Genomic DNA, 461,373 nt, shown 5'->3' with positions numbered 1-461,373 from the left:
GGGGGGCCGGAGAGGTCGAAGGTCGAAGCGACCAACACCTCGAGAGTCCGGTCCATGGGCACGACGCGCTTGTGCGGGTTCTTTTGCTGTGGATAGAGGAGGCCACAGCGAAGCCCGAGCAGCCGGATGAAGCCCTCGAGGCTTCGCCCGTTACCGCCATCCAAGAGGCTAACGAGACGTACCGGCAACTCTTCCCCAACGTCTGCGTCGTTACCCTCGATTTCTTCCAGTGCATCTACGACTTCCTTAAGGTTCGTCGGCACCTTGCCCCCGGTCCGGCTCTTCAGCATCTCGCCGACTGCGCGCTCCGGATCGGCCGTCCACCGCTTCCTGCCGCGACGACTCCCTTCGGTTGCCGCAAGCATTTCACGGAGCGTGTGCGCCATATAGGCGCGGGCGTCAGCGAAGAGAGTGGTCACCGTGGCCTCGCTGACGTCGGCGATGGTCGAACTCTTCGCGTTCGATGCGTCCAAGAGGAGGACGCGACGTGGCAGACGAGCGATCTCGTGCGCTCGAGTCGCTGCGTGAAAGAAGACTGAAATCGAAGCGAGTAATACGATCCTTTGGAGGGTCGCCATCGGATTTGGGAGGACCTTCTCTTCATATGCTGCAAGGTCGCGGGCGGCGTCCCGCAGGCGCTTCTCAACGTCCGTGAGAGGCACCATTGCAGGCTCAGGCGCTCCGCGGTCTTGGCGCAACGGTGTGGTGCCATCGGTTAGAGGAATCAAAACCGCAGTCAGGTCGTCGGTGTTGGTTAGCAAATCATCGACGCTCGTCAGAGTCCGGAGAAGGTCGAGCACCCTCAGCCGGGGGGCACGAGACCAAAGTCGGTGGACGAACGTCCCCGCCTGCTCGTCGGACGGGTCCCGGGTGATCGTGAGCGCGGTCGGCGACGAGAAAGAGGAAAACTCGGGTGATTTGCCGAAGGCGGCCCCGTCTGTCGCGAGGATCGTGCGGAGCAGCGGTAGGACCCGCGTCATCAAGGCCGACCGCCGCAGGTTCGTGTCCTCGCCCAGGCGGCCCCACCGCTCCCGGTTGCGCTCCAGCATCCTCTTAGCGGCCTCGAGGCGGTCGTCCGCCGTCTCTCTCGACGCCGTAGCGGCCATAAGGTGCTTGAGGTCGGACATCTTCCCAACGCATTGGTGCTCTTCCCGTAGTAGGGCGTTGGCGATGTGAACGGGCTTTATCTTACCCTCCATCACGCCATAGCCATGACGACGCTGAAGTTCACCGCCAAGCACCTGGCGAAGTTCTGCCTCCATAGGATCGCCTCTACTGAGCGCTGTCGTAGCGCTTCTGGCTGAGGTCTACGCGGACCTTGACGTTCAAGCCCGACTCCGGATCGAGCAGTTCAATGGTGCGAACGTGCGAGTTCACCTCCGCGTGCCTCGCGAGTGCGTCGTTAAAGGCGACGAGCCGTCGCTCCATTTCCTCTGCCTGCTCGGTCACGCCCGATGAGATCAGGGACGCGAGGAGCCGGCGGTCGACGAGCAGGCTGGCGAACCGGACGTTATCGGGGGGCGCGAGGAGGATGTGATCGGCGGGCTGCCGCCCGAAAGCTGCGTGGAGCGCGGGCGCCAGTTTCGGTCGGAACAGACTCAGGCGCAGGCTGGAGACATCTCGACCCGAAACCATCGCTTTGCCGTGCGCCCGAGGTGAGTAGGATAGCCGTGTCCACAGTCGGAGCCGATCGGGTTGAGCCCGATCGGGTTCATTCCACCACGCGTTGATAAGCGAGATCAGCCGTCCGATCCTGGCCTGGGTGGCCGATTTCGGGTCCTGAAGTTCATAGAAGAGCCGGTCGGCCTGCGTCGCGTGGCCGAGGCGACCATCTTGGTGCTCGAAGTACCACCGCCGCTTGAGCGCCGCGAAGGCATCAGCTGCACGCTGCCCCTCAACTTCTTGGACCTCATCGAGGTTCCTGATGCTCGGGGGCAGCAACGCGCTTCCGGAAAACTCTCCAAGCTCGACCTTCCCTCGCCACAGGCGTTCGTCGGTGCGGGCGTCTGTTTGTCGAACGGGGTCGAGGCCTAGCTCGAGTTGCTCAAAAATGGTGCCCTGCCCCTCAAAGGCGTTCCAATAGTAGCGCGCCTGCTCAGAGGCGCCGTCCTGCGCGAGTTCTGCGCACGTTCGTCCTCCGAAAATGAGGAAGGAGCCGAACGACAGCACTTCGCGGAACGTCGCCCTGACCCCCCGCTCGCCGACGCGGTTTAACAACTGGACCAGGCGCTCGCGCACGCTCGGGTTCCTAAGCATCGTCCGGTTGTATTTGACGGGGCATGTCCCCGCAGCGGGGCAACTCGCGCACCCGCCATACCACGCGTCGTCCGTAAGCTTTAGGATAATGGCGTGTATCAGTTCCGGCGCGAGCGTCCGTCGCAGGCTGAGGTCGATGACCACGGTCGCCCCCTTTTCAGGCTTGTACCGTCCCTCATCCTCATCTTCAGCCTCGACGGGCACGTAGCGATATAGCGATAGCAGTTGATCACGGACTGCGTCGAGCCAGGGGTGCTGCGCTCGGTAGGTACGGATCAAGGTGACCAACAGTCCCTCGTTGATGGCTATACAGAACGGCTGGTCCTTTGCACGCGCCTCCGCCCACTCGCTCACCACATGCTCGTGCGGGTGCTCGCTGGCGTCAGCGATGACCTTCGCGCCAGCCTTCTGGAGATCTGCCTCAAGCAAGCGGATCGTATGGGTCTTGCCGTCACCAGCGTTGCCGGTGATGACGACGGATCCGCCGGCCTGCACGATGCGGCGCACCACGTTGTCAAGGCCCGTCTTGACGTTTAGTTCGCGTAGACGCGAGAGCTTTACGTGGTCGGAGTACGCGCTTTCGTCGCGGTAGAGTTGACGGATGAACGTGATCTTTTCGTCCTCGACGATGGTCGACATTCGACGCTCCTCCGGTTCCTTTCGCGGCGCGAACAGCGGCATCTGAACTTCGGGTGATTCCTCGGGGATCAGGCGGGACACGCGCTCGGTCAGGGGCGTGGATGCGCCGACGGCCGCGAGCGCGGGCGGATGGTCAAGGCGGCTTGCCAGCCACCTTCCAAGCCAGAAGGCCGCGACCTCGTCGGTCGCGGTCGCTGTCTCCGGCACAGAGAATTCGGCTTCGCGGTCAATCCCGAGCAGGTAGCGGGTCGTATTCCGGGCGAGGGGGATGCCGTAGACGATCCGCTGCGACCCATGGTTAAGTACGTCCGTGCGCTCCAGACCGAGCGCGGCGAAGCCCTCACGCAACTGTCGCAGTTTGGGGCTCTGACCCTCACCGAACACGAAGTTGACGTTGCGGTAATTCGTGACCGCGTGCCGGAGTTGCTCAAGTGCCTCCTCAGTCTCCTGGCTGAGATTGGGTGAGCCGTAGCCCCTCGACTCGCCGAGATACTGGTACGGCACGTCGTCGGTCTGCCCTGCAACGGCGCCGACGGGCAGCCTGACCCGGTTGTACTGCGAGGATCTCTCGGTATACAGGCTCGTCGTCCCCAGGAAGACAAGGCATGGCTCCTTGACGATGAGCCGCCCAGCCATCTGGCTCGCGATAATGCTGTACCCGTCGTCGTATCGATCAGCGTAGCCGCGACGTACCTGAGGGCTCGTCATCATCAGGCAGGCGAGCTTTCCACCGAGGAGATGGTTGTACGGCGCAATGGCGCCGCACACGGTAATCTCCATCATCGCCGTCGCGGAGAAGCGCTTTTTGAGCTGCCTGATCGCGGCGCTAAGTGCCCAGCTACCTTCGTCGGAAGCGGTGACCGCGGCGAGCGAAGATGCGGCACGTAGCGCGCGTAGCGCGCGGAGGAGTTCGCGTGCCGCGCGCGCTCGCTTCGCGCGGAACAGGTCTGTTCGAGCCAGCGCTACCAAATCGGCGGTCGTGATGTCGGTCACGCGCTGCACAGCAGCGTCGTCATCGTCCGCCTCTTTCAGGCGGTGCACTCGGGCGCCCGCGGCTTGTTCTTCAATACGCAAGAGGCGATCGAGGACTTCATCGGAGATCCTATCGCCGAGCGGGCGCGGGACCGGGAGATCCTCGATATAGATGTCACTGAGATCTTCCAGCAGCCGAGCGCGGAGCGCCTCAAGTACTTCTTGGTCCGTCGCTTCTCCCCGCCGGATCAACGCCTCCAGGCCACTTCGCGTCCATCCCAGCGCGTCGTCGCGACAGGTGAGTTGCATCACGGCGTTACCGAGCGCGGTAATCGCCATGACCGGGTGGTTAGGCTGGCCCGCATCGCGCACGAGGTAGAAGAGGTTGCGGCCAGGCGAGGAGCGGTAGCGGGTCGCCCATGTGTGCCGGAAATACCGCCAGATGTCCATCAGGCGGATGCCGGAGTGCTCGTCTCGCCCATCGGCATCTACCAGTTGGAGATAGGGGCGGCAGATGCCCGCGAGGTGGGCGACGCGCTCAGCCCTTGTCAGCGCGGCGATAGGCTCGAGTTGCCGTGCTAGGCGCCGCCCGTCCGCGATGAGGTGGGTGACGGGCCGTGAGCTTGAGAATCGCGTCGGGCGCTCGAGCGCGACGATGAATCGCCTGGTTGCATGCTCGCGGAGTTGGTCGGCGCGCCCGAACTCAAGCTGCTTTCGGATGGCCTCCTTGGGGTGAGCCTGCTCCGCCATCCCCGGGCGTACGTACACCCACGTGGCATCTGCTCGGAGTTGCCAGCCCATGGCCGCCAGATCACGCAGGACCAGAGCAGCGACCCTAGTCCGCTGGACTAGGATGCCCTCGCCCGGCATCGCCCGCGCAAGGTGGCTCAGTGCGCGCACAGCGTCGTCGCCATCCTTGGCAATGGCGGCGCGTAGGCGTGCGTACATTGCGCCACCGGCGTCCAGTTCCGGCGCGAAGACTCGCCAATCAGACGAGTCCGCGCTCTGCTTACCGTGAGGGGTAGTCCTGTTGCTTGTCGTGGGCGCCTCGTCGTGGCGAACGGCCCGGCTTGTTGATGCGCGTCCCATCCCGTCGCTCAGGTCTCTCGCGTGTTCTCGTGCGTACTTGGAAGCGCGATCCGGTGTCTCCGTGCGGAGGTCGTGGACGATGGCATGGGGGGGGCTGATTCGGGGAACCGGTTCACGGGCGCGGCGAGCATACCCCAATCCGACGCGGTCAGGTGTCCCAACTGAAAGTACCGCCACCTGAACGGACGTGCGCTCCGGTGAGCCTCGCCCGGAGCCCGCCTCTCCAGTATCGCCTAGTCTCCCTGTCGGCAGTGCTGCGGACGCGCACCGCGCCATACACGGCTCGGCGTTGAGCGTGGCGCGCTGCGGCGCTGCGAGGCTACCCGTCAGACTGCAGTGCATCCCGAACAGTTGTGCTCCGAGTGGGACGTCATGGCCCCGACCGGAGCGCTCTTGCACCCGACCCCTGCCCGGTTGGCCGGACGGAGTGCTGTCGGCCACGGCGCCGCGATCCGCGGCCGCCCTGGATGTTGTGGGCCAGCGCCACGAAGGCTTCTCGCTCCGACATCACATCGTCGCTCCCCCCAACACCAGGCGTAGCTTAAGCTGGCCAGAAGAAAGTACTTTTTATCTCGCGCGGGCGTGCCTCGTCACCCCGCGTCGCGCTGCTCCGGCGGCAACGGGCAAAGATCAATAGCGACCTTCCGCAGCCAGAGGCGGAGCTTCGCTCGGTCCTCCTCCCCTACCCTATCCAACCGGCGCGCGAGGGCTCGGACCAGCGCCTCTTGATCTGGCTGGCCCAGCGCATAGCGATACAGCGCCAGATCGGCCTCCAGCGCAGCAAGCCTCCCCGCCTGCTCCGAGAAAGTCGGCATGACCGCCGAGCGCAAGATCTCCGCGCCTTCAACCTGCCACCACGGCACCAGCCCGCCGGCCGACTCCTCGGCGCGAAGCCGCGCCGCCAGGCTGCGCCACGGACTGCGGTCGTGCGGCAGATCCACGATGCGTCCGGCCAGCGCCCGTCGTACGGCCAGACCCCCGTGACGATCCACCCGCCCCTCGCGCTGCTCCAGGTCCACCGGGTTGCTGGGCAAGTCCCAGTGAACCACGTGCCGACAGTAGCGGTGGAAGTCGAGGCCCTCCTGGCCGATGGACGTGGTGACGAGAGCCATCGGTCGGAACGGCGAGTTGAAGGCGTCGCGCACCCGGTCGCCGCGCACGGCCTGCTGCTCCTCGATCGCTCCAGCGCCGAGACCGAACGGCAGCACGGCATGGCAGCGGAGCCGCATCGCCCTGCCGCGCAGCAGCGTGTGTACCTGCAGCCGCGCGCCGTGGTGGACGCCCAGCACCTCGCCGAGTTTCTTCAGCGCGTCGGCCTCGCCCTCGTGGTGCACCTCGGCCGCATCGACGCCCTGGAGCGTGATCAGATACTCGTCCAGGACCGCCTCGAGGTTGCCGCCCCAGACCGCCGCGCGCACGGCGTCGCCATGCGATCGCCCCGCACCACCCTGCCTCAGCACGAGGTGCCACTCGGGTCCGTCGAGGTACGTGCGCAGGGGCCCCAGGCTGATGGAACCCACCGCCTCGATGCGCTCCGCCTCGTTCTTTGCGCCCCCAAACACCCGCCGCACGGCGCGGGACAGCGCCACGCCCGGCCCCGTGAGCGCCAGATCGGCAAGGTCATCCAGATCGCCCGGGGCGGGCGAGCCGGCAGGCGCCGCCGCGTCGAGCGCCTGCCGCAAAGACCTGGATGCGCGCCCGTGCTCCTTGCCCTCCCTCTCGACCCAGGCGGCTGCTCCCTTTCGCAGCGCGCTCCACCCTGCGGGGTTACGCCGCTCCAGCGCGAGCGCCCACCCGAGCGGATCCCGCCGGGTGCGCGAGCCGTCCTCCCCGAGTAGCTCGACGAGCCGGGCGCGCACCTGCGCTCGCGCGGCGGCGCGGTCGAGCGTGCCGCTCGCGATGCCGGCCATGGCCAGCGGATCGCCGATCGCGGCGAGCGCCGGGAGCGGCAGAAACATCAGGAGCAGCCTGCGGTTGTGCCCGGAAGAAGTGCCAAACGTGAAGGCCTCGGCGGGAAGCGGGCGCAGGTGACGCTTCCCGCGGGAGCGCCGGCCGGCCCTGACCGAGCGGGTCCGGAAGTAACCGAAGCGCTTCCGCCCCACCGCCCCGCCGAACGCGCGCCGCTCGGCCTCGTAGCTGAGCAGGGTCGCGAGTGCGCGAGGGATGGCGCGGAAGCGCGAGAATACCAGGGCCTTGGTCGCGCTCGGGAAGTCGGCGAACGGCCCGGCGAGCGGCCACCACGGTCGGGACGGCGGCAGCCAGGGGAGCTTGAGCATGTCCGCGGGCAGCCGCTGGAGCAGGCCGCGGAGCCTGGGATGGGCCCAGGCCTCGTGGGTGTAATCGCCGAGGCGGGCAGGAACGAGGCGGGCCGCCTTCGCGAGACCGCCGGCGCGGCTCGGGTCGGCGTGCTTGCTGGCGACGTAGTCGTTTCCCATCATCTGGAGCGGGTACGGGATCGACGACCAGAACGCCTCGACGGCGTGGCGATCGTCATCGCGAACGCTCTCCAGGAAGTGCCTGAAGACGACGAGGTCCTGCGCCGTGACCGGCGCCTCGGCCGTGCTGCGCGTCCTGCTGCGTCGGTCCTGCGAGGGCGGTGCGAGAAGATCGCGCTCGGTGCGCGCCATCACGCGGCGTAGCCGCTGCTCGATGCGTTGCTTGGCCTCGAGGGCCCGCGCCGAGCCGGGGGCATCGCGGATCAAGGCATCTCGGTAGACGCCGAAATCGCGTTTCAGCTCGGCGAGGTGCTGGCCAGCAGTGTCAGCGAAGAGGAAGCGGAGGAGCTGAAAGAGCTCGTCGTGGTGCTGCCCGCCCTCGCGGAAGCGCGCGAACAGGCGGTAGGGGGTCGCCGAGAGCAGGAGGACCGCCGGGCGCCGGTCCGGCGTGTGGCCGCCAGCTGCCTCCGGCGCGAGCATGGCACGCAGGACGTGGTGCGCTTCCTCCTCGTGGTCTCGCTCGTTCTCGTCCTCGCCGTCGTCCTCGCCCTCCTCGTCGTCCTCGACGAGCACCTCAAAGAAGCGCTGGAACTCGTCGAAGATCACCAGATCTGGCGCCACGACGTCAATGACCGCCAGGGTCATGGCCCGCCGCAACCGCCCCAGCGTGCCGGTGAGAGACGCCTCGTCCCCGTCGCGGAGCCGCTCCCTGATCGCGTCCGCCAGGGTCGAGGTCCATGCGTGCTCCTTCAGCCCGAGCTCGCGGCGCAAACGTCGCTTGAACGGCTCCAGGTACGCCTCGGCGTCGTCAGGCCAGGGATTGCCGTACCACAGGTTTTCCCAGCGCTGCCCGCCAACCGCTCCCTGCAGAGCGGCACGGAGCCACTCGGAGTCGCGCAGCCCGCAGATCTTCTGGAGCGCTCGGCCGATCAGCACACGTTCTTCCGCGCGACCGCGGCCCGTGGTCTTGATCGAGGTGTCCGGCGTGAGCGAGTAAAGGTGGAAGGGGGCCGGCCCCGGGCGCGGCTGGCTCGGGACGAGGCCGAGGCGATCCACCTGAACCTTGGCTGATTCCCGCTCCTGCTCGTGCAGCACCTCGAGCAAACGTGCGGTGTTCTGGTGTGCGATGCCCAGGCTGGAGCAGACATAGAAAATGCGCGGAGGCCGCTCAGGTCGGCGCATGAACTCCTCGATGACCCCGCGCGCGACCAGCGTCTTGCCGAGGCCAACCTCATCGGCCACGAGGAAGCGTCGCGATCCCGCTGGATCCCTGAGCGCCTGAAAAGCCGCGGCGACCGTCGCCTTCTGGAACCGCTTGCACGCGGCGCCATGCTTCACGTGTAGGCCTCCTCGATCGCGCGCCAAAGCGCCTGCAGCTCAGCGAGCCGGGGCTCCACAGCGTCGGCCGCGGAGAGGTACGCCGAGAGCGCGCGGCCGATCTCCGCGACCTTGATCCGAGGATCGGGTGCCCTGGCCAGCGCCCTCAGCAGGACCTCGACGCCTACGCCCGCCGCCCGATCGCCGCCGGCATGCTCCTGGCGCGCCGATCGCGCCGATGCGCCACGCTCGTCATCGCCCAGGTCGTCAGGCAGGTCGTCATCGAGGAGCCCGCGCAGGTATTCGAGGAACTGCTCGGGCGGCAGGGCGCTCCGGAGAAGGGCACGATCGCGAGCGTCCGGATCCAGGGCTGGCTCGATCCGCACATGCTGCAGCCATGCACGCTCCTGTACATCGTCGGCGCTGCCAGTACGGAGCACAAAATGGAGCAGGGCGCTTCGCTGCGCGAGGTCACAGCCAGCGAGCGTCATCGACGTCGCGCCCGGAGTCCAGGCCCAGAGGTCCGCCAGGCGCGCCAGGCGGCCCACACGGAGTTCGACGTTGCGCGCGTCCTCCGGAAGAGGCGGGGTATCCGCGGAGAGTTCGGCACCGTCCGCAGGGGCGCCCTCGCGCAGCACGAAGGAGCGCGCAGCGATCCGGTGGTGCCACCGATCGAGCGCGTCATCGTCCTGCTCCGAGCCGTGACCACGCTCTGGCAGGTGATACTCGGCTGCGACCTGCTCCGACCAGGCCCAGAGCGCGTCGGCGAGGTCCGCGCGGCCCTCGAGCAGCAACCAGGCCTCGACGTTGGCGCCGAGCCAGCCGCGGCGCGTGAGATTGGCGCTGCCGATCAGGACCGAGGCTGCACGGGGCTTCCAAACCGCAATCGCCTTGGCGTGCAGCCCGCGCGCGTCCTCGATCAACTCGGGGTCCTCCGTCGAGGTGCCGTCCGCATCGAGCGCGTCCGGCGCCGCGCGCCGCGACGGCTCCTCGGATGCCGACGGCAGCGAACGCAGCTCCAAGCGCTCCAGGTACGTCGAGCTCGAGGTCTGCGCGACGCAGTTGAGATCCGCGGTGCCGGCCACGAGCCGTCGGTCCTCGGCGTTCTCGGAGAGCTTCGCCGCTGCTTCCACCCCCTTGGCGTCCAGGAACGGCGAGATCCAGAGCACGCCCCGCGCGCGCTCCAACAGCTCGGGCAGGATGGTCCCGTCCCAGGCACTGACGCCCTCCTCGCCATGGAATCCGAATCGCATGGCGCGCACCTTGTCCGGGTACTCCCATTCGACCTGATCCACGTCCGCGAAACGATCGGCGATGTGCGAGAGATCCGCGAGGCGGCACGCGAACCGGACGAAGTCGCCGACGCCGTGCAGGTTGGCTTCGCGCCGCCCCCGCACAGATCCCTGCAGCGCGGCGCCAAGATCCCACGATAGATCGCGGGTGAGGTTGCGTGAGCCCACGACGAGCACATAGCGGATCTCGTCCTCCTGCTGCGCCGCGCCAGGGCGTCGCGCGCGGAGCTGTCGGACCAGCCAGACCTTCGGGTGAAAGGCGCCCTCGTCGAGCGGACGACGCACCATGCGCACGAAGCGGTCCAGCATGGGCAAGAGGGCTTCCTTCGTTCGCTCCGGCGCGTGGACGCATCCCTGCTGGGCCACGACGAAGACCCGCCCCGCGAGGCGGTGCATGGCGCGCAGGGCTGCGGTGAGCCCGAAATCCGCGCTGTCCCGCGCGGTCCCGTCGAGGCTGACCAGCGCCGCGGCGCAGGTGACGAGGTCGAGCGAGTAGGTGGTGCCGAGCGCGGCATCGGTGACGAAGCCGGGGGGTGGACGGAGCCAGTCGAGGAGCGCGAGGCCCCCCATGGAGCGGACGCGCTGCTGCTCCTGATCAGACATCGGGCAAGCCCTCCTGGATATCGCGGAGCATCCTGGAGACCATGGGCCAGCGGTAATTGATGTCCGCCACCCGCACCGTGCCCTTCCCGAAGCCCTCGCGACGCCCACGGCCGTCACGCCGGGGGAGTCTCGCTCGCGTGCGCTTACGGGCCCACTCCAGGCTGGTGAACAGCTCCAAGGTGGTGCTGTCGAGGAGCCGCGCCTGGACCTCCGAAGCGCGCCGGATGGAGCTCACGCGCGCCTGCACGTGGGCCAGGAGCTCCGGCAGCCGCCCCGGCAGCTGGATATCGGCCTTGAGCCCCTGGAGGGGCAGATCACGCGCGCGGCGTACCGTCTCACCGTCGTCCTCCTCCCAGTAGCTCCGCAGGTATTCCCGGTAGTGGGCATGGTCCTCGGGCAGAGGCAGGCGGCCGGCGGCCCGGAGATCCTGCTCCCGCAGCAACTCGACGAGCGCCGCATAGATCGCCCGCACAAGCTCGGCCAGTGCCGAGGCGCCGTCCGCCCGCTGGAGCGCCGCTGCAGCCGACGCGGGACGCAGGTCGGGGCCGCTGTGATCCCGATCAAACACATCAGCTGCTCGACGCATGAAGGGGTCTCCCCAGAGGGTCCTGGCAGTCGGCCGGGCTCGCTTGCCAAGCAGGGCTGCAGCCACGCCGAGGAGGCAGGGAGGGCGGCGCTGGGCAAGGCGATCCCGGAGGAACTCCGCCTCGTCGGCCTCGAGCTGGAAGGAAACGTTGGCGTCCTCCTGCATCCACCATGCAGGCAAGGAAGGCACGTCGAACAGGCCGAGCGGCTGCTGGTCGACGCGGTCCTCGCGCGTGCGCACGTCCTCCCGCGGCATGATCCGCGCCCGATCCCAGCGAGCGAGGAGCTGTGCTCGCGGGACCCCCTCGTAGAGGCGATACTCGCGTAGCGCCGACCAATAGGCGAAATCAGGCGGCTGGGCGGGAGGCTCGGGGTAGACCCTTCCCCCGATGATGCCGTCGTCGTTCTCCTGGGCATGAGCGCGCAGACATCCGGTCAACCACAACTCCGCCTTCTCCTTGAGCTCGCGCACACGCTCGGCCCGAGCCCGCGGGTGGGCTGCGAGCCCGAGGTAGATCCACGGGACGAAGAGCAGGTAGCGCGCCCGGGTGTGCAGCACGGAGGTGCCCGGGAAGAAGAGATCGGCGTAACCCGTATGGATCGCGCCGACGCCCATCTCGTCAAGCACGCTCTTGTCGTGTAGCTCCAGCTCGGCGCGCAGCTTGCGCAGCGCCGCAGGGGAGATGTCGATCCAGCCAGCGATGCTCTGCGGTGATGCCATGCCGCCCTGACAGCGGAGTAGAGCGCACAGACGCGAGCAGCGTCAAGAGACACGACTCACCCTTCTGTACTTCGCCTGCGAAGTTATCGCTTGGCGCGCAGGTGGGTTACCGCAACAGGCACTTACTTCATCCCGAATAACATTGCCAATGGCGGCCCGGAACGACCTGCTTGTGGTTCAGACGCCCGCGGCAGTTCGAGCTCCGAGCAATGCCGAGACGGGAGCCGGCGGGTGGGTCACTTTGCAACGCGCACCGCAGGCAAGCACTTTGTCCGCAGAAGCGGACAAGGTTCCCTTCACGCCACCGCCGCCGCGAACGACGCGAACAGGTCCCCCGGCAGCGCATGCTGTAGCCGCCACGTGATCGCCATCGGCAACTCCGCCTCGTGCCGCACATAACTCGCCGGTCCCAGGAACCAGAACGCCCGCTCGTCGCTGCGCAGCCGCGCGAACAGCATCACCGCCGTGCCGAGCTCCTCGTGCTGCTGATAGCGCTTCCCCGTCTCGCTCTCGGCGCGGGTGGTCGACTGGCTCTCCCAATGGATCAGCTGCCGGCTGATGGCATGGTCGCGGTAGCGCGTCGTCGGTGAGAACTGCCCGTTCGTCTTGTCGAGCGTGAACGCGAGCAGGTCGGCCCTGGCCTCCTTCGCCCAGTACACACCTGTTTGCCAGGGTGCCACCTTCGCGCTGCCCCCAACTCCGAACGCCGCCAGGATCTCGATGCGCGAGTAGCGCGCGTGCACCTCGAGCGGCACATCCGGGTGGGTCGCGAGCTCCCGGTGAACGTGGTCCACGCGGGCAGCGAGCAGGTCCATCACCTCGACGAGCTCCGCGCGCACCTGTGGGTACGCCCAGACGAGAGCGCACGCCTGCGCAAGGGTGGTCGCCTTGTCGATGGCGCGATCGGCCACGGTGGCGACGAGCATGCGCAGGAGGCGGCGCTCCCGGAGGCTCATCGCCCCCGGATCGGGACACGCGTCAGACGCGAGTAGGCGGCGATACACCTCGATCCGCACGAAGTCGTCGACGTGGAGCAGCCGCCCGCACGCGCGCCGCAGCACCTGTTCGTGCGGTCCCACGCCCAGCGACGGAAGCCCGGCGTCACCACGGAGGTCTGACCACGACCGCTGCCCGGCATAGACGTCCTCGAGCTCAAGCCCGGTCTCTTCGAGGAACTGCGCAAGGCTCACGTCGCCGCTGCGGGCGAGCCGCCGCAGCTCCTCGACCTTGGCCGTCCACCCCGACGGCACCGCTTGCCGGATGTTCTCGAGCACGAGCTCCGATGCCTTCTGGTCGAGCTCCATGTGGCAGCCCGCGGGCAGAAACGGGAACCCGCCTTCGATCTGCTGAACGAGCTCCTTTCGGCTCCCGCCGAGCAGCGCTCCGAAGCGGCGATCGAAGCGGAACTCGCGTCGATGGTGCCCCACGAAGTCGAGCACCATGCAAACGGTCTTGCCGGCGCTGCGCCGCAGGCCGCGCCCGAGCTGCTGCAAGAAGAGCGTGGGGCTGTCGGTCGGGCGCAGGAGGATCAGCGTGTCGACCGCAGGGACGTCGATACCTTCGTTGAACAGATCCACGGAGAAGACAACGTTGACCCGCCGCGCGCCGAGGTCCGCGAGGGCCGCGCGCCGCTCGTCATCGGGGCTGTCCCCCCACACCGCGGTCGCCGCGACACCGGCCTCGCGAAAGACGCGCGCCATGAACCGCGCGTGATCGACGCTGACGCAGAATCCGAGCGCCCGCATCGTTCGCGTGTCATCGACATGCGCGACGAGCTGGGCCACCACCTGCCGGGCCCAGGCGTCGTTGGCTGTGAGCAGCTTGGAGAGGCCGTCGACGTCGTAGCCGCGCCCGCGACGCCAGGGCACATCGCGCAGGTCCAGCCCGTCGTGGATGCCGTAGTAGACGAACGGAACGAGCCGGTGCTGATCGATCGCGTCCCAGAGCCGCAGCTCTGCAGCGATCCGGTCGTCGAACCAGCCGAGGAGCGGGAGCCCATCGCTCCTCTCGGGCGTGGCCGTGAGGCCGAGGAGCTCGACGGGACGCACGCGCTCCAGCAGCGCGCGGTACGAGGGCGCGGCGGCGTGGTGAAACTCATCGATGATCACCACGTCGAAATGGCACGGATCCAGGTCATCGAGCCCTGCTGCCGAGAGGCTCTGGATCGACGCAAAGACATGCTCGAAGCGCCGCGGGTGACGGCCGCCGACCCACAGCTCGCCAAAGGCATGATCGCGCAGGCTGTGACGAAACGTCGCGAGGCTCTGCTCCAGGATCTCCCCGCGGTGCGCGACGAAGAGCAGGCGAGCGCGGGGGAGCGCCTCCCGGAGCCGGGCGTAGTCGATGGCGGCCATGACGGTCTTGCCGGTGCCGGTCGCCGATACCAGCAGATTGCGGTGATGCCCGCGCTCGCGGGAGAGCGCGATCTGCTCGAGCAGGCGCTCCTGGAACGGCTCGGCGCGGAGCTCGATCGGGCTGAGCATCACCGATGGCGCCGCGTTCGTTGCCTGCTCGACGCGCTCAAGGAACTCCACGCGATCGTACGGCACGAAGTCGCCGCTGTTCCAGTAGCTCTCGAAGACGGCGGCGACCTTGGCGATGACATCCGGGTTGCGGGCGCCGGACACGCGAACATTCCACTCGAGGCCGCTCGTTTGCGCGGTGTGCGTCAGGTTGGAGGAGCCGATATAGGCGGTCGAGAAGCCCGACGCTCGATGAAACAGCCAGGCCTTCGCGTGCAGGCGAGTCGTCCCCGTATCGTACGACACGCACACGTCGGCGCCGATCTTGCGGAGCGCCTCGAGCGCCGTCGCTTCGGTCGATCCCGTGTACGTGGTCGTCAGCACACGCAGCGCGCGGCCCGCCTGGCAGTGCACGCGGAGCGCCTCGAGCAGCGGGGCGATGCCGCTCCGGCGGACGAACGCCATGACGACGTCGATGCGGTCCGCCGAGCGAACCTCGGTCAGGAGCTGGTGGCCCACCCTCGGCTCGCCAGGCGCGTTGGTGAGCAGCGCCGTGTCGAGGAGCGGGATGAGCGGCTCGGGGATCGTCTCCGGCCTGCCGTCCGGCTGGCGCCCGACGATGGCGTGGAGCACCGTCGCCGGCTCGACGGGCGCCTCCGGCTGGAGCTCTGCGCCGGCGATCACTTGATCGATCTGCTCGACGAGCCTCCGCGCCAGACCCACGCCGACGGCCACACGCTCCGCATCGGGCACGCCGGAGATGGCGCGCTGCACGAGGCGACCCAGGTGCAGTGCGATACGGTCGGCGGCCTCAGCGGCCCGGAGCGCCGCAGTGCGGACCTCCAGGCTGGAGTCGAGCTCGCGCAGGCCGGAAGCCAACGCCTCGGTGATCAGATCCTGGTAGAGACCGCGCCGGCTCGCCGTCATGGCCAGCGAGTCTACGGCAGGCGAGCGTACGTCCAAGAGGCATCACAAGGCAGGGGGCGCGTCCACAGCGGAGACGGCTGCAGCCCATCGCGGAGACGGGTGCCACCCATCTTTTCTTGGAGCCACGTCCACCGGGAGACGAGTGCCACTCGTCTTTTCTTGGAGCCACGTCCACCGGGAGACGAGTGCCACTCGTCTTTTCTTGGAGCCACGTCCACCGGGAGACGAGTGCCACTCGTCTCCCGGTGGACGAGCCAGCTCACCCGGATGGGTTCACGGCGTCCCGCTCGCCCCGAGCGGTGGCGCCGGGACGGCTTCGGGCTTTGTCGCGGATGCTCTTCGACGGGGCTTCGCGAGGTCGTCGACCATCTCGACGTAGGGCGCCAGCAGGAACGCGGCCAGCGCCTCGCTCCCCGGGATCTCCGGGTCGGCGTGGTTCTCGATCTTCTGGATCAGGCTCCGCAGCGCATCCCGGGCGGCGCTCCACTGCGGCCGGCCGTCGGTCTGCCCGCGCCCGCCCTCCTTGGCGAGGACCACGGTCGTGAAGCCGTAGGCCTCGCCGAAGCGCGCGTGGGCGGCGACGATCTGCCGGTAGTGCCGGGTCCCGCCGAACCCCTCGATCACCGCCTGCGCGCGCTCCTCCTCCAGCGTCTTCATCCGCTGCACCATCGCGGCCCACTGGACCCGGGGCCGGCGCGTGATGAAGCGAAGCCCCTCGGGCGCCGGAAAGAGCTGCCCGTACAGCCAGCGCGCATCGGACGGCGACGGCGTCTGCCCATCCTCGGAGAGCCCGGCGGCGCCCGCGTTCCACTGCTCGAGCGCACGCCATCGGTCGTCGCTGTCGGTGTTCGCCGCGCTCCGCTCGGCCTCGCTCGTCCCAGAATGGCGCTGGTCGGCCTGCGCGCTCGCCCGCACGCCGCGGAAATCCTGAAGCGCTGTCGCGGCCGCGTCGAAGCGCTTCCACGGCCTGTCGATGTGCGGCGGCAGCGCCGCGATGGGCTCGATCCCCTTGGGCAGCTGCACGTCGCCCTCCTTGCGCTTACCGCCCTTTGGCCGAAGCACCGCCGCGATGCGCGCGCTCATCTGATCTCGGAGACCGATCACGTCGTCTGCGACGAGCTCCTGGGGGAGGACCATGGTCGAAAACACCGGGGATTCACTCACGGGGGAAACCTCCTGTGATGTCTGATGCGTTCTGGCCTGCCGCCGTGGCGACACGCCGTGGTTTCGTTGCGGCGCGGCTGCACGGCAACCCACGTGCCGGCGCGAGATGCGTGCATATCTCGGCGAAACGTCTCAGACAGCGAGGAGCTGAGCGCAGTGCCCTGTCATGTTCCGCAACGAATTGCGCTGTTGCGCAACGCTCCCGCCGGCGCGTCACGACCGCTTGTGTGTCGCGGTGCCTGGGATCTGCGTGGACCACCGGGATCACGGAGCGCCGGAAGAGCTCCAGGCGTCGCGCCGGCCGTCTCTCCGCGGACGCTCAGGGCATCCACCGCGCGACGTCGACGATCTCCCGGGCCACCGCGACGACGCCCTGCGGCCCAGCGACGCGGGCGAACAACGGCGCCAGGTGCCCGAGGTCGTCCTTCGTCCAGTCGTCGAGGAGATCGGGCCGCGGCTTCCAGCCGAGCTCGTTCAGGAGTCTCTGGCAGACGCGGCGCGCGTCCGGCTCGGTCATCGAGGCGGCCAGCGGGATCAGCGCGAAGAGCGCCTCGTCCTCGTCGCTCGGCTGCTCCAGAGCGCGCTCGACCAGATCGCGCGTGATCGCCGGCGCGTGGTCCGGCGAGGCCCCGGCGATCGCGACCAGGGCTGGCCAGTTGGCGCCGATCTCGCGGGACAGGTCGAGGACCGCATCGGCCCCGAGAGCCCGAGTCCACGCAGCGGCGTTCCGCGCGAGGAGCAATCTCGCGCCGTCGCTCGCCCGCAGATCGCCCGACAGCTGGGCCCAGGCGGCCTCGCGGACCGCGGCGGGCAGGTGCGCGAGCAGCGCGGATCGCGCCTCGATCCGGTCCGACGGCTGGGGCAGCGTGTCCACCAGCGCGAGCGCATCCTCCACGCGCCCCAGATCGCAGAGGCGCGCGGCGACGGCCGTCACCACCGGGCACCGGAAGCTTGCCGCAGCCGCGCACGCCTGGACCAGCGCGGACGCGGCGCCGGCAGGTGCGTACGGCGCGAGCGCACAGACGCTCCAGCACGCGTCCGGCGGAAGCCAGTCGCCCGAGAGCAGCGACAGCGCGAGCCCCAGCGCCTCCGACGCGCCCGCTTCCCGCTCCTCCGCGGGCAGGCCCGAAGCGAGGCGAGCGAGGACCATGTGCCGCTCCGAGGGGGGCAGCGCCTCGGACCATGCCCAGAGCCCGCGCACCGCCGCGGGAGACCATCGCGCGGCGGCCTTCGAGAGCAGCGGCAGCTCGTTGCTCCTCGCGTCGGCCGGGACCTCGGCGAACGCCTCGCGACCGAGGTCGCGCGCCTCGTCCTCCGGCAGCAGCGACGCCAGGGACACGCGCGCGAGCCGGCTCTCCCTGGTCCGCTCGCGACCGAGCCGCGCCGCTGCCTCGCGCGCGGCGGTCACGCGCGCCTGCCCGTCGAGCGCGCGCGCCACGGCGGCGAGCGCGACCCCGTCGGCGTGCTCCTCGCTGGCGGCCTCGAGCGCCCAGCCGAGCACGACGGCGCGCTCGGCGTCGGGCAGCTCGCGCGCCAGCCGGATCAGGGCACCGGCGCGCTCCACGGCGTCGGCGATCGGCCGCGCGGCGTCGAGGACGTCCTCGCCCACGCGCGGCATCTCGATGTGGGATCCGGCGGAGCCCTCGCCTCCCTCGGCCCCTTCCTCTTCCTCCTCGTCGTCCTGCGCGGCCTGCGCAGCCAGCACACGCCGCGTTTCCTCGAAGCCAAGGATCGTCCGCACCGAGCTCGTCACGAGCAGGCAGCGGACCCGCGCTGCCAGCACCCCCACGACATCGCCCCCGGCCGCGGCATCGACCAGGAGGCGCGCCGCGCACGCCGCCGTCGCGTCCACGTCGGCGATGAACCCGGACGAGCCATCCGGGCGTGTCCTCCACACGTCGAGCCACGCCCTCGAGGCCAGCTCGATCCGCTCTGCGAGGCTCGCGCCGACCCGCTCCAGGTGAGCGCGCCAGTTCCGGCATACGTAGTCGGAGACCGTGCCCGACGCGAACGCGCGCGTCCCGTGGTCGGCGAACCGGCGATCGACCGCCGCGCGCTGCTGCGGCGCAAGCCGCTCTTCAACAGCCTCCGCCCAGGCCGGGTGACGGAGCGCGAGGCCCGACTCTCCGGCGGCGATCAGCGGTCCGCTCAGCTCGTTCCGTGCGCCGCCGTTCACCGTCGAGATCGCGAGGAGCTCCTCCACCTCGATCGGCGCGAGCGCGCCTGCAAGCCATGGCAATACGGAGCCAATCGTGCCGCCGGCGCAGAGATCCAGGACGCCCGGAGCTCCGGCGGGAACGCTCGCAAGCGCCGACGCCACAGCCGCAGGCTCCTGCGCAAACGCCTCGACGAACGCCTCCACGAGGAGCGGCTCCCCGCCGCTCACCCGTGCGACCTCGTCCTTCACGCTGGCCGGCAGCTCGCCGAGCCTCAGCCCCATCGCCTCCGCGACCTCGTCGACCGCGATCGGCGGCAGCGCGACCACCTCCGTCCCCTCCCCGAGCCCTCCCAGCGCCTCGATCGAGCGCGCCGACAGCACGGCGCGCACGCCGGGGCCGAGGTCTCGCAGGAATCGCTGCGCTGCATCGGGGGTCCAGGTGACGGCCTCGTCGAACCCGTCGAGGATCACGACGAGCGGCCTGCTTCCGGGCGGGCGGCCCTCCTCGAGCATGATCGCGAGGTCGCGCCGCATCTCCTCGACCCCGTGCGCCCGTTCGCCGGTGCGCCGCGGTGTCCTGAGGAACAGAGCCACGCGCGCATAGAGGAGGTTCAGCGCCGTGGACTCCAGCGCCGTACCGAACCGACGGCTCACGGGGACGAACGCGATCTCGTGCCGGCCCGCGCGGGCCAGCTCCAGCGCCCACGCGCCCAGCAGCATCGACTTGCCGCGCCCGCTCGGCCCGAGCAGCGCCACGCGCGCACCGCCGTGCTCCAGCCACGCTTCGAGGCCCGCCACGGCGCCAGCGTGCGCCCTCCCGCCGATGGGGGCGCTGCGGCAGCGCTCGACCTCGCGCCAGAAAGCGAGGACGCCGCGCTCCGCCGCCGCCGGGCCCACGGCCGGCGCATCCGGTGCTCGCGAAGGACGGGTCATGGATTGCTTTCCCTTCGCTTCTATACCGGAAACTCCGCGTCCCGGACGACCACCGCTTCCGCCTCTCACCGCACACCGTTTCGATGTCGCGGCCCCTCGCCGCGAGCACGCTTCGTGATGGCGAGGAGTTCTTCGACGCCGCCGCGTGGCCGCCAGTTGCTCCCCGCGGCCACTCCCCCTCATTCGCATTCGTCTCGGCCTTCACCTCGGCCTCATCGACCGCGACCCACGCCGCCTCGGGGCATTCGTTCAGGCCCTGCGTGTTGTATACGTCGATCGTCACCGATCCCACGCCGAGATCCGCGTCACCGAGCAGGATCTCGCAGTAGCGGCTCCCCCGCAGGGCCTCCTGCGCGAGCGGGCGTCTCGGTTTCGACGGGCTCCTCCTTGCCGCAGCCGACCGCGGCACGGCCTCGGTCGATTTTCCCCCCGCTCCCTCCCGTTGAGTTGGTCTGAATCTCCAGGGAGCGAGGAGAACATCACCTCTCCGCGGCCCGGCGACGCCCCCTCCCGCCGCCCCCCTCGCTCCGACAGCTCCGATGGGCGCCTGTCATCACGCCGCAACAGCGGCTGTCCGCGCGGCGGTCACCTGTAACGCCGCCGTACCACCTCGCCGGGCGACGCGCGGGCGATCCGCCGCCCCCACGCCGCTCCCACGCATGGCACGGCGCATGCTCCTTGTCCCCGGCACACAGCGCGGCGATCATGGCCGCTTGTGTCCACGCTCGGCAAGCTCGCCCTTGCCGTCAACGAAGGCTCGAAACTCTCTGGACGAGGAGATCGCGATGAAGCGCTCAGTCGGTGCGCACGGAATGGTGATGGGCGTCGGGCTCCTCATGGCGGCTTGCGGGCCGGCGTCGGAGTCGGAGTCGCCGCTCGACGTCGATCTCGACGAACCAGGGCTCGAGACGACGGTGCTGAAGCCCGGGTCGCAGGACCCCAACGGCACCCCGAAGCTCGCGTGGCACACCTGGAAGTTGGAGGTCGCCCGCTGGCTGAAGCACCCGCTGCTCCAGAACGGATCCATCAACCCGGCGATCACCGTCACCGGCGTCTTCGCCGACGCGGGCGGCGAGGAGGTCTTCAATCACACGTTCCGCTGTGCCGTCGCGAACGGCACCGTCGTGACCCACCTCAACAAGCCCTACAAGGGGCGGGGGATGGTGAGCGGCGCGTCGGTCTGGCGGGAGAAGGGGCTCTCCGATGACGTGATCGACAACGTGCTGGAGTGCGTGATCGCGTTCGTCAACGACAAGAAGGACGGCGTCCACATCCTGCTCACCGGACCCAACGTGAACGACGACGGCGGCGACCATGAAGGGTTCATCCACGGCGAGGCCGTCTGGTGCGCGGGCGTGACCGCGGGCAACGTCGTCGTGGAGGTCTACCCGACGCGCTCGTTCCTGAGCGGGTGCGGGATCGACGCCAAAGCGGCGCTGGCGCAGCGGTACTGCTACCAGAAGAACACCTGCGGCCTCGTCTACAAGGATGTCCTCGAGTTCAACGCCGAGTGCCAGGCCGTGGGCGAGCCGGGGAGCGGCCAGTACGAATGCAACGGCAAGGCGTGCACGATGACGTGGTTGGAGGACCCCGCGCCCGACTGGTGCGATCCCCTCCCCCCCGGCTACCCCCAGTAAGCCGCGACGCTCCGCCGGCGCTACTCACTGCTCAGCGCGCGGCGGGGTCAGGCCCCTCGCCCGCGAGCCGCCGCACCTCGACGAGGCGCGCGCCCACGGTCCGGGCGCGCAGCGGGTTCGCCTGGATCGCCGCCTCCAGGGCCTCGGCTTCCCGCAGCGTGGCCTCTCTCCTGGCGGCCTCACCAGGCGCCGTCGCAGCGCGCAGGCGAAAGAGCCCGCCTTGGGCGACGAGCGCCCGATCGAACCGCGGGTTCAAAGCGAGCGCCGCGCCCGCGCGCCCGAGCCCCTCGTCGATCTCGGCCGCGGCGTCCTGCCCGCGTCCCGCGCGCAGCCCAGCGCGGGCCTCATGGATCTCGGCCAGCAGCCCGTAAATCCGCGGATCGGCGCGCGGCTCGCCGAGCAGCATAGGCCGGAGCGGGACGAGCGCCGCGTCGAGCAGCGCCGCGTCCGGACGGCCCCGCTGCGCGCTCCACCGGAAGGCGAGGAGCTCCGCCTCGGCGCGCTGCGCCCGGTCCGACACGTCCCAGGGCGCCTCAACGAGCCTGCGATCCAGCGTCTCGCGCGCGATCCGGAGCTCCGCCGCCGGGTCCTCGCCCCGCGTTACCCGCACGCGCGCCTCGAGCATCGCCAGCATCGCCCGCAGCGACTCCGGATACGCGGCCGCGCCCGGCGCCATCGCCCGCGCGCTCTCCTGGACGCGCGCGAGCGCCGGGCCCGGGTCGGCCCCCGCGTCCAGCGCGTGCAGCGCCAGCGCGTGATCCAGCCAGAGCCGCCAGTAGGGAGCCCCGGTCCAGGAAGGATCGCTCCGGCGCGTCGCATCGATCGCCGCGTGCACCCGCTGGACCGCCTCCTCCGGAGAGCGGCCTACTCGGACGAGGTGCTCGACCTCGTAGAAGCCGGTGGTCAGGCGCGACGTTCGCGCGCTGCCGAACCCTGGATCGAGCGCCAGGACCTGCTCGCAGCGATCCTCGGCGCGCGCGAAGGCCCCCGTCGGATCGAGGCCGCGCAGGGACTCGTAGCGGCCGCGCTCGGCGTGGACGACGCAGAGCTCGTTGAGGGCCCAGGCGAAGTCCGGCTCGCGCTGGAGCGCGGCCTCGTAGCCCTGGACGGCGCGCTCTAGCGCCTCGCCCTGGTCGCGGCCGATCAGGTCCGCGTGGTAGGCCCGCGCCCGGAAGACCGAGGCGGCCACGTACCGCGCCATGGCGTCGTCCGGGCTCCTGGCGAGCGCCTCCTCGGCGCGCGCGGTCGCCTCGGCGAGGGCTGCCTCCGCGTCCTCGCCCTCCTGCATCCCGCTCGCGACCCACCAGGCGAAGCAGCTGTGGACCCAGGCCAGCTTCACGTACGCCTCCGCGCTCCGCGGGCTCGCCGCGAGCGCCCGCCCGCAGGCCTCCCGCGCCCGCTCGAAGCTCGGGCGCATCGACGCGCCGTGCTTGCCGGCGGCGTTCATGGTCTGGGTCCAGAGCTCGCACGCGCCGGCGTGGACCGAGGGATCGGATCGGCCGTGGTCGGCGGCGATCCCGTACGCCTCGGCGGCGCCATCGAAGTGGCCCTTCATCCGCTCGAAATCGAAGGCGGCGTCGTGGCGGTAGCGGCTCCCCATCGCGAAGAGCACGTCGCCCTCCAGCTTCTTCGCCTCGTAGAGCCACGGCGCCCCCGCGAACGCGGCCCGGGCCTTCGCCAGCGCGTCCTCGTGCCTGCCCTCGGCGAGCGCGAGCAGCCCCTCGGCGTACGCGGGCGCGTCGACGGCGCCGCCGAGCGCCGCGCGGAGGTGCAGCGCCGCCGGCGCTTTGAGCTCTGCCTCCAGCGCCGCGATCCGGGCCTCGCGCTGCGCCGGATTGCGGATGCGCCGGGCCTGCTCCAGCCCGCGGCGGTAGAGCTCGGAGAGCGCCGCGCCGGCGGCGTAGTCGAGCCCCGGCGATCGGTACCCCGCCTGCTCGGCCGCCCGGAGGTGCTCGATGGCGGCGGCCGGCTCCTGGAGCGCCAGCAGGCCGCGGCCGAGCGCGTACTCCCCGGGGCCGCGGCCGCTCTCGCCCGCCTGCGCCATCCGGGCCTCCACGGTCCTGAGCCGGGCGCGGACCACGTCGCGCTCGCGCTCGACGTCGTGGAGCGGCATCGCGTGGGCGCCGACGAGGAAGAGCTCCATCTCCTTCACGGTCTCGCCGAGCTCGCGCGCGAGCTCCGCCTGCTCAGCGGCGGCGCGCCGGCTCCGGACGAAGAAGCCGGCGACGACCAGGGCCGCGAGGACCAGCGCGGTCACGCCCGCGACCGCCGCCCGGTGCCGCCGCGCAGCCCGGGCCAGGCGGCGGCCGAGGGAGGCGCGGCGCGCGAGCACGGGATCGCCGTCCAGGAAGCGCTGCAGGTCCTCGCCGAGCGCGCGCGCCGACTCGTAGCGGGCGCCGGGCTGCTTCTCGAGGCAGCGCATCACCACCGCCTCGAGATCCTGGGGGATGTCGCGGTCCAGGGTCCGGAGCGGCGGCGCGTCCGCCTCCAGCACCTGGCGGAGCACGTCCATCACGGTGCTCCCCACGAACGGCGGGCGGCCGGCGAGCAGCGCGTAGAGCGTCGCGCCCAGGCCGTAGACGTCGGTCCGCCGATCGAGGGCGTGCACCCGCCCCGCGGCCTGCTCGGGCGCCATGTACGCGGGGGTTCCGAGCAGGGCGCCGGTGAGGGTGGGCCCGCTCTCCCCCGCCTCGCGCGCGATGCCGAAGTCCATGAGGTAGGGGCGGTAGGCGCCGTCCCTGCCCCGCTCCAGCATGACGTTGCTCGGCTTCACGTCGCGGTGCACGAGGCCGAGCCGGTGGGCCTCGTGGAGCGCGGCGGCGATGGCCCGGGCCACGCGCACCTTCTCCTCGACGGTCAGATCGCCGCGGGCGTCCTGGAGAGAGGGGCCGTCGATGCAGCGCATCACGAGGAAGGGCACGTGATCGGCGACGCCGGCCTCGTGGACCTCGCAGACGTTCTCGTGGCGGAGCCGCGCCTGCGACCGCGCCTCGCGCAGGAAGCTCCCGTCGATCTGCGCGCCCGCCGAGAGGAGCTTGATGGCCACGCGCCGGCCGAGCCGGAGATCCCGGGCCCGGTAGACGACGCCCATGCCGCCTCGGCCGAGGAGGTGGAAGTCCTCGAAGCGGGCGTGGAGCGAGGGCGGGATCGGCGACGGTGGGATCGACGAGGGCACCTCGAGCGCGGCGGCGGAGCGCCGGCTCTCCTCACCGAGGCCAAGATCGGGAGTGGGATCGGGCGCGGCGCGCGTGGCCTCGGACGCAGCGGGCGAAGCCTCGGGCGCTGCAAGCGACGCCCCGGGCGCGGCCGGGCCGGTGAGGGTCGCGTCGTCGCGCCCGCGCCGCGGCCACGGCGAAGCGTCGACGCGGGGCTCGTCGGCGTCCACGGGCGGGATCATCGGGCGCGGAGGCCGTGGCGCTGGATCAGCCGGTGGACGAGCTGGCGGGAGACGCCCATCGCGTCGGCCGCGTGCGAGATGTTGCCCCCGTGCTGGCGGAGCTTCTCGGTGACGTAGGCGCGCTCCAGCTCCTCCAGCACGACCTCCCGCGCTTCGGGCAGCGGCAGCTCGAGGAGCGTGCGGAGGCGGGCGTCTCCGGGTCCTGCTGGCGCCGCGCCTGAGGGCGCCGCGCCCGAGGGATCAAGGCGCGTCGCTTCCGCGCTAAAGCTCCCCTGCGGCGCCGGCGGCCCGGCGCCGATGATCTCGTGGAGCAGCTCGGGGAAGAGGACGAGCCGCGCGACGGTATTCCGGAGCTCGCGCACGTTCCCCGGCCAGTCGTACGCCTCCAGCAGCGGGAGCGCGCCCGCCGGCAGGTCCGCGAGCGCGCGCGGCGGATCCCGCGCAACGAGGAAGCGCTCGACGAGGAGCGGGATGTCGTCCTTGCGCTCCCGGAGCGCGGGGACGTGGACCTCCACCACCGAGAGCCGGAAGTAGAGATCGGCCCGGAACGAGCCGTCCTGGGCCTTCGCGCGCAGGTTCCGGTGTGTGGCCGCCACGATCCGCGCATCGAAGGGGCTCCATTCGTTCGATCCGAGCCGCCGGATCTGCCGCCCCTCGATGGCGCGCAAGAGCTTCGGCTGGAGCTCGAGCGGGAGCTCGCCGATCTCGTCGATGAAGAGCGTGCCCCGGCTCGCCTGCTCGAGCAGGCCTGGCCGCGCCGCCGCGGCGCCGGTGAACGCGCCCCGGGCGTGGCCGAAGAGCTCGCTCTCCACCAGGTTCGGGGCGATGGCGCCGCAGTCCACGACGACGAAGGGGCCGTCCTTGCGGCGGCTCTGCGCGTGGATCGCCCGCGCCAGCACTTCCTTGCCGGTGCCGGACTCGCCCAGCAGGAGCAAAGTCTCATCGGTCGGCGCCGCGCGCTCCAGCCGGGCGAACAGCGCGCGCATGGGGAGGCTCCGCCCCGCCGCCTCGCCGAACGCGTCCGCGGCGGAGAGCGGCAGGACCGCCGCGGGGCCCGCAGGGCCGACGACGATCTCGGAACCGCCGACCGTGGCGGGGACGCCCGGCGGGAGGAAGGCCTCGCGGATCCGGACGTCGCGGATCAGGGTGCCGTTCTTGCTGCCCAGGTCGCGCAGGAGCACACCCTGCTCGGTCAACCGGATCTCGCAGTGCCTGCGCGAGGCGCGTGGATCCGCGAGGACCAGATCGCAGTCGGCGCCCGCGCCCACGAGGAGGGGCCGCAGATCGAGCGGCGCTGTGAGCGTGCGCCGGTCCGGGAGGGCGACGGTCACCGAGACGGCCGGGAGCCGGAGAGAGCGCCCCTGATCGAAGCTCGTGAGCGTGCAGGCCTCCCCGGAATCGTCGCCCATGATCGCCATGGTGCCCCTGGAGGGGGCCGCGTCAACCCGGAACCAGCGCGCCCGCGGGCCGCAACGGCGCCTGCAGCGCACGCGCACCGGTGGAGCGCCTGCAGGACCGCTGTAACGCCGCCGCGACAGCGCCCGTCGCGCGCGCGTGACAGCTGTCCCGGCGGCGTGTCGGCGCGGGGCGATGCGCTCGCCGCAGACGCGCAGATCAGCCTGGAAACGCGGCGATTCGCGCTGCAGCCCGAAGCCGGCACATGGGTTGCGATGCGCCCCTCGAACGCGGCGAAACGCGGATTGAGGAGGATGCGGACATGACGTCTCGAAACAGCAGCGCAGGCAACGTGGATCACCACGGGATCATCGGCGCGCGGCGCGCGGCGCGGCTCGGGCTCATCGCGCTTGCCGCGCTGGCGACCGCCGTCTCGGTGAGCCGCCCTGCGGCCGCAGTGAGCGCCGAGCCCGGGTTGCGCGAGATCCAGCTCGACCCGAACGGCGCGACCTTCCGCGCCGAGGTGATCGGCGACGAGCACTTCGATTACCTCCGGATGGCGGACGGCACCGCCGTCGTGCTCAACGACCTCTCGGGCGACTACGAGGTCGCCGAGCTCGGATCGGACGCGCGCGGCGCCCTCAGGCTGGTCCCCTCCGGCGTGCTGGTCCGCGATCTCCGCGGTCACGGCGGCCCCGTGGATCCGGCGTTGCTCCAGCGCATCGACGACGAGGCGCTCGATACCCTCTGGGAGGCGGCGATCGCACATTCCCGGGGCCCGCTCTCGTTCGCGGCCGGTCCGACGGTGATCACCGGGATCCGGCGCCCCCTGCTGACCATTCTGCTGGAGTTCACCCAGGGGGGCGGGCTCGCCACGCCAGGCGCGTTCACTGGCAACTTCAGCACCGACATCGCCTACTGGAAGCAGACGATGTACGGGAGCCTCCCGGGCTCGGTGAACCATTACTATACCGACATGTCGCGCGGGAAGTTCTCCTTCACCCGCGCGAAGGAGACCCAGGGCACCGTCAACGACGGCATCGTCCGGATCAAGCTCCCGTTCGCGCACCCCAACAGCAAGAAGGATTTCTCCCTCCTTCAGCTGTACCTGAAGGAGGCGCTGGTGCTGGCGGATCCCTACGTCAACTTCGCCTCCTACGACACCAATGCAGACGGCAAGGTCCGCGGCGACGAGCTCAACACGGTCTTCATCATTGCCGGCTACGAGACCGCGAACACGAGCAAGACGCCATCCATCTGGGCCCATGCAACGGGCTTCAAGGACCCGATCACCCTCGACGGAAAGGTCCTTACCGGCTACGCCGCGCTCGGCGAGCGCCAGGTCCACTCCGTCGGCGGCGTGCCCACCACGATGCCGGCCACGGTGGGGGTCATCGTCCACGAGCTCGGGCACTCTGCGGTCGGCCTCCCGGATCTCTACAAGGGCCCGACCCCGCTCGGATCATGGTGCGTGATGGCGAGCGGGAGCTGGGGGAGCACGAGCGGCTCGCCCGCGGGCTCGACGCCCGTGGCGATGGGCGCCTGGAGCCGGATCAAGGCCGGATTCCTGGCGCCGACGGTGATCGAGCCCGGGGCCCCGCCGCAGGACATTGCCATTGTCCGGACGGCCGGCGCGGAGTTCCTCGGGCAGGGCGTCGAGCCGACGATTTACAAGATCGAGACCTCGGATCCGGACCAGTACTTCCTGATCGACAACCGCCAGAACGAGGGCTACGACCGCGGCCTGCAGCGCTGGCTCGACTTCGATGACGTCTCCGGCGGCGTGGCGATCTACCGCGTCGACGAGGCCAGGAAGGCGGGCGAAGGGAAGATCGCGTTCATGGCGAGCAACCCGAGCTCGCCGAGCTCCCTGGCCAACCTCTACAACGACGAGGGAGGCCGGACCTTCACGCCGTTCACCGACCCCAGCAGCGACGACGCAGACGGGCAGTTCACCGGGCTCTCGGTCACGGACTTCAACGTTTCCGGGCCGATCATGCTCGCGCACGTGAGCTACGTCCCCTTCGCCTGCAACGCGATCACCGCATCCGTCGCGGAGCACGAGATCCACGGCCGCGCCCACAAGCAGATCGTGGACCTCGGGGACGACCAGATCTTCCTTGGATACCGCACAACGGGCGTGCAGCAGGCGCTCGGCTTCGACAAGGACGAGATCGTCACGCTCCACGTGGAGGCGCCCGGGATGTGGAGCGTCGGGGAGTGCGACTGACCGGCTTGGCCTCCTGCCCGCGAAAGGTCGTGACCGTCTCGATCAGCGCGCGAAGCTTCGGCTGCTCCTGCGTGCGCGCGGGAAAGTAGAGGCAGAAGCCAGGCCCCTTCGTGATGAACGCCTCGAGCACGCGCTCCAGCCGCCCCTCCGAGAGCTCGCGCTCGATGGCCTGGTCCGGCACGTACGCGAGGCCCGCCCCCGCACACGCGAGCGCGACCATGAGCCCGATATCGTCGGTGACGATGCCGCCGGGAACATCGACCGTGATCGTCTTGCCCCGGCGTTCGAGCTCCCAGCGATAGACGACGCCGCTCGCGAGGAGGCGCTGGCGGATCGCGCGATGGTGTACGAGGTCCTCCGGCGAGCGTGGTCGCCCCGCCTTCGCGAGGTAGGTCGGTGAGCCGACGATCGACCACGACGAGTGGTTCGAGATCGGAACCCGCACCATGTCCTTCTCCACCGAGTCGCCGAGCCGGATGCCCGCGTCGAAGCCGGAGGCCACGAGATCGACGAAGGCATCGTCGAGCGAGACCTCGATCGACAGCTCCGGGTACGCCTCCCGCATCTGCGCCACGAGCGGAGCGACGAGCCACGCGCCGCTCACGCGCGGCGCGGTGATGCGCAGGTTCCCGGAGGGGCGCCCGCGGTAGTCGCCGAGCGCGGCGAGCGCCTCCTCGACGTCGGAGATCGCGGGCCGCAAGCGCTGGAATAGGCTCTCTCCCGGCTCCGTGAGCGCGACGCGCCTCGTGGTCCGCTGAAACAGCACAACGCCGCACCGCCGCTCGAGGAGCTTGATCTTCTGGCTCACGGCGGTGGGGGTGACACCGAGCGCGGCGGCCGCGGCGGTGAAGCTCTTGTGGCGGGCCACGGCGAGGAACGTCGTGAGCCCGTCGAGCGCGTCCGTCATGCTCGATTATGAACCGCAAGTTCATAAAGCATCAACGTTTTAGCGCATTTTCTTCATGCTCGGGATGTTGCATCTTCCGTCGTGTGAGGGGCGCAGCGCCCCGGCCACGAAGAGGAGATCCCCATGGAAACGAGCAAGCACGAGCGGGTGTGGTTCATCACGGGCGCGTCGCGCGGCATCGGCGCGGAGATCGCGAAGGCGGCGCTCGCCGCCGGAGATCGGGTGGTCGCCACCGCGCGCGATCCGAAGAGCATCACGGACCGCTTCGGACGGCCCGAGGCGCTCCTCCCCGTTGCGCTCGACGTGACGGACGAGGCGTCGGTCGCCGCCGCGGTCGAGGCGGCCATCGCTCGGTTCGGCCGGATTGACGTCCTCGTGAACAACGCCGGCTTCGGCGTCGTCGGCGCGATCGAGGAGACCTCGGGCGACGAGGTCCGGCGCGTCTTCGAGACGAACGTGTTCGGCCTCCTCGCGGTGACGCGCGCCGTGCTCCCGCAGCTCCGGAAGCAGCGCGCCGGCCAGATCTTGAACATCTCGTCGCTCGGCGGCTACCGGTCGGGCGCCGGGTTCGGCGTCTACTGCTCGACGAAGTTCGCCGTCGAGGGGATCTCGGAGGCGCTCCACGCCGAGCTCGCGCCGCTCGGCATCGCGGTGACGGTCATCGAGCCGGGCTACTTTCGGACGGAGTTCCTGGAGGCGAAGTCCGTCGTCGAGACGGGCAAGGTCATCGCCGATTATGCGGAGACCGCGGGCAAGGTCCGGAGCTACGCAAAGACGGTCAGCCTCCAGCAGCCTGGCGACCCGGAGCGGCTCGCGCGCGTGGTCGTCGAGCTCTCCCGCGCGAAGAACCCCCCGCTCCGCCTCCCGCTCGGCAGCGACACCGTCGCTGCGATCGAGGCGAAGAACGCCCTCGTGGCGCAGGAGCTCGCCGTGTGGCGCGCCGTCGCAGAGTCGACGGACTTTCCGAAATGAAGCGAGGTTGACATCCCGGAGGCGCGAGCACCCAGGCAGAGACGGGGGTCACGCGCCTGCCGCCTCCGGGTCGTTCACCACCAAGGATCTCGCATAGGCGAAGGCGTCGCGCATTCCAGCGACGGAATGCGCGAAGAACCTGTCCTCCACGCGCGCGCCGTCCCTGAAGACGACGAGCTTGACCGGGCCGGTCTCCGCGCCCCATTCGAGATCGATCGTGTACCGGCTCGTCCCCTTCTTGACGATACGACGGGTGATGCGCCGCTCCCGGGCCTTGAAGTCGGGACACCAGCCGTCGTGGGTGATCCCGATCCCGTCGTGGTCCTCGGGAGAGAAGGCCGGGTCGCGCATCGCCTCGACGGCGGTGCGGTAGAGCGGATCGTTCGCGCGGAAGTCCGCGAGCCACGCCTCGTACCGCTGCTCCTCTTCCTCCTCCGCCCTGCGCCTCGCCTGCTCCTGCTCGGAGATCCACTTGCTCTGGAGGACGAGCTTCAGGCCGTCGCGCCGGAACGTCAGCATGGCTGCGATCGGCGCCTCGGGCGCGTCGCCTCTGGCCTCGCCGTCTGGTCCCGACTGGTAACAGACGATCGTCCCGTCGGCGTTGAAGGCCGGCGGGCGACGATCGGCGTCGACCGGCCCGGGCGCCTCGATCTCGGGCCATCCCGACATCGGGTCCGAGAAGTCGAAGAAGCGGAACTCGTACGGGCACGCCCAGATGCACCCGTCGACGACGAGCATCGCGGCCGACGCCTCGAAGCGCGTCTCCGCCCAGCAGAAGGCGATCCCGTCTTTCGCCTCGTCCGGCAGGTGATCTCGTCGCTTTCCGGTGTCGAGCTCCACCACGGTCTGGCCCTGGTAGTCCTCGCCGCACACCAGGTAATCGTGGCCGTTCGCATGCCCCTCGACGAACAGGAAAGGGAACGACCCGTAGTTCCGCTGCACGACGGCGATGGGGTCGGTGGAGCCGGTCCTGTAGACCTCGCCCTGGGCGTAATCCCAGCTGCCACTTCCGGTCGAGAAGCTCGACACCACGAGCCTGTACTTCCCCGCGGGGCTCGAGATCTCGCGGCGCGAGCCCTCCCGCTCATTCTCCGGTCGGAAGAACGCCGCCTTCTTGGCCTCGCACGCCGCTGATTCGTCCGTCATGTCTCCTCCACGCCCCCGGCCTCATCCGGCTGCGCTGCGCCGAGTGTACCCCGGGGCGCCGGGCCCTTCGCTGTACCGGTCGCGCGACTGACACAGTGCTTTCGTGCGGCGCGGCCCCTGTGCCTTCACCGGCGAACGTCGCCTCCTTACGCTCCGGGCCATCCCCGACCGGAGCGATCTGCGATGACCGAGCTGCTGCCCCTCCTGACCTATTGCTTCGTGATGTCGAGCACCCCTGGGCCGAACAACATGATGCTCACCGCCTCGGGCGCCAACTTCGGCTACCGCCGATCACTGCCGCATCTCCTGGGCATCGGCGTGGGCGGCGCGGTCCAGACCGTCGTCGCCTGCCTGGGCCTGGGCGCGCTGTTCGCCGCCTACCCGGCGCTGCACGGCGTGCTGCGTGTGACCGGCGCGCTGTACCTGCTGGTGCTGGCGTGGAAGCTGACCGGCGGCGCCGCGGTCAACGGCGCCGAGGTGCCGCGGCCGCTGTCGTTCGCGCAGGGGGCGCTGTTCCAGGCCGTCAACCCGAAGAGCTGGGTCAAGGCGATCACGGTGGCCTCGGTGTTCATGCCGTCCGGCATGGGCGTGGCGAGCGGCGCCCTGCTCGTGTCCGTCGTGAGCCTCGCCATCACCTTTCCATGCACCTCGGCGTGGGCGCTGTTCGGCGTGGCGATCCGGCGATTTCTGACCGATCCGCGACGGCACCGGCTGTTCAATGGCATCATGGCCGGCGCGCTGGCGGTGCTGGCGCTCCTGTTCCTGCGTTGACCCATGTTCTCGCTCGACCGCGACTCCGCCGTTCCCCTGGCCGACCAGATCGAGGCGCGGCTGCGCGCGCTGATCGAGGGCGCCCAGCTGCCGCCCGGCGCGCGGCTGACGTCGATCCGCCAGCTGGCCGGTCAGCTCGGCGTGAGCCCCAACACCGTGGTGACGGCCTACGATCGGCTGGTGGCGGCCGGGCTGCTAGAGTCGCGCGGCACGGCCGGGTTCTTCGTGTGCGAGGCGGCCTCGGCCATGCCCAACGACGCGTGGCTCGAGGCCGGCGAGGAGCAGGAGCCGGTGTGGCTGGCGCAGCAGTCCAACGACCAGCGCGCCGGCGTGCTGCTGGCCAGCAGCGGCGCGCTGCCGGCGAGCTGGCTGAGCGACGCCATCCCTGCGACGGTGCTCCAGCGCGCGCTCGCCCGCAACGACGCCGGCATGGCGGCGCGCTGTCCGCCGCAGGGGCTACCCGAGCTACGGGAGCGCATCGCGATGCTGCTGCGCTCCCAGGGCCTCGCGGCCGACGCGGGCCGCGTGCTCACGACCTGGGGCGGCACGCATGCGATCGACCTGATCTGCCGGGGTTACCTCCAGCCAGGCGACGCGGTGCTGGTGGAAAACCCGGGCTATTTCCTGTTGTTCGGCCGCCTGCGGCAAGCGGGCTACCGCCTCATCCCGGTGGCGCGAAGGCCGGACGGCGTGGATCTGGGGGCGCTGGAAGCTGCGTGCCGCGAGCACCGGCCCAAGCTGATGTTTCTCCAGAGCGTGCTGCACAACCCGACCGGCTGGGGCTCGAGCGCCGCCAACCTGCACCGCGTGCTGACGATCGCGCACCAGCACGGTGTCCTCATCGCCGAGGACGACGTGCACGGTCACTTCCACCCCGGGCATCCCACGCGGCTGGCGCAGCTCTCGGGGCTGGACGGGGTCATCTATTACTCCAGCTTCTGCAAGGCGCTGAGCCCGGCGCTGCGCCTCGGCTACATCGCGGCCGAGCCAGGGCGGCTGAAGCCGCTGCTGCGCGAGAAGATCTATTCGGTGCTGACGAGCGGCGCGCTGAACGAGCTCGTGCTCCTGGAGGTGCTGTCGGCCGGCAGGTGGCGCAAGCACATCGATCGGCTGCAGCAGAAGCTCGGCGCGGCGCGGAACGCAGCGGCGCGCCGGCTGCGCGACGCCGGCGTGCTGCTGGACCACCCGGGTGAAGGCGGGCTGTTCCTCTGGGGCGCGGCGCCGCGCGGGGTGGACGTCGACGAGCTGGTGCAGGACGCGTACCTCAACAAGATCCTGCTGGCCCGGGGGGCGACGTTCATGGCGGATGGGGCGGGAGATCCGCATATCCGGTTCAATGTGGTGTTCAGCCAGCATGTGAGGGTGGCGGAGTATCTGGGACAGCGGTTTGCGGCCGTGGCGAGCGCGCGCGGGGCGATGGCGAGGGCGGTGATAGGGGCCTAGCGGGCATAGGCGTTGACCGAGCTCGTTCGGTCACCGAAGCCCGCCCCCCTCACCCCACCGGTCACCAACGTCCACGTTTACGTGGACGTGAACGTGGACGTGGACGTGGACGTGGACGTGGACGTTTACGTGGTCGTGGACGTTTACGTGGTCGTGGTCGTGGTCGTTCACGGCCGATCGTTGACGACCACGACCACGACCACGACCACGACCACGACCACGTTCACGTAAACGTCCACGTCCACGTTCACGTCCACGTAAACGTTCGGATGTAGGAGAACGCGGCGCGATGCTTGGTTAACACCTATGGGTGATACAGAGCGCAGGGCGCCTTGTGGGGACTGCGCCGTCGCTCGCGAGCTTCCGGCACGCCTGCGGGGGATATCACGTATCGCCAGTGCAGTTTGCATCCCACGCTCGGCATCGCGGAGCATACGAAACGTCAACGCGCTCGCCCGGTCGAGCGCGCCGCGGGACGCGCCCCGTTCCAGCTGAGACGACCATCTGATATGGTCTTCTGTTGCGCTCCATGGCGCGTCCCCGGCAGGGGACGGCTGCCTCTACCCCAGATCATGACGAGGTCCTACATGTCTACCATCGGTCGTCGCCATCATCGTTGTCTGGTCCCCTTCCTCTCCCTCGCCGCGCTCGCGGTCGCCGGCTGCGGTGCCGGGGCAGAGCCTGAACCCCTCGCCGCGGAGTTGCTCGATGAGGCGGAGATCGAGGTGAGCTCGGCGCCCTTGGCCCACCACCACGCGAACCACCACCACGCGAAGAAGAACAAGAAGTGCCGCCGCCACGTCGGCGTCCACGCGGAGTGGTCGACCGTGGCGCCGCTGCCGGTGGCGCGAGAGCGGCACGTCGCCCTGCTCATGCCGGACGGCCAGGTGATGGTCGCCGGCGGCAGCGGCGATTTCCCCTACCCCACGACGGTCGATTTCTACAATCCCGCTGCTGACACGTGGACGACCGGTGACACGCTGCCCTACCCCATGGCCCCCGTGGGCGCGGAGCTCCTTCAGGACGGCAGGGTGCTCTTCAGCCCGGGCGGGCTGGTCTACGATCCAAGCACGGGCACGACGGCGAGCGTCCCGTTCACGCCCGCCGAGGCGGCCCGTGGTTGGGAGTTCGCCTATACGGCGCTCACCCTCCTCCCGGACGGGCGGGTATTACGCACGGGCGGCAGCGACGACGCCAGAAGCCTCAAGGAGGCCGTGCTCTACGATGCTGCCACGAACACGTGGTCCAGCGCGGGGTCGATGTCGGTGACCCGCTACCTTCATACGTCGACGCTGCTCCAGGACGGGCGCGTGCTCGTCGTCGGCGGCTATACATTGAACGGCAACGAGATGCCCGAAGGCCGCACCAGCGTGGAGATCTACGATCCGGCCACGGGCGCCTGGACGGCGGCGGCGCCGACGAACCTGCCCCGCATGCAGCACACGGCCACGCTCCTGCCGAGCGGGCGCGTGCTGGTGGTGGGCGGGGGCGGCAGGATCTACGGCGGCACCGAGGAGGAGATCGAGATCCTCGTCGATGCCGGGGAGACCGCCGAGATCTACGATCCCGCGAACGACACGTGGACGTTGACCGCGCCGCCGAACTTCCTCCACACGTGGGCGTCCGCCGTCACGCCCATGTCCCACGGCCGCGTGATGGCCGTCGGCAGCGACGGCGCCGAGATCTACAAGGAGGCGAATGGCAGCTGGACCCCGATCGACGAGCCGATCCAGAGGGGCTTCCACACCGCGACGACCCTGCAAGACGGCTCGGTCCTCATCACGGGCGGGTATGACGCGACGTATTTCAGCAATCCGCCAACCCTCGCGAGCGTGGAACGCTACGGCGGCTGCAAGAAGAGGCATTGATGCGCACACGCCGCTGCGCGCTGCTCGCCTCGCGCAAGGAACGAAGCGGCCTATCTCACGCCTCGCCCTCGCGCCCGCCGCGGCCGTGCCAGCAGGAGACCTCCAGCCTGTCCCCTAGCGGGATCTCCACCGACCCGTAACCGCTGCCCGCGCCGCGCACGTACTCCAGGTACGGCCGCAGGTCATCCGGCGCGATGTCGAGATCGTCGGCGACGATGAGCGCGCCCCTCCGCAGCCGGGGCTCGAGCATCCGGAGCACCGGCAAATAAAGGTTCTTCCATCCGTCCAGCAGGACCAGATCGATCGGCTCCTCCACGTCCCGCAGCGTCACCAGCGCGTCTCCCTCGCGGATCTCGACGAGATCGCCGAGCCCGCTCTCCTCGAGGTTCTGCCGCGCCCGCCGCGCCTTCTCCGGGTGCAGCTCGCTGCCGATCACCCGCCCGCCGCCGCCATCGCGGATGGCCGCGGCCAGGAACACCGTCGAGATCCCGAACGACGTGCCGAACTCCACCACCGTGCGCGCCCGCGCCGCGAAGGCGAGCAGATGGAGCAGCCGCCCGACCTCGCGGGAGACCGGCAGATACGCGTCGGCGAGCATGTGGGCGAGCGTCTCGGGGTCGGGATTCGGCCCGCGCCGCTCCCAGTCGGCGCGGACGCGGGCGATGATGCGCGGATCGCCGCTGTCGGCGTCCTGGAAGAGGCGGTCGAGGGTCCTTTGAACGCGCGGCGAATCGAGCGTGGTGCTCATGATGGCGAGTCTCCTCCGGGCACGCACAGGCGACGGCTCCCCTGCCCTCGCGGCTGCCCTGTTCGACACCGAACCTGCGCCCGAACAGACATGACTTCCAGTGCATGTACGGTAAGTTATTGCTGCGTCCCATGCACTCCATGGATCTGAACCTGCTCGTCGCGCTCGACGTGCTCCTCGAGGAGGAGAGCGTCCTCCTGGCCGCGAAGCGGATGCACCTCAGCCCGTCGGCCATGAGCCGCACGCTCGCGCGCGTCCGCGAGGCCGTGGGCGACCCGATCCTCGTGCGGGCCGGCCGGCGGCTCGTGCCCACGCCGCGCGCCGCGGAGCTGCGCCCGCGCGTGCGCGCGGTGGTCGCCTCGGCCAGCGCGGTCCTCCGCGAGCGGGGCGCGCTCGACGTCGCCGCGCTCACCCGCAGCTTCGCCGTCCGGACCAGCGACGGCATGCTCGGGCTCGTCGGCGCCCCGCTCCTCGACGCGCTGAGGGCCGAGGCCCCGGGCGTCACGGTCCGCTTCCTGCCCGAGGGCGACGAGGACGTCGCCGCGCTCCGGGAGGGCCGGATCGATCTCGACGTCGGCATCATCGGCGACATGGGCCCGGAGATCCGCGTGCAGGCGCTCACCAGGGACCGCTTCGTCGGCGTGGTGCGCCGCGGCAGCCCGCTCGCGTCCGGCAAGGTGACGCTGGAGCGGTTCGTCGAGCACGCCCACCTCGGGGTCTCCAGGCTGGGCAAGACCTGGGGGCCCATCGACGAGGCCCTCAAGAAGAAAGGGCTCGCCAGGACCACCGCGGCCGTGGCGTCAGGCCACTACGCGGCGCTGTGCCTCCTCGCCAGCTCCGACCTCGTCGGCGCGTTCCCATCGAAGTGGCTCGCGCACGCCGCCCCGCGCTTCGATCTCGTCACGTTCCCGCTGCCCGTGACCACGCCGGCCATCACCATCTCGCAGGCGTGGCACCCCCGCTTCGACGCCGACCCGGCGCACCGGTGGCTGCGCGACCGGCTCCGCCGCGTCTGCCGGTCGCTCGCGGAGTTCAGGGCGTAGCCGCGCCCGGTCCAGCGGCGCCGCTTCGGGGCGGTCGGACGTCAACCACGTCGACCACGTCAACCACGCCGACCCGTGAGCGAGCAGCGCTGTGGCGTGAAGGCGGTCCCCTTCGACGCATGAAAAGATGCCGGAATCACGCAATTTTTCCAGGAGAACCGGATCCCAGTTGTAACGCTCTCCTCTCACCCCGAGGCAGGCCCGGCAGTTGGGGCTTGACGCCTCCGAGCGGTTGGATTTCCTTCTCCCCCAGCAGCGTCATCTGGATCGCGGCGTTCCGCGTCGTTCAAGGTCGGGTCGTCAGCCCGAACAAGATGGCTGATCGACCCACGAGCACGTCAGTTTTGCACGAATCAAGAATGCCACGGTTCAGGTGACCCTCACGATCAGCAGCGCCCGGCCGGCGTATCCGATCTCTCCGAAGTTGCTCGAGGTTGGCGACTCGGCGCATCACCCCTGCTTGCGAGCATAAACCACGTGGACATCGCCCAACGATGTTCACGCCGAGCGCGTTCTCACAGGATGCGAGCTCGAACACGAGGACAGCGATGAACTTGCGAATGCTAACGTCTCCCGTCGCATCGGCATGGTTTGCGGTCACGGTGATCGCCTGCGCGCCCAGCAACCAAGGCACCCAGGTCGGCGCGCCCGATCCGGCAAGCTCCACCAACCCGGCCGGCAGCGCCGCTCCGGCCAGCACCGCGACCCCGAGCGGCACGGCCCAGACGCCCGCCCCGGCGGAGCCCGCGCCCCTCGGTCCGCCGCTCAAGCCCGCCGCCAAGGGAGCCTTCGCCACCGGTGAGTACCGCAACCTGTTCGCCGAGCTGGGCCACAAGCCCGCCGAGATCGACGCCAAGATCGCGAAGGCCTACGAGCAGCTGTTCCACGGCGATCCCAAGGAGCAGGCCGTCCTGTTCCCGGCGGGAAAGAACGCGAACGGCCCCAAGGCGTACATCATGGACATCGGCAACAACGACGTCCGCTCCGAGGGGATGTCGTACGGCATGATCATCGCCGTGCAGGTCGATCGCAAAGACGACTTCGACGCGCTGTGGAACTGGGCCAAGTCCCACATGTACCACGCCGATCCGAAGCACCCCGGCTTCGGCTACTTCTCGTGGCAGATGCGCCCGGACGGCACGGCGATGGATGAGAATCCGGCCCCGGACGCGGAGGAGTACTTCGCCACGGCGCTGCTGTTCGCGTCCAACCGCTGGGGGAACGGCAAGGGGATCTACGACTACAAGAAGGAAGCCTTCAGCATCCTCGACGCGATGAAGAACCGGAAGCCGATCACCGGGCCGGTCAACAAGGACAAGCGCAAGACGACGCTGCACTCGCTCTTCAACACCGAGCACAAGATGGTGCGGTTCACGCCCGACGCGGACAACTTCGCGAAGAACGGCGATCACACCGATCCCTCGTATCACCTGCCCGCGTTCTACGACCTCTGGGCGGCCTGGGGCCCCGAGGCCGATCGCGCGTTCTGGGCCGAGACGGCCAAGGTGAGCCGCGATTACTTCGTCAAGGTGACCCATCCGAAGACCGGGCTCGCTCCGGATTACGCCAACTTCGATGGCACCCCCAAGGGTGCCTCGTGGGACGCGGGGACCGCCAACTTCCGTCAGGACGCGTTCCGCACCGCGATCAACTGGTCGGTGGACGCGGCGTGGTGGGCGAAGGATCCGCGGCAGACCGAGCTGAGCGATCGCCTCCTCGCGTTCTTCGAGGCGCAGGGCCCCAAGTACAAGGGCAACTTCACACTCGAGGGCAAGCCCACCGTCGACTACGACTCGCTCGGGCTCGTGGCGGCGAACGGCGTCGCCGCGCTGGCCGCTACCCATCCGCGGGCCTGGCGCTTCGTCGAGGAGCTGTATCAGCGCGAGGCGCCCACCGGCAAGTGGCGGTATTACGACGGCATGCTGTACACGATGTCCCTGCTGCACCTGAGCGGGAAATTCCGCATCATCACGCCGCAGGCGCAGGCCGCGGCGCCCGCTGCTGCAGGGAAGGCGCCGGCCGCGGCGCCCGCTGCTGCAGGGAAGGCGCCGGCCGCGGCGCCTGCTCCCGCTGCTGCAGCGAAGCCGCAGGCCGCGGCGCCTGCTCCCGCTCCTGCCGCAGGGAAGAAGTAGCTCGGCAGGTGGAGTGGGCGCTCGGATCACTTCGGTGATCGCGGGCGCCCAACACCGACTCTCCTCGCAAGGCCTGTCGCCGCCGGGAGGTAGCGTTCCCGGATCTACAGCGGTTTCCGCCCACCTCGGCTACGTGCAGAGCAGAGCGACGGTCACCCGCACAGGAGACGGGCCCAGATCGGCGTTTTCGGCGCGCAAGCGCACTCCAGTGCGCTGAGCACCGAAAACGTCGAGGTGGGCCCGTATCCGAAGCGGGTGACCGTCGCTCTCACCGGGCGACGCCGCGGAGCGCCAGCTCGCCTCCCGGCGAGCGCGCCGCGAGCACCGTGATCGTCGCAGAGGGCGACGGCCCGAACAGCTCGAACGCCGAGAGCCCGGGGACCTCGGCCGCGGGCGCCGAGAGATCGGCCGGCCTCCGCCACAAGGACGCATCGCCCTCTGCGGGCCGCTGCACCCACTCGACGAGCTCGCCGCGGACCGCGGGAAGCACGTACGGCAGGCCCGCCTGCTCGATGCTCACCACCATCGCGTCGCCGTCCGCAGGAGCGGCGATGTCGCCTATCCGCAGATCGAACTGCCCGAACTTGGGCTCCGGATGAAGCGGCGCCCATTCGAGATAAGCCACCACCCTCTCTCCGGCGCCGAGCATCGGGAACGACTGCTTGCCCTCCCGGGAGCGCGGGGTGGCGCGCCTCGTGCGCCGGTCATAGACCACGATGTCCGCGAGATCGCGCGCGTCCTCGTCGAAGCGGCCGTCGGGATCCTCGGAGAAATCAGCGAAGGCGACGTGCGTCGCCGAGATGTCCGGGAAACGCTGCTGCCCCGGGCCGGACGCGATCTGGACCGCCTCCGCCTGGCCGATCTCGTACAGGAAGACATCTGTGTCGCCCTTCTCGTCCGCGGTCAGCCAGCCCGTCAGCACCACGGCGTCTCCGTTCACGCGCGGCTCGCCCGCGTGATCGAACGGGCCGCGGATCGTCTCCGTCTGGCCGCCCCGGCGCGCGCGCACCACGCGTGTTCCATTGTCCGTCGCCTCCCAGACCACGACGTCGCCGGCGAGCGCAGGCCGGCGGGGCACCTCGGCGGCGGGCGCGAGGAGGAGCTCTTCGCCCGTACGGAGATCACGCAGCTTCAGAGCGCCGCTCACGTCGCCAGCCTCGCGCGCCGCGACGTAGACAAGCCAGCAGCCGTCGATCGCGTAGGGGGGAGCTCCGGGCGCCTCCGGGGCGCCCATGTCGACGTTCAACGCCAAGACCGCGACGCCGTCGACCGCGGAAGCGCCGCATGCAGCGGGCGGGGGCGGCTCGGTGGGGGCGCCACCTCCACCGTCCGGCAGGTGAGTCGGCGACTCGTCGACGACCGCAGGCGGTTCGCCGACCACCGCCGTCGATTCGTCGACGACCGCAGGCGAGCAGCCCGCGACGAGCAGCGCGAGAGCGAACAGCCCGCTCCATCCACGGCGAGAGCTCGGTCCTTCATGGCAGCGGCGCGGGAAGATGGGAACGACCGTTGTTCCCGCAGCGCGGCCTTGTTGGTGCTCCTCCTTGAGCCTCGATGTGTTCAGTGCTCCGGAACCGCTGCCCTTCATAAAGAGTCCTCCGATACTGCGTTTGCGTGCCTCTCCGCCAGCGCCTTCACGAGGGGATTCACTCCGCTTTCCTCTGCGACCCGGAGGGGGCGCGCATGCCGAGGCGCGCCATGCGCTTCTTCAGGCCGTGACGCGTGATGCCGAGGCGCTCGGCCGCGCGGCTGATGTTCCCGCCGGTCTCCGCGAGCGCGCGCCGGATCGGCTCGCGCTCGTCGTCCTCGGCCAGCGCCTGGCGCGCCTCGCCCGAGGTTTCCCGCCTCGCGGCCGCGGGCGGGACGGGATCTGCCGGCGGTCGCGCCACGCCCGCGGGGCGCTCCGCCGCGGCGGGCGTCCGGCGCGCGCTGGCTCGCATCCCCCGCGGGAGGTGCTCGATCTCGACGCGGCGCACGCCGAGCGCGGCCAGGCGCTGGACCAGGTGCGCGAGCTCCCGCACGTTGCCGGGCCACGCGTACGCAGTGAGCGCCGCCAGCGCGCCCGGCGCGATCTCGATCGGGGCGCCCGTCCGACCCAGATACCCGCCGAGCAGCAGCGGCACGTCGCCCTCCCGGTCGCGGAGCGGCGGCACGTGGATCTCGATCGCGTTCACCCGGAAGAGCAGGTCTTGCCGGAACGCCCGCTCGGCGGCCGCCTGCGCGAGATCCCGGTTCGTGGCCGCGACGATCCGCACGTCGAACGGCCGCTCGTCGTCGCTGCCCACGGGGCGATAGCGCCGTGACTCCAGCGCCCGCAGCAGCACCGCCTGCCGCGCGAGCGGCAGCTCCCCCAGCTCGTCGAGGAAGAGCGTGCCGCCCTCGGCCCGGGCGAGCAGGCCGGGGCGCGCGCGCTCGGCCCCCGTGAACGAGGCCCGCGCGTGGCCGAAGAGCTCCGCCTCGAAGAGCGCGTCGGGTACGGCGCCGCAGTTGACGGCGACGAGCTCGCGCGAACGGCGCGGGCCGAGATCGTGGAGCGCGCGGGCGAAGAGCTCCTTGCCCGTGCCGGTCTCGCCCGTGAGGAGCACGGGCAGATCGCTGTCGATGGCCGCGTCGAGGCGCGCGAGCGCCCGGCGCAGCGCGGCGCTCTGGCCCAGGATGCCGGGGAAGCTCCTCCGCAGGGGGGCCGCGGGCACGACGGTCGTGTCGGCGCGCGGGAGGAGGTCGGGCGCGGGCCCTGCCAGCGAGGTGATGCAGGCAGGCGCCGGCTCTTCGCGGCGGGGCGCTTCCGGCGCTCCGGGGCGGGCGAAGAGCCGCAGGAAGAGCCCGGCGAGCGACGACCAGCGAGCGGCCTGCGACTCCGTCACGGCGTCGAAGCACGCCGGTCGGAACCGGTGCTCGACAACGATGAGCGCGCGCGGCGGCCCGGGGAGCGCCGGACCTGGCGAGGCCGCGCTCGCCGGCAGGGCGCGCGCGCCCATCGAGGCGTGGTCCGCGCCGGCGCGCACGACGAGCCGCGAGCCGCGGCCGCCCGGCGTCTTCACGTCGCGCTGGTAGTGCACGGGCGCGGCCTGGCTCAGCGCGAGCTGCGCCAGATCCGGCGCGATGCGCCGCGCCGCCTCGGCGATCTCCAGCCCGTCGAGGTCGGCGCCCCAGGCCGCGACCACCCGCCCCTGCTCGTCGATCACGGCGAGCAGCGCGCGCTCGGCCCCCGACTGCTGCACCAGGGCGCGAGCGAGCCCGACTGCGGCCTCCGCGGCGCCGTCCGGGGCCGCCTTCGCGCCGTCGCCCGCGGACGCCACCGACGCGAGCCACGCCCAGAGCGCGTCGTCCTCCCCGCTCGCCGCCGCCGTCATGCCTCGGCCAGCATACGCGCCGCCCGCCGCGGACGGCGCCCGCGGTGCGCCCTGCCGCGCCGAGCGCAGCACGTCGAGCGCCTGCGCCTCCACCTCCGCGAGCATCGCCGCGCGCGCACGCCGCGCGGCCCGGATCGCCCCCCGCGCCGCCCGCCGCGGCTCCGCCGGCAGCTTCGTGAGGTACGCCTGCGCCTCCGCCACCTGGGCCCGCGCATCCACCAGCGGGTCGTTCGCCCGCACGCCCGGGTCCAGCGCCGCGAGCGCCGCGAGCGCCGCGAGCGCCCTCGGGCCGTCGCCGTCGAGCAACGCCACGTTCGCCCGCGCGATCACCAGATCGGCCTGGATCGCCGCAGGGAGCGACGCCGCGAGCGCCCACGCCTCCTCGATGCACCGCTCCGCCGCGCGCGCGTCGCCGCGGCGCACCTCGATGTCCGCGCGCGCCGACAGGCACCAGCCGCGCCCCGCCACCTGACCCAGCGACCGCGCGAGCCGCATCGCCTCGTCGAGCGCGCGGACGGCGTCCTCGTAGCGCGACGCCTTCCCGAGCGCGATCCCCAGGTTCATCAGGCACGAGCGCATGCCGGCGCGGTCCCCGAGGCTCCGCTTGACCGCGAGCGACGCCTCGAACGTCCGCACCGCGTCGTCCACCTGGCCGCGGTACAGGGCGACGACGCCCGCGTTGTGGTGGAGCCGCGCCACCTCTTCCACATCATCCACGGCGTCGGGGTGCTCGCCTGCCGAGGGCAGCTTCGCCTGCGCCCCCGCGAGCCACGCCTCCGCCTCGCCCCAGTCGGCGCGCATGAGCGCCGCGAGCCCCAGCGTCGACAGCGCGAACGCCTCGGCCGCACCGCCGCCGAGCCTCCGCGCCGCCGCGAGCGCCGCGAGCGCCTGCTCCTTCGCCGCCGTCGCGTCCCCGTCTCGCGCGCTCTTCTCCGCGCGCCGCCGCAGCGCGAGCACGAGCACCCGCTCGTCGCGCTGCGCCGCCTCGTCGAGCCACGCCACGACCTGCGGGTGCGCCGCGCCCACGCCCGCGTCGCGCGTCAGCCGCTCGAGCCTGCACAGGAGCGCCGGGGTCCGCCGGTCCGCGTCCTCGCCGAGCGCGAGCAGCGCCTCGATCTCCTCCGACCGCAGCCCGGCCTCGCGCGCTTGCGCCGCGGCCCGCTCGTGGAGCTGCGCGCGGCGGGCTCTCGCGCACGGCGCCGCCGCCGCCGAGAGGAGCGCCGACGCGGGCGCGCCGGGATCCGCGAGCAGCGCCGAGGCGACCTGCTCGGCGACCTCCGGCGTGGCGAGCGCCGCGGCGAGATCCCTCGCCAGGGCGGGAGCGGACAGCGTGTAGAGCGCGCCGGCCGCCGCCTCCCGCCTCGCGATCAGCGCGCCCGCGAGCAGCTCGCCGAGCGCCCGCTCGCCGGAGGCGCCCGGCTGCCCGCCGCCCCGCGCGTCCGCCCGGCCGCCGCGCCCGAACCCGGGACCGCAGAGCGCCTCGGGCAGGGCGCCGCCCGCGATCGCGATCGCCGCGAGCGTCGCGCAGGCGTCGTCCGACAGCCCGCGCACGCGCTCGATCGCCGTGTCCTTCGTGAGAGGCACGCGCCCGAGCGACGCGAAGAGCCACCCGGGGTTCTTCCCCGACGCCACGGCGGCCGCTCGCACGCTCGCCTCGTCGTCCACGCCGAGCGCGCGGCACAGCGCGCCGAAGCTCGTGTCGCTGAGCGGCCCGAGCGCCACACACGCCGCGCCCTCGGGCGCGCTCCGGACCGTCGCGACCACCTCGATCGCCGCGCCACCTGGCGCCGCCGGCCGGCACCGGTACGCGTCGAGCGCAGCGCGGAGCTCGGCCGGGGCCTGGTCCAGGTCATCCAGCAAGAGCAGGAGCGGAGGCCCGTCGCCGGGCGGCGTCACGAACGGCGGCGCCCGCTCGGCGCCCCGGAAGAACGCGATGAGCCGCAGCAGGAGCGGGTCGGCTTCGCGCGGGAACGCCACGTACCGGGCGCTCCGCCCGCCGAGCAGCGCCCGCGTCACGAGCTCGCGCCCGAGGTGGCTCTTGCCGGCGCCGCTCGGCCCCGTGACATAGCGCACGCGCCCTGACGGTGACGGCGCCTGCTGCAGCGCCTCGAGCTCGCGCTCCCGCCCGATGGGCGCGGGCGGCGCCCCCACGGCGATGCCCGCCTCCGCGGCCGCGACGCCGAGCTGCCGCAGCACCTCGCGGGCCTCGGGAGGGCGGTCTCGCGGGTGCAGCGCGAGCAGCGCCTCGATCACCTCGGCCACGCTCGGCTGGACCCACGGCGCGGCGTCGCGCAGCGGGCGCCGCGCGCGCCAGGGCCCTGGCGCGCGGCCTGCGGCCGAGCACCACGCGAGCGCCCCCAGGCTGTAGAGGTCGGACGCCGGCGAGGGCGCGCCCCCGGCGAGCAGCTCGGGTGCGGCGAACGCCGAGGTGAACGCGACGGCGCCGCCCGGCGCGCGCGCCCTCGCCACCGCCGCCCCGAGATCGAGGAGCACGGCCTCGGCGCCGCCCCCGCCGAGGGGCCGCATCCGGACATGCGCCGGCTTGAGATCGCTGTGCACGAACCCCGCGTCGTGCAGGGCGGCGAGGGTCCTCGCGACGCCGCCGACGACGCCCGCGAGCCGCGCCGGCCGTTCGGCGGCCGGAGCCCCCTGCACCCACGCCGCGGCGTCGTCGCCGGCCACGTACTCCTCGACGAGGAAGGGCGCTCCCGTCCGCTCGTCCCGCCCGAGATCATGCGCCCGCACCACGCCGGGGACGCGCAGGCGCGCGAGCAGCGCGAACTCGCCGAGCAGGGTGTCCTCGCGGAAGGCGCCCTGACGGAACACCTTCGCGACGAGCTCGCGCCCCCGCGCCTCGCGGTCGATCACGCGCCCCACGACGCCCTGCCCCCCCTGCCCGAGGATCTCGCCCGGCTCGTACCGAGCATGGGCCACGAAGGGCTCGCGCCGCGGGGCGTGCATGGCGGAGAGGTTACTCGCTCGCGGTGAACGCCGCCGCTCCGGCTGCGACGCGGGCGAGCAAGGGCTCGCCGTACGCGGGATTGCCGAGGAGCGCGAGCGCGCGGCGGAGGCGCGGCTCGGCGAAGCGCCCGAGATCGTCGAAGTGGCGCGCGGCGTCGCCGGCGAGGGACGGGTCTGCGAGCCGCCGCGCCGCCCCGACATCGGCCGCCTCGATCTCGGGGGAGAGCACCTCGACGCGGAGCATCATCACGCGCACGACATCGTCGGGCGCGGGCTGGACGGTCAGCGGGATCGAGGCGTCGGTCCACGCCTGCGGGGCGAGGTAGAGCACCCGGACGCCGGGCGTCCGGAACCACTGGCGCTTCCAGGTGTTCACCATGGCGACGGCCTCGTCGTGGTACAGGCCTGTCGCGTCGAGGGCGTCGATCACGCTCACGCCGAGCGACTCGACGAACTCGTCGAGGGGTGGGGCTCCGTCGAGCGAGGGGGCGCGCTCGACGAGCGTTTTGCCCGCGGCAATGCCCTCGGGGTGCGCGACGAACGCCCCCGCCGAGGCGCCGACGTTGAGGACGAAGGCGGTGCCGATCGCCTCGCCGAGGGTGTTCTCGGCGGAGATCGCCCCGCCGGCGCCGGCCGTCACGCGGACGGGCAGGTTGAAGTTGCCGAGCCCTCGATAGAACAGGAATCGCTCGTGCTGGGGCGCCTCCGTCGCGCCGGGCACGCCTGCGACCCGGAGCGGGTTGGCGGCGACCTGGCGCGCGTGCGCCCACGTGAACCGATCGAGCCGCGCCTCAGGCAGGGGGATGTCGCTGTCGCGCCCGAGGACCTCGATATTGCTCCACTCGAGGAGGCCGTTCGCGTTCGGGCCGTACATCTCTGAGCACATCGGCGAGCCAAAGGGGAACTCGGGGTCGAACGCCGGGTCCGCGTACGTCGTCACGCCAACAACGGTGTTGGGCGCGATGATGGGCGGGTAAAACTCGCGGACGGCGGGGTACCACTGCGTGAAGAGCCCCCCGCGGAACGCTATCTGGACGTGCGCGGTGAGCGGCTCCTCGGCGTAGAAGTAAGTTACCGGCGTCTCCATCTTCACGTTGACGCTCGTCGAGATCGAGCCATCGAGCGAGCCGGCTTCGAGCCGGTCATAGACGAAGGCGGGGAGGTCCTCCTCTTCGTGGTGCAGCCCCGGCTGAAGCGAGCCGTCGGATCCGACGACCACGGTGTCGGTGCCCCATTCGTGGACGATGAAGCCCTTGCCGGAGTACGCGAGATCGGGCGCCGGAGGCACAGCGGGCGCGGCCTGCTGGTCGGCGGGGACCTCATCATGAGGCGCTGGAGCGGGCCGATCGGGCGGACTGGGCGCCACGCCGCCGGTCGAGCTGCCGCCGTCGGACGTCGTCCCGGAGCATGCGGCGATCAGGGTGGCGAGGAGGATGGGAAGCGTGAGGCGATGGGATGTCGGTGCGGTTACCATGGTAAGGTCTCCTGCCAGCCCCTGAAGCAGCTCTCGGGCCATCGCGCCCAATCATTGAATTTCAATGGATTGCACGCGTCGCACCGGGGCGGTTACCAGGGGACGTGGTAACCGGGACGGCGGGGTGACCAGGAGCTGGTAACCGTGGACGATCGGCCGAGCGAGGAGCGCTCCAACGGGGTCCCCGAGCTCTCCCCGCTCGAAGCGTGCATGCAACTGTCGCTCTTCGGCGGCACCTCTGTGCGCCTCGACGAGGACGGCGTCCCCCTCGCAGAGGCGGACGACGAGGAACGCTCCCGCCCCCGGTGGTGGCATAATTTGCCCCGGAGTCAGGCGGGCGGTAGAAGTGAAACGCATGGCCACTTTGCCGATCGCCGACCGCTGGTTCGAGATCACGCGCGTCAGCGATGACATCACGCTGCTGTTCGAGCCGCACGTGGTGCCGCTGATGCGCTGCAACATCTGGCATGTGCGCGGTCGCGATCGCGACCTGATGATCGACACGGGTATGGGCATCGTCAGCCTGCGGGAGGCCATAAAGCACCTGATCGACAAGCCGGTGACGGCGGTCGCGACCCACACCCACACCGATCATGTGGGCAGCCACCATGACTTCGAGCACACCTTGGTGCACGTTCTCGAGGCGGAGAACCTGCGCTCACCGACCGACCGCGGCACCTTGCTGGCCTCGGTGATGGGCGCCGCGGAAATCCGCAAGCTGGGCGACGCTGGCTATCCGATCGAGGGCGATGTGATCACCGCCCTGCCCTACGCGGAGTACGACATGGCAAGCTACGCCCTGCATGACGCGCCGGTCACGGAGGTCGTCGCCGAAGGCGACGTCGTGGATCTCGGCGACCGTCACTTCGAGGTGCTGCACCTGCCCGGTCACTCGCCGGGCAGCATCGGTCTGTGGGAGGCGGCGACCGGAACCTTGTTCTCGGGCGATGCGATCTATGACGGGCCGCTGCTGGATGAGATCGAGGGCGCAGACATTCCCGCCTACGTCCGCACCATGAAGCGGTTGCGGGAGTTCCCAGTGCAGATCGTGCATGCAGGCCACGACCCCAGCTTCGGCCGGGCACGGCTGATCGAGCTGGTCGATGCCTACCTGGCGAAGCGCGCCTAGCGTGCGCCGGCAATGCAGGCGATCGTCGGTTGGCTGCCCCGTCGCTTGACAAAATAGAACGGTCGTTCTATCCAGTCAAGGTGACGAAAGGTGAAGATACCCGGCAGGCCATCCTGGCCGAGGCGCTGGCGCTGGCGAGCGAGGTCGGGCTCTCGGGCGTGACCGTCGGCGCCCTGGCCGAGCGCGTGAAGATGTCGAAGAGCGGCCTCTTCGCGCACTTCAGCTCCAAGGAGAACCTGGACGTCGCCATCCTCGAAGAGGCCAAGCGCCGCTTCGTCGACCTCGTGGTCGCGCCCGCGCTGCGCGAGCCGCGCGGTGAGCCGCGCGTGCGCGCGCTCATCGATCGGTGGTTCGTCTGGACAGAGCAGGACTTCATGCCAGGCGGCTGCGTCTTCCATGCAGCCGCGGCCGAGCTGGACGACAAGCCCGGTCCGGCGCGCGACGCGCTCGTCGCGTCGCAGAAAGACTGGCTGGCCACGCTCGCCACCGCCGCGCGCATCGCCGTCGAAGAGGGCCACTTCCGCTCGGACCTCGACCTGGCGCAGTTCGCCTTCGAGGTCTATGCCATCGCGTCCGGCTCCCACGCGCTCAGCCGCTTGATGCGCGACAAGGCGTCGGAGCGCCGGGCCCGCGCCGCCTTCGAGAGGCTCGTGACCGACGCCCGGCGTTCGCCCCGCCGCTCTGCCTGATCCGTCTCGCAATCCCCCGAGGAGGTCCCCCATGCAGGAAGCCCATCAGGTCCATTCGTCGCCCAATAATAGAACGATCGTTCGTACTGATCCGCGGCAGGTCCTCCTGCGCGGTGGGATCCGGTTCGGGTTCAAGCTCCTCAACAAGGCCGCGCCGGATCTGGCCTCCCTGGCGGCCGAACGGCTGTTCCGCTCTCCGCGCCGGCACGCGCGCCCGGCCTGGGAGGAGGAGATCCTCGCCTGCGCGGCGCGCTTCTCGCTGCCGTGGGGCGCGGAGGCGCTGCCCGCGTGGTCGTGGGGGCACGGGCCGACCGTGCTGCTCGTGCACGGCTGGGAGGGGCGGGGGAGCCAGCTCGGCGCGTTCGTGAGGCCGCTCGTGGAGCTGGGCTTTCGCGTGGTGACGTTCGACGCGCCGGGGCACGGCGATGGGCCGAGCCGGTCGGCCACGCTCGTGGAGCTGGCCCGCGCTGTCACCGTCGCGATGGACGAGGTCGGGCCCGTCCACGCCATCGTCGCGCACTCGCTCGGGAGCGCCGCGACGACGTATGCCCTGTCCCGCGCGGCGTCCGTCCGGCGCGCGGGCGCTCCGGCGCCGAGGCTCGTGTTCATCGCGCCGCCGATCAGCGCGGTCCGCTACACCCAGCATTTCGCGAAGCTCCTCGGCATCGACGAGGCCGTCCGGCGCCGCATGGTCGCCCGCCTCGAGGCGCGCTACGGCGTGCCGCTCGAGGACCTCGACGCGCTCTCTGCGGCCCCGCGGATGAACGCGCCGCTGTTCGTCGTGCACGACCGCGACGATCGCGAGGTGTCGTTCGAGGCAGGCGCGGCGCTCGCCGATCGCTGGCCGGGCGCGCGGCTCATGTCGACCCGCGGCCTCGGCCACAGGCGCGTCCTGCGCGCGCCGGAGGTGATCGCCGAGGTGGTCGAGGTCGTGACCGGCACCCCGTGGCCGGTCCGGACAGGGCTCGAGACGTTCGAGCTGGAGCGCGAGCTGTTCGAGCGCGACCGCCGGCGCGCGGTGTGACGCGGTCGCTGACCACGAGCGGGTGGGAATGATCCGGCCGGCTCGTCCTAGCCTCCCGAGCCCTCGATAGAACAGGAAGTGCTCGTGCTGGGGCGCCTCGGTCAGGGGATGTGGTAACCGGAACGGGCGGGGTGACTCGGGGCTGGTAACCAGGCGAGAGCCTGGACCGGGCGGGGCGCCTCCGGAAGGCGAACACGACGGACGGCGTGGAGAACGCTGTTCATCGGCGCCTCGATCCGGCGTCGGACGCCAGGCACGCCTCCAGCGTATCGCAGATCCTCGATAGCTCCTCGCTCGTGTGCGCCGCGAAGCCGAAGCGGAATGCGGGCACGGCCCCGGCCGCGACATGAACGGACCCCGGGGTGAGGGCCAGACCGCGTGCGTGCGCGCGCTGGACGAGCTCTTCCGAGGTCAGGTTGCGCAAGCGCATCCAGAGCGCCAATCCCCCGCCGGGCGGGTCGCACTCGATCGCGGAACGCAAGGGCGGCCTCGACGCGAGCTGCTCCAGCAGGTGGTCACGACGCTGCCGGTAGAGCTGCCGGGCGCGCCGCGCGTGGCGCTGGATCTCGCCGTCCTCGATGAGCTCGGCCACGGCGCGCTCGAGGGCGACATCTCCCTGACGATCGAGCAGCTCACGGACCGCCCTCAAGCGCGCGACAACGGACCTGTCGGCGATGATGTACCCGAGCCGCAGGGCCGGAGCGATGAGCTTCGAGAGCGAGGCCACGTAGATGCAGCGCGACGAGAGGTCCTTGGTCGCGGCGAGGGGGAGCAGCGGCGCGCCCTCGAAGTGGTACTCGTAGTCATAATCGTCCTCCACGATGTAGAGGCGAAACGACTCGCAGATTCGTCGCAGGTGCATCCGGCGCTCGGCCGACATGGCGACCGTCGTGGGGTACTGATGGTGAGGCGTCACATACACGGCCTTGAGGCGCCCCTTGAGCCTCCTGGCGTGCGCCTCCAGCTCCTCCGTTCGAAGGCCATGAGCATCGACCGGCACATGAACGACGTCGGCGCGCGCGAGCTGGAACGCGCGCCAGGCTGGCGTGTATCCAGGATGTTCGACGGCGATGACATCCCCAGGCTCCAGCATCGCCAGCGCGAACAGGCTCAGCGCGCCCTGGCTGCCGCGCGTCAGCACGACCTCCTCCGAGGAGCACGACAACCCGCGAGCGTGATTGACGAAGCCCGCAAGAACCTCCCTGAGCACGGGATCGCCTGCAGCATCTCCGTATCCGAGGCCCGTCCGCGCCAGCGCTCGGAGAGCGCGCCGCTGGGCACGCGCGAGCTCGTCCACGGGCGCGATCCGGGCGTCCGGGATCCCGTCGTTCACCGCGATCATGGTGGCGCGGCGCTGGGCGAGGACCGTATCGACGGAGCGGCGGCCCTCGGCATCCGCGACGGCGAGCGTCGGAAGGTTGAGCGCGACGCGGGTGCCGCGCGCGGGCAGCGCCTCGAGCCATCCCTGGGCCACCAGCTCGTCGACGGCAGCGACGACGACCTTCCGGTTCACGTTGAGCTGGGCCGCGAGCGTCCGGCTGCCCGGCAGCGTTGAACCCGGCAACAGCCGGCCGCGCTGGATCTCTTGAACGATCGCCCTGCTCAGCTGGGTCTGCCGCGGCACGGACGCGCCGTCGTCGAGCACCAGGTCGAAGCGCCAGGGTCGACCAGCTGGACCCGTCGCGATGTTCGTTCTGGAGCCTGTCACGGGTCCAGCTTCGCGCTATCCCCTCTCCTGCGCAAGGAGCCTTTTGCGCTGACAGGGAGCAGACATGAGCGAACGATTCCATTCAGCAGACTTCGACAAGACGCCGCCGCGGCCTCGCGTGGTGATGCCAGAGAAGCTCGCGCACCCTGCGGTCGAGTCCGCCGGGCTTCACGGCAAGTACTCGAGAGCGAGGAAGCATCCGGTCTTCTTCGTGGACCTCCCGTCACACGCGATCAGCATGACCCTGGGATGGCTCGATCCGGGGCAATCCTCGAACCGGCACCGGCACACGTACGAGACCATCCTGTATGTCCTGGAGGGAGAGGGCTACTCGTACGTGGGCGGGAGGCGTGTCGACTGGAAGCAGGGGGACGCGATCTACGTCCCGGTGTGGGCCTGGCACAACCACGTCAACACCGGAAAGGGTCGGGCCCGCTACCTCGCCTGCGAGAACGCGCCGATGCTGCAGAACATGGGAGGGGTCGCGCTGCGCGAAGAGGTGCCCGACCGGGGAGATCAGCTCTTCGACTGGGACCACGAGGCGGAAGGAGGCGTGCGATGACATCCTCTCTCCGTGGAATCATCGCCTACCCCATCACGCCGTTCACGGAAGCCGGACGCGTCGATGAACAGCTCCTCGGGCGCATCGTCGACGACATGCTCGCCGCGGGGGTTCATGCGATCGCGCCGCTGGGCAGCACCGGGGTGTTGCCGTACCTCTCGGACGAGGAGCGCGAGGCCGTCACCGACATCGTTGTAAGGCGCGTTGCGGGCCGGGTCCCGACCCTGGTCGGCGTCTCGAGCCTCACCACGGAGCGGACTGTGCACCACGCGAGGTACGCGGAGAGGGCCGGTGCAGCAGCGGTGATGATCCTCCCGATGAGCTACTGGAAGCTCTCGGACAAGGAGATCGTGGCGCACTTCGAGGCCGTCGCGAAGGCCATCTCCATCCCCATCGCCGTGTACAACAACCCGGCGACGGGCGGCCTCGATCTGAGCCCTGATTTGATCGCCCGGTTGCTGCAGATCCCGAACGTCACGATGGTGAAGGAGAGCACCGGCGACGTGAACCGGATGCACCGGCTCGTGCAGCTCTGCGGCGACCAGGTTGCCTTCTACAACGGAAGCAATCCGCTCGCGCTCGCCGCGTTCGTGGCCGGGGCTCGCGGCTGGTGCACGGCTGCCCCGCATATCATCCCTCGCCTCACCGTCGAGCTCTACGACGCGGTGACCCGTGGTGATCTCGACGCCGCTCGGCGATCGTTCTATCGCCAGCTCCCGTTCCTTCAGTTCATCGTCGCGCATGGCCTGCCGCGGGCCATCTCGGCGGCCCTCGAGCTGATGGGCACACGGGTCGGGCCGCTTCGAGCCCCGCTGCAGCCCCTCGACAAGGCGCGGGTAGAGGAGCTCCGACGGATCCTGGTGGAGCTCGCCGTACTGCCATCCACATGAGCCGCCCGGAATCTTTGCTACCGCTCGTCACGCCATCGCTCGAGCCTTGATCGCGTCTCGCCCAGCAAGATCCCGGCGATGCGTCATCTGTTCCGGTGTGGTGCGTCATCGCGTACACTCGATCCCACGATGAAATCTCCTGGCTTGTTCCGGTTGATCGGGTTGCTCTTGGGCGCCGCGGCCGCTTGCGGCACGTCCTCGAATCAGCAAGTGGCGTCCGGGACCGGCGGGGCGGGCGGCAGCGAGCCCCACGGGTCCGGTGGAGCGAGCAACACGGGCGGTGCGGCCGGGCAACCCAACGCCGGCGGCGCGGGCGGCGCGGGCGGCGCGGGCGGCCAGGCCGAGGCCAGCTGGCCTACCGGTTGCGCAGAGGAGCCGGCGTCCATCAGGACCGAGGGCACCCTCGTCGAGCTCGCGTTCGAGCTCGTCCTCGGCGGCCAGCCGTTCCTGTTCGGCGAGCCGAACGTCGCGCCGGACGGCGGCACGGTCACGCCGCTCAACGTTCGCTTCTACGTCTCGCACGCGGCGCTGATCGGGGCGGACGGCGATCTCGTGCCCGTCGATATCGTCGGCCCGGACGGCGACTCCACCCCTTACGGGGTCCACTTCTACAACGCCGAGGACCCGGGCTCGGCCACGCTCCGGCTGCGCGCTCCGGCTGGCAGTTATGAAGGCGTCAGCTTTGTCTGGGGCTTGTACCAGGCCTGCAACAGCTCCCGGCCCGAAACGAGCGTCGCGCCTCTGGCGGAAGCCTCCCAGATGACGTGGCCGCACACCGGCCACCTCTTCCTGCGCTACGAGGGCACGGTGGCTCCGCCGGCCGAGGGGGAGCCCGTCGATCCGGACGGAGAGACGGCCACGGTTCCGCCGGCGGTCCACATGGGAGGCAACCTGGTCACGGATCTCGCCCCCAGGGTCGAGGTACGAGGCGCCCTGTCCGTGCCCGCGAGCGGCTCGACTGGCAAGGTCGTCCGGGTTGTCATGGACGAGATCTTCGGGGGCGCCACGGCGGACGTCGACTTGACCGGGTTCGTCCCGCCGCCCGGGCCCGTGGGAGACGAGCTCCTCGCGGGTGAACGCCTGCGGCGCGGCCTCCCCGACCTGACGGTGTTCGCCTTCGGTCCGTGACGCCGAGCTTCAACCGTGGCGGGGCCATCGGCCTGGCGGCGCTGCTCCTTGCGGGTGGATGCGGCGACGACGGGCCGGCGGCCCCTGGACCTTTGCTGCCGCTCGTCACGGACGCCATCCCCGCCGGGTTTCCGGCGCGCACCGCCGCGGCCCGAGCGCCGGCCGCCAACGCGCTCACCGAGGCGAGGGCGCAGCTCGGCAAGAGGCTCTTCTTCGACAGGCGCCTCTCTCGCACCGGCGAGGTAGCGTGCGCGAGTTGCCATCACCCCGAGTACGCCTTCGCCGATCCTGCCCCCGTCTCCCGGGGGGTCGACGGCCGCCTGGGACAGCGGAACGCGCCCGCGCTGGTGAACCTGGCCTGGCGCGAGAGCTTCTTCTGGGATGGCCGCGCGGCCACCCTGGAAGAGCAGGCGGGAAAGCCCATCGAGCACCCCGACGAGATGGATCTACCGCTCGCCGAGGCCGTCGCGCGTGTCGCCGGCGATGGCGCCTACGTGAAGGCGTTCAAGGATGCCTATGGCAGGCCTCCCGGCGAGGAGTCCTTGCGCCAGGCCATCGCCAGCTTCCTCCGTTCGATCGTCAGCGCCGACAGCCCTTACGACCGGCACAAGCGCGGGGACGACACGAGCTTCGGTGACGCCGAGCGCCGCGGCGAGGCGCTGTTCCTGACCGAGCGGGCTGGCTGCTTCCATTGCCATCCATCCGGAATGCTCACCAACGAAGGCTTCTTCAACAACGGCACCTACCGCGATGGCGGCGACGTCGGGCGGCAAAGGATCACCGGACGCACGGGAGACCTTGGCAAATTCAAGGTGCCCGGTCTGCGGAACATTGCGGCGAGCGCCCCCTATATGCACGACGGATCGCTGGCGACGCTGGAGGAGGTGGTCGACCATTACGATCGCGGCGGGCTGGGCCATGTCTCCACCGATCCGCAGATCGAGGAGCTGGGGCTCTCACCGGACGAGAAGGCCGATCTGGTGGCGTTCCTGCGGTCGCTGACCGATCCCGCCTTCCTCGACGATCCGCGGTACCGCCCCTGAGCGGCAATCCAGGGGCATGGCGCCATGGCCCCGGATGCCCTGGCTGGGGCAAGCCAAGACGAGCTCGCTCGCCGTTGCTGTCGCTTGACATCCCTCACCTTGGCTCCCCGGATCCGCGTGCACAGCGAAACCCAACGCGGCTGCCGTGCCATGACGGTTCATGATGCTCGCGGTCGGCGGCGCGCACCCACACAGGGCTCATGCTGAACCACGACCCCCCGCGCAGGACACGAAATTCTCCTTGCACCGGGCCAGTCGGATTGACCTCGGGATCCGTCATTTTCCGGTACGGACCGTAGCGATCCCAGCACCACTCCAGGACGTTGCCTGCCATGTCCAGGAGACCGAATGGCGAAGCGCCGCTCGGATACATCCCGACAGGGCTCGGGCCGGCGCGCTTGCCGCGCCCTAGCTCGTTGTCATCCCCATCCCAGCAGAGCTGGTCGGAAGGAGGCGCGTTGCCCCAGGGGTAGATCCGGCCATCGTGCCCCCGGGCCGCATACTCCCACTCCGCCTCCGTGGGCAGGCGGTAGCCCTCAGCGCTGCGGTCCCAGTGGACCTCGCCGCCATCAACCCGGTATGCCGGCGTCAGGCCATCCCGCTCGGACAGGGCGTTGCAGAAGCGGATTGCGTCCTCCCAGCTCACGTTGATCACGGGCAGCTCATCGCCCGCGATCGAGCTCGGGTTCTTTCCCATCACCTCCCGGTACTGCCGCTGAGTCACCGGCACTCGCCCCATCTGGAACGCCGCGATCACCACCTCACGGCGCGGGTGCTGGTCATCGAACGCGCCGGGCTCCCCCGCGTCGCTGCCCATCCAGAACCGCCCCGGCGGGATGGGCACCATGTCCAGCCGCGGACGGTGGGCCGGCGACTCGGACGGGGGCACCGGCGTCTTGCGCGATGCCTCTCCGAGCGTGTCCTGAATGCCTTGCAGAAGGTCGTGCGCAACCCCGCGGCGAGCCAGGCCATCCTGCTTGAGCCGCGTCCCGGGCGCGCCGCTCATCTGATGCTCCAGGGCTGCGCGAAGCGCCTCCAGCGAGCGACGATCGAGCTTCTTCAGCAAGCGCCCAGCAGCGATGATCGCCCAGTATTGCTCGAAAGCGGAGCACGATGGATCGATGCCCCGCCGCACAAAATCGAAGCACGCAGGATCCGGTGTCTCGAGCACACCGGCGATCGCGACGATCCGATCTCCATCGCCGCCGGCATCAAACCTCGCCGAGAGCTCCTCGGGCGTGAGCCGCGCGCCCTGGAGCGTCTTGCGTATCTCGCCGACCAGCTCGTCCAGCAGCGCCGTCCGCGAAGTGCCTCCTGGCGTGATGCGCCGGATCTCCTCGTATCGCCTCGCGCTCGCGTCGAGGCGTTCGAGCAGCGTCCGTGCCGCCTTGAACCGGCCCGCCAGCAGCTCTCGGACGCGCTGACGATACCTGCCGTCCGGATCGGCGCGCTCCTGCACGTCGAGCTGCTGCGCCGTCCGCGCGAGCCCCGACGCCGCACGTCGCGATGGGGTGCCCTCGTCGAGCCCGGGCAGCGTCTCGTAACAGGCGAGGAGCTGCCGGAGCGCGCTCGCAGCGCCGCGTTGCTCCACCTCCCGTCGCTCCAGCTGCAGGCACACGTCCAGCGCCTCGGCCGAGACAGGGAGAGCGAACGTGCGGCAGACGAGGTATCCTGCAACACGCGTTGCTGGGTGCTCGGAATCCAGCAACGGGAGCACGAGTTCGAGCCGCGGCGCGAGCTCGGCGGCCTGCAGCGCGCGCACGATGCCGTGGACGATACGGTCACCCTCGGTCGGCAACCGCTCCGTCAGGTAAGCCTCCGCCCAGCGGACGGCGATGTCCTGGACCCAGCGCTGATGCTCGTCGGGCCCGAGGACGTGCCGGGTCGCCACGATCCAGGCGAGATGCGAGGGGGCGAGTTCGGGCGCGGGAGACATGGAGTCTGCGCCGTGGTCGAAGGCGCGGCCGATCACCGCACGAGCGAGCGGCTGCGCGTGCCGCGCGAGCAGCGGTGTGAGCAGGGCGAGCGCCCTTTCCCGCCCGGGCCATCCCTTCGCTCCCTCAAGCCTCACCCAGTCAGCGACGAGCCAGGGGGCCATGGCCGGCAGGGCCGCCTCGATCTCCGGGATCGCTGGCTCCGGCTCCTCCAAGGTGTCGAGCACCTCGACGTCGGCCGCCGCGAGCAGCTCGGCCATGTACGACCGGATCGGGGACGGGTCGGCGACGTCCAGGTCCAGGCTTCCTACGAGTCGCGCCAGGCCGCGCGCGAGGCCGCGGTACGCCCACTCCGCGGCAGGGTCCTGCAGCGCCAGCACGGCCATCGCTCGATCGACGAAGAAGCGCGTGTCCGATCGAAACCGAGGCCCCCCCTCCAGCATCCGGAGTGCGCGCGCCTGGGTGGTCAGGGGCACGCCCGCGCCCCCGGAGTGCGCCCGCATTCCTTCGGCGAGCTGGTGCGGCAAGACGCCCGTCCATGGCAGCGGAATCACCGGCCTGCCCCGCTCCTGCGCGGCGGCCGCGAGCTCCGCCACGAGCTCGGCGCCCCCGACGATGACCAGCGCGTCGCACCGGCGAAGCACCTCTCGCGTCCAGGCGTCGCCCGGGGAATCCGCCACCTCGATGGTGCGGCCCCCCCGGAAGACGGGCTGCGAATTGCGACGGACCACGTGCAGGAGGCGCTCCTCGACCGGCCGCCCGTGCCGCTCGACCTGTACGGCAAACGCGCGCGCGGTGATCTCGTCCACTCCGGGAAATCCGCCCGTCAGGAGCGCATGGTCGGCGTCGGCGAGCGCCTGGCCGAGCGCCTCGGCGGCCGAGATCGTCACGTCATCGAGCGGCCGGCTCGAGAAGTTCCCCGTGCCCGCAACCAGCACCCACAGCCCACGCCACGGCTCCGCCGGCCGATCGTCCTGGCGGAGCGCCTTGAGCGCAGCGGCCGCCTCGACCGCCTCGACCGGCAACGGCACGGCCATACGCACCCCGGCCACCTCCGTCGCAGGGCCATGCTCCTCCACGAACTCCGCGAGCGGGTGCGGCTCCCCCCGGCCCCACGCCGCCATCGCCCGCACGAACTGCAACAGCACCGGGAAGGTCGCGAGCGGCTCGGCCAGGCCCTCGATCAGCGAGGCCAGGCGGATCCACGACGAGAGATCGTCCGCGCCGAGCTCCGCCAGCATGCTCACGAGCAGCGCCGCGGTCTGCGCAGGCGCGCTGTAGGCCAGCGCCGTCAGGCGCTGCGTCTGGGCGAGGGTCCGGTCGTAGGCGTCGTCGGCGTGCAGTGCCGCCGCCGCGGCGTCGAACAGGAACCCGGAGAGCTCCTGCACGCGCTGCAGTCCCAGGCGCGGCTCCTCGGCGAGCCGGCGGCGCAGGGCGGCGCGGACGTCGGGGGCCATCTCGTAGAGCTCCTCGCCGATCTCCGCGCAGAGCGAGGACAGGAGGAGGTCGGCCACCGCGATCCAGGGGACCCCGAGGGGCTGGCCCCGGACGTCGGCCCGGAAGGCTGCCCAGAGCTGATAAGCGAGCTCCGGCGTCAGCGCCGCGGGGAAGGCGGCATGGCAGGCGAACAGCTCGTGCGCGGGGCCGAAGCGCGCGCGGAACGCGTCGAGGAGCCGCGACACGCGGTCCGGGCGCGCTCGTCGGCCGGGCGCGGGCTGCACCTCAGCGGCCTCCGTGCGGGTGGGGGCGCCTGCCGCGCAGCACCCGGAGCGCCGCGTCGAGGCCGGCGCGATCGGCCTCGAACATGGGCACCAAGGCGCGGATGGCCTGCGCGCTGGTGCCCGGCCATCGATCGCGCGGGACGGGGTTGATCCAGGCCACGCGCCGGAGCTGGCCGCGCAGCTCGCCGAGGAAGCGGCGGGTGGCCTCGATGCGCTCGGTGGCGTAGTTGCGGCGCGCGGCGCCGGCGTCGCTGACGATGAGCGCGCCGGTGACGGCGCGGGTGCCGGCAGAGAGGACGTTCCGCAGGAGGACGAGCTCGCTCCCCGGTCCTTCGGCGTGGACGGCGAGCCCTGCGTCAAGCTCGAAGGGCGTGTTGTTGAAGTACCAGACGCCCACGTGCGCGAGGCGGCCCCCCCGGCGAGCGGTCTCCGCAAGCCGGCGGGTCACGACCTGGAACGGCGTCATGGAGCCGTGGCGATCCACGAGCAGCAGGAGGCGCTCCACGTTGGTCCGGCGCGCCACGAGCGCTGGGCCCAGAAAGACGCCATCGCGGGCGATCTGCGCGAGGGTGGCGTCGAGATCGGGCTCGGTGCGAGGGCCCCGGCGCTCCATACGGCGCAGGCGGCGCCACGCCTGCCGCATCTGCCGGGGGCTAACGGGCAAGTACTCGTCCGGCAGCGCGCGGCGCAGGGCGGTCGGCTCGACCTCGCCTGGGGCGCCACGGAGCATCGCCATGGCCAGCTCCAGCGCGCGGCCGCGCGCCGGCGGTGGGCGCACCTCGGGCGCCTCGGGCGCGGTGGCGGGAGCCGGCGCCGCGGCCGGCGGCGGGGCACCGGCGTGCTGTGCCGGCTCTGGCGCCGGCGGCGTGGGCTGGGACTGGGATTCGGTGGCGGAGAGCTCCGGCGCCGGCCGGACCCGGCGCGCGGCCGCGTCGACGGCCCGCTCGAAGAGGCGTTCCAGCAATCGGGCCTCCTCGCGCGTCCCTGTCCAGAGGAGCTGGCACAGGCGCAGGAGCGCCCTCGTGTCGTCGAGCCCCTCGCCCATCCGCAGGGCCCGCAGGAGCTCCAGGTAGTCACGGGTGCCGAGCGGGAGCCCCGCCTCGCGCAGGTCCTCGAAGAGCTCGACGAGGGGCAGATCGTCCACGGCGAGCGGCGGCGCGGACGAGGGCGTTGCCCCGCCGCTCACCGCGCGCCCTCGTCGGCCGCGCGCTTCGCGAAGCGCGCGTGATCTTCCCAGCTCTTGAGGAGGACGCCGGGGAACGGCAGCGTCCCCGCGAGCAGGCGCAGCGCCTCGTCCTCCGGGCGATCCGCGAGCACACGCACCCAGTCGAGCAGCTCGCTCGTACCGACGCGCTTGCCGCCCTCGCCCTTCTCTGCGGCCATCCTCGCGCGGAGCTCGCGAAACCGCCGGATCGCAGCATCGAGGAGGTCGTGCTGCAGCCTGGGATAATGGGCCCGGACGATCGTGGCGAGCTGCTGCTCCCCCGGGAACTCGAGGTAGTGGAAGACGCAGCGGCGCAGGAACGCGTCGGGTAGATCGCGCTCGTCGTTGCTGGTGATCACCACGAGCGGGGCGTGCTTCGCGATCTTCGCCTCGTCGATCTCGTCGATCCGGAACCGCCGTTCATCCAGCTCGACGAGCAGGTCGTTCGGGAAATCGATGTCGGCCTTGTCGATCTCATCGATGAGCACCACGGCCGGCTGCTCGGAGAGGAATGCCTGGCCCAGCGGGCCGAGGCGGACGTAGCTGCGGTCATCGCGCGGCTCGGCGAGGCGGGCGGCGACGAGCTGTGCGTCGCGGAGGCGGCCCACGGCATCGTAGGTGTAGAGGCCGTCGCGCGCGCGGCTCGTGGACTTCACGTGCCACTCGAAACAGGGCAGCCCGAGCTCGGCCGCGACGGCGCCGGCGAGGCGCGTCTTGCCGCAGCCGGGCTCGCCCTTGAGCAGGAGCGGGCGCTCGAGCAGCTGCGCGATGCGCACCGCCTCCACGAGCTCCGGGCTGGGGATGTAGGGACGGACGCCGAGGCTCCCGCCCGGCGCTGGCTCACGCCCCTGATAGGATCGTCTGGGCTGGCTCATGGCTGGAACCACTCTTTCTGGAGATCGCTCTGGCTATACCAATCGTAGGGCCACCGCCGGCAGAGCTCGTCCACGACGTCGCACGGCACGCCGGCGCAGTCCTCGACGATGTCGACAAGCAACGCGGGATCGTTCAGGTCGGGCGGGACGCCCCCCGTGATGTGCGCGTTGATCCACTCCTCGAGGACCCGTCCATCAAACCGCGGGAGATCCATGCGAAGCGGTCTGCGGGGGCAGGCTTCCTGTCGGGCCAGCGCGGAGAGACCGCCCGGCGGGTTTGCATGGTGGAGGAGGAAGGCGGCGATGCAGGTCCTCCCCGGCGGCCGCGCGCGGGCCTCCACGGCGTCGACCAGCGGCGACCAGAGGCCATCCAGCAGGGCAGTGAGGCCCACGGGGCCGAGCTGGTCGACGTTGTCGAGGACGAGGACGACGCTCTGTTGCGGCCAGAGCCTGCAGATCTCGTCGACCACGCAGCGCGTGAGATCAGCCTCCTGGCCCCTCGGCCGGAGCTGGCGCTTGAGCCCCATGAGCAGGCCGTTCAGCGTCTGATCCACGGCGGCGGCGCGGAACGAGTGCCGCAGGATCATCGGCTTCCCGGGGCGCACGAGGTCGCGTAGCCGGTGGGACAGCCAGTACAGGCCGTGCTCGGAGTCGCCCTGGATGAGGACCGACGCGAGCCGGTGCGTGTCCAGGCGCCGCTTGAACTCGGATCTTTGCCGCGCGAAGTCGAGCGCCCGGATGACGCGCGCGAACTGCTCCCGCGCGACGCCGTCGCGCTCGGACCTGAGCGCCACGATCTGTCCCTCGTACTGGAGCCGCGCGGCCTCGTCGGCGCTCTCGGCGTGCGCCGCGCGGAGGCGCACTTCCCTCGTGAGCAGGTCGCGGAGGTGCTCGTCGCGGTCCAGGCAGCAGGCGAGCAGCGCGTCGAGCCCGGCGAGCAGCTCCTCGAGCTCCCGGACGGTGTCTTCGAGCTCCCGGATCCGGCGCTCGAGGGCGAGCTGCTGGTCCGGGCGCACCAGCACGTGCTCGGCGCGCAGCCGCTTCAGGATCTCGAAGATCCTGTCGATGGTGGACTGGAGCAGGCCCTCGATCACCCCGGTCCTCGCGCCGCTAGGCCTCGCCGAGCTCGGCGTGGAGGCGATCGAGCCGCCGCGTATCGGACTCCTCCGTGCGCTCGGCGTCGTCGATCTGACGCTCGATCCGCAGCTGCTCCGTGGGGTCGGTGGAGAGCGCGCGGGCGGTCCTGAGCCGGCCGATCAGGGTGCGCCGGAGCTCGAACGCCGGCATGAGGCTGTCGATCTCCAGCTGGATGCGCTTGCGCCTCCACGCGGGCGCCGGCGATGGCGCCGCCGCGCCCTTCACCGACGGCACCCGGCACAGCGTGAAGCTCTCGGTCCTGTCGGCCCAGCTGAGCACAGGATGCTGCGGGGCGGGCGCGCGTCCCGGGACCTCGCGAAGGAGGTAGCTCACGACGTCGAGCGCCCACACGAACCCGAAGTACGACGGCGCTCTGCCCTCGAGCGCCTCGAGGAGGCACGCCGTGAACACGCTGTTGGCGTCGCCGTGCCGGATGTACGACTTCTCGTCTCCGCGGCAGGAGGTCAGGATCATCTGCCCCGCGCCGCTGCGGAGCCCATCGAGCTCCGGCAGGCCCTCCTTCGCGAAGCTCGCGCTGTCCTTGGGCCTCGGCAGGCCGGCGGCGTGGCAGCAGTCGAGCAGCACGAGCAAGCGCTTCGCGGGCACAGCGCGGAGGCGCGCGGTGAGCTCCTCGCCCGAAACACCTGTCTCGTCGCGGCGCGCCTCATCCCAGCCATGAGGCAAGAGGTAATACCTCGCCAGGGCGGCAGAAGGCCCGAAGCGACCGCCGTGCCCTGAATAATAGATGATCGCCGTTGCATCCGGATCGCCCAGAGTACGCTGAGCCAGCCGGTCCAGCGCCGCCAGGATGCCTTCCCGCGTGGCCTGCGGGCCCGTGAGCACATCGACCTGGTCTTCGGAGTAGCCGGCGCGCGCGGGGTCTCGCAGCAGCGCGGCCAGGTCCTCGGCGTCCCTGGCCGTGACGGGGAGGTCGCCGCCTGTCCCCACGAGCAACGCGTACCCGCTCGAGAACGCCGCGCTCATTGCGCCTGATACCGAGAGACGCTGAACGCGATGTAGTTGTGGGCGATGGGGACCGTCGGGTTGTCGCGCTCCACGAGGTGCTGGGCCTGCGCGTTGTAGGCCCACTGCTCCCAGCACGACGCGGTGAGCTCTTCTGGCGCCTGCACCGCGAAATAGGTGCCCTCGCGAAGCCGTGCGCCGGTCGCCGAGGCGCCGAAATCGAGCCCCAGGTAGAAATCCTGAACCGAGACGTTGCGGTGGCGGCCCGCCAGCGCGCGGGTGATCCCCACAGCCATCGTCGAGAGCGGACCCAGCGCGGGCTGCACGGTGGCGAGGAGCTGAAGTCCCTGCCGCATGGAGTCCGACTCGAGGACGCCGAGGAGCGCCTCATCCTGCTCGTTCTTGACGTTGACCGTATGGCAGCGGAAGCCCACCCCGCCGTCGCCGACGCCCAGTCCGAGAAAGATGGGGTAGCCCACCACCGCTGCGCTCTGCCCCTGCTGCGCCCGGAGGACCATGTTGAAGTGCAGATCGTCTTCTCCGCCTGCCCGCTGGTTCCGGGCATAGAAATCGAAGAGGATCCGGTGCACCCCGCGGCCGGGGTACGCGGCGACGCGCAGGCGATCGAGCCGTACGGCGATGCGCGCGTTCTTCAGCGCAGGATCGGCCTCGATCTGGCTTGCAGGCTTCACCTCGACGAGGCCTGGCGCAGAGACCCCCGGCGGGAGGAAGCCGAAGGCGTGCGACGTATGCTCCCACGGGTCTGGCACGGACGAGAAGAACCCCTTCGCCTGGGCCCGCACCTCGGCGTCCCGCGGCGGGTCGAGTTCACGGAGCACCGCCGCCCGTTCTGCGGCGGGGAGGCGGCCGATCACGGGGAGGTCATCGAACCAGCGTTGCTCTTCGGCCATGGCGCCACCCCTTCGTCCCGCGGCGCGCCCGACGCGCACGTTTCCCGGGGATTCCCATTGTTTGGACCACATGCGCCGCAGTCGAGTCAAGTGCACCGGACCCCGGTCCACCTGCGACCATCGCCGCCGCAGGCGCTGGATCCGCGGTGGCCAGTCTCGGGCGAGGCACACGAAATCGAGTCCGCCGGACCCAGTGTTCTTCGAGCGCGCGCGTCGCGAGGGATCGAGACGTTGGCTCGCGACCGAGACGGCAAGACGGGCTCGCTGGACGATCTCGCGATTGCGCGGCTCGAACCGACCGCCGACCAGCTGCCGCACTGCTGCAGCGCCATCGCCTTCGCGATGTGCGGCTCACGCGGCTCGCTGACGCCCCCGCGCTGTGCGTCCTGGGCAGGATGCGCTCCCCGCGTCGCGGTCCAGAGGGCGTCCCCCCCGCCATGCCGTGCCGCTCGACGCGCCGCCTGTCGGGGCAGTCCGTGGCGAAAACCTGGAACAGGCGGGGATGCTGGTCGGAAAGGTCAGCAGTTCCGCGTAGTTACTTGGTGGGTCGACAGGGACTCGAACCCTGGACCTACGGATTAAAAGTCCGCAGCTCTACCGACTGAGCTATCGACCCGATTCAGCGGCCGCGGAACCTAGCAGAAGCCCCCGCCAGGTTCCACCATTCCGTTCCCGCCGCCTCCCTGCTCTCCGCCCTCCCCGTCCTCTCCCCAGCCCCCCGGCTCCCCCTCCTTCCGCTCCCGCTCCCTCCCTCTCCCGCCCCATCCTCCAGCCTCTCCCCTCGCTTCCCGCTCACCGCCGCCTTCCTCGCGCCCTCGCCTCGCGCTATGAGGTCGCGCCATGTCGTCGTCACGCCCTTCCGCCGCCTCCAAGGAATCGTTCGCTTCGCTCTTCGAGCAGTCCGAAGGAGCTGGCAAGCAGCGTCGCCGCCAGTACCACACGGGTGAGACCGTCGAGGTGACCGTGGTCGCGATCGCTCGCGAGGCGGTCTTCGCGGATCTTGGCGGCAAGCAGGAGGGCATGTTCGAGCGCGTCGCGCTCGCCGACGGCGACGGCAAGCTCCGCGTCGAGGTCGGCTCGCGCGTCTCGGCCGTGGTCGCCGGCGTCGACTCGGGCACCGGCCAGGTGCGCCTCACGCCGGTCGTCGTGCGCGCCAGCGGCGACGGCGACGGCGGGTCGTCGCTCGCGGTCGCCGCGCCTGCCGCGGGCGGCGCGCCCCTGCTCGTCGAGGGAGCGCGGGTCAAGGGCAAGGTGACGGGCATCGAGCGTTACGGCGTCTTCGTCCAGATCGCGGGCACCTCGGGCCGCTCGGGCCGCGGTCTCGTCCCGACGGCCGAGACGGCGACGCCTCGCTCCGCCGACCTGAAGAAGCACTTCACGGTGGGGCAGGACGTCGAGGCGAAGATCCTCAACGTGGACGAGTCCGGCAAGATCCGCCTCTCGATCTCCGCGCTCCGCGTGGACGAGGAGCGCGGCCAGTTCGAGTCGTACGCCAAGGGCGAGCGCTCCGGCGGCGGCAACGACAAGGGCGCCAAGCCTGCGCCTCGCAACTTCGGCACGCTGGGTGACCTGCTCGCGAAGAAGGTCAAGCGCTAGCGCCTCTTCCCCCTCGTCCCGTCTCCCTCACCACTCCCTCTCCCGTCTCCCTCCTCTCCTTCCCCCTCCTCGACGCTGCCGGCAGGAGATTGCATCTCCCCCTCGGTTCAGCATACACCTCGCCCGCTCAGCCCTTCGCGGCCCCAGCTTCGGCTTCTCGTCGCCCGCTGGCTCGCTGGCCCCGCGCGCCTTCGCACCTCGGGCCTGGGTCTCCCTGCCTCTGCCTTCGCGTCGATGCCTTCCCTCGCTCGAGCCCCTGCCCCCGCGTCGCTGCCCGCACCGCAGCGCTCCCCGCGCACTCACTCTCGCGCCCGCGTCGGCTCTCGCGCCACGGCGCCCTCCCGCTCTCTCTCTGGCGCCCTGCTCCGCGCTGAGTCTCTCGCCGTCGCCTTCACCGGCGCCTCCGCGCTCATGCTGGCAGCCGCGGCCTGCTCACCGTCCCAGGATCCGCCCGGCAGGGCCACCAACGATCACCGCTCCGGCGCCGCTCACGCGACCGCCCCGCTCGCCGCCGGCGCCGCCCTCGCGGCCCCGGGCCTCCCCTCGTCCGAACCGCTGGCCCCCTCTCCCGGGTCTGCCGCGCCGGACGCCGTGTCTCCTGCGTCGCTCGCGTCGTCGGCCGCCGCATCGCCCTCCTCGAAAGAGGCCACGCTCCCGGGCCAGGGCGCGAAGATCGCCAGCATCGCGATGCGCACCTGGATCTACGTCGCTCCCGACGAGCGCTCGACGAAGCTCGGCTACCTGCGTGCCGGCGCGGTCGTCGAGCGGGCCGAGCTCCCTGCGGGCACCGACGGATGTGCTGGCGGTTGGTACCGGATCGCGCCGCGCGGTTACGTCTGCGTGGGCAAGGGCGCCTCGCTCGCGCTCGAGCACCAGGTGGTCGCCGCCGCCGTGCGCGGCCCGCGCCGTGGTGCGCCGGTGCCTTACTTCTACGTCATGTCGGGCTCGCCCCCGCCGCACCTCTACTTCCGCCTCCCGACCGTCGAGGATCAGCGCCGCGTCGAGGGGTCCACGCTCGGCGTCCACCTCGCCCGCGCCGCTGTCGCGCCGTCTTCATTGCCGCTCGATCCTGTGCCGGAGTTCCTCCTCGCCGGCCGGGATCTCCCCAAGCCGTACGGCGCCGAGGAGAAGCTCCACTACTCCGTGCACACGGGCCGCACCAAGGAGAGCTCCGCCTTCGGCCTGATCACGACCTTCGAGTGGACCAACCGCCGCTTCGGCCTCACGACCGAGCTCGACCTCATCCCGCTCGATCGCACCCGCCCCGCGCGCCTCAGCGCGATGCGCGGCGTGATCATCAAGGATCTCGACGCCGAGGGCGCCGAGGTCCCCGCGAGCGCCTCCGACGCGGCATCCCCGGCCGCCGCGGCGTCGTCGGCATCCCCCACGTCCTCGGCCGCCCCGACGCCCGCCGCCGCTCCACCGGCCGACACCGCGAGCTTCTCCATCGCCGAGCTGCCTGCCGACGAGCTCCCTCCCCCGCCGCCCGGCACCGATGCCCGGTCCGATCCCGCCTTGAAGGGCGCCCCTGCTTTCGTCCGCGTCCATGGCGCGACCCGGCAGCGCCCCTCGGCGTCGGGCCGCGCGCTCGTCGACGCGGGCCTCGCGCCGCACCGCTCGGGCTGGGTGCTCACCGGCCGCACGCGTGGCGGGGCCAAGGGCCTGCTCGAGACCACCGAGGGCTCATGGCTCGCCGCCGACCACCTCGTCATCGCCGAGCTGCGCAAGGATCCTCAGGGCTTCGCGCGCGACGGCAAGAAGTGGATCGACATCTCGATCCGCCGCCAGATGCTCGTCGCTTACGAGGGCACGCGCCCCGTGTTCGCGGCGCTCATCTCCAGCGGTCGCAGCGGCATGGCCGATCCCGAGGAGACCGACGCCACCGTCCGCGGCTCGTTCTACATCCACGCAAAGCACGTCTCGACGACGATGGACGGCGACGATGAGGCGTCCGAGGCGTTCGATCTGCGTGACGTGCCGTACACCCAGTACTTCCACGGGGGTTACGCGCTGCATGGCGCGTACTGGCACGACGAGTTCGGCAAGGCGCGCAGCCACGGCTGCATCAACCTGGCCCCCGCCGACGCGGCCTGGCTCTTCGAGTGGACCGAGCCCGCCGTCCCGCCCGAGTGGCACGGAGCGCTGAACATCGAGGGCGGCGGCACGCTCGTCTACGTGCACGGCTGACGGCTCCGCGCACGGCTGACGGCTCCGTGCACGGCCAATGGCTCCGCGCACGGCTCATGGCTCCGGCTGCCCCGACACCCTCAGGACAGCCGGACAACCAGCCCAGCTCGCCAGATGCATCCGGCACGCTGAGCGGGGGGGCCGCTCACCCGACCGCTGCTCGCCCTCCCGACCGTCCCGTTACTGGCAGGACGCCGGCATCTGCGCGCCGAGCAGGAGGCCGCGCAGGGTCGAGAGCGCTTGCCGCCCCTGCGGCGAGTTCGCCAGGCCGTCGCACGCCGAGGCGGCCGCGAGGTAGCCGCCCTGCTGCTCGGGCGGGGCCGACTTCGCGTTCTGGCGCAGCGCCGCGCAGCACTTGCGGATCCCGCTGGGATCGCCCGTGCCGACCACCTTCTTTCCAGCGTCCGCGTCCGCCGTGTCGGCGTCTGCCGCGTCCGCCCCGGCGTCCTCTTCGGGCACGATCTGCGTCGTGGGGGTCGGCGTCGGGGCCGGCGTCGGGACGACGGGCGGAGCGGAGGGCACCGGCGGCACGTCGTCCTCTTCCTTCTTGGGGCACCCGCTGGTGACCAGAGCCACTGCAAGGGGGAACATCAGCGCCCCCAGAACCGTGAAGAGCCGTGTGGGTTTCATCTCACCTCAAGTATCCGATTCGCGTTTGCGTGGGAACTTCTGTTCGACGAGGAACGCCCCGATCGCAACCAACTTCCCCGAGCGCACGCGGTCATGAGGCCCGCCGGTTGCACGCCCTCGGCGATCCGAGCGGTCGAAGTATGGGCGTCACGAGCCCGCTCGCAAGATCGCGAACGCCGCCGACGGGCGCGCTTCAGGTGCTCCCCGACCTCGGTAGCAGGCGCGTGCGTCGCGGCGAACACGGCGAGCGCGGCGAACGCGATGCGCACGGCGAACGCGACGAACGACGGCGCGCGCGCGGGGCGGAATCGCTCGCAACGCCCCGCGATCGCCGCCGATCAGCGTGGGCCTGGGCGCGCGCGGGCCCAAGCACACGCGCGTGTGCATGTCCAAATCTCGAAAGGACACGCCGACCGGCCGGCGCAGGCGCGCGACTCCAGCGCTCGACCGATACGGCTGAAGCGGGAGCAACCATGAAGTACACGCAGCACGAGGAGTGGAGGAACGAACCGCGAGCCGCCGTCACCAGCCCGGGAGAAGACACATCGGTCTCGTTCTCGGTGGACGCGCCCTCGCCGGACGCGCCCTCGCTGGATACGCCGGCGATCACGGAGGATGCCGCCGTCACGGCCCCGCCCGCGGCGCGCGCCGCGAGCGAGGAGAGCGACGCGTCCTCGGGGCAGATCGACCTCACCGCGCTGAAGGGCGGCGAGGACGGCGCCCGCCCCCAGGTCCTCGACCTCTTGCCGATCTTCCCGTTCGGCGAGCCGCCCGCGCCCGCGCCCGTGCCTGAGGCGCCGGCGCTCGACGCGCCCGCGCGCACGTGGCGCGCCCGCTCGGTCGCCGTCCTGCTCGCAGGCGCCACCGCGATCGCGGCCCTCACGGCGGGCATCTCTGCCCCGGATGCCGCCGCCACCTGCCCTCGCGCGACGGCCGGCCTCGCCGCCGCCGCGCGCGCGGTCGAGGCGCGGCTCCCGCGCATCGAGGCGCCCGCCGAGCGCACGCTGATCGCGCCGCCTGTCGAGCGCAACAGCGCTGAGAACGCGCCCGACGGCGTAGTCGCCTCGCGGCGCGCGCCCGAGAACCGCGTGCGGGCCACGGGCGCAGCCGCGCCGACGCGCAGCAAGCCTGGCCCCTCGACGCCGGACACGACCGACCGTCGCGCTCCCTCCGACCCGTGCCGCGGCGACCTCCTCTGCGCGATGCGCCGCGCCACGGGCGGCTGATCCGCCTCCACCTCGGCCGGGCTCGCGCCCGGCCTTGGCGTGCTCAGGCGGAGGCCGGGCTCGGGCCGGGCGGGCACCCCGCGTGCGCCGCGATCGAATCGAGCAGGCGGTTCAGATCGAACGGCTTTGCGACCGACGCGCACGCGCCCACCTCGCGGGCCCAGGTGCCGGCGTCCACCGCGGCCGTCATCACGAGGATGGGCGCGCGCGGACCAGGGCACGACGCGTACGCGCGGGCGAACCCCCAACCGTCCATCACCGGCATGCGCATGTCGAGGAGGATCAGATTCGGCCGGTTGCGCTCCAGCAGCGCGAGCGCGGCCTCGCCGTCGCTCGCCGAGAGGACGTCATAGCCCTCCTCCTCCAGCGTGATCTCGAGCATTTCCCGGATCTCCTGGTCGTCGTCCACGATCAGGATCTGCTTGCGCCGTGTCACGCGGCTCCTTTCGGTTTGCAGCTTGGCCCGAGGCTCGGCGCTCGCCGTCCCCTCCACTCCGGTTCCACAGTACCCGTCTGCCACGATATCCCCCCACACGGGCGCTTCCCATGCGCGAACACCACTCAGGCAAACGATGTCACGCCCGCGTCCCATGTCGCACGCGACGAGCGCAATATCGACTGCGGAGCCCGTTCGGGTCAGAAGCTCACGGCCGCGAGCGCGCCCCGGACGGCGAGGGCGGCGCGACATCGCCCGCGATCTCCATCCTGGGCACAAGCGAGGCGTCGATCTCGGTTCTCTCTCCGCTCACGAGCTGCTCGATCACGGCCGCTGCACGGGTGATGTCGTCGACGAGCAGCTGGATCGCCAGCCCGCCCATACCGTCAGGCGTGCCCGCGAGCCGAGCGCGCGCCTTGTCGAGCAGGCGCAACGCGCCCGGTGGGCTCTGCATCCTCGTGAGCTTGTGCAGGGCCGCCGCGACGAGGATGAGCCCCTGGAGAAACGTCTTCCTCACGGGGTCCGTCTCGTCGCGCCACCCGGACTCCCACAGCTCGTGCGCCTCGAAGAACCGCCCCGCGCGGTAGGCTTCCAGCCCGCGTTGGACGATCGCTTCGAGCGCGGCGTCGGTGGAGGAGCTCATGGCGCGGAGCGACAGCGGACAGCGGAGCGTACCACGCGCCCCGGACGCCCGCGCTCCGGCGCTCCGGTGCTACGCTCGGCGCGTGCAGCGGTGGCTCCTCGTCGCGGTGATTGCTGGGCTCCACCTCCTGGCGTTCGCGATCGGCATCGTCCTGCGCCGCCGCAGACGACGGCGGCAGCGCCTGCAGGCTGACGAGGCGCGCGCCATCGCCGCGCACGCTGACGCCGCGCGCGCCCGCGCCGCCCGCCCGCGCTGACGCCGCTCGCCCGCGCCGACGCCACGCGCGCCAGCGCCGCCCCCTCAGCGCGCGAGCAGGCTGCGCAGCCGATCGAGCGCCGCCGCGTGCGCCCGCACCGAGAGCCGGCCGCCGACGTCGTCGTACTCCTCCGAGAGCACGCGCGCGTTCTCGTAGATCTCCCCGATGAGGCCCTGCTTCGCGTACGGCAAGAGCAGCTCGGCCTCCACCATCGACTGCTCGAAGAACGCGATGATCGCCTCCCGCAGCGCCGCCACGTCGGCCGGGATCTTCGCCGACAGCAGCGTCGCCTCGGGGAACTCGAGGCGCAGCGCGTCCCGCTCCTCCTCGGAGAGCCGGTCCACCTTGTTCAGCAGGAGCCGGCTCGGCACCTCGCTCGCGCCGATCTCGGAGAGCACGCCGCGCGTCACCGCGAGCTGATCGCGGAACGTCGGATCCGACGCGTCGGCCACGTAGAGCAGGAGCGACGCCTCGAGCGCCTCGTCCAGCGTCGAGCGGAAGCTCGCCACGAGATCATGCGGCAGCTTCTTGATGAAGCCGACCGTGTCCGAGACGAGGATCCGCGGGCGCACCTCCGGGTGGAGCGCGCGCACCGTCGTGTCGAGCGTCGCGAAGAGCTTGTCGGCGACGAGCACCTCGCTGCCCGTCAGCGCCCGCATCAGCGACGACTTCCCCGCGTTCGTGTAGCCGACCAGCGCGACGCGGCGCTGCCCTTGCCGGAGCGCGCGGCGCGTCGTCTGCTCGCGCTGGACCGCGGCGAGCTCCTCCTTCAGCTCCGCGATGCGGTCGCGGATCTTGCGCCGATCGAGCTCGAGCGCGCTCTCGCCGGCGCCCTTGCCGCCGATCCCGCCGCGCTGCCGGTCCCCGCCGCCGCCCGTCTCCCGGAGCCGCGGCGCGACGTAGTTGAGCCGCGCGATCTCGACCTCGAGCTTCGCCTCCCGGCTCCGCGCGTGGCGGTGGAAGATCTCGATGATCACGCCCGCCCGGTCGAGCACCTGCGCGCCCGTCGCCCGCTCCAGGTTGCGCGCCTGGCTCGGCGAGATGTCGTGGTCGACCGCCACGACCGTCGCCCGGCGCGCCGCCTGCCCGGCGCCGCCCGCGCGCGGCCCCGCGCCGCCGTCGTCGCCCGCGTCGTCGCCGTCGTCGCCGTCGAGTTCGACGTCGTCCTCGTCCCCCTCACCGCTCTCGGCGGCCCGGCGCGCGCGCGCCTTGTTCTTTCGCTCCGGCGCGCCCGAGGGCACGACGCCGCTGCCGCCCGTGAGCTCCGCGAGCTCCCTGAGCTTGCCCTCCCCGAGCACCGCGGCCGCCGCGAGCGCGCTGCGCCGCTGCGACACGGTCGCGATCACGTCGAAGCCGAGCGTGTGCACGAGGCGGCCGAGCTCGGCCAGATCGGCGGCGTGCTCGACATCGTCGACGCCGGGGAGCTGCACCCCGACGAGCACAGCGAGGGGACGTTCTTGGTTGGTGGTGGTCATACAGTGGTGTGCGAGGGCGGGAGCTTCGCCTCATCCACCCCCGCGACGCAAGCCGCCGCGCGCTCGCCCGCGCCTCGCCGCGTCGCCTGGGACGAACCCGCCGGGCTCGCTCCGGCGAACTGCCGAGCTCACCCCGACGCGAACCACCAAGGCGGGCAGGGACAGCCCGACGCCGCCAGCGGGCGCCGCCTTCCGAGCACGCCCGAGGCACGCGCGCCGCGTACGAGCGGCGTCACCGCCCTCGCGCCGCCTCGCCGTGCAGCCGCGCGCTCTCGATGGCCAGCGACGCGAAACGCCCGAGCTCCGCGGCCACGCCCGTGTCGTCTTGCCGGAGCTCGCGCTCCACGGTCCAGAGGCTCAGCAGGCCGAGCTTGCGGCCGCGCGCCGCGAGCGGCACGAGGATCGCCGAGCGGGCGCCGAGCTCTCGCAGCGCCGAGAGGTGCTCCGGCCCGCGGGCGATCCGCTGCAGCCACGGATCGGTGACCAGCGGGATCAGCGTCGCCTCCCTGCGGGCCGCCGCCTCGGCCAGCGACGCGGCGTCGCCGAGCAGCAGCGGCGGGTGCTTGAGCAGCCTCGGCAGGAGCGCCCGCGCCTCGGGCAGGCGCGCGGACGCGACGAGCCGCGGGGTACCCCCGCCGTCGTCGAGATCGAGCGCGCAGAGGTCCGCGAAGCGCTCGCCGCCGAGGCGCACCACCTGCTCGACCGTCCCGTCGTGGTCGAGCGACTCCGCTATCAGCGCGCTCGCCTCGATCAGGAGCTGCCGCGCGCGCTCCGCCTTCCTGAGCTCGGTCACGTCCTCGAGCGTCATCACCGCCGCGGTGATGCGCCCGTCGGCGTCGCGCACGGGGGCCACACTGAAGCTCCCGAGGCGGCGCTCTCCGTCCGCGCGGACGAACTCCATCTCGTCGCGAGAGACCGTCTCGCCGCCGTGCAGCGCCCGGTGGAGCAGCCAGCGCGCGCGCTGGTCGTCGTCGGTCTCGCTGAGCAGCGTCCGCACCGGCGCGTTGCTCGGGGTCTCCTCGGGGCCGCGGACGATCTCCGCGAACCGCCGGTTGTTGAGCGCGATGGCGCCCGACGTCCCCTCCGCGACGACCACGCCGACCGGGAGCCGCTGGATCGCGGCCTCGAACCGGCCGCGCTCTGCGGCGAGCTGCTCGCGCAGCTGGGCCTGGGTCGCGAGCGCGGCCGCGCGCTCGGCCGCCTTCTTGAAGAGCAGCCGGTCGCCCTCGGAGAACTCCGCCACGCGGCGGGAGCTCACGACCGTGACGCCGACGAGGCGGCCCTCCGAGAGCATCGGCACGCCGTAGAGCGCGTGGAGCGCGTCGCTCGGGCGCTCGCTCTGCGCCCCCGACTCGGGCCCCGCCGCGCCGCCCCCGGCGTCGGTGGCCAGCGGATCCGGCGCCGCCGAGCGCAGCGCCACCGGGCGCCGCTCGCGGACCACGCGCCCGACGAAGCCCTCCGCCAGCCTGTAGGCGCGCAGGCCCCACAGCGCCTCGTCGACGCCGATGCCGGCGCGGATCCGCAGCACCTCACCCTCGAGCAGCAGCATCACCGCCCAGTCGACCGACCGCGTCGACTCGACGAGCACCTCGACCAGCCGCCGCAGCAGCCGATCGATGTGGACGTTGCCCATGCCCTCGGCCGAGACGCGATCGAGCGCGCCGAGCGCGCGCTCGCGGAGCGCGGCGCTCCGCGTCGCCGGATCGATGATCACCTGATCGAGCACCTCGTGCAGGATCGTCATCTCGACCCACGACGGCTGCGTGCCTGTCCGCTCGAGCATCCGGAGCACGCAGCGGCGCAGCACCGAGTACTGCGCGGCGACGTCCTCCAGCTCGAACCCGTCGCGGAGCTTGTCGAGCACGCGGAAGCCGAGCAGCGGCTCGGGGAACTCGACCGACACGGACTCGACGCCGCTCCACGCGTCCTGGTCCGCGTCGCCCGGCGGCGCCGCCGCCGCGGACACGGCGGCCTCGAGGCGCTCGGCGAGGCGCGCGAAGATGGAGGGCAGCTCCTCGCGCAGCGCGATATAGCCGGGGGACTGCTCGCCCGGCGCTCGGCGACGCTCGGCGCGCTCCCAAGCCTCCAGGATCTCCGCGCTGTGGGCGCGCAGGAAGACGGCGAGCGGCGATCTGGGAAGGTCTCTAGGGGCCATTCACGCGCTGGCCGGAGCCGCGGCACGCTCAGTCTACGACAGCCCACGAGGACGTAGATCCAGAAACGAACCAGGCCGCGGCTTGCCCGTCCGGCTCTCCTGCGGACGGCGCCGAGTCGGTCCGGCCTCTCCGTCCGTACCCTTCTCCCTGCGCCATGCGAGCGCCCTTCCATAAGCGGTTATGTCGCGCTCGCCTGCACGCAGGCGCCATCGCTCTCGCCCGCGTCATCGCGCTCACCTGCGCGCCTGCGCCGTCGCGCTCGCTCGTGTGCCGCGGCGCTCGCGCTCCCGGCTGCCAGCGCGCTCGCTCGCGCGTGTCGCCGCGCTAGCGAGCGCGCCTGCGACGCCGCGCGCCCGCGACGCCCGCCGCGAGCGCGAACCCGATCGCGCTGCTGGCGGGCGGCGCGGCGTCCTCGCCCCGCGCCGCGCCCGCGCCGATCTTGCACCCGCACCCGTCCGACGCCTCCGCTGGCGGCGGCTCGGATCCCCCGCCGCCGCTGCCGGTCGCTGCGGCGCCGTCGCACTGCTGGGAGCCGATGGTGAGCTCCGTCGCACCCCACAGCGGATCGCAGGTCGAGGCCGCGCCGCTCTCCGGCGCGCACTCGATCGGCCCGCAGAGCCCGTCGAGGTGCAGCAGCGCGGAGAAGCTCTCGCCGTCGTCGCTCGATCGTCCCACCGTGAAGCCGTCGGCGAACTCGTCGCCGCAGGCGAAGAGCGCCTCGGCGGTCCAGGTCAAGCACCGGGCGCCGACGTCCGAGATCTTCTCGAACTCGAGCGACGCGGCCGGCGCGCGCCAGATCCCGTCCTGGGGCCCGCCCACGATCACGGTCGCGCCGTCCGGCGAGAGCGCGAACCCGAGGAGGTCGCCGGCGCTCTCGAAGGCGGTGGTGAAGCTGCGCCCTCCGTCCTTCGAGACGAGCAGCGCGTCGGTCGGATCGCCGTCGAGCCGCACGTAGACGATGTCGGGGTCGACGGGATCGATCGCGCCCAGAAACGGCAGGCGCATGTCGTCGCTCCCCGGGATGTCGAGCCGCTCCCAGGTCGCGCCGCGATCGTCGGTGCGCTGGAGGGCCCCGGTGTAGTCGGGCGCGCCGTAGCGGCCGCTCACGTAGACGCGAGCGCGCTCCGAGGGGGCAGCGTCGACCGTGTGGGCAAGGAAATCCCCGGGCAGATCGACGCCGGCCTGCGTCCAGCTGTCCGCGTTGTCGCTCGTCTCCCAGAGCTGGGTCAGGAACTGACCCGCCCCGAGCCCTGCGCTGACGACGAGCACGGCACGGGAGGGGTCCTCGCGATCGGCCGAGAGGTCGATGACGTAGCGGTTCATCAGATCGCCCTGGGCGAACGACCAGTCGCAGCCGCCGTTCTTCGACGCGCTGAGGCCGTCGAAGACCCCGGCGATGATCGTCCCGTCGGCGAGGAAGGCGAGCATCGGATCCTCGTTCCCGCCGAAGCCGACGATCGGCTCGCAGATCCAGCGCCAGCGCTCGCCGCCGTCGTGCGTGGCGAGCAGGCCGTAGGTCGCGCGGACCATGAGGCGCGACGGGTCGCTCGGGTGCGACGCGATCAGGCCTGCGGCAGGGAAGCGGCCGTTGGCCGAGGCCGGCGCGGAGAACGCCGCGACCGAGACCAGCGCCGCGACCGAGAGCAGCGGCGCCGCGCAGGACGAGAGGGGGCCACGCCGCCGCGCGCCTGGCCCGCTGCGGGGGTGACACGTCGGCGCTGGGAGGGCTCGCACGGAGCGTTCTGTAGGGGCTCGCACGAGGCGTGAGCCTAGTGGACGTCGAACTCGAATGCCGCCTCGTCGATGAGGGACGAGGTCAGGACCCGGCATTGCACGTCCCAGAGGCCCCCCATCCCGAAGGGCACGTCGGCGACCTCGTACACGCCGGGCTCGATCTCCGCGCCCTCGTGCGCGGACCCGTGCCCCATGCTCGTCATGCTGGCGTAGACGCGGAGCTTGATCCGCTGCACCGGGTCCCGCGAGTCGGTCCAGGTGAGCCGCACGTGGAAGGTGTTGAAGCCTCGCTTGATCGGCTCGGTCGACTCCACCGCAAACTCGATGCGCCCGTTCATGCCGACGTCCAGCCGGTGGCCGTCATCCGGCTCCACGTCCCGGGATCCGCAGCCCGCCGGCGAGAGGAGGGCGAGCGCCGCGATCAGCGCGGCGCGGGCGCCCGCCCCGCGGCGCCTGGGAGGTGACTTCAGCGAAGGCTGTTCACGAGGTTCAATCACGTCTTCCCCACACGTAGCGGAGGCCTGCGGACAGGGCGGCGAACGCGCCCTCGTTGCGGCCGATCCCGGAGACCGGCACATCCACCTGGAGGTTGCCGACGGCGGTCCAGCGCGCGCCGATGTCGTGGGCCAGCACGGCGAGCAGCGCTGTCCGCACGCGCTCCTTTCCCATGGACTTGCGGGGGCCCGGGCCCGGCTCGGTCTCGCGCGGCGCGCCCTCGCGCTCGTGGAGCGCGCCCACGGTGAGCGAGGCGCCGGAGGTCCACGAGGGCCCCGCCGCGGCGAGGATCTGCACGCGGGGCGCGGACCGCGCCGTGTCGCCGTCCGGGAGACGGTAGCTGGTGCGGACGCTGGTCGAGGCAGAGAGCAGCGCGTGGAACGAGTCCCACGACTTCTCGAAGATCATCCCCGGCCGGATCTCGGCCACCCCGAGGCCGGTCGTGTCGGCGCCCGTGATGTCGACGCCCATCGCGCGGGCGCCGGTCGCGCCGCTCACCCCAGCGTCGAGCGGCGCCGTCCCGGTGCTCGGGCCGCGCCCGATCGGGAGCGTCACGCCGAGCGTGAACGCAGCGGACGGGATCCACGGCGACGCCGCGCCCTCGATGAGAGCGATCCTGGCTGCCGCGCCCAGGTCACCCGGCCCGCCGCCGGACGACGTGGCGCCGAGCCCCACCCCGCTCCAGGTGATCATCATCGGAACGGAGACGGCGAGCTGGAGGTGATCGCCGGCCCGCACCAGCCACCCGGCCTCGGCCCTCAGCTCGCGGTGGTAGACGCCCTCGCCGGACGTGTCGAAGCCTCCGTCCACCGCCCACGCCCCGAGCTGCTCCGTGAGCCGGGCGGAGAAGCTCGCAGCGGCGCGCTCCGAGGGAGCGAGCCACTGGGCCATGCCGTGGCCCGCCCCGCAGCAGGCCGACGCGCGCGCGGCCCTCGGGTGCACCGCGAGCGACAGCAGGAGCACCACACCGGCGACGGCTCTGGCCAGCACGGCCGCTCCTATAGGCGCGGCTCCTGCCCCGCGCCAATGCGACACGTTGTCGCGCGGAGGGCACCTGATCTCGGTCGGGCCGCACCTTCACACGGCGTCCCGAGCCGTTTCCGTTCCGCGCGCAGAGCCCGGCGCCGCGCGCGGATCCCAGCGACCGCGCGCGGTGTTCGGCGACAGCGCAGAGCTCAGCTGGCGAGGGCTTGGCGGTAGACCTGGACGTAGCGGCGCGCGGGGCGGTCCCAGCCGAGGTCGAGGCGCATGATGCGGCGCTGGACCGCGGGCCAGCGGGGCGACGTGAGGGCCGCGAGGGCGCGCTGCACGCCGCCGAGCAGCGAGGTGGCCGTCGGCTTGTCGAACAGGAACCCCGTGCCGGTCTCCAGGGCGGCGTCGACGTCGACGATCGTGTCGACGAGGCCTCCCGTCCTGCACGCCACCGGGGCGGCGCCGTAGCGTTGCGCGTACAGCTGCACGAGGCCGCACGGCTCGAAGCGCGACGGCACGACCACGAGGTCGGCCGCGGCCATGAGCCGGTGCACGACGGCCTCGCTCACCCCGCCGAGGAACTTCGCCCGCTCGGGCGCCTTGGCCGCGGCGGCGGTGAGCTTCTCCATGAGCTCGGGGTCGCCCTCGCCGGCCACGACGACGCTGACGTCGCCCTTCAGGATCTTCGGTATGGCGTTCGCGAGCAGGTCGCTGCCCTTCTGTGCGACCACCCTGCCGATGGACACGAGGAGCGGGCGATCCGGCCGGATCTCGAGCCCGAGCTCCTGGAGGAGCGCGCTCTTGCAGCGGCCCTTGTTGCTCACGTCCTCCGCGTCGTAGCGGGCGATGATGGCCGGATCGGTCATCGGGTTCCAGACGGCGTAGTCGATGCCGTTGACGATGCCGGACAGCTGGTTCGTCCGGGTGCGGAGCACGCCGTCGAGGCGCTCGCCTTGCTTGGGCGTGAGGATCTCGTTCGCGTAGGTGGTCGAGACGGTGGTGAGCGCGTCCGCCGCCAGGATGCCGCCCTTGAGGAAATTGAGCTGGCCGTAGAACTCGAGCCGCTCGGGCCGGAAGTGCTCGTCATCGAGGCCGAGGTACGGGAGCGCGTCCTTCGGGAAGAGGCCCTGGTGCGCGGCGTTGTGGAGGGTCAGCACGGTCCGGCCGGGCGCGGACGGCTGGTGGCGGAGCAGGTACGGCACCATGGCGGTGGGCCAGTCGTGGGCGTGGACGATGTCGAACGGCGAGCCTGACCGGGCGCGCTGGCGGACGAGCTCCACGACGGCGCGGGAGAACAGGGAGAACCGGCGCGCGTTGTCCTCGTAGTCGCGCCCCTCCTCGCCGTAGATGCCGGGCCGATCATGGAAGCCTGGTACGTCGAGGACGACGAGCTCCACGCCCGTGCTGAGCCGCCCGTCGAAGAGCGTCACCTGGATCGGCCCGCCCGGCGACACCTTCGCATCGACCTCGAGCGGCATCGGGGTGAGGCGGCGCGCCATCATCAGCCCGCTCGAGTCGAGCGCCTGGTAGCGCGGCAGCGCGATCGTCACCTTGTGCCCGAGCAGCCGGAGCGCCTTCGAGAGCGACGACACGACGTCGGCCAGGCCGCCGACCTTGACGATGGGCGCGATCTCGGACGCAGCGAAGAGGATGTCCATGCGGGCGCCGTGTGTAGCACGAACCGGGGCGCGTACAGCGCGGCTTCCGAACCCACAGCAGCGCTGAACGCTGGCCGGCGCCCAGGGTCGCCGCAGAGGCAGCGCCACGCGCGCCGTTTCGAGCAACTTTCCATCCGCGCCACATCCACTTCCTGGGCCCTACATGGCGGAGACGGGCCGTCCTGCCCTGTGTATCGTTAATCTCCATGAGCAGTACCCTTAACTTTCCCAGGCTTTCCGTGCTCCTCGCCCTCCTCGCCACCGGCGTCGCGTTGAGCTGTGGCGGCAAGAACGACGGCGACAGTTCGTCCCAGGGCTCCGGCGGCATCGGTGGCAGCGGTGGTAGTGGCGGCAGCGGTGGTGCGGGCGACGGCGGCGCCGCCCCCGGCTCCGGTTCGGGCTCAACCGTCGGAGAAGGCGGCTCGGGTCTCGATTTCGCCGGCTCGCACAGCTCGAGCGGCATGGGCGGCGGCGGCGGCGCCTGCCAGCAGCTCGACATCACGTTCGAGCCGCAGACGCCGACCGTGATGATCGTCGTCGATCGCTCGGGCAGCATGTACGGCAGCGGCTTCTGGAACCCGCTCAAGACCGCGGTGCTCAACGTCGTCGACAGGCTGCAGGACAGGGTGCGCTTCGGCTTCGTGACGTTCACCGGGATCGAGAACAGGCAGTGCCCGCTGCTCGCGAGGGCCGACGGCATCGCCATCAACCACCACACTGCCATTTCCGCCGCCTACGACGAGGCCTCCACGGTGCCGCCCGGCAAGCTCGAGACGCCCACCGCCATGACGTTCAACGAGACGATCGTCCCGGAGCTCCTCGCGTTCCCGGAGCCCGGCCCCAAGTACATCCTGTTCGTCACCGACGGCGAGCCCGATCGCTGCGATGACGTGCTGGCCGTGTGCGCGCGCGACGATGTCGTCGGCGCGGTGCAGGACGCCTACGAGCAGGGCATCGGCACGTTCGTGTTCGGCCTCGGATCGGGCGCGCTCGCGCAGCACCTGCAGGACGTGGCGAACGCCGGCGCGGGCCAGCCCGTCCAGCGGCCCCGCAGCGGCACGAACGAGGATTGCTTCGCCGGCGCAGGCACCTATGAAAGCGTCGGCGGCACCGCCACGTACTACACGCCGAACCCCACCGACGCGTCCTCCCTGGAAGACGAGCTCAACGCGGCCATCGCCGGCGTCAAGAGCTGCACGTTCGACCTCCAGGGCTCGATCGAGGTCGACCTCCGCAACGCGTCGCTCGGCCAGGTGCTCCTCGACGGCACGCCCGTGCCCTACGACGCACAGAACGGCTGGACGATGGAAAGCGCCACCCGGCTCGTCCTTGTCGGCGACGCCTGCGAGCAGCTCAAGGACGCGCAGGAGATCTCGTTCGACTTCCCCTGCGAGATCCTCGTCCCTCAGTAAACATGCGCCGGCGCGCGCCGGCGCGCACCGCCCCTTTTCCGCGCCACAGGCCGGCGCTTTTGCTAAAGGCGAAGGCCAGCTCGACCCATGACCCGGATCAGCGCGCGAGAGCTCGCCGGCACGAGCGGCCCCTTCGGCCGCGGCACGCCGGTGGTGCGCCCCGCGGAGGTGCCGGAGGGGTCGGTCGTCACCGTGCTGCGCGTGCCGCCGGAGTCGGCCGGCATGCGGCTCGACCGGTTCGTCCAGACCCAGCTCAAGCGGACGAGCCGCACGCGCGCCGCCGAGATCGTCGCGCGCGGCGCCTACTCGCCCGAGGCGCGGCGCCTGCGCGGCAGCGATCGCGTCCGGCCGGAGCAGTGCATCCTCCTCTGGCGCGAGCCGTGGGACGAGCAGGCGCCCGACACCCCGATCCCGGTCCTCCACGAGGACGACGCGCTGCTCGCCATCGACAAGCCGGCGGGCCTGCCGGTGCACCCCACGGCGCGGTACCACAAGAGCACCGTGATCAAGATGATGGAGGCCGCGCGCCCCGGCGAGCGGTTGTTCCTGGCGCACCGGCTCGACCGGGAGACGAGCGGCGTGCTGCTGCTCTGCCGCACGCCCGAGGCCGACCGGACCGTGAAGGCGCAGTTCGAGGAGCGCACCGGCGTCGTCAAGCGCTACACCGCGATTGCCTGGGGTTGGCCCGAGCACGATACGTTCCGGGTCGAGCTGCCGCTCGAGCTCGACGACGCGAGCCGCTACAAGGTCAAGATGCGGGTCGCGTCGCCGGGCCGCGGCCTCGCGTCGGCCACCGCGTGCGAGGTGCTGGGCCGCCGCGCCGATCCCCTCACCGGCCGGCGCTACGCGCTCGTCCGCTGCACGCTCGAGACCGGCCGGCAGCACCAGATCCGGGTCCACCTCGCGTCGAGCGGCCTTTCGCTCGTCGGCGACAAGCTCTACGGCCCGGACGAGGGCATGTTCGCGCGCGGCGCCGACGGCGTGCTCACCGACGACGACCGCCGCGCGCTCGAGCTCGACCGTCACGCCCTCCACGCCGCGCTCCTGGAGCTCACGCACCCGATGACAGGCGAACGCGTGCGCATCGAGGCGCCGCTCTCGGACGATCTGCGCACCTTCTGGGACGCGCTCGACGCGTGATCCACGCGGAAGGCCGAGGATCCATCGCGGGCCAACCGTCCGCTCGTGTGTGTGCGGGGTGACGCTTGCGGGACGCGATGACACCGGTGGGCGAGGCTGCGCCTGCTGGCGCGCCATGGAAGCTGCGAGCCGGAGCCCCGCGCGAGCGCGCTCGAGCGCCTGCGGATCTTGTGCCGAAGTACCGACTTACGTACGATGGCCGAGATGACGCGTGCGCGAGACGACCTCGAGGCGCTGCGGGATCCAGCGCTCCGGTCCACACCGCTCGAGGCCGAGAGCACCGCCCAGAGCACGACATCCGGGCCGGTGCCTGGTCCGGGAGAGACGAGGCAGGACGCGGCGGCGCCCTCTCCACCAGGAGAGGCTGCCGGCGCCGGAGAACCGCGGCAGGCAGGCCCGGAGCGGACCGCGCCGGCCTCATCGGCCGGCGTGGCGCCGCTGCAGGCCGAACCGCGGGCCCGGGGCGACGAGAGCCTGGATCGGGAGCGCTACGAGCGGTACGCGATGCCGGCGAGCGACCTGCCCGCGGCCAACGTGCAGGCCTTCCGCGGCGACGCGAGCGGGGTGCTCGCGATCGTCCGGCGCGCCGTGCAGTCCGTCACGCGCGATCCGGCGCGCCACCGGCGGCGGCTGCCGAAGTCCCGCTTCGACGCGATCCGCAGCTTGCCGGAGCTCGCGATGGCGCTCGACTACGCGGTGACGCGCATGCAGCCCGAGAGCGCGCCGCCGCCCGAGGTCGTCGAGAAGCTCGATCTGCTCTACGGCGCGCTGCGCCCGACGATCGCCACGGCCGAGGTGTACTTCCCGCGCAGCATCGTCCCCGAGACCTTCGGCATCGTCCGGCGCGCGCTCGTCGCCGGCGATCCCGCGAGCGCGACGGCCACCATCACCAACCTCATCCTGGACCGGTGGAGCCACGTGCAGAGCCGGATCCCTGTCACCAGGGACGAGCTCACTCAGCTGAACAGCACCGCGAAGTGGCTGCTCAGCAACACCCGCCCTCCGGAGCGGCTCGACTCGAGGGACATCCGCGATCGGCTGTGGTCGCTCCTGCGCGAGCGCTACGAGCAGCTGCGGGCGATCGCTCAGGAGGTCTCGGGCGACGACTCGCGGGAGTACGCGCCCGAGCGGCTCGCGGCCGATTGATCCGGCGCGCGGAGCCGCCGCGGGGCGGCGTGGAGGCCCGGCCAGGTCCGGACGGATTTCCGGGGGGCGGGGCGGGTATACCGCCCCGCAGGCTCGATCTACGCTGCCGCCATGCAGGAGCTCCGCAAGACCACCTGTAACCGCGACTGCCCCGACGCCTGCAGCATCGTGGCCACCGTGGAGGACGGCCGCGTCGTGCGGCTCGGCGGCGACCCGGACCACCCGATCACGCGGGGCTTCCTCTGCTACCGCACGTCGCGCTTCCTGGAGACCCAGTACTCGCCCGAGCGGCTGACGACGCCGCTGCTCCGCAAGGGCGGCGAGCTCACGCCCGTCTCCTGGGAGGAAGCGCTCGACACCGCGGCCGAGCGGCTCCTCACGATCCGGCGCGAGTCCGGGCCGGCCGCGATCTTCCATTACCGGAGCGGCGGCTCGCTCGGGATGCTCACGGGCATCGCCGACGCCTTCTTCGCGCGGTTCGGGCCGGTCACGGTCAAGCGCGGCGACATCTGCTCCGGCGCGGGCGACGCCGCGCAGCTCACCGATTTCGGCGAGGAGGACAGCCATGACCTCGCCGATCTCCGGAGCGCCCGGCACATCCTCCTCTGGGGCAAGAACGTCTTCACCTCGAGCCCTCACACGCTCCCGGTGCTGCGCGAGGCGAAGGCGCGCGGCGCGGAGCTCGTGCTCATCGATCCGGTGCACCACAGGACGGCGTCGCTCTGCGGGGCGTTCTACCAGCCGCGCCCCGGTGGCGACTTCGCGCTCGCGATGGCCGTCGCCCGCGTGCTCTTCGACGAGGGGTGGGCCGACCCGCGCGCAGCGGACTACTGCGATCACCTCGACGCCTTCCGCGCGCTCGCGCGGCGGAGCTCGGTCGCCGCGTGGTGCCGCGAGGCCGACGTGCCCGAGCGCGCGGCCGTGGACCTCGCGCGCCGCCTCGCCGAGAGGCCCACGGCGATCCTCGTGGGCTGGGGCATGGGCCGGCGCACCTCGGGCGGGGCGATCGTGCGCGCCCTCGACGCGCTGGGAGCCGTGAGCGGAAACCTCGGCATCCCGGGCGGCGGCGTCTCGTTCTATTTCAAGCGGCGCCGCGCGTTCGACCTCTCGCCGTTCGAGGGCGAGCGCCCGGCGCCCCGCACCGTCTGCGAGCCCCTGCTCGGACGCGAGGTGCTCGGGATGAGCGACCCGCCGATCCGCGCCGTCTGGGTGACCGCCGGCAACCCGGTCGCGATGCTGCCCGAGTCCGACACGGTCGCGGAGGCGCTCCGGACGCGCGAGTTCGTCGTCGTGGTCGACTCGTTCCTCACGGACACGGCGCGGGTCGCCCACCTCGTGCTGCCCACGACGACGCTCCTCGAGGCGGACGACGTGATCGGCGCCTACGGCCACCATTACCTCGGCGTCGCCACGCCTGTGGTCCCGCCCCCGGCTGGAGTGAAGGGCGATCTCGAGATCATGCAGGCGCTCGCGCGGCGCGTGGGCCTCGGCGGTGCGCTCGACGGCAGCGCCCGCGACTGGAAGCGGCGGGTCACAGAGCCCAAGCTCGCCCCGCTCGGCATCACCCTCGAGACGCTGGAGCGCGGGCCGGTGCGCAACCCGCTGGCGCCGAAGGTGCTGTTCGAGGACCGCAAGTTCCCGACGCCGAGCGGCCGGGTCAACCTCATCACCGAGGCGCCGGAGGAGCGCGTGGATCCCGGCGCGAGCGAGTTCCCGCTGCTGCTCATGGCGCTCTCCACCGAGAAGTCCCAGTCGTCGCAGTGGGCGCGACCGCAGCACGGTCCGGCCGTCGTCACGGTCCACCCGGACGCGGCCGGCGGCGTGCCCGACGGCGGCGCCTGCCGGATCACGTCGCGCGTCGGCGCCATGACAGCGCTGATCCGCCACGATCCTGCCCAGCGCCGCGACGTCGCGCTCCTCCCGAAGGGAGGCCACCTCCGGGATGGCCGCTGCGCCAACGCGCTGATCACCGCGCGCACCACCGACATCGGCGAGGGCGGCGCGCTCTACGAGGAGCGGGTGCGCATCGAGCCGATCGACCTGCCAGCGCCCCTGCCCTAACCCGCGGCGCGCCGCCGCCCGCGCGGCGGACGCGGCTCACGGCGCGACGGGGCGCGGGCTCCGGTCGGGCCACGCTGCACCCGCGAGATCCCCTGGCCCGCGCGGCCGGCGGTCTCTTACGCTCGCGGGATGGCGAGAGAGCTGCTTGCAAGGTTCGGGATCACACCGCACGCGGCGCGCCGCCTGGCGAACCGGCAGATCGCCTTCGGCGGGGCGATGGCGCTGATCGGCGCGGGAGTGAGCATGACGGGGCTCGGCAGCGTCGCGGCCGGGGTGCCGTTCGGGATGGCCGGCGCGCTCATGATCGCGATCGGGCTCCGCACCCGCTCGATGGGCGTCGCCGTGCAGGTCGTCAACAAGGCGTACAACCTCGCAGCATCCGGCCAGCGCGAGGACGCCGCCGAGCTGCTCGACTACGCGGAAGAGACGTGTCGCTCCCGCTACGTCCTGCGCGTCATCGACGTCCAGCGCGCGCTCGCCGCCATGCAGCGCGGCGATCTCGCGGGCGCGCTCGTCCGCGCCGACGCCGCGGTGACCCGCCGAACCGACCCGCTCTCCTTTCACCTGGAGCACGCGACGATCGTCGCAGCGCGCTCGCTGAGGGCCCTGCTCCGCGCCTCGACGAGCGATCGCGACGGCGCCGCGGCGGACATCGAGTTCGTGAGGACGAGCGCCTTGGCGTCGCCCGAGGTGCTCGCCCGCGCGGAGCTCGCGGCCGCGGTCCTGCTGGAGCGCTCGGGCGACAGGGAGGCGCTGAGGGCGCACCTGCTCCGCGAGCGGAGCCTGCTCGTCGAGCACACGCGCCCGCGCGAGCGCGCCCTCGTCCGCGCGTACCAGCGCATGCTGAAGGCGAAGCCGAGCTCGGTCTACCGCACCGGCGCGAAGCGGGAGCCCGAGGCCGGAGGCGAGCTCTCGGCGGCGGACTGGGCAGCGCGCATCTCGCCCGACGCCGCGCCGTTCATGCGCGCCCCCGCGCTGGCCGCGGGCGGTGTGGAGGAGCTGTCGCGCGCGGAAGTGGACCGCGCCGACGCCTCCGCGCGCGCCGACGCGGAGGGGCGCGCCGGGAGCAACCGCCAGCCGGTGACGAAGGCGGCACGCCGCATTTTGCTCCTGTGGTTGGCCCTGGTGGTGGCGTTCCTGGGGGTGTGGCAGCTCTTGAACTCCGGTCAGGCGCCGCCGGTGGCGCCCGAGGTCGAGCGTTTGCCGGCGGAGCCGATCTTCGGACCGCTCACGATCGTCCTGGCGATGCCGATCTTCTTCATCGTGATGCTCGTCGGGGCCGTGCTCGTGAACATGACGCGCGCGCGCAAGCTCTCGCAGCGCTACGTGGCCGCCCAGGTCGCGATCGCGAAGGGCGAGGCGCAGCGCGGGAAGGCTGAGCTCGAGGCCCTCACGCGAAGCAACGTGCCCGCGGCCGCGGCGCAGGCGCACCTCGCGCTCGCCGAGCTGTCGGACCGGCAAGGGGAGCTGCTCGCGGCGCTCGCGGCGTGCGAGGCGGGGCTCGCGCGGCTGGGCACCCAGACGGCGCGCGCGATGGCGGCGGACATCCTGCTCCCTGCGCTCCTGGCCGAGCGCGCGTTCCTGTTCGCGGCGATGGGCCGGAGCGCTGACGCGCGCGCCGAGATGGCGCTTCTCGCGGAGCGGTATGCGTCGTACCCGTTCCTGGAGAGGGCCAAGCTGCGTGTGGCGCTCGCGTTGCGGACGCGAGAGGGCGACATCGCCGGGGCGGCGCGCCTCACCGAGCGGGACGCGGACCTGCCGCTCAACGCGCGCGACGAGCTGCTCGCCGACGTGTGCCGCGCGGCGGCGAGCCCGGGCACCGCGGGCGCAGGCGAGGTGGAGCGGCTCCGCGAGGAGCTGCGGCTCGACGCCGCGAGCCGGCGCTGGCTCTCGGCGATCGCGCCGGCGGCGCTCGCGGCGTTCGAGCGCCTGAGGGAGCAGGACGACGCGGAGGCGCTCGCCGGGGTCGATGCCCTCGCGGACACGGAGGCGCTCGCGGAGGCCGAGGCCCTCGCGGAGCGCGCCGGGGTGCGCCCGCGGGACGCCGGGGTGGCGTGAGCGCCGCGGCGCCGCGGCGTGCGAGCGGCCTCCGGCGCGGCTGCGGGCGCTCAGCATCGCGCCGGACGAGCGCGGCGCCGGATCGATCCACGGCGCGCGTCGCCGCTCAGTCTTCTCGAGCAGGCGCCCGCATCGGCTCCCTCGGCGTGGTCCGCTCGGGGGGCGCGGCGGCCGAGCCCTCCACGGCGTCGCCGATCTCGCGCGCCACGTCCTCCACGGTGCGCAGGCTGATCCTCCCGGCGAGCACCAGGGTCGCGCCGATCTCGCGGCAGTCGATGGGATCCAGCCGCACCGGCGACGCGAACGCGTTGACCGCCGCCATCTGCCCCGTGGCGTAATCGAGGCGCGCTCCGAACACGAGATCCCCGTACCGGGTATAGGAGACCAACCCGAGCGACGCGTGGGCGCCGCTCATCCGCTCGAGGAAGAGCCTCGACTCGGCGGACATGGGGCCTCGCAGGCTCGACAACGCGTTGAAATCGGAGGCGACGCCGCCCACGAGGCTGAGGTCGCGCGTGAGGAACACCTCGGCGCCGAGCGCGACGTTGACGATGGGCGCCGCCGCCTCGACGATACCGAGGCGGCCCCGCGTCCGGCTCGTCACCGCGCCGCCCGCGATCGCGATCTCCTCGCGATCGGCGGCGATCCGCGCGAACTCGCGCTGGCCCAGGTAGAAGAAGCCGTCGAGCTCCAGCCGCAGCCTGCTCCACTCCGCGCTCGCGCCGACCGCGACGCGGACCGGAGAGGGGGCCACGAACTCCCCTTCACCGGCCCAGTAGCGCGCCGCCGCCGTCCCGTCGGCGCGCGTGTCGACGTAGCTCGCGTCCAGGGAGTCGACGGCATGAACGCTGGGCGTCCGCAGGCTGATCCCGGCCGAGAACACCCGGCTCAGCCGGTATGTGACGCCGAGGTGCGCGAGCAGGTCCCATGAATCGCCCGAGAGCGCGGCCTGGTAGGTCGCGCTGCTCGCCGAGCCCGCGCCGGTGTCCTCGACGAGGCTGGCGACGCCGAGCGAGCTCGTGTAGCGGGTGCGCACGAGCGAGAGCGAGGCGCCCACGGCGAGGCGCGAGGTGGCGCTGTAGCTCCACGAAGGACCGGCGCTGAAGCGACCCCACGCGTAGCGGAGCGTCTGCGCCTGGCTCACGCGCCGCGAGGCGGACTCCCCCGAGAATCGCAGCGCGTCGAACCCGAACTCGTTCTCCTCGGTCTTGCCGAGGCACGCGGCGAAGACCTGGCGGCCGACCGGCACCCGCGTCGAATCCGCGCCTCGTTCGCCGCGCGTCCAGTTGAAGAAATAGCATGTCGCGTCAGGGAGGCTGTCCAGCCCATGATCGCTCACCGTCGTGCGATCGAGCCGGAGATCGCCGTACAGGGCGGGGTCGACCGGACCTGGCTGGTGCCACCGTTGCAGTGTGCGGTGCGCGTAGCGGAAGAACGCCGATGAGAACGCGATGTTCCGGTCCTCGATGCGGACGATCGTGGCCGGGTTCAGGAAGGGCGCGGCGCCGTCGACGCCCAGCACGACCCCCGTGCCCCCCAGGAGCGCCGATCGCCCGCCGAGGAGCGCGGATTCGTACCTTCCCTGCGCGCGCGCCTCGGCTCCGCCGAGCGTCCCGAGCAGCGCGCTGGCGAGGCCGAGCAGCGCTCGGCGCGCTCCGGAGCGGCGAACCAGGGCGCGCGGGCTCGGCATGGCAGGCGCCAGCATGGATCGCAGCGCCGCAGCCGCAATACCGGCAGCGCCCGCCTGCACGGCCGCCCCCCGGAGGCGGCGTGCTCCTTGCCCGATCCTCGGCCGCCGCGCGCCGCGTGTCCGTGCGACGCCGCCCCGCGGTCTCTCCGGAGTCGCCGTTGAACGGGCCGAGAAGTAGACTACGAGGGATGACTCACCCGCTTCGCAGAGATGGGTCCGCCCTACCTGTGCCGCCCCTCGCCCCGCTGGAGGCCGTTGATCTCGAGGACGAGCGGCTAAGGCGATTGAACGCGCTCGGGCACTTTCTGGACAACTCCATCCGCATCCCAGGACTCGGTTATCGGGTCGGCTACGACGCGGTGATCGGGTTGATCCCGGGTGTCGGCGATCTCATCGGTTTTGCGCTCTCGATTTACATCGTGCTCGCGGCGACGCGTTACCGTCTCCCCGCCTCGACGGTGCTGCGCATGGTGCTCAACGTCGGTCTCGAGACGCTGCTCGGCACGGTCCCTGTCGTAGGCGATCTGTTCGACGCGACCTACAAGTCGAACGCGCGCAACCTCGACCTGCTGCGCGCCCATCTCGCAGCGCGGACGCAGGGCGGCGCGCCGCCCTCCAATCTTCGTTTCTACGCCGGCCTGTTCCTGGCGCTTGCAAGCATCCTCGCGCTGACAGCTCTCACGCTCTTCTCACTGACAAGAGCGCTCCAAGCCCTCTTCGCTCCCTGATACCCCCGTCTCCCCGCCCCCCGAGCCGCGCCCAGCTCAGCCCCCCTCTCCTCTCTTCTCAGCGACGGACGCCGCCCAGTCTTCTCTGCGACGGGCGCCACCCGAGCGGGGCGCACCCGCACAGGAGACGGGCCCAGATCGGCGTTTTCGGCGCGCAGGCGTACTCCAAGTACGCCGAGCACCGAAAACGTCGAGGTGGGCCCGTATCCGCCGCGGGTGCGTCCCGCTCAGTTGCGGGAGCTTATGAAGAGGCGGAGCACATGCCAGAACAGCAGGGCGACCGACGCGAAGAGCTCGAGCGCGGCGCCGACGTACCGGTCCTCCGGGAAGTGGTGCAGGACGTTCGACGTGTCGTACAGGATCGCGGCGCCAGCGAACGCGACCATACCGACGCTGAAGAAGGTGCCGAGCTGGAAGCCGAACAGCGCCCCTGCCGCCACGAGGACGAGCGCGCAGATGGCGCCCCAGCGCAGGAGAGCCCCAAGGAATGAGAAATCCTTGCGGGTCACGAACGCGATCGCGGTGAGCCCGGCGAAGCCGGCCATCGTGGCGAGCCCAGCGCTCTGGATCGCGCCAGGAGCGACCATGTCCGCGATGTAGAGCAGCGGCACGAAGACGATCGCCTGGGCGAGCACGTAGCCACCGAGCGCGGCGTACTGCGCCGGCTTCGATACCGACGTGTGCGCCGCGCGGCTGGCCAGCCAGCTCACGAGCATGAACGCCCCGAGAACCAGCAGCCAGCTCGTGCCCATCATCGCCCTGGCGATGACCGAGGCGACGCCGGTCTTGAACAGCGCGACCTCGATCGCAGCGAAGAGGACGATCGCACCGAACAGGTGGTTGTACGTTCGCACGAGGAAGCGCTCGCGCGATTCGGCGCCGGCACGGAGCGCCGACGAGCGGGTCCCGTATCCTACGTAGTTCTGGTCCATGTTCCCTCTCTGGTAGGCCTCGACTCTAGCACGCGAAGCACGCCGCATGCCCGCGGCGCGGCGGCCGAGGGACGAGGCGCCCGCCGTACGAGGATGGAAATGCGGACGCCGCGCCCTGCGTCCTGTCGAAGTCTCCCTGGAAGAAGGGCTTAAATTCCCTTCGGGATCTTGTCGAGGTCGACCTGGGAGAGCGCGTGCCGGATCAGCGCGCTCCTGTTGGCCTTCGTCATCCCGCGCGCCTTGAGCGAGCTGACCATCTCGTCCAGCCGCTCGAGATCCTCGGTGTACATCGAGATACAGATGACCTTGTAGTGCTGCGGTCTCTCGGGCGCCGGCGCAGCACCCGGCTCGGATGCGGCGCCGCTCGTCCGGGCCTTCGCGCGCACGCGAGGCGCTTCCGTGGACGTATAAAACGCCCCGGACAAAACACCTTCCACTTCGTCGCGATCGAGCAGCGCCCGCGCGGCGCCCCCGAGATCGCCTTCGCTTTTCATTGCTTCCTCCAGCTCCCCTGCCCGGTCGAGGCTCCGCGACTGCGGGCCCTTCATTCAGCGGGACTCCGCGTCCGCGGGTCCCTTCATCCAGCGGGACTCCGCGTCCGCGGGTCCCTTCATCCAGCGGGACTCCGCGTCCGCGGGTCCCTTCACACCCTCGCCGCCGCAGCGCCCGGTCGCTCTGTGGCCGCGTCCACCCGGTCGACGCTCCACGCTGTCCCATCGCGCGGCGCCCCTGCCTCGGAGCCCACCGTACCGCGCTCGCGGCTCTCGATGATGCGATCGACCACCGCGAGGTAGTCGTCCGCGGCAGGGGTTCCCGACGCATACTCGAAGATCGTCTGCCCTTGCGCGGGCGCCTCCTTGACCTTGATCGCCTGCCGGATCGGCGCGAGGCAGCGCTCCCCGAAGTGCTGCTTCATCGTGCTCACCGCCTCGCGCGCGATCTTCGCGCGGCCGTCGTAGAAGGTCGGCAACACGCCCCAGATCTGCACCGGGTGATGCAGCAGCGCGTTCACGTTCTTCACCGTCTTGATCACCTGCCGGACGCCGACGAGCGATAGATAGTCGCACGCGACCGGGACGAGCACGCTGTCGGCGAACACCAGCGCGTTCTGGTTCATCAGCGACAGGCTCGGCGAGCAGTCGAGCACGACGTAGTCGTACTCGGCCGCGGCAGCGGAGAGGCGATCCGAGAGCACGCGGTCGCGGTTCTGGCGGCCTGCCAGGTAGAGCTCCGCCGCGGCGAGCGTCTCGTTGGACGGCAGCAGATCGAGGTTCGGTCGCACCGTCTTGATCGCGTCCGCGACCCGGAGCCCCATCACGAGCACGTGATAGAGCGACCGCTCCGCGCCCGCGCCGAGCGAGACAGAGACGTTCCCCTGCGCGTCGGTGTCGACGAGGAGCACCCGCTTGTCGCGCGCCGCGAGCCCGGCCGCCACGCTCACGGCCGTCGTCGTCTTGCCCGTACCGCCCTTGTGGTTGAACACGGCCAGACAGCGGGGCACCCCGGCCGGGCGCTGCGGCGGCTGCGCCGGCCGCTTCGCGCCCCCCGCCGGCGACAGGGGCACCGCGACCGCGCCCTGCCCCTTGAGCTCCACCGGGCGAGCGGCAGACGCGACCGGCGCAACGGCCGGCGCAGCGGGCCCCGCCGCCTCGCCCTGGGCGCTCGCCCGAGCCGCCGGCGGCGCTGGCTCACCTGCCTCCGCGGCGCGCGACCCGCCTCCTGCCAGCGGCGCCTCGTCACCGGTCGGCGTTGCTCCCTCGGCCGGCGCCGCAGCCGCCGCCGCGATGTCGCCGAGCCGCACCCCCTTCGCCTCACGGACCAGCTGCGTCCGGCACCCCAGCGAGCACGCGTAGTGCCGGCGCCCGGCGACGTAGAGCACCTGGGACACGAGATCCGGCGGAAACCGCTTCGCGCACGCGTCGCACGTGGCGAGCGCGGCGCCGTCCTGCCCGCCGAGGTGGCTCTTTTCCAGGCACTTCTGCGAGCAGAAGAAGGAGAAGCCGCCGTCCTTCTCCTCCATCTGGTACCGGAACTGGACCTCGAATCCGGTCCCGCACACGCTGCACGTCTCGCTGATTCCGCCCACAGCTCGCTCCTTCGCGCCGCGCACAGCGCTTTGCCCAGGCGCAGCGTTGACCATCATCACAGTCAAGGCGCAAAGGTCAACTTTTCTGCGAGCGTGACCCACCCTTCCTGCGCAAGGGAGAGGAGAGCGCGCGTCCCGAGATGGAGGCGCCAGGCCGATTCCACGGCGGGACCCCGGCGCCAGGCCGGCTCAGTGCCGGAAATGCCGGGCCCCGGTGAACACCATCGCGATCCCCGCCGCGTCGGCCGCGGCGATGACCTCCGCGTCCTTCACGCTGCCTCCAGGCTGCGCGATCGCCGTGATCCCGTGCTCCGCGGCGAGCACCACGTTGTCCGGGAACGGGAAGAACGCGTCCGACGCGAGGACGCTCCCGCGAGCCCGCTCGCCCGCCTTGCTGCAGGCAATGCGCACGCTCTCGACCCGCGACATCTGTCCGGCGCCAATTCCGACCGTCCTCCCTGGAATCGCAAGCACGATCGCGTTGGATTTCACATGCTTGCAGACGCGCCAACCGAGATCGAGCGCCTCGATCTCCTGCTCCGTGGGCGCGCGCTTCGTCACGATCCGGCCGCCGTGCACCTGGCCGGCCGCCGAGGCATCCCGCTCCTGGACCACCAGGCCCCCACCGACGCGCTTGAACGTCAGCTCCCGGTGATCCGCGGGCAGAAGCGCGCCGGTCGCGAGCAACCGGAGGTTCTTCTTGGTCCGGAGCACCTCCAGCGCCTCGGGCGTATAGGCGGGCGCGACCACGCACTCCAGGAACGTCTCGACGAGCACCTCGGCGGCCGCGCGGTCGACCTCGCGGTTCAGCGCGACGATCCCACCGAAGGCGCTCACGGCGTCCGCGTCGCGTGCCGTCCGGTAGGCGGCCGCGAGGCTGTCGCCGGTCGCGACGCCGCACGGGTTCGTGTGCTTCACGACGACCGCGGCAGGCTGAGTGAACTCGCGCACCGCCTCGAACGCGGCGTCCACGTCGACGAGGTTGTTGAACGAGAGCTCCTTGCCGCCCGCTCCCAGCGACTCCGCCAGCGCGAGCGACCCCGCGGCCGCGCCCCGCTCCCGGTAGAAGGCGCCGGACTGGTGCGGGTTCTCGCCGTACCGGAGCGGATAGGCCCGCTCGAGAGCGAGCGTGAGGAAGCGCGGATAGGCCTCGCGCTCCGCGGCGTTCGGCTCCCCCTCCTCGGGCAGCGAGGACAGGTAACCGGACACCATCCCGTCATAGGCCGCCGTGTGCGCGAATGCCTTGGTGGCGAGCCGGCGGCGGGTGGCGCTCGACACCTCACCTTGCCTGTCGATCTCGGCGAGCACAGCATCGTAGTCGACCGGATCGACCACCACCGCGACGCGCGCGTGGTTCTTGGCCGCGCTCCGCACCATCGACGGCCCACCGATATCGATGTTCTCGATGATCTCGGGGTGCGTGACCCCCGGTTTCCGGACGGTCGCCTCGAAGGGATAGAGATTGCACACCACGAGATCGATCGGCGCCCCGCCGAGCCGCGCGAGGTCCTCGTCGTCGATCGCGCCGCGCATCAGGATGCCGCCATGCACCCGGGGATGGAGCGTCTTCACCCGGCCATCCATCACCTCGGGCGAGCCGGTATAGGCCTCCACCCCGATGACCGGCACGCCGGCGTCCGCGAGCGCCCGCTGCGTCCCCCCAGTCGAGAGGATCTCCACGCCCTTCTCCGCGAGCCGCCTGGCCAGCGGGAGCAATCCCGTCTTGTCGGATACCGAAATCAGTGCGCGTCGAATCATGGCGACGCACAGCTAGTGCGTCTCTGCGGCGACCGCCAGCCTATCCGACGGCGCCGCGCTCACGCGCCGGGCGGCGCGGCCGGCGTCGGCTCGCCCGCCGCGGCCGGCGGCGCCTTGACCGGCGCCGCCTCGGTGACGAGCTCGCCGTCCCGGTACTCCAGGACGCCCTTGGGCGGCCCGAAGATCGCATAGGAGTCGGGCAGGATGAGCGCCTCACGCAGCACGTCATCGACGTGCTCGACGAGCACAAGCCGCAGCGCCTTCAGCACCCGCCGCGGCACGTCCCGGAGATCCTTCCGGTTCTCCTTCGGCAGGATGACCGTCGCGATGCCGCCGCGATGGGCCGCGAGCAGCTTCTCCTTGAGCCCGCCGATCGGCATCACGCGGCCGCGCAGGGTGATCTCGCCCGTCATCGCGAGATCCCTCCGGACAGGCACCTTCATGAGCGAGCTGACGAGCGCGGTCACCATCGTGACGCCGGCGCTGGGCCCGTCCTTGCGGACGAAATCGGGGAAGTGAATGTGGACGTCGACCTTCTGATAGACGTCCGCCTCGAGCCCGAGGCGGTCGAGGCGCGAGCGGACATAGCTCATCGCCGCGTGCCCGCTCTCCTCCATCCCCTTCTCCAGCAGCCCGGTGATCACGAGCTTGCCCTTGCCCGGCACCACCGTCGCCTCGGCCGGGAGCAGATCGCCCCCGACGTTGGTCACGGCGAGACCGTTCACGAGGCCCACCTCATCGCGCTCCTCACGTCGGCCGAGCCGGTACTTGGGGACGCCGAGGAACTTCGGGATGCTCTTCGCGACGACCTCGATCGGCTTCTCCTTGCCGTCGGACACCACCCGTCTGGCCACCTTGCGGCAGACGCTCGCGATCTCGCGCTCCAGCGAGCGCACGCCGCTCTCCTTCGTGTAGTGGTGGATGATCGTCCGGAGCGCGCCCTCCGTGAAGTCGAGCGACACGTCCTCGAGGCCGCACTCCTTCCGCTGCCGGGGCACGAGGTACTTCACCGCGATGTTCAGCTTCTCGAACTCCGTGTAGCCCGAGAGCTGGATGACCTCCATGCGGTCCTGGAGCGGCACCGGGATGCCAGAGAGCGTGTTCGCCGTCGTGATGAACATCACGTCGGAGAGGTCGTAATCGAGATCCAGGTAGTGGTCGTTGAACGTGTGGTTCTGCTCCGGATCGAGCACCTCGAGCAGCGCAGCCGCCGGATCCCCGCGGAAGTCGGTCGACATCTTGTCGACCTCATCGAGCAGGAACACGGGGTTGTTCGTCCCGACCTTCTTGAGCGACTGGATCAGCTTGCCGGGTAGCGCGCCGATGTACGTCCGCCGGTGGCCGCGGATCTCCGCCTCATCGCGCACGCCGCCGAGCGAGAGCCTCACGAACTTGCGCCCCGTCGCGCGCGCGATCGACTTCGCCAGGCTCGTCTTGCCGACGCCGGGCGGCCCCACGAAGCAGAGCACCGGGCCCTTGAGCTTCTTCGTGAGCGCCTGGACCGCCAGGTACTCGAGGATCCGCTCTTTGATCTTCTTGAGGCCGTAGTGGTCCTCATCGAGGATCCGCTCGGCCTCGACGAGGTCATAACGCTCCTCGCTCTTGTCGTACCAGGGCAGCTCCAGGATCCAATCGATGTAGTTGCGCACCACGGTCGCCTCGGCGCTCGTGGGGTGCATCATCTTCAGCTTCTTGAGCTCCTTCTTGACCTTCGCGGCGGCCTCCTTGCTCATCCGCTTGGTCTTGAGGGCCTCTTCGATCTCCTGGATCTCGTTCTTGAACTCGTCGCGCTCGCCGCCGCCCAGCTCCTTCTGGATGGCCTGCATCTGCTCGTTGAGATAGTACTCCTTCTGCGTCTTCTCCATCTGCTTCTTGACGCGACTCCGGATCTTCTTCTCCACCTGGAGAATCTCGATCTCGGCCTGCATCAATTCGATGAGACGCTCGAGCCGCTTCTGCGGCTCCTCCATCTCGAGCAGCGCCTGCCGGTCGGTCAGCTTGATGGTCGGCAGGTTGGCGATGATGGTGTCGGCCAGCCGCGAGGCCTCGTCGATGGCCTGCACCGCCATCAGGACCTCGGGCTGGATCTTCTTGTTGAGCTTGACGTACATCTCGAACGTCGACTGGACCGAGCGCATCAGCGCCTCGACCTCGACGCTCGCGACCGAGCTCTCGACGATCTCGTCGTATTCGATCAGGAAGTACGCATCGCTCTGGACGTAGCGGCGGATGCGCGCCCGGCGCTTGCCCTCGATGAGGACCTTGACGGTGCCGTCCGGCAGGCGGAGCAGCTGCATGATGGCGCCGACCGAGCCGACGCCGAAGATGTCGTCCGGCGTCGGATCGTTCGTCTTCGCGTTGCGCTGCGCGGCGAGGAAGATCTCCTTGCCGCGGTTCATCGCCTCGTCGAGCGCGGCGATGCTGCGCTCGCGCCCGACGAACAGCTGCGAGACCATGTGTGGAAAGACGATGATGTCGCGAAGCGGGAGCAACGGGACGATCCCGCGCTCGGGTGCGTTCTTGCCGCGATCACTGTCGTTCTTGAAGAACATCCGCCGTCTTTCCGGGAGTATCGGGAGGTCGGGGCACCCCCGCCTCGGTTGTCACAAATGCCTTGGTCTGATGCTGAACTTCCGCCGGCTCGTCCCGCTGCCCTCCAGGGACACGCGGCGCCGGCACGCTCGGAGGAGCCTCCGGGGGGCGAGGGCGCAGCGCGGGCCGCGCCTTGCGCCCCGGCCCGCGGCCCCCCGGGGGGCGAGCGCTACGCGAGCTCCGCCTCCTTCGTGTACACGATGAGCGGAGGCTCGTGCTTCACGATCACGTCCTCGCTCACGACGACCTCCTTGATCCCCGTACGGGACGGGACGTCGTACATGATGTCGAGCATCGCCGACTCTAGGATGGCGCGGAGGCCGCGGGCGCCGCTGTTCCTCTCGAGGGCCTGGCGAGCCACCGCCACGAGCGCGCCCCGGGTGAACTTGACCTTCACCCCGTCCATCTCGAAGAGCTTCTGGTACTGCTTGACCAGGCTGTTCTTCGGCTTCGTGAGGATGTCGATGAGCGCCTCCTCGTTCAGCTCGTGGAGCGTCGCCACGACCGGCAAGCGCCCGATGAACTCCGGGATGAGCCCGAACTTGAGGAGGTCCTCCGGCTGGACGACGCTGAGCAGGTCGCCCAGCTTGAAGTCCTTCTTCGCCTTGATGTCGGCGCCGAAGCCGAGGGTGTTCTGGCCGATGCGCCGCTGGATGATCTGGTCGAGCCCGACGAACGCGCCGCCGCAGATGAACAGGATGTTCGTCGTGTCGACCTGCAGGAAATCCTGCTGCGGGTGCTTGCGCCCGCCCTTCGGGGGGACATTGGCGATCGTCCCCTCGATGATCTTGAGCAACGCCTGCTGGACGCCCTCTCCGGAGACGTCGCGGGTGATGCTCGGGTTGTCGCTCTTCCGGCTGATCTTGTCGATCTCGTCGATGTAGACGATGCCGCGCTGCGCGCGCTCGACGTCGTGATCCGCGTTCTGCAGGAGCTGGACGATGATGTTCTCGACGTCCTCGCCGACGTACCCGGCCTCGGTCAGCGTCGTCGCGTCCGCGATGGCGAAGGGGACGTTGATGATCTTGGCGAGCGTCTGCGCGAGGAGCGTCTTGCCGGAGCCCGTCGGCCCGAGCAGAAGGATGTTCGACTTGGACAGCTCCACGTCGTCCGAGGAGACCCGGCTATCGATGCGCTTGTAGTGGTTGTGCACCGCTACAGCGAGGATCTTCTTGGCGCGGTTCTGGCCGACGACGTACTCGTCCAAGGTCGCTTTGATGTCGGCGGGCTTGGGCACCGGGGTCGACCCCGCGTACGGCTCGTCCTTTTCGACCTCCTCCGCGATGATGTCATTGCACAGCCCGATGCACTCATCGCAGATGTACACCGTGGGGCCCGCGATGAGCTTCTTCACCTCTTTCTGCGACTTGCCGCAGAAAGAGCAGCTTAAATTGCCATTCGAGTGATCGTCCCGCCTTCGCTCCACTTCGACCCTCAGTGCGGTCTGCCGACGCTACCGCTTCAATGAGAGGTGGGGTCCCGCCGCGGCGGCGGCCCCTCCAACTTGCGGCGGGAACGGCTTCCACCGTCCCCTGGATTTTCAGCGATGCGCAGCCAAACGCCGCGCTCGGATTCTAGTGCGGTGCCCGTACCGTCGCAAGCTAACGGGGGTGGTCTCCAGCCTGTGGCCGAAGTCAGGGAATCACCCGATGGCGCCCCGCAGTCGGCCACCGACACGGCCGCGCATCGCACGAAAAGCGCGAAAAGCAGCGGATCGAGCGAGCACAGCGCGGCGCGCGAGGCGCCACCGCCGCGCGCTCCGCTCCTGCGCGCCCGCGCGCAATGCCCGGCGCGCAGGAGCGGAGCGCGCGGCGGGGCGTGGCGTCGTGACGCCGCGCGACAGCGTGCCCCGGCCCGGCGCGACGCAGCGCCGGCCTTCAGCCCGAGCACGCCCGCCGGACGCGGCGGCGCGGCCACCTACTTGTTCCGCTTCGGGAAGACCTCGTCGATCAGGCCATACTCCTTGGCCTGCGTCGCGCTCAGGTAGAAGTCGCGCTCGATGTCCTTCGCCAGCTCGTCCCGGTTCTTGCCGGTCGCGTCGACGAGGATGTCGATCAGCGTCTCCTTGATCTTCTTGATCTCGCGCGCCTGGATCTCGATGTCCGTCGCCTGGCCGCGCGCGCCGCCGAGCGGCTGGTGGATCATCATCCGCGCGTGCGGCAGCGCGAAGCGCCGACCCTTGCGACCGGCGCCGAGCAGCACGGCGCCCATCGACGCGGCCTGGCCGATGCACATCGTCGACACCGGGCAACGCACGTATTGCATCGTGTCGTACATCGCGAGCCCCGACGTCACCACGCCGCCCGGGCTGTTGATGTAGACCTGGATCTCCTTCTCGGGATCCTCGCTCTCCAGGAAGAGGAACTGCGCGATCACGGCGTTCGCGACGAAGTCGTCGATCTCCGTGCCGATGAAGACGATGCGATCCTTGAGGAGACGGCTGAAGATGTTCCACTCCCGCTCGCCGCGGTGGGTCACCTCGGTGACCGTCGGGAGGATGTAGGCCTTCTCGCGTTCGAGAAACTCGATGGCTTGGGTGCGGGTTTCGACTCGTCGGGTCATCCGGTGCTCCGGGGGGTTCGCTGCCGCGCGGCAGGGGCTCTACTCCTGGGCCAGACTGCGTCCGATCGCAAGACCGAACGCGCCCAAGGTTACCGGAATTATCGGCCGCTCGCCGCGCAGCGCACGGAACACGCGGCGCGCAGCGGCTCGCTCGATCCAGCCGCGCGCGCCCGATGTCGATCGAGAGCGCGAAAGGCGCGACCTGGACAAACGGCGCGCGCCGGCGCAGCAGAGCTGAAGCGCCGGCGCGCGGTGGTGAAGTCCGGCCATTCCGTGTCGGACTTCTGCTGGGCGAAACTAGCTCGCGTCCGCGACCTTCGCCGCAGCCTCGATGATGTCGAGGATCTTGTCCTCGAGGATCATCCCGGCGAAGAGCTCGCGCTTCTGGGGCTCGCGGTACTCCGCCTTGATCTTCGCCACGTTCTTGCCGGTCTGCTCGGCGAGCTCCTCGTAGCCCTTCTCGAGGTCGGCCTCGGTGATCCTGACCGCCTTCGCCTTCGCGATCTCAGCCATGACCAGGCCCGCGCGGACCTTCATCTCGGCGTCGAGCCGCACGCGGGCGCGGAACTCCGGCGTCGGATCGACGCGCTGCCCCTGCCTCCGCGCCGTCGCGAGCAGCTCGCGCTCGGCGAGCTGCGCCTGCTGGTCGACGAGCGACGGCGGGACCGGGATCGGGTTCGCCTTGCAGAGCTCCACCACGAGCTGCTCAGCGACCGCGTCGCTCGCCCGCTGCGTCAGCTCCTTCTCGAGCTTCTTGCGGAGCGACTCGCGGAGCGCGGGCAGGCTCTCGTCGCCGCAGTCCTTCGCGAACTCATCGTCGACCTCCGGGAAGCTGCGCTCCCGCAGATCCTTGAGCGTGATGTGGAAGGTCGCCTGCTTGCCCCGCAGATCCGCGTTGGAGTGCTGCTCGGAGAAGGTGACCGGGACGTCCTTCGACTGGCCGGGCGTCATCCCGGCGAGGGCGTCCTCGATCTCCTTGAAGACCTGGCCGCTGCCGAGCTCGGTCTCGATCTCCTGCTCCTTCGTGTCGCGCAGCGCGCCGCCGACCTCGAGGGTGAACGAGATCGTCGCGACATCCCCCTTCGCGGCGGGGCGCTCCGGCTCGGGCGCCTGCAGCGTCGAGTGCTCGCGCCGGAGGGCGGTGATCTCGGCGTCGATCATCTCGTCGCTCGGCGTGGTGGAGGGGCGCTTCACCTCGAAGCCCTCCCACTTGACCTCGGCGATGTCGGGGCGGACCTCGAAGCGGGCCTTGTAGGAGAACGCGTCGTCAGGGCGGAGCTCGGTGGGCGCGATCGCCGGCTGGGACAGGGGCTGCACCTGCTTGTCGGCGAGCGCCTGGTTCAGCGTGGCGTCGACGAGCCGCTGGGCGACATCGGCGTGGATGCGGCCGCCGTAGAGGTGCGCGAGCACCTGGCGGGGCGCCTTGCCAGGCCGGTAGCCCCGGACCCGGGCCGTCCGCTGGAGCGCCGTATAGGCCTTGTCGACCTCGCTCCGGACCCGGTCCGCGGGGACCTCCACCTGAAACTCCATCAGCACGGGAGAAAGCTTTTCGACGTTGACTTGCATGGCGGTTTTTTCGAAGGGCGGCACTCGTGCCACGCGTCGCTGGGGGGGTCAAGACGAGCGACAGGACGCTGCTTTAAAAAAAAGGAGCCCCGGCGGAGAGGCGGCCGCCGGGGCTCAGATCCCGGGAGGGATCGTGCAAGCTGATGTGCCGCGCAGCGCCGGCGCTGGCGACGCGACGTCACGGAGCAGCAGCGCCGAGCGCGACCGCGAGGACGTGCGAGGACGTTGAAGCCATCCCGCGCGCCGCGCCGCCGCGCTCAGTCGTCGTCCGAGACGTCGAAGGGGTCCTTGTCGAAGTCGAGCTCGGCTTCGAAGGACCCCTCATCTTCGACGATGTCCTCGAGCGAGAAGCCCACACGGCTCGGGCGGAGAATCTCCCGCTCGAACTCTGAAAAGCTCTGATACGACCTGGGAAGCGGCATCTGTCCTCCTCACATGTGCCGAGGCGACGTCGGTGCGTCGGTCTGCTCGGCGAAGCTGGGCACCACGTCCGTGATCAAGGGGCGGTCAGCGTCGGCCCGCGACTCGAGGTCGAGGGCGGACGACGGCACGAGCCGATCGCCGACCTGCGTTGAAGCGAAGGCGAAAGCACGAGGACCTGCGCAGGAGCGAGCGGCGCAGGGCCGCGCCCGTCGCCCCAGAAGGCGCGAGCGAGGACCCGATCGACGGGCCCTGGGTCGCAGCAGGCGAGCAGCGCCCCGCCGAGGCCGAAGCAGCGGCCTCGCCTCGAGGCTCGCCCGCGTGCCCATGCCTTCGCCGTTCGGCCACCTTTGCCTACATCAAGCGACATGTGGGCACTGTAGATACCCCTGCCGTTCAGGCCAACAATCCGGCAAGCGAACGGTGGGATGGCAGCTAGCTGCTGACGAGGCCCCGCGCGGGTCGCGCCCCCGAGGGTGCCGTTGCTCAGCGTCCAGGGCGTCCCAGGACGCCCGCGGCGGCAACGCGCTGGACCGGCCGCGCAGGACAGACCCGCACGCTCGGTCGAACGTTTGTGTCGAAGCGCCCGCTTCTCTCGACGTGCCGATGGGGGTCGTGTAAGCAGCCTGGTCGGACGCGACACAGCACGATGCCATCGCCCAACGAGGGGGGCGCGCCCGGCAAGCCCGGCTCCGCCCCCAAGCCTTCGCCTGTCATCTTCGCCGTCGCCAACCAGAAGGGGGGCGTCGGCAAGACCACGACCTCGGTCAACCTGGCCGCGAGCTTCGCTGCGGCAGAGTGCCGGACGCTGCTCGTCGACTGCGATCCGCAAGGGAACGCCTCGAGCGGCGTCGGCGTGCGGCGCGGGAGCTTCGAGCTGTCCCTCTACGACGTCCTGATCGGGCGGGCGGCGCTGAAGGACGCGATCGTGCCGACCGAGGTGCCGCTCCTCGGCGTGGTGCCCGCGACCCAGGACCTCGTCGCGGCGGAGCTCGAGCTGGTCGACGCGGACGACCGCGCGGTGCGGCTGCGCAACGCGCTGCGCCCGCACCTCGCGGGCTATGACTACGTCGTGCTCGATTGCCCGCCGTCGCTCGGGCTCCTCACGCTGAACGCGCTCACCGCGGCCCACCGGGTGCTCGTGCCGCTCCAGTGCGAGTACTACGCGCTCGAGGGGCTGACGCACCTGATGGCGACGATCGACCGGGTGCGGAGCGCCTTCAACCCGGAGCTCACGGTCGAGGGCGTCGTCCTCACGATGTACGACGGGCGCAACTCGCTCACCCACCAGGTGGCCGACGAGGTGAAGGCGCACTTCCGCGTCTTCGACGCGATCATCCCGCGCAACGTGAAGCTCAGCGAGGCGCCGTCGCACGGCAAGCCGGCGCTGCTCTACGACGCGCAGTCGAAGGGGGCGCAGGGCTACCTGAGCCTCGCGCGCGAGATCCTGGACGGCCCGCCCGCCGCCGCGGCAGACACGAAGCAGCGGCCGCGCGGGGACGCCGCCGAGGCGAAGCCCCCGGCCGAGCCTTCGCCCCCGCAGAACCCCGGAGAGCGCGCGACGGACGCACGACCCAGATCATGAATGCCGATCAGAAAGGGGCGCGGCGCGCGCTCGGACGTGGGCTCGACGCCCTGCTCCCGGCGGCGCCGCCGGCGACAGCGACTGCGGCCGAGGGGCGCAGCGTGTTCGTGTGCGCGATCGAGAAGATCGTCCCGCAGAAGGGGCAGCCGCGGCAGCACTTCGACGAGACCGAGCTGGAGGAGCTCACCGGCAGCATCCGGGAGCACGGGCTCATCGAGCCGCTCATCGTGCGCAGGACGCAGGCGGGGAACGACGCCTTCGAGCTCATCGCGGGCGAGCGGCGGTGGCGCGCCGCGCAGCGCGCGGGGCTCAGGGAGGTGCTCGTCGTCGTCAAGGACGTCTCCCCCAAGGAGGCGTTCGAGCTCGCGCTCGTCGAGAACGTGCAGCGAGCCGACCTCAACCCGATCGAGATCGCCGAGGCGTTCGACCGGCTGCTGCGCGAGCACAGCTACACGCACCAGACCCTCGCCGAGCGCGTCGGCAAGGACCGCACGACGATCGTCAACTCGCTCCGGCTGCTCCGGCTGCCGCCGCGGATCCGCACCATGGTCATCTCGCGCGAGCTCAGCGAGGGCCACGCGCGCGCGCTGCTCGGCGCGCCCAGCGACAAGGTGATGGCCGACGTCGCGGAGCGGACCGTCCACGGCAAGCTCCCCGTCCGCAAGGTCGAGGCGCTGATCAAGGCGGCGAAGGAGAAGGAGCTCCGGGCCGCCGAGGGCGAGGAGCCCGGCGAGAAGAAGCGCGGCGGGAAGTCGCCGGCGATCAAGGATCTGGAGGCGCGGCTCGCGCGGCGGCTCGGGACCCGCGTCGAGGTGCGCGACCAGGGCGGCCACGGCGAGCTCGGCATCACCTACGGCTCGCTCGACGAGCTCGACAGGATCATCGCGCTGCTCGGCGCGTGAGCCTGCGCGGCCGGCCCCTCGCCCGCGGGCGGTGGGGTGCTGCGGCTCAAGGCGGGGTCTTTTGAACCGCCAAGCGCGCCAAGGACGCCAAGAAGCATAAAAATCTTGGCGTCTTATGGAGCCTTGGCGGTTCCATCGCTCCACCAGAGTGACGGCATTCCGCCACCGTCCGGGCGCGAGGCCGGGCGCTACTTCAGCCTGGCGCTGAGCTCCTTCACCTTGGCGCGGGCGCGCTTGCCGATCTCGGTGTCGCCGCCGTGCTTCCCGGCCTCCGTGAGCGCGGCGATCGCGCTCTGCGGCTTGCGCTCGGCCAGGAACGACAGGCCGAGGTAGTAGTGCGCGGCCGCGAACCGCGGGTCCACCTTGATCGCCGCCTGGTAGTCGGCGCGCGCCCCCGGCTCGTCGCCGAGCTCGTGGCGGCACGTCCCGCGGCGCACGTGGAACTCGGCCTCCGGCTTCAGCTTGATGGCGCGGTCGAACGCCGCCACGCAGTCGGCGAAGGCCTTCGCCGGCCCGAGCATCCGCCCGATTGTCGCGATCGTCGCCACGTCGTCGCCCGTCGCCGCGAGCGCCTTCTTGAGCTCGGCCGCGGCCCGATCGAGCACCTTCGCCTCGAAGAGCATCGCGCCGTAGGCGAAGCGCGTGGCGGCCGTGTCCTCGGCCTTGAGCGCCGCCTCGTAGTGCTTGCTCGCGTTCGCGACGTCGCCCTTCAGCCCGTACGCGTAGCCCAGGTTCTGGTGGAGCGCGGCCCGGTCCGGCGTCTGCTCGATCGCCTTTGAGAGCACCGCGATCGCCTCGTCCGGCCGAGGCGGCTCGTCCAGGTAGAGCGCGGCCAGGTTCAGCGCGGCGGCCTCGAGCTTGGGATCGCTCGCGAGCGCCTTCTTGTACGACGCCTCGGCGCCGGCGCGATCGTTCGTCTTCTCGTTCGCGAGGCCGAGGTAGTAGTGCGCCTCGGCGCTGCCCGGCTCGTGCTCGATCGCCTGGAGGAGGTGCTGCTTCGCCTCCTCGTATTTCTCGTTCTTGATGTACGCGATGCCCCGGTCCAGCGCCGTGGACGACGCGCCCTTCGAGGCCGCCGCGTCGCTGCCCTCGGGCGGATCGGCCAGGAGCGGGTCGCGCTGGGGCTCCTGCGCCCCCCCGCACGCCGCGACGCACGCGGCGAGCGCCGCTGCCGCCAGGACCCGCTGCGCGGCGGGCCTCGCCGTCGTCGTCCACACCGCGCGCGCAAACCACCTCTCGTTCATCCGACACTCCCTTCGCCGTCCAAGCCCTGGAGGACGGCGTGCAGCCGCTCCTCGACCTCTTGCGTCCGCTTGCCGTTCGCGATCTTCGTCCCGTCCGCGTCGCTCACGTAGAACACGTCGGCCACGCGCGTGCCCTCCGTGTTGATCTTGGCGACCGAGATCGAGAGGCCGAGCTGGTAGAGCGCGTCCGAGATCGCGAACAGGAGGCCGGGGCGGTCGCGCGTGAGGACCTCGATCACCGTGTGGTGCGAGGCGCGATCGTCGATGGATATCTGCGTCCGGACCTTCGGCGTCGGGCGCTCGCGCAGCGCGCCGCCCCGGCGCTTCTTGGCGAGCTCGGCGCCGGAGAGCTGCCCCGAGAGCACCGCCTGGATGTCGGTCACGAGCTTCGGGATGGCGCGGGCCACCCCCCCTACCCCTTCGGCGCGATCGCGCACCCAGAACAGGTCGACGGCCTGCAGGCGCACGCCGGCCGGCGGTGACGAGCCCGCCCTCGCGCGGATCACGCCGCTGTCATCCATCCCGTCGTCGTCGCACGCGCGCGAGTGGATCTGCGCCGCGTGGACCTCGAGGCGCGAGGCCGCGAGCGCGGCCGTGATCGCCGCGAGCAAGCCGGGGCGATCCGGCGACACCACGCAGACCTCCGCGGCCTCCGGGTGGCGCGACGGGACGAGCGCGACCGCGACGCTGTTGCCGCTGGACTGCTGCTGCCGGGCGAGCTCCGAGTGCGCAGCGATCGCGGCCGGGCTGTTCGCGAGCAGGTAGCGCTCGGGCATCGAACCGAGGTAGCGGGCCAGGAAGTCCCGCTGCGCGCGCCGATCGGCCTCGCTCGCAGCCGGGAGGTCCTCGAGGGCGCCGACCGTGCCGCTGATCGCGCGGGCCATGCGCTGGTCGTCGATGCCGAACGGCCCCGCGTCCTCGCGCGCGCCGCGCAGGGCCCTGTCCGCGGAGAGGTACAGCTCGTCGAGCATGCGCGCCTTCCATGACGTCATCGAGGTGGGGCTCGTGGTCGAGAGGTCGGCGACCGTGAGCAGGTAGAGATCGCGCAGCCCCTCGCGGCCGTGCACCTCCTGGCAGAACTCCGAGATCGTCGCGGGATCATCGAGATCGCGCCGGGTCGCGATGAGGTACATCACGAGGTGCTTCAGCACGAGGTGGCACGCCTCGTCGATGTCCTCCTGAGGGAAGCCGAGCCGCGCCAGGATCTTCCGGGCCATCTCGGCGCCGCGCCCGCTGTGATCGGTGCCCCCGATCGCCTTGCCCACGTCGTGCAGGAGCGTGGCGAAGAACAGCATCGTCGGCCGCGTCGCCTCGGCGGCGAGCCGGCACGCGAGCCCGAACTCGCCCGCGAGCTCGCCCCGCACGAGCGACGCAAGCCGATCGACGGCGGCGACCGAGTGAACGTCGACCGTGTACACGTGGTAGACGTCGTGGTGGACGCGCCCGACGACCGGCAAAAACTCCGGGATCATCGCGAGCAGGAGGCCGAGGTCGTGCAGCTCGCGGACGACCGACCCGCTCTGCAGCTCCGTCTCCTTGCACGTGGCGACGAGGGTCCGGAACCGCTCGGCGGCCTCGGGGCTCTCACGGAGCGCCGCGCAGAACGCCGGATCGCCGGCGGCGCGGACGATCGCGCCGCGCGCGTAGGGCAAGAGCGGCACGCCGCGCTCGACGGCCTCGGAGACGAGCCGCAGCGCGATCGCCGGATCGGTCCTCAGCAGATCCGGATCGCTCATCGTGATGCAGCCGTCGAAGAGGCGGACCCCGGCGCCGAGGTCCTCGTCGCGGCGGCGGCGCCGCGTGAGCGTCGGCGTGGCGCGCGAGACGATCATGTCGAGGGAGCGCGAGATGGCCCGGGCGCTCCGGTAGTAATCGCTCATCATCCGCTCGATCGCCTCGGGCGACACGGCGGCCTCGTCGGGGGGCGGCGCGCCCTTCCGGCCCGCGTCGGCTGGACCGGCGCCCTTGCTGTAGCCGAGCGCGCCCGCGCACAGCTCCTGCTCGTCGAACGTCAGGCGATCGGTCCTCCGCCCGGAGTGGGCGTGGAGCAGGTTGCGGATGCGCCAGAGCATCTCCGCGGCGCTCCGGATCTCCTCCGCCTCGCGGGCGACGAGCGCGCCGAAGCGGACGAGCGCGTCGAACTCGCCGACGCCATAGCGCGCCTTCGCGGCCCAGCGGGCGACGTCGAGATCGCGCAGCCCGCCCGCGCCGTTCTTCACGTCCGGCTCCAGGAGGTAGACCGAGCCGCCGAAGCGCTCGTGCCGCTGCGAGATCTCCTTCCCGAGGCGCTCGATGAAGCGGGGCAGCTCCGAGTGCGCGAAGATGCCCGACGAGGCGCGCTGCCAGAGCGACTCTGACAGCGAGGCGTCGCCGACGACGTGCCGCCAGTCGAGCAGGCTCGTCGCGGTGGGCAGGTCCTCGCGCGCGCCGTCGATGAGGTCGTCGATGGTGACGACCTGGTGCCCCACGGCGACCCCCATGTCCCAGAGCGGGTAGAGCAGCGCGTCCGCGATGGCGCTGGCGCGCTGGGCGTCGCGGGCGAGGATGCGCAGATCGAGGTCGCTCCGCAGCGCGGCCGCGCCGCGGCCGTAGCCTCCGACCCCGGCGATCGCGACCGAGTCCCACTCCTTGCGGCCGGGCCCGCCGGACTCACGCAGCAGGTGGAAGAGGCGCGCCAGGAGATCGTCGAGCAGGCGCGCGTGGCGCCGCCCCAGGGCGACCCCGACGGCGGCCGGATCCGCGGCCGGCGTGGGGCCGCTCGGAACCGTGCGATCGAGCTCGGCGCGCTCGCGCGCATACGCGGCGCGGAGCTCGGCGAGCCCGCTGGGCCTGGACGTGGGGGAGAGGTCGACGCTCATGCGGTGTCGTTCTGCTTTCTCAGGCGCCCGGGGCGCGGAAGGCGGTGACGTGCGCGTTCACCTTGACCGGCGTGAGGCCGGCGCCGCAGAGGCGCGGCGCCTCGCTCGCGGCAGAGAACAGGAGCCCGCCAGGGCCGAGCTCGGCCGCGAGGCGGCGCGCCACCGCGTCGCCGGCGGGCTCTGCGAGATACAGGAGCACGTTCTTGAAGAAGATGATCTGGAACCCGCCGCTCGGCACGGCGTGCACCAGGTCGCAGACCTCGAAGGACACGACGTCGCGGAGCTGCTGGCCGACGTGCAGCGCGCCGCCCTTCTCTTCACAGTAACGCTGAACGAAGGGCGGAGGGAGCTGGTCGACGGCCTCGGCGGAGTAGACGGCCTCGCGCGCCGCCTCGATCGCCGGAGCGGCGCGGTCGACCCCGAGCACGCTGAAGCGGCGGCCCGCGCTCGCGAGCACCATCGCCAGGGTATAGGCCTCCTCGCCGGTGCTGCACCCGGCCGAGAGGCCGGCGATGGGCAGGTCGGGCGGGAGCCTGGGCAGCACCGAGGTGGCGATGGCTTCCCAGATGATCGGGTCGCGGTAGAAGCGCGTCTCGCCGACGCGGAGCGCGCTGACGATCTCCTCGATGGCCTCCCTGTCGTCCCGCAGCCGCTCGGCGGCCGCGAGCGGCGACACGCCGTGGCGCGCGGCCACGGCGCTGAGCACGGCGAGGACCCGCTCGCGCACCCAGCCTGGGGCGGCGAGGCTGCGGCCCAGGCCGAACCGGCGCTGCAGCTCGGCGAGCGCGAGGTCGACGGCCCGCTGGGCGGACCGCGCCGCAGGACCTCCTCCCGCTCTCGACGATCGGGCCATGGAAGGTCGTCGCGATCAGCCGAGGAAGCCGGCTTTCCTGGCCTGCGCTCCCTTGCCGCCGCCGTCGAGGGCGATGGCGAACACGTCCTTCAGCGCGAGCACAAACGTCTCGCCCTTGGTGCTGCGCGCCTTGAGGAGCCCGCCCGCGCTCGACACGGCCTCGATCTTGGTCACCGGGAGCGACACGCCGTCGTGCGCGGCGTAGAGCGTGAGCACGCGCCCTTCAGGGAGCTCGGCCCAGCCATCCTTGTCGGTCTTCGCCTCTGCTGTCTCGAGGGCTGCCTTGAGTAGGTCGTCGGTCATGAGCAACGTTTCCGTCCCGCGCCCTGCCGCGTCAAGCACGTGCTCGCCCTTACCGTGATGCAAGGCGATCGGCGTCCTGCGGGGCCTCCTCCGTGGTACCGTACTGTGCGGATGTCGAGAAGGCCGCCCAGCCAGGTCTCTCCCCCCCCGCGCGCGACCCCCTCGGAGGCGCAGGAGGTGGGCAACATGCCGCCGGGGTGGCAGCCGGGGGACCACCTCTTCGTCGACGACATCAAGAAATCGTTCGGGGCGACGAAGGTGCTGCACGGCATCACCATGCACCTCCGGCGGACCGAGACGGCGGTGATCATCGGCGGGTCGGGCGCTGGCAAGACCACGCTGCTCCGGCTGCTCATCGGGCTCGAGCGGCCGACCACCGGTCACATCTGGGTCGACGGCGTGGACATGGGCGCGCTCGACGATTTCGAGATGAACCGGATGCGCCAGCGGTTCGGCATGGTGTTCCAGTACGCGGCGTTGCTCGACTCGCTCACGATCTTCGACAACGTGGCGTTCCCGCTGCGCGAGCACCGGAAGCACATGTCGAAGCGGGACATCCGCGACAAGGTCGTGGGCATGCTGAACTCGCTCGGCCTCGAGAACAAGGAGGACCGGATGCCGTCGGAGCTGTCCGGCGGGCAGCGCAAGCGCGTGGGCCTGGCGCGCGCGCTGATGCTGGAGCCCGAGATCCTCATCTACGACGAGCCGACCAGCGGGCTCGATCCGCTGACGAGCCGGATGGTCGACGACCTGATCGAGGAGACGCGGGCGCGCTTCAAGGTGACGAGCGTGGTGATCTCGCACGACATGGCGAGCACGTTCCGCATCGCGCACCAGGCGTTCCTCGTGATCCAGGGGCGCGTCGTGGCGTCGGGGACCCCGGACGAGCTGGCGCACGGCGACAACGAGCAGGCGCGCCAGTTCATCGCGGCGTCGGGGGTGGCGACGGATGAAGTGTCGCGGGTGAACGGGCCCGCGCGCGCCGAGGGCAAGGGCGGCCAGGTGATCGAGTTCAGGAAGGCTGCGGAGTAGGTCGCGCAGGCGCGCGGCGCTTCACCCGCGCGCGCGTCGGGCCTGCCGTGGGGCGGACGGAAGGGCACCGCCGCCGGGCACGGTGATCGCGACTCGAGCGACGAGGTGAAACGAATGGATCGGTGGTTCTGGATCGGCCTCGGCGGCGCAGCGGGAACGCTCGCCCGCTACGGGCTATCGACGTGGTGCCAGCAGCGCTTCGGCGCCGAGTTTCCGTATGGAACGCTCGCGGTCAACGTGATCGGGTCGTTCTTGCTCGGCGCCATCGGAGAGATCGCCGCAACGACGGAGCTCCTGTCGCCGACGCTCCGCCTCAGCCTGAGCACCGGCGTCATGGGCGGCTTCACCACGTACTCGAGCTTCAACAACGAGACGATCCGGCTCATCGAGTACAAGTCGTGGGCAGCGGGGCTCGCCAACATTGCGATCACGCTGGTCGGTTGCCTGCTCGCCGGCGTCCTCGGGATGGTCGTCACAAGGCGGCTCATCGCGGGCTAAGGGCGCCGGAGGCAGGGCCGTTTCGCTGGGCCGGGGTTATCCCTGGGTCCGAAGTGTCGGGCCAGCCCTCGGTCAGTCCACGAGCCCGGGCGCACCGGTCGCTTCGTCCAGCCGCACGAAGCTCGCTCCCCCGCGTGAGACCTCCACCACGAACGCCACCAGCGCCTCGAGCCGCCTGCCGAGCGGCACCCGAAGCTCCGGCTGGTACGGCGCTAGCGCCTCGAGGCCGTCGCTCCGGTCGAGGAAGTCCATGCCGTGGAGCTCCAGGTTCACGAGCGCCTCCCCGGCGCACGCGCGCGCCAGGAGCCGCGCTCCTGCCGCACCCGTGAGCGCCACGCTCGTCCCGATGACCGGCAGGCGGAGCCCCGGCGTCACCTGGATCGGCAGCTCGATGAAGCGCCGGCCGCCGCGCTGGTACCATGGTCGTCCCGGCCGGTAAGGCCGGCGCGGCGCCGCGAGCACACGCGGGGTGTCCAGGATCGCCGAGGATCCCCTGCCCTTCACCCGCTGCACGCCCATCGCGAGCGCCTTCGCGGCGTAGTACGGCGGACATGGGAACACCGAGGAGTCGAACGCGACCCCCACGGCGTCGAGCGCGTCGAACAGCGCGTCGCTCACCGTGTACCCCGGCGCGCGAAAGCCCGTCGGACGCCGGCCGACCGCCTCCGCGATGGCCTCGGCGCCCAGCAGGACTTCCCGCGCGATCGCGGCGCGCGGGAGCCGCGAGAGGTCGTAGCGGTGCCCGTACGAGTGGTTCTCGACCGCGTGGCCAGCGTCGCTCAGCGCGCGCAGGGCCGCGGCGCTCTCGGGGCGCGCGAGGTCGCGGCCGATCGCGAACAGCGTGACGGGGATGCCGTGGGAGGCAGCGAAATCAGCGATGCGCGGCAGCGCCGTGTCGTAGACGGCGTTCAGCGCGACCGCCGCCCCGGAGCGTTCCGGGACGGCGAGCCCGTGGATGGCGAAGTAGTTCGGGACCTCGTCGAGGTCGATCGAGACGGCGGCGAGGCGCCCCCGCATTGGACCGCGTCAGCTCGCGGCCATCTTCGCCACCTCGGCGGCGAAGTCGTCCTCTTTCTTGGCGATGCCCTCGCCGCGCTCGTACCGCACGAAGCGCGTGAGCTTGAGCTCGCCGCCGGCCGCCTTCGACGCCGCCTGGAGGAGCTTCTCGATCGTCTGGCCGCTCTCGCCACGCGACGCGGCCTCCACCGACTCCTGCTCGAGCAGCGCGACCTCCGAGTACCACTTGTTGAACTTGCCCTCGATGATCTTCGGCCACGCCGCCTCGGGCTTCGGCTTCGGATCCTCGCGCAGCTGACCCTCGAAGATCTCCTGCTGCTTGGCCTTCTGCTCCGCCGTGACCTCTTCGCGACGGAGGACGAGCGGGCTCATCGCGGCGGCCTGCATCGCCGTCTCTTCGACGAACTTCTGCACCGCAGGGTGCTCCGCCACCGCCTGGCTCGACGCCTCGACCGCCACGAGCACGCCGATCTTGCCGCCGAGGTGCACGTATTCGTGCGCGACGCCGTGCTTGCCCGCCGGGATCGACACGCGATCCCACCGGCGCACCGCGACCTTCTCGCCGATGCGCGCGGTCAGCTCGGTGGCCGTGTCGGCGATCGACTTCCCGCCGATCGAGAGCTGAGCCGCGTCCGCGCCCTCGGGCGCCTTCTCGACCGCCGCGAGCACGTCGCCGACGAACTGCCGGAACGCGTCGTTGCGGGCGGCGAAGTCGGTCTGGATGTTGACCTCGACCATCGTCGCGCTCCGCCGGTCGGCCGCGATCACCGCGCGGACCTCACCCTCGGTGGCGGACGCGCCGGCCCGCTTGGCGCTCTTCGCGAGACCCTTCTTCAGGATGATCTCGACCGCCTTCTCCATGTCGCCCTCGGCCTCCGTGAGGGCGCTCTTGCAGTCGCTCATCCCCGCCTGGGTACGCTCACGAAGCTCCTTGATCGCCTGCGCATTGATGCCGGCCATGGCTCTTTCTCCTTCAACCTGGAACCTAGATAGGAAGAGGCCGCGCCGAGCGGCCCCCGTTCACCACACGTCCGACTGCTGTTGCACGAACGGCCCGAGCGAGGGCGGGTCGAACCGCAGAGGCACAGAAGGCGCAGAGGCTTGAAATTTTCATTTCTGTCCCTGCGCCCTCTCTGCTCTCTCGCGGCTACCACACCGCCCAGGCGAGCGGCGACGTCGTCGTCACCACGCCGCCGAGGCGCTGGGCCGCTCCGTTGCGGCTCGCGCCGCGCTACGACGCCTGCTGCTGGCGCGGACCGCCGCCGCGGCCACCACGGCCGCCCTGGTAGACGTTGATCTCGTCGCGCTGGCCGCGACCGCCGCCCGCCCCCTGCTGCGCGCCCTCACCGTGATCCTTGCGGCGCTGCGCGCCCTCGACGCACGCGTCCGCGACGCGGGCCGTGATGAGCCGGATCGAGCGGATGGCGTCGTCGTTGCCCGGGATCACGAAGTCGACGAGATCCGGGTCGCAGTTCGTGTCCGTGATGGCAACGACCGGGACGTTCAGCTTGCGCGCCTCGCTGATCGCGATCGACTCCTGGTGCGGATCGATCACGAAGATCGCCGCCGGGAGGCCGCCCATCCCCTTGAGGCCGCCCAGGTACTTCTCGAGCCGCTCGCGCTCCTTCTCGAGGCGGACGACCTCCTTCTTGAGCAGCTGCTCGTAGGTGCCGTCCTCCTTCATGCGCTCGAGGGTGCGCAGGCGATCGAGGCCCTGCTTGATCGTGCGGAAGTTCGTCAGGGTGCCGCCGAGCCAGCGGTTCGTGACGAAGTACATGCCCGCCCGGCGGGCCTCCTCCTGCACGATGTCCTGCGCCTGGCGCTTCGTGCCGACGAACAGCACGTGGCCGCCGCGGCCGACGGCGTCGGTCAGGAAGTCGTACGCGCGCTTGAAGAGCCGCGTCGTCTGGTCGAGATCGATGATGTGGATGCCGTTGCGCGCGCCGTAGATAAACGGCCGCATCTTCGGGTTCCAGCGCTTCGTCTGGTGGCCGAAGTGCACGCCCGCGTCGAGCAGCGAGCGGAGCGGAAGCGGGAAATCCCCCGGCTGGGGGGCGGCGGCCTGCATGGTGTCGGCCGCGGGGACGGATGCGGAGAAGCTGGTATCGGTCACGGCAGTGTCCTTTCGGTTGGTCCGCCGCTCCCCCTCCCGCGACCAACCCCAGGCGCGGACAGGAGCGTCCGTGCTGCTGGGGCACCGGGCCGCGGAATGCCGTGGGTGCCAGGAGAGCGTGTGGATTCGGTTCAGCGGCAGCGAAGGCGAGGATTCAGCCTCCGCTGTCCCCCTCGTCACGAGACCGCAAGAAGGGGGCGGTTTGCTACCCCGAGGTGCCTCGCTTGTCAAGCGATGAAGCCGCCGCCTCGCCGTGCACAATTTCCGTGTGTTTGCGTGTGTCTTCGCGCGGTTGTCCGCGCAGCCATCCACGCTCCACACGGATATCCGCTCAGTTGTCCGCGCAGTTCTCCGCTCAGTTCTCCGCTCAGTTGCCTTCGTTGCGTCAGTTGCGCCGATGGGACCACGCGGCGCGAAGCACGGGAACGCCGGGCCACGCCCCTTGGCGCGCCGTGGCCCGGCATCCGCGATGGCGTACACTCGCCTCGTGCGAACCGCATCACGAGGCTTTCTTACCGCACGCTTCGCTTCGGTCTGCGCAGGGCTCGCGATCGTCTCTGCCTGCATCGCCTCGGCGCCGGAGGGCATCCGCCGGCAGACCGACGGCGATGGCGGCGATTTCGGCGTGGACCCGCAGACCACGTCGACGTCGTCGTCCGCCGGCGCAGGGCTGCCCGGCGGCGATCCGCACGCGCTGCTCGGCGCAGACCCGACCCACGGGCCGTTCAACGGGGGCCAGCGCGTCCTGCTCCACGGCAACGGCTTCAGCTCCCAGGTCCGTGTCTGGTTCGGCGACGTCGAGGTCGATCCGTCCGCGATCGTGCCCATCGATCCCAGCCGGGTCCAGGTCGCGGCGCCGCCGGGCGCGGCGGGCCCGGTGGAGCTCGCCGTGCAGAACGGCGATGACACGTCGACCCGGCGAGCGCTGCCGAGCGGCTACGTGTACGACGCGCTCTATGCGTCCCCGTCGAGCGGGCCGATCTCCGGCGGGACGACCATCGAGCTGATCGGGCAGGGCACGCGCTGGGACGCGACGACGGTCGCGAAGATCGATCAGAAGCCGTGCACGTCGCTCGCCGTCCCGGAGCCGACGCGGCTCGTATGCACGGTGCCCCAGGGCACGCCGGGCGCGAAGACGATCTCGGTGACGACCGGCGGCGAGACGATCCTCGTGCTGGACGGCTACACCTACGAGGACAGCGAGAACGGCTACAAGGGCGGGCTCAGCGGCGCGCCGCTCGCCGGACGGCTCAAGGTGCTCGTCTACAACAACTTCACGGGCGATCCGATCCCGGGAGCGAGCGTCGTCGTCGGCACCGACACGACCTCCCCGATCGAGGTCGACGCGTCCGGCGTCGCGGTGATCGAGGACCCGTCGCTCGATTCGCCGCGCACCGTCACCGTGGCCGCGACGTGCCATAGCCCGATCTCGTTCGTTGACGTGCCTGTCGACACGGTGACCGTCTACCTGGATCCAGTGCTCACCCCCGCGTGCGGCGCGTCCGGCGATCCGCCCCCGCCGGTCGGCGGCAAGGTCGGAAGCGCGGGGGCGATCGAGGGCGAGCTCGTCTGGGACACGTCGCTGGACCCGGGGAGCGTCGCGTGGGGCAACATCCCGAGCCCGCGCCGCGACACCGAGCGAAAGGCGGCGTACCTGTTCACGACAGGCACCGATCCTCTCGCGACCTTCAAGCTGCCGTCCGAGTACCAGGCGCTCACGCCGGAGACGTCGGGCGAGCTCGGGCACGGGTTCACGATGTACGTCGCGCCCGGCAACCGCACGATCTACGCGCTGGCGGGCCTCGAAGATCGCTCGACGACCCCGCCGCGGTTCACCGCGTACGCCATGGGCGTGGTCCGCGGGATCCCCGTGCTCCCCAACAAGTGGACGAAGGAGGTGTTCGTGCGGATCAATCAACCGCTCGACCACGCCCTCTCGATGGACGTCAAGGCGCCGGCGAAGGGGCCGAAGGGGCCGGACCGGATCCAGGCGAACGTGTCGGTGATGATCGGCAACGACGGGTTCGCGACGCTCCCGATCGGCGCACAGAGCCCGCTGATCCCGTTCGACGGGGGGCTGACGTTCGTGGGCGTACCGCCGCTCGCCCGCGACCTGCTCGGCGCGAGCTACCACTCGTCCGCGCGCGCCGTGACCGGCCAGGCCGGGCTCGCGCCGCTGTCCGTCGTCGGGCGGGTCCTCTCGACCAGCACGAGCGAGCCCGTGCGCATCGGCGACTTCGTGGGGGTGCCGACGCTCGAGGCGCCCGCGCAGAACAGCGCCTGGGATGGGTCCCACCTCGTGACCTCGTTCGGCGCGGGCGCGCCCGTCGACCTCAGCGTCTACGACATCGCGAGCGGGAACGGCCTCATCCGGTGGACCGTGGCCGTGCCGGCAGGGTCGCACGCCGTCGAGGTGCCGGACCTCCGGCAGCTCGATCTCGAGTACGGCGCGCTGCCGCCGGGTCCGCTGACGATCGGGGTGTACGGGGCGCGGATCGACGGCTTCGATTACGGCAAGCTCGTCTACCGGCAGCTCAAGCCGGCAGGGATGGCGGCCTACTCCCTCGACAGCTTCAGCGCACACCTGTGATGAGCGCCCCGCCCCACCCGACGCGAGCGCGCAGGCCGACGCGCGCACGGAAGCCAGGACGCCGCGCCCGATCGCGGCACGCTGCAGCCGCCGCCCTCCTCGCCGCCGCCGCGGGGCTCGGGCTCGCGCCGAGCTGCTTCGACAGCGGCGTGCGGTGGGGTGAGCGGCCGGAGGAGCCGCCGCCCTGCACGGCCGGCGACGTGCGCTGCGGGGCGGAGCTCGCGCGCTGCGAGGAGACCGGCGCAGGGCTGGCCTGGGTGACGCTCGACGACTGCGCCGCTCAAGGGCTCGTGTGCGCGTCGCTCGAGCTCGGCTGCCGGCCATGCGTGCCCGCTGCGCACTCGTGCCGCGAGCAGGACGTCGTCGTCTGCGAGGCGGACGGCAGCTTCGGCCGGGTGATCGACACGTGCGACACGGAGGCCGGCGAGGCGTGCCGGAGCGGGAGCTGCCAGCAGCTCTGCGCCGTCGCGGAGCTCGAGCGGAGCAACGTGGGGTGCGAGTACTGGGCGGTCGATCTGGACAACGCGCGGATCGACGCGACCGGAAACGCAGCGGCGCAGCAGTTCGCGGTGGTGGTCTCGAACCCGCAGCCGGACGTGCCGAACGAGATCCACATCTTCCAGGACGACGGCGCGCCGGGCGACGCGCCCGCCCCGGTGGAGATCGCGAGCGCGCTCATCGCGCCGCTCTATCTCCAGGTGTTCAAGCTCGGGCCGCGCGAGGTCGATGGCAGCCCGGAGGGCGAGTACAACACGGGCACGCACACGGCGCTCACGCGGCACGCGTACAAGATCACGTCGAAGTTCCCCATCGTCGCCTACCAGTTCAACCCGCTGGAGAACGCCAACGTGTTCTCCAACGACGCCTCGCTGCTGAAGCCGCGCGAGGCGCTGACCTACAGCCCGGGCGCGATGGCGACGGCGTACGTCGTGACCGGGTGGCCGCAGACCATCGCGGTCACGGACGATCCGGACACGAACTTCGATCCGCAGAACCCAATCGACCTTCGGGCGTTCCTGACCATCGTCGGGACGCGCGAGGACACGACCGTGCAGGTGACGACGACGGCGAAGGTCGTCGGGGGCGGGCCCGTCCCGGAGACGCCAGAGGGCGGGTTGATCGAGGTCAAGCTCGGCGCGTTCGACGTGCTCAACCTGGAGAGCGGCGGGTTCAACGCGGACTTCACCGGATCGATCGTGAAGGCCGACCAGCCGATCGCGGTCTTCACCGGAAACGAGGCCTCGGACGCGCCCCACTTCGACGACCTCGCGGATCGCCGCTGCTGCGCCGACCACCTGGAGGATCAGCTCGATCCGACCCGGACCGCCGGCAAGCGGTTCGCGGTGCCGCACACGCCGAGCCGATCGCTGACGGTGAAGGAGGCTGGCGCGCGGATCGAGGCCGTGCCCGAGCCGGAGTACGTCAGGATCGTGGCGGCCAGCAGCAAGGGCGCCGTGATCGAGACGACCCTGCCGCCGCCGGACGATCGGATCACGCTGTCGGCGCTGGGCGAGTTCCGCGAGGTGACGGCGTGGGGCGACTTCCTGATCGAGAGCTCCGAGCCGGTCATCGTGTCGCAGATCATGGCCAGCCAGAACGCGACGGGGGTGAAGCAGGGGCTGCCAGGCGGAGATCCGAGCCTGATCATCCTGCCGCCCATCGAGCAGTTCCGGCCGGACTACGTGTTCCTGACGCCGGACAAGTACGCGTTCGACTTCATCTCGGTGGTCGCGCCGCGGTCGGCCGCCGTGCGGCTCGACGACGTGACGCTCGGACCGGACGAGTGCGAGATCGCGCCCGCGGACGGGCTCACGGAGGAGCAGCGCGGGGGCGGCGCGCCGTCGTTCGTCGTCTACCGCTGCCAGCTGAGCTTCGCGTCGATCGATCCGGCGCGGCAGGCGCCGGACAACGTGCTGCCCGGGATGCAGCGCGACGGCGTGCACTGGCTCACGGCCTCCGCGCCCGTGGGGCTGCTCGTGACGGGGTTCGACTCGTTCGTGAGCTACGGGTACGCGGGCGGCACCGAGCTCCGCGAGATCGCGCCGCCGGACTGACCCGGCGCGGCCGACGCGGTCAGCCGCCGCCGCCGAGCAGCCCCTTCAGCTTGGCCACGAGCCGCAGCGCGTCGAGCGGCGCGAGCCGATCGACGTCCACCGCGCGCAAGGTCTCGATGACGGCCGACTGCTCCGGCGGCACCGCGGCCTGCGCGGGGACGAACAGGTCGAGCTGCGCGGCGCCGCCGCGCGTGCGGCCGCGGAGCGAGGCGTGTTTGCCGCCCGGCAGCGCGGCGCCCGACTCCAGCGTCGCGAGGATCGCGCGGGCGCGCGCGAGCACGCTCTCGGGGACGCCCGCGAGCCGCGCGACCGCCACGCCGTAGCTGCGGCTCGCGGGGCCCGCCTCGAGCTTGTGAAGGAAGATGACGTCGTCGCCGTGCTCGCGCGCGGCGACCGAGTGGTTCGCGATGCCCGGCGCGCGCGCCGAGAGCTCCGTCAGCTCGTGGTAGTGCGTCGCGAACAGGGCGCGGCAGCCGATCGCGTCGAACAGGTGCTCCGCCACGGCCCACGCGATCGCGAGGCCGTCGTACGTGCTCGTGCCGCGGCCGATCTCGTCGAGGATCACCAGCGATCTCCGCGTCGCGTCGCGGAGGATCTCGGCGGTCTCCCGCATCTCCACCATGAACGTGCTCTCGCCGCGCGCGACGTTGTCGCTCGCGCCCACCCGCGAGAGGATCCGGTCGACGAGGCCGATCTCCGCCTCGCGCGCGGGGACGTAGCTGCCCATCTGCGCGAGGACCACGATCAGCGCGACCTGGCGCATGAGCGTCGACTTGCCCGCCATGTTGGGGCCCGTGATCAGCCAGAGCCGCTCGCCCGAGAGATCGAGGCGGGTGTCGTTCGGCACGAAGTGCCCCGCGGCCGCGTAACGCTCGACCACCGGGTGGCGACCGTCGCGGATCGCGAGCGCCTCGCCCGCCGTGACGTGCGGCCTCACGTAGTCGTTGCGGTGGGCGACGTCGGCGAGGGCAGCGGCGACGTCCCACGCCGCGAGCTTGCGCGCCAGCGCGCGGAGGCGGCCCTCGCTCTTCGCGACGAGGGCCCGCAGCCGGTCGAAGAGCGCTGTCTCCCGCTCCAGCGCGCGCGCCCCGGCGTGCTCGATCTTGTCGGCGAGCTCGTCGAGCTCGTCGCTCGTGTAGCGCTCGCCGGTCGCGACGGTCTGCTTGCGGCGGAAGGTCGCCGGGACCTTGGCGATGTGCGCGCGCGTCACCTCGATGTACCAGCCGAAGACGCGCGTGTACTTGACCCGGAGCGAGGGCGCGCCCGTCTGCGTGCGCAGCTTCGCCTCGAGCGCGAGGATGAGCTCCGTCGCGTTCTTCTCCACGCCGCGCGCGTCGTCGAGCTCCTTGTCGTACCCCTCGCGGAAGATGCCGCCCTCGCGCGTGTTCGGGGGCGGCCGCTCGATCAGCGCGGCGGTGAGCTCGGCGCACACGTCGGCGACGACATCCAGCGACGCCGCCTCGGCGAGGAGCGGCTCGGAGCCCGACCCGGCCGCTGCGGCGTCCTTGCCCCGCGCGGCGGCGCCGTCCTTGCCTCGCGCCGCTGCGGCGTCCTTGCCCCGCGCAGCGGCGCCGTCCTTGTCCCGTGCCGCGGCGCCGTCGTCGCTCCGCGCCGCCGCCTTGCCGAGGTCGGGGATCGACCGGACCGCGGCGATCGCCGCCGGGGCCGCCGTGAGGCCGTCGCGGAGGAGGCCGAGGTCGCGCGGCGTGGCCTCGCCGAGGAGCGCGCGGACGCTGAGGCGCTCGAGGTCGCCGACGCCGCCGAGCGCTTCCCGCAGCTCGCCGCGGGCGCGCGGGTGCGAGACGAAGAGCTCCACCTCGTCGAGGCGCCGGCGGATACCAGCCAGGTCCGCGAGCGGCGAGAGCAGGCGGCGGCGCAGGAGACGGGCGCCGCCCGGGGTGACCGTGCAGTCGATGACGTCGAGCAGGGTGCCGCGGCGGCCGCCGTCCGCGGCGCGCACGAGCTCCAGGTGCGCCTGGGCCGTCTCGTCGATGCGCAGCGTGCCCGAGGTGTCGTGCGGGGCGATGCGGCGCACCGGGATGCGCGCGCCGGGGCTGCAGCGGCGCGCGAAGCGCAGCGCCCGCGCCGCTGCGCGCACCGCCGGGAGCGGGTGCTCGGCCAGCGCCGCCGCCGAGATCGGCTCGATCGCGGCGTCGTCCAGGATCGACGCGACCTGCGCGCTGTCGAGCTCCTCGTCGTCGCGCAGCGCCGCGCGACAGGCGAGCGAGGCCGCGGCCGCGCGGACGTCCGGGAGGTCCCGGGCGATCAGCGCCTCGCGCGGATCCGCCCGGGCGAGCTCCGCGAGCAGCGTCGCGGCGTCCGGGACCGAGGTGGCCGAGAGCTCGCCGGTGGAGAGATCCAGCAGCGAGAGGCCGTACGGGCCCCCCGCTCCAAGGGCGTCGCCGCGGGGCACGCCGCCGCCGTCGACCGCCGCCAGGTAGTGGTTGGCGCGCGCGTCGAGCTGATCGGTCTCGGTGACGAGCCCCGGCGTGACGACGCGCACGACCTGCCGCGGCACGAGCCCCTTGATCTTCGACGGATCCCCGCACTGCTCGCAGATCGCCACCTTGTGGCCAAGCGCGAGGAGCCGCGCGATGTAGCCGTGCGCCGCGTGGTGCGGGACGCCGGCCATCGGGGATTCGTCGGGCTCGCCCTTGTTGCGGCTCGTGAGCGTCAGGTTCAGCGCGCGCGACACGAGGACCGCGTCGTCGTTGAACATCTCGTAGAAGTCGCCCATCCGGAAGAAGAGGATGGCGTCGGGGTGGAGCGCCTTCGCATCCTCGTACTGGCGCATCACCGGGGTCAGCTTCTTCCTGGCCGCAGGCTGCTCGGACGGCTGCATCGCCGGCGTCTTAGTCTCGACCGCCGGTGAGGTCTACGCGTGATTCGCGCGTTTGTTCCGCTGTTTTCGTGGAAATATCGGCGCCGAAACCGCAATGCCGCGGGGGCGGCAGGCGGCTCAGCGGTACCGGCGCGCTACGGCGACGTCGCGTGAGCTCAGCAGGAACAGGCCCTGGACCGAGCCGTCGGTGACGGCGAGCTCGCCCGTGGCCGGAACGAGCTGGATGGCCTGCGGCTGGAGGTCCGCTGTGTCGCTGATCTCCGCGAGGTCCAATGCGAGCGGCGTGAACGCCCCCTGGGTGGTGAAGCGGAACTGCATGTCCTGCTCGGGCGCGCCGCCCGTGACCGCGAACCGGAACATCGGGTTGATGAACGCCCCCACCTCGCCGTCGGTGACGCGCCCGTCGCGCGGTGTATGGGCGACGCGCCCGTTGAATCGCGAGAGGCGCGTGTCACACGAGTTGCGGCAGGTGCCCGTCGCAGGATCGGCGATCACGTGGTGCAGGAAGCCGGCGCCGTTGCTCCGGACGACCCACTGGCCCCCGGCGCGGATGCCGAGCTGCACCGAGCCTGCGAAGCAGCACGCCGCGAACCCGACCTCGTCCCCCGGCTCGAGCTCGAGGTGGTCCTCGTAGGCCTCGACGATGCGGAGCGCCGGGCGCGACGTGATGACGCTGCCGTACTTCGCGTTGCAGGTGTCGAACGAGCAGACGGCCGAGTCGACGTTCTTCCAGTAGGTGGCGTCCTCGTCCGGGAGCTCGGACGTGATCTGCGCGAAGTCGGCGAGCTGCCCGGCGCGGGTCCCGGCCTCGTCCTCCGGGACGCCCGCGGCCGTCAGCTGCGCCTTCACGCTGGTCAGGCTCTGCACGCCGCGGCGGCAAAAGCGGGCGTCGGTGCCCCTCAGCTGGAGGTTCTCGTCGAAGGCGACGGAGGCCCGGGTGATCGACGTGAGCACCCCCTCGTAGGTCACGGTCCACGTCTCGTCGGCGATGTGCACCCGCGGGTCCTCGAGGTTCATCGTCAGCGCGTGCTGCGGCCCGCCGGACCTCAGCACCAGCCCCTGCTCGTCGAGCTCGCTTTCAGCGCTGTCGCTCGACGCGATCGCCTCGCGCTGCACCCCCACCGCGAGCGCGAGGTCAGGCGCGGCCCCCTCGGACGGGAACGTGGCGCGCATCTTCGGGCTCTCCCCGGAGAGCGGCACGACCGCGCCGTTTCGATCGTAGAGGATGGGCAAGCCCTGCACGCCGGGCTCGATCTGGCCGGAGCCGTCGCTCGCCACGATGTAGGTATCCGAGCGGACAGCGTGCGGGAGGACGACGTTGCAGGACGCCTCGCCGCTCGTCTCGAGCAGCGGGCTGCTCGGCGAAGCGTCCGCATCGCAGCCCGCGCGGACGCTCTGGCGCTCGGGTCCGCGGCAGTCCGCGTCGAGGTCGTCGATGTCGACGATCGCGACCTGGCCGTTCGTGAGCGCCATGTACGCGAACGTGCCCCGGAGCTTCCGCGGGCTGGCGCCGGAGTCGCGATCGGCCGACGTGCGGTACAGCGTCTCGAGGTCGCACGACGTGATGCTGCTGTCGCATGGCGTGAGCTTCGGATCGGAGCTGCACCGGATCCCCCTCGGCACCACGCCCGTCGCCGTGAGGCTCCTCGGGACCTCGCGCTGCACGATCGCGAGATCGCGGACAGGCGCCGGCAGGCGGATGCGGTCGGGCGGCTGGAACGGGTTCCAGTCCGGATTCTCGCGAGAGAGCGGCGACCGGCTGGGCGCGCCGTCGCTGCCCTCGTCGCTGACGTCGAAGACCATCACGCTGCCGTCGCCGGCGTCGACCGCGTAAAGGTAGCGTTTGAAGTCGGGGGGCGACGCCTGGGCCACCGCGAGGCGCCTCGTCGTGACGACGCGCCTTGGGTCGAGCGTCGACGCGGGCAGCAGCGAGGGCTGCTCGCGCGGCTCGCAGGGCGTCGGGAGGTCGACGACGTGGATCACCGGCGCGTCGAGATCGGCGACGTACAGGCGATTGCCGGAGAGCGCGAGCCCCGCGGGCCGGGGCTTCTCGGAGGCCGGCTCCGAGCTGGCCGTGACCGCCGGATCGGCGCACTCCGCGCCGTGCGGCGCTTCGTCGGGCTCCGTGGCCGGCGGGCGCGAGACCTGGAGAGGGATCCACAGATCCACCTCGCACGCTGCGAACCCGCCAGCCTCGCCCTCGAGGAGGTTCTGCGCGTCGATCACGGCGATGCCGCCGAGATCGGGCAAGGTCACGAGGAGCTTCTGCCGGCCGCCGCCCTCCATGTCCAGGCTCCCGTTCGACGTGGAGCAGGCGTCGCCCACGAACTCACCGGGGTCGCCAGGCTTTCTCGGCTCGACGGTGTACGGCCCCTCGGGTGACGGTTCGTCGGGTGGTGTGCACGAGCTCCGCAGCTTGCCGTTCGCCCCCGGCGGGTCGGCGACGAGCAGCATCTCGCCCGGCGCCGAGGGGAGCGAGCAGGCCGGCCAGGAGCTGAGCGACGGGGCCGGGCAGCCGCCGCGCGGCAGCACCTTCGCCGACGGGAGCGCGTAGATCCCCGCGCGCCCCGGCTCCGCGACGGCGACGAACGATGCGGTCCCGCCCGGCGTCGCGACGATGTCGACCGGCTGCGCGCCGACCGGGAGGAAGCTCGGGGCGGGCGTGCCCGGGTCCCGATCGACGATCTGCGAGGACTCGGTCGTCAGGTCGACGACCGCGACCTCGCCGTGCGCGGTCTGCGTTACGAGGCCGTAGAGGTGCGGGAGCGTGGCCCTGCCCCCGTCCTTGGCGTCGACCTCGTAGTCGGTGGACGAATCGACGGTGCGGTACGAGCAGTCCGTGATCGGCAGCGAGCGCATCACGCCCGGCTTGTTCGGATCCGGCCGGTCGATGGCGAGGCAGACGAAGGCGCTGCGGCCGGACTGCGCCAGGGCCTCGACGGGGACCGGCGTGGCCTCCGCGGCGCACCCGGCGAGCGCCAGGGCGGAGGTGGAGGCGAGGAGCGCGAGGCGCGGTTTCATTGGGACTCCCGGGGCGGGACGGGCGTGCCCACCGTGAGGATCATCGATCCGAACGTGTTCGCCTTGCGCATGTCGAGGTCGACAACGCCGAGGTACGAGTCGGTGAAATGCGCGATGTACATGAGGGAATAGGGTTCGCAGCCGGCGCTGCCCTGCTCGCAGTCGCAGCGCTTCTCGTCGCCGCACGTGGAACCCGTGTCGAACGCGAGCGCCTGCGGCCCGCGCCCGGTCTTGATGACGGCGTCGACGCGGCGCGCTTGCGGGTCGTAGGAGAACGCGAGCCCCGCGTCGAACGCGAGCGCGAAGACCCTGCGGTGAGGCGCGTTGTCCGCGCCGATCACCGCACCGATCTCGATCCGAGACGGGTAGGCTGCGAGCGGGACGGCGTCGCGGAACGCGATCGTGTCGTACACCGAGGCCCGCTTCTCCGTGGGGACGACCGAGTCCTTCTTGATCAGCGTCGTCGTCAGCTGGCCGATGAGCAGCGAGTTCGGGACGCGATGCGCCACGTACACCGGGATCGGGATCTCCACGCACCGCTCGAGGCACCCGACCACGTCCGCGTCATCCGCGCAGCCGTCCTCGCACGCCTGCCGCTCGCTCGCGTCGAACGCGATCCCGCGGGAGTCGGTGCCGCTCGCGAGCGCGGTGATCGGCGTCGGGGTCGACTCGTACAGGCGCGGCGCCCCGCCTGAAGCGGCGTCCTGATAGCGGAGCAGGCCGAGCTCCGACGCCGCGAGGTACGTGACCGCGAACGCGGGCTGGTCGTCGATCCCCCACCCGCTCTTCTGCAGCTCCCCGAGCACGCTCGGGCGCGGCACGGCCGCGAGCTCCGTCGGCCCGAAGGAGAGATCCGTGAGGACGTGCGCGAGCCGCGGCCGCTCGCTCGCTTCCCAGCGGTTCACGATGACGCTCGCGGCGTTCTCCGTCTGGTGCGAGACGACGATGCTCGTCCCGCCCGGGCCGGCGGCGATCCCGAACGGCTCCAGCGGCAGCTTGCGCCGGATGAGCTCCTGGCCCGGGTCTTCCCCGATGCGGTGATCTCTGCTGCAGCGCCCGCCCGCCGCGCTCGCGCCGCAGTCCAGCTGAAAGCAGGCGTCGCCCTCGCAGCGCTGCGCGCCGGCGCCGTCGAACCGATCGTCGGCGACGTCGAAGAAGGTCACCGAGGGGTCGCCGCGCACGGGCACGAACAGGCGCGCCTGCCGCTCCGCGCCGGGGTCGGCGCCCTCGCCGCTGAGCGGCCTGTGCACGAGGAGGAGGTTGGACGCGAACGCGCCGATCACGGCCGAGCTCCGGACGACCTCGTCATCGCCCTTGAGGGCGGAGAGGTTGAGCGGCTCGCACGGCCCCGGGTAGAGCGACGGCGCAGCGTTTGTCGCCAGCCCCACCGCATCGCACGCATCGCCCACGCTGCCGCCAGCGTCCGCGCCCCCCTCGCCAGGAGCGCCTCCCCCGCCAGGAGCGAGGTTCGACTGGAGCGTGAGCGCCCGCTTGCGCAGCCGCTGGAGATCCAGCGCCTGGACCGTGCCGCCGTTGAACTGGAGATCGAAGTCCGAGTTCGCGACGTAGAGGACCCGTCCGCCAGGAGACACCGCCAGGCCCGTCGGGTAGTAGAGCCCCTTGACCGGCGGCGGGAGGCCCTCGCCCTCGACGAAGCAACCCACGACCCCGAGCCCGCCCACGATCGAGGCCGCGAGGCCCACGCCAACGATGCGAGGTGTCTGGAGAAGTGTGCGGGCGAGCTTCATGCGGGCGCGGAGACTAGTCAGCACCAGGAGCACTGGCAACCCGCTCCGCTCGGTGGGTTCGTTTGCGGCGGACGCGCGCCGAGCGCGCGGCGCTCGCAGCGGTCCTCCTGGCGAACGAGCGGCAGGCGCCGCTGCAAAGGCCCTTGTAGCTCGCGCGCACCTGCCGCAGCGCAGCACGTCCGCACGGCCTGCCCCGGGTGAGCGCGCCCAGCTGGCCAGGCGCGGCCTCCTTCTGACGAGGCGCTCTGCTCTGGGCGAGGCGCTCTGCAGCGGTCGCCCGTCACGGGGTGGCGAGCCCTGCAGCGGGGTGAGATGGCGCTCCCCTGCGCCGGGCGGTGCCCAAGGTGCGCCCCTGCGGTGCGGGCTCCGCAGGTCAAGGTCGACCAGGATCGATCGTCGTCGTCCGTCCCCCTGCACGTTGATCTCGGAGACGCGGCGCGCCTTTGCTACGTTGGTCGCCGGGACATGGCCGATCTCGCAGCCGCCCTTGTCATGGGAATCGCCCTTCTTGGGCTGATCTATTGGTATTTTCGCTCGAACAACGGCGACCGGGCCCGGCCTCGCGCGGCGACGTCGCTGACGCAGGGGGGCCCAGGAGCCCAAGCCCTCGACGAGGGGGAGGGAGATTTCGAAGATTCAACGACGACGCCAGGCGCAGTCGGGCAGCGGGGCGGCACGCCCGCGAGCGAGAGCGCTCACGGTAAGACCGCCGGAGGTCACGGCCGCACCGAGCGGGTCTCGAGCGCCGACTGGAAGCGGTCGAACGGTCCATCGCGCCGCGACGACGACGACGACGCGTTCGACGACGATGACGACGACCTCACGCTGATCACGCTGGCGCCGCCGGAGGTGCTGAGCACGATCAAGCGCGCGAGCGCCCCGTCCTACGGCGGCGACGATGACGATGACGACGATGATGACGACGGGCACGAGCGCGAGGAGCCGTCCGCCGTCCCCATCATCTACGACGACGAGGCCGCCGTCGACGAGCCGACCAGCTCGTCGCCGCTCCTGCTCATCAGCGCCGTCGGGCAGACGGACCCCGGCCAGAAGCGCAAGAAGAACGAGGACTGCTACCTCTGCCTGGACGAGCACTACCTGTTCGCCGTGGCGGACGGCATGGGCGGCCACGCGGGCGGCGACGTCGCCAGCCGCCTCGCGGTCGACACGATCGCGCGCGCGTTCAAGGATCAGTCGTTCGTGGACAGCGACGCGGAGAGCCCCTACCCCGACGTCCCGCGTCGCGGCAGCGAGCTCGCGGTCGCGATCCAGCAAGCGAACCAGGCGATCTACGACCGGGCCCACGCCGAGCGGAGCCTCACCGGCATGGGCACGACCCTCGTCAGCGCGCGGTTCTCGCCCAACAAGCAGCGCCTCTACATCGGCCACGTGGGCGACAGCCGCTGTTATCGCCTGCGCGACAACGAGCTGACGCAGCTCACCACCGATCACACGATGGGCGCCGCGGGGATCACCGGGCCGATGGCGAACCACCTGAGCCGGGCGATCGGAATCTCCCCTGCAGTCAAGGTCGATCTGATCATCGCCCGGCCCCACCCCGGCGACGTCTACCTCCTCTGCTCCGACGGCCTCTCGAAGATGGCGACCCATGAGGCGATCCGCGACGTCCTGCTCGCCGAGCCCGATCCCGAGAAGGCGTCGCAGGCGCTGATCGAGAAGGCGAACGCGGGCGGCGGGCGGGACAACATCACCGTCATCCTCGTCCGCGTCAGCGACCCCAAGGACCTCGCGCGGCTCGCCTCGCGCGCTGGCGCCAGCGCCGGCGCCAGCGCCGGCTGACCGCTCGCCGGCCCCTTCCCCCTCGCCCCCTCCCTCCCCCTCCAACGAGCTCGACCGCGCACGGCGCTGACCGAGAGGTCCGCGCGGCGGGCGGAGCATGCCCGCCGCGCGCAGGCCATTGCAGACAGCGTGTCTGCATTGCCGCGAATCCCGACGGATTCTCATGCTCCGCGCGGGTCAGCCACCCACGTGCATACGGACGAGTGGTCACGCTCGTCACGGATCCGGATCCCGCTCGCACGCAATCGCGATTTCGCGACCATTGCCATTCACGGGCTTCGATTATCACGTCAATTGACGTCTGCCGGGCTCACGAAGAGAAGCGACGTGAGCTCTTGACGTGCTTTGGCTCGAGAGCGCTTCATGGCGGCCACGAATGGCTCGCCCAGCGGAGCCGCTGACCGGGGATATGGCACGCTCCTTTCTCTGCATGATCGTCTTCGTCTCTCTGCTGCTCAGCGCGCCCTCGCTCGCGGCAGAGCCAGCACGCCGCGCGCTGCGGCTGCGCTACAGCGAGGACGCGCAAGCGGCCTCGTGTCCTGGAGAGCGCGCGCTGCGCGAGCGGATCCGGCTGCGCGTCGGGTACGACCCTTTCCGCGAGGACGCGACCGAGGAGGTCGACGTCGCGATCAGGCCTCACGGCGCCCACGTCGTCGCGACGACCACGTACCGGAACGCCGACGGGCGGGTCTCCGGCCGAGGCTTTGACGTCTCGCACGGAGACGGCGCGTGCGAGCAGCTCACCAATACCGTCGCGCTCGCGATCTCTTTCACCCTGACGCCGTTCGCGAGCGACGAACGAGCGGCCGCCGCGCCGCCTCGCCCAGAGATCGCGCCGGCGCGCCCGGAGCCTGCGAGCGGGCCCGGCGAGCCATGGAGTTCGGCTCGGATCGGCACGGGCGCGATAGCGGGGCTCGGGGTGCCCGAGGGGCTGTTCGGCGGCGCCTCGTTCCTCGTCAGGGTTCGCTGGTCACAGAGCCTCTCCTTCTCGCTGGAGAGCCGGGGCACGTTCCTCGTCTCGGAGCCAAGCGCGCTCGGACACGGCGAGGTGTCGAGTCCGTACGCCCCGAGCCCCGACGGGAGCGCGAACGCGCGATCGCCGTACCTGCGCACGCACGCGAGCGGCGCGTTCGCTCCGTGCCTTCACACGGTCGACCTGCTCGTCACATGCGCGCTCGTCGAGATGGGCGTGGCGCACGTCGGCGATCGGTACGCCCCCGCCACCGACGTGTCCCTGCTGTTCATGGCGCTCGGCCTCCGCGGCGGGATCGAGCTCGCGCTCAACGACGCGCTCTCGTTCTATACCCACGCCGAGGTCCTCGCCGCCTTCGGGCTCCTCGACCACCCGCTCGCCGGCGCGCTGAGATTTCCGCGTCCCAGCGCCTCCATCGGCGCCGGGCTGCTCGCGGGGTTCTGAGCGCTCGGAGGGGCCCGCGCGGGCAGGATGGTGCGGACAGCGCGCCGGCGCGGATGCTGGCTGGAATTTTCGAGCGCCGTGCCGTGTTTTGCGCCGCTCATGGAGGCGCTACGCTGCGGAGCAGCACGACGATGGCGGGCGATTCGGGCTTCGGCCCAGGTCGCCCGCCGGCGCGCCGCGCCGCGCAGAACGCCTTCTCGCTGGCATGAAGACGCGAGATTCGCGTAGCCTATCCGGACGGTGCTCCCGGAGTCCACCGACCCGACCGACCGCTTCATGATCGAAGCCCGCAGCCGAAGCGGCGGCATGGGCGATATTTTCAAGGGCACGGATCAGACCACCGGCGCCCCGGTGGCGCTGAAGGTCCTGCGCGCCGCCGCGTCGCCCCAGGAGCGCGCCCGCTTCGCGCGCGAGATCTCGATCCTCGCCGATCTGCGGCACCCCAACATCGTTCAGTACATCGCTCACGGCACCTGCCTCGACGGGCGCCTCTTCTTCGCGATGGAGTGGCTGGACGGGGAGGATCTCGGGCAGCGCCAGCGGCGCGCGCCGCTCGGCATGCGCGACTCGGTGGAGGTCGTCCGGCGCAGCGCCGCCGCGATGGCCGCCATCCACGCCCGCGGCGTCGTCCACCGCGACCTCAAGCTCTCCAACATCTTCCTCGTCCGCGGCAAGGGCACCGCGATCAAGCTGATCGACTTCGGCGTCGTGAAGCTCGCGGTCCCGGACGACTGCCCCACCGAGCGCGGCACGATCATCGGCACCCCGCACTTCATGGCGCCCGAGCAGGCGCGCGGCGAGGCGGTCGACGCGCGGGCCGACGTGTACTCGCTGGGCGCCGTCCTGTTCCGCCTGGTCACGGGGAGGAACGTGTTCGAGACCGAGAACGCGATCGCCCTGCTCAGCCGCCTCGCGGTCGAGGATCCCCCGCGCGCGCAGCAGATCCGCTTCGACGTGCCCGAGGCCCTCGACGAGGTGCTCGCGCGCGCCATCTCCCGCGATCGCGAGCACCGGTACGAGAACGGCGGCGAGCTGGCGCGCGCGCTCGCGCGGGTCGGGGAGCTGAACAACGATCCCCCCGCGACCGACAGGTCCGCCTCGATCGTCCGGCGCGCTGCCGCGCAGGAGATCATGCCGGGGCCCGCCGGGCCGGGCGACGAGCGGCCGCAGGTCCGGCTCGCCAACAGCGAGCGGCGCGTGGTCGCCTGCGCGCTCTTCGAGCTGGGCGCCGGCCCGCTCCGCCCCGAGGTGGACGCCGCGCTCCGCGAGGCCCTCGGCGACGACCCGCGGTTCGAGCCGCTCCCCAACGGGAGGCTCGTCGCGGCGCTCGGGGTGGAGCGCTCGCGCGGCGACGAGGCGGCGCGCGCCGCGCGGGCGGCGCTGACCGTGGCCCGATCGACGCCGGGCGCGCGGGCCTCGGTCGCGGTCGGGCACGCCGTCCGCGGCAGGGCGAGCCTCGCCGGCGAGGCGCTCGAGCGCGCTGCGCACCAGCTGGAGTACGCGGCGCCCGGCGCGGTCCGGATCGACGCCCACGCGACCGCGGCGCTGGAGGGGCGGTTCGTGATCCAGGAGGACGCGCGCGGCGGCGTGCTCGTCCACGAGGACGCCGCCGGCTTCGACGCGCGCAAGCTCGCCGGGCTCCCCACGGCGACCGTCGGGCGCGAGCACGAGCTCGCGAGGCTCCAGGGCATCTTCAGCGAGATCGCCGAGGACGGCGCGCCGCGCGCGGCGCTCGTGACCGGCCCCGCTGGCGTCGGCAAGAGCCGCGTACGCGCCGAGCTGATCCAGCACCTCGAGACGGCGCCGCACGCGCCGATCATCCTGCTCTGCCGCGGCGACGCGATGAGCCAGAGCGCGGGCCTCACGACGCTGGGCCGCGCCCTGCGCGCGCTCATGGGCATCCGCGACGGCGAGCGCCTCGAGGACCAGGTGCAGAAGGTGAACGCCCACGTGGCGATGCGCCTGGCCCGCCCGCTCCGCTTCCTCGCCGGCTTCATCGGGGAGCTCGCCGGCGTACCCTTCCCCGACGAGGACAACGAGCCGCTGCGCGCAGCCCGCGAGAGCCCGCAGCTCATGGAATCGCGCACGCGGATGGCGGTGGAGGCGTTCTTCCGCTCGAAGGCCGAGACCACGCCGCAGATCCTGGTCATCGAGGACATGCACTGGGCCGACGGCACCACCGTCGAGCTCGTCGACTGGCTGCTCGGCTGCGCCGATCTCCGCTTCGGGGTCTTCGCCTTCGCGCGGCCCGAGCTCTCCGCCCGGTTCCCGTCGCTGTGGGAGCACCGCGACGTGACCCGCGTGACGCTCCCCCCGCTGTCCCCAGAGGCCGCGGATCGGCTCGTGGCGAGCGCCCTCCCGCAGGCCGACCCGGCCACGCGCGGCGCCATCGTCCAGCGCGCCGGCGGCTACGGGCTCTTCCTGGAGGAGCTCATCCGGTCCGCCGCGGAGGGGCGCGACGGCGTGCCGCTCAGCGTGCAGGCCCTGGTGCAGGCGCGCGTCGACCGCATGTCGAGCGGGGTGCGCGCGGCGCTGCGCGCCGCGTCCGTCTTCGGCCAGGTCTTCTGGACAGCGGGCGTCGCGGCGCTGCTCGAGCGCGCGGTGGGCGCGGAGCTCGCCGAGCTGGAGGCGGGCGAGATGATCGCGCGCCAGCTGGAGCCGCGGGTCCCGGAGCAGGTGCAGTGGACGTTCCGGCAGGCGGTCGTGCGCGACGCGGCGTATGCGTCGATCCTCGAGGAAGACCGCGCCGCGCTCCACCTCGCCGCGGCCGCCTGGCTCGAGTCCGCGGGCGTCGATCCGGGGCTGATCGCGCGCCACGCCGAGGCGGGCGGCGACAAGGCGCGCGCCGCGCTGCTCTACGCGCGCGCGACGCGGGACACGGCGGCGAGCGGCGCGGAGCTCGACGAGGCGCTCGAGCTCGCGACGCGCGGGCTCGCCTGCGGGGCCGAGGGGACCACGCGCGCGGCGCTCCTGGTCCGCCGCGGGGAGATCCTCGAGCTCCTTGGCCGCCTCGACGAGGCGATCGAGGCGGCGGAGCAGGCGTCGCGCCTCGCGCTGCCCGGCTCGGATCTGTGGGGCGAGGCGCAGGTCGTCGCGGTGACCTGCATGATCGAGGCGGGCCAGAGCGCCGAGGGCGACGCGCGCGCCGCGTCCGCCCTCTCTCCGCAGTTCGCGGCGGCGCTCTCCCCGTCGATCCGCGCGAAGCTCCTCGCGTCGCGCGTCCGCGCGCTCGCGGCGCTCGGTCGGCCCGCCGAGGCGCTCCGCGCCGCGCACGCGGCGATGGAGGCCGCGCGCGGGAGCGGCTCGACCGACGCGCTCCTCCACGCCCGGGAGGCCCAGCTGGCCGCGCTGATGCACGTCGGCGACCTCTCCGCCGCGGCCTCTCTCGGCGCGTCGCTCGTCGCGGACGCCGACGGGGCCGGCGACGCCGTCATCGCGGCAAAGGCCCGCCTGAACACCGGCTCGGCGCTGAACCAGCTCGGCCTGTTCGAGGAGGCGCAGGCGCTGCTCGAGCGCGCGCTGCTCGACGCGCGGAGCCGGAACCTCCGGGCGATCGAGGGGTTCGCGCTCCACAACCTCGGGATGTCCTACGCGCGGCTCGGCAACATCGAGGAGGGCGTCGCGCTCCAACGCCAGGCGAGCGAGATCGCCGACGCGTGCCAGATCTCCCGCCTCAGGTTCGCCGGCCGGCTGTACGAGGCGCTCTTCCTCGTCTGGCGCGGCGCCCCCGGCGACCACGCGACCGCCCACGCCGTCGCGCGCTGGCTCTGCGAGGAGGCGGCGCGCCACGCGGCCGCGCTGCAGGCGATGGCGAGCTTCGCGATGGCGCGCGTCCAGCTGGCGCGCCGCGAGCTCAGGGCCGCGGTCGACGCGGCGCGCGAGGCCTCCCGCCACCTCGCGGGGGGGCCCATCGAGGAGTGGAGCGACGCGATCCGCGTCACGCTCGTGGAGTCCCTCCTCGCGATCGGGGACGAGCGGGAGGCGAACGCCGCGCTCGACGCCGCGTTCTCCACCCTGGCCGCGCGCGTCGAGGCCCTGCGGGATCCCCGCCAGCGCGACGCGTTCCTTCGGGGGAACGACGACGTCGGGCGGCTGATCGCCCTCGCCCGAGAGCGCCTCGGCCGGTCGCTGCCCTCGACGCCGCGGCCGCCGCACGCGGCGGACCCGTCCGCCCAGCGGGCCGGGGCGCCGTCGCGGAGCAAGGTCGCGAAGACCGCCGGCGCCTTGGGGCGGAAGGAGCGCACCGAGGCGCCGAGCAACGACCCGGCAGCGCACCGGAGCGCGAACCCTGCGCAGAGCAAGGACGCGCACGCCGAAGGCGCGGCTGCGGCAGCGCACGAGAAGGGCGCGCCACGTTCTTGACGTTGGGTGGCCGGGTAGCTAAGGCCATCCGCGATGCGAAACAACGCTCCTGAGCGGCTCGTCGCGCGCTGTTCCACGTTCTCCACCCCTGCGCGCCCGGCCGGCGCGAGCCAGGGTGCTGCGCTGGCAGCCCGCCCGACCTCGGGCCGGCGGCTCACGGCGCGCGTCCTGCCGCTGCTCGCAGCCGCGGCGCTCGGCAGCGCGGCGCTGCTGTCGCCTGCGCCCGCGTCAGCGCAGTCGAAGATCGCCGTCGTCGACGTGCGCCGCGCCATGCTGGAGACCGAGGAAGGGCTCCGCGTCCAGGCGACGCTCAAGAAGCTGTTCGACAGCCGCCAGGTGGAGCTCGACACGAAGCGCCGCGCGCTCGACGACGAGCGGGACAAGCTCGACAAGGAGGCGCAGGCGGGCAAGACGCCGAAGGACGTGCTCCAGCGCAGATTCGAGACCTGGCAGCGCCAGGCCGCCGAGTTCCAGGCGACGACGCTCGACGCCCAGCGCGAGATGCAGCGCAAGGAGAGCGAGCTCACGACGCCGATGCTGCAGAAGGTGCTCGGCCTTCTCCGGCGCCTCGCGGCGCAGGAGGGTTACGACCTCATCCTCGACAAGTCGGCCGTGCCCTACTACCGCGCCGATCTCGAGCTCACCGATCGCGCGATCCAGCTGTACAACAGCGGGCAGGCCGGCGAGGCGCCGCCCGCGAAGGGCGCGCCGCCGGCCAAGGTCGCGCCGCCCGCTGCCCCGGCGAAGCCGGCCGCGCCGGCCAAGAAGTAGCCGCGTAGCGTACGTCGCTCACGTCGCTCGAGGAGCGCTCGTGGCTCGCGCCGCGCGGCGCGATATCCTCTGGGCGGGGGCACGGAGCGCGAGCGGGCGCTGCGAGGCCACCTGGCACGGAGGTGGTTCGGTGGGCTCTTTTCTCGTCGGCCGGGGAGCGCGCCTCACGGCCTGCATCGGGCTCGGCGCCGCAGGCGCCCTGGCCGCTCCCGCCGCCTGTCTGTACCCCGAGTACACCTTCGATGAGCCCGAGCCTTCCGGGAGCGCCAGCCGCAGCTCCAGCGGGGACGGGGCGGAGGACTGCGCGAACGGCGCCGACGACGATGGCGATGGCCATATCGACTGCGCCGATCCCGCGTGCGGCGACTTCGTGTGCACGGCGGCCGTGCCGGAGGGCTGGATCGGCTACTTCGCGCTGTTCGACGGGGAGCCCGCGATGGACCCGGGCTGCCCACCCGAGTTCGCCGCGGGGCCGCCGTTCGTTGGAAACCGCGGCCTGTCCGCGCCGCCGGCGAGCTGCACGTGCTCGTGCGGTCCCGCGGAGGGGCAAGACTGCGACCCGGTGGACGGGATGATGATCACCGTCGCGGACGCGCCTTGCGGATCGGAGCCGCACTGCCTCTTCCCGCTCGCGACGCCCGGCTGGGAGGCCCAGGTGTGCAGGGGCCCCGATGGAGTCTTCAGCGACAGGCTGACCTGCGGGCCGAGCAGCAACGCGGACTGCTCAGCGACCACCGGCGCACCGTGCGCGGTGTCGGTCAGCGTGAGCCCGCTCGCGGCCTCTGGCGGCGAGTGCGCGCCGAGCGCCGTGCACGTGCAGAGGCCGGACCCCAGGTGGACACGCCTCGGCCGCGCGTGCGCCGCGGCCGAGCCGCTCGGCCGCGGCTGCAACCTCGGTCAGGTCTGCGCGCCGAAGCCGACGGCGCCGTTCGAGGGCGGCCTCTGCATCGCCAGGGACGGCGACGCCATCTGCCCGCCGGGCCCCTACACGGAGCGGCATGTCTTCTTCACCGACATCGAGGACAGCCGCGGCTGCGACGACGACTGCGCGTGCGGCGCGCCGTCGGGCGGGACGTGCCCGGCGACCGTCGCCCTCTACTCCGACGTGCAGCTGCACACGTGCTCTACGCAGGTGACGGAGCTGCCTGCGGGCAGCTGCATGGACCTCGAGGACAACCCTTCCGTCGTGGGCCGCAAGGTGACGTCGCTCGGCGCGCCCACCGGCGGCGCGTGCCGGCCGAGCGGCGGCACGCCCAGCGGAGAGGCCCGCGGCGCGAGCCCACGGACGTTCTGCTGCCGCACCTGACACGCCCGCTGGCCCGCAGGGCGCCCGGCCTCAGAAGCTGCCGGCGACGCTCAGGCCCGCGAGGTCGGCGCCAGGCGCTTGCGGCAGGACCTCCGCGCGGCGGACGCACGCGCGGGCGCGCCCTCCGGCCGCAGCAGCGGGTGCGCTGGCGCTCGCGTCCGGTTCGGCCGCGGCTGCGCTGCCGCTCATCACGAGCAGGGTGATCCCCGCGGCGACGCCGACGACACCGAGCCCGATCGCCGCCTCGGCGACGCCCGTGTAGAGGCGGCCTCGATCGGCGACCGGCCTGGCGGAAGGAGGGCAGCTCCTGTCGCCGCCGCACAGCGCGTCGAGATCGCTCAGCGTGCCGGCGCGGAGGCCGAGGAAGACCCCACCCACGGCGCCGCTCGCGATCCCGGCGCCGAGCACAGCGAGGCCAGGCACCTTCGACGGACGCGTCGCTAGCAGGCGCGCCGACGCGGCCCTCGGCGGCACCTCCACGGGCGCGCCTCCCGGCGACGCGCTCGCCGGCCGCGGCGGCGCCGGCGGATCGGCGACCGCGATCTCCACGGTCTTCGCGTCCCGCTCCTCGAGCGTGACGGTCTCCCGCACCGCCTCGCGATCGCCGACCCAGGCCGTGACCACGTGGGGCCCTGGATCGACCGGGATGTCGGCGCTGATCTCCGAGGCGCCGAGCGCGGCGCCGTCGAGCAGGATCGTGGCGGTGAGCGCCCCCGCGCCGCGGCGGATCGCGAGCTTCGGGATGCGCGCCTCGAGGTCCTCGATCCGCGCGCCGACGTTCGCGCTGACGTCATTCGCCCGCGGATCCCCGTCGGCTGCAGCCGCGGCGATGCGGTAGTTGCCGAGCGCCGAGACGAGCTTGCCGAGCCGCGCCTCGCACTCCGCGATGTTGAACAGCACCTGCGGCGTCCGCCGCACGCTCGCGACCGCATGGAATTTCGCGAGCGCCGCGGCGCAGTGGTTCGCCGCGCTGAGCGCGACCCCCTCCTGGAAGAGCGCCCGCGCCTCCGCGAGCTCTTCCTTGGACTGGGCCCTCGCCGCGTCCGGCGCGATCAGCGCGGCGCCGAGCGCCGAGGCCGAGATGACCTGCCGCCAGCTGCTCCTCCGAAGTCCGCGTCGCTCCATGCATCCCCCCTGGCGAGCACCGCGCCCCTCTTCGCGCTCGGCTCGGCTCGCCGACGTCCGCGCGCGCCGACATCCGCGCGCCGTTTACCCTACGCGCCGGCGGGGCCGCGTCCAGCGGCCCGGGGCGCCGGAGGCGCGCGCCGCGATCGGCCGCCAGGCCTGGATCGCCTCCTCCTGCGCCACCACGAAGTCGTGCGGATCGAAGCGCACGAAGTGCCCCGTGCGGATGATCAGCTCGCGCTGGAGCAGCCGGCGCTCGCCCGGGGTGACCCGCCCCGTGTCCAGCTCGTCGAGCACGACGTCGGGTGTGTAGGGGCGCCCGCGGCGGTAGCGCGCGCTCATGTCCCAGCCCTGGCAGCGCTCGCGCCAGAAGGCCCGCCAGCGCGCGGCGTCCACCGTGGGCTGCTCCGCCATCTCCGGCGCCGGCGCCTCGGGCAGGTCGTTGGGATCGCTGACCAGCTGCGCGAGCTTGAGCTCGCGGGGCTCGCCCACGTCGGGCTCGGGCGGATCGGCGACGAAGATCTCCTCGTCCTTCACCGCGACCTCCTCCCACATCTCCGCGCCGGTGATCCGCTCCAGCGCGTAGGCCGCGGCGAGCTTCACGTCGCCGTCGACGTCGCGCTCGAGCAGGTCGATGAGGAGCGGCACCGCGGCGGCCGCGCCGGACCAGCCCACGGCGAAGATCAGGCCGCGGCGCGGCGCCTCGGCGACACGCGAGGCGAGGAGCCGCGCGTCGGCCTCGTCCCCCGCGAGCGCGAGCAGGAGCGCCGCGGCGTCCGAGCCGTCGGCCTCGTCCAGCGCGCCGCGCAGCGCGAGCGGGGCGTGCGGGTGATCCGCGAGCGCCATGGCCGTCCAGGCGGCCTCGCGGAGCGCCGGGTCCGGCGCCGCGGTCGACGCGAGCGCCCGCTGGATCAGCTCGGGCAAGCGAGGGCCCGGCGTGCAGCCGAGGTGGTGGAGCGCGCACGCCGCCACGGGGGCCTCGTCGTCCGACGCCGCCGCGACGAGCTCGTCGTCGGTCGCGAAGCCGCGGTAGGCGAGGACGTCGATCGCCATCGCGCGGACCAGCGGCTCGGGCTCGCGGAGCAGGCTGCGCAGCGCGAGCGGCAAGAGCTCGTGCGGGACCAGCTTCAAGGCAGCGCCCAGCGCGTCGATGAACGCCCTGTCCTTGCCGCTCCGGAGCAGCGCGAGCTCGGCCGCGGCGAGCGCGTCGCGGCCGGCGAAGCACCCGAGCACCATCGCGCTCGCGAACGCGACGCTCGCGTCCTTCACGGGCGCGTCGGCCACGAGCCGCGGCACGTGCTCGAGCGCCGGCGCCCCGATCGCCGCGATCACGTCGATGGCCGCGAGCATGCGCCGCTCGAGGATCAGCGCCCCGCGGAAGGGATCGCCGAGCAGCGGCGCCCGCTGCATGCCGACCATCGCGACCTCCTCGAAGCACTCGCGGGTGCGGGCGCGGAGGAAGGCGAGATCGTCGATCGCGTCGCCGATCTCCGGCGCGAAGCCCGGCGGCACAGGGCGCGCAGCTCCCTCATCGGGGCGCGCCGCGGGCGGCCGCACCTCCGCCGCCGCGGGGAGCGCGCCGGGCGCGGGCGCCTGCTGCTTCAGCGCCTCGACGGCGGCCTTGAGCTCCTCGAAGGTGCGCGGCGGCGGGATGGGCGGCGGCGGCTTCGCGACGAGCTCGGCCGGGGGCGGCTCCGGGACCTTGATCTGCGGCGCGAGCGACGCCCGCTGGACCGCGTGCAACCGCGGCCGGTCGCGGCTCGCCAGGATCGGCGGCAGGTCGAGCGGCGGCGTCGGCGGCACGAGGGCGAGCCGCGCCGCGGCTTGCTCGAGCCAGCCGCGCGCGCTCCGGAGCAGCTCGTCCACCGCGGCGAAGCCCGCGTCGAGCCCGATCGCCTGCTCGATCTGAGCGGCGATGTTGTCGGTTTCCGCCAGGGCGGCACGCACGGCGCCGAGGGATTCAGCGCGGCCGTCGAAGGCGTCGTAGATCGCGCTGAGGGCCCGCTCCAGGGCGCGCGCGGGCCCGGTCAGGTCGGTCACGGGTTCGACGTCGTGCTCGAGCGACAGCGCTGCGCGGCGGAGCGCGGCGTGCGCGTTCTCGAGCTTGTCGTGGGCGAGCAGGTCCGTGCCGGCGGGCGCGGAGGGCTGCCCCTCCTGACCGCCGGGCGCGACGAAGGGCAGGTATGAGAAGGACACGCGCCATGAATACACCTGCGCGAAGGAGGCCCCAAGACGCGCGCTGAGGTAGCCTGGCCGGACGATGAAGGATCCTCCGCAGAGCGCGCAGAACGTCGACGACGTCGAGGTGTACGCGACGCTGGCCGCCCGGCTCGCGGACCCGAGCGCCGACCGCGCGGCGCTCCTCGCGGCGCACGGGCTCGACGAGGACGGCTGGGAGGCGCTGGATGACGCCTGGCAGGCGCGGCTCTCCGAGGCGGACGACGAGGACGGCGAGGAGGTCGGCGTGCCGCCGCTCGTCGCCGCCTTCGCCGAGACGTTCGCCAGGGTCCAGCGCGCCCGAGCGAAGAGCGAGCTGTCGTTCGAGCGTTTCCTCGAGGCCGCGCGCGGGTTGAAGCGGGGCACTGACATGGCGACGGTGCTGAGCCGCCTGGACCTGACGCTCGAGGACTACCTGAGCGCGCAGCAGCGATGGACCGCGGCGATGCTCGAGGACGAGGCGCTCATGGCGCGGTTTCAGCGGGCGATGAGGTAACCGGGACGGCCGCGAGGCGACGTCGGCCGCGCCGCCGCAGCGCGCCGCCCGACGGCGATGAGGGGGTATGTTCGTGGACATGGTGGAGCGCGACGAGGAGGTCCGATCGATGCGGCTCGAGGAGATCGCCGCCGTGGCCGGGGCCCTCGAGGCGGGCCTGCCGCGCGACGAGGTGCTCGCCGAGGCGGGGCTCTCGGCCGAGGCGTGGGAGGCGGAGCGGGAGCGGTGGATGTCCAGGCTCGCCGCGCAGGCCGCGCGCGGGCAGCTGCGATCGAGCCGCCGGTACCTGGAGCTCGTCGCCGCGCAGAAGCGCCGCGCCGAGGTGAAGGCGCGGGGCGCGCGCAGGAAGCAGGAAGGGCCGATGCCGGTGGCGCCTGCAGCGCGCATCGCACCGCTGCAGGGGGCGCCTCGGGAGGGGGCGACGCCGCCGCCCGCCGCGAGCGTGAGCGACGAGGGGGCTGCGCGATCTCCCTGGGCCAGGCCGAATGCCGCCGCGCCGCCGCCTGGGGTCGTGCAGCCTTCGCCGTTGCCGCCGGCCGTGCCGTCGCCGTTGCCACCGGCCTTGCCGTCGCCGTTGCCGCCAGCCGTGCCGTTGCCGCCAGCCGTGCCGTCGCCGTCGCTGCTGCCGACGGTGCCATCGTCCCTGTCCATGCCAAACCTGGAGCGGCCGTCGACGGCCCCGCGAGCCCGCATGACGCTCCTCGGCACGACGTCTCTCCCGAACCGGGATGCGCTGCCGTTCCGTCAAGACGTGTCGAGCGCGCCCGCGGTCGAGGGTGCAGCGACGTCACCGGCAGACAGCCCGGACATGGAGATGACGACCATCGGCACGGTCGGCGCGCTGGTGGGCGACAGAGCCTTGCCCTTCTCCGGCACGGCCCCGTTGCCTCCGGCCGACAGCGCTTTGCCCTTCTCACGAACGGCCCCCGTGCCTCCGGCCGACAACGCCTTGCCCTTCTCTCGCCCGGCCCCTGTGCCTCCGGCCGACAGCGCCTTGCCCTTCTCTCGCCCGGCCCCTGCGCCCCCGGCCGACAACGCCTTGCCCTTCTCTCGCCCGGCGTCGTCGCCGCCGGCCGCCAATCCCCTGCCCTTCTCGCAACCGGCCCCCTCACCGCCGGCCGCCAATCCCCTGCCCTTCTCGCAACCGGCCTCCGCGCCGCCAGCCGGCAACGCCCTGCCTTTCTCTCGCCCGGCCTCCTCGCCGCCAGCAGGCAACGCCCTGCCGTTCTCGCGACCGACCCCCTCGCCGCCCGCCGACAACGCCCTGCCCTTCGCTCGTCCGGGCCAATCACCCGCACCATCGCGGCCCGTCAAGGCGGAGATCGCTCCGCAGCCGCCCCAGATCCCGACGGGGAGCTGGGCCCTGCCCTTCCTTCAACCAAGCGCCGTCGAGCCGTCCGCGAGCCCCTCGGCCGCGGAGCCCGCCGCGCAAGCGCACGCCGGCGTGGATGACGACGAGACGATGCGCCGCGTGGAGCGGATCTCCCTCGCGCGGTACGCACGCCTGTGCGCCGACCTGCGCGACCATCCGAATCACATCCCGCAGATCCAGGGCCACTATGGGTTGACCCCACAGAGCTGGATCGCGCTCCACAAGATATGGCATGAGCGCCTCGAGTCCGATCCGGCGCTCAAGGCGCAGTGGCAGGCGCTCGTCGACCAGAGCGCGCAGAGCTGAGGACACCTGCGCTCGAGTCGGGCGCCGTTCAGCGCTCGCGTCGAGAGGCATCGAGGCCCGCCGCGCGCCGGTCCATTTTGATTGACATCGACCATGTGAACGTTCACAGTTCGCTCCAAGGGCATCCTTTTGCTTCGCCCTGGACAGCCTGCGCTCGTGACCTCGCCTGCAGCAATTCGGGGGCGAAGCGCCGTCCGAGCGGCCGTGATCAACGGCTCTGAATCAACAGGTAAGGTGAACATGCGTCGCTCACGAAAACTGGCGAATATGGCTTGTTGCGGGTTCGCGCTCGCCTCGGTCGGGCTCGTCGCGAGCCCCTCCGCGCTGGCCGATTACCCCATCGCCTCGCACCGCTACCTCGCCGACCCGGCCTCGCTGGTGCATGACGGGCGTGTCTACCTCTACGCCTCGAACGACGACGACAACGTCAAAGAGGACGGCTCGGACGACGGCTACAAGATGGCCTCGTTCGTGGCGGTCTCGAGCAGCGACCTGAAGAACTGGACCGATCACGGCGAGGTGCTGCGCGTGCCCAGCGCCGCCTCCTGGGCCACCTTCGCGTGGGCCCCGGCGGTCGTGGAGCGCAACGGCACCATCTACGTGTACTTCGGCAACAACGCGAACGGCATCGGCGTCGCCTCGAGCAACAGCCCGATCGGACCGTTCAAGGACGCGAAGGGCAGCGCCCTGGTGACCTCGAGCACGCCCGGCGCCTCCGGCAACAACATGTGGCTCTTCGATCCGGGAGTCTTCGTCGACGACGACGGCCAAGCGTACCTCTACTTCGGCGGCAACGGAGAGCAGAACGCGCGCATCATCAAGCTGAACGACGACATGGTGAGCGTCTCGGGCTCGGCGATCGCGCTCACGGTCCCGTACTTCTTCGAGGCCTCCTGGATGCACAAGCGCAACGGGGTCTATTATCTGTCCTACTCGACGAACCCCGCCAACGGCATGCGGATCGACTACCTCACGAGCTCGAGCCCCACGTCCGGCTTCACCCACCGTGGCACGGCGGGGCCCCAGCCGCCGAAGAACAACAACAACAACCACGCGGCGATCTTCGAGTTTGGCGGCTCCTGGTACCACGCCTACCACAACCGCGCTGTCGCCACCGATGCCGGAGAGCCCACGGGCTATCGCCGGAGCATCGCGCTCGAGCCGCTCACCTACAAGGACGACGGCTCGATCGTGCCGGTGACCTACACGACGGATGGGGTCAAACAGGTGGGGCACCTCGACCCCTACGCGCGTGTCGAGGCCGAGACCTTCAACGCGCAGAGCGGCATCGAGACCGAGCGCTGCGAGGAGGGCGGGATGAACCTCTCGTTCATCAACGGCGGCGACTGGGTGCGCCTCCGTGGGGTCGACTTCGGCGAAGGGGCGGAGAGCTTCCGCGCGCGCGTCGCGAGCGCCGCGGAGGGGGGCAGCATCGAGCTCCGCCTGGATGCGCGCGACGGCACGCTCGTGGGCACCTGCGCGGTCGAGGCGACGGGGGGCTGGCAGACGTGGGGCGATGCGTCGTGTGAGGTCGACGGCGCCGCGGGTGTGCACGATCTCTATCTGGTGTTCACCGGCGGCACGTCGAACCTCTTCAACATGAACTTCTGGCAGTTTTCGCCCGTCGGTGGCGCGGGCGCCGGCGGGGGCGGCGCGGGGGGAAGCACGAGCGGCGGTGGCGACGGCAGCGCCAGTGGCGTCGGCGGCGGCGTCGTCTCCGGCTCCGGCTCTGGCTCCGGAGGAGCGACCTCGACGGGTGCGGCCACGGGTGGAGGGTCCCCCAACCCGACGCCAGCCGCCCAGGCGTCGTCGGGGGGCACCTCCGGCGGGGAGTCGGGCGATCCAGCCGGTTGTAGCTGTCGCTCCGCGAGCCGCGCTCCGTCCGGCGGTGCCCTCGCGCTGACAGCGCTGCTCGCGGCATCCCTGGGGCTCCGGCAGCGCGGCCGGAGGGGGCGTCGTCCGGGAGTGACGAGCTGAATCGGTAGCCCAGCCGGCGATGGCCACATCGCCGCGGACGCGTGGGGTCAGCCCTCTTCGGGTCCGGGCCCGATCTCCGAGAACCAGTCGTCGAGCTCGGCGAGCGTCCTGGCCCAGGCCACGAGGGCGGCTTCACCTCCCAGACGCAGGAGGAGCGTATCCAGGCACGCGCCGTTGTCATAGCGTCGATCGTACGTGAAGAGAGGCGTGATCTCGGCGATCGTGGGGCGCCACGCCTCGGGTGAGGCGCGCTCCCGCCACACGTCGCACAGGCTCTCTTCCGACATCCAGGGAAACATGCTGCAGAGCGTGTCGTCCGACTCCTCGGGGGGCTCGCGGAGCACCTCCTTCACCGTGTCGGCGACGGCGGCGGACAACCTCTCCCTCGCTTCCGGGGAGAGCGACGGGAACACGGCCGCCCACGCGGACAGCCTGTTCGAGGCGCGGGCAGCGCCGCGCACGAGCGCCGCGAAGCGAGCCGCGCCCTCCTCGCTCTTCAGCGCCTTCCCTACCATCTCGAGCATTCCAGACGCTTCCTCGTCTTCCAGGTCCGGACGCACGAGGCGCTCCACGTCGGAAAACGAGCCCAGAGCGAGCGCGATCTCCAACTCGGCCTGACGTCGGTCGTCGTCCCCTTCCATCGCGGCGCAAAAGCTGGTCGCAAGGTCTCTGTCGCCGAGCTTCACTGCACGGCGGGAGAGCGCCGCGAGCGCGTCGTCAATCTGAGAGCCCATGCATGGCAACACCTTCTGGTGAATGTAGCGGAGCTCCTCCAGCGTCGCCGATTCCGCCCAGTTCTCGATGGCGCGGTCCTGGCCGCGAAAGGCCTCTGGCGGCTCCGAGAAGAACATGCGCGCCAGCTCCGCTCGGACGTCCGCCGTGACGAAGGAGACGAGCTCGGAGGCGACGTAGTTACGGTCAGAGACGTCCGTCCGCTCTCTCACCTCCGCGAGGGGAGCATCCTGCACCTCGGCCGCGAGCCACGGAGGCAGCCGCGCGCAGCGGAGCGGTCCGAGCGCATCCGCGGATCCTCGCGATTCGCCTTGCCAGCGACGGACGAGCGCTCGGGCCTCCTCGGGAACGAGCCGGTTCCATTCACTCTCGGGAACATGAAAGAGAAGGCGCTGTGCCGTGAGCGGAAATCGTTCAGAGGACAGCAGCCATCCCATGGCTCGTTGAACGATCGCGCTCGCTCCCGCCGAGGTCCCCAGGAGCCGCTCCGTCAAGACTTCAAGGCGATCTCCGAGCTTCGGCAAGGTGGAGATCTGCGCGTCCACGTCTTCGAGTCGCTCGGCGCGGCGCTCCTCGGGGTAGAGCGGCGCCAGCAGGGCAGCCCAGAGCGCACGTCTCTCTGGATGGAGCCCGGCGAGGCGCCTGGCCGCCAGCAGCAGAACCTCCTCCCGCGCGGGGGAGCGCAGCCGCTCGGCGATACGCCGGAGCGCACCGATCACGAGCGCTTTCGCGACACGGCGTGATTTCAGCTCGCGCAACACGACGTCTCTGCGGTCTCGCTCGTGCGCCGAACGCGTTGCGCTCGCGCCGGACGCCTCGATCCCTGCAACGGCGCGGTCGGCCTCGCGCAGCAACGGCGTCGGCCACAGGGCGTCCGCCTCGGACACGGCGGGCCGGACCGCCCGCCACAGCCGTAGCCTGTCGTTCTCGCTCAGCGGCTTGGCGAGCTCGATGCCCGCGTCCGGCTGAAAGATCCCCTCGCGGATGGCGCCGGCGACCATCTCCGGGAGCGCGTGCACGAGCGACGTAGTAAGCTGCTCGAAGATCGTACGCAGCCGCAGCGCCTGCACCATGCACCGACCGCGCGCGGCCTCCGACGTCGCCTCGCCGAACGCCGCGTGGCTTCGCCGCCATGCGGCGACGACGAGCGCACGAAAGCCGAAGGCGCCGCCATCCAGGGGTTCCCAGGCGGCTCGCATCGGTTCTGCGATCACGCGATCGAGCTCCTCCGCCGTGGCATCGTGTCGCAAGAAGTGCATCGATCCGTACCGAATGGCGTAATCCGCTCGTGAAATGGGAGCGCCGCGCCCTTCGGAGCGGCCATCCAGGGTCGCCCGGACATGTGAGGTCAAGAGTGCCCGCCCACGAGCATCGCCCGGAGGGCCCAAGCGCAGCGCAAGGTCTTTCCCGAGAGCTCGATGATGGAACGCGGTGCCATACGCCGTGCGACAGAGCCATGGATCGAGCTCACGCAAGGTGGCACCCACGCGGGCCTCGGCCCGATCGCCGCCCACGATCTGGACCAGCTCCGCTTCCGCGATCGGCCCGCTGGCGGCGCTCAAGACGCACACGGTTTCCGCGTCGACGTCATCGGGCAACGCCGCAACGGAGCGCTCCGACGGCATCTCAAGGACGACCTCCGACCAGCCATTCAACCAATCAAGAGCCTCTCCCCAGCGCGCGGCCGTCACACCGGCATCATCGTCCACCGACACCCACACGCTGACGTGCTCGGGCAGCCCCGCCGTCCATCCGATACGCGACCATACGGCCGGATCATCGTTCTCGTGGGCACCATCGAGGACGAGGAGCAGCGGTATCTCGGGGTTCTCGTCACCGTCGAGGATCGGTCGGATGTCATCTGCCACGCGCGGGGCGAGCGCGCGCTCGGATGCCTTCCTGGAGGTCAACGCTCCGAGCCGCGCATGCAGCGCGGCGACCCATATCGAGGGATCCGCCATGCCGCCGTGGACCGAGATCGGGATGAACGCCACGCGGGCCAGCCCTCGTTGCGTGAGATGCAGACAGAACGCCCCGAGCAGAGCGTTCGCGCCAGAGCGCGCAGAAGTCCTGATCAAGGCCCGTCTGCCTGGGCGGGAGCTCGCCCAGAGCGCTTCCAAGGCTGACCACGGGCCCTGCTCGGACGAGGCTGGAGCACCCGGCTCGCCGTGAAGCCAGCCCGCCACGGCCGGCGAGGCGAGAAGGGCCCGCGTGACCTGCCAGACCCCGTCCGGCGCGCGCTCCAGCCCGCCGAGCAAGCCCGAAATCGCAGCTTCTTCGCCGATGTCTGCCATCGCTACTTCCGGGTCGGGTCGGTGTTGTCGTCCTCCGGCGGCACGAACTTCGGATCCGGCGGCGGCGGTTGCTTGTCCGGTCGCTTGTAATTGCCTTGCTCGTCCTGGAATGCGCTCGGATCGCGCGAGTTCTTCTGCTGCGAGCCGTCCGGGTTCAGCTTGGGGACGACGTTGGTCGCGGATGGATTCTCCCGCGCCACGTTCTTCCCCGGATCGTTCCTGTCCGGATCGTAGACGCCGTCCGTCTTGTGATCCCACTTCTTCCCATTGTACATGACGCCACCCTTGGCGTCACCCGTGGTGAGCCCAGCTCCCTTCTTGGCCTCGTCGGACACACCCTTGTTCGGATCAGCATTGATATTGTCCGGATGGATGCCTAGCTCGCGGAAGACCTGCGCGCAGAACGGACAAGGCTTCTCCGAGGAATCCTTGGGTTTCCCTTTCTTCGAGTGCGCCTCGATCTTCGCGCCACGGCGGTATTCCTCGCGCAGCTCGTTCCGGACTCGGGCGTTCCTCTCGGCCTCGGACATCTTCGCCCACTTCTCGCAATCCTTGCCGTTCGCATCCTTGCTAAGGCGCTGCCGGATGTCCTTGGCCTGCTGGTTCAACCCGTCGATCTCGGCGCATCTGCCTGCCTTGCTGGACGCGTTCGGCTTGACCTTGCCGTCGGCGTCCAGGTTTCGAGGATCGCTGTCGGGCTTGCTGGGGTCCTTGAATTTCTCGCGGGAGTTCGATACCGCGTCCTTCAGCGCCGGGTCGAGGTCGTCGTCGCTCTGGACGGTCGAGCTCTTCCCCTGGATGTCCGGCCGCGGATTTCCGTTCGCGTCCTTCCGCCCCGTGGTGGTCGAGAACATCAACCCGGTGGGGTCCACCATCTTCGTGGGCCGATTCCCCGCATAGGAGAACCCGTTCTGCCCGCCGAGCAGGCCGACCGGGTCGACGCTGATGTACCGTCCTACCGCGGGGTCGTAGTAGCGATAACGGTTGTACGCGAGGCCCGTCTCGTCGTCGTAGTACTGCCCGAGGAACCTCAGCGGCGTCTCCGTGCGCGCGCCTTCCCGCGGGCGCGCGGCGCCCCACACCGTGCGGTCGAGATCACAGGCGACATTCCCGGCGGCGTCGAGCAGGCGCTCCGGTCGGCCGACAGGGTCGTTCAGGTAATAGTACCACTCCGCCGACACAGCGTCGTCTTCGCCGCTCCTGGCGTCCTTCTGCGCCCACGGCGCCGACGTCTCCTCGTCGGTGCAGTACGTCCTCTCCTGGGTGACCCGCTCGCCCTGCGGGCCCCACTCGCGTTTGATCTCATGAACGAGCGTGTCCCCGTCCCAGATGAACCGCGTCGTGGACAGCGTGTCCAGGCGCCCGCCTTCGTCTCTCCTGAGCACGCGCTTCTCGAGGCGCCGGGCAAAGGGGTCGTAGGCATGCTCGATCCGGATGCCGTCGGGGCGCACCACAGCGCTCAGGAGACCCGCGCCGTTCCATTCGTAGCTCGTCGTGGCTTCCTGGCCGCTCGGCATGACCACGCGGCGCTTGATCAGCCTCCCGTCGCCGTCCCACACGTACGACACGGGACCGCGCCGGAGCAGCACGTTGCCGGGCCCGTACTCGCGCTCCGGCGCGCCGGTGCCGAGCTCGCGCACGTTCCCCTCCGCGTCGTACCGGAAGTGCTCGCCCTGCCCGTGGACATCGGTGCGCGCCAGCACCTGCCCGCGCGGATCGTGCTCCCATCGCTCCGCGCCCGAGCGATCGTCGTCGATCGCGGCCACATCGCCCTGCGGCGTGTAGTGGACCGATTGCCGGAGGGTGAGGTCATGGGGGAGCGCCCCGATCCAATCGGGCTGCCCTGCGGCCACCACAGGGCCTGTGACCCCGCGAGACACGGTGCGCTGGACCATGCGGTCGAGCCCGTCATAGACGACATCCACACGCCCGCCGCCGGGCAAATAGCGAGCGGTCTCTCGCCCGAGCGCGTCGCGGACGACGCCGAGCTCCTCGTTGCCGTCGAGCGTCACCCGCAGCGCGCGGCCGGCGACGTCGCGCACCCAGGTCTGGCGATGTCCGCGGGAGGTCTTCCGCTCGACGACATTGCCCATCAGATCATGCTTCGTCTCGACCGAGAACGTCTCGCCGCCGCTCACCTGCCGCTCGCACGTCACCCAGCCCAGGAGGTTGCGCTCGAAAAAGATGTCGCCCGAAGGGCCGTGCGCGGCAATGATGTAATCCAGCTCGTCGTACTCGAACGTCTCGACGCCGCCGTCGGGGTACTGGTGCTCCACGACGCGACCGACGAGGTCGTACACATATCCGGTCTTCTCGCCGAGGCCGTTCTCGAACTCCAAGACACGCCCCATGGCGTCGTAACGATAGCGAAGGGTGCGGCCGTCGAAGGTGACCTCCTCCGAGACGAGCCTGGCGGCGTTCAGCCGGATGCGGTGCACCTCTCCGTGGCTGTTGTGCACCTCGACGAGGCGCCCCTCGCGGTTGTAACGATATTTGCTGATCCGCCCGTCGGGCTCTCGCGTCTCGACGATGCGGTTGTACCCCGCGTAGCGGTGCGCGGTGGTGTGGCCGTTCGGGTGCCAGATCGACGTGCAGTTTCCCGACGGATCGTACTCGTAGCGCGTCACGCCACCGTCCGGCGTTCGCTCGGATCGGAGGCGGCCGGCGTCGTCGTGGGCGTACGTGACCATCGCCCCCGACGCGTCGAGCATGCTCTGGCGGCGGCCCCAGTAGTCGTACGTGTACTGCGTCACCGCGCCCGTGGGGTCGGTCCGCTCGATGAGGTTTCCGTGATCGTCGTACCTGTACAGCGTCTGCCCGCCGTTCGGCGCGACGGTGCGCGTGGTGAGCCCGCGGCGATCGAAGTGCACCTCGAAGGTGGCGCCGATGGCGTCGCGCCACACGAGCCCGCCCGTGAGGCGCCCGGTCTCGATGACGCCCCCGGCAGGATCGACCGCCCTCCGGATGTGCCCGTCGGCGTCCCGCTCGAACGTTGTCACGCGGCCGAGAGCATCCGTGATCCGGAGCTCCCGCCCGCGGGCGTCCCGCTCCCAGCGGGTCGTCGCCCCCGTCGCGTCGGTGAACGACAGCAGGTTTCCCCACGCGTCGTACGTGCGGCCGAAGACGCCGGCGGCCGTGACCGCCTTGTCGACGCTCCCGAAGTCGTTTCCGAAGAAGCGCTCGACCGAGATCGAGTCGGCCGCCTCCACGTAGTTGTCAGGCCCGTACTCGAGCTTCGTGTGAAAGATGCCCTTGGCGGCCGTGGTCCCGTCCGCGAGCACCGCCGGGACATCGGCGGCGAGGCTCTCGTCCTCGCGCCCCGGGTACGCGCCCCAGGTCTCGACGCACCGCGCCTCCCCGTCATAGACGAAGTAGAAGCAAAGGCCCGTCGGGTGCTCCTGGCACGTCAGGAGATGGTCCGTATACGTATATCGGGTCGCCGCGCCCATCGCGTCCTCGGCGAGCACCAGGTCCCCCGCGTCGTCGTAACGATACCGCGCGAACGGGACCAGCTGGCCCCGATGCGGCGCGTTCTTCACCTCGAACGACGCGATGCGCCCTTCCCTCGTGGCGCGGACCTCGACCCTGCGACCGACCGAGTCGACGATCTGCGCCAGGACACCGTCCTTGTAGAAGAACGAGATCCGGTTGTCGTGGGAGTCGGTCTCCGCCGACAGGAGGTACCGGTCTTGCCAGGCGTGCTCGAAGACGAGCCACCGGCCGTCACCCCGATCGAGCACGAAGCCGGTCTGGCCGCGGACGAGCAGCCACCCGGAGGGGCCCACCGCCGACTCGCCGACGCGCATGGGCGTGAAGTCGACGTACATGCCGTTCCCGGTCCAGAGCCTCGTCCGGCCGCGGTGTACCTCCACCTCCCACGCGTACGAGTGGTACCAGCCGCGCCCGAGCCCGACGTCGCGGTCGCGCGCGGCGCTCGTGTAGCTGCGCGTCAGCGTCAGCGGCAGCGGGCCCGGCAAGTGCACGTCGGTGACGGGGATCGTGAAGACACGGCCTGTCACGATGTCGACAGGGTCTCCCTTGGAGCCTTTGCCGCTCCCCTTCTTCCCGTGATGGTTGGGGCACGACCCGCCGTTCTGGCCGGAGCCGCAGGCGCCTTTGCCGCCCCCCGACGCGTTGTCGCCCCCGTTCTTGCCGTTCGCGCCTTTCTTGTCCTTGCCCGCGCCGCCTCCGCGGCCGCCGGCCCCGCCGCCGTCGCCGCCGCCGCCGAGAACGAAGACTCCGGGGTTCATCCCCGGGATGGCCGGGATGTTGGGGACAGGTGCCGTTCGCATTGCTGTTTCTACGCTCCCTGAGTGAAAGCTATGACAGCCGAGCCTTCCAGCGGACACGCGGTGCGTGCCGTCAATTCAACCGCAAGAGCCTCCCGACGATCCGGAACAGCCCGCGCGACGCGGCGCTGATGCGGCTGCCCACGACCTCGATGTCGCCGTCCTGGCGAATGCGGACCGCGCCTCGGCCGGAGCGGAGCAGCAGCTCCTGCTCCGCCTCGATGGCGACGGTGTTCGCCTTGAGGTGGAGGGTGTGCGGCCGCTGCGTCGTGAGGGCCGCGACGATCAGCGGGGGCTCGCCCTCGCAGAGCTCGACGAGCACGGCGTCCCCGCGAGCGCGGGCGTCGGCGATCACCTCGGGATCGACGTCGGGCGCGATCTGGGCGTCGACGGGCCCCTCCGCGCCACGGACGTGGATCGACGCCTTCCGCCCCGCGATCGAGGCGACGCGCGCGGTCCGCATGGCGGCGCCGAGCGGCTGCGCCTTCCGCGCCGGGAGCGGCGCCGCGGCCGGCTCGGCGAGCACGTCGTCCAGGGTCACGCGCGGCGACTCGGACGCCTCCTCCGCCGTGGCCCCGGCGTCCGGCTCCTCCAGCGAGAGCGGCGCGGAAGCCCCCCGCGAGCCACCGTCGAAATGAGTCGCCATCAGACCTCCGAGACCTTCTTCGGCAGCTGGATCTTCGGCGCCAGGATGGTCACGAGCGGGGACGTGATGGTGACGCCGGCGCCGTTGATCACCACCTCGCTGGCGCCGCACTTGAACACGATGGCGCCCTTCGCCTCCACCTTGTGGAAGGCCCCGATGAACGTCGCAGGCCCCACGGCCTGCACAACGTGCGACCCCTTGAGCTTGTCGACGACCGCGCCGCCCACCATCGAGGTGCGCGAGCCGGTGACCGTCTCGCTCTCGCCCCCATTGCTGAGGACGACCAGGCCCGTCGCCTTCTCGGTCTTCGAGCCCGTGACGCTCTCGGCGTAGCTGCCGAACGCCACCTGCACCGTCGCGGCGCCGACGTCGATCGTCTTCTTGCCGGTCACGTTGTTGTCGATGTCCTGGATCGCGCCCAGGACCTTCATCGAGCCCACGTCCTCCTTGTGGGTGCCCGTGACCTTGGCGGTCGTGTGCCCGGGCCCCTTCTCGCGGTCGGTCGCGTCGACGCCATCGACGGCGCCGTCCGGCCCGCCGACGTTGGCCGTCGACCCGCCGCCGCCGCCGCCCCCGTCCATGCCGAGGGCCGAGGCGAGCGCCTCCGGCTTCACGAAGACCTTCCCGGCGAGGCTGCTCTGCGCCACGTTCGACGCGATCGAGGCGAGCATGTTGGGCGCTGCGGCGCCCGGCGCGCCGCCGGCAGCGCCGCCGCCGCCGCCGCCTCCGCCGCCCATCGAGGCCGCGAGCTGGCTCGCGCCGGGGATGCCCGACGCGCCCGCGATCATCCCGGGCATGCGGCTCATGTCCCCGCCGGCGACGGCCTGCATCGCGCCCGCGACCCCCGCCGCCTTCTGGGTCAGCCCGTTGATCGGCGCCATCACCTGGTTGATGGCGCCGTCGACCTGCCCCTGGACCGCCGCGATCGCGTTGTTGGCCATCACGCTCGCGAACTGCACCGCCGCCTGCGCCGCGAGCGCGAGCATCGCCTCGAGGGGGTTGCCGTCCATCTCGAACTGGTTGCCGCCCACGGTGGTCGTCGCGTTGCCCTTCGCCGTCAGCGCCGACACCGCGTTCACCTCGACGTTGCGGTTGCCGCCGACGCTGATCGTCTGGTTCGCACCCACCGTGTTCTGCGAGCCCTTCGTGATCTTCGTCGTCTGGTTGCCGCCGACCTCGAGCGACGCGTTGTTCCCGACGACCGACGTCTCGTTGTTGCCGATGTTCCGCTTGGCGTTGTTCGCCGCGACCGTCTTCATGTCGCGCTGGGCGTGCACCATGATCTCCTCGGAGCCCGCCTTGTCCTCGAAGCGGATCTCGTTGGCTCCGCCGCCGCCAGGCGTGCTCGAGGTCTGGATCGCCGTGCGGGTCTTGCCCTCCGGCAGCGCGTACGGCGGCATGTAGACGCCGTTGTAGAGGCGCCCGGTCACGATCGGCCGATCGGGGTTCCCCTCGAGGAACTCGACGATCACCTCCCAGCCGATGCGCGGGAGCATCATCGAGCCGGAGGTCTGGAGCTGCGCGACCCGCATCCAGCACGACGCCTTGTCGTCAATCACGTCGCTGCGATCCCAGTGGAACTTCACCTTGCAGCGGCCGAACTCATCGGTATGGATCGCCTCGGTCTGGGAGCCGGCGGGCGCCACAACCGTCGCTGTCTGCGGCCCCTCGATGAGCGGGATCGGCGTGATGCGCCGCGGCCTGTACTTCACGTCAGCCGGCACGAGGCGCGCCCGCGCCCTGGAGCGCGGCGTCGCGCGCTCGCCGCCGCTCGCGTCGTCGTCCTCGTGGACGTAGGTGTGCTTCACCGCGAAGAGGAAGTACTCGCCGTCGAGCTCGCCGGAGTCCGTGATCGTGAGCTTCTGGCCGACCGCGAGGCGCGAGCAGACGGTGTCGATCTCGATCGTGTGCCGCTCGACCTGCTCCTCCTCCAGGCGGATCTGCGCGAGCCGCTGCCCCTCGCTCGGCTCGAAGTAGCCGCCCGGGTAGTCGTAGCGCTCCAGCGCGTCGTTCTCGCCCGACGTCACGGTCGCCGTGAGGTCGAGCTTCGGCCGCTTGAAGTCGAAATCGCGGAGGACGAACTTGCCGGAGCGCACCCGCTCGAGCTCGCGGATCGAGTAGATCGCGTCGCGCTCGTCGGCCGCGAGGAGCCCGGTGCGCCGGCGGAACGGCAGCGCGGGGTCGCCCGCGATCGGCCCGGCGACGGTGCTGTCGTCGTCGAAGACGAGGAGCTCGCCGTCGGCGTCCACCTCGACGAAGCTGTAGATGCCCTCGTGCTCCATGAGCCGCGAGATGAACGCGAGCGCGCTCTCCTGGTACTGCACGCAGTACTCGCGCTTCGGACAGTCGCCGCTCAGCCGCCACGCGACCCGGGTCACCCCGTGATCCTCGAGGACCTTCGCCACGATCTCCTTGGCGCTCATGTCCTGGAAGATCCGCGAGTCGACGCTGCGCGCGAGGAGCGCGAGCGAGGAGACGACGCGGACGGCGTAGCGGACGCCCAGGAGCCCCTCGATGCCGAGCTCGGTGGAGCCGATCGAGGTCGCGGCCTCCACGATGCCCGCGATGACGCGCGGCACCTCCCCGGGCGCGCCGAAGGAGAGCGCCGCGGGCTTACCGATCATCGCCTCGAGCTCCTGGTACGTGTGGAGGTACACCTCGACGTCGAGGACGAGCGGCCTGCCGGCCTCGTGGATCGACTCGAAGCGGAGCACCCGGGCCGCGGGGACCTCCTCGATCGTGAAGTGCGCAATCGTCTCGCGTGCCACGTTCGCCTCCTCCTCAGTTGTCGAGCACCAGCGCGGCGGTGTCGGAGACGTCGCCGTCGAGCTTCGCAGAGACGCCGATGATCGCGACGCTCGCGGGCGTCAGCGAGAGGATCGACGCGCCCATGACCAGCGTGAGCGCGCCGGTCGCCTCGAAGACCGCGTTGTTCGCCTTGACGAGCTGCGCGCCCCCCGCGAGCTCGGTGTAGTTGGCGAGCGAGCTCTCCACGCGGTTCCCGTTCGCCACGTTGACGATCGCGCCGCCGACCTTCACGTTCATCGATCCGCCGACCTGGACGCCGCGGCCCGACTTGACCGCGATCACCTTCGCGCCGGTGGCCGTCTCGCTCCGGTCGCCCTGGACCGTCACGGAGCGGTGCCCCAGCGCGAGCTCGATGAGCGCCGCCCCGACCTCGTGGTTGAAGCCGGCCAGGGTCTGATCCGTGACCGAGCCGACCACGAGATCGATCTGGTTGCCGGACACCGTGAGCGAGCTGTTGCCGGTGACGTCGCGCTTGTGATCCCCGCCGATCTTCATGTCGCGGTTCCCGCCGATCGAGAGCGAGTGATTGCCGCCCATGTCGTCCACGTGGAAGGTCTCGATCTTCATCGACTGGTTGCCGGAGACCGAGAGCGTCTGGTTCGACCCGATGCTGGTCGTCATGCTGTCCGTGACGTTCGTCGTCTGGTCCGCGCCGATCTTCTTCTTGTGGTTGTTGCCGATCGACTCGGTCGCGTTGTTCTTCACCTCGGTGGACATGTCCTTCGAGGCGTTGATGAACATCTCCTCGCCGCCCTTCGCGTCCGACATCCGGAGCTCGTTGGTGCTGCCCCCGCCCGGCGTCGTCGCGGTCTGGAGGGAGCTCTTCCCTGCCTCCTTCGGGAGCGCGTAGGGCGGCGGCGTGAGCGCGTTGTACATGCGGCCCATCACGAACGGCCGGTCCGCGTCGCCCTCGACGTGGCGCACGGTGACCTCCCACCCGACGCGCGGCAGCAGCATCGATCCGCCCGTCGGCACCTGGCTCGTGCGGATCCAGCGGCTCGAGGTGTCGTCCTTCTTTCCGGAGCGATCCCAGTGGAAGGAGACCTTCACCTGTCCGCTCGCGTCGGTGTGGATCTCCTGCCCCGAGGGCCCGGTGGTCATCGCGGTCTGCGTGCCCGGGATCACCTGCTCGCGGGCCCGCCGCGGGGGCCGGTAGCGCGTGCTCCCGGTCGGCACGCCCCAGAACTCGCAGCTCGACTGGAGGTCGCGCGCGGTGTCCTCCGCGCCGGCGCGGCCGGAGAGCTCGAAGTTCCGCGGCCGGCTGCCGGCGATGCGCGCGCGGACCACGAGGTACTCCTGGTTGAGCGGGTCGTAGGGGTGGCCGTCGACCGAGAAGCGCCGGCCCGGGAGCAGCGCGAGCGAGCCGGTCTCGCCGTGCACGACGTCGCGCTCCGCCTGCACCGAGTCGAGCAGCACCTTGGCGAGCCGCTCCGCGACGCTCGCGTCGGCGGTGCGCGCCGGGTGCTCGTAGATCTCGAGCACGTGCTCCCCGGGATCGCTCCCCTCGGCCGACGCCTCCGGCTTCGTCGAGGGCTTCTCCGGGTCGTAGTCGCGGACGAACACCTTGTCGCTCCGCACGGAGACCTCCCGCGAGAGGCGGACGACGCGATCCGCGAAGCCCTCGACGCCGAAGTCCTGGAAGAACGGCAGCGACGTCGCGCCCTCGATGTCCTCGAGGCCGGTCGGCGAGTCGCCGAAGACGAGGACGTCCTCCTCGTCCTTCATGTGGATCGCGAAGTAGATCCCCTCCTCGGCGAGGAGGCGGTGCACGAAATCGAGGTCCCGCTCGCGGTACTGGACCGTGTAGACGCGCGCCGGGTGGGGCTCGGACACGCGCCAGTCCTGCTGGCCCGCGGGCACGCCAGCGCCCTCGAGGACCTCCTTCACGATGTCGACAGCGCTCTTGTCCTGGAAGATCCGGCAGTCGGAGCGCTGCCCGAGGTTCCAGAGCGCCGGCGCGACCTCGATCCGCAGCGTGGGCACGTCGTCGGGATCGGGCACGAGCTCGGCGAGGACGATGGTCCCGGCGAAGGTGCGCGTCTGCGTGTCGTCGCTGCGCGACAGCGTGAACACCGCGCGCTTGCCGAGGACCTCCTTCGGCCTCGGCAGCGCCGCCTCGTCGTCGAGCAGCTCGCACTCGAGGCGGGTGAGCTCCGAGAGCTGCTCCGTGAGCTCGAAGCGCAGCACCCGGTAGATCTTGCCCTCCACGTTGAGGGAGGGGATCGCGAGGACATGATGATCAGCCACTCTTCACCTCACCAGGGCCCGTAGGCCTCACGATCCGAGCTTCATCGACGCGCCCATCTTGACGACGAGCGCGCCCTTGACCGCGATCTTCGACCCCTTGATCACGACGGGTCCGCCGCCGAGCTTCAGCTCGCTGCCGCCGCCCTTGAAGACGCCGACGGCGCCGAGGAGGGTGATGAGCGGCGCCTGCACCACGAGATCGCCGTCCAGCTTCTGGTAATGGAGGCCGCCGACCATGTTGGTGACGCCGAGCGCCACCTGGGAGAGCGAGCCCTTCGTGAGGTGGAGCTCCGCCGCCAGCGAGGTCTGGTCCTTGTTGGCCGTGATCTGCTCTCCGTGGCTGCCGTTGATGATCTGCGCCTTCACGGCGCCCACCGTCTCCGCCATCCCGCCGAGGACGTTGTCGTTGATCGAGCCCAGGCTGCCGGCGAGCTGCAGCGCGCCGACCTTGCGGCTCATGTCCCCGGTGATGGAGTGCCTGACGCCGTTCGAGATCGTGATCTGGTTCCCGCTCACCGTGTACGAGCGGTTGCCGGTGACCTTCTCGACGTAGTTGCTGATCGCGTTGGTCGTGTCGTTGCCGCCGATCGAGATGCTCTGGTTGCCGGTGATCTTGTGCGAGAGCACCGCGCCGACGTCGAGCGACTGGTTGCCGGCCACGGAGGTCGAGTCGTCGACCTTCACCGAGCGGGAGCCGTTCACGCTGATGTGCTGCTCCTCGTTGACCGTGACCTCCTCGACCTTGTCGTTCTTGATGGTGACGTTGAGGTCCTTCTGGGCGTGGATGCCGAACCCCTGGCTCCCCGCGGTGTCGGACATGCCGATCTGGTTGTGGCCGCCCGCGCCGGGCGACGACATGCTCTTCAACGTGCCGGACGCCTTGGCGGCGGGGAGCGCGTCGGGCGGCGTCTTCTCCGCGTTGTACGTGCGTCCGAGCACGAGCGGCCGGTCCGGGTCGCCGTCGAGGAACGCGACCGAGACCTCCCAGCCGACGCGGGGGAGGATCATCGAGCCGCCCATCGCGACCTGCGAGACGCGCAGCCAGCAGCTCGAGGTGTGGTCCTGCTGGCCCTGCCGGTCCCAGAAGAAGCGGACCTTGATGCGGCCGTACTTGTCGACGTGGAGCGCCTGCTCCTGCGTGCTCGACCCCGTGACGATCGCCGTCTGGATGCCGCGGATGCGCGGCCGCCGCGCGCGGCGCTCGGCCGCGAAGGGCGCGCCCTTGGGGACGCCGCGGAAGTGGTTCTCGACGTCGTAGTTCGTCGCGCCGCCGGTGAGCGTCTGGTTGCCGCGCGAGACGAGGTGGGTGACCACGAACTCGCCGTTCAGGCACGGCTCCGCGGCGCCCTCCACGGCGAACGGCTCGCCCACCTTGAGCCCGGCCGCGCGGCTCTCGCCCTCGCACACGTCGGCGTCGGCGGAGAGCTCGCGCATGCGGGCCTCGGCGCGGCGACCGCCCACGCTCCCCTTCGTGAAGCCGGCGGGGTACTCGAAGTAGGGCAGCGCGATGGCCTCCTTGCGAGGCAGCGCGGACTCCGGCTTCACGTCGGGCTTCTCGAAATCGTGGTCCCGGAGGTGGACGAGGCTCGTGCGCAGCGCGCGCGTCCTCGTGAGCTTGGCGAGCGGCAGGCTCCCGGGCAGGCCGCCCTGCGCCATGCGGAAGTTCACCGGCAGCCCCTCCTCCACCTCGAAGGCGGCGGGGTCGTCGGTGATGATCATCGTGTGCCCGGCGGCCTCGTGCCGGAAGTAGTAGAAGAGGCCGTTGTCCTCGAGGAGCCGCGAGACGAAGTTGAGGTGCGACTCGCGGTACTGGACGATGAACTCGCGCGGCTCGTACTCCTTCGCGATCCGCCACTCGACCTTGTCGCCGAAGCCGGCGTCCTCGAAGACCGACTGCGCGACCTGGACGATGGTCTTCTCCTGGAAGATGCGGCACCCCTCGCGGTGCGCGAGCGCGGCGAGCGCGGGCCGCAGGCGGACGTCGAACTGGCGGCTCTCGCCCACGATGTGCGCAAAGCCGGCGCGGTCCACGATGCCGTCGTACAGGCGCTCCTGGCCCGACGTGTCGACGACGCGCAGGCACAGGCGGCTGCGCAGGCAGTCCTCGACCCGGAACGACGTGTCCAGCGTCGCGAAGCGCACCTCGACCGTGTAGGGGGTGGAGATCGCCTCGACGGCCTCGAAGCGGGTCACGGCGACGTCCCCGGGGAGCTTGTCGCCCTCCAGGGAGAAGGTGGCGAAGGTAGCGGCCATTGGGGGCATGGTAGGCGATCGGCGGACGGCGCCAAGCCCTGGCGCTGGAACCCGACGCGGCGCGAGCGGCGTGGGGGGGCCGGATCGCGCGGGGCTCCGAGCGGTGGGTGGGGTACTGATCCCGCGCTGGCAGAATGATGGAGCCGCCAGGACGCCATAAGACGCCAGGATATTTGTGTTTATTGGCGTCCTTGGCGGCTTGGCGGTTCAAAAGACCGCACCTCCGACCAAAGCACCTCATCACCTCGGCGCGGACGGAGAGTGAACCGGTATCCAGGAGCGCCGATCACTCGATCACGATCGGCCGCGCCGGGACCACCGCGCGCGGCAGCTCCTCCTGCGCCACCCGGGCCTGCGCCTCGGGCGCCGTCACCTTGCCGGCGAGCGCGAAGCGCACCGGGATCTCCACCAGCGTCGAGAGCCGGCTCGCCTCCAGGGAAGCCCGGAGCGCGAGGACGCCGTTCACCTGCCGCACGCCGGCGAGCGGCTCGGCCAGCGACACCCCTGGAGGGAGCGGGATGCGCACGTCGACCTCGACCGGGCGGCCCAGCGTGTGGCGCAGCGAGACCGCGAGCTTCCCCGTCGTTCCCGCGCGCGGGCGCTTCGGCCAGGAGATCTCCGCCTGCACGGGGCTCGCAGCCGCGGCCGGCGGTCGGCTCCAGCGCCGGAGCGCCGGGCGCTCCAGGCGCGCCACGACCGCGGGCCCCGCGACCTCGACCGCCGCCTCCGCCGCGCCCGCGTCGAGCGGCACCACGACCCGCCCCGACGGTCCGACCTCCACGTCGCGGCGCACGCCGCCCGACGTCACCGAGACCCGCGCCGCCCCTCGGCCCTCGCTCCCGTGGGCCAGGAGCGCGCGCACCACCGCGCGCGTGCTGGCCGGCGCGCCGTAGCCGCCGCGCACGTCCCGCTGCACGCCCACCCAGCCGAGGAGCTTCGCGGGCGGCGCCGCGCTCCGACCGAGCCCGGCGGCGCGGAGGAGCGCCGCGTAGACCACCGCGCGCGCGCTCCGATCCTCGGCCTGACCCGGCGGCAACGTGATGCCGCCGGTCGGGAGCAGCGCCACCCAGGCGCGCAGCCGGTCCGCCACGTTCACAGCCAGCGCGGCCCGGTGCGGCCGCTCCGCGAGCGCGAGCAGGACCCTGGCGAGCGCCACGCGATCGCCGCTCCGGATCACCTCGTCCAGCACCCTCGTCACGAACGCGTCCCAGCACGCGTTCACCGCGCCCCCCGCCGGCGAGGGCTCGATCTCGAGCGCGTCGAGCGCCGCCGCGGGCTGCACGGGCTCGGGCGGGCAGCGCGCGTCGATCTTCGGCAGCTCCTCCGCCACGGACGCGGGCGCGAAAATGCGCGCCCGGAGCGCCGGAGGCCAGAAGACCAGGTCCTTCTTGCTGTTCTTGTATGCGAGCAGCCGGCCCACGGCGCGGCGGCCGATGTCCTCCGCCCGCGCGGCGAGCGGCGCGCCCTCGCCCCCGCGCGCCGCGGCCCAGCGGCGCACGAGCGCCGCGACCTCCACCGCGTCCGCCATGGCCCCTGCGGACGAGAGCCGATCGGGATCCATCGCCTCGAGCGCCGCGGTGAGCGCGCCCGCGAGGCCGCGCTCGATGACGAGCCGGGGGCGGCCGGTGGGCTGGTAGCGCGCATCCGCCGCGACGCGCAGCGTGGCCGTGGCGCCGCCCTCGACGATCTGGGCGATGTTCAGATCGGTGGGCTCACCCGCCGGGCGCACGTCCCACGCGTGCACGAGCGTGTCGCCCGGGGTCCCCTGCGCCTTCAGGGCGACCGCCAGCTCCGCCCGCCCCGCGCGCAGCGCCCGCACCCGCGCGCGCACCGGCGCCGCGCCCCCCGCGGGCACGTCGACCGCCACCGCTCGGCGGCGCGGGTCCGCGAGGGCGGCCACGCCGCGCGCCGTGAGCTCCACGTTCGCGCGAAGCGGCCTCGGTGAGCGGTTCCGGACCGAGATCTCCACGTCGACCTCGTCGCCCTCGACCCACGCAGCGCCCGCCTCCACGCGCGCCGAGAGCGGCTGCGCGGTGGGCACGTCGAGCGTCGCCGTGGCCGGCGTGGCGCCGTCCGGCACGCCCACGAAGACTAGCCGGAACGTCGTCTCGACGTCGCCGAGCGGGACGCGCATCCGCAGCCGGCCATCCTTGTCCGTGCGCTGGGGTGGCGACCAGAAGAACACGCCCCGCGGCGCGCCGAACGAGGTGCGGTGGGCTCCGCCCAGCTTGCCGTGGCCTGAACCGAACCCGACGCCGGAGCCCGCGCCCCCGCCGGTGGAGCCGATGCCGCTCAGGCCGATCCCCTCGCCCAGCGACGTGCCCGTGAACTCCTCCAGGAGGCTCTCCCACGCCGACACCGTGGCGTCGCCGACCTCCATGTCGAACTTCGCGTCGACAAGGCGATCCTCGCCGACCGCCCTGGCGTACGGCGTGCCCGAGCGCAGCACCCGCTCGAACGGATCGCGCACGTCGTCGCCCGTGCCGATCCGGCCGTCGGGCCCGGGCGCTTGCAGGGCGAAGCCGCGCCGCACCGTGAGGAACGGCGCGGGCGGCGCGGTCGTCGGGGTGAACTGGATCGTGCCGCCCCAGGGATCGAGCAGGAGCGACTCCTGGAGCTGCTCGTCGCGCACCAGGCGGCGGAGCAGCGCGTTCGGATCGCGGAGCGCCGGCTCGTCCGGGTCGAGCAGCCGCTCGCGCCGGAACGCGCGCGCCGCGGCGAGGATGCGGAAGAGCTTGAGGCGGGTGACGCGGCGAGCGACGTGATCGAACGTGACCTGCGGGTCCACCGCCAGGAGGTCCGCGAGCGAGAGCGGTTCGCCGCCGGGCGTCTCGGGGGGCGCATCCATCGCGGCCGTGACCAGGGTCATCAGCTCGGGGTTCCATGCATAGGCGCCGCCCGGCCCGCGGCGGCGCACGTCGCGCAGCCGCTCCGGGTCGCTTGTGGCTTCGAAGACCGCCCCCTCGAGCGAGCGAAGCACCTGGCCAAACGCCTCGTCGAGCGCTGCCCGCGCAGAGCCGGCCGGATCGTTCGCCGGCGCGATCGCCTCGCGCGCCCGGGCGCTGAGCTCCGCGCGCCGGAGCGGTTCGAGCGCGGGATCGCCCGCCAGGAAAGCGCCGCAGCGCTCGGGCTCGACCATGCCCTGGCAGAGCCGCGCGCGCGTGTCGAGCGCGGCGAGGCCGCCGACGTTGCCCCCGCCGTACAGGTCCACGACGACGGCCGCGACGGTCCCGGGCAGCCCGCGGCTGCCCCCGTCGGTGAGCGCGAGGTCCACGTCGATGGCGCCGCGCGGGGCCGCGCGGCCGCCGGTCATGCGGGCCTCGAGCCGAGGGAGGACGCGCGGCGTGACGAGCACTGCGCCGCCCACCTGCCGCGCGGCGGCGCCCTGCCGGGGAGCGGCGGCGCTGAGCGTCCAGACGCCGGCCGCCCCCTCGGGCAGGCCGAGCGCGCCCCCTTCCGGGCCCCCGGCGATCCAGGCGCTCGCCGCGCGGGCCGCGTTGTCCGCCTGGACGATCACGCTCCAGCCGGCGCCGTCCGCTGCCCTGCCGCCCTCTGGCCGCCGGTCAGCGCGGGCGCCCGCGCCGCCGGCGTCGATCACGCGGAGCGCGAGCGCGTCGCCGGCGCGGGCGAGCAGCCGCTCGGGCCGGAGCAGCGCCGTGGCGTCGCGATCGACGGAGACGCACAGCGCGAACGGCTCGCGCCGCGACGCGAGCGCCGGGAGCTCGCCGGATGGCCGCACGCGCACCGCCGCAGCCACGCCGCCGGCGCACGGCCCGACGTTGCGGAGGGCTCCGAGCTCGAGGGGCGCGTCCCAGGTCACCTCGGCCTCGCCGTACGCGTCGGTGGTCACGACGGCCTGGAGCCCGTCGCCCTCGACGGTGAAGGTGCCCTGCACCGGCTTCCGCCGCGCATCGCGGACGCGCAGCAGCATGCGCTGAGCGACGCCCGGAACGATCGCGCCCGCCTCCGGAAGCAGCGCCGCCTCCGAGGTGGGGCTCTCCACGGAGACCGTGGCCTCGCGCTCGAGCTCGTGCCCCTCGAACGTCGCGCGCGCGACGACGCGCAGCGAGGTCCCTGCGCCCTGCACCACGGTGGTGGGCGCCACGGCCGCGCCGCGGACCTCGCCGGCCGCGTCGGTGCGCGCGGGCGTGGTGAGCTTCTCCCACGCGGCCTTGTCCTCGGGCGGGCTCGTGCCCTTCGGCCCGATCCATGTCCGCACCGGCAGCCCGGCCACGGGCTGGCCGGCGCCGTCGCGGATCCGGATCACGTAGGTGGCGCGATCCCCGGCGCGCAGATCCTGATCGGACCACTCGGCCAGCATCTGCGGGGCGCCGGGCGTCTCTTCACGCGGCGAGAGAGAGATCTCCGCGGCGTTCGACGAGGCCCCCGCCGCGCTCCGCGCGCGGGCGCGGAGGATCCAGCGCCAGCCGGGCTCGTCGATCCAGGGGACGGGCACGCGTGTCATCGCGACGCCGGCCGCGTCGGTCGTGACCACCGCCGTGTGCCGCGCGACGCCGCCCTCGAGCAGGCTGACCTCCACAGGGATCCGCGGCGCCGGCTGCCCTGAGGCCTGGCTCTGCACCGTGATCCACGCCGACATCGCGCTGCCCGGCACCACGCGCGTGTCAGGGACGTGCAGGTCGACCTGGAGCGGCGCTTGTCGCTGCACGGTGAGCGTCCGGGTCCGCTGCCGGTCGCCGGCGCGCACGCCGAGCAGCAGCCGGAGCTCGCGCGCGGGCCCCTCCGGGATCGGGACGTCGAGGTGAGCGCGCCCCTTCGCGTCGGTGGTGACCCGCACGGGCGGCGGGACGGCGCTGACCTTGCCGAGGTGCTCGGGATCCCAGGTCGCCTCCACGGTGACCGCCTCGAGCGGCCGGAGCGTGACCGCGGTGGGGAAGCCGAGCGCGAGGACCTGCACCGGCAGGGTGGCGCCGGGCGCGCCGCTGCCGGGCGCGTGGACGAAGAGGTCGAGGCCGCGGGCAACCGCGTCGCGGCCGTCCGTGGCCGCGTCGGAGGTCGCGGCGGCGCCTAGGGCGGCGATGAGGACGAGGCCGGCGAGCGGAAGGGAAGGCCTGGGCATGGCGCCTTTCGACACCGCCAAGGGGAGCAGGTTCCTGCGCTGCACGGCCGCCCGGGGTGGCCGGCGCGCCGGCCGGCGACGGGCTCCGGCGCAAGGGGGTCGACGACCTCCGGGCTGAGTTTCATCTCTCCGGGGAGGCTGTCGACGGGTAGTGATCGCGTTTGCCTGAACCGCGACCACCCCGCGCCAACTGCGACCACCTCGCCGGAGGCGCTAACCGCGCCGATCTGGCCAAGCTGGCCGTATACGTGCGCTCGGCCCGCTCCTCCAGCATGGCCTGCTCGCGGTCGCTCTCTTCTCGCGACTTTCAAGCCATCGCGATCGATGGTGCCACGGCCGTACCGACCAGCGCTAGATGCTAGTGAGCGTAGAACACGTTGGCGGGCACGTCGGAGAGACGTGTATTCCTCAGGATCACCGAGGCGAGCGTGGTTGCCCGGATCGCGGCGACCTCGGCTGGGGTGAAGGCCGGATCGTTCTCGTACCAGAACCGGTCGCCATCCCTCAGCCGGACGAACTGTTCCCGGAGGATCGCCGCGAACAGCGGGCCCACGCTCGCGTTCGGTAAAGGATCTTCCGACAGCGCGCCCACCAAGGCGTCGATTCGTGATACGTCCCCGTAGGCGTCTTCGAGCGCTGCGCGCCGATCCAGATCCGCCGTGATCTCCCGGAACGAGCGTATCTTTTGTAGGCCGAGATCCGCGCGCACCCGCGAATAGTCGGCGATGCCGAATTCGCGCCCGCTCTGGATGTCATACGCCACGAGATCGATCTTTTCACCGAAGCGGACGGTCTGGTTCCGGATGTCGTCCACGACTTCCGGATCGATTCGTTGCATCACCTGCGACCAGAGGCCGCGGAAGATCGGTTCCACCCCACGAGCCGAGACGATTGCCGGGTTGAAGAAGGTCTCTCGTTGCGGCACGCGCGTGACCCCTCCGGCGTCGTCCACGAGCAGGTAGTCCGGCGACAGCAGGCTGTGACCGAAGCGGAAGCCAACCACCGAAAAAATTTCGCTGATCGTGGCGTTCGTGCGTGGGTCATAGCGACCGCTGGCGCTCGGAGCGCGGGGGCCAAGGAGCGCGGGCAGGAACTCCTGGTAGGTAATGCTCTGGATCTCTGCGCTCACGATCTTGCGAGCTCTCCGATAGATCTGCTCGTCGGTCAGCGGCGGGGTCGCGGCCGCGAGCCCGGCGGCGATCCGGTTGTGCTCGCGCACGAACAGCGTTTGCAGTGCGATGAGGGCGAAGTTCGTGTTCGCTCGCTCGTCGCCTGCCAGGAAGAAATTCGGCCCTGGTACCCGGTTGGGAAGCCCAGCGGTGTTGAACGGCAGCAGGTTCCCGTCGCTGACCCTCATTTGACCCTGCGAGAACGTGCGCAAGGCCGCGGCGCGCGTCGGATCGATGCCGTAGATCACCGAGGCGTCCAGGTAGGACGTCGAGTTGTTGATCTGGAGTCGCGGATTGCTGCGCTCGCGGCCCGTCGAGATATCCCAGATCCAGCGCGCGAGCGGGATCGTCGCACCTGGGACCATCACGTCGTCATCGGCGGGGACGAGGATCCCGAACTGCTCCGTGGGCTCCGCGGCGCGGAAGCTCTGCAGATCGTGGCTCAGCAAGAGTGCCCAGGCGCCGAGCATGTCGCTCAGCCCGCGCGGGTCGCTCGGCAACGTTTCCGCGCGGCAGACGCGGTTGCTCACGGCGCGGGCGTTCGGGCGCTCCGGCCCCGAAGGCGCGGCGACGCCATCGGCATAGGCGGAGCGCGTGATGCGCTTGAATCGCTCTCCCACCGCTCCCCAGCGTGGGTCGCGCGCATTGTTGGACGTCCCGTCGAGCGATCGATCGGGCGGCAGGGGGAACGTCACCTCTTCTCCATGCGTGGCGCTGGTTTCGAGCGCCGCCGTCACCGACTCGACGGGCAGCTCGGCCGCCCCCGCGAGCTCTGGATCGCTGCTCGGTGCCTCGCAAGAGACGGCGAACGACGCAACGATGGCGGCGCACGCGATTCCCGCTGAGATGAATCTCATCGACTTCTCCTTGGCTAGCAGCCGCTCTCAGGCGGCTTGCGCCCAGGGTGCTTCGCGCGCTCCGGGTCGGCAATAGAGAATTTTTGGTGATGTCCCAATTCGCTTTGCAAGTACCCGGAATCGTTGGAACGAACAGGGCAAACGGAGGGGCACCACCGGTTCATCCCGGCGCGCGCGGGTGCAGCTGCGAGGCTGGACCGCAGCCGCTGCCAGGCATCGCGGCGCCACGTCGGTGCGCTCGAGGGAGAGCTGATACACGTCGCGGCTCGATTCCTTCTTCATCGCCTCGAGCGCGAAGTCGTCGACGATGAGCAGGTCGACGGTCGTGAGCGCGACCATCTCGGCGTCGCGTGAGTTGTCGAGTCTGCTCTGGCGCAGCCTGCGCAGCATCGCGTCCGCGTGCAAAAAGCGCGCGCTGAGGGCGCCGTGCGCGCTGTCACCGATCACGCGCCACGGCGCGAACGACGCGTCGAACAGGCCGTAACAGCACGTCTTCGCTATGACAACCCGTGTCCTATCTGCTCAGAAACGCCGGGGAACATAGGCTATTTGAGCGACGCGGGTCAAAATTGAGCATTACCGCTTCATCTCTCCGGGGAAGCTGTCGACAGATGGAGAGGGAATTCCCCGACCCTGCCCAAATGATCGAGCCGCCAAGGCGCCGTAAGACGCCAAACTTTGTGGTTTTCTTGGCGTCCGTGGCGCGCTTGGCGATTCCAAAGACCCCTCCTTCGGCCGAAGCACGCATGTTCCTCGGGCGCCGGCTCGGCGGTCGTCCCGTTCGGCGGCTGCCCCTGGCCCTGGTTCGCCCTCTCGCGCCGTCACCCCGGCGCGACGACCACCATCGCCGCGCGCTCCCCGCCGTCGCTCCCGGCGAGGGAGACGGCGCACGGGTGCGGCGCAAAGCCGCGCGCGAACGCCTCCGACGCGATGACGAGGTGCAGCGGCATGGCCGCGGCGCCGAGCGCCCCGATCCGCTGGGCGGGGCACTCCAGCTGCTGCGGATCGCAGAAGAGCTGCTGCGTGCGCACCGACGCGGCCTGGAGCTCGAAATGGCGGAATGTCTCGAAGGTGATATCGGTGAGCATCCAGCCCGCGCGCATCCCGCGCTCGGCCAGCGGCGCCAGCGCGGCGCGGAGCGCGGCGGTGAGGCCCGTGGCCTGGAACGCGGACTCGTCGTTGTCCGGGCGGGCCCGCTCGTGCGCTGTGGAGAGGCCGACGATCTGCCCGAGCTCGCGGAGCATCGCGCGCCGCGCGACGTCGGGGCGCGTGAGGACCACGAAGGCCGCGCACTCGCCGGGGACGAGGGCGTCGAGGTTGTCCGGCCGGAAGAGCCGGCCCGCGGCGTCGAGCGCGGCGATGCGCGCGGGGTCGTAGTCGGTGTGCACGCCGCCGAGCAGCGCCGCGTCGATCGCGCCTCGCGCGAGCGCGTCGCACAGCTCCGGCAGCAAGAACCCCGGCGCGGCGGGGCCGCGCGTCGAGACCTTGACCGCGATCTCCGGCGCGCACCCGTACGCTTGCGCCCGCGCGGCGAGCTCGGCGGCGACCCGCTGCGCCGGAGCTTCGCCGCCCAGCGGCCGCTGCCCGAGGTGCTCGTCGAGGCACAGGCCCATCTGCATGCGCAGCCCCCGCGCCGCGGGGCCGAGCTTCTCGAGCGCCTCGCCGAGCGCGCGCTCCGCGAGCAGGACGGCGCGCGCGGCGCCCGTGACCCGCGGATCGAGCGTGGGCAGGAAGCACATCGTGACGCACTCGCCCTGCCCGTCCACGAGCGGCGACTCGCGCATCGCCGCGGCCGAGGCGCGGTGCGAGAACGCGGTGTCGATCGAGCGCAGCCCGATGGGCGTGACCGCGCCCGCGGCCACCATGACGGCGAGGGGCCTCACGCTCGCCCCCGCTCGCGCACGATCACGCGCGCGTCCTTCATCCGCCGGGGCGCCTTGACGTGCGCGCGCCAGACCATCTCGACGGCCACCGGCTTCTGCGGGCCGGTGGCGTAGAGGTCGACGAGCACGGTGTCGAGGTGGGGCGCGAAGGCGACCGGCGCGCGGTCCTTCACGTGGAACTCGATCTCGACCTGCACCTTCGGGAGCTCGAAGCTGAGCGCCCCCTCGGGCGTGAGGTTGAGCGCCCGCACCGGCTCGCCGCCCGCGAGCGGCGGATCCGCGATGAGGCCCGGCGAGGCGCAGAGGTTGAAGCGGTGGTCGAAGTCCTCGGGCAGGAGCGGCGCGCGGTTCTCTCGCCACGCGGCGTCGTACGTCCCGGCGTACCCGCGGCGCGGCTCCCAGTGCCGGCCGACGGCCCCGATCCCCGCGGGCGGCGGCGCGGTCTTCGCGGTCCGGATCGGGTACGAGGGATCCTCGATGGTCGGCGCCGGCTGGTGGGTGAGCGAGGCCGGCGCGCGCGTGACGCCCGTGCCGATCGGGTTGCGCGGCTCCTCGAGGGGCGCCGCGGGATCGTCGTCGTCCCGCCCGCCCCAGGCGTGGTCGTAGCGCATGTCGATCTGCTCGATGGGCGCCGGCGCGGTGAGGGCGGCGCCCTTGTCCACCCAGAGCCGCTTGCCGAACACGACAAGCGATTTCCTGAGCGGGCCGACCTCGACGCGCACGTCGAAGGATGGCACCGCCTTGCCGCTCGGCGCGTACGCCGTGGCCACGAAGATCACGTCGGTCGCCGGCTTGAACAGGCAGATGTCGGCCGGGTACGCGACGCTCTCGGGCTTCTTCTCCTCCCAGGGCAGGTCGGCGAGGCGGACCCCGCGCGTGCGCTCGGGGGGCGCGAGCTCGAGGCTGCCGTCGCCCTGGAGCTCGAAGCTCGCCTTGACGATCGTGACCAGCTGCTCGCCGTCCCTGTCGACGAGGAGCTGTGGGTGCGCGGCGAAGTCCGTCTTGTTGTCGAGCGGGGGCTGGCTCATCGCGGGCGCATTATCGACAGGATCGGCGGCGATGTCTCTTCGAGTTCGCCGGAGACGCGCGGATCACCCGGCCGTGGCCGCCTCGGCGGCGTACGCGTCGAGGCCGTGGCCGCGCAGCGCCGCCTCCACGAGCGCGATCGGCTCGGCGCAGGCCGGGTCGCCCGCGTCCTCCCCCTCGACGACCGCCGGCAGCGCCCGGGCCACGACGAGCCGCACGGCGCGATCGCGGAGCGCGAGCGAGAGCGGCAGCGCCCCGAGCAGGCGGTGGCCGTGCAAGGCCGCGCGGAGGTAGAAGCGCTCGCGGTCGCCAACGCGCGCGCGCACGGGCGAGAGGAGCAGCGCGGCGAGCAGGTCGGGCTCGGCAAGCGCCAGGGTCGCTTCCGCGATCCACCGCGTGGCCCTCCGGGCGAGGTCCCGCTCGCTGCGCCAGGCGGCGTCCTCGCGCGCCCGCCGCGCCGCGCGGCCGTGGAGCGCGGCGAGCCAGGGCGCGAGCGCCGCCGGATCCAGCGGGTCGGGTTGTTCGAAGCGCGCGATCGCCCCCTCGGCGAGGCCCTCGGCCTCGAGCGCGGCGGCGAGCGAGAAGAGGCCCGCGGCGACGTCGGGCGGGGGCGCTGCCGCGGCGAGGCGCCTCGACCAGGCGACGACCTCGGCGCGGGAGGCGGTCGCGCCGGGCGTCACCTGCGCGCGGTCCGGCAGCCGGGTGATATCGATGCGCTCGTCCAGATCTCCCCGCGTGACGAGCCGCGGATCGAGCAGCGGCGCGCCGCCGGGGCGGCCCACGCTGGCGAGCACGCAGGCGCACTCCACGGCGACCGAGACGCGCACCGACTCGCCGTCGTCGATGAAGCTGGTCGGGAAGGTGCGGCATCCGAGCGGCTTGGCCTCGGACCCGCTCTTCGCGTGGAGCGAGCAGCGCCCCTCGCCCTCGAGGTAGGCGCACCGGCCGTCCCGCATCGCCACGACGGAGGCCGCGCACGGCCACGTCCCTCGTTCCGGCGTGAAGGCCCGCTCGTGGCGCGCGCCCCCGCTCAGCACATCGGGCCGCAGCGCCCGCGCCCGCGCGGCCTCCTCGGGATCGAAGAGGATCGAGGCGTAGATCCGGCAGCAGCTCCCGCGGCCGTCGCAGTGCAGGCTGAAGTCGGGCAGCACCTCCAGCGGGCGCTCGCGGGGATCGCGCTCCCCCGGATCGAGCGCGGGCGCCGCGGGCGTCGCGGCCCTCCAGGATCCCACGTCCTCGCCGGCGTCGTCCGCTCCGAGCAGCCCCGCGGCGTGGAGCTCTGCGAAGAACGCCTGCGCGGCGGGCACACGCGCGTGCGCGCCCTCGCGGGCCGCCGCGATGACGATGCCTTCGACGTCGCGCGTCCCGTCGGCCGCGGAGAGAAGCACCCACTCCCGCGGGCCGAGCTGGAGCAGCTGCCCTGTGCGGGCATCGTGGAGGATGACGCGCTCCTCCTCGCCGACCAGGTGGCGCCGCGCGAGCACGTGGGCGGCGAGGCGAGGGCGCGCCGGCGGCATGCTCGGGCTCACCCGAGCCACGCTATCCGACGCCGGCGGCCGCGCGCCACCGAAACGAGGCGCGGCGGCCGCGACTACGCCCTCAGCGCACGCACTTCACCCACGCGGCCGTGAAATAGTTCCACTTGCCGCTCTCTCCGGCGTTGAACCCGGTGAAGCCGTCGTCGAAATTGAGCGCCCAGGCAGCCGCGGCGTTGCCCACGGCCGCATGGGAGCTCCAGTACCAGTCGTTGCTGCGGGCGCCGTACTGCGTGTCGGGGAACATCGTGCGGTTGATCGACGGCGCCACCTGCGCTTCGTCGACAAGGGTCGCGAGCTCCCGGATGCTGGGCAAGCGCCACGTGTGGCCGTTGAGATCGAGCGTCGCGCAGTAGCTCTCCGCGTCCGCCCAGGCCAGCGTGGCCGGCGAATACCCCTGCTGCCAGACGAGGCCTGTGTACTTGTCCATCACCTCGCCGGGCGACACGACGGCGTACTGGTCGGGCGGGGCCACGGCCGGGCTGCTGGGCGCCTCGCCCTCGCCGTTGCCTCGCACGCAGCGCAGGCTCGCCGCGGTCGCCTTGGAGTAGGCGTTGCTGACGATCCCGTCGCTCAGGTTGAAAGCCCAGGCATAGTCGCGCCCCGCGCCGGCGCCGGCCTGCCGGATGGTGAGGATCCAGTCGGACGACGTCTTGTGGAAGCCCCCGCGCGCCCCCGGGAACGCGCCCCTGTCGATGGCCGGGCTCCGGGTGAAGTCGACGATCGACGTCATCTCGATGCGCGTGGGAAGGCGCCAGTCGGAGAAGCCGCCGAGCGTCAGGTCGTCGCAATAGCTGATCGCCTGCTCCCACGTGTACGCATCGGAGGGAGGGCTCTGCTGCCACTCGAGGCACGTGACGTTGTCGCGCACCACTCCGCCCCCCCCATCGGTGTAGCTCGCAGCGTTGGGCAGCCCGCTGCCCGCCGGATTGGGCATGGGCCAGCACGCCCACTTGTGCGTCCCGCAGGCGGCGGCTCTGCTGCAGGTGTCGGTCGCTCCGCCCGCGCCTCCGCTGCCCAGGCCACCGCCCTCCCCGGCCGCTCCGCCGTCCCCCGGCGCGCCGCCGCTCGCGGTGCTCTCCGCGCCGCCGCCCTCCCCAGCCGCTCCGCCGTCCCCCGGCGCGCCGCCGCTCGTGGTGCTCTCCGCGCCGCCGACCCCGGCGCCCGTCTCCGAGGCTCCGCCTGTCGCGAGCGCGCCGCCCGTCCCCCACCCGCCGCTCGCCGCGATCGCGTCGCGGTCGCCGCCCTCCTGGCCGCACGCCGCGGCCGCGAGCGCCACGCCGAGCGCGACCCCCGTCCGGGCACGCGCCGCGACGACGGCCATCACCCAGGTCGCGTCAACGACCCACCGCTTGCTTCGATTCACAGGCACCTCCGCGCGCTCAAGCCAATGCCACAAGACAAATATGTTCGAACCGCACCAACCTATCACACGCTGCGCGAGGGGCGTCAACGCACGCACGGGAAGAAAAGGCTCATTTCCTGCCAACCGACAGGAAACGCTCAACGCCGTCGTCTCAGCTCATGCTCGACGTGCCGAGTCGCAGGCCCTCCGCGCCTCCCGCGGGTGCAACACCTCTGATCGTACCGGGTGACCGCGCGTTCCCGTACGCTTCCAATTCTTCGATCAGCCTTAACCCGTGACGTCCCGCGCGCACAGCACCCGCCGATGGCAGTTGACACCGATTATGTGAACGCTCACAATTCTCTCCAGCGGGCATCCTTCGTCATCCAGATCCATCCGGGCACCGATCCTCGTTCGCTCGGTCGTCGCGAGCCGAACACGCATCGGCTTGCGGCAGATCACGGGGATAAAGGAGAGGTTCCATGCGGATTGCGAGTTTTCTCCGAGTGCGAGTTATCGGCCGGGTAAGGGCGACGCCACGCGTGATGTCAACACGTTCTTGAAAGTGAATCAGCAAGGAGACCAGCCGTGAAAGAGACGAAGTCCTGGGGCAAGGGTTGGGCGGTCGTGGCGCCCTTCCTGTTGGCGCTGCTCGCGATGACGGGGTGCAGCGAGAAGAGCGAGGGGACGGGCGCCGCGCCAGCCGAGGGCGGCGGCTCGAAGCCGAAGATCGTCAAGCTCGCCTTCGTCACCAACAACGCGTCCGAGTTCTGGAAGATCGCTCAGGCGGGCGTCCGGAAATACGAGCAAGAAAGCAAGGTTCAGGTCGACGTCAAGATGCCATCGAACGGCACCACGGAGGAGCAGAACCAGATCCTCGAAAACCTCTCGAGTCAGGGCTACGACGCCATCGCCGTGAGCGCCATCGCGCCGGCCGATCAGGTCCCGGTGCTCAACAAGGTGGCCGAGAAGAGCAAGCTCATCACGTTCGACTCGGACGCCCCGGTGTCGAGCCGACTGCTCTACATCGGCACCAACAACCACGAGGCCGGCAAGGCGCTCGGCGCCCATATCGTGAAGCTCCTCCCGAACGGCGGTAAGATGGCCGTGTTCGTCGGCACGCTCTCCGCGGACAACGCGAAGCAGCGCCTGCAAGGCATTCAGGACGCGATCGCAGGCAAGAACATCGAGATCGTCGACAAGCGTGAGGACAACACCGACCGCGCGAAGGCGCGCTCCAACGTGGAGGACATCATCAACGCGCACCCGGACCTGAAGCTCGTCGCAGGCCTGTGGTCTTACAACGGCCCCGCCATCGCGGCGGCCATCGAGGCGCTCGGGAAGAAGGGGAAGGTCCTCGCAGCGGTGTTCGACGAGGAAGAGGAGACGCTCACGGCCATCGAGAACGGCACGATCTCGGCCACGGTCGTCCAGAAGCCGTTTCAGTTCGGTTACCTGGCGAGCAAGTGGGCGCATGAGCTCGCGGTCAAGCCCAGCGCAGCGATGGCGCAGATCCCGGCCAACAAGAGCATCGACACCGGCATCGACGTGATCGAAAAGACCAACGTGGCGACCTTTAAACAGCAGCTCGCCGAAATGAAGAAGTGAGCGTGACTGCGTCCGCTCCGGATCTGCTCGCGATGCGCGCGATCACCAAGCGGTTTCCCGGCGTGGTCGCGCTCCAGGGCGTCTCTCTCTCGCTGAAGCCGGGCGAGGTGCTCGCCCTCATGGGCGAGAACGGCGCCGGTAAGAGCACGCTCATGAAGATCCTCGGGGGCGCCCTGCAACCCGACGAAGGCGAGATCCGCATCGAAGGGAAGAGCGTCGCCATCGAGAGCGTGCGCGTCGCCAAGCGCCTCGGCATCGCGCTCATCCATCAGGAGCTGATGCTGGCGCCCAATCTGGACATCGCGGCCAACATCTTCCTCGGTAACGAAGGCGGCGCGACAGGGCCGCTCCTCCGTCCGCTGCCGAAGGGCGACATGCACGCCCGCGCCAGGGAGCTGCTTCTGCGCGTGGGCTTGCGGCTCCCGCCCTCGACCCCGGTGTCCGCGTTGACCGCCGGTCAGATGCAGATGGTCGAGATCGCCAAGGCGCTCGCCCTGAGCGCGCGCATCCTCATCATGGACGAGCCGACTTCGTCGCTCACGAGCGGTGAGTCCGAGCATCTCTTCGGGATCATCCGCAAGCTCCGGGCGGACGGCATCGGCATCGTCTACATCTCGCACCGCATGGAAGAGGTCATGGCGCTGGCGGACCGGGTGACGGTCCTGCGCGACGGCCGCCACGTCGGGGACCTCACGCGCGCAGGAGCGACGCGCCAACAGATCGTCTCGATGATGGTGGGCCGCGAGCTCAGCGCGCACTACTTCCCGGAGAAACGGCCGCGTCAGCCGACCGAGCCCGTCCTTTTGGTCGAGGGCCTCGTCGTGCCCGGCGCGCCCGCGCCGATCTCCTTTTCGGCCGGACGCGGGGAGATCCTCGGCTTCGCCGGCCTGGTCGGCTCGGGCCGCACGGAGCTCATGCAGACGCTCTTCGGGGTTACCCCGGCGCTCGGGGGACGCATGACGCTCGAAGGAAAGGAGTTTGCTCCTCGAAAACCCAGGGATGCCATCGACCGCGGCGTCTACCTGGCGCCGGAGGATCGCAAGCGGCACGGCCTCGTGCTGCCGCTCAGCATCGCAGAGAACACCTCCCTGCCGAACATCGCCAGCTACAGCCGCTGGGGCTTCCTGGACAGGGAGACGGAGCGCCGTGTCGCCGAGTCGGAGGTGGAGCGCTTGAGGACGAAGACGCCCGGCGTTCGTCAGCCCGTCGTGAACCTCTCCGGCGGAAACCAGCAGAAGGTGGTGCTCGGGAAATGGCTGGCCATGAACCCGCGCGTGCTCATCCTGGACGAGCCGACGCGCGGCATCGACGTCGGCGCCAAGGCCGAGATCTACCGCCACATGACCGCCCTCGCGGATGAAGGCATCACGATCTTGATGGTCAGCTCGGACATGGAAGAGATCATCGGAATGAGCGATCGCGTCGCCGTCATGCACGAGCGACGCATCAAGGGTGTGTTGCCGCGGGAACGGCTCAGCCAGGAGCGGATCGCGACCTTGATGACGGGCCACGCCGACAAGGAGGCTTTGTCATGAGGCGCGAGCTCGGGATGACCATCGCGCTCGTCGCGATGTGTCTGGCCCTCTACATCTCGAACCCGGATTTTCTCGGGCAGTCGAACTCGATCAACACCCTGCGGCAGATCTCGATGCTCGGGATCTTCGCGATTGGCATCGGGTTCGTCATCATCGCCGGCGGCATCGATCTGTCGATCGGGTCCGTGATCGGCCTGACGGGCGTTCTCATCGCCAAGCTCTCGTCGAGCCAGGTCGGCGGCATGGGTTACCCGTTGTGGATCGGCATTCCGGTGGCGCTGGGCGTGGCGCTGCTGATCGGTCTCGGCCAGGGCCTGTTGATCACGCGGCTCAAGCTGCAGCCGTTCATCGTCACGCTCGGCGGCATGTTGTTCTTGCGCGGCCTCTCGCAGACCATCGCCGAGGGGGGCACCCTGAGCCTCGGTGGCTCGCCGCTGCTCGCCCTCGCGAACGGCGGGCTGTTCAAGGTCGGGAGCGACGCGCTCGTCCCGTATCCGCTTCTGATGTTCCTCGCCGTGTGCGGCGCGGCGACCTACGCGCTGCACTTCACGGTGTTCGGCCGTTACGTCTATGCGATCGGCGGCAATCGCGACGCGGCGGAGTACTCCGGCATCAACGTGAGGCGGGTGGAGACGTCCACCTATGTGATCTCGGCGGGCCTCGGCGGCGTGGCTGGCGTCTGTTACGCGTCATACATCGGGCAGATGTCGCAACAGGTCGGCATCGCGTACGAGATGTACGCGATCGCCGCGGCCGTGCTCGGCGGCTGCTCGCTTCGCGGGGGTGAGGGCACGGTGCTCGGCATCGTCATCGGCTCCGCGGTGATGCGCGTCATCGACAACGGCATCAACATGTTTCAGCTGCCGTACGAGGACGCTGACCGCATTCAACGCATCTGGCGCCTGGACCCGAACTGGACCTTCCTCATCATCGGCGCCGTGATCCTCGTCGCGGTGATCCTCGACCAGATCGTGCACATGGTGCAGACAAAACGGCGCATCCGGCATGCCTCCGCGGGCGCCGCCGAGGCAGCGTCGAGCCTCCAGGCGGCCGCGACGGTCAGCGCAGTGGAGCCGCCGGCCGTACGAGCGCCCGATGTCGAAGACGTCTGAGCTTTCCGGCGATGGGGAACGGACCGGCAAGTCGCCAAGAGCACCCGCCCTCTATATATCAGGGGAGTTGTCGCCTCCTCAGCCCGGCAGTCCGGCCTGAGCAGCGCCGGAGATCGTGACCCCTGTCGTCCGCCGCGCCTCGGCGCCATGGACGGGCACATGTCATCACCGACCAAGAAGACGTCTATCGGTTGCTCCGGCAACAGCAGGCCGAAGAACAAGAACAAGCGACATCACTGGAAGCGCTACCGCGGCCAGGGCAAGGCACATCACGGATGATCGCCGTCACGGTGACGTGAGCCGGCGAGCGCAGCCCGCCGCCCGACCCACGAGCGCTGCGGCCGCGACCACGCCGCGCGCCCGCAGCGTCTCTCTGAGCGAATGCGCCTCCGGCGGCGCCACAAACGCCTCCAGCCAGGCCTCGGCCGGCGGCCGCGCCAGCACCCCGCCGAGGTCGAACAGCGAGAGATCCGAGACCCCGGCCGCCTCCGCGGCGGCCACGTCCTCGCGGAGCTCGGCGACCGAGCGGTAGACCGGCTCGTCGCCGAGCGCGCCTTTGCCCACGGCGCCCAGCGAGGCGCCCGCCCTCGGACCGAACCGCCGGGCGGCGGCGCGGCACCCCCAGGCGAGCAGCGCGACCGCGTCCTCCCGGCCGAGCGCGCCGCGCGAATACCCCTCCAACAGCGACGTGTACAGCATCGCGCCGACGCGCCCCCACGGCGGCACCGACACGGGCGTCCCGAGCAACCGCTCCCAGCCGCGCGACGGCCCGTCGGGCCCGTCGGCCAAGACGAGCGGCACGATCGCGGCCGAGGTCGCCACCCCGCGCGCATGCACCGCGCCCGCCAGCTCCACGTACGCGCGCTGCGCCTCACTCCACCGCGGGCTCCCCCGGGCTCCCCGGGCCGCGCCGCCGAGCAGATCGAGCGCGCCGCGCCCCCCCGCCAGTGCCCGCCGCACCGCTTCGATCGGCGGCTCGAGATCGAACACGACCTCCGCCGCGGCCAGGCGCCGCGCGTCGAGCGCGTCCAGCAGCCGCGCGACGAACGCGCCGAACGCCGCCGCGTTGCCGGCGCTCGCCCAGCGCCCGTCCTCGTCCGCGATCATCGGCCACACCGCGACCGCCACCCCCGCGTCCGCGCAGGCCGCCACGAGATCCGGCAGCCCTGCCGCGGTCTCCGGCCGCACAGCGATCGAGAGCTCCAGCGCATACCGCCGCAGCAGCGCGAGCGTCCCGGGCATCCGCACCACCTCGAGCGGCAGCAGCTCGCTCCAGATCCGGCGGCGGGGCGTCACGCCCGCCGCCCGCGCCGCGGCGCCGCCTGCGCTCGGTCGCCGCCCGCGCCGCCCGCGCCGCGGCGGCGCCGTTTCCTTCCGAACGCCACAAAGCCCCCGCTACACTCGCGCGTCATGAAGATCCTCTATGGCGTCGTCGGCGAAGGGATGGGGCACGCCATGCGCTCGCGCGTGGTGATCGAACACCTGCTGGCGCAGGGACACGAGCTCGAGATCATGGCGTCGGGCAGGGCGACCGACTTCCTGTCCAAGCGCTTCGCGGGGGTGAACCGCATCCACGGGCTCCACATGATCTACGAGGAGAACCGGGTGCGTCGCGGCAAGACGCTCTGGTCCAACGTGCTCTCCGGCGCGACGGGCACGCCGAAGAACATCGCCGCGTACTTCGAGCTCATCAAGGACTTTCGCCCCGAGCTCACCGTCAGCGACTTCGAGTCGTGGACGTACCTCTACGCCAAGCTCCACCGGCTGCCGATCCTCTCGGTCGACAACATGCAGATCATCAACCGGTGCACCCACGACGCGGAGATCCTCGCCGGGCACGAGGCGGGTTTCCAGCTCACGCGCGCGTTCGTGAAGAGCAAGCTGCCGTTCTGCAACCATTACGTCATCGCCACGTTCTTTCGCCCGCCGGTCCGCAAGCAGGAGACGACGCTGGTCCCGCCGATCCTCCGCCCCGAGATCATCGCCGCGAACCGCCGCCCCGGGGAGCACCTGCTCGTCTACCAGACCGCCGAGGGGAACGACGCGCTCTCGGCGACGCTCGCGAAGACCGGGCTCGAGTGCCGCATCTACGGGATGCGCCGGAACATCACGGAGGAGCAGGTCGAGGGCAACCTCCGCTACCGCCCCTTCAGCGAGGAGGGCTTCATCGACGACCTCGCCTCGTGCCGCGCCGTCATCGCTGGCGGCGGGTTCACGCTCATGGGGGAGGCGGTCTACCTGCGCAAGCCGATGCTCGCCGTCCCCCTCGGCCGCCAGTTCGAGCAGGTGCTCAACGCCCGCTACCTCGAGCGCGAGGGGTTCGGCCGCGGCGCCGATTCGCTGGACGACCCGGCCGTCATCGCCGATTTCGTGAAGGCCATCCCGGCCTGTGAAGAGAAGCTCGCGGGCTACTCCCAGGACGGCAACCGGCAGCTGTTCGAGGTGATGGACGGCCTGCTCGATCGCGCACACGCCGGCGTCCTCTGAGCGCGGCGGCCGGCGTTCTCTGAGCGCGGCAGCCGGCGCGCCGCGCTCGCGGCGGGGACACCGCGCCCTCCCCTACTTCGGCCTGCAGCCCTTGAGGTCCGAGCCGGAGACGCCGTTGCACTCCTGGTCCGCGGGGCAGTCCGTCTGCTCGACGCACGTCTTCAGGCACTCGAGCTCCGCGCTGTCGTCGGGCTTGCCGCAGACCGACCCGCCCTCACACTCGCCCTCCGCGCCCTCTTTCTCGCACGCCTCGCCGAGCGCCGCCTCGCCGCCACAGCCCCACGCGAGCAGCGCGCCGACGAAGAGCCCCATCCCGATCCACCTGGTTCGCATGCATGACCTCCCTTGTCTTCAGCCCACGTGCACGAGGAAGGGACGCAGCGGTGCAGCCCACGCGATGGCGCGGCGCGCTCGCGGCCCCCTCCGCACGCCTCCGGATCCTACCGCGCGCTGCGGCTCTTGACGCCCTGGCGCTGGCTCCACGACGCCGATGCCGTCTCCTCGATCCGGATGAGCACGGCGGTGATGTTGTCACGGCCACCGTTCTCGTTGGCGCAGTCGATGAGCTTGCCGCACGCGTCGGCGAGCACGGCGTTGTCCTCGACGATGCGCGCGATCTCGCGATCGTCGACGAGCCCGTGGAGGCCGTCGGAGCAGAGGAGGAACACGTCGCCGGCCTCGACGCGCTCCGCGCGCAGGTCGATGTCGACGCTGGGGGCAATGCCGAGCGCCCGCGTGATCACGTTGCGGGGCAGGTAGGCGAGGTCGCGCTCCGTGAGGTCGGGCCGCTCGAGGAGCGCGTCCGCGATGAGCGAGTGGTCGCGGGTCAGCTGCGAGATATCGCCGTTGCGGAGGAGGTAGCAGCGGCTGTCGCCGGCGTGGGCGACGTAGAACTTCCGCTCCCGCGGCGAGAACGCCGCGGCGACGACCGTGGTCCCCATCCCGCGGTAGAACCGCGAGTCATCGGCGTGCGCGAAGATGCGCGCGTTCGCGTACGTCACGGCGGCGCGCAGCCTGTCGCCGGTCGACGCCTTGCGACGCTTGCTGTTCGCGTCGCGGAAGTAGCCGGCGATGGCGCTCGCGGCGATCCGGCTCGCGACCTCGCCGGCCTCGTGCCCGCCCATGCCATCCGCGACGACGTAGACGTTGAACTCGGGGAGGAGGATGTATCGGTCCTCGTTGTGGACCCGCTCCCTGCCGACGTCGGATAGACCTGCCGCGGTGGCGCGCATTCGCCCCGAGTCTAGACGACGCTTGGCCCGCCAGGGAACTGGGTTAATCTCCCCGCCATGTCCGACCTTGTGATCGACAACCCCTATACCCTCGAGGAAGCCGTCCGCCGGCCTCTTGCAGACGAGGCCGCCGTCGACCGGCTCCTCGACACCGCGACCGCCGCCGCGCGGCGCTTCTCGCACACATCCATCGCCGAGCGCGCCGCCCTGTGCCAGCGCGCGGTCGAGCACATCGAGGCCAACGCCCCGTCGATCGCCGCCGACATCACCCGCATGATGGGCAAGCCCCTGCGCCAATCCCGCAATGAAGTCGCGGGGATGGCCAAGCGAGCCCGGCATATGATCTCGATCGCCGAGGGCGCGCTCGCCGATGTGATCCTGCCGGAGCTCCCCGGGCTCGAGCGGCGGATCGTGCGCGCTCCGCTCGGTGTGGTCTTCAATCTCCCCGCCTGGAATTATCCGCTCCTCACCGCCGTAAACGTGGTCATCCCCGCGGTGCTCTCGGGCAATGTGGTGCTGCTCAAGCACTCGCCGCGCTCGCCCCTCTGCGGAGAGCACTTCGCGACGGCGTTCGCCGAGGCCGGCGCGCCGCCCGGCCTCGTCCAGGCCTTCCATTGCGACCACGCCACGTCCGAGCGCATCGCATCGGACCCGCGGGTCAACTTCGTCGGCTTCACCGGTTCCGTCGAAGGCGGACGTCGGATCTATGCGGCCACATCGAAGAAGGTCGCCGTCGACGCGGGCCTGGAGCTCGGCGGGAAGGACGGCGCCTACGTCGCGGCCGACGCGGACCTCGAGAAGGCGGTGGACGGGATCGTCGACGGCGCCTGCTACAACGCCGGACAGAGCTGCTGTGCTGTCGAGCGCGCGTATGTTCACCGCGACCTGGTTCCGAAGTTCGTGGAGGCCGCGCTGGAGCTGATGAAGCGCTACGTCCTCGGCGATCCGACCGACGAGCGGACGAACCTGGGTCCGATGGCGCAGCCTCACGCGCCGGCGTTCCTGGAGGCGCAGGTGAAGCAGGCGCTCTCCCGGGGGGCGAAGGCGCTCTGCGGCGGCCGGGCGATCCAGGTCGACGGCCGCGGTCGCTTCTTCGAGCCGACGCTCCTCGTGGACACGGCGCCCGATCTCGACGTGATGCGCATCGAGTCGTTCGGGCCGGTGCTGCCCATCGTGCCGGTCTCATCCGATGAAGAGGCGCTCGCGCTGATGAACGACAGCGATCTCGGGCTCACCGCGTCGGTCTGGACGCGCGACCGCGAGCGCGCGGCGCGGCTCGCGCGCGAGCTCGACGTCGGCACGGTCTTCATGAACCAGTGTGACACCCTGGATCCGGCGCTCCCGTGGACGGGCGCGAAGAACAGCGGCAAGGGCGCGACGCTCTCGACGCTCGGGTTCCTGCACCTGACGCGCCCGAAATCGATCAACTTCAAGATCGGCTGAAGGCCCGGGCGCGCGGCGCGCGGTGCCAACACCGCGCCGCGCGTGGCCCGCGAGCAGCTGAGCTCGAATGAGTCCGCTTGCGCCAGGGGTGATGTGCGGTATCCCGAGGCGATGGAAACACGAGAAATTTATCGCGGGCGGCTCATCGATCATGTTCAGCTCGTCGTGGCTGACCTAGCGGCGAGCAAGAAGTTCTATCGGGCCGTCTTCGAAGTGATCGGGATCCCGATCGCAGGCGAGGCCGACGATTACTTCTGGGCCGACGAGCTCTTCATCTCGAGCGTGGACTCGCCGGCCGCGGCCGGCGTGACCACCGGCCGGGCGCACCTCGCCTTCCAGGCGAGCGACCGCGCGACGGTCGATCGGTTCCACGCCGCCGCGGTCGCCGCGGGCGGCAAGGACAACGGCGCTCCGGGCAAGCGCCCGTACCACCCCGGCTACTACGCAGCGTTCGTGCTCGACCCGGATGGGAACAACATCGAGGTCGTCCACCACGGCCAGGCGAACAGGTCATCGGACGCGATAAAGATCACGTTCTGATCGCGAAATGTCGCGAGATCGTTAAATAATCGACGCAGAATCGATTGAAATCCGCACGGGCGCCAGCGCACCACCGCTGCTCCTCCCGCGCTTCGTTCCCTGCTTCCCTCTCGACGCCTCCTCGCTTCTACAGCGGTGTCCGCCCACCTCTGCACCACGCAGAGCAGAGCGGCGGTCTCCCGCACAGGAGACGGGCCCAGATCGGCGTTTTCGGCGCGCAAGCGCACTCCGGTGCGCTGAGCACCGAAAACGTCGAGGTGGGCCCGTATCCGAAGCGGGTGACCGTCGCTCTAGACGGACTGCCCTGCTGGCGCACCGTCGATGCATATCCGCTTCCTGGCGACGGGCCTCGGCGCGACGTCGTTCAGGACCACCCCGAGGATACGGCGATCGCCGAGCTGCTCGGCGGCCCTCGTCAGCGACGACGCCCGGGTCAGCGAGGCGCGCGCGACCAGGACGATGCCGTCGGAGGCGTCCTCGATGACGTTGGCGTCTCCCGAGCCAAGGACCGGAGGGCCGTCGATGACGACGTAGTCGTGATAGCGCCGCAGCGTGCGCATCGCGGCCTCGAAGTGGACCGAGTGGAGCGCCGCGGGGTAGCTCGCCTCGAGCGATGGCTCCGCGAGCACCGACAGCGACTGGCTGACGGCGATGACGCCGAGCGGGCGGACCTCGCCCGCCATCCGCCGCCGAAGCTGCTCCGAGAAGCTCGCGTGCGCGGGCAGCCGCAGGCCGAGCGTCGCCGCGACGCGGGGGCATGTGAGGTGGCCGTCGACGAGCAGCACCCGGGCGCGCTCGGCCTCGGCGAGCGTCATCGCGAGGCGGACCGCGAGCGCGGTCTTGCCCTCGGCCCTGCCGGGGCTCACCACCGCGACCGCGAGCGGCTCGCCCGCCCGCCGCTGATCAAGCCGGTGCCGGAGGACCCGGAGCGCCGCGAGCGCGGGCGCGGGCGCGCCCCGGAGCAGCTCGTACACTCCGTGCCCCTCGGGATCGAGGTCCGCGCCGATGATCTCCACCTCGGGCCCGTCGAACGCGGGGCTGCCGGCGCGCGCAAAAGAACGCACGCCCACGCAGGCGAGCGGCGCCTCGGGCGCGCTCCAGGACGACCGGTCGACCACCTCGCAGTCGCCGAGATCGAGGCCATCCCGGAGCGTGTCCTCTGGGTCCGGAGCGGCGCCGGCCGGAGCGGCCTCTTCCGGGGCGCCGGGTGGCTCCGTGCCGTGCCCGGGCTCGCCGGGTGGCTCTGCGCCATGCCCCGGCCCGCCGGGCGGCTCGGTGCCGGGCCCAGCCGCGCCGGGCTCGGTGCCGTACCCCGGCCCGCGGGGCGGCTCTGCGTAGTACGCCGGCACGATCGTGCGCTCGCGGAGCGGCGGATGCGCCGGGAGCTCCGGCATCGCGGCCAGCAGGGCGGGGCCGCCGAGCGCGTGGATGTCGCCGCCGTCGTAGAGGGTGTCGTTGAGCAGCACCCGGGCCCCGGCGACGCCGAGCGCGAAGAAGAACGTCACCACGGCGCCCGCGAAGAAGACGCGGCCTCGGCCCCGGTCAGGGCGGCTCGGCAGGTAGGCCTGGTCGAGGACGTCGAGCTCTGTCTCGCTCTTGTTCTCGGCCGCGTCCGCGGACAGGTCCGCGACCCGCTCGTTGGCCTGAACGGTCTTCAGGTACTCGCGCGCCCGCTCGAGATCGAGGCGCAGCCGGTGCCACTCGGTCTCGAGCTCGATCACGCGCTCCTCGGCGCCCCCGTCGGCCGCCCATGGCTGCGCGCGCGGCGCGTCGGCCCTGGCCGCGCTCTCCGCCGGCGCGCGCGGCGCCTCGCCCCCTGTCGACGCCCTGCCGCCTCCGGCGCGCGCGCGCAGGCCCGCGATCTGCCGGAGGAGCGCGGTCCGCTCCGCCGCGAGCGCCGCGCGCCGCGACGGCGTGAGCGCGCGCGCCTCGCCGGCCGGCGCCTCGGTGACGCCCGCGCGCACGAGCCCGAGCGCGCTCTCGGCCGCGGTGAGCTGGCTCTTCGCCGCGTCGACGCGGCGCTTCGCGGCGACGGCGTCCGGGTGGATCGGGGTCACGGTCGTGAGCTTCTCGGCGAGCGCCGCCTCGGCTGCCGCGACCGCGGCGGCGGCGGCGGTACGGGCCCGCTGCGCCTCGACGACGCTCTGGGGCAGCGGCTGCCCGGGTGCTACCGCTGGCGACCGCGCGGCCCCGAGCAGCGCCTCGACCCGGGCGAGCTGGCGCTCGAGCGCTGCGAGCTGCGGGTCGACCGGGCGGGCAGGCTGCGCTGGCACGGAGCGCGCTCCAGCCACGGGCGTGGGGGCGCCGGGCGAGCCGAGCGGCTGGGGCGTCGGTGCATACGGAGAGTCGTTGAGCCCCCACTGGAACTGCGGGTTCCTGGCGAGGAACGTCGCCAGCGCGCGGCTCGCCGCGTCGACCTTGGAGCTGGCCTCGGCGAGCTCCTTCCGCAAGAAATCGCGGGTCATCGTCGCCGTGCCGAGGCTGTCGCGGCGGTAGTCGTCGAGCAGGATCTGCGTGAGGCGGGCGGCGACCTGCTGCGCCACGTGCGGATCGTCGTGGGTGAACGAGACGACGTACGTATCGCTGCTCTGCGCGCGGAAGCCGACGTGGGTCTTCATCTCCTCGACGGCCTCGACCATCGAGCGGGCGGTCTTCTCCGGGTAGAGCCCGAACGCTTCGACGACGCCGGCGAGCGTCCCGCGCGCCGTGAGCGCGTCCTTGAGCTTCGACCCGAGGCGCGCCGCGCGCGCGGTGCTGCTCTGGGGATCACGGCCAGTCTGGATGGTGTCGCGGTAGAGGATCGTGGCCTCGCTCCGCCACACCCGCTTCGTGGCGAGCGCCAGGGCGAAGGAGATCGCGAGTCCGACGGCCATCATCGCGGCCGCTCCGCGCCAGTACATCCGGACCCGGCCGAGGACGCTTATCGCGCGATCCAGGCGCTCCCGGGGTGTGCTCTCCGTGCTCAGGCTGGCCATGGTGTTCCTCGCCCCGCGGGCAGCGCGTCCGGCGCCGCGCGCCGCGGAGGGCGCGCGCGGCGGCGCTCCGCCCCCGCACGGCAAGGCGCGTGCTCACGGGCGCGTCACCCCGGGACGCACACGGCTCGACGCCACCACGCACGCTGACCGCGTGAGAGAGGGCCGATGACGACGGACGCCATGGACATTCCGAGTCCGGTGAGCGCGGCTCGCTGCGTGGACGCTCCCGGAGAGGCGGGCGCTCGTCGCCCCCGCCCCGCTTCGGGGAAGGCGGGCTCGCCAGCGCGGCGAGCCCTGCTCCTCGTCACAGCCGCTGCGAGTAGTACTCGATGATGAGCTGAACCGCGATGGGGAACGGGATGCTCGTCTCGTCCGGCAGCGCGGACACCCGCACCTGCCGGGTGTCCTTGTCGACAGCGAGCCACGTGGGGGCTTCCATGTCCGTCCTCGCGAGGCCCTCCACGACGGTCCGGTGGTCACGGCGCTTCTCGCTCACGCTCACCGTCTCTCCGGCGCTGACGCGGTAGGACGGGATATCGACGCGCTTTCCGTTGATGAGCACGTGCCCGTGCGCCACCAGCTGCCGCGCGGCCGGGATGGTGCGCGCGAAGCCCGCGCGGAAGATGACGTTGTCGAGCCGCCGCTCGAGCAGCTCGATGAGCTTCGTCCCGGCGGCCAGGTCGCTCCTGCGCGCCTCGAGCATGAGCGTCTTCAGCTGCGTGTCGGTGAGGCCATAGTTGAGCCTGACCTTCTGCTTCTCGCGGAGCCGCAGGGCGAACTCGCTGAGCTTCTTGCGGGCCTGTCCGTGCTGCCCGGGGGGGTAAGGCCTCCGCTCCGTCTTCTTGGCCGACAGCCCGGGGAGCTCGACCCCGAGCGCGCGCATGACCTTGACGCGAGGTCCGGTGTAGCGGCTCATGCCCGGGCCCTCCCCAGGGACGCGCGCGCGTCGCGATGGTGGAGCGCGGCGCCCAAGGGCGCCGGTGCGTCAACGTAGTCCTGGATGTTCATCGAGCTTCTCTGTCCTTGTTCATGGGTCTTGCGATTGCTTGTTATCGAGGGCTCACACGCGCCGGAGGTGGCGGAGGATCGGGAACTGCGCTTTACGGAAGAAGCGTGCGAGTCCATTCGTGGTCCGGATGCGGGCGCCGAGCGGCTCGGGATAGTCGCTATCGCCCAGGACGCGCAGCCATGGAAACGTCTCGACGACGCCTCCCTCTCGGTGGAGCTCGACGTGACGCGCGCCCCTCGCCGTGGTGGGACGGAGCTGGAGGCACGGGCTCGCGTCGAGCAGAAGCTCCACGTCCTTGGCGAGGCGCAGGGAGACCTGGGTCAAGAAGGCGCCGATCCGCTCGGGGCCGAGATGGGAGAAGAGGCCGAGGCCGAGGATCAACGTGGGCCAGTCCTGCGTATCGGCGAGCTGATCGATCCAGTGATCGCAGCCGGGGGACGCCGTGGCCAGCGCATACCGCGCCGTCTGCGGGGCGCGCCGGAACTTCCACGCGACCACGCGGGGAACGTCGATGTCGATCCAGTGGAGCTGCCCGTTGTCGACGCGCGAGAACCGGGTGCACGGCCCGGAGAAGAGCCCGATGGCCAGCCCGTCCGGGTGACGGCGGAAGAAGTCGTCCACGACGTCGTCGACCAGCCGCGTGCGGGTCGCGAGGGGGCGGAGCTCCTGTTCCGTGAAGCCGGCGCGCTCGACCTCGAGCACGCGGGCGAGCTGGCGCGCTTCCTCATCGTGGAGCCCGAGGTCAGGAAACGCGTCGGAGGCGTACGCGCACGCGGCGACACCCGCGAGCTCGCGTCGAGCAAACGAAGGGGCAGCGTCGATACTGAAAATCATTTTCACTTTCGTTACAGGGACGTGCGTCCTGTGTCAAGCAGCGAACGGCCGCGCCCTCACCCAGGTTGAGCTGCGGCGACCCACCCAGGTTGCGCGACCTCACCCAGGTTGAGCTGCGGCCCCACCCAGGTTGCGCGACCTCACCCAGGTTGCGCTGCGGCGACCCCACCCAGGTTGCCCTCGGCGCCTCCCCCGTCGCTGCGTTCTGCGGCCCTGCCCGGCGCACGAGCCTGCGGTCATCCGCCCCGCCTCTTGACGGCCATCGGTCGAGAGCTATCTTTTAGATATATCTTTTAGAATATCGACCTGGCCGCCACAGGGCCGCCGGGCCGCGGAGCCGGGGTGGTCTGCGCACGCGCGCGCGGCAGCTGAGTGCTCGCCGCCGTGGCGGTCCGCCGCCGAGCCAGAGAGGGATTTTGTCTATGTTTTGGGGAGTTGAGCATCATCACTGCGCAGGCCCGCGAGGGCCGAGGGGGGGTCCGTTCGGGAGGGGTCGGCACGGCATGGGTGGCGGCCCGCCGGGCTGGTGGGGCGACTGGTTTGGAGGGCCGCCGCTCCGCGCCGATCGCGGCGGCGTGCGCTACCTCGTCCTCGACGTGCTCGCCGAGCGAGCTCGCCATGGCTACGAGGTCATCCAGGCGATCGAGCAGCGCAGCGGCGACACCTACCGGCCGAGCCCCGGCGTCATCTATCCGACGCTGCAGATGCTCGAAGAGCTCGGCCACGCGCGCGTCATCGAGGCCGAGGGGCGCAAGATCTACGAGATCACCGACGCGGGGCGCGAGGACCTCAAGGCGAACCGCGAGTACGTCGACGAGTTCTACGAGCGCTTCGTCGAGACCTCATGGGAGCGCTTCGCCGAGGATTTCGGCGACGTCATGAAGCGCATCGGCTCGCTCATGAAGATGCTGCGCCACGCGATGCGCCGGGGGCGCATCACGCCGGCCGTGCTCGCGCGCACCGTGAAGGTGCTCGACAAGGCCGCGGCCGAGATCGAGGAGCTGCTCGGCGAAGATCCGGAGGGGCGCGCCGGCCGGCGCCCGTGATCCGCGCCGCCGTGGAATCAGGGCGCGGCGCGCTCAGGCACGCTCTCGAAGCAGAACACCCGCCAGGCGTTCGGCTGGCCAGGACGCACGAGCTCCGTCACAGCGCCGCTCGTGAACTCCGCGACGACGCCGCGCCAGAACGGCAGAGCGCCCCGGTTCCCCTCGGCGACGCGCACGGTCCACTTCCCGGGAAGACCGTTCCATAGGAGGCACGCCGCCTGGCGGCCCACGCCAGAGCGGCGGTAGCGGCGAAGGACGAAGAACTCGGCGACATCGAGGGTGTCCGGGTCCTCCACCGCCGGCGAACCGCGCATCGCCAGGACAAACCCAGCGACGCGCCCGCCACATCGAATGAGGAACGCGAACCGCCGCTCCCGCTCCGACCAGTAGAGAGGGAGCTTGGGGTAGCCGAAGCGCCCGTCCTGCCCCAGCTCGATGGAGGGGAACACATCGCTGAGATCGTGAATGTACAGCTCGAGAAGGTTGGACAGGATCACGGCATCCGCTGGCGTCGCCGCGTCCAGAGAGACAGTGTGCGCATCTGCCATATCCGATCCTCCCGTCCGCCAGCGCGCGCTCAGGCGCTCCTCGGCGACGCGCAGCGCCTCGTCGCGCGCGTCGGTTCACGACGACAGGCACCTTCGCTCGCGGCCGCGCGCCGCGGGCTGTGCCCCTCGGCTCAGCCGAGGAAGCCGCGCGCGCGCGCGATCGCCTCGATCGCCGGTCTCCGCCGCTCCAGCTCCTCGACGTCCTTGACGGGAAGGAACCGGGCCGCGAGGCCCTGGCGCGGGACGCGAACGAACCGGGCCGGCAGGCCGAACGTGACCTCGTTCAGGATGCGCTCGAACTGGATCGCCTTGCGGTCGTCCACCTTCTTCTCGACCTCCACATAGATCCAGTCCAACGCGAGCGCGTTGAGCGCCTCGGCGCTCGCCAGGAAGGTGTTGGTGTTGAAGACGGGCACGACCTTCGGGTCGAACCCGATCGGCAGCCGGAAGTCCTCTGCCATCACAGGTCGGCCGTTCCACCGCAGCGGCCCGCCCCCCTTGTCGCCGCCCTTGTCGACCACCTCGACGGAGAGGGGCCCGCCGTGGCCGAGGTGCCAGCCGAGGAGGACCGGATCGACGGTCGCGCCGAGGTTGTCGAGGTTGGCGATCCAGACGATCTTCCCGCCGCGGGCGATGAAGCGACCGAGGATGCCGCTCTCGCGGAGGGCATCCGGGAGATCGCCGTGGCCGGTGGCGTAGACGCTCGGCTCGCCCGCATCGTCCAGGAACAGCCCGCCTTCCGGGGTCAGGCGCAGGGAGACGTGCTGCTCGAACGTGGCGCAGAGATCGCCCGGCTCGTCGAGGCGCGGGCCGAGCGCCTCGCGGATCGGTCCGTTCGTCGCCTCGCTGGTCATCAGCCACAGCGGGACCGGGACCCCCGTCGTGCGCCGGAGGTGATCGCTCTCGGCGAGGCGCAGATCGAGGAAGGTCCGACCGGGCAGCACCTCGACGAGCGCCTTGACCACGCCGCCCATCCGGGTGGCCATCCCGCCGGCGAGGACGCAGAGGGCGACCTCGCCCCGGCGCAGCGCGGCCAGGCCCGCCTCGCGGCAGCGGGCGTGCTCGGGCGTGCCCTCGGCGGGCAGGTCGGCGATATCGCCGGGCGCGGGCGGCTCGACCGTGCCCTGGAGGCGGTTGCGGGCGTCCCGGTCCTTGCCGATGGATGCGGCCCATCGGGCGATGCGATCGGGGTCGAACCCGCGAGCCCGGAGGCGAGCGAGGAGAGGGCCAGGGAGCGCGGCGATCTGCTCGGCGAGGGAAGGCACGGTGTCCTCAAAACAACACGACGCGATGCGCGAGGCAACGGCGTCGTGCGACCGCTCTAACGGTCGGCCGACTCCCGGAACAGCTCCTCCGCCGCCGCCGCGGTCGCCGCGCGCTGGAGCCAGCATCCCAGGACGTCCACGTCCGTCTCGCCGAGGATCCGGCCCCGCGCCTCCTCGCTCGCCGGGACGCCGCGCGCGTTCAGCAGCATCAGGATCGCTGCAGACAGCTGCCCCACCGCCTGCTCCGCCCGCGCCTGCTCCTGCTCGATCCGGGCCTCGGCGGCCTCGATCATCCCCTCCAGCTTGCCCACCAGTTCGCTGGCGGTGACCAGCTCGGCGGTGTCCGCATAAAAGCGGAGACGCCCCGCCTCCACCGCCAGATCCAGATCGAGGACCTCCGATCGGTACCGCCCGGCGCGTGAGGGGATGCTCTCGTAGCGCCGCTCGCCGGTGGGCGGTAACCGGTGACCTTTGAGGTGCCCGCGCGGGATGTCGTAGATGAAGTACTCACGGATCCCGAGGGTCGCGTAGCGTGCGACGTTGTCGACGAAGTCCTTGCGCCAGTTGTCGGCGTAGTGCACCTCGATCGCGAGGTCGATCCCCTTGCCCTCGGCGCTGACCATCCAGCAGAGGCGCGGGCCGGGATCGACATCGGTCACCGCGATCACGTCGGGCGTGAAGCCCTTCTCGCCCGGATAGTGGGCCTTCATGTCGGCGCCCACGTAAATGCGCCGCCCTCGCCGGCCGAACCAGGCGCGGAGCGTGTCGCGGGCTTCCACCTTGGCGTCGAAGTGCGGGTCCCCTTCGGCCATCGCCAGGCGCTCGTCGATCTCCTCCTGGGACACGGAGTCGACGAGCGCCGCGATCGCCTGATGGCGCTGAGCGGGCGACATCGCGGCCCACTGGGCCTCCGTCGGGGCGCGCGGCGCCTCGGCCGGGATCGGCGCAGCGGCGGGGTCCACAGATTTGCCGATGAGAGCCGACATCCCGCCGAGCATACCACCGGGCGCTCCCGTCAGACGGTCTGCGAGGCCGCGCCGCCGTCGTCCCGGAGCACCCGGCGCTCGCGGTCGCGCTCACCGGAGGAACCGGAGCAGGAGGTTGAGCAGCACGAGCACCACGACCATGCCGCCGCACACGAGCGCGACCTCCCTCCCGGACACGCGCACCACGACGCGGCTGTCCTCGGCCCGCGCGGCCCCGTAGAGCGCGGCGGAGGCGCCGAGCACCATGTAGAGGATGTCCTTGTAGGCCCACGAGAGGAAGAAGATGCCGATCAGCGCGCCGCACAGGCTCACGAAGATCGCCGGCGCGAACCGCCTCGCCGTGGGGCCGACATCGACGTCTCCCAGCCAGATCGACAGCGGCACCTTGATCGACGCGTACAGGACGAGCGCGAACAGGCACATCCCGAGCAGGCCCGTCTCGGCCGCGGCGAGGAGATAGGAGTTGTGGGCGGTCAAGCCGAGCGACGACTCGTCGCCGAACTGCCCTGCGCCGACGCCGATCCCCTTGGTCCGGCGGATCAGCTCGAACGCTTCCCGGAGCAGCTCGACGCGCTCGTCCGAGCTCTCGCTCGCCTCATCGCCGCTCCGGCCGCCGAGCAGGAGCATGGGTGGCCCGATGAAGCAGGCGGCGATGACGCCGAGGGTCCCGCTCCGCCGGATGAAGCTGATGCCGAGGACCGCCAGGTACACGATGACGCCCGAGCGCGAGCGCGACAGGACGACCATCGCGCCGATCGCCGCGATGACAGCCGTCACGGGGAGCGCGCGGAGCGCCCCGGAAACGCGCAAGATCAGCCGATCCGTGAGCAGGACGGGCAGCGTCAACGCTCGGCGCGCCCCGGCGGACCGCGCGGGCCCTGGCGCAGCGCCGCCGGGCGGCGCGCCGGCCGACGGAGGCGGGCCCCCGCGGACGGACCTGCGCGGCCGGCGCGGGCTGGAGCGCCGCTCGGCGAGCGCGATCGCGAGCGGGATCGACATGCCAGCCATCAGCGAGAGCTCGTTGGGATCGGCGAGCGAGCCGCGATAGCGGACGCGGCCGTCGATGGTCGACGTGCCGAGCGGCCCGGGGCGCTCGCACCGGTAGTTGCCGTCGGGCACGGGCGCCTCGATGCGGCAGTCGAGGTTGGTCTCGCAGGGGCGTCCATCCGGCTCGAGCTCGCCCTTGCCTTCCCAGTCATCGGGCGCGGCGATCATGCAGCTGTGGGGCTGGAACGCCTGCACGACCGCGACCACGGTGGTGAGGACGGCGCAGCCGACGAGCGTGATCGCGAGCGCGCGCAGCCCTCGCGGCGAGGCGGCAGCGACGGCGATGGCGACGAAGATGCCCGCGACGGTCGCGAGTTGCATGCCGCGCTCCTCGAGCACGGCCGGGCGCTTCAGCGCGGTGGTCAGCGCCGCCCAGGCGAGGAACGCGAGCGCATAGACGACCTGAGGCGCGAGCGTCGGCTTGAGCCGCCGCCACACGACGTCGAGGGCGACGCAGAGCAGGGTGATCCCGAACGCCGCGTGCACGAGCGGAATCCCCGAGAGCGCGGGGATGAACTCCTGCGGCTTGATGATGACGAGCGCGCACAGCGCGCACACGACCCACGCTGCCATGGTATGGCGCGCCGTTCTCGTGGCGCGCCGCGCACAGGCGGCCCGCGCCGCGCCCTCGTGGCGGCTGCGCAGAGGCGCCCTGCGCGGGCGCGATGAGGCGCGGCGCGCATTCCCCCCTTCCGCGCGACGGATCTAGCACCGCGGGTCCGAGCGGCACGCGGGAAGAGCGCCAGTGCGCGCGCGAGGAGCAGGCGCGGAGCGCGGCCGCGGGATCGGCGCTTGCTGGAGCGCCATCGCATCAAGGAGGCTGGAAACCGCATGTGCTCCCGCTGTGTCCGGATTGCCCTGCTCTGCTCCGCGCTCACGGTCCTCACGGCGCTCCCGGGCTGCGGCGCGCGCCCCCCGCGGGTCGATTTCGATGCGGAGCGCCGCGCGACGAGCGCGTATGCGGTCGGCCCCGGGGACGTGCTGGAGGTGCGCGCCTGGAAGAACGAGGCGCTGAGCCAGCGCGTCACGGTGCGACCCGACGGGTTCATCACGATCCCGCTCGTCGGCGACGTCCTGGCGTCGGGGCGCACCGTCATGGGCATCGCCGAGGACATCGCGACGCAGGCTGCGAAATTCTATCATGAGAAGCCGGTCGTCAGCGTCGAGGTGGCAGAGCTCCACAGCTACCGGGTCTACGTGATGGGCGAGGTGTCGCGTCCTGGCGAGTTCACGCCGAGGGGGCAGATCACGGTGCTCCAGGCGCTCGCCCTCGCGGGCGGATTCACGCGCTTCGCCGATCCCGACGAGGTGGTGATCGTCCGGCGCGACGCGATCGGCGAGCGCAGGATTCCGTTCGTGTTCGATGAGGTCGTCGGGAAAGGCGATCTCCGCGGGGATCTGCCGCTGCAAACGAACGATACCGTGGTGGTGCCGTAGAAGACCCGCATCGGGGACACGTCGTTCCGGAAGCAGGCTTATCCGCATGCGACCGCGGCGCGCGCCGGTGGGTAGCGCTCACGTCGCAGAGGGCCCGTTGCGCTTCGCTGGGCGTCCTCCCCTGCCCCGACGGACATCGTTGGATGATCGCCGCACCAAGTTCTGGCATCCTGGGCAGGATGCGCCCCGAGGCCACGCCGCTCGTCGCCGTATTGACCCTCGCGTTGCCGGTGATCGTCGCGTCGTGTGCCCCCGCGAGCCCCGGCCCCCCTGGCCCCGCCGGCAAGGCCGCAGCGCCGCCAGGCACGCCGGTCCTCGCGGCAGCCAGCGCACCTTCTGGCCCGGGAACCCCTGGGCCTGCCGGCGCGGCGTCCTCGGGGGCAGCGCGGGCAGAGGGCGCGCAAGGCGTCGCGCCCTCCCACGCCCCAACCGAGCCGGCCCCCGCCATCTCGGCCGACGAAGCCGAGGTGATCCTGTTCCCGGACGACGCCGCCGCCCACCGGGACGCCATCGACGGCTGCCGGCGCGGGAACGCCGGGACGGCGGCCGCGCCCAGCCCGGGGCACGAGCGCATCCGCTGCCTGCTCGCGCTGCGCTACCAAGGCGACCCGCAGGCCGCAGCGAGCGCGACCGCGCTCTTCGACCAGAACGGCAGCGTCGCCGGGCTCGAGCGGGAGCACATGATGGATGGCGGTTACCGCGGCATGCTCCACCTCGTCCCGGAGCTGCCGGTGCGCGCCGAGCGCCGCCACCTCGAGTGGGCGGTGTCCGCGATCGCCGACTTCGACGCCTTCGTCGCGGATCTCGCGGCCGCGGCCAGCTCGCCCGTGCGCTATCGACACCGCGCCCTCGCGCTCAAGTACTTCCGGTCCGTGCGGGCGCGGACGCCTTCCGCCTACGCCTCAGGCTGGACGGTCGCGTACAACCTCTCCGGCTCGCTCCACCGCTCCGCGGACGACGTGCGGGAGACGCTCTTCCACGAGCTCTTCCACCTCAACGACAGCGCACACGGCGGGTGGTCCCAGGCGGCGCTCTCGCCGCTCTACGACGGGATCGTCGCGCGCTGCGGGACGAGGATCGCCTGCCTCACGCCGTACTCGCCGAACGAGACCATCGTGAAGGGCGGCACGTATTACTCGTTCCAGCCTGGAAATGGCGTGGTGGAGTACGCCGCCGAGCTGGCGATCCGCTACTACCGCGAGCAGCGCGCGGCGCTCCACGGCAAGCGGCTCGCAAAGGCGCCGTTCAAGTGCGGCCCGCCGGAGAACGCGCGCGCGTGGTCGCTGCTCGCGGGAGAGTTCTTCGGCGGCGCAGATCGGGTGGCGCCCTGCCGGGAAGGGCCTCCAGCAGCGCCCTGAGCCACGTCGCAGAACGCGCTCTCGTCGTCCCACGCGCCGCGCGTGCCGTGATGATGGGGCGCAATCACCATCGGAGGCTCGGTCGCACGCCGGGGCGCATCACCCCACCTGCGACCGGTGCACAATCGAGGGCCGCGGCAGCTCGAGCGGCGGCATGGGATCGAAGAGCGAGCGCTCCGCGTCGGCCATCTCCTCGGCCGAGAACGGCCGGAGGGTCTGGCAGAACTCGACCATGATGCCGTTGGGATCGATCGTGCAGATCGAGCGGCAGAACTCGCGATCTCTCTCGGTCACCTCCAGGCCGTGCGAGAGCCATCGCGCGAGCATCCGACCGTAGAACTCGCCCGTAGGGGCGCTGAAAGCCAGGTGGTTCATCCACACCGGCAGCCCGAGCCCTGTCGAGAGATCGGTCCTGAAGCGCCCCCGCACCGTCTCTTCGTGCAGATCCCAGAATGCCAGCAGCGGACCATCGGGCTCGCTGGTCCGATACAGGGCGTGCCTCGCCCAGCCCCCAGCGCGGCTGCCCTCGTAAGGCACCGCGATGACCTTCACGAGACGGAACCCCATGGCCCGGGTATAAAATCGGTGTGTGGCGACCAGATCGCTGGTCGCCAGCGCGATGTGATGCACCGCCATCGTCCCCCCTTTGCGTGCATGGCAAGGATGCCACGAGCCGAAGCGCTCGTTCAAGCTGGATTCCGTGCGATCGGTCGAGCGATCGCGAAACGAGGTGCGGGGGTGACCTCGGTTAGATCGGTTACGTCGGGTCTCCCGGCGTCCCCACCCCATCGCGCGTGACGGACTCCGGCGACAGGACGTCCGTGACCAAGATGCCGGCCCGACGCGCCTTGCCCTGGACGCTCGAGAGGCCCCGGACAGCGAGGCGGCGGGGGCCTCGGAGGGCTCGCCGCGATCGAGCTCGGCGGGATCGGCGCTGAGCCCCCGGGCGGCTGCGCTATCCTCGGCGCACGCCATGTCCGACGGCGATCTCGTGTTCGCATCCATGCCTGCCGGGCTCATCGCCTTCGCCTCGTCGTGCGGAGTCCCCCAGGAGGATCTCCTCCGAGCGGCCGGCGTCGCGCCCGAGGTCCTCGCCGCGCCCGACGAGCTCGTGCCGTATGCATCGCTCTTCTCGCTGTGGGAGCTCCTGCTCCAGCGCCTTCCAGGCGAGCCGCTCGGGCTGCGTTATGCAGGCTGCATCCCGGTTTCGGTCGTCGGCATCGTGGGGCACGTCCTTCGCCACAGCGAGACCGTGCGGCAGGGCGTCGCCGTCTATGGCCGCTTCTGCCGGCTGATGGACCCGTACCTCCGCATCACGCTCGAGGAGCACGGCGGGGTCGCCCGGCTCGCGCTCGAGCACGAGCCGCGCGTCGTCGCCATGGCCGAGCCGATCGAGATGATGATCGCGACGCTCGCGCGCTTCATCGCGCTCTACCTCGGCGGCTCGGCGCGGCCGATCGAGGCGCTGTTCCGCCATCCTCGCCGGCACCCGCCGTCGCTCTACGAGGAGGCGATCGGGGCCCCCGCCCGCTTCGATGCGGGCGCGACGGGCCTCGTCTACGATGCGCGTTTGCTCGACGCGCCCCTGGTCGGCGCGGATCCGTCGGTCCGCGATTACCTCGTTCGCCACGCCGAGCAGCTCCTCGCCGCGCGCGCGGCGCCCGCCAGCGCCGCGACGCTCGACGCGCGCGTGCGCGCCCGCATCGACGAGCGGCTCGACCACGGCGACGTGGACCAGGAGGGGATCGCGCGCTCTCTGGGCATGAGCACGCGGTCGCTCCAGCGCGCGCTCAAGGACATCGGCACGTCGTTCACGGCGCAGCTCGACGAGGCCCGGCGGGAGAAGGCGCTCGATCTCGTCCACCGGCCCGACCTCGCGCTCCAGGAGATCGCGTTCCTGCTCGGCTATGGCGAGCCGCGCCATTTCTACCGCAGCTTCCGTCGCTGGACGGGCACGACGCCGGGAGAGTACCGGCGCGCCCGCGTCCGGTAGCTGCGTGTGTCGGGCCCCTCGATGCGCTGCCGCCTGTTTCGGGATCGTGCCTGCGTGCCCACACTCTGCCAGCCCAACGTTGAATTCCCCGCGGAGCACGAGCGGCCCGTGTTTCGCTCGCAGCCACCGGGATGCTCACCCAAGCGGAGTCTCGGCCGCTGTCGGCGCGTCCAAGGACCTCGCGGCCAGCGCCGCACGCCTACGCGCCTCGCGAACCGCATCAGACCGTGTTGTATGGCCTTGTTCAGGAGCACCTCGCGACCTACGTCGCGCACGTACGCGGCCCCGCTCCCGAAGTACGTTGTCGCCGCCTTCGATGACTACCTCGACTGTGGCGATCTCGCGCGAGGTTTCGTCCGATGTCACTGCGATGGCTGCGGTCACGATGTGCTCGTCGCCTTCTCATGCAAGCTCCGCGGCCCCCGCCCCAGCTGCGCCTCGCGCCGGATGTCCAATGAGGCGGCGACGCTCGTCGATCGTATCTTGCCCAACGTGCCCGTCAGGCAGTGCGTCATGTCGCTTCCGTTTGAGCTGCGTGCGCTTGCGGCCAAAAGGTCCGACGTCCTCGCGGCGATGGAGCGCATCTTCGCGGAGGAGAGCGCCCGCGTGACCACGCGGCTCGCGAGCATCGCCGGCGCACGGACGGGCTCGGTCGGGTTCCCTCAGAGATTCGGCTCGAGCTTGAACGTTCACGTCCATTTTCACACGCTGGCAATCGACGGCGTTTTCGAGAAGACCGCCATGGGCGTGCGCTTCCACGATGCGCCGCCGCCTCCAAAGGACGATGTCAGCGAGGTGGCGCGACGGGTGCGCGAGCGTGCGCTTCTTTGGCTACGGCGCCGCGGCTACATCGACGAGCGCGCGGCCGAGGAGCGCAGCAACGAGACCATCGAGCCCTCCGCGCTCGATGCGTGTACCCAGCTCGCACTCGCAGGTGGAGCGTATCTTGCGCGGCCTTTCGAGCACGAGGATGCGCGTGCTTTCCACGATCACCCACTCAGCGGTGGTGCGCCGCATCCTCGATCATCTGAACTTGCCCTCGCAGCCCCGAACGGAAGCACCCGCGCGCGATCCACTCCGCCGGGGGCGCTCAGTGCGGGGCGACCTGAGATCCGTGGAGGACCTTGAGCCGGACCAACCAGCGGCGGTCCCCCAAGTGATGTGCGACCTGTGCGACGCGTCGGCCCGGAGCGCGGGATGATGAGCGTGCTCTTCCCGGTGCCGGCCGCTCCGACCCGGCGCAGCCCTGGCCCGGCACCGCCTGACGCGTCAGCCAATGTGCGTGTGGAGGAACTCGACCGTGCGCTGCCACGCGAGCGCGGCGCTCTTCGGCTCGAACTTGGACGAATCGGTCGAGCGCATGAACGCGTGGCCGGCGTCGTAGACGTAGAGATCCATCGCGCCTCCACCGGAGCGCGCCGCCTTCTGGATCTCTTCGGCTACGGAAGGGTTCGCCCAGTCGTCCACCTTGGCGTAGTGCCCGCAGATGGGCGTCTTCACCTCGGCGAACTCCTCCGGTGCGATCCGCGGAAGACCGTAGAACGGGACCGCCGCCTCCAGGGCCGGCCGCACGTAACGTGCCGCAGCGAGGGTGAGCGCGCCACCCAAGCAGAAGCCCGCGACCGCGACTCTCCCGTTGCACCGGGGATGCGAGCGCAGGTAGCCGACCGCGTGGCCGAGCTCACCTACGGCCTTCTGGAAGTCGAAGGCGCCGATCAGCTTCGCCGCCTCCTCGTCGTTCTCGGCGAGCTTGCCGTGATAGAGGTCGGGGGCGAGCGCGAGGAAGCCCGCCTGCGCGAACTGCTGGCAGTGCGCTCGCATCACCTCGTTGAGGCCGTGCCACTCGTGGACCACGACGAGCCCCCCGACCTTGCCCGAGCCAGGCGGCTCGGAGAGGGCGCCCTTCATCTGCCCCGCGTTCCCCAACGAAAACGTCACCATCGTCGTCATGTTGTCCTGCTCCTTTCGTCACTCACTTCTCTTCACCAGGGCACGGGGCCGCGCGCGTCGAAGAACCCGCCGGTCGGGCCGGCGTCGTCGAGGAGCGCGAGCCTCACGGACGCGCGGGCGCCTTCCTCGACGGTCTGCGTGCCGCGGTGGCCATTCAGGTCGGTCGCGGTGTAACCGGGGTCCGCGGCGTTGACCTTGATGCCTGTCGGGGCGAGCTCCTTCGCATACTGCACCGTCACCATGTTGAGCGCCGCCTTGGAGGCGGGGTACGCGATGGCGTTGAACGACGCGTACTCCCACGCTGGGTCGCCGTGGTTCGCGAGCCCGCCGAGCCCGCTCGACACCATGACGATGCGCGCCGCGGGCGACGCTCGTCGGAGCAGCGGGAGCATCGCATTCGTCACGGCGATGGCAGCGAAGACGTTGACCTCGAACACGTGGCGCACCTCGTCGAGTCGCGTCGCGCTCGGCGTGGAGCGGCCGAGGAGGATGCCCGCGTTGTTCACGAGGACATCCAGCCGCCCGAGGTCGCGCTCGATCGTGCGAGGCGCTTCGGCGACGCTCGCGGCGTCCGTCACGTCGAGCGCGATGAAGCGCGCGTCGATGCCTTCTCGGCGCAGCGCCGCAGCGGCTCGCGCGCCGCGCTCCTCGTCGCGTGCTCCGACGAGCACCGTCATGCTCGCGCGGCCGAGCTGGCGGGCGGTCTCGAGGCCGATCCCCTTGTTCGCGCCCGTGACGAGCGCTGTTCGCTGGACGTTCATGCCCTCCATCTACGACCGAGCGCCCAGAGGAGATTGGGCGATCTTGGCTCGACCCGCGTGCTTGGGGAGCAGGGAGCAGCCCGAGAACGCCCTGGCGCCGAGAAGGGCCGCGCGGTATCGTCCTCGGCGTGGATCTCTCGGCGGCGCAGCGCGGGCGGAGCCGGATCGCATTCTCACGCCCGGCTGCGCTCCCCGGCCTCACCGTCGGGCAGTTCCGGAGCGACGGGCCCCTGTTCACCTGCGTGACGGACCGCTACGCCACCGCGCTCCACTTCAGTGGCCGCTCCGAGTGGTCGCTTCGAGGCGCGCGCTGGTCGAGCGGCCCGGGCACGATCGACGTGAAGGTCCCCGGAGAGGTCTTCGCAGAGCACGCCCGCCAAGGCCAGCGGCGGTTTCAAGTCGTGATCTTCGACGCGCGCATGGTCGACGAGGCGCGCGCGACGCTGGACTCTCCCGCGTCGCCCCCGACGGAGAACGCGCTCTGCGCGCACGACCCGCGCGCTGCACCGTTGGCGGCGTTGCATCGCTCGCTGCTTCGCGGCGACGCGACGCCTCTCGAGCTCGCGGGTGTGTCGTCCGAGGCGCTCGCCGCCCTGTGCGAGCTCACCACCATGCGCCGAGATCCGCCCCGTCCGCGCAGCGCGTGGGCTCACGCGGTGACGCGCGCGCGCGAGCTCCTCGATGCGCGGTTCACCGAATCGATCGCGCTCGACGAGCTCGCCGCCCACGCGCGACTCGACAAGTTCCGCCTCTGTCGTGCCTTCCGCGAGGAGGTAGGGCTTCCCCCGCACGCGTACGTGACCTACCGGCGCGTCGGCCTCGCAGGGGCGCTGCTCGCCCGGGGAGTCCCTCAGGCGGAGGTCGCTGCGCGCGTGGGGCTCTACGACCAGAGCCAGCTCCACCGGCATTTCAAGCGCATCGCGGGGGTGACGCCGGGGGCGTACGCCCGAGCCGCCCGCTGACTCTTTCTCCTCGACGCGCCGCGCCTCGCCTACGCCTGCCGGATCAGCCTGTCGATCTCCGGCGGGATGCAGCCGTAGCCTTCGGCGGCGGCGAGCAAGGCGGCGTTGTGAGGCAGCCCGAGCAGGAAGCTCCGCGAATAAGGGGTGCCCTCGAGGCTCTTGAGGCGGCGGAGCAAGGGGGCGATCCCGCGGGCCATGGCGTCGCGGGCGCCGCGGAGGTCGCCGATGTCGACGTACGCGCCGTGGAGGGCGAGGTAGATGGGAGCCTCGTTGAGCAGGCTGGGGGGCGGGTAGTGAAAGCAAACGGGATCGACAAGGAGTGCAACGGAGGACGCCGATCGCGAACGTGCGTCGCATGAGCTTCGCCCATTCGATGCGCGGCGCTGTTGCGAGCAGCAGGCCACCGAGGAGCCTGTCGAGGTGGCGGACGGAGATGCCGAAGTCGGTGATCGCCACTTCCCCGGAAGCAACGGCGGCCGCGCGAGGCGCCGATGGCGTGATCGCGACGTGCGGGCCGGCAGCGACTGCCGGAGACGAACACGCCCCGTCCGCAGCCGCGGGCGGCGGCGCCGCGATCGCGATGGTCGATGGCGTACGAGGCGGGTCCGGAAGCGGTGTGTCGTGCTTCGCGTGCTCTAGGACCTGACCGACCTCGCGCGTTCGCAGGTGACCGAGTTCGTTCCACACGAGCTCGGTGCCGTCTTCGTGATAAGCCCCGTCGAGGAAGACCACGTGCAGATGCGGATTGAGCCGCATGTCGCCGGACGTGCGTTGCACGACGGTCACCGCGCCGCTCTTGACCGCGCCGCACGCGCCTCGGCGCGCGGCGCGCTCTTCGTAGAACCGCTCCACGCTCTCGACGAAGATGCGGGTCAGCACGCCGAACAACGCCCCGTCCTGCGCGAGCCTGCGCCGCCACGGAAACGGAAACGTCAACACCCACGGACGGTGCGCCACCTCGGGCAGGACGTCCTCGATCAGGTTCGCCGCCGTGGCACACATGCGTCGGCCCAGACACGACGGGCAGAAACCGCGTCCTTTACAGATGAAGGCCACCAGCCGACTCTCTTCGCAGCGCTCGCACCGGAGCCGCGCGAACCCGCGGCAGAGCAGCCCGCAGTCGAGGTAGGCTTCGAGCTCCTTCTTCGCGTACTTGGGTATCCGGACGGCGATGGCGCCGTCGTCGATGGCCCCGTACAGCGTCTCCACGTTGTCGCGCACGATCTCGTAGAGCGTCGTCTTCTCGGGACGACGGCGCTCGTAGACGACGCCCGTGGTGCGAGCCGCGCTGGCCACACGGCGCCGACACCGCACGCCGCACGCCACGCGGTGAGGGCGCGTTTTCGCCGCGAATTTCGACAACCAGCCGGGCTATCGCCCATGGCGGCGCCATGGCGGGGCGGCGGGCCGCGACGCTCGCTGCCGCGGCGGCGGAGGCGCTCGCCGAGCACCCGGCTCGCGCTCGATATGTCGGCGCGCGAGAACGCAGAGCGCGAGGCTCGTCGGCCATATGCTGAGGAGCGAGGACGCGCCGAATAGATGAGCGCGCGGTGGACATCTCGGGCGCTCCGCTCTGCGGGCGGAAGATGGTGTTGAGCGCGGCCGGGTAGCGTCGCGCGTCTTCCGCCACTAGCGGCGCCGCGACAAGAGCGCGCGGGCCGGCTCGGGGAACGTGGGGGCGAGCTCGTCGCAGAGCGCCCGCTCGCGCTCGGCCATCTTGACGAACAGCGCGTCGAGCTCGGCGCGACCGCGGCCCGCGTGCGCCGCCAGCGCCGCCCGCGACCCCAGCGGAGCCTGCTCGCGCAGCATCGCCGCCCGGTCGCGCGCCGCCGCCCAGCTCGGAACGTCGCAGACGGCGAGGTGCTCCTGGAGCCAGGCCCAGCCGAACGCCTTGCCCTGCTCGAACGTGGCCGCGTCGTTGCTGGTGCTGTTGGCGGCGAGGCCGAGGTTCGCGAAGCTACCGTCGACGCCGTCGAGCGAGAAGCGGCGCGACGCGAGCAGCGCATCGATGGCGAACGCGGGCCCGGCGCTCGCCACCCACCAGGTGACCAGCTCCTCCACGGGCACCACGTCCCGCGGGTCGCGCTTCTGCTGCAGGACGACGAGCGCGGCTCCCTCCACCTCGGGCGACTCGAGCTGCGGATAACCCATGAACCACCCGCGCGAAAAGTTGGCGTGCCACCAACGAGCCTACGCCGAGAAATACGGCGCCGCGGCTTCAAGCCGCGGGACGCTGAGCCCGAGTCGCCGAGCCTCGTCCAGCACGTCACGGCAAACGAGCCTCAGCTCCTCTGGGTTCGTGTGGCTCTCCAGAACGAGCCTGGCCGGAGCGCTGAGCTTCAGGATGAGCTTGAGAACCAGCGCAACCAGCAAGGGCGGTGCTCGGAAGAGAACGGCGCTGGCGTGAGCCTCGGCGTTGACCCCCCGCGCGATCAGCAGAGGCAAGAGCTCGTGGACGTTCAGCACGGCCTGCCGAAGCTGGCTTATCGAGCCCGTCACGCCGTGGAGCGACCCTACCCGCAAGGCATGGGCATGGAGCCCGGCGTTTTGGGCGAAGTGGATCCACAGCCACCCGCGAAAGTCCCGCTGCTCGTTGATCCCGAAGCCGGCTTTGCGGAACAGGTCGCGAGCCGTCAGCTCCCGCGCGGAGGGATCGGTGCCAAAGGTGCCGAATTGGACCCTGGGAAACAACGAGCCTCGCAGCACCCCTTTTTCGTCGAACCCACCGCCCGCCATGGGGAAACCCCAAGCCACCTGGCTAGCGGGCAGGCCAGCGGTCGCCGCCTGGGGATCGGTCCAGAGATTGGTGAAGACCAGCACGGTGGCCTTCCCGACCCGCGGCCCCAAGAAGGCGACGGCCTCGGCAAAGTGGTAGTGCTGAACGCTGAGCAGGATCAGATCGTAGTCGTGATCGACCGGAAGGTCCTCCCGAAGGCGCACCTGCCAGGTCTCTTCGACCAGGACCCCGGTGAGCTTGGTCCGAAGATCCAAGAACTTCAGGGGCACCGCAGGACCGTACTTCGCCGCCCGACCCGGCCTGACGTAAAAATCCACGGTGTGGCCCGCTTTTTCCAGAGCCCAGCCGTAAAACGTCGCGATCACACCGCGTCCGAACATCAAAATCTTCACGGATCGCTCTCCTCGCAGAGGTTCGTGTTATAAGAGGAACCAGATTCCGGATACTATTCGGAATCAAATTCCGTTTGTCAAGCCGCGCTCGGACCGATCGGACGTCGCGCGGCCCCGAAGGTGCGACTCATGGCGCAGTCAGGCGATTCCTCTTCGAGCAAGCCTCTCCGGGCAGATGCCCGCCGAAACCGGGAAGCGCTGCTCGCTACCGCGCGCGAGGCGTTCACGGCCGGCGAGCTGGACATCCGGATCGAGGAGATCGCCAGGCGGGCGGGGGTGGGCGTGGGGACGCTCTACCGGCACTTCGAGACCCGGGAAGTCCTCATCGAGGCGGTGTACCGACAGGAGATTGACGCGTTGTACGCGTCCACAGCCGACCTGATGGCCAGGCTCCCGGCCGACGAGGCGTTGTCCGCGTTCCTGCACCACCTGGTGAGGCTCCGGGCTGCGAACGTGGGACTCGGAAAGATCCTGATGGCCATCATGTCCGCTAGCTCGATCGGCTACGCTTATGGCGACCAGCGGCTGCAGGAGGCGCTCGAGCGCCTGATGGCGGCTGCTGCCAACACGGGTCGTATCCGGGCCGATGTGGCGCCCCAGACCGTGGTCATGGCGCTGCGCTCGCTCTGCATCATCAACGATGAACCGGAGTGGGAAGATCAGGCAGGTGCCATGATTGACTTGATCCTTGACGGACTGCGCTTCGGGGCGGCCGCGAAGCGCAAGTAACCGCCCCGGAGCCGCCGAGCCGACGGCATCTCGGCCGCGGCGAGGCGGTGGGCTGGTCTGCCTCGTGCTCACTCCGGTCCGGCTCCGCTGCGGCCATGTCGCGCAACGCAGGCGGGGAGCCGAACGAGAGGGGAGAGCAGGATGGAGTACCGAAAGCTGTGGAGGACCAGTCCGTCACCTGACCCTACCTGCCATAGGGGAAGGACGGCCAGCTCGCGAAAAGGCAGCGATCCGCAGAAGTAACACCAATGGTACTCGAGCACGAGCGAAGGACGGCAACGACGAGAGGAGCAGGTCCTTGGCTTACGGAGAAACGACAGGCGATGTTCTACCCATCAAGTGCCGACGCGCGCCACGATAGCATTGTGATCCCGGCAACTGACATGTGACTCTGTCCACTGATGGAGGCGATCGCCTCAAGTTCGTCATAGACGGAGCCAAGGAGAAGCCAGCCGGTGGCGAGTTGCTGACCCTTGCCAATTACGTCAACAACGAAGGAGTGCGGGTCATCGTGTTCATGGGGACAAGTCCAAGACGCGACGTGGCCGCCTTTTGTGTAGGGTTCAATGGATAGGTCGACCAATTGAAGTCCGAGTTGTTCGGAGATCCTTGAACAGACGCGCTCGGCCGCTTCCCGTGTGCGCGCATCGAGCCATGCCTTCCAAATGGACTTCCTTTGCATCGCGTAGCTCCGGGGTCTGCCCAACTATCAATCGATTGGTCAGCCGAAGCCGCCGGACCACTTCTCTAGCTCGTCGCCTTTTGTGAGCTACCCCCGCGGAAAGTCTCACGGATCGGCTCTGCGCCGCAAGGCCCAAATGCTGTCCAGCGCCATCGGGTAAACCCATCTAACACCGGCGGCAGTCGACGCCTTTCCAGGGGGCCGGGGGCGCCTGGAGGGGGCGCAGCGCACGCGCAGCCGGAGGCGTCGCGCCGGGGTGACACGACGCGGCCGCCCCATCGGGAGGTTGCCGGGCACATACCGCTCGACGATCGGCGCGAACTTGCTCATCTCCCCGGTGCTGGCGGCGGGCTGAGCAGCCGGCCGATCGCCTCGTGAATGGCCCGGGCCGCCACCTCATCTCCGAGGGCCACGGCGCGGCGCAGGGTGCTGGCGAGAGAGGCGAGCACCGCCGCCCGCGGCGACACGTCGGTCGGCGCGAGCTCTCCGGGCGCTGCTCGCTGCTTGGGCCCACGTTGAAACCACTGCTGCCGATGGAGAGCGGCCCGGCTACAGGCCCCCTCAACTCCCGGGGCAAGCGACGGATCGCGACGGTTCGCCCCCGCGGAATCGTCCCGCCAGAAACACCGGTCGATGACGAGCGGTCGCCGGAAGCAGTAGCGATTTTCGTAGTTTTCGCCTGTTTCGCCGCCGAGGGCGGCTCCGGTGTGGCCCAACGGGGCGTCCACCGCCGCCGCTTCGCCCGCGATACTGACGCGCGATCCCTGACGGCGGACTTGCTGACACCTTGAGTCGCGCCGTCGCCCTCGGATTGGCGCGATCGGACTGGTCGTGACGACTCGATCTCGGTAGGTTCTTCGCGATGAACGGTGACGTCGTCCGCCTCTCGTCAGCGGTGCGCGCTCGGCTCGCGCGCGTCGGCGCGAACGTGCCCCATGCCACCGCCGCCGCGCGGGCGCCGTCCAGCGGCGAGCTGAGCACCGCGCAGTTTTTCACCTTCTGGGAAGCGCTCGGCGCGTCGTCGCCGCACGACGTCGGGCTTCGTCTGGCGATGGAGACGCAGGTGCACGAGTACGACATCTCGTCGCTCGCGGCGCTGCACTCTCCCGACCTGGGCACCGCCTTAACCAAGCTCGCCCGCTACAAGCGGCTTTGCGGGCCGAAGGACATGGCCATCGACACGACGGGGAAAGAGGTGACGATCCACACAACCTACCTGCACACGCCAGGCCCCATGCCCCCGCGTCTGGTCGACGCATCGCTCGCCTCGCTCCTCGTGCTCTTGCAGCGAGGCAGCGGGCTCCCGCTCGCGCCGAAGCGCGTCGAGCTCTCTCGCGCGCGCAGCGACGAGCCGATGCTGCTGCGTTTCTTCGGCTGTCCGCTGCGGTTCCGCGCGAAGCGCGACGCGCTCGTCCTCGAGGAGCGCCTCCTGACAACGCCGTTCATCACGCACAACGCCGACCTGTTGCAGGTGCTCGTCCCCACCCTCGACCAGAAGCTCGCGCCTCTCGAGCATGGTTCGTTCGTCGAGCAGGTCCGCGCGGTGGTCGCTCGCCGCATGGCGGGCGAGCGGCCGAGCATCGCGAAGGTGGCGCGCGAGCTGTCGCTCAGCACGCGCACGCTACAGCGGCGCCTGGGCGAGCTGGGGGTCAGCTATCAGCGCGTGCTCGACGAGGTCCGGCACCACGCCGCGCTGCGCCTCCTGCGCACCGACGACGTCGACGTCAACGAGATCGCCTTCCTGCTCGGCTTCGATGAGGTCAACTCCTTCACGCGGGCGTTCCGAGCCTGGGAGGGGACGACCCCGAGCCGCTGGCGCGATTCGATTCATTTGTGGCGCGATCGGATTTGAACGCTGGCGCCTTGCGCACGATGCTTCGTGCATGACGGAGAACAACTCGCAAGTATGGTTCATCACCGGAAGCTCGCGGGGGCTCGGCCGCGCCCTCGCCCTCGCCGTGCTCGCCGCCGGGCACCGCGTCGTCGCCTCGGCGCGCAGGCCCGCCGATCTCGATGACCTCGTGAAACAGCATGGCAATCGCGTGAAGACAGTGGCGCTCGACGTCACGCAGCCCGCGCAGGCCGTGAGCGCGGTCAAGGAAGCGGTCGACGTCTTCGGTCGCATCGACGTGCTCGTCAACAATGCGGGCTACGCGAACGTCGACTCGGCTGAAGATATCCCGCTCGACGATTTCCGCGCGCAGATCGACACCAATTTCTACGGCGTCGTACATGTCACGCGCGCGGTGCTGCCCGTGATGCGCGAGCAGCGCAGCGGGCGCATCCTGCAGATCAGCTCCATCGGCGGACGGCGTGGCGGCACGCCGGGTCTGAGCGCGTACCAGGCGGCGAAGTTCGCCGTCGCGGGCTTCAGCGAGGTTGTCCTCAACGAGGTCGCGCCGCTCGGCATCCAGGTCACCATCGTCGAGCCGGGCGGCTTTGGCACCGACTGGGCTGGCAGTTCGATGACGATCTACCCATCGCAGCTCGACTACGAAGGCACCGTGGGCGCGACCAACAAGCGGCTCCGGGGCAACCCCGGCGCGGCGCGCGGCGTACCCGAGAAGGCCGCGAAGGCGCTGCTCGAGCTTGCGTCGATGGACAGGCAGCCGCGGCGCCTGCTGCTGGGGAGCGACGCGTACGTGCTCGCCAAGCTGACGCTGCAAGAGCTCGGTGCCAGCGATGATGCCCACCGGGCCCTCAGCGCGAGCACCGACGCCGACGGCATAGCCGACTTCGCCGACACCGACGTGGGGCGAGCGATGCTGAAGCTGCACCACAACTGACGAGAGCGCAAAGCGAGGACACCATGGAACTTCATCTGAAAGACAAGCGCGCGCTCGTCACCGGATCGAGCTCGGGCATCGTCGGGCGAGGCTATCCGGAGGCGCGCCGGGCGCCGCCGGGCGATCTCGAGCGCGGGCGCAGGCCGCTCTTCGCCGCCCGCTTCGGCTTCGGCGCGTCCGCCCGCGGGAGGAGATTCTCCCCTCCCCACGCCATCACCGCATCGATGAAGGCGCGGAGCTGCGGCGGCATGAACTCCCGCTCCGCGTAGACCACCGCGATGTGCGAGTCCGCCTGGATCGCGCCTGGCAGCACGTGCAGGAGGGCGCCGCTCTCGAGGTGAGGGCGCACGAGCTGCTGCGGCAAGAGCGCGATGCCGAGGCCCTGGAGCGCGGCGTCGCAGAGCAGGAGGAGGTCGTTCGTGAAGAGCGCACCCTCGACCTGGAACTTACCGCCGGAGGACGGCCAGTGCGTCTGCGGCAGCTCCCCCCGGGCGAAGCCCATCATGCAGCGGTGGCTCCGCAGATCACGGCGCGTGCGCGGCGTGCCGCGGGCCTCGAGGTACGCGGGCGAGGCGACCGCGAGGAGCGGCATGCGCGCCAGCGTCCGGGCGACGAGGCCGGGCTCGAGCGCGCTGCTCGCGCGGAGCGCGACGTCGTAGCCGCCGCGCTGGAGGTCGACGTACTGGGTCGTGCTGTGGACGTGGAGGCGGACCTCGGGGTAGCGCCGCGCAAAATCGCAGATCATCGCGTTGAAGCTCGTGTCCGTCATCGGCGGCACCGAGACGCGCAGCTCGCCGCGCATGGCGCCGTCGGCCTTGCGCACGCTCGCCTCGGCGTGGTGGACGGCGTCGAGCACGATGCGGGCGTGGCGGTAGAGCGCCTCGCCCGCGTCGGTGAGGGCGAGGCTGCGCGTCGTCCGGCGGAGCAAGCGCACGCCGAGCCGCTCCTCCAGCCGCGCGAGGCGGCGGCTGATGGTGGCGCGAGGGACGCCGAGCTCGGCGGCGGCGCGGGACAGGGATCGGGCCTCCACGGTCTTCGAGAAGGCGAGGAGCTCGGAGGTCTCGAGGGGTTCGTCCATTTGGATCAAATCCTGTCAGGTGCTTCCAACTGTTGATGCATTGTTACAGGCGTGTCCAGGCCTCAGAATGCCCGCTCATGAACGACAAGGCACGCACCATCGGCTACTGGATCGCGACGAGCCTCCTCGGCTTCGCCTTCGCCGCAGGCGGGCTCGCCGATCTCTCTGGCTCCCCCCAGGTCCTCGAGGGCATGGCGCACCTCGGCTACCCGGCCTATTTCGCCGCCATCCTCGGCGTATGGAAGGTGGCCCGCGTCGGCGAGCACGCGCTCGCGACCTGAGGCGGGATCTCACGGAACGACTCGCCCCACCTCACCCACGTACCACCGAGCAAGCATCATGAGCGACCAACTCCTCCAGCAAGTCCTCCTCGAAGCCCGCACCCACAACGGATGGCTCGCCGAGCCCATCGACGACGCGACCCTGCACCGCCTCTACGAGGCCCTGCGCCTCGGTCCGACCGCGGCCAACAGCGTGCCGGCGCGGGTCGTCTTCGTAAAGAGCCCTGAGGCCAAGGAGCGCCTGCGCCCCTGCCTCGCGGAGGGCAACGTCGAGAAGACCATGAGCGCGCCCGTCACCGCGATCATCGCCTACGACACGCGCTTTCACGAGAAGATGCCGAAGCTCTTCCCGGCGCGCCCGACGATGGGCGAGGCCCTGGCCGGGATGCCGCCGGAGCAGCGCGACTTCTTTCTCCTCCAGAACGCCTCGCTCCAGGCCGGCTACCTGATCCTCGCGGCCCGCGCGCTCGGGCTCGACTGCGGGCCGATGGGCGGCTTCGACCGCGAGAAAGTCGACGCCGCGTTCTTCGCCGGCGTGCCGTGGAAATCGATCCTCCTCATCAACCTGGGCCACGGCGATCCGGCGAAGCTCTACCCGCGCAACCCCCGCCTCGATTTCGAAGAGGCCTGCCGTATCGCGTAGTCGACCGGCCCCCACCGGAGGTCTACGCGATGCCGCTGTCGCGCGGCGTCTGTCTCGCCTCCATTTGCAGGATGTAGCTTCCGTGGCGATGAGAGCGGAGTGGGCCGACCGGGTGGCGCGATGGGAGGAGACACGGCACCAGCCAGGGTTGCGTGAGGGGCAACAGCGCCCCTCACTCAAGGCTTCTCGCCGCCCGCCGGCGCCCCGCCCGGCGTCGCGTCCGCCGCCCCCGGCCCGAGCAGCGTGCCGCACATCGAACGGAGGCGCCGCTGGAAGCCAACATGGCCCCGCAAGCCGGCGGCATCCGTGCCAACATGCAGGAGCCCCTTCGCCGCTCCTTATCCAGCGCTGTAGTGGGCTCGGAGTCGAAGAAGGTCCGGCACACCGTCAGAAACACCGGTCGATAACGAGCCGTCGTCGGAAGCAGTAGCGCGTCCACGCGGGGGCCCACGCGCTTCATCGCCGGCGCTCACTCGCCTGGGAAGAGCTCCTTGGCCGTCATGTACTTCGCCCCGAGCGCTTGCGCGAACTCCCGGTCGCTTTCCATATCGCCGACCATAACCAGGTGCTCGCGCGCGAGCTTATGGCGCTGGATCAGCGATATCCCGAGCCCCGGCAGCGGCTTGCGACAGAAGCAGCCGACCGGAAACGCCGGGTGCGGGCAGTACACGACCTCGGCCACGGGCAGGCCGAGGAGCTCGATCGTCCGCGAGAACGCGGCCAGGACAGCCTCTTCGGTCACCGATCCCTTCGAGATGCCGCTCTGGTTTGACACGAAGAAGAGCGTGTATCCGTCGTTGACCCAGCGCTCCAGGGCCGCGCGCCGACCGGGCAGGAGCTCGACGTCGTCGGGGTCGCGCGGGTAGATTTCGCCGCTCTTTGTCGTTCGCAGCGTACCGTCTACGTCCAGGAGCAGGCCCTTGCCCGTGAAGAGCGGATCAACGCGCCGGGCAAACGGGATCTCCTCGACCACCGAGAAGCCCTCATCCACGTGCGGCGCCTCAAAATTCGCAGCCCACCGCGAGAGCGCCTGCGGCGGCGGCAGGTTGGGATCCTCTTTGCCGAGCGCTTTCATGTCCTCCGGCCCGAGCAGCTTGCCGTAGCGCTCGAGGACGCGGAGGACGACGTTCGCGTAGGCCTCGTTGATGGGCGTGGCCAGGTACCGGCACCGGACCGGCACGCGGTGCGCGTGCGCCATCCGGAGCACCGCATAGCGCGACGCGCGCGTGCCGTACGTATTGTCGAGGACCACCCGCGTTTGCCCCGAGGAGAGCAGCTCTCCGAGCTTCTTGACCACGCCGTCGAGCGTGCCGCCGAGCTCATCGCGGTTCAGGCGCGCGTACCCTTTGGCCGTGTAGCGGGCGACCTCCGACGATTTGCCTGCCCCTTGAATTCCCATGACCACGACCACCTCGGGCGCATCGCCGGGGCCTTCTCCGGGCTCGAGCTTGCGCAGGCCGGCGGGGATCACGGGGGGCGCGACCGAGGCCAGCACATCGGCCGTGGGCGCAAAGCTGATCTTCGAGAGGTCGGCTCGATCGCGCGCGCCAAAGGGGACCCGGAGCGCGCGCAAGCAGGACTCGACGCTCTCCCGCTTGGTCGCCCCGAACAGAGGAAGGACTGGGGGGCCGAGATCGAGCAGGGCCGCGAGGGCCGCCTCCTGGGACGTGATGGTGTGCCGCGCGGCGATGGGCTTGATCGCGCGGTTCTTGAGGAGGCTATCGACCTTGGCGTGACCGCCGATCGGCCGGTGGGCGAGGAACGGAATGCCCATTTGCCTGGCGAGCTCGAGGAGGCCTCGGGCTGCGCTGCCGCGATCGAGAACGCTCAGCTCCTCCTGGATGGCCCGCACCGGAAAGTGCCGCAGGGCCTGGTGGACCTCTGCGATGGATGTGTTGCTGAGGCCGAGGTGCTCGATGAGGCCCTCTTTCTGGAGCTCGGCGAGAGCGGCGAGGCTGTCTTCGAGGGGGGTCTTGGGGTCGGTCACGTGGAGGAGGAGCATGAAGATCCGCGAGACGCCGAGCGCCTTCAGGCTGCCCTCGACCGTGCGGCGCAGGTGGTCCCGGCTGCCGTTCGGGACCCATCGCCCTTTGGGTCGGGTGAGGCCCGCCTTGGTGATGACGCGCACGTCGTCGCGCGGGCCGGACCACGCGTCGAGCGCCTTGCGGACGAGGCGCTCTCCATAGTGGGCCTCGCGGTCGGTGAGGCAGTAAGAATCGGCGGTGTCGAGGAGGCGTATGCCTTGATCGAGGGCAACGTGGATGACGGCGGTCGCGTCCTCTTCGGAGGGGCGCCCCTCCGTGGCCAGCCGGAGCAGGCCGAGGCCGAGGGGAACGTCGAGGGGGCCTAGGACACCGTAGGGCGAGGGGGCGGGAGTCACGGAGACGATGACGTAGCCAGGTCCGCGGCTCGATGCAAGCGCCAGCGCTGATGTTGTGATGTTGCAGAGCTCGGCGGCGTGCGCAGCGAGCGGCCCTCGACGGGCCCGCGCTGCGCGCCGCGATGGCCGATATCGTGGCGCTCGTGCTCGCCGGTAAGCTCGCGGCGCCTGCATGGCAGACGTCTCCGCTGGCGCGTGTGAGCGGCGCTTACGCGCGGACCGAGGCGCGCGGGGTGAAGGGTCGTGATCTCTGCGCCGATGATCTCGTGGAATCGCTCCTCCTCAGGGATGGCAGTGCGACGGTTCGCCCCCGCGGAATCGTCCCGCCAGGATTGCTGACGCGCGGAACCAGGGCGGCTGAATGCCAAGGCTCCCTGGTGCGCGCCGGGATGCTCGGGAAAAAATCTACAATCACCGGCGCGCGCGAGGGCCCATGGTGCGCGCATGACCCGACACGACCGCAACGCTTTTCATCTCGCCGACACCTACGTGCAGCTCCTCGACGGCGGCGCCGCGAAGCTGATCCCTGTGGACGCCGAGTTCTGGGCGAAAATCGGCGAGCGCGAGGAGCTGCACGCCGGCCGCATGGTGGGCCTCTTTCACATGAACGAGAGCCCCGATCACCGCGAGGTCCACCCCCGTGGCGACGAGATCCTGATCCTGATCTCCGGCTCGGTCGACGTCGTGCTGGAAGACGAGGGCGGCGAGCGCGTGATCCAGCTGCGCGATCAGGGCACGTGCATCGTGCCTCGCGGCGTCTGGCACCGGCAGATCGTGCGCGCGCCGAGCGTGATGATCTTCATCACGCCCGGCGAGGGTACCCAGCACCGCGCGTGCTGATCCCACGCGGCGCGCGCTTCACGGACCAACCCACAGAGCCATGTAAACGTCGTCGAGGTACTCGTTCGGACCGATCTTCAGCCGCCTCGTCTTACGCCCCTCTTCGACGAACCCGAGGGATCGATACAGCGCGATCGCGGGCTCGTTCGACGAGCGCACCTGAAGCTCGACCTTTTCAACGCGCGGGTTTGACCGCGCCCAGCGCAGGAGCGCGTTCATGAGGGCTCTGCCAACGCCTTGGCGTTGATGGCCTTCGTGAACGGCGATCATCAGCCTGACGACGTGCGACGTCGCGGCAAGCGAGAGCGGTTCCAAGAACGCATGCCCGACGACCGTGCCCGCGTGTTCGGCGACGAGATAGATGCCGCCGCGGCGAGCGTCGAGGTCGACGATCTTCTTTCGAAGCTCGTCGTCGACGATCTCGTCGGGCCTCGAGGCGAGCTTCCCCGGAACGCTCGCGATCGCGCGCTCGGCTGCCGCGAGCAGCGGCGCGTCCTCTGGCCGTGCTTCTCGGATCAAAGGCACATCGAACCCCATGACGTTCTCTTATCACTCGACGGGACCGGTCGCAGACGAGGTCACGCGGAGAGCTCGTCCTCGCGGCCCGGAGCGGTTGACCGGACGGCCCGGCGGACAGGGGGCGACGTGGATTTCAGGCCCTACAGGCGCCCAGCACAGGCCTCATCGCTGTCCCATCGGGGGAGCACCAGCCGCTCGGCGGTCGCAACCGTGCCTCGCGCGTCGGTCACCACCCCCCTGATCCGGAGCGGCTGGCCAATGGCACAAGCTGGCTCGCGGAGCACGGCCGGCCATCCGATGAACTCGCACCGGCCGTCCTCGAGCTCCGTGAGCACGATCCTCCCCCGGCTGGTCGTCGCCGAGGACGGATCGCTGATCACGGTCGTCGTGACCTCGAGCTCGACGCCCTCGGGCTCCAGGCCGAGCGTCCGAAGGCTGGTCCACACGTGCCAGCCGCCCTGCGCGCCGTGGGCGAGCTCGACCTCCTGGCCGTCGGCCAGCGGCTCGAACTGCCACTCGCCGGTGCCGAGCTCGGCGATGCCCTGCGCCCCCGGCTCGTCCCCGCCGGCGCAGCCAGGAGCGAGCGCGAGGAGCACGGCGAGACCGGCGGCGGCGGTCGAGCAGGTCACGGCGTGGACTCCTACGAGCGCCGGCGGCGGCGCGCGGCCACCAGCAGCCCGAGCAACGCGCCGCTGAGGCCGACGGCGCTGCCAGCCTGGCCGCCGGCGTTGCAGCCTCCAGAGGCGGCCGCGACGGAGGGCGGCGGCACATCGACAGGTCGGCCACCCGGCAGCGAATCGGGCAGCTGCGGGACGCGCCGGTCGTAGAAGGACGCGGGGACGGGCTCGTCGGGAAGCACGCAGGTCGTCGCGCGGCTGCCGTCGGCGGCGATCGTGCCCACCGCCACATAACCGGTCGAGCAACTGCAGGTCGGCGTCATGTTCATGGGCACGCACTTGCCGTTCGCGCCGCAATCGAACGTCGCACAGGGATCCGCGAGCGGCGGCGCGTCGGGGAGCGCCCGGTCACCCGGGTTGAGGAACGACATGCGGAGGTCCTGGCAGGTCACCGTCGGCCGACCCGACGGATCGAACGTGGTGCGCGCGGTCGTCCCGGGCACGCACGCGCAGGCGGCCACGGGCTGGGCGCCGTCTGCGCCCTCGACGACGCGGCACAGGCCGCCTGCGCCGCACGCAGCGAAGTCGCACGGCGACGCGGCGCCGGCAGCCTCGGCGCCCGGAACGCCCACGCACAGGTCACGGTCATCGACGTAGCGCGGGAGCAGGTGGGTGTTCGACACCACGGGACCGTCGGTGCGCCGGAAGATCGGATCGACGGTCATCTCCTCGGGCGACAGGCGGGTATAGAGCCGGGTGATGGTCGTGTTGCCCTCCAGGAGCGGCAGCAGCGCGTCGCGCGCGGCCACCTGCTCCGCGTCCGAGCTCATCGTGTTGCCGACCTGCTCGGCGATGCCGGCCGTCGGTCCGCTCATCTCCGTCACGAAGCCGCGACCGCCGGCCTCGTCGACGCCGCGCGCGACGAGCGCCGTCCAGTTCGTCTGCACCGGCCACTGGTTCGCGTTCCAGACGATCTGGTTGTCGTCGATCTCGACGTCCGGCCAGTTGGCCGGCCCATAGCGCCGGTCGCCGAGGATCATCACGGTGATGCCCATCTCCGGCTCGGCCGCGATCGCCGTCAGCCGGATCGGGATCGACGGCGACCCCGACGGAAGCGTGAAGCGGAACGGCTGGATGTCGGTGACCTCAGCGTCCGGCTTGAGCCGCAGCGCGAGGAACTTCATCCCCTCGCTCGTATAGATGCCGATGTACGGCGCCATCGCGTCGTTGACGCGGAAGTTGTTTGTGCGAAGCCAGTCGATGAGCGCCGCGGGATCGGTCGACTCGACCACGGCCACGTCGTACGGCCCGACCTCTTCCCGGATGTGCACCGTGACGTCGCCGTCGTCGGTGCCGTCCGCGGTGACCCCGCCCCCCGCGGACTCGGGGAAGGCGGGGTAGCAGTTCGGGTCGTTGGGCCACTGGAACTGCGGGCCCGTCGCTGTATCGAGGGCGGTGAGCGCAAGCTGCGGGAACACAGCGAGGCTCTCCACCGCTGGCACCTCGGCCAGCGGAACCACCCAGGCGAAGTCCGGCGCCGCGCCCGCATACTGGATCTGCGTCACCATCGTGACCGACCCATCCTGGTTCGTCGCGAACAAGATCCGCTCCGCGGTCTGGTCCACCGGCTGTCGTCCGCAAAAGAATCCGCCGCACGCCTCAGCGGGTCGTGGCGCAGTCATCAGCGCCGCAGCCGCCGCCATCACCGTAGCCACCCATAGCTTGCGCATGGTCTACATCCTCCTCGCCCGACCGATCGGGCGAACGCCCCCCAGGCAAACACAGTGCCATGCGCAAGAAAAGGCGATTCCTGGGTACGACGACGCCGGGGTCGACCGATCCAGGGGGACGACCGACCGAGGAAGGGTGGATCGCCGCGCTCACCTCAGGGGAAAGAAGGTCCCTTGTGGGCACCGCCTTCCTCCTGGGAAAGGAACGCTGTATTCAGCAGCTGATTCGAGAGGAACGGCCTTGCGTGGACGAGCCAAGCTTGCCCTCGCGGAGCCCGCTTTCGAGAGCGCATCCGCTCGCCGTTCGGGGCCGCCTTCGGAGATAGCGTCGATTCATGACAAGCGTACTCGCGATCATCAGCGCCGCCGCGCTCGCCGGTCTGGAGAAGCAACACGGGGCGTGCGAGCCGGGAAGCGTCCTTCCCCTCGACCGCTACCTGAGCCGACACCGCGCCCTCGAGCCCCTCACCGAGGGAGGCACGCTCTACCTGGCCACGGTGCGGCAGCCCGGAGAGCGCCTCTGGCTCGTGGCCGCGCTCCGCTTCCCCCAGGCAGAGGCGGAGATGTGGACGGCAGAGGTGAACGTCGCTCCCATCACCGACATCACCGATCTCGTCGGCAACCTGCGCTTCTCGAGCGGCAAGGGCCTGACGGCGGCGCCCGGGAAGCTCGCGATGTCGCTCCAGACGCCCCGCGCCCTCACCGACGACGACCAGGTCTTGCTCGAAGCGCGCGTCAGCCCGAGCGCGCGCGCTGCGTACGAGGCCGCCAAGCGAGACGCGCTGCCGCCCAGGAAGGCCGAGAAGTCCGCGATGAAGCCGACCAGGAAGGGCCAGCCAGACGCCATCGCCGCGCCGGCCCCCGTGGACGACCTCGATCTCGTCGCCGCGCTCGCGAACATCGGCGACTGGCGGCGCCTGTCGAAGAGCGGCAAGGAACGCGTGCTCGCCGAGCTCCTGAAGCGCCTCGCGGCGGAGGCTTCCGGACCGAGCTTCGAGCTCGCCGCGCCGCACGTGGGCAGCGACGGTCTCGGCGTCCTGCGCGACACCGAGACGGGGCACGAGTTTGTGGTCGTGCCCGGCGGCGTAGCGCGCATGGGCTTCGCGCCCGACGACATGCTCACCTGCTGGGCAGCGGCCGACCTCGGCGACGTCGACGACGCGGCGTTCCAGGACGGCTTCCGCTCGGCGCGGCCCCCGCGCTGGTTCCGCCTTCCGCCGTTCCTGGTCGCGCGCCGAGGCGCTCCGTGCACGGACGACGAGCGCGACGGCTACCTCGCCGAGGCCGCCCGGCGTGGCTACCGCGAGATCCGTGAGGTGGAGTGGGAATGGTGCGCCCAGGAGGGCGGCGCCGTCTCGTTCGTGGGGATGGCGCGGGGCGCGCCCGACTTCTCGCCGAACCAGGAGCCCGCGCCCCTCGATCCCACCGGCTTCGGGCTCCACGAGCTCATCGACGAGCCCTGCCGCATGGCCGACGCCTTCCACCCGACCTGGGACGCCGCGCTCGAGACAGGTGACTTCCCGCCAGGCCCGGGCGGCGCCCCGCGCGCCCTCCGGCTCGCGCACACCCAGTGGCAGTCCCGCGAGGAGCTGATCGCCTGGCACCGCGCGGCGCGGGCCTGCGAGTCGGAGCACACGCAGGGCACCCTCCGCCTCGTGCGCGACTTGCCCTGCAAGGACGAGGCGCTCGACCTGCTCGCCCGCGTCGCTCTGCCCACCGAGGCGCCCATCGCGCGCCTGCTCGAGGCGCTCGGCGGCAAAACGCCCGACAGGAAGCGCGCGCTCCGCGTCCTCGACGATCTCGCCACCGACCCCGCCGGCGCGCCCGAAGCTCCCGCGCTCCTCGCCCACCTCGTGAAGGGCGACCCGGCGTGGGATCCGAAGGTGCACCTCCACGCGCTCCGGCTCGGTATCCGCATGGCCGAGGACCGTGGAGCGCGCGAGGAGCGCCCCACAGCGCGCGCCGCCGCGCGCGCGGCCCTCGCCAGCCACGAGCCCACGCTCGCCGCGTGGCTCGGGGACGCGGCGCCAAACATCCGCGCCCACGCCCTCTACGCTCTCTCCCACATCGCGCCGTCGAACACGACGCGGGCGGCCGTGCTCGAGCTCGCGCGGAGCGAGAAGCAGGAGCCGACGCGCATGGCCGCCCTGCTCTGCCTCGGCGCGTGGTTGGCGCGCGAGCAGGACACCGAGGCGCACGAGCTGCTCGCGGGCGCCGTGAAGGGACGCTCGGCTCCCCTCGCCTCGGTCGCCGCGCTCGCGCTCGCGCTCGGCACCCCGCTCGAGCGACTGCCCGAGGGAGGGCTCTTGCGCCTCTGCCAGGCGCTCGGCCTGAAGTCCAAGGCCGCCGACGCCCTGCCCTTCTGGGATGGAAACCTCCGTGAGCGCGCCTTCGCGATCCTCCGGAACGCGAGCGAGGCCACGCGCGAGGAGGCCGCGCGCTCCCTGCTCGCGCCGCTCGAGGGCCCGGACGCCCCCTCCGCGAAGATCGTGGCGCTCGGGCTGGCGCTCCTGTTCCCGCCTCGGCCGAACGAGGGCGAGACGGTCCGCCCCGAGGCGCTCTCCCCCATGGCGCGGCGCCTGCTCGAGCTCACCGCCGAGCGCGAGGTCGACGCCCCTGTCGACTTCGAATCCTACGCCGTGCCCCGGCCCCTCGCCCTGCGCCGCGCGCTGATCGGCCTCGGCCCCCCGCTCCCGAGCGATCGGCTGGTGCGCCTCCGCTTCGGCGAGGAGGACGTGGAGCTGCCCCTCTGGCGGGCCAGCGAACGCATCGACGCCGAAGACGACGACCGAGCCAAGGAGGCACTGAAGAAGCTCGTCGCCGGCCTCTCGCCGCTCGAACGTCTCGCGCTCTGGCTCGATCCCCGCCGGCCCCGCGACCTCGACCTTCCCGACTCGCCCAAAGGCCAACGGAAGCTCATCGCCGACGCGGTGGCCCAGGACAGAGGTGCAACTCTGGCGCTCGCCCAGGCCGAGCTCGCGCGCCTCGACGACCTTCGCGCGCGCGGCGCCGAGGTCAAATACTCGACCGTGCTCCGGCTCTTCGCCTGCCTCGTCGAGCGTGGGAAAGAGCTTGATCCGAGCCTCCTCGGCCACCTCGATCTCACGCTGAAGGAATCCGAGTCGCTGCCCGAGGAGGTGTGGCGCGCGCTGCCACAGACCACGGCGCACGAGCTGCTCGAACGCACCGCCACGGCCTTCCTCGACGAAGAGCTCGCCGATTTGCAGACCCTGCGCACCAGGTCGCGCGGCGAGAAGGTCGTCGACGCGGCGCTCCTGCTCCAGAGCTTGCGCGGGCTCAAGCTCGGCCTCCTGCTCATGGCCCCCTTCGGCGCCCGCTGGAAGGCCGAGGAGATCGAGCCCACGCTCGACGCCTGGCCGGAGGCGAAATCGTTCGTGGGCACCTTCAGCGCCGACTACGCCAAGGTGAGCAGCGTCCGCGCCGCCGTCGACTTCATCCTCGCTCAGCGCCCGAAGCTGGGAGTTTGAGCGCCGGGCGGCGGTGCTCCTCACCGCATCAACGTGGCACGAGCCAGGCGTCGAACGGCGCGAAGTAGGCGCCCCCCTCGACCTCGTTGTCGGCGCGGTACAGATCGAAGTCGGCCGGCAGGTCCGGGAAGTCGGGGCTGGAGAAGCCGCGCACCTCCCAGGTCGAGTAGCGGTTGAACGTCTGCCCGAAATCGAACGGCAGCACGCCCGGCGGGAATACCGGATCGACGAAGCGCAGCCACACGCGCAGGCAGTCGGGATCGGCGGGGTCCTCCTCGTCGCCGCCGTCACACGCCTCGTGGAGCTGCGTTACCGCGACCGGACGATCACCCGTGAACGTCACGTGATCGAAGATCGCCGGCTTCTCCTGGATGAACACGTAAGCCAGGATCTTGATGTCATCGACGGTGCCCCCCTGCATGCGGGCCGTGTCGTCGAGCGGGATGGCCTTGACGCCGATCGACGCCAGCCCGTTGTCCACCGCCACGACGTCGGCGAACAGCAGCGGGTTCACGTAGGCACCCCAGAGGACGCCGTAGTGGCCGTTCGACCAGAACGCGTTGTCGCGGTACGAAGGCTGCGCGACCTCGATGTTGTGCCAGATCATCGCGCCGTGCCCGCGGACGTGATGGGCGACGTTGCCGTCGAAGACGAAGTCCGCCGGCCGCCCCGAGCCCCCCTCCTGCCAGCCGAAGCCGGAGACGTCCTCGCCTGTGCCGTCGTAGCCCACGCCGACGGCGACCGAGTCGCGCGCGCCCGAGCCCTCGCCGCCCGACACGGCGATGCCGGTCATGCGGTGGTCCACGCGGATGCAGCCGTCGACGCGCTCGGGGATGCCGACGCGCGCGGCCAGCACGTGGTCGAGCAGCACGCCGGACGGCGCCTTCTCGCGATCGTCACAGAACGTGCCGCACGCGCCGTTGTCGTAGAACAGGCCGAAGCCCACCCCCTCGGTGTCGTAGCCGGCGACGTCGCTGATCTCGATGTCGTTCGACTGCTCGACCATGATGAAGTGGAGCTCGCCGCCCCAGATCGCCGCGTGACGCACGAATGAGCCCGCCGAGGCGTCCTTCTGCTGATGGAACCAGAGCGGCGCGCGGCGGGCGGGGAGCGCGGTCCCCTCGGCGCCGCCGCTGCACGGGATCAGCGGGCCGAGCCAGCGGAGCTCCACGCTGTCGAGCTGCACGTGCCCCTGCTCGGCGACCAGGATGTGCGCGTGCGCGGTGTCGTCGGCCGAGCGGATGACCACGTTGCGCGACAGGTTCGCGGCCTCGGCGCGGCGCAGGCAGTCCGAGCAGCCGTCGTGGGTGAACGCCGGCGCCTGGGCCAGCGTCACCTCGTTCCCGTCGACGGCGGCGATGGTCCCCTCGTCGAACTGGTCGACCGCCTCGTCGCCGCCGGCGAGCGGGGCCGAGGGGGTGAGGACGACGCGATCGCCGGCCTTCCACCCCGACGCGTCATCGACGGTGAACACGGCGTCACCGTCCCCCGCGCCCTCGACGAGCTTCCCCCAAGCGCGCTTGGGCGCGCCGGCCGCGAGCAGGCGCCCGGCGCCCATGACCCACAGCCCGACGTCGCCGTCGACGACGGAGATGGGCGTATCGACCGACTGCGGGCCGTCCCCTCCCTCCACCGCGCTGGGCGTGCCGGCGTAGTCCTCGTCGTGCATGCCGGTGAAGATGATCTCGGCGGTCACGCCGTCGGGGACGCGGTCGTCGGGCGTGCCGTAGTCGACGGTCCCCTCCACGACCAGGTTGCCGTGCAGGGTCAGTGTGGCTGACGCCTCGCGCGACGCGCGCAGCGTGCCGCCGGCCTGGACCAGGATCGTGTGCGCCTCGGCGGGGCAGTCGACGACGACGACCTTCCCTGACGGGATCACCACGTCGGTGTCCGCGCCGGAGGGAGCGCCGCCCCAGGTCGCGGCGTCGCAGAAGGAGCAGGACTCGCCGTCGGGGCAGTCGGCGGTCGGACCATCGGGGCCGCCGGAGCCGCCGGGGTCGCCGGAGCCGCCGGGGCCGTTCCCCGAGCTGCCGCAGGCCGCGAATACGGCGGCGGCCACGAGTGAGAGCGCGAGACGTGTTCGAACCATCGTTCCTCCAGCAGTCGCCGCCTAGGGACACGCCGCCAGGTCGGCGGCGACCTCGGGCGGCGCGAGCGCGCGCAGCTCCGCGCGGTCGTCGTCGGCGAGCCCCTCGCACCCATCCCGCCAGGCGTTGCCAAGGACCACGTGATGATCGGACGTGAGCTCCCCGCCGCCGGCCAGGAACGCCGCCTCGCGCGCGAAGAAGCGGCGCAGCAGCGCGGCGCGGATCGGGCCGGGGACGCGCCGCAGCGGCACGGCGAGCAGGCGCACAGGCCCGCGATCGGTGCCGAAGTCGTCGGCGAGCGCGCCCTGCGACTCCTCCAGGCTGCCGACGAGGTGGAGGTAGGTGATCGTCCACGGGCCGGCGCCGGCGCCGTCGGCGGCGGTGAGGACGTCCTTCCAGTTCAGCGGTCGATCGCCCGACGTGCGGCCCCGGCCGGGGTTGACCGCGGCCTGAGCCACCCACCAGGAGAAGGTCTGCGCCATCGCGTCCGGCACGGCGTCGGCGAACGCCGCCTCGAAGAACGCGAAGCCGACCTCGTAGGGGAAGGCGGGCCCGCCGTCGGGGAAGCCGTGGTCCGCGCCGTCGAAGCCGCCGTGGCGCCGCTGCCAGTCCCACAGCTTGATCGCGGCGTAGCGCAGGAGCTCCACGCGCCCGGCGTGATCGCCGGTGGTGATGAGGATCTCCTTGCCGATCTGCACCGCGGCGGTCTCGAAGGCGCGCGCGGCCTCGAGCGTGCCGTCGCGATCGAGCGCGGCCTGCGCCTCGGCGAGCCGGCCGTCGTCGCGCGTGAACCAGGTCTCGTCGATCCTGCGCGGCAGCCAGCGCATCCACGACGGCGTCTCGACGGGGAGCGCGATGGTCGAGGTGTCGAACGACGCGGCCAGGTCCCAGGCCGGGTCCTCGGGGAAGCCGCCGGGGAACAGCGCGGCGCCGAGCGCCTCGTCGGAGTCGAGCACGGCCTGGTGCCCGGCGCCGGCCGCGCCCGCCTGCTGCGGGCCGGGCTGAAACGGCGCGTCGATCACACGTCCGACGGGGGGGACGGCCAGGGAGCGCACATAGCTCGCCAGATCGGCGGCCTCGGCGAGGGTGAACAGGTGGTGCTGGGCGCGCGCGATCAGGCTGTGGTTGGAGAACGCGAAGTAGGCCAGGTCGGCGCCGTCGTCGGCGTGGCAGCGCGCGCACACCGGCCCGCCGTCACGGCTCTCCTCGGCGAAGAAGCGCCGCCCGCGCTCGATGGCGTCGGCGCCGGCCGACGGCGCGGTCCAGGTGGCGGGGTCGTCGGCGCGGAGGTCGGCCGTCCCGCGCCGCCCCCCGGCCACCACGGCCACGTCGATGACGCGGAACCCGGATACGTCGCGGACCTGGCGATCGTAGCGGAACACCACGCGGTTGGCGCCCGCGCGCAGCGTGCCGTCGGGCAAGGGGAGCGTGGCCGTCGCGTGGCCACCCGACGGCCTGCGCAGCCCCGGCGAGGCGAGGTCGATCGGCGCCGCGTCGTTCACCACCACATAGGCCGCGTCGGCCTCGACGACGTTGTGCACCGTGAGCGCGAGCGCGGCGCCATGCGCGGAGGCGACGTCGCCGGGGACGTCGATCGTGACAGCGACGGCGGCGCCCGGCGCCCCGAGGACCTCAATCGGGAGCGAGGTCGCTGTCGAGATCGCATCCTCGTCTCCATCCGGCGCGCACCCCGTCAGGACCGCGGCGAGCGCAATTGGGGCGAGCCGTCGCACGGCCGCAGCATATCAGCGGCCGTCGAGGGTTTCGTCAGGTTCAACGCCGAGGCGCGACACACCCACATCCATCTCCTACGTCGCCTTCCTCATTCGCAGGTGCAAGCCAGGCATCGAGCTGAGCGCGTCTGGGCTTCTCTGGGCGAGAGACGTTTACTCCGCAATCAACGCTGCGAAGCCGTGGCCCCTTTGGCCCGGGCAAAGCCACCTGTGGCCTGAAGGCTCGCTTCGGTGACGGATGGGGGTTCCGGCGCGGCCGACATGGCAAGCACTGGCACGATCGGTGATCAGGCGCTCGGCACGAAGGCCGCCGGCTGACGGCCGGGCGCGGGCGCGGGCGCGGACAGCTCGCGGCCGCTCTTCTCGGTGAGCTGATTCTCCAGCTCCTCGTACATTCGCACCTTCTTCTCGATGCCGGCGAGGTGGGCCTGCTGCTCGGCGAGCTTCCTGGCCACCTCGTCGCGGTGCGCTTCGAGCAGGGCGCGACGCTCCGAGATGGTGGCGTCGCCCCGGCGCGCGAGCGTCGCGTAGGCGAGCATCCGCTGGATCGGCATGCCCGTCTCGTGTAGCCGGCGGAGGAAGACGACCCAGCGCACGTCGTCGGGACCGTAGCGGCGGTGACCGCTGCGCGCCCGCGCGATCGGCTGGATGAGGCCGATCCGCTCGTAGTAGCGCAGCGTGTGTGTGCTCGTGCTGGTGGCGGCAGCGACCTCGGCGATGGTCAGCCTGCCAGTCGCTCCCGAGGGCACCTCGGCGCGCTCCGCGGGAGGGGGGCGGACGTCGATGGCGGAGAGCGGAGGGCGATCAGCTGCTCGGCGGGGCTGCACTGGACCTCCTTGCCGCGCGGGGGACGGCCGGCGGCGTTTCGGCACCCGTCACGGTAAAAGCTCGAGCGCGCTCGAAGTCAAGGGCGCCCCCGGCCTCGTTTTGTTTCGCCAGCCGCCCCTTGACTTCGAGCGCGCTCGAAGACTTACCCCTCCGACACACACAAGGGAGAAGGCACGATGCGATACAAGCTCCTGGGGAAGACAGGCCTCTACGTGTCCGAGCTCTGCCTCGGCACCATGACGTTCGGCGGGAAGGGCTTCTGGCAGGTGATCGGCGCGCTCGGCACCAGCGAGGTCGAGGCGCTCGTGGGCACGTCGCTCGACAGCGGCGTCAACTTCATCGACACGGCGGACGTCTACGCCGAAGGCGAGTCGGAGCGGCTCGTCGGCGCGGCGCTCAAGGCGCTGGGCCGGCCGCGCGAGCAGGTCGTCGTGGCCACCAAGGTGCGCGGGCGCGTGGGCCCGGGCGTGAACCAGATCGGCCTCTCGCGGGCGCACATCCTCGCGAGCATCGACGCGAGCCTCCAGCGGCTCGGGCTCGATCATGTCGACCTCTACCAGATCCACGGCGTCGATCCCGTGACGCCCATCGAGGAGACGGTGCGCGCCCTCGACGACGTGGTGCGCTCGGGCAAGGCCCGCTACGTCGGCTTCAGCAACCTGCCCGCGTGGCTGGCCATGAAGGCGATCGGCTTCGCGCAGGCGAACGGCCTCGCGCGGTTCGAGAGCGCCCAGGTCTACTACTCGCTCGCGGGGCGCGACATCGAGCGCGAGATCGTGCCCCTGGCGCAGTCGGAGGGGATCGCGATCCTCCCCTGGAGCCCGCTCGCAGGCGGCATGCTGTCGGGCAAGTTCGATCCGGAGAGACCGGGCGGCCCTGACGGCGCGCGGCGCGCGAGCTTCGACTTCCCGCCCGTCGACCGCGCCCGCCTGCCGCGCGTGCTCGGCGCGCTGCGCGAGGTCGCGGGCGCCACGGGCCTCTCGGTCGCGCGCGTCGCGCTCGCGTGGCAGTTGACTCGCCCCTTCGTCACCAGCGTCATCATCGGCGCAAAGACGCGGGAGCAGCTCGCCGACAACCTCGCCGCCGCGGAGGTCACGCTCTCTCCCGAAAACGTCAAGCAGCTCGACGAGGCGAGCGCGCTCCCGCCCGAATACCCCGGCTGGATGCTGGAGTGGCAGAACCGCGACACGCGCGGCGTCCCCGGCGGGCAAACGGTCGCAGATCGCGCCCGCCAGCACCAGACGAACAAGTAGCGGGCCTCATCCCCCGAGGCCTCCGCGGGTCAGTTGCGGATCCAGATCACCACTCCGGGAGGGAGCGGTTCGCTCGGGTTGAGCAACTGGGTTGGCGCCGCGCGCCGCCGCGTTGGCATGGAGCGCGCTTAGCCCCCTTCGGACACCGCAGGAATAGCGCTCTTCTCGGCCTGGAGAGCAGCGCCCTCACGGGTACGCGTGTTGCCAACACCGCCCGTGATGTGGCAAATGAGGTCTCTCCATCTCACATGGTTGACGCTCGCCGCCGTGGCGTGCGGCACGGATCCGGTGGCTGTGGACCCCCGGACAACCTCGCAGCTGGTCCTCGACGGAGGGCTCAGCGAGGAGAGCCCGGTGGTCATCGTCCTCGTCGTCGATGACACGGACACGGCCGAAGCCGCGCAGCTCCGCGAGCGCGTCGCCCAGAGCATGCGCGCAAGCCTCCTCGCCGTGATCGGATCGCGGTGGGGAACATGCGGCAGCCCGGATCCGGCCCAGTGGCACCCCGGCGAACTCCGGGTGGTCGTCGCGCGGCCGAGCGCGCCCGACGCTGCGGCGCTCGTCACCTCGAGGGAAATTCCCGCGCTCGCGTGGACCACGCAGACCTCGCACGAGGAGGAGGTCGAGGCGGTGATGGCAGGCGTGACAGAGGCGCTGGGACTGCGGCTCGCAGAGCCCGGGGAGGAGTACCGCCCGCTACGGACGGCCAGGCGCGCGCTGGAGCTCGTCACGGGCGCGCGCGCACCCGTGGGCGAGGCGGAGGTAGCCCTCGTCAGGTCACTGCCCCAGGGCAGGATCGCGAGGCTGCTCGTCGCGAGCACGCGCGACGACGAGGGGCCCGGGCTCGTCGCCGACGAGGTACCCAGCCAGACAGCGCTGTCGATGACCCTGGACACGGAGGTGGTCGGGCCTTTCACCACGCGCGATTCGAGCTGTTACGCCATCGACGGAGGCAGCGCGCGACTCGGGGCGTGGAGCGAGCTCGTGGGCGCGCAGCCGATCACCTCGCGCTGCGACGATCAGCAGACGTGGGACATGCTCCTTCACCCGGGGTGGGCCGATTGCGGCTTCATCTGCCAGGCCCATCCGCTCGCCGTGGACGACGGAGGCGTGGTCGCTTGCAAGGTCATGATCGATCAGGCCGATCTCGAGCGCTGCGATGCCGCGCGAGGTCGGCGCGATCCAGGCGGGCAGCCCACGTTCGTCGAGCGCGGCGGCAAGGAGCTGCGCCGCTGCGAGGTCGTGCAGCTCGCCGGCGCCGAGCTGGAGAGCTGCCGGCATTCGCTCGATTGTCCAGGATGCCCGGACGGCTTCTGCGCGACCGAGGTGCCGGAGCTCTTGCCGCAATGGCGCTGCGAGCGCTCGGAGCACCCATGGCCGCTCCGGTTCATCGGCGGCGCGATCGAAGGCCGTCGAGGGTGGATCAACATCACCTGCAGCACCGAAGCAGGGGAATGAGAGACGGCATCGCACGGTGCGCCGTGCCCGGTCGACACCTCGTTTCGAACCTGACAAATCACCTCATTTTATCTTCATTTTAGCAAGATGCCATTGGGCGCTCGACGTCGCCTTTCGCGAGGATGAAAGTCGCATTCGAGGCGGGCAGGAGAACATCGGGCTGCTGCGCAAGATTGCGCTCGACCTTCTGAAGCAGGACCAGACTACCAGGCGTGGGATTGCAGCGAAACGCAAGAAAGCTGGATGGAACCACGACTACCTTCTGCGCGTCCTTTCCGGAACCATTCCTCCAGATTGGACGCGCCCGCTCTGGGGGGAGCAAGCCGCAAGGAACAGGAACAGAAAGCAAGCCGGAAGGATGTGGCGCATGGCCGGCCATGCAAACAAGACACGTGTCAGCCGAGCACGCCGCTCAATCCCCTCCCCCAGCGCCCCCTCGATCGCATCCAAGCTCCAGACCGGCGCCACCTCAATGCCCGCACCAGCGGGACAGCGTCGAGCGTGGCCCTATGGGCCGATCGACCCCAGCCGTCATAGCCGCGCAGGCGCGCGTGCAGAGCCGGAGTGCGTGGTTGACCGCGATGACGTGCTAGGTCACGTTGCCCGGCATGGCGGCTGGATTAAGGCATGCCACGCTCGCAGGCAGGACGCTCGCGTACGAGATCCGCGCCAACGAGCTCCTCAACCCCAATTTCATGGGGATCTGCATCGTCGATCCCGACCGCCTGCCCGGCGCGATGGCGTGATGGATATCCTGCGGTGCCCGCCGCTCGTGCTGATCAGCGGGGCGGTCTACGAAAATCACTTCTACACGCCGCCCTCCGAGTTCCTCGAGGAAATACGAGCCCGCAAGTGGCGCGACGAGGACCGACGCGCGGCCGCTCACGGCTGACCCATGTCCGAGTGGCACGCACCCCGATCGCTCCAGAGCACGCTCAGGGACTTGCTCGGGCTCCTCGCGCTGCCGCCTCTGTGGACCGGACGCGACGCCGCGGGGATCCTTGCGACGACGTGTGAAATCCTCGAAACGATGATCCCGATCGACGTCGCCTACGCGGTCACCCTCTGGACCGTGGATGAGGCGCCGGTCGAGGTGCTGCGGATCGGGCAGCAGGATGCGGCCGCGCGGCTCGAGGAGCTGCGGCCGGAGCTCACCGCCTTCTGCGGCAAGGTGATCGGCGCTGTCAGCACCGCGGTTTGTCCGCAGATCGGCGCGGTGCGGGTCGTCAGCATGCCGGTGGGCCTGTACGCCGAGCGCGGCAACCTGATCGTCGGCTCCCGCGCCCCCGGGTTCCCGGATGTGTCCGCGAACGTGCTCCTGCGGGTGGCGACGAGCATCATGGCCACGGGCCTGGACACCGCGCGCGCGATCCAGGAGCGCGAGCAAGCGAACCGGGCCAAGGACGAGTTCCTCGCGATGCTCAGCCACGAGCTGCGCAACCCGCTGGCGCCGATCGTGACCGCGCTCCGGCTCATGCGCGTGCGCAGCGAGGGCCCGGTGAGCCGGGAGCACGCCGTCATCGAGCGGCAGGTCGAGCACGTGTGCCGGCTCGTGGACGACCTCCTCGACGTCTCGCGCGTCACCCGGGGGAAAGTGGAGCTAGACCTCGAGGCAATCGAGATCCAGCACGTGATCGCCCAGGCCGTCGAGATGACGGCCCCGATGTTCGAGCAGCGGCGCCACGACCTTGCGGTGGATGCCCCGACGAGCGGCCTCGTTGTGCGCGGGGACCGCGCGCGGCTCGCCCAGGTGGTCAGCAACCTCCTCACCAACGCCGCTCGCTACACGCCGCCGGCCGGCCGCATTCTCATCCGGGCGGCGCGCATCGACGACGAGGTGGTGATCACGGTCATCGACAACGGGATCGGCATCTCGCCGGAGCTATTGCCTCGAATCTTCGACCCCTTCGTCCAGGGGCGCACGGAGATTCACCGCACCGAGAGCGGTCTCGGCATCGGGCTCGCCCTGGTCAAGAACCTGGTCACCCTCCATGGTGGTACCGTCGAGGTGGCGAGCGAAGGAACGGGAAAGGGGAGCTCGTTCACGGTAAGACTGCCGGCGGCCGCCGCCGTCGCGGAGGCGGCGGAGTCCGTGCCGCCGCCGCGCTTCTCCGAGGTGCGAGAGCGTGTCCTGGTCGTCGACGACAATATCGACGCCGGCGAGCTCCTGGCGGAGCTGCTCCGCGTCGAGGGGCACGAGGTCGCGCTCACGCACGACGGCGCCGGGACGCTCGAGATGCTCGATAGGTTCCGCCCGACCGTCGCGCTGCTCGACATCGGGCTGCCGGACATGGACGGCTACGAGCTGGCCGCGGTGATCGGGCGCCGGCAGGGCGCGGCCGGCCCTCGGCTGATCGCGCTGACCGGCCGCGGCCAGATGCAGGACCGCGCTCGCAGCGCGGCTGCCGGCTTCGCCGACCACCTCGTCAAGCCGATCAGCGTCGATCGGCTCCTCGATGCGATCGCCGGCCGCACACCAGGTCGGTAAAACGCGAGCTACGACGATGAGCACGACAGAGATCGAGATCCCACGGGAAATTACCAACAAGTGGCAGGAGATCGTCGATCTCCTCGCCGAGCTCCTGCAGATCCCCGCGGCGTTGATCGTGAAGCTCGAGCCGCCCGAGATGGTCGTCGTCGCCTCCAGCGAATCGAGGGGCAATCCTTACGCGCTCCAGGAGAGGGCGTGCACCGACGCCGGGTACTATTGCGAGATAGTGATGAGCACCCAGAAGCCGCTGCTGATCGTCGATGCGTTGGCCCACGATACATGGAGATCGAGTCCGGATGCCATCCTGGGTTTGATCTCCTATCTAGGCTTTCCGATCCTCTGGCCCAGCGGGGATGTCTTCGGGACCATCTGCGTTCTGGACTGCAAGAAGAACGCGTACAGCGACCTGTGGCAGAGGTTGCTCGCGCAGTTCCGCGAGGTCGTCGAAGCCGATCTGAGGTGCTTGGTGGCGCTCGACGCCCGCCTGAAGGAAGAGGCCCAGGCCAAGGAGCGCCTGGAGGCGCAGGTGGCCGAGCGCACGGTCGCGCTCACCAGAATCAATGCACAGCTCGCGGTCGACATCGCCGAGCGAAGGCGCGCGGAAGAGGCGTTGCGCGCGAGCCGGGAGCTTTTGCAGGCCATCATCGATAACTCGACCGCCGTGATCTACGTGAAGGATCGGGAGGGGCGGTATCTGCTCGTCAACCGCCACCACGAGGAGCTGTTCCGGATCAGCCGGGAGGCCATCATCGGCATGAGCGAATATGAACTGTTCCCTGCCGAATGCGCAGATGCCTTTCGCGCGATCGATGAGCGGGTGCTCGCCACCGGGATGCCGGTGGAAGCGGAGGAGGTGGTGCCGCAGGACGACGGACTCCACACGTACATCAGCCTCAAGTTCCCCCTCCGCGACAACATCGGCGCCCCGTACGCGGTCTGCGGCATCTCGACCGACATCACGGAGCGGAAGAGGACCGAACAGGAGCGTATCCGGCTCCTCGCGCAGGAGCAGGAGGCCCGCGCAGCCGCCGAGGAGGCTGAGCGGCGCGCGACATTCCTGGCCGACGCAGGGGAGATCCTCTCCGAATCTCTCGATTACAATGAGACGCTCGCGCGCGTCGCGCGGCTGTGCGTGCAATCGCTTTGCGACTGGTGCGTGATCGACGTCGTGGAAGGCGGAGAGATCCGGCGCATCTCTGGTGCACACAAAGACCCCATGAAGGAGCCGTTGCTCGCGGAGTTACAGCGCCGGTATCCTCCTCACTGGGATTCGCCCCACCCAGCGACCACCGTCCTGCGGACGGGTGAGCCGCTCCTGTTTCCCGAGCTCTCCGACGAACGCCTTCGAGAGCTCGCCGTGAACGAAGAGCACTTGAGGTTCGGCCGCGAGCTCGAGGCGCGCAGCTCCATCATCGTGCCGCTCGTGGCGCGCGGGCAAACGGTCGGGGTGCTGAGCGCCGTCTCGTCCGCGCCAGGGCGCCGCTATGGCCGTGCCGACCTCGAGCTCATGCAGGAAGTCGCGCGCCGCGCCGCGATCGCCATCGACAACGCGCGCCTCTACCGCGAGGCGCAAGAGGCTGCCTGCATCCGCGAGGACTTCGTCTCCATCGCATCACCCGAGCGCTACGCGCCGCTCACCCCGCTCAAGCTGCAGCTCCAGCTCGTCGACAGCGTGCTCGACGTGTCGCGGATCGCCCAGGGGCAGTTCGTGCTGGAGCTCGAGGAGATCGACCTGTCCGCGCTGACGCGCGACACCGTGGACCGGTTCCAGGGGCTCCTCGCCAAGGCGGGCTCGCGGATCGAGCTCCGGGCGGCTCCGGGCGTGACCGGTCGCTGGGACCGGCTCCGCATCGAGCAGGTCATCGTCAACCTGCTCAGCAATGCGATCAAGTTCGGCCTCGGCCGGCCGATCGATATCAGCGTCGTGGCCGACGGAGGTATGGCGATACTGTCCGTGCAGGATCACGGGCTCGGCATCAAGCCGGGGGACCGCGAGCGCGTCTTCGAGCGCTTCGAGCGGACCGGCTCCGGGGAGTCGCTCGGCGGGCTCGGGCTGGGCCTGTACGTCGCGCGGCAGATCCTCGCCGCGCACGGCGGCGCCATACGGCTGACCAGCGAGCGCAGCGCTGGGTCGTGCTTCACCGTCGAGCTGCCCCGGGAACCGTCTCTCTCCGCATTGCAGGCGACCAGGTGAGGCGGTGATGCTGACCCGGGCGCGCCCCGGTCCGGCGGCGGGGTCAGCGGCGACGTCTATTGGAGCCAACTCATTGTAATTCTATGGGTCTTGATGCGCCCGCCCTGCCCCTTCTCCCAGCCTCCCTGTGAGTTCTTCCGAGGAGGAAGCAGCAGGGTCGGGTTCAGTCGATGAGGGTCCAGGTGGCCTTGGCGGTGCAGCCGTAGGCGTCGAGCGCGCCGGGGTGCGTGAGGGGGACGAGCTTCGTCTGGCCCTTGGCGAGCGGCCCGGTCACCGAGCGGGTGACGGGCCCAGGATCGCCGTAGTAGTGCGTCACCGTGAAGGTGATCTTCGCATCCTCCGGAACGCCGAAGAGCGAGGTGTTCTTGATCGCGGCGTTCGGGTTGAAGATGCTGGGAAAGGTGATCGAGCAGGAGAGGTTCACGGTCTTCGTGACCGGGCCGCCGCCGTCGTCCCCCCCGGGGCCGATGATCGCCTCGGCGCCCTCGCCCACGACCTCGGCGGCGTCGCTCGCGCCCTCATCGGCGCTGTCGCCGTCGAGCGGCTCGGCGATGCAGCCGACGAGCGAGAAGGACGAGATGAGCGAGCAGAGGAGCAGATTCTTGAGCTTCATGGTGGTAGTTCCTTGGGTCGGGGTTCACGCTCACGAGATCGCGTCTCGCCTTCCTCTGGCGATACCGAGTCGCCCTGGGAGGCCCTCGTCGCTGTCTCGCGGCGTCGCATACCGATAGAGCAACAGGCAGGCCAGGTTGTCGGGGCGCTTCGGGCCGCCTCTCGGCGCGCCCAGGATCCGCGGGAATACCGGCCTTTTTTGGGGTTTTCGCGCTCCATCGCGCAGCGCCCGGGGGGCGCCCGCATGGCGCGGTGGAGGTCAGAGCCCCCACGCCGACGGCGCGAGCCTCCACCGCCTCGCGCCCGAGCACCCGCACCCGCACCCGCACTCGGAGCCCGTCGAGGACTGCTTTGCGGGGTGAGCGCAATGGCGAAGAGCGTGAGCCCGACGATCGCGAGGAGGGCGTCGCGAACACGCGCCCGCTCCCTCTCCAGCCGTCCTCGCTGAGATGCCCGGCGCTCTGGCCCGGCGCGCCGTCCTGCCCCTGTTCCCCGTCCTGGCAGCAAAGGACGAGCAACCCGACTACAGGACGTTAAGGGCGAATCGCAACGCTCACTTCGGGTGACAAGAAGGTCGCTGCGCGCTCCGCTTCCCTCCTGAAAAAGTGAATCTGTATCAACCATTTGTCCGTGCGCCGGAGAATCCGCGATCACGCCACGGCCTGCGAGGTCCGTGACTCGCGCGTCGGTTGTGCGTTCCTTCACAAGCGCTCGACTGGCCTGGACGCATAAGCTAGGCACGCTGAGACCAAACAACGCCAGTTCGCGCCTTGACGTCGACATCGCCCGCTTCAGACTACCCCACTTTCCTGGATGCTGACTGTCGGAGTCGATGCGATCGCTGTCACGACGCCGCGAGATCGGTCGTCGTGACATGTCACCATTGCAGCCGCTGCCGGGTCTGCTCCCGGGGGGACGGTCACACCACAAGGAGACGCACCCGATGTATCCCTTCCACGACACTCGCGCGCTGCACAGGGCTGGCCTGACGACGACCGCCATCCTCGTCGCGGGACTCACGGCCCGGTCGAGCCTCGCTGACGGCTCCGGGCACGACGGTTACCAATTTTCGGTGGTGGCGACGCTCGACGAGGCGCCGCCGGGCGACGGCAGGCACCTCAACTATTTCGAGCCGCAGGACATCAACGCCAGCGGCGTCTCAATCTTCGTATCCGGTGTCGGGAACGGGCTCGTCGGCGACGCGCTGTACCTGCGAAGAAAGGGCGTCAACCAGCTGATCGCACGCTCCGGGATGCCTGCCCCGGGAGCCGGCGTCGACTACGCCAACGTGCGTGGTGTGATGACCCCGTCGGGCCTGAACGATGCTGGCAATGTAGCGTTCGGGTTCGTGCTGGACATCTACCCCTCCGACCAGGAGATCGAACCCGGCCTCGGTGTCGGCATCTTTCGCTACACTCGCAAACACGGCGTCGTCACGCCGGTGATCCTGCCGGGCCAGCCCGTCCCGGGCAACGCGACGTTCCTCGGCGGCTGGGGTAACATCGACATCAACAACCGCAACGAGATCGTCGGGGTGGGCTTCATCAACACGTCGCTCGGGAACTGCACGGACCCCAATGCGCTGTGCTACGGGCTGGGCCGCGGCGTATTTTTGTTCGATGAGCACGACGTCCCCACGAGGATCGCCGCGCCTGGCGACCGGGCGCCGGGAGGCGACAGCGTCTTCGACGATGCATGGGACCCCAAGCTCAACGATCGCGGTGACGTGGTGTTCGGCGCCCATGTCAGCGGAGAAACCTGCGTTGGCGGCGACGCGAGCACCATCGGCTGCTTCGAGAGCCTCTATCTCTATCGTGCCTCCACGGGTACCCTGACGTCGCTGGTGCACCAGGGAGACGCGACGCCGGAGGGCGCCTTGTTCGACGCCGCGTGGAATGGCCAGATCAACAACGCAGGCGATGTGAGCTTCATCGGGTTCGCCGGGGACGATTCGGGCGTGTACCTGCACGACCACAACGGCCGAACCGTGACCGTGGCGATGTCAGGCGCCAGCCTGCCGGGTGGGACAATGACCTATGCCCCCGGCAATCGGGGCTGCCACGGCATCAACGGCGCCGGCCAGGTCGCCTTCTCAGCCGCGCTCGACGCCGATATCAACTTCGATTCGGTCCCGGACACCGGCGTCTACCTGTACGATGACGGCGAGATCCGCACCGTGGTGCGCACGGGGACGGTCATCCCAGGCGTGGGCACGGTAGCTCACGTGAACAATAACGACGATGTATCGCTCGGCTCCGCCTACCCCTGGCCCCTCGTCCACCTGAACGATCGGGGCCAGGTGCTGACGCAGGTGATCCTGACCACCGGTGTGACGCACGTGGTGGTGGCGACACCCGACTGAGCCTCGCGTCCGCGCGCTCTCCCAGCGGCGAGCTGCGGTCAGGGCGGCTCGCTGCCGCCCAGGCGTCCGACGGTCTGCTACTTCAGTCGATGAGGGTCCAGGTGGCCTTGGCGGTGCAGCCGTAGGCGTCGAGCGCGCCGGGGTGCGTGAGGGGGACGAGCTTCGTCTGGCCCTTGGCGAGCGGCCCGGTCACAGAGCGGGTGTAGGGCCCAGGATCGCCGTAGTAGTGCGTGACCGTGAAGGTGATCTTCGCATCCTCCGGAACGCCGAAGAGCGAGGTGTTCTTGATCGCCGCGTTCGGGTTGAAGATGCTGGGAAAGGTGATCGAGCAGGAGAGGTTCACCGTCTTCGTGACCGGGCCGCCGCCGTCGTCACCCCCCGGGCCGATGATCGCCTCGGCGCCCTCGCCCACGACCTCGGCGGCGTCACTCGCGCCCTCATCGACGCTGTCGCCGTCGAGCGGCTCGGCAATGCAGCCGACGAGCGAGAAGGACGAGATGAGCGAGCAGAGGAGGAGGTTCTTGATGTTCATGGTGGTGTATCCTTGGGTCGGGGGTTCACGCTCACGAGATCGCGTCTGGGTGGCCTCTGGCGATACCGAGTCGCCTGGGAGGTCCTCGTCGCTGTCTCGCGGCGTCGCATCCCGATAGAGCAATCGGCGGACCAGGTTGTCGGGGCGCTTCGGGCCGCCACCCGGCGCGCCCCAGGATCCGCTGGATACCAGCCATTTTCGTGGTTTTCGCGCTCCGCCGCGCAGCGCCGAGGGGGTGCCCGCACGGCGCGATGGAGGTCAGAGCCCCCACGCCGACGGCGCGAGCCTTCACCATGTGTCCTCTCAGGTGTTAGCTGGCCCGGGAGGCTGCGGCGGGGTCGCCTTCCTGCAGCGCTGGCTCGAGTGAGGTGAGTGTGGCCGGCGCCCTGCCCGCCGTTGCGCGCCCCATGCGGGTGCTAGGGTGGCGCTCATGTCGAACGCGCTCCGAGCGACGCTCCTGAGCCTCTTCGGCAGCCTGGCCCCCGGCTGTGCCTCACCGGGCCTGCCCGCCGCGACGTCGACGCCCTCGGCGCCCGCAGATCTCGTGATCACGGCCGGCGTCGTCCGGACCATGGACCCCGGGAACCCGCGCGCCGAGGCGGTCGCCGTGCGCGGCGACCGGATCGTCTTCGTGGGCAGCGCCGCCGGCGCGAAGGCCTTCGTCGGGCCGGGGACGCGCGTCGAGGAGCTGCCGGGGCGCGCGATCGTGCCCGGGCTCGTCGACGGGCATGCCCATCTCTACGGGCTCGGGGTCGCGCTGGAGACGCTGAGCGTGCGCGGCGCGAAGAGCGCCGAGGCTGCAGCTGCGGTCGTGGCCGAGGCGGCGAAGGCCCGCCCGAAGGCCGAGTGGATCACCGGCCGCGGCTGGGACCAGAACCTCTGGCCGGGCGCCGCGTTCCCCACGCACGCCCCGCTCGACGCGGCGGCGCCGGAGCACCCGGTGGCGTTGCGCCGCGTCGACGGGCACGCGCTCTGGGCGAACGCGGCGGCGATGCGCGCGGCCGGGGTCGGCCGAGGCACGCAGGATCCGCCGGGCGGGCGCATCCTGCGCGACGCCGCGGGCGAGCCGACGGGCGTCTTCGTCGACAACGCGATGGGCCTCATCGAGGCCAAGATCCCGGCTGACCCGCCCGCCGTGCGCGAGCGGCGCATCCTGCGCGCGGCCGAGGAGGCGCTCTCGTCTCACGGGCGTGCACGAGATGGGCATCGACGACGAGACGGTGGCCGTCTACCGCGCGCTCGCCGCCGCCGGGCGGCTGCCGATCCGCGTTACCGCGTACCTCGCGGGCGATGGGAACCTCGAGGGGCTGAAGGCGCGCGCGCCCGACGTGGACCCGACAGGCACGGCGATGTTCGTGCTGCGCGGGGTCAAGCTGTTCGCCGACGGCGCGCTCGGCTCGCGCGGCGCGGCGCTGCTCGCGCCGTACGCGGACGAGCCCTCGACGAGCGGGCTCTTGCTGATGGATCGCGAGGCGCTCACGCGCGCGGCGCGGCTCGTCGCGGACGCGGGCTTCCAGCTCGCGGTGCACGCGATCGGCGACCGCGCCAACCGCGCCGTGCTCGACGCGTTCGAGGCGCTCGGCCCGGGGCGGGCCGCCGCGCTGCGGTTCCGGGTGGAGCACGCGCAGATCCTCTCGCCCGACGATCTGCCGCGCTTCGCGGCGCTCGGGGTGATCGCCTCGATGCAGCCGACCCACGCGACGAGCGACATGCCGTGGGCGCCCGCGCGGCTCGGCGCCCATCGCCTGAAGGGCGCGTATGCCTGGCGGTCGCTGCTCTCGTCGGGCGCGCGCCTCGTGTTCGGCTCGGATTTCCCTGTAGAAGACGCCTCACCGCTGCTCGGCATCCATGCAGCCGTGACCCGGCAGGATCTCTCGGGCCAGCCCCCGGGCGGGTGGATGCCCGAGGAGCGGCTCGACCTCGATGAGGCGCTCCTCGCCTTCACCGCGGCGCCCGCGTATGCGGCGTGGGCCGAGGGCCAGAGGGGCCGGATCGCGCCTGGATACGTCGCCGATCTGACCGTCCTGGGCCGCGATCTCTCGCCCGATCGCTCGCTCGTCGACACGCCGATCGACATGGTGGTCGTGGGCGGCCGCGTGGCGCGCGCGCCGGCGCCGCGGTGAGCGGCGCGGTGAGCGGCGCGCGCAGCGCTTCGTCCGGACCGCCATGAGACCTCACGGCCGATGTTTGCAAACGACGAACGAAAGGAGGAATCAGCGCATGCTTGCACGCTACCAGCTCGTCCGCGGGCGCCGCCGGGAGGACGATCCGCTGCCGGAGGGCAAGCGGTACGACACGCGCAAACACACGCACCACGTCCTGAGGCCCACCCCGGAGATGGTCGAAGAGTTCCTGTCGGACCCCTCGCAAGCTGGCTTCAAGAGGTTTCGCGCCGCCTACCTCGCGGCGCTCGATGAGCGGTTTGCGGAGCAAGCGGGGCGCTTCGACGCGCTGGCGCAAGAGGCCCGGCTAGGTGACGTGTTCCTCGGCTGCAACTGCCCCACGGCCCGCCAGCCCGACGTCCGGCACTGCCACACGTGGCTGGCTCTGGAGTACCTGGCCCGCAAATACCCGGACCTGGACGTGAGGTTCGATGCGCGGTGAGCGATGTTCACTCCTGCCCACGGCGCGCGAGGCCGCGCGGGCGTCGCGCTTTCGCCGGGAGCGGCGCGGGACCGCGGTTCAGCGCCGCATTCGTGAGCAGCAGTCGTCCGCCTCGGGAGCGGCGGCGGCGGGCCGCGCGCCGGTCGAGTCGGACAGGTCTTCCTGCTCGTCGGGGTAGCGGATGCGCTCGTCGCCGGCCTTGGCGCCCAGCCCTGTGCTGCGCCCCTTGGGCTCTTCCCATTCCTCCTGGCGCCCGAGCGCCGTCAGATCGAGGAAATAGTACGAGCCGCCCGTCGACTCCGTGCCACGCCCGTAGGTCGAGTAGGTGTGGTACACGCGCTCGCCGTCGCGCAGGAAGCAGCTCAGCCCGTGCAGGTCGAAGGGCTGCTTGCCCCCCAGATAATAAGCGGATCCCGCCTGCTCGTGCTCGGCGGGCGTTCGGTAGTTGTACTCCACGGGCGTGACCGACTCATCCAGCGTGACGTGGTAGTCGTGGTTGAAGCGGCTGCCCTCCGACGAGTACCAGGGTACGGGCCAGCCCATACGCGCCTTGAACGGCGCGATCTTCTCCCAGGGAGCGCGCGAGATGAACGCGAACGTGGTGCCGACGTTGTGCCAGTGCCGCAGGTGGCCCTTCGAGATCTGATCGGCGTAGCCCGAGCAGCTCGGGCAGCCGCGATCCTTGGGTTGGCCGTTCTCCTCGAATAGCCACATGAAATGATAGACGATGAGCTGCTGCCGGCCCTCGAACAGATCGAGCAGGCGCAGCTTGCCGTGGGCGCCCGAGAACTCGTACGGCTCGGTCACCTCCACCATCGGCAGGCGCCGGCGATCCGCGTTGAGCCGATCGCGCGCTCTCGTCAGCTCCTTCTCGCGGGTGAGCAGCGCCTTGCGCGCCTCCAGCCACTCGGCGCGCGACACGACGCGGGGCAGTTCGATCCGGGTCATGGGGACATCTCCATTGTCATCGGGAATGGGCCTCGCCCGGGTGTGGGCGCTGCCGCGGAACGGGTTCGGGGGGTGGACTGCCGAGGCGCGCGAAACTCATCGGTGCATCCACCAAAAAATGTCGCCGGCCGCTGCATTCGTGGCATGAGTATTGCCTAACAACTCAGGCGAGCTCTTCGCCCGGCGGGTGCCCCCGCTCGATCGGGCTCGACCGGGAGCGATCCGGGGAACCCCTGACGACCGTCTCTTGCTCGATCGCGCAACGCCGTGCTCCCACGTGTTGCGCAATCCCGGCCGCAGAAGCGCTCGTCGAGCGAGGCCCGCGGGCCGTGTGAGGGCGCTGCTGGCCTGGGGTGATCCTCGCGGCCACGGCGATTCCGCGCGATGTTTCATGGCCCACACACCGCGTTCAGCGTCCATGAGCTCGGCAGCCGGAGCGCCGATCGCCCCTGCGCTCGCGAATGCCAGCATTTGTCGAGTTGCCCGGCTGTCTTCGCGGAATTGGCTTCCTGTCTTCGCGGCATCGACCTTGCTGTGTCGTCCACAGTGAACGGAACGGACCTCCGACAGGTCTCAACGTGAGGTGCCATGGGGACGCAGCATGTCGTCATCATCGAAGCAGCGCGGAGCGGGGCCGGGCTGAAGATCGTCGAATCGGCGGTACGCCTGGGCTGGGAGGTGACGTTCGTCACGGATGATGTGGAGCGGTACACGCCCTTTTATGGAAGGCACAGCATTCTTGGCCGGCTGCCGCGCGGGCGGGTGCTCGGCGTGGGCCAATCCACCTCGGCTCCCTGCCTGGCGCGTGCGCTGTCCGATCTACGGCGCGCGCACCCGTTCGATGGAATCGCCTGCCTGGTCGATCGCAACATCGAGGCCGCCGCCGCTGTCGCCGAGGAGATGCGATGTCCCCATATCCCGGCGCAGGCTGCCCGCGACGCGCGCAACAAGCACCGGCTGCGCCAGCTGAGCGCGCAGCACGGGATCCCGGGGCCGCGATTCGGCGTCGTCGAGCACGCCGGCGCGGCGCGGCGGCTGGCCCAGGAGTGGGGCTATCCGCTGGTCCTCAAGTCCTCGCGCGGGACGGGCAGCCAGGAGGTCCGGCTGTGCCAGGGCGCCGACGAGGTGGACGCCACCTTCCCGGTCATCCGGGAGATGGCGCTCGAGGCGGGCGGCCAGGTCCTTGCGGAGGAGTTCCTCCGCGGCCCTCTGGTGAGCGTCGAGACGCTCACGTTCCGTGGCGAGACGCGGATCCTCGGGGTGACGAGCCGGATCCTCGGGACGTTCCCCTCGTTCGTGGAGCTCGCCGCGGCCTTCCCGGTGCTGCTGCCGGAGCCCCTCCGGCGGCGCGTCGACGACCTGGTGGTGAGGACCTTGCGGGCGCTCGGCGTGACGCACGGCCCCGCGCACACCGAGCTCGTGCTGACCGCCGACGGGCCGGCCCTCATCGAGGTGAATCCGCGCCTCGCAGGGGGCCTGATCGGGCCGATGATCTCCGAGGCGTACCGGGCGGACGTCCACGAGCAGATCCTCCGCATGGCGGTCGGCGAGGCCCCAGCGCTGCCTGCGGCGCCGAGCGCCGGCGCCTGCGAGTACTACGTGTACGCCGCCACGCACGGCCGACTCCGCTCCATCCGCGGCGTGGAGCTCGCCCGCGGCTATCCGGGCGTCCTCGGGGTGACGGTCACGGCGTCTCCAGGCGCGCAGGTCTCGCCTCCCACCGACTGGCGCGGCGAGCTGGCCGTGATCTATGCGCGCGGGGAGAACGCCGCCATCGCCGAGAGCAACTGCCTCGCCGCGCTGAGCGCGATCCAGGTGGAGATCGGATGATCGCCCGGCTGCGCAACCTCTCGCTCCCGGTCTGGTTCATCGTCGCCGGGATGTTCCTCATCAACGCGGGCGCCTTCCTGGTGATCCCGATCATGGCGATCTACTTCAAGGACCGCCTGCACCTCTCCGTCGTCGAGCTCGGGCTCGTCCTGGCAGTGAAGATGTGGGTCCAGTGGGGGCTCGCCGTCGTCGGCGGCATGATGGCCGACCGGTTCGGCCACAGGGCGATCATGGCGACCGGCCTGCTCGTACGGGCTGCCTCCTACCCGCTCATGCTCCTGGCGACCGGCTTCTGGACGCTGCTTTCGGTCTCTTTTCTCCTCGGCCTCGGCTCGGCGCTCTACATCCCGGCGAGCAAAGGCGCCCTGGTCCACCTCGCGGACCCGTCGGATCGGATGGTGCTCTTCTCGCTGCGCGACACGGCGGTCAACCTGGGGGCTGCCGTCGGCCCCGCGGTTGGACTCCTCTTCTCCGGCCTCTCGTACGAGGTCCTCTTCCTCGTCTGCGCCGCGCTCTTCTTCGTCTACGGGGTCCTCTGCCTGGTCCTCGTCCCGGAGATCGCCGTGCAGGGCAGCGGCGAGCCGGACGCCCGACGGGGCACCTTCGCGGGGCTCGGCGCCCTGATCCGAGCCGACGTCGCCGCTCTGGTCCTGGTGATGATCGGATTCTTCTTCTTCTACTCGCAGATCGAGCTGACCCTCCCGCTGTTCGCCAAGGCGGCTTACGACGAGGCGGGCGCCTTCCTGCTCTTCTCGGTCAACGCCGCGACCGTCGTCGCCTTCCAGGTGCCCGTCGCCAGCCGGCTCTCGTCGCGGCGCGGGGAGGTCGTCCTCGCGCTGGGCATGGCCGCGGTGTCGCTCGGGCTGCTCCTGTGCGCTGCGGACCTCGGCCTGGGCGCGTTCCTGTGCGGCGTCTTTGTCTTCAGCTTCGGCGAGATCCTCATCGGCCCCAAGGTCGAAGCGATGCTGAGCGACCGCGTCCGGGGCGCCCTCGTCGGCACCGCCATGGGCCTGCTGAGCCTCGGCGCGGGCATCGGAGGCACGCTGGGCCACCTCGGCGGCGGCAGGCTCTACGCGGCCCTGGACGGCCGCCAGAGCGGGCGCGCCTACTGGCTCCTCGGCTCCGTGCTCGCCCTGTTGCTGGCGTTCGTCATTGTGCGCAGCTTGCCCCGGGCGCTGCGCCAGACATCGGAGGCATCGTGAGCATCCTCTATCTCCTCAATCAGACGGTCTTTACCCGAACTCCCTACGAGAAATGGGCCGACGTGGTGACGCGGCAGGACGTGCTCCTGACCGAGCGGCCTTCCGCCGGACAGGCAACCAGCGCGGCGGCAATGGAGCGGCTCTTCGGTCATGTGGAGCTGTTCGATAGCTTCGAGGAAAACGGCATGGTGGAGCTGCGCGCCGTCGAGCTGCACGAAAGCCACGGCTTCTGCCGCGTGGTCTCGATCTCGGAGTCGGAGCTGCTGCGCGCCGCCCGCGTCCGGGAGCGCTGCGGCATCCTCGGGCAGGGCGTGCGCAGCGCGCTCGCCTTTCGCGACAAGCACGTGATGAAGACGATCGCCGCACAGCGCGGGCTGCGCGTGCCCCGATGGCGTCGGTTCGAGGACGCCCTCGCCCTCGAGGAGTTCATCGCCCTCGTCGGCTACCCGGTCGTGGTGAAGCCGGTGAGCGGGGCCGGCTCCGAGGGGACCCACGTGCTGCGCGGCCGCGCCGACCTCGAGGCGCTGCTCACGCGCGGGCTGCCAGCGGCCCGCGCATTGCTCGCCGAGGAGTTCATCGCGGGCGACATGTACCACGTCGACGGCATGATCGCGGACGGCCGGTTCATCCTGATCCAGCCGTCCCGCTACGTGAATAGCTGCCTCAGCTTCAACGAGGGGCGCTTCCTGGGCAGCGTCATGCTGGGCCCCGCGAGCCCGCTCCATCCGCGCCTCGTGCGCTTCGTCGAGGAGCTCTTGCGCGCGTTGCCGACGCCGGAGCTCACGCTGTTCCACGCGGAGGTGTTCCACACGCCCGCGGACGAGCTCGTCCTGTGCGAGGTCGCGAGCCGCCTGGGCGGCGCGGGCGTCAACGACGCGCTGCTGGCGGCCTACGATCTGGACATGAAGATGGCCTATGTGCGCGCGCATCATGGCGACGTGCCCCCGCCGCAGCCGGCCCCGCGCCGCCTGTCGGGCTGGCTGCTCATGCCGCCTCGGGCCGGCGTGCTGGAGCGCGTCCCGGCCGAGTGCCCGTTCCCGTGGGTCCCCCAGCGCCGGCAGGCCGGCACGGCCGGCAAGCGCTACGCCGGGGCCTCGTCCAGCGTGGACTCCATCGCGACGTTCGCCCTGCAGGGCGACAGCGAGGAGCAGATCACCGAGCGCATCACGGAGCTCGCCGCCTGGTTCGAGGAGAGCACCGCCTGGCGAGAATGACTGTCTTACACGTCGCCTGATGAGCGCAACAACCGAGAATGACAGTCTTCCGCGCCGTCTGACGATGCAGCGATCGAAAGGAAACAAGAAAAGATGACCATGAACCTCTCCGCGGCGTCCCCGTTGCTGCAGGACCTCCTGCGCAGCGGCTCGCCGCTCGTCAAGGAATGCATCCAGCTGTATGCGAGCAGCCCGCTGTTCCGGAACGCCGAGCCCGACGAGCTACTGATTCACGACGATCCTTACCGGCGTCCGGTGCGCACCGATGACCTGCCCTACCTCGACTTCTCGGGGCCGCTGCGGCGCGAGGACCTGACGAGCTACCCGGCGCTCGTCGCTCACCGGATGCTGCTCAACATCTACGAGGCCGATCTGCTGTTCTTGCCGAGGAACAACGGGGGCCGCGACTGGGAGGCATTCCGCGCCTTCTACGACGACCGCTCCCGGATCCTCGGGGAGATCATCCGCGGCACGCTCGAGGACCACGTCTTCGGCTTCTTGCGCGAGGAGGTCGAGACCTCCGGGCGGTGGTCCGCAGCAGCGCTGAGGGAGTATTTCCTCACCCTCGACGAGGAGGCCCAGCGGGCAGAGCCTACCGTGACCGAGGCGATCCTCCGCGCCAGCGGTCGCCGCAAGGCGGCGACCTTCTTTCTTCTGCAGCTCGCCAGCGACTACTTGTCCGAGGCTTCGGCGATGGGCCGTAACCTGCTCGGCGCCTACGGCGCGCCCCAGTCCGAGCTGTTCAAGATCCTCATCGACGAGTACGGCTACGGGGTCCACGGCAGCAAGCACAGCACGCTCTTCGAGGAGACGATGGCGAGCGTCGGGCTCGTACCCCAGATCCACACGTACTGGCAGTTGTACCTGAGCACGTCGCTCTCGCTGACCAACTACTTCCACTACGTGTCGCGGCACCACGCGCACTTCTTCAAGTACCTCGGCGCGCTCTACTACACCGAGGTGACCCTGGCCCACGCGTGCGCGCACCATGCGCGCATGCTGCGCGCGGTCTTCGGCGAGCAGGCGTGCACGCGCTATTTCGATGAGCACGTGCACATCGACAAGCACCACGGCCGCATGGTGTTCGACAAGCTGCTCGTGCCGGTGCTGGAGCGCTACGGGGACACGGTGGTTGAGGACATCGTGCGCGGTCACGAGGAGTTCCGCGCGCTCCAGGAGATCGCCGATCGGGACCTCATCGCCCAGATCGCCTGGACGGATCGCGTGGACGAGTATTCCGCGACGGCCCGGCGGCTCATCGACGAGATCGATCAGGGCAAGCACCGGTGGCCCAGCGACACCTTCGTCGAGTACCTGGACGAGCGCTCGACCACCCACGTCCACGACGAGCACCGGCTGCTCGTCATCGAGTCCGGCCAGATGAAGTTCTGGCCCGCCGGCGGCGAGCCGCTGATCCTGGGTCCTGGCGACACCACGATCATCCCGCGCCGCCGCCTGCACGGCTCGGTGATCCTGTCCGAGCGCTGCGTTTATCACCAGCCCGTGGTGCCGCACGACGTCATGACGGGCATCGGCCTGGCCGTCTAGAAGAGAGGCATCGTCGTGCTGCTCCGCTTCGATCTGGAGGAGTTCAATTACATCACCGGTGACTCGGCCGATTATTTCCTGCTGCGCACCGGCTCGCAGACGCTGATGGCGCCCGACCGCTGCCCACACCGCGGCGGGCCCCTGCACCAGGCCCAGCGCGAGGGCCAGGCGCTCGTCTGCCCGTGGCACGAGGCCCGCGTGCCGCTGAACGCCCTGCGGCGCCGCTCGCTCGCCCTCATCCGGCGGGGGTCTCAGGTCGCCGTGATCCTGGACGAACCGTCCGCCGGCGCGCCGCGCCTGATGCGCCGGTCGCTCATCGCCGACGCGGACCTGCACGGACCGCGGCGGAGCTCCCCGTGTCCGCGCAGCCTGAACAGAGAGATCCCTCATGATGAAGCTCGTTCTCCACGAGGATGCCGCTAGGCTCGGTATCCGTCACCCCGTCGCGTGCCTGATCCACCACGTCGAGGTGGTCCCCGGGCCGGCGAACGCCCTGGCGGGCGACATCGCACAGCTGATGGATCGGCTCGCGCAGGAAGGGGATCACCTCGCCGAGCGCCGGGAAGTCCAGGGTTACCGGACGTTGTTCGAGCGACTCGGGTATCCGCGCCAGGTGCCCGCGGGCGAGCGCCTCGTGGAGAGCTTCCGCAAGCGGGGGTTCCGATCGATCAACAACGTGGTGGACGCCTGCAACATCGCCAGCGCCACCGCCTGCGCGGGCCTCGGTTTACACGACGGGCGTCGGGTGCTCTCCGACGTGCATGTCCGTTGCGCTGCGGGGACCGAGCGCATCCGGCCCCTGTTCAGGGCCGAGCAGGCCGCCATTCCCGCAGGCGACCTGATCTACGATTGTGACGGTGCGGTGCTGGCCTGGCTCGGAAAGCGCGACGTGGACTCGGATGATTTCAAGATCGGCGAGGCCACCCGCACGGCGATCCTCCTGGCGCTGGGCAACGAGCAGACCGACGAGGCCCATGGCCGCGACGTTTGCCTGCATGCCCTCGACCTCATCCGCAAGACATGCAGGCAGGCGCGCGGACAACTCGTGCAGATCGAGGCGCGCTGACCCTCGGGGGCCGACGAAGCAGCGGAGTCGGTTCGGACCGCTGGTTCTGGGCGTGCCCTCGACCTGGCGTCCTCCGTCGCAACCTCGGCGCTCGACGCCCCTGCCCGCGCCGCGTACCCTCGCCTGGCGCCATCCGTCGCAACATTGGCGCCCGACGCCGCTGCCGGAGCGGCGCGCCGAGCCCATCCTTGCATCGATCCCGACGAGGCGCCGCGCGCCTCCCCGGGCTCGAACCCCCGCCGAGGTACGCCATGAGCCAGTTGCCCCGAGGCCCGCGCGGCCGACTTCTGACAACCTACCAGTTCGTCACCCGTCCGTTCGAGTTCCTGTCGCGGTGCGCCTCCACGTACGGGGATGTCTTCAACGTCCCCGTGGTCAGCGGTGACGTCGTGATCGCCGGAGGCCCCAGATCGGCGGAGGAAGTGTTGACGGCGCCGCCCGAGACGTTCCTTCCCTTCGCCACCAAGGCGATCGCGCCCCTCGTGGGGGAGCACTCGCTCCTCATGCTCTCGGGCGAGCGCCACAGGCGCGAGCGGAAGCTGCTGACGCCGCCGTTCCACGGCGATCGCATGCGCGCCTACGCGGCCGCGATGGCGGACACCGCCGCCCGCCGGCTCACCGAGGCGGCGCGCGCGCCCCGCGCCATCGCCCAGGAGTTCACGCAGGCGATCTCGCTCGACGTCATCATCCGCGCCGTCTTCGGCGTGGAGGAGCCGTCTCGAACGAGCGCGTTCGCTCGGGCCGTCGTCGCCATGACCGACGCGCTGACCCCGGCGCTGACCTTCCTGCCGCCCTTGCAGCGGGAGCTCGGCGGCTTCGGCCCCTACGCGCGCTTCCGCCGGCGCGTCGGCGACCTGGAGGCCCTGATCCGCGGGCAGATCGAGCGGGCGCGCGCGGCGCCGGGCGACGACATCCTGAGCCTCATGGTCTCGGCCCGTTACGACGACGGATCGAGCATGAGTGATCAGGCCATCTTCGACGAGCTCCGGACGCTCCTGTTTGCAGGACACGAGACCACGGCGCTCGCCCTCGCGTGGGCCCTCGATCATGTGCACCGCAACCCTGGCGTCCTCGCGCGCCTCCGCGACGAGATCGACGCCCTCGGCCCGGAGCCCGACCCCGAGCGACTCGCTGCCCTGCCCTACCTGGACGCCGTGTGCAAGGAGGCGCTGCGCATCTATCCGATCGTCACCGAGTCTCCGCGCCTCCTGGCGCAGCCGCTCCGCCTCGGCGAGCACGAGCTCCAGCCGGGAACGGGGGTGGCGCCCTGCATCCTGCTCGTGCACCACCACCCCGAGCTCTACCCCGAGCCGTCCCGGTTCAGGCCAGAGCGCTTCCTGGAGCGCAAATTCTCCCCGTTCGAGTACCTGCCCTTCGGCGGCGGACACCGCCGCTGCATCGGCGCGGCCTTCGCGATGTTCGAGATGAAGATCGTGCTCGGCGTGGCGCTGTCAGCATGGGAGTTCGGCCTGCTCGACGAGCGTCCGCCCCGCCCCGTGCGCCGCAATCTGACGCTGAGCCCGTCGGGCGGCGTCCCGGTCGTCGTGCACGCCCGCAGCCGCAGCCGCCTCCATGCCGCCGCCTGATCCTGGCGCGAGGAGGCGCAGAGGAAGCCCCAGCACGGGAACGCGCCGCCGTGGATGCCACGACTCAGCGGACATGGAGGAGAGGGAGAAGATCACGACATAAAACCTCCCTGCTCTCAGCGCTTCGGCGATCGTCGGGGGTGGTTCTGGAATAGAGGGGCTCCCCCGCTTGCCGAATCGCCCCCATGCTGAGACGTCTCCTCCGCTCGACCGCCGCCTCCTCTCCCTGTGCATCTCCATCTGGATCGGTCGTGCCGATCGGCGCGGCGGTGGATGCCCATCGGCAGCGCCCCCTGGGCCCATCGCATCCTGCGCGGCCACTCACCCGGCTCGGATGGGCTGCCGCTCTGCTCCTGGCGGCGCCCTCGTGTGAATCGGTCACCCCCTCGGTATCGGCGCGCCCCTCCGCAGCGGCGCAAGCGCGGCTGGAGCTACACGCCGGCGATACCGACGTCTGGGCCTTCAGCGCGCGCATCCACGGCGCCCTCGCCGGGGCGGGCACGCTGGAGCGCTGCGCGATCCGGGTGGGCGGCGACGTGTTCCCCGCGGCGATCGAGCAGCAGCGGTTCTTCGCGGACATCCCGCTGATCGAGGGCGAGAACGAGATCGTCGCGCGCTGCCGGGAGGCGAGCGCGGGCGACCTGGACTCCCCGCCCGTCACCTACCGCGTCCGGCTGGAGGACACGCCGCGCGCCCGCGCCCGCGCTGAGCTGGCCGGCGGAAAGCTCGTCCTCCACGCGACGAGCAGCGAGCCCAGCGAGCGCTCGCGCGCCGAGATCGTCGCCTTCGACTGGTTCCGCCTGCGCGGCGGCGCGGCGCCGGAGCCGCTCGGGCAGGGCGCTCGCCTCGAGCTGCCGGCGCCCGAGGCCGGCGGTCAGGCGCTGTACGAGCTCAGGGTGCGCGACGAGCGCGGCCGAGGCGACGCCGCGCGTGTCGCGCCGCCGCTCGAAGCCGCCTCTGGCGCGACCGCACCGGCGTGGATCGACGACGCCGTCCTCTACGGCGTCGTGCCGCCGTTCTTCGGCGATCCGCCGCTCCAGAGCGTCCGCGCCGCCCTCCCCGCGATCGAGCAGCTCGGCGTCACGGCGATCTGGCTATCTCCCATCTTCGCCGCGCCCGAGGGCGACTTCGGGTATGCCGTCACCGACTACTTCCGCGTGCGCCCCGACTACGGGACCGAGCAAGATCTCCGCGAGCTCGTGGACGACGCGCACCGGCGCGGCCTGCGCGTGCTGCTCGACCTCGTGCCCAACCACACCTCGGCCGAGCACCCGTATTTCCGGGAAGCCGAACGGCGCATGAACCGCGCCCACACCTTCGGCTTTTATGATCGCGACGACGGCGGGGAGCCGACGCATTACTTCGACTGGGAGCACCTGCCGAACCTGAACTACGACAGCGCCGAGGTGGCGCGCTGGATGCTCGAGGCGTCGCTGCACTGGGTGCGCCGGTTCGACATCGATGGCTATCGCGTCGACGCCGCGTGGGGCATCAAGCAGCGGCGCGGCGAGCTCTGGTCCCCCTGGGCTGCCGAGCTCCGGCGCGTGAGCCCGCACCTCGCGCTGATCGCCGAGGCCTCGGCGCGCGATCCGTACTACCTGCAGCACGGGTTCGATGCGGCGTATGACTGGACCGAGGAGCTCGGACACTGGGCCTGGAAAGACGTGTTCAGCGCGCCGCGGGGCGTCGCGGCCCGGCTCGGCTCGGCGCTCGCCGCCACCGCGGCGCGCGCCGCGCGCCCCGAGCGCACGCTCAGGTTCATCAACAACAACGACACCGGCGCGCGCTTCGTCACCCGCCACGGTCCGGGGCTGACGCGCGTCGCTGCGGCGGCGCTGCTGACCCTGCCGGGGATCCCGTGCGTCTACACGTTCGACGAGCTCGGCGCCGAGTACGAGCCGTACGGCGGCCTCGCCCCGGTCTCACGGCCCCCGCGCGGCCAGCTGGCGCAGCATTACGAGCAGCTGATCCGGCTCAGGCGCGGTGTCGCGGCGCTCCGGTCGCCGGGGCACCACACGGTGCACGCCGGGGGGCCCGACGACGAGGTCTTCGCCTATGTCAGGCACAGCGACGACGCGTCTCGCTTCGCGCTCGTGGTCCTGAATTTCAGCGAGCGATCGGTCAAGAAGCGGCTCAGCCTCCCGGAGCCGTTCGCCGCCCACGCGCGAGGCGGCCTGCGCGACGCGCTGAGCGGCGCCGGCGCGCACCTCCGGGCCGGCTCCCTCGCGCTGGACCTCGCGCCCTGGGACGTCCGCGTCCTCGTGCCGCGGTAGGACGAGCCCTGCGCGGCGGCGAGGGCTGCACCCACCACAAACATCTGTTATAACGGACAAACATCCAATGTTTGCTCGGGCAGCGAGGCGCCCCTGCTGGGGCGCTCAGCATCGCCGATACATGCAGTAAAATTCAACACTTGGCGCTCAACTCACCCGTGCGAGGCGACGGTGGTCGCCCGACGTGAGGAGGATGATTTTCATGGCTCAGGAGCAATGGTCCGCCGTCGATCGCTACCTCACCGATCTGCTCGTGCCGTCCGACGCCGCGCTCGATGCGGCGCTCGCGGCCAGCGCCGCGGCCGGCCTGCCGCCGATCAACGTCTCGCCGAACCAGGGCAAGCTGCTGCATCTCCTGGCGCAGATCCGGGGAGCGCGAACCATCCTGGAGATCGGCACGCTCGGGGGTTACAGCACGATCTGGCTCGCGCGGGCGCTGCCCGCCCGCGGCCGCCTGATCACGCTGGAGTCGGAGCCGAAGCACGCCGAGGTCGCCCGCGCGAACCTCGATCGCGCCGGGCTGGCCGACATCGTCGAGCTGCGCCTGGGGCGAGCGCTGGACACGCTGCCCAAGCTCGCCGCGGAGGGCCGCGGCCCGTTCGACTTCATCTTCATCGACGCCGACAAGCCGAGCAATCCCGACTACTTCGCGTGGGCGCTCAAGCTCTCCCGCCGCGGCAGCGTCATCGTGATCGACAACGTCGTGCGCAAGGGGGCGGTCATCGACCCCGAGAGCGCCGATCCCAGCGTCCAGGGGGTGCGCCGCCTGAACAAGCTGCTCGCCGCCGAGCGACGCGTGAGCGCGACGGCGATCCAGACCGTGGGCAGCAAGGGATACGACGGCCTCGCCATCGTCCTTGTCACGGAGGATCCGTAGCCGCAGCGGCCGAGCGTCTGCCGGGCGCTCCTCGCGCCCTCCCGCGCCGGCCCACAAAAAACAGAGCGCCCATTCGACGGCGGGGGGGGGAAGCCGTCACGGGCGCTCTGCCATGGTTACTTAGCAGGACCCGGGCCAGGGCTTCTCCGTACTTGTTTCAAGGACTTACCCATCAGGAGGTCCCTGAAAGCTTTCGATCCTGAGATGATCGCTTGCAAACCTGACGGATGCGCTCGCGTCGCGGCCTCCAGGGCCGTGCGGCGGCGGTCCAGCGCGATCACAGCTCGTCGTCGTCGCTGGGATCGACGTCTTCTGTCGCCTCGGCTTCGGGCTCGCCCTCGGCGGCCAGCTTCTCGAAGGCCACGGCTGCCCGCTCCGGGCGAAGGCGCTCCGTGCGCGGAGCCACCCACAGCGCTGGATGCCTCATCGTGGATAGGACGGATGTCGCTGAGAATCTCGGATTTTAACGCAAAGGCGCAAAGGCGCGAAGACGCAAAAAAGCGGAAAGAGAATGGGGCATTCATCAAGTGGTCAATGGATAACAAGAATAGAACTAAATGCCCCTCTCGTGTCTTTTTGCGCCTTTGCGCCTTTGCGCCTTTGCGTTCAATTCTCCGGTCTCCAGCTGCGCGTCGACGCGTCCGCGCACAGCCTGTGCGACGACGATCCGGGAGCAGACGATGCGTCCGACGGATGCCCTCGAGGCATCGCTCAGAAATGCGATGCGGTAAGGCGCCCCGCGGATGCCCACAGGTCGTTCCGTGCTTGCTCGGCCCGCGCGCCCACAGATTCTGTGGGGGAGCCATAAAAAAAGAGCGCCCATTCGACGGCGGGGGGGGAAGCCGTCACGGGCGCTCTGTCCTGGTTACTTAGCAGGACATGGGCCAGGGTCTTTCCGCACCATTTTCAAGGACTTACCCGTAAGGAAGCCCCTGAAGCTTTCGATCCTGAGATCGCCGCTTGCAGACCTGACGGATGCACTCACGCCGCGGCCCCAGGGCCGTGCGGCGGCGGTCCAGCGCGATCACGGCTCGTCGTCGTCCGGATCGACGTCTTCCGCCGCCTCGGCTCCCGGCTCGCCCTCCTCTGCCGCCTCGGCATCGGGCTCCCCCTCGTCCGCCGCGCCCTCGTCTGCCGTGCCGGCCTCGCCTTCGGAGGGCGCGCTCGACCGTGGGCAGGTAGCGCTCGAGCTCACGCGCTTCAGCCGCCTTGGTCTCCTGTTCCTTCGAGAGGCTCGTCAATAGACGATGCCACGCGCGTCCCTCGCCTGGACGCTCCAAGTATCGTCGATAATCGTCACGAAGTTGCCGAGCCTGCGCACGTCCGCCTGGACCGCGTCCTCGAAGTCCTCGTCGCCGCGCGCCCCCTCGATGTCCTTGTGAGCGTAGAGCTTCTGACCATCGACCCAGAACTGGATCTAGCGGCTCATGCGGCTAATCCGGGAACGTCGTCAGTGCGCAGTAGAGGACCCATTCAAAATCGCTCCCGCTGCTTGCCTTCTTCGAGCATACGTCCTTCTGGTCGGGGTCGAGCCTCCATCGCGATCCGCAAAACGCCTCCTTCGCCTCTTGGCTTGATGTCGTCAAGGTGAGGCAGATCAATTGACGATCGACGCGCGGCACGTCATGAAAATCCAGCTCATCCGATGCGGTGGCTGTGGCCTCTGACGTGTTCATGTCATCCAAGATGACCGCGTCAGGCTCTTCGCCTACATCCTCCGTCGCCATGGCACATGAGGAACAAACGGGCGATAGCAAGAGGGCGGCGATCAGCCTGTGTGTCGTGGCTTCCATGAGTGAAGATTGCTGCGATTTGTAGACCACGATCGAGCGCGCATGGACGATGCACCGGCGTTCGCTGATCCATGCTGGGCATCATGGATGAGCTCCGACGTCCGACCGATGCGCCGATCCCGACGTCCAGAGGGTGCGCCGCCTGGCACCGAGCGGACGGCACCTGACTGGGACCTCATGGGATCACCTGCTCGACGTGAATCTGACAGGGAAGCTCCTCGCCGCGAGCTGGTCGAGCCTCACTCGGCGTAGACGGCCACCGTCGCGGTGCACGAGGTGTTGCCGACGCATCCGGCGCGGAAGGTGTAGTAGTCCGAGAGCGCCGCGACGTGCGTCGTCTTCGGCATCTCGGAGCAGCCGATCGTCTCGGCGGAGTCCACCGCGACCTGAACGCCATTGCGATCGAAGAGGCGAATGTACGACATCCCCGATCGGCTCGCCCCGTAGAGCACCGCCGAGCAGGTGCCGAAGGAGATCGTCTCTCCGGCGTTGAAGAAATACGCCTGGTCGACATAGTTGGTCGTGGCGTAGTTCGTGCTGCTCCTCGAGTACGAGAAGGTGCCTTTGCCACGCGCGATCGCCACCGTCCCGCTGCACGAGGAGAAGCCGTCACAGCCGGCCCGGATCTGGAAGGGCCAGCCCGTCGACGACGTCGTATAGCGGATCTGCGCCGAGATCGAGCCCGAGGGGCCGTCGTTCGCCGAGGCCACCTCCACGGGCACCCCGGAGCTCAGGTCGAACAGGCGGAGGAACGTGTCGCCCGAGGAGCTGGCGCCGACGATGCCAGTCGTGCCGATCATCACGCGCCGGTTCGGGTTGATGTTGAGGTTGAAGTTGGCAGTGTTCACGGTGGCGTTGTTGGTCGCGCTCCGGCTGAAGGAGAAGACCGATATCGCCTCCTCCGCCTCGCCCACGGCCTCGCTCTGCTCCTCATCGCTGGACGCCTCGACCGCGCAACCGGCCGAGAGCGTCATCGTGAAGGCCAAGAGGACTTGTCCAAACCGACGGGTGTTCATGGTCGTTCTTCGCTGCCTTTCTTTGAGGTCGCGCGGGCGCGTGAGCGGATCTCGCGGGCGCGCGCGTGCGGGGACTCGGTCCATTCCTGCGCGGGCGGAGCGCGCGGTCGCGTCAGGGGACGCGACATCGAGAGGTGTCGCGTGGCCTGCGCGGTCGCTCGATCGGATTCAGCGCACCGCCAAGCACAGCCGTAGCAAAGCCCTTGCCTGGCACAGGGAGAGCTCCTGCACCCCATTTTGGGGCGGTGCTCGAGCCTCCTGGGTGGACGCGAGGCTCGCGCTGGCGCTCGGACCCGCCAGCAGTGGAGGCTCTTCCCTCCACCTCGGCGCGGCGACGAAGCTGCACCTGACGTGCAGAAGTAGCAGAGATTCCGTCAACACACAGGAGAGGAGCTCGGACCGTACGCCAGGGCGAGGAAGGAAGCGCCGAAGCGCTGCCCGCCGCGCAAGCCGAACGCGCGGGTGGACAACGCGATCACCCGACCAGCAGACGAAGGTAGTCCTCGAGCTGCTCGAGCGTGCCCGGGGAAGCGCGCCATCCGATGTAGCCGTCCGGGCGGACCAGCACGAGCGCATCGCCATCAACGCCATAGCCAGCGCGCGCGTGCCCGTCCGTGTCGACGAGGGCGCGCCGGCCCCCTGGCTCCCCCGGCTGCACCACGGCGCGCGCGTGCACGGCGGAGCCGTACCGGGCGTTCGCCCGGGCGACCGTGTCGCCATGAGCCGCGCCTAAGGCGAGCAGCGTGAAGTGCGGGCCGCGGAACACATCGAACAGGCGGACGGGCGCGCCCTCGGCGTCATGGCAGGGCGCATCGGGCGCTCGGTCCCCCGCGAGGACGCGCGCCGGCGCGCCGTGCTCGTCGAGGGCCTCGTCACGGACCAGCGAGCTCCCGCGGTAGCTGATGTCGAGCTGCTGCGTCTCCGGGCCGCGCCGCTGCTCGCCTGGGCTTCCCTCCGCGGTCCGGCGATGCAGCCTCGAGGTGAGGCCGAGCATCGCCGCGGCGACCGGCAGCCGCTCCTCCTCGTAGGTGTCTAGCAGCGCCGCGGGCGCTCCCGCCAGCACCTGGCCGAGCTTCCAGCCGAGGTTGTAGGCGTCCTGGACGCCGGTGTTCAGGCCCTGCCCGCCGGCCGCGGGGTGCACGTGCGCGGCGTCGCCGGCCAGGAACACCCGGCCGACCCGGTACCGGTCCACCATCCGCACGCTGGGCCGGTAGAGCGACAGCCAGCTCGCGTCGTGCAGCCAGACATCCGAGCGGCCGGTCCGCTCGTGGAACAGCCTCTGGACGGCCTCCACCGTCAGCTCGGGCGCCTCGTCGCCATCGATCGGAATCAGGATCTGGAAGCGCTCTGTGCCGGGCAGCGGGCACAGCGCGACCGGTCCGCCGCGCGCTTTCGGCCAGGCGTGCCAGCGCTCGCGGTCCAGCCCGTCGGCGCGGACGTCGCCCACGAGCGCCCGGTCCGCCTCCAGCGCCTCCCCCTGAAAGCCGACGCCGAGCGCGCGCCGCACAAAGCTACGCCCCCCGTCCGCGCCAACGAGGTAAGCGGCGCGGACCTGCTCCGTCTCGCCCGCGCGAACCAGCGTGGCGGTCACGCCGTCGCCGTCCTGCTCGAAGCCAGCCAGCTCGGTCGCGAGCTCGACACGGACGCCGTGATCCGCGAGCCGGGCGCGCAGGATCTCCTCCGTCCGCCATTGCCCGAGGAGCAGGATGTTCGGATAGGGCACGTCCGGCGTCGGCGCGCGGCGCTCGAACATGGCCCAGTCGCCGAGCACCGCGCCGCCGTCGTAGGCGCGGATCAGCGGGTAAGGGGCTCCGGCGGCCATCGCCGCGTCGATCACCCCGAGATCGTCGAGGACCTCGAGGGTGCGCGGCTGCACGCCTTTCCCGCGAGAGCCGGCGAAATGGGCTGGCGACTTGTCGACGATCCGGCACGCCACGCCACGGCGGGCCAGGTCGCACGCGAGGGTCAGGCCGGTGGGCCCTGCCCCCGCGATGAGGACATGCGTGCTCAGCGACGGATTCATTGGCTGTCTCCTGTCAGGTGAAGTCACCCCATCTTGGAAGCTGTCGCTTGCCTCGTCAGCTTGTGTTCTGCCAGCATGGTTCCATGCGCAAGCGGGACGCCGTCACGCCGCGGAAACAGCCGACGCAGGACCGGTCGCGGGCGACGGTCGAGGCGATCCTGCAGGCGACCGCTTACATTCTGGTCCGGGACGGGTACGCGCGGCTGACGACGAACCGCGTGGCCCAGCGGGCCGGGGTGAACGTCGCGTCGCTCTACCAGTTCTTTCCGGGCAAGGAGGCGCTGGTGGCCGAGCTCCACCGCCGGCACATCGAGCAGGGCCGCGCAGCCGCGGCCGCGGTGCTCGCCGCGCATCAAGGGCAGTCGCCCGATCGGGTGATCCGGACGATCGTGGAGGCCGGCATCGCCGCCCACGCCGTGGAGCCCGAGTTGCACCGCGTGTTCCTGGAGCAGATGCCGCGCATCAGGGCGACCCGGTCCGCGGCGAGCGAGGGCTTCCTGCGCGAGGAGGCAAAGCAGCTCCTCTCGGCGTGGGGTTGCCCGGCGCCGGACGTGGAGCTCGCGTGGTGGATGATGCAGACCGCGGCGCACGCGGTCGTGCATCAGGCGATCGTCGAGCGGCCCGACGACGTGCGCTCCGGCGCGCTGGCCGAGGAGCTCGTGCGGCTGCTCGAGCGCTACCTGCGCGGGATGCAGACCCGAGGGCCCGGCGCCGGCGCGGGGCGGGAGGACACGTGATCTCGTCGAGAGCGCCGAGAGCCGCTGTCCCGCGCGACCTCCGCCCGTTCAGCCGGGCGTGGCGATCGCGTCGTAGCCGCGGTCGCTGAACTCAAGGAGGCAGATGCCGTGGCCAAAGGGATCGGCGAGGCGGAGCATGCGCCCCCACGCCACCACCTCGATATCGGCTTCGGGGACCGCGCCTGCCTCCAGCGCGCGACGCGCGGCGGCCTCGAGATCGTCGACAACGAAATCGAGGTGGACCGGCGTCCAGTGGCGCCGGTAGTCGCGCGGGGACGCGCCGGCGGCTGGCTCGCTGCCGGCCGGCTTCAGCAGGAGGTAGATGGGGGCCGCCGCGCCGAGGAGCTCGACCCCGGAAGCGCCAAAGCGCCGCCCGACACGCAAGCCGAACGCACGCGTGTAGAACGCGATGGCAGGATCGAGCGCCGGTACATCGATGTTGACGAGCAGGTCGGACATGCGATGAGGGTAGCAGCAGGGCACGTCGCGACCTACAGCGGGGAGCAGGTTCGTGCGCTACGGGCTCATCCGCGTCGTTCGGCTCGCTGCGGCGTACTTTCGTACGCCTCACTCGCCTGCCTAGCGGCTGAGCCCGTATCACACGAACCTGCTCCCCGCTGTAGCATCCGGTTCACGGCCGCCCCTCGGGTTGCTCGGCGTTCGGAGAGCGCGCCGGCGACCTCGTGCGGATGTTTCACTCGTCTTCGCTCAGGTTGGTGCCTCGTCCAGGGCCGCCTCCGCGACCTCGGCGGAATACAGCTCAGCGAGCGCGGCGAAACCAGGCTGACACGCCTCCATCAACGCGCGTCGCTCTGCGGGCGCGAGCTCGGTGAAGCGCGAGCGCGCCGGACGCACGATGCCCGCCATGCGTTCGATCCAGGCGTCATCGGCGTCGACGCCGATGAACTCCATCAGGCGAGCGATGGTCGGGCGCGGCGCTCGACCGAAGTCCTCGTAACGAAGCGTCAACAGCCGCCCGGGCGCGACGCCCGAGAGCTCGTCCAGCCCGGTCACGATCTCGCCGGACCAGTAATGACCGCACAGCGGCAGCGGCGTCTCGTAGCGCAGGAAGGCCTCGCGATCGAAGCGCTCGGGCAGGAATGGGAGCAGTTCCTCGGGCACGTCGTCCACGTAGGCGCGGTCCCTCGATTCCCACGGGTCGACGCCGAGGATCTCGGTCAACTGAACCGCGATCAAGGCCATGCGAAACCCGAGGTGACGGCTCATCGAGATCGCGCAGGTGCGGCCGTCGCGGACCAGATGTACGAAACGCGCCTCGGGAAAGGTCTTGATCAGCCGGCGAACCAGCCGCAGCGAGCCCCCGGAACGTTCGATCCACGTTCGCTTGCCGAAGCGGTGCGCGAGAAAGCCGAACACCTGCTGATAGTGCTGGCCGACCGCCGCCGCCGGCAGGGTGGCGACGAAGCGCTCGAGGTCGTCGAGCAGCGCCTCCGGTTCGTCGCACAGATGAGGAAGCGCGGTCTCCAGGATGGCCGGCACGCCCGGTACGCCGCCGAAACATGGGAGCGCCGCCGGCCGATACAGCACCTCGTCCATCATGACGTCGTGGCGCCGCATCGTCGCCAGCTTGGGCTGGATGCCCGCGACGATCCGCCAGAGCTCGTCCGCGCCGATCGGATGGTCCGGAAAACACATCGAGATCCGTCCACCGAGGTCGGTGGCCAGCGAGAAGAACTCGGAGATGCTCAGCAGGTCCGGATGCCGGCGCACGAGGTTCGACAGCATGGTCGACCCACAACGCCCCGTCCCCACGATGAAGAGCGGCCCCAGCGCGCCCATGTCAGCGTGCCACCGGGAGGTTCTTGCGGGTCTCTTCGAGGACCTGAAAGTACCACTGGCAGAGCGCCACGAGGGGCACCTCGGTATACGCAAAACGCTCGCACCCCCGGAGCGCCGCGTCCGTCCGGATTCGCTCGAAATGCTTGTGACCGATGATGTACGAGCCGTAGAAGTCCATCCGCTTGTCGAGCTGCTGATCGAGCCAGGAGAGGTCGTCACGCCGGTCGATGAAGATGGGCGCGTGCATACCGAGCATCTCGAACATCGCGCGCACCGACGCGCCGGTCTTCCATGGGAATGGATGCGTCAGATGAAACACACCCTCGCATGCGTCCTGGAGGGCGATCGCGACGGCCTCCTGGACGACGGCATCGACCGGAACGAGGTTCAGGTCGCCATCCGGGTCGACCCTCATCCGCACGGGGGATCGCGAGAGCAAGCCCTTCTGGGTGCGCTCGATCATCCCCCGGAATTGCACGAGCTGGCGAAAGAAACCATAACAGCCCGAAAACGAGGTCGCCCCCAGCGTGCGGCTGTGCCCCACGACGATGCTGGGGCGAAAGATACGAACGCGCCCGTTCGCCCAGGAGGTGACGAGCGTCTCGGCGTCGATCTTGCTTTGCTCGTAGTGGTTGTTGGTCGCGTTGCCGCGGCTCTGCACCTCGGGGATCGACCCCGTCGCTCGCCCTGCAACGTACGCCGTGCTGATGTAATTGAACGTCCCCGCCCCGAGCTGCCCCGCGAGGGCGAGGACGCGGCGGGTACCTTCGACGTTGGTCGCCCTGATGACGTCCACGTGACGATTCTCGTATTGCAGCGATGCGGCCACATGCCACACCTGCGCGACGCGAACACCGATCGGCTCGCGGATGCCGCAATCTTCCTCGACGACGTCACCGGCGACGACACGGCACCTGTCGAGCTTCGCGAGCACATCGGTCGCTTCGTAGAGCCTTGCAGCATGGTGGATGGACTGGCGGAACCTCTCGACCGCCCCGGTGTCGCCGGGTCGGACCAGCGCCACGATGTCGTCATCGGTCCGCCCCAGCAGCTCCAGGACGAGCGCGGCGCCGACAAACCCGGTCGCCCCGGTCACGAGATGCGCTTCCTTCATGGCGGAGAGGGAGCGTATCGCGTGGCCAAGGCGAGCGGAAGGGCCCCTCTCCTCAAGCCGTCATCGCGCTCTGGGCCGCTCCGTCCGGGCGCCCTGCCAGGAGCAACCTCGACGCCGGCCGCACGATCTCCTCGATCGCGCGCGCGGCGGCCTCGCCGCGCGCCGCGGCGCCGAACCGCCCGTGTGCCGCGAGCTGCGCACCTCCTGCGCTATCGCCTCCTTCGAGCTCCGCGCGCCCGAGCCCCGCGAACACCTCTTCCACCGCCACGCGCACGCGCTCGCCGCCCGCGCGGATCGCCCACGCCACCGTGCCCCACGCGAGCTCCGCGTGCCGCGCTTCGTCCGCGGCGATGATCGCGAGCGCGCTCCGCACCGCCGGGTCCTCCGCGGCGCCGAGCTCCTCGGCCGCGACCACCGCTGCGATGGTCTCGCCGATGCAGCCCTCCTTCGCGGCGCGCGCCGCGATCGACGCGAGGTCTGCCTCGACCTCCACCCGCCCGTCGAAGGGAAACGCGCCCGGCGCGATCGCTTCGCCCGCATAGGCGCTCGCGAGGGCGAAGCACAGGCGCGCGTGGCGGGCCTCGTCGAGCGCCGCGCGGTGCGCCTCCTCCACCAGATCGGCCGGCGCGCCCGCGGCGAGCAGCTCGAGCGCGAAGCGGCCGAACGAGGCCACGGACGCGTGCTCGAAGAGCGCGTCGCGCGTCCACGCCGCGGCCAGCGCCGCCCGCAGGTCCTCGGTGAGATGATCGATCCGCGGCGCCACGGCCTCCGCCGCGCCCCACCCGGCGCTGCCGCGGGCGCGGACGAACGGCGCTGTCCGCGCCGCCTCCTCGACGAGGTACGGGCGCCCCTCGCACATCGGGATGAAGTACACCTGATAGCAGCACTGGCCGTCCTGCAAGGCTCCATCGCTCTTCATGCTGTGAGATCCGAAGCCGGTCTGATTGAGGATCTCCTGCGCTTCCGGCCGCGAGGGGCACGCGACAGGCTCGCTCCCGCCGGCACCTCCGCCGCCCCCGGCTCCCCCCTCGCCGCCAGCATCTCCGAGGCTGCTCGCATCGTCCTGCGGCCACGCAAAGCAGGCCACCTTGGAGATGGGCTCGGGATCCTCGGGACAGCTGCTATAGGTGCTGGTGCAGCCGGCCGCGCCACCCACAGCGGGGAGCGCGAGCAGGGCGAACAGGCGATGGGCAAGCGTGCGGCGGAAGGCATGTGCGGTGTTCATCGGGGACCTCGTGAAGAAGGAGTCGGCCTGGGCGCACGCCCATGCAGGACGAATGCCTATCCCGTATTCATGCGGAATGCGGGTCCACGCACCGGCAGGGCATGATCGGGCAGTCATGGACGGGGTGGGCGGCCCGAAGGCCGGCGCTGCGCCCGGTTCGGGCTCCTTCTCTCCTGCTCACGCGGTGCTTCAACACCACGAGACGACCGCTTGAAAGCCGTACATCCCGAGCGAGCTGGGTGCTGCGCTGGGTTCAGCCAGATTCGCCCCGAGGTTGCGGGGGCATCGTCTGGCGAGGTACGCTTTATCCCTCAGCAACGCTGCGCACGCGGATGCGCCTCGACATCATGCCTTAACGGGAGGCGATGAGGCTCGAGCTCGCCCGCACGTCACGCCCTCTCGGCGCGGCCCCTCGCGCGGATGCAGTCGAGCAGCGCGTCCCGCAGCCCGTTGCGCGTGGGAACGCGCGAGAGGTCCACGCCGAGCGCGACGATCGTCCTCGCCACCTCCGGCCGGATGCCCGAAAGCACCCCCTGCGCGCCGAGCAGGCGCACGGCGTCGAGCATCTTCATCAGGTGGCTCGCGACCGCGCTGTCGATGATATCGACCCCGGTCAGGTCGACGATCACATGGGTGGAGCCGCTCCCGACCACGGCGTCGAGCAAGGCTTGCGTGATCTGATCGGCCCGCTCCCGGTCGACGAAGCCCACCATTGGCAGGATGAGCACCCCGTCCCACACCTGGATGATCGGCGTGGAGAGCGTGCGAATCACCTCCGCCTGCGCCTCGATGACACGCAGCTTCTCGGCGAGCGTCTCGTCCGCGAGCACTCGCTCTGTGACGTCGATGATGTAGCCACCGAGCGCGAGCACCTTGCCGTCCTCGTCGTGGACGCCGCAGCCCTGCTCGTACATCCACCGCTCGTCGCCGCGGGCAGTCCTGATCCGGTAACGCAGCGTGAACGGCTGGCGCACCGCGAGCGCGGCCTGCACCTCGTCCCATACCCGCCGTTGATCGTCGGGGTGGATCAGGTGCCCGAACATCACCCGGTGCTGGACATAGTCTTCTGACGAGTAGCCGGTGAGCTGCTCGCACCCGGCGGTGATGAAATCCAGCGGCCAGTCCGGCTCGTTACGGCACCGGTAGACCATCCCGTTCAGGCTGCCGAACACCGACGAAAGGAAGCGCTCGCGCTCGCGCGACACGCGCTCGGACTCATGGAGGTCGTTCACATCGTGCAGGATCACGTGAACGATCCCCTCGCCGGCGGGCGCCGCGGCGCTCCAGTCCATCCAGCGCGCCCCGGCGCTCGGCGGCTGAAGGCGCGCGCGCCACGTGCGCGCCTCCTCCCCCTGCCCTAGCTCCCCGAGGCACGCCTCGACCCGCCGGCGATCCTCGATGTGCACCAGCTCGGCGATGTGGACGTCCTGCACGCGCTCGCGGCCGACGCCCGCCACGCGCGCCAGCGCGGGGTTGGCCCTCGCGATCGAGCCATCAGGGCGCAGGAGCGCCTGCGGTGCGGGATGGATCGTGAAGCAACTTTCGGTAAACCCGGAGGAGAGCACCGATAGAACCTATACCAGGAAGCGCCGGCTGGGAGCCCCTTGCGCGCAGCGCCCCGCGCGTCGATCTGCCCTCTGGATCTGTCTGTCTCCCGCCCACACGTCGGCTTTACGCCCTCTCGCGGATAGGGCACGTCCCTTTCCATGGAGGAGCCTCAAACCCCGACCGACGCGCAGCCCCCCGCCCCCGAGCCCGAACCGCCGGAGTCGCTCGCGGCGCTCGTGCCGAAGCGCAGGCTCTGGCCGGTCTTCGCGGTGCTCGGCCTCGTGATCGCGGCGGCGGGCCTCCTCGCCTTCCGCTCGATGACGGCGACCGATCCGCTGCGCATCCTCGTGGCGATCGATCTCGACGGGACCTGGTGGGAAGGGTCGCAGCCCGCGGCGAGGCTCGCCGATGAGCTCGGCGAGCACCTCGCGGAGCTCGGGTTCGATCCCGTGAAGGGCGGCGACCCGAAGGTGATGAAGGCGCTGGAGAGCGCCAGGGACCCGAAGGAGGCCGCGAAGGCGCTCGGCGCCGGCTTCATCATCGAGGCGCACCTCGCGCCCGAGATCGTGGAGCACCCGATCAAGGAGGGTTACTTCGAGCTCCGGGTCGACGCGCCGGTGACGCTCACGTTCCTCGACAAGGGCACATCGACCGAGGGACGGATCCGCGGCTACTCCGGGGCGACGAAGAAGGACCGCGCGATGGCGCTGCTCGCGAACTCCATGGCGTCCCAGGCGCTCGACGCGGTGATCGCGCAGCTCATGGACCACCCCTCGGTGCGCGAGATCACGGAGGGCTCGGACATCAAGCTGCTGGAGCGGCTGGCGTCGGCGCGGAGGTTCGTGAAGGACCGCGCCGCGAACCTCGACCGGGCCGCCGGCGCGTACGCCGCCCGCGCGAAGGAGGTCGAGGCCGAGGAGCAGGGGCGCGTGACGTTCCTGTCGCCCCAGGCGGCGGAGGACCTGCTCGTCGGCACGGCCGAGGGCGGGTATTTCGTCAAGACGGCCGATGTCTCGGTGTTCCACTCGGTGAGGTCCAGGGACCTCGCCCGCAGCGAAGCGCTGGAGACGGTCGAGTGGCGGCCGCTCGATCGGCCGGCCGTCCCGACGGCGGATCCCGGCGCGGTCAAGCCGATGTGGAGGGGCTATCACGTGTACTCGTATCCGTCGTCGCAGCGCGACGGCGACCGGGTCGCGCTGGTAGAGGACTTCTTCGGCTGGGCGAAGACGATCACGGTCGTCGACCGATCCGGGCAGAGCAAGCGCGTGCGCGTCGATCCGGAGCACCGCTTCGTCGACCCGAAGCTCGCCCCCGGCGGCAGGTTCGTGGCGGTCTACGATCGCCCCGAGGCGGGCGCGCAGGCCGATCTGATGGTGCTCGACACCGACGGCGGCAAGGAGGTGTTCGGCTTCCACACCGAGAATCAGTCGCTCGGCGGGTTCGCGTGGCTCGACGAGACGAGGCTCGCCTTCGTCTATGTGCCCGACGCGTCGGAGGGCGACGCGCCGCACCTCGCGGTGGTCGACGTGGGCAAGCAACCGCTGTCGATCGAGCGCCCGTTCCGCGCGAAGCCCGGGGAGGATCTGCGCAACCCGGCGGCATCGAACGACGGGACGAAGATCGTGTGCGTCGTCGACGGCGACGAGCCGGGGATCGCGGTCATCGACACGGCGACGTGGCGCCGAAAGGTCTACGCGGCCCCGGGCGGCGCTTCGTGGCCCGCGTTTTCGCCCGACGCCGCGCGCATCGCGTTCGAGACGAGGGGCGCGGGCGGTACGGACATCGCGGTGCTGGCGCTCTCCACGGGCGAGATCAAGAAGCTGACGGTGGGCTCCGCGACGGAGCGGGTGCCGCGGTTCTCCGCCGATGGGAAGCGCGTGCTGTTCGAGGTGCGGTACCGCGACCCGGTGTTCCCGCAGAAGCGGTCGATCTCGCGCATCGCGAGCGCGGCGGTCGAGCCGTGAGCGCGCCCCTCCTCCCTCCGCAGCACGGCGCCGGCGCTCCGCAGAACGCCAGCGCCCCGCCGCAGGACGGCAGCGCTCCTCCCCGCGAGGAGAGCGCCGCGACTGCGATGTTTTACCGCATGTCGGCCGAGCGCCTCCGCGTGCGCTGCCTGTGGAGCGGCCTCGCGCTCGCGCTGTCGGCGCTGGTGCCGTACGAGGTCGCCTATGGCCACGGTGTCTTCGTGTGGAGCGTGCTCCCCGAGCTCGCGCCCGCCGCCCAGGTCGCCGCGCTCGCGCCCGCGATCGCCGGCCTGTGGCTGCTCTTCCTCGGCGCGCGCACCGAGCGGCGCGCGGGCCTGCTCATCGAGCGGCCGACGTCGCGCGCGATCGCCGTGCTCGCGGCGTTCGTGGCCGTGAACGTCGCCGTGTGGATCGGCCGCCGGAGCTCCGCGTGGGACATGCTGCCGCTGCCGGACAGCCTGCTGACGCGGCCGGCCCCGTTCCTCGCGGTCTTCGCGTTCACCGCGGCGGGCGTGGTGCTGCGCTTCCACGCGCGGGCGCGCAGGGGCGGCAGCGCCCTGCTCGTCGCCTCGGTCGCCGCGGCGCTCGTCTTCTATCTGTGGCCGTCCCGCGGCGAGATCCCCGCGCAGACGATCGCGCGCGCGGCCGTGCTCGTCGCGACGCTGCCCGACGCCCGCTTCCAGCTCGGCTACGGCATGGTCCTGCTCTTCGTGCTCGGCCCGCTCGCGATCGCCCTGCTGGGCCTCGCCTACGTGCGCCGCGTACCCCGGCGCGAGCACCCGGGCCTCGCGATCGCGGCCGTGTGGGCCATGCCCGGCCTCATGCTGCTCTTCGTGTACCGCGCGTTCCTCTCGGGCGGCTGGGGCGTCGAGGCGGGCGCCGTCGCTTTCTTCGCGCTCCTGCTCGCCGCGGTCGTGGCGGCGCTCGCCTCCGCGATCGAGGTGCTCGCGCTCGGCGTGATGGTGCCCGAAGCCGAGCTGGAACCGGGCATCGGGGCCAGCGCGGGCGGCGCCCGGCCGATCGTGGCGGCAGGCGCGGCCGCGGCCTCGGTCGCCGCGCTGCTGGGCGCGCTGCTCGTGCTAGGCCGCCCCGCGCCGAAGGGCGTCGACTGGAGGCTCGGCGCGTCCACGGCCGAATGGGACAAGGTGTACGGCGAGCTCGTGCCGAGCTGGGAGCGCGCGCGCATCGCCCGCGACGCGCACGCGCGCGACGCGCAGGGCACGGGCGCGGAGGCGCAGGTGCTGACCAAGGCGCGCAGCCGCGAGATGCTCGCGGTCGCCAGGGCGCAGCCCGACGGCAAGGACGTCGCCGCGGCGCTCGCGACGCTGGCCGGTCAGGTGGACGATCTCGAGCTCTCCGGCCGCGCGTTCGGCCGGCTCGTCGCCGAGGCCAACGACGCCGCGCGACGCGCCGGCCTCGGGTACTACCTTGACGCGTCCGTCCACCTCGGCGTCTCGGCCGACGGCGCCACGCGGCGTTTCTACACCACGCCTTACCGGGTGAAGGAGGTCCACGCCTACCGCGTCGGCGACGACCGCTTCGCGACGCTCCTCGTGGAGCCGATGACGGGCGAGCGCCGCGTCCACCTCGGCTTCTCGCGCGACCAGGATCCCTTCGCGCTCGTCCTCGGCTCCGAGGTCCGGTCCTATGCCGAGCGGTTCGATCAGGAGGGCGCGACGTGCCACGCGGCGGCGGGCGCCGCGGCCGGCGCCAACGCCGGCGCCCTCGCGCGCTGCGACGCGGCGCTCGCCAAGCTGCGCGAGCGCCTTGGCTCCACGCTGGAGCGAGCCGTGCTCGCCGGCACCGAGCGGCACGAGCTCCAGCACCAGATCGACGGCCCTCACCTGCCCCTCCCGCCCGCGGTGACCGAGCTGCTCGCCGGCTTCTCCGACGAGGCGCAGGACCGCGTGAGCCGCGAGCTCTCCGCGTACATCGCCGAGATGACGGCCGGCGACGCGCCGCCGCAGCTCACGCTCGTGCACCTGTTCCCCTTCGGCGTCGTGGCGCGCGGCGGCGCCGAGCACCGGGTGGCCACGCTCGTCCTCGAGACGCTCTCCGGGAAGAAGCTGCGCTTCGGCGCGCGGGAGGTCGATCCCGAGACGTACGCGCAGGCGTTCGAGGAGCAGGTCAGCCGCGGCGACGACGAGCTGCGCGAGGCCGCGCGGCGGGGCTACCGCGAGCACTTCGGGGTCGATCTGCAGAAGCCCGCGCGGGAGTGACCGCCCCCTTCGCCTGGAAGCGCCTCCGGGGCAGCCGGCCCCGATCGCCCGTGCTCCTCAGGGCAGGACGCGCGTCTCCCGCGCCGCCGTCAGCGCCGCGCCGCCGGCCCAGGGCTCCATCCGGTCTCCCAGCGAGGCGCGCACCTTCGCGACCTCGTCCCGCGTGACGGCCGGCGCGCTGTTCCCCCAGCTCGACCGGACGTAGGTGAGCACCAGCGCGATGTCCTCGTCCGACAGCGTGACGCCGAGGTTGGGCATCACGTCGTTGTAGAGCGCGCCGTTCACCTCCATCGGCCCGGCGGCGCCGAGCAGCGTGATCCGGATCGGCGTCTCCTTGTCCTCGAGCAGCCATGAAGAGCCGGTGAGGGGCGGATAGCGGCCCGGCTTCCCCTCCCCCCTGGCCTGGTGACAGTTGGCGCACGAGCGATAGTAGATCTTGCCGCCCTGGGCGAGGTCCTCGTCCGGGACGCCGGAGGCCACCACGCCGCCCGCCGGCGTCCGGGCGTCCAGCTTCCTGAGAACCATCCACGGCAGCGCGAGCACGCCGAAGGCCACGATCAGCATGATCACCACGACGTGCGCCGTGCTCTGCGCTCCGTCTCGAGCATCGTCGCGCTTGCTTGTTGGACCCACGGGGTACTCCTCCGCCGCAGGTGAAGCGCACGCGTCCGCGGCCGTCAAGGATCCCCTGACGCCCGCGGACGCGCCTCGGCTCGGCGCTACGATGCGCTCGCCGCGGCCACGGCGACGCCGGCGCTCTCGCTCTTCGCGGCGGCGACGCGCGGCGCCTTCTTGCGGGTGACGCTGCGCTTGCCGTCGATGCTGACAGGCGCGTCCCCGTCCACCGTCACGCGGCGCACCACGCGGACCTGATCGCCGTAGTCGTTGATCGCGTAGTGCTGCGTGGCGCGGTTGTCCCAGACCGCCACGTCGCCCGCGGCCCACCGCCAGCGGACGGTGTTCTCGAGGCGCGTGACGTGCTCCTGGAGCACCTGGAAGAGGTGCGTCGAGTCGTGGGACGAGACGCCGAGCAGCCGCTTGACGAAGTGGCCGAGCACGAGCGACCGCTCCCCGGTCTCCGGGTGAACGCGCACGACGGGGTGCTCGGTCTCGTACACGGTCGACGTGAACACCTCCTGATAGCGCCGCACGTCGTCAGTCGACGAGTTCGGCTTCCGCGCCTGGTAGTCGTACTCGTTGCTGTGGACCGCCCACAGCGTGTCCGCGAGCGCGCGCAGCGCGGGCGGCAGATCCTGGTACGCGGTGACCGTGTTGGCCCAGACGGTATCGCCGCCCTGCGGCGGGATCACGAGCGCCCGGAGGATCGAGGCCCTCGGGTAGGCGTCCACGAACGTGACGTCGGTGTGCCACGAGTTCGCGCGTCCGCCCTCGCGCGAGTCGAGCTCATGGATGTAATCGGTGCCGTTGACCACAGGCACCGTCGGGTGCGCGACGGGCTTGGCGCCGAACAGCGTGGTGAGCGCCTCCTGCGAGGCGTCGTCGAGGTGGTGCTGGCCCCTGAAGAAGATGACCTTGTAACGCAGCCAGGCTTTTCGGATCTCGTTCACGGTGGTGGCGTCGAGATCGGCGCTGAGGCGCACGCCGCGCACCTCCGCGCCGATCCGGCCAGCGACGGGGACGATCTCGAGGACATTGTTGCTCTGGTTCTGTGTGGCGCTCATGCGGAGTTCTCCTCGTGGCAGAGAAAGCGATAAAGATGCTGGAATGGCGTCGCGGTGCAGGGGTCGGCTATCGACCTGTCAGCTCAGTGCGACGCCGGTTTGTGTGCGATGGCGAAGAGCCGCTTCCCCTCGAGCCGGATGCCCTCGGGCGTGCGGAAGGCCTCGAGCTCGCGCTGGATGTCCTCGATGGCCTGGCTGCGCAGCGACTCGGGCAGGTGGCCGAGGAAGTTGCCAAACGAGCTCGCCTGCGAGAAGGCGATGGCGGAGCGCCCGTCCGGCTGATGGTGCACGTTCTCCTGGGCCTCGATCTTCTGCACGGCGAAGCCGGCGCCCCCGAGCAAGCCGGCGAGCTCAACAGCCGTGACCCAGTGGGGCGTCCCATCCCGGGACTCCGGATAACGCGCGTAGGGCTCCCGCGAGAGCACCTCCCGCTTGATGGCCTGCAGGCGGTTCGGATGATCCTTCGCGCCCGTGGTGAGCCCGATCCGACCCCCCGGCTTGAGCAGGCGGTGGATCTGCCGCAGCGGCTCCGTCTTCTCGGGGAGCCAGTGGAAGACGGCGTTCAGGTACACGACATCGAAGCTGCCGGAGGGGAGCCCGTCGAGCGCGTAGGCGTTGCCGACCTGGAAGGAGAGGTTCGCCTTGGCCTTCTGCTGGGCGATCTCCACGCGCAGCGGCAGCGGGTCGATCCCGAGCACCTTGCCGCTCGGCCCGACGAGGCCCGCCACGTGCTCTGCGAGCAGCCCCGTGCCGCTTCCGACGTCGAGCACGTGATCGCCGGGGCGGACCCCGAGCTCGGCGATCAGCCGCTTTCCATGGCGGAACTGCCGATCGGCGCTGCGCACCTCGTAGTCCTGCGCGAGCTGGGGCGTATCGAAGACGAGACTGAGACCACTCATGCGACGGCTCCGTGAAAAGGTTGTTCTCGGGCGCACTCGGCGGGCTGATGGCCCGGGCGGCGCGCCGCCGCGCCCTCCGCGCCGGGTCGCTGCTCCGACGCGCGTCGCGTATCGCACGCGCCGTGCCAGGCATTTCCACGCGCTTCGGCCGGATTTCGCGCGCCGGGTGCTGCGTCACGAGCACGCGGTCAGCAGCGCCTGCTGCCGAGGCCGCACCGCGGCGCGAGCATGGCGCCGGAGCGGCGCAAGAGCGCGGCGGACAGGGCATGCCGGGTGTTCGAGCCCCGAACCATCCGGCGCTGGACGCGCGGTGTACAGCAAGAGTGGACCATTCGATAGGTTCACCTTTTCAGAAGGCGCCCTGCCCTCATCGGGCTCTGTCGGACCCGCCGCTGCGCTGTCCGCTCGATCGTCGATTGATCGACGTTCACATCCCTCCGACAGCAGACGACCGGTGACCGGATGAAGCGCGCGGCGCGGGGCGATGCGCGATGCGGCATCGCGAAGGCGCGACTCCACGCTCCCAAGCGCTCCTCTCCTGTGGCAGACTGCGCGCATGCTTTTTCAGGTCGTGAGGAACGGTTCACTCGTCGGCGCGCTGCTGCTCGCGGCGGGATGTAGCTCGGGCGGTGGCGAGGAGCAGCCCGGGGGCGAAGGGGGGTCGGGCGCCACGGTGGGCAGCGGCGGATCGGGCGCCCAAACGAGCGGCACAGGCGGCTCAGGCGGCGGGGGAGGCGCGAGCTGCGCGGAGTTCGCGATGCCCACCGACGTGGACTGCGCTGCGCCGATCGACGGCGTGCTGCCGGTGAACCTGCGCTGTACGGGGCTCTACGGGAACTTCGACCAGCGCGAGCTCGCGTGCGGTGTGCTCGAGTACAAGCCTGCCGTGGAGCTCTGGAGCGACGGCGCCAAGAAGCGGCGCTTCGTGTCCATCCCGAAAGGGCAGCACGTGGACACGAGCAATCCGGACGCGTTCATCTACCCGGAGGGGACCCAGTTCTGGAAGGAGTTCAGCGTGACGGGCCCGGGCGGCGCGCTGCGCCTCGGGGAGACTCGCCTCCTGCGCAAGACGGCCGCCGGCTGGGTCTACACGAGCTATGTGTGGTCCGAGGACGAGAAGCAGGCCATCCAGATGCAGAACGACTCCGGCGTGGAAGATCTCTACGGCACCGGCCACACGGTGCCGAACCGCGATCAGTGCAAGGAGTGCCACGTCGGACGCGCCGATTACGTCCTCGGCTGGGACGCGCTGATGCTCGGCTCCGGCGCCCAGGGGATCTCGCCCGAGACGCTGGTCGAGCTCGGCGTGATCGCGGACGCGAGCAATCTCGCCCTCACGATTCCTGGCAATGAGGTGGAGCGCCAGGCGCTCGGCTACCTGCACGCCAACTGCGGTGTGAGCTGTCACAATGATCTGACCGAGTCGGCGGCCCAGAAGACGGGCCTGTACCTGCGGCTCGAGGCGAGCGAGCTCGGCGATGTGATGGCCACGGATGCCGCCCGGACGGCCATCAACAAGCGCCCCGCGGAAAACGCGAAGTACGAGGGTCTCACGAACCCCGACCCCGCCAACTGGTACGACATCCGGCCGGGAGACCCGTCGCGCAGCTTGCTTGTCGCCCGCCAGGTGCTCCGCGGCTTCGAGGGGCAGATGCCGCGCATCGGGACGCACAAGGTCGACGATACGGGCGTGGAGGTGGTCTCGCGCTGGATCCAGGAGATGAAGGAAACCTATCCGCCGCCGGGCCCCTAGTACGGCCTCGCCCAGGTCCGTCTCCGGTTGCGTGCAAGATAGTGCCGAGCCTGCCCGGCCCCCGTGGAGGGGGCCGTAAAGGCGTCAACCAAGCTCGTTCGGTCACGCTAAGGGCACGAAGCCCGCCCCCCTCCGCCACACCATCGGTCACCGACGTGAACGTGAACGTGGACGTTTACGTGGTCGTGGACGTGGACGTTTACGTGGTCGTGGTCGTGGTCGTGGTCGTGGTCGTCAACGATAGGTCGTGAACGACCACGACCACGACCACGTAAACGTCTACGACCACGTAAACGTCCACGTCCACGTAAACGTCCACGACCACGTAAACGTTCGGATGTAGGAGAACGCGGCGCGAAGCTTGGTTAACGCCTATGCCACGGGGGCCTGTCGTGGGCGTGGAACGGGATGTGCAGGCTGCGGAATGCCAGGGAGGCGAAGCGCCCCAGGCATGTTCTGACGCCTCGGGGTGCGGCGCGGGGCGAAGGGCGCTGATAGCGCCCCCCGAGCCCCGAATGTCGGGAGATCGGCAGCTCGGATTCCCGCCGACCTCAAGCGTTCGCCAGGATCAGGTCGGTCCCGGGGCGCCGTCCGCGATCCATTTGCGCAAGATCTCGAGCTGCGCCGGGGTGACGGTCGGCCCCCCCGTGCTGGGCGGCATCACGCCCGAGATGCACTGCGCCGTGGAGGACTGCTGGCAACCCGCGCCCTCCGCCTTGCCGGCGGCCTTGAGGTAGAGCCAGCTGTGGTCGGGGTCGCCCGGGACGACGAGCTTGAACTGGCCGCCGTCGCGGGAGGGCACGTTGACCAGACCGTCGACGATCTCCCTGGAGCTGAGGCGGCCACCGAGCGACAGCCCCGCATTGGGGCCCGACTCGGCGTGGCAGCCGCTGCACAGGTTCGTCGCGCTCTCGAAGATGGGCCGCACCTTCTCGTGGAAGTACCCGGACTCCACCGGCAAAGGCGCATTGGGATCCCTGACATCCTCGGGGTCCAGGTTCTCCTTGATGATCTTGATCTCGGTATCCATCTCGCGGCATTGCGCGACGAGATCGTCCTTCAGCTTCTGATCCGTCGGCAGCATCCCCTTGGCGCGCCGGTAATTCTCCCACACGTTGTCGATCCAGCCGTGGAGCTTCCAGAACATGTAGTTGTCGATGTTCGCGTTGGTGTTGTTCACACCGTGCGTCGTGTTGCCCGGCCGCGCCCACTTGGCGTGCAGCACGAAGTGGAGCCCCACCCACGGCATGTTGGTCGCCCCCGCCAGCTTCTGACCCACGTTGCACTGAAGCCAGTAGCCGAGCTCGCCTTCGTCCTTGAACCTCGCGAGGTTCTCGGGCTTGGCGATCTCATCGCCGAGCTTTCCGGCTGCGAGGGCATCCGCGTCCCAGTTCTTCCACGCGGAGCGCCACTGGGACGGCACATCTTCCGCCTTGGTCGGGAACTTGGTGAAGCCCGTGAACTGCTCTTTATGATTGGGCCAGAGCTGCTGCAACGCCTGGATCATGTGGCGGTGAAACACAAGGAACTGATAGCCGTCGCCGGCGCTCTGACAGTTCTGATCCTTCGGGACCAGCTGCTTGAAGTTGCAGATGCCCACCTTGCTCCCGGCGCCGCCGAAGTTGCAGGCGCGGATCGCGTGCCACTCGACGTGAGCGTCCTGCCACCTGTTTTCGTACATCCAGTCCAGGACCTGGGGCTGCACCGTCGTATCAACGATGTCCGGACTGTTGTTGCCGGGCGGAAAGAACTCCGCCGGGCCATCCTTCATGTTGGGATCCGAGTCGCTCGGGTGCGGCATGTACCCGCTCACGCAGTGGTCGTACGCAGGATGGTCGTCCGGACCGCCGCCGACACCAGCGCCTCCGGTGCCCGCGCCCGAGCCCGAGCTCGAGCCCGAATCCGTACCCGTGCTCGCCTGCGAGCCAGCACCCGTGCCCGCACCCGAGCCTGAGTTCACGCTCGATTGCGAGCCTGCGCCGCCTGTCCCGCCTGTCGCCCCGGGTCCTTCCGCGCCGCCGCCCTCGGACGCGCCGCTCACCGAGTTGCCATCGTCACCAGCGCACGCGCTGAGCGACAACGCGGCCAGCGCCGCGAGGGTGGCCAGACACCGTCGGGATGTACGGAGGTCGGTTGCAGATACCTGGTGCAGATCGATAAATCGCATGTCGCTCTCTCAGGCTCTCAGGCCGTTAGGCTCAGTCCGTCAGGCGCAACCCGCCTCACCGAGGGCAGGTAACACAACTCTACCAGCGGCACGCGAACTTCGTCAACGGTGTTAACGAATGTACTGTATCCGTGTATTTATATACCCTGTGAACGCTCACAGGCAGACTGTGCAGTGTGGGCGGCCCTTTCGACGCCTGTTGGCTCAGTAGCCGGGCCGTCGGCTTCAGATGTCGAGACGACGAGGCGACTTGCTAGCGCCGGTGTCTCAGCGGACGTGGATGTCCGGCTTCGGCGCCGCGGCCATCCCCTCCCCGATATGGAAGCTCGGGTGAGGCGGCTGGTTGTAGGCGCCGTTTTGCCACGAGATGGCCACGCGGTACTGTGGATCGTGCATCAGGGTGTAGATCCGGTTCGTCGCGACCTGGTTCGTCGTGAAGATGCGGATCGAGTCGCCGCGCGAGTCGCTGGTCGCGCTCGGGGTGATCGAGGACGGGAGCGCGCTCGCGCTGTCGATTCCCGGCGACGACGTGGAGCGCCAGGCGCTCGGCTACCTGCACGCGAACTGCGGCGTGAGCTGCCACAACGACCTGCTCGAGTCGGCGGCCCAGGAGACGGGCCTGTACCTGCGGCTCGAGGCGAGCGAACTTGGCAGCGTGGCCACGACGGACGCGGTCCGGACGGGCATGAACAAGCGCCCTGCGGAGAACGCGAAGTACGAGGGGCTCACGACCCCCGATCCCGCCAACTGGTACGACATCCGTCCAGGGGATCCGTCGCGCGGCCTGCTTGTCGCCCGCCAGGAGCTCCGCGGCTTCGAGGGGCAGATGCCGCGCATCGCGACCCGCAAGGTCGACGACGCCGGCGTGCAGCTGGTCACGCAATGGATCCAGGGCATGACCGAGGCGAAGAACTACCCGCCCCCCGGGCCCTAGCTCGCCGATCTGATCCGCAAACACCATCAATTCCAAGCACTTCCGCTCGAACGCGACACCGGCCTGCGCCCGGTGAGGCCCTCGTCCCTTCCCCGCCCTCCCCGCGGCGGTCTCGGTCAGAGCCCCAGGACGTCGCCCTGGAGGGAGGAGGCCATGCGATCCCAGAGCGGCGTCTGCTTGAGGGCCTCCACGAGCTCCGCCCCGGTGGTGATAGGGGTGAAGGTGTTGTGGAGCTGGTTCTCGAACACATTTCCCAGGCTCTTCGGCTTCTTGCCCGTGACGTCCACGGGTTTCAGCGACGTCGGCAGCCAGCCGTACAGCTTGACCGTGTCGGTGCCGTCATAGCCACCGGTCGCATCGACGTTCAGGCCGAACAGCTGGGCGATGCGGTCGTACGAGATCTCGTAGCTGGTGTGGCCGACGTCGATCTCCACGTCAATCGACTTGCCCTTGATCTTCACCTGATCGACGATGGCATTCTCGATCTGCTTCCAGGTGTTGCCGGTGCCCACGTTCAGGTTGCGCGACATCGGCACGAGGTTGCAATAGTCATCGGCGGAATCCGCGTCGGCGTCGTTCACGCTCCATAGCTCGTGCGGGATCAGGTGTCCGCCCTCGAAGACTTCGCTGGTGCCTCCAGCCCGCAGGTAGAACTCGTCGACGCCTATCTTGCCGATGACACCGCTCTTGTGTGTCTTCCGGGCGGGAGTCTTGTCCTTCTTACCGTTGGGGGCGATGGACGCCTCGACGCTCCCGGGCACCGTCGTGGTGCCCGACTTCGGATCGTGGAGCATCGACCGGACCTTGGCCTGCACCGTCTTCTGGCTCTGCGTGAAATAGTCGTAGTCGATGGTGTCGAGCAGGTCGGTTACCGGCGGATCATACCTGAGCTCCTTGTAATCGAACGACGTCACCTTGCGCTGGATGACGGGCGCCGCGGGCGCGGCGGCCGCAGCCGGGGCGCCGGCACGCCCGAGCAGATCGCTCGCCGACTGTCCGGCCGCCACCCGCCGGGCGACGGCCTCGGCCTGCTGCTCGTGACGGTCGCCCGGCGTGTCGATCCCCCGCGGGAGCCGGACGCCGGCGCGCTGCTGCACCACGTGGGCCGCCTCGTGGGCGGCGTCGTGGAGGCTCGGCCAGCCGTCGAACACCACGTGATCGCCGGTGGCATACGCCGCGGCGCCCATCGCCCGGGCGCTCGCCGACGCGTCGCTCCCGAGGTGGGCCCGGACAGCGCTGATGTCGTGATCGCCGAACGCCCGCTGGATCCTCGCGGCATGGGGGAGCGCCGTGGAGGGCGTCCGGAGACCTCGCGCGGCCGCGCCCCGGAGCGCCCTGCCGTCCGAGGTCGCCCCGACCCCGGCCCGCGCCGCCTTGCGCTGGATCGTTCCCGCGCCATCGAGCTGCCCGAACGCCGGCCCGGAGAGCACTTCCCCGAAGCGGGGCGAACCGATGCCGAGATCCGGCGTGATGGACCTCGTCGGCGACGGGTGCACCGCCGAGAGAGGGATCGCCGTCGCCGGGCCGGCCGGTCTGCGCGCCAGGACCTTCATGGCATCGTGGAGCGTCGCTTCATCCACACCGATGAAGCGAACATCGATTGACGAATAACCCGGCGGACGGCTCGACGTCAACGGGCCCGCTCGTGGCCTTGACGGCGAGCGGGCGCCCCGGCTAGCCTCGCCGAGTGGCGTTGAGGACGGCGGCGCCGGCGAGCAAGGGCACCATCGACCGCGGGTCCCCCTCGCGGCGACCGCACGGGCCTACACGCTCCGGGACGCTGGTCTCCCCCGCGGCCCCGTTCGCGGGCGCCCTGCCTGGTGAATGGGAGCCGGCCTCGCTCGGGGAGACCCGGCCGAGGCGCCGGCTCGGCGACGGCCCCTCGCCCCGGCGCGTCGCGTTGATGGGGGTCTCCGGGCCCTCCGAGCGCCTCCCGCACCTCGCGCGGATCCAGGGGCTGTTCGGCGCGCATGACCTCTCCGGCGTCCGGGCGTTCACCGGTGCTCGCGCCCGCCTGGCGTGCAATGCGCTCGGCGCCGAGGGGATGACGTTCGGCGAGCGGGTGGCGTTCTCGAGCCGCCCCTCGCTCCGCACCGCCGCGCACGAGGCGACCCACGTCGTCCAGCAGCGGCGCGGGCTCCGGCTCCCTGGAGGCCTCGGCCGCGCGGGCGACGCGTTCGAGCGGCAGGCCGACGCGGTGGCGGAGCTGGTCGTCCAGGGGCGATCGGCGGCTCCACTGCTCGATCGGGTGGCGGCGAGCAGCGGAGGGGAATCGGGCGCGGGCGGTGCGCCCCCGGTCCAGCTCACGCCGATCAAGGCGGGCAGCAAGGGAGAAACGGCGGCCAAGAGGGGGGCGAAGCTCTTCGACGACTTCACCAAGGAGACCGACGCCCTGAATCCGAAGGTCACGAACTACGCCAACGACCTCATCGCCAACAAGACCACGTACGCTGAGGAGAAGGCGCTGGGATTCGTCGAGTGGGCGAAGTCGACGACACAGGCCTCGCAGCGGTACTACGCCGAGTGGAAGGCCGCGGAGAACAGCTCCGGTGGCGTCCTCGAGAGCGCCTTCGGGAGGAGCGACATCACCGATCCGGACGTGACGGTCAACCTCACGGGGCCCTCGCGCAAGCGCGCGCTCGAGGTAAAACAGGTGGACTCGGCGGAGGTGACCGCCGTCGACGCGCACGTCGAGAAGGCCGTCGAGCAGCTCGCGAAGCGCGTGCAGACAGAGCAGCTCGGCAAGAAGAAGTACGACGAGCACGCGGCGGAGGTGTTCATCCAGCACGACGACAACACCTGGCCTTATACCGCGACCGATTGGAACAAGCTCGCCGTGGCGCCCAGCTCCGCGCAGGTCGAGGCGCAGTTCAAGAAGCGCTTCGCAAAGAAGCATACGACCAAGGTCACGGCGAACGCCGCGCCGACGGGCCAGCCGATCGCGTTCACCTTCCACAGCCCGCTATGGCCCACGACCACCTTCAACTTCTAGCCGCTCCCGGGCCGTCCCCCGCCCCCGGAGGCTCCAGGTGACGAGCCCCGCCGGGACGGTGCTGCGCGACGTCAGCATCAGCCTGGGGGCGCTGATCCGCGAGCGGGTCTACCTGGAGACGCCGGGCGACGTCGACGTCGAGTACTTCTCTCCGAGCATGGAGGACCCGACGAAGCAGGGCCGCCGGCCGCTCATCCTGGTCTATCTCTACAGCATCAGCGATAACCCCTATCTCCGCAACTCCCCCTCCACCATCGTCAGGACCCAGACCGGGTTCGCCCGCCGCGCCGCACCGGTGGTCGTCGATCTCCTGTACATGTTCGTGTCCTACGCGCAGAACGTGGAGATCGAGCTCATCCTTGTCGACGAGCTCAAGCGGCTCTTCGCTGACGTCCCGGTGCTCCAGGGCGACGCCCTGAAGGGCGCGCTCCGGGCGACCGGCAACGAATCGCTCGGGATTGTGCCCGACAACCTGAGCCTGGAGCAGATCCACCGCATCTGGGCGGGCTTCCCCAACAAACCCGTCCGGCTCTCGCTCTATTACACGATCACGCCGGTGCGCATCCCCCGCGCCACCGAGGCGCCCGTCGATCGGGTGCTCGAGGTCGCCACCTCGCTCACGGCCCGCGGCCCGGGGGAGCCCGCGAAGGACGGCGCGCCGTGAGCAGCGCAATGGGAGAGGTCAAGACCCTGCTCTCCCTCGCCGCCCTCGTCGTCGACGCGCGGTCGAAGGCGCCAATCCCGGACGCGACGCTTCGTTTTCTCGACGCGACGCGGCACAGGGCAGCCCATGTGACGTCCGATGGCTATCGGGTATTCGTCGGCATCCCCCCTGGCCCCGCGCGGGTCCAGGTGACCGCGCCGGGATATCGGACGCTGGACACCAGCGTCGAGATCCCCACAGCGCCGACGCTTGCCAACGCGGTGCTCGAGTTCTCGCTCGAACGTGATGCCGACTTCCGTCGTCGTTGACACCGAACGGGGCTCGACTGTAACGTCCGCACGCAGCGGTCTTTGGCCGCCCTTCGACCGGCTCGACAGACCAGGCCCACTCCCATGAGCAACGCATACCTGCATCCGGGCGTATACGTCGAGGAGCTTCCGGGACCGCAGCAGGTCACGGGGGTGGGGACGAGCACCACGGTCTTTATCGGGTGGACGGAGCAGGGGCCCGTCAACACGCCGACACTCATCGACAGCTGGAACGCGTTCACGCGAACATTCGGCAGCTTCGTCTTTGGACGGAACGTGGCCTTCGCGGTCTACAACTACTTCGCCGAGGGGGGTGCGATCGGCTATGTCGTGAACGCCACGACCAGCGTCCCCGGGTCGATGCTCCCCGCCAAGCTGACGGAGGGCGATCTCGTGATCTCGGCCGCCGCCCCCGGCTCGTGGGGCAATAGCCTCGCGATCCTCATCGAGAACTACCCGACCGAGAACCCGCCCTCGGGCACCCCGCTGCCGGTCTTCGTGCTCAGCGTCATCTACATGGCCCCCACCGGCACGCCGACGACGACCGACGACTTGGTGGCCCGCTACGCGCAGACCAACAACATCCCGCTCTCGGGGCAGGAGGGCGCCAGCTACTGGGTGGTCGAGCAGTTCCCCGGGCTCACCGCGGCCGACATGATGAAGCCGACGGTGACCGCGGTGAGCGGGATCGAGAGCAAGATCAACTCCCGATCGCTCTTCATCCGTGTCCAGGTCACGGATACCGCCGGCGCGCGCCCGAGCAACCTCATCACGCCGACGCCGCTCCAGGGCGGTGCAGGCGACCTGACCCAGACGCCGATCGACTACGCCACGGCGCTCGCCACGCTGGACCCGCTCACCGATATCAGCCTGGTCGTGGCGCCCGACACGGCGATGATCGACGACCTCGGGAAGCAGCGCGCGACGGTGCAGGAGATCATCTCGTACTGCGAGGCGCGCAACCCGCGCGATCTGTTCATGATCGCCGATGCCCCCTATGGCCTCGACGTGCAGGACGTGACGGCCTTCAAGACGGGCGCCGCCTCCCCGGACGGGACGGTGCCGGCCGGGGCCGCGCTCAACTCGTCGTATGGAGCGATCTATTATCCCTGGATCGATTTCTTCAACGGGCTGACGTCGATCAGCGTGCCCATGCCGCCCTCCGGGCCCATCGCCGGCACGTACGCCGAGACGGACACCCGCGTCGGCGTGTGGAAGGCCCCCGCCGGGATCAAGGACGGCAAGCTGGCGTCGGCGGTCAGCCTGCCGATCCTGGTCACCTCCGCAGATCAGGACACGCTGAACCCGAACGGGATCAACGCCATCCGCCTGCTGCCCCGCTACGGCATCGTCAGCTACGGGGCGCGCACGCTCTCGCTGGATCCCAGCCTGGTTTACGTCAACGTGCGCCGCCTGCTGACCTATATCGAGATGTCGCTGTACTGGGGCACGCAGTGGGTCGTCTTCGAACCGAACGAGCAGCAGCTCTGGGGCGCCGTGAACCGCGACGTCTCCCAGTTCCTGACCCAGCTCTGGCAGGCCGGGGGCCTCGCCGGAGACAAGGAGTCGGACGCCTTCATGGTGCAGGTGAACGCGGCGAACAACCCGCCCGAGTCGAGGAACCAGGGCATCCTCTACATCGACGTCAGCGTGGCGCCGGTGCGCCCCGCCGAGTTCGTGGTCATCCGCATCCAGCAATCGGCGCTACCGAACGGGTAGCAGCAGGCGCGAGGCACCCCTCGGGGAGGAGAACAGCGAGGTCCGGCCATGGCCGAGAGAGTGGATCCTTACAAGAATTTCCGGTTTCGCGTCGAGATTCAGGGCATCCAGGTGGCCGCGTTCGCCAACGCCACCATCCCGAGCGAGACGATGGATGCCATCGACTACCGCGAGGGCACCGATCCCTACATCCGCAAGCTCTCCGGGATGCCGAAGGTGAGCACGCTGACGCTCAAGCGCGGTATCTCGAGCTCGCTCGAGCTCTACGAGTGGTGGCGCACCGGGAGCCAGCTCGGCGCGGGCGGGCCCGGCGTCCGCAAGAACGTCTCCGTGGTGCTGATGGACGACGCTGGCAACGACGCCGCCCGCTGGGACATCTTCAACGCCTGGCTGACGAAGTACGAGCCGGGCGATCTCGACGCGAGGAGCAGCGACGTCCTGATCGAGTCGGTCGAGGTCGCGCTGGAGAGCGTCAAACGGTCGCAGTGACCGCCGGAGGGCCCCGATGAACGCGTTCAGCACCGAGTTCCCGTTCACCTTGAAGCTCGGCTACGCCGACGAGAACGGCGATCTCCACCGCGAGGGGACGATGCGCCTGGCGACGGCGGGCGACGAGATCCTGCCGCTGCGTGATCCGCGGGTGCAGCAGAACCCGAGCTACCTCTCGATCATCCTCCTCTCCCGGGTGGTGACGCGCCTCGGGTCGCTCGCGATGGTGACCCCAAAGGTCATCGAGGGCCTCTTCGCGGCCGATTTCGCGCTGCTCCAGGACATGTACAACCGGATCAACGAGCGCGGGCGCGACGCCTTCGAGTCCGCCTGCCCCAAGTGCGGCCACGTGCTCGAGGTGGAGGTGCCGGCGTCCCGGGACAGATGAAGGGCTATCCCCTCGACGCGCTGTACGAGGAGATAGCCTTTCTCGGTTACTACCTTCACTGGGATTATCTGACGCTGATGGGGCTCGATCACCGCGAGCGCCGGCGCTGGTGCGAGGAGATCAGCCGCATTAACCGCGAGGTCGGGGGGATCGGGACGAGGGAGAGGTCGCTCGTCGATCTTTGACGAGCAGGGACGCGAGGAGCGAGATGCCGGTCATCGGAGGGAGCGCCGCCGTAGCCTTGGCTTCGCGGATGGGGGTCCGCGACGATCCCTATTTCGGCTTCAATTTCCTTGTCGAGATCCAGGGCCTCATCGCGGGGGGCTTCACCAGCGTCAGCGGGCTCCGTATCTCGACCGAGGTCGTGCCGGTCCGGGAGGGGGGCCTCAACACCCACGAGTACAAGCTCCCCGGCGGCACGAGCTACAGCGATCTCGTCCTCCGCCGGGGCGTATCCGATCTCGATCTGCTCTGGGGCTGGTACCAGGACGTCATCGCGGGCAAGGTGAGCCGGCGCAACGGGACGATCTACCTCCTGAGCCACGCCAACATCCCCGTGAAATGGTGGGATTTCGTGCGGGCTTATCCCGTCGCCTGGGAGGGGCCCGAGTTCGACGCGAGCTCGAACCAGGTGCTCTTCCAGGCGCTCACCATCGCCCACGAGGGCCTCTTCAACGGCCCGGGCTTCTGATGCTGAGCCGGCGAGCCGCCCCGCGGGAGCCTGCCTGGCCGGCCGCGCTCCGCGCCGCGATGCGGTTGTCCGCGTCGATCCTCGGTCGCCACGGGCGCGATCCGCTGAAGATGCCGGCGCTCCGGCTGGTGCTCCTCTCGCTGGCGCGGAGGGCGGCGCCGGCGCCTCGCGGGACGTGGACGCTGAACCTCTCCCTGAGCCTGTCCTGGGCGGCGAGCGCGGCGGGCGCCCTGGCCCGCGCGCCGGAGCGGACCGCGGTCGTTCGACAGCCCGGCTCCGCTGCGGGGCCGGCCGGGACAAGGGCGCAGCCGGCCGGGACAAGGGCGCAGCCGGCCGGGACAAGGGCGCAGCCGGCCGGGACAAGGGCGCAGCCGGCCGGGACAAGGGCGCAGCCGGCCGGGACAAGGGCGCAGCCGGCCGGCACGTTGGTGCAGTCGGCCGGGACAAGGGCGCAGCCGGCCGGCACGTGGGCGCAGCCGGCCGGGACAAGGGCGCAGCCGGCCGGCACGTGGGCGCAGCCGGCCGGGATGTGGGTGGTGCCAGCCGGCACGTGGGCGCAGCCGGCCGGGACAAGGGCGCAGCCGGCCGGGACAAGGGCGCAGCCGGCCGGCACGTGGGCGCAGCCGGCCGGGATGTGGGTGGTGCCAGCCGGCACGTGGGCGCAGCCGGCCGGCACGTGGGCGCCCTGGCCCGCCATGCGTCCGGTGGACCGCGTGCTCGCCCGGGTCGCGCCAGCCGGGGATCCGGCATCGAGTGCGCCGACGCGCCCCGGAGCAGGAGCGCGGCGCGGCCGCCTCGATATCACCGCCCGCCCGGCGATAGCCGAGCGCCCCCTGCTCACGCCGCGCGCCGCGCCTCGATCGGCACCGGCCGTCGCGCACACACCGGCCGCCGCCTCTGCGCCGCGAGGGCTCGTGGCGCGATCGATGATGCGGATCGCGCCCGCGCTCGCCAGCGCGAGGCCGCTCGAGCGATCGCGCGCAGACCCCGCCGGTGCGCGCGCCGCGGCCTCGCCCGCCCGCCCCTCGAGCGATCCTGTCGATCGGGGCTCGCGCTCCCCAGCTCCGCGGGCCGTCGACCGCGCGCTCGCCCGGGTGGCTCCGCGGACTGTTGTGGCTCACGCCGCCGCCGAGCGGGTGGCGGTCCTCTCTCCAGCCGCCAGCGCGCCGCCCCGCGGGCAGCCCTCGTTCGCTCGATCCATGGATCGCTCGCTCGACGGCGCGGAGGCGCGAGCGATCCAGCCGCTGTCGTTCACCCATGCGACCAGGGTCTCCGAGGCGCGCTCCCGCGCGCTGGAGGCCGGCAGCGGCCGCCCGGCGCTCCGGATGGGCCCTCCGCCGGCGATCGAGCTCGCGCGCGATCCGCTCTCGGCGGCGCGCAACGGCGGCGCGCAGGCCGCCGCGCGGAGCGACCGGGAGCCGCCCGCGGCGGTCCGCGTGGAGGCCAGGGGCCCGCGACAATCGCCCTCGCCGCCGCCCGCGCCCTCGCCGCCGCAGCCGTCGTTCATGGTCGACCGCCTCTCCCGCGACGAGGTGCTCAAGCTGACCGATCGCGTGCTCACCGAGATGGACAAGCGAAGGAGCCTCCGGGCCGATCGAAAGGCGCTCAGATGACGCTGCGCAAGGCCATCATCAAGGACCTCTCCAGCAACGACGAGATCGAGGTGATGTACAATCCGGTCGAGTACACGAGCTCCTCCGATCTCGTGATCTCGAAGGTCGGGACGACCCTCCAGTTCGAGCGCCTCGAGTCGCCGACCTTCACGGTGAGCCTGTTCTTCGATACCTACGAGCTCGGCGCCGACGTCCGCACGGCCACCGGGCGGATCACCGCGCTGCAGGCGCCCGTCGGGCCGGGGGCCAAGCGCGAGCCTCCGACGTGCCTCTTCCTGTGGGGGGGGTTCAGCTACGAGGGGCTCGTCCGCAGGGTCGAGCAGCGCTTCACCATGTTCCTCCCCTCGGGCGTCCCGGTCCGGGCCGATCTCACGGTGACCTTCGAGCAGGTGATGTCCGCCGTCCAGGCGGTGCAGAACGCCGGGCTCGATAACTGCCCCAAGCTCCACACCGTCGCCCAGGGCGAGCGGCTCGATCTCATCGCCTACCGCGAGCTCGGCGACGCCTCGGCCTGGCTGCAGATCGCCGAGCTCAACGATCTCGACGATCCCCTGAATTTCCCGAAGCAGGAGCAGATAGGCATGGTCCTCGCCATCCCCGATCTGCACCGGCCCCCCGCCGCGAGCAGGGCCGGCTGGGCCGCGGGCCTGCCGCCGTCGAGGACCTGATGGGGCTCATCCAGGTCTCGGCCGCCGGCTCGCTGCTCCCCGACGAGATGATCGCGGCGATGGTCCGCGCCGAGGTCGAGCAAGAGCTGAACATGCCGTCGATGTGCCGCATCGAGATGGGCAGCGTCGACTACGCCGACGGGGCATGGCAGGGCGTCGATCTCACCTCCTTCCGGATCGGCGACCCGCTGGTCGTCGCCTTCGGCGAGCCCCAGTCCAGGGTGATCTTCGAGGGCGAGATCGGGGGGATCGAGGCGACCTTCGCCCGGGAGAGCACCGTCGAGATCCGGGGCTACGACGCGCTCTACGCGCTCCAGTTCGGGACGGCCCAGCGGATCTTCGAGGGCATGACCGACGAGCAGATCGCCGCGCACATCGCCGAGCAGCACGGGCTCACGATCGAGCCTGCGGCGGGCATGACCCAGGTGACGTATCCCTATGTGATCCAGCCCGATCAGAGCGACTATGCGTTCCTCTCGGCCCGCGCCGCCCGGATGAACTACGAGATCCAGGTGGACGGGAGGCAGCTCTACTTCGGGCCGACGCGGGCGGGACAAGGGGCGATGATGACGCTCAGGTTCAACGAGGGGGTGCCCCGGGTGACGGTGCGGGTCAAGGCGGTCAAGCAGGGATCGACCGTGCAGCGCGTGGGCTGGGACCCTCGCGCCAAGCAGGCGATCGTCGCCAGCGTGGCCTCCGGCCCCTCGTCGCTCCGGATGGGCGGGACCGAGACAGGCTACGAGATGTCCTCCGCGATCGCCCCCTCCCCGGTCGCGGCGATGGATCCGGAGATCGTCGACGCCGCCTCGGCCCGCGCGCTCGCCGAGGCCGCGTACGAGGCCGATCTCGACGATTTCATCGAGGGCACCCTCCTGATGCTCGGCAACCCGGCCGCCAAGCCCGGGATCAACGTCGGTGTCGAGGGGATCGGCCCCCGGCTGAGCGGCCTCTATTACGTCACGGCCGCCAAACACGTCTACACGATGCAGGACGGCTACACCACCGAGCTGACGCTGCGGAGGACCGGCGTATGAGTGACCCCCAGGGCAGCTACGAGCGCGTCATGCCCGGCGTCGTCGTGGGGATCGTCCGGCAGACCACGGGCGACCCCGAAAACCTCGGCCGGATCCGGGTCGAATACAAGATGTTCAGCGGGACGATCCTGTCCAGCTGGTGCCGTGTCGCCTCGTTCTTCGCGGGCAAGGACCGGGGGGCCTATTTCCTCCCCGAGCCCGAGACCGAGGTCCTCGTGGCGTTCGAGGCCGGGAACATGAACGTGCCCTACGTGATCGGGGCGCTCTGGAACGGGCAGGACACCCCGCCGGTGGCGGGCGAGGCGCAGCAGCAGAGCGTGAAGGTGATCAAGACCCGCGGCGGGAGCGTCATCAAGATCGACGACACCGAGGGCTCCGAGCAGATCCAGATCGTCGACAAGAGCGGATCCAACAGCATCCTCATCGACATCGCCGCGAAGCGGGTGGCGATCACGTCGGAGGGCAACATCGATCTGACCGCCTCGCAGGGCAAGATCACCCTGACGGCGGCCGATGTCCAGATCAGCGCGACGAACGGCCTCACGATGTCGGCGGGCGCGGAGGGGGCCAAGCTGACCGCCGGCGGCACGGTGGTCGTCCAGGGCACGCAGATCCGGCTGAACTGAGGAGGCACCATGGGACCGGCCGCAAAAGAGGGAGATCGCATCACGGCGATGGACAATCACACCGTGCTCCTGCCGCCCTATGAGGAGCCGGTGGACGAGACGCTGCCCTTCAACGGGATCCTCGACGGCGCGCTCTGCGCCACGGTGTTCATCGACGGCACGCCCGCCGCGGTCGTCGGATCGACGGCGACCAACACGCCGCCCCACATCCCGATCGGGGGCGAGTTCGCCGTCGAGCCATCGAACGTCGGCGAGATCGTCAGCGGCAGCGGAACGGTGCTGTTCGAGGGGCGCCCCGCGGCCCGCAGCGGCGATCAGGCCCAGACGTGCAACGACGTCTTCGTGGGCCCGACGGGGATCGTGGACGCGGTGAGCACCGTGGTCGTGGGGGATTGAGCGATGGCTGACACCAGGAGCTTCCTTGGCACCGGTTGGGCCTTCCCCGTGGGGCTCTCCGGCGGCAAGGTCGGGATGGTCGCCGAGGAGGCGGACGTGGAACAGTCGGTCCGCATCATCCTCGACACCGCGCTCGGAGAGCGGGTGATGGAGCCCGATTTCGGCTGCCGCATCCAGGAGCTCGTGTTCGCCCCTCTGAGCGCGACGACATACCACCTGGTGGCGCACCAGGTGAAGAAGGCGCTCGAGCGCTGGGAGCCTCGCATCCGCGTCGAGGACGTCACCGCCTCCGGCGACCCGGCCCGCCGCGGGGTGATACTGGTCTCGATCGCCTACGTGGTCCGCACGAAGAACCAGCGACGCAACCTGGTATACCCGTTCTACCTGACGCAGGGCTGATCGCCGACCGGAGGTGCAGGTGAAGAGCTACGTGGAGAGAAGGCTGAAGGAGCTCCGCGATGAGATGGAGCTCGGGCAGAAGCAGCTGGCGGCGCTGGAGGCGCGCGCGGCCGAGTTGCGGAACACGCTCTTCCGGATCGGCGGCGCGATCCATGTGCTGGAGGACGTCCTCGCCAACGCGCCGGCCGCGGCCGCGGGCGGCGACGCGCCGCCGGGCGCCGAGCGCCCCGCGAGCTAGCGGATGGGGATCCCGGCCGCCCGCCCGCCGTACGTGCTCGACGCGCGCTCCGCGGACGACGTGTACCGCGACGCGATCGCGCTGGTGCGGGCCTACCTCCCCGAGTGGGCGGGCTACTGGCCGGGCGACCCCCCCGACCCTGCCTATTTCACGACCGATGACCCCGGGCTCGTCACGCTCAAGCTGCTCTCCCAGCTCCACGCGTCGCTGACGATCCAGCTCAATCGCGCCCCCGACAAGCACTTCCTGGCCTTCCTCGATTTCTTCGGGATGGAGCTGCGGGCGCCCGCCGCCGCCGAGGCGCCGCTCGCGTTCACCCTCGCGAGCGGGAGCGGGCCGGTCGAGATCCCCTCCGGGACGCAGGTCGCGGCGACCTCGGACCCGAACCTCCTCTTCGAGACCACCGAGGCGCTCACCGCGCTCCCGGTCGTGCCCACGGCGGCGCTCTGCCTGCTGCCGGCGGCCGACGCCTACCGCGACGTCTCGGAGCTGATCGGCGCCGCCCCCGGGGCGGGGCCCACCCCGCTCGAGCATGCGCTCTACCTCGGCGGCGCCGGGCTCTTCCAGCAGCCCACGGCGCTGGCCGAGCTGTCCATCACCTTCGAGGGCGTCAACCTCTTCGCCGATTACTTCGCGCGGTGGACCGACGGCTCCGGCAACCCGCTCCATCCCGAGCTCGAGCTCGAGCTCTACGACACGCTGGTGGTCTCGTTCGCCGATTTCTCGCAGGCGACGCCCTCCACCGTCGGCGGCGTCGCGTCGTTCTGGCTGGCCGTCCGCCCGGACGCGAGCCTCCGGATCCGCGCCGCCGACCAGGAGATGCTGCCGCAGATCTACCGGGTCACGGTGACGGTGCGCTCCGAGCTCCAGCAGGCCGAGGCCGCCTTCACCAACAACACGCCGATCGATCTCGTCAAGGGCGCCTATCCGTTCGGCAGGGCGCCCTCGGTCGAGGACGCGTTCTACATCGCCTCGAACGACGTGTTCTCGCGGGTCGACGCCGACGTCACGATCGACGTGGAGGCGACCTCGATCAGCCCGCCGATGAGCGTCGCGCTCGCGTGGGAGTACTGGAGCGGGTCCGGCTGGGAGGCGCTCGAGGTGGTCGACGGGACGGAGGCGCTCACCCGCCCCGGCAAGATCACCTTCACCTGCCCGGTGATGCCGGTCGCGCAGATCAACGGCAGGAACAGCCGCTGGGTGCGGGCGCGCATCGCCTCGGGGGGTTACGGGTCGCCCGCGGGGGTCGTGGTCGTCAAATCGGTGGAGTACGTGGTGAACGATCTCATCGCCCCTTATGTGAGCGACAAGGGCGAGGTGCTCGCCATCCTCCGGCATAACGGGCTCGACTTCGGCTACGAGTACAAGCCGGCGACGTACACCCCTCCCTACGTCTCGGCCCTGAAGATCGGCTATGTGCTCACGGATCGGCCCGATTCGATGATCACGTGCAATGCCTTCTCGTACGCTCCGCTCGACGTGCAGCCCTACCTCCCGCTGGCGGAGCGGGAGGCGGCGTATTACTTCGGCTTCGCGCCCGACGGCTTCCAGCACGCGCGCGGGCGCGCGCTGTCGCTCCTCGTGGTGCTCGCGCCCGACCCCACGGCCAGCGCGCCGCGCAGGCCGGGCGAGCTGCCGATCTGGTCGGCGCACGACGGGCGGACGTGGCGCCCGCTCTCGATCGTCGACGGCACCAGCGGCTTCACGACGACCGGGATCGTGAGGATTTCGATCCCGGAGTCGATCGCCGCGACCTCGGTGCTCGGCCGCGACCTCGTGTGGATCCGGCTCTCGGCGCCGGTGTCGTCGCCGACGTCGCTCCCGGCGCTGATCGGGCTCGCGCCGAACGCGGTCGACGCGATCAACGGCGTCCTGTGGACCGACGAGATCCTCGGGTCGGCCTCCGGCGCGCCGGGTTTCTCCGTCAGCTTCCCGCGCAAGCCGGTCCTCGACGGGCAGGAGGTGCAGGTGCTCGAGCTGACGGCCACGCCGGTGAGCACCACGCCCGGAGGGCCGCCGCTCGCCGCCTCCGCGGCGTCCACGGAGACGATGGTCTGGGTCACCTGGACCGAGGTCGGCGATCTGACGTTCTCGACCTCGACCGATCGCCACTACATGATGGACCACTCCAGCGGAACGCTGACGTTCGGCGACGGCACGCGGGGGATGGTGCCCCCGAAGGGAACGAACAACCTCCGCGCGCTCCGTTATCGCAGCGGGGGCGGCGCGAAGGGCAACGTGCCGGCGGGCTCGCTGACGAAGCTCCAGAAGGCAAGGAGCCAGATCCGATCGGTGACCAGCCCCGTCAGGGCGGAGGGCGGCGCCGACGCCGATACGCTCGACGTGCTCCGCGCGCTCGGGCCGCGCCGGATGAAGGCCGGCAATCGAGCGGTCACCGCCGAGGATTTCGCCACGCTCGCGCTCCTGTCCTCGCAGCGGGTGGTCCGGGCGACGGCCTACGCGGACGCTTCGGGCCGCCTCATCGTCGCGGTGCTGCCGCGAGACACGGCGGCGCAGCCGACCGTGACCGCGGAGCTCGTCGGCGAGGTCAAGGCGTATGTGGGATCGCGGGCGCTGCTCCTGGTCGCCGGCGCGATCGATGTGATCGGGCCCGACTACGTGCCGCTCGACGTGGAGGTCCGGGCCGCGATCGGGCCCTCCGCGCGCGCCTCCGACGTGCGGTCGGCGCTCGAGGCGGCCCTCGCGGCGTTCCTGGCGCCGCTCGGCAGCCCGAGCAACCCGGGAGGGTGGGATTTCGGCGCCGTCGTGACCGCCGCCGCGGTGGCCGCGGCCCTCGCGGCGGCCCCGGGCGTGGTGACGATCGACGGCGTCTCGCTCGCCGGGGATCGCTCCACGATCACCATGGCGCGGAACCAGCTCCCTGCGGCCGGGACCGTGCGCCTGGAGGTGCTCGATGGCGGATGAGCTCAAGCTGCCGGATCTCGCCCCGCAGACCTTCGAGGAGATCTTCAGGTCGCTCCGCGACGGCATACCGGCCTACAGCTCGAACTGGACCGATTACAACCCGTCCGATCCGGGCATCACGCTGCTCCAGCTCTTCGCCTGGATCGCGAGCGGGACGTATTACCGGATCAACCGCGTCCCTGACGAATGCTATCGGAATTACCTGCTCATGGCGGCCGGCACGCCGGAGCAGGGCGTCCCCGCGGCGCTCAAGAGGGCCCAGAGCGACGTGATCTGGCAGGGCGGCAAGCGGCTCCAGCTCGGCGCGGCGACGGTCCCGCTCGATCCGGCCTACATCGCCCTGCTGCACTACCTGTCCTCGATCGCGGGGGAGCGCGTCCCGGCCGCGGAGCTCCACGAGGTCGGCCTGCGCTTCTGGAGCAGCCGCTATCGCGCGGTCACGGCCGACGATTTCGAGGCGCTGGCCGTCGAGTGCACCGCCTCGGTGGCCAGCTGGGCCGCCGCCGAGAAGGTCGCGCGCGCGTTCGCCGCGGACCGCGGTGGCCTCGTCGAGGTCACGATCGTCTCCGGCTATATCCCGCAGTATCAGGGGGCGTCGAGCCCGCCCACGCCGGCGGATCCCGGGGTCATCGCGATCGCGCGGACGGTCCTCGTGCGTCCCGGGGGCGCGGTGCTCAAGGGGTACGAGAAGCTCGTCTACGCGGTCGGCGCCTACCTCGCGCCCCGGCGGCTCATCGGCACGCCTCTCCGCGTGAGGGCCGTGAGGTACACGCCGCTCGTCGCGTCGGCCGATCTGGTCGTCGCCGAGGGGTTCGATCCGGCCGCGGTCCTCGCCGAGGCCTCGGCCCTCATCACTCGACTCGTCGATCCGATCACCGGGGGCCCGTCGGGGGACGGCTATCCCTACGGGCGGGCGCTCACCGGCGAAGATCTGGTGACGGCGCTGCGCGACCTCGACGGGGTCGACCGGAGCCAGCCGGTGAACGCCTCCGTGAAGATCCTCTCCGGCACGCGCGTCGGCTCGGCGAGGATCGGGCTCGACACGGTCGTCGCCGCGCCCGGGACCGCGTTCGAGCTGCCCGCGCTCCTGTCCGTGACGGTCCGCGCCATGCGCAGCACCTGGACGATCGAGGTGGGCGTCCACGCCGTGATCGGGCTCGATACCCGGCTTCCGCCGGCGGGAGGCGCATGAGCGAGGGGTCGTCAGGCTACCTGCGGTTCTTGCCCGCGATCTACGCGAAGCCGGGCCCCGGCGGCGCGCCGTCGTTCCTGCAGCGCTACCTGCAGATCGCGGAGGCGCTGCTCGGCCGGCGCGACGCGACGGCCAGCGGCGTGCAGGACGGGTTGGCCCAGCTCCTCGACGTCCTACCCTCGCTCCTCTCTCCGCGCCTCTCGTTCCTCTTCCCGGGCTCCACCGCGGCGCTGCCTCCCATCCTGGTCAAGAACAAGGACGGCTCGCCCAACGCCGCCGCCACGGCGGCCAACCTGCGCCGGCTCAACGACTACGTGGCGGCCGTCCCCATCGCGGGGACCAGCCAGGACGGCGGTCCATGGGAAGACGGCGTCGAGGAGTGGCTCGCCGGATTCCTCGGCTGGCTCGCCGGGTGGCTCGAATTCCAGCGCGATCCGGCGTGGGACGTCGACCAGCAGCGCGCGGCGCTCGCCGTCCTCATGCTCCTCTACCGGGCGCGCGGGACGAGGGCCGGGATGGAGGCGATGGTGAAGCTCTTCTTCACCGAGGATATCCGGATCATCGATCTCGCGGAGGCGACGCCCCTCGCGCTCGGGTTGAACTCGACGCTCGCCGGATCGTACGAGAGCGGCGACGGCGTGCTCGACGGCCGCCGGCCCTACAGCTTCGCGGTCGAGATCGTCCTGCCCACATCGGATCTCGGCTCGCCGGACGTCGTCGCCCTCCAGCGCGCGGTGACCGCGCTCGTCGACGCGGAGAAGCCGCTGCAGACTCGCTACGTCGTCCGCACCGGGACGACGTTCACCATCGGAAAATACTCGACCATCGGGCGCGACACGCGGATCCCGAAATCGGAGACCTCACCGTGACCACCACGCTCCCCGCCCTCCAGCGCACGTACTACTACGACGCGGAGCTGCTGCAGCTCGCCGATTTCGTGCGCGAGCAGCAGTACGTCCGCGATCTGGTGCGCTACCAGAATGTCTCGATCTTCGCGCCCGGCGTCGTCTACGGCCTCGCGCTCAGCGCCCAGGGCAAGGTCATCACCGTGGGCGCCGGCACGGGCTTCGACGGCAACGGCGTCCCGCTGTTCGCCCAGGAGACCACGCTCGACACGACCTCGTTCTCGCTCGCGGCCGGGACGTACTCGGTGCAGCTCGCGTACGGCGACAACAACGTCAAGGCCAACGCGACGACCCTCCAGCAGACGCACCTCATCGTCGAGCAGCCGGTGATCCTGCGGCCGACGGCGACGCCCGCGCCCCCGGGGATCGTCCTCGGCCAGATCACCGTCGGCTCCGACGGCGCGATCACCGGGACGAGCGCGACCGGCCGGCAGGCGAGCGCGATCTACCTCCAGGCGGCGACGCAGCCGTCGGCTCGCTCCGCGGCCGCGCCCGCCGCCGCGGCGGCGACCTCGGGGCCGCAGAGCTTCGCCGGGCCGCTCAGCGTGGGGGCGGGCGCGGCGCGGGGCTCCGCGATGCTCTCGGTGTCGCAGGACCTCGACGCTCAGCCCGAGGGGGCGAGCGTCGCGCGCTTCGACTTCGCCGATCGGGCCACGGGCGACGCCGGCGTCTCCATCGGCGTGAAGAAGGCCGGCGGGCGCGCGCTGATCTCGGCGCGCCACGGCGGCAACGAGGTCTGGGAGCTCGGCCAGGATGGCACCGCGCGCACGCTGAGCGACGCGTCGCTCAAGGTCGACGTCCTCCCCATCGCGGGCGCGCTCGATCGCACGCGCGCGCTCCGGCCGGTGTCCTTCGCCTGGAGCTCGGATCCGGAGCGCCGGCGGCGGCTGGGGCTCCTCGCCCAGGAGGTCGCGCCCGTGGTGCCGGAGGTCGTCGGCGCGAGCTCCGAGGGCCGGCCGACGCTCGCTTACCAGGAGCTCGTGCCGCTCCTGGTCCAGGCGATCCACGAGCTCGCCGATCGCGTCGTCGAGCTCGAGCGCGAGCGCGACGGCGGTCGAGGGCGCGCATGACCTCGAAGCGGCTGGAGCGCGCGGCCTACTTCGACGGCGAGCTCCTGGGCGCGGCCGATTTCCGGACGGATCAACGCTATTTCGAGTCGCTGAGCGAGGCGCGCAACCGCGCCGTCCACACGGCCGGGATCGTCGACGGGCTGCTGGTGAGCGCCGGCCCGAGGGCAGGAACGGTCGTGGTCTCGCCCGGGATCGCCGTCGACGCGCTCGGCCGCGCCCTGGTCCTCGTCGAGGCCCGCTCGGCCGAGGTGCCCGACGCGCCGGCGACGGCGTTCTACGTGATGCTCACCGCGTCGGCGCGCCCGAGCGAGGCCACGTCGCAGAGCGGGGCCCGGGGCTACAAGCGCGACGTGCTCGATCCGCGCCTCGAGATCAGCGCGGACGGGGCGGCCGAGGGGGCCTCGCAGGTGGTTCTCGGCCGGGTCCTCGTCGACGCCCGCGGCGCGATCCGCGCCATCGACCTGCGCGTCCGCGTCTACACGGGCACGGCCGTCGGCAGCGCGACGTTCGTCTCCGGCGACCCGTCGGGGCGGAGCCTGCCGTCGATCCACGCGAGCCGCGCCGAGCCCGCCGGGGTGGTGCTCCACGCGGACGCGGCGCGCACGACGTTCATCGGCTCGCTGCAGATCGCGGGCAGCCTCGGCGTCAACGTCGAGATCCCGCACGCTCAGATCGACGTCGGGAGCTCGCTGGGTCCCGCGGCTCCGGTGGTCGCGCTGCGCGTCGATCCGAGCGCGGAGACGTTCTTCGTGACCGCGGCCGGCGACGTCGGCATCGGCGTCGCGGCGCCCTCGGCGCGGCTCGAGGTCGCCGGCGACGTCCTGCTCGACAGGGGGGCGTCGATCCGCTTCGCCCAGGACGAGGCGAACCCGATCACCACGATCGGCGTGCGGGGGACGGCGCCGCAGCCCCGGATGACGTTCACCAGCGGCTCGATGAACCTCACCGCGCCGACGTCGATCCGCCTCCAGGCGGGGAGCGGGCCCGCGCAGGTGGTGCTCCATGACAACGGCCACGCGACGATCGGCGAGGTCGCGGATCGTCCCGACGCGACGCTCTCGGTGCGCGGCCGGATCCGGACGCTGCGCGGCGGCCTCCTCTTCCCGGACGGCGTGCTCCAGACGACGGCGGCGCTCTCGACCATCGTCCCGATCGGCGCGATCATCGACTGGTGGATGCCGGCCGACGTCGGCCTGCCGCTGCCCCCGGAGTTCCAGGTCTGCGACGGCTCGCTCTCGAAGGCCACCTCGGGCCCCATGGCGGGGAAGCATGTCCCCGATCTCCGGGGCCTCTTCGTTCGAGGCACCACCCAGTACGGCAACATCGGGCAGCCGAGCGGCGCCGCCCAGCACGATCACCCGATCACCACGCTCCCGACGCACACCCACGCCATCGCGCACACGCACCCGGACCTCGTCACGAGCTCGGGCCCTCAGACCACGAGCCCGGACTCGTGGGGCGACAAGAGCGAGCTCGCCCAGAGGGATCACCAGCACCCCATGACGATCGTCATCGGCCAGTCGACGACCGCCCAGTCAGGGGACAGCTCGCCCGTCACGGGGGCGTCGACCCTCGACGCCGACAACCTCCCTCCGTACTTTTCGCTGGTGAAGGTCATCCGGATCCGGTGATCGAAGAGGGGACCGAATGCCGACGCCCGTTGAACGGCCGCGCTACTTCGAGGGAGAGTACCTCTCGACGGACGATTACGTCGCCGAGCAGGTCTATCAGGACGGCCTGCGCCGCGCGCACGACGGGGCCCTGCACACCTGGGGCATCGCCTCGGGCCTCGAGGTCTCGCTCGCGTCGGGGCAGGTCACGGTGGCGCCGGGGGTCGCGGTGGGCTCGGACGGCGAGCTCGTGGTGCTCGCCGAGCCGGCGCGGCTCGAGCTCCCCACCGGCGGCGAGACGCTCCTCGTCCTCGAGCGCGAGGAGGTGAGGCTCGCGCCCGATCGCCCCGAGGGCCTGCCGAGGATCCGGGACACGGCGGCGCTCTCGTGGGCCGCGACCGCCGGCGCCGAGGCGCTCGTCCTCGCGGCGCTGTCGGCGGGGCCGGCGCTCGACGCGTCGCCGCGCCGCTACGTGGGGATGAACGTCGGCTCGGTGGCCTTCTCCGATCCGAGCATCACCGCGCGCGCTCCCTCGATCGTGGGCTGGGGAGCGGGTCCGGAGCACGGCCTGCGGATCAACGCCGGCGAGGTGCGCTTCCGCGCGCCCCAGGGCGCCGGCGCCGAGCTCCTGCTGCGCGACGGCCTGCTGGGGGTGGGCGCGATGCGCCCGGAGGCGGCGCTCGACGTCCAGGCGCCGAACGCGCCGAGCGAGGGCCTGGGGCTGATCTCCAGCATCGGCGCGACCGTCACCGGATCGGATCCGCTGATCGGCGCCGTCGTCGCGCCGGGCGACACGATCATCACCACGAACCGCAACGGGCAGCCGGTCGAGGGCAAGGTGCTCAGCGTCCTCGACGGCGGGCGCCTGGAGATGGACACCGCGCTCGACGCCCAGAGCGCCTCGTGGGAGCTGCGGCGCAGGCTCGTCGCCCGGTTCTCCTCCGCCTCGCGCGCGCTCCTCGTCGCCGACGGCGACGCCCTCGTCGGGATCGGCGTCTCGGCGCCGTCGGTGCGCCTGGAGATCGCCGGCGGCGACCTGCTCCTCGGCGCGGGGCCCCGCCGGATCACGTTCGCCGACGACGGGCAGATCCTCAGCAAGGACGGCGATCACGCGATCTCCTTCGACCGGACGAGCGCTCGGCTCACCCTCCGCGACCGAGGGGAGATCGCGCTCGTCGCCGGCAGCGCGACGAGCGGGCTGTCGCTGCTCCCGAGCGGCGACGTGGGCCTCGGGACGAAGACGCCGGGCAACCCCCTCGTGGTCGACGGCACGGTGTACGCGACGGAGGGCTACGTCTTCCCGGACGGCACCGTGCAGATCGACGCCGGTATCGCCGTGCCGATCGGCGGCATCATCGACTGGTGGCGGCCCGGATCGATCCCCCAGAACCTGGTCGAGTACCGGATCTGCGACGGCAGCGTCGTCGACGACAAGGCGAGCCCTTTCAACGGCAAGGCCGTCCCCAATCTCGGCGGCTATTTCATCCGCGGCTGCGCATCGCAGGCGGATGCCGGCCCCGGGCCCGGCGCGAGCGAGACCCACGTCCACGGCTACGTGGTCCCGGCGCATACCCACCCGTTCCCGCACGCCCACCCCGATTACTCGGGCCAGACAGGAGGCGGCGACTCCGGGGACAGCACCAAGGACGACCTCGCCGACCAGTTCTGCCTGGACGATCACACCCACGCGTTCACCGCGAACATCGGGGCGCAGACGGCGACCGATACCGGCCCCAACAGCGACGCCGGAACCACGGCGACGACGGAGGCGGGGTCGTCCCTGCCGCCGTACTGCGGGCTCTTGAAGCTCATCCGGATCCGGTGAGGTGCGCGATGGATTCCGCTCGAACGAGGCCGCTCTTCACGTCGGGCAAGCTCCTGCGGGCCGAGGATCTGGCGCTCGAGCAGGGCTATCAGCGCGCCGGATACCGGCTCGCCGATCGCTCCCTCCACACGTACGGGATCGCCTCCGGCCTCGATCTCGAGCGCTCGGGGCAGGGGCGCATCACCGTCACCGCGGGCTTCGCGTTCGACGCGGCGGGTGACCAGATCGACCTCGGAGCGCCGGTGGAGGTCGATCTCCGCGCCTCGCCCGACGCCGTCGTGTGGATCACCATCCGCTACGGCGAGGCGCCCGCCGAGGCCGCGGGGGGCGCCCGCGGGACGTTCTATCGGAGGGCCATCGTCGCGCCGGAGATCGCCGTCCGCTCCTCCGGCCGATCGCCCGACATCGCCGCCGGGATGGAGCTCTTGCTCGGCCGGATCGAGCTGTCCGTCTTCCGCGACGTCGTCTCGATCGATCCCCGCGAGCGGCGCAGCTCGGGCGTGGTGGTCGGCGCGCTGACGTTCCTCAACCCGACCCCGCTCGCGGCGACGATCGCCGCCGCGAGCGATCCGGGCGCGCTCGAGATCCGCGCCCCGCAGACGGACATCCTCGGCTCGGTCGTCGTCGCCGGCGCCGTCGGCGCCGGCGTGGCCTCGCCGGCCGCGGCGCTCGACGTCACGGGCGTGGCCGAGATCCCTGGGCATGGGACCGTGCGGTTCGGCCCTGCGAGCGCCGCGGAGGGGAGCGCCTTCGCGGCGGCGCCCTCGACCAGCTCGGGCGATCACATGGTCTACGGCGACGGGACCTATTTCTCGCAGGAGCTCTCTCCCGGCGACGCCATCCTCGCCGGGGGCGCGAGCGCGATCGTGCAGAAGGTCCTCGGGCCGAACCTCGTCGTCGCCACGCTGGCCCCGCGGTCGTCGCCGCCGCCCGCGACGCCCACCCCCTTCTCGATTCGTCGTGGCAGGCTCCTCGCTCGGTTCCGCCGCGGCGATGGCCAGGCGGTGCTCGCGGTGACGACCGACGGGCGCGTCGGCGTCGGCACCGAGGCCCCCCTCGCGACGCTCCACGTGGCCAAGGGCGACGTCGGGCTCGGCCCCGGGTGCAATATCGCCTTCGCCGACAGCGGGACGATCTCGAGCCACGACGACAGCCGGGCCATCGCGCTCGCCTCGGGCTCGCTGTCGATCGTCGAGCCCGGCGACATCGCGCTGGTGACGGGCGCCTCCGCGGCGGACAGCCCGCCGACCCTGGTGGTCGCCGGGGCGCGCGGCCACGTTGGCGTCGGGACGACCGAGCCGGCCGACGCCCTCACCGCCAACGGCGTCATCCAGGCCACCGGGGGCTTCATGTTCGAGGGCGGGACCGTGCAGAAGACGGGCGTCGTGCCGATCCCGATCGGGACGATCGTCGACTGGTGGCAGCCCGGCGACTCGGCCGCGCTCTGCCCCGAGGGGTTCCAGATCTGCGACGGCAGCACCGTCGACGATCCGTCGAGCCCGATCAAGGGCACGAAGCTGCCTGACCTGTCCGATCGCTTCGTGCGCGCGGTCGTCTCCTACGAGGAGATCGGGAGCACCGGGGGGGCGGAGCAGCACACGCACGCGATCGCGCTCTCGACGCACAGCCACCCCATGGACCACCAGCACTCGATCACGGTCGCCTTCTCGCCGACGCCGAACACGAACGGGACGACGCTCGGAGGGAGCAGCCTCTCGATGGCGAGCCACCTCCACAGCTTCCCGCCCGGCACCTACTGCGCGCCGCCGACGTCGCAGACCGCGCCGTACACGGGGCAGGCCTCGGCGCCGACGGGCCCGGGGAGCGCCGTCCCGCGATCGATGCTCCTCCTGAAGATCATGCGGATCCGATGAGCCTGGAGGGACCTTGTTGAACGTCTGCATCCTCTCGAGCGCTTCCGACCCGCTGGCGGCGGAGGTCGAGTCCCGCGTCACGGCCGAGGGCCACTCGCCCCGGCGGCTCGATCCGAGCGCGGCGGGGAGCGAGGCGTCCGCCCGCGCGCTCGCCGAGTGCCACGCGGTGATCTCCGTGCGCCCCCGATGCGCGGCGGACATGCTGGCGCTGGGCCTCTCGCTCGGCCAGGGAAAGAAGCTCGTCGTCCTCGACGCCGGAGCGGATCTCCAGCCCTTGCCCGGCGCGCTCGTCGCGGCGAGCCTCGACGAGATGGTGAAGGCGCTGCGCGACATCGCGCCTCCTGCGGTCTTCGTCGACGCCGGCTACTTCCGCTCGCGCAGCGGGTGCGACGAGGGCGTCGAGTGGTTCGCTCGCCGCTACCCGAAGGGAGGGTCGACCAGCGAGTGGACGCTGGAAGAGCAGCTCCAGGCCATCCGGGACGGCGGCGCCCGCTGGCTCCGCCGAGGCCAGGCGGCCCGCCTCGTGCGCGTTTGGCCGATGGACGGCGTCGATCTGCGCGGCGCCGATCTGCGCGGCGCCGAGTTTCGCGGCTACAGCTTCGTCGGGGCGCACCTCGAAGGGGCCGATCTCAGCGGCGGCGAGCTGCGCGCGGCCAACCTCCGCCACGCCAGGCTGACCGGGGCCAAGCTCGCCGCCGCCCGGCTCGCCCACGCCGATCTCCGAGGCGCCGACCTCGGCTCGGCGCTCCTCACCGGAGCGCTCCTGCGAGGCGCGCGCCTCTCGGGCGCGGATCTCTCCGGCGCGGATCTCTCCGGCGCGGATCTCTCCGGCGCGGATCTCTCCGGCGTCGATCTCCGCCGGACCGGGCTCTCCGGCGCGCACTTCTCGTCGGCGATCCTGCGCGGCGCCAACCTCGAAGGCTGCGACCTCGGGGGCCTCCTCCTGCACGGCGCCGACCTCCGCGAGGCCAGGCTCTCGGGCGCCGATCTGACCGGAGCCAACCTGAGCGGCGCGGATCTGCGCGGCGCGGCGCTCGAGCGCGCCGTCCTCACCTTCGCCGGGCTCACCGGGGCCCTCGGCGTCGTGCCGAAGGAGAATTTGAGGTAGGATCGCCGCCGCCAGCCGCAGAGGGCGAGCCGAGGACGAGATGGCGTATGTCTACCGCAGCGTCCGCGTGGTGCTGCAGAACAGCACGGACGACATGCTCACCGTCGAGGGGGCCGAGGTCCTCGTCGGCGCATGGACGTCGGGGCTCGGCGCCAAGAACGGCGATAACCTCGGCCGGCAGAGCGCCAGGGCGTTCGCGACCGAGTCGATCACGCTCCAGCGAGGCACCGAGGCGTTCGTGCGCTTCGGCGCCGTCGTCGGCTATCTCAACGTGCACTGGCACCTGCCCTGGGTGGGGGAGTTCCGCTGCCAGGCCCAGGTGGAGGGCCCTCGGCGCGTCGACGTGCGGGTGAACGATGAGGAGCCCGCGGCCATCGCGGTGCTCGTCACGGTGTCGCCGAAGGCCGCCGCCGAGCTCATCGTAATCGAAGGAGGAGCCCGTGCCAGGGATACTGAGAAGCGTCGATCTGGTGCTGCTGAATAGCACCAATGAGCTCCTGACCGTCGAGGGGCTCGCGGCGGTGCGCGGCGACTGGGGGCCGCCAGCGCCGCCCAGGCGGGGAGACGTCGTCGAGAAGCAGAGCTCGGCCAAATGGGTGAGCCAGTCCTCGGCGGAGGGCGTCGGCGTCCAGGGCTACCTGCGCCTCGGGTCGACCAAGGGCTACGTCGAGATCTCGTGGTACATGCCGTGGCACGACGTCTCGCGCATGGAGCACGCCGTCTCGGTGCCGGCGGCGCTCGATCACCGCGTCTCCTTCAACAGCGAAGATCTCGATCGGATCGTGATGATGGTGATGCTGCTGCCCCTCGGCTTCAGCAGGCGCGAGGCTCCACCGGGTTGAAGCTCAGCTCGAACTGGCTGTGGTTGTCCTCGCCGGTATTCAGCTGCTTGCAGTGGACGTCGATGCGATCGTTGCCGACCGGCGTCACCTTGCTCTCGCCGGACGCGAGATTTTCCATGCGGAGTTGCACAGGCTTGTGCCCGAGGCCCGTGAGGGTCACCGAGGCCGAGGCCGCACTGTCCTGGTCCGTCGTCATCACCCCCCAGGTCACGATCGAATACTGGGGCATGACCGAGCTCGTCGTGGGTCGTTCACCCGCTATCCACGTCGAGTTGGCCCCTGCCGTGCTCCCGCCCTGCACCACCAGGCTGGCGCGGGTGTTGTTGATCACGGTGACCTCGATGCTGCGATACCCTCTGTCCGCCATGAAGCCCTCCGATCCTCCGGAGCCGACGACCCCCTCTCCTGCGCCCTCGGTGACGGCGTCGAGGCGAGGGCTGGTCCGACCTACGGCTTCGCGCGGGCGGCGCGGAGCCTCGTCAGCATGTTCTGCACGGCCGGCACGATGGTCACGGAATACTGCGCGTGGTTCTGCTCGCCGGTGTCGCGCTGCTTGACGGTGGTTTCGAGCTCGGGGGGGCTGGTGACGGACACCCCCTGGCTGCTCGGCGGGATCTGGAACGTGATGGTCACCGGGATGCTCCCGAGCCCCTTCAGCACCACGATGCCGCCCGCCTGGCCGTCCTGATCGTTCGTCAGCACGCCCACGGGCATGCTCTGGTACTCGTTCAGCGTGCCGCCGACGGTGGGCTGCTCGCCCGTGATCCACGAGTCACCGGCCCCGTTCAGGCTGGCGACCTGGATGGAAAAGTTCGTCTGGGTATAATTCGTGATCTGAACTTCGATGCTGTAGTATCCGAGAGAAGCCATCGTATCACCTCCCGAGATCTGCAGATTGGCGCGGGGCTCGCGCGCAACGGGCTCCACACTTCGCGGAGCGTGCGCTAGTGAAACGGGTTAGCTGGACGACTGTCAACCGGAAAATCCCGCGAGCTCTCGCGGGCCGACGCGGAGGGAGCCGATGACCACTGCGAGAGTGTATCGCAGCGTGAGGGTCGTACTCCAGAACAGCACCGACGAGCCCTTCGCGGTCCAGGGCGTGGCGACGCTCCGGGGACAGTGGGCCGACAAGCTCACCCCGAAGCAGGCGGACGTGGTCCCCAAGCAATCGGCGGCGATCTGGATGAACGAGTCGACGCAGCTCGGGTCAGGCGCGAGCGCGTTCGTGAGGCTCGGCTCGTCGCACGGCCATGTCCGTCTGTCCTGGACTCTGCCGTGGGTGGGCGCGTTTCATTTCGAGGACGACGGACCGAACGGCGTCCGCCGCGAGGTCACGATCGACGACCGGCTGCCCGACACCGTGGTTGTGTCGGTCGTGCTGCGCGAGGCGCGCCGCGATCACGCCGACGAGGCGGGGAGGCGCCACGGCGCGACGCGCTAGCGGTCCTCGGCGCCGCGCGGCGGGGCGAACGGGCTGAAGACCGCGGCCGGGCCCGCGGGCGGCGCGACCTGGAGGCCAGCCGCGTCGAGGTACTCGGAGAAATCCGAGGGCAGGAACGGCTTACCGAGCTTCTCATACTCGCGCTTGGCGGCCAGGAGCATGTGGCCCATCCCGATGGGCTGGCCGCGCTCCGCCGCGGCGAAGGCCGCGCGCAGGGCGATGTTGCGCAGGTTGCCGCCAGCGAGCTGGAGGCGCTGGCCGAGATAGGCGATATCGACGTCGCCGGCGAGCGGCGCCGCGGGCGGGAAGAGCTTTTCGAGGATCCTCTGGCGAGCGGCGGCGTCCGGGAAGGGAAAGTCGATGATGAAGCCCATCCGCCGCAAGAACGCCTGATCGAGGTTCTCGCTGAGGTTCGTCGCCAGGATGGTTATCCCCGGGTGATCCTCGATCCGCTGGAGGAGGTAGCCTGTCTCCAGGTTGGCGTAGCGATCGTGCGAGTCCTGCACCTTCGTCCGCCTGGCGAAGAGCGCGTCCGCCTCGTCGAAGAACAGGATGACGGGCGCCGAGGCCGCCTCGCGGAAGATCCGGGCGAGGTTCTTCTCGGTCTCGCCGATGTACTTGTTGATGACGAGCGACAGATCGATCCGGTAAAGCTCGAGATCGAGCTCCGCGGCGAGGATCGAGGCGGCCATCGTCTTGCCGGTGCCGGGCGGGCCGCAGAACAGGGCGTGGATCCCGAGGCCGCGCTGCAGGCGCTCGCCGAACCCCCAGGCGTCGAGCACCGTGTGGCGCCTGGTGTGGTAGGCGCAGATCTCGCGGAGCTGCCCGAGCGACCCCTCGGAGATCACCAGATCGCCCCAGCGGTGGCGCGCGGTCACCGGCGTCGCGAGGTCCCCGAGCACGCGCCGCGTCTGCCTCCGGACGCCGGCGCGGAGGTCGTCCGGGCCGAGCGCCGCCTCGCGCGACGGGCGGGAGCGGGCGAGATCCTCCGCCGAGGCCGCGGCGCGGCGGATCTGGCTGACGGTGAGGTCGTGGCGCGCGGCGAGCTCGGCGCGCGCGGCCGCGTCGACCGCCGCGGCGCCGCCGATCGCTCCGAGCTCGCGCTCCCATGTGGCGAGGCGGCGCTCATACGTCGGCGCGGGCAGCGCGAGCTCGATCCAGCGAAAGCCTCGCCCCCGCAGCGACCGGCGCGCGACGGCCTCGATCGCGTCGTCGTCGGCGGCGAGGAAGACGAGCGGGGCGACGCCGGCGAGCGCGGCGAAGAGCGAGCGCCGGGGCTCCTCGGGCCCGGGGTGGCGATCGCCGAGCACATCGGCCTTCGTCAACAGGAGGGCCCCGCGGTAGATGCGGGCGTCGCGCATCACGAGCCGGAGCGTATCGGTGAGGGCCTCCGAGGGCTGCGCGGCCATCGCCAGGAGCTCCGGCGCCTGGAGCTCGAAGAGCTGCAGGCCCAGGCGGGCGGCGCTCGCCGCCGCCACGCTGATGGCGTCGTCGCCATCGGGGCCGCGGAGGTGGACGAACGCCGGCTGGCGGCGCGCGGGCTCGGCGAGGCGCTCGTCGAGGCGCGCGATCCTCGCCTCGACGGGCGCGTCGAACGGCGCGCGCTCGACCGGGCCGATCGGGTGCAAGAGGCGCGCGACCTGAGGGTGGAGGCCGAACTCCCCGGCGAGGAGCCGGACGACGTGCAGATCCGCCAGCAGCGGGCGGAGATGGATGCTGGTCGAATTCGGCTCGCCCCCTCCTTCCACGTGCACGAGCTTCCATTTGAAGAGCGCTCCGCTCGGGTGGAGGCGGGCGACGTTCTCCGCGCGGGAGGCTCGATCGAGGGAGAGGAGATCGAGGATCAATTCGCCCGTCAGGAAGCGCTTCTCGGGGTTGTCGTGGAGCTGGCCGTAGAGGTGTCCGAAGCGGGCGTCGAAGGTCGGGGCCAGGCTCGCGAGCAGCGCGTCGACCTCGAAGGGAGTCAGCCCGAAGGCCGCGCGCAGGCGCTCGAGCGGGACCTCCACCTGCTCCTCCGCGCACGCGAGCAACCGCCCTGCGATCGCCGACCGCTTGTCCGCGAGCTCCTTCTCGCGATCGGGCTCCGGTCCTCCCTGCTCGTCGCCGGGCTTGGGGCGGGCGCCAGCGAGACGGAGATCGAACAGCAGCCAGAGGCGGTCGAGCTCGTCGTGGAGGTGCTCGACGAACGTCTGGTAGGGCCGAAGCCCTGCCGCCACGCGGTCACGCGGGGGGATCTGCTTGCGACTCAACAGCTTCCGGCGGGGCGCCATGTCGTTCGAGCTCGAGGGGCGGCGTGACCAGCAGTCCAGGGGGACCGATCACGGGCTCGATGCTACAGGAGCTGACGGCCGGAGGATCCGCTTTTCTCACCTCCGCCGGCGCCAGGCGATCTCTCGAACGGAGGATACCGTATTTGAACCCGCTTGATCTCAGGTGGTCTACGGCTCTGGTCCCGTTGCCCTGGGTGCTCCGCGGGAGGCCTGCTCTGCCCGGGGTTGCTCGGGATGGCTCAGCGGACGTGGATGTCCGGCTTCGGCGCCGCGGCCATCCCCTCCCCGATATGGAAGCTCGGGTGAGGCGGCTGGTTGTAGGCGCCGTTTTGCCACGAGATGGCCACGCGGTACTGCGGATCGTGCATCAGGGTGTAGATCCGGTTCGTCGCGACCTGGTTCGTCGTGAAGATGCGTATGGAATCGCCGCAGCGGAAGATCACCTCTTCACGCCAGTCGCCCAGGAGGTCGGCGCTGAGCGTCGGCGTGCTCTTCGTGCCGTTGTTCGAGGTACACCCGGCGGCCGTGAAGTTCGCCCCCGCGCCGTCGACCTGGCGGATGCCGTTGCCGTCGAGGAGCTCGCGGCTCAGGTCCGCGTCCCACCAGATGAGGAAGTTGCTCGACGAGGGGCGGTTCCCGACGCCATCGCCGTCCGAGCCGCGCAGCAGCTCGCTGTTGTTGACCCACGCCTCGCTGCCGGGGCTGCGCGGATCGACGTCCGCGGCCACACCGCGGCCAGGGCCCTCCTCGCCGCCGTTGCCTGGCCCCTTCCATAGGACCTCGCACGTGCGGGCGTCGCGCATGGCGTAGGCGGGCGACTCGCTGCCCTCGTACGGCTGGAACACCTCGAGACCAGGGCGCGACGGGATGTGATCCGTGACGTGCAGCGCGTCGCCGTGAGCGTAGTAGTCCACCGCGCAGAGGCCCTTGCCGTCGTTGTCGAACGTGGCGCCCCCGTTGATGATCTCCTGCTGCGGGTCGTCGTCCACGTTCGCGACGCTGATGGAGTGGCAGCCCTTGCCGCCGAACGCCTCGTTGGCGCGGCTCGAGCTGGAGTCGAACGTCCAGAGGTTCGAGAGCGCGCCGTCGCGGTAGTTCCAGGCCGAGAGCGTGGTGCGCGCGTAATAGCCGCGCCCGAACACCACGCTCGGGCGCCCCGTGTCGTCGAGGAACGCGATGGTGCCGACGAAGCGGTCGACGCGGTTGCCGTAGCACTCGTTGTTGCCCCAGCTGCACGGGTCGCTGCGCCCGACCTTGAACTCGGTCGTGGCGAGCTCCGCGCCGGTGTCGCCGGCAAAGACCGTGAGATACTCCGGGCCGGTGAGGATATAGCCGTCGTTGTTGCGGTAATCCTTGGAATCGTCATCGCCGGCCGCCGGCCCCTTGCTCAGGTACTCGCCCCGCCCATCGCGCGTCCCCGGCGCCGTCTTGACGGCCACCTCCGCCTTCCCGTCGCCGTCGAGATCGTACACGAGGAACGGCGAGTAGTGCGCTCCGGCCCGGATGTTCACGCCGAGATCGATGCGCCAGAGCCGCTTGCCGTCGAGCGAGTAAGCGTCGAGGTAGGTCTTGCCGGTGCGGCCGGCCTTCGAGTTGTCCTGGAGGTTCGACGGATCCCATTTGAGGATGATCTCGTACTGCCCGTCCCCGTCCACGTCTCCCACGCTGCCATCGCCGCTCGAGTAGGTGTAGCCGTCGCCTGCGGGCGGCGGTGTCGTCGGGATGGACAGGTATCCATCCTTCCACACGGGCGCGGACTCCGACTCGCCTTGCTCGACGCCGCCGACGACGGGGCGAACGGTGTAGACCGAGCTCGGAGAGCCGTCGCGGTCCACGAGGTTCGTGGAGTCCGTGAGCGGCGCGCCGTTGACCTTGGTTCCGTCGCGGTAGACGTTGAACGCGATGTCGTCGGGGTCGTAGCCGAACAGGCGAAAGCCCACGTACGTGCCGCCGTCCGTGGGCACGGCCACGACGCCGCGGTCGAGGTCTTCCATCTGCGCGAACCCCGTGGGCCCGCCGGCGCCGGCGCCGCCGCCCGAGCCGCCGCTGCCGGTCGCGGCGCTGGTCCCAGCGCCGCCGCTGCCGGACGCAGCGCTGGTGCCCGCGCCGGTGCCGCCGCCGCTGCCGCTGCTGTTGCCGCTGCCGCTGGACGCCGTGCCGGTCGCGCCGCCGCCCGTCCCGGCGCCCTCCCCGCCGGCGCCGTCCGCGCCGGTTCCGGTATCACCGCTCGATCCGCATGCCAGGTGAGCGGCAGCGAGCGAAAAGCAAATCAAGAAAATAGGTCGTCTCATGCATACCTCGCGCGGCCCCTCATCGTCCGGTCGGCAGCTCGCCTCCCGGCCGTGAGCGGAATGGTGGCCTCGTTCCTCACCCAGGTTGTGAGAACAGGCCGAAGTCAGTCACAAGAATTGCGCGGGACGCATGATTATCGATGCATTGAAATTTTCCCGCCCCATACCTCCGCGAGGACAGCGGGCTCGACTGGCCCGAGCCCCTTCAGGGCAGCAGGTGCTCGCGTTCGAACCTGCTCGCCGCGAGGACAGTTGGGATGGGGATGCTGTCGTGGAGGGACGTGGAGGCGCTCGCGGCGCTCCTAGCCCTGCCGAGCGACCGTGAGGACGCGGAACGTCTCGTCGGCGGCGGCGCCCGGCTTGCGCCGGGTGCCCCACCCGACCGCGGCCCGGTAGCTCCCGAGCAGCCCGGACGCCTCGAGCTGTCCCTCGTTCACCGCGACCGGCCGCTCCGCCTCCGGGGCCACGTAGAGCGCGTCCACCGGGCAGTAGGCCTCGCACATGAAGCACGTCTGGCAGTCGCCCTGCCGCGCGATGACCGGCGCGCCGCCCGGGACGCGGTCGAACACGTCGGTGGGGCAGACATCGACGCAGAGATCGCACCCGATGCACCGGGCATCGCTGACGAGCTCGATCATGGCGCGTGCACCTCCGCCGCGGCCGTGGCCGCGCCGATCGACGCCGGCGCGGGCGACTCGGGGCGCACCCACACGTGGTCGAGGCCGCCCGTGATCAGCCGCCGCTGCTGCGCCGGATCGAGCCCGGGATGGTCCTTGTGCTTGTGCATGCCGCGCGTCTCGGTGCGCGCGCGCGCCGCGTTGAACATCCAGCGCGCGGTGGCCACCATCGCGGCGCTCTCCCGCGCCCGCACGGCCTCGCGCACCGCCGCCCCGGGCCAGGCCTGCCGCACCTCCCGCCACAGCCCATCGAGCCTGTCGAGCGAGGCAGCGAGCCCCCGCGCGGTGCGGAAGAGGTTCTTGTCGTACGGGAACACCTCGTCTTGCACCGACCGGATCACCCCCTCCGCGTCGAGCGGCCTCGTCCCGCCCGCCGCCGGGAGCGCTGCGCGGCCAGCCCCCTCGACGACCCGCCGGCCGGCGCGCAGGCCGACGCTGCGCGCGAACAGGGCAGCTCCCTCGCCGGCCCACTGGCCCGAGGAGATGGCCCACGCGGCGTTGTGGCTGCCGCCGCCCGTGAATCCGCCGCAGATGAGCTCTCGCGTCGCGGCGTCTCCGGCGGCGTAGAGCCCCGGCGCCGACGTGGCGCAGCCGTGGCTGGTGATGCGGATCCCGCCCGTGCCGCGCACGGTGCCCTCGAGCCGCAGCGTGACAGGGAACCGCTGCCGGAAGGGGTCGATGCCGGCGCGATCGAAGGGCAGGAAGAAGTTCGGCTGGGCCGTGCGCATCCACGCCTGGAGCGCCTCGTCGGCCTTGTCGAGCTGGGCGTAAACCGGCTGCGTGAGGAGGGTCTCCGCGATCACGGACCGGCCGCGCTGCGAGCCGGCCCCCTCGATGACGCGCCCGTCCTCGTAATAGAACGTCGCCCAGTTGTAGAAGAGGGTCTTGGTGACCGACGCGAAGGCCGGGGCGATCGCGTAGGCGTTGGAGAACTCCATCCCTGACATCTCGGCGCCCGCCTCGGCGGCCATCAGCCCTCCGTCGCCGGTGAGGACGTTGGTGCCGAGCGCCTTGCTCAGGAAGGCGCAGCCGCCGGTGGCGATGACCACGGCCCCGGCCCGCACGACCCACCTGTGCCCGAGCTGCCGGCAGATGCCGGTCGCCCCGGCGACCACGCCGTTCGCGTCGACGAGGAGCTCGATCGCGGGGCTGTGGTCGAGGATGCGGACGCCCGCGAGCTTCACCCGCTTGCGCATGAGGCGCATGTACTCGGGGCCTTGCAGGCTGCGGCGGACGGGCTGCCCGCTGTCGTCGACCGGAAACGGATAACCCCAGCCCGCGAGGTCGTTCACGCTGGCCCACGTCTTGTCGAGCACGCGGTCCATCCAGCCCCGGTCCGCGAGGAAGCCGCCCAGCCCCTCTCGGCTGGCCTTGGCCGCCTCGCGCATCTCGGGGACCGGGGGCACGTACCACACGCCGACCCCCGACGGCGCCGTGGCGCCGCTGCTGCCGCAATACCCTTTGTCGGCGAGCACGACGCGCGCGCCCTTCGCCGCCGCGGCGAGCGCGGCCCACGTCCCGGCGGGCCCGCCGCCCAGCACCAGGACGTCGGCCTCCAGCGCCAGCGTGTCGCTCCCGTCGAGGACGCGTCCGACCTCGCCCTCAGGCTCCAGTTCCTCGCTCATGATGGGAAGGCTCCCTTGTTCAGGCCAGCTGCCTTATCCGCCCCCTTTCACTGCAATTGCAGCCGACATGCCATGGCCAGTTTCCCAGCGTCGATCCGGCGGGCGGCTCCCTCGTTGCTGGAGAGGCACCAGGGGCTGCTGCCGAGGTGCTGCTCCGGGCGCACCTCCGCGGGACCTCGCGTGCGCCGGGGCCGCCTCGGCCCGGCTACTGCAGCTGGAAACCCATCGCCAGGAGCGCCGCGCGCAGCCGGTCGCGCCCGCGAAGCGCCTGGGCCGACTCGACGCGAGCAGCCGAGTGGCGGCTCCAGCTCCCCTGCACGCCCATGCGCTCCTTTGTGTAGAAGCGCTCCATGAGCTGGTCGTAGGCGTCGAGCGCGCCCACGCTTCGCTCGAACGCGCCGTAGTGCTCGCGGTGCAGGACGACCTCTTGCGGGAGCCGCGGCTTGATGCTCGCCGGGGTGGCCGCGTCGGGCCAGCCCACGCAAAGGCCGAACGTCGCGAACACCTGGGGTGGCAAGCCGAGCTCGGCCGCGACCGCTTCAGGGTGGTTCCGCAGCGCGCCGATATAGACCGTGCCGAGGCCGAGCGACTCGGCCGTGACGAGCGCGTTCTGCGCGGCGAGCGCCGCGTCGACCACCGCCATGACGAACATCTCGAGGTAATCGAGCCCCTCGTGCCCCACGCCGCGGTGCTTCGCGAGCTCGCCGAGCCGCCGCAGATCGGCGAGCCAGACCAAAAACAGCCCGCAATCGCGGACGTGCGCCTGGCCGCCGGCGAGCTCCGAAAGGCGCCGCCGCCGCTCGGCGTCCTGCACCGAGAGCACGCTCCAGAGCTGCAGGTTCGAGGAGCTCGGCGCCGACTGCGCCGCGGCCACGAGCAGCTCGAGCGTGCCCTCCGGGAGCGGCTTCGGCGCGTAACGCCGCACCGAGCGATGCCCGAGCAGCGCCTCGATCACCTCGTTCCACTGCGCGAAGCGGGGCGCCGGTCCCTCGCTGCCGTACCGCTCGCCGAAATACCCCAAGCCGCGATCACTCATCGTTCTGCTCCTTGCCATCCTTGCAATCGATCGTCTCTCGCAGCGCGGGACGTACTCCCCTGCCGCAATGCCAGGCCGTTCGTTGCGCGCCTCGTGCCGCGAGCGCACAGCGCGACGGTCCCGGGGAGCCGCGCCAGCCAGGCCAATATCCGTTATAACGGACAAGTCATCCGTCAGAAAGAGCAAAACCGCTGTGCTCGCCAGGTGAGAGGAACCCCGTGTTGGCGCGGGGCCGCTTGCGGTGCGCCGATCGTGGCCCAACGCCAGAAGTATGAAGATTTCCACTATAGCCATATCCGGACTCGGCCTCGCGGCGCTGGCGACGGGGTGTGGCAAGGAGGAACGTGCGCTCGCGGAGGAGCGCCCGGCACAGCCCGCCATGGTCGAGCGGCAGCCCGTCGAGCCGCCGCTCGTGGCGACCGAGGTGCCCGTGCCTGGCGATCTGCCGGCGTTCGTCGTCACCGGGCCTCTCGGCGCGTGCCCGCGGATGGTGTTCCTTCACGGCATGTGCGGGCACGGGCTGGGCTATGTGCAGGCCTTCGCGAGGGCGGCGCGGGAGCACGGGGGGGTGCTCGGGCTCCAGGGCAACGTGCGCTGCGGCGCCGGCGGGGTGTTCAGCAAGTACTCGTCCGACGCCGGGGAGCAGGACGGCCGGATCCGGAGCGCGCTGGCGGCGTGCGGCGGCGAGGCGAAGGATCTCGTGGTCATCGGCTACTCGCAAGGGGCCTATCTCGCGGAGCGGCTCGCGGAGCGGTGGCCGGAGCGGTACTCGCGGCTGGTGCTCCTCGGCGCGCCCACGACGCCCTCGGCCGCGCGCCTCCGGGACATCCGGGGAGCGGTGATGATCAGCGGCGAGCGCGACGCGACGTACCGCATGAAGGAGGGCGCGAGCGGGCTCCTCGCCGCCAGGATACCGGCGGTCTACCGGGAGATGCCCGGCGCGCACCACGGAGCGCTGCCGGACGCCGAGCGGGTCATGGACGAAGCGCTCGACTGGCTTGACGAGAACGCGCGGCCCCGCCCCTGACATGGGCCCGGCGCGCGTATGTTATGGAGCGCGTGTAGGATGGTCGAGCGCGCGCCCTCCGAGGCGCCGCGGGGTGTGTCAGGCAAGGAGAGCAGCCGTGGAGAGAAAAAACTATCCTGCGCTGGGTGATCCGGTGGGTCCGTACGTTCATGCCGTCGAGCACAACGGCTTTCTGTTCCTTTCAGGGCTGACGGCCTTCGGCTCGCCCGCTCAGAAGGGCAGTGTGTCCGAGCAGGCAGAGGCGATCTTCTCCCAGATCGCGAGCATCGCGCGCGCCGAACAGGTCGGCCTGGACGCGATAGCCAAGGTGACGATCTTCGTCACGAGCCTCGACGATATCGTGGCGCTGAGAGAGACCCTGTTTCGAATCTATGGAACCGCGCTGCCGGCGAGCTCCCTGGTCCGTGTCGCCGGGCTCTTCTCCCCTGATCTGAAGATCGAGGTGGAGGCCGTGCTCGCCGTCTCTTGAGCGCTTGACCGGCGGCGCGAGCAGGGATCACACCGCGGGCGCCGCGCCTGCCGCGCGGGAGCACCCCTCGACGTCCTCCCAGAACGTCGGGTACGTCTTCGCGACGCAGGCCGGATCCTCGATGGTGATCCCTGGCCGGCAGAGCCCCAGGATCGCGAAGCTCATCGCCATGCGGTGGTCGCTGTAGCTGCGCACGAGCGCGGGCGTCAGCGGCCGAGGCTCGATGCGGAGCCAGTCGTCGCCGTGGGTCACCTCCTGGCCCAGGCGGCGGAGCTCCGCGACCGTGGCGGCGAGGCGGTCCGTCTCCTTGATCCGGATGTTCGCCACGTTCCGGATCGTCGTCGGCCCCTCGAGGAGCGGTGCGATAGCCGCCAGCGTCATCACCGTGTCCGAGATGTGGTGCATATCGACGTCGATGCCGCGCAGGCGCCCGTCGCTGCGCACGGTGGTCGCATCGGCCTGCCGGCTCACGCGCGCGCCGGCCTGCTCCAGGAGCTCGACGAACCGGTAGTCCCCTTGCAACGCCCCCTCGGCGAGGCCAGGCACGGTGATGGCGCCGCCCGCGGCCGCGGCGAGCGCGAACGGATAGCTCGCGGACGACGCGTCCGGCTCGATCGGGTACGCCCGCGGGCGGTACCCCGCGGCGGGATGGACCGTGAACCCACCCGCCGCCTCGTCGATGCGACCGCCGAAATCCGCGACCATGCGCCGCGTGATCTCGACGTAGGGGCGACTGACCAGCTCGCCGGCCACGCGCAGGTCGATGGCGGCCTCTGCGAAGGGGCCTGCCATCATCACCGCCGAGAAGTACTGGCTGGAGCGATCGCCGCGCATCGTCAGCGTGCCGCCCTTCAGCTGGCCGCCCCGGATCCGGAGCGGCGGGCACCCGGTCGCGCACTCCACGTCCGCCCCGAGCTGCCTCAGGCCGTCGACCAGATCGGCGATCGGCCGCTTGGCCATGTGCTCATCGCCGACCAGCACCACCTCACCCGGCACGAGGCACGCGAGAGCCGCCAGGAACCGCACCGTGGTGCCGCTGTTCCCGACGAACAGCTCGCGCCCCGGCGCGCGCAGCCGGCGCCGCCCTCCCTTCACCACCAGCGTGTGCGGCCCGGCGTCCTCGATCCCGATCCCCAGCGCTTCCAGGGCGGACCGCATGTGCCGCGTGTCGTCGCTGTGGAGCACCCCCTCCAGCGTGCTCTCGCCGTCGGCGAGCGCGGCCAGCACGAGCGCGCGGTTCGTGATGCTCTTCGAGCCAGGGACACGCCAGATCAGATCAGGCGGCGACGACAGCGGGGTGATGGGCAGGGGACCGGCAGGGATCATGAGGGCGGCGGACTATAGCGGGGCGCATCTTCGTGCGCCACGGGCTCATCGCGTCGCTCGACGGAGCCCGGAACACACGAATCTGCGCGGCGTCGCGCCGCCGCCGCCGCCGCCGCACCTCACTGCGGCGCGTACGCCTGGAACTGGCCGCCCACGTGCAGCAGCGCCATGAAATACAGCATGCCGTCGTAGTAGCGGTACTGCCCGCTCGGGGGATCGAGGTCCCAGAGCGCCTGGACGAAATCGGCGGACCGCGGGTTGGTGGCCGCCAGGCTGGCGACCGCGTTCGTGGCGACGAGCCCCGAGGAGTGGTCGGCGCCCAGCTCCTCGCCGTCGAGGGAGAACTGGTTCCCGTACTCCGCTCCTTGCGCCTCGAAGAACGCCTGGATCCGATCGCTGAGCTCCTGCTGGCGCTCATCCTTCGCCCACCACGCCCAGTCGACGGACCAGTTCATCGCGGTGCGCCACGCGTCGAAGCGGAAGTCCACGGACTCGGGCTTCCACGACGCCGCCTTGGGCGTGCCGTCGAAATTCGCGTAATCGGGCGTGAGCCCCGTCTCCGGGTGAGCCGCGAGGTGGAAGTAGTCACGGCTCACCTCGGCCGCCTCGCTCCAGAAGGCGCGGTCCGCCTCCGGACCGTACTTGGCCCAGATCTCGTAGAAGGCCGGCAGGTGATACGACGGATCGGTGTGATCCCCATTGGTCTCGAAGTTTCCCGTGTCCGGCGTGAAGCGGATCTGGTGGTTGTCGGTGTTGAAGAGCGTCGACCCGGTCGTCGTGCGCGTCTCCCCGTTCCCGAAGGACTCCCCGGTGATGTCCGGTCGGTTCTTCATCAGGTCGAGCAAGCGATCCGCTTCCGCCCGGTAATTGTAGATGCCCTCACCATTGCCCCAGCGCCCCGACGCGAAATAGAGCGCCGTCGCGAAGTACTCCTCTCCGTCCGGAGCCGGCATCTCGTCCAACGGGGTGCCGTCGAAATTCATCTGCCACGAGAAATACCCGTACGCCGGGTGCGTCTCGTCGGCGTGGAACATGTAGGTCTTCGCCCAGTTCCAGAGCGCGTTGAACTCCGCCTGATGATCGGTCTGGACGGCGATCATCATGCCGTAGCTCATGCCCTCCGAGCGCACGTCCTCGCTCGCGACGTCGCGGATCTGCGCGAGCGGGCCGTTGTCGTTCTCCTCCTGCGCGAAATAGACGGCCTCTTCGGCCGGATCACCCTTGAAGAGATGGTCCCAGGCGGCCGCGATCTTGGCATTCACCTCGTCCTGCGTGCGCCCGTTCTCGACGAAGAGGTTGCGGTATTCCCCCGTATCGACAGCCCCGTTCCCGCCAGGCGTCGACGCGCCGCCCCCACCGTCGCCGCCCCCGCCCCCGCTCCCGCCTCCGCCGTCGGCAGAGCCGCCGGTCCCCCCTGCCCCGCCCGTGCCCGAGGACACGCTCCCTGCACCGCCGGAGCCACCGTCGTCATCCCCGCACGCGACGGCCGCCAGGAGCAGACCCACCGAGAGAAACCGCAGCGAATTCCGATTCATAAGATAGACCTCCTGATGACGAAGCCCAGCGTGATCCCCGCGGGATCGGGCACCGTTCAGGCCGCCTCGCCGTGCATGACACGCCATGATCCGACGCGCGCAACAGCGCCGCGGCTTGGTTGCGAACACCCCAGCTCAGGACGAACGCGGTTTGACAGGTATGCTCACTACCGCACACGCGAGAGCGCCCGGGGCGCCACGTGATGAACAGTGACTATGGAATAATAGGCGTTCGCTGTAAAGACAATTCACACACCGCTTTCCTCGCCCCAATCGCCGACGGCTGCCCACGACATGGTCGCGGTCGATCGCGCCAGGCCAAACCGACCCGTCCGATCGAGCGCAATGACGCCCCCGGTGATGTCGAGGCGCTCCGCCAGGTGCGCGATGATCCCACTCGCCGCATCGACCGCGCCGATGCCCGCGCGCATCCGCTCCACGGCCGAGTGCGCCACAACGAGCCGGATCATCCCCTCGCCGTGGCCGGTCGTCGACACGGCCCCGGCCTCGTCGTCAGCGTACGTCCCTGCCCCGATGAGGGGCGAGTCCCCCACCCGCCCGACCCGCTTGTTGACCGTGCCGCCCGTGCTCGTCGCCGCGGCGGTGAGCCCGCCCTCGTCGAGCGCCACCGCGCCGACCGTGTTGCCCGCCCAGGAGGTCGCGCGGATACCTTGCTGGGCCGCTGCGAGCGCCTCCCGGGCCGCCTCCGTGATGAGCGCGGCCTCGCCCACGGGCGTGAACCCCTTCATCCGCGCGAACCGCGCGGCGCCGTGCGCGGCGTACAGCACGTGCCGGCCGTCCTCCAGCGCCGCGCGCGCGATCGCGATCGGCTCGGCGAACTCCGCGAGCGCGCAGACCGCGCCGGCCCTGAGCCCGCGGCCCTCCATGATCGACGCGTCGAGCTCGATGTGGCCCTCCTCGTTCAGGCACGCGCCCGTGCCCGCGTTGAAGAGCGGATCGTCCTCGAGGACGCGCACCGCGCGCTCGACCGCGTCGAGCGCGCTCCCTCCCTCGGAGAGCACGCGCGCTCCCTCGCGCGCCGCGCGGAGACACCCCGCCGCATGCAGCGGCCGCCGCTCCGGAGCGACGTTGCCCGCGCCGCCGTGGACCAGGACGGTGCGCCGCCCGCCGCGCCCGCCCAGAGAATGGATGACGTGCTTCACGATCGTGGCACCCTACCGCGGCGCGCGCCCGGAGGTCCACGCCCACCCGACGCTCACTCGGGCGGGAGCGCGCTCCGCTTGGCCTTGAGATCGTAGGCCATGCCGCACGGCAGCGCCGCGACCACCGGCGCGACGCTGAGCTCTCCGGCGACGAGGTCCTCGCACCGCGACCCCGCCGTGGGCACGAACTCGAAGGACATCGTCGCCTTGAACGCCGCGACGTCATCCCCTCTGCCGCCGAGCTGCCCGAGCGCCCGGTCGCGGCGCTCGACGGAGCACGGCGGCCCCGGCGGCGCGTCGCCGGCGCGCATGTCCACCACCACGCGCCCGTCGATCGAGAAGCTCAGCTGGTCGTCGTCGATGACGCCTTCGATCACGCTGGCGCCGTTGTTCCAGTACAGGGCGTCGTCGCCGCGCGCGAGCTCGACGTCGAACTCCCACAGGCGCTTCGCGCCGAGCGCCCCCTCCCCGCACGTGTTCGCCGTCTGCGTCCCGACCACGTGGAACGCGCCGAGCGCGGTCCCCCGCTCCGGCGCCTCCTGATCCCCGAAGACGTCGGCGCACGCTGAAAGCAAGGGCAACGCCGGCAGCAGCGCGAGCAGCAGCATCCGCATCGAGCCCGCGTACCAGACAGGCACGGCGCAGGACAAAAAAGCGCTCGCAGGCAATGGAAATAAAAACGGGTCGGGTGCTTCGTTCGCACCCGACCCGTCCCGTGGGCCTCTACCGGAGGCCTTCTGGACCCCGCTTGATCCCGCCTGTGCGGCGCCCCCCCTGTCCCAGCGCGACGAGCGTTCGGCCCCGGAGCACCGGTGAGAATCGTTGCCGGAAGACCTGAGTCTTCCTCGATTCCCTCTCTGCCGGCCTCGCGGAGGTCGCGATGGCAGTCAACAGGTTATCGAGCGCCGGACCTGGCCGAGCGCGGAAGCGTTGTGCAAGGCCCCGATGACCCTGCGTCCACGCTCCACGAGGGTCAGCCGTTCCCAGCCTCCGGTATAGAAGAGCCACTGGTACTGTGCATGGTGTCCATCCCTCCTCCGGCTTGCCGGCACCCCGCGCCGGATCGAAAGAGATCGTCCGGCATGGCAAGGGTGTTCGATTGCGGATCAGCGGAGAGCCCGCCGATCTGGTGTCGACCCCAGCACCGTGGTGCTCCACGGCAGGACCATCCTGGAGCTGATGCTCCGTCCGGGGCCGAGGACCAGCCTATCACCGCTGTTCAGGCGAGCAAGGGGCTCACGCACCGAAACATCGAAAGCGATTCTCTTCCATTCCATCCATGTCCACGCGCGGTCCCACCGCTCCCACCGCGTCTCGCAGCGCAGCCGGGCAGGCGTCGATCGACGTGGCACACGGCACACGACACACGGCACGCGACCAGGCAGGCGTCACCCGGAGGAGCAGCCAGGCAGGGCGAGGTGGAAGGCGCATCTCCGCAGGACGAGGCGCAGCGCGCTCCGGCGAGACGACGTGCCGGACGCACGCGCGCAGCCGCCGGAACAGGTCCGGTGGAACAACGGCGAGGACGTCGCGCGGCGGGCCAGCGCGCGCTGACCTCCGCCGCTGGCGCCGACCTCCGCCGCTGGCGCCGCAGCGCGACGTGAGCCGCGCGCCCGTCAGACGTGTGCGAACCAGCTCGCCTCCTCACCCTCCGGCAGCGCCGTGGCGAGGACCGCGAGCATCGCTTCGATCTCTTCCTTCGTATGGACGCCGCTGCGCAGGATGGCCGCGGGGCCGTCGCCCCCAGGCACCACGACCGACTCCACGGCGAGCGCGGTGTTGACTCCATAGCCGTAGGACGCCAGCGTCACGACCGCGGTGGCTTCCCGATCGTCGAGCAGCCTCCGGATCGTCAGCGTGCGGCGCACGCGCTCGCTGTCCTCGGCCCACGACGCGAGCCACGCGCGTGCCGCCTCGTCGAGGCCGACGAGCACGAGCTGCGCGGGAGGCAGCGCGTCAGGATCGGCCGCGGCGACGGCGGCGCGGTGGAAGCCCCGCACCTCCCGGCACCAGAGCGGCGGCGCACCGTCGACCCGCACGAGAAAGCCGTAGGGGCCACGGGCCCCCTCTCGCTCCGAGCCCCCCGAAGAAGCAGAAGAGAAACTGTCGTTCGACACGAAGGGAGACGATACACGAGCTCTGCTCGGCGGAGGAAGCCCGCTCAATTGCGCAGCACGTCGAGCCGACACAGCTCCGCCCCGGTCACACCGGTTACACGCACGTTACACGCACACCACCTGGGTACGCTCGCCGATGCCCATGGCGCCCACAACGAGAGCGCCACACTCCTGGGATTTCGGCTAAGGTGGCCCCGCCTCCCCCGTGGAGCCCGTCCGGGACGGGGTGCGTCCTGCACCTACGGCGTCGCCCCACCCGACGGGCTCCAGCCCGCAGCGGCGGGTCGGGGCGGCGGCAGCAGCGCCCGACGCTGGGCGCGCTGCCGCGGAAGGCCGGCGAAGAGGCCCGCCGGCGCGTCCCGCGTCACCTCGATCCCGATCCGAACCGCAGGCAATGAAGCTCACGTCACAACAAGTCATCGAGATCGTCATCGCGCTCTGCGCCTACTTCGGCGTCGCGTTCGCGCTCAACTGGTTCGCCCCGGCGCGGCTCCGCGCGCTCGCGCGGTACAGCACGGTCGCCGCGGGCGTCGCGCTCTTCTTCTATGGTCTGGACCGGTACATCGACGAGCACGCCCGCGCCGTGGACATGGCGAAGGTGGGGATCGCGATGGGCGCCGCGCTCTGCGTCTTCTACGAGACGCACCGCGAGGGGATGCGCCGGCCGATCGCGGAGCGCTGGAAGCGGTTCGCCGGCGTGGCGCTCGGTGTCGCCGCCATCATCGCGTACTTCAACGGCTTCCGCTTCGGCTATCCCAAGTATTACCACCGCTGGGATCAGTTCCATTATTACATGGGGGCCAAGTACTTCCCGGAGATGGGGTACGACGGCCTCTACAAATGCGCGCTGATCGCGCAGGACGAGCTGGGGCTCGTCACGTACACGAACGAGGACACGGGGCGGCCGGTCAAGCTGGACATGTCGAAGGAGGTCCGCCACCCGGACAAGAAGATCCGGAACCTCGGTGGCGACAACCTCCTCATGCCGGCGAGCGAGGTGCTCGCCAACCCCGAGATCTGCAAGGCGCACTTCGCACCGGAGCGCTGGGATGCGTTCAAGGCCGACGTGCAGTTCTTCAGGACGGCCTCGGACAAGGGCTACTGGGAGGACATGCAGAAGGACCACGGCTACAACCCGCCGCCGGTCTGGACGATCATGGGTAAGTTCTGGGCGGAGCTACAGCCGGCCAGCACCCGCTACCTCCAGTTCCTCGCCAGCTTCGATATTTTCTATCTGCTCGGGATGTTCGCCGCCATCTACTGGGCCTTCGGGTGGCGGGTCTTCGCCGTCGCGGCGATCTTCTGGGGCTGCCAGTCGTCGGCGCCGTTCTACTGGACCGGCGGCGCGTTCCTCCGGCAGGACTGGCTCTTCTACCTGGTCCTCTCGGCCTGCCTCATCCGGAAGCGCTACTTCAAGCTCGCGGGCGCGAGCATGGTCTACGCGGGCCTCCTGCGCATCTTCCCGGGCCTGCCGGTGATCGGCTGGCTCACCGTCGCCGGGATTCACCTCGTCCGCCACAAGCGCATGGCGAGGTCGCACGTGCAGGTGCTGATCGGCGGCGTCCTCGCTGCCGCCGTGCTCATTCCGGTGAGCATGAAGGTCTCCGGCACGGACTCGTACCGGCAGTTCTACGAGCACACGCTCAAGGTGCACGACCAGACGCCGCTGACGAACCACATGGGCCTCCGCGTGCTGGTCGCCCACGAGCCCGGCACGGGCGTCGAGTCCGGCCGCATGAAGTACACGAAGGACACGAAGCTCGTCGATCCGTTCGAGGTCTGGAAGCGGATGCGCAACGAGCGCTACGCGAAATACCGCTGGATCGCCTATGGGATCATCGCGGCGACCCTGGCGGGCTTCGTCTACGTGTGCCGGCGGGTCCGCTCGCTGTGGGTGGCCCAGTGCCTCGCCCAGATCTTCGTCATCCTGCTCTCGCAGCTCACCTGTTATTACTATTCATTCATGATCTTGAGCGCGCCGCTCACCCGGGTGAAGCGCCAGATCGAGGTACCCCTGTTCGGCCTGGCGGCGCTCAGCCAGTTCATCTGGATCACGTTCAACTACAACGACGACAAGTACACGGTGCTCACCGCTGTCTCACTCGCCTTCTGCTATTACCTGCTCTGGATCTTCTCGGGTAAGACGATGCCGTGGGCGCGGCAGCCCGAGCCGGCGAGCGAGGACGGCGGAAAGCCAACGGCCCAGCAGGCCTGAGGCGCTCGCCTCCTGCTGGATCACCACGGCAGCGCCTCCCATGCTGGAAGTGCCTGGAAACGAACAATGACAGAAGTAGAGCGAGAGCATCCCGACAAGCACGGCGACCTCCAGGGAGACGAGGCCCGGCCCAGCGATCCTGGGGCCCTGGCCGACCGGGGGGACACGCCGGCCCCGCCGCGCGGCGACGAGCGGGCGGTCCACGCTTTCCGGAAGGTCCCGCGGACGGGCGTCATCTACGTGACGACCGAGGCCGCGCGCCTCGGGTTCAAGCCGGGCGCCGACGAGGGGACGGACGGGTGGTGCAACCTCGGGCAGGGCCAGCCGGAGACGGGCCCGCTCCCGGGCTCGCCCGCGCGCTGCGAGGCCGTGCCGATCTCCGGAGACGACCAGGAGTACGCGCCCGTGGCCGGCCTCTGGGAGCTGCGCGAGGCGATCGCGTCGCTCTACAACCGCGCGTACCGCCGGGGCATGCCGTCGCGCTACACGGCCGAGAACGTGGCGGTGTCGGGCGGGGGCCGCATCGCCCTCACCCGCGCCGCGGCGGCGCTCGGGCAGATCAACCTCGGCCACTTCCTCCCCGATTACACCGCCTACGAGGAGCTGCTCGACGTCTTCCGGCTGTTCTCGCCGATCCCGATCCTGCTCGAGGGCGAGCGCGGCTACTCGTTCTCGGTCGGCGACCTGCGCCGCGAGATCCTGGGCCGCGGCCTGAGCGCGATCCTCGCCTCGAACCCCTGCAACCCGACCGGGAAGCACGTGCGCGGCGAGGAGCTCGCCGCCTGGGTCCGCACCGCGAAGGAGCTCGATTGCGCGCTCCTGCTCGACGAGTTCTACTCGCACTATGTCTACGGGATGGGCGACGTCGCCCCGATGGAGAGCGCCGCGCGCTACGTCGAGGAGGTCGACCGCGATCCGGTCGTGATCTTCGACGGCCTGACCAAGAACTGGCGCTACCCCGGCTGGCGCGTCACCTGGACGCTGGGGCCGCGCGAGGTCATCGAGGCCGTGGCGAGCGCCGGCAGCTTCCTCGACGGCGGCGGCTCCAAGCCGATGCAGCGCGCCGCGGCAGAGCTGCTCACCATCGAGCACACCCGCGCCGAGACGACGGCCATCCACCGGACGTTCTCGCACAAGCGCGAGCTGATGCTCGAGGGGCTGCGCAAGATCGGCGTCACGGTCGACGCGGAGCCCGAGGGCACGTTCTACGTCTGGGGCTCGGTCGCGGATCTGCCCCCGGGGCTCTCCGACGGCTACGGCTTCTTCCGGGCGGCCCTCGGGGAGCGGATCATCGTCGTGCCGGGCGAGTTCTTCGACGTCAACCCCGGCAAGCGCCGGGCGGGGCGGCCGTCGCGGTTCCGCCACCACGTCCGCTTTTCTTTCGGCCCGAGCGAGGACGTCCTCGTCCGGGCGCTCGGGCGGCTCGAGCGCATGGTAGGCGAGCGTCGCCGGGCCTGACACCGGCAGCGCCGCCCAGGGGAGCGGGAAGACGGGGCCGAGCGCCAGGTCTTGTCGCGCTGCACGTCTTCCGACATGGTGGGGGAGCGCGTGGCCAAAGATCCGTGGAGTGATTGGAACGACGACGACCCCGGTAACTTCCAGCCGGGCGATACGATCGGCCCCTACGAGCTGCTGTTCCCTGCAGCCGTGGGCGGCATGGCCGCCGTGTGGGCTGCGCGGCTCAGGCGGCCCAACGGCTCCGTCCAGATCGTCGCCGTCAAGCTGCTGTCGGACGCGATGCGCGGGGATGACGACGCGCGGGCGATGTTCCTCGACGAGGCGTGCACCGCGTCGCGGATCCTCCACCCGAACGTCGTGCACATCCTCGCGTACGGCGAGGTCCGCGATCGGCCGTATCTCGCGATGGAGTGGATCGACGGCGCCCCGATCGCGAAGATCTTCTCGAACCAGAAGGCGAAGCGCGCGCTCCTGCCGCTCGGCTGGGTGCTCCACGTGATGATCGACGCGTGCGCCGGGCTGCACGCGGCGCACGAGGTCCGCGACGACACGGGCGAGCTCCTCAACCTGATCCACCGCGACGTCACGCCGGAGAACGTGATGGTGACGTTCGACGGCATGGTCAAGGTCGTCGACTTCGGCGTCGCGAAGACGCGGGCGCGCGCGCAGACCAGCCGCGTCGGCGCGATCAAGGGCAAGACGGGGTATTTCTCGCCCGAGCAGGTCATGGGCGGGACGCTCGACCGCCGCAGCGATCTCTTCTCGATGGGCGTGCTGCTCTACCTCCTGGTGACGGGCCACACGCCGTTCCGCGGCAAGGGCCCGCTGGAGGCGATGCAGCAGATCGCCAACCGCAACCCGCAGCCGCCGCGCGAGATCATGCCCGAGGTCCACCCGGAGCTCGATCGCATCATCATGCGGGCGCTCGCCAAGAACCCGAACGAGCGGTACCAGACGGCCGCAGAGCTGCGCCGCGATCTCGAGCAGGTGAGCGTCGCGGTCCGCGAGAGCTACACCGACAAACAGGTCGGCCAGCTCGTCCGCGATCTGCTCCCCGGGGTCGCCGAGGCGCGCAAGGAGCGGATCGATCAGGCGCTCGACGAGCTCGACAGGATCCTCGCCGAGCGCGCGCACCCTCAGCGGCCGCAGGCCTCGCGCCCCGAGGACGCGACCGAGGTGATGCTGCGGCGCATCTCCATGCTGCCGATCCTGCAGGACGGCCCGGAGGCGACGGAGGGCGGGGGCGCGGCCGACGCGGCGCCGCCCTCGTCCCCGACAGGCCCCGCGAGCTCGCGCATGTCAGGGCCGGCAAGCTCGCGCATGTCGGGACCGGCAAGCTCGCGAATGTCGGGACCAGCAAGCTCGCGCATGTCGGGGCCGGCAAGCTCGCGCATGCCGGCGCCGACGAGCCCGCGCCGCGCGAACGCCGACCCGATGCGCAAGTCGAATCCGGACGCGACGCGCAAGTCGAACCCGGACGGGGCAGGCTCGCCGCTCGATTTCCCGGCGGGACTTTCGCCGCTACCGCTGGTCCCGCCGCCGCTGCACGTGGGGCCGCCGGTACCACCTGGGCCGGCGGCTTACGTCGGTCCGGCGGCGCACGCGAGCGCTGTAGCGTCCGCGCCCGAACGCCGCGCGTCCCCTCCCGCGAAGGGGTCCTTCGTCCGCGTGGCGTTGCTCGCGCTGATCGTCCTGGGCGTCGTCGCAGCCGTTGCGATCCTGCTCGCGCGTTCCGGCCGCCTGCCGTTCGGCGGTGTGGTGGTGCCTTCCGCCAGCCCCAGCGCGTCCGGACCGACGGTGCAAACGCCCGACGCCGGCGCCGATGCCGCGGCGAAGCCGAGCGCGTCGACGACGGCCACCACGGTCACGAGCGACGCCGTCGCCGACGCCGCGGCCCCGACCGATGCGGCCGCAGCCGAGCAGATCGCCGACGCGGCCGCCCCGCCCGACGCGGCCGCCCTGGTCGACGCGGCCGCGGATGCCGCGGTCCCCGCCGATGCGGCCACCCCTCTCCCGAGCGGACAGCCGGCGTACGTCCCCGGCGCCGCACCCGTGCCGGGAACGCCGTACCCGGGCTCCTCGGTCACCCCTGCGCCACGCGTCCCAGGGCCCTTGCCCACGCCGTCCGTCACCGGGTGGCCTCCGCCACGGCCCGCGCAGTCCGGGCTGCCGGCGCCTCCGCCCGTCTCCACGCTGCCGCGCGGGCCCGTCCCCGGCCAGGCGCCGCCGCGGCCGCGCCCCGCTGCTCCCCCCCTCGACCTGGCGCCGCGGTAGCGCCTTCAGACCAGGCGCGGCTGCCTCCCCCACAGCCCGCGCTGCCGGCGCATCGCGCTCAGTCCTCCTTCGGCTTCTCGGGCTGCGCCTCGTCGGGCGGCGGGAGCGGAGTCGCGCGGGCCGCAGCTTTCTTCAGCGACGACTCCGCGAGCGACACAAGCATGGCGAGGTTCACCGGCTTCGAGAGCAGGAAGATCGCGTGCCGCCGCAGCGCGCGGATGCGAACCTGCTGCGACTCATCGGCCGTCACGACGAAGACGGGCGTGTCCCGGTTCAGCGCTCCCTTGGCCGAGAGCGACTCGAGCACGCTGAAGCCGTCGACCAGCGGCATGTGCAGATCGAGCACCACGAGATCGAACTTGCGCGCAGAGAGCCGTCGCAGCGCCGGCGCCCCGCCGTTCGCCTCCTCGACGTCGCCCAGCGTACGGAGCGAACGCGCAAACATGGCTCGGATCGCGGCGTCGTCGTCGATGACGAGGATGCACGTCACAGCGTCATGCTCGCACGGATGCAGAAGCGCCGGAAGCCCGCCGCCAGCCGCCGCATCGCCCGGAGCGTGCGTACGCAACCCTGCGCAGCGCCGATCTCCAACTCGCGGCGTCGCCTCCAATCCGGCGTCTGCTGCGCGCCTCCGCGCTCGCCTGCGCTCGGCGTGACCTCGCGCGCCTCGCGATCGGGGCGACGAGCGCCCGGCGCGCGCAACGCAGACGGACGCATCGTGATCGCAGATCCCGTGTTCAGCGGTCCCGGCCGAGACATGGACGCCACGTACGGGCTGCGGTAAACGCGGAGCTAGACGTCATCGACCCCGCGCACCGCAAAGGAACGATCCCATGGGCAAGTTCACCCTCACACACGAGATCAACTGCAACCTCGAGACGTTCTGGAAGCTGTTCCTGGACAAGACATTCAACGAGGAGCTCTACAGGAAGGAGCTCGGTTTCCCCGAGTTCACGATCACGGAGCAGGTCGAGACGGCGACGGAGATCATCCGGAGGTCGGCCGGGAAGCCGAAGATGAATTTGCCTGGCCCCGTCGAGAAGCTGCTCGGCTCCGGGTTCCGCTACACCGAAGAGGGCAGGCTCAACAAGGCGACGAAGGTGTGGACCTTCAAGCTGACGCCAAGCACCCTGGCCGACAAGATGCGCAACGAAGGCGTGGTGCGCGCCGAGGCCATCGGCGACAACAAGGTGCGTCGGACCGCCGAAATCACGATCGAAGCGAAGGTGTTCGGTGTCGGCGGCATGCTCGAGAGCAGCGCCGAAAAGGAGCTGCGGCAAGGGTGGGAGGTCAGCGCGGTCTTCATGAACCAGTGGATCGCCCAGGGCAAAACGGCTTAGCCGGACCGGCGGCGATCGGCCGGTCGCTGCCGCGCACCGCCTGAAGCGCCTGACGCAGGCGCTGCCCGACGAACGGGCGGCGACGCCGACGCGAGGGGATCGCGAGCGTCCATCTCGCGACCTTCATCCCGCGAACGAGCGAGGGCGCCCCCCTGCACGTCCAGGGTCAAAGCAGGAGATCTTCGGCTCCGGCTCTTGCTGCGGTGGCCTACGGGAACCAGGGGCCACGGCATGGAGCACGTCGTCATCATCGGTGCCGGCTTCGGCGGCCTCTACGCGGCGCGGGCGCTCCGGCGCGAGCCGGTACGGGTGACCGTGATCGACCGGCACAACCATCACACGTTCCAGCCCCTCCTGTATCAGGTCGCGACGGCGGGCCTGAGCGCGAGCGACATCGCCACGCCCATCCGCCATGTGCTGCGCAAGCAGAAGAACACGAGCGTGATCCTCGCCGAGGTGAAGGCGATCGATCCCGTCCAGAAGCGGGTGATCTTCGAGGACGGCGAGCTCGGCTACGACAAGCTGATCGTCGCGGCGGGGGCGTCGCATTCGTACTTCGGGAACGACGCGTGGGCGGCCGTCGCGCCCGGGCTCAAGACCGTCGAGGACGCGCTCGAGATTCGCCGGCGCGTCCTCCTCGCCTTCGAGGCGGCCGAGCGCGAGCCCGATCCGGCGCGGCGGAGCGCCTGGATGACGTTCGTGGTGGTGGGCGGGGGCCCGACGGGCGTCGAGCTCGCCGGCGCCCTCTCGGAGCTCGCGAGGCACACGCTCCTGCGCGAGTTCCGGCACATCGACCCGAGCAAGGCCCACATCCTCTTGCTGGAAGGGGCCGGGCAGGTGCTGCCGTCGTACGTGCCTGAGCTCGGCGAGAAGGCGCGACAGCAGCTGGCCGCGCTCAACGTGGAGGTGAGGACGAACTGCCGCGTCACCGACATCGACGAGGAGGGGGTCTCGATCGGCGACAAGCGGATCGAATCCAGGACCGTGCTCTGGGGGGCCGGCGTGGCGGCGTCGGCCCTCGCCCGCACCCTCGGAGCGCCGCTCGACCGGGCAGGGCGCGTGCTGGTGGCGCCGGACCTGACGGTGCCGGGTCACGAGGACATCTATGTCATCGGTGACCTCGCGTCGCTGAAGCAGGAGGACGGGACGCCCGTGCCCGGCGTGGCGCCCGCGGCGATCCAGGGAGGGCGCCACGCCGCGCGCAGCATCGCGCGCACCTTGCGGGGGCTGCCGCGGCTGCCGTTCCGGTACAACGACCGGGGATCCTTGGCGACGATCGGGCGCGCGGCGGCGGTCGCCGACTTCGGCAAGCTGAAGCTCTCCGGGTTCCTGGCGTGGCTCGCGTGGCTGTTCATCCATATCCTCTTCCTGATCGGCTTCCGTAACCGGTTCCTGGTGCTGTTCTCGTGGGCCCTGTCCTACGTGACCTATGAGCGCGCCTCGCGGTTGATCACGGGCGAGATCCCGCCGCTCCTGGAGGACCACCACGCGCCGGAGCTCGAGGCGCGCATGGACGGTGGCGCCGTCACGAGGCACCAACCGATGGAGCCCGCGCGCACGCGCGCATAGGCACCACCCGAGAGCACACACGCCACCCGCCGGCGTACTGCGCTCGTCTGGACCTTGGCGACGGAGCTGCGTTAGCGTCATTGACCATGACGATCCATCCCGGACAGGGCGCCACGTCGCACCCGTGGCGAGCGCTCCTCGCCAGCGCAGCACCTCTCGCCGCACTCCTGCTCAGCGCCCCCTCCGCCTTCGCGCAGGCGCCTCCTGCTGCGCCCTCGCCGCGCGCCCCCGCCCCTGCCGGCGCCGAGCCGCAGCCCGCGCCTTACGGAGCCCCCGCGCCGTACGGCGCGCCTGCCCCGTACGGGCAGCAGCCCGGCTACTACCCGCCTCCCGGATACGCCCCGCCTCCGGGATACGCCCCGCCTCCGGGATACGCCCCGCCTCCGGGATACGCCCCGCCTCCCGGGTACGCCTCGCCTTCTGGCTCGTACCCGGTCGGCCCGAGGATCATGAACTACGAGGAAGGGCAGGCCATCCCGGAGGGTTACCGCGTCGAGGAGAGGGCGCGCCGCGGCCTGATCATCGGCGGCGCCGTGACGTTCGGCGTCACCTACATCCTCTCGGCGATGGTCGGGCTCGTCGCGGAGAGCGCGGACAGGGCGAGCGGCGGCAGCGGGGAGAGCTACATCCCGCTCTACATCCCGCTCGCCGGCCCCTTCATCACCGTCGGCACCGCCGATGCGAAGGGCGGCGGCGTCTTCGTCCTCATGGTCGACGGGCTGGCGCAGGTCGCCGGGGCCGCGATGTTCATCGGCGGCCTCGCCGCGCCGGAGAAGAAGCTTGTCCGCAACGACGTCGCCCTGTCGGTGAAGCCGATCGTCACGGGCGACACCGTCGGGCTCGGCGTCTCCGGCTCGCTCTGAGCGCGGGCCGCCCGCGGCTCGGCCTCACGGCACGACGGGCGGCGTCTCATCCATCGTCTTGACGGCGCGCTTGGCCCTCCGGCGCACGTCGACGTGCAGCGACTCGTCGAAGTTGATGGCCGAGAACGCCGCCCGCGCCTCGATGTTCTTGCCGAGCGCGGCGTACGCCTCGGCCTCGTTCCATCGCAGCTTCCAGTCGCGCTTCGAGAGATCCGAGAGCTTCGCGGCATCGGCGATGATGTCCGGGTACCGCTGCTGCTTCCCGAGTTCGGTCCAGTACTCGGCCCGGAGATCGTCGTCCCCGGGCGCGAGCGCGACGGCCGCCGCGAAGCCCGCGAGCGCGTCGTCGATCCGACCTGCGACCAGCTCGGCGCGGGCGAGCGAGCGGCGCGCGCCGGCGCTCTCGGGGTGAGCCGCGACAAAGGCGGCGAGCGCGGGGATCGCCTCGTTGACCTTCTGGATGTCCGCGGGATCGCTCGGCCAGAACCGGAGCGAGAGCGCCGCGAGGTCGCCTGGGTCGCTCTCCAGCGCGCGCTCGACCGCGGCGGGCACCTCCGCTCCGCGGCCCGCCTGGGACAGGGACTTGGCGAGCTCGACCCAGGCGCCCGACGAGGACGGCGCCGTCGCGACGAAGGCCTCGGCCGCAGCGAGCGCCTCGTCGGTACGCCCGAGCGATCGGAGCGCTGCGATCCGCGCGAGGTGCGCGCGCTCGCGGCTCGCCCCTTCGCCCGCGGCGGCGACGGCGCGCTCCGCTGCAGCCAGCGCGACGTCGTGGCGGAGCTCGCGCTCGTGGTAGGCGAGCTGCTCGAGATAGAAGGCGCCGTCGCGCGGCGCCGCGTCCCACTGGCCCGCGAGGTACTCGAGCACCGCGTCGGAGCGGACGTAGACGAGCGAGGCCGCGTCGCGCGGGTTCTCGTAGACCGGCATGAGGACCCCGAGCTGGACCATCGCATCCAGCGCCGGCTGGCAGTCGGGCTTCGCCTCGAGCGCGAGCACCATCTCGTCGAGGGCGGCGTCCTTCTTCTGCATCGCCAGGTGCACTTGCCCGACCGCCACGTGGTAGTCGGCGTCCCCCTGGAACGTCTTTCGAATGGCCTGGAAGCTCTTCAGCGCCGCCGGGTGATCGCCCATGTTCGCCTGCGCCGAGGCGAGGTTCAGCCGCGCGGCGTGATCATCGGGATCCATCGTGATGATGCGCTTGAGCGCCGAGATCGCCTTCTCGTAATCGCGCTCGCCGAACGCCTTCTGCGCGCGCTCCCAGACCGGAGCCTTGTCGAGGAACGCCTCGAATTGCGAGACGAGCGTGCTGTTCTGCTTGCGCCAGACGCCGCTCTTGCCGGGCTCGGAGTTCGTGAGGAAGTCTTTGATCCACTTGCGGGCGGCGTCGATGCTGAGCCCCTTGTCGGCCAGCCCCTCGAACTCCCCCCGAGGCACCGGCATGCGCGCGGGGATCCCCTGCCGGCGCGCCGTGGTCTCATCCAGGCCGATCAGCACCCAGTCGCTTTGCTCGCTCATGATCCAAGGACGGTAGCCGCCGTGCCCCGCCGGGATCAAGCGACGTCTCGGCGCGTGGGGTGCGCTCGTGCGCGCGGGCGCAGCGGCGCTTCAGGAATAGAACCAGGCCAGCAAGACGAACGCCATGAAGGCCGCCGCCGCGACGGCGAGCGCAAGCGCGCGCGGCACGCCGAGGAGCATCGGCCGGAGGCTGGCCTGAAACGCGACAGCATCCGCAGCGGTGGGCGGGCTGATCGCGTCGCCCGCAGCGTCGCCCCGGACGGCGAGCGCGGCGGATGGCGCGCCTGCCGCGTCGCTCCTCGCGGGGTCGGCGGCCATGAACGGCTGGGCCGCGCTCGCATCCCCGGGCGTCGGGGTGAGCCGATACGGGGCCGCGCTCGCGTCCCCGGGCGCCGGGGTGAGCCGATGCGGGGGCGCGCCGAAGTCCGAGGGCCTCGACGTGGCCGGTGACGCCAGGTGCTCGAGGCCGAGCTGGGCGAGGATGGCCCGCTGCTCGTTGCCCCACGCGACAGGCAGCGCGGTCATCTCGGGCGCGAGCGTGAGCGGCGAGGACATGACCTTGTGCATCGCCCGCTCGAGCGCGAGCGCCTCGTCGAGGCGGTGCGACGCGCGCTCCGGGGTGGCGCTCGCGGACAGGCGCAGCGCCTCGGCGGCCATCTCGGACAGGTGAGCAGCCACCTTGGCCAGCGCCAGCTTGCGCTCGGCGTGGGCGACCGCGAAGCGCGCCTCCTCGCGGAGCCGGAGCGCCTCGGTCGTGAGGCGATCGACCTCCGCGTGCAGCGGCCTCGCGCCTCCCGGCACTCCCTGCGCCGTGAGCGGGGTGTCGGCGTCGTGCTCCACGGAGAACGCGGCCCCTGGAGAGAACGACGGCGTCGCCTCGTTCCCGGACGTCGCGCGCAGCTCATTCCCGGACATGGGCAGCGGCTCGCTGTCCCGATCGGTGATGGATCCATACGAGGGCAGGCTGCTGCGGCGCCGTCCTCCGCCCGAGCTGGAGGACCCGGGGTCTGCGCGCACCCTGCCGTTGCTGCCGACGACGACCGTCGCCTCGTCGGCCGTCTCGGAGGCCATGGGGCCGCGCAGGCCCGGGTCGTCGTCCGCGGCGTCCGCCTCGCGCGGCGTGAGGCCGGTCGGCGGCGGGGACAGCGTCCCGCGGCGCGCCTCGATATCGGTCGCGTCGTCGTCCTGAGCGCGCGCCCCCGCGTTGCCGCGGAGCCGACCGGGGGCGCTCGCCCCCCTGCCCCGCGGATCGGCCGAGGGCCGGCGCGGGATCGCCTCCGCGGTCGAGAGCGAGGGGCGCGGCGCCTTGGCGACCCCGGCAAAGCCGCCGGTGACGGCGCGCTCGAACCAGCGCATCTGCCTCATCGCGTTGCGCCGCACGAAGCGCCCGAGCGCCTCCTCGTTCCCCTCGTGGTACCCGTGGCTGTGCAGCCAGCCCTCCAGCCGAGCGAGGATCTCGTCCGCGCTCTGGAAGCGCGACGGCGGGTCCCTCTCGAGACAGCGCATCACGATCGACACGAGCTCCTTGTCGATCTTCGGCCGGAGCTCCCGCAGGTCGGCCGCTGGCTGCGTCGACATGCTCCTCAGGAGCTCGTAGTCGCTCGTCGACGGCCACGGGTGCTTGCCGGTGAAGAGCTCGAACAGCACGACGCCGAGCGAGAACAGGTCGGAGCGCCTGTCGGCGGCGCCCCCGCGGGCTTGCTCCGGCGCCATGTACGTCGTCACGCGCCGGCGCGCTCCGACGGCCGTCGTCATCACGCGGAGCGACGATTTGGCGAGCCCGAAATCGGCGATCTTCACCTCGCCCTGGAACCCGACGAGCACGTTGCCCGGCGTCAGATCGCGGTGCACGAGGTTGAGCAGCGCGCCACCTGGCGAGCGGAGCTCGTGCGCCGCGCTGAGCCCGCGGCAGAGCGTCGCGCCGACGTGGACGACGAGCCGCTCGGAGAACATCTCGCCCGTGTCGAAGACGGTCTTCATGAGCCGCGCGAGGCTCACGCCCTGCACGAGCTCGACGGCGAAGTACCACCCCTGCTCGTCCGTCCCCCAGCCAGCGACCTCGACCACGTTCGGGTGCTTGAGCGCCGCGGTCGTGCGCACCTCGTCGAGGAACCGGGTGGAGACGTTCTGATCCTCGGCGAAGTGCGGGTGCAGCCGCTTGACGGCGAGCAGCTCCCCAGGCCGGTGCGGACCTGCCGACCTGCAGAGATCAACGCGGGTGGTGGCCCCGGATGCGATCTCGGCAAGGAACTGGAGCGAGAGCGCAGCCGGCGCGGGCTCGGGGAGCCGAGACATGCACGGAGAAGTCTAGCGGGCGACGGCACCCACCGGAAAGAGCCTCAGACGCCCGCGCGCACCGCGGCGATCGCGGCGGCGACCCCGGAGGGGGTGGCCTTGAGGTGCACGTCCAGGTGGTCATCCTTGGTCTTGAGCGCACGGACACCGAGCACCGGCGCGCAGATGCGCAGCGCCCGCACGACCGTCGGATTCCCGCCGAGGGCCGGGATTTTCAGGAGATCCAGGGTAATCCTGTCCCCCTTCGCGTCGATCAGCGCGGCGGGCCGCTTGGGCATGAAGGAGACGAGATCGCCCGGCTTGTTCAGGTCGATCGCCCCCGACCCGATCAGCCCGGCGATCGGCGAGGCCTCGTCGCCCATCACCTGCAGCTTGAGGTCAGCGATCCGCAGGCCGACCTGGATCGCGTCCGCGCGCACGTCGAGCTCCTCGGCGAAGGCCGTGAACGAGGCCCGGATCGGGGCGCCCATGATCTTCACCGTCAGGGCGAGGCGCAGGCCCGGTGGCGCGGCCTCGATCACGATGTCCTTCGGCGCGCGTTTGCCGCCGCTGAGCTCTCGCGCCAGATAGCGCAGCGCATCGATCGGGACGCCGAACCGCAGGCGGAGCGCGCCGCTCAGCGCCCTCGCGATCTCCTCGGGGTGCGCCTTGAGATAGTCACCGGCGTGGCGAAGCAAGGCCTTCGGGTCGGGTTTGGGCATCGTTGGGGCCGCTACGATTGCCCGGAGTCAGGCCAGCGCGCAAGGGGCGAGCGCGGTCCGACGCGAGGCCATCGACGACCGGAGGTCGCTGTTCGAACGGGGGCGACTCGGTCACACTCGGGCCCGATGCAGACCAGGATCCTACTTGTCATGGCGACAACAGCGCTCGCGATCGGCTGCGGATCGGCCGACGCGACGCTCGAGTGGACGCCGAACGGCGACGGGGGCGGTGACCAGGGCAGCGATGGCGATGGCCGGGGCGGCGATGGCGACGGCCAGAACAGCGGCGGGGGCCAGAATGAGGGCGGCGGAGGCCAGAATGAGGGCGGCGGGGGCACACCGAGCGGCGAGGACGGCGGTTCGACCAGCGGCGGGGCGCCGGGAGCCTTCTGCAACCCACCTCCGGCATGCGATGCGGCGCCGCCGGATCCGGGCGAGGAGCTCGCATGGAATCACCCGTCTTCCTACCTCATCGCCGGCGCTGGGAGTCCCAACCACCGCGGACGCGACCTCTACCTGACGCCGGACGACCCGCAGTGGATCATCGGAAAGTTCGCCTACGGGATCACGGACAAGGACCTGAAGGATGAGCGGGTCGACATCTATCTGCTCCGCGGCTGCGGCGGCGCGTGGGAGCGCCTCGGCTCGGCGACCACGACGGAAGCGGACTCGGCGCACCGCGCGGTCGAGGGCGTCAGCGACGACGGCGGCCGCGTCTACTTCGAGATCCCCGCGGCGCAGCGGCTCGGTCCGGGCCGGCACCGGGTCCACCTGGTCGTCCGCGGCGACCTCTCGAGCACCGACCTCTTCATCGAGGTCGTCCCGCGGGGCACGCCGATGTTCGTCAGCGACGTCGATGGGACGCTCACCGGCACGGAGACCGAGGAGTTCACCGCGCTCCTCCTCGGCGAGCTGCCCGACGCGCATGCGCACGCCGCGGCGGCGTTCCACCGGCTCACGTCGAAGGGCTACCGCCCGATGTACCTGACCGCGCGGCCGGAGTGGCTCGTCCAGCGCACGCGCGATTTCCTCGAGGCATACGGCTTCCCGCCGGGCATCGTGCACACCACGCTGAGCCTGACCGGCGCGACGGGCGACAGCGCGGTGGAGTACAAGGCAGCGGAGCTGGAGCGGCTGTTCGACGGAAGGGAGATGCTGCCTGCGTGGGCCTTCGGCAACACGGCGTCCGACGCCGATGCCTACGACAACGCCGGCGTGATGCCGCTCGCGCGGCGCGTGTTCTATCGGTTCGACGATGAGGCGCACGGGGGCCGTCGCATCGACGGCTACGACGAGCTGTTCGCCGAGATCGACGCGCTCCCCAGCCTCTGCGATTGATCTGCCTCGCCGGCGCGTCGGCCCGTCAGCCGGACGCCTGCTCGGTCCGGACGCCGCTCGCGGGCGCCTCCGATGTGGCCGCAGCGCCGGCCGGCGCTTCGACGCGACCGCCGATCGAGCGGAGGAGCTCGCTCACCGCGGCGTGGGCGCGCTCGCGCAGCTCGTTGACCCGCGCGCCCTCGCGGCCGTCCGGGCGCACGGCGATCGGCGCGCCGACCCGGACACGGATGATCCGCAGGGTGCCGTCGCCAGCGTCGATGGCGCCCTTCTTCATGAGGAGGTGCGTGCCGTCGATGGCGACCGGCACCACGGGCACGCCAGCGCGGACGGCTGCGTAGAAGCCGCCGTTCTTGAACTGCCGGAGGACGCCGTCCTCGCTCCGCGTCCCCTCGGGGAAGACGAGCAGCGGCTTGCCGCTCTTGAGGACCTCCTCGAACCGCGAGATCGCCTCGACCGCTGCGCGGGAGCCGACCGTGCGATCGACCGGCACATGGCCCGCGAGCCGGAGGTGCCAGCCGAGGAATGGGATCTTCATGAGGGAGCGCTTGGCGGCCCACTTGAAATCGCCCGGCAGAACGGCGCCGAGGGCCAGGATGTCAAGAAGGCTCTGGTGGTTCGAGCAGTAGACGAACACCCCGGGAGGGACGTTCTCGAGTCCGCTCGCCTGAATCTCGATAGCGAGCCCTCGCGCGCTCGCCTGACACCAGCGGCGCATCGCCCACAGGCTCGCCGAGCGCTGCGGCGTGAGGGGGCCCAGCGTCAGAGACACGGTGCCGTACGCCATGGTTCTGAGGGTGAAAGGGACCCACTGGCGCGTCGCCAGCCATGCGCTCTTGAGATCCATACTACAGCGCCTACCACTCCCCATGTCGGGCGAAAACGCGTAGTGTCTTGCGCACCAGCGCTGCGTGCGAGCGGCGTTACTCGACCCCGGATCGCCGCTCAGCTCCGCGGCGCGGCGAGATGTGCGATCCGGCGCTCGCCCTCCTCGGAAGCTCGCCAGAGGCCGGGACCGCTCCGCGGGCCAGGGTGGCGGATCAGATCAAGCGACACACGCTTGCGGCGGCGTGCGGTTACGGATCGAGCGGCGGCGTGAGCAGCCCCCAGCCGACCGTGGCCGGCCGCCCGGCGCGCTCGAACTTGACCGTGTACAGGCCTGTCTCTTCGGCGCTCTGCACGACGGCGGGGCGCAGCGCGCCGACCCATTCGGCCCAGACGCTCGCCCCGATCTTGAGCTGCGGCTTGACGGGGAGCGGACGGAGCGCCGACTCATCGGCGAGCAGCGCGGCGCCGCCGTAACCGAGGGCAAACCACCGCGCGGAGCTGCTGGACAGCGACGTCAGGACGGCGCCTGGCTCGGCCGCGGGACCGCCGAGCCGCGACACGAGCAGCACGTGGCGCCACGTGTCGCCGTCCTTCCATGCGGCGAAGTTGCCGGGGGCGAGCCCCGCGGTCTGCACGACGAAGCGAACGCCCTTGAGCTGCGCGAGCGGGGTCCGCGGATCCATGTCGGTGTAGCGGACCTCGATCTTGTCCTTCACGAAGCGGGTCAGGACGGCGTGCTTCATGACGCCGTTCCACTCCGTGAGCAGCGGGTCGTGGGGCCGGAGGCGGGGCGCGTCGGGCACGGGGATGACGTAGCCAGGGTGAACCTTGTACGACGGTCCGCCCCTCCCCTCGACGATGAGGTCGTCGCCGTCGAAGCCGACCACGGTCGCCGCGTACAGCACGAGCGTGGACCCGAGCTTGGCCCCGGCGAGCATCCGGTCCGAGAAGGTGAACACGCGGCGGCCTGGCTCGAGCTTGATCGGGTACGGGGGGATGCCGAGCGGGTTCGACGCGTGCGCCGCGCCGGTCGGCGTCGAGGTCTCCGCGAACGCAGGCCGCGGCAGCGCAGCGGCGGGCGGGCTCTGAGAGGGCATCGGCGTCGGGGGCGACACCGGCGCCGACTCACACGCGGCCGCGAAGCTCGCTGCCAGAAGGCAAGCGAGCGCCGCGACCACGCCGCGGGAGCGCGGCGCTCGGGCCCCGAGGCATCGCGTCGCGCGGCGCTCGCGATCCTTCGCGGTGGCGCGACGCAGCCTGCGGGACCCGGCCCCGAGACCGCCGGGACGTCGGTCAGCCATCGCGGGCGAGCATGGCCTGCGAAACGGACGACGGCGAGCAGAAAGGGACAGGAGAACGACCCGACGAAGCGTCGCCCGTCCGACGTGACCGCCCGCGTCAGAGCCGGAGAAGGAGGGCGCCGCGGTGCGGCGGAGCACCGCGCTCCTCGCGACGTGCTCGGCGCCTCTGCGCTAACCTGCGGCGCGATGAAGCGCGCGTTCAGCGTCGATGAGCTCAAGCAGACCGCGCCGCGCCTCGCCGTGGAGCGCCGCGCCGTGCGCTTCCAGGACGTCGACGCGGCCGGGATCGTCTTCTATCCGCGGGTCCTCGAGTATTTCAGCGACGCTTACATGATCGCGTTGAAGGAGCGCGGCATCGACCTTCCCGCCATGATCGCGGGCGGCGCCATCAAGCTGCCGCTCGTCCACGCCGAGGCCGACTACCTCCTGCCGCTCCGGTTCGGCGACACCATCGAGGTCGAGGTGCTCGCGCCGAAGCTCGGCGACACATCGTTCACGGTGGGCTACCGCGTGACGACGGCGGGTCGGGTCGCCGCCATCGGACAGACCGTGCACGTGTGCATCGACGGCGCGCGCTTCACGCCGTGCCCGCTCCCGGACGATCTGCGCAGCGCGCTCGCATAACCGCGCCGAGCGAAGGCCGCCGGGCGCTAGCGCGGTGGGAACGGGGCGAGCGCAGCCGCGAGCTGCGCCGCGGCGCCGGCGCGATCGAGCTTGCCGGCCGCGGTGAGCGGCAGCGCCGCGACGGCGCACAGGCGTCGCGGGCGCTTGTGCGGGGCGAGCCGCGCCGCGACGACGGCCGCGAGGTCGTCGAGCAATGCGGGTGAGGGCGCGGCGCCGCCCGTCGCGCCGGGCGCGGCCTGGTCGGGGACGATCGCCGCCGCGACGACCTGGCCCCAGCGCCCATCTGGAACGCCGAATACCACCGCGCCCGCGACGCCCGTGCAGGACGCGAGGACCTGCTCCACCTCGGCGGGGTAGACGTTCTCGCCGCCGGTCACGATGAGGTCGCTGCGGCGCGCCGCGACGTGCAGCCGACCGGCGGCGTCGAGCGCGCCGAGATCGCCGGTGCCGAACCACCCGGCGCCGTCGACCGAGAGCTCCGGCGTACGGTCGGGGCCGCGGTAGTAGCCGCGGAACAGCACCGGGCCGCGGATCTCGATGCGGCCCACGCCGTCGCTGCCGGCGCCCTCGATGCGAAGCTCGACGCCGGCGATCGGCGAGCCGGAGCCCGGCTCTCTCGCGCGCGCATCGCGCGGGCGCTGCACGGTCACCTGCGAGCACGCCTCGGTGAGGCCGTACGTGGTGAGCGCGGGGACCCCGCGGCGCGCGCACTCGTCGAGCGCCCGCTCCGGAGCGCCCGCGCCGCCGACGAGCACCGCGCGGAGCCGGGCGAGGACGTTGTCGCGATCGGCCTCCAGCAGCGCGAGCAGCATCGTCGGCACCACGGAGAGCAACGTCGCGCGGTCGCGGACGATCGAGGCGAGCACCGAGGCGGGCTCGAAGCGCGGCGCGAGGATGATGGCGCGCCGCGCGAGCAAGCAGCGGGTCACGATCGAGAGGCCACCGACGTGGCAGAGCGGAAGGCAGAGCAGCCAGCGATCGTCGTCGCGCACGCCGAGGTTGGCCGCGCTCCCCTCGGCGGCGGCGAGGAACGCGCGGCGCGAGAGCACGGCGCCCTTGGGACGCCCCGTGGTGCCCGAGGTGTAGACGATCGCCAGATCGCCGGAACGATCTGGAGGCGGGACGCGTGCGGCCTCGGCGGCGCGCGCCCCGCGCTCGTGGAGCGCGCCGATCTCCTGCGCGGCGTCGTCGAGCAGGGCGGCGAGCGCAGGCTCGCGCAGCACGAGGTCGGGGCGCGCGTCGTCGATCAGGAGGCTCGCCTCGCCGGCCGTGAGCCGGGGATGGATCGGGACGAGCACGGCGCCGAGCGCGAGCAGCGCGTGGATGACGAGCACGGTCCCCAGCGCGTTCGGGGCGACGAGCGCCACGCGGGCTCCCTGTCCTACCCCCGCGCGGGCGAGCCGGGCGCACACGGCCGCGACCGCGGGCGCCAGCTCGCCGAAGCGGAGGGCGCCGCCGGGGCCGAGGCGGAGCGCGGGGATGTCGATCGCGCGCTGCGCGTCGTCCTCGGCGCCGCCGAGGACGATCGCTGTCCGGGCGGCGATCGCGGGATCGCGCGCAGCATCGAGGAGGCTCAGTCCGTCCATGACCGGATGCCGAGGCCGGGCTGATCGCTGGCCGCGACCAGACCGCCCTCGCGGAGCTGCGGGATCCGGATAGCGGGCCACGCCTCCAGGCCGGCGTGCGCGTCGAGGCCGCACGCGAGCGGCGCGCGCGGCAAGGCGAGCGCGAGCTCACACGCGACGGCGAGCGCGATGGGCCCGTCGAAGAGGTGCGTCACCACGGCGTCGATCCCGCGCGCCTGCGCCCTGCAGCCGAGCGCGTGCGCGCGCAGCAGGCCGAGCATCGCGGGCTTCAGGATGAACGCAGCGCAGCCTTCCGCATCGAGCAAGCGCTCCGGCATGCCCTCGACCGCGAGCGACTCGTCGGCCGCCCACGGGACATCGCGCGCGCCGAGGTGATGGAGGAGCTCGGGCGCGACCGGCTGTTCGACGAAGCGCGGGCCGAGCGGCGCGAGGAGCGCGAGCCGACGGGGCGCCTCGTCGAGCGACCACGCCGCGTTCGCGTCGAGCCGGAGCTCGACGCCCGGGTGCTCCCGCCGGAGCGCGCGCAGCGCCTCGAGGTCGCGCGCGAAGCCGTCCTCTCCGCGCGAGCGGAGCTTCACCTTGATCGCGCGGACGCCGCGCGCGGCGAGCGCGCGAGCGCGCGCGAGCATCTCCGGCAGCGCCACCGAGGTCGTGAGCAGCCCGTTGACCTGGACCTCGGTGTAACGCCCGTGTCCGCCGAGGCACGCCGACAACGAGAGGCCGAGGCGCTGGCCCAGCAGATCGAGCAGCGCCGTCTCCAGGGCGAAGCGCGCCGCCGGGAGATCGCGAAGCCGCGATGACAGCGGCGCGAGCGCACGCAGCATCGCAGACGCCGTCGCCGCCGGCGTGGCGCCCTCGGCCGGCAGGTCGATCGTGCCGAGCGCCCCCGGCAGCTCGGCGAGCGCGCGCTGGTCCTCGTCGGCCGTATCGAGCGAGAAGCCGGGGAGCGGCGTGGCCTCACCCAGGCCGACGCGCCCCTCGTCGTCGGCGAGCGTCAGCACGAGGCCCCGGCGCGCGCCATCAAGGACCCGGGACGCGAGGCGGGCATCGACGACGCGCATGATCCCTACAGGTGGGCGGCGAGGCCGAGCGAGAAGAGCAGCGCGTACGCGAGCAGCAGCTTCGCCGTCCCGGCGAGGCAGTCGTTGAGCGGCCGGCCGTCGGTCGTCGCCAGCACCCGGAGCAGGCGCACCGCGCGAGGGAACGTCGCGAACACGAGGAGCGTCCACCGCCGGCCCTCGCCGACGGCGAGCGCGACGGGCACCGCGTAGGCGACGGCGAAGAGCATCGCGTATTCGATGACGCCCGCGCGGCGCCCGAGCCGGACGGCGAGCGTGCGCTTGCCGGCGACGACGTCCGTCTCGCGATCGCGGACGTTGTTGACGACGAGCACGGCGGTGGCGATGGCGCCGATCGGCACGGCCGCCGCCCACGCGAGCGGCGGGACCGAACCGAGCTGGACGAACGCCGTACCGCAGACGGCGACGAGGCCGAAGAACACGAACACGAACAGGTCGCCGAGGCCGTGATAGCCGAGCGGGTACGGCCCGCCGGTGTACGCGACGCCAGCGAGGATCGAGACGACGCCGATCACCACGATCGGCCACCCGCCCACGAGCGCGAGGTGCACCCCGAACGGCAGCGTGAGCGCGATCGTGACGAGCAGCCCGGCGCGCACCTGGCGCGGGGTGAGCAGCCCCGCCTGCACGGCGCGCGTGGGGCCGAGCCGCTCGTGCGTGTCGGCCCCCTTCTCGTGATCGAAGACGTCGTTCGCGAAGTTCGTCGCGATCTGAATGAGCATCGCGCCCGCGAGCGCCGAGAGCGCCGGGCCGAGCCGCATCCCGCCGAGCGCGTAGGCGACGGCCGTCCCGACCATCACCGGCGCGAGCGCCGCGGTGAGCGTCGCCGGCCTGCACGCGAGGAGCCACGCCCGGAGCGAGCCGGGGCGCACGCCACCCGCGGCCGCTGCGCCCGCCGCCTGCGGGGCCGCCGCGGCGCTCACGATCCCCTCCCCGGCTCGCGGGGCCCGCTCGCTCCCGCGGCGGCGCGAGCGCTCCCGCGCTGCGCGGCGTCCTCGCCGGACGCGCCGCGCGCGACGTCGTCGGGTGCGGGACTCGTGTTCGCGTTGACCTGGCTCATGATCGTGGATCCCTCTCGGCAAGCTCGGGGTTCTCGGCGCGCGCCGCTCATGGAGACTGCAGATCGGCCGCCGCCCCCTCCGCGGCCGGCGCGCTGACCAGGGCCGCGACGTCGCGACGGACGTCGGACCACAGCCGCGCCACGCGGGCGGCGCCGTCGTGAGGCGGCACCACCGCCTCGATCAGCGTCGCGCCCGGCCGCTGGTACGCGGCGGCGAGCGCGCGGGAGAGATCCCCGGCGGTGCCGGCGCGCTCGTAGGCGAGCCCGAACATCGCCGCTGCGGGCGCGAAATCGAGGTGTTGCGGCATGGTGAAGCACCGCTCGAGCAGCTCGGCGCCGCGCCTTGCGATGGGGAGGTGCTCGAAGATGCGGCCGCCGTCGTTCTGGACCACCACGATGACGAGCGGCGCTCGGCCGTCGCCCGCTGCCTTCGCGGCGAGGAGCAGCCCGGTCAGATCGTGCAGCAGGCTGAGATCGCCGAGCAGCAACGTGACCGGCGCGGCGGCGGCCACGCGCGCGCCGGCCGCCGCCGACACGAGGCCGTCGATCCCGCTCGCCCCGCGCTGGTGCAGCACGCGCAGCGCGCGCGCCGACGGCGGGCAGTACGTGTCGAGGTCGCGCACCGGCATGCTGTTGCCGATCGCGAGCAGCGAGCCCGCCGGGCACGCGCTGGCCACCATCCGGGCGATGGCGCCCTCCGTCAGCTCGTCCCCGGCGCAAGCGCGCGCGGCGTGCGTCGCCGCGATCTCGCCGGCGCGCGCGAACGTCGCGGCCCAGTCCCGCCGCCCGCGCCCCAGGCTCAGCGCCGCCCCGGCGAGGCGCGCCGCGAGCGCCTCGCACACCTCCACGGGCTCACCCATGACGAGGGCAGCCGCGGCGCTCGTCGGATCGTTCCAGCCGTGCGGGGAGACGACGACGCGGCGGGCGCTCGCGTGCTCGGCGATGTAGGTCGCGTACCCTGCCGATGTCGGCGGGGCGCCGAGCTCGAGGATGAGGTCGGGCGCGTTCGCCGCGCGGAACTCGGGCGCGCGAAGGAACGAATCGAACGACGCCGGCATCACGACGCCCTCGGTGAGCCCGCCGAAGCAAATCTGGCTCGTGCCCTCGGCGAGCACCGGGAAGCCTGTCGCGCGCGAGAGCGCGAGCACCGCCCGGCGCGCGCGCGTGTCGTCCTCTCGGCTGTGGGCGGGGCCGCACACGATGAGCCCCCGCTCCGCGCGCGCGCAGCGCGCGGCGAGCTCCTCGATCGCGCGTCCATCGACCCCGGCGCGGGCCGACACGACCCGCGTGCCAGCGCGGCGCATCAGCGCCTCCCACTCTGCCTGCCATGGCTCGGGCCCGGTCGTGTCGACCGGCTCGAGCGGCTTGCGGAAGCGCGCGTTGATGTGGACCGGGCCTGGCGTCGGCGAGAGCGCGCGCGTGACCGCCTGGGCGGCGATGCGCGCCACCGCGCGCATCGCGAGGGGCGACGGATCCGGCAGCCCGAGCTCGGCGAAGTGCCGGACGTGGTCGCCGAAGAGCTTGGTCTGATCGATGGTCTGCGTGGCCGCGGCGTCGGCGAGCTCCCACGGGCGGTCGGCCGTGATCGCGATGAACGGGGTGAAGCTCTGGTGCGCCTCGATGATCGCCGGGAGCGCGTGCGCCCCGGCGGTGCCCGAGGTGCAGACGAAGACGCTGGGCCGGCCGGTGACGCGCGCCTGCCCGAGCGCGAAGAACGCGGCGGCGCGCTCGTCGACGACGCTCTGGCAGCGCACCTCCTCGCTCTCCATCGCCGCGATCGCGAGCGGCGTGGAGCGCGAGCCGGGGCAGAGGACCAGGTCGCGCACCCCGGCCTGCGCGAGCGCGCGGACGAACAGCTGCGCCCAGGCAGAGTGGAGGTTCGACCCGCCCATCACCGCCCCCCGAGGCCCTCTCTCGCGCGCACCTCAGGCCCCCTCGGGCGTCGCGACGAAGAGGCACACGACGCCCATCGTGAGCGGCTCCACGCGGAGCACGCGCAGCCCCGCGCCGCGCATCAGCTCCGCGAACTCGTCCGGCGGTGGGAACCTCGCGATCGAGTCCTGCAGATACCTGTACTCGTCCTTGCCCGAGATCGCGCCGCCCACGTACGGGACGACCGTGTGGATGTGGAAGCGCGCGAGCTTGCCCATGAGCCCGCCGCGCGGCTCGCTGAGCTCCAGGATCGCGATGCGCCCCCCGGGCCGCGTGACGCGCGCCATCTCGCGGAGCGCCTGCGCGCGATCCGGGACGTTGCGGATCCCGAACGCCATCGAGATGGCGGCGACGCTCGCGTCGCCGAGCCGAAGCTGCTGCGCGTCGCCGACCTCGAGCTCGATCCGCCCAGAGAGCCCCGCGGCCTCCACCTTCCGGCGGCCGACGCCGAGCATCCCCTGCGACGGATCGACCCCGATGACCCTCACGTCGTGCGCCCGCGCGATCGCGATCGCAAGATCGCCGGTGCCGGTCGCAAGGTCGAGCACCGTCGCGCCGGGCGAGAGCTCGAGCGAGCGCACCGCGCGCCGCCGCCAGCCCTGATCGAGCCCCAGCGAGATGACCCGGTTCAGGAGGTCGTACCGCTCCGCGATGCCGTCGAACATCTCGCCCGTGCCGAAGCGGCGCCCGCCGCGCGGCGCCTGATCCTGGCTCGCCTCGCTCATGTCCCGCCTCCCGCCTGGTGCACCGCGCGCGGCGCCTCGGCTCGCTCTGCGGCGAACCGCTTGCCCTCGCCGGACGCCGGCCCGGCGGCCTCCCCGCCCGCTGTGGACGTGACGCCGAGCGCGCGCTTCCGCTCGTGGAGCCGCATATGGCCTCGCTGGATGCCCTCGCTCGCGAGCGCGCGCAGCGCCGCCAGGTTGGACGCCAGCCCGACGGACGCCAGCACCACCGCGAGCTCGCGCGCGCTCTTCGCGCCCACGAGCTGCAGCGCGGCGCGCACGCCCGCGTGCACCTCGGTCGCGCCGCCCACCGTGCCGACGGCGAGCGGCAGCTCCGCGCGCCCCACGAGCCCGCCGGGGATGCGCTCCCACGTGCTGAGCGGCCGGTACCGGCCGCCGATCGACGCGTACGCGTGCGCGCCCGCCTCGATGGCACGGAAGTCCTGCCCGAGCGCGACCGCGGCCGCGTCGAGCCCGTTCATGAAGCCCTTGTTGTGGGTCGTCGCCCGGTACGGATCGAGCTCCGCGAAGCGGCTCGCCCGCGCGATGCCGCTCGCCACATCCGCGCCCCCGAGCGCGTCGTCCGTCACGGTGGCTGTCACCCGGACGAGGCGGCGGACGGTCAGGTTGGAGAGGATCCGCAGGCCCAGCGTCCCGCCGGCGATGCGCTGCACGAGCGGCGCCACCGCCTCTGCGACGGTGTCGACAAGGTTCGCGCCCATGGCGTCGCCGACCTCGACATAGAGGTGCACAACGAGCACGCCGAGCTCCGCCGAGAGGACGCGCACCTCGAGATCGCGGCAACCGCCGCCGCGCGCCACCATCCTGGGGATGGCCGCGTCCCCGGCGGCGAGCAGGCTCGCGCGGGCCGCCTCCAGCCGGCCCGCGGCCGCCTCCGCGTCCGGCACGTCGTCGAGCTGGACCTGGGCGGTCATGATCGGCGGGTCCGCCTCGCCGGAGAAGCCGCCCGACCGCCGGACCATGCGCGCCGCGTTCGACGCGGCGGCGATGACGCTCGGCTCCTCCACTGCCATCGGCACCAGCACGTCGCGCTGGTTCACGCGGAAGTTCAGCGCCAGGCCGAGCGGGAGCGCGTGCGTCGCGATGACGTTCTCGCACATCCGATCGGCCACCGCCGTCGGCAGCCCTCCCCCGCTCGCGAGGTGCGCGAGCGCCTCCTCGTCGAGCAGACCGAGCGCCTGGATCGCGCGGAGCCGCTCCTCGAGGCACCGCTTGTAGAAGCCGCTGATCCGGCTGGACACGTGTTGGCTCATCGGGTGTCTCCGCGCGCCGCGCGCGCTCGCGAGAGGGGCGCGCGCTCAGCGCACTGCATCAAGGGGTTCGTCATCGCCGCTCACCGCTTCCGCCGGGGCGTCGACATCGCGACCCCCTCCAGCGCCGCCTTCGCCGGGCTCTCCGGGAGCGGCTCGATGCTCCGCACCGCGTCCCCGCAGAGGCTGGACGCGAGCTCCAGACAGTCGTCCACGATGCGCTTCTCGACCATGATCTGCGCGATGCGCCGGCCGAGCTCCGGCTCGACGGCCGTGTCCTCCGACGCGCAGTGCGCCTCAAGGGCGGGCGTGAGCTCGCGGTCGCGCTCCATCGCGAGGAGCAGCGGGTACGTCATCTTGCCTTCGCGCAGGTCCGTGAGCAGCGCCTTGCCGGTCGCCTCCGGGTCGCCCGCGAAGTCGAGGACATCGTCGACGAGCTGGAACGCGACCCCGAGGCTCGTCCCGAAGCTCTCGAGCGCCTTGCAGAGCGGCTCGCTCACGCCGCCCGCGCGCGCCCCGGCGAACATCGCCCAGCGGAACAGCGACGCCGTCTTGCCGTCGACGATCTGGAAGTACTCGCTCGTGCTCGTGCGCACGCGGCCCCGCGACGCGAGCTGGAGCGCCTCGGCCACGACCATCTCCTTGATCACGAGGAGCACCCGCTCGAGCACGTCGGTCATGCCGACCGCCTGGATCTTGGAGAGCGCGTCGAGCAGGAGGTAGTCGCCGCCGAAGATCGAGGCGGCGTTGCCGTAGATGACCCGCGCCGCGTCCGCGCCACGCCGGCGGTCGCCGAGGTCGACGACGTCGTCGTGCAGCAGGGTCGCGTTGTGGACGAGCTCGACCGCGACCGCGAACGTCCGCGCGGCGTCGTTGAAGCCGCTCCCGATGTGGGAGGCCAGCGCGACGCAGATGGGCCGCAGCCGCTTGCCGTTCAGGCCGAGCAAATGCCGTGCGCTCTGGTGCGCCGGCGTCTCACCGTCCAGCCCGACCTTCGCGATCTCGCCCTCGATGTCGCCGAGGTCCCCGTCGAGCAGGCGCCTCAGCTCCGCGAGGCGCGCGGCGAGCGCGTCGAGCCCTCGCCCAGCGCACATGCCTCCGAGGCTCGAGACGACATCGCTCCGCTGGACCGTCCCAGTAAACGTTGTAGTCGCAGTCATCCCATCTCCACCTGGAAGCACGAGCGCACGCTGCGCCCCGCACCGCGCGGGGCCCACGTGACGGTCGAGCTCTCCGAAATCACGGTCCCGCTAGGCGCCTCGCCGGGAACGCACGGCGCGGATGGGGAACCGGACCAGATCCCCGAACCGCGAGAAGTCCACGGTCCTGCTCTTGATGAACCCGTCGAGCGCCGCCTGCGCGACGATCACGAACGAGAGGAGCCGCTCCACCCGATCGAGGCTGAACCGGGCGGCGTCGGTAGGAGGCAAGCCCTCCAGCAGCGCCGAAGCCCGCTCGAGGCGCTCCCTCACGGAGTCGGCGATCAGCCGCTCGCGTTCGGCGAACACTTTGGAAATCATCTTCCAGAAGTCCGTCTCGGCCTCGAAGAACTCCTTCCGCTCGCCCGGTTTCCATACTCTTCGTACTACACCCCACCTTTGCAATTCTGTCAGCGACATACTCATTGCGCCGGAGGAAACCTGCAGCCGTTCGCCGATCTCGGCGGCGGAGAGGGCTCCGCCCTCGATGAACAGGACGGTCCAGATCCGCCCGAGCACCCGGCGGAAGCCCCAGTGCTCGATGACGTCGCCGATCGCGTCCGCCGCGAGCAGCTCCGCCTGGCGATGGATGTCGCTTGCATGGCTCATGAAAGTTTCAAAATTCTTTGAAAGAACTGTGTGGGCCAACTTGTACCGGCGTCAAGACATTCCCGCCCGTTATCGCCATCGCCACGCAGCGCGGAAGCGGGTCGCTTGCTGGGCCAGCGCGCGGGCGCACAGGTCACTTCCTGGGCCGCGCGCGAGCGCGCGGGTCTTTTCTGGGCCGCGCGCGAGCGCGCGGGTCTTTTCTGGGCCGCGCGCGAGCGCGCGGGTCTTTTCTGGGCCGCGCGCGAGCGCGCGGCCTGGCGTCGAGCGCCGGGGTTCTCCTGTGCAGGGCTCGCGCGTCGCGGCCGCGGGCCTTCGGCGCGGGGCCGTTCGGGCCTCGCGGCGGTGCGTGGCGTGAATCGGGTGGGAACCGCCCTCGACGGCGCTAGCTCACGCCCGCATCCGGGCCATGAGATCCCGGTTTTGGCGGAGCAGCGCCTCGGGCATGCGCGAGCCGAACGACTCGAGGAACGCCTCGCGATCGCGCGCCTCCTCCAGCCATGCGTCGCGATCGATGGCGAAGAGCTCGCGCATCGCCTCGTCGTTCACGCCGAGGCCGCTCGTGTCGAGCTCGCCGTCCGTGGGCATGATCCCGACCGCCGTGTCGTGTCCCTTCGCCTCCCCGCGCACGCGCGCGACGATCCAGCGGAGGACGCGGAGGTTCTCGCCGAAGCCTGGCCAGAGGAGCGCGCCCGCCTCGCTCTGCCGGAACCAGTTCACGTGAAAGATCTTCGGGAACGCCGCGCGGTTCTCGCCGAGCTCGATCCAGTGCCGGAAGTAATCGCCCATGTTGTATCCGCAGAAGGGGCGCATCGCCATCGGGTCACGGCGGACGACCCCGACCTTCCCGGTGGCCGCCGCGGTCGTCTCCGAGGCCATCGTCGCGCCCAGATAGACGCCGTGGGCCCAGCCGCGCGCCTCGCAGACGAGCGGCGCGAGCCGCGCGCGCCGGCCGCCGAAGACGATGGCCGAGATGGGCACGCCCGCTGCGGCGTCGAACTCCGTCGAGATGGACGGGCACTGGCGGGCCGGCGCGGTGAACCGGCTGTTGGGATGCGCCGCGGGCTCCTTGCTGTCGGGCGTCCACCGGCGCCCCCTCCAGTCGGTGAGCACCGGCGGCACCGGACCGTCGAAGCCTTCCCACCACGGCGTCCCCTCCGGCGTGAGCGCCACGTTGGTGAAGATCGAGTTCGTGGCCAGCGTCGCCAGGGCGTTCGGGTTCGTCTTCGAGCTCGTCCCCGGCGCCACGCCGAAGAAGCCAGCCTCGGGGTTGATCGCCCAGAGCCGGCCATCCCGGCCGATCCGCAGCCAGGCGATGTCGTCTCCGACGGTCCACACCTTCCACCCCTTCTGGGACGCCGGCGGCACCAGCATCGCGAGGTTCGTCTTCCCGCAGGCGCTCGGGAACGCCGCGCAGATGTACGTCACCCGCCCTCCCGGGTCCTCCAGGCCGAGGATGAGCATGTGCTCCGCGAACCACCCTTCGTCGCGCGCCATCGTGCTCGCGATGCGCAGCGCGAAACACTTCTTCCCGAGCAGCGCATTGCCCCCATACCCGGAGCCGACGCTCCAGATGAGCCGGTCCGCCGGAAAATGGCAGACGAAGCGGCGCTCGGGGCTCAGGTCCCCGAGCGAGTGCAGCCCCCTGCAGAAATCATCGGAGCTGCCCAGCGCATCGAGCGCGACCCGGCCCATACGGGTCATGATCCGCATGTTCGCCACGACATAGGGGCTGTCGGTGATTTCGATTCCGACCTTCGCCGAGGGCGATCCCACTGGGCCCATCAGGTACGGGACGACGAACATCGTCCGCCCCTTCATCGCCCCGTCAAACAGCCGTCCGACCCGCTGCGAGGCCTCGTCCGGCGACATCCAGTTGTTCGTCGGGCCCGCGTCTTCCTTATCGCGAGTGCAGATGAATGTGAGGTGCTCAGTCCGGGCGACGTCGGTCGGGTCGCTCCGGTGAAGATAGCAGTTGGGGTATCTCTCCCCGTCAAGCGCGAGGAGCGTACCGTCGCTCAGCATCCCCTGGATCAGCGTTCGGTTCTCCGCCTCGGAGCCGTCACAGAAGACGACCCGATCAGGCCGCGTCTGATGGGCGACCTCGTCCACCCACGCTGAAAGTTTCCGGTTTTGCATACGACTGCGAGCCTAGCCTGAGCGAGAACCTCCGCCAAGTGACAGTACTATTGTAGTATTTCGTCAAATCTGGACGATCTGGCAGAGCGCGTGGCGTGGCAGCCGGCCGGCGTTCACGCGTCGGATGCGCTCAGTTCACGCGAGGCGAACGCAGGGACGTTCGGCTATGCTGGAGACGTGCAGCGTGTCGTCGACCTCCCTGATCGGGGCAGACTGATCGTCGCCACCGACTTACAGGGCAATGTCGCGGATTTCGAGCGAATCGCCGAGATCTTCGAGCAGGCGGCGACCGGCCGTGACGGCGCGGTCCTCGTGATCACGGGCGACCTGGTCCACGGGCCCGAGCTCGACGAGGGTGAATGGCCCGACTACCTGGGCTCGTTCTACCGAGGCGATTCCGTGACCTTGTTGAAAAAGGCGAGGAGTCTCGCGGAACGCCACCCCGGCAGGGTTCACTACCTGCTCGGAAACCACGAGCACGCGCACGTGGGGGGTCCGGTGGTGGCGAAATTCTTCCCGGACGAGGCGCTGCGGCTCGAAGATCTCCTCGGCCCGGAGGACACGCTGGCGATGCGAAGCTGGTTCCGCGGTTGGCCGTTCGTGGCGGCCGCGCGCGCGGCCCGGCTGGTCATGCTCCACGCGGCGCCGCACGCCCGCATTCAGAGCCGCCAGGATCTCGATCGGCTCCCGCTGGACGGGTTCCTCGATGTACCGCTCTCGGAGATGAGCCTGCACGGGACGCTCGGCGCGCTGCTCTGGGCGCGGAGCACATCGAGCGACCGCGCCTATGCCTTCGTCCGCGCGATCGACCCGGACGCTCGCGTGGCGATCTACGGGCACGACGTCGCGCGCGAGGGGTATGCCACTGAGCGCGAGCCGCTGCTCTGCCTGTCGACGAGCTTCGGTTGCTACGACGGCGACAAGCTCTACCTGGAGTGGGATCTCGCCGAGCCCGCGGAGAGCGCGGCCGACGTCGCCTGGCGCGGGCTCCGGTCGCTGTACCCCGACGCGCCGCGCGTCCACAGCGAGCCCTGAGCGTCCCGACGAGGACGTCGCCAGGGCGCTAGCGACCGAGCTCCTCGACGAGGGCCGCGACGCCCTGGTCGATCTCGGCGTCGGTGAGGTACGGCGCGGGGCCGATGCGGAGCACGTCACGCCGGGCGTCGACGAGCACGCGCCGCGCGCGGAGGCGCTCCACGACGTCGCCCGCTCGCGCTGAGCGGACGGCGACGAAGCCGCCCCGGCGCTCGGGCTCGCGGGGCGAGACGACGTCGCCGCCGCGGCCCGCGGCGTCGAGGAGACCGAGGATGCGCCCGGTCTGCCGGAGCGATATCGCGCGCAGCCGCGGGACGGTGAGGCCGAAGCGATCCCAGTGCTCGATCACCGCGGCGGCGCGGTAGAGCGCGGAAGGGTCGAACGTGGAGCCCGCGAATCGCGCGCCCCCGGGCGCGTACGCGACGCCGCCGCTGCTGCCCGCGAGCGAGCCGAAGTCGGCAAACCAGCCGGTGAAGACCGGGCGCAGCTCGCAGCCGCGCGGGACGCGCATCCAGCAGATCCCCTCGCCCATCGCCGCGTACTTGTAGCCGCCCGCGACCGCGAAGACATGAGGCGCCGCGCTGCCCCACGCGAGCGGGACGACGTTGAACGCGTGATAAGCGTCCACGAGCGGGACGGCGCCGATCTCGGCCGCGCGCGCGACGATCTCGTCGAGCCGCGGCACCACCGTCGCGCTCTCGAAGAGCACGGCCGAGATCGCGAGCATCGAGGTGCCCGGCCGGAGCGCGGCGAGCAGCCGGTCGGCGAGCGCGTGGCGCGGCTCGACGCTCACCCAGTCGATCTCGACGCCATCCTCCGCGAGGCGGGCGAGCTGGCGCCTGAGCGAGTGGAACTCGCCCTGCGTGGTGACGATCCGGAGCCGCTCGCGCCGAGGGAGCGACGTGATCAGCCGGTAGACGAGCTCGTGGGTGTTCTGGCCGAAGGCGATGGCGTCGCCGCGCTCGAAGCCCATCCGCTCCAGGATCGCCGCGCCGACCGCCGAGAGCCTCGGCAACACCGCGGCGTCCCACTTGCCGTCGACGAGCCGCGCGGCGTCGTCGAAACACGCGGCGAGCGCGTCGCGCGCCACATCAGGCCAGGCCTGGTGCGAGTGTCCCGTGAGCAGGATGCGCGGCGCCGCGTCCCCCGCCGGCGCGAGGAAACGCGAGTACGCCGCGCGAAACGCGTCGAGGTCGAGAGAGAAGCCCTGTTCCACGTCTCCTCGCATTCCAGCTCTTCGGTCGCGGCATCGCGCGGCGGACACGCAGGGCAACGAGGCCCCGTACGCGCTGCCGCTTAACCCACTTCGATGCCCACTTCCACCCAGTCGGTCCGTGCAGTGCGGTGCCTTGCGCAGGATGCGTGGATTGCGTCCTCAATGCGCGTGGAGCGGCCCGGAGCGCTCTGCCATTTGCCCCACGCGCGCGCTGACGGCCCAGGCGGCCGGACGCGAGAGGATCCGCTGCTGCACAAGATCGAGCATCAACAGGGCTGGCTCCTCGCCCCGCCACGACGTGCTCGCCGGGGCGAGGCGGCAGAACGCGCGGTGGGGGCGCGCCTCTGGTCGGTCCGATCATCGTAGGGGGAGGTAGCTCTCTCGGAGCCATGTGGAGCGGCACGCGCTCCGGATCGAGGTGGGAGGTTCCATGACGGGCGAGGATTGCTGCGGCGTGGGAGGGGGGCCGGCGCGTTGGCGCGCTAGACTGCGCAACCTGCCGATGCGACCGCGCGCGGAATACCTCGAAGGGCTCGTCGACCTCACGTCCCACGACGACCCGAACGTCCGGCGTGCGCTCTTCCGGCAGACGATCGCCTCGCTGGCCCTGGTCGATGCGCTCGATGGATCGACCCCGCTCGACTCCCTCAGCCCGGATGGCCTGCTCCGGAGCGTCCAGACCGCCATGGCCGACGGGCTGCTCGACGATCTGAGCTGGCTCGCGCCGGCCGCGGCGAGCGTGGCGCTCTACGAGATCGCCGGGGCGCTCCCGCTCGGACCCGAGCGGCGCGAGCTGGGCAGGCGTGTCCTTGGACAGCTCTATGCCGGCAACGCAGCGACGTTCGTCGCCCTCGCGACGCGCATGGCGGCCGGCTCGGCCCGCGGCCTGTCCGGGGCAGGGATCCGCGCCCGCGTGATGCTATCGCTCTGGCTCCCCGCCGGCACCGACATCCCGGTCGAACCGCTCGCGCTGCTGCTCGCCTCGCGGCGCGAGCTGTCGCGCGACTGGATCGCCGCGCCATCGACCGGCTCGCTCCCGGAGCGGCGCCTCGCCGCGCGCCTGATCGAGCGCGCCGCCCGCGAGGCGACCCGCCGGGCCATGCAGGGCGACGACCTCCCGCTCCGGCTGTTCCGCAACGTCGGCGACGGGCGTCGGCGCGACCTCGACCGCAGCGCCGACGGGATCGCGCTCGCCTGGCAGACGCTCCTCGCCGATCGCGAGCCGCTCGTGTGGCGCCACGTCGCGGCGGCGCGAGGGCTGCTCGCCGGGGTGCTGCCCGACTTCGCCGAGGAGGTGCGCGCGCTGCTCGCCCAGGATCTCTCCCCCACCGAGTGGCGGCGCGGCGCGGCGTCGCTGGCCGCGAGCATCGCGGTGGATCCGGAAGGCGCGCTCGGACGCGCGATCGAGCTCCTCCGGAGCCCGCTGCTCGCCGCCGATCCGGGCATCGCCACGGCGATGGCCTGGGGGCTCCCCGTCGCGGCCGACGCGGAGCCCGAGGCCGCTGATGCGCTGCTCGACGAGATCGCGCGCACGTCCCCGATGGCGACCGCCGAGGCGATCGTCGAGCTCCGGCGCGAGCTGCGCGGCGTGATGAGCCGCGGCGAGCCGTTCGGCGCACGCGCCGCGGCGCGCTGCGCCCACGCGCTCGAGGACGCGCTCGAGGCGCCGCCCAGCGCGCACGTCCGCGACGACGGGCTCGCGGCGCTGGCGCGCGTCATCCACCGCGACCTCTCGATGGACAGCGCCGGGGTGGCGCTGCTGCGCGGCGCGCTCGACAGCGCCGTCGCGGCGTTCGTCGAGACCGGCCCGCGCGACGCGCACGGCCGCGCGCTGGAGGCCTACGCCCTCGCGACCGAGGTGGTGGGCGCGCTCGAGGAGATCGAGCTCTGCGAGCTCGACGACGCGCAGAGCACCGCGGCGCGCAGGGCCGCGGTGGGGCTCGTGCGCGAGCTCGACGCCGAGCTGCTCGGCTCCGGCCTGCTGAAGAGCCTCCTGCTCCTGAACCGGCGGCCGAGCGAGGATGCCACCGGGGTCGCGTCCCTGGACGATCTCGACGAGCGGCTCGCTCGCTGGCTGCTCCGCGCCGAGGGGCCCGCCGCCCGCTCGAGCACCTCGCCGCCCCTGCACGTCACCGTCCACCAGCGCAACCTGCGCGCGCTCATCCACCTGATCGACGGCGAGAGCACTGATTTCGGCAGCGAGCCCGAGCTCAAGGCGCGGGTGCTCGCCCGCTGGACGGGCGCCATCAGCGTGCTGCTCGACCGGCTGCGCGCCGAACGCGGCTCGTCGCTCCGCCGCGCCATCGCCGCCTCGGTCGCCCGTGGCCTCGACGCGCTCGTGCGCGAAGGCGCCGCCGACGCGGCCGACATCTTCTTGCACGCGGCGATGCGCGGCGGCGACCCCGACGACCTCGACGTGCTCGGCCAGGCGAGCATGCACCCGGACGTCGCCCAGCTGCTGCGCGCCTACGCGCGGTTTGCGCGCGGCGGGCGTGAGGGCGGCGCGCGCGCGCCGGAGGGCGACGCCGCGGCGTCGCGCCGCTCGGCCCGACAAGGCGGCCTCGACGCGGAGCTCGCCGAGGCCGAGCGCGCGCGCGTGGCGCTCGAGCGCATCGCCGCCCTCGAGGCGCTCGTCACGGCGCTCCCTGCGGGCGCGTCGCAGCGCACGGAGATCGTGCGGGGCGCGCTCGCCCGCCTCTCGCGCGCGCTCGGAGCGATGAACGCGGCCCGCGCGCTCAGCGCGCTGACCGGCGCGGGCGACGGCGACGTGGACGCCTCGCCGCTCGCCGCCCTGGAAGAGGCCTTGACGCGCCTCGCGCAGCTGACCGCGGGCGCGCGCCGGCGCTGCGGGGAGCACCCGGCCTCCGCGCCCTCCGGCGCGACCGAGCCGCTGCGCCTCGCCATCGAGGTCGCGCTGCAGGAGGAAGGCGACGCGGAGCCGAGCGTCGCCGCGCCGATCGAGGCGCTCGTCTCGGCCGCGCGCGCGAGCATCCCGGGCGCGCTCGCCGACGTGGTCGCCCTCGTCGTGCCGCGCGTCCTGCTGCTCCCGGTCCGGCGGCAGAGCGCGCCGAGCGGGGTCGCCCTGCCCGAGCAGCCGCTGCCCGCGTGGCTGCCGAGCCGGCGCACGCTCGGCGGCTTCTACGTGCACCGCCAGCTCGGCGGCGGCTCGCTGGGGACGGTGTTCGTCGTCACCCGCACCGAGGAGCGACACGATCCATCGGCGGAGCGCTTCGCCCTCAAGGTGCCGGAGTACGATCACACGGCGGCCAGGAGCGTCTCGGAAGCCGACTTCCTCCGCCTGTTCCGGGAGGAGGCGGGCGCGCTGCTCTCCCTGCCCGATCACCCGAACCTCGCCCGCTTCGTCACGTTCGACGCGGGCGCCCGCCCCAAGCCGATCCTCGTGATGGAGCTCATCGAGGGCATCCGCTGTGACAAGCTGCTCGACGCTCGAGGCCTCACCTCGCGGAGCGCGGTGGCGCTGCTCGACGGCATCCTCGCCGGGCTGGAAGCCATGCACGCCGTCGGCGTCGGGCACCTCGACATCAAGCCGACGAACGTGATCCTGCGCGGCGGACGCGAGCCCGTGCTCGTCGATTTCGGCCTCGCCGGCCGCCACATCCGCCCCGGCTGCGCCACCGGCTGCTACGGCGCCCCGGAGATCTGGGGCGTCGTCCCCGCCGGGGTCACGCCGACCCCGCTCACAGCCGACGTCTACAGCTTCGGCTGCCTCGCCTACGAGATCCTCACCGGCAAGACGCTGTTCGACGCGCCCACCGAGGTCGCGCTCATCACAGCGCACATCACGCACGACGGGCTCCCTGCGCCGATCAAGCGCATCGCCGACGATCCGAGGACCGCAGATATCGCGGCGTTCATGTATGCCTGTTTACGACACAACCCGACGGATCGCGCGAACGCCTCCTCCCTGAGGGAAATGCTGCTGCGGATCACCGGCCAGCTCGCTGATCTGAGATGGCCGCTCGATGACGGGCGGGCTGCCAGGCCCAACACTGGTGGACCCCGGAAAGTCCATACAGGAAATTCCTGATGCGCTTTTCCTCTGAATCCTGTCGGCTCAAAGAAGGATTTAAGCAGTAGGTTGTCTCTCGGCGGCGCGTTCGGGGGGGCCGCGTTATCAGGCCGCCATGGCCCCCGGGTCAGCGCTGCTCGATCCCCATCGACGTACCGGCGCACCCCGGCGGCCAACCTTTTTCGATCGCGGCGGAGCGCTGGAGTCGCGCCCCGCGATGCTCTAAGGGCGGCGTCATTGAGCCCTGCGCTGAAACCACCTCGCGATGAAGCCGAGCTCCGGCGCCGGGCGGCCGCGCTCGCCGGCCTGACGCTCGCCGATCTCGCACGCGCGCTCGGTTGCGCCGTGCCCCGAGGCGGTGTGCGCACGAAGGGCGCCGCCGGCGCGCTCGTCGAGCGCGCGCTCGGCGCGACGGCCGGCTCGACATCGAGGCCCGATTTTCCCCACCTCGGAATCGAGCTCAAGACGATCCCCGTCGACGTCGCGGGGGCACCGCAGGAGTCGACGTTCGTCTGCTCGATCTCGCTGTCGGACGCCGATCGTGCGGAGTGGGAGACGTCGCGCGCTCGCGCGAAGCTCGCCAGTGTGCTCTGGGTCCCGATCATCGCCGCCCCGGGCCGGCCGAGCGAGGAGCGACGGCTAGGCGCTCCGCGGCTCTGGCGGCCGACGGACGCGCAGGAGCGCGTCCTGCGCGCCGATTTCGAAGACCTGATGGGGCTCATCGGCATCGGCGCCGTCGAGGCGCTCACCGCGCACGCGGGGCGCTGGCTCCAGGTGCGGCCGAAAGCCGCGAGCGGGCGCTCGCGGACGCTCGCGTTCGGACGCGACGGGGAGATGATCGCCGCGCTGCCGCGCGGCTTCTACCTGCGCCCCAGCTTCACCGGCGCGATCCTGGGCGATCCGGCCGCGATCCCGGCGTGACCGGAGAGCCCCCGCCGCGCACGGGCGGCCCTGGCGCGCGTCACTTGCAGGGGACGACCTTCTTGGAGCCGTCCGGCATCGTGGCGGTGCATGTCTCCAGCGAGAGATCGTCGTTCACGGTCGGCGTGACGGCGCGCGGCGGCACCGGCTCGTCCACGGCAGCTCCCCCAGCTTCTGCTGGACGGGTGCGCCCTCGCCCGCCAGCGCCGGCGCGCGGCGGCTTGCCAGCGCTGGCGCTCGGCGCCGTCGTACTCGCTGCGGACGGCCCGCTCCCCGCATCCGCCGCTGTCTCTGTCGAGCTGACGCCCGCATCCGATGGGCCTGCGTCCGCCTCGCCTGCGCCCGCCGCGCTCGCGCCCGCGTCAGCGGTCGCTGCGGTGACCGCAGGGGCAGCGACCGTCGGGCTCGCGGCGGCCGTGTCCGGCGCCTGAGGCACCGTCGCCGTCGGCGCGCCGGGAGCCGCGGTGTCGGCTGACGAAGGCGCGTCCGCCGGAGCGGTTGCCTCGCTCCCTCCCACAGCGAAGCGGCTGCGCTGGAACTGGAGCGCGCCCCACGCGCCCACGAGGACAGCGACAGCCCCGACCCCCACGTAGAGCAGCGTGCGCCCGCGGCGCGGGGCCTCTTCCTCCACCGGAGGCGTGGAGTTGCCCGTGCGCGCGCCCCTGTCGCTCACCGACGGCCCGCCGCTGCTCGTGCGCGAGGCGCGCGACGTCCGCGTCATGGCCGCCCGCGAGGCCGGTGGAGGCAGGTCGAGTTCCACGGCGTGCTGACGAAGGATCCCGCCGATGGTGGTGCGCGTGCCCGGAGCGGCGTACGGCGCGAGCGCCTGAACGAACTCCGCGATCGACTGGAAGCGATCCTCCGGCTCGCGTGCGATCGACTTCTCGATCACCTCGACGAGGCCCTCCGGCACCTCGGGGCGGAGATCCTGGAGCGCCTCGGGCGGCGACGTGTAGATCTTCGCGCACAGCTCGGGGAAGCTGTCGGCCACGTACGGCGGCCTGCCGCCGATGGTCTCGAAGAGGCACACGCCGAGCGCGTAGATGTCAGTGCGAGGATCGACGCTCTTCGAGGAGCGCATCTGCTCGGGGGACATGTACAGCGCGGACCCGAGGATCGTGGTCGTCTGCGTGAGCGAGACGTTGCCCGTGTCGCCGGTGAGGATCTTCGAGACGCCGAAGTCGAGCACCTTGATGTGCGGCGCGCCGTCCGGGCGCTTCGTCAGGAACAGGTTCGCCGGCTTCAGATCGCGGTGGACGATCCCGAGCGCGTGCGCCTCCGCGAGCGCCTCGCACGCCTGGACGATGTGATCGATGCACTCGCCGATCGCGAGCGTGCCCGACTCGGCGGCGTGGCCCGCGAGGTCCACGCCGTCGAGCAGCTCCATCACCATGTAGGGCTCGCCGCTATCGAGGGCGGCCACGTCGAGCACGCGGACGACGTGGTGCGTCTGCAGCTTGGCGACCGTGCGCGCCTCGCGCATGAACCGCTCCGACGCCTCGGTGTACGACATGAACTCCGGGAGCAGGAACTTGATCGCGACACGCGTATCGAGATCGAGGTGCAGCGCCTCGACCACGAGTCCCATGCCTCCACGGCCGATCGTGCGCTCGACGCGGTACTTGCGCGCAATGACGGTGCCAGGCGCAATCGTGTAGACGTTGTCAGCCTTCGGTTCCCCCGGGCCGAGCGGAAACGCAGCCGTCTCCGGGCCGACCGAGACTTCTCCTTCGGTCGAGTCCGGCTCACCAGAGGAGGGCGCCATCGAGCTAAGGTATACACGTCGCGCTTCTCCGAAGCGATTCCCCTCACGCCGCAGGAATGCAAAGAGCTGCGAAAAACCGCCTCCCAGGTGGGACGCGGGCGCGGAACAGGAGGAAGCAAGCGCAACCCAGGGCCAGCCTGCGCGCCTCACGCACCGCCGCACCGCGGACGAAGCGCCCCCGCGGTCCGTTGGTGAGCGCCGAGGACCGCCAGGCCGTTCCTTCAGGTTCGGCTCAGCGGTCGGCCCGCGCTCGTGGCCTCGCAATGCCGGTTGACAGCGAGCTCAGCGGGTGCGCGCCGGCGGAGTCCGGGATCGGCGCATGTTCGCCGTCGAGGAGGTCCGGTGCGGTCCCTCGGTACCGTGCGCCGGGGTTTGCCGCGTCGCCTTGAGGTTGCCGAGATCGGCCTCGATCTCGACGCCGAGCGCACGACAGCGCCGGATGAGCCGCTCCAGATCGACCCCTGCCTCGATCAGCAAGCCCGAGGGGGGCGACGGATCGACGAACATCTCGGCCGCCGGCCTCCGCGTGCGGAGAAGCTCGCGGATCTCGGGATCCTCGATCCAGAGGAAGCCGGAGGCGCCGACGAAGCTCGCCTTGCCGATGACGACGCTCGCCTGGATGAGCATGCGCGAGATGGTGTCCGGCAGCGGCGCGACCGCCTCGATGCGAGAGCGCAGGGCGTCGCTGTCGAGGCCCACCGACAGCGCGCGCGCGATCGACGGCGGCGTGAGCAGGAGATCGACCTGATCGCCGACGCGGCCGATCTCGGCGAACGTCGAGAGCCCGAGCACCGCAGCGACCTTGGCGCTCGGGCCGACGCGAAGCGCGTGCGCCTCGACGAACTTGCTCTTGCTGTTGTCCGAGCTCGGCGCGGAGCCCGCGAGGAGCGCCCGCCCGCGCGGCGTCAGCCGGAGCGCCAGCTCCGCGCTGGCGACGTCCTCGGCCCCGCCGAGATCGATGATCCCGAGCGCCGGCAGCGACTCCAGCGCGATCCGCCGCGTGATCTCGGGGACCTCCGGCGCCTCGACCGAGGCGCGCTCGGCCCAGCGACGGACCAGCCGCTCGACCCCGGCGATGCGCTCGTCCGCCGCCAGGTAGCCCTGCAGCGACTGCCAGGGGACCCAGCGGCCCTCGCCGAGATCGTGCAGCGCATCGAGCACCATCTCGCGGAGCGCGCCGATGGGGCTCGCGTCGCGGTTGTCCGACGCGACCCGGAGCACCTCCCGCTCGGCGCGCGCTTCATCCCACGCGCCGCCGCGGCGCCACGTCGTGAACAGGAGCGGCGTCAGCTCCTGCACCTGGAGCGAGCCGGGCGGCGTCGCCGGCGACGCGGCTGAAGCGTCCCAGAGCCCGACGGCGCGCGACAGCGCGGCGACGAGCGCGACGCCCTCGACGTCCCGCCCGAAGCGCTGCGCGAGCCGAACGAGCAGCGACCGCGGCGTCCCGACGCCGGGGCGCACGTCGCTGCCCGGCTCACGCACGCAGTACGCGAGCGCCAGCGAGAGCATCCCGGGATCCGAGGCAAAGCGAGCGCGCCGCGGGGCGTGATCCTCCTCGAGGACGAACGACCGGATCTGCTCGCGCCGCTTCTCGCGCATCCGGCGGCGATCCGCGCCGACGATCGCGGCCACCTCGGTCGGCACGACGTGCCGGTTCGGATGGATCGGGATGAGGAAGGCGCGGCGCTCGAGCGCGAAGCCCGCGCCGCGGCGGCTCGCGGTCACCCCGCTCGCGCTGCGCAGGCGCATTGGCTCCCGCTCCAGATCGAGCAGCTCCTGCGTGTCCACCTCGCCGCCGACGGCCTCGATGGACTCGAGCAGGCGGCGCTCGACGGGCGCGAGGCGATCGATCTCCTCGCGGAGCCGCTCCGGCTCGCTCAGCGTCTCCCACGCGTTCTCGAGGGACAGCGCGATGGGCGGCGTGGCCGGGCGGCCGAGGTAGTGCGTCGCGATCGCGCTCATCGTCTCGAAGGGCGCCTGCGCGAGCAGCGCCCGGATGGCCCGGGGGTCCTCGCTCTCCCAGCTCTTCAGCTGGACGAGGAACGCCGCCGGGAGCACGAGCTCGATGCCCTCGTCGGTCTTGCGCGCGTACACGACGCCACGGGCGATGAGCGGCTCGAGCCCGGCCGGGAGCGAGGGGACGACGAGCACGCCGCCCGCCTCGGCGATGCGATGGAGCAGCTCGCGGCTGGCGGTCGGGAGCCGCGACGGGTCGCGCACGTCGGGGAGGCCGACCAGCGCCCGCGCCGCCTGAGAAGGCGCGTCGATGCGCTTCGCGGCGTCGATGCGGATCCCCATGCGTGTGATGAGGCCCTTGAGCTCCGACTCTGGGAGGGCGCGGAGGATGGCGTCGAGCCGCCTCGGCGACTCGTCGAGCTCAGCCTCATCACTGCTCGCCATGCCTCCCGATTCGCGTGTCACCCGACCTTGCTCCTCATCTGCAGGATGCTCCCGCCCCGACTGTCGTCCGTTGGTCGTGGTCATGCGCTCGACTTGATCTCCCGGATATCCGATGACCCACGTTAACCAACTGAATAGTCAGCCTCCTACCGTACACCAGGATGCTCGTCCAGCCTCAAGAAATCGAGCACTTTCCTCCTCCGATCACAATTTTCTCCGATCGCAATTTCGTTCGCTCACCTCGCGGCGCCTCCTTTTCGTCTGTTCTTCGTCTGTTCGCGTGTGTTCACGTCTGTTCACGGCTGTTCACCCCGCTTCACCCCGCTGTGGTTCGCGTCGTCCTCGCACGTTCCTCGCACGTTTCTCGCACGTTCCTCGGTCCGCGCACGTTCCACGCATGACCACCCGCTGTTCACGCGATTCGCCTCAGGCATCTCAGCCGCGCATCTCGAGCGCTCGTCTCGTGTACCGCGACCGCACGCAACCGCACGCAACCGCACGCAATCACACGCGCTCGTACGCAATCGCATGCTGCCGCGGGACCGCGTTCGCAGCGCCGTGGTGCGCCACGCGCGCCTTGCCATCACGCGACACTCGACACGATTTCGCGCTCGCTCGACGTCCGCGACGTCGACCGCACGGCGTCGGCCGCGCGAGTCCGCCTTGGCGTGGCTGGCCACGTCGCGTGGATTCCGTCGCACGCCACGCTCAGGGCGCCCCGATGTCGCGCGCCTGTCGTCCTCGTCGGGCAGAGCCGACCGGTTCGCTGGATCGCTCACGAGGAAGGCTAGGCGACGAGCCGCGCTTGCCTTCCCGCGGGCCCACGTGGGAACGTCGCATACCTCCTTGATTTCCCGCCCCTGTTCGAGGCGCACCATGCTGTGCTCCACACCGCACGCCCGAAGCAATGAGCCCTCCCCTCTGCGCGCACGCCCGCAGATCGACGCCATCAGGCGACTCCTGAGTGACTCGGCGCCGTTTGCGCCCATGGCGTCGAGTGGAGACCCATCGTGATTTTGCGCGACCCAGTCCACGGCTTGATCGAGTTCGAGAGCGGCGAAGCGGCCATCGTTCCGCGCTTGCTCGGCACTCGCGAGGTGCAGCGGCTGCGGCGCATCCGTCAGCTCGGGCTGACGTCGCTCGCCTTCCCAGGCGCCGAGCACACCCGCTTCTCGCACGCGCTCGGGGCCGCCCACGTGATGCGCCTCCTGATCGCGAGGCTCCGTCAAATCGATCGCGACCTTCCGTTCTGGCAGAGAGTGACCAGCGACCGCGCGCGCGACGCGATCGCCGCAGCGTTCCTGCACGATCTCGGCCACGGCCCGCTGTCGCATCTCTTCGAGGAGGCCATGCCGGGAGCGCTCCACCACGAGCGCTGGACCGAGCGCATCCTGCTCGACCCGTCCTCGGACGTGCACCAGGTGCTCGTGCGCCAGGATCCCTACCTCCCGCAGCGGGTCGCCGACCTCATCGGCGGACGGCACGAGCTGCCGTACCTCGCCAAAGCGGTGAGCGGGACCTTTGACGTGGATCGCTGCGACTACCTGCTCCGCGACGCGCACGCGACGGGCGTCAGGTACGGCGAGTACGACCTGCCATGGCTGCTCCGCAGCCTCAGGTTCAGCGACGTCCAGGTGGAGATGCCCGGCGGCGGCGCAGCGTCTGCCCCGCCAGCGCCCGCGCTCGCCATCGACGGGACGAAGGGGATGAGCGCGATAGAGTCGTTCCTGCTCGCCCGCTTCTTCATGTTTCAGCAGGTCTATTTCCACAAGACGACGCGCAGCGCGGAGTGGATGATCGGCGCCATCCTCCGGCGCGTCGTCACCCGCCTCGCCGCCGGGGACCGGATCCCCGAGGTCCCCACGGCCGTCGCTGCGATGGCCGTCGGCGAGATGCCCACCCTGGAGCAGTACCTCGAGCTCGACGATCAGGTCCTGCTCGGGGCCATCCATGCCTGGGAAGCGGCGCCCGATCCCGTGCTGTCCGATCTCGCCCGCCGCCTGCGCGTGCGCTCGCTCTTCAAGTCGGTCGAGCTGTTCCCGGAGCCAGGCGAGTCGCCGGCCGAGCGCGACGCCCGGCGCGCAGCGGCGCTGGAGACCGTGCGCGAGATCGCGCAGAGCGCCGGGCTCGACCCGGAGGTGTACGTCGGCGTCGACGTCGCCGAGGACACGCCCTACGCCGAAGACGCGTCGCTCATGGTCGTCTACTCCAAAGGGCGTCCGCGCCGACCCGCCGAGGTGTCCTTCTTGCTGGATCGGCTGCGCAACGAGACGATGACACGCACCCGGATCCTCTTCGCGCCCGAGCTGCGGGATACGGTGCGGGAGGCGCTGATACGCTGATGACCACCAGGAACAAGGCAGCCCGGGGATCGTCCGCGCCCACGCGCCGCGCCCTCGCCAGAGCGCTCGCCGGCGTCGCAGCGCTCGCGGCGCTCGCGGGGGCGTCCACAGCGCACGCGGAGGGCGACGGCGCGTACGGCCGGCTGGACGGAGACATCGATCTGCGCGCGGGCGCGGGCGCATCGTTCGCGGACGGCGGTCCGGCGCTCTGCGCGCGCGGCGCCGCGGTGTACCTCTCGACCGCCGGCCTGTACGCGCACTACACCGACGCGCTCGGCGCAGAGGGAGCGCCCGTCGCGCGCTCGATCGCGAGCGGCGTCTTCATCCAGCCGCTCTTCCTCGCGCGCTATGCGAGCGATCTCGAGCGCAGCGCGCCCTGGCTCGACCTCTTCATCGATTCCGTGGCGCTCGGCGTGGGCTCGTTCTGGGAAGCGCCGCCGGGAGCCGGGCTCGCCGCGGAGCCTGGGCTGGAGCTCTCGCTGTCGCTCGACGTGCCGCTCCTGGGAGACGCCACGGGCCCGTTCCTCGGCCTGCGGGGCGCGCTCCGCTTTCGCGGGCCGGAGCTCTCGGGCGACGATGGCCCGCGCGACGCGCAGCGGGCGCTCATCTCGGTCACGCTCGGCTGGCATCACGTCCTCCGCGCGCACCTCGTCGACGCAGGCGACCGCGCCCCCGCCCAGGTGGCGGCGCAGCGCGGCGTGGTTGGCGCGAGGATCCGTTGAGCGCCGCGCTCGGCGAGCTGCGCGCGGCGCTGGTGGCCGCGTTCCACGCCGGGCTGACGGAGCTCGACCCAGCAGGGCTCGTCGAGCGCGCGCTCGACGCTGAGGCCGGAGCGCACCGCGGCCGCGTGTTCGTGATCGCGGCGGGGAAGGCGGCGCCCGGGATGGCCCAGGGGGCGCTCCGCCGCTGGGGCGACAGGATCGCCGGAGGGCTCGTCATCACCGTCGCGGCCCCGGTGCTCGCCGCGCACGATGAGAAGACATCGCTGGCCGATCCCGAGGAGGCCGCGCTGCGCCCGCTGCGCATGATGCGCGCGGCGCACCCCATCCCCGATGCGCGCAGCGTGGACGCGGCCGAAGCGGCGCTCACCATGGCGGCCGCGCTCGGGCCCGAGGATCTGTTGATCGCCCTCCTCTCCGGCGGCGCCTCGGCGCTGCTCGCCGCGCCGCCTCCAGGCGTGTCCCTCGCGGACAAGCAGGCCGTCGTCGCAGAGCTCCTTGAAGCAGGCGCGCCGATCCAGGACGTCAACCTCGTTCGCCGCCACCTGTCGCGGATCAAGGGCGGGCGGCTCGCGGCGGCGGCGGCCCCGGCGCGCGTGCTGACGCTGCTCATGAGCGACGTCGTGGGTGGACTCCCGCACGACGTCGGCTCGGGCCCCACCGTCCCGGACCCGACGCGCGTGGAAGAAGCGCTCGCCGCCCTCGATCGCTGGGCTCCTCGGTTCGCGCGGCTCACGCCCGCGTTCAGCGAGTCGCTGAAGCCAGCGGACGCGCAGCGCCTGGAAGCGCGCGTGCTCGCCGATCCGGAGAAGCTCGCCGAGCGCGTGGCGGCGGCCCTCGCCGACAGGGCAGGGCTCCGCGCCGCCGCAGCCCCCGCCGAGGACGGCGATGCGCGCGCGATCGTGGAGCGCCGCCTCGCGCTCGCGCGCACCCTCGCTCCCGGCGAAGCCGTCGTGATCCCGTGCGAGCCCACGCTGGCGCTGCCGGCCCACCGCGGCGCCGGCGGCCGCGCAGGATGGATCGCGCTCGCCGCCCTGCGCGGCTTGCCGCCGGACGTCGCGCTCCTCTGCGCGGCCTCCGACGGCGTCGACGGCAGCTCCGGCGCCGCAGGAGCAGCCGTCGCCCGCGCGGCAGCCGCCGCGATGGACGATCGCACGATCGACGCGGCGCTCGCGCGCTTCGACGACGCCGTCGTTCACCGCGCGCTCGGCACGCGTGTCGAGACGGGGCCGACAGGTCACAACCTCACGGACCTGCACATCGTCGCGCGGGACTTCCTCGGAGGCGCGCGTGTGCGCTGACCCGGCAGCGCGCTGCGGCGCGGCAGCGTGCGTGAGCTCACGCGGCGACGCGGGCTACGACGCGGGCTCACGCGCGCAGGCGCGATGAGCGGCGCGCACGCCCCGGAGGCGGCGCGCCCTCACTGCGGCTCGGCGACAGCGGCCGTGGTGTCGCCCATCGCTTCGCGCACCGTGAGCGCGAGCGCGCAGCTGTTCGCCTGCCGCTGCCGTGCATCGAGCACGCTCCCCTCGATCGACGGCGTCCCGCCGATGAGATTGCCGCTCGCTTCGCGCCGCACCCGCAGGATGGGCTTGCCGTCCGACAGCCGCCACACCCCGACCCGCGCCATGTGCGGCACCCCGAGCAACGCCTCGGTGCTCGCCGCTCCCTCGGCCGGCTCGTCGAGGACGAGGAGGTAATACTGCGCCCGCGTGAGGAGCTCCGCCGCGAGCGGAACATCGTCGCGCATCGTGTCCTCGAAGCTGGACTCCAGCAGCCGCAAGCGGAGCTCGCTCGACGCATCCTGTGCGTCACGCACCCACTCGTCCGAGAGGACGTGCATCGTCCGGTAGGCGACGCGCAGGTTGAAGGGCTGCGCGGGCCTGGAGCAGCGCTCGGCCTCGTTGCAGTACTCGCCCGCGGGGCAGTCCCGCGTGCGCTTGCACTCCGCGCCGGCCAGCGGGTTCGGGTTCGGCACACGCAAGAGGCACGCAGTGAAGGCGTCGCGGAGCGACTGCTGCGCGTTCTTCCGGACGGTGTCGACGCCCGTGGCCTCGTCTACCCGGAGGCGCAGGTAAATACCCGCAAGCTCACGGAAATTCCATGTCTTGAGCGCCTCCCGATCCACGAGATCGGCCCCAGCGCTCCGCGCCAGATCGAGGGTCCAGCCCTCAACGCGCTCGCGCATGGGGAACCAGCGCGGGCCGAGCTCGACGGCGACTGCGCGCTGCCGCGCCATCAGCTTCTGGCGCGCGCTCTCCATCTGCCCCTGGGACCACTTCCAGTGGAGGATCGCCGAGACCGCCAGGACGAGGGCCGTGTAACCCCAGAATTTCGCCGGGGGCCAGCGCATCTTGGAGCGCGCCTCGCGCGCCTTGTAGACCGACGGCAGGCCGCGCTCGCGGGGCGGCTGTTCAGAGGACATAGCAGAGGCTCCACGCAGGAGGCCCCAGCCCGATCACCCGAGCAAGGCAGCCTTCTCCACACGAGCCGCGTAGAGGGAAAGGCCGCGCCGAGCGCGCCGCTGGAGCCACCACATTCCATGGTGACCGAGGCCGCCGGGAATCGCCCAGCATGCCCCATCCTTCTGTGCTTGATAGGTCAAGAAGCGGAGATCACTGCGACTTCGGGAGCTTGCTGACCATGAAGCTGACGTTCGGGTAACCGGCGAACGCCGCGGTCTGGAACACGCTCTTCACGACCAGCGCAGGCACGTTCTGATCGACCTGGAGGATGCACACGCCGGGGAACGGCTTGTTCGGCTGCACCTGCTTCCACAGCTCGCGCTTGTTCTTGAGCAGGTTGAAGAGCTCGTCGATCTTCTGAAGACGCCCGAGCTCCTCGATCGCGCGGGTCGACCCGGCCAGGGCGCCGTCGACGAGGATCTGGTTGCCGTTCACGGCGACCATCGGCGCGTCGATGACGTCCTCGACGTTCTCCGCCTTCGGGAGCTTGACGTTCTTGTCGACGGCGATCTCGCCTGATGCCGAGAAGGACATCAGGAGGAAGATCACGGTCACGACGAGGAAGTCGATGAAGCTCACGAGGTTGAGCCCCGCGTTCGGGCTGCGAGCGCCGTGTCCGGACACCTTGTTCCACACGAACCGGAGCGGCACGCCCTTCATCAGCCGGCGACCCGGCTGGTGGATCACGTGAGCGTGGGGGTTCTTGTGGTGCTTCGGATTGAACCTATCCATGTGCGCGCTCCTGCCTCAGCGGACCGAGAACGTCATGTTGAACACGGGGACCTGCTTGTTCCCATCGGGCAGCCGCATCTCGCGCTTGGGCGCGTAGAGCGCGTCGAGCACCGCGACGATCTCCTTGAAGGGCGTCCGGTTGTCGGTGTGGAGGATGGCCTGGTCGAGCTTCTTGTCGCTCGGATCCCGGTGGCCGCCGTGGGTCTTCCACTCCTCCTCGATCCGCTTCGCCAGCTCGGGGTAGCGGACGATCTTCGAGCCCGCCTCGCCGAGTTCGACGGGCGACTTGTTGACCTTGACCTCGTTGACCACCGTCGCGCCCTGCTTCCACACGAGCCCGAACTCGCTCTCGCCGATGTGCAGGTTCAGCACCTTCTCCGGCGTCTGCGGGGTGAGCTCCTTGTTCGGGTCCGGAGGGCCAGGGACCTGGGCGTCCGCGTTCATGCGCGAGTTGGTGACCCAGACCGCCGTGATCAACAGGAATGCAATCGTGACCATCAGCAGGTCGATGAACGGGATCATGTTGATATCGCTGTTCGTCGACCGCTTCTTGCCGCCACCGTCGCCGACGTCTACGCCGCCCATATTGCCTTCCCAACGTGAGCCTGAGCTCACCTATCCAAGTTGTTCCGGGGAACGCCCTGCCCGCAGCTCGCGGTGGGCCACCATGCTGGGTCTGACTTCGTCGCTCTTCCGAAGTTCCCGGGGCCCCGGCGGCGGAAGCCGCCGTCCGGGGCTTCGAGGCGCGAGAGCGGGCCCAGGCGACATCGCGCGCGCAGGGCGCTCGACGACCCGGGCCCGCCGAGGACCATCAGGCAGCCGCCTGACCTACTGCTGCGACATTCACCTTTTGACGGTTCGCGACGACGAGGTTGAGGATCTGCACCGACGCCTCGTTGATGTCGTCCTCGATGTGCTGCGTCTTGCCGTTCAGCACGGCGAAGCCGATGAGGCCGATGATGGCCACGCCGAGGCCGAAGGCGGTGCAGTTCATGGCCTCGGAGATCCCGAGCGCGAGCACGCGGGCCTTCTGGCTCGGGTCGACCGACTCGCCGGCGACGGAGCCGAACGACTTGATGAGGCCCGTCACGGTCCCGAGGAGGCCGGAGAGCATCGCGAGGTTCGCGAGCAGCGCGAGGTACGAGGTGCGCGCCGAGATCTTCGGCAGCTCGCGGAGAGCCGCCTCGTCCATCGCCGCCTGGACCTCCTCGTCGGGACGGTTCACCTTGACAAGGCCGGCCTGGACGATGCGGGCGAGCGGGGCGTTCGCCGCCGAACACATCTTCACGGCCTTGGCAACGTCACCCGCCAGGATGCACTTCTGCATGGTGGCGAGAAAGACGTCCTTGTTGATGGACGAGCCGAACAGGTAGAGGGCGCGTTCGACGATGATGCCGATCGTGAGGATCGACCAGAACAGGATGGGCCACATACCCCACCCACCCTCTTTGAAAGCTTCATACGCTCCGTGCATTGCTTCTGTCCTCCAGTTCGCCTCGCGTCCCCGGGATGAGGTTTCGCGCAACTCGATCGGTTCCCTTTGTCAGACTCGTGTTGCCGAGGGGCGGCAGTCTTTCACTCACACGTAAAGACGGATGAGAGGCCTATTTTGCTTGGCGGCGCTGGCCGTGGACGGCGTGCTGCTGTCGCTCTCTGGCGAGATGCCCACGGGACGCTAACCGAGCGGCGCTGACCTCTGCAAGAGTCCTGATCGTCTCTTCTGGTGCCGGCGCCCGGCGCCGTCCCAGCTCTCCCACCTGTCGTCCAAGACTGACTTCGCGTCGTCGCGCCAGGGGCCCTTTCATGGCTCTGGGCGCGGCTCCCCGTTCACCGCAGAGCGTGCCGCCTTGTGGCCGAGCTACGCCGACGCGCCCGGGGGACTCGCGCATCTTCGCGATTGAGACCCGGCGCCGTCAAGAGAGATTTGGCCACACGTGAGCGCTCTGATACGGGCAAAACTTTACAACAATCGCGGGGTTATGTCATGATCGGCCGGGAGCGATGCGAGCCGACCGGCGGCAGATCCCGCGAAATCCAGGGGGCGCAGCGCCCGCATGACCACCGCCGGCCCGACCGCGCGCCGCGGCAGTGCGAGGCGCATCACCCGAGAGCGAGCGCAGCAACTCATCCGCCCGGAGGAGGACGCGGCGATGGCAGAGCGCGGTAGCCCGCTCAGACGCCGGCAGCCGGAGCGATTCAGGGGTCTCCGGATCTACCTGTCCGGCCTCGGCGCCGCCGGCGCCCGTCCGCATGGCCAGGGTGAGCTCGCCGTGAGATGCGCTGGTTCTTGCGGGGATTTTCGGCGATCCCGGCCTCGCGGCTCGGGGAGCGGCAGCATCGCCGAGCTTGCGCACGGGATCGGGCGGCAGTTATAGTCGCCGCGCCTGGAGATTGTCGGGCTTCTGACGACGCTGAGAAAGGGACTTCGAGGATGCGTCATCTGCTGATGTTGGCGGCCGAGGGTGGTGGCGAAGGTGGGATGTGGGAGGCCATCAAACACAATCCGACCTTCCTGATCGCGAACCTGGTCGTCTCCGCGGTCGTGGTGACCATCATCATCGAACGAACCGCGTTCCAGCTGGGACGCTACCGAGTGAACTCCAAGGAGTTCTTCGCGCAGGTCAAGAAGCTGGTGGCCGCCGGCAACATCGACCGCGCCATCAAGCTCTGCGACGCGAGCGACTACCCGATCCTGCAGCTCGTCAAGGCCGGCCTGACCCACGCGAACAAGGGGGCCGACGAGATCGACGCCGCGCTCAGCGAGAAGCTGTCCGAGCTCAAGCCGGCCGTGGAGAAGCGCATCGGCGCCCTGTGGTCGCTCGCGAACATCGCGACGCTGATCGGCCTCATCGGGACGGTCTCCGGCCTGATCAACACGTTCGCCTCCATCGCCGCCCAGGGTCTCTCGCAGGCCGACAAGCAGCGGATGCTCTCGAACGGCATCGCCGAGGCCATGTACAACACGGCGTTCGGCCTCGCCATCGCGGTGGTGTGCATGATCGCGCACGTGTTGCTCCACACCCGCTCCAAGAACATCCAGCACGATCTGGAGTCGACGACCGAGCGCGTCTTCAACCTGCTCACGATCAGCAGCAAGCCTGGCTACTAGCCCATGGCGGACCCGCAAGACGTCCCGCTCAGCTCGGCGCAGCGATCGAAGATCCGGCGCCTCTCGCAGCCCAAAGAGCCCGAAGCCGGGGAGGAGGCCGGCGAGCTCAACGTCGTTCCGTACCTCGACATCATCACGAACATCCTCATCTTCGTGCTCGCCAGCGTGTCGGTGACATTCGTGTCGTCGATCGACACGACGCCGCCTTCCATCGGCGGGGGCAAGGTGCGCAGCGAGCTCTCCAGCAAGGCGTTGAACCTCTCCGCGTTCATCACCAGCCAGGGGATCTCGCTGAAGACGTCGAGCGGCAACATCGCGACCGGCTGCCAGGACGTCGGCGGCGGGGTCACGGTGCCGAAGGCGAACGATAGCTATGACTATCCCGCGCTCACAGGGTGCGCGAAGCGCCTCAAGAACGCCCGTCCCGAGTTCAAAGAGGAGACGCAGGTGACGATCACGGCGAACCCGGGCATCGACTACAAGACGATCATCGACGTGATGGATGCGCTGAGGAGCGACGACGGGGAGCTGCTGTTCCCGGAGGTCCACTTCGGGGTGGCTCGATGAGCGCCGAACAGCGACCTGCCCCGCGGCCGAAGGCGAGCGTCGTCCGCTACAAAGCGGCCCTCCGGAAGGCGATCCGAAGGAACCGGCGGGACCCTGAGATCGACTTCTTGAACATCACGGCGATGCTCGACCTGATGACGATCATCCTCGTCTTCTTGCTGAAGAGCGTGGGATCGTCGGCGGCATCCATCCCCCAGTCGAAGGACCTCACCCTGCCGAAGTCGGTGATGCAGGCCGAGCCCTCCCAGGAGGGTGTGGTCGTCATCGTCTCGAAGTCGCAGATCCTGGTCGGCGAGGATCCGACCCCGATCGTCATGCTGCCCAACCGCGAGCAGCTCGCGCAGTCGGGCGTCGACGCAAAGTACAAGCGCAGCGGGCCGAACGATCTCTACATCGTGCCGCTGGCGAACGCCCTGTCCCACGCGCGCGAGACGGACAAAGCCATTCGCGCCGCGAAAGGGCTCGATCCGTCGTCATCGGAGGCGATCATCGTCGCCGACGCGACCACGCCGTACCGCCTCCTGATCGAGGTCCTGTTCACGCTCGGGCAGAGCGAGTTCGGCAAGTACCACCTGATGGTGCTGAGCGGCGGCCGCAAGCCGTAGCCATCCCTTCCCCGCCCTGCGGTGCCAAGAGGCCCCGCGACGGCCACTCCGAGCGCCGCCATCAATCCACCCGTACCCCATGAGGGGCGCGCTCCCCTGCGCGCCCTCATGGATCGGCCGGTGCCCGGTGACGGCGCGCTCCCCTGGGCGCGCCGTCGTTCGTTCAGTCCACCGCGAACAGCTCTTCCAGGTCGGCCTTGGTGAGCTTCTTCGCGCCGCCGGCGTCCTCGCTGAGGACGGACGCGACGAGCTGACGCTTCTTGTCCTTGAGCAGCAGGATCTTCTCCTCGATCGTGCCCTCGGCGATGAGCCGATAGGCCGTCACCACCTTCGTCTGCCCGATGCGGTGGGCACGGTCGGTGGCCTGCTGCTCGACCGCCGGATTCCACCACGGATCGAAGTGGATGACCGTGTCGGCCGCGGTGAGGTTCAGGCCGGTGCCGCCCGCCTTGAGGCTGATGAGGAAGACCGGCACGCTCGGATCGCTCTGGAAGCGCTCGACGCGCTCCGCCCGGTCCTTCGTGGAGCCGTCGAGGTACTCGTAGGCGACACCATCCTCCTTCATCGCCTTCTCGATGAGCCTCAGCATCATCACGAACTGGCTGAAGACGAGGACCTTGTGCCCGCCCTCGACGGCGTTCGCGATGAGCTCCCGGACCGCGACGAGCTTGCCCGAGTCGTCGTCGCCGAACTCCCGCGGCAAGCCGAGGAGCCGCGGGTCGCAGGCCGCCTGCCGGAGGCGGGTGAGGCCGGCGAGGATCTGCAGCTGGCTCTTCGCGAGACCGACGCGCTCGACCTCGCCGAGGACCTGCGCCCGCACCTCGCGCGCGACCTGCAGGTAGAGCGCCCGCTGCTCGCCCGTGAGATCGCAGATCTGATCCATCTCGATTTTCTCGGGAAGATCCTTGGCGACCTCCTGCTTCGTGCGGCGCAGGATGAACGGATGGATCGCGGCGCGGAGCCGCTGCGCGGTCTTGTAGTCGCCCGCCTCGATCGGGCGCGAGAAGCGGGCCTCGAACTTGTCGAGCGAGCCGAGCAGGCCCGGCGAGACGAAGTCGAAGATGGACCAGATCTCCGAGAGCCGGTTCTCGATGGGCGTGCCCGTCAGCGCGAGCCGGCGCTTCGCGCGGAGCCGCTTGGCCGCCGCGGCGGTGGCGCTCATCGGGTTCTTGATGTGCTGCGCCTCGTCGAGGATGGCGTAGCTCAGGTCGAGCTGCGCGAGGAAATCCTCGTCGCGACGGAGGAGCGCATAGCTCGTGATCACCACCTCCGCGGCCTTCACCTCGTCGATCTGGTCCTTGCGATCGGCGCCGTGCCAGAGGGCGACCGACAGCGAGGGCGCGAACCGGGCGAGCTCGCGCTCCCAGTTCGTGACGACGCTCGTCGGGGCGACGATCAGCGCGCGCATGTGCTTCTCCTCCTGCTTGACGGCGAGCAGGAGGGCGAGCGTCTGGACCGTCTTGCCGAGGCCCATGTCGTCGGCGAGCACGCCGCCCGAGCCGATGTCATGGATGAACTTGAGCCACGAGAGGCCCGCCTCCTGGTAGGGACGGAGCGTCGCCTTCAGGTTCCTGGGCCGCTTGGTGCTGCCGATCTCGTCGATGTTGCTGAGCTTCTGGAACAGCTCGCGCGCGGAGGCGGTCACGCTCGATCCGCTCGCGTGCTGGAGCAGCTCGTGCACCCGCCCGGCCTGGGCGAGCGGCAGCCGGCCGTTCTTGCCGGCCGCCATCATCAGCTCGACCTCGCGATCGAGCATCGCGCGCACGGCGTCGGGATCGAACGCGGCGAACGACCCGTCCTCGAGGCGGACGTAGCGCTTGCCCTCGGCGAGACAGCGGCGCAGCTCGTCGCGATCGACGCCGACGCCCTCGCTCTCGAAGCTGAGCTTGACGTTCAGCCAGTCCATCCCCGAGGTGACCTTGGCGAACACGCCGATCGGCCTGCCGCGCACCTGCGTGTCGACGAGATCCTCGGGGACGAAGAGGTCCCAGTCGTCGGGGAGCTCGGCGAGCCCCTCGGTCCAGAAGGTGAGCGCCTGGTCGCCGTTTGCGATGAAGCCCTGGCCCGTCTCATCCGGCTTGAGCCCGAGGCCGAGCAGCTTGCTCGCCGCCTCCTGCTGCGCGGCGATGTCCACGCGGATGCAGCGGGCGCGCTTCATCCCCTCCTCGGGCGGCTGCACGAGCACCGGGGGCGACATGCCATCGGCGCGCACCGCGACCTCGGCGTCGCCATAGGCGGCGGTCAGCGTGACGCGCGCCTCGATGAGCGAGCCACCCGCGCGCATGCGGAACGTGGGCACGAGGTCGACGACCTCGGCGATCTGGTTCAGGTCGGGCAGCTCCGCGCCGACCTCGAGCGCGATCTTGGGCAGCCCCTGCATGATGATGCGGGCCAGCTCGCTCATCGGCTCGCCGATGGTCGGCGAGCGGAGCAGGCGGCGCATCGCCGCGGGGGAGACGCGCTTGTCGATGCGGCGCGCGAGCCCCTCCTGCGTGTCGATGTGCCAGCCCGGCCAGCCCTCGAACCACCCGCCCTGCAGCAGCGAGAAGCGGCGCTTGTCGTTCCCCCGCTCGAAGCTCGTCTTCACGATGATGGTGTCGCCGCCGACGGTCTCGAGATCGAAGCGCGGCCGCAGGCTGTCGTCGCCGAAGCGGAGCTGCATCAGCGCCGGCTCGAGCAGCACGCGCTGGCCCTCGAGCAGCGGGAGCAGCTCGGCCACGTCCTCGCCGCGGATGTCGACGGCCGGGTGACGCGGGTTGCCGCTCTCGAACCGGGCGAGCAGCCGGAGCGCGTCGCGATCCGGCGTCGGATAGAGCGCTTGCCAGGCGAGCGCCGCAGAGGGCAGCACCGGGACGCGCGCCTCGGCGTCGAGGACGGTGACGGTCAGCGCCCCCTGCCGCACGTGGAGGCGGAACTCCACGCGCCGGGCCCCGGTGACGCCCTCGGGCGGGAGCCAGGCGCCGATCCCGGTCTGCTTGGCTGTCGCGTCCAGGATCGGCGCCGCGAGGGCGACGGGTGAGCCCGGCGGCCCGTGGGTGCCAACGACGGTCGGAACGGGCGCCGCCGGCGTGATCGCCAGGCGTCCGCGGCGGTCGCGACGACGCACGCGCTTCAGGGCATCACCGCCGGCGTGGGCGGTCTGCGGGACGAGCGCCGGGATCGGCGGCTCGCGCCGCGGCTGCGCGCCGCGCGCCTGGTCGCGGATGCTGATGAGCAGCGCCGCGACGTGCTTGCAGTGCTGCCCAGCCTTCTGGAACGCCGGACAGGAACACTGCGACTGGATGCCATCGGGCGAGAGCTCGACCTTGACCGGATACGGCTCGGAGTCGGCGGCGCGGACGGTGCCGCTCGCCATCGTCTCGTTGATGGAGATGTCCTCGACGACACGGCGGCGGAAGTACTCCAGCCCGCGGAGGAAGGTGCGGGCGCCAAGCAGCCTTCGCAGGCCACGATCGCTGAGGGTAGAGAGTGCGTCGGAGATCGGAGGCGGCACGTCGTGGGCTCGGGATACGGGTGCGGCGGCTATTCGCCGGGATGGGTCGGGTGAACGGGATCTCTGGCAAATCCCGCTGGGTGAAGAACCGTCATCAGATGAAGAACGGCAAGAACACGATGATCACGGCGGGGAGCATCTTGATGAGCACGTGGATCGCGGGACCGGCCACGTCCTTGAGGGGATCGCCGATCGTGTCGCCGACGACGGCGGCACCGTAGGTGGGGTTGTCCGCCCGCGCCCCCGTCTCGTCGACAAGGTAGCGCCCACCGTGCGCGCCGGTCGCGATGTACTGCCTCGCATTGTCCCAGATCGCCCCGGTATTCCCCAAGAAGAGCGACCCGAGGACGCCTGCGACCGTCCCGGCCATGATCAAGGCCGCGACTGAATCGGCCGCGACCAGAGGATTATCTTCCGTCCTTGCAAAGCGCAAGGCAAGTCCCACGACGACGGGCACCACCGCGGAGACGAGGGCGGGCGCGATCATATGGCGCAGCGCTGCCCGAGAGACCATCTCGACGCAGGGCTCGTGGTCGCCGACGAAGCCCGGCGGGCGGGCGCGGGCCTGGCGCCTCACTTCGTCGAGGACACGTCGGCCGGCCTGGAGGACGTTGCGAATGCAGCGGCCGGCCAGCCAGAAGACAAGGAGGATCCCGACCAGGGCGCCGAGATAGACCTCGGGCCGGTCGAGGCGCAGGACCATCGCGGTCGTCTCACCGCGGATCGGCGCGCTCGACGCCAACGCGCGGCGCCGAGACTCATCGAGGTAGCCCGCGACGAGCAGCAGCGAGGCGAGCGCGGCCACGCCGGCCGTGTACGCCTTCGTGAGCGCCTTGGTCGTGTTGCCGACGGCATCGAGCACGAGGGTGCGGCCACGCACGTCCGGCCGCTCGCGGGCGACGGTCACGGCGACGATGCCGCCCGCGTTGTCCACGATGGGGCCGAACGCATCCATGGCGAGGACGTACCCCGCGGTGCCCAGCATCCCCATCGTCGCGACCGCGGTGCCGAACAGGCCCCCCCCGGCGAGCCCGGAGCGGGCGCCGAGCAGGTAGGAGCCGAAGGTGGCGCCGACGACGACCAGGAGCGGGAGCACCGAGCTCTCGAGACCGATGGCGAGCCCGCGCAGCACCGCCATCGCGGAGCCGCTGCGGGCCGCCTCGGCGAGCTCGCGCACCGGGCGGTGCCGCTGCTCGGTGTAGTACTGCGTGACGTGCAGCACGCCGATGCCGGTGACGATGCCGATCACGCCGCAGGCGAAGAAGATGACCCAGTGGGCGTCGAGCAGCCACTTGGCGGCCCCGGCGATGCCGACGGCGTGGAGGGTGGCCGTGACGTAGAGCCCACGCACGAGGGCGTTGAAGGCGTCCTCGCGGTCGTCGGTCTTGACGACCATGACGCCGAAGAGCGTCGCGATGAGGCCGAAGGCGCGGCTGACGAGCGGGAAGAGCACGACGGCCAGGGCGCTCGGGAGCCCGGCGTTGTTGCGGAAGAGCATCGCGCCGACCACCATGGCGCCCGCGTTCTCGGTGACGGTCGAGGCGAAGACGCCGGCCGCGCGCCCGGCGCAGTCGCCGACCGTATCGCCTGCCAGGTCGACGATCGTGGCCGGGTTCTGGAGGTCGTCCTCGTCGAGCCCGACCTCCGCGCCGGCGAGGTCCGCGCCGAGGTCGGCCGCCTTGGAGAAGGTGCCGCCGCCGAGCTGCGCCATCAGGGCGGCGAAGGAGGCGCCGAGCGGGTAACCGGCGATGACCCAGGGGATGGTCGGGGCGAGCGCGAGCGCCTCGGCCGGCTCGGCGCCGAAGCCGCCACGGAACGCGAGGACCGCGGCGAACAGGCCGCCGAGGCCGAGCAGGCTCATGCTCGCGACGAAGAGCCCCGACACGGCGCCGCCGCGGAGGGCGATCTGCAGGGCGAGATCGAGCGAGCGGCGGGCGCCGCTCGCGGCGCGTACGCTGGTGCGGGGCGCGATCCAGGCGGCGACGCGGCCGGTCGCGACAGCGCTGGCGGCCCCGACCGCGAACGAGAGCGTCAGCCATACACCGAGCTCCAGCGCTGGCACCGGGTTGTTCTCCCCGGCGCGCCGGAGCAGGCCGTAAGCGAGGAAGATGGCGCCGCCGAGCATCGCGGAGACCGCGCCGATCACGCTGCTCTGGCGGCGAAAGTACGCCTCCGCGACCCCCTGGATGATCGCGGCGACGCGCTGCATCTCGGGCTCGACCGCGGGGCGTGCAACGACCCAGCGAGCGAGGTAAGCCGCAAAGACGAGCCCGAGCAGGCCGCCGCTGAGGATGAGCGCAAGCTCCGTCATGACGGGCGGACCGGGCGCGCACTGTGGACGCGCTGCCTCGGCCGGTGAGGGATGATGCGGGTGGTTGCCGCGGTGTCGACAAAGGCGCCGCAGGAACCCGCGCTGCAGCGGCGCACGCCTTCCCTACTCCGGCCAGGAGGGCCGCGCAAGCGAAGAAGACGCGCGCAGCCAGGTCATTTCACGTCCTTCGCGTCGCGTCCGACGACGTGGTCCAGCCGGGTCTTGGCGACGAGCGCGCCGACCCGCGCGTTGAGCTGCTGGAGCCGCGCGCGCGTCACCTCGCCCTCGGCGTCGACCACGTCGACGCTCGTGGCCCGCCCTGCCCGGAACAGCTCGGAGCGGACGCGCATCGACTCCGCGGCCGCCGCGAGCTGGCGCTCTGCAGACTCGATGCTGCTCGCGGCCTTGCTCAGCTCGGAATACGCCGAGACCACCTCGAGGCGGAGGGCGTCGCGCAGCGCCGCCTTCTGCTCCGCGATCTGCGTGGTGCGGGCGTTCGCCTCGGCGGAGGCGGCTGCGGTGGTGAAGATGTCGTTGACGACCCACGTGGCGCGGACGCCTGCGGACCACGTCGCATCGAACCTGTCGTGAGCTCCGAAGACGCGTTGGTTGGGGTTCGCGTAGGTGAGATCGGCGAACCCGTCCAACCGCGGGAAGTAGCCGGCCCTCGTGACCGCCTCGGCCTTCTCGAGCGAGTACTGCGTCTCGTCGAGGGCGCGGATCTCGAGGCGCTTCTGAAGCGCCTCCTGGACCAGCGCCGGGAGCGCCTCCGCGGGCGGCTTCGCAGGCGCGCTCCCCATCACATCGATCCCCAACGTGAGCGGCCTGTCCGGCGCGGCGCCGAGCGCGATACGGATCTGGTCGTCCGCGACCAGGAGCGCGGCCTGCGCCTCATTGAGCACCTGCTCCGCGCCGGCCACCTGGGCCTCGAGCCGGAGCACGTCGGCGCGCGAGAGCAGCCCGACTTCGAAGGTGCGGCGCGCGTCCTCGACATGCGCCCTGGCCTGAGACACCGCCTCACCTGCGACGACGACCTGCCCCTTCACGCGGACCCAGTTGAAGAACGCGATCTTCGCGTCGGCGGCGGCCTGCAGCGTCTCTGCCTGCAGCTCGAGCTTTTTCGCGCTCTCTGCGTGGGACGCCGAGGCGTAGCCCTGCGATATGCGAAACACGTAATCCGAGATGGGCACGGCGAGGCTCGCCGTCAGGGAGTAGGAGTTGACGGCCGAAGGGAGGCTGAGCCCAGGAGATTTGGCAAGTTCCACGAAGCCGCGGCTGGCGGCGTCGGTGCCGGCGTCGACGATGCACTGCGAGTCGGCGGCGTCCGGGCAGGGCGCAGTGGCGAGGCGACCCGGGGTGAACGTAGGTAGCCCCGCCGCATCGCGTACAGGTTTCCCATCCGCATCGACTACGCTGACGGTCGGCGCCCCCGCGCCGAGGGCCGGGGTCTCGACCTCTGACAAACGCGTGTAGGTGGCCGTGAGCGTCAGCCGCGGAAAGAAATTGACCATCGCCTGGTCGACCTTCGCAGCCGCCGCGCGGAGATCGGCCTGCTTGGCGCGGAGCGACGCGCGCGTCCGCAGCGCAGCCTTCGCGACCTCGTCCGGCGTCAGCCCTCCCGGCTGCGCCGCGAGGGCCGTGGCGAGCGGATCGGCCTTCGGCGCCGCCGGCTGGGCCGCAGCGACGGCAGCCCCCGGGGGCTGCGGTTGGCCCGCTGCAGGGGGCGCCGGGGCGGGCGGCGGGGTGACCGGCTGCGGAGCCGCCGGTCGGGGAGCGGCCGGCTGCCCCGCGGCCGGTGAGGCGATGAGCCCGAGGGCGAGCAGCCCGGCGAGCGTCGAAGCCAGCGAGATGCTGCGTCGAGACGAGGGTGCGGTGCTTTTCATGACCGGTGGGTCACTTATGGGCGGCGAGAGCACCCGTCAAGTCACAGGCGATCCCACGCATCGCGTCTCGGGGATCGCTCGCCTCGCCGTCTGGCGAAGGTGACCGGACAGCCCGCGCTCTCGGCCCACGGCGTGCTTGCGCTCCCAGGCCCGCGTCATGCCGTGACCGCGTCGGTCACCGTCCTGGGCCGCGCCGGACACGATGGTCTGGCGCGCTCGTCATGCCGTGCCGCGATGGGCCACGACAGCAGGGACGGCGTCACTGATGCGCATCGTCCAGAGGCGCCACCCAACCCCGCTCACGCGCGTTGCGGACGGCAAGAATGCGTCGCTCTCTCCGCGGCAACACGTATTGCCGCGCGCGATCGGATGGAAGAACATCTAATGAAGTGGCCGCCATCTTGCTTGGCGGCGGACCGGAGGCCCTCATGCATAGACTGCTTGCGTCGCGCCGCAGCTTTTCCCCGTTCCTCGCCATCCTTGTGATCGGATCATCCTTTGCCGCCTGCGCTCCGTGGGAGCTCGGTGAGGACGACACCCCCGACATCGGCGATCCTGGGAGCGTCACGGTCGCGGCGGAGCCGCCGCCCGCCATCAGCGGCGGAACGCTCGCCGTCAGCAAGAGCGCCCTCCGGGCGGTGGCCGCGGATCCGGATCGCGACCGGGTGTGGATCGTCGATCTCCAGACGCAGAAGCTGACCGCGGAGATCGCCCTGCAGAAGGGCGACGAGCCGGGCAGGGTCGTCGAGGACGACGCGGGTCGCTTCCACGTCGCGCTCCGCCGCGGCGGCGCGATCGTGACCGTCGACGCGGACAGCGGGACGATCGTCGACCGGCGCGACGTGTGCCCGGCCCCGCGGGGGATCGCCTACGATGCGCAGACCGACGCGCTCCATGTCGCCTGCATCGGCGGCGAGCTCGTCACGCTCCCGGCCGGTCCCGGAGCGGCGACACGCCGCCTGAAGCTCGATCGCGACCTGCGCGACGTGGTCGTGGACGGGGATCGGCTCCTGGTCAGCAAGTTCCGGTCTGCCGAGCTGCTCACCATCGGGGCGGACGGCATCGTCATGGAGCAAAAGAAGCTCCCGAAATTCAACCTGTTCGGGCAGGATTTCGCGCCGACCGTCGCCTGGCGGACGATCAAGCTGCCGACGGGCGGTGTCGCGATGGTCCACCAGCGCGCGCTGATCGCGCCCGTCGAGATCGTGGAGGGGGGCTATAGCTCCGGCGGATGCGATGGGAGCGTCGTCCACAGCACGGTCTCGGAGGTCGGGACCCCCGACTCCGACGGCCAGCCGAACCTGGCCGCTGCCCTCCCCTCCGCGACCCTGCCCGTCGATGTCGCGGTGTCCGATGACGGTCTCTCGTATGCGGTCGTCGCGGCCGGCAGGAGCGAGATCCTGATGACCCGCCGCGCGAACTTGAACGTGACGATGGATGGCCCCGAAGGCACCTGCGTCGGGGAGGACGAGCGCGTGGTCGTGGACGGCGAGCCCACGGCCGTCGCGTTCGCCGGCAGCTCCGTGGTGGTGCAGACCCGTGAGCCGGCTGGCCTCCATGTCCTCGCGGCTCCCAACACCGCCGGCAACCGCGTCGCCAAGGTCATCACGCTCCCCGGGGAGAGCCGGAGGGACACCGGCCACGAGATGTTCCACCGGAACGCTGCCGGCCCGATGGCGTGCGCCTCGTGCCATCCTGAGGGAGGCGAGGACAGCCATACCTGGCACTTCAACCCCATCGGACCGCGGCGCACCCAGTTCGTCAGCGGCGGGATCCTCAACACGGCGCCTTTCCACTGGGACGGCGATATGTCGGGTATCGAAGCCATCATGGACGAGGTCTTCGAGCGGCGCATGGGCGGCATGCACCAGGGACCGCGCCGGGTGAAGGTCTTCGCTCGGTGGATCGACAGCCTCCCCGCTCCGCCGGTGTCGTCGGCGCCCGACGGAGAGGCCGTCGCGCGCGGCGAGGCCCTCTTCCACGACAAGGCCGTCGACTGCGCGAGCTGCCACGCGGGCGCTCAGCTCACGACCAACGACTCGTTCGACGTCGGTACGGGCAAGCCCTTCCAGGTGCCGTCGCTGGTCCGCATCGGCGCGCGCGCGCCGTTCATGCACGACGGATGCGCGCCGACGCTGAAGGACCGGTTCACCAACCCCGCCTGCGGCGGCGGCGACCGGCACGGCAAGACGTCCCAGCTCTCGGACGCCCAGATCGACGATCTGGTCGCCTACCTCGAGACCCTTTGACCCCTTCCGGCGGGATTTTCCGCCGGTGAGCCCGCCCGATCGCGCCCCTTCACCGCGAATGATGTAACGAGCGCCGAGCCGCGATATGCTGGCGCGGCGTGAACGTCGCCGAAAAAGTCGCCACCCTCGAAGCGCTCCTCCACCGGGTGCAGCGGAACGCCGCTGCGCCCCGCACCCGGGCGCAGCTCGCGGCCTCCGCCGAGCTCGCCCCGCATCGCGGCGAGGCGCCCGGCGCCATCGCCAACGACACGGCGGGCGCGGCCTCGCCCGACCCCAGGTTCAGCTCGACGGAAACGTCGCCGGCGAACGAAGCACGGCCGGCAGCGGCGCTCGCCGCGAGCGGACCGTCTGCGCCGCGCTCCCTCGAGCCTGTCCTGGACGACGTCGGTGGCATCGACGCCTCCAGCCCGGCGGCGGCCAGCGCCGCGAAGCAGCCCGCAGCGGCCGCGAAGGCGCCGCAGCAATCTCCGGCGAAGACGCCGCAACAGCCGCCGGTGAAGGCGCCCGGAGCGGCCACGCCTGCAGCGAGCGGGGTCAAGGCGGCGGCCGTCAAGCCGGCCGCGGCGACGCCGGCGCGCAACCCTGCGCCGCCTCCCAGCTCACCCGGGAAGCCGGGCGCGAGGCCCGCCGCCTCGCTCGATCTCCCGCGGGCTGACGCCGGCCCGCCCGCCGGCGCTCAGGAGACCTTCCGCCCGCCCGCGGAGGCCGCCGAGCTGAAGCCGAGAGAGGCAGCCAGGACCGCTGCCAAGGTCACCGCGCCTGCTGCCAGGTCAGGGGCCCAGGCCAAGGACGCGCCCGCTGCGAGCCCGGCGGTGCCCCCGGCCCGGGGCTCCAGTCCGCGGGCAGAAACGAAGCCGTTCTTCCCTCACGAGGACGTCGCTGCGCGGCCGAAGGTGACAGAGGGAGACAGCGAGCTCTCGTTTGCGGGGCTCCTCCCCGACGAGCCGGGACCCGGCCAGAAGCCCGCTGCGGCGCTGAAGTTCCCGGCCGAGCGCAGGCCGACGCCGGATGCCGAGGCGCGCGCGGAGCGCAGATCTCTGCCCGACCGTGCGGAGGTGCACGCCACGACCGCGTCAGCCGCCACGGACGACGCCCCTACTCTCGAGGCGGTCACTGCCCGCGCGCCGTCCTCTTCTGGTGAGCCGGTCACCCCCAAGGCGCCCGATCCGATCGCCGCCGCCACCCGGCGCGCGATGGGCGAGCCTGCCACCGAGCGAGAGTTCAGCCGCGAGATGGTCGACGACGAGCCGACCGTGATCCGCGGCATGCTCGAGGACGAGCCCACCGTCATTCGTTCTCGCCCCGAGGGCCTCGAGGACGAGGAGACGGCGGTCCGTTCCGCGCGGTCCGAGGCCCAGGCCATCGCGCGCTCGGTCGCCGCAGAGGCCGGCGATGCGCCGCCTGGAACGCTGTCCAGAGACGCGAGCGACGAGGCGGATCGCAGGTCCAGGCCGAAGGCAGCCGACCGCGACCTTCTCCCGAAGGTCATCACCAAGGACCCGCCCCTCCCGGCCGACAAGGACGTGAAGCCTTCCGACCACGTCACGACGCGGCCGGCCGTGGACGCTGGCATCACCGTGCGACCGCCGCCGCGCCCGCGCTCCCGCGTGGGCATCGTGATCGCCGCCGTGGCGCTCCTTGTGGGCGGCGCAGCGGTCGCGTACCGGCTCAGCGTGTCTGGCTCCGAGCCCGCGCCGCTCCCCAACGTCGCCCCCGACACGTCTCCTGGAGCGACCCAGAGCGCGACCGCGCAGCCGCCGACCACCGCGCCGACGCCGACCGCCGCGCCCACCGAGACGGCGCCCGCTGCACCGTCCGCGGCCGAGACCGCGACGCCGGCAGCGAGCGCTGCACCCGAGGCGAGCGCTGCACCCGAGGCGAGCGCTGCACCCGAGGCGAGCGCTGCGCCGGCCGCAGGCAAAGCCGAGGATCTGCCGCCGAACCGGGGCCACCTGACGGTCAACTCGCCAGAGCGCGCGTCGGTGTATGTGAACGGCTCGCTCGCCGGAAGCACCGGAGAGACGCTCGACGTGCCTTGCGGGACGCGTTACGTGCGGCTCGGCAAGCTGACGACGGAGAAGACGTCGACCCCCGCGTGGCTCTCTGCCGGGCAGGCGGTCATCGTCGGTTGCCGCAAGCAAACGGTCGTGGCGATCACGCCCTCCGCGGCGAGCCCGACGCCCGACCGGCCCACGAAGCGGAAAGGCAGCCCCGCCGGCACCGCCACCCCGGACGGTGAGGGCGCTGCGCCCGCGCCCGCTGAAGAGACCGCGCCGGCGCCTGATCCCGCTCCGTAGAAACCCGCGCCCCGGCCGGTCCGGTCGGGGCCTGCTCTCTCGGGGTCGCCACATGCCCCATGCAGAGGAGCAGGAGCGCGGTGCTAGGCTCCGCGCCCGATGGATTCCGAGACGACTCCCCTTCCCCACGAGGCCGGCGCCGCAGCTGGCGAAGCGGCGTCGTCGGCATCTGTCAGGGTGGCGAGCTCCGGTCCCTTCCCTCGGCGCAGCCCGGCAGGGGGAGCGCCCCTCGACGACGTGGCGGAGACAGAGCTCAGCGCCCTCGCGACGATCGTCGCCAGAGCGCGGGCGGCGCAGATCGCCTGGGCCGAGGTCCCGATCAGGGAGCGCGCCGAGCTCGTTGCGCGCGTCAAGAAGCGCCTGCTCGCGCGGGCCGAGGAGATCGCGACGCTCGTGCACCGCGAGTGCGGCAAGCCAATCGAGGAGGCCGCGCTCGCTGAAGTGCTCCCGAACGCGGATCTCATCGACTACTGGACCCGGTCCATCGAGGAGCTCCTCGACGACTCCCCCGTCGCGCTCGACCCGCTCGCCTACCCCGGCAAGGTCGGGCGCATCCAGAGGGATCCGCGCGGCGTCGTCGCGCTCATCACGCCCTGGAACTACCCTGTCGCGATCCCGCTGCGCACGATCGTGCCGGCGCTGCTCGCGGGCAACGCCGTGGTCTTCAAGCCGAGCGAGGTCACGCCGCGCTCCGGCGCGCTCGTCACCTCGCTGTTCGACGGGCTGCTCCCGGACGGCGTCCTCACCGTCGCGCAGGGCGGAAGCGACATCGGCGCCGCGCTCGTCGGGGCCGGCGTCGATCTCGTCGTCTTCACCGGCAGCGTCGCCACCGGCAAAAAGATCGCCGTCGCGTGCGCCGAGCGCCTCATCCCGACGTCCCTGGAGCTCGGCGGGAAGGACAGCGCCATCGTGCTCGGCGACTGCGATCTGGAGCGCGCCGCGCGCGGCATCCTCTGGGGCGCCTTCACGAACGCCGGGCAGAACTGCGCCTCCATCGAGCGCGTCTACGTCGAGCAGGCGATCGCGGACCGCTTCATCGCGCGCGTCGTCGCGCTCACGGGGCAGCTCCGGGCCGGCGTCGACGTCGGCGTGATGACGACGGCGCGGCAGGCGGAGCTCGTGCGGCATCAGCTCGAGGCGGCCGTCGAGGGCGGGGCAGAGATCCTCGCCGGCGGCGCGCCGGCAGAGGGCTCGCTCGCCTTCCCACCGACGGTCCTCAAGGTGGAGCGCGAGGACACGCCGCTGCTCCGCGAGGAGACCTTCGGCCCCGTTCTTCCCATCATCGTGGTGAAGGACGCCGAGGAGGCGATCGCGCGCACCAACGCGTCCCGCTTCGCGCTCACGACCAGCCTCTGGACCCGCGGCTATGGGCGGGCCCACGCGCTGGCGCGACGGTTGCGCTCCGGCGTGGTGACGATCAACAACCACGGCTTCACGGGCGCGCTCCCGGCAGCGCCGTGGACGGGGGCGGGAGACAGCGGCTACGGCGTCACGAGCAGCCCCCACGCGCTCGCGGAGCTGACGCGGCCGCGCTTCTTGCTCGAGGACCGCAACAGGGCGAAGAGCGAGCTGTGGTGGTACCCTTATACGCCCGCGCTCCGGACCATCGCCTTCGCGATGGCGCGGGCGCGAGGCGGAGCCGGATGGTTCGGCCGCATCAGCGCCCTCGTCGAGCTCGTCGCCGCGCTCGCGAGGCGCCTGCTCGGTCGCTGATCCAGAGACCCATCAAGCGAACGCATGCGCCCTCTGATCCTCCTCTCCAACGATGACGGCTACTCAGCCCCGGGTCTGACCGCGGTGCGGGACGAGCTCGCCCGGCACGCCGATGTCGTGGTGTGCGCCCCCGCGGTCAACCAGAGCGCGACGAGCCACTCCCTGAGCCTGCACCGTGTCCTCCGGCTTCTGGAGGCTGCGCCCGGCGTGTTCGCGGTCGACGGGACGCCCGCCGACTGCATCTACGTCGCCCTTCACGCCGGCACGCGCGTGCTGCCGCGGCGCCCCGATCTGGTCGTGTCGGGCATGAACCACGGGCTCAACCTGGGCGCCGACATCTTCTACTCGGGCACCGTGGCCGCCGCGCGCGAAGGAGCGCTCCGCGGAGTGCCCTCGATCGCGCTCTCCGCCGATGCAGGCGCGTCGCTCCCGGCCGCCGCGGCGCTCGGCGTCAAGCTCGCCCTTGCCCTCCACCGCGCCGCCGGGCAGGAGGGCCGCCGGCCAGCGCCGCTGCTCAACGTCAACATCCCTGCGGGCAACAGCTGGCCCGTGCGAGCCACGCGCATCGGCGCGCGCTTGTACACCGAAGAGGTGATCTTTCGCCGGGATCCGCGCGGGCACGAGTACCTCTGGATCGGCGGCGCGGGCGTACGCCACGACCTCGTCCCCGGCTCGGACACCGAGGCCTACGACGAAGGGGCCGTCAGCGTCACGCCGCTGACCCTCGATCTCTTCGCCGCGCAGCACGAGGGCATCGCAGGCCTCCTCGCCGCGGAGCTCAGCGAGGGCCACACCGCCTGACGTAGCTCGCATCGCGAGGCGTGGAGCGCTTTCCGGCTCGAATGCGCTCGCTTACGCTCGGCGCCATGTTCAACCACGACGCCCTGCCCTCCGAGCACGCGCTCCGATATCTCAAGGCGCACCTCCGGAACGTCCCGGATTTTCCGAAGCCCGGGATCCTCTTCAAGGACATCACGCCGCTCCTCGCGGATCCGCGGGCGCTCCACATCACGCTGGATCTCCTGGCCCAGCGCTTCGTCGGCGAGCACGTCGACGTCGTGGTCGGCGTCGAGTCCCGGGGCTTCATCTTCGGCGGCGCGCTGTCAGCCCGGCTCAACGCCAGCTTCGTGCCCGTGCGCAAACCAGGCAAGCTCCCGGCCGCGACCGATCGCGTGGCGTACGCGCTCGAATACGGCACGGCAGAGCTCGAGATGCACACGGGCTCGATCAGGCCGGGGGCCAGGGTCCTCATCGTGGACGACCTGCTCGCGACCGGCGGCACGGCCTCGGCCGCGGCCGAGCTCGCGCGCAAGCAGGGCGGCGAGGTCGCCGGCTTCGCCTTCGTCGTCGAGCTCGATTTCCTCGGCGGTCGGGCGCTCCTCGCGGAGCGCGCCGGCGACGCGGCGCCGGTCTTCTCGATCGTGCACTTCGCCGCGGGCGAGTGAGCGTTCACTCCTGGCCCACGCCGACCTGCAGCTTGCGCGCGACGGTGCGGCTCGCGGTCGTCGCCCGGGTCGGCCCGCCGACGGGGAACGTGACGACGACCGCGCCCGACGCGCCCTTGGTGATGCCCCCGCCGTGCGCCCCCACCAGCTTGCCCAGGCTCGCCACATCGAGCGAGGCGCCGGCGCCGCGCAAGGCGTCGATCGGCCCTACCCCTGGCAGCGCGGTGAGCGCCCCTCGATCGACCGCCGACATCTCGGCGAAGAGGCCGGACGCATAGACGATCGCCGTCGCCGCCGCGGCCGGATCCGAGCCTCGGAACCAGGCGCCGGCATCGTGGTAGGGCAGGTGCGCGCAGCGCGCGTACAGGGCGCCCAGCGCCGCGGCGGACGCGTCGGCCATGCGATCGCCGAGCGCGACGAAGCGCGCCCGCTGCGCGGGATCGAAGTATGCCCGCGCGTATCCGCCGGAAAAACGCGCGGTGATCGCGCGCCACGACGGCGAGCGCCTTGCCTCCTCCGCATCGAACCCGGCGACGATCTCCACGGCCCCGTCGGTGATCGCGGCGAGATCGGCGTCGGCGCCCGCCGTCAGCTTGCCCTGCGCGATGAGCGCGCCCAGCCCCACGGACTCGGCCGTCAGGGCTGCCGGCTCCCCGGCGCCGGCGGCGACCTCCGCTGCGGCGGTGCCGCGCGGCATCGCCAGCCAGAGCTCGGCGACCCAGCCCGCGAGCTCGAACGGCCCCATGGAAGCGCCGGCGTAGATCCGCTTGCGCGCGGCCTCGCAGGTGCGCGCGTTCCGCGCCGCGTCCTCGCGAGCGGTCGTCTCCGGCTCTGTGGGCGCGGCGGCCGGGGCCTCCCGCGATCGGAGCATGCGCGACGCGAAGAGGGCGCCGACGACCACCAGCGCGATCACGCCGACGGGGATCACGAGGTGCCGCGCTGGCCGGACCCGGGCGGCCGGCGCTGGCGGCGCGAGCGAGCTCACCGCGCGGTGCGCCTGAGCGAGCCGCCGCGCGATGTCGGACGCCTTACGCGTGCGCAGATCTTGTGGCAGAAGCGGCCACTGCTCGACCAGCTGCTCCAGATCGATGGCCACGGGCGCCCCGCGCCCACGCAGCGCGATCTGGCGTCCCTGCACGCCCACCGAGCCCGATGTTCCAAACAGGCCCAGGGCCTCCTGTACAGCCGCCTCGATCTCCCGCGCGCTGGGGTCGTCCACGCTCGCAGGGTAGCCGGATTTGCCGCCGGCATGCCGCCGCTTCTTCACGCCGCCCGGCTGTCACGGTCGCAGGCGCGGGCGGCGATGGAAATGCCGCGGAGGGCCGGCGGACATGGCACATTCCCGCGCGTGCAGAAGACGCGCGTCTACCTGTCGCCGGGCATGTTCGGCTTCGCGACCCTCGCCTCCCTCGAGTATTTCGAGCACTTCATCCGCGCGATCGAGGAGCGGTTCCGCGATCGCGGCCGGATCGTCGAGATCCACGTCTGCGAGGTCCACCCGACGGCCTCCATCCTCCGCCGGGCGGCGAAGCTCGCCCGCCTCGTGGAAGAGAGCGCGGGGGACGACGACGGTCCTATCCACATCGTAGGCCACTCGACCGGAGGCCTGGACGCTCGCCTCGTCGCTTCGCCGACGGCGCGGCTCCCCGGGAACGCTCACCGCCGACTCGGATGGACGAGCCGGCTGCGGTCCGTCACCACCATCAACACGCCTCATTTCGGCACCCCGCTCGCCGCCTTCTTCGCCACGGTGAGCGGCCAGCGCCTGCTCTACGCCGTCACCGCGCTGACGGTGGCCGGCCTCAAGCTCGGCGCACCGCCGCTCGCGGCCGCGTCGGCGCTGGTCGCCGCGTTCGGCCGGGCGCAGCTCGGCTTCTTCGAGTTCGAGCTCATCGATCGCGCGGTCGAGAGCTTCATCCGCGTGCTCGACGACGCCTCGAGCCGCGAGCTGCGCGCCTGGCTGAAGCTCCTGCGCGACGACCAGGGCGCCATCGTCCAGCTCATGCCCGAGGCGATGGATCTGCTCCACGCCGGCCTCGAGGACCGCGCGGGCTTGCGGTACCAGAGCGTCGCGACGTACGCGCCACGCAACGCCGTCCGCGACTGGGTATCGGCGCTCCGGTCGCCGTGGGGGGCGATGTCGGCTGCCATCTTCACCGCGCTGTCGAACATCACCGCCCGCCTGAACGAGCACTACCCTTGCCGCTCTCATGACGGCTCGATCGAGCAGAAGCTCGCGCGCGTGCTCGGCGAGCTGCCGCCGCCGGACGCCAACGACGGCGTGGTCCCGCTCGCCTCGCAGGTCTGGGGGGAGCTCATCTGGGCCGGCAAGGCCGACCACCTGGACATCGTCGGCCATTTTCCGGGCAAGGGCGGGCACATCGACTGGCTGGCGAGCGGAGCTCGCTTCAATCGCCTGCGCTTCGACGCGGTGCTCGATCGCATCGTGACCGGGATGGTCGCCGGCGAGCAGGGCGGCCTGACAGAGCACGCGGCGGCGCCGCCGCGCCCGCTCGCGGAGGCGCGCGCATCGGAGCGCGGCATGGACGGGGGGCAGAGCAGCGCCTCGACGAGCTCGGGCGGCGAGCCCGCCGCGTGAGCCGCGGCGGCGCGGCGCGCGCGCTCGATCAGATCACGGCGGAGCTCGTCGAGTGCCGGCGCTGCCCGCGGCTCGTGGCGTGGCGCGAGGAGATCGCGCGAGAGAAGCGGCGCGCTTACCGGGACCAGATCTACTGGGGCCGCCCTGTGCCAGGCTTCGGCGATCCGGACGCGCCGCTCGTGATCGTCGGGCTGGCCCCGGCGGCGCACGGCGGGAACCGCACCGGCCGCATGTTCACCGGCGATCGATCGGGTGATTTCCTCTACGCGGCGCTCTATCGAGCGGGGCTCGCCTCGCAGCCGACGAGCACCTCGCGAGACGATGGGCTCTCGCTTCGGGGCGTGTTCATCACCGCCCCCTGCCGTTGCGCTCCCCCGGACAACAAGCCCACGATCGCCGAGCTCGCGACGTGCCGCGGGTGGATCGACCGAGAGCTCGCGGCGCTGCATCGGGCGCGCGTCTACCTCGCGCTCGGCAAGATCGGCTATGACGCCGTCGCCGCGCTCGCCCGCGCGCGCGGCGCATCCGCGGGGGATCGCGCGGAAGCTCATCCACGCCTCCCGCCGTTCGCGCACGGCGTGGAGGCGGTGATCCCCGATCCTCGCGGCGGCGCGGCGGAGGCGCTGCTCTTCGGCAGCTACCACGTCAGCCAGCAGAACACCCAGACGGGGCGGCTCACCGGCGACATGTTCGACGAGGTCCTGCGCCGCGCGATCAGCGCAGCAGGGCTTCGCGCCTCCGAGCGATCCGGACGTTAGTCCTGCTTCGACAGGAGCTTCTGCAGATCGCCCGACTGGAACATCTCCGTCAGGATGTCGGAGCCGCCGATGAACTTCCCGTCCACGTAGACCTGCGGGATCGTCGGCCACTGCGAGTAGTCCTTGATCCCTTGGCGCAGCGAGGGATCGGACAGCACGTTGACGTCCTTGAAGTCCACGCCGCACTTTTTCAGGATGTCGACGGCCCGCGCCGAGAACCCGCATTGCGGGAAGGTCTTGGTGCCCTTCATGAAGAGGACGACGCGGTTGCTCTCGACGGTATCCTTGATCGCCTGGTGGATGTCGCTCATGGCTCGTTCCTGATCTCCCGCCGCGAGCGGGATCGCCCATTGTTCAATCTACACAGAAGCGGCGCGTGACTGCCGGGCCGCACGCCGTGGCGTGCCGGCGGGGCTCGCGACGGGACCGCACTGGACTCGCCAAGCGGACCACGTGACCGCCCCGCCCCGCGCGCGGTTGTGAACGGGGTTTCTGGTGTCGCCCTCCGCCCGCGTCAACTGGGCTGGAACGCCGCAGGGGTCCCATGGAGGACTGCAGGGACCAGTGTATCCTCGGGCGGGTGCGACGACGTCTGGGTGCGTCTTCGCGAGCGATGGGGGCCGGTGGGCGGCGCCGGCCAGGCTCAGCGCATCTACCGAGGGGGCTCGACGGCCGCGGCCGTGCAGGGACACGCCGAGCGATCGACACAGCGGGCACCTGTCCGTGGACACCGAAACGTCGAATGCTGGTCGACAGCGTGCTCCAGGACCTGTGTACCCAGGCCGCGGCGAGGCCGCTTTCCGCTCGCTGGACGCGCCTCGTGCCACCCGCACCGCAGCGTCTGGCCTCGCGCTGCCAAGTCGTTGTAGAACACGCCCCCACCTCGGCCGTCTTACCGACCGTGACCAGCGGCGGTGAGCCGCCGCGGGTGCGGCGAGCGTCCCATTGTCGCGGCCTCACCCGCACAACCCTGAAGGAGCCTCGTATGCGCTTGCACGTCCTCATCCCAGCGGCCCTGCTCGGCCTCGCGCCCCTCGCCTGCGGCGGCAGCGACCCGGAGCCGAACAACCCGTCGCAGATGCAGAACCAGTACGGGGCGTCAACCCAGTACCCGCCCGGACAATACCCGCCCGGACAATACGGTCAGCCCGCCCAGCCGGGCCAGTACGGCCAACCCACCCAGCCAGGCCAGTACCCGCCGCCTGCCACCACGACCCCCACCCCGACGCAGACGCCGACCGCAACGGGCACGAGCACCGGCCAGGCGACCCCGATCGCGCCTGCCGCGGTCAGCGCAGCGACCCCGGTCCTCACCGCCATGGCGGCCTCGGAGGTCCAGGGCATGCAGCCGGAAGGCGGCGCGTTCGCCGGGCAGTTCCAGGACGGCCAGACGCTCGAGCAGCCGTTCAATATCCAGCCGGGCAAGTGTTACTCGGTGATCGGCGTGGGCCTCGGCGTCCAGGAGCTCAACCTGCAGATCGTCGCGCAGCCCGCGCCGATGCTGCCGCCCGTGGTGCTCTCCCAGGACAACACCACCGGACCGAACGCCACGCTCGGCGGCAAAGGCTCTTGCTTCAAGAACCCGCTCCCCGTGGGCGGCCCCGCGAAGGCCATCATGACCGTCCGGGGCAGCGGCCTCGCCGTCGCCCAGATCTACGTGAAGTAGTCGCGTACCTGCGGGCCGGCGCCGTCTGCCTCACGCCTCGAGGAGTGGCGCCGCCGCTCGCGCCTCGGGACGTCCGCTGCCCTGCGGTCGTCCGCTGCCGCCATGCGGCCCTGGCACCACCGCCTCGCGGCACAGGTCGCGACGGCACTCCTGTGTGAACCCACCCCAAGCTTTGCTCGACAGTATCGGTGTCCAATGGACACGGCTCACCCGGAAGGCCGTCGTACGTTTGCCCCTCCACTGTTCGCCGGGGGAGATGCAAGGTACACTCCAAGGGTGAGCTTGCCTTGGAAGTACTCGGCTCCCTGGATCGCCATCGTCGGACTGGCGTCCTGCTCTTTTCGTATGGCCGACGGGTCGGCGGAGAGCCCCGATATGCCCGGGGAGACCGCTCAACCCACGGTCCTGGCGTTCGAGGAGGAAGGGACGCTGCAGCTCGTGCCAGGGGAACTGCGCACGGTGTGGGTCACGGGACAACCTCCGGCGCCCTACGAGGTGAGCTTCACCCTCCTCGGCGAAGCTGCAGGTGCATGGGTCGATCGCACGACGGCCGTCGCGGACGAAAATGGCAGGGCCTCGGTTCAGCTCCACGCCTCGACCCTGGGAAGCACGTTCCGGCTCCGCGCCGCGACGAAGAGCGGGCCGTCCGCGGAGCTCGGTGTTTCGGTGAGCGCGGAGGGCTTCGGCACGCTCCGCGTCATCCCGGTCTACGAGGGGACGCGCGTCGCGAAGGACTGGACGGCGAGCGTCGTCGCGGAGGCCACTTGCGAGGAGATCGCAGCCGCCGCGCCCGAAGCACCCGTGGGCGCGCTTGTGGCGCACGGCGGTCCAGACGAACCGGTGGTCGTCGAGGGCGCGCCTGTGGGGCCGAGCCTTACCGTCGCTCTGCACAGCGGTCGGATCATGTGGGGTTGCGTGGGGGAACGAGAGCTGCAGTCCGGCTCCGCGCGCGACGTCTGGGTCCCGATCAAGGACCTGCCGATCGATATGGCGGCGACGCGCCTCGACACGAAGCTGACCCTCGTGACAGCGGAGGGGCTGACCGCGATGCTGGAAGCAGCGACCGAGCAGCTGCTCGACGCATTCTTGCCTGCCGACGCGGAAGCCGCGTCCCTGCTCGACGCCATGCAGCGCGCGGCGCCGCCGGACCAGGCGCCCGCGTTCGCCGCGAAGCGGATCGAGCGTGACTGGGACGCGGCAGCCCAGGCGCACCTCGCCGCGCTCCCGATCCCCCTGCGCGACAGGTGCCGTGGATGGGCTCATACCGGGCTCGCGGGTACGCCGCTCGCAATCGACGGCCAGCTGAGCGGCGTGGAAGACATGCAGGGACGCGCGCTCTTCGAGGCGAGCTGGCTCGGCAGCGTGACCGCTGACAGCGCGGGCGTGCCAGCGGCACATTTCATGTCGTGGACGGCGGACCCCGGCGATGTGCTCCGGCTCGCGGGGACGCTGACGTGGTCGCCAACCCGATACATCGGCGGAGTGACCGGGCTCGGGGTCGCAGCGGAGGCGGCTGCGGAGTCCGTCCCTGCAGCGCTCGCCGCTGCGGCAGAGTGCCAGGCGCTCGGCGAGCTGCTCGGCGGCTACGCCGACTGCACAGGCGACTGCATGGCCATGCTGTGCGCTGGCGGGCTCAAGCTCCTGTGGCGCGCTGGCACGGAGGCATCGGAGACGGCAGGTATGATCGGCGAGATCGTCGTGAACGCTTCAGGCCCTGCGCAGCTCAACAGCTCCGCCGCGCCGATCGCGTGGACGGCAGACTGGCTCGGGACCATCCGCCGCGGGGAAGGCGAGGAGGTCGGCGTCGAGGGGCGGGTGAACGCGGTTTCGCCGGACGCCATCACCAACTAGCGGATCATCTGGCGGCGTCCTTCGGCTCGCAGCGCAACCGCCACCTCCGGCCCGTTGCTCGCTCGGTCGCAGCGAGCGGGATCGCGCTGGCGCCAACGTCGTTCTGCTTCTCGGGTGCCTTCGAGAAGGCGCCCTGCAGCCTCACCGCCATCGCCTCCACGCATGCGCTGCCTGGATCCAGGCGAAGCCGGAACTCGGCGCCGTCGACGGAGGGAGAGCTGCCGCCGACATCGAAGCTCGGCGACCCCTCCAGGCTTGTGTCGAGGAGCCAGCCGTCCTGACCCGGGGCACAGCGCTCGATCCGTGTGTCCGCGAGGTCCTTGCGGCCGAGCGGCACGGCCTCGCCGAGCGCGCCGGTCTCGCGGTCGATCGGGAGCACGTGCCAGGAGCCGGCGCGCACGCCAGGGTCGGGTGCCGCCGAGATGAGCAGGCCGACGCCGCCGCCCAGCGCACGCCGGACCAGGCGCGGAGGATCCACGCCGTAGCCCGTGCGGCCAGGGCGATAGTAGGTCGCCAGCTGCCGTGCGATCCCGAGGTCGGCGCGCCACAGCGCCACGACGTCATACGAGCCGCCAGGCGTCACGAAGAACCACGTCTCGCCGAGCCGCACGGCGCCGTTCGGAAACGGCCGGAGGAAATTGCCCGCGCGGCCTGCGCTGTCGCGCAACGGAAGGATCGGCAGCCCTTCAGAGGCTGCGAACAGGCTGCATCCGGCGCCGCGACACACGTGGGTCAGCGCGGCCCGTCCGCCAGGATCGAGGTACGCGCCCCAGGACGCCGCCCCCTGACTCACCACGCCGAGCGCCTCAGCGGCCGACGCCTCATCCGACCAAGGCGAGGCGCTCACGCCGCTGGAACGCACCCCGCCATCTGGATCGAAGCGATCGTCGAAACGGAGGAGCCAGCGCCCGGCGCGCGCCCAGTCCGCGCCTCGCTTGCCCCATGCGTAGGCGCGCATCGTCACGATGTCGTACGGAGCCCCGTTGTCGAGGCCGACCTCGTCCGCCCCGCGCTTGGGCGGCGGCGTGTTGCGGAAAGGAGCCCACGGCGACGTCGGTATCTCCGTCGACGCCGAGCGCGTGACGGACGAGGCCGGGCGCGCTCCCTCGGCGCGCGCGGAAGGCGCGGCGGGAGGCTTGTCCGGCAACGGTGGCGTCGAGGAGCCGACGGCCTCGCAGCGCATCGCGATCGGGCTCCCCGCGCGGAGCGGCATCTGGAGCACCGGCGGCGGCTTCGCCTCGGCGAGATCGTCCGCCAGCGCCGTCTTGCCCCAGCCGACCCGGATCCAGCCCCTGAAGACGCAGCCGACGGGGCCGCACGCGCGCGTCCTCGACGCCGCGGTGTCGTCGTCCCGCTCCGGCAGATCGAGCGCACGCCAGGTCATGCCGCCGTCCGTCGACTCGGCGGCGCGCTCGCCTTCTCCAAGGGAGAACGCGAACCGCCCTGACAACAGCGCGCCCGTGCCGTCCTGGCGCGGCGCCCCCGCGGTCACCTTCCCGCTCTTCGCGTCGATCCGAACGCCCACGATCGGACCGCCTGCCTCTACCCAGCCGCCGATGACGCCGGGCTCACGCTCCTCGAACCCTTCGATCCACATACCGCGCTGCAGATCGCGCGCGATGCTGCGCGGCTTGGGCGGGAGGATCAGCGGGACGGTCGTGACGTCGCTCCCCTTGAGCAGCGTGAGCTGCCCCGATGCGTCCAGGCGAGGCGGCGAGAGGACGGCGATGCGGCCGTCGGACAGCGCGACGACGCGCTCGATGCCGACGTCTCGCGCGGGCGCGCGGACGTGGATCTCGCGGGTGCGCCCGTCGGCGGCGACGACGCAGTACGCACGCCCGGCGCGCACCGCGCTGTCTTCACTGCAGGAGCCGCGGATCACCAGCGCGCCGTTGCCGCTCGCGACCACGAAGCGGGGCTCGTCGAAGCGCATCAGCCGGCGCACGCCGAGCGGCGGCTGGAACGCGTACAGCGTCGTCGGCCCCTCGCGCTCGCCGCACACGAACCCGAACGACGCTCCCGCGCGGATCGCATGGCAGGCCGCCTCTCGCTCCGGATAGGCGTCGGGCGCGACGTCGATCACCGCCCCGTCGCGCAGCGAGACGCGCGCCAGGGCGCCGCCGCGAGCCACCACCGCGGTCGTGCTCGAGTCGGGCCACCCGTCCTCGACCGCGGCGCGAAGCGGGCGCCTCCCGAGAGGTCCCTGGGCGCGCGCCGGCGGCTCCTGCACGTCGTCGGAAGGCTCCAGCGTGCGGTACGTCACGCCGCCGCGCGCATCGACCGCGTAGAGCCCGCTCGCGGTCATCACCGCAGGATCGCCGCCGACGACGGCGACAGAGGTCGGCCGCGCGTCGATCTCGACCTCACGCCAGGTGGCCCCGGCGTCGAACGTGACGAGCAGGCCGCGCAGATCGGCCTCGACCAGGGCGCGCCAGCCGTCGGCGAACGCGATCTGGCCGTAACTGCTCGCCGGTGGGAGCGGGCCGAGCGGCATCGCCGCGCCCGTCTGCGCGTCGATCGCGAGGAGCCGGTGGCTGTGCGAGAGCCGCGCGTAGAGGCGATCGAACCCCGCGAGGATCTCGTTCGCCTCCGACGGCAGCTGCACGAGCGGCTCGAGCGGGGCGAGCCACGCCTGGGCCCGCCAGAGCTGCGCGCTGCCGCGGTTCGAGGCGTAGAACAGGTAACCGCCGCCCAGGCGCGCCGGCAGCTTGAGCGAGGTGACCTGACCTGACGGCAACAGGTCGGCGGCGCGCTCGAGCGATCCATCGTCGTGCGCGACGACGCGCATGCGATCGATGAGCACCCGCTTGGCCCCCGCCTCGCTGGCCACCACGCCGCGCTCTCCGACGAGATCCGGGAGCAACCGCGATGGAGTGACCATGGTCACGAGCGCCCCCTGCGAGGATCGCCCGCCCGGCGCCGAGCGCGATGCCTGCCCAGAGGGGCTGCGATCGCTCGACGCCGGTCCTCCGGATGGCGTCATCGCCGCCCGTCCACCGCACCCTGCCGCGCTCGCGCAGAGGAGCAGCGCCATCGCGGAGCGCCGCGCCGCGCCCGGCATCCACCGAGGAATCGGCGCGCGCAGCCGCCCGTCGGGCTCACTCATGACGGACGATGCTAGCGCGGCGGTCCGGGCGCCGCACCGTCCTTGCGGGCGCCCACGCCAAGGTTCAGCCGCGGCTCGCGTCGTGCGTGTCTGCAGCGGCTGGCTCATGCCCGTCGCGCGTCGCACGCCCAGCGCCGGAGCGGCCGCTGCGCGCGCGGCTCCGGCGACGAGGATCTCCGCTCACCGATCGGACGACGGCCGTCGTGCGTTCACTTGCCCTTGGCGGAGCACTGCATCGCGCACATCAGATCGCCGACCGCGCACCCGCAGCCGCCGCGCTTCGCGGGGGCCGGAGCGGCCGCCGCTGGGGCGGCCGCAGCAGGCGTCTGCTTGCCTGCGGTGCTGCCGCCGGTGTTCGGTCGCGGCGACGGCCTCGCGTTCGGGCGCGCCCCTGCTGCCGTCGGCGTGGCGCTCGGCGCGGCGCTCGCGACCGGTTCTGCCGTCGCGGTCGCCGACGCCGTCGCCGACGCGGTGGGCGCCGGCGCCGCCGTCGGCTCCGGGGGCGCCGTCGTCGCCGGCGCGGCGGCCGTGGGCGGCGTCGTTTCGACTGCAGTGGGAACCGGCGTGGCGCCGCCGCCCTTCATCAGGAAGAAGACGCCTGCGATCGCGATGCCCGCGATCGCGATGCCCGCACCGATGATCAAGGGGGCGCGGTTCTTGGAAGGGGCCTCGCCGACGTTCGGCGGCGCGACCGACGGCGCTCGAGCCGTGGTCACGATCGGCGCGCTGAGCTGGAACAGGCCGCCATCGTTGGCGACGATGCTCGCGACGGGCGACGGCGCTCGGACGCCAGCCCCCGATGCGAGGGCCTTCAGGTCGATGAGGCCGGAGTCATCCGAGGCGCTGACGGCCGCCCGCGCTGGGGCAGGCGCGGCGGCCTTCGCCGTGAGGGCGCTCAGCGAGAACAGCATCGAGTTCTCGTCGCGCTGGCCAGGCGCGGCGCCGCTCTTGAAGAGCGGAGCGCTCGTGGCCACGTCGTCGGAGCTGGGCCGATGCGCCTCGACGCCCGGGCTCCCGCCGAAGAGATCCTGCGTCGGACGCGCCGGATCGCGACGCACCGCCGCTGCCCGAGGAGCGGCCGCGACCGACTCGACCCCCGGGGAGGTCTGCCCGAGGGCCGCTCCCCCGCTGGGCACGGACGTCGACTGCGCCGGCGCCGGCTCCTGCGCGGCCACCGAGGCAGGAGCGCTGCCTGCGTGCAGGGCCGCGACGATCGAGTCGATCTGGCCGAGCGGCTGCCAGTCGGCCATCCCGTCCGCCCAGACGTACGTCTCGGCGTTGATCACCCCCGACTGGTAGCTCGTGACGATCTCGGCCAGCGCCATCGAGCGCTGATCGCCGTCCGCCACGTTGACCAGGTACGTCGTCCCGTCATTCGGAACGCTCGTGCCGGACACCGGATCGGCGACCCCGCCGTTCGTCGTCACGCCCGAGCTGTTCACGAGGATCGTCGCGCCGCATTTGCGGCACTTGATCTTGACGGTTCTGCCTTGGACCTTCTCGTCCGAGACGGTGTATTTCGACTGACAGGACTGGCAGGTGATCTTCATTGGGGGCTGGCCCGCTGGGGTGTAGTGCCGGCGAGGCGTCGCGTAGAGTTTACCTTGATGCCGCGCCGGTGGCCCGCTCTCTGACGTGCCAGTCGCGCGTCTGATCTCGCAGCTCCGCTTTACGATAGCCGAGGTCGTCGTCCCTTCGTAAAGCACAAAGGGACGGACCGCCGACGGGACCGTTGTCGGGATGCGGCGCAGCAGCGCGCAGGTCGGGCTCCGGAGTGCGACCAGCCGCCTCGCGGCTCGGCTCAGGCGCCCATCCGCGCTGGGAGGCGGCTCACACTCGACGCGCCCACGCGACCCGTGATTGCTGCGGTACTGCGAACGTGCGGTGTGGCGGTGTGAGCTCACGGCGCGGCGCGGTGTGCGCTCGCGGCGCGGAGCGGCAAGGAGGCTCCGTCAGGCGTCGCCGCGCGCGGAACCGAGCTCTTCCAGGACGGGCTCGTCGGTGACGACCGGCACATCGTCGACCGGGTCTTGCGGCTCGGCGCTCTCGCTGTGCCCCTGGGCCTCGTGGCTCCCCACGTGCTCCCCGTACGCCTGCAGCTTCGAGTACAGGCCGCGGCGGCTGATCCCGAGCACGCGGGCGGCGCGCTGCTTGTTGCCGCGCACCGCCTCGAGGGTCAGCAGGATGAGCTTGCGCTCCGCGTCCGCCAGGCGCGTTCCGACCGGAAGGCGCAGCACGAGCGGGTGCTCCGCCGCTTCGCCGGCGTCCCGCGACGGCTCGGCCTCGTGCGTGCCTGCCTCCCCCGGCCTCCGCGGCAGCGAGGCAGGGCCGATGGAGGACGGCACAGGCTGCGCGCCGACGTGCGACGGCACAGGCTCGGAGGGAACCACCAGGTCGGCGGCATGAACGATCGGCACCGAGAGCGGCTCGGCCGGCTCGGCAGGGACGACCGGCGCCGCGACCCTCGCCGACGGGATGCTGTCATAGGAACGCCGGCCCGAGCGCCGCTCGATCCGGCCCTGGCCGAGCTGGACGTCGTTGGCCGAGACCAGCTCGTTCGAGGCGAAGAGCGCCGTCTGCTCGATGACGTTGCGCAGCTCGCGGACGTTGCCCGGCCAGTCGTGCTCGGCCAGCCGCTCGACGGCGGCGTCGGAGAGGCGGCGCGCCGGGGTGCCGTAGCGCTTGGCGAACTTCAGCAGGAAGCGCTCGGCGATGGGCAGGATGTCCTCCCTGCGCTCGCGCAGCGGGGGCAGCGTCACCGTGAACACGTTGAGCCGGTAGTAGAGGTCCTCGCGGAAGACGCAGTCGTCGACGAGGTCGAGCAGATCCTTGTTCGTGGCGGCGACGACGCGGACGTCGGCCTCGATCTCCTTGCGGCCGCCGACGCGCGTGAACCGGTACGTCTCGAGCACGCGCAGGAGGCTGACCTGCACGGCCGCGTCCATCGTGCCCACCTCGTCGAGGAAGACGGTGCCGCCCGCCGCCGCCTCGAACTTGCCCTCCGCGGCCGCGAACGCGCCGGTGAACGAGCCCTTCTCGTGGCCGAAGAGCTCGCTGCCGATGAGCTCGCGCGGGATCGCGCCCGTGTGGACCGGCACGAACGGGCCCGCGCGGCGGCGGCTCCGGTTGTGGATCGCGCGCGCGACGAGCTCCTTGCCCGTGCCGCTCTCGCCGACGATGAGCACGGGGGCCATCGTCGCGGCGACGCGATCGATGCGGGTGAAGACCTCCCGCATCCGCGGCGAGCCGCCGATCATCCCCTCGAACACGAGCTGCCCATGGAGGGGATCGTCGTCGTCGAACTCGGTCGGCGGCGACGAGAGGAGCTCGCGCACGAGCAGCACGAGGCGCGCCGGATCGAGCGGCTTCTGGAGGTAGTCGGCCGCTCCCAGCTTGAGCGCATCGACGGCGCTCGTGATCGACGCCGCGCCGGTGACCATGACCACGTGGGGCGGCGGCGCCTTCGGCTCGGGCCCCTCGAGCTCGCCGGGCGAGAGCCGGCGCATCAGATCGACCCCCGTCATGCCCGGCAGGTTGAGATCCGTGACGAGCACGTCAGCCGGCGTCCGCTGGTGGATCTCGAGCGCTTGCTCGCCGCTCGACGCAACGACGACGTCGAGCCCTTCGTGGCGCAGCACCGCCTCGAGGATGGCCGCCTGATCGGGCTCGTCCTCGACGAGGAGCACACGGCCGTGATGGCTGTGGCTCCGATGTGGCGAGCGCGCTTGTCCACGCGGAATTGCAGCTGAAACTGCGTTCGGTCCCAAAGCTTCCCTCCCAGCTCGGCGGACGGACGGCTCGGCCCCGTGCGAGTTGAAACGTGCCGTTAAACTTGTACCTCGCGGGGCCTCGTATCAACTCGGGAGTTGCCTCCTTCTCGGGTGCAAAGCCCCCCTCACATACCGTCCGCGACATGCCGTGCCTGCCCGACGGATGTGGCGCCCCTGGCTCACTGACTCCTGTGGTGACACGCCGCCGCGCGCCTCACCAGCGCTCGATGATGCCGCATGCAATGCGATCGGCCAGCGCCATGCACGTAAGCATCGGATTCACTGCGGGACTTCCAGGAAAGATGCTCGTGTCAGCGACGTACACATTGTCCAGATCGTGGCAGCGCCCCTCCTCATCGACCACCCCGTCCCGCGGACGCCTCGACATCCGCGCTGTACCGAAGGCGTGATTCGCCGCGGTGATCGTGTCGCGCCCGTCGAGCCGTTTGCTCTTCAGGATCTCGGCTTCTTTCGGCGACATCAGCTCGTCGGGCACGCCGTGCAGCCCGGGCAGTATCGACGAGGCCCCCGCCGCCCAGCAGATGTCGGACAAGATGCCGAGACCGCGCTGGATCTTCTCGACGTCGCGCGGTGCGTAGTCGAATCGCACATCAGGGTCCCAGCTGCCGCGCTTCGGACGCACCGTTCCGCGCGACTGCTCGGCTGCAATGATGACGTCGAACGGCGCCATCCGGTTGTATGTCCGGAGGTGACGCTGGTAGTCGTGCCCGAAGCCGGGGAATCGCGCGGCGAGCACGGCCGGAGGCGACCAGAGGACCTCCAGCTTGATGCCTTGCTCGATGAAGTGGAGCGAGTGATAGCCCTGGGTCGCGCCCTCCCATGGATCGATGGGCTCCGGGAACACCGCCATGATGGCGAGCCCCGGGTGGAGCTGGAGCTCGTTGCCCACGTAGCCGCTCGATCCGGCGGCGCCGCTGCGGAGCAGGATGAGCGGGGTCGCCATGCAGCCGGCTGCGAGCACGACGAGCTCCGCCCGTATTTCGACGGGCGCCCCCTCGCGCCAGGTGAAGGGCTCGATCGTGCGCCCGCGCATCCCGGCCGCGCGCCTGCCGGAGAGCAGCAGGTGCTCGGCGCGCACGCTGGTGAAGACGCGCGCGCCTGCCCGGATCGCGGCGGGGACGTACGAGACGTCGGTCGACATCTTTGCGCGGTTGCGACACCCCGTGAAGCACTCGCCCGAGCCGCGGCAGCCGCGCACGTTGCGGTGGGTCGGCTCGCTCGACAGCCCCAGCGCATCGCAGCCGCGCTTGAAGCGCAGGTTGCGCTCGCCCTGCACCTCCATCGGCGTGGGCGAGACGCCGAGCAGGCGCTCGACGCGATCGTAGTGGGGCAGCAGCGCGTCGAGGGTGAGCGAGGCCGTGCCGGTCCGCTCTGCCCACTTGTCGAACACCCAGGCGGGCGAGCGCGCGCAGATGGCCGAGTTGACGACCGAGCCGCCGCCGAGCGCGATCGCCTGCATGGTCGGGATGAGCATGCGCCCGCGGGCGGCGCGCATCCCGCCCTCGCGCAGCGTGCGCGAGAGCGACTCGCCCGCCTCCTGGCGGAAATCCTCCACCCCGAACGGCGGCCCCTCCTCGACGAGGATCACGTCGCGCCCCGCCTCGGCGAGCTCCTTGGCGACGACCGCGCCGCCCGGACCCGAGCCGACGACGAGCACCTCGCACGACGCCCGCACCTCGCCCTCGTAGTCGGCGAACACCTTCACCTGGGAGCGCGGCTCGCCGGGCGCGAGCGGCTCCACCGCGCCCCTCGATCGGAGCGTTGCCTCGGAGAGCGAGCGCCGCTCGCCGCGCTCGCGGCTCGCGGCGCGCGGCGGCTCCGAGAAGCCGGGGAGCTTCATGCGGTCACCCCCGGCGCGAGCGACGGGGGCGCTGCGGCGGCGGGCTCACCCGCCGCTCTCCCGGCGGCGCGGCGCTCGAAGGGCGTGGCGCAGCAGGCAACGCCGATCGCGCCGGCGACCTTCTCGTTCGCGAGATAGCCCATCGAGAGCATCGTCCGCAGCGAGAGGAACGTCACCCGCCGGAGGTAGATACAGCTCTGCGCCATCGACGCGAGCACCGCGATGCGATCGGCCTGCGGGAGGCGCGTGAAGCGGGCGCGGCGCGGCCCGAAGACCCAGGGCGAGAGCTCGACGAAGTGGAACAGCAGCCGCATGTAGGGCCGGAGAGGCCGCGGCGTACGCGCGACGTAGCGGTCGATGTACTCGACCAACCCGGCCTCCGTGCCGGAGACCGGGATCGGGCCACCGGCCGGGAACAGGGCGTCAGCGCAGGCCGCCACGATGGCCCGCTCCTTCACGGACAGCGCGGAAGAGGGCGCACCGGGGGCCGACGCCCTGCGCACGAGGAAGAAGACGGCGGCGAGGGCAAGCGCCGCCAGGGCAACGACAGGACCGATCACGGGCAGGTGCGCAACGAGCTCGCTCATCACTCGACTCCTTCCTTGTCAGCACGGGAAGCCGCCGCCGTGGCTGCCTCGACAGCGTAGTCCTACAGTCAGAGTGCGCAATTTCGTTCGCACTGCGTCGGGGTGTTCGCACACCATCCTGTCCCGATTTACGCAGCTCGACGTTGTGGCTGTGACAATCGCGGTATGGTCGGCGCCCGATGAGCGACGAGCCTGTGACCGCAGTGGAGAGGAGCGAGGAGGTGGGACACGACGAGTCCCTCGAAGGCGACGAGCCGTCAGGAGCCGAGCGCCACTCCTCGCCGGCGCGCGATCTTCGAACCTGGCTCGCTGGTGCTCCCCTCCCCGCCTCGCTGGAGCTCACGCTCGGGCTGCTCGCGCCGATGGTGATCACGATCGCGGCTGCGCTCCGCGTCGCGAGCTTCACGATCGACGACGCGTACATCTCGTTCCGGTACGCGGAGAACCTCGCGAACGGAAATGGGCTCGTTTACAACGTGGGCGAGCGCGTCGAGGGCTACACGAACTTCCTCTGGACGGTGCTCCTCGCCGCAGCCGTGAAGCTCGGTGCGGCGCCGGCGGTGGCGTCGAAGGTGCTCGGCGCCGCGTGCGCCGCAGGTGCGCTCGTCCCGACCTACCTCCTCTCCCGGCGGCTGCGTCCGTTCTCGAACGTGCCCTGCCTCGCGACGTGGCTGCTCGCGATGAGCGTCATCTTCTCCGGCTACGCGGTGTTCGGGCTGGAGACGCCGCTGTTCCTCCTGCTCACGCTCGCGGGGACCGAGCTCTTCTTCCGCGAAGAGGACGCCGCCAGCAACGACAGCGGCGCTCGACCCGCGCCTGTCTTCCCCTGGTTTCCCTGGTTCCCCTTGTCCGGCGCGGTGTTCGCGCTCGCCGCGCTCACCCGCCCGGAGGCGCCGCTGTTCCTCGGGCTGCTCGTCGTCTGGCACTCGGAGCAGGCGCTCTCGCGCCGGAGCGTGCTGCGCCTGGTCGCGTTCGCGCTCCCGGTCGCCGCGCACCTCGTGTGGCGGCACAGCTACTACGGCGCCTGGCTCCCGAACACGCTCGCCGCGAAGACGGGCGACTTCGCGCAGCAGATCCAGGGCGGGGGCGACTACGTCCGCAAGTACACGCAGCACGCCGGCGCCTTCCTGTGGCTCGGGCTCCTCTCGGTCGCCTCATCCATCGTCCACCGGCGCCGGAGCGGCCTCGCGATCGCGTCGATCGCGCTGCTCTTCGGCGTGTACGTCGTCGCGGTGGGCGGCGACTGGATGCCTTACTTCCGGTTCCTCGCGCCCGCGGAGCCGTTCGCGTTCCTGCTCGCCGACGACGCGGTCCGCGCGATCGCTGCGCGCCGCGAGCGCGTGGCGTCGCTCGCGATCGCGGTGTTCGGCGCGATCACGATCGCGACCCGCGCCGGCGAGCTCGTGCGGGCCCAGCGGAACCTCCTCGTCAACGACAAGGGCTTCTGGGACGACGCCGCAGGGCGCTCCGCGGAGTGGCTCGTCCAGAACGCGGAGCCTGGCCCCATCGCGCTCGCCGACATCGGCTACGTCGGTTACCGCACCGGCTTCCCGGTCGTGGACCTGCTCGGGCTGCTCAGCCCCGAGGTTTCCCGCCTGCCGGGCGGGTACACGCACAAGGTCGGGGCCGGCTACACCGACGCGATCTTCGCAAAGAATCCGCGTTACTTCTTGCTCATCTCCTCCGGGATCGACTGCAAGAACCCGACGGTGCCCTCCTCCCGCGCCTCGTACGAAGACCCCAGGTTCAAGGCGGACTACAGGCTCCGCCAGGCCATCGCCCTCCGGAAGGGCGGCGCCTGGTGCATCTACGGGAAGACGTCGTATCCCTGACGATCGCTCCGACGCAGCGCGCGCGTCACCGGAGCGCGCGCCTCATCTCACGCTTCACCTCGCGGCCCCTTCGCTCCGCGCCTCACGTCCGCGCCGGCGCTCCTCGCTCAGCTTCCGCGTCGGCCGCGCGGGCCGCCCAGAACGCGCGCACGTCCTCGATGCGGTCGGTCCGGCGTGCGTCGGGCAAGCTGTCGAGCAGCACGCGGCCGTAGCCGCGCGTGCGGATCCTGCGGTCCAGGATCGCGACGATGCCGCGATCGGTGCGCGCGCGGATCAGCCGGCCGAAGCCCTGCTTCAAGGTGATCGCGGCCTGCGGCACGCTGTAGGCGATGAACGGGTTACCGCCGTCCTGCTCGATCGCCGTGCACCGGGCCGCGACGACGGGATCGGTCGGCACCGCGAACGGGAGCTTCTCGATGATCACGAGGCGCAGCGCCTCGCCGGGGACGTCCACCCCTTCCCAGAAGCTCATCGTCGCGACGAGCACCGCGTGCCGCTCTGCGCGGAAGCGGCGGAGCAGCGCGCCCTTCGGCGCGTCCCCCTGCACGAGCAGCGGAGCCTGCCGCCCCGGAGCGCTCCCGTCCGCCCGGGCCGCCGCCGCGGCGCGCCCGAGCCGGACGCGGAGGGCCGCGGCGAGCGCGTTCATGGCGCGGATCGACGTGCAGAGGAGGAACGCGCCGCCGCCCGTGATGCCGATGAGCTCGGCCGCGCGATCGGCGGCGCGCTCGACGAACGCCGCGTCGGTCGCCTCGGGGAGGTCGCGCGGCGTGTAGAGCAGCGCGGCGGTCGGGTAGTCGAAGGGCGAAGGGACCTCGAGCTCGTCGACAGGGACCGACACGTCCTCGTCGAGGCCCATCCGCGAGCGGAGGAAGCGGAACCCCGCCCCGGCGGAGCCGCCCGTCGTCAGCGTGGCGCTCGTCAGCACCACGGCGCCGATCCGCTCGAAGACGTGCTCGCGCAGCATGTCCCCGAGATCGACCGGCGACGCGCCGAACGAGACGGCGCGGCCGCGCACCTCGATCCACGTGACCTGGTTCGTCGCGGGATCGACGATCCGCGCCGCGTCGTCCCGCAGCTGCGCGGCGCGGTTGCCGACGAGCTGCACCGCCTCGCTGATCGCGTTCGCGCTCGCGTACGCCGCGAGCGCCTCGAGGTGGTCGTCGAGGCGGTGGTACGCGTCGAGCAGCTCGCCGGACCAGGCGTCCCTGGCGAGCGGGCTCCGGGCTTCGCCGCGATCCCCGCTGCCGGCGGCGCCGCCCAGCGAGGCGAGCCGATCGAAGAGCGCGTCCGCGGACTCGCGCACCACGGCCGTGATCGCCGTCCCCTCGCCCCGCCCGAGGATGCGATCGGCGAGGCCCGACGCGATGAAGGCCCGGTCCGCGTCGCGCAGCATCGAGTCGACCCGCGCGCGAGAGACGCGGGTGCCGAAGAAGCCCGTCGCGATGTCCTCGAGCTGGTGCGCCTCGTCGAAGATGACCGCATCGTACGGCGGGAGCGCGCCGGCGCCGGCGAAGCCGCGGCGCGCTCCGGCGATCTTCAGCGCGAGATCCGCGAAGAAGAGGTGGTGGTTGACGACGAGGAGGCGCGCCGCCTCGCTGTCGCGCTTCATCCGCGTGACGAAGCACCGCTCGAAGTACTCGCACGAGGCGCCGAGGCGCGTCTCGCTGGACGACGCGACCTCTCGCCAGAGCGGATCCCCCTCGGCGAGGTGGGCGAGCTCCGCGACGTCGCCCATCTCGGTCTCCTGCGCCCACGCCTCGATCAGCGGCAGCGAGCGCCCCGCGATCCCGGCGCCCGCGCCAGGGCTCGTCCGGAGCTCGCTGAAGCGCCGCAGACACAGGTAGTTGCCGAGCCCTTTCACCAGCGCCGCGCGCGGATCCAGCCGGAGGTGCTCGGCCACGAGCGGCAGGTCCTTCGTGTAGATCTGGTCCTCGAGCGCCTTCGTCGCGGTCGAGACGACGACCTTGCGACCGCTCAGGATCGCGGGCACCAGGTAGGCGAGCGTCTTGCCCGTCCCGGTGCCCGCCTCGCAAAGGAGGATGCGATCCTCCGCGAGCGCCCGCTCGACGGCGCTCGCCATCGCCACCTGCCCCTGTCGGTCCTCGTACCCGTCCAGGCCGCGCGCGAACGGGCCAGAGGGCCCGAGCAGGCTCGCGGCTCGATCGAAGGGCATCGCGTACCGCTCAGCGCGGCAGGGCGGTCTTCTCTAGCGAGAGGGCGAACCCCACCTCGCTGACGGCGAGATCGAGCGACGCCACGCGCTTCTCGAAGTGGACCTCGCACCACGTATCGAGCGTCCGCTCGGGGTCCCCGGGGTCGCGGACGTGGCGGAGGGCGGCCTCGGCCTCGGTGTAGCCATGCGCCACGGCAGGCTCGGCCATCCCGCGCGCCCGCTCGAAGAGCTGCTCGTCCGCTGCACCCGGGAAGTCGTTGCGCTGGGCGCGCACGACGAACCCGACCCGCAGCGGCTCCGCGCCCACGACGATCCCCGAGTCCATGAGGAGGTTCTCCCGCACCCGCTCCGCGACCTGCACGGCGTCGCCCCGGGTGCGGTAGACCTCGAATCCGGCCTGGAGCAGGGCCTTCTTTATCTCCGCGGGTGTCGGCATCTTCCGCTGGTTTCCGGCTACCCCCAGCTGTCAGCAGGAACATCCATCGCAAAATTGCGGGTGCCTCGTCAAGCCGACAGCGCCGACCAGGTGTGGCGCTCTGGCGCGCCGGCGCGCTCGTGTGTGCTCAGGAGCTCGATCGCGGCGACCTCGAGGGGCCGCCTTCCAGGCCCCCCAGACCGTGGATGCCCTCCCGATCCTCCAGGCCATCCAGGAAACACACGCCAACGATCGATCCATCGGGCTCATCCTGGACCCACATTATCCTACCTGGGCGTGGGCTTCTGCCGTCGAGCCAGACCGTTAGTTCCGTACCGGGGTCGAGTGAATTTTCTATCACTACCCTGAGCCCGCCGACGCTCACGTTCAGCGTCCAGCCGGCGACGGCGCGCTCGCCGGTCTCCAGGCGTACCCGTTCGCTCAGCTCACGGCGGGGGCTCCTGCGACGGTTGGCCAGGAGCTCAGGAGGAATCTGGAGGGACGGGGGTGTGAGGGTTCTGCGTCGAATCACGAAAGAAAATTACAAGCACACGCCGTACCCGGGGACAGAATTGTGAGCCCCGGTCGATATTCAGCATGGACGGGAGCCGCGTCCTGCGCGGTGCACGAGGATGCGCCCCGCTCCAGCGGCCGCTCAGTGCGCGTCGGCGTGGTCGGGCTGGTGGCCGGAGCCGTCGCTCGGCTCCTCGAAGACGGAGACGGGCTCGAGCAGGGACAGCTGCTCGCGCTTGATGCCTACGCCCTTGTCGGAGAAGAAGAGGTCGTTCTCCTGAAGCCGCGAACGCACACGAGCGATGAACAGGATAGGCATGCCCGCCTGCGTGTAACCGAGCTGCACTAGCGTGCCCTTCGGCCAGTTGCCGCCGTCGAACGCGAGCTCCTTGCGAAGCGTGTAGAACCCTTCGGAGGGGAGGCGCTGCAGGGAGTCCGCCCACGTCGTGCCCCGGAACGCGACGGCAGGACCGTGGAAGTGCCAGCGGTTGTGAACGTTGTGGTCGGGCGTCGTGACCGTCGGCAGACCGTTGTCCGAGTGGTTGTGGAAGGAAACGATGGTGCCAGCAGGCACCTTGTCCTCCTGTCCGGGGAGCGGCTTTGTCGTCAGGTAGAGGCCGCAATCGGGGAGGTGTGACTTCGAGCTTGCCATGGCATGTGCCCCTAGCTCCGCTCCCGACCGCCGTAAAGACACGCCGTCGACGCCGTGCTATGCCGCGCCAGGCCAAGGCGGGAGGCCGCTCGAAGAGCGAGCGGCGCACGCCCCGGGAGCGAGCCCTTCGTGAACAGACTGAGCCAAATCTTCGGCGCCGCCATCATCATCGCGATCGCCGTCGTCTTCATCGTCCAGTTCCGCCCGAGCACGGGCCCCGTGCAGTCGGCCGGGAGCACCTGTGCGGTCGAGGTCCGAGGCAGCTGCATCTCCTCGATCGACTTCAACGCGTCCAAGAACCTGCTCGCGATGCGGAGCGCCGACGAAAACCGCCTCCGGGCGATGGGCTACCGGCGGCTCACGGCGGAGGGGCTCTACGAGCGGTGGCTCCTCAACGAGGATGCGAAGCGCCTCGGGATCACCGTCTCGGACGACGAGCTCACGAACGAGCTCGTGGCTGGCAGGGTGCATGTCTCGCTCCCGGCAGACAAGATCCGCCAGGTCGGTTACGCCCTAAGCCTCCGGGAAGACCTCATTCGCTACCTGGACGTCCGCAACCGGCAAACGAAGAAATTCGATAACAAGCAGTACGAGAAGCAAATCCGGAACCTCACGAAGATGAGCCCCACGGACTTCCGCGAATACCAGCGGAAGGAGCTCATCGCCGCCCGGATGCGCGAGCTCATCCGGGCGCGGGTCCGGGTCGGCGAGAACGAGGCGTTCGAGCAGTTCTCGCGCGAGAAATCCACCAGGACGCTCGCCTACGTGCGCTTCGATCGGCGCTTCTACAGCGACCTCATCGTGGACACGTCGGAGAAGGCGATCCAGGCCTGGGCCGACAACAACAAAGAAGAGCTCGACAAGGCCTGGGAGGGACGGAAGGCGCAGTATCAGCCCGAGTGTCGCGTCGCCCGAGAGCTCATGGTCGAGGTGAAGCCCGAGGAGGCCGAGCAGGGGCCGGAGGCGGGCAAAGCCGCCGCGAAGGCGCGGATCGAGGGCGCGGTCCAGCGCCTCAAGAAGGGCGAGAGCTTCGCCGACGTGGCCCGCAGCGCGAGCGACGCTCCGAGCGCGGCGCGCGGCGGCGAGCTCGGGTGCGTGGCCAAGGGCCGCCTGAGCAAGCCTGTCGAGGACAAGCTCTTCGAGATGAAGGCGGGCGATGTGTCGGACCTCATCGAGACCGAGGACGGCTTCCACGTGATCAAGCTCGAGCAGATCGCGAAGGACGCCGAGGCCGAGAAGATCGGCCGGCAGGAGACGGCGCGCGACCTCTACATCGCCCACGAGTCGGAGCGGCTCGCGGCCGAGGCCGCGAAGCAGGTGCTCGCCGCCGCCGCGGGCGGCAAGTCGCTGGAGGACGCGCTCGCCGCGTACATGGCCCAGCTCACGCCGGCGAACTCGAAGGAGAAGGCGAGCGCGAAGGAGGGTGCCGCCGCGCCGGGCGCAAAGGCGGGCGGCGGGGCCGCTGCAGGGAAGCAGGACGGCAACAAGGACGCGGGCGCGAAGGAGGGTGGCCAGGCCGAGGCCGGGGAGGCGCGAGTTCCCTACACGATCGCGACGCACCCGAACCGGCCCACCGTCGAGACGAGTCTGCCGTTCAACGTCTCCGGCTCGCCCATCGCGGACGCGAGAGACAGCACCGAGGCCGCGCGCATCGCCTTCCAGCTCGACAAGCCGGGCGACCTGCCCAAGGACGTCGTGGCGCTGGCAAACGGTTATGCGGTGATCCAGCTCAAGGAGAAGACCTCTGCGAGCCAGGAGCAGTGGGACAAGGATCGCGAGTTCTACACGTCGGCCATGCGCGCCGCGAAGCAGAACGACGCGCTCATCGGGTATATTCGCCGGCTGAAGTCGACGATCGGCAGCGAGGTGAAGTACGACCAGAACCTCCTCAAGGAGTCCAAGCCAGCCGAGGATGGCTCCGGCGAGCCGCCGCTGCCGCTCGAAGACGAGGGGGAATGACGTCGCTCCCGCTGCGTGACGCGCACGACGTCGTCCTCTCGAACGGCCTCAAGGTCGTCCTGGTCCCGCAACCGCACGTCCACCGGGCGGTCGCCTCGCTCTACCTGCGCATCGGCTCCCGGTTCGAGAGCCAGCAGAACAACGGGATCTCTCACTTCCTGGAGCACATGGTGTTCCGGGGGACGCCGACGCTGCCGTCCGCGCACGCGCAGGCGCTCGCCTTCGAGCGCCTCGGAGGGACGCTCTACGCGGCGACCCACGTCGACCACGGCGTGATGAGCATCTCCGTGCCGCCGGCGAACCTCGAGCCGGTGCTCGCCCTGCTCGGCGAGGTGACCACGTCGCCCCGCTTCACCGCGATCGAGGTCGAGCGCGGCATCGTGCGCGAGGAGATCCTCGAGGACCTCGACGACGAGGGGCGCGACATCGACGCGGACAACAACGCGCGCGCGCTCATGTACGAGCGACACCCGCTCGGGTTCACCATCACGGGCGACATCGAGGCGCTCGACCGCTTCGACGAGCCGATGCTGCGCGCTCACCACGCCCGGCACTACACGACGGCGAACGCGGTGCTCTGCCTGGCGGGGCGGCTCGATCCCGAGGCGTGCGCGCGGGTGGCCGAGCGGCACTTCGGCGCCATGCCGCGCGGCGAGCAGGTGCCCGCCGCGCCGCCGCCCAACGGGCAAAAGAAGCCGAGGTTCCGCTTCATCGAGAACCAGTCGAGCCAGACCGATCTGCGGATCGCGTTCCGGGGCGTGAGCGAGCGCGATCCGCGCGAGCCCGCCGTGGAGATGCTGCTCCGCGTCCTCGACGACGGCATGTCGACGCGGCTGTACGAGCGGATCTGCGATCGGCTGGGCCTCTGCTACGACGTGTCGGGGATGTTCGAGGCCTACGAGGACGACGGGGTCGTCGACATCGCCGCGGGCGTCCAGCACGACCGCGCGACCGTGGTGGTCCGGGAGATCTTCGCGTTGCTCCGCGAGCTCGCCGAGGTCGGCCCGCGCGAGGACGAGCTCGCCAAGGCGCGGGACCGCCACCTCTGGTCGGTGGAAGCGATGCTCGATGACGCCGAGGCGACCGCCGGCTTCCATGGGCTCGCCGCGCTCGCCGACATCACGCGCACCCCGGAGGCGCGGCACGAGGAGCTCGCCCGCGTCAGCGTCGCCGATGTGCGAGACGCCGCGCGCATGCTCTTCCGGCCGGAGCGCCTCACCGTGGTGGCCGTGGGCCTGCTCCGCTCCTCGGAAGAGGCGAAGCTGGAGAAGGCAGTCCGCTCGTTCGGTTGACCCAGCGCGAGCAAGAGCCGCAGCGCACCACGACAGCGACGATCGCAGAGGCACCAGAAGGAGCCCCGGTAAGGAGGCGGCCTCTGAAGGGCGCCCCAGTGCTCCTGGCTGGCCACGGCTGCTCGCTGCGAGGGAACCTGCCCCGGCGCGTGAGCCAGGGTGCCCTGGCACACATGTCAGCCGGGCTTTCGCGGGAAGACGCACGCGTTCGGAGCCCTGAACAATCTATTTGCATCTATGCGCATCAACACATATTAGTGAGCCATGGTCTCGGTCACAGAGACGCCGGCTCAACCGGAGGAGGCGGTCGCGCGGTGCGAGCTGTACCGGCTGCTGGCGGATCCGGTGCGGGTGCGGCTCCTTGGCCTGGCCGCGGCGGAGGAGCTCGCCGTCGGAGAGCTGGCCGAGCTGCTCCGCGAGGGCCAGCCGAAGATCTCGCGCCACGCGGCCGCGCTCCGCGAGGCCGGGATCCTGCTCGCCCGGCGCCAGGGGACGTGGACGCTGCTCCGCCTGGACCCGCGCGCCACGAGCGATCCCGTTGTCGACGACGCGGTGCGCGCGGGCCAGCGCGCGTGCGCGGCGGACGGGACGCTCGCGCGCATCGAGGAGGTGCTGGCCGCGCGCGACGCCGAGACCCGCGAGTTCTTCGCGCGCGGCGGGCGGCCGTTGCGCCCGGGGCCGCCGTCCGAGCTCGCCGCGTACCTGGCGGCGCTCGCGCCGCTCCTGCCCCATCGGCGGCTGGCGGTCGACGCGGGCACCGGCGACGGGGCGCTGCTCGAGGTGTTGTCGCCCGTCTTCGATCGCGTCGTCGCGCTCGATCGCGCGAGCGCGCAGCTGCAGCTCGCCGGGGAGCGCCTGCGGCGGCGCAGCCTCGAGAACGTCGAGCTGGTGTGCGGCGAGATCGACGGGCCCGAGGTGATCCGGGCCGTGGCGCGCGCGCTCGGCGGTGATCCTCCGGAGGCCGGCGAGGCCCTCTCCGAGGGCGCCGACGTCGTCTTTGCGGCGCGCGTGCTGCACCACGCGCCGCAGCCGGCAAAGGCGATGCGCGCGCTCGTCGAGCTCGCGCGCCCGGCCGCGCCCGGCCGCGGCGACGGCGCGAACGCCCGCGGGGGCGCGGTGTGCGTGCTCGATTACGAGGCGCACCACGATCAGGCCCTCCGGGAGCAGGAGGCGGACATCTGGCTCGGCTTCTCGCCGGGCGACCTCCGGGGTCTCGCCGAGGAGGCCGGGCTCTCCGGCATCGAGCTCCGGCGGCTGCCGTCCGCATGGCAGGGCGAAGGCCCGGATCGACACCTGGTTTGGCAGCTGCTCGTCGGCTGGCGCGGCGCGCGCACAAGCGCATTCACCGAAAAGGCAAAGGGACACCATGACTGCTGAGAAGAAGCTCTCCTACAAGGTCGCCGACATCACGCTCGCGGACTGGGGTCGCAAGGAGATCCGCATCGCCGAGAAGGAGATGCCCGGGCTGATGGCGCTCAGGGCGGAGTACGGCCCGACGCAGCCGCTCAAGGGCGCGCGCATCGCCGGCTGCCTCCACATGACGATCCAGACCGCGGTGCTGATCGAGACGCTGGTGGCCCTCGGCGCCGAGGTCACGTGGACGAGTTGCAACATCTACTCGACGCAGGACCACGCGGCGGCGGCGATCGCGGCGGCCGGCGTCCCGGTCTTCGCGTGGAAGGGCGAGACCCTCGAGGAGTACGACTGGTGCATCGAGCAGCAGCTCTACGCCTTCAAGGGCGGCAAGGGGCCCAACATGATCCTCGACGACGGCGGTGATCTCACGATCGTCGCCCACGAGAAGCACCCGGAGCTGTTCGCCGGCGCTGACCCGATCCGCGGGCTCTCCGAGGAGACGACGACCGGCGTGCACCGGCTCTACGAGATGCACCGCGCGGGCAAGCTCAAGGTGCCCGCGATCAACGTCAACGACTCGGTGACCAAGAGCAAGTTCGACAACCTCTACGGTTGCCGCGAGTCGCTGGGCGACGGGATCAAGCGGGCCACCGACGTGATGTTCGCCGGCAAGGTCGCCGTCGTGTGCGGCTACGGCGACGTCGGCAAGGGATGCGCGCAGTCGCTGCGCGGCCTGGGGGCGCGCGTGATCATCACCGAGATCGACCCGATCTGCGCGCTGCAGGCGGCGATGGAGGGCTACGAGGTGAAGCGCCTCGAGACCGTCGCCCCGGTCGGCGACATCTTCGTCACGGCGACCGGTTGCGCCGACGTCGTCCGGGCGGAGCACATGATCGCGATGAAGGACGAGGCGATCCTCTGCAACATCGGGCACTTCGACTCGGAGATCCAGATCGCGTGGCTCGAGAAGAACCCCGAGATCAAGGAAGAGAACATCAAGCCGCAGGTCGATCACTTCATCTTCCCGGACGGCAAGCGGCTGATCGTCCTCGCGCGCGGCAGGCTCGTGAACCTCGGTTGCGCCACCGGCCACCCGTCGTTCGTGATGTCGACCTCGTTCTCCAACCAGGTCCTCGCGCAGATCGCCCTGTGGACCGAGAAGCACACGATCGGCGTCCACCTGCTGCCGAAGAAGCTCGACGAGAAGGTCGCCGCGCTGCACCTGCCGAAGCTCGGGGTCGAGCTGACCCAGCTCACGGCGGAGCAGGCGAAATACCTGGGCGTCCCCACCGAGGGCCCCTTCAAGGCCGAGAACTACCGCTACTGAGCGGCGGCCTTTCGGCGCCTCCGCCGCTGGGGTACGCGGCCGATCGATGGATCCTCGCCACAGCAAGGACGAAGCCCAGCGCACCCTCGACACCTACGCCTCCACCTGGGGCGAGGATCTCGCCCTCCGCGTCTACACCTCCCGCCTGCTCGGCGCCGATCCGTCGCTCGTCCTCCACGGCGGCGGGAACACGAGCGTCAAGAGCACGGCCGTCGACCTGCTCGGCGATCGCGTCGACGTGCTCTTCATCAAGGGCAGCGGGTGGGACCTCGCGACCATCGAGCCGCGCGGCTTCCCGGCGTGCCGCCTCGCGCCGCTCCAGCGCGCGTGCGCGCTCGAGGCGATGACCGACGAGCAGATGGTCGCGCTGCTGCGCGGCCAGATGCTGGATCCGGCGAGCCCGACGCCGTCGGTCGAGGCGCTGCTGCACGCGATCATCCCCGCGAAGTTCGTCGATCACACGCACGCGGACGCGGTGCTCTCGGTCATCGATCAGCCCGGCTCGGCCGAGGTCGTCCGGGCCATCTACGGGGACGGCGCGCTCTTCGTGCCGTACGTCATGCCAGGCTTCGCGCTCGCCCGCCGCGTCGCGGAGCTCGTCCGGGAGCGCCTCGCGCAAGGGGCGCTCCCGTCGCTGATGATCCTCGACAAACACGGCGTCTTCACGTGGGGAGACACCGCCGAGGAGAGCTACACGCGCATGATCGACGCCGTGACGCGCGCCGAGCGCTACATCGTCGAGCGCAGCGCGATCGTCTCGCACCCGACGGTCGCGGCGGACCCAGACCTCCGGGCCGCCATCGGGCCGGTCGTCCGCGGAGCGCTCGCCCGCGCGTCGGGGCGCCCCTGGGTCTGCACGCTCCGCACCGGCCTGGAGCTGCTCGCGTTCTGCGCGCGCGACGATCTGGCCAGGGTCTCGCAGATCGGCTGCGCCACGCCGGATCACGTCATCCGCACCAAGGCGCGGCCGCTCGTCATCGACTGCCACGACGTCACCGACACGGCGCGCTTCCGGGCGACTGTCGAGCAGGCCATCGCGAGGTACGTGGACGAGTACCACGAGTACTTCCGCCGCTCCTGCGCGGCGCGGGGCGTCGTGCGCGACGAGCTCGATCCGTTCCCGCGGGTGCTGCTGTTCCCTGGGGCGGGCGCGCTGTGCGTGGGCGGCTCCCGCGCCGAGGCGGAGATCGTCGCGGACGTCTACGCTCATACCGTGTCCGTGATCGAGGCCGCCGAGGCGCTCGGCGGGTACCAGCCGGTCCCGGAGCTCGATCTCTTCGACATGGAGTACTGGAGCCTCGAGCAAGCGAAGCTGAAGCTCGGCGCAGGCCAGCGGGGCCCGCTCGATCGGCGGATCGCGCTGATCACGGGCGCCGCCTCGGGGATCGGCCACGCGACCGCGGCGGCGTTCCTCGCCGCGGGGGCGCACGTGGTGCTGGCCGATCGCGACGAGGAGTCGCTCGAGAAGGCCGCCGCCGAGCTCGGGGGCCGCCACCGCGGCCGCTGCATGAAGGTCGCCTGCGACGTGCGCAGCGAGGCGAGCGTGCACCGCGCGTTCGCGCAGAGCGCGGCGCACTTCGGCGGCGTCGACATCGTCGTCTCGAACGCCGGCCGCGCGTTCTCGGGATCTCTCCACACGTCCGAGGGGCACGAGGCCCTGTGCGCGTCGCTCGAGCTGAACCTGCTCGGCCACCAGAACGTCGCCCGCGCGGCGGCGCGGGTGCTGCTCGCGCAGGGCGCAGGCGGCGCGATCCTGTTCAACGCGTCGAAGAGCGCGTTCAACCAGGGGCCCGATTTCGGCCCCTACGGCGTCGCCAAGGCGGCGCTCGTCTCGCTCATGCGCCAGTACGCCGTGGACCTCGGACCCCAGGGCATCCGGGCCAACGCCGTGAACGCCGACCGGATCCGCACCGCGCTCTTCGGCGCAGGCTTGCTGGAGGCGCGCGCCCGCGCCCGCAACGTCTCGGTCGACGACTACTTCCGCGACAACCTGCTCCGGCGCGAGACCACCGCGGCGGACGTGGCGCAGTCGTTCCTTTACCTCGCGACCGCCGAGGCCACGACGGGCTGCGTCGTGACCGTCGACGGCGGGAACGCCGCCGCCTTCCCCCGCTGAGCTGGTCGGCTCAGAGCCCCTGCGCGCTCGCCCCGCCGCCGCCCTCGCCGAGCACGGCCTCGTCGGGGGGCTTCTGGGCGTCGAGGCGGATCTTCTTCCAGTCCCCCGAGCGGAACTTCCACACCATGGTCGCGGCGAGGAGGACCACGTAGGCGACGCCGGCGCCCCAGATGCCCATCAAGCCGAAGCCGAGCGTGATGCCGAGCAGCCACGCGAGCGGGACGAGGCAGGTGAAGTGCAGGATGAGCTCCACGACCATGACGAACAGCGTGTTGCCCGCGCCGAAGAGCGCCTGCGTCAGGATCATGCCGACCGCGACGAGCGGCGTGCAGATGCCCATGACCTGGAGCGGCCGGAGCGCCGCGGCCTGGACGAGCTCGCTGCTGCTGGCGAACGCGAGGATCTGCGGCGCGAAGATCGCCTCGAGCAGGCCGACGACCCCGAAGATCGCGAGCCCCAGCCGGACGCTGGTCCAGCCGAAGCGCGCGGCCTTGTCGCCGTCCTTCTCGCCGAGCGACTGCGCGACCAGCGTCGCCGTCGACGTGCCGAAGGCGAGGCAGGCGGTGAATGTGAGCTTCAGGATCCCGACGATCACCGTCGTCGCGGCGCCGTAGACCGGCTCCGCGCGGCCGCCGGGACAGAGCGGGGAGATCACGCCCGCGGGCGCGACCTGGTCGAGCTTGCTGGCGATCGCGTAGAAGAGGGCAAAGCCCGTCATGATCGCGACGGTCGCGATGGCGCTCGGGATCGACAGCCTGAGGATGGACCAGACGAGCGGGGCCGAGAGCTTGCTCGTGGCGAACGGGCGGTAGCGGCGCCGGTACTCCGGCAGGAGCGCGTACGCGAGCATGATCGCGAGGCCGACGTAGGTCGAGATGAAGCCGGCCATGCCCGCGCCGGCGATGCCGTACTTCGGGATGCCGAGCGAGGCGTTGCCGAAGATCAGCAGGAGGCAGAGCACGATGTTCAGCCCGTTCATCGCGAGGGCCGAGACCAGGTGGATGTGCGTCTTGCCGATCCCGTCGAAGAACGCCTTCAGCGCGAACGTCGCCGCCATCGACGTCACGCCGAGCAGGCGCCAGCCGAGGTAATCGAGCGCCGCCTGCCGCGCGTCCGGCACCTTGATGATGACGGACAGGATGTACGGCATCGTCAGGTACCCGATCGCGGAGAACACGACGCCGGCGACGATCGCGAAGAACAGGGCGTTCGCGAGGACCGCGCCAGCGTCCCCGGGGCGATTCTCGGCGAAGCGGCGCGCCGTGAACGCCTGCGTGCCGACCGAGATGGCGCTGAGCGAGCCGCCGAACAGCCACAGGACGATCAGCGACGGCAAGAGCGCCGCGTGCGCGTTCGAGGACTCGGGGCACGGCAGGTGCGCGAAGAAGACGATGTCGACCTCGTTGACGATGCTCTGGGTGAGCATCGCCGCCACGGTCGGCAGCGCGAGCCGCAGGATGGCGCGATGGGGTGGGCCCGAAGTAACGGCGTTCGAACCCGGCGCGGACAGGGCGATCTGAGCCATCGCAGGCTGCGCGGTATACAACGCCGCAGCCTATGCGCGAGCGAAATGCGCCGCGCGACGCGCGGCTACTCCGCTTTCGCGACCCGGGACCGCCGCTTGTGACGGCGCCGCTTCGCTTCGCTGCGATCCTCGTGCGCTTCTTTCGCGGCCGTGTCAGCCTCGCCACGCGCGGGTGTCGGCGCGGCCGAGTCGCGCGCCGCAGACGAGGACGATCGCTCGCGCGCCTTCGATTCGCGCTTCGCGACCTCGCGAGAGGCGCGATCCGCCGCGCCGCGCGCCGCAGGTTTGCTGGCCTTCGACGACGGCGCGCGCGCGGCCATCGCCGGGGCGCGCCGGGCGGCCTCGGCCCTCGCAGGCGGCCTCGCCGCGTCGCTCTTCGCGATGGCGGCCTGTGCAGGGGGCGCGACCGCCTCAGGCAGCGCGGCTCCCTCTGGGGGCGCGGCGGCATCCGATCCGGCGGCGGGCACAGCCGCGAGGGCCGATGGCGTGGCGCTCCCCTGCCCTGCCGCGCCGGCCGCGGCGAGAGCTGCCGCGGCGGACGCCGGCGCGTAGGAAGCTGCCGCGAGCGCGCCGCCTGCCGGCGCCTCCGCCGCTGCCGCGAGCGACGGCGCCTCCGCCGCTGCCGCTGCCGCTGGCGCCTCTGCAGCGACAGCCGGCGCCTCCGCAGCGCGCTGCGCCTCGTCGCTCGACGACGCGGTCGCGTCGCCCGCAGCGCCGACGAGCGCAGCGACCGCGGGGACCCGGGCCACCTGCTCACGCCCCTTGCCGACGACCAGCACGCCCGCGAGCGCCATCGCGGCGGCTACCGCGGCGAACCCCAGCGCGCGGCGGCGGGTGCGCGCGCGAGCAGGCTGCCCCAGCGCATCCAGGATGGCCTTTCTCATCTCGGCGGCGCTCTGGAAGCGGACGCTCGGATGACGGGCCAGCGCGCGCATCACCAGATCGTCGACGAAGGTCGGGATCTGCCGGGTCGGCGCGCGCTCGCGGAGGCGCTCGGGGCTGCCCTTGATCTTCGCGTCGATCAGCGCGACGAGGCTCTGCTCGACGAACGGCAGGCGCCCCGTGAGCATCTCGTAGAGGACGCAGCCGAGCGCGTAGAGATCGGCGCGCCCGTCGATGCGCCCCGACGCGGCCTGCTCGGGGGCCATGTACTCGGGCGTCCCGACGATGGCGACCGCGGCCCGGGCCGGCCCTTCCCCGGCGCCCGTCTCGTCCGAGACGCCGTCGGCCTCACCGCGTTCGTCGGAGAGGCGCTTCGCGAGCCCGAAATCGAGCAGCTTCAGGCCGGCGTCCGCGAGGGAGAGCGCCCCCTCGGCGCCGCGCGGGCGCGTCATGAAGAGGTTCTCGGGCTTGATGTCCCGGTGAACGAGCCCCTCGGCGTGCGCGAGCTCGAGCGCGCTCAGCACCTTGGCGGCCATCGCGAGCGCGTCCCTCCAGTCGATCGCGCCGCCGCGGACGAGCACGGCGTCGAGCGTCTCGCCCTCCAGGAGGTCCATGGCGCAGAACAGCCGGCCATCCGCGGCCATGCCGAAATCGTGGACCTTCACCAGGTGCTCGTGGGAGAGGCGCGAGAGGACGCGCGCCTCGCGGCGGAAGCGGCTCGCGATCACGTCGGTCGCCGAGTGCTCCGCGGAGACGACCTTGAGCGCCACGCGGCGCCCCAGATCGACGTGCTCCGCCTCGTGGACGGTGCTGCTCGCGCCCGTCCCGATCTCGCGCAGCAGCCGGTAGCGGGTCCCGGGCAGCGTGCCGTCGTCCACGCGCTCGGCGGAGGCCATGGCCTCCGCGCGCGGGCTCACCGGCGTCACGGCCGTGGCGCGGTGGGCCTTGGCAGCGGAGACGAGGGCCGCGAACTCGCTGCGCGAGCGCCCCGGCTCGCCCGGGAACAGGCGCTGCATCAGGTGCGCGGCCCGCGCGCGCACGCCGCGTTCGCCGCCGGGCAGGGCGACCGCCGCCCCGAGGAGCGCGGCAAGATCGCGCGCAGCGGCGCGGCTCGACGGGTACCGGGCGTCGCGGTCGAAAGCCGTGAGCCGCCCGATGGCGGCGTCGAGCGCCGATGGGGCCCCGAGCGACAGCGCGATAGGCGGCGGGTCGTTCTGGTTGCGCGCGACCGCGGCCATGTGCGTCTGCGCGTCGCCCTGCAGGAACCGGCGCCCCGCGCACAGCTCCCAGAGCATGATCCCGAGCGCATAGAGATCGACCCGCGCGTCGCCCGGGTCTCCGTTGGCGACCTCCGGGGCGACGTAGCCAGGCTTCGCGAAGACGACGCCCGCGACCGTGTGGCAGCGCCGGTTCTGCCCGCGGGCGGTGCCGAAATCGATGATCTTCACGTCGCCGGCGAAGCCGAGCATCACGTTCTGCGGCGACAGATCGCGGTGGACGATGGCGAGCGCGGCGCCCGAAGGGTCCCTGCGCTCGTGCACGTGGGCGAGCGCCTCGGCGATCATCGTCGCGATCGCGACCGCCTCCGCCCAGTCGAAGCGATGCCCGAGCTGCACCGCGCGGGCCCGGACCTCGCCGAGGCTCCGGCCCTCGACGTGCTCGACCACCGCGTAAGGTTCCCCCGTCGCCGGGTCGACGTCCGCCTCGATGACCTGCGCGACGCCGGAGTGCTGGAGCTGCGCCTGCACCCGCGCTTCGTCCAGAAACCGGGCGATGTAGCTCGGATCGGACGCGTGCTCGCGGCGGATGATCTTCACGACGACGGGGCGCTCGGCCCCTTCCAGCCCGGTCGTGGAGGCGAGGAACACCTCCCCCATGCCTCCGCGAGCGATGCGCCGCAGGAGTACGTAACGGCCGAGCGGCCGGGGAACATCGTCCGCAGCGAAGCCGCTCTTGGTGGGCTCGTGCGAGGGCGGAGGAACCGGGCGAGGCGCGGTCGCGGAGGAGTTCGCCATGAAGCGAACCTACCGGATGTAGGACAAGGTGGGCCAAGTTCGCGCGGATCGCTGCGCGACGCGGAAACCGGCCGTGCTCCTGCTGGCGCGGGCCGCCCGAACCACTGTTTCGACACAGGGGCTCTCCACCTTATCCACAGGGTTATCCACACCCTGTCGACAAGTGGCGCCCTCCGGGCGGTACCCTGGAGAAGCGTCGGGATCCGTCCAGGAAGGCCCGACGTACCGCGTTCCCGCGGGGATCCGGGCCATTGCTCTCCCCGCATGCGTCGGCTAATCCTTGCGATGGATGTCGCGACACGCTGTCCAGCGCCTGATGACCGTGCTGACGTTCGCGTTGGCGCTGGTCCTGCCGCTGACAGCGCGCGCTGCGATCGTCCCGGTGTGCGACGACGATCGGATGACGATCGTCGCCCCGCCGGACGAGCCGTCGTGCACCGTCTTGACCAGCGTCGACGATGCGACGGGCGAGACGAGGGACGCCCCCATCTGCGATCCCCGCGGAGCTTCCTCGGTCGCTCCGCCCCGCACCCTCCCGATCACCGACGCGCGGATCGACGCGGCGCCAGGCTGCGCCGGGAGCGATGGCGGGCCGATGGTCGGGCCGAACTCGCGGCACCCCGGCCCTGTGAGCGAGCTCTCCAGCGCCCCGCAGCAGGCGTTGCTCCTTCCGGATCTCGTCCTCCCTGCCCCGTGCGCGCCCCTCTCGCTCTTCTCGTTCGCGGCGGTCTCCGGAGGACCACGTCCCGGCGTCGCGCAGGGCGTCTACCACCCGCCTCGATGAGGCGAGCTCGCTGGCAGCCCGCACGCGATCGCGCCGCGCGGTCTCTCGTAGACCTCAGCTCTTGGCGCGAGGCGGCGCTGCCGCGAGATCCGGAGCGCTTGCCGGTCTGACCCGAGCCTCCTAGGCGCTGGTCCGGTCCCACGTCGCGCAGGCTCGCCCTCTCGAGGGCGACGTGCCAGCCGCGCTCGGGGCCGGGCGCAGGCGTCGGCGTGAGGGGTCGAGAGCGGCCCTGGCGCTCCGCTGGGAGCTGCGCCGCTCGCACGCGGCGGCGGCTCCCTTGGCCCGGGGTGGCTCGCCGCCCCGGGAGCTCACGATTGGCGATCTTGTCGCGGGCGCTGCACCCGGTGCCGCACCCGCGTTGAAGGAGGGGCCCGCCTGGCGGAGCCCCACCACGTTGAGAGAGGAAACATCATGAACAAGGGAACAGCCATCGTCGGCTTTCTTCTCTGCTTCATCGCAGGGATGGGGCTGATGTGGAGCATCGATCGGAGCGCCGGCTCGCGCGGGCATGAGATCTCGGCGGCCGTAGAGGACGGTCAGCCGTGGACCGACGAGGACGCGGCGGTCCCGGTGTCGTCGAAGGACCCCCTGTGGGGCACGCGGGCGGCGCCGGTGACGATGGTCGTCTTCAGCGACTTCGAGTGTCCGTTCTGCAGCAAGGTCGAGACGACGATCAACCAGCTCAAGGACAAGTACGGCCCCGAGAAGCTGCGCATCGTCTGGAAGAACAACCCGCTCCCCTTCCACAAGAACGCGCGGCCGGCGGCGCTCGCGGCCGAGACCGTGTTCCGCCTCGGCGGCTCGAAGGCGTTCTGGAAGTTCCACGAGCTCGCGTTCCAGAACCAGAAGAGCCTCTCGCCCGAGAACTTCGAGAAGTGGGCCGGCGACGCCGGCGTCGACAGGGCGAAGTTCAAGGCGGCGTACGATCGGCAGGAGTACATGGCCAAGATCGACGCCGACATGGCGGTCGGCAAGACCTCGGGCGTCACCGGCACGCCCGCCTCGATCATCAACGGCGTGTTCCTGAGCGGCGCTCAGCCGATCGACAAGTTCACGTCCGTCATCGACGAGCAGCTCAAGGCCGCGCAGGCGGCGGTCGCCGCCGGGACCAAGCCCGACAAGGTGTACGCGAAGCTCGCCGCGGAGAACAAGGCGAAGGCGCCGCCCCAGAAGGACCGCGAGCGCCCGCAGGAGGACGACAAGACCGTCTGGAAGGTGCCCGTCGGCGACGCGCCGGCGAAGGGCCCGGCCACCGCGCTGGTCACCATCGTCGAGTGGTCCGACTTCCAGTGCCCGTTCTGCAGCAAGGTCGTCCCGACCCTCGACGAGCTCGTCAAGACCTACGGGGACAAGGTCCGCTTCGTCTGGAAGAACAACCCGCTCCCGTTCCACCAGCGCGCCGAGCCGGCGGCTGAGCTCGCCATGGAGGCCCGCGCGCAGAAGGGCGAGAAGGGCTTCTGGGACGCGTACGACCTGCTCTGGAAGAACCAGCAGAAGCTCAACGACGAGGACCTGCTCGGCTACGCCAAGGAGCTCGGGCTCGACGTCGAGAAGGTGAAGGCCGCGATCGCCACCAAGAAGCACGGCGCGTCCATCGCCGCCGATCAGGAGCTCGCGGACGACCTGCAGGCGTCCGGGACCCCGCACTTCTTCATCAACGGCCGCCGGCTCGTCGGCGCGCAGCCGATCGACAAGTTCAAGGCGATCGTCGACGAGGAGATCAAGAAGTCCGAGGCGCTGCTCGCCAAGGGCGTCGCCGCCAAGGACCTCTACGCCGAGATCATCAAGGACGGCAAGGAGCCGCCGCCGCCCGAGCGCAAGGAGGTCTCCGCGCCGGCGCCGAACAGCCCGTGGAAGGGCGGCGAGAAGGCCAAGGTCGTGATGCAGGTCTTCTCGGACTTCGAGTGCCCGTTCTGCAAGCGCGTCGAGGACACGGTCTCCCAGATCTCGAAGACCTACGGCGACAAGCTGAAGATCGTGTGGCGCCACCGGCCGCTGCCGATGCACAAGAACGCGCCGCTCGCGTCCGAGGCCGCACAGGAGGCCTACACGCAGAAGGGCAACGCCGGGTTCTGGGCGTACCACGAGGTGCTCTTCAAGAATCAGGGGCAGCCGGACGGCCTCTCGCGCGCCTCGCTCGAGAAGTACGCCGAGGAGCAGGGCCTCGACCTGACCAAGTTCAAGAAGGCGCTCGACGGGAACACCCACAAGGCGTTCGTGGACTCCGAGGGCGCCGTGGCGGACAAGGCGGGCATCAGCGGGACGCCGGCGTTCGTCGTGAACGGCTACTTCATCAGCGGCGCGCAGCCGTTCTCGAAGTTCAAGAAGCTCATCGACAAGGCCATGAAGGAGGCCGGCGAGACCGCGCCTGCCGGGCTGCCCGTCAAGAAGCCGGCGCCCCCCGCGCAGCCGGCCGCCGCCCCCGCCGCCCCGAAGTGAACCGCCGCTGCGCGGTTCGCTCTCTCCCCTTCCCCTGACCCTCCCTGAAGCCCACCTGACGGGCGGCTCCCGCTGAGCGGCTGAGTCGCCCACCTCCCCGCGTGACGCGGGCTCCGGTGGACTTCCTTCTGCGCGCCCGTCGCCCGTGAGGCGTCGGCGCGCTGTTCCCACCGGAGGCGGCGCTGCGAGCCGCCCCGGCCGTCACCCGCTCCGTGGTTGCGGCCTCAGCCGGTGGTGCGGAACCGCGAGCGCCCCTCGGAGATCCACCACGCGCGGTAGCGCTCCTGGGCGGCCTCCCGCTCCTGCCGCGGCAGGTCCTCGTAGTAGCCGAAGTACTCCTTGGTGACGCCCTTCAGCTCGTCGATCGCCGCGCGGCGGATGGCAGGCTTCTCGTGCGTGAGGGCGTCGATGATCCACTCGATGCGATGGCGCTCGCCGTTCCTCGACCACCACGACAGCCACCTGCGCGCGTCTCGGCCGAGATCGTCCCGCGTGACGACGACCAGCGCCCGCGCGGCCGCCTCGACGATCGCCTCGTGAGGATCGGTGAGCGCGCTGATGAGCGCAGGCACGCTGGCTCCCGAGCGGATCTCGGTCATCGTCTCGATGGCCGCGAGCCGCCGCGCGGACGATTCTTCGCGGTCGCGCGCGATGTGATCGAGCCCCTGCAGGATCGGGCCGCCCGCAGGCGGCGCCGCGATCAGCGAGGCGGCCGACTGGATCGCGATCCGCCGCACGGAGATGCTGTCGTCGAAGAGCCGTGGGAGCAGCGCGTTCGCGGCCTCCGGGTACGGCAGCTCGCCGAGCACGTGCGTGGCCCACAGGCGCACCTCGGGATCGGGCGAGGCGCTCCGCACGGTCATGAAGGGCAGCGCCGGGCGCCGGATCGCGACGATGAGCTCGAGCAGCGGCCCGCACTGGGAGGCGGGGGGCGCGGTGGCGACGATCGCGGCGCCCTCCGGGCCGGCGAGCTGCTCACGGAAGCGCTGACGATCGACCCGGAGCGGACCGGGAAAACGCGCGGCGACGATCGAGATCGCCGTGTCGCCGTTGCGCACGAGCTCGGCAAACGCCCTCGCGCCGGCCTCGCCGCCCGCGAGGACATGTTGAAGGAGCGAGGTGTACTCGGCGCGCAAGTCGCCGGCCGGCGACGGCGAGACCGCGGCGCGCCGCTCGGACGGGGGCCTCGCGTACGCCGTGGCGGTCTCGACGGCAACAGGCGTGCGGCGGCGCCACGAGGGCCGCCCCGCGGCCGGCGCCGGCCCGAGCTCCCGGTGCTCTTCTGCGCCCGGCGTGATCGAGCTGTCGAGCATCCACGGAGGCCGTGAGTACCGCTTCGTCCGCGCCTCTTCCGGCTCGCCGAGATCGAGGTCCTCCGACGCCGAAGGGACCGGCGCCGCAGGGATCTCGAGGTCGGGGATCTCGTCGATGATCGCCGGCGCCGACGACGCTGCGGCGCGCGGCCCAGGCAGCGGCGTGACCGCCGGCATCATCGGCGCTGTGACCGCCGGCATCATCGGCGCCGTGACCGCCGGCATCATCGGCGCCGTGACGGCCGTGCCCGACACGACGTCAGCGTCCACCTCGCGGCCCGACCGGAACTGCGGCTCGGAGCCCACGCGCTGTGCGTTCGGCGTCGGGGCCGGCGGGATCGTCGAGCTGAAGGCCATCGCGTGCGCGACACCTTCGTCCGGCCGCATGGGATCGGCCTCCACGCCGGTGCCGCGAAGGCCGAAGGCCCGCGCGACGGCGTCGATCCCCGGAGCGCCGTCCTCCGTGGTCCAGCCGCCCTGCGGCCGTACGGCTTGCGGCGCGACGTCCGAGGAGTCGGCGGGCGGGGGCTCTCCCGCGTCGCGATCTGCATCGGCCGCAGGCAGCTGCGCTCCCGCGGCGGCGACGTGCGAGCCGTGCGCGTCCCCGCGGACCATGCTGCTCAGCTCCATGAGCGCGGCGCGGGTGCGCAGGGAGAGCGGGCCATCCGAGGCCTGCTCGTCCATCGGCGCAGCGGCGTCCTCCGGAGGCGCAGCGGTATCCTCTGAAGGCGCGGGCGCTTTCTGCTGCGGCGCGGGCGCTTTCTGCTGCGGCGCGGGCGCTTTCTGCTGCGGCGCGGGCGCCTTCTGCTGCGGCGTGGCGGCATCGTGGGGCGCCGGGCCGTCGCTTTGCTGGGCTCCACCGCTGCGGTTCTGCTTCTTCCGCAGAATGAGCCGCTCCAGCACCGTCGCCGCGATGCCGGCGAGCGCGATGAGGTCTCCGATGCTCGAGAGCTCGACCGATGTGGCACCGTCGTCACCGTAGATGAGCGCGACGACGCGGCCGCGCACGACGATCGGGACGACCGCCACGGCGGCCGCATGGCCCTTCCTGCCGAGCTCGCGCTGGAGCTCGGCGTCAGGTGCACTGCCAGCGATGGCGGTGACGACCGGCGCGCGGAGCGTGCGCGCCCTGGCGAGGGCGCTCGGGCGTTCGAAGGGCACGGCGATCTTCGTGACGCGCTCACGCTCGGCGCCTGGACCTGAAGCGTTGCGGCCTTCAGCGCGCTCGCCGTGCACCGTGAACAGGACCGTGTACTCGAAGTACTGTTGAGCGAAGTCGAAGAGGACCGCGAGCACCTCTTCGCTCGAGCCGACGGCGGCGAGCGACTGCTCGGCCATGGCCAGCGTGAAGGGGCCCTTGCGCCTCTGCGCAGCGGACGCAGACCGTCCCGCCTCGCGCATGGAGACCTTCGCCGCCGGTGCGCTCGAGGAGAGCTCGCGTCGCTCCGCCGGAGGCGCCGCAGGTGCCGACGCTGCGGGTGCCGGCGCCACAGGCGCTGACGCCGCGGGTACCGGCGCCGCAGGTGCCGGTACTGCAGGTACCGACGCCGCCGGTGCCGACGCCGCGGGTTCAGATCCGTCAGGCTGCTGCTGGAGCGCCGCAGCGGCGCGCGGCAGCGGCTCTTGCTGAGGCCGGTGCGCCGCAGAGGCCCGCTTCAGCCAGCCCGTCAGGAGCTGAGTGCCTGGCGCTGGCGAACGCACGCCGGACAGCGCCGATGCCGGCGAAGCCGCTGCTTTCGGGGCCGGCTCCGGGATTTCGATGGGCGGCCCCGAGGCTTCCACGGGAGGCGACGTGTGCGCGGCCTCCGATGCCGCCAGCGACGAAAGGTGCGGCGTGAGCTGCTCGGAGCGCGGCGTCGGCACGGCCGGCTCGATCGCCGGCTCTTCCTGCAACGCAGCCGCCTGGCCGGGATGCGCGGCCGCCTCACCAGGAGGTGGTGCGGCGCGCTTGGAAGCGACCGCCTCGACCCGAGGCATGTGCGCCTCGGGATAGCGGAGCGAGGACAGATCGAGCGGATACGCAGCGACGACCGTCGGCTCGTCATCCATCTCGTGGAGCGGCGGCTTCCTCGGCGTGGGCACCGCCTCGTTGAGCGCGACGTCCGCGGTGACCGTGTCCTCGTCGTAGATCGAGGTCAGCGATTCGACCGTCGGAGCATCCTCGATGCTGGGTCGCTTCTGCAGGGTCTCAGCAGCATCCTCGAGCTCATCGACGCTGGCCGGCGAAGCCGCGTCGACTCCTGGAGGCGCCGTGGGGCGGACGCTGGCCGGCGAATCCGCCTCGCCGCCATGGGGCGAGGCCCCAGCGAGCTCGGCCGAAGGATCCGCGACGACCTCGGCAGGAGAAGCCGTGCCGACCTGCGCGGACGAGCTGGCGTCGACCGTCGCATGCGGAGCCGCGTCGGCGCCCGCGGGTGAGGCGGACGGCAGCGACGCTGCCGGCGGGACCGCAGGGCCAGACTGGCTCGCCTGGTTCGACTCGTCGGGGCTCGGCTCGGCGCGTGCGTCGAGCTGCTTCACGAGCCGCGACAACCGCCGCTCCAGCGCCACGCCGTAGTGCTCGGCGAGCGCCTGGCGGATGCGCACCAGCGGCGCGGCGAGCTGCCGCAGGCTGACCCCCAGCGCGAAGCTCAGCTCCTCCGCCACCGGCAACGCGAGGGGCTCTGCCGTGGCGATGACGAGCGTCGCCTCGCGCTGCGGGGCTCCCGTCGCTGCCACGTCGAGGCCAGAGCGTACGTCGAGGGGAAACACGCGGTGCTGGACCGCAAGATCGACCGGGATCGTCCGGAGCACCTCGGGCGACGCGGGCCGCAATCGGCCCACGGCGGGCGGGAGCCCGAGGCTCTCTGCGAGCAGCGCCGTGAGCTCTCGCTCACGCACCGCCCCCAGCTCCAGCACATTCGTGGCGAGATCGCCACCGTGGAGCACTTGGCGGGCGATCGCCTCCTCGACCACCCGCATCGAGGTAACCCCATGCTGCACGAGGAGAGAGCTCAGCGTCGGCATCGAGGCGCATTCATCGGTGGGCGGTGGAAGTTGGAGCACGCTCGCGACGTGCGACCGAGTCCATCCTAGACGAAGTCTTCATCGGACACGATCCGCGCGTTGCGAGCCCAGGGCAGGACCTCATCCTTCATCGCCGCTCGCGCTTGCCGCGGAGCCGCGACCCTTCGTCTCGGGGGGAGAGCCCCGTCGAACGGCGCCGAGAGAGCACGTGAATCGCAGCCCCGTCGCCGAGAGCCCCGAGGCCGGCTCCGTGGGCCCGCCGTCCGCAGGCTCGGACGACGACTCCACGGTCAGCCCGCCCCCGTGCGCGCCGAAGATGCCGCGCGCGATCGCGAGCCCGAGGCCCAGCCGCTCTCTACGGCGCGGCGCGACAGGGTCGGCGGGGATCGCCGCCCGCTCGCCGAACGGATCGAGCAGCCGGGCGAGCGGCTCCGGCGCGACGGGGCCGGCCTCGTCGATGACGGTCACCACCGCCTCACCGCCAGAGATCGAGACGCGCATCTGCACCGGGCGATCACGCGAGCGCAGGATGGCGAAGCCGAGCACGTACTCGATCGCCACCCGGAGCAGCTCCGGATCCCCCTCCACGGGGGCGCCCCCGTCGGGCTCGGCATCGAAGGAGATGCGCACGCCACGCGCGGTGGCCGCTTCCTCGAGATGCCCCGCCGCGCGGCGGGCGAGCTCGCCTGCATCGCACGAGGCGATCGCCATGGGACGGCTCGCGTCCGCGCGGAGCCAGATGGAGTTGTCGAACTCGTCGAGCAGCCGTTTCAGCCGCTCGCCCGCCCCGCGCACGCGCTCCAGCATGTCCCGCGGCGCCGCCCCGAGGTCCTTCTGGTAACGCAGGAGATAGTGGACCCCCGCCAGCATGGTCGCCAGCTCGCCCCGAAGATCGTGGCCCACACGCGCGAAGAACTCGTCATCCATCCACATAAACGCCTGCTCCGAATATGCAGCAGCGCGGACCTCGAGCATCAGACGAGCAAGCCAACTGTCGTCGGGGCTGCCCCGAAACAGCGGTCGCCGGAGGCTGGGGGTGAACCGCGCAGAGACCCCCATCTGCGCTGGACAGTTGATGGTTGCGGATAAGCGACCTGGGCACAAGGTGTACCTGGGGTTCAGGTTCCGCCTCCACCAGCGCGGGGGGGCCTTTCCAGAAACGCCGGCGGGAGGCCGTTGCTCTTCGTTGCTCTCCTTCCACGCTTCCGCGCATCAGCGCATCGAAGCCCGAGCACCTGGGGAGCGCTGTCAGCCGAGCCGCGAGCGGGGGAGCATGTCCGAGGCAGAGCGCAGAGAGTTCACCGAGCATCACGACGAGCAGGGAGACGAGGATACCCTGGTGATCGAGCGGCGGCGCCGGGTCCTCATCGTCGATGATGATCCCGATTTCCTCGTCATGGCGGAGGCGGCGCTCGCTGCGCACGGCTTCCTGGTAGAGCGGGCAGCCGGCGGGCTGCGTGGCGTGTTCCTCGCGACGCAGGACGTGCCGGATGTGATCCTCTGTGACCTGAGGATGCCCGGCATCGACGGCTTCGTCGTCGCCGAGGCGCTGCGCGCCGATCCGGCGACCCAGCACGTCGCCATCTTCGCGTGCACTGGCCGTCGCGATCTCGAGGCCCGCGCCGCCCTCAACGCCTCGGCGTTCGACGGTGTTCTCGTGAAGCCGGTCGACTGGGACAGCGCTGCTCGTTTGCTCCACGAGATCGTCGGCGTCCGCCGACCCTACGGACCTACCTAGGACACGTCAGGAGCAACCTGAAAGCCCTTCAGGGCAAATGCAGGATAACCCCTGCGTGGGAGGGGAAATGCCCGGCATTGTGCCCGCAATCAGGTATACAAACATGACGTGACCCGAGCGGATCGCCCCCCTACATGACCCTGCGTGAGAGGCCGGCCGAGCGATGCCGGAGCCCCTTACGACCGATCGGGCGGCGCGGCGCGCCGAGGAATGGAAAGGTTCACTGGGATGGAAGTGAAGTCTGATGACAACGCGGTCTCGCCGCTCGTCCTGGTCGTGGACGACTTCCAGGACAACCGGGAGATGTTCGCGGAGTACTTGTCTTTCTCCGGGTTCCGCGTGGCCGAGGCGGCGACGGGGCGCGAGGCGCTCGACCGCGCCTTCGAGCTGATCCCGGACCTCATCCTGATGGACCTCTCGCTCCCCGAGATCGACGGCTGGGAGGCGACGCGCCACCTCAAGAGCGATCCTCGCACCATGCGGATCCCCATCGTCGCCCTCACAGGTCACACGCTCGCGGGGCACTCGCGCGAGGCGAAGGACGCGGGGTGCGACGCCTTCCTGACGAAGCCGTGTCTGCCGGACACGCTCGTGCTCGAGATTCGCCGCCTCCTGTCGCGCGGCAGCGCGTCATCGCAGCCGGAAAGCGCGCCCTGACGCGCCGCGAATCCCCTCTCCACAGCCAGCAAAACCTACACAGCGCTCGCGAGCTCCGCGAGGCGCGTGCCCTCACGAGACCGCGAATAGCGCACGTGCGCTCCCGCGCTGCCAGGACTTGACTGCGGCACCACCTGACTATTCTCGGTGCGGTCTTTCTGGCTAACTGAGGGCTTGAGAGGCACGAGGGGACAAGAATGGCGGGGGTGACGAGAAAAAAAGCCGGGAAGAACGCGGCGGACGGCGCCGATGCAGCGCACGGCCGCACGCTCCGCGGGCGCACCACGGCGGCGCCGCTGCGCGCTCCGAAAAGAAGCTCGACGTCCGCTACAGCGAACGGGCCTCGATCCGCGGGACCGGCGACCCTGCGCGCCAGGGCGCCCAGGCGATCGAAGGCGGACGCGGAGCGGCTCGCCCCTCGAGGCGACGCGGCCAAGCGCGAGCGGATCATCGAGGAGCAGCGCCAGCTTCTCGAGCGCCGCGCGGAGGCGGCAGAGCGCATCCTGCGCGAGACCGTATCCACCATCTCTCATGACCTCAGGAACTCGCTGAGCGTGATCGTCGTGAGCGCCCGCATGCTCATGCGATCCGTCCCTCAAGAGGGCCCGGGTAGGCGGCAGCTCGAGGCGATCACCCGCGCGGCGGACGAGATCAACCAGCTCGCGCAGGACCTGGTCGACGCCATGAGCATCGAGAGCGGCTCGCTGAAGGTCGGCAAAGGCGCGCACGAGGTCGAGCCGATCCTCGACAAGGCGATCGAGCTCGTGGCGCCCACGGTCGCGCTGAAGCCGCTCGAGATCGCGAAGGAGCTGCCGCACGACCTGCCGCCCATCGCGTGCGATCGGGAGCGCATCGTCCAGGTCATCGCCACCCTGCTCGGCAACGCCATGCGCTTCACGCCGAAGGGCGGACGCATCACGGTGCGCGCCGAGCCGTCGGGCACCGACGCGCGATTCTCGATCTCCGATACCGGACCTGGGATCTCCCCGGATCAGCAGCCGCTGCTCTTCGCTCGCCACGCGTCCCCTCGAAGGCCCATGGGACAAGGGATGGGGCTCGCGGCGTTCGTCACCAAGGGCATCGTGGAGGCCCACGGCGGTACGATCTGGGTCGAGAGCTCGCCCGGCCAGGGCAGCACGTTCTTCTTCACCATCCCCGCCGCCGGGCTCTCGGTGCGCACAGCCACCTGAAGGGCACGAGGGTCACCGGGGCGCGCCCCGAAGGCGGAGCGCGCATCAGGCGGGATCCCCCCTGACGCGGAGGGCGCGCGCGGCGTCAGGCCGGTCCGAGCGCCGAGAGCCAGCGGCGGAGGATCGCGCGACCCTCGGACAGCTTTCGAAGCGACGACCACTCGTTGCGCTGGTGCGCCTGAGCGTTCTCGCCGGGGCCGAAGTTGACCGCAGGCACTCCGAGCTCCGCGAAGCGGGCCACGTCGGTCCACGCCTGCTTCGGCTCGACCGCGGCGACGCCCGCCTCGCGCAGCGCGACGACGAGCGGGTGCGACGCGTGCGGCGGCGCCGAAGGGCTGAGGTCGCGCCAGGCGATCTCGGCGCGGCCGTCCACGAGCCCCTCGATGGTCCGCTGCGCCTCCTGGATCGACGTCCCAGGCGGGAAGCGGTGGTTCAGGTTGATCGTGAACTCGTCCGGAACGACGTTCCGCCCGCGCCCGCCCTGCGCCATCGTCGCCGTCGTCACGGCGCGGTAGACGAATCCGTCGATCTCGACCTCGCGCGGCGCGAGCGCGGCGAGCTCGCACAGGAGCGGGCCTGCCTTGTAGATGGCGTTCTCCCCTTGCCACGGCCGCGCGCTGTGCGCCGTCCGCCCGCGGAACGTCAGCCCCGCGTGGAGCGACCCGCTCGCGCCGAGGCTCAGCCGGTTGTCGCTCGGCTCGAGGCACACCGCGAGATCGAGCGCGCGGAGGTCCGGCTCGCGCTCGATGACCAGCGCGAGCTCGTTCTCCAGGTACGGGCCCTCCTCCCGCGCGTAGAACACGAGCGTCAGATCCACGCCCGCGATCGCCTCCCGCTCGCCCTCGACGAGGTCGAGCATCAGCGCGAGCCCTGACTTCATGTCGCTCGCGCCGGGGCCGTAGAGGCGATCCCCCTCGATCCGCGGCGGCCCGTCGTGCGAGGTGCGCACCACGTCGAGGTGCCCGGCCAGCGCGATCTTCGGGCCGCCCGTGCCCTGCGTCACCTGCACGACGAGCGAGTCGCCATGGCGGCGCACCGGCGCGGCGAGCCGAGCCCGACCGAGCCGCTCCGCCACCGCGCAGCACAGCTCCTGCTCTTCGCCCGTAGGCGACGGGACGGAGCAGAGCCAGAGCAGCGTGTCCGCGAGATCGGCCGCGGCCGCCGCGTCCGCGTCGGAGCGCGCGCTCACACCGGCACCGCGAAATCTCGCAGCGCCGCGTTCAGCGACACCTTGCGGTCCGTCGCCTCGCTCCGCTTGCCGATGATGAGCGCGCAGGGGATCGAGAACTCCCCTGCGGGGAAGCGCTTCGGCCGCGTTCCCGGGATCACCACGCTGCGCGCGGGCACACGGCCGCGGTACTCGACGACCTCCGGCCCCGTGACGTCCAGGATCGCCGTCGACGCGGTGAGCACCACGCCGGCGCCGAGCACCGCCTCCTCCTCGACCACGACGCCCTCCACCACGATCACGCGGGAGCCCACGAAGACGCCGTCCTCGATGATCACCGGCCGCGCCCCCGGCGGCTCGAGCACCCCGCCGATGCCGACGCCCCCGGCGAGGTGCACCCCTCTGCCGATCTGCGCGCAGCTGCCGACCGTCGCCCAGGTGTCGACCATCGACCCCGAGCCGACCCACGCGCCGATGTTCACGTAGCCGGGCATGACGATCGCGCCCTGCTCGAGGAACGCGCCGTAGCGCACCGTCCCCGGCGGGACGACGCGCACGCCCGCCTTGTCGAGGCCGCGCTTGAGCGGGATCTTGTCGTGGAACTCGAAGGGGCCGGCCTCCATCACGCTCATGCCGCGGAGCGAGAAGTAGAGCAGGATCGCCTCCTTGATCCACGCGTGCGTCACCCACCTGTGCGGCGCGCCCTCGCCGGTGGACGCCGCGCCTTCGCCGCCCACCTGCGCGGTCTTGTCGGGCTCGGCGACGCGGAGCTGGCCTTGATCGAGGCACTCGATCGTGCGGAGGACCGCGGCCTCGTGCGCGGGCGAGCGCAGGAGCTCGCGGTCACGGAACGCCGCCTCAACAAGGGACTTCATGGATTCTTCGGTGGCCATGGCGCCGCCTTTAGCACGGCCGAGCCAGCACCGGCACCGGGGTCAGAACGTCATGGTGACGACGCGCCCGCCCGTCCCCTCGACGAGCTCGATGCGCGCGCGGCGCGCGACGACGCGGGCCACGGCGGCCGCCCGCTCGCCGCCGTCGCGCAGCACCACGTCGAGCGCGACCGCGGGCGCCCCCTCGCGCGGGCCGCGCTCGGCGATGCGCACCGTCGAGCGCCCGTCCGAGAGGCGGGACACGGTGAGGTGCGGGCTCGATACGCCCGCGGCGCTGACGATGCCGACCGTGAGCTCCATCAGCCCGCTCACGGCGCGCACGTCGCCCTCCACCTCGTTGGCGCGGCCGTCGGAGGAGGCGATCGAGATGCGGACCACGGGCCGCCCCTCGGCCGGGGCGGCGCTCCAGTTGCGGAGCACGTCGATGAGATCGAGCGGCGTCGGGCGCAGCTCGAGGGTCGCGATCACGAGCTCGGACAGGCGCAGCGCGCCGCTCAGCTCCCGGGCCGTCCTGCGCACCGACGCCTCGAGCCCGAGGCGCTGCCGCGCGTCGATGCCGCGCTCGGAGCCGCCGCGATCTCCGCGGCCGCGGCCAGGGCCACGCGCCGGAGAGGCGCCCGCCGCGGCGCGGGACAGCTCGTCCGTGAGGCGCGCGACCTCGACGCCCGCGTGGCCGAGGACCGCGCAGGCGGCGTCGGCCGCCGCGGCGTCGGCCGCCACGGCGGCGTCGGCCGCCACGGCGGAATCTGTCTCAACGAAGCCGTCGCGGACCGCCGCGGACAGGCTGTCGAGGGCAGTGACGAGCGCCGCGCACCCCTCGCACACCTCCGGCAGCGCGAGCGCGACCCCACGCGGCCCGACGCGGCGCGAGCCGAGCAGGTGCGCGAAGCTCTCGATGCCCGCCGCGCCGTCCCGCGCCGCGCCGAGCGCAGCCGCGAGCCGCTCGCCGAGCATCAGGTCGTCGCGCTCGGGGCGACCTCGTAACCCGCGAAGAAGTAGCCGATCTCCCGCGCGGCGGTCGCCGGCTTGTCGGACCCGTGGACCGCGTTCTCACCCACGTTCGCCCCGTAGAGCTTGCGGATGGTCCCTGCCGCCGCCTTGGCCGGGTCCGTCGCGCCGATGACCTCGCGGTACTTCGCCACCGCGTCCTCGCGCTCCAGCGCCATCACCAGGATGGGGCTGCGCGACATGAACGTCACGAGCTCGTCGAAGAAGCCGCGCCCGCGGTGCTCCGCGTAGAAGCCCTCGGCCTCCGCGCGGGTAAGGTGGATGCGCTTCATCGCTTTGACCGTGAAGCCCTCCTGCTCGAGGCGGGCGACGATCGCGCCGGCCGTGTTCTTTTCCATCGCATCAGGCTTGATGATTGAGAGAGTTCGCTCGAGGGCCATGGGCGGCCCAGTTAGGCGAAAACGCCGAGCGTTGCAAGCGCCACGCATTCCGTCCTGGGAGGCCACCGCCCGCCTCGCTGCACGATCACCGCCGGATCGCGCTTCCGTCATCGCTGTTCGTCCCGCCACACCGCTCCAGGCTGCTCTCTCGGCCGCGCCCCCGGTTGTGGGTCGGCGGCGTCCGACCCGCCCGCCGTCCGTCTCGGCTCTCCGCGCTCTCCTCGCGCTCACGCTCCATCTCGTCCTTGTCGCAATTCCGTCTCGCGAGAGCGACGCGCGACACGCGCGATCGCCATCAAGCTGTCACAATGCGCTGCTACATACATCGGCCATGCCGAGCCATGTGCTCATTGTGGAGGACGAGCGCGACCTCCAGCGCGTCCTCACCTACAACTTCCGTCAAGCCGGGTTCGATGTGGTGTCCGCCGGGAGCGGAGAGACAGCGCTCCGCGCGGTCAAGGAGGAGCGGTTCGATCTCGTCCTGCTCGACCTGATGCTCCCGGACATGTCGGGCACGGAGATCTGCCGCCGCCTCAAGCAGAACCCGCAGACCTCGGCGGTGCCAGTCATCATGGTCACGGCCAAGGGCGAGGAGATCGACCGGATCGTCGGCTTCGAGCTCGGAGCCGACGACTACGTCGTCAAGCCGTTCAGCGTGCGCGAGCTCATCCTGCGCGCCCGGGCGATCCTCAAGCGCTCGGAGAGCCCGGCGTCGGCGCCGGAGAAGTTCGACTTCGGCATCCTGCGGGTCGACCGCGCCGCGCACCGGGCCTGGGTGCAGGAGGCCGAGATTGCGCTGACCGCGCTCGAGTTCCGCCTGCTCATGATGCTCTACGATCGCCGCGGGCGCGTGCTGTCGCGCGATCTGCTGCTCGACGAGGTGTGGGGCTCGCACGTCGACGTCACCGCGCGCAACGTCGACACCCACGTGAAGCGCGTCCGCGAGAAGCTCGGTGCGGCGGGCGACTACATCGAGACCGTGCGCGGCGTCGGCTACCGGTTCCGCGCCGAGCCCGAGATCGCCTAGAGGGCCCATGCGCTTGCTGAGGGGGCTGGGCATCGGCGCGAAGCTCGCGGCGGGGACGGTGCTCGCCCTCCTCGTCGCTGGCGTCCCGATCGAGCGCCTCGCCGCACGCGACATGGAAGCGGCGCTGCTCGCGGAGCACAGCCCGCGCGCCGCCGTCGACGCCGCTCTCCTTCGCTCGCGGCGCACCCTGCTGCTCGGCATGGGCACCGTGATCGTCGTCGCCGTCTCGGTCGGCGCCGCCACGGCCTTCTTCGTCACGCGCCCGATCCGGAGGCTGACCCGCTTCGCGCAAGCGATGTCCGAGGGCGACCTGTCGACGCGCGCCCCGCTGCGCGGCTCGGGCGAGCTCCGCCAACTAGCGCGCTCGCTGAACCACCTCACGAGCGAGCTCTCCCGATCCACCGCCGAGGTCCGGACGGAGCGTGCCTTGCTTGCGGGCATCCTCGACGGGATGAGCGAGGGCGTCCTCGTGCTCGATCGCGACGGGAGGATCCTCCTCGCCAATCGGGCGCTCCGCGCGATGGCCTCCCTCGGCGAGGACGCGCTCGGTCGATCGGTCATCGAGTCGATCCGCAACGCGCGGCTCACCGAGGCGATCCAGCTCGCCGGCAGGCGGGACGAGCCGGTCGACGTCGAGGTCGAGCTCGGGCGGACGCTGCCGAGGCGGCTGCTCGTGCGCGTGTCCCGCCGGAAGGGCCCGGAGCGACTCGGTCAGGATGAGCGCGAAGCCCTCGCCGCGTGGGGCGCGGATCACGACGGCGCGTCCGCCGAGCCAGGGCTCATCGCGGTGTTCCACGACGTCACCGACCTCCGCCGGCTGGAGACGATCCGGACCGACTTCGTCGCCAACGTGTCCCACGAGCTGCGCACCCCGGTCACCGCGATCAGCACCGCCGCCGAGACGCTTCAGCTCGGCGCGCTGAAGGACCCCCATGAGGCCGCCGAGTTCGTCGACGTGATCGATCGGCACGCGAAGCGCCTCCGCCACCTCGTCGACGATCTGCTCGACCTCTCGAAGATCGAGGCGAAGAACTTCCGCCTCGCGCTGTCGGAGCTCGACATCGCCCCCGCCATCGAGCACGTCACGCAGCTGCTCGCGGAGGCGGCGCGCCGGCGCAGGGTCACGCTGATCGTCGACGCCTCCGCGCTCCCGCCCGCTCGGTGCGACCGCCGCGCGCTCGAGCAGGTGCTCATGAACCTGCTCGACAACGCCATCAAGTACGCGGGCGAGGGAGCTCACGTCACCGTGAAGGCGCGCTCGGTCGATCAGCAGGTGACGATCGCCGTCGCCGATGACGGCCCCGGTATTCCGCCTCACCACCTGGGCCGCATCTTCGAGCGGTTCTACCGAGTCGACGCCGGCCGCTCGCGCGATCTGGGCGGCACCGGTCTCGGCCTCGCCATCGTGAAGCACCTGGTCGAGCTGATGAACGGCTCGATCGAGGTCGAGAGCGCCATCGGCCGCGGCACCCAGTTCACCGTCCGCCTGGCGCGCGCCGGGTGATCCACGCGAACCACGCAAAGCCAGGAAAGCGCGGTACTCGCTGTTCCACCTTGCCGTCACGGAGCTGTCACAAAACTCGATTACGCCTTGCTGTGCATGGCTCGAATTCTGCTCACCCTGGCGATGTTCCTCCTGACCGCGGCATGCGGTCGCTCTGATGCCCCCCAAGAAACCGGCTCGCTCCCCGGCGCGAAGAAAGACACCGCGCCGCAGCCGACCGCGGATGGGGACATCACCTTGACGGGCGCGGGTGCGACGTTCCCGTACCCTCTTTACACAAAGTGGATCGCTGAGTTCCAGAAGGCCAACTCCAAGGTCAAGATCAACTACCAGTCCATCGGCTCCGGGGGTGGGATCCGGCAGATCACCGAGCGGACCGTCGACTTCGGCGCCACCGATGCCCCGATGAACGAGGAGCAGCTCGGGAAGGCCGCTGGCATCCTTCACCTGCCGACCTGCCTGGGCGCGGTCGTGCTGACCTACAACCTCGAGGGTGTCCCGTCTGGCCTGAAGCTCACGCCGGACGCGGCCGCGAACATCTTCCTGGGCAAGATCAAGAAGTGGAACGACCCGGCCCTCCAGAAGGAGAACCCGGACGTGAAGCTCCCCGACAAGGAGATCGCGACGGTCCACCGCTCGGACGGCAGCGGGACGACCAAGATCTTCGTCGACTACCTGAGCACGGTCAGCCCGGACTGGAAGAGCGGACCAGGGACCGGGACAAGCGTCAACTGGCCTGGCGGCCTCGGCGCCAAGGGCAATGACGGCGTCTCCGCCCTCATCACGAGCACGCCCGCCTCGATCGGCTACATCGAGCTCGCGTACGCGATGCAGAACAAGCTCACGTTCGCGTCGCTCAAGAACAAGAGCGGGAAGTTCATCACCCCGTCGCTGGAGAGCACGACCGCCGCAGGCGCCGGCGCCGCCACCAAGATGCCGGAAGACCTCCGGATCTCGCTCGTGGACGCCGAGGGCGAGGACGCATACCCCATCGCCGGCTTCACGTACCTCCTCGTCTACCAGGAGCAGAAGGACCTCGCGAAGGGCAAGGTGCTCGGCAACTTCATCAAGTGGGCGATGCAAGACGGCCAGAAGTTCACGAACGACCTCCATTACGCCCCGCTGCCCGCGGCTGTCGTCGAGAAGGTCAACAAGAAGCTCGCGGCGTTGGTCGGGCCTGACGGCAAGCCCCTGCTCACCCCATAACCCCCAGGATGCGCGTCAGCCGTGCGAACAGCGCTCTCCCGCGCGCGGCTGGCGTGCGCGCAGGAGCGCAGGATAGGTCCATGAGCACCGTAGAAGTTCCGATGCAACAAGCCGCCTCGTCTGCGCCACAGAGCGACGCGCCACACGGCACGCGCAGCGCGGATCGAGCGTTCCGCGCCATCCTGACGATGTTCGGCCTGACGGTGCTCGCGATCCCAGCGCTGATGGTGCTGGAGCTCGTCCGATCGTCGCGGCTCGCCATCGACAAGTTCGGGCTGGGGTTCCTCACCGGGCGCGTGTGGGACCCTGCGCGCGAGGAGTTCGGCGCGCTCCCGTTCATCTACGGGACGGTCGTCACCTCGCTGATCGCCATCGCGATCGCCGTCCCCGTCTCGCTGGGTCTCGCGATCTTCCTGTCGGATCTGGCTCCCCACCGGTTCCGCAAGCCGCTCGGGTTCATGGTCGAGCTCCTCGCGGCGATCCCGAGCGTCGTTTATGGCTTCTGGGGCATCGCCGTGCTCCGCCCCTGGCTCCGGGACAGCGTCGAGCCGGTCATCATCAAGTACTTCGGCTACATCCCCCTCTTCGAGGGCCCGCCGCTCGGCTTCGGCATGTTCGCCGCAGGCGTCATCCTCGCCATCATGATCGTCCCCACGATCACGTCGGTGTCGCGCGAGGTGATGCAGGCGGTGCCCCAGCTGCACCGTGAGGCGGCGGTCGGCCTCGGCGCATGCGCGTGGGACACGATCCGCTACGCGGTCCTCCCCTCGGCGCGCTCGGGCATCATCGGGGCCATCATCCTCGGGCTGAACCGGGCGCTCGGCGAGACGATGGCCGTCACCATGATGATCGGCAACGTCCCGAAGGTGAGCGCGTCGATCTTCCACCCCGGCTATTCAATGGCGAGCGTCATCGCCAATGAGTTCGTCGAGGCAACCAGCGACATGTACGTGTCGGCGCTGTCCAAGGTCGCGCTGCTCCTCTTCGGGGTCGCCCTCCTCCTCAACCTCTTCGCCCGGTGGCTCGTGAGCTCGACCAAGAGCAAGCTGGAGAAGCGCGCATGAACAGCGACACCCCTGTCCCCGTGGCGAGCCCCACGAGCGCCCCCAAGCGCACGCTGCTCGAGCCCGCGCCCGGCGAGACGCTGCGCCGCGTACGCAGCTACTTCTTCGAAGGGCTCTGCGTCTCGAGCGCCGTCGTCGTCCTGGTCCCCCTGTTTCTCATCTTCATCTACGTCGTCAGCAAGGGCCTTAGCGGGCTGTCGCTCGACTTCTTCACCCAGCTACCGAAGCCCGTCGGCGAGGAGCGGAGCGGCATGGGCAACGCGGTCGTCGGCACGCTCATCCTCGTCGCCATCGGCTGCAGCATCGGGTTGCCGACGGGCATCCTCGCCGGCATCTACCTGGCCGAGATCGGGCGCGGCAAGCTCGCGGCCGCCATCCGGTTCATCGCCGACGTGCTCGGCGGCGTCCCGTCGATCACCATCGGTGTGTTCGTCTATGCCCTCGTCGTGGTCACGATGAAGCGCTTCTCGGCGCTCGCCGGCGGCATCGCGCTCGCGATCGTGATGCTCCCGACGGTGACCCGCACGACGGAGGAGCTGCTCAAGCTGGTGCCCGCCCACCTCCGCGAGGCGTCGCTCGCCCTCGGCGTGCCGGAGTGGCGCACGAGCCTCCTCGTCGTGCTCCGGACGGCCTCGCCCGGGATCGGTACCGGCGTGATGCTCGCCGTGGCCCGCATCGCCGGCGAGACCGCGCCGGTGCTCCTCACCGCGCTGGGCTCGTCGTACTGGAGCTTCGCCATCGACCGCCCCATCGCCTCGCTGCCGGTGCAGATCTGGCGGAACGCTACATCGCCCTACCCGAAATGGCAGCAGGAGGCGTGGACCGGCGCCCTCGTGCTGATCGTCATCGTCTTCCTCCTCAACCTGCTCGCGCGCATCGCCACGTCGCGGAGCGTCAAGGCGCGCTAAAGGCACTCGATGAGCTCGATTGACTCACTGCACCACAAAGTACGGTCCGGGGAACGCCGCAGCGGGCTCGATACGGACGGCATCGACAGCCGTTCCATGGAGCCAGAGGACGAGGCGCCGCCAGCCAAGATCAGCGTCACCCGGCTCAACGCATACTTTCATAAGTTCCACGCCATCCACGACATCACGCTGGACATCCCCGACGGCCAGGTCACCGCGGTCATCGGCCCGTCCGGGTGCGGGAAGTCGACGTTCCTGCGCTGTCTCAACCGGATGCACGAGCAGGTGCCCGGGGCCTCGGCGAAGGGCTCCGTCATGATCGACGGCGTGAACATCTATGACAAAGCCGTCGACCCGGTGCGTCTACGGCGCCGCGTCGGCATGGTGTTCCAGAAACCCAACCCGTTTCCAACCATGTCGATCCGCGAGAACGTCCTCGCTGGACACAAGCTGAACGGCATCTCCGTCAAGGATCCCACAGGCCTCGTCGAGAAGTGTCTGCGCCAGGTCGCGCTCTGGGACGAGGTGAAGGACAAGCTCGATCAGTCCGGGCTATCCCTCTCGGGCGGCCAGCAGCAGCGGCTCTGCATCGCCCGCGTCCTCGCGGTGGAGCCGGACGTGATCCTGCTCGACGAGCCGTGCTCGGCGCTCGATCCCATTGCAACTGCGCGCGTCGAGGAGCTCATCGACGAGCTGAAAGAGCGGTATACTTGCGTGCTCGTAACACACAACATGCAGCAGGCCGCCCGGTGCTCTGATTATACCGCCTTCTTCTACATGGGGGACTTGGTGGAGTTCGACAGGACCCAGACCATCTTCACCAACCCCAAGGAGAGCAAGACGGAAGACTACGTCACCGGGAAGTTCGGCTGATGGAAGCGGGGGATAGAATCATGCCGACGTCGCACACCAGCAAGGTCTACGAGCACGAGCTACGCACGCTTCGCGAGAAGCTGCTGCTCATGGGGAGCCTCGTCGAGGAGATGATCCAGAAAGGCTCGACCGCGCTCATGACGCGCGACACGGGCCTCGCCAAGGCGACGATCCGGCTCGATCGCCGGATCAACCGCCTCGAGTGCGAGGTCGACGAGCTCTGTATGAGGATCCTCGCGACGCGCCAGCCCGTCGCGTCCGACCTGCGCTTCGTCACCACGGCCCTCAAGATCGTCACCGATCTGGAGCGGGTCGGCGACCTCATGGTGAACGTCTGCGAGCGCGTGCAGGAGCTCAACGAGGAGCCGCCGCTCGCGCCGGTGGCGGAGCTGCAAGGCCTCTCGGACGAGGCGATCGAGGTGGTGCACGAGGCGCTGGACGCGCTGGTCGCCCGCGACTGCGAGCGAGCGAACCAGCTGCTCACGCGCGATGACGTGATCGACGAGCACTACGCCCGCATCTTCCAGGAGGTGCTCCTCGTCATGAGCCGCGACCCGAGCACGGTGTACAGAGCCACGCGCATCCAGTCGATCGCCAAGTACCTGGAGCGCATCGCCGATCACGCGATGAACATCGCCGAGTCGGTCGTCTTCCTCGTCAAGGGGACGGACATCCGGCACCACAACCGCTTGAGGGAGAACGACCCGCTCTCCTCACCGCCGCCGGCTGGGCTTCGCCTGCGCTAGGCTCCTGCGCTGCCCAGAGGCGCCGCCCGGGCAGCGCTAGGCGCCTGCGTTGGTCGGAGGCGCCGTCCCGCCGTGGCCGTGAGGCTCCTTGTCCCCGTGCGTGTGCCCGTGGGGCGCCTCGTGCCCGTGCTCGCCGGCGCAGCGGGCGTCCTCCCATCCGACCCAGTAGGGGCCGTCCGGCCCGTGCTCACGCTTCCAGATCGGCAGGCGCTCCTTGACGCGATCGATGAGCAGACGGCACCCGCGGAATGCCTCTGCTCGGTGCGGCGCGCTCGCGGCGCAGGCCACGGCGACATCGCCGACGTGGAGCGCGCCCACCCGGTGCGTCGCGGCGACGAGCACGCCAGGGAGCTCTGCGGCGATCTCCCACAGGATCCGCTCTAGCTCCGCCTCGGCCATCGTCCCGTAGGCCTCGTACTCCAGCAGCGTGACCGAGCGGCCGTCGTTGACGTCGCGCACCACGCCCAGGAACGTGGCGATGCCGCCCGCGCCAGGGTGAGACACCGCGGCGATGAGCTCGTCGAGGTGGAGCGGCTCGGTGCGGATCCGGCTCACGGCGCGCTCCGCTGGAAATGGCCGGAGCGGCCCCCGCTCTTCTCGAGGAGCTTGATGTCCGAGATCACCATCTCGCGATCGATCCCCTTGAGCATGTCGTAGATCGTCAAGCACGCGGCGCTCACCGCGACCATGGCTTCCATCTCGACCCCGGTGCGATCCACCGCCTCCGCGGCGGCGGTCACCCGGATCGTCGCGGAGGGCTCGTCCACGTCGAGCGAGACCGAGACGTGCGTGAGCGCGATGCCGTGGCAGAGCGGGATGAGCTCCGGCGTGCGCTTCGCCGCCATGATCCCGGCGATCCGCGCCGCGGCCAGCACGTCGCCCTTCGGGGCGTCGTCGCGCGCGACCCGGGCGATGGTCTCGGGGCGCATCAGGACGGCGCCGGACGCGACCGCGCGGCGGTGCGTGATGGGCTTGCCTTCGACAGGCACCATGCGGGCCTCGCCGCTCGGAGAGAGGTGAGTCGAGAGCGCTTCGCCCTCGCCGGGTCGATCAGGGGTTCGCGACATCACCCGGAATCTGACACGGCAGCCGCGAGGACCGGAAGCCGAACGTGATCCGCCCCTGCACCGATCGCCCGCTCCTTCAGCCGCCGATCGCGCGGATCGACACCGCGGAGGCCGTCTCTTCGGTGCAGCCCTTCCAGACCTTGCCGTCCGGCTTGAGGCGCCACGCCTCGTCCAGGCGCAGGCGGATCGCCGCCCGATCGCCGATCTTCGCCTCGCGCGAGGCGTCGACGCCGTCGTCCGTGGCGAGGCACGGACGGAGCACGCCCGTCGAGGAGACGCGCAGGCGATCACAGCTCTCGCAGAACGTGTCGCTCGTGCCCGTGATGAAGCCCACGCGAAGCGACGGGTCGCGGCGAGCGCGGACGTACCTGGCGGGGCCGAGGCCGGGCTCGGCGGCCGCCTCCTCCGGGAGGAGGTGCTCGGCGAGGCGCGCCCGCATCTCGGCCGCGGTGACGAGGTGCTTGCCGACGAGCCGAGCGCCCTCGGCGATCGGCATCACCTCGAGGAAGCGCGGGACCATCCGTCGCTCCCAGGCCCACAGCGCGAGCCGCTCGATCTCGTCGTCGTTCACGCCGCGAAGGACCACCGTGTTCAGCTTGATCGGCGAGAAGCCCGCCGCGACCGCGGCGTCGATGCCATCGAGCACCTGGGCGAGCTCGCCGCCCCGGGTCATCTCGCGGAAGCGCCCCGGATCGAGGGTGTCGATCGAGACGTTCAGCCGGTGCAGGCCGGCGGCGCGCAGCGCCCCGGCGAGCCGCGCGAGCTGCGACGCGTTCGTCGTGAGGGCCAGATCCTCGAAGCCGAGCGCGGCGAGGCACCCGACGATCGACACGATCTCGGGGTGGAGCAGCGGCTCGCCGCCGGTCAGGCGCACCCGCCGGACGCCGGCGTCGCGCAGGGCCTCGAACATGGTGCGCCAGGCGGCCGTCATGAGCTTGCCGTCGGCATAGCCGTCATGCCGCGACGGGCGGCAGTACGTACACGCGAAGTCGCATCGATCCGTGACCGAGATGCGCACGCTCCGCGGCGCGGGCCCCGCGTGCGCGCCAGCTGCCTCGTGGGCGCCGTCGCGGTACGGGATCACAGCGGCGCGCCGCCCGGCGTCTCCGCCGCCGACGAGCGGCAGCGATCGCCTCCGCTGATCGGGTGCGTCGCCCGCATTGCGCGCAGGATCGAGGCCGCCAATAGAAGAAGACATGGCGCGTCCCTCTCGGGTCCTCTAGCTAGCCGCCCGCCACCGGCGGGATGAGCGCGACCTCGTCACCGAAACCTACAGGATCGTTCGGCGTCGCATAGACGCCGTTCACCGCCACCCGGATGGATCCCTTGTAGGGGCCGAGCCCCGGATAACGAGCACAGACGTGCTCCAGGAGCTCCGCTGCGGTGCAGGGGCCAGCCAGCGGCAGCGCCACTTCTCCGGTGCCCAGCACATCCCTCGCGCCAGCGAATGCAAGCACGCGTACCGCTGCATCCATCACCGCAACCTAGCATCGCTCCGCTGACCCGACACGACGAACTGCCGCCAAGCGACCTCGGGCCGCCCCGGCGAGATCGAGTCTACCGGGCCCGGCCGGCACGGCTATCATCGGGCGGCTCACCGTCATGTCGGAAGAAGGCTTTTTACCGGGCACGATCCTGGCCGGTCGCTATCAGGTCCGCCGAGAGCTGGGTCGCGGCGGCATGGGGGTCGTCTATCTCTGCCGCGATCTCGTGCTCGACGAGCGCGTGGCCGTGAAGCTGCTCGACCGGCCAGGCGCGGCGGCCCGCCCCGAGGACGCGTGGTGGTTCCAGGAGGAAGCCCGGGCGCTCGCCGGGCTCTCCCATCCAGCGCTCGTCAAGGCCCGCGACTTCGGGGCGCTCAGCAATGGGACGCCATACCTCGTGATGGACGCCGTCCCAGGGCGATCGCTCCACGAGTGGCTCTACCTCGCGCGGCTCGAGGACCCGCTGCCCTGGCCGATCATCTGGAGCGTCATCGACCAGGTGCTCGGTGCGCTGGCGCACGCGCACGCGCGCGGCGTGATCCACGGGGACCTGAAGCCGTCCAACGTCCTCGTCGATCTGCAGCACGGGGGCGAGCCGCCGCTCGTGCACGTGCTTGACCTCGGGCTGGCCTGGCTCATCCAGGACCGGGTCGATCACCGGCTCGACGGCTCCAGGGAGAGCGAACCCACGGTGCGCTGGGGCGCGGGCACCCCGGGCTGGATGGCGCCCGAGCAGATCCGCTTCGCGGCGCCCCACGTCGGACCGCCGACGGACCTCTACGCGCTCGGCTGCATCCTCTACGCCCTGCTCGCCGGCGGCGAGGTGTACGACGGCAGCAACGACGAGCTCCTCCAGCAGCATCGGAGCTCGCCGATTCCGGACCTGCCCCTCCCCCCGGTGGTGCCGGGCGACGTCGCGAAGTTCGCGAAGCGGCTGCTCGCGAAGCGGCCCTGGCACCGCTTCGACTTCGCGGGCGACGCGCGGCGGGTGTGGAAGCGGTTCGAGCCGCGCAACAACGCGAACGTGACCGCGACGCCGCTGCCCATCGCCCTCTTGACGAGCGGCCGTCTGCCCCCGAGCCGCAAGGAGCTGCTCACGCCCGAGCTCATCGAGCCTCCAGACGACGACCCGCCGCCGTCCGTGACGACCACCGGGCTGCTCGCGCTCCGGCCGAGCCCGTTCGTCGCGCGGACCGGAGAGCGGGCGCGGCTCATGGAGGTCGTGGCCGAGATGGTCGACGCGCCGAAGGCGATGCACCGGTTCGTCCTGCTCGCGGGCGAGGCCGGCGTCGGCAAGAGCCGGCTGGCCGAGTGGCTCTGCGAGGAGGTCCACGAGCGGGCGCTCATGGTGCCGCTCCGCGCGCGCTACCGGCGCATCGCGGCGCCGCTCGACGGCGTGCTCGGCGCGGTGACCCAGCACTACCGGCTGGAGCGGGCCGAGCGCGAGATCGTCGAGAAGGTGCTGATGAACCTCTGGGAGGTCCCGCCCGAGGACGAGGTCGGCAAGACATGGGTCGCGGCGACCGCCGAGTGGATCAAGCCGTCGCCCCCGGGGAGCGAGGCGGTCGGTCCGACGGGGAAGCGCTTCCGCCTGGATCGCCCCGAGCTCCGCTGGCTGATCATCCGCAAGACCCTGGAGAGGATCGGCCGGGACCGGCCGGTGCTGCTCTGGCTCGACGACCTGCACTACGCCTCGTCGACGACGTTCGAGGGGCTCCTCACGCTCCACCGCGACGCGCCGAACCTGGGCCTCCTCGTCGTGGCGACGGTCAGGAGCGAGGCGGTCGAGTGCGATCCGGTGGCGGCGAGGCGCATCGAGGGGGCGCTCGCGGCCTACGTCGGAGAGCGGCTCGACGTCGCCCCGCTGAACCCCACGCAGACGCACGCGCTGCTCCGGGAGACGCTGCCGCTCGACGACGCGGCGGCCGAGGCGGCGACGGCCCGCAGCAAGGGGAACCCGCTCTTCGCGCTGCAGCTGCTGCACGCGTGGGCGGGCGGCGGGCACCTCCAGCTCCGCGCGGGCAAGTACTTCGTGCCGAGGGCGTCGATGGCCGTGCAGGCGGCGACCACCGCCGACCTCTGGGAAGAGCGCCTCGCGGCGCTGCCCGAGGAGCTCCGCACCGGCGCGCGCGCCGCCGCCGCGCTCGGCGGCGACATCCGGCGCGAGATCCTGCGCGCGCTGCTCACCTCGCTCGATATCTCGGCGGACCGGGCGCTCGCGTCCATGCAGCGCGCCCAGATCCTCCTCGCCGTGGGCGATCGCCTGCGCTGGCCGCACGCGCTGCTCCAGGAGCACCTCCTCTCGCAGCTCTTCCTCGAGCCGGACGCGGCCCGCGTGTTCCGCGCCGCCGCCGACGCGCTCGGGGCGCACCCGGCCGCGTCGAGCCGCCGCATCCTCCGGCACCGGGTGGTCAGCCTCCTGCGCGCAGGCGACACCGACGAGGCCGCGGCGCTCATGCACGCGCACGTGGCGGCGCACTGGCAGAGCTCGCGCGACATCGCGGCGACGCTCCGCGATCTCGCCGTGCTCGACGGCAAGCTGCCCGGGGGGAGCGACTCGCGCCCGGGCCTCCGGGGCGGGGTGGACGCGCGGCCCGTGCTGACGGGGACGCGCCTCGGGACGCAGCTGCGCTTCCGCGGCGAGGCGCTGCGGCTGGCGGGGAGGCTCGACGAGGCGCGGCGCGACGCGGAGGACGCGCGGCGCATCTTCGAGCAAGCGGGCGATCGCGAAAACCAGGCGCACTGCCTGCGCCTGCTCGGGCACATCGCGTCGGACCTCGGCGCGGAGGCGCAGGGCCGGCGCCTCGTGGCGCGAGCGCACGCGATCTTCGACGAGATCGGCCACGGCCACGGGCAGGCGCAGTGCGAGGTGCTGCTCGGCGAGATCGACTACCTGCTCGGCGAGCACGCGCGGGCGCGGGCGGTGCTCGCGTCGGGTGCGGCGCGGTTCATGGATGTCGGCGATCGGCTCGGCCGGGCGCAGTGCCTGTTGCTGCAGAGCATGGTCGAGCAGGCCGGGGCGACGTCGGAGGCGGCGCGCGCGCTGCTCACGACCGCGCACGCCGACTTCGACGCCATCGGGTACCGGCTCGGGCTCGCGCAGTGCGACCTCGCGCTGTCGCACTCGGACCACCGCGTCGGCAACTTCGAGGCGGCGCGCTCGGGCGCGCTCGCGGCGCGGCAGAGCTTCCGCGACGTCGCGAACCCGCGCGGCGAGGCCGGGTGCGAGCGCCTCCTCTCGATGGTGGCGCTCGACGCGGGCGCGCCGGAGCTCGCCGAGGAGCACGCGCTCGCCGCCGGCAGGCTCTTCGAGCGGCTCGGGGATCCGTGGGGCCTGGTGGAGGCGCGGCTGCTCTTCGCGCAGATCGCGCTCCACCGCGGGGACGCGGAGCTCGCTCGCGACCACCTGATGGCGTGCGAGGCGGTGGCGCTCGCGGAGGCGGAGCCCCGGCAGCACCGGCACCTGACGCTCGCGTGGCTCGCGTACCACGAGGGGCGCTTCCACGAGGCTGCGCGCGAGCTCGACGCGGCGCGCGCGGCCTTCAAGGACAGCCGCACCGGAGACCATACGCCGCAGCTCCTCGAGCGCTTCGCGCGGATGGGCTGGCCCAAGCCGGCGGGGGCACGGATCAGCGGCTGGATGCGCACGCTCGAGAGCACCTGAGGCGGGGGCCGCGGGGGCGCAGGATCCTGGCAACGAGAGCTCTCCAAGGGGATCAGAGGCCGTCGACGGCCGACGCTCTCACGAGATGCGTCGCCGAGCGGGACTCACCCGCACAGGAGACGGGTCCAGATCGGCGTTTTCGGCGCGCAGGCGCACTCCCGTGCGCTGAGCACCGAAAACGCCGAGATGGGCCCGTATCCGAAGCGGGTGAGTCCCGCTCAAAGGGGGAGCCAGAAGTCGGGGCCGAAGAGTCGGCGCGCGTCCTCGATCGTGCGGAGGGCACGCGGCAGATCGAGCCTCGCTTGGTGCTCGGCCAGCTGCACGACGTAGGGGATCCAGAGCGGCCTGCAGACGACGAGCGCGGCGAGATGGAACTCCGCCTCCTCGGTCTGGCCAAGATCCATCGCCACACGCGCCAGGAGGCTGTGCACCGGGACGGGCGACCCGAGCGGCGCGATGGCCGTGGCGCAGCGCCGCACGCTCTCCGCGGCCTCCTCGCTGGGGTGCCGCCGGAACTCCTGGAACGTCTCCTCGAGCTCGTGCTCGTCGCTCACCTGCTCCGGCAAGTGCTGCGCGACGAGCGCCTTCCAGTGATCGACGAACGGCAGACCGGCGAGGGCGCTCGAGCTGTCGGCGTGGGCAAGGAGCATATCGGCCTCCTTCCAGTCGCCAGCCTCTCGAGCGAACTCGAGCCCGGAGACGACCCGCGCCTCCTCGTGGAGCCCAGGCTCCTTCGTCAGGAGCCAGCGCTGCCAGTAGAGCGCGCCCCGGAAGGCAACGCGTGCGAGCGGCTCTTTGTTGTCCGCACGCATCTGCAGCGCCTTGTCCAGGAGCGCACCCTTGTGCCGCTGCACGTCGTCGACGACGAGGCTCGCTGGCCAAGCACAGAGCCCGCACGCCTCCGAGATCATCGCACCCCCCTCGCACCGCGCGAGAGCTGCCTGCCGACAGGCAGTGCAGCAGGAACCCCCCGCGATACAGACCAACGCTACCACGGCGCCCGCAGCACGCGAGAGGTCGTCGCCCGCGAGTGGCAGGCAGACAACATTGGCGAAGGGAACAGCGCTCGACTGCCAGCGCGCGAGCGGCCTGCACCGGGACGGATCCCGGACCAGGGAGCGGACAAAGGGCGAAACCGACGACACCGACGAAGGCGACGAGGGCAACGACAACCACCACCCGCGCCGAGCCGCGCGCGGACTCATGGACCTCGATCTCCACCGAGGCTTCCTGCACAATGCGCCGCTGGCGGCAGCGACAGAGCGGGGTGTCGGCGGCCGCTCGAGGTGCTGATTGGCGATCGAGATCGAGAGGACAACCCGGCGGCACGGCGCCCCTGACACCCTGCGGCGCCCACGATGAGCCAGCCTGATCTCCACCGCGCCGCATTCGAGGCGGCCGAAGACGCGCTCCTCCTCCTGGAGAACGGCCGCGTGATCGACGCCAACCCGAGCGCGATCCGGCTGCTCGCCGGGTCCGAGGGCGGCCTCATCGGACGGGAGCTCGCGGACCTCGCGCCGCTCCTGCAGCCCGACGGACAGGCCTCCGCCGAACGCCTCGCCCAGCGGCTCGACGCGGCGGGCCGCGGCGAACCGCAGCGGTTTCGGTGGCTCTACCGGCGGCCGGGTGGGGACTTCGTCCAGGCCGACACGCAGATCGCGCGGCTCGCCCTCCCTGACAGCGCAGGGCCGATCCTGCGCGCGGTCGTGCGCGAAGAGGACAAGGAGCAGCGGCGGCTCTACGCGCTCGCGGTCGATATGCTCGGCGCCGCGACGCTCGACGGGCGGTTCAAGGAGCTCAGCCCCTCGTGGGAACGCACGCTCGGGTTCAGCCGCCAGGAGCTGATGGCGCGACCCTACCTCGAGTTCATCCACCCCGAAGACAAGACGCGCACCCTCTCGGAGACAGACACGTTCTCGACGGGCGCGCAGACGATCACCTACGAGAACCGCTTCCTCTGCAAGGACGGCTCGTACCGGTGGCTCGAGTGGAACGCGATGCTCGCGCTCGACGAGGGGCTCGTCTACTTCGTCGCCCGCGACGTCACGCGGCGCAAGACCGCCGAGATCTCGCTCCGTGAGTCCGAGGAGAAGCTGCGGGCGCTGTACGACGGCATCCCGCACTACCTGGTCGTCGTCGACAAGGACGCGCGCATCGTCTCGGTGAACCGGCCGTATCCCGGGGTCCGGGAGGAGAGCATCGTCGGCCGGAGCCTCTACGATTTCACGTCGCCGGAGTACCACGCCACGGTGAGGGAGGCGCTCCAGACGGTGCTCCAGGAGGGAGGCCGCGCGAGCTACGAGGTGGTCGGCCTCGGCGTGAACGGCGGGCGGGCGTGGTACGCGAACCACGTCAGCGCGATCCGGGGGGTCGACGAGGTCACGAACGCGCTCATCGTCGGGGAGAACATCACCGAGCGCCGGCGCGCGGAGGAGCAGCGCCGGGAGAGCGAGGCGCGCTTCCACGCGGCCGTCGAGGCCAGCATGGACGCGTTCCTCACGCTGGCCGCCCGCCGCGATGAAAGCGAGGAGATCGCCGATTTCGTGATCACGGGGCTCAACGCGCGCGCCGCGACGATGCTGTCGGTGCCGCGCGAGCAGCTCCTCGGTCAGCGCCTCTCGGAGCTCGTCCACTCGGTCGAGGCCGGCGTCCTCCTCGAGCGGTGCCTGCGCGGCCTCCGGAAGGGGGCGCCGATCGAGGAGGAGATCCTGGTGCCCGCGCCGAGCGCCCAGGCGTCGCGCCCGAGCGTCTGGGTTCACCACCAGATCGTGCCGATCCAGGGCGGCGTCGCCGTGACGATGCGGGACACCACCGAGCGCAAGCGGCTCGAAGATCAGCTGCGCCAGTCGATCGAGCGCCTCGAGGTGTACGCCGAGGAGCTGGAAGGCAAGAACCGGATGCTCGCCGCGGAGAACGCCGAACGCGAGCGGACCGCGAGCGTCCTGCGCCAGCAGCAGGAGGCGATCCGCGCGCTGTCGACGCCGATCATCCAGGCGTGGGAGGGCGTCCTCGTGCTGCCGATCATCGGCGCGCTCGACAGCGTCCGGGCCACCGACGTCATGGAGAAGCTGCTCGGGGAGATCGTCCGCACGCAGGCCCACTTCGCCGTGCTCGATCTGACCGGCGTGGAGGACGTCGACACGCCGACGGTCGACCACCTGTTCCAGGTGGCCCGGGCCGCGAGCCTGCTCGGCAGCCGCTGCCTCGTCTCGGGGATCTCCCCCGGGGTCGCGCAGGCCATCGTGACGCTCGGCAGCGACGCACGGACGCTCGAGACCTTCGGCGCGCTGGAGGACGCCCTGCGCCACGCGCTGGTCGTGTCCGGCGCCCGGCTGCCGAACGCGCGCGGCAAGGCGCGGTAGCCGCGGCCTTCCTACGCGTCGTCGGCCGCGAGCTCGTCGTGGAGCTCGCGGGCGCGCGCCGCGTGGCGCACCGCCGCGGCGCCCTCGCCGATCGCGGCGGCGTGCGCCGCGGCGCGATCGTATGCCGCCGCGGCCGCCCGCAGATCGCCGCCCCGCTCGTAGTGGTGGGCGAGGAGGGCGGCCCTCTCGTCGCGCGCCTCCACGTTCGACGCGCGGTGCTCGATCCAGTCGGCGACGAGCAGGTGGATCCGCCGGCGGATCTTGAGGCTCAGCATCTCGTAGGCGACCTCGCACGTCGCCTGCTCCACGAACACGTACTCGCGCTCGCCGGCGAACGACGCGGGGGAGCGGAGCCGGATCAGCTGGCGCTCGCAGAGGCGCGCGAGCAGCTCGGCGGTGGACGCGCTGCCCCCGTGGCGCACCGAGAACGGCGGATCGAGATCCTGGAGCTCCGCGAGGATGCGCTCGCTCGACATCGGCGAGCGGGCCTGCGGGGCGTCGTTCCGGAGCCGCTCGACCGCGCCCTCCCAGAAGGTCCGGCCGACGACCGCCGCCTGCGCGAGGAGGCCGCGCGCGGCTTCGTCCAGGCGGTCGAGGCGCGCCTGGACCACGCCGTGCACCGCCGGCGGCAGGCTCAGCGCGCTGAGCGCCTCCTCACGGACGTGCCACGCGCCCTCCTGAGCCTCGATGGCGCCGGCGTCGACGAGGAGGTGGAGGGTCTCCTCCACGGTTCGCGGGTTGCCCTCGGAGCGCTCGGCGATCGCGCGCACGAGCTCGAGGTCGAGCGCGGAGGCGCCGCGGAGCCGATCCCGGATCATCTCCTCCGCGTGCCGCCGCGCGAGCGAGGACGCGTCGACGCGGACGTACGCTTCCTTCCCGACGCCCCAGTCCGGACGGCGCTCGTAGAGCTCGGGGCGCGCGGCGCACACCACGCAGAGCGGCAGCCCCTCGGAGTGCGCCACGAGCTCCTCGACGAGGTCGAGCGTCGCGTCGTCGGCCCACTGCAGGTCGTCGCACACGATCACCATCGGCGTCCGCTCGAGCGCGAAGGTGACAAGCAGCGCGAGCGCGGAGGCGATCCGGCGCCTCGCCAGCACGCTGCCGCGCGCCGCGGCCTCGAGGAGCCCGGCGGGCGCAGGCCGCGCGCCCAGGATCGCCGCCAGCCGGGCGAGGATCTCCTCGAGGTCGCTCCCCCCGCTCGGCCTCGACAGCGAGGGGGACGGATCGAGCTCGTCGTCGTCCTCGTACCGCGCCGCCCCGCCTCCCCTGCGCCCGCTGACGGTCGAGCTGATCGGACCTCGGAGCGGGACGGACGACGCGCGGGTCACGATGGGCGATGCGCCCCCGAGCGCGGCGGCCCTGGCCCCCGCGCCTGCGGCCTCCCGCTCGGCGCGGACGCTGGCGCGCGCGGCGCGCAGCCGGATCCAGCGGAGACCGCGGCGCAGCTTGCGCAGGATGACCTGGGCTGGATCGGCCTCGTGGATCCCGAACCAGCGGCGGAGCAGCGCGCCGGCCAGGCCATAGCTCGAATCCTGCGCGAGCGCCGAGCACTGCGCCGACAGGACGAGCAGCCCTCCGGGCGGCGCGAGCGCGTACCCGCGCTCCGAGGAGGGCGCGCCGCCCCCGGCGCCGCCGTCGCGGAGGCCCGCGAAGAGCTCTGCGAGCATCCGCGTCCGTCCCACGCCGGGCGGGCCGACCAGCGTGATGAGGCGCGGCCGCCGCTCGTGGAAGGCCGTCTCGACGAGATCACACAGGCGCTGCATCTCCGCGCCGCGCCCGACGAGGCGCGTCGAGAGCCCATGGAAATCGGGCGGCGCAAACGCGTGGTGGAGCGGGGCCTCGCCGAGCACGCGGTAGATCGGCGGCGCCGCGCCGTGCGCGGTAGACGCCGGCGGCGCCGCCGGCGCCCGGACCGCGCCGGCGCTCGCGTCGATCGGCTCGACGTGGAAGCGCCCGAGGACGAGGCGGTGGGTGTCGCGGCCGATCACGATCGCGCCGCGCGGCGCGAGCTGCTGCAGGCGCCCCGCGCCGTCGACCGCGTCGCCGATGACGGCGAGATCTTGCCGCGCCGAGCCCCCGGCGCCGACGAAGGCCCGCCCCGTCGCGATCCCGAACCGCACCGAGAGGCGGACCGATCGCGCAGCGCGCGGCAGCGCGAGGCGCGGGATCGCGGCCTGCGCGCCGAGCGCCGCGACGATGGCTCGCTCGGCGTCGCTGTCGGTCGAGCGAGGGACGCCGAAGACAGCCATGACGCGCCCGCCGATCGGCCGCTCGACGATCCCGTGCATCTGCTCGACGTGCTCCGCGAGCGCCTGATAGCAGCGGTCGACGATGTCCTTGACGTCCTCGGGATCGAGCCGCGACGAGAGCGCGGTCGCCTCGGACAGATCGGCGAACAGGACGGTGCAGACCCGGTGCTCACCGCCCTCGAACGGCAGCGCGGCCCGGGTCCGCGGCGAGCCGCGATCGGAGCTCACGCTCCCCCTCATCCCGCTGCTGTCCGGCGCCCGCCACGGCTTCGACGACGGCGGCAGCGACGGCGGCGGGACGGACAGCGCCGGCGGCGGCGGCAGCGGCGGCAGGTGGACGGCGGCGAGGTCGAGCAGCTCATCCGCGTCGTCGTTCGCGTCGCCCGAGCCGAAGGCGGGCGCGCGCAAGGTGTCGCGCGCCACGACGACGACGCTGGAGCGGTGGGCGGCCTCCAGGGCGGCCCACATCTCGCCGAGGTTGTGGAACCGCTGCGAGGGGTTGATCGCGAGCGCGCGGCCGAGGACCGCCTCGACGTCGGCGTTCGCGCTCACCCCGCGGGCGCGGAAGCTCGGCCGGATCGACTCATCGCTCGAGGCGACGAAGAGCTGGATGACGTCGCCGCCCGAGAGGGCGGGCTGACCGCTCGCGACCTCGACGAGGATGAGGGCCATCGCATAGACATCGGTCCAGGGCCCTGTGGCGCCGAACCTCGGGCTGAACTGCTCCGGCGCGCCGTACTGCGGCGTGAAGGCGCGGAACGTTCGTCCCGTCTGGACGAGCGCCTCTGCGAACGTCGGCGTCTCGGAGAAGACCTTGGCGAGGCCGAAGTCGAGCACCTTCATCCGGTCGCCGAGCAGGAACAGGTTGGCCGGCTTGACGTCGCGGTGAGACACATTCTCGTCGTGGGCGACGGCGAGCGCGGAGGCGACCGGCGCGAGGAGCCGGATCGCTTCGCCGAGGCTCCTCGGCGGGAGCTTCTCGGCGCTGCGGCGCTTGAGATCCTGCTCGAGCGTCTCGCCCTCCAGCCACTCCATGACGATGTACGGCGTCCATGGCCCCTTCGGAGCGGCGGCGGCGCCGATGTCGAGCGCCTGGACGATGCCCATCGTCCGGCGTGAGAGCTGGTGGAGCAGGCGCGCCTCCTCGCGGAACTTGGCGAGGAAACCGTCCTGCTGGTCAGGGCTTAGACCCGCGGGGATCTTGAGACATTTGACGGCGACCGGCGAATCGAAGCCGAGGTGCCGGGCCCGGTAGACGACACCGAACGCTCCCTCGCCCGCCAGCGCCTCGACGGCGAACTGGCCGTCGATGATCGACCCCACCCAGCCGAACGGGTCGCTGGCCTGCATCGTTGCCTAGGCTACCTGTTGCGCCGAACCCCGAGCAAGAGAAGCAACGGCCGCGGGCGAGGGGATGTGCGAGGCGGGGCGCGCGTGGGGCCCCGCCGAACTCGCGGCTCCAAGGAGGAAAAGGGGCCATGACGGCCGCAGCGGGCAACTGGCATGGAGCCATCTCCGCTGGCCGGGTAACGGAGGCAGGCGATGCGAGCTCGACAGCACCGCTCTCCCTACATGCGCGCCATGGAGGTGAGCAGCCGCCCGGCGGCGCAAACGCGCCGCGCTCAACGCAAGTTCGCCATCGCGATGACCTGTCGGCCCAGGACACCAACCACCTAAGAGAGACGTTCGCCCAGCAGCCCAGGACTCCTGCCCAGCAACCGGAGGAGATCCGACAGCAAATCAAGCGCAGCCGCTCCCGGCCATTCTGCCAACGAACGCTACGCGCTCCCCGCGCTGCCGGACGCGCGCCGCATCGGTTCGCCGTCGACCGCCGCGGACGGCAGCGCCATCCTGAACGCATGAACTTCCTGCTTCATCGCCACCTCGCCGCGCGCGACCTCGGCTCGGCCGCCGCGGGCGCGGCGGCGATGCTCCCGGACCTCTGGCGCATGGCCGACCGGCGCGTCAGGCCCTCCCGCGCGCCCGAGCGCCCCGCCGCCCCGCCGCCCCGCCTCGCCGAGGTGCTGGCCGGCATCGACCACCACGTCGCCGTCGATCGCTGGTTCCACGCCGCCCCCGTCTTCGTGGAGGGCGAACGCCGCCTCGCCGCCGCGTTGCGCGCTGCCTCGCTCGGCGCGCCCCGGCTCGCGCTGTTCGCCCACGTGCTCTGGGAGATGTGCCTCGACGGCGCGCTCGTCCGCAGGACCGGCCTCGCGCCCCTCCTCGACGACCTCCGCGCCGGCCTCGAGGCCATCGACGGCGCCCCCACCGAGGCCGCCGCCTCGATCCACCACTTCCAGCAGCGCGCCCCCTCCCCCGCCGGTGCCCTCGCCGATCGCGCCGCTTTCGAGGCGCGGCTCCGTCGCATCTGCGACGAGCTCACCCGCGGCCCATGGATCGCCGGCTACCAGGACGGCGCGGGTCTCGTGCTGCGCCTCTCAGGCGTCCGTGCGCGCTTCGGCATGCCCCCCTTCACCCCGGACCAGCACGCCCACCTCGCCGCGCTCCTCGACGCCCTCGCCGCCTCCGCAGACGACGCCCTGACCGACCTCCTCCGCAGCGCGCCGAAGCACTGAAGCGCCCCCGTCCCTTCTCTCCCTCATTCTCATTGGTGACAACGCCCGCCTCACTCACTCGTGGACGATGACTGTTGTTCCCTCGCCCAGCTCCTCGCCTGTGTTGATCGCGTGCCATCCGGGCGGGACCGGGGGATCGGTCCACAGGAACAGCCGGTGGGCGTCGATGGGCGCCAGGTTGATGCAGCCATGGCTGCGCGGCGTGCCGAAGACGTCGTGCCAGTACGCGGCGTGGAGCGCGTAGCCGCTCGCGAAGTACTGGATGTACGGCACGTCCTTGAGGGCATAGGTCCCCTCGCCGCGGCGCCGCGTCACGCCGTACTCCCCGTCGCCCTTCCGGGGAACCACCTTCTCGCCTGCCGCGGGCTTCGCCGCAGCGCTCGCGCCAGGCTTCTTCGGTGAGCGCTCCTTCGACGAGCCGCCCTTCTCCGGCTTCGCGCCGCGCGAGGCCGACGGCGCGTCGGCGGTCGTCTCCGCGCGGCCGCCGACGCTCGACGACTCGTTCGAGTCCATCGTCGCCGTGATGTGCTTGTTGCGGATGCGGAAGATGCCGCGCACCGTCGCGGTCGTGGTCTTGGGATCGGCCACCCCCGCCTGGCCGGTCGAGACCAGCGTGGCGTAGACCGGGCGCTTGCCCTCCCAGAGGACCAGCGTCTGGTGCGTGATCGACACCTCGATCCACTTCTCGCCCTTCTCGGCGACCTCCGGCCACGCGGACGGCGCGACCGCGAGCCCGACGTCCAGCTGGCTCACGTACCGCTGATCCCGGGTGCGGTAGTACTTCACGCCCTCGATCCGGCGCATCCTGCCGGTCAACGGGACGATGTCCCGGAACGGCAGCTCCTTGCCCGGCGTCGCCTTGTCCCCCTGGATCTGAACGTCGCGAGCGCCCCGCGCGCGGACGAAGGCGAGCGGCAGCGTGAGCGCATCGGTCAGCTCGACGCCGTGCCAGGGAGAGCCGGTGTCGGGCTTGATCTTCGTCGCAGGCGCGAGCCGGAGATCGGTCGTGATCGCGAACCGCCGGCTCAGCGACTCCGGTCCGGTCGTGAACGATCCGATCAGCGACAGCCCGGTGAAGCGCCGCGCGCGATCGGCGAAGACCGCGTAGTCCGGGACCTTGAAGTCGCTGAGGTTGCGGATGACGCGCTTGCCGCCCTCGAGCCAGAACGGGATCGGGTCGCCGTCCCCTTCCGCGCCGAGCAGCGCGCCCTCGCCGAGCTCGAGCGAGTTCTTCCCCAGACCGAGCTCGCCGAGCTGCTTGCCCGGAAGCGGCACGCCGCGCGCGTCGATCGCCACGTCGTTCGCGCCGAGGATGACCCGCTGCACGGTCGCCTTGTTCTCCTCGAACCACGACAGGTGCTCGTCGAGCTTGAACTCCGATTTGCGCTGCTCCTCGGCGGTGGGGACGCGCAGGTAGAGCGGCAGCACCGCGCGGACGAAGGCGTACCGGTACGGGAGCGCGGTCCTCAGGTTCGGCCCAGGGCCGGCGGCCTTGAGGATCGGGTCGTTCAGGTCGAGCGTCGCCTCTTCGCCGACGCAGAGGTAGCCGTGGGGCTCGATCGCATACCAGCCGCCCGGACAGCCCGCGGTGCCGGCGGGCTCAGCGGAGCGAGGCACCCTGGAGCCGACGCGCAGGTACCCGAGCTTCTTCGACGTGTCGCGCGGCTCCTTGTAGACGGTCGCCACGAAGGCCGTCACGCCGAGCAGCGGCTTGTCGCTCGGCGGCCACTCGGGCGCCGTGAGCGCCGCAGGCGCCACCTGCCCCTCGGCCGCCGTGAGCGCCGCGGGGGCAGCGTCGGCGCCCGCGTCGCCGGCCGGGGCCGCGGCCCCGGCGTCCGCCGAGACGTCCGCAGGCTTGCGACAGCCGCACGCCGCCGCCGTGAGCGCCGCGAGGTGAGCGAGACAGAGAGCGAGGCGCGCCGCGCGCCGCGCACCGTGAGGCTTCCCGAAGGACAGCAGGGCGCCCATGCGGGCGTACTTGCCAAAATCGGCGCGCGACGAAAAGCCCAAAACACGCGGCGGGCGCGCGCCGACGCTCAGGCCAGGAGGCCCGGCAACACCCCCGAACAGTACGCGGGGTTGCCGAACGTCGACACGTCCACGCCCATCGCATTGCACAGCGCCACGAGCAGGTTGTTGTGAGGATCGCCGGCATAGCGCAAAAATCTTCCAGTCCTGAGCGTCCCGCCGGCGCCCCCCGCGATCACGTACGGCATGTCGCGCCGCGAGTGGCTCTGCCCCTCCGAGATGTCCGTGCACCAGAGGACGAGCGTGTTGTCGAGGAGCGTGCCCGTGCCCTCCTGGACGGCGTCGAGCCGTTCGAGGAGGTACGCGAGCTGCTCCGCCTGCCAGCGCCCGATATCGATGAGCTGCTGCTGCTTTTCCGGGTCGCCGATGTTCGAGTGCGAGAGCGCGTGGTGCGTCTCCGACTGGCCGAGCCACGTGAACACCTTGCCCGCCTGGGTCGCGCTCCACTGGATCGACGCGACCCGCGTGAGATCGCAGGCGAGCGCCATCGCGAGCAGGTCGGTCTGCAGCCTCCCGATCGCGGGGAAGTTGTCGTTCGCGTAGACGTCGAGCGGCTCGCCCAGCGTCGGCACGGCGCACGCGCCGCCGAGCAGCGCAGGCACGTCGAGCCGCTGCTCGATGTCGTTCAGCGCGTCGAGGTGCTGCTCCAGCTTCTGCCGGTCCTCGCCCCCCAGCTCGCGCGCGAGGGCGCCGTAGTCCTCCATGACGCTGCCGAGCACCCGGCGGCGCAGGACGCGCCGCCGCGCGAGCTCCACCGGGTCGGCGGTGAGGTCGAGGAACAGCCGGTCGAACGCCGCGCGCGGATCGTCCTCGGGCGGGACCGGCTGGCCCGGGCCGAGGTACGAGAGGCGCGACGAGACGTTGGCGTACTGGACCTGGACACCGAGCTCGAGCGACGAGAGCTTCGTGCGATCCCCGAGCCTCGCGGCGAGGAACTGGTCGACCGAGATGCCCCCGCCCCAGCCGACCCGCGCGGCGGGGTTGCAGGCGTACGGGAAGAGGGTCCCCTCCTGGAGCTCCGTGCCCGTGAGCGCCTGGCCGATGCCCTGCTGGTGAGGGTCGCCCGGCCCGCTGTAGGCGGACTCCATGTCGATGCCCTCGACGACGAGCAGCTTGTCCCGGTAGGGCGAGAGCGGCGCAAGGATCTCTCCGAGCTCGAACGACGACTCGGTCCCGGTCGGCAGCCAGGCCCCCTTCACCGTGCCGAGGCCGGTGAAGAAGACGACGAAGCGCTTCGGGAAATCGACGGCGCTCGCCGATCCGGCCATGGCGTCGAGGAAGGGGAGCGCGAGGGCAAGCCCGCCGGCCCCGCGCAGGAAGGCGCGGCGATCGAGGCGCCTCCTCGACGCCCGGCGCTGTGCGGCGCCGCTCACGGCGCACCCCCTGCGTCCGGCGCCGCGCGGCGGTAGCGAAACGCGTCGGTCTGCGTCAGCGCCACGAGCAGCGCCTTGATGTTGTACCCGCTCTCGGCGAACGCCGCCTGGATCTGGCGCATGCTGCACTCGTCCTCTGCCTGCTCGGCGCGGCCGTAGCCGAAGCGAAACCACTGCGTCGCGACGCACTGGCGCACGTCGTCGCTCTCCGCGAGGCGGTGCGCGAGCTCCACCGCCCCGTCGAAGGGCCCATCGACATCCCGGCTCGCCACGATCTCGCCGCTCGCGTCGACCGGGACGCCCTGATCGACCTCGCGGTAGAGGCCGATCCCGTCGTAGCGCTCGAACCCGAAGCCGATCGGATCCATGAGCCGGTGGCAGCCAGCGCAGCCCGGGTCCTCCGCGTGCTGCTCGAACTGCCGGCGGGTCGGGATCCCTTCCCGCACCGGCGGCGGCTGGATGTCCACGTCGGGCGGCGGCGGCGGCAAGGTCTGGCAGAGCAGCCGCTCCCGGACGAACTTGCCGCGGTGGACGGGCGAGGACTGGTCCGGCTTCGCGAGCACCGCGAGCACGCTGGCGTGGGTAAGGAAGCCGGCGCGCTGCGCGGGATCGAGCGGCACGACCGAGAGCTCGCCGGGCGCCTCCGCGCCGCCCGCCGCTCCCAGCCCGTAGAACGCGCGGAGCTCGGCGTTCATCAGCGAGTAGGGCGCCGTCAGCAGCGTCGCCACGTCGCCGGCCTCGTCCTCGAACACGACGTGATCGAGGAACGCCTCGGTCTCCGCCCGGAGGAGGGCCGGGAGCCCGGCGTGGAAGCCGGGGTAGACCGCCGGGTCCTTGGTGAGGGTGTCGATGTTCGACAGCTGCAGCCATTGCGCGTGGAAGTTCGCGACGGCGGCGCGGGCGCGCGGATCCTCGAGCATGCGGCGGGCCTGCGCGGAGATCTGCTCCGCGGTGCGGAGCTCCCCCGCGTCGGCTGCAGCGAACAGCGCGTCATCGGGCATCGAGCTCCAGAGCAGGTAGGAGAGCCGCGAGGCGATCTCGTGGTCCGAGAGCGCCACCACGCCCTCGCCGGCCGGATCCGGCATGCCGTGCTCGACGCGGTAAAGGAAGTGCGGCGACTGGAGCATCGCCTGGATCACGAGCTCGACGCCGGTCGAGAAGCCGTGCTCGTCGTTCCCGAAGGCGAAGAGCCGCGCGAACCGCTCGCTCTCCGCGGGCGCGAGGGGCCGGCGAAACGCGCGCTTGCCGAGGCGCTCGATGAGCTCCGCGGCGCACGCGTCGGGCCCCTGCACCGCCGGGTCGCACCCCGGAAGGAGCTTCCCGAGATCCTTCGCGGCCCGCGCCGCGATCGCCTCGGAGGCCTTCATGAGCTGCTCGGCGAGGAGCTGCGTGACCCCGAGCGCCGCCGCCTGGTTGTTGAACCCGAGCGCCTCCTCCTCGACCACGAAGGCGTCGGCCGGCGCGCTGTCGTCGCCGAGGAGATCGCGGATCGTGTTGTTGTACTCGAAGCGCGTCATCCGCCGGAGCGGCGACGCGCCCGGCCGGATCTCTGCGCAGCGCGGCGCCTCGCCTTCCGCTCCCCCCGCGGCCCCGCCGCCGCGCCCGCCGGAGCAGGCGGCAGCCGCCGCCACGATGATCGCAAGCCCGAGAGAGCCGCCGGGGCCGCGCGCCGCGCGGCGGTTCCGTCCTCTTGACCGATCCATCTGCCCTCTCCCCTGGGGGACGCGCTGGCCTGCGATGCGTTGCGTTGCGGCGCTGCGCATCGTGCGACGACATTTCTCGCTTCGCCGGGGCCCGTCAAGGCGCCAAGGAAGACGAGGGTCAGCGAGCCCTGAGAGTCCGATTGTAGCGGAGTCTCATAGCTACACTGCGCGTCACGAGAAATGTCGCTCAGCCCCCTCGAAAGACGCTGGATCCTGCCGCGACATCGCCTGTAGGCTCGCGCGCGTGCAAGCTTCGTTTGACGCCGCTGCCGGCAAAAGGCCCGCGCGGAAGCCGACCAGGTTCACAACGCTGTCCCTCTCTTTGAGCCTCTGCGGGAGGATCCTCCTCGGGCTCTCCGCCGCGACGGTCACGACGTTCGCGCTCTCGCCCATCGCGCTCGCCGCCCCCAAGGGGTCGAAGTCGATCGCGATCTACATCGAGGGGCCGAACGCGGATGACATCCGCGAAGACATCGTGTCCCTCGTCCCGGAGACGCTGAAGGTCGTGGACGACGACGCGTTCTCGAAGTCGCTGCGCAGCGCCGGCCAGACCAAGCCGGTGGGCGACGCGCTGGTGATGAAGGCCCAGCGGAAGAAGGCCATCGACCGCATCCGCAAGGCGGGCAAGGCCGCGAAGGCGGAGGGGGTCATCTACGGCGTCTCGCGGACGAACAAGAAGAAGAAGAAAGAGGTCCACCTCGTCTACGTCGACGAGAACTCCGGCGACCTCGCGGTGGACAGCGCGGTGCCGCTGGGCGGCTCGCGGGACGACCGCAAGAAGGCGCTGGAAGAGCTGCTCGGCCCGACGCTCTCGCAGATCGCGCCCGCGGCCGCCACGGCCGACGAGGACAAGCCGAAGGACGGCGGCGACGACGGCGACGGCGAGAAGGACGGCGGCGACGAGAAGGACGGCGACGGCGACGGCGACGAGAAGAGCAGCGACAGCGACGACAAGGGCGGCGACGACGGCGACAAGGGCGGGAAGCGCAAGCGCCACGACCCCCGCTCGGCGCTCTTCTCGGTCGAGGTCGGCGTCGAGTTCGCTGGCCGTTGGTTCGACTACTCCGATCCGGTCACGCAGAACCTCCGGCCCTACGACGTCTTCGGTCAGCCCGGGCTGTCGGTCTCCGGCGAGGTGTACCCGCTCGCGTCCACGGACATCCCGGTGCTCAAGGGCCTCGGCATCACCGCGGGGTACATGCAGGCGTTCGGCCTCAACTCGGCGATCGGCGACGGCGACCCGATCAGCACGACGTACCAGCGCATCAACCTGGGGCTGCGGGAGCGGCTGTCGATCGGCGAGTCGTCCGTGCTCGGCATCTCCGCCGGGCTCCGGCTCCTGACCTTCGAGGTCGACGCGGCGGAGGCCCTGGCCAGGACGGTGCCGAACGTCTCCTACACGCTGGTCCGGGCCGGCCTCGACGCGCGGGTGCCGGTCGGCCCGGTCGCGCTGGCGCTTGGTGCCGACTACCTCTTCCCGCTCTCGTCAGGCCCGGTCTACGATCGGTTCGCCGGGGCGAGCGTGCAGGGCATCGGCGCGATGGCCGGGGTGCTCGTGCCCGTCACGACCGGCGTCGAGGCGCGGCTCCTCATCGAGTACGCGCGGTTCTTCTCGTCGTTCGAGCCCGCGGTCGGCGACGCGTACGTAGCCGGCGGGGCGATCGACCAGTACCTTGGGGTGCGGCTCGCCGGAGCCTACGTTTACTGAGCGAGAGAGAGAGGTAGCACGTGACGTACATCGCTTTCCTTGGCGGGCGCACCGCGCTCGCAGTTGCCGCCATGATGAGCGGCGCCGCGCTGATCATCAGCTGCGCGGGGACCCTGGAGGACAAGGACCAGTACCTGGCCGGCGGCGACGGGCCTGGCGGCGGGAGCGGCCAGGGCACCCCGGCGGCGACCAGCGGCGGCGACCCCGCGACCACCAGCGGCGGCGACCCCGCGACCACCAGCGGCGGCGATCCTGCGACCACCAGCGGCGGCGGCGACCCCGCGACCACCAGCGGCGGCGACCCCGCGACCACCAGCGCGAGCAGCGGCGGCGGGGCCGGATGCGCTGAAGCGCAGGCGCTGGTGATGGCGAAGTGCGCCACCTCGGGCTGCCACGATGGGCAAGCGAATCCGGGCGGCCTCGATCTGACGACGGGCTGGGAGACCAGGGTCGCGGGCCAGGCGTCCACGTGCGGCGGCAGCGCCACGGTGGTCGTGCCGGGCGACCCGGATGGCAGCTTGCTCTACCAGAAGGTCACGGACGACCCGCCGTGCAACAACAAGATGCCGCTCGGCCCGGCGCTCAGCGCCGACGAGATGAAGTGTCTCTACGACTACATCGCGGCGCTCCCGCCCTGAGGTAGCAAAGGAGCATCTGGCCGCGGCAGCGGCGCGGGCGGCGCGGTCGTCACCTCGATGAGACCGCCTCGTTGGCGCCCCCGTGGCCAGACGCTACGCTCGCCGCGATGCTGCGCCGGCGCTCGTTCTGGATCGCCGCGGCCGCCGTCGCCTACACCGCCTTCGCCGCGCTCCGGGCGTCCGGCGGCCACGGGCCCGCGTGGCTCGCCCTGCTCGGGCTGCCGCTGCTGCTCGCGCTTGGCCTCCGCTGGGTAGAGCGGCCGCCGCGGGGAGAGGACCGGGTCGAGCCGGCGGCCCGCCGTGCGGCCGCCGTCTGCCTCACCGGCGCCGCGATGCTCGCCGCCGCGCGGAGCGGCCCCGCCGGGCTCGCGCTGATCGCGCTCGGCAACCTCGGCGCGGCGGCCGCGGCGATGGCCGCTCTGGTCGGGCTCGCGCGCATCGCGGGCCTCGGCGGCCTGCTCGAGCCTCCGCCCAACACGCGGCGCCTCGACGCGGCGGCGTTCGCCTCGCTCTTCTGGACCGTGGCGGTCGCCCTGCCCGCCGTCTCCGCGGTGGCGCCCGAGCGCGCGGCGGATCTCGATCCGCTGCTCGTCCACTACGCCACGTCCGCCGCGTCGCTCGGCTCGCTCACGGTGACGCTCGTGGCGATCGCGCGCGTCCGCATCGCGCGGCGGATCGAGCTCGGCGTGGCCGACCGGGTCGAGGCCGCGCTGCTGCTCACGGCGACGGCGCTGGCGGTCGGCCTCGCGGCGGCCTTCGTCGGCGTCGCGCCCCCCGAGTCGATCCTGCCGGTCACGAGCGCCGTCGCGGCGGTCTGCGTCGCGTTCTGCACCGTGGCCGCGGACGCCGCGCAGGTCTCGCGCGCGCTCCGCGGCACGCTCGCCGTCGCGACGCTCGCGACCCCGCCGGCGCTGCTCGCGGTCTACGCCGTGCACCAGGCGCCGCGCGGCGATCTCGGGCTCCGCGGCGCGCCGCAGTCCTCCGTCGGCGTCGCCGTGTTCGGCGCGTGCGCGCTCTGCGCGCTCGCGGGGCTCGCGGCGCCGGCGCTCGCGCGCCGGTTCGCGCCGGAGGGGGCGCGCTGGCTCGGGGCGTTCGACGCCGCGACGCGCGCGGCGATGAACCCGGAGCCGGAGGCGGCGCTCGAGGCGGCGCTCTCCGCGCTGCGCGAGGCGTCGGACGCCGGCGTCGCCGGGCAGGCCCCGCCGGCGCTCTACCTGCTCTCGCCGCCCGAGCGGGTGACCGTCGATCGCGCCGGCTACGCGCACACCGAGCCGGCGGAGGTGCCGGCGCGCCTCATCGAGCTCGCCCAGATCGAGCCGGAGCGCGTCCTGCGCGTCGAGGCCGCCGAGGCCGTCGAGGTCCGCCGGCCAGAGGTGCGCCCGCTGCTCGCCTGGCTCGCGGAGCGCGACATCGGCGTGGTGGCCCTGGTGAACGACGCGGAGGGCCCGATCGGGGCCCTGGC

The 461,373-nt window shown here is 71.3% G+C and carries 335 protein-coding genes, 1 tRNA gene and 3 pseudogenes (2 of these 339 running past the window's edge); 161 read left to right on the top strand and 178 right to left on the bottom strand.

All coding sequences use genetic code 11. The features are described 5' to 3' along the window. From WME79_RS18305 to WME79_RS18270, 8 genes are all read right to left on the bottom strand, one after another. Positions 1-1,262 carry the 5' portion of a hypothetical protein gene (locus WME79_RS18305; protein WP_437537389.1) on the bottom strand. Its footprint begins 232 nt before the window's first position, so only the first 1,262 of its 1,494 coding nucleotides appear in the window; it begins with the start codon at positions 1,260-1,262; the stop codon falls past the left edge of the window. A gap of 10 nt (positions 1,263-1,272) precedes the next feature. Continuing rightward, entirely contained in the window at positions 1,273-4,617 is a 3,345-nt protein-coding gene (locus WME79_RS18300) for a Druantia anti-phage system protein DruA (protein WP_437537387.1), read from the bottom strand. Positions 4,618-5,546: 929 nt separating this feature from the next. Further along, positions 5,547-8,729: a helicase-related protein gene (locus WME79_RS18295; protein WP_437537385.1), complete on the bottom strand. Its 3,183-nt coding sequence runs from the start codon at positions 8,727-8,729 to the stop codon at positions 5,547-5,549. Next, a complete protein-coding gene (locus WME79_RS18290; RefSeq protein WP_437537382.1) occupies positions 8,726-10,603 on the bottom strand; it encodes a hypothetical protein in 1,878 nt (625 codons plus the stop codon). The genes WME79_RS18295 and WME79_RS18290 overlap by 4 nt, the downstream gene beginning before the upstream one ends. Further along, a complete protein-coding gene (locus tag WME79_RS18285) occupies positions 10,596-11,909 on the bottom strand; it encodes a DUF6361 family protein (protein ID WP_437537379.1) in 1,314 nt (437 codons plus the stop codon). The genes WME79_RS18290 and WME79_RS18285 overlap by 8 nt, the downstream gene beginning before the upstream one ends. A 296-nt stretch (positions 11,910-12,205) precedes the next feature. Continuing rightward, positions 12,206-15,298, bottom strand: coding sequence for a DUF3427 domain-containing protein (locus WME79_RS18280; protein ID WP_437537376.1), 3,093 nt, complete (start codon positions 15,296-15,298; stop codon positions 12,206-12,208). A gap of 273 nt (positions 15,299-15,571) precedes the next feature. Beyond that, a complete protein-coding gene (locus WME79_RS18275; protein ID WP_437537373.1) occupies positions 15,572-16,462 on the bottom strand; it encodes a hypothetical protein in 891 nt (296 codons plus the stop codon). A 319-nt stretch (positions 16,463-16,781) separates the two neighbouring features. Beyond that, a complete protein-coding gene (locus tag WME79_RS18270) occupies positions 16,782-19,553 on the bottom strand; it encodes a hypothetical protein (protein WP_437537370.1) in 2,772 nt (923 codons plus the stop codon). Positions 19,554-20,338: 785 nt separating this feature from the next. On the opposite strand from WME79_RS18270, the gene WME79_RS18265 reads away from it, so the two are divergent. Then, a complete protein-coding gene (locus tag WME79_RS18265; protein ID WP_437537367.1) occupies positions 20,339-21,190 on the top strand; it encodes a hypothetical protein in 852 nt (283 codons plus the stop codon). Positions 21,191-21,221: 31 nt separating this feature from the next. Here the strand turns inward: WME79_RS18265 and WME79_RS18260 are convergent, their stop codons facing one another. Both WME79_RS18260 and WME79_RS18255 read right to left on the bottom strand, forming a co-directional pair. Next, positions 21,222-24,575 carry a protein kinase domain-containing protein gene (locus WME79_RS18260; RefSeq protein WP_437537364.1) on the bottom strand — a complete coding sequence of 1,118 codons (3,354 nt, stop codon included), beginning with the start codon at positions 24,573-24,575 and terminating at the stop codon, positions 21,222-21,224. Between the two features lie 8 nt (positions 24,576-24,583). After that, positions 24,584-25,996 carry a sigma 54-interacting transcriptional regulator gene (locus WME79_RS18255; protein ID WP_437537361.1) on the bottom strand — a complete coding sequence of 471 codons (1,413 nt, stop codon included), beginning with the start codon at positions 25,994-25,996 and terminating at the stop codon, positions 24,584-24,586. Between the two features lie 308 nt (positions 25,997-26,304). Between WME79_RS18255 and WME79_RS18250 the strand changes: the two genes are divergently transcribed. Then, complete coding sequence (locus WME79_RS18250; RefSeq protein WP_437537358.1) at positions 26,305-28,212, top strand: M6 family metalloprotease domain-containing protein; 1,908 nt, start codon at positions 26,305-26,307, stop codon at positions 28,210-28,212. Here WME79_RS18250 and WME79_RS18245 read toward each other — a convergent pair. Next, positions 28,160-29,119, bottom strand: coding sequence for a LysR substrate-binding domain-containing protein (locus WME79_RS18245; RefSeq protein ID WP_437537355.1), 960 nt, complete (start codon positions 29,117-29,119; stop codon positions 28,160-28,162). The genes WME79_RS18250 and WME79_RS18245 overlap by 53 nt on opposite strands. A gap of 123 nt (positions 29,120-29,242) precedes the next feature. Between WME79_RS18245 and WME79_RS18240 the strand changes: the two genes are divergently transcribed. Beyond that, complete coding sequence (locus WME79_RS18240; protein WP_437537353.1) at positions 29,243-30,091, top strand: oxidoreductase; 849 nt, start codon at positions 29,243-29,245, stop codon at positions 30,089-30,091. A 48-nt stretch (positions 30,092-30,139) separates the two neighbouring features. Here WME79_RS18240 and WME79_RS18235 read toward each other — a convergent pair whose 3' ends face one another. Continuing rightward, a complete protein-coding gene (locus WME79_RS18235) occupies positions 30,140-31,237 on the bottom strand; it encodes a hypothetical protein (protein ID WP_437537350.1) in 1,098 nt (365 codons plus the stop codon). A 183-nt stretch (positions 31,238-31,420) separates the two neighbouring features. On the opposite strand from WME79_RS18235, the gene WME79_RS18230 reads away from it, so the two are divergent. From WME79_RS18230 to WME79_RS18215, 4 genes are all read left to right on the top strand, one after another. Beyond that, a complete protein-coding gene (locus WME79_RS18230; protein ID WP_437537347.1) occupies positions 31,421-32,008 on the top strand; it encodes a LysE family translocator in 588 nt (195 codons plus the stop codon). Positions 32,009-32,011: 3 nt separating this feature from the next. Beyond that, positions 32,012-33,451, top strand: coding sequence for a PLP-dependent aminotransferase family protein (locus tag WME79_RS18225; RefSeq protein ID WP_437537344.1), 1,440 nt, complete (start codon positions 32,012-32,014; stop codon positions 33,449-33,451). Between the two features lie 12 nt (positions 33,452-33,463). Continuing rightward, positions 33,464-33,682, top strand: a complete 219-nt coding sequence (locus WME79_RS18220) for a hypothetical protein (protein WP_437537341.1) — start codon at positions 33,464-33,466, stop codon at positions 33,680-33,682. A gap of 356 nt (positions 33,683-34,038) precedes the next feature. Then, positions 34,039-35,319, top strand: coding sequence for a Kelch repeat-containing protein (locus tag WME79_RS18215; protein WP_437537338.1), 1,281 nt, complete (start codon positions 34,039-34,041; stop codon positions 35,317-35,319). 55 nt (positions 35,320-35,374) lie between these two features. Here the strand turns inward: WME79_RS18215 and WME79_RS18210 are convergent, their stop codons facing one another. Next, the gene (locus WME79_RS18210; protein WP_437537335.1) at positions 35,375-36,067 is read right to left on the bottom strand and encodes an O-methyltransferase; all 693 of its coding nucleotides are present in this window, start codon (positions 36,065-36,067) and stop codon (positions 35,375-35,377) included. Positions 36,068-36,198: 131 nt separating this feature from the next. Between WME79_RS18210 and WME79_RS18205 the strand changes: the two genes are divergently transcribed. Next, entirely contained in the window at positions 36,199-37,110 is a 912-nt protein-coding gene (locus WME79_RS18205) for a LysR family transcriptional regulator (protein WP_437537333.1), read from the top strand. A 560-nt stretch (positions 37,111-37,670) separates the two neighbouring features. Beyond that, a complete protein-coding gene (locus WME79_RS18200) occupies positions 37,671-39,242 on the top strand; it encodes a glycosyl hydrolase family 8 (protein ID WP_437537330.1) in 1,572 nt (523 codons plus the stop codon). A 268-nt stretch (positions 39,243-39,510) separates the two neighbouring features. On the opposite strand, the gene WME79_RS18195 is transcribed toward WME79_RS18200, so the two are convergent. Genes WME79_RS18195 through WME79_RS18185 form a run of 3 tightly spaced genes read right to left on the bottom strand, consistent with a single transcriptional unit; the run spans position 39,511 to position 47,030 of the window. After that, complete coding sequence (locus WME79_RS18195) at positions 39,511-40,830, bottom strand: hypothetical protein (RefSeq protein WP_437537328.1); 1,320 nt, start codon at positions 40,828-40,830, stop codon at positions 39,511-39,513. 58 nt (positions 40,831-40,888) lie between these two features. After that, entirely contained in the window at positions 40,889-45,529 is a 4,641-nt protein-coding gene (locus WME79_RS18190) for a sigma 54-interacting transcriptional regulator (RefSeq protein ID WP_437537325.1), read from the bottom strand. 37 nt (positions 45,530-45,566) lie between these two features. Beyond that, positions 45,567-47,030 carry a hypothetical protein gene (locus WME79_RS18185; RefSeq protein WP_437537322.1) on the bottom strand — a complete coding sequence of 488 codons (1,464 nt, stop codon included), beginning with the start codon at positions 47,028-47,030 and terminating at the stop codon, positions 45,567-45,569. Between the two features lie 355 nt (positions 47,031-47,385). On the opposite strand from WME79_RS18185, the gene WME79_RS18180 reads away from it, so the two are divergent. From WME79_RS18180 to WME79_RS18170, 3 genes are all read left to right on the top strand, one after another. Beyond that, positions 47,386-48,159: an MBL fold metallo-hydrolase gene (locus WME79_RS18180; protein ID WP_437537319.1), complete on the top strand. Its 774-nt coding sequence runs from the start codon at positions 47,386-47,388 to the stop codon at positions 48,157-48,159. A gap of 80 nt (positions 48,160-48,239) precedes the next feature. Beyond that, complete coding sequence (locus WME79_RS18175; protein WP_437539869.1) at positions 48,240-48,848, top strand: TetR family transcriptional regulator C-terminal domain-containing protein; 609 nt, start codon at positions 48,240-48,242, stop codon at positions 48,846-48,848. Positions 48,849-48,879: 31 nt separating this feature from the next. After that, positions 48,880-49,872 (top strand): alpha/beta fold hydrolase, encoded by a 993-nt coding sequence (locus WME79_RS18170; protein WP_437537316.1) that lies wholly within the window; start codon positions 48,880-48,882, stop codon positions 49,870-49,872. Between the two features lie 220 nt (positions 49,873-50,092). Here the strand turns inward: WME79_RS18170 and WME79_RS18165 are convergent, their stop codons facing one another. Beyond that, positions 50,093-51,580: a PLP-dependent aminotransferase family protein gene (locus WME79_RS18165; RefSeq protein ID WP_437537313.1), complete on the bottom strand. Its 1,488-nt coding sequence runs from the start codon at positions 51,578-51,580 to the stop codon at positions 50,093-50,095. 64 nt (positions 51,581-51,644) lie between these two features. Between WME79_RS18165 and WME79_RS18160 the strand changes: the two genes are divergently transcribed. The 4 genes from WME79_RS18160 to WME79_RS18145 all read left to right on the top strand — a co-directional run bounded on the left by WME79_RS18160 (position 51,645) and on the right by WME79_RS18145 (position 55,203). Then, a complete protein-coding gene (locus tag WME79_RS18160; RefSeq protein WP_437537310.1) occupies positions 51,645-52,142 on the top strand; it encodes a cupin domain-containing protein in 498 nt (165 codons plus the stop codon). Beyond that, entirely contained in the window at positions 52,139-53,032 is an 894-nt protein-coding gene (locus tag WME79_RS18155) for a dihydrodipicolinate synthase family protein (protein WP_437537307.1), read from the top strand. The genes WME79_RS18160 and WME79_RS18155 overlap by 4 nt, the downstream gene beginning before the upstream one ends. 129 nt (positions 53,033-53,161) lie before the next feature. Then, positions 53,162-54,160 carry an MbnP family protein gene (locus tag WME79_RS18150; RefSeq protein WP_437537304.1) on the top strand — a complete coding sequence of 333 codons (999 nt, stop codon included), beginning with the start codon at positions 53,162-53,164 and terminating at the stop codon, positions 54,158-54,160. Then, positions 54,157-55,203 carry a cytochrome-c peroxidase gene (locus WME79_RS18145; RefSeq protein ID WP_437537302.1) on the top strand — a complete coding sequence of 349 codons (1,047 nt, stop codon included), beginning with the start codon at positions 54,157-54,159 and terminating at the stop codon, positions 55,201-55,203. The genes WME79_RS18150 and WME79_RS18145 overlap by 4 nt, the downstream gene beginning before the upstream one ends. 94 nt (positions 55,204-55,297) lie before the next feature. Here WME79_RS18145 and WME79_RS18140 read toward each other — a convergent pair whose 3' ends face one another. The 7 genes from WME79_RS18140 to WME79_RS18110 all read right to left on the bottom strand — a co-directional run bounded on the left by WME79_RS18140 (position 55,298) and on the right by WME79_RS18110 (position 64,564). After that, positions 55,298-58,819 carry an SUMF1/EgtB/PvdO family nonheme iron enzyme gene (locus WME79_RS18140; RefSeq protein ID WP_437537299.1) on the bottom strand — a complete coding sequence of 1,174 codons (3,522 nt, stop codon included), beginning with the start codon at positions 58,817-58,819 and terminating at the stop codon, positions 55,298-55,300. A gap of 40 nt (positions 58,820-58,859) precedes the next feature. Continuing rightward, on the bottom strand, positions 58,860-60,044 hold the full coding sequence (locus tag WME79_RS18135) for a VWA domain-containing protein (RefSeq protein WP_437537296.1): 1,185 nt from the start codon (positions 60,042-60,044) through the stop codon (positions 58,860-58,862). Then, complete coding sequence (locus tag WME79_RS18130) at positions 60,041-60,937, bottom strand: AAA family ATPase (protein WP_437537293.1); 897 nt, start codon at positions 60,935-60,937, stop codon at positions 60,041-60,043. Before WME79_RS18130 ends, WME79_RS18135 begins: the two co-directional genes overlap by 4 nt. After that, positions 60,934-62,031, bottom strand: a complete 1,098-nt coding sequence (locus WME79_RS18125; protein ID WP_437537290.1) for a hypothetical protein — start codon at positions 62,029-62,031, stop codon at positions 60,934-60,936. Before WME79_RS18125 ends, WME79_RS18130 begins: the two co-directional genes overlap by 4 nt. Before the next feature lie 16 nt (positions 62,032-62,047). Further along, positions 62,048-63,058 carry a caspase family protein gene (locus WME79_RS18120; RefSeq protein ID WP_437537287.1) on the bottom strand — a complete coding sequence of 337 codons (1,011 nt, stop codon included), beginning with the start codon at positions 63,056-63,058 and terminating at the stop codon, positions 62,048-62,050. Continuing rightward, positions 63,055-63,948 (bottom strand): hypothetical protein, encoded by an 894-nt coding sequence (locus tag WME79_RS18115; protein ID WP_437537284.1) that lies wholly within the window; start codon positions 63,946-63,948, stop codon positions 63,055-63,057. Before WME79_RS18115 ends, WME79_RS18120 begins: the two co-directional genes overlap by 4 nt. A gap of 540 nt (positions 63,949-64,488) precedes the next feature. After that, positions 64,489-64,564 (bottom strand) — tRNA-Lys (locus WME79_RS18110). 224 nt (positions 64,565-64,788) lie between these two features. Here WME79_RS18110 and WME79_RS18105 point away from each other — a divergent pair. After that, positions 64,789-65,544 (top strand): S1 RNA-binding domain-containing protein, encoded by a 756-nt coding sequence (locus tag WME79_RS18105; RefSeq protein ID WP_437537281.1) that lies wholly within the window; start codon positions 64,789-64,791, stop codon positions 65,542-65,544. Positions 65,545-65,955: 411 nt separating this feature from the next. Further along, complete coding sequence (locus tag WME79_RS18100; RefSeq protein ID WP_437537279.1) at positions 65,956-67,731, top strand: L,D-transpeptidase; 1,776 nt, start codon at positions 65,956-65,958, stop codon at positions 67,729-67,731. 180 nt (positions 67,732-67,911) lie between these two features. Here WME79_RS18100 and WME79_RS18095 read toward each other — a convergent pair whose 3' ends face one another. Then, positions 67,912-68,361: an acyltransferase gene (locus WME79_RS18095; protein ID WP_437537276.1), complete on the bottom strand. Its 450-nt coding sequence runs from the start codon at positions 68,359-68,361 to the stop codon at positions 67,912-67,914. Between the two features lie 473 nt (positions 68,362-68,834). Here WME79_RS18095 and WME79_RS18090 point away from each other — a divergent pair, with 473 nt between their 5' ends. Beyond that, positions 68,835-69,587 (top strand): hypothetical protein, encoded by a 753-nt coding sequence (locus WME79_RS18090; RefSeq protein ID WP_437537274.1) that lies wholly within the window; start codon positions 68,835-68,837, stop codon positions 69,585-69,587. Between the two features lie 43 nt (positions 69,588-69,630). Here WME79_RS18090 and WME79_RS18085 read toward each other — a convergent pair whose 3' ends face one another. Continuing rightward, entirely contained in the window at positions 69,631-70,023 is a 393-nt protein-coding gene (locus tag WME79_RS18085) for a response regulator (protein ID WP_272098384.1), read from the bottom strand. 208 nt (positions 70,024-70,231) lie between these two features. Beyond that, positions 70,232-70,666, bottom strand: coding sequence for a DUF309 domain-containing protein (locus WME79_RS18080; RefSeq protein WP_437537271.1), 435 nt, complete (start codon positions 70,664-70,666; stop codon positions 70,232-70,234). Positions 70,667-70,748: 82 nt separating this feature from the next. Between WME79_RS18080 and WME79_RS18075 the strand changes: the two genes are divergently transcribed. Next, positions 70,749-70,922, top strand: coding sequence for a hypothetical protein (locus WME79_RS18075; RefSeq protein WP_437537268.1), 174 nt, complete (start codon positions 70,749-70,751; stop codon positions 70,920-70,922). A 44-nt stretch (positions 70,923-70,966) separates the two neighbouring features. Here the strand turns inward: WME79_RS18075 and hflX are convergent, their stop codons facing one another. The 6 genes from hflX to glgA form a co-directional block, all read right to left on the bottom strand. Further along, the gene (gene hflX / locus WME79_RS18070) at positions 70,967-72,397 is read right to left on the bottom strand and encodes a GTPase HflX (protein WP_437537266.1); all 1,431 of its coding nucleotides are present in this window, start codon (positions 72,395-72,397) and stop codon (positions 70,967-70,969) included. A 232-nt stretch (positions 72,398-72,629) separates the two neighbouring features. Continuing rightward, on the bottom strand, positions 72,630-74,552 hold the full coding sequence (locus tag WME79_RS18065) for a GAF domain-containing protein (RefSeq protein ID WP_437537263.1): 1,923 nt from the start codon (positions 74,550-74,552) through the stop codon (positions 72,630-72,632). A gap of 325 nt (positions 74,553-74,877) precedes the next feature. After that, positions 74,878-76,287, bottom strand: a complete 1,410-nt coding sequence (locus tag WME79_RS18060) for a WD40/YVTN/BNR-like repeat-containing protein (protein ID WP_437537260.1) — start codon at positions 76,285-76,287, stop codon at positions 74,878-74,880. A gap of 35 nt (positions 76,288-76,322) precedes the next feature. Beyond that, positions 76,323-76,784 carry a FixH family protein gene (locus WME79_RS18055; protein WP_437537257.1) on the bottom strand — a complete coding sequence of 154 codons (462 nt, stop codon included), beginning with the start codon at positions 76,782-76,784 and terminating at the stop codon, positions 76,323-76,325. Then, a complete protein-coding gene (locus WME79_RS18050) occupies positions 76,777-77,772 on the bottom strand; it encodes a hypothetical protein (protein WP_437537254.1) in 996 nt (331 codons plus the stop codon). Before WME79_RS18050 ends, WME79_RS18055 begins: the two co-directional genes overlap by 8 nt. A 185-nt stretch (positions 77,773-77,957) precedes the next feature. Beyond that, positions 77,958-79,412: a glycogen synthase GlgA gene (glgA, locus tag WME79_RS18045; RefSeq protein ID WP_437537251.1), complete on the bottom strand. Its 1,455-nt coding sequence runs from the start codon at positions 79,410-79,412 to the stop codon at positions 77,958-77,960. A 206-nt stretch (positions 79,413-79,618) separates the two neighbouring features. Here glgA and WME79_RS18040 point away from each other — a divergent pair, with 206 nt between their 5' ends. The 5 genes from WME79_RS18040 to WME79_RS18020 all read left to right on the top strand — a co-directional run bounded on the left by WME79_RS18040 (position 79,619) and on the right by WME79_RS18020 (position 87,229). Beyond that, on the top strand, positions 79,619-80,824 hold the full coding sequence (locus WME79_RS18040) for a vWA domain-containing protein (RefSeq protein ID WP_437537248.1): 1,206 nt from the start codon (positions 79,619-79,621) through the stop codon (positions 80,822-80,824). Positions 80,825-80,911: 87 nt separating this feature from the next. Further along, positions 80,912-81,964 carry an RluA family pseudouridine synthase gene (locus tag WME79_RS18035; RefSeq protein WP_437537245.1) on the top strand — a complete coding sequence of 351 codons (1,053 nt, stop codon included), beginning with the start codon at positions 80,912-80,914 and terminating at the stop codon, positions 81,962-81,964. A 204-nt stretch (positions 81,965-82,168) separates the two neighbouring features. Continuing rightward, positions 82,169-83,110, top strand: coding sequence for a hypothetical protein (locus WME79_RS18030; protein ID WP_437537242.1), 942 nt, complete (start codon positions 82,169-82,171; stop codon positions 83,108-83,110). 111 nt (positions 83,111-83,221) lie between these two features. Next, positions 83,222-85,171: a molybdopterin-dependent oxidoreductase gene (locus tag WME79_RS18025; protein ID WP_437537239.1), complete on the top strand. Its 1,950-nt coding sequence runs from the start codon at positions 83,222-83,224 to the stop codon at positions 85,169-85,171. 129 nt (positions 85,172-85,300) lie between these two features. Then, positions 85,301-87,229 carry a hypothetical protein gene (locus tag WME79_RS18020; protein ID WP_437537237.1) on the top strand — a complete coding sequence of 643 codons (1,929 nt, stop codon included), beginning with the start codon at positions 85,301-85,303 and terminating at the stop codon, positions 87,227-87,229. A 106-nt stretch (positions 87,230-87,335) separates the two neighbouring features. On the opposite strand, the gene WME79_RS18015 is transcribed toward WME79_RS18020, so the two are convergent. Then, entirely contained in the window at positions 87,336-88,919 is a 1,584-nt protein-coding gene (locus WME79_RS18015; RefSeq protein ID WP_437537234.1) for a hypothetical protein, read from the bottom strand. Between the two features lie 227 nt (positions 88,920-89,146). Here WME79_RS18015 and WME79_RS18010 point away from each other — a divergent pair, with 227 nt between their 5' ends. Then, positions 89,147-89,647, top strand: coding sequence for a DUF4112 domain-containing protein (locus tag WME79_RS18010; protein ID WP_437537231.1), 501 nt, complete (start codon positions 89,147-89,149; stop codon positions 89,645-89,647). 227 nt (positions 89,648-89,874) lie between these two features. Here WME79_RS18010 and WME79_RS18005 read toward each other — a convergent pair whose 3' ends face one another. From WME79_RS18005 to WME79_RS17965, 9 genes are all read right to left on the bottom strand, one after another. Then, entirely contained in the window at positions 89,875-90,579 is a 705-nt protein-coding gene (locus WME79_RS18005; RefSeq protein WP_437537228.1) for a Bax inhibitor-1/YccA family protein, read from the bottom strand. 149 nt (positions 90,580-90,728) lie between these two features. Next, entirely contained in the window at positions 90,729-91,073 is a 345-nt protein-coding gene (locus WME79_RS18000) for a hypothetical protein (protein WP_157906707.1), read from the bottom strand. Positions 91,074-91,222: 149 nt separating this feature from the next. Further along, positions 91,223-92,665 (bottom strand): ParA family protein, encoded by a 1,443-nt coding sequence (locus WME79_RS17995; RefSeq protein ID WP_437537224.1) that lies wholly within the window; start codon positions 92,663-92,665, stop codon positions 91,223-91,225. A gap of 189 nt (positions 92,666-92,854) precedes the next feature. Beyond that, the gene (purH, locus tag WME79_RS17990) at positions 92,855-94,423 is read right to left on the bottom strand and encodes a bifunctional phosphoribosylaminoimidazolecarboxamide formyltransferase/IMP cyclohydrolase (RefSeq protein ID WP_437537221.1); all 1,569 of its coding nucleotides are present in this window, start codon (positions 94,421-94,423) and stop codon (positions 92,855-92,857) included. A gap of 59 nt (positions 94,424-94,482) precedes the next feature. After that, complete coding sequence (gene lon, locus WME79_RS17985) at positions 94,483-96,975, bottom strand: endopeptidase La (RefSeq protein WP_437537218.1); 2,493 nt, start codon at positions 96,973-96,975, stop codon at positions 94,483-94,485. A 209-nt stretch (positions 96,976-97,184) separates the two neighbouring features. Then, entirely contained in the window at positions 97,185-98,441 is a 1,257-nt protein-coding gene (gene clpX, locus WME79_RS17980) for an ATP-dependent Clp protease ATP-binding subunit ClpX (protein ID WP_012235779.1), read from the bottom strand. A 491-nt stretch (positions 98,442-98,932) separates the two neighbouring features. Next, positions 98,933-99,577: an ATP-dependent Clp protease proteolytic subunit gene (locus WME79_RS17975; RefSeq protein ID WP_012235778.1), complete on the bottom strand. Its 645-nt coding sequence runs from the start codon at positions 99,575-99,577 to the stop codon at positions 98,933-98,935. 297 nt (positions 99,578-99,874) lie between these two features. Beyond that, positions 99,875-101,143: a trigger factor gene (gene tig / locus WME79_RS17970; RefSeq protein ID WP_437537213.1), complete on the bottom strand. Its 1,269-nt coding sequence runs from the start codon at positions 101,141-101,143 to the stop codon at positions 99,875-99,877. A 257-nt stretch (positions 101,144-101,400) separates the two neighbouring features. Continuing rightward, the gene (locus WME79_RS17965) at positions 101,401-101,565 is read right to left on the bottom strand and encodes a transcriptional regulator (RefSeq protein ID WP_437537210.1); all 165 of its coding nucleotides are present in this window, start codon (positions 101,563-101,565) and stop codon (positions 101,401-101,403) included. A gap of 647 nt (positions 101,566-102,212) precedes the next feature. Here WME79_RS17965 and WME79_RS17960 point away from each other — a divergent pair. Together WME79_RS17960 and WME79_RS17955 are read left to right on the top strand one after the other, a co-directional pair. After that, complete coding sequence (locus WME79_RS17960; protein ID WP_437537208.1) at positions 102,213-103,148, top strand: ParA family protein; 936 nt, start codon at positions 102,213-102,215, stop codon at positions 103,146-103,148. After that, a complete protein-coding gene (locus tag WME79_RS17955; protein WP_437537206.1) occupies positions 103,145-104,050 on the top strand; it encodes a ParB/RepB/Spo0J family partition protein in 906 nt (301 codons plus the stop codon). Before WME79_RS17960 ends, WME79_RS17955 begins: the two co-directional genes overlap by 4 nt. Positions 104,051-104,238: 188 nt before the next feature. Here the strand turns inward: WME79_RS17955 and WME79_RS17950 are convergent, their stop codons facing one another. Genes WME79_RS17950 through WME79_RS17935 form a run of 4 tightly spaced genes read right to left on the bottom strand, consistent with a single transcriptional unit; the run spans position 104,239 to position 109,308 of the window. Then, a complete protein-coding gene (locus WME79_RS17950) occupies positions 104,239-105,294 on the bottom strand; it encodes a tetratricopeptide repeat protein (protein ID WP_437537204.1) in 1,056 nt (351 codons plus the stop codon). Then, positions 105,291-108,152, bottom strand: a complete 2,862-nt coding sequence (gene glnD, locus WME79_RS17945; RefSeq protein ID WP_437537201.1) for a [protein-PII] uridylyltransferase — start codon at positions 108,150-108,152, stop codon at positions 105,291-105,293. The genes WME79_RS17950 and glnD overlap by 4 nt, the downstream gene beginning before the upstream one ends. Before the next feature lie 19 nt (positions 108,153-108,171). Next, a complete protein-coding gene (locus WME79_RS17940; protein ID WP_437537199.1) occupies positions 108,172-109,005 on the bottom strand; it encodes a CheR family methyltransferase in 834 nt (277 codons plus the stop codon). Positions 109,006-109,020: 15 nt separating this feature from the next. Further along, the gene (locus tag WME79_RS17935) at positions 109,021-109,308 is read right to left on the bottom strand and encodes a hypothetical protein (RefSeq protein WP_437537196.1); all 288 of its coding nucleotides are present in this window, start codon (positions 109,306-109,308) and stop codon (positions 109,021-109,023) included. 186 nt (positions 109,309-109,494) lie between these two features. Here WME79_RS17935 and WME79_RS17930 point away from each other — a divergent pair, with 186 nt between their 5' ends. Both WME79_RS17930 and crcB read left to right on the top strand, forming a co-directional pair. After that, positions 109,495-110,340, top strand: coding sequence for an ABC transporter ATP-binding protein (locus WME79_RS17930; RefSeq protein WP_437539867.1), 846 nt, complete (start codon positions 109,495-109,497; stop codon positions 110,338-110,340). 114 nt (positions 110,341-110,454) lie between these two features. Further along, a complete protein-coding gene (gene crcB / locus WME79_RS17925; protein ID WP_437537193.1) occupies positions 110,455-110,838 on the top strand; it encodes a fluoride efflux transporter CrcB in 384 nt (127 codons plus the stop codon). 72 nt (positions 110,839-110,910) lie between these two features. On the opposite strand, the gene WME79_RS17920 is transcribed toward crcB, so the two are convergent. The 3 genes from WME79_RS17920 to rpsB form a co-directional block, all read right to left on the bottom strand. Further along, a complete protein-coding gene (locus tag WME79_RS17920; RefSeq protein ID WP_437537190.1) occupies positions 110,911-111,855 on the bottom strand; it encodes a polysaccharide deacetylase family protein in 945 nt (314 codons plus the stop codon). Between the two features lie 9 nt (positions 111,856-111,864). Continuing rightward, positions 111,865-112,815, bottom strand: a complete 951-nt coding sequence (tsf, locus tag WME79_RS17915; protein ID WP_437537187.1) for a translation elongation factor Ts — start codon at positions 112,813-112,815, stop codon at positions 111,865-111,867. A 271-nt stretch (positions 112,816-113,086) separates the two neighbouring features. Beyond that, complete coding sequence (gene rpsB / locus WME79_RS17910) at positions 113,087-113,923, bottom strand: 30S ribosomal protein S2 (protein WP_437539866.1); 837 nt, start codon at positions 113,921-113,923, stop codon at positions 113,087-113,089. A 532-nt stretch (positions 113,924-114,455) separates the two neighbouring features. Between rpsB and WME79_RS17905 the strand changes: the two genes are divergently transcribed. Together WME79_RS17905 and WME79_RS17900 are read left to right on the top strand one after the other, a co-directional pair. Continuing rightward, positions 114,456-116,558 (top strand): IPT/TIG domain-containing protein, encoded by a 2,103-nt coding sequence (locus WME79_RS17905; RefSeq protein ID WP_437537184.1) that lies wholly within the window; start codon positions 114,456-114,458, stop codon positions 116,556-116,558. Next, positions 116,558-118,612, top strand: a complete 2,055-nt coding sequence (locus WME79_RS17900; protein ID WP_437537183.1) for an IgGFc-binding protein — start codon at positions 116,558-116,560, stop codon at positions 118,610-118,612. The genes WME79_RS17905 and WME79_RS17900 overlap by 1 nt, the downstream gene beginning before the upstream one ends. A gap of 19 nt (positions 118,613-118,631) precedes the next feature. On the opposite strand, the gene mutS is transcribed toward WME79_RS17900, so the two are convergent. The 3 genes from mutS to WME79_RS17885 all read right to left on the bottom strand — a co-directional run bounded on the left by mutS (position 118,632) and on the right by WME79_RS17885 (position 126,223). Then, positions 118,632-121,454: a DNA mismatch repair protein MutS gene (gene mutS, locus WME79_RS17895; protein ID WP_437537180.1), complete on the bottom strand. Its 2,823-nt coding sequence runs from the start codon at positions 121,452-121,454 to the stop codon at positions 118,632-118,634. Positions 121,455-121,571: 117 nt separating this feature from the next. After that, complete coding sequence (locus WME79_RS17890) at positions 121,572-124,475, bottom strand: hypothetical protein (RefSeq protein WP_437537178.1); 2,904 nt, start codon at positions 124,473-124,475, stop codon at positions 121,572-121,574. Beyond that, entirely contained in the window at positions 124,472-126,223 is a 1,752-nt protein-coding gene (locus WME79_RS17885; RefSeq protein WP_437537175.1) for a hypothetical protein, read from the bottom strand. Before WME79_RS17885 ends, WME79_RS17890 begins: the two co-directional genes overlap by 4 nt. 492 nt (positions 126,224-126,715) lie before the next feature. Between WME79_RS17885 and WME79_RS17880 the strand changes: the two genes are divergently transcribed. The 5 genes from WME79_RS17880 (at position 126,716) to WME79_RS17860 (ending at position 135,879) form a co-directional block, all read left to right on the top strand. Further along, positions 126,716-128,023 carry a PP2C family protein-serine/threonine phosphatase gene (locus WME79_RS17880; protein WP_437537172.1) on the top strand — a complete coding sequence of 436 codons (1,308 nt, stop codon included), beginning with the start codon at positions 126,716-126,718 and terminating at the stop codon, positions 128,021-128,023. A 409-nt stretch (positions 128,024-128,432) separates the two neighbouring features. Then, a complete protein-coding gene (locus tag WME79_RS17875) occupies positions 128,433-129,440 on the top strand; it encodes a hypothetical protein (protein ID WP_437537169.1) in 1,008 nt (335 codons plus the stop codon). Between the two features lie 306 nt (positions 129,441-129,746). Further along, positions 129,747-133,802, top strand: coding sequence for a serine/threonine-protein kinase (locus WME79_RS17870; RefSeq protein ID WP_437537166.1), 4,056 nt, complete (start codon positions 129,747-129,749; stop codon positions 133,800-133,802). 33 nt (positions 133,803-133,835) lie between these two features. Further along, positions 133,836-134,573, top strand: a complete 738-nt coding sequence (locus WME79_RS17865; protein WP_437537164.1) for an OmpH family outer membrane protein — start codon at positions 133,836-133,838, stop codon at positions 134,571-134,573. A gap of 130 nt (positions 134,574-134,703) precedes the next feature. Then, positions 134,704-135,879 carry a hypothetical protein gene (locus WME79_RS17860; RefSeq protein WP_437537161.1) on the top strand — a complete coding sequence of 392 codons (1,176 nt, stop codon included), beginning with the start codon at positions 134,704-134,706 and terminating at the stop codon, positions 135,877-135,879. Positions 135,880-135,909: 30 nt separating this feature from the next. Here WME79_RS17860 and WME79_RS17855 read toward each other — a convergent pair whose 3' ends face one another. Together WME79_RS17855 and WME79_RS17850 are read right to left on the bottom strand one after the other, a co-directional pair. Next, positions 135,910-137,004 carry a hypothetical protein gene (locus tag WME79_RS17855; protein ID WP_437537158.1) on the bottom strand — a complete coding sequence of 365 codons (1,095 nt, stop codon included), beginning with the start codon at positions 137,002-137,004 and terminating at the stop codon, positions 135,910-135,912. A gap of 84 nt (positions 137,005-137,088) precedes the next feature. Next, entirely contained in the window at positions 137,089-139,200 is a 2,112-nt protein-coding gene (locus WME79_RS17850) for a hypothetical protein (protein ID WP_437537155.1), read from the bottom strand. A 64-nt stretch (positions 139,201-139,264) separates the two neighbouring features. Between WME79_RS17850 and WME79_RS17845 the strand changes: the two genes are divergently transcribed. The 3 genes from WME79_RS17845 to WME79_RS17835 all read left to right on the top strand — a co-directional run bounded on the left by WME79_RS17845 (position 139,265) and on the right by WME79_RS17835 (position 143,372). After that, the gene (locus WME79_RS17845; RefSeq protein WP_437537153.1) at positions 139,265-139,717 is read left to right on the top strand and encodes a hypothetical protein; all 453 of its coding nucleotides are present in this window, start codon (positions 139,265-139,267) and stop codon (positions 139,715-139,717) included. 67 nt (positions 139,718-139,784) lie between these two features. After that, positions 139,785-141,395, top strand: a complete 1,611-nt coding sequence (locus tag WME79_RS17840; protein WP_437537150.1) for a hypothetical protein — start codon at positions 139,785-139,787, stop codon at positions 141,393-141,395. A 267-nt stretch (positions 141,396-141,662) separates the two neighbouring features. Beyond that, positions 141,663-143,372: a glycoside hydrolase family 43 protein gene (locus WME79_RS17835; protein ID WP_437537148.1), complete on the top strand. Its 1,710-nt coding sequence runs from the start codon at positions 141,663-141,665 to the stop codon at positions 143,370-143,372. Between the two features lie 47 nt (positions 143,373-143,419). On the opposite strand, the gene WME79_RS17830 is transcribed toward WME79_RS17835, so the two are convergent. The 13 genes from WME79_RS17830 to WME79_RS17770 all read right to left on the bottom strand — a co-directional run bounded on the left by WME79_RS17830 (position 143,420) and on the right by WME79_RS17770 (position 171,557). After that, positions 143,420-146,398: a hypothetical protein gene (locus WME79_RS17830; protein WP_437537145.1), complete on the bottom strand. Its 2,979-nt coding sequence runs from the start codon at positions 146,396-146,398 to the stop codon at positions 143,420-143,422. A 2-nt stretch (positions 146,399-146,400) separates the two neighbouring features. Continuing rightward, positions 146,401-150,690 carry an RHS repeat-associated core domain-containing protein gene (locus WME79_RS17825; RefSeq protein WP_437537142.1) on the bottom strand — a complete coding sequence of 1,430 codons (4,290 nt, stop codon included), beginning with the start codon at positions 150,688-150,690 and terminating at the stop codon, positions 146,401-146,403. Between the two features lie 70 nt (positions 150,691-150,760). Further along, on the bottom strand, positions 150,761-151,333 hold the full coding sequence (locus WME79_RS17820; protein ID WP_437537139.1) for a hypothetical protein: 573 nt from the start codon (positions 151,331-151,333) through the stop codon (positions 150,761-150,763). Next, entirely contained in the window at positions 151,333-154,101 is a 2,769-nt protein-coding gene (locus WME79_RS17815; protein ID WP_437537136.1) for a type VI secretion system Vgr family protein, read from the bottom strand. Before WME79_RS17815 ends, WME79_RS17820 begins: the two co-directional genes overlap by 1 nt. Before the next feature lie 13 nt (positions 154,102-154,114). Then, a complete protein-coding gene (locus WME79_RS17810) occupies positions 154,115-156,388 on the bottom strand; it encodes a type VI secretion system Vgr family protein (protein WP_437537133.1) in 2,274 nt (757 codons plus the stop codon). A 27-nt stretch (positions 156,389-156,415) separates the two neighbouring features. Then, positions 156,416-158,641 (bottom strand): type VI secretion system Vgr family protein, encoded by a 2,226-nt coding sequence (locus tag WME79_RS17805; RefSeq protein WP_437537130.1) that lies wholly within the window; start codon positions 158,639-158,641, stop codon positions 156,416-156,418. 286 nt (positions 158,642-158,927) lie between these two features. Then, positions 158,928-163,721, bottom strand: a complete 4,794-nt coding sequence (locus WME79_RS17800) for an alpha-2-macroglobulin family protein (protein WP_437537127.1) — start codon at positions 163,719-163,721, stop codon at positions 158,928-158,930. A gap of 358 nt (positions 163,722-164,079) precedes the next feature. Then, positions 164,080-165,747, bottom strand: a complete 1,668-nt coding sequence (locus WME79_RS17795; protein ID WP_437537125.1) for a peroxidase family protein — start codon at positions 165,745-165,747, stop codon at positions 164,080-164,082. Positions 165,748-165,774: 27 nt separating this feature from the next. Then, the gene (locus WME79_RS17790) at positions 165,775-166,194 is read right to left on the bottom strand and encodes a hypothetical protein (RefSeq protein ID WP_437537123.1); all 420 of its coding nucleotides are present in this window, start codon (positions 166,192-166,194) and stop codon (positions 165,775-165,777) included. Between the two features lie 374 nt (positions 166,195-166,568). After that, entirely contained in the window at positions 166,569-167,630 is a 1,062-nt protein-coding gene (locus WME79_RS17785; RefSeq protein WP_437537120.1) for a beta-ketoacyl synthase N-terminal-like domain-containing protein, read from the bottom strand. Beyond that, positions 167,627-168,658, bottom strand: a complete 1,032-nt coding sequence (locus WME79_RS17780) for a DUF2169 family type VI secretion system accessory protein (RefSeq protein WP_437537118.1) — start codon at positions 168,656-168,658, stop codon at positions 167,627-167,629. Before WME79_RS17780 ends, WME79_RS17785 begins: the two co-directional genes overlap by 4 nt. A gap of 63 nt (positions 168,659-168,721) precedes the next feature. Beyond that, positions 168,722-170,185, bottom strand: coding sequence for a YkgJ family cysteine cluster protein (locus WME79_RS17775; RefSeq protein ID WP_437537116.1), 1,464 nt, complete (start codon positions 170,183-170,185; stop codon positions 168,722-168,724). Between the two features lie 70 nt (positions 170,186-170,255). Then, entirely contained in the window at positions 170,256-171,557 is a 1,302-nt protein-coding gene (locus WME79_RS17770; RefSeq protein WP_437537113.1) for a DUF1566 domain-containing protein, read from the bottom strand. A 567-nt stretch (positions 171,558-172,124) separates the two neighbouring features. Between WME79_RS17770 and WME79_RS17765 the strand changes: the two genes are divergently transcribed. The 3 genes from WME79_RS17765 to WME79_RS17755 are packed head-to-tail and all read left to right on the top strand — an operon-like array spanning position 172,125 to position 175,791. Further along, entirely contained in the window at positions 172,125-173,144 is a 1,020-nt protein-coding gene (locus WME79_RS17765; RefSeq protein WP_437537111.1) for a sugar-binding protein, read from the top strand. Between the two features lie 32 nt (positions 173,145-173,176). After that, complete coding sequence (locus tag WME79_RS17760; RefSeq protein WP_437539864.1) at positions 173,177-174,679, top strand: sugar ABC transporter ATP-binding protein; 1,503 nt, start codon at positions 173,177-173,179, stop codon at positions 174,677-174,679. After that, complete coding sequence (locus tag WME79_RS17755) at positions 174,676-175,791, top strand: ABC transporter permease (RefSeq protein WP_437537108.1); 1,116 nt, start codon at positions 174,676-174,678, stop codon at positions 175,789-175,791. The genes WME79_RS17760 and WME79_RS17755 overlap by 4 nt, the downstream gene beginning before the upstream one ends. Positions 175,792-176,076: 285 nt before the next feature. Here the strand turns inward: WME79_RS17755 and WME79_RS17750 are convergent, their stop codons facing one another. Next, positions 176,077-177,087 carry a hypothetical protein gene (locus WME79_RS17750; protein ID WP_437537105.1) on the bottom strand — a complete coding sequence of 337 codons (1,011 nt, stop codon included), beginning with the start codon at positions 177,085-177,087 and terminating at the stop codon, positions 176,077-176,079. Positions 177,088-177,201: 114 nt separating this feature from the next. Between WME79_RS17750 and WME79_RS17745 the strand changes: the two genes are divergently transcribed. Then, positions 177,202-178,278, top strand: a complete 1,077-nt coding sequence (locus WME79_RS17745) for a glycosyltransferase family protein (RefSeq protein WP_272098314.1) — start codon at positions 177,202-177,204, stop codon at positions 178,276-178,278. Positions 178,279-178,350: 72 nt separating this feature from the next. Here WME79_RS17745 and WME79_RS17740 read toward each other — a convergent pair whose 3' ends face one another. Next, a complete protein-coding gene (locus WME79_RS17740) occupies positions 178,351-178,611 on the bottom strand; it encodes a hypothetical protein (RefSeq protein ID WP_437537102.1) in 261 nt (86 codons plus the stop codon). Between the two features lie 107 nt (positions 178,612-178,718). Beyond that, positions 178,719-179,510, bottom strand: coding sequence for a Stp1/IreP family PP2C-type Ser/Thr phosphatase (locus WME79_RS17735; RefSeq protein WP_437537099.1), 792 nt, complete (start codon positions 179,508-179,510; stop codon positions 178,719-178,721). A gap of 57 nt (positions 179,511-179,567) precedes the next feature. Here WME79_RS17735 and WME79_RS17730 point away from each other — a divergent pair, with 57 nt between their 5' ends. Together WME79_RS17730 and WME79_RS17725 are read left to right on the top strand one after the other, a co-directional pair. Then, positions 179,568-180,953: an aldehyde dehydrogenase family protein gene (locus tag WME79_RS17730; protein ID WP_437537096.1), complete on the top strand. Its 1,386-nt coding sequence runs from the start codon at positions 179,568-179,570 to the stop codon at positions 180,951-180,953. A 111-nt stretch (positions 180,954-181,064) separates the two neighbouring features. Further along, on the top strand, positions 181,065-181,493 hold the full coding sequence (locus tag WME79_RS17725; protein WP_437537093.1) for a VOC family protein: 429 nt from the start codon (positions 181,065-181,067) through the stop codon (positions 181,491-181,493). Between the two features lie 290 nt (positions 181,494-181,783). Here the strand turns inward: WME79_RS17725 and WME79_RS17720 are convergent, their stop codons facing one another. From WME79_RS17720 to WME79_RS17710, 3 genes are all read right to left on the bottom strand, one after another. After that, positions 181,784-184,468 carry an exopolysaccharide transport family protein gene (locus WME79_RS17720; RefSeq protein ID WP_437537091.1) on the bottom strand — a complete coding sequence of 895 codons (2,685 nt, stop codon included), beginning with the start codon at positions 184,466-184,468 and terminating at the stop codon, positions 181,784-181,786. A 304-nt stretch (positions 184,469-184,772) separates the two neighbouring features. Continuing rightward, positions 184,773-185,384, bottom strand: a complete 612-nt coding sequence (gene rpsD, locus WME79_RS17715; RefSeq protein ID WP_437537088.1) for a 30S ribosomal protein S4 — start codon at positions 185,382-185,384, stop codon at positions 184,773-184,775. 144 nt (positions 185,385-185,528) lie between these two features. Beyond that, positions 185,529-186,311, bottom strand: coding sequence for a class I SAM-dependent methyltransferase (locus WME79_RS17710; protein ID WP_437537085.1), 783 nt, complete (start codon positions 186,309-186,311; stop codon positions 185,529-185,531). A 503-nt stretch (positions 186,312-186,814) separates the two neighbouring features. On the opposite strand from WME79_RS17710, the gene WME79_RS17705 reads away from it, so the two are divergent. After that, entirely contained in the window at positions 186,815-187,357 is a 543-nt protein-coding gene (locus tag WME79_RS17705) for a PadR family transcriptional regulator (RefSeq protein WP_437537082.1), read from the top strand. A gap of 17 nt (positions 187,358-187,374) precedes the next feature. On the opposite strand, the gene WME79_RS17700 is transcribed toward WME79_RS17705, so the two are convergent. From WME79_RS17700 to WME79_RS17685, 4 genes are all read right to left on the bottom strand, one after another. Next, the gene (locus tag WME79_RS17700; protein ID WP_437537080.1) at positions 187,375-187,905 is read right to left on the bottom strand and encodes a GNAT family N-acetyltransferase; all 531 of its coding nucleotides are present in this window, start codon (positions 187,903-187,905) and stop codon (positions 187,375-187,377) included. A 131-nt stretch (positions 187,906-188,036) separates the two neighbouring features. Beyond that, a complete protein-coding gene (locus tag WME79_RS17695; RefSeq protein WP_437537077.1) occupies positions 188,037-189,170 on the bottom strand; it encodes a UTP--glucose-1-phosphate uridylyltransferase in 1,134 nt (377 codons plus the stop codon). Between the two features lie 56 nt (positions 189,171-189,226). After that, the gene (locus WME79_RS17690; RefSeq protein WP_437537074.1) at positions 189,227-190,156 is read right to left on the bottom strand and encodes a Uma2 family endonuclease; all 930 of its coding nucleotides are present in this window, start codon (positions 190,154-190,156) and stop codon (positions 189,227-189,229) included. Positions 190,157-190,246: 90 nt separating this feature from the next. Further along, positions 190,247-191,776: an O-antigen ligase family protein gene (locus WME79_RS17685; RefSeq protein WP_437537071.1), complete on the bottom strand. Its 1,530-nt coding sequence runs from the start codon at positions 191,774-191,776 to the stop codon at positions 190,247-190,249. A 258-nt stretch (positions 191,777-192,034) separates the two neighbouring features. Between WME79_RS17685 and WME79_RS17680 the strand changes: the two genes are divergently transcribed. After that, positions 192,035-192,640 (top strand): polysaccharide biosynthesis/export family protein, encoded by a 606-nt coding sequence (locus WME79_RS17680; protein ID WP_437537069.1) that lies wholly within the window; start codon positions 192,035-192,037, stop codon positions 192,638-192,640. 143 nt (positions 192,641-192,783) lie between these two features. Beyond that, entirely contained in the window at positions 192,784-193,998 is a 1,215-nt protein-coding gene (locus tag WME79_RS17675; protein ID WP_437537067.1) for a hypothetical protein, read from the top strand. Positions 193,999-194,097: 99 nt separating this feature from the next. On the opposite strand, the gene WME79_RS17670 is transcribed toward WME79_RS17675, so the two are convergent. Beyond that, entirely contained in the window at positions 194,098-194,634 is a 537-nt protein-coding gene (locus tag WME79_RS17670) for a VOC family protein (protein ID WP_437537064.1), read from the bottom strand. A 337-nt stretch (positions 194,635-194,971) separates the two neighbouring features. Between WME79_RS17670 and WME79_RS17665 the strand changes: the two genes are divergently transcribed. The 3 genes and pseudogenes from WME79_RS17665 (at position 194,972) to WME79_RS17655 (ending at position 197,119) form a co-directional block, all read left to right on the top strand. Then, a complete protein-coding gene (locus WME79_RS17665; protein WP_437537061.1) occupies positions 194,972-195,991 on the top strand; it encodes an AraC family transcriptional regulator in 1,020 nt (339 codons plus the stop codon). Between the two features lie 21 nt (positions 195,992-196,012). Further along, positions 196,013-196,501: pseudogene (locus WME79_RS17660) on the top strand (transposase zinc-binding domain-containing protein); the annotation flags it as partial. A gap of 3 nt (positions 196,502-196,504) precedes the next feature. Then, complete coding sequence (locus WME79_RS17655) at positions 196,505-197,119, top strand: transposase (RefSeq protein WP_437539862.1); 615 nt, start codon at positions 196,505-196,507, stop codon at positions 197,117-197,119. Between the two features lie 141 nt (positions 197,120-197,260). On the opposite strand, the gene WME79_RS17650 is transcribed toward WME79_RS17655, so the two are convergent. Together WME79_RS17650 and WME79_RS17645 are read right to left on the bottom strand one after the other, a co-directional pair. Then, positions 197,261-197,941, bottom strand: a complete 681-nt coding sequence (locus WME79_RS17650; protein WP_437537058.1) for a dienelactone hydrolase family protein — start codon at positions 197,939-197,941, stop codon at positions 197,261-197,263. A gap of 32 nt (positions 197,942-197,973) precedes the next feature. Continuing rightward, complete coding sequence (locus WME79_RS17645; RefSeq protein WP_437537056.1) at positions 197,974-198,702, bottom strand: SDR family oxidoreductase; 729 nt, start codon at positions 198,700-198,702, stop codon at positions 197,974-197,976. A gap of 128 nt (positions 198,703-198,830) precedes the next feature. Between WME79_RS17645 and WME79_RS17640 the strand changes: the two genes are divergently transcribed. Beyond that, a complete protein-coding gene (locus WME79_RS17640) occupies positions 198,831-199,664 on the top strand; it encodes a helix-turn-helix transcriptional regulator (RefSeq protein ID WP_437537053.1) in 834 nt (277 codons plus the stop codon). Between the two features lie 29 nt (positions 199,665-199,693). Here the strand turns inward: WME79_RS17640 and WME79_RS17635 are convergent, their stop codons facing one another. From WME79_RS17635 to WME79_RS17620, 4 genes and pseudogenes are all read right to left on the bottom strand, one after another. Continuing rightward, positions 199,694-199,861, bottom strand: coding sequence for a hypothetical protein (locus WME79_RS17635; RefSeq protein WP_437537050.1), 168 nt, complete (start codon positions 199,859-199,861; stop codon positions 199,694-199,696). A 742-nt stretch (positions 199,862-200,603) separates the two neighbouring features. Then, positions 200,604-200,873 (bottom strand): annotated as a pseudogene (locus WME79_RS17630) (transposase zinc-binding domain-containing protein); the annotation flags it as partial. Between the two features lie 420 nt (positions 200,874-201,293). Then, positions 201,294-201,815 (bottom strand): hypothetical protein, encoded by a 522-nt coding sequence (locus WME79_RS17625; protein ID WP_437537047.1) that lies wholly within the window; start codon positions 201,813-201,815, stop codon positions 201,294-201,296. A 39-nt stretch (positions 201,816-201,854) separates the two neighbouring features. Continuing rightward, positions 201,855-202,793, bottom strand: coding sequence for a ketopantoate reductase family protein (locus tag WME79_RS17620; RefSeq protein WP_437537044.1), 939 nt, complete (start codon positions 202,791-202,793; stop codon positions 201,855-201,857). A 129-nt stretch (positions 202,794-202,922) separates the two neighbouring features. Between WME79_RS17620 and WME79_RS17615 the strand changes: the two genes are divergently transcribed. The 3 genes from WME79_RS17615 to WME79_RS17605 all read left to right on the top strand — a co-directional run bounded on the left by WME79_RS17615 (position 202,923) and on the right by WME79_RS17605 (position 206,990). Further along, entirely contained in the window at positions 202,923-203,522 is a 600-nt protein-coding gene (locus WME79_RS17615; protein WP_437537041.1) for a TetR/AcrR family transcriptional regulator, read from the top strand. A gap of 1,544 nt (positions 203,523-205,066) precedes the next feature. Further along, positions 205,067-206,056: an AraC family transcriptional regulator ligand-binding domain-containing protein gene (locus WME79_RS17610; RefSeq protein ID WP_437537038.1), complete on the top strand. Its 990-nt coding sequence runs from the start codon at positions 205,067-205,069 to the stop codon at positions 206,054-206,056. Positions 206,057-206,087: 31 nt separating this feature from the next. After that, positions 206,088-206,990, top strand: coding sequence for an SDR family NAD(P)-dependent oxidoreductase (locus WME79_RS17605; RefSeq protein ID WP_437537035.1), 903 nt, complete (start codon positions 206,088-206,090; stop codon positions 206,988-206,990). A gap of 91 nt (positions 206,991-207,081) precedes the next feature. Here the strand turns inward: WME79_RS17605 and WME79_RS17600 are convergent, their stop codons facing one another. Further along, positions 207,082-208,068, bottom strand: coding sequence for a LysR family transcriptional regulator (locus WME79_RS17600; protein ID WP_437537032.1), 987 nt, complete (start codon positions 208,066-208,068; stop codon positions 207,082-207,084). Positions 208,069-208,145: 77 nt separating this feature from the next. Between WME79_RS17600 and WME79_RS17595 the strand changes: the two genes are divergently transcribed. Beyond that, positions 208,146-208,349, top strand: a complete 204-nt coding sequence (locus WME79_RS17595; RefSeq protein WP_437537029.1) for a DoxX family protein — start codon at positions 208,146-208,148, stop codon at positions 208,347-208,349. Positions 208,350-208,407: 58 nt separating this feature from the next. After that, a complete protein-coding gene (locus WME79_RS17590) occupies positions 208,408-208,992 on the top strand; it encodes a malonic semialdehyde reductase (RefSeq protein WP_437537026.1) in 585 nt (194 codons plus the stop codon). A 469-nt stretch (positions 208,993-209,461) separates the two neighbouring features. On the opposite strand, the gene WME79_RS17585 is transcribed toward WME79_RS17590, so the two are convergent. Next, entirely contained in the window at positions 209,462-211,372 is a 1,911-nt protein-coding gene (locus tag WME79_RS17585; RefSeq protein WP_437537023.1) for an aldo/keto reductase, read from the bottom strand. Positions 211,373-211,816: 444 nt separating this feature from the next. On the opposite strand from WME79_RS17585, the gene WME79_RS17580 reads away from it, so the two are divergent. After that, on the top strand, positions 211,817-212,212 hold the full coding sequence (locus WME79_RS17580) for a cupin domain-containing protein (RefSeq protein ID WP_437537020.1): 396 nt from the start codon (positions 211,817-211,819) through the stop codon (positions 212,210-212,212). 18 nt (positions 212,213-212,230) lie between these two features. Here WME79_RS17580 and WME79_RS17575 read toward each other — a convergent pair whose 3' ends face one another. The 3 genes from WME79_RS17575 to WME79_RS17565 form a co-directional block, all read right to left on the bottom strand. After that, positions 212,231-212,749, bottom strand: a complete 519-nt coding sequence (locus WME79_RS17575) for an N-acetyltransferase family protein (RefSeq protein WP_437537017.1) — start codon at positions 212,747-212,749, stop codon at positions 212,231-212,233. A 122-nt stretch (positions 212,750-212,871) separates the two neighbouring features. Then, entirely contained in the window at positions 212,872-213,360 is a 489-nt protein-coding gene (locus WME79_RS17570; protein ID WP_437537014.1) for a hypothetical protein, read from the bottom strand. An 11-nt stretch (positions 213,361-213,371) separates the two neighbouring features. Further along, positions 213,372-215,078 (bottom strand): DUF2330 domain-containing protein, encoded by a 1,707-nt coding sequence (locus WME79_RS17565; protein WP_437537011.1) that lies wholly within the window; start codon positions 215,076-215,078, stop codon positions 213,372-213,374. Positions 215,079-215,413: 335 nt separating this feature from the next. Here WME79_RS17565 and WME79_RS17560 point away from each other — a divergent pair, with 335 nt between their 5' ends. Beyond that, positions 215,414-218,566 (top strand): hypothetical protein, encoded by a 3,153-nt coding sequence (locus tag WME79_RS17560; RefSeq protein WP_437537008.1) that lies wholly within the window; start codon positions 215,414-215,416, stop codon positions 218,564-218,566. A 28-nt stretch (positions 218,567-218,594) separates the two neighbouring features. Here the strand turns inward: WME79_RS17560 and WME79_RS17555 are convergent, their stop codons facing one another. The 3 genes from WME79_RS17555 to WME79_RS17545 all read right to left on the bottom strand — a co-directional run bounded on the left by WME79_RS17555 (position 218,595) and on the right by WME79_RS17545 (position 223,213). Further along, the gene (locus WME79_RS17555; protein ID WP_437537005.1) at positions 218,595-220,655 is read right to left on the bottom strand and encodes a G8 domain-containing protein; all 2,061 of its coding nucleotides are present in this window, start codon (positions 220,653-220,655) and stop codon (positions 218,595-218,597) included. Positions 220,656-220,676: 21 nt separating this feature from the next. Beyond that, positions 220,677-222,386 (bottom strand): hypothetical protein, encoded by a 1,710-nt coding sequence (locus WME79_RS17550; protein WP_437537003.1) that lies wholly within the window; start codon positions 222,384-222,386, stop codon positions 220,677-220,679. A 287-nt stretch (positions 222,387-222,673) separates the two neighbouring features. Beyond that, the gene (locus WME79_RS17545; protein ID WP_437537000.1) at positions 222,674-223,213 is read right to left on the bottom strand and encodes a MerR family transcriptional regulator; all 540 of its coding nucleotides are present in this window, start codon (positions 223,211-223,213) and stop codon (positions 222,674-222,676) included. Positions 223,214-223,390: 177 nt separating this feature from the next. Between WME79_RS17545 and WME79_RS17540 the strand changes: the two genes are divergently transcribed. The 6 genes from WME79_RS17540 (at position 223,391) to WME79_RS17515 (ending at position 230,610) form a co-directional block, all read left to right on the top strand. Continuing rightward, on the top strand, positions 223,391-224,467 hold the full coding sequence (locus tag WME79_RS17540; RefSeq protein ID WP_437536997.1) for an aldo/keto reductase: 1,077 nt from the start codon (positions 223,391-223,393) through the stop codon (positions 224,465-224,467). 228 nt (positions 224,468-224,695) lie between these two features. Further along, positions 224,696-225,925, top strand: coding sequence for a hypothetical protein (locus WME79_RS17535; RefSeq protein WP_437536995.1), 1,230 nt, complete (start codon positions 224,696-224,698; stop codon positions 225,923-225,925). Between the two features lie 608 nt (positions 225,926-226,533). After that, on the top strand, positions 226,534-226,671 hold the full coding sequence (locus tag WME79_RS17530) for a hypothetical protein (protein ID WP_437536992.1): 138 nt from the start codon (positions 226,534-226,536) through the stop codon (positions 226,669-226,671). Beyond that, positions 226,671-226,817, top strand: coding sequence for a hypothetical protein (locus WME79_RS17525; protein ID WP_437536990.1), 147 nt, complete (start codon positions 226,671-226,673; stop codon positions 226,815-226,817). Before WME79_RS17530 ends, WME79_RS17525 begins: the two co-directional genes overlap by 1 nt. A 3-nt stretch (positions 226,818-226,820) precedes the next feature. Beyond that, on the top strand, positions 226,821-228,413 hold the full coding sequence (locus WME79_RS17520) for a hybrid sensor histidine kinase/response regulator (protein ID WP_437536987.1): 1,593 nt from the start codon (positions 226,821-226,823) through the stop codon (positions 228,411-228,413). 16 nt (positions 228,414-228,429) lie between these two features. Next, positions 228,430-230,610, top strand: coding sequence for a GAF domain-containing protein (locus WME79_RS17515; protein WP_437536984.1), 2,181 nt, complete (start codon positions 228,430-228,432; stop codon positions 230,608-230,610). A gap of 163 nt (positions 230,611-230,773) precedes the next feature. Here the strand turns inward: WME79_RS17515 and WME79_RS17510 are convergent, their stop codons facing one another. Beyond that, entirely contained in the window at positions 230,774-231,223 is a 450-nt protein-coding gene (locus tag WME79_RS17510; RefSeq protein ID WP_437536981.1) for a hypothetical protein, read from the bottom strand. Positions 231,224-232,165: 942 nt separating this feature from the next. Here WME79_RS17510 and WME79_RS17505 point away from each other — a divergent pair. Further along, positions 232,166-233,584: a DUF7453 family protein gene (locus WME79_RS17505; RefSeq protein ID WP_437536978.1), complete on the top strand. Its 1,419-nt coding sequence runs from the start codon at positions 232,166-232,168 to the stop codon at positions 233,582-233,584. An 82-nt stretch (positions 233,585-233,666) separates the two neighbouring features. Here the strand turns inward: WME79_RS17505 and WME79_RS17500 are convergent, their stop codons facing one another. Continuing rightward, positions 233,667-234,116: a hypothetical protein gene (locus WME79_RS17500; protein WP_437536975.1), complete on the bottom strand. Its 450-nt coding sequence runs from the start codon at positions 234,114-234,116 to the stop codon at positions 233,667-233,669. A 430-nt stretch (positions 234,117-234,546) separates the two neighbouring features. On the opposite strand from WME79_RS17500, the pseudogene WME79_RS17495 reads away from it, so the two are divergent. Beyond that, positions 234,547-236,239 (top strand): annotated as a pseudogene (locus WME79_RS17495) (amidohydrolase). Positions 236,240-236,336: 97 nt separating this feature from the next. Next, positions 236,337-236,720 carry a hypothetical protein gene (locus WME79_RS17490; RefSeq protein WP_437536972.1) on the top strand — a complete coding sequence of 128 codons (384 nt, stop codon included), beginning with the start codon at positions 236,337-236,339 and terminating at the stop codon, positions 236,718-236,720. Between the two features lie 78 nt (positions 236,721-236,798). Here the strand turns inward: WME79_RS17490 and WME79_RS17485 are convergent, their stop codons facing one another. After that, positions 236,799-237,668 carry a DUF899 domain-containing protein gene (locus WME79_RS17485; RefSeq protein WP_437536969.1) on the bottom strand — a complete coding sequence of 290 codons (870 nt, stop codon included), beginning with the start codon at positions 237,666-237,668 and terminating at the stop codon, positions 236,799-236,801. A 588-nt stretch (positions 237,669-238,256) separates the two neighbouring features. Here WME79_RS17485 and WME79_RS17480 point away from each other — a divergent pair. From WME79_RS17480 to WME79_RS17440, 9 genes are all read left to right on the top strand, one after another. Further along, complete coding sequence (locus tag WME79_RS17480) at positions 238,257-239,498, top strand: ATP-grasp domain-containing protein (RefSeq protein ID WP_437536966.1); 1,242 nt, start codon at positions 238,257-238,259, stop codon at positions 239,496-239,498. Then, a complete protein-coding gene (locus tag WME79_RS17475; RefSeq protein WP_437536963.1) occupies positions 239,495-240,700 on the top strand; it encodes an MFS transporter in 1,206 nt (401 codons plus the stop codon). Before WME79_RS17480 ends, WME79_RS17475 begins: the two co-directional genes overlap by 4 nt. Further along, on the top strand, positions 240,697-241,914 hold the full coding sequence (locus WME79_RS17470) for an ATP-grasp domain-containing protein (protein WP_437536960.1): 1,218 nt from the start codon (positions 240,697-240,699) through the stop codon (positions 241,912-241,914). Before WME79_RS17475 ends, WME79_RS17470 begins: the two co-directional genes overlap by 4 nt. Before the next feature lie 93 nt (positions 241,915-242,007). Next, positions 242,008-243,462 (top strand): iron-containing redox enzyme family protein, encoded by a 1,455-nt coding sequence (locus WME79_RS17465; RefSeq protein ID WP_437536957.1) that lies wholly within the window; start codon positions 242,008-242,010, stop codon positions 243,460-243,462. A 15-nt stretch (positions 243,463-243,477) separates the two neighbouring features. Beyond that, positions 243,478-243,885 carry a Rieske 2Fe-2S domain-containing protein gene (locus WME79_RS17460; protein ID WP_437536954.1) on the top strand — a complete coding sequence of 136 codons (408 nt, stop codon included), beginning with the start codon at positions 243,478-243,480 and terminating at the stop codon, positions 243,883-243,885. Beyond that, positions 243,851-244,528: a phenylalanine--tRNA ligase beta subunit-related protein gene (locus WME79_RS17455; RefSeq protein ID WP_437536952.1), complete on the top strand. Its 678-nt coding sequence runs from the start codon at positions 243,851-243,853 to the stop codon at positions 244,526-244,528. Before WME79_RS17460 ends, WME79_RS17455 begins: the two co-directional genes overlap by 35 nt. A gap of 251 nt (positions 244,529-244,779) precedes the next feature. Further along, positions 244,780-246,114: a cytochrome P450 gene (locus WME79_RS17450; protein ID WP_437536949.1), complete on the top strand. Its 1,335-nt coding sequence runs from the start codon at positions 244,780-244,782 to the stop codon at positions 246,112-246,114. A 251-nt stretch (positions 246,115-246,365) separates the two neighbouring features. Then, positions 246,366-248,387 carry an alpha-amylase family glycosyl hydrolase gene (locus WME79_RS17445; RefSeq protein ID WP_437536946.1) on the top strand — a complete coding sequence of 674 codons (2,022 nt, stop codon included), beginning with the start codon at positions 246,366-246,368 and terminating at the stop codon, positions 248,385-248,387. 202 nt (positions 248,388-248,589) lie between these two features. Further along, positions 248,590-249,264 (top strand): O-methyltransferase, encoded by a 675-nt coding sequence (locus WME79_RS17440; protein WP_437536943.1) that lies wholly within the window; start codon positions 248,590-248,592, stop codon positions 249,262-249,264. Between the two features lie 277 nt (positions 249,265-249,541). On the opposite strand, the gene WME79_RS17435 is transcribed toward WME79_RS17440, so the two are convergent. The 5 genes from WME79_RS17435 to WME79_RS17415 all read right to left on the bottom strand — a co-directional run bounded on the left by WME79_RS17435 (position 249,542) and on the right by WME79_RS17415 (position 254,096). Next, complete coding sequence (locus WME79_RS17435) at positions 249,542-249,670, bottom strand: hypothetical protein (RefSeq protein ID WP_437536940.1); 129 nt, start codon at positions 249,668-249,670, stop codon at positions 249,542-249,544. Positions 249,671-250,288: 618 nt separating this feature from the next. Continuing rightward, entirely contained in the window at positions 250,289-250,459 is a 171-nt protein-coding gene (locus WME79_RS17430; RefSeq protein WP_437536938.1) for a hypothetical protein, read from the bottom strand. Between the two features lie 238 nt (positions 250,460-250,697). Then, on the bottom strand, positions 250,698-251,087 hold the full coding sequence (locus tag WME79_RS17425) for a hypothetical protein (protein WP_437536935.1): 390 nt from the start codon (positions 251,085-251,087) through the stop codon (positions 250,698-250,700). Positions 251,088-251,296: 209 nt separating this feature from the next. Further along, positions 251,297-252,073 (bottom strand): hypothetical protein, encoded by a 777-nt coding sequence (locus WME79_RS17420; protein ID WP_437536933.1) that lies wholly within the window; start codon positions 252,071-252,073, stop codon positions 251,297-251,299. A 475-nt stretch (positions 252,074-252,548) separates the two neighbouring features. After that, on the bottom strand, positions 252,549-254,096 hold the full coding sequence (locus WME79_RS17415) for an FAD-dependent oxidoreductase (protein ID WP_437536931.1): 1,548 nt from the start codon (positions 254,094-254,096) through the stop codon (positions 252,549-252,551). 83 nt (positions 254,097-254,179) lie between these two features. Here WME79_RS17415 and WME79_RS17410 point away from each other — a divergent pair, with 83 nt between their 5' ends. Next, positions 254,180-254,833, top strand: coding sequence for a TetR/AcrR family transcriptional regulator (locus tag WME79_RS17410; RefSeq protein ID WP_437536928.1), 654 nt, complete (start codon positions 254,180-254,182; stop codon positions 254,831-254,833). Between the two features lie 48 nt (positions 254,834-254,881). On the opposite strand, the gene WME79_RS17405 is transcribed toward WME79_RS17410, so the two are convergent. From WME79_RS17405 to WME79_RS17385, 5 genes are all read right to left on the bottom strand, one after another. Next, on the bottom strand, positions 254,882-255,292 hold the full coding sequence (locus tag WME79_RS17405; RefSeq protein ID WP_437536925.1) for a VOC family protein: 411 nt from the start codon (positions 255,290-255,292) through the stop codon (positions 254,882-254,884). Positions 255,293-255,541: 249 nt separating this feature from the next. After that, a complete protein-coding gene (locus WME79_RS17400; protein ID WP_437536922.1) occupies positions 255,542-256,633 on the bottom strand; it encodes a sulfotransferase family protein in 1,092 nt (363 codons plus the stop codon). 1 nt (position 256,634) lies between these two features. After that, complete coding sequence (locus WME79_RS17395) at positions 256,635-257,747, bottom strand: SDR family oxidoreductase (RefSeq protein ID WP_437536919.1); 1,113 nt, start codon at positions 257,745-257,747, stop codon at positions 256,635-256,637. Positions 257,748-257,799: 52 nt separating this feature from the next. Next, positions 257,800-258,972, bottom strand: coding sequence for a ferritin-like domain-containing protein (locus WME79_RS17390; protein WP_437536916.1), 1,173 nt, complete (start codon positions 258,970-258,972; stop codon positions 257,800-257,802). Positions 258,973-259,361: 389 nt separating this feature from the next. Continuing rightward, a complete protein-coding gene (locus tag WME79_RS17385) occupies positions 259,362-260,537 on the bottom strand; it encodes a PAS domain-containing protein (protein ID WP_437536913.1) in 1,176 nt (391 codons plus the stop codon). Between the two features lie 141 nt (positions 260,538-260,678). Here WME79_RS17385 and WME79_RS17380 point away from each other — a divergent pair, with 141 nt between their 5' ends. Together WME79_RS17380 and WME79_RS17375 are read left to right on the top strand one after the other, a co-directional pair. Next, positions 260,679-262,484, top strand: a complete 1,806-nt coding sequence (locus WME79_RS17380) for a hypothetical protein (protein ID WP_437536910.1) — start codon at positions 260,679-260,681, stop codon at positions 262,482-262,484. Beyond that, positions 262,481-264,703: a hypothetical protein gene (locus WME79_RS17375; RefSeq protein WP_437536907.1), complete on the top strand. Its 2,223-nt coding sequence runs from the start codon at positions 262,481-262,483 to the stop codon at positions 264,701-264,703. Before WME79_RS17380 ends, WME79_RS17375 begins: the two co-directional genes overlap by 4 nt. Before the next feature lie 57 nt (positions 264,704-264,760). Here WME79_RS17375 and WME79_RS17370 read toward each other — a convergent pair whose 3' ends face one another. The 3 genes from WME79_RS17370 to WME79_RS17360 form a co-directional block, all read right to left on the bottom strand. Beyond that, positions 264,761-265,336: a c-type cytochrome gene (locus tag WME79_RS17370; protein WP_437536904.1), complete on the bottom strand. Its 576-nt coding sequence runs from the start codon at positions 265,334-265,336 to the stop codon at positions 264,761-264,763. A gap of 86 nt (positions 265,337-265,422) precedes the next feature. Then, positions 265,423-266,385 carry a TauD/TfdA dioxygenase family protein gene (locus WME79_RS17365; protein ID WP_437536901.1) on the bottom strand — a complete coding sequence of 321 codons (963 nt, stop codon included), beginning with the start codon at positions 266,383-266,385 and terminating at the stop codon, positions 265,423-265,425. An 83-nt stretch (positions 266,386-266,468) separates the two neighbouring features. Beyond that, positions 266,469-267,284 (bottom strand): class I SAM-dependent methyltransferase, encoded by an 816-nt coding sequence (locus WME79_RS17360; RefSeq protein ID WP_437536898.1) that lies wholly within the window; start codon positions 267,282-267,284, stop codon positions 266,469-266,471. Between the two features lie 571 nt (positions 267,285-267,855). Here WME79_RS17360 and WME79_RS17355 point away from each other — a divergent pair. Next, positions 267,856-269,037: a hypothetical protein gene (locus WME79_RS17355; protein WP_437536895.1), complete on the top strand. Its 1,182-nt coding sequence runs from the start codon at positions 267,856-267,858 to the stop codon at positions 269,035-269,037. A gap of 568 nt (positions 269,038-269,605) precedes the next feature. Here the strand turns inward: WME79_RS17355 and WME79_RS17350 are convergent. Both WME79_RS17350 and WME79_RS17345 read right to left on the bottom strand, forming a co-directional pair. Then, positions 269,606-271,078 carry a hypothetical protein gene (locus tag WME79_RS17350; RefSeq protein ID WP_437536892.1) on the bottom strand — a complete coding sequence of 491 codons (1,473 nt, stop codon included), beginning with the start codon at positions 271,076-271,078 and terminating at the stop codon, positions 269,606-269,608. 393 nt (positions 271,079-271,471) lie between these two features. Beyond that, positions 271,472-271,600 carry a hypothetical protein gene (locus tag WME79_RS17345; RefSeq protein WP_437536889.1) on the bottom strand — a complete coding sequence of 43 codons (129 nt, stop codon included), beginning with the start codon at positions 271,598-271,600 and terminating at the stop codon, positions 271,472-271,474. A gap of 37 nt (positions 271,601-271,637) precedes the next feature. Between WME79_RS17345 and WME79_RS17340 the strand changes: the two genes are divergently transcribed. Further along, on the top strand, positions 271,638-272,138 hold the full coding sequence (locus WME79_RS17340; protein WP_437536887.1) for a hypothetical protein: 501 nt from the start codon (positions 271,638-271,640) through the stop codon (positions 272,136-272,138). A gap of 116 nt (positions 272,139-272,254) precedes the next feature. Here WME79_RS17340 and WME79_RS17335 read toward each other — a convergent pair whose 3' ends face one another. Then, complete coding sequence (locus WME79_RS17335) at positions 272,255-273,691, bottom strand: eCIS core domain-containing protein (RefSeq protein WP_437536884.1); 1,437 nt, start codon at positions 273,689-273,691, stop codon at positions 272,255-272,257. Positions 273,692-273,825: 134 nt separating this feature from the next. Here WME79_RS17335 and WME79_RS17330 point away from each other — a divergent pair, with 134 nt between their 5' ends. The 8 genes from WME79_RS17330 to WME79_RS17295 all read left to right on the top strand — a co-directional run bounded on the left by WME79_RS17330 (position 273,826) and on the right by WME79_RS17295 (position 279,389). Then, the gene (locus tag WME79_RS17330; RefSeq protein WP_437536881.1) at positions 273,826-275,130 is read left to right on the top strand and encodes an eCIS core domain-containing protein; all 1,305 of its coding nucleotides are present in this window, start codon (positions 273,826-273,828) and stop codon (positions 275,128-275,130) included. A gap of 37 nt (positions 275,131-275,167) precedes the next feature. Beyond that, positions 275,168-275,794, top strand: a complete 627-nt coding sequence (locus WME79_RS17325) for a DUF4255 domain-containing protein (RefSeq protein ID WP_437536879.1) — start codon at positions 275,168-275,170, stop codon at positions 275,792-275,794. Positions 275,795-275,802: 8 nt separating this feature from the next. Further along, a complete protein-coding gene (locus WME79_RS17320; RefSeq protein WP_437536876.1) occupies positions 275,803-276,102 on the top strand; it encodes a carboxypeptidase-like regulatory domain-containing protein in 300 nt (99 codons plus the stop codon). An 84-nt stretch (positions 276,103-276,186) separates the two neighbouring features. Next, positions 276,187-277,821 (top strand): phage tail sheath family protein, encoded by a 1,635-nt coding sequence (locus tag WME79_RS17315; protein ID WP_437536873.1) that lies wholly within the window; start codon positions 276,187-276,189, stop codon positions 277,819-277,821. Positions 277,822-277,869: 48 nt separating this feature from the next. Next, positions 277,870-278,310, top strand: a complete 441-nt coding sequence (locus WME79_RS17310) for a phage tail protein (RefSeq protein ID WP_437536870.1) — start codon at positions 277,870-277,872, stop codon at positions 278,308-278,310. Positions 278,311-278,326: 16 nt separating this feature from the next. After that, on the top strand, positions 278,327-278,698 hold the full coding sequence (locus WME79_RS17305) for a phage tail assembly protein (RefSeq protein WP_437536867.1): 372 nt from the start codon (positions 278,327-278,329) through the stop codon (positions 278,696-278,698). Then, positions 278,695-278,883: a DUF6760 family protein gene (locus WME79_RS17300; protein ID WP_437536865.1), complete on the top strand. Its 189-nt coding sequence runs from the start codon at positions 278,695-278,697 to the stop codon at positions 278,881-278,883. The genes WME79_RS17305 and WME79_RS17300 overlap by 4 nt, the downstream gene beginning before the upstream one ends. Positions 278,884-278,951: 68 nt before the next feature. After that, a complete protein-coding gene (locus WME79_RS17295; RefSeq protein WP_437536862.1) occupies positions 278,952-279,389 on the top strand; it encodes a phage tail protein in 438 nt (145 codons plus the stop codon). On the opposite strand, the gene WME79_RS17290 is transcribed toward WME79_RS17295, so the two are convergent. Then, positions 279,370-280,086, bottom strand: a complete 717-nt coding sequence (locus WME79_RS17290; protein WP_437536859.1) for a hypothetical protein — start codon at positions 280,084-280,086, stop codon at positions 279,370-279,372. The genes WME79_RS17295 and WME79_RS17290 overlap by 20 nt on opposite strands. Before the next feature lie 502 nt (positions 280,087-280,588). Between WME79_RS17290 and WME79_RS17285 the strand changes: the two genes are divergently transcribed. Genes WME79_RS17285 through WME79_RS17205 form a run of 17 tightly spaced genes read left to right on the top strand, consistent with a single transcriptional unit; the run spans position 280,589 to position 297,714 of the window. Next, positions 280,589-281,002: a hypothetical protein gene (locus WME79_RS17285; RefSeq protein WP_437536856.1), complete on the top strand. Its 414-nt coding sequence runs from the start codon at positions 280,589-280,591 to the stop codon at positions 281,000-281,002. After that, the gene (locus WME79_RS17280; RefSeq protein ID WP_437536854.1) at positions 280,999-281,670 is read left to right on the top strand and encodes a CIS tube protein; all 672 of its coding nucleotides are present in this window, start codon (positions 280,999-281,001) and stop codon (positions 281,668-281,670) included. The genes WME79_RS17285 and WME79_RS17280 overlap by 4 nt, the downstream gene beginning before the upstream one ends. Next, a complete protein-coding gene (locus tag WME79_RS17275; RefSeq protein WP_437536851.1) occupies positions 281,670-282,704 on the top strand; it encodes a phage late control D family protein in 1,035 nt (344 codons plus the stop codon). Before WME79_RS17280 ends, WME79_RS17275 begins: the two co-directional genes overlap by 1 nt. Then, complete coding sequence (locus tag WME79_RS17270) at positions 282,701-283,330, top strand: phage baseplate assembly protein V (protein WP_437536848.1); 630 nt, start codon at positions 282,701-282,703, stop codon at positions 283,328-283,330. Before WME79_RS17275 ends, WME79_RS17270 begins: the two co-directional genes overlap by 4 nt. Positions 283,331-283,339: 9 nt before the next feature. Beyond that, positions 283,340-283,726, top strand: a complete 387-nt coding sequence (locus WME79_RS17265) for a PAAR domain-containing protein (protein WP_437536844.1) — start codon at positions 283,340-283,342, stop codon at positions 283,724-283,726. 3 nt (positions 283,727-283,729) lie between these two features. Continuing rightward, on the top strand, positions 283,730-284,125 hold the full coding sequence (locus tag WME79_RS17260; protein ID WP_437536840.1) for a GPW/gp25 family protein: 396 nt from the start codon (positions 283,730-283,732) through the stop codon (positions 284,123-284,125). A gap of 31 nt (positions 284,126-284,156) precedes the next feature. Next, the gene (locus WME79_RS17255) at positions 284,157-284,363 is read left to right on the top strand and encodes a hypothetical protein (RefSeq protein WP_437536837.1); all 207 of its coding nucleotides are present in this window, start codon (positions 284,157-284,159) and stop codon (positions 284,361-284,363) included. Positions 284,364-284,366: 3 nt separating this feature from the next. Beyond that, positions 284,367-287,288, top strand: coding sequence for a putative baseplate assembly protein (locus tag WME79_RS17250; protein WP_437536834.1), 2,922 nt, complete (start codon positions 284,367-284,369; stop codon positions 287,286-287,288). Next, positions 287,278-288,480 (top strand): hypothetical protein, encoded by a 1,203-nt coding sequence (locus WME79_RS17245; RefSeq protein ID WP_437536832.1) that lies wholly within the window; start codon positions 287,278-287,280, stop codon positions 288,478-288,480. The genes WME79_RS17250 and WME79_RS17245 overlap by 11 nt, the downstream gene beginning before the upstream one ends. Further along, positions 288,477-289,349, top strand: coding sequence for a phage tail protein (locus tag WME79_RS17240; protein ID WP_437536829.1), 873 nt, complete (start codon positions 288,477-288,479; stop codon positions 289,347-289,349). The genes WME79_RS17245 and WME79_RS17240 overlap by 4 nt, the downstream gene beginning before the upstream one ends. Next, positions 289,346-290,455, top strand: coding sequence for a tail fiber domain-containing protein (locus WME79_RS17235; protein ID WP_437536827.1), 1,110 nt, complete (start codon positions 289,346-289,348; stop codon positions 290,453-290,455). The genes WME79_RS17240 and WME79_RS17235 overlap by 4 nt, the downstream gene beginning before the upstream one ends. Then, positions 290,452-292,086, top strand: coding sequence for a hypothetical protein (locus WME79_RS17230; protein WP_437536824.1), 1,635 nt, complete (start codon positions 290,452-290,454; stop codon positions 292,084-292,086). Before WME79_RS17235 ends, WME79_RS17230 begins: the two co-directional genes overlap by 4 nt. 16 nt (positions 292,087-292,102) lie before the next feature. Next, positions 292,103-293,890: a hypothetical protein gene (locus WME79_RS17225; protein ID WP_437536821.1), complete on the top strand. Its 1,788-nt coding sequence runs from the start codon at positions 292,103-292,105 to the stop codon at positions 293,888-293,890. A gap of 8 nt (positions 293,891-293,898) precedes the next feature. After that, complete coding sequence (locus WME79_RS17220; RefSeq protein WP_437536819.1) at positions 293,899-295,764, top strand: hypothetical protein; 1,866 nt, start codon at positions 293,899-293,901, stop codon at positions 295,762-295,764. Between the two features lie 13 nt (positions 295,765-295,777). Further along, complete coding sequence (locus WME79_RS17215; RefSeq protein ID WP_437536816.1) at positions 295,778-296,872, top strand: pentapeptide repeat-containing protein; 1,095 nt, start codon at positions 295,778-295,780, stop codon at positions 296,870-296,872. Positions 296,873-296,912: 40 nt separating this feature from the next. Beyond that, positions 296,913-297,356, top strand: a complete 444-nt coding sequence (locus WME79_RS17210; RefSeq protein ID WP_437536814.1) for a hypothetical protein — start codon at positions 296,913-296,915, stop codon at positions 297,354-297,356. Beyond that, the gene (locus WME79_RS17205) at positions 297,343-297,714 is read left to right on the top strand and encodes a hypothetical protein (protein ID WP_437536813.1); all 372 of its coding nucleotides are present in this window, start codon (positions 297,343-297,345) and stop codon (positions 297,712-297,714) included. Before WME79_RS17210 ends, WME79_RS17205 begins: the two co-directional genes overlap by 14 nt. On the opposite strand, the gene WME79_RS17200 is transcribed toward WME79_RS17205, so the two are convergent. Continuing rightward, complete coding sequence (locus tag WME79_RS17200; protein WP_437536810.1) at positions 297,686-298,081, bottom strand: hypothetical protein; 396 nt, start codon at positions 298,079-298,081, stop codon at positions 297,686-297,688. The two genes, WME79_RS17205 and WME79_RS17200, sit on opposite strands and share 29 nt — an antisense overlap. A gap of 80 nt (positions 298,082-298,161) precedes the next feature. Next, positions 298,162-298,584 carry a hypothetical protein gene (locus tag WME79_RS17195; protein ID WP_437536807.1) on the bottom strand — a complete coding sequence of 141 codons (423 nt, stop codon included), beginning with the start codon at positions 298,582-298,584 and terminating at the stop codon, positions 298,162-298,164. A 151-nt stretch (positions 298,585-298,735) separates the two neighbouring features. Here WME79_RS17195 and WME79_RS17190 point away from each other — a divergent pair, with 151 nt between their 5' ends. Further along, on the top strand, positions 298,736-299,155 hold the full coding sequence (locus WME79_RS17190; protein WP_437536805.1) for a hypothetical protein: 420 nt from the start codon (positions 298,736-298,738) through the stop codon (positions 299,153-299,155). Here the strand turns inward: WME79_RS17190 and WME79_RS17185 are convergent. The 5 genes from WME79_RS17185 to WME79_RS17165 all read right to left on the bottom strand — a co-directional run bounded on the left by WME79_RS17185 (position 299,152) and on the right by WME79_RS17165 (position 307,054). Then, the gene (locus WME79_RS17185; protein ID WP_437536802.1) at positions 299,152-301,425 is read right to left on the bottom strand and encodes an ATP-binding protein; all 2,274 of its coding nucleotides are present in this window, start codon (positions 301,423-301,425) and stop codon (positions 299,152-299,154) included. The two genes, WME79_RS17190 and WME79_RS17185, sit on opposite strands and share 4 nt — an antisense overlap. Positions 301,426-301,664: 239 nt before the next feature. Continuing rightward, positions 301,665-303,716, bottom strand: coding sequence for a rhamnogalacturonan lyase (locus tag WME79_RS17180; RefSeq protein ID WP_437536799.1), 2,052 nt, complete (start codon positions 303,714-303,716; stop codon positions 301,665-301,667). Positions 303,717-304,018: 302 nt separating this feature from the next. Further along, entirely contained in the window at positions 304,019-304,354 is a 336-nt protein-coding gene (locus WME79_RS17175; RefSeq protein WP_437536796.1) for a 4Fe-4S binding protein, read from the bottom strand. After that, positions 304,351-306,018, bottom strand: a complete 1,668-nt coding sequence (locus WME79_RS17170) for an FAD-dependent oxidoreductase (RefSeq protein ID WP_437536793.1) — start codon at positions 306,016-306,018, stop codon at positions 304,351-304,353. Before WME79_RS17170 ends, WME79_RS17175 begins: the two co-directional genes overlap by 4 nt. 205 nt (positions 306,019-306,223) lie before the next feature. After that, the gene (locus WME79_RS17165; RefSeq protein ID WP_437536791.1) at positions 306,224-307,054 is read right to left on the bottom strand and encodes an NADPH-dependent oxidoreductase; all 831 of its coding nucleotides are present in this window, start codon (positions 307,052-307,054) and stop codon (positions 306,224-306,226) included. Positions 307,055-307,325: 271 nt separating this feature from the next. On the opposite strand from WME79_RS17165, the gene WME79_RS17160 reads away from it, so the two are divergent. Further along, the gene (locus WME79_RS17160) at positions 307,326-308,081 is read left to right on the top strand and encodes an alpha/beta hydrolase (protein ID WP_437536788.1); all 756 of its coding nucleotides are present in this window, start codon (positions 307,326-307,328) and stop codon (positions 308,079-308,081) included. A 97-nt stretch (positions 308,082-308,178) separates the two neighbouring features. Continuing rightward, positions 308,179-308,550, top strand: a complete 372-nt coding sequence (locus tag WME79_RS17155) for a RidA family protein (protein ID WP_437536785.1) — start codon at positions 308,179-308,181, stop codon at positions 308,548-308,550. 27 nt (positions 308,551-308,577) lie between these two features. Here WME79_RS17155 and aroA read toward each other — a convergent pair whose 3' ends face one another. The 5 genes from aroA to WME79_RS17130 form a co-directional block, all read right to left on the bottom strand. Beyond that, positions 308,578-309,876, bottom strand: coding sequence for a 3-phosphoshikimate 1-carboxyvinyltransferase (gene aroA, locus WME79_RS17150; protein WP_437536782.1), 1,299 nt, complete (start codon positions 309,874-309,876; stop codon positions 308,578-308,580). A gap of 119 nt (positions 309,877-309,995) precedes the next feature. Beyond that, positions 309,996-311,411, bottom strand: a complete 1,416-nt coding sequence (locus WME79_RS17145; RefSeq protein ID WP_437536780.1) for a glycosyl hydrolase family 8 — start codon at positions 311,409-311,411, stop codon at positions 309,996-309,998. A gap of 248 nt (positions 311,412-311,659) precedes the next feature. After that, positions 311,660-312,574, bottom strand: a complete 915-nt coding sequence (locus tag WME79_RS17140) for an isoaspartyl peptidase/L-asparaginase (protein WP_437536777.1) — start codon at positions 312,572-312,574, stop codon at positions 311,660-311,662. A 53-nt stretch (positions 312,575-312,627) separates the two neighbouring features. Further along, positions 312,628-313,188 (bottom strand): hypothetical protein, encoded by a 561-nt coding sequence (locus WME79_RS17135; RefSeq protein ID WP_437536774.1) that lies wholly within the window; start codon positions 313,186-313,188, stop codon positions 312,628-312,630. A gap of 1,002 nt (positions 313,189-314,190) precedes the next feature. Further along, positions 314,191-314,613, bottom strand: a complete 423-nt coding sequence (locus WME79_RS17130; protein WP_437536773.1) for a hypothetical protein — start codon at positions 314,611-314,613, stop codon at positions 314,191-314,193. Between the two features lie 472 nt (positions 314,614-315,085). Here WME79_RS17130 and WME79_RS17125 point away from each other — a divergent pair, with 472 nt between their 5' ends. The 3 genes from WME79_RS17125 (at position 315,086) to WME79_RS17115 (ending at position 320,638) form a co-directional block, all read left to right on the top strand. Continuing rightward, a complete protein-coding gene (locus WME79_RS17125) occupies positions 315,086-316,906 on the top strand; it encodes a hypothetical protein (RefSeq protein ID WP_437536770.1) in 1,821 nt (606 codons plus the stop codon). A gap of 66 nt (positions 316,907-316,972) precedes the next feature. Continuing rightward, on the top strand, positions 316,973-318,364 hold the full coding sequence (locus tag WME79_RS17120) for a pyridoxal phosphate-dependent aminotransferase (protein ID WP_437536768.1): 1,392 nt from the start codon (positions 316,973-316,975) through the stop codon (positions 318,362-318,364). 90 nt (positions 318,365-318,454) lie between these two features. After that, a complete protein-coding gene (locus WME79_RS17115) occupies positions 318,455-320,638 on the top strand; it encodes a protein kinase domain-containing protein (protein WP_437536765.1) in 2,184 nt (727 codons plus the stop codon). Positions 320,639-320,696: 58 nt separating this feature from the next. Here WME79_RS17115 and WME79_RS17110 read toward each other — a convergent pair whose 3' ends face one another. Next, positions 320,697-321,128 (bottom strand): response regulator, encoded by a 432-nt coding sequence (locus WME79_RS17110; RefSeq protein ID WP_437536762.1) that lies wholly within the window; start codon positions 321,126-321,128, stop codon positions 320,697-320,699. A 343-nt stretch (positions 321,129-321,471) separates the two neighbouring features. Between WME79_RS17110 and WME79_RS17105 the strand changes: the two genes are divergently transcribed. The 3 genes from WME79_RS17105 (at position 321,472) to WME79_RS17095 (ending at position 324,410) form a co-directional block, all read left to right on the top strand. Further along, positions 321,472-321,978, top strand: coding sequence for a DUF2505 domain-containing protein (locus WME79_RS17105; RefSeq protein WP_437536760.1), 507 nt, complete (start codon positions 321,472-321,474; stop codon positions 321,976-321,978). Between the two features lie 231 nt (positions 321,979-322,209). Further along, positions 322,210-323,547, top strand: coding sequence for an NAD(P)/FAD-dependent oxidoreductase (locus tag WME79_RS17100; RefSeq protein ID WP_437536758.1), 1,338 nt, complete (start codon positions 322,210-322,212; stop codon positions 323,545-323,547). An 86-nt stretch (positions 323,548-323,633) separates the two neighbouring features. Then, the gene (locus tag WME79_RS17095) at positions 323,634-324,410 is read left to right on the top strand and encodes a hypothetical protein (RefSeq protein ID WP_437536756.1); all 777 of its coding nucleotides are present in this window, start codon (positions 323,634-323,636) and stop codon (positions 324,408-324,410) included. A gap of 24 nt (positions 324,411-324,434) precedes the next feature. Here WME79_RS17095 and WME79_RS17090 read toward each other — a convergent pair whose 3' ends face one another. The 3 genes from WME79_RS17090 to WME79_RS17080 all read right to left on the bottom strand — a co-directional run bounded on the left by WME79_RS17090 (position 324,435) and on the right by WME79_RS17080 (position 328,921). Next, a complete protein-coding gene (locus WME79_RS17090; RefSeq protein ID WP_437536753.1) occupies positions 324,435-325,925 on the bottom strand; it encodes a tetratricopeptide repeat protein in 1,491 nt (496 codons plus the stop codon). 90 nt (positions 325,926-326,015) lie between these two features. Next, positions 326,016-328,220 carry a protein kinase domain-containing protein gene (locus WME79_RS17085; protein ID WP_437536750.1) on the bottom strand — a complete coding sequence of 735 codons (2,205 nt, stop codon included), beginning with the start codon at positions 328,218-328,220 and terminating at the stop codon, positions 326,016-326,018. A gap of 44 nt (positions 328,221-328,264) precedes the next feature. Then, the gene (locus WME79_RS17080; RefSeq protein WP_437536747.1) at positions 328,265-328,921 is read right to left on the bottom strand and encodes a hypothetical protein; all 657 of its coding nucleotides are present in this window, start codon (positions 328,919-328,921) and stop codon (positions 328,265-328,267) included. 150 nt (positions 328,922-329,071) lie between these two features. Here WME79_RS17080 and WME79_RS17075 point away from each other — a divergent pair, with 150 nt between their 5' ends. After that, positions 329,072-330,259: a lipin/Ned1/Smp2 family protein gene (locus tag WME79_RS17075; protein ID WP_437536744.1), complete on the top strand. Its 1,188-nt coding sequence runs from the start codon at positions 329,072-329,074 to the stop codon at positions 330,257-330,259. A 25-nt stretch (positions 330,260-330,284) separates the two neighbouring features. Here WME79_RS17075 and WME79_RS17070 read toward each other — a convergent pair whose 3' ends face one another. Both WME79_RS17070 and WME79_RS17065 read right to left on the bottom strand, forming a co-directional pair. Continuing rightward, positions 330,285-331,103 (bottom strand): lysophospholipid acyltransferase family protein, encoded by an 819-nt coding sequence (locus WME79_RS17070; protein ID WP_437536742.1) that lies wholly within the window; start codon positions 331,101-331,103, stop codon positions 330,285-330,287. Positions 331,104-331,332: 229 nt separating this feature from the next. After that, on the bottom strand, positions 331,333-332,199 hold the full coding sequence (locus WME79_RS17065; RefSeq protein WP_437536739.1) for a hypothetical protein: 867 nt from the start codon (positions 332,197-332,199) through the stop codon (positions 331,333-331,335). Positions 332,200-332,571: 372 nt separating this feature from the next. On the opposite strand from WME79_RS17065, the gene WME79_RS17060 reads away from it, so the two are divergent. Beyond that, positions 332,572-333,009: an acyl-CoA thioesterase gene (locus tag WME79_RS17060; RefSeq protein ID WP_437536736.1), complete on the top strand. Its 438-nt coding sequence runs from the start codon at positions 332,572-332,574 to the stop codon at positions 333,007-333,009. Between the two features lie 26 nt (positions 333,010-333,035). Here WME79_RS17060 and WME79_RS17055 read toward each other — a convergent pair whose 3' ends face one another. The 9 genes from WME79_RS17055 to WME79_RS17015 all read right to left on the bottom strand — a co-directional run bounded on the left by WME79_RS17055 (position 333,036) and on the right by WME79_RS17015 (position 344,603). Then, entirely contained in the window at positions 333,036-334,595 is a 1,560-nt protein-coding gene (locus WME79_RS17055) for an AMP-binding protein (RefSeq protein ID WP_437536734.1), read from the bottom strand. Next, the gene (locus WME79_RS17050) at positions 334,583-335,656 is read right to left on the bottom strand and encodes a mandelate racemase/muconate lactonizing enzyme family protein (protein WP_437536732.1); all 1,074 of its coding nucleotides are present in this window, start codon (positions 335,654-335,656) and stop codon (positions 334,583-334,585) included. Before WME79_RS17050 ends, WME79_RS17055 begins: the two co-directional genes overlap by 13 nt. A gap of 5 nt (positions 335,657-335,661) precedes the next feature. Continuing rightward, entirely contained in the window at positions 335,662-336,597 is a 936-nt protein-coding gene (locus WME79_RS17045) for a 1,4-dihydroxy-2-naphthoate polyprenyltransferase (protein ID WP_437536729.1), read from the bottom strand. Between the two features lie 184 nt (positions 336,598-336,781). Next, on the bottom strand, positions 336,782-338,626 hold the full coding sequence (gene menD / locus WME79_RS17040; protein ID WP_437536726.1) for a 2-succinyl-5-enolpyruvyl-6-hydroxy-3-cyclohexene-1-carboxylic-acid synthase: 1,845 nt from the start codon (positions 338,624-338,626) through the stop codon (positions 336,782-336,784). Between the two features lie 33 nt (positions 338,627-338,659). Continuing rightward, the gene (ubiE, locus tag WME79_RS17035; protein ID WP_437536724.1) at positions 338,660-339,391 is read right to left on the bottom strand and encodes a bifunctional demethylmenaquinone methyltransferase/2-methoxy-6-polyprenyl-1,4-benzoquinol methylase UbiE; all 732 of its coding nucleotides are present in this window, start codon (positions 339,389-339,391) and stop codon (positions 338,660-338,662) included. After that, positions 339,388-340,662: a hydroxymethylglutaryl-CoA reductase, degradative gene (locus WME79_RS17030; RefSeq protein ID WP_437536721.1), complete on the bottom strand. Its 1,275-nt coding sequence runs from the start codon at positions 340,660-340,662 to the stop codon at positions 339,388-339,390. The genes ubiE and WME79_RS17030 overlap by 4 nt, the downstream gene beginning before the upstream one ends. A gap of 80 nt (positions 340,663-340,742) precedes the next feature. Then, entirely contained in the window at positions 340,743-341,819 is a 1,077-nt protein-coding gene (locus tag WME79_RS17025; RefSeq protein WP_437536718.1) for a polyprenyl synthetase family protein, read from the bottom strand. Positions 341,820-341,909: 90 nt separating this feature from the next. Further along, positions 341,910-342,467, bottom strand: a complete 558-nt coding sequence (locus tag WME79_RS17020) for a GbsR/MarR family transcriptional regulator (RefSeq protein WP_012235639.1) — start codon at positions 342,465-342,467, stop codon at positions 341,910-341,912. Between the two features lie 387 nt (positions 342,468-342,854). After that, entirely contained in the window at positions 342,855-344,603 is a 1,749-nt protein-coding gene (locus WME79_RS17015) for a phosphoenolpyruvate carboxykinase (GTP) (RefSeq protein WP_437536715.1), read from the bottom strand. 177 nt (positions 344,604-344,780) lie between these two features. On the opposite strand from WME79_RS17015, the gene WME79_RS17010 reads away from it, so the two are divergent. After that, positions 344,781-345,638 (top strand): metallophosphoesterase, encoded by an 858-nt coding sequence (locus tag WME79_RS17010; protein WP_437536712.1) that lies wholly within the window; start codon positions 344,781-344,783, stop codon positions 345,636-345,638. Between the two features lie 28 nt (positions 345,639-345,666). Here WME79_RS17010 and WME79_RS17005 read toward each other — a convergent pair whose 3' ends face one another. Beyond that, complete coding sequence (locus tag WME79_RS17005; protein WP_437536710.1) at positions 345,667-346,866, bottom strand: aminotransferase class V-fold PLP-dependent enzyme; 1,200 nt, start codon at positions 346,864-346,866, stop codon at positions 345,667-345,669. A gap of 490 nt (positions 346,867-347,356) precedes the next feature. On the opposite strand from WME79_RS17005, the gene WME79_RS17000 reads away from it, so the two are divergent. Next, on the top strand, positions 347,357-350,902 hold the full coding sequence (locus tag WME79_RS17000; protein ID WP_437536707.1) for a protein kinase domain-containing protein: 3,546 nt from the start codon (positions 347,357-347,359) through the stop codon (positions 350,900-350,902). Positions 350,903-351,121: 219 nt separating this feature from the next. Then, on the top strand, positions 351,122-351,805 hold the full coding sequence (mutH, locus tag WME79_RS16995; RefSeq protein ID WP_437536704.1) for a DNA mismatch repair endonuclease MutH: 684 nt from the start codon (positions 351,122-351,124) through the stop codon (positions 351,803-351,805). A 40-nt stretch (positions 351,806-351,845) separates the two neighbouring features. Here mutH and WME79_RS16990 read toward each other — a convergent pair whose 3' ends face one another. Further along, positions 351,846-353,570: a serine/threonine protein kinase gene (locus tag WME79_RS16990; RefSeq protein WP_437536701.1), complete on the bottom strand. Its 1,725-nt coding sequence runs from the start codon at positions 353,568-353,570 to the stop codon at positions 351,846-351,848. A 282-nt stretch (positions 353,571-353,852) separates the two neighbouring features. After that, positions 353,853-355,970 (bottom strand): hypothetical protein, encoded by a 2,118-nt coding sequence (locus tag WME79_RS16985; protein ID WP_437536698.1) that lies wholly within the window; start codon positions 355,968-355,970, stop codon positions 353,853-353,855. A gap of 1,010 nt (positions 355,971-356,980) precedes the next feature. On the opposite strand from WME79_RS16985, the gene WME79_RS16980 reads away from it, so the two are divergent. The 3 genes from WME79_RS16980 to WME79_RS16970 are packed head-to-tail and all read left to right on the top strand — an operon-like array spanning position 356,981 to position 360,332. After that, positions 356,981-358,312, top strand: a complete 1,332-nt coding sequence (locus tag WME79_RS16980) for an HD domain-containing protein (RefSeq protein ID WP_437536696.1) — start codon at positions 356,981-356,983, stop codon at positions 358,310-358,312. Then, positions 358,312-359,034, top strand: a complete 723-nt coding sequence (locus tag WME79_RS16975; RefSeq protein ID WP_437536693.1) for a hypothetical protein — start codon at positions 358,312-358,314, stop codon at positions 359,032-359,034. The genes WME79_RS16980 and WME79_RS16975 overlap by 1 nt, the downstream gene beginning before the upstream one ends. Continuing rightward, positions 359,031-360,332 (top strand): DUF4147 domain-containing protein, encoded by a 1,302-nt coding sequence (locus WME79_RS16970; RefSeq protein WP_437536690.1) that lies wholly within the window; start codon positions 359,031-359,033, stop codon positions 360,330-360,332. The genes WME79_RS16975 and WME79_RS16970 overlap by 4 nt, the downstream gene beginning before the upstream one ends. 119 nt (positions 360,333-360,451) lie before the next feature. Here the strand turns inward: WME79_RS16970 and WME79_RS16965 are convergent, their stop codons facing one another. The 4 genes from WME79_RS16965 to WME79_RS16950 all read right to left on the bottom strand — a co-directional run bounded on the left by WME79_RS16965 (position 360,452) and on the right by WME79_RS16950 (position 363,660). Further along, on the bottom strand, positions 360,452-361,456 hold the full coding sequence (locus tag WME79_RS16965; RefSeq protein ID WP_437536687.1) for a hypothetical protein: 1,005 nt from the start codon (positions 361,454-361,456) through the stop codon (positions 360,452-360,454). A gap of 190 nt (positions 361,457-361,646) precedes the next feature. Continuing rightward, entirely contained in the window at positions 361,647-362,228 is a 582-nt protein-coding gene (locus WME79_RS16960) for an ExbD/TolR family protein (RefSeq protein ID WP_020735583.1), read from the bottom strand. 15 nt (positions 362,229-362,243) lie between these two features. Beyond that, positions 362,244-362,813 (bottom strand): ExbD/TolR family protein, encoded by a 570-nt coding sequence (locus tag WME79_RS16955; protein WP_437536684.1) that lies wholly within the window; start codon positions 362,811-362,813, stop codon positions 362,244-362,246. A gap of 226 nt (positions 362,814-363,039) precedes the next feature. Further along, positions 363,040-363,660: a MotA/TolQ/ExbB proton channel family protein gene (locus WME79_RS16950; RefSeq protein ID WP_231864858.1), complete on the bottom strand. Its 621-nt coding sequence runs from the start codon at positions 363,658-363,660 to the stop codon at positions 363,040-363,042. 1,014 nt (positions 363,661-364,674) lie between these two features. Here WME79_RS16950 and WME79_RS16945 point away from each other — a divergent pair. Genes WME79_RS16945 through WME79_RS16935 form a run of 3 tightly spaced genes read left to right on the top strand, consistent with a single transcriptional unit; the run spans position 364,675 to position 366,509 of the window. Then, positions 364,675-365,337, top strand: a complete 663-nt coding sequence (locus WME79_RS16945; RefSeq protein WP_272098212.1) for a MotA/TolQ/ExbB proton channel family protein — start codon at positions 364,675-364,677, stop codon at positions 365,335-365,337. Between the two features lie 3 nt (positions 365,338-365,340). Beyond that, on the top strand, positions 365,341-365,904 hold the full coding sequence (locus WME79_RS16940; protein ID WP_437536681.1) for an ExbD/TolR family protein: 564 nt from the start codon (positions 365,341-365,343) through the stop codon (positions 365,902-365,904). Beyond that, complete coding sequence (locus WME79_RS16935; protein ID WP_012235622.1) at positions 365,901-366,509, top strand: ExbD/TolR family protein; 609 nt, start codon at positions 365,901-365,903, stop codon at positions 366,507-366,509. Before WME79_RS16940 ends, WME79_RS16935 begins: the two co-directional genes overlap by 4 nt. Positions 366,510-366,672: 163 nt before the next feature. Here WME79_RS16935 and WME79_RS16930 read toward each other — a convergent pair whose 3' ends face one another. From WME79_RS16930 to WME79_RS16920, 3 genes are all read right to left on the bottom strand, one after another. Further along, positions 366,673-370,002, bottom strand: coding sequence for an SNF2-related protein (locus WME79_RS16930; protein WP_437536677.1), 3,330 nt, complete (start codon positions 370,000-370,002; stop codon positions 366,673-366,675). A gap of 94 nt (positions 370,003-370,096) precedes the next feature. After that, positions 370,097-372,313, bottom strand: coding sequence for a sodium-translocating pyrophosphatase (locus WME79_RS16925; protein WP_437536674.1), 2,217 nt, complete (start codon positions 372,311-372,313; stop codon positions 370,097-370,099). A gap of 173 nt (positions 372,314-372,486) precedes the next feature. Next, positions 372,487-374,196, bottom strand: coding sequence for a TolC family protein (locus tag WME79_RS16920; protein ID WP_437536672.1), 1,710 nt, complete (start codon positions 374,194-374,196; stop codon positions 372,487-372,489). Between the two features lie 428 nt (positions 374,197-374,624). Between WME79_RS16920 and WME79_RS16915 the strand changes: the two genes are divergently transcribed. The 5 genes from WME79_RS16915 (at position 374,625) to WME79_RS16895 (ending at position 381,900) form a co-directional block, all read left to right on the top strand. Beyond that, complete coding sequence (locus WME79_RS16915) at positions 374,625-376,445, top strand: c-type cytochrome (protein WP_437536669.1); 1,821 nt, start codon at positions 374,625-374,627, stop codon at positions 376,443-376,445. Positions 376,446-376,543: 98 nt separating this feature from the next. Beyond that, positions 376,544-378,742 (top strand): hypothetical protein, encoded by a 2,199-nt coding sequence (locus WME79_RS16910; RefSeq protein ID WP_437536667.1) that lies wholly within the window; start codon positions 376,544-376,546, stop codon positions 378,740-378,742. Positions 378,743-378,841: 99 nt separating this feature from the next. Then, positions 378,842-380,455: an aldehyde dehydrogenase family protein gene (locus WME79_RS16905; RefSeq protein ID WP_437536664.1), complete on the top strand. Its 1,614-nt coding sequence runs from the start codon at positions 378,842-378,844 to the stop codon at positions 380,453-380,455. Between the two features lie 24 nt (positions 380,456-380,479). Beyond that, positions 380,480-381,256 carry a 5'/3'-nucleotidase SurE gene (surE, locus tag WME79_RS16900; RefSeq protein WP_437536661.1) on the top strand — a complete coding sequence of 259 codons (777 nt, stop codon included), beginning with the start codon at positions 380,480-380,482 and terminating at the stop codon, positions 381,254-381,256. Positions 381,257-381,297: 41 nt separating this feature from the next. Next, positions 381,298-381,900 (top strand): adenine phosphoribosyltransferase, encoded by a 603-nt coding sequence (locus tag WME79_RS16895; RefSeq protein WP_437536658.1) that lies wholly within the window; start codon positions 381,298-381,300, stop codon positions 381,898-381,900. A gap of 4 nt (positions 381,901-381,904) precedes the next feature. On the opposite strand, the gene WME79_RS16890 is transcribed toward WME79_RS16895, so the two are convergent. Beyond that, positions 381,905-383,167: a hypothetical protein gene (locus WME79_RS16890; RefSeq protein WP_437536655.1), complete on the bottom strand. Its 1,263-nt coding sequence runs from the start codon at positions 383,165-383,167 to the stop codon at positions 381,905-381,907. Positions 383,168-383,248: 81 nt separating this feature from the next. Here WME79_RS16890 and WME79_RS16885 point away from each other — a divergent pair, with 81 nt between their 5' ends. After that, entirely contained in the window at positions 383,249-384,499 is a 1,251-nt protein-coding gene (locus WME79_RS16885; protein WP_437536653.1) for an esterase/lipase family protein, read from the top strand. Continuing rightward, a complete protein-coding gene (locus WME79_RS16880) occupies positions 384,496-385,257 on the top strand; it encodes a uracil-DNA glycosylase (RefSeq protein ID WP_437536650.1) in 762 nt (253 codons plus the stop codon). Before WME79_RS16885 ends, WME79_RS16880 begins: the two co-directional genes overlap by 4 nt. Here WME79_RS16880 and grxD read toward each other — a convergent pair. Next, on the bottom strand, positions 385,254-385,568 hold the full coding sequence (grxD, locus tag WME79_RS16875) for a Grx4 family monothiol glutaredoxin (RefSeq protein WP_437536647.1): 315 nt from the start codon (positions 385,566-385,568) through the stop codon (positions 385,254-385,256). The genes WME79_RS16880 and grxD overlap by 4 nt on opposite strands. Before the next feature lie 674 nt (positions 385,569-386,242). Between grxD and WME79_RS16870 the strand changes: the two genes are divergently transcribed. Next, a complete protein-coding gene (locus WME79_RS16870; protein WP_437536644.1) occupies positions 386,243-386,923 on the top strand; it encodes a hypothetical protein in 681 nt (226 codons plus the stop codon). A gap of 276 nt (positions 386,924-387,199) precedes the next feature. Continuing rightward, positions 387,200-388,774: a hypothetical protein gene (locus tag WME79_RS16865; RefSeq protein ID WP_437536641.1), complete on the top strand. Its 1,575-nt coding sequence runs from the start codon at positions 387,200-387,202 to the stop codon at positions 388,772-388,774. Between the two features lie 4 nt (positions 388,775-388,778). Here the strand turns inward: WME79_RS16865 and WME79_RS16860 are convergent, their stop codons facing one another. The 5 genes from WME79_RS16860 to WME79_RS16840 all read right to left on the bottom strand — a co-directional run bounded on the left by WME79_RS16860 (position 388,779) and on the right by WME79_RS16840 (position 398,098). Continuing rightward, positions 388,779-391,880: a hypothetical protein gene (locus WME79_RS16860; protein ID WP_437536638.1), complete on the bottom strand. Its 3,102-nt coding sequence runs from the start codon at positions 391,878-391,880 to the stop codon at positions 388,779-388,781. Positions 391,881-392,089: 209 nt separating this feature from the next. Further along, the gene (locus WME79_RS16855; protein WP_437536635.1) at positions 392,090-393,430 is read right to left on the bottom strand and encodes a zinc-ribbon domain-containing protein; all 1,341 of its coding nucleotides are present in this window, start codon (positions 393,428-393,430) and stop codon (positions 392,090-392,092) included. Between the two features lie 402 nt (positions 393,431-393,832). Next, on the bottom strand, positions 393,833-395,566 hold the full coding sequence (locus WME79_RS16850; RefSeq protein ID WP_437536632.1) for a sigma-54-dependent transcriptional regulator: 1,734 nt from the start codon (positions 395,564-395,566) through the stop codon (positions 393,833-393,835). Positions 395,567-395,864: 298 nt separating this feature from the next. After that, positions 395,865-397,511 (bottom strand): GMC family oxidoreductase N-terminal domain-containing protein, encoded by a 1,647-nt coding sequence (locus WME79_RS16845; RefSeq protein ID WP_437536629.1) that lies wholly within the window; start codon positions 397,509-397,511, stop codon positions 395,865-395,867. Further along, on the bottom strand, positions 397,508-398,098 hold the full coding sequence (locus WME79_RS16840; RefSeq protein ID WP_437536627.1) for a gluconate 2-dehydrogenase subunit 3 family protein: 591 nt from the start codon (positions 398,096-398,098) through the stop codon (positions 397,508-397,510). Before WME79_RS16840 ends, WME79_RS16845 begins: the two co-directional genes overlap by 4 nt. 179 nt (positions 398,099-398,277) lie before the next feature. Here WME79_RS16840 and WME79_RS16835 point away from each other — a divergent pair, with 179 nt between their 5' ends. After that, on the top strand, positions 398,278-399,930 hold the full coding sequence (locus WME79_RS16835) for a hypothetical protein (protein WP_437536625.1): 1,653 nt from the start codon (positions 398,278-398,280) through the stop codon (positions 399,928-399,930). 82 nt (positions 399,931-400,012) lie between these two features. Here the strand turns inward: WME79_RS16835 and WME79_RS16830 are convergent, their stop codons facing one another. The 4 genes from WME79_RS16830 to WME79_RS16815 all read right to left on the bottom strand — a co-directional run bounded on the left by WME79_RS16830 (position 400,013) and on the right by WME79_RS16815 (position 403,683). Further along, on the bottom strand, positions 400,013-402,103 hold the full coding sequence (locus WME79_RS16830) for an ATP-dependent DNA helicase (RefSeq protein WP_437536622.1): 2,091 nt from the start codon (positions 402,101-402,103) through the stop codon (positions 400,013-400,015). Positions 402,104-402,113: 10 nt separating this feature from the next. Next, entirely contained in the window at positions 402,114-402,539 is a 426-nt protein-coding gene (locus tag WME79_RS16825; protein WP_437536619.1) for a hypothetical protein, read from the bottom strand. 127 nt (positions 402,540-402,666) lie between these two features. Continuing rightward, a complete protein-coding gene (locus WME79_RS16820) occupies positions 402,667-403,050 on the bottom strand; it encodes a PilZ domain-containing protein (protein ID WP_437536617.1) in 384 nt (127 codons plus the stop codon). Between the two features lie 123 nt (positions 403,051-403,173). Continuing rightward, entirely contained in the window at positions 403,174-403,683 is a 510-nt protein-coding gene (locus tag WME79_RS16815) for a hypothetical protein (protein ID WP_437536615.1), read from the bottom strand. A 129-nt stretch (positions 403,684-403,812) separates the two neighbouring features. On the opposite strand from WME79_RS16815, the gene WME79_RS16810 reads away from it, so the two are divergent. The 5 genes from WME79_RS16810 (at position 403,813) to WME79_RS16790 (ending at position 411,733) form a co-directional block, all read left to right on the top strand. Beyond that, positions 403,813-405,642: a peptidylprolyl isomerase gene (locus WME79_RS16810; RefSeq protein ID WP_437536612.1), complete on the top strand. Its 1,830-nt coding sequence runs from the start codon at positions 403,813-403,815 to the stop codon at positions 405,640-405,642. Continuing rightward, positions 405,639-406,934 (top strand): M16 family metallopeptidase, encoded by a 1,296-nt coding sequence (locus tag WME79_RS16805; RefSeq protein ID WP_437536609.1) that lies wholly within the window; start codon positions 405,639-405,641, stop codon positions 406,932-406,934. Before WME79_RS16810 ends, WME79_RS16805 begins: the two co-directional genes overlap by 4 nt. Positions 406,935-407,198: 264 nt before the next feature. Then, positions 407,199-408,311: an ArsR/SmtB family transcription factor gene (locus WME79_RS16800; RefSeq protein WP_437536606.1), complete on the top strand. Its 1,113-nt coding sequence runs from the start codon at positions 407,199-407,201 to the stop codon at positions 408,309-408,311. Beyond that, a complete protein-coding gene (ahcY, locus tag WME79_RS16795) occupies positions 408,301-409,617 on the top strand; it encodes an adenosylhomocysteinase (RefSeq protein ID WP_437536603.1) in 1,317 nt (438 codons plus the stop codon). The genes WME79_RS16800 and ahcY overlap by 11 nt, the downstream gene beginning before the upstream one ends. A gap of 46 nt (positions 409,618-409,663) precedes the next feature. Then, positions 409,664-411,733: a bifunctional aldolase/short-chain dehydrogenase gene (locus tag WME79_RS16790; protein WP_437536600.1), complete on the top strand. Its 2,070-nt coding sequence runs from the start codon at positions 409,664-409,666 to the stop codon at positions 411,731-411,733. 10 nt (positions 411,734-411,743) lie between these two features. Here the strand turns inward: WME79_RS16790 and WME79_RS16785 are convergent, their stop codons facing one another. Further along, on the bottom strand, positions 411,744-413,258 hold the full coding sequence (locus WME79_RS16785) for an MATE family efflux transporter (RefSeq protein ID WP_437536597.1): 1,515 nt from the start codon (positions 413,256-413,258) through the stop codon (positions 411,744-411,746). Positions 413,259-413,323: 65 nt separating this feature from the next. Beyond that, positions 413,324-416,155, bottom strand: coding sequence for a serine/threonine-protein kinase (locus WME79_RS16780; RefSeq protein ID WP_437536594.1), 2,832 nt, complete (start codon positions 416,153-416,155; stop codon positions 413,324-413,326). A gap of 289 nt (positions 416,156-416,444) precedes the next feature. Here WME79_RS16780 and WME79_RS16775 point away from each other — a divergent pair, with 289 nt between their 5' ends. Together WME79_RS16775 and WME79_RS16770 are read left to right on the top strand one after the other, a co-directional pair. Next, complete coding sequence (locus WME79_RS16775) at positions 416,445-416,939, top strand: hypothetical protein (RefSeq protein ID WP_437536591.1); 495 nt, start codon at positions 416,445-416,447, stop codon at positions 416,937-416,939. 411 nt (positions 416,940-417,350) lie between these two features. After that, positions 417,351-419,378 (top strand): DsbA family protein, encoded by a 2,028-nt coding sequence (locus WME79_RS16770; RefSeq protein ID WP_437536589.1) that lies wholly within the window; start codon positions 417,351-417,353, stop codon positions 419,376-419,378. A gap of 224 nt (positions 419,379-419,602) precedes the next feature. Here the strand turns inward: WME79_RS16770 and WME79_RS16765 are convergent, their stop codons facing one another. Both WME79_RS16765 and WME79_RS16760 read right to left on the bottom strand, forming a co-directional pair. Then, the gene (locus tag WME79_RS16765; RefSeq protein WP_437536586.1) at positions 419,603-423,697 is read right to left on the bottom strand and encodes a hypothetical protein; all 4,095 of its coding nucleotides are present in this window, start codon (positions 423,695-423,697) and stop codon (positions 419,603-419,605) included. Positions 423,698-423,817: 120 nt separating this feature from the next. Then, complete coding sequence (locus WME79_RS16760; protein ID WP_437536583.1) at positions 423,818-424,630, bottom strand: sensor histidine kinase; 813 nt, start codon at positions 424,628-424,630, stop codon at positions 423,818-423,820. Between the two features lie 340 nt (positions 424,631-424,970). Between WME79_RS16760 and WME79_RS16755 the strand changes: the two genes are divergently transcribed. From WME79_RS16755 to WME79_RS16745, 3 genes are all read left to right on the top strand, one after another. Continuing rightward, positions 424,971-425,435, top strand: coding sequence for a response regulator (locus WME79_RS16755; protein WP_012235586.1), 465 nt, complete (start codon positions 424,971-424,973; stop codon positions 425,433-425,435). A 228-nt stretch (positions 425,436-425,663) separates the two neighbouring features. Then, the gene (locus WME79_RS16750; protein ID WP_012235585.1) at positions 425,664-426,092 is read left to right on the top strand and encodes a response regulator; all 429 of its coding nucleotides are present in this window, start codon (positions 425,664-425,666) and stop codon (positions 426,090-426,092) included. A 197-nt stretch (positions 426,093-426,289) separates the two neighbouring features. Next, a complete protein-coding gene (locus WME79_RS16745; RefSeq protein WP_437536580.1) occupies positions 426,290-427,282 on the top strand; it encodes a sensor histidine kinase in 993 nt (330 codons plus the stop codon). Between the two features lie 85 nt (positions 427,283-427,367). On the opposite strand, the gene dapE is transcribed toward WME79_RS16745, so the two are convergent. Genes dapE through ndk form a run of 4 tightly spaced genes read right to left on the bottom strand, consistent with a single transcriptional unit; the run spans position 427,368 to position 430,731 of the window. Beyond that, entirely contained in the window at positions 427,368-428,471 is a 1,104-nt protein-coding gene (dapE, locus tag WME79_RS16740) for a succinyl-diaminopimelate desuccinylase (protein WP_437536577.1), read from the bottom strand. Continuing rightward, positions 428,468-429,343 (bottom strand): 2,3,4,5-tetrahydropyridine-2,6-dicarboxylate N-succinyltransferase, encoded by an 876-nt coding sequence (locus WME79_RS16735; RefSeq protein ID WP_437536574.1) that lies wholly within the window; start codon positions 429,341-429,343, stop codon positions 428,468-428,470. The genes dapE and WME79_RS16735 overlap by 4 nt, the downstream gene beginning before the upstream one ends. 42 nt (positions 429,344-429,385) lie before the next feature. Further along, positions 429,386-430,297 carry a hypothetical protein gene (locus WME79_RS16730; RefSeq protein WP_437536571.1) on the bottom strand — a complete coding sequence of 304 codons (912 nt, stop codon included), beginning with the start codon at positions 430,295-430,297 and terminating at the stop codon, positions 429,386-429,388. Next, the gene (gene ndk, locus WME79_RS16725; RefSeq protein ID WP_437536569.1) at positions 430,297-430,731 is read right to left on the bottom strand and encodes a nucleoside-diphosphate kinase; all 435 of its coding nucleotides are present in this window, start codon (positions 430,729-430,731) and stop codon (positions 430,297-430,299) included. The genes WME79_RS16730 and ndk overlap by 1 nt, the downstream gene beginning before the upstream one ends. 331 nt (positions 430,732-431,062) lie before the next feature. Here ndk and WME79_RS16720 point away from each other — a divergent pair, with 331 nt between their 5' ends. The 7 genes from WME79_RS16720 to phoU all read left to right on the top strand — a co-directional run bounded on the left by WME79_RS16720 (position 431,063) and on the right by phoU (position 438,059). Next, positions 431,063-431,758, top strand: coding sequence for a response regulator (locus WME79_RS16720; RefSeq protein ID WP_437536566.1), 696 nt, complete (start codon positions 431,063-431,065; stop codon positions 431,756-431,758). A gap of 7 nt (positions 431,759-431,765) precedes the next feature. Next, positions 431,766-433,262 (top strand): ATP-binding protein, encoded by a 1,497-nt coding sequence (locus tag WME79_RS16715; protein ID WP_437536563.1) that lies wholly within the window; start codon positions 431,766-431,768, stop codon positions 433,260-433,262. 96 nt (positions 433,263-433,358) lie between these two features. After that, positions 433,359-434,468, top strand: a complete 1,110-nt coding sequence (gene pstS, locus WME79_RS16710) for a phosphate ABC transporter substrate-binding protein PstS (RefSeq protein WP_437536561.1) — start codon at positions 433,359-433,361, stop codon at positions 434,466-434,468. Between the two features lie 80 nt (positions 434,469-434,548). Then, complete coding sequence (pstC, locus tag WME79_RS16705; RefSeq protein ID WP_437536558.1) at positions 434,549-435,532, top strand: phosphate ABC transporter permease subunit PstC; 984 nt, start codon at positions 434,549-434,551, stop codon at positions 435,530-435,532. Then, positions 435,529-436,440, top strand: a complete 912-nt coding sequence (gene pstA, locus WME79_RS16700; protein WP_437536555.1) for a phosphate ABC transporter permease PstA — start codon at positions 435,529-435,531, stop codon at positions 436,438-436,440. The genes pstC and pstA overlap by 4 nt, the downstream gene beginning before the upstream one ends. Positions 436,441-436,449: 9 nt before the next feature. Further along, positions 436,450-437,313: a phosphate ABC transporter ATP-binding protein PstB gene (gene pstB / locus WME79_RS16695; RefSeq protein WP_437536552.1), complete on the top strand. Its 864-nt coding sequence runs from the start codon at positions 436,450-436,452 to the stop codon at positions 437,311-437,313. 20 nt (positions 437,314-437,333) lie between these two features. Next, positions 437,334-438,059 carry a phosphate signaling complex protein PhoU gene (gene phoU, locus WME79_RS16690; RefSeq protein ID WP_437536550.1) on the top strand — a complete coding sequence of 242 codons (726 nt, stop codon included), beginning with the start codon at positions 437,334-437,336 and terminating at the stop codon, positions 438,057-438,059. Positions 438,060-438,095: 36 nt separating this feature from the next. On the opposite strand, the gene WME79_RS16685 is transcribed toward phoU, so the two are convergent. The 4 genes from WME79_RS16685 to WME79_RS16670 all read right to left on the bottom strand — a co-directional run bounded on the left by WME79_RS16685 (position 438,096) and on the right by WME79_RS16670 (position 440,583). Further along, positions 438,096-438,614 carry a molybdenum cofactor biosynthesis protein MoaE gene (locus WME79_RS16685; protein ID WP_437536548.1) on the bottom strand — a complete coding sequence of 173 codons (519 nt, stop codon included), beginning with the start codon at positions 438,612-438,614 and terminating at the stop codon, positions 438,096-438,098. Continuing rightward, positions 438,611-439,126, bottom strand: a complete 516-nt coding sequence (gene moaC / locus WME79_RS16680) for a cyclic pyranopterin monophosphate synthase MoaC (protein WP_437536545.1) — start codon at positions 439,124-439,126, stop codon at positions 438,611-438,613. Before moaC ends, WME79_RS16685 begins: the two co-directional genes overlap by 4 nt. A gap of 76 nt (positions 439,127-439,202) precedes the next feature. Next, positions 439,203-440,324 carry a GTP 3',8-cyclase MoaA gene (gene moaA, locus WME79_RS16675; protein ID WP_437536542.1) on the bottom strand — a complete coding sequence of 374 codons (1,122 nt, stop codon included), beginning with the start codon at positions 440,322-440,324 and terminating at the stop codon, positions 439,203-439,205. A gap of 25 nt (positions 440,325-440,349) precedes the next feature. Continuing rightward, positions 440,350-440,583: a MoaD/ThiS family protein gene (locus WME79_RS16670; RefSeq protein WP_437536539.1), complete on the bottom strand. Its 234-nt coding sequence runs from the start codon at positions 440,581-440,583 to the stop codon at positions 440,350-440,352. A gap of 145 nt (positions 440,584-440,728) precedes the next feature. On the opposite strand from WME79_RS16670, the gene WME79_RS16665 reads away from it, so the two are divergent. After that, on the top strand, positions 440,729-444,274 hold the full coding sequence (locus WME79_RS16665) for a protein kinase domain-containing protein (protein ID WP_437536536.1): 3,546 nt from the start codon (positions 440,729-440,731) through the stop codon (positions 444,272-444,274). A gap of 218 nt (positions 444,275-444,492) precedes the next feature. On the opposite strand, the gene WME79_RS16660 is transcribed toward WME79_RS16665, so the two are convergent. Beyond that, a complete protein-coding gene (locus tag WME79_RS16660) occupies positions 444,493-445,185 on the bottom strand; it encodes a hypothetical protein (RefSeq protein ID WP_437536533.1) in 693 nt (230 codons plus the stop codon). A 447-nt stretch (positions 445,186-445,632) separates the two neighbouring features. Between WME79_RS16660 and WME79_RS16655 the strand changes: the two genes are divergently transcribed. Next, positions 445,633-447,636 (top strand): PAS domain S-box protein, encoded by a 2,004-nt coding sequence (locus tag WME79_RS16655; protein WP_437536530.1) that lies wholly within the window; start codon positions 445,633-445,635, stop codon positions 447,634-447,636. Positions 447,637-447,647: 11 nt separating this feature from the next. On the opposite strand, the gene WME79_RS16650 is transcribed toward WME79_RS16655, so the two are convergent. Next, a complete protein-coding gene (locus WME79_RS16650) occupies positions 447,648-451,235 on the bottom strand; it encodes a protein kinase domain-containing protein (RefSeq protein ID WP_437536527.1) in 3,588 nt (1,195 codons plus the stop codon). A gap of 509 nt (positions 451,236-451,744) precedes the next feature. On the opposite strand from WME79_RS16650, the gene WME79_RS16645 reads away from it, so the two are divergent. Then, a complete protein-coding gene (locus tag WME79_RS16645; protein WP_437536524.1) occupies positions 451,745-452,461 on the top strand; it encodes a hypothetical protein in 717 nt (238 codons plus the stop codon). Between the two features lie 54 nt (positions 452,462-452,515). Here the strand turns inward: WME79_RS16645 and WME79_RS16640 are convergent, their stop codons facing one another. From WME79_RS16640 to WME79_RS16630, 3 genes are all read right to left on the bottom strand, one after another. Then, the gene (locus WME79_RS16640) at positions 452,516-454,429 is read right to left on the bottom strand and encodes a L,D-transpeptidase (RefSeq protein WP_437536521.1); all 1,914 of its coding nucleotides are present in this window, start codon (positions 454,427-454,429) and stop codon (positions 452,516-452,518) included. 68 nt (positions 454,430-454,497) lie between these two features. Next, positions 454,498-455,862, bottom strand: a complete 1,365-nt coding sequence (locus WME79_RS16635) for a DUF1552 domain-containing protein (RefSeq protein ID WP_437536519.1) — start codon at positions 455,860-455,862, stop codon at positions 454,498-454,500. Then, positions 455,859-457,565: a DUF1592 domain-containing protein gene (locus WME79_RS16630; protein WP_437536516.1), complete on the bottom strand. Its 1,707-nt coding sequence runs from the start codon at positions 457,563-457,565 to the stop codon at positions 455,859-455,861. Before WME79_RS16630 ends, WME79_RS16635 begins: the two co-directional genes overlap by 4 nt. 322 nt (positions 457,566-457,887) lie before the next feature. Here WME79_RS16630 and WME79_RS16625 point away from each other — a divergent pair, with 322 nt between their 5' ends. The 3 genes from WME79_RS16625 to WME79_RS16615 form a co-directional block, all read left to right on the top strand. Next, complete coding sequence (locus WME79_RS16625; protein ID WP_437536513.1) at positions 457,888-459,273, top strand: hypothetical protein; 1,386 nt, start codon at positions 457,888-457,890, stop codon at positions 459,271-459,273. Positions 459,274-459,293: 20 nt separating this feature from the next. Further along, positions 459,294-459,911, top strand: coding sequence for a c-type cytochrome domain-containing protein (locus tag WME79_RS16620; RefSeq protein WP_437536510.1), 618 nt, complete (start codon positions 459,294-459,296; stop codon positions 459,909-459,911). A gap of 107 nt (positions 459,912-460,018) precedes the next feature. Then, positions 460,019-461,373 carry the 5' portion of a hypothetical protein gene (locus WME79_RS16615; protein WP_437536507.1) on the top strand. The gene runs 1,090 nt beyond the window's last position, so 1,355 of the gene's 2,445 nt are visible here — the first part of the coding sequence; the start codon lies at positions 460,019-460,021; the stop codon falls past the right edge of the window.

The organism is Sorangium sp. So ce726, from assembly GCF_051521405.1.
Classification (GTDB): domain Bacteria; phylum Myxococcota_A; class Polyangia; order Polyangiales; family Polyangiaceae; genus Sorangium.
The sequence above is the reverse complement of the archived record's forward strand: the minus strand, read 5'-3'. Positions and strand labels throughout refer to the sequence as shown.

Excerpts from the sequence above, each read along its gene's own strand:
- WME79_RS18290 (WP_437537382.1), bottom strand. The coding sequence starts at position 10,603 with ATGTCTGATCAGGAGCAGCAGCGCGTCCGCTCCATGGGGGGCCTCGCG.
- WME79_RS16750 (WP_012235585.1), top strand. The coding sequence starts at position 425,664 with ATGGAAGTGAAGTCTGATGACAACGCGGTCTCGCCGCTCGTCCTGGTC.
- WME79_RS17490 (WP_437536972.1), top strand. The coding sequence starts at position 236,337 with ATGCTTGCACGCTACCAGCTCGTCCGCGGGCGCCGCCGGGAGGACGAT.
- WME79_RS17605 (WP_437537035.1), top strand. The coding sequence starts at position 206,088 with ATGACGGAGAACAACTCGCAAGTATGGTTCATCACCGGAAGCTCGCGG.
- WME79_RS17440 (WP_437536943.1), top strand. The coding sequence starts at position 248,590 with ATGGCTCAGGAGCAATGGTCCGCCGTCGATCGCTACCTCACCGATCTG.
- WME79_RS17635 (WP_437537050.1), bottom strand. The coding sequence starts at position 199,861 with ATGGCCCGCGGGATCGCCCCCTTGCTCCGCCGCCTCAAGAGCCTCGAG.
- WME79_RS17320 (WP_437536876.1), top strand. The coding sequence starts at position 275,803 with ATGGGAGAGGTCAAGACCCTGCTCTCCCTCGCCGCCCTCGTCGTCGAC.
- WME79_RS17675 (WP_437537067.1), top strand. The coding sequence starts at position 192,784 with ATGATCGCCGCACCAAGTTCTGGCATCCTGGGCAGGATGCGCCCCGAG.
- WME79_RS17085 (WP_437536750.1), bottom strand. The coding sequence starts at position 328,220 with ATGTCTCGGCTCCCCGAGCCCGCGCCGGCTGCGCTCTCGCTCCAGTTC.
- WME79_RS17025 (WP_437536718.1), bottom strand. The coding sequence starts at position 341,819 with ATGACTGCGACTACAACGTTTACTGGGACGGTCCAGCGGAGCGATGTC.
- WME79_RS16960 (WP_020735583.1), bottom strand. The coding sequence starts at position 362,228 with ATGGATAGGTTCAATCCGAAGCACCACAAGAACCCCCACGCTCACGTG.
- pstC (WP_437536558.1), top strand. The coding sequence starts at position 434,549 with ATGAGCACCGTAGAAGTTCCGATGCAACAAGCCGCCTCGTCTGCGCCA.
- WME79_RS16785 (WP_437536597.1), bottom strand. The coding sequence starts at position 413,258 with ATGGCTCAGATCGCCCTGTCCGCGCCGGGTTCGAACGCCGTTACTTCG.
- WME79_RS16630 (WP_437536516.1), bottom strand. The coding sequence starts at position 457,565 with ATGGATCGGTCAAGAGGACGGAACCGCCGCGCGGCGCGCGGCCCCGGC.
- WME79_RS18230 (WP_437537347.1), top strand. The coding sequence starts at position 31,421 with ATGACCGAGCTGCTGCCCCTCCTGACCTATTGCTTCGTGATGTCGAGC.
- ahcY (WP_437536603.1), top strand. The coding sequence starts at position 408,301 with ATGACTGCTGAGAAGAAGCTCTCCTACAAGGTCGCCGACATCACGCTC.
- WME79_RS16990 (WP_437536701.1), bottom strand. The coding sequence starts at position 353,570 with ATGGCGCCCTCCTCTGGTGAGCCGGACTCGACCGAAGGAGAAGTCTCG.
- WME79_RS17405 (WP_437536925.1), bottom strand. The coding sequence starts at position 255,292 with ATGTCCGACCTGCTCGTCAACATCGATGTACCGGCGCTCGATCCTGCC.
- WME79_RS17665 (WP_437537061.1), top strand. The coding sequence starts at position 194,972 with ATGTCCGACGGCGATCTCGTGTTCGCATCCATGCCTGCCGGGCTCATC.
- WME79_RS17960 (WP_437537208.1), top strand. The coding sequence starts at position 102,213 with ATGCCATCGCCCAACGAGGGGGGCGCGCCCGGCAAGCCCGGCTCCGCC.
- WME79_RS17650 (WP_437537058.1), bottom strand. The coding sequence starts at position 197,941 with ATGACGACGATGGTGACGTTTTCGTTGGGGAACGCGGGGCAGATGAAG.
- WME79_RS17600 (WP_437537032.1), bottom strand. The coding sequence starts at position 208,068 with ATGGACGAACCCCTCGAGACCTCCGAGCTCCTCGCCTTCTCGAAGACC.
- WME79_RS17725 (WP_437537093.1), top strand. The coding sequence starts at position 181,065 with ATGGAAACACGAGAAATTTATCGCGGGCGGCTCATCGATCATGTTCAG.
- WME79_RS17615 (WP_437537041.1), top strand. The coding sequence starts at position 202,923 with ATGGCGCAGTCAGGCGATTCCTCTTCGAGCAAGCCTCTCCGGGCAGAT.
- WME79_RS16855 (WP_437536635.1), bottom strand. The coding sequence starts at position 393,430 with ATGAAGATCACCTGCCAGTCCTGTCAGTCGAAATACACCGTCTCGGAC.
- WME79_RS17145 (WP_437536780.1), bottom strand. The coding sequence starts at position 311,411 with ATGAATCGGAATTCGCTGCGGTTTCTCTCGGTGGGTCTGCTCCTGGCG.
- WME79_RS17185 (WP_437536802.1), bottom strand. The coding sequence starts at position 301,425 with ATGGCGCCCCGCCGGAAGCTGTTGAGTCGCAAGCAGATCCCCCCGCGT.
- WME79_RS18195 (WP_437537328.1), bottom strand. The coding sequence starts at position 40,830 with ATGAAGGGCAGCGGTTCCGGAGCACTGAACACATCGAGGCTCAAGGAG.
- WME79_RS17875 (WP_437537169.1), top strand. The coding sequence starts at position 128,433 with ATGGCACGCTCCTTTCTCTGCATGATCGTCTTCGTCTCTCTGCTGCTC.
- WME79_RS17135 (WP_437536774.1), bottom strand. The coding sequence starts at position 313,188 with ATGCGGATGCTGCTGCTCGCGCTGCTGCCGGCGTTGCCCTTGCTTTCA.
- WME79_RS18120 (WP_437537287.1), bottom strand. The coding sequence starts at position 63,058 with ATGAGCGCGGCGTTCTCGAGCGGGTACGCGTTGCTCGTGGGGACAGGC.
- WME79_RS17030 (WP_437536721.1), bottom strand. The coding sequence starts at position 340,662 with ATGAGCCAACACGTGTCCAGCCGGATCAGCGGCTTCTACAAGCGGTGC.
- WME79_RS17285 (WP_437536856.1), top strand. The coding sequence starts at position 280,589 with ATGGATCGCTCGCTCGACGGCGCGGAGGCGCGAGCGATCCAGCCGCTG.
- hflX (WP_437537266.1), bottom strand. The coding sequence starts at position 72,397 with ATGACCACCACCAACCAAGAACGTCCCCTCGCTGTGCTCGTCGGGGTG.
- WME79_RS17395 (WP_437536919.1), bottom strand. The coding sequence starts at position 257,747 with ATGAAGGAAGCGCATCTCGTGACCGGGGCGACCGGGTTTGTCGGCGCC.
- WME79_RS17590 (WP_437537026.1), top strand. The coding sequence starts at position 208,408 with ATGAGCGACCAACTCCTCCAGCAAGTCCTCCTCGAAGCCCGCACCCAC.
- purH (WP_437537221.1), bottom strand. The coding sequence starts at position 94,423 with ATGATTCGACGCGCACTGATTTCGGTATCCGACAAGACGGGATTGCTC.
- WME79_RS17720 (WP_437537091.1), bottom strand. The coding sequence starts at position 184,468 with ATGGCCAGCCTGAGCACGGAGAGCACACCCCGGGAGCGCCTGGATCGC.
- WME79_RS18235 (WP_437537350.1), bottom strand. The coding sequence starts at position 31,237 with ATGACGGACGAATCAGCGGCGTGCGAGGCCAAGAAGGCGGCGTTCTTC.
- WME79_RS17455 (WP_437536952.1), top strand. The coding sequence starts at position 243,851 with ATGATGAAGCTCGTTCTCCACGAGGATGCCGCTAGGCTCGGTATCCGT.
- rpsB (WP_437539866.1), bottom strand. The coding sequence starts at position 113,923 with ATGCAGGCCGCCGCCCCCCAGCCGGGGGATTTCCCGCTTCCGCTCCGC.
- WME79_RS16735 (WP_437536574.1), bottom strand. The coding sequence starts at position 429,343 with ATGGCCACCGAAGAATCCATGAAGTCCCTTGTTGAGGCGGCGTTCCGT.
- WME79_RS17300 (WP_437536865.1), top strand. The coding sequence starts at position 278,695 with ATGAAGGGCTATCCCCTCGACGCGCTGTACGAGGAGATAGCCTTTCTC.
- WME79_RS17955 (WP_437537206.1), top strand. The coding sequence starts at position 103,145 with ATGAATGCCGATCAGAAAGGGGCGCGGCGCGCGCTCGGACGTGGGCTC.
- WME79_RS17400 (WP_437536922.1), bottom strand. The coding sequence starts at position 256,633 with ATGGGCGCGCTGGGGCCGCTCTTCATCGTGGGGACGGGGCGTTGTGGG.
- WME79_RS17250 (WP_437536834.1), top strand. The coding sequence starts at position 284,367 with ATGGGGATCCCGGCCGCCCGCCCGCCGTACGTGCTCGACGCGCGCTCC.
- WME79_RS17290 (WP_437536859.1), bottom strand. The coding sequence starts at position 280,086 with ATGGCGGGCCAGGGCGCCCACGTGCCGGCCGGCTGCGCCCACGTGCCG.
- WME79_RS16940 (WP_437536681.1), top strand. The coding sequence starts at position 365,341 with ATGGCGGACCCGCAAGACGTCCCGCTCAGCTCGGCGCAGCGATCGAAG.
- WME79_RS16830 (WP_437536622.1), bottom strand. The coding sequence starts at position 402,103 with ATGCCCTTCGATCGAGCCGCGAGCCTGCTCGGGCCCTCTGGCCCGTTC.
- WME79_RS16715 (WP_437536563.1), top strand. The coding sequence starts at position 431,766 with ATGCGCTTGCTGAGGGGGCTGGGCATCGGCGCGAAGCTCGCGGCGGGG.
- WME79_RS17580 (WP_437537020.1), top strand. The coding sequence starts at position 211,817 with ATGACCCGACACGACCGCAACGCTTTTCATCTCGCCGACACCTACGTG.
- WME79_RS17555 (WP_437537005.1), bottom strand. The coding sequence starts at position 220,655 with ATGGTTCGAACACGTCTCGCGCTCTCACTCGTGGCCGCCGCCGTATTC.
- WME79_RS17050 (WP_437536732.1), bottom strand. The coding sequence starts at position 335,656 with ATGCGCGTCGTCGATGCCCGCCTCGCGTCCCGGGTCCTTGATGGCGCG.
- WME79_RS17835 (WP_437537148.1), top strand. The coding sequence starts at position 141,663 with ATGGCTTGTTGCGGGTTCGCGCTCGCCTCGGTCGGGCTCGTCGCGAGC.
- WME79_RS17420 (WP_437536933.1), bottom strand. The coding sequence starts at position 252,073 with ATGAACACCCGTCGGTTTGGACAAGTCCTCTTGGCCTTCACGATGACG.
- WME79_RS16895 (WP_437536658.1), top strand. The coding sequence starts at position 381,298 with ATGCGCTCGCTTACGCTCGGCGCCATGTTCAACCACGACGCCCTGCCC.
- WME79_RS17295 (WP_437536862.1), top strand. The coding sequence starts at position 278,952 with ATGGGGGTCCGCGACGATCCCTATTTCGGCTTCAATTTCCTTGTCGAG.
- WME79_RS17195 (WP_437536807.1), bottom strand. The coding sequence starts at position 298,584 with ATGGCTTCTCTCGGATACTACAGCATCGAAGTTCAGATCACGAATTAT.
- WME79_RS17625 (WP_437537047.1), bottom strand. The coding sequence starts at position 201,815 with ATGGGTTATCCGCAGCTCGAGTCGCCCGAGGTGGAGGGAGCCGCGCTC.
- WME79_RS17265 (WP_437536844.1), top strand. The coding sequence starts at position 283,340 with ATGGGACCGGCCGCAAAAGAGGGAGATCGCATCACGGCGATGGACAAT.
- WME79_RS17220 (WP_437536819.1), top strand. The coding sequence starts at position 293,899 with ATGGATTCCGCTCGAACGAGGCCGCTCTTCACGTCGGGCAAGCTCCTG.
- WME79_RS17070 (WP_437536742.1), bottom strand. The coding sequence starts at position 331,103 with ATGGATCTCAAGAGCGCATGGCTGGCGACGCGCCAGTGGGTCCCTTTC.
- WME79_RS17475 (WP_437536963.1), top strand. The coding sequence starts at position 239,495 with ATGATCGCCCGGCTGCGCAACCTCTCGCTCCCGGTCTGGTTCATCGTC.
- WME79_RS17175 (WP_437536796.1), bottom strand. The coding sequence starts at position 304,354 with ATGATCGAGCTCGTCAGCGATGCCCGGTGCATCGGGTGCGATCTCTGC.
- WME79_RS16935 (WP_012235622.1), top strand. The coding sequence starts at position 365,901 with ATGAGCGCCGAACAGCGACCTGCCCCGCGGCCGAAGGCGAGCGTCGTC.
- WME79_RS17075 (WP_437536744.1), top strand. The coding sequence starts at position 329,072 with ATGGCGACAACAGCGCTCGCGATCGGCTGCGGATCGGCCGACGCGACG.
- WME79_RS16955 (WP_437536684.1), bottom strand. The coding sequence starts at position 362,813 with ATGGGCGGCGTAGACGTCGGCGACGGTGGCGGCAAGAAGCGGTCGACG.
- WME79_RS18255 (WP_437537361.1), bottom strand. The coding sequence starts at position 25,996 with ATGGGCGACGATTCCGGGGAGGCCTGCACGCTCACGAGCTTCGATCAG.
- WME79_RS17095 (WP_437536756.1), top strand. The coding sequence starts at position 323,634 with ATGACGATCCATCCCGGACAGGGCGCCACGTCGCACCCGTGGCGAGCG.
- tsf (WP_437537187.1), bottom strand. The coding sequence starts at position 112,815 with ATGGCCGGCATCAATGCGCAGGCGATCAAGGAGCTTCGTGAGCGTACC.
- WME79_RS17335 (WP_437536884.1), bottom strand. The coding sequence starts at position 273,691 with ATGAAGGTCCTGGCGCGCAGACCGGCCGGCCCGGCGACGGCGATCCCT.
- WME79_RS17830 (WP_437537145.1), bottom strand. The coding sequence starts at position 146,398 with ATGGCAGACATCGGCGAAGAAGCTGCGATTTCGGGCTTGCTCGGCGGG.
- WME79_RS17080 (WP_437536747.1), bottom strand. The coding sequence starts at position 328,921 with ATGCCCAAACCCGACCCGAAGGCCTTGCTTCGCCACGCCGGTGACTAT.
- WME79_RS17940 (WP_437537199.1), bottom strand. The coding sequence starts at position 109,005 with ATGGCCCGATCGTCGAGAGCGGGAGGAGGTCCTGCGGCGCGGTCCGCC.
- WME79_RS16745 (WP_437536580.1), top strand. The coding sequence starts at position 426,290 with ATGGCGGGGGTGACGAGAAAAAAAGCCGGGAAGAACGCGGCGGACGGC.
- WME79_RS18180 (WP_437537319.1), top strand. The coding sequence starts at position 47,386 with ATGGCCACTTTGCCGATCGCCGACCGCTGGTTCGAGATCACGCGCGTC.
- WME79_RS17710 (WP_437537085.1), bottom strand. The coding sequence starts at position 186,311 with ATGATTTTCAGTATCGACGCTGCCCCTTCGTTTGCTCGACGCGAGCTC.
- pstS (WP_437536561.1), top strand. The coding sequence starts at position 433,359 with ATGGCTCGAATTCTGCTCACCCTGGCGATGTTCCTCCTGACCGCGGCA.
- WME79_RS17500 (WP_437536975.1), bottom strand. The coding sequence starts at position 234,116 with ATGAACATCAAGAACCTCCTCCTCTGCTCGCTCATCTCGTCCTTCTCG.
- WME79_RS16660 (WP_437536533.1), bottom strand. The coding sequence starts at position 445,185 with ATGATCTCGGAGGCGTGCGGGCTCTGTGCTTGGCCAGCGAGCCTCGTC.
- WME79_RS18215 (WP_437537338.1), top strand. The coding sequence starts at position 34,039 with ATGTCTACCATCGGTCGTCGCCATCATCGTTGTCTGGTCCCCTTCCTC.
- WME79_RS17200 (WP_437536810.1), bottom strand. The coding sequence starts at position 298,081 with ATGGCGGACAGAGGGTATCGCAGCATCGAGGTCACCGTGATCAACAAC.
- WME79_RS17360 (WP_437536898.1), bottom strand. The coding sequence starts at position 267,284 with ATGAGTGGTCTCAGTCTCGTCTTCGATACGCCCCAGCTCGCGCAGGAC.
- WME79_RS17275 (WP_437536851.1), top strand. The coding sequence starts at position 281,670 with ATGGGGCTCATCCAGGTCTCGGCCGCCGGCTCGCTGCTCCCCGACGAG.
- WME79_RS17390 (WP_437536916.1), bottom strand. The coding sequence starts at position 258,972 with ATGAACACCGCACATGCCTTCCGCCGCACGCTTGCCCATCGCCTGTTC.
- WME79_RS17800 (WP_437537127.1), bottom strand. The coding sequence starts at position 163,721 with ATGCCCAGGCCTTCCCTTCCGCTCGCCGGCCTCGTCCTCATCGCCGCC.
- WME79_RS18285 (WP_437537379.1), bottom strand. The coding sequence starts at position 11,909 with ATGGCATCACCGCAGAGCATCGCTGGCTGGATCGACATCTCCCCTGCG.
- WME79_RS16915 (WP_437536669.1), top strand. The coding sequence starts at position 374,625 with ATGCATAGACTGCTTGCGTCGCGCCGCAGCTTTTCCCCGTTCCTCGCC.
- WME79_RS16655 (WP_437536530.1), top strand. The coding sequence starts at position 445,633 with ATGAGCCAGCCTGATCTCCACCGCGCCGCATTCGAGGCGGCCGAAGAC.
- WME79_RS17090 (WP_437536753.1), bottom strand. The coding sequence starts at position 325,925 with ATGAGCGAGCAAAGCGACTGGGTGCTGATCGGCCTGGATGAGACCACG.
- WME79_RS18185 (WP_437537322.1), bottom strand. The coding sequence starts at position 47,030 with ATGGTAACCGCACCGACATCCCATCGCCTCACGCTTCCCATCCTCCTC.
- WME79_RS17180 (WP_437536799.1), bottom strand. The coding sequence starts at position 303,716 with ATGAGACGACCTATTTTCTTGATTTGCTTTTCGCTCGCTGCCGCTCAC.
- WME79_RS17515 (WP_437536984.1), top strand. The coding sequence starts at position 228,430 with ATGAGCACGACAGAGATCGAGATCCCACGGGAAATTACCAACAAGTGG.
- WME79_RS18000 (WP_157906707.1), bottom strand. The coding sequence starts at position 91,073 with ATGAAAAGCGAAGGCGATCTCGGGGGCGCCGCGCGGGCGCTGCTCGAT.
- mutS (WP_437537180.1), bottom strand. The coding sequence starts at position 121,454 with ATGCAGCCGTCCGAGCAGCCTGCGGCCAGGAAGAAGCTGACCCCGGTG.
- WME79_RS16645 (WP_437536524.1), top strand. The coding sequence starts at position 451,745 with ATGAACTTCCTGCTTCATCGCCACCTCGCCGCGCGCGACCTCGGCTCG.
- WME79_RS17950 (WP_437537204.1), bottom strand. The coding sequence starts at position 105,294 with ATGAACGAGAGGTGGTTTGCGCGCGCGGTGTGGACGACGACGGCGAGG.
- WME79_RS17410 (WP_437536928.1), top strand. The coding sequence starts at position 254,180 with ATGCGCAAGCGGGACGCCGTCACGCCGCGGAAACAGCCGACGCAGGAC.
- WME79_RS17120 (WP_437536768.1), top strand. The coding sequence starts at position 316,973 with ATGACAGAAGTAGAGCGAGAGCATCCCGACAAGCACGGCGACCTCCAG.
- WME79_RS16780 (WP_437536594.1), bottom strand. The coding sequence starts at position 416,155 with ATGGCGAACTCCTCCGCGACCGCGCCTCGCCCGGTTCCTCCGCCCTCG.
- WME79_RS17210 (WP_437536814.1), top strand. The coding sequence starts at position 296,913 with ATGGCGTATGTCTACCGCAGCGTCCGCGTGGTGCTGCAGAACAGCACG.
- WME79_RS18090 (WP_437537274.1), top strand. The coding sequence starts at position 68,835 with ATGAAGTACACGCAGCACGAGGAGTGGAGGAACGAACCGCGAGCCGCC.
- WME79_RS16920 (WP_437536672.1), bottom strand. The coding sequence starts at position 374,196 with ATGAAAAGCACCGCACCCTCGTCTCGACGCAGCATCTCGCTGGCTTCG.
- grxD (WP_437536647.1), bottom strand. The coding sequence starts at position 385,568 with ATGAGCGACATCCACCAGGCGATCAAGGATACCGTCGAGAGCAACCGC.
- WME79_RS16975 (WP_437536693.1), top strand. The coding sequence starts at position 358,312 with ATGACCACCAGGAACAAGGCAGCCCGGGGATCGTCCGCGCCCACGCGC.
- pstB (WP_437536552.1), top strand. The coding sequence starts at position 436,450 with ATGAGCTCGATTGACTCACTGCACCACAAAGTACGGTCCGGGGAACGC.
- WME79_RS17760 (WP_437539864.1), top strand. The coding sequence starts at position 173,177 with ATGCGCGCGATCACCAAGCGGTTTCCCGGCGTGGTCGCGCTCCAGGGC.
- WME79_RS18170 (WP_437537316.1), top strand. The coding sequence starts at position 48,880 with ATGCAGGAAGCCCATCAGGTCCATTCGTCGCCCAATAATAGAACGATC.
- WME79_RS16765 (WP_437536586.1), bottom strand. The coding sequence starts at position 423,697 with ATGCCGACGCTGAGCTCTCTCCTCGTGCAGCATGGGGTTACCTCGATG.
- WME79_RS18040 (WP_437537248.1), top strand. The coding sequence starts at position 79,619 with ATGAGCAGTACCCTTAACTTTCCCAGGCTTTCCGTGCTCCTCGCCCTC.
- WME79_RS16835 (WP_437536625.1), top strand. The coding sequence starts at position 398,278 with ATGAGCGACGAGCCTGTGACCGCAGTGGAGAGGAGCGAGGAGGTGGGA.
- WME79_RS17345 (WP_437536889.1), bottom strand. The coding sequence starts at position 271,600 with ATGCACGATCCACAGTACCGCGTGGCCATCTCGTGGCAAAACGGCGCC.
- WME79_RS16925 (WP_437536674.1), bottom strand. The coding sequence starts at position 372,313 with ATGACGGAGCTTGCGCTCATCCTCAGCGGCGGCCTGCTCGGGCTCGTC.
- WME79_RS18205 (WP_437537333.1), top strand. The coding sequence starts at position 36,199 with ATGCACTCCATGGATCTGAACCTGCTCGTCGCGCTCGACGTGCTCCTC.
- WME79_RS17655 (WP_437539862.1), top strand. The coding sequence starts at position 196,505 with ATGTCGCTTCCGTTTGAGCTGCGTGCGCTTGCGGCCAAAAGGTCCGAC.
- WME79_RS18250 (WP_437537358.1), top strand. The coding sequence starts at position 26,305 with ATGACGTCTCGAAACAGCAGCGCAGGCAACGTGGATCACCACGGGATC.
- crcB (WP_437537193.1), top strand. The coding sequence starts at position 110,455 with ATGGATCGGTGGTTCTGGATCGGCCTCGGCGGCGCAGCGGGAACGCTC.
- WME79_RS17890 (WP_437537178.1), bottom strand. The coding sequence starts at position 124,475 with ATGAAACCGCGCCTCGCGCTCCTCGCCTCCACCTCCGCCCTGGCGCTC.
- WME79_RS16840 (WP_437536627.1), bottom strand. The coding sequence starts at position 398,098 with ATGAGCGAGCTCGTTGCGCACCTGCCCGTGATCGGTCCTGTCGTTGCC.
- WME79_RS17225 (WP_437536821.1), top strand. The coding sequence starts at position 292,103 with ATGCCGACGCCCGTTGAACGGCCGCGCTACTTCGAGGGAGAGTACCTC.
- WME79_RS16870 (WP_437536644.1), top strand. The coding sequence starts at position 386,243 with ATGCGCTTGCACGTCCTCATCCCAGCGGCCCTGCTCGGCCTCGCGCCC.
- WME79_RS18080 (WP_437537271.1), bottom strand. The coding sequence starts at position 70,666 with ATGAGCTCCTCCACCGACGCCGCGCTCGAAGCGATCGTCCAACGCGGG.
- WME79_RS16965 (WP_437536687.1), bottom strand. The coding sequence starts at position 361,456 with ATGTCCTCTGAACAGCCGCCCCGCGAGCGCGGCCTGCCGTCGGTCTAC.
- WME79_RS17125 (WP_437536770.1), top strand. The coding sequence starts at position 315,086 with ATGAAGCTCACGTCACAACAAGTCATCGAGATCGTCATCGCGCTCTGC.
- WME79_RS16790 (WP_437536600.1), top strand. The coding sequence starts at position 409,664 with ATGGATCCTCGCCACAGCAAGGACGAAGCCCAGCGCACCCTCGACACC.
- ndk (WP_437536569.1), bottom strand. The coding sequence starts at position 430,731 with ATGGCCCTCGAGCGAACTCTCTCAATCATCAAGCCTGATGCGATGGAA.
- WME79_RS17270 (WP_437536848.1), top strand. The coding sequence starts at position 282,701 with ATGAGTGACCCCCAGGGCAGCTACGAGCGCGTCATGCCCGGCGTCGTC.
- phoU (WP_437536550.1), top strand. The coding sequence starts at position 437,334 with ATGCCGACGTCGCACACCAGCAAGGTCTACGAGCACGAGCTACGCACG.
- WME79_RS17690 (WP_437537074.1), bottom strand. The coding sequence starts at position 190,156 with ATGTCGGCTCTCATCGGCAAATCTGTGGACCCCGCCGCTGCGCCGATC.
- WME79_RS17730 (WP_437537096.1), top strand. The coding sequence starts at position 179,568 with ATGTCCGACCTTGTGATCGACAACCCCTATACCCTCGAGGAAGCCGTC.
- WME79_RS17020 (WP_012235639.1), bottom strand. The coding sequence starts at position 342,467 with ATGAGCCATGCAAGCGACATCCATCGCCAGGCGGAGCTGCTCGCGGCG.
- WME79_RS17610 (WP_437537038.1), top strand. The coding sequence starts at position 205,067 with ATGAACGGTGACGTCGTCCGCCTCTCGTCAGCGGTGCGCGCTCGGCTC.
- WME79_RS17755 (WP_437537108.1), top strand. The coding sequence starts at position 174,676 with ATGAGGCGCGAGCTCGGGATGACCATCGCGCTCGTCGCGATGTGTCTG.
- WME79_RS17880 (WP_437537172.1), top strand. The coding sequence starts at position 126,716 with ATGGGAATCGCCCTTCTTGGGCTGATCTATTGGTATTTTCGCTCGAAC.
- WME79_RS17795 (WP_437537125.1), bottom strand. The coding sequence starts at position 165,747 with ATGAGATTCATCTCAGCGGGAATCGCGTGCGCCGCCATCGTTGCGTCG.
- WME79_RS18160 (WP_437537310.1), top strand. The coding sequence starts at position 51,645 with ATGAGCGAACGATTCCATTCAGCAGACTTCGACAAGACGCCGCCGCGG.
- WME79_RS18005 (WP_437537228.1), bottom strand. The coding sequence starts at position 90,579 with ATGGACCAGAACTACGTAGGATACGGGACCCGCTCGTCGGCGCTCCGT.
- WME79_RS17595 (WP_437537029.1), top strand. The coding sequence starts at position 208,146 with ATGAACGACAAGGCACGCACCATCGGCTACTGGATCGCGACGAGCCTC.
- WME79_RS16805 (WP_437536609.1), top strand. The coding sequence starts at position 405,639 with ATGACGTCGCTCCCGCTGCGTGACGCGCACGACGTCGTCCTCTCGAAC.
- WME79_RS17165 (WP_437536791.1), bottom strand. The coding sequence starts at position 307,054 with ATGAGTGATCGCGGCTTGGGGTATTTCGGCGAGCGGTACGGCAGCGAG.
- WME79_RS16985 (WP_437536698.1), bottom strand. The coding sequence starts at position 355,970 with ATGGCGAGCAGTGATGAGGCTGAGCTCGACGAGTCGCCGAGGCGGCTC.
- WME79_RS16950 (WP_231864858.1), bottom strand. The coding sequence starts at position 363,660 with ATGTGGCCCATCCTGTTCTGGTCGATCCTCACGATCGGCATCATCGTC.
- WME79_RS16905 (WP_437536664.1), top strand. The coding sequence starts at position 378,842 with ATGGATTCCGAGACGACTCCCCTTCCCCACGAGGCCGGCGCCGCAGCT.
- WME79_RS18025 (WP_437537239.1), top strand. The coding sequence starts at position 83,222 with ATGCAGGAGCTCCGCAAGACCACCTGTAACCGCGACTGCCCCGACGCC.
- WME79_RS17780 (WP_437537118.1), bottom strand. The coding sequence starts at position 168,658 with ATGAGCCAGCCCCCGCTCGACAACAAGACGGACTTCGCCGCGCACCCA.
- WME79_RS17105 (WP_437536760.1), top strand. The coding sequence starts at position 321,472 with ATGGGCAAGTTCACCCTCACACACGAGATCAACTGCAACCTCGAGACG.
- moaA (WP_437536542.1), bottom strand. The coding sequence starts at position 440,324 with ATGTCTTCTTCTATTGGCGGCCTCGATCCTGCGCGCAATGCGGGCGAC.
- glnD (WP_437537201.1), bottom strand. The coding sequence starts at position 108,152 with ATGAGCGTCGACCTCTCCCCCACGTCCAGGCCCAGCGGGCTCGCCGAG.
- WME79_RS18240 (WP_437537353.1), top strand. The coding sequence starts at position 29,243 with ATGGAAACGAGCAAGCACGAGCGGGTGTGGTTCATCACGGGCGCGTCG.
- WME79_RS17900 (WP_437537183.1), top strand. The coding sequence starts at position 116,558 with ATGAGCGCCCCGCCCCACCCGACGCGAGCGCGCAGGCCGACGCGCGCA.
- WME79_RS17540 (WP_437536997.1), top strand. The coding sequence starts at position 223,391 with ATGCGATACAAGCTCCTGGGGAAGACAGGCCTCTACGTGTCCGAGCTC.
- WME79_RS16775 (WP_437536591.1), top strand. The coding sequence starts at position 416,445 with ATGTCGCGACACGCTGTCCAGCGCCTGATGACCGTGCTGACGTTCGCG.
- WME79_RS16815 (WP_437536615.1), bottom strand. The coding sequence starts at position 403,683 with ATGGCAAGCTCGAAGTCACACCTCCCCGATTGCGGCCTCTACCTGACG.
- tig (WP_437537213.1), bottom strand. The coding sequence starts at position 101,143 with ATGCAAGTCAACGTCGAAAAGCTTTCTCCCGTGCTGATGGAGTTTCAG.
- lon (WP_437537218.1), bottom strand. The coding sequence starts at position 96,975 with ATGTTCTTCAAGAACGACAGTGATCGCGGCAAGAACGCACCCGAGCGC.
- WME79_RS16730 (WP_437536571.1), bottom strand. The coding sequence starts at position 430,297 with ATGCTCGGCGAGCGGCTCGCGGCTGCGCTCGGCGCGGCGCGGGACGGC.
- WME79_RS17525 (WP_437536990.1), top strand. The coding sequence starts at position 226,671 with ATGGATATCCTGCGGTGCCCGCCGCTCGTGCTGATCAGCGGGGCGGTC.
- WME79_RS16760 (WP_437536583.1), bottom strand. The coding sequence starts at position 424,630 with ATGTGGATGGATGACGAGTTCTTCGCGCGTGTGGGCCACGATCTTCGG.
- WME79_RS17510 (WP_437536981.1), bottom strand. The coding sequence starts at position 231,223 with ATGAAGCTCAAGAATCTGCTCCTCTGCTCGCTCATCTCGTCCTTCTCG.
- WME79_RS16650 (WP_437536527.1), bottom strand. The coding sequence starts at position 451,235 with ATGCAGGCCAGCGACCCGTTCGGCTGGGTGGGGTCGATCATCGACGGC.
- moaC (WP_437536545.1), bottom strand. The coding sequence starts at position 439,126 with ATGTCGCGAACCCCTGATCGACCCGGCGAGGGCGAAGCGCTCTCGACT.
- WME79_RS17560 (WP_437537008.1), top strand. The coding sequence starts at position 215,414 with ATGACAAGCGTACTCGCGATCATCAGCGCCGCCGCGCTCGCCGGTCTG.
- WME79_RS16860 (WP_437536638.1), bottom strand. The coding sequence starts at position 391,880 with ATGAGTGAGCCCGACGGGCGGCTGCGCGCGCCGATTCCTCGGTGGATG.
- WME79_RS17575 (WP_437537017.1), bottom strand. The coding sequence starts at position 212,749 with ATGGGGTTCGATGTGCCTTTGATCCGAGAAGCACGGCCAGAGGACGCG.
- WME79_RS18020 (WP_437537237.1), top strand. The coding sequence starts at position 85,301 with ATGGCGAGAGAGCTGCTTGCAAGGTTCGGGATCACACCGCACGCGGCG.
- ubiE (WP_437536724.1), bottom strand. The coding sequence starts at position 339,391 with ATGAGCGAGGCGAGCCAGGATCAGGCGCCGCGCGGCGGGCGCCGCTTC.
- WME79_RS18030 (WP_437537242.1), top strand. The coding sequence starts at position 82,169 with ATGACGCGTGCGCGAGACGACCTCGAGGCGCTGCGGGATCCAGCGCTC.
- WME79_RS17930 (WP_437539867.1), top strand. The coding sequence starts at position 109,495 with ATGCCGCCGGGGTGGCAGCCGGGGGACCACCTCTTCGTCGACGACATC.
- WME79_RS16845 (WP_437536629.1), bottom strand. The coding sequence starts at position 397,511 with ATGAAGCTCCCCGGCTTCTCGGAGCCGCCGCGCGCCGCGAGCCGCGAG.
- WME79_RS17670 (WP_437537064.1), bottom strand. The coding sequence starts at position 194,634 with ATGGCGGTGCATCACATCGCGCTGGCGACCAGCGATCTGGTCGCCACA.
- WME79_RS17485 (WP_437536969.1), bottom strand. The coding sequence starts at position 237,668 with ATGACCCGGATCGAACTGCCCCGCGTCGTGTCGCGCGCCGAGTGGCTG.
- WME79_RS18065 (WP_437537263.1), bottom strand. The coding sequence starts at position 74,552 with ATGGCCCCTAGAGACCTTCCCAGATCGCCGCTCGCCGTCTTCCTGCGC.
- WME79_RS16770 (WP_437536589.1), top strand. The coding sequence starts at position 417,351 with ATGAACAAGGGAACAGCCATCGTCGGCTTTCTTCTCTGCTTCATCGCA.
- WME79_RS17935 (WP_437537196.1), bottom strand. The coding sequence starts at position 109,308 with ATGACCGACGACCTACTCAAGGCAGCCCTCGAGACAGCAGAGGCGAAG.
- WME79_RS17315 (WP_437536873.1), top strand. The coding sequence starts at position 276,187 with ATGAGCAACGCATACCTGCATCCGGGCGTATACGTCGAGGAGCTTCCG.
- WME79_RS17530 (WP_437536992.1), top strand. The coding sequence starts at position 226,534 with ATGGCGGCTGGATTAAGGCATGCCACGCTCGCAGGCAGGACGCTCGCG.
- WME79_RS17190 (WP_437536805.1), top strand. The coding sequence starts at position 298,736 with ATGACCACTGCGAGAGTGTATCGCAGCGTGAGGGTCGTACTCCAGAAC.
- rpsD (WP_437537088.1), bottom strand. The coding sequence starts at position 185,384 with ATGAGCCGCTACACCGGACCTCGCGTCAAGGTCATGCGCGCGCTCGGG.
- WME79_RS17535 (WP_437536995.1), top strand. The coding sequence starts at position 224,696 with ATGAGGTCTCTCCATCTCACATGGTTGACGCTCGCCGCCGTGGCGTGC.
- WME79_RS17505 (WP_437536978.1), top strand. The coding sequence starts at position 232,166 with ATGTATCCCTTCCACGACACTCGCGCGCTGCACAGGGCTGGCCTGACG.
- WME79_RS17170 (WP_437536793.1), bottom strand. The coding sequence starts at position 306,018 with ATGAGCGAGGAACTGGAGCCTGAGGGCGAGGTCGGACGCGTCCTCGAC.
- WME79_RS17160 (WP_437536788.1), top strand. The coding sequence starts at position 307,326 with ATGAAGATTTCCACTATAGCCATATCCGGACTCGGCCTCGCGGCGCTG.
- glgA (WP_437537251.1), bottom strand. The coding sequence starts at position 79,412 with ATGGACATCCTCTTCGCTGCGTCCGAGATCGCGCCCATCGTCAAGGTC.
- WME79_RS17015 (WP_437536715.1), bottom strand. The coding sequence starts at position 344,603 with ATGCAAAACCGGAAACTTTCAGCGTGGGTGGACGAGGTCGCCCATCAG.
- WME79_RS17310 (WP_437536870.1), top strand. The coding sequence starts at position 277,870 with ATGGCCGAGAGAGTGGATCCTTACAAGAATTTCCGGTTTCGCGTCGAG.
- WME79_RS16665 (WP_437536536.1), top strand. The coding sequence starts at position 440,729 with ATGTCGGAAGAAGGCTTTTTACCGGGCACGATCCTGGCCGGTCGCTAT.
- WME79_RS17000 (WP_437536707.1), top strand. The coding sequence starts at position 347,357 with ATGCGACCGCGCGCGGAATACCTCGAAGGGCTCGTCGACCTCACGTCC.
- WME79_RS17680 (WP_437537069.1), top strand. The coding sequence starts at position 192,035 with ATGTGCTCCCGCTGTGTCCGGATTGCCCTGCTCTGCTCCGCGCTCACG.
- WME79_RS18300 (WP_437537387.1), bottom strand. The coding sequence starts at position 4,617 with ATGGCGGAGCAGGCTCACCCCAAGGAGGCCATCCGAAAGCAGCTTGAG.
- WME79_RS18150 (WP_437537304.1), top strand. The coding sequence starts at position 53,162 with ATGAAATCTCCTGGCTTGTTCCGGTTGATCGGGTTGCTCTTGGGCGCC.
- WME79_RS18245 (WP_437537355.1), bottom strand. The coding sequence starts at position 29,119 with ATGACGGACGCGCTCGACGGGCTCACGACGTTCCTCGCCGTGGCCCGC.
- WME79_RS16720 (WP_437536566.1), top strand. The coding sequence starts at position 431,063 with ATGCCGAGCCATGTGCTCATTGTGGAGGACGAGCGCGACCTCCAGCGC.
- WME79_RS17380 (WP_437536910.1), top strand. The coding sequence starts at position 260,679 with ATGGAGGAGCCTCAAACCCCGACCGACGCGCAGCCCCCCGCCCCCGAG.
- WME79_RS17740 (WP_437537102.1), bottom strand. The coding sequence starts at position 178,611 with ATGCGAACCAGGTGGATCGGGATGGGGCTCTTCGTCGGCGCGCTGCTC.
- WME79_RS17735 (WP_437537099.1), bottom strand. The coding sequence starts at position 179,510 with ATGCGCGCCACCGCGGCAGGTCTATCCGACGTCGGCAGGGAGCGGGTC.
- WME79_RS17280 (WP_437536854.1), top strand. The coding sequence starts at position 280,999 with ATGACGCTGCGCAAGGCCATCATCAAGGACCTCTCCAGCAACGACGAG.
- WME79_RS17700 (WP_437537080.1), bottom strand. The coding sequence starts at position 187,905 with ATGGCAGATGCGCACACTGTCTCTCTGGACGCGGCGACGCCAGCGGAT.
- surE (WP_437536661.1), top strand. The coding sequence starts at position 380,480 with ATGCGCCCTCTGATCCTCCTCTCCAACGATGACGGCTACTCAGCCCCG.
- WME79_RS17465 (WP_437536957.1), top strand. The coding sequence starts at position 242,008 with ATGACCATGAACCTCTCCGCGGCGTCCCCGTTGCTGCAGGACCTCCTG.
- WME79_RS17305 (WP_437536867.1), top strand. The coding sequence starts at position 278,327 with ATGAACGCGTTCAGCACCGAGTTCCCGTTCACCTTGAAGCTCGGCTAC.
- WME79_RS17870 (WP_437537166.1), top strand. The coding sequence starts at position 129,747 with ATGGGCGATATTTTCAAGGGCACGGATCAGACCACCGGCGCCCCGGTG.
- WME79_RS17825 (WP_437537142.1), bottom strand. The coding sequence starts at position 150,690 with ATGCGAACGGCACCTGTCCCCAACATCCCGGCCATCCCGGGGATGAAC.
- WME79_RS18155 (WP_437537307.1), top strand. The coding sequence starts at position 52,139 with ATGACATCCTCTCTCCGTGGAATCATCGCCTACCCCATCACGCCGTTC.
- WME79_RS17005 (WP_437536710.1), bottom strand. The coding sequence starts at position 346,866 with ATGCGAGGAGACGTGGAACAGGGCTTCTCTCTCGACCTCGACGCGTTT.
- WME79_RS17855 (WP_437537158.1), bottom strand. The coding sequence starts at position 137,004 with ATGGAGCGACGCGGACTTCGGAGGAGCAGCTGGCGGCAGGTCATCTCG.
- WME79_RS17240 (WP_437536829.1), top strand. The coding sequence starts at position 288,477 with ATGAGCGAGGGGTCGTCAGGCTACCTGCGGTTCTTGCCCGCGATCTAC.
- WME79_RS16755 (WP_012235586.1), top strand. The coding sequence starts at position 424,971 with ATGTCCGAGGCAGAGCGCAGAGAGTTCACCGAGCATCACGACGAGCAG.
- WME79_RS17705 (WP_437537082.1), top strand. The coding sequence starts at position 186,815 with ATGGGTGGCGGCCCGCCGGGCTGGTGGGGCGACTGGTTTGGAGGGCCG.
- WME79_RS18280 (WP_437537376.1), bottom strand. The coding sequence starts at position 15,298 with ATGACGGCGAGCCGGCGCGGTCTCTACCAGGATCTGATCACCGAGGCG.
- WME79_RS17060 (WP_437536736.1), top strand. The coding sequence starts at position 332,572 with ATGAAGCGCGCGTTCAGCGTCGATGAGCTCAAGCAGACCGCGCCGCGC.
- WME79_RS17415 (WP_437536931.1), bottom strand. The coding sequence starts at position 254,096 with ATGAATCCGTCGCTGAGCACGCATGTCCTCATCGCGGGGGCAGGGCCC.
- WME79_RS17565 (WP_437537011.1), bottom strand. The coding sequence starts at position 215,078 with ATGCGCAAGCTATGGGTGGCTACGGTGATGGCGGCGGCTGCGGCGCTG.
- WME79_RS18200 (WP_437537330.1), top strand. The coding sequence starts at position 37,671 with ATGCTAACGTCTCCCGTCGCATCGGCATGGTTTGCGGTCACGGTGATC.
- WME79_RS18225 (WP_437537344.1), top strand. The coding sequence starts at position 32,012 with ATGTTCTCGCTCGACCGCGACTCCGCCGTTCCCCTGGCCGACCAGATC.
- WME79_RS16825 (WP_437536619.1), bottom strand. The coding sequence starts at position 402,539 with ATGCCGACACCCGCGGAGATAAAGAAGGCCCTGCTCCAGGCCGGATTC.
- WME79_RS18015 (WP_437537234.1), bottom strand. The coding sequence starts at position 88,919 with ATGCCGAGCCCGCGCGCCCTGGTTCGCCGCTCCGGAGCGCGCCGAGCG.
- WME79_RS18095 (WP_437537276.1), bottom strand. The coding sequence starts at position 68,361 with ATGAAACCCACACGGCTCTTCACGGTTCTGGGGGCGCTGATGTTCCCC.
- WME79_RS18265 (WP_437537367.1), top strand. The coding sequence starts at position 20,339 with ATGAAGCGCTCAGTCGGTGCGCACGGAATGGTGATGGGCGTCGGGCTC.
- WME79_RS16640 (WP_437536521.1), bottom strand. The coding sequence starts at position 454,429 with ATGGGCGCCCTGCTGTCCTTCGGGAAGCCTCACGGTGCGCGGCGCGCG.
- WME79_RS17055 (WP_437536734.1), bottom strand. The coding sequence starts at position 334,595 with ATGGACGGACTGAGCCTCCTCGATGCTGCGCGCGATCCCGCGATCGCC.
- WME79_RS17865 (WP_437537164.1), top strand. The coding sequence starts at position 133,836 with ATGCGAAACAACGCTCCTGAGCGGCTCGTCGCGCGCTGTTCCACGTTC.
- WME79_RS18100 (WP_437537279.1), top strand. The coding sequence starts at position 65,956 with ATGCTGGCAGCCGCGGCCTGCTCACCGTCCCAGGATCCGCCCGGCAGG.
- WME79_RS17920 (WP_437537190.1), bottom strand. The coding sequence starts at position 111,855 with ATGCGGGGGCGCCTCGCCGCCGTCTCGATCGACCTCGACGAGGTCCCG.
- WME79_RS18210 (WP_437537335.1), bottom strand. The coding sequence starts at position 36,067 with ATGAGCACCACGCTCGATTCGCCGCGCGTTCAAAGGACCCTCGACCGC.
- WME79_RS16945 (WP_272098212.1), top strand. The coding sequence starts at position 364,675 with ATGTTGGCGGCCGAGGGTGGTGGCGAAGGTGGGATGTGGGAGGCCATC.
- WME79_RS16800 (WP_437536606.1), top strand. The coding sequence starts at position 407,199 with ATGGTCTCGGTCACAGAGACGCCGGCTCAACCGGAGGAGGCGGTCGCG.
- WME79_RS18035 (WP_437537245.1), top strand. The coding sequence starts at position 80,912 with ATGACCCGGATCAGCGCGCGAGAGCTCGCCGGCACGAGCGGCCCCTTC.
- WME79_RS17520 (WP_437536987.1), top strand. The coding sequence starts at position 226,821 with ATGTCCGAGTGGCACGCACCCCGATCGCTCCAGAGCACGCTCAGGGAC.
- menD (WP_437536726.1), bottom strand. The coding sequence starts at position 338,626 with ATGGGCGGGTCGAACCTCCACTCTGCCTGGGCGCAGCTGTTCGTCCGC.
- WME79_RS17805 (WP_437537130.1), bottom strand. The coding sequence starts at position 158,641 with ATGGCCGCTACCTTCGCCACCTTCTCCCTGGAGGGCGACAAGCTCCCC.
- pstA (WP_437536555.1), top strand. The coding sequence starts at position 435,529 with ATGAACAGCGACACCCCTGTCCCCGTGGCGAGCCCCACGAGCGCCCCC.
- WME79_RS17365 (WP_437536901.1), bottom strand. The coding sequence starts at position 266,385 with ATGAGCGCCACACAGAACCAGAGCAACAATGTCCTCGAGATCGTCCCC.
- WME79_RS18105 (WP_437537281.1), top strand. The coding sequence starts at position 64,789 with ATGTCGTCGTCACGCCCTTCCGCCGCCTCCAAGGAATCGTTCGCTTCG.
- WME79_RS17450 (WP_437536949.1), top strand. The coding sequence starts at position 244,780 with ATGAGCCAGTTGCCCCGAGGCCCGCGCGGCCGACTTCTGACAACCTAC.
- WME79_RS17745 (WP_272098314.1), top strand. The coding sequence starts at position 177,202 with ATGAAGATCCTCTATGGCGTCGTCGGCGAAGGGATGGGGCACGCCATG.
- WME79_RS18130 (WP_437537293.1), bottom strand. The coding sequence starts at position 60,937 with ATGAGCCAGCCCAGACGATCCTATCAGGGGCGTGAGCCAGCGCCGGGC.
- WME79_RS17645 (WP_437537056.1), bottom strand. The coding sequence starts at position 198,702 with ATGAACGTCCAGCGAACAGCGCTCGTCACGGGCGCGAACAAGGGGATC.
- WME79_RS18115 (WP_437537284.1), bottom strand. The coding sequence starts at position 63,948 with ATGGCCGAAGAGCAACGCTGGTTCGATGACCTCCCCGTGATCGGCCGC.
- WME79_RS17480 (WP_437536966.1), top strand. The coding sequence starts at position 238,257 with ATGGGGACGCAGCATGTCGTCATCATCGAAGCAGCGCGGAGCGGGGCC.
- aroA (WP_437536782.1), bottom strand. The coding sequence starts at position 309,876 with ATGATCCCTGCCGGTCCCCTGCCCATCACCCCGCTGTCGTCGCCGCCT.
- WME79_RS17230 (WP_437536824.1), top strand. The coding sequence starts at position 290,452 with ATGACCTCGAAGCGGCTGGAGCGCGCGGCCTACTTCGACGGCGAGCTC.
- WME79_RS17965 (WP_437537210.1), bottom strand. The coding sequence starts at position 101,565 with ATGCCGCTTCCCAGGTCGTATCAGAGCTTTTCAGAGTTCGAGCGGGAG.
- WME79_RS17885 (WP_437537175.1), bottom strand. The coding sequence starts at position 126,223 with ATGAAGCTCGCCCGCACACTTCTCCAGACACCTCGCATCGTTGGCGTG.
- WME79_RS17245 (WP_437536832.1), top strand. The coding sequence starts at position 287,278 with ATGGCGGATGAGCTCAAGCTGCCGGATCTCGCCCCGCAGACCTTCGAG.
- WME79_RS17260 (WP_437536840.1), top strand. The coding sequence starts at position 283,730 with ATGGCTGACACCAGGAGCTTCCTTGGCACCGGTTGGGCCTTCCCCGTG.
- WME79_RS17685 (WP_437537071.1), bottom strand. The coding sequence starts at position 191,776 with ATGGCAGCGTGGGTCGTGTGCGCGCTGTGCGCGCTCGTCATCATCAAG.
- WME79_RS17100 (WP_437536758.1), top strand. The coding sequence starts at position 322,210 with ATGGAGCACGTCGTCATCATCGGTGCCGGCTTCGGCGGCCTCTACGCG.
- WME79_RS17975 (WP_012235778.1), bottom strand. The coding sequence starts at position 99,577 with ATGACCCGACGAGTCGAAACCCGCACCCAAGCCATCGAGTTTCTCGAA.
- WME79_RS17840 (WP_437537150.1), top strand. The coding sequence starts at position 139,785 with ATGTTCGTGGACATGGTGGAGCGCGACGAGGAGGTCCGATCGATGCGG.
- WME79_RS17820 (WP_437537139.1), bottom strand. The coding sequence starts at position 151,333 with ATGGCGACTCATTTCGACGGTGGCTCGCGGGGGGCTTCCGCGCCGCTC.
- WME79_RS18270 (WP_437537370.1), bottom strand. The coding sequence starts at position 19,553 with ATGACCCGTCCTTCGCGAGCACCGGATGCGCCGGCCGTGGGCCCGGCG.
- WME79_RS17845 (WP_437537153.1), top strand. The coding sequence starts at position 139,265 with ATGAAGGATCCTCCGCAGAGCGCGCAGAACGTCGACGACGTCGAGGTG.